At 44.8% G+C, this 461,373-nt stretch carries 418 protein-coding genes, 21 tRNA genes, 3 pseudogenes and 1 riboswitch (1 of these 443 only partly in view); of the genes and pseudogenes, 269 read left to right on the top strand and 173 right to left on the bottom strand.

The annotated features are described in order from the left end of the window. The 9 genes from mraY to lpxC all read left to right on the top strand — a co-directional run. Window positions 1-991: the 3' portion of a phospho-N-acetylmuramoyl-pentapeptide-transferase gene (gene mraY / locus VIA_RS19640; RefSeq protein ID WP_004415445.1), read on the top strand. It extends 92 nt beyond the left edge of the window; only the last 991 of its 1,083 coding nucleotides appear in the window; its start codon lies beyond the left edge, outside the window; its stop codon occupies window positions 989-991. 19 nt (window positions 992-1,010) lie between these two features. Continuing rightward, entirely contained in the window at window positions 1,011-2,327 is a 1,317-nt protein-coding gene (gene murD / locus VIA_RS19635; protein ID WP_174269817.1) for a UDP-N-acetylmuramoyl-L-alanine--D-glutamate ligase, read from the top strand. A 13-nt stretch (window positions 2,328-2,340) separates the two neighbouring features. Further along, on the top strand, window positions 2,341-3,540 hold the full coding sequence (gene ftsW, locus VIA_RS19630) for a cell division protein FtsW (RefSeq protein ID WP_004415443.1): 1,200 nt from the start codon (window positions 2,341-2,343) through the stop codon (window positions 3,538-3,540). Further along, window positions 3,527-4,588, top strand: a complete 1,062-nt coding sequence (gene murG / locus VIA_RS19625; protein WP_038211021.1) for an undecaprenyldiphospho-muramoylpentapeptide beta-N-acetylglucosaminyltransferase — start codon at window positions 3,527-3,529, stop codon at window positions 4,586-4,588. The genes ftsW and murG overlap by 14 nt, the downstream gene beginning before the upstream one ends. A gap of 11 nt (window positions 4,589-4,599) precedes the next feature. Next, entirely contained in the window at window positions 4,600-6,060 is a 1,461-nt protein-coding gene (gene murC / locus VIA_RS19620; protein ID WP_004415439.1) for a UDP-N-acetylmuramate--L-alanine ligase, read from the top strand. Window positions 6,061-6,244: 184 nt separating this feature from the next. Continuing rightward, a complete protein-coding gene (locus VIA_RS19615) occupies window positions 6,245-7,027 on the top strand; it encodes a cell division protein FtsQ/DivIB (protein ID WP_004415438.1) in 783 nt (260 codons plus the stop codon). Then, window positions 7,020-8,282: a cell division protein FtsA gene (ftsA, locus tag VIA_RS19610; protein ID WP_004415436.1), complete on the top strand. Its 1,263-nt coding sequence runs from the start codon at window positions 7,020-7,022 to the stop codon at window positions 8,280-8,282. Before VIA_RS19615 ends, ftsA begins: the two co-directional genes overlap by 8 nt. Before the next feature lie 30 nt (window positions 8,283-8,312). Beyond that, window positions 8,313-9,539 carry a cell division protein FtsZ gene (gene ftsZ, locus VIA_RS19605; RefSeq protein WP_004415434.1) on the top strand — a complete coding sequence of 409 codons (1,227 nt, stop codon included), beginning with the start codon at window positions 8,313-8,315 and terminating at the stop codon, window positions 9,537-9,539. 97 nt (window positions 9,540-9,636) lie between these two features. Continuing rightward, on the top strand, window positions 9,637-10,554 hold the full coding sequence (gene lpxC / locus VIA_RS19600; protein ID WP_004415432.1) for a UDP-3-O-acyl-N-acetylglucosamine deacetylase: 918 nt from the start codon (window positions 9,637-9,639) through the stop codon (window positions 10,552-10,554). Between the two features lie 57 nt (window positions 10,555-10,611). Here the strand turns inward: lpxC and VIA_RS19595 are convergent, their stop codons facing one another. Then, on the bottom strand, window positions 10,612-11,067 hold the full coding sequence (locus tag VIA_RS19595; protein WP_004415431.1) for a DUF721 domain-containing protein: 456 nt from the start codon (window positions 11,065-11,067) through the stop codon (window positions 10,612-10,614). Window positions 11,068-11,409: 342 nt separating this feature from the next. Here VIA_RS19595 and secA point away from each other — a divergent pair, with 342 nt between their 5' ends. The 6 genes from secA (at window position 11,410) to VIA_RS19565 (ending at window position 21,569) form a co-directional block, all read left to right on the top strand. After that, window positions 11,410-14,133 (top strand): preprotein translocase subunit SecA, encoded by a 2,724-nt coding sequence (gene secA / locus VIA_RS19590; RefSeq protein ID WP_004415429.1) that lies wholly within the window; start codon window positions 11,410-11,412, stop codon window positions 14,131-14,133. 251 nt (window positions 14,134-14,384) lie between these two features. Continuing rightward, entirely contained in the window at window positions 14,385-14,783 is a 399-nt protein-coding gene (gene mutT / locus VIA_RS19585; protein ID WP_004415428.1) for an 8-oxo-dGTP diphosphatase MutT, read from the top strand. Window positions 14,784-14,861: 78 nt separating this feature from the next. Then, on the top strand, window positions 14,862-15,686 hold the full coding sequence (gene dapB / locus VIA_RS19580) for a 4-hydroxy-tetrahydrodipicolinate reductase (protein ID WP_174269816.1): 825 nt from the start codon (window positions 14,862-14,864) through the stop codon (window positions 15,684-15,686). A gap of 535 nt (window positions 15,687-16,221) precedes the next feature. Beyond that, window positions 16,222-17,361 carry a glutamine-hydrolyzing carbamoyl-phosphate synthase small subunit gene (gene carA, locus VIA_RS19575; protein ID WP_004415425.1) on the top strand — a complete coding sequence of 380 codons (1,140 nt, stop codon included), beginning with the start codon at window positions 16,222-16,224 and terminating at the stop codon, window positions 17,359-17,361. Window positions 17,362-17,377: 16 nt separating this feature from the next. Continuing rightward, a complete protein-coding gene (gene carB / locus VIA_RS19570; protein ID WP_004415424.1) occupies window positions 17,378-20,608 on the top strand; it encodes a carbamoyl-phosphate synthase large subunit in 3,231 nt (1,076 codons plus the stop codon). A 181-nt stretch (window positions 20,609-20,789) separates the two neighbouring features. Next, the gene (locus tag VIA_RS19565) at window positions 20,790-21,569 is read left to right on the top strand and encodes a TSUP family transporter (protein WP_004415421.1); all 780 of its coding nucleotides are present in this window, start codon (window positions 20,790-20,792) and stop codon (window positions 21,567-21,569) included. Here the strand turns inward: VIA_RS19565 and VIA_RS19560 are convergent. Continuing rightward, window positions 21,505-22,365, bottom strand: a complete 861-nt coding sequence (locus VIA_RS19560; RefSeq protein ID WP_004416856.1) for a LysR family transcriptional regulator — start codon at window positions 22,363-22,365, stop codon at window positions 21,505-21,507. The genes VIA_RS19565 and VIA_RS19560 overlap by 65 nt on opposite strands. A gap of 120 nt (window positions 22,366-22,485) precedes the next feature. Beyond that, on the bottom strand, window positions 22,486-22,863 hold the full coding sequence (gene grcA, locus VIA_RS19555) for an autonomous glycyl radical cofactor GrcA (protein ID WP_004415419.1): 378 nt from the start codon (window positions 22,861-22,863) through the stop codon (window positions 22,486-22,488). Between the two features lie 330 nt (window positions 22,864-23,193). On the opposite strand from grcA, the gene nfo reads away from it, so the two are divergent. The 3 genes from nfo (at window position 23,194) to VIA_RS19540 (ending at window position 25,649) form a co-directional block, all read left to right on the top strand. After that, window positions 23,194-24,069, top strand: coding sequence for a deoxyribonuclease IV (gene nfo, locus VIA_RS19550; RefSeq protein WP_004415418.1), 876 nt, complete (start codon window positions 23,194-23,196; stop codon window positions 24,067-24,069). 241 nt (window positions 24,070-24,310) lie between these two features. Further along, window positions 24,311-24,997, top strand: a complete 687-nt coding sequence (gene ung / locus VIA_RS19545) for a uracil-DNA glycosylase (RefSeq protein WP_004415416.1) — start codon at window positions 24,311-24,313, stop codon at window positions 24,995-24,997. A gap of 100 nt (window positions 24,998-25,097) precedes the next feature. Further along, a complete protein-coding gene (locus tag VIA_RS19540; RefSeq protein WP_004415414.1) occupies window positions 25,098-25,649 on the top strand; it encodes a hemerythrin domain-containing protein in 552 nt (183 codons plus the stop codon). Window positions 25,650-25,685: 36 nt separating this feature from the next. Here the strand turns inward: VIA_RS19540 and VIA_RS19535 are convergent, their stop codons facing one another. After that, the gene (locus VIA_RS19535; RefSeq protein WP_004415412.1) at window positions 25,686-25,868 is read right to left on the bottom strand and encodes a DUF3545 family protein; all 183 of its coding nucleotides are present in this window, start codon (window positions 25,866-25,868) and stop codon (window positions 25,686-25,688) included. Window positions 25,869-26,574: 706 nt separating this feature from the next. On the opposite strand from VIA_RS19535, the gene VIA_RS19530 reads away from it, so the two are divergent. The 9 genes from VIA_RS19530 to deoD all read left to right on the top strand — a co-directional run bounded on the left by VIA_RS19530 (window position 26,575) and on the right by deoD (window position 36,457). After that, window positions 26,575-28,005, top strand: coding sequence for an alanine/glycine:cation symporter family protein (locus VIA_RS19530; protein ID WP_004415409.1), 1,431 nt, complete (start codon window positions 26,575-26,577; stop codon window positions 28,003-28,005). A 112-nt stretch (window positions 28,006-28,117) separates the two neighbouring features. Further along, complete coding sequence (gene yaaA / locus VIA_RS19525) at window positions 28,118-28,894, top strand: peroxide stress protein YaaA (protein WP_004415406.1); 777 nt, start codon at window positions 28,118-28,120, stop codon at window positions 28,892-28,894. Window positions 28,895-28,906: 12 nt separating this feature from the next. After that, entirely contained in the window at window positions 28,907-29,053 is a 147-nt protein-coding gene (locus VIA_RS22285; RefSeq protein ID WP_004416852.1) for a DUF5363 family protein, read from the top strand. Then, a complete protein-coding gene (locus VIA_RS19520) occupies window positions 29,053-29,826 on the top strand; it encodes a TatD family hydrolase (RefSeq protein WP_004415403.1) in 774 nt (257 codons plus the stop codon). Before VIA_RS22285 ends, VIA_RS19520 begins: the two co-directional genes overlap by 1 nt. Before the next feature lie 204 nt (window positions 29,827-30,030). Next, entirely contained in the window at window positions 30,031-31,293 is a 1,263-nt protein-coding gene (locus VIA_RS19515) for a NupC/NupG family nucleoside CNT transporter (protein ID WP_004415400.1), read from the top strand. Window positions 31,294-31,896: 603 nt separating this feature from the next. After that, window positions 31,897-32,673 (top strand): deoxyribose-phosphate aldolase, encoded by a 777-nt coding sequence (gene deoC, locus VIA_RS19510; protein ID WP_004415398.1) that lies wholly within the window; start codon window positions 31,897-31,899, stop codon window positions 32,671-32,673. Between the two features lie 224 nt (window positions 32,674-32,897). Continuing rightward, a complete protein-coding gene (deoA, locus tag VIA_RS19505; protein WP_004415395.1) occupies window positions 32,898-34,226 on the top strand; it encodes a thymidine phosphorylase in 1,329 nt (442 codons plus the stop codon). Between the two features lie 200 nt (window positions 34,227-34,426). Continuing rightward, complete coding sequence (locus VIA_RS19500) at window positions 34,427-35,647, top strand: phosphopentomutase (RefSeq protein WP_004415391.1); 1,221 nt, start codon at window positions 34,427-34,429, stop codon at window positions 35,645-35,647. Window positions 35,648-35,737: 90 nt separating this feature from the next. Beyond that, complete coding sequence (gene deoD, locus VIA_RS19495) at window positions 35,738-36,457, top strand: purine-nucleoside phosphorylase (RefSeq protein WP_004415388.1); 720 nt, start codon at window positions 35,738-35,740, stop codon at window positions 36,455-36,457. A gap of 261 nt (window positions 36,458-36,718) precedes the next feature. Here the strand turns inward: deoD and VIA_RS19490 are convergent, their stop codons facing one another. Then, window positions 36,719-37,324 carry a YtjB family periplasmic protein gene (locus VIA_RS19490; RefSeq protein ID WP_004415385.1) on the bottom strand — a complete coding sequence of 202 codons (606 nt, stop codon included), beginning with the start codon at window positions 37,322-37,324 and terminating at the stop codon, window positions 36,719-36,721. 104 nt (window positions 37,325-37,428) lie between these two features. Between VIA_RS19490 and serB the strand changes: the two genes are divergently transcribed. Continuing rightward, the gene (gene serB, locus VIA_RS19485) at window positions 37,429-38,409 is read left to right on the top strand and encodes a phosphoserine phosphatase (protein WP_004415382.1); all 981 of its coding nucleotides are present in this window, start codon (window positions 37,429-37,431) and stop codon (window positions 38,407-38,409) included. Between the two features lie 61 nt (window positions 38,410-38,470). Here serB and VIA_RS19480 read toward each other — a convergent pair whose 3' ends face one another. Continuing rightward, window positions 38,471-40,816 carry a PilZ domain-containing protein gene (locus VIA_RS19480; protein WP_004417861.1) on the bottom strand — a complete coding sequence of 782 codons (2,346 nt, stop codon included), beginning with the start codon at window positions 40,814-40,816 and terminating at the stop codon, window positions 38,471-38,473. Between the two features lie 150 nt (window positions 40,817-40,966). On the opposite strand from VIA_RS19480, the gene radA reads away from it, so the two are divergent. Next, window positions 40,967-42,346: a DNA repair protein RadA gene (gene radA / locus VIA_RS19475; RefSeq protein ID WP_004415378.1), complete on the top strand. Its 1,380-nt coding sequence runs from the start codon at window positions 40,967-40,969 to the stop codon at window positions 42,344-42,346. A 170-nt stretch (window positions 42,347-42,516) separates the two neighbouring features. Here radA and csdA read toward each other — a convergent pair whose 3' ends face one another. The 4 genes from csdA to VIA_RS19455 all read right to left on the bottom strand — a co-directional run bounded on the left by csdA (window position 42,517) and on the right by VIA_RS19455 (window position 46,135). Beyond that, the gene (csdA, locus tag VIA_RS19470) at window positions 42,517-43,728 is read right to left on the bottom strand and encodes a cysteine desulfurase CsdA (RefSeq protein ID WP_004415375.1); all 1,212 of its coding nucleotides are present in this window, start codon (window positions 43,726-43,728) and stop codon (window positions 42,517-42,519) included. Continuing rightward, complete coding sequence (locus tag VIA_RS19465; protein ID WP_004415372.1) at window positions 43,728-44,327, bottom strand: DJ-1 family glyoxalase III; 600 nt, start codon at window positions 44,325-44,327, stop codon at window positions 43,728-43,730. Before VIA_RS19465 ends, csdA begins: the two co-directional genes overlap by 1 nt. Window positions 44,328-44,329: 2 nt before the next feature. Continuing rightward, window positions 44,330-45,214 (bottom strand): 2-dehydropantoate 2-reductase, encoded by an 885-nt coding sequence (gene panE / locus VIA_RS19460; protein ID WP_004415369.1) that lies wholly within the window; start codon window positions 45,212-45,214, stop codon window positions 44,330-44,332. A 111-nt stretch (window positions 45,215-45,325) separates the two neighbouring features. Further along, a complete protein-coding gene (locus VIA_RS19455) occupies window positions 45,326-46,135 on the bottom strand; it encodes a nucleoside-specific channel-forming Tsx family protein (protein ID WP_004415366.1) in 810 nt (269 codons plus the stop codon). Between the two features lie 343 nt (window positions 46,136-46,478). Between VIA_RS19455 and VIA_RS19450 the strand changes: the two genes are divergently transcribed. From VIA_RS19450 to VIA_RS19440, 3 genes are all read left to right on the top strand, one after another. Further along, on the top strand, window positions 46,479-47,042 hold the full coding sequence (locus VIA_RS19450; protein WP_004417856.1) for an LON peptidase substrate-binding domain-containing protein: 564 nt from the start codon (window positions 46,479-46,481) through the stop codon (window positions 47,040-47,042). A gap of 66 nt (window positions 47,043-47,108) precedes the next feature. After that, complete coding sequence (locus VIA_RS19445) at window positions 47,109-47,693, top strand: sigma-70 family RNA polymerase sigma factor (protein ID WP_004417854.1); 585 nt, start codon at window positions 47,109-47,111, stop codon at window positions 47,691-47,693. After that, on the top strand, window positions 47,690-48,352 hold the full coding sequence (locus tag VIA_RS19440; protein ID WP_004415357.1) for a ChrR family anti-sigma-E factor: 663 nt from the start codon (window positions 47,690-47,692) through the stop codon (window positions 48,350-48,352). The genes VIA_RS19445 and VIA_RS19440 overlap by 4 nt, the downstream gene beginning before the upstream one ends. 49 nt (window positions 48,353-48,401) lie before the next feature. Here VIA_RS19440 and VIA_RS19435 read toward each other — a convergent pair whose 3' ends face one another. The 4 genes from VIA_RS19435 to VIA_RS19420 all read right to left on the bottom strand — a co-directional run bounded on the left by VIA_RS19435 (window position 48,402) and on the right by VIA_RS19420 (window position 52,177). Continuing rightward, window positions 48,402-49,796: an AmpG family muropeptide MFS transporter gene (locus VIA_RS19435; protein ID WP_004415352.1), complete on the bottom strand. Its 1,395-nt coding sequence runs from the start codon at window positions 49,794-49,796 to the stop codon at window positions 48,402-48,404. Window positions 49,797-49,870: 74 nt separating this feature from the next. After that, window positions 49,871-50,416 carry a peptidylprolyl isomerase gene (locus VIA_RS19430; protein WP_004415351.1) on the bottom strand — a complete coding sequence of 182 codons (546 nt, stop codon included), beginning with the start codon at window positions 50,414-50,416 and terminating at the stop codon, window positions 49,871-49,873. Next, window positions 50,416-50,985 carry a YajG family lipoprotein gene (locus tag VIA_RS19425; RefSeq protein WP_004415348.1) on the bottom strand — a complete coding sequence of 190 codons (570 nt, stop codon included), beginning with the start codon at window positions 50,983-50,985 and terminating at the stop codon, window positions 50,416-50,418. The genes VIA_RS19430 and VIA_RS19425 overlap by 1 nt, the downstream gene beginning before the upstream one ends. Before the next feature lie 61 nt (window positions 50,986-51,046). Continuing rightward, window positions 51,047-52,177 carry a methyltransferase gene (locus tag VIA_RS19420; RefSeq protein ID WP_004415343.1) on the bottom strand — a complete coding sequence of 377 codons (1,131 nt, stop codon included), beginning with the start codon at window positions 52,175-52,177 and terminating at the stop codon, window positions 51,047-51,049. Window positions 52,178-52,314: 137 nt separating this feature from the next. Here VIA_RS19420 and bolA point away from each other — a divergent pair, with 137 nt between their 5' ends. From bolA to nqrM, 9 genes are all read left to right on the top strand, one after another. Beyond that, window positions 52,315-52,623 (top strand): transcriptional regulator BolA, encoded by a 309-nt coding sequence (gene bolA / locus VIA_RS19415; protein ID WP_004415342.1) that lies wholly within the window; start codon window positions 52,315-52,317, stop codon window positions 52,621-52,623. A 432-nt stretch (window positions 52,624-53,055) separates the two neighbouring features. Continuing rightward, the gene (locus VIA_RS19410) at window positions 53,056-54,396 is read left to right on the top strand and encodes a Na(+)-translocating NADH-quinone reductase subunit A (protein WP_004417851.1); all 1,341 of its coding nucleotides are present in this window, start codon (window positions 53,056-53,058) and stop codon (window positions 54,394-54,396) included. A gap of 6 nt (window positions 54,397-54,402) precedes the next feature. Beyond that, complete coding sequence (locus VIA_RS19405; protein WP_004415336.1) at window positions 54,403-55,647, top strand: NADH:ubiquinone reductase (Na(+)-transporting) subunit B; 1,245 nt, start codon at window positions 54,403-54,405, stop codon at window positions 55,645-55,647. Then, window positions 55,637-56,407 (top strand): Na(+)-translocating NADH-quinone reductase subunit C, encoded by a 771-nt coding sequence (locus VIA_RS19400; protein WP_004415333.1) that lies wholly within the window; start codon window positions 55,637-55,639, stop codon window positions 56,405-56,407. The genes VIA_RS19405 and VIA_RS19400 overlap by 11 nt, the downstream gene beginning before the upstream one ends. Then, window positions 56,407-57,039 carry an NADH:ubiquinone reductase (Na(+)-transporting) subunit D gene (locus VIA_RS19395; RefSeq protein ID WP_004415330.1) on the top strand — a complete coding sequence of 211 codons (633 nt, stop codon included), beginning with the start codon at window positions 56,407-56,409 and terminating at the stop codon, window positions 57,037-57,039. The genes VIA_RS19400 and VIA_RS19395 overlap by 1 nt, the downstream gene beginning before the upstream one ends. Window positions 57,040-57,046: 7 nt before the next feature. Further along, window positions 57,047-57,643 carry an NADH:ubiquinone reductase (Na(+)-transporting) subunit E gene (gene nqrE / locus VIA_RS19390; protein WP_004415327.1) on the top strand — a complete coding sequence of 199 codons (597 nt, stop codon included), beginning with the start codon at window positions 57,047-57,049 and terminating at the stop codon, window positions 57,641-57,643. 33 nt (window positions 57,644-57,676) lie between these two features. Next, entirely contained in the window at window positions 57,677-58,903 is a 1,227-nt protein-coding gene (gene nqrF / locus VIA_RS19385) for an NADH:ubiquinone reductase (Na(+)-transporting) subunit F (RefSeq protein WP_004415323.1), read from the top strand. 135 nt (window positions 58,904-59,038) lie between these two features. Further along, complete coding sequence (locus VIA_RS19380) at window positions 59,039-60,043, top strand: FAD:protein FMN transferase (RefSeq protein ID WP_004415320.1); 1,005 nt, start codon at window positions 59,039-59,041, stop codon at window positions 60,041-60,043. Between the two features lie 23 nt (window positions 60,044-60,066). Next, window positions 60,067-60,300 carry a (Na+)-NQR maturation NqrM gene (gene nqrM / locus VIA_RS19375; RefSeq protein WP_004415318.1) on the top strand — a complete coding sequence of 78 codons (234 nt, stop codon included), beginning with the start codon at window positions 60,067-60,069 and terminating at the stop codon, window positions 60,298-60,300. Between the two features lie 78 nt (window positions 60,301-60,378). On the opposite strand, the gene VIA_RS19370 is transcribed toward nqrM, so the two are convergent. Further along, window positions 60,379-61,593 (bottom strand): GGDEF domain-containing response regulator, encoded by a 1,215-nt coding sequence (locus tag VIA_RS19370; RefSeq protein ID WP_004415315.1) that lies wholly within the window; start codon window positions 61,591-61,593, stop codon window positions 60,379-60,381. Window positions 61,594-61,755: 162 nt separating this feature from the next. On the opposite strand from VIA_RS19370, the gene dinB reads away from it, so the two are divergent. Beyond that, window positions 61,756-62,835, top strand: coding sequence for a DNA polymerase IV (dinB, locus tag VIA_RS19365; RefSeq protein WP_004415311.1), 1,080 nt, complete (start codon window positions 61,756-61,758; stop codon window positions 62,833-62,835). On the opposite strand, the gene VIA_RS19360 is transcribed toward dinB, so the two are convergent. Beyond that, complete coding sequence (locus tag VIA_RS19360; protein ID WP_004415309.1) at window positions 62,819-64,759, bottom strand: RecQ family ATP-dependent DNA helicase; 1,941 nt, start codon at window positions 64,757-64,759, stop codon at window positions 62,819-62,821. The two genes, dinB and VIA_RS19360, sit on opposite strands and share 17 nt — an antisense overlap. Before the next feature lie 77 nt (window positions 64,760-64,836). On the opposite strand from VIA_RS19360, the gene VIA_RS19355 reads away from it, so the two are divergent. The 4 genes from VIA_RS19355 to VIA_RS19340 all read left to right on the top strand — a co-directional run bounded on the left by VIA_RS19355 (window position 64,837) and on the right by VIA_RS19340 (window position 69,260). Next, a complete protein-coding gene (locus tag VIA_RS19355) occupies window positions 64,837-65,313 on the top strand; it encodes a GreA/GreB family elongation factor (protein ID WP_004415307.1) in 477 nt (158 codons plus the stop codon). Between the two features lie 48 nt (window positions 65,314-65,361). Beyond that, window positions 65,362-66,105, top strand: a complete 744-nt coding sequence (locus VIA_RS19350; protein WP_004417847.1) for a YggN family protein — start codon at window positions 65,362-65,364, stop codon at window positions 66,103-66,105. 126 nt (window positions 66,106-66,231) lie between these two features. Then, complete coding sequence (locus tag VIA_RS19345) at window positions 66,232-67,749, top strand: sensor domain-containing diguanylate cyclase (protein ID WP_004415304.1); 1,518 nt, start codon at window positions 66,232-66,234, stop codon at window positions 67,747-67,749. Window positions 67,750-67,895: 146 nt separating this feature from the next. Then, window positions 67,896-69,260 (top strand): sodium-dependent transporter, encoded by a 1,365-nt coding sequence (locus VIA_RS19340; RefSeq protein WP_004415302.1) that lies wholly within the window; start codon window positions 67,896-67,898, stop codon window positions 69,258-69,260. Between the two features lie 86 nt (window positions 69,261-69,346). Here VIA_RS19340 and VIA_RS19335 read toward each other — a convergent pair whose 3' ends face one another. Genes VIA_RS19335 through VIA_RS19325 form a run of 3 tightly spaced genes read right to left on the bottom strand, consistent with a single transcriptional unit; the run spans window position 69,347 to window position 71,746 of the window. Next, the gene (locus VIA_RS19335; RefSeq protein WP_004417846.1) at window positions 69,347-70,441 is read right to left on the bottom strand and encodes a succinylglutamate desuccinylase/aspartoacylase family protein; all 1,095 of its coding nucleotides are present in this window, start codon (window positions 70,439-70,441) and stop codon (window positions 69,347-69,349) included. Continuing rightward, window positions 70,401-71,306, bottom strand: coding sequence for a 30S ribosomal protein S6--L-glutamate ligase (rimK, locus tag VIA_RS19330; RefSeq protein WP_004415299.1), 906 nt, complete (start codon window positions 71,304-71,306; stop codon window positions 70,401-70,403). Before rimK ends, VIA_RS19335 begins: the two co-directional genes overlap by 41 nt. Further along, window positions 71,306-71,746: an ATP-dependent zinc protease family protein gene (locus tag VIA_RS19325; protein ID WP_004415297.1), complete on the bottom strand. Its 441-nt coding sequence runs from the start codon at window positions 71,744-71,746 to the stop codon at window positions 71,306-71,308. Before VIA_RS19325 ends, rimK begins: the two co-directional genes overlap by 1 nt. A 362-nt stretch (window positions 71,747-72,108) precedes the next feature. On the opposite strand from VIA_RS19325, the gene VIA_RS19320 reads away from it, so the two are divergent. Continuing rightward, window positions 72,109-72,648, top strand: a complete 540-nt coding sequence (locus VIA_RS19320) for a DUF3332 domain-containing protein (RefSeq protein ID WP_004415295.1) — start codon at window positions 72,109-72,111, stop codon at window positions 72,646-72,648. Window positions 72,649-72,707: 59 nt separating this feature from the next. Here the strand turns inward: VIA_RS19320 and VIA_RS19315 are convergent, their stop codons facing one another. Continuing rightward, entirely contained in the window at window positions 72,708-74,180 is a 1,473-nt protein-coding gene (locus tag VIA_RS19315; RefSeq protein ID WP_004415293.1) for an aminoacyl-histidine dipeptidase, read from the bottom strand. A 463-nt stretch (window positions 74,181-74,643) separates the two neighbouring features. Here VIA_RS19315 and vcdP point away from each other — a divergent pair, with 463 nt between their 5' ends. The 15 genes from vcdP (at window position 74,644) to pgpA (ending at window position 87,834) form a co-directional block, all read left to right on the top strand. Further along, a complete protein-coding gene (gene vcdP, locus VIA_RS22670) occupies window positions 74,644-74,730 on the top strand; it encodes a small protein VcdP (protein WP_483050720.1) in 87 nt (28 codons plus the stop codon). Window positions 74,731-75,211: 481 nt separating this feature from the next. Next, complete coding sequence (locus tag VIA_RS19310; protein ID WP_004415291.1) at window positions 75,212-76,501, top strand: NCS2 family permease; 1,290 nt, start codon at window positions 75,212-75,214, stop codon at window positions 76,499-76,501. Between the two features lie 287 nt (window positions 76,502-76,788). After that, the gene (gene gpt, locus VIA_RS19305; protein ID WP_004415289.1) at window positions 76,789-77,253 is read left to right on the top strand and encodes a xanthine phosphoribosyltransferase; all 465 of its coding nucleotides are present in this window, start codon (window positions 76,789-76,791) and stop codon (window positions 77,251-77,253) included. Between the two features lie 100 nt (window positions 77,254-77,353). Next, on the top strand, window positions 77,354-78,601 hold the full coding sequence (frsA, locus tag VIA_RS19300) for an esterase FrsA (RefSeq protein WP_004415287.1): 1,248 nt from the start codon (window positions 77,354-77,356) through the stop codon (window positions 78,599-78,601). 104 nt (window positions 78,602-78,705) lie between these two features. After that, on the top strand, window positions 78,706-79,095 hold the full coding sequence (crl, locus tag VIA_RS19295; protein ID WP_004417345.1) for a sigma factor-binding protein Crl: 390 nt from the start codon (window positions 78,706-78,708) through the stop codon (window positions 79,093-79,095). 167 nt (window positions 79,096-79,262) lie between these two features. Then, a complete protein-coding gene (gene proB, locus VIA_RS19290) occupies window positions 79,263-80,396 on the top strand; it encodes a glutamate 5-kinase (RefSeq protein ID WP_004417343.1) in 1,134 nt (377 codons plus the stop codon). 10 nt (window positions 80,397-80,406) lie between these two features. Then, window positions 80,407-81,657 (top strand): glutamate-5-semialdehyde dehydrogenase, encoded by a 1,251-nt coding sequence (locus tag VIA_RS19285; RefSeq protein WP_004415282.1) that lies wholly within the window; start codon window positions 80,407-80,409, stop codon window positions 81,655-81,657. 103 nt (window positions 81,658-81,760) lie between these two features. Beyond that, complete coding sequence (gene nrdR / locus VIA_RS19280) at window positions 81,761-82,210, top strand: transcriptional regulator NrdR (RefSeq protein WP_004415280.1); 450 nt, start codon at window positions 81,761-81,763, stop codon at window positions 82,208-82,210. A gap of 12 nt (window positions 82,211-82,222) precedes the next feature. After that, entirely contained in the window at window positions 82,223-83,329 is a 1,107-nt protein-coding gene (gene ribD, locus VIA_RS19275) for a bifunctional diaminohydroxyphosphoribosylaminopyrimidine deaminase/5-amino-6-(5-phosphoribosylamino)uracil reductase RibD (protein ID WP_004415279.1), read from the top strand. A gap of 2 nt (window positions 83,330-83,331) precedes the next feature. Further along, the gene (locus VIA_RS19270) at window positions 83,332-83,985 is read left to right on the top strand and encodes a riboflavin synthase (protein ID WP_004415277.1); all 654 of its coding nucleotides are present in this window, start codon (window positions 83,332-83,334) and stop codon (window positions 83,983-83,985) included. Between the two features lie 68 nt (window positions 83,986-84,053). Continuing rightward, window positions 84,054-85,163 carry a bifunctional 3,4-dihydroxy-2-butanone-4-phosphate synthase/GTP cyclohydrolase II gene (gene ribBA, locus VIA_RS19265; RefSeq protein ID WP_004415276.1) on the top strand — a complete coding sequence of 370 codons (1,110 nt, stop codon included), beginning with the start codon at window positions 84,054-84,056 and terminating at the stop codon, window positions 85,161-85,163. 171 nt (window positions 85,164-85,334) lie between these two features. Further along, window positions 85,335-85,805: a 6,7-dimethyl-8-ribityllumazine synthase gene (gene ribH / locus VIA_RS19260; protein WP_004415274.1), complete on the top strand. Its 471-nt coding sequence runs from the start codon at window positions 85,335-85,337 to the stop codon at window positions 85,803-85,805. Further along, complete coding sequence (gene nusB, locus VIA_RS19255; RefSeq protein WP_004415273.1) at window positions 85,805-86,272, top strand: transcription antitermination factor NusB; 468 nt, start codon at window positions 85,805-85,807, stop codon at window positions 86,270-86,272. Before ribH ends, nusB begins: the two co-directional genes overlap by 1 nt. Window positions 86,273-86,349: 77 nt before the next feature. Continuing rightward, the gene (gene thiL / locus VIA_RS19250; protein WP_004415271.1) at window positions 86,350-87,315 is read left to right on the top strand and encodes a thiamine-phosphate kinase; all 966 of its coding nucleotides are present in this window, start codon (window positions 86,350-86,352) and stop codon (window positions 87,313-87,315) included. Window positions 87,316-87,327: 12 nt separating this feature from the next. Continuing rightward, a complete protein-coding gene (gene pgpA / locus VIA_RS19245) occupies window positions 87,328-87,834 on the top strand; it encodes a phosphatidylglycerophosphatase A (RefSeq protein ID WP_004415269.1) in 507 nt (168 codons plus the stop codon). Between the two features lie 204 nt (window positions 87,835-88,038). Here pgpA and VIA_RS19240 read toward each other — a convergent pair whose 3' ends face one another. The 3 genes from VIA_RS19240 to map all read right to left on the bottom strand — a co-directional run bounded on the left by VIA_RS19240 (window position 88,039) and on the right by map (window position 92,161). After that, window positions 88,039-88,422 (bottom strand): DUF3461 family protein, encoded by a 384-nt coding sequence (locus VIA_RS19240; protein ID WP_004415267.1) that lies wholly within the window; start codon window positions 88,420-88,422, stop codon window positions 88,039-88,041. A gap of 136 nt (window positions 88,423-88,558) precedes the next feature. Beyond that, a complete protein-coding gene (gene glnD, locus VIA_RS19235) occupies window positions 88,559-91,180 on the bottom strand; it encodes a bifunctional uridylyltransferase/uridylyl-removing protein GlnD (RefSeq protein WP_004415266.1) in 2,622 nt (873 codons plus the stop codon). A gap of 102 nt (window positions 91,181-91,282) precedes the next feature. Beyond that, on the bottom strand, window positions 91,283-92,161 hold the full coding sequence (map, locus tag VIA_RS19230) for a type I methionyl aminopeptidase (protein WP_004415265.1): 879 nt from the start codon (window positions 92,159-92,161) through the stop codon (window positions 91,283-91,285). 360 nt (window positions 92,162-92,521) lie between these two features. On the opposite strand from map, the gene rpsB reads away from it, so the two are divergent. From rpsB to VIA_RS19125, 21 genes are all read left to right on the top strand, one after another. Next, window positions 92,522-93,250 (top strand): 30S ribosomal protein S2, encoded by a 729-nt coding sequence (gene rpsB / locus VIA_RS19225; RefSeq protein ID WP_004415263.1) that lies wholly within the window; start codon window positions 92,522-92,524, stop codon window positions 93,248-93,250. Window positions 93,251-93,381: 131 nt separating this feature from the next. Then, on the top strand, window positions 93,382-94,224 hold the full coding sequence (gene tsf, locus VIA_RS19220) for a translation elongation factor Ts (RefSeq protein WP_004415261.1): 843 nt from the start codon (window positions 93,382-93,384) through the stop codon (window positions 94,222-94,224). Window positions 94,225-94,374: 150 nt separating this feature from the next. After that, window positions 94,375-95,106 carry a UMP kinase gene (gene pyrH / locus VIA_RS19215; RefSeq protein WP_004415259.1) on the top strand — a complete coding sequence of 244 codons (732 nt, stop codon included), beginning with the start codon at window positions 94,375-94,377 and terminating at the stop codon, window positions 95,104-95,106. 102 nt (window positions 95,107-95,208) lie between these two features. Next, window positions 95,209-95,766 carry a ribosome recycling factor gene (gene frr, locus VIA_RS19210; protein ID WP_004415258.1) on the top strand — a complete coding sequence of 186 codons (558 nt, stop codon included), beginning with the start codon at window positions 95,209-95,211 and terminating at the stop codon, window positions 95,764-95,766. Between the two features lie 96 nt (window positions 95,767-95,862). Further along, window positions 95,863-96,618 carry an isoprenyl transferase gene (locus VIA_RS19205; protein ID WP_004415257.1) on the top strand — a complete coding sequence of 252 codons (756 nt, stop codon included), beginning with the start codon at window positions 95,863-95,865 and terminating at the stop codon, window positions 96,616-96,618. A gap of 11 nt (window positions 96,619-96,629) precedes the next feature. Continuing rightward, window positions 96,630-97,472 (top strand): phosphatidate cytidylyltransferase, encoded by an 843-nt coding sequence (locus VIA_RS19200; RefSeq protein ID WP_004415255.1) that lies wholly within the window; start codon window positions 96,630-96,632, stop codon window positions 97,470-97,472. Between the two features lie 42 nt (window positions 97,473-97,514). Next, complete coding sequence (ispC, locus tag VIA_RS19195) at window positions 97,515-98,723, top strand: 1-deoxy-D-xylulose-5-phosphate reductoisomerase (RefSeq protein ID WP_004415253.1); 1,209 nt, start codon at window positions 97,515-97,517, stop codon at window positions 98,721-98,723. Next, window positions 98,720-100,078 carry a sigma E protease regulator RseP gene (gene rseP, locus VIA_RS19190; RefSeq protein ID WP_004415252.1) on the top strand — a complete coding sequence of 453 codons (1,359 nt, stop codon included), beginning with the start codon at window positions 98,720-98,722 and terminating at the stop codon, window positions 100,076-100,078. Before ispC ends, rseP begins: the two co-directional genes overlap by 4 nt. Window positions 100,079-100,116: 38 nt before the next feature. After that, a complete protein-coding gene (gene bamA / locus VIA_RS19185) occupies window positions 100,117-102,528 on the top strand; it encodes an outer membrane protein assembly factor BamA (RefSeq protein ID WP_004415250.1) in 2,412 nt (803 codons plus the stop codon). 16 nt (window positions 102,529-102,544) lie between these two features. Next, complete coding sequence (locus VIA_RS19180) at window positions 102,545-103,054, top strand: OmpH/Skp family outer membrane protein (RefSeq protein WP_004415248.1); 510 nt, start codon at window positions 102,545-102,547, stop codon at window positions 103,052-103,054. Between the two features lie 8 nt (window positions 103,055-103,062). Continuing rightward, on the top strand, window positions 103,063-104,094 hold the full coding sequence (gene lpxD, locus VIA_RS19175; protein ID WP_004415247.1) for a UDP-3-O-(3-hydroxymyristoyl)glucosamine N-acyltransferase: 1,032 nt from the start codon (window positions 103,063-103,065) through the stop codon (window positions 104,092-104,094). 147 nt (window positions 104,095-104,241) lie between these two features. Continuing rightward, the gene (gene fabZ / locus VIA_RS19170; RefSeq protein ID WP_004415245.1) at window positions 104,242-104,694 is read left to right on the top strand and encodes a 3-hydroxyacyl-ACP dehydratase FabZ; all 453 of its coding nucleotides are present in this window, start codon (window positions 104,242-104,244) and stop codon (window positions 104,692-104,694) included. 1 nt (window position 104,695) lies between these two features. Continuing rightward, on the top strand, window positions 104,696-105,484 hold the full coding sequence (gene lpxA / locus VIA_RS19165; protein WP_004415243.1) for an acyl-ACP--UDP-N-acetylglucosamine O-acyltransferase: 789 nt from the start codon (window positions 104,696-104,698) through the stop codon (window positions 105,482-105,484). Window positions 105,485-105,575: 91 nt separating this feature from the next. Beyond that, window positions 105,576-106,718 (top strand): lipid-A-disaccharide synthase, encoded by a 1,143-nt coding sequence (gene lpxB / locus VIA_RS19160; protein ID WP_004415242.1) that lies wholly within the window; start codon window positions 105,576-105,578, stop codon window positions 106,716-106,718. Next, entirely contained in the window at window positions 106,715-107,335 is a 621-nt protein-coding gene (gene rnhB / locus VIA_RS19155; RefSeq protein ID WP_174269827.1) for a ribonuclease HII, read from the top strand. The genes lpxB and rnhB overlap by 4 nt, the downstream gene beginning before the upstream one ends. Before the next feature lie 90 nt (window positions 107,336-107,425). Continuing rightward, on the top strand, window positions 107,426-110,905 hold the full coding sequence (dnaE, locus tag VIA_RS19150; RefSeq protein ID WP_004415240.1) for a DNA polymerase III subunit alpha: 3,480 nt from the start codon (window positions 107,426-107,428) through the stop codon (window positions 110,903-110,905). A gap of 38 nt (window positions 110,906-110,943) precedes the next feature. After that, window positions 110,944-111,903: an acetyl-CoA carboxylase carboxyl transferase subunit alpha gene (gene accA, locus VIA_RS19145; protein ID WP_004415239.1), complete on the top strand. Its 960-nt coding sequence runs from the start codon at window positions 110,944-110,946 to the stop codon at window positions 111,901-111,903. Between the two features lie 94 nt (window positions 111,904-111,997). Next, window positions 111,998-113,305, top strand: a complete 1,308-nt coding sequence (gene tilS, locus VIA_RS19140; protein WP_004415238.1) for a tRNA lysidine(34) synthetase TilS — start codon at window positions 111,998-112,000, stop codon at window positions 113,303-113,305. Between the two features lie 62 nt (window positions 113,306-113,367). Beyond that, complete coding sequence (locus VIA_RS19135; RefSeq protein ID WP_004415236.1) at window positions 113,368-113,682, top strand: c-type cytochrome; 315 nt, start codon at window positions 113,368-113,370, stop codon at window positions 113,680-113,682. 111 nt (window positions 113,683-113,793) lie between these two features. Continuing rightward, window positions 113,794-114,132: a nitrogen regulatory protein P-II gene (gene glnB, locus VIA_RS19130; RefSeq protein WP_004415234.1), complete on the top strand. Its 339-nt coding sequence runs from the start codon at window positions 113,794-113,796 to the stop codon at window positions 114,130-114,132. A 47-nt stretch (window positions 114,133-114,179) separates the two neighbouring features. Next, window positions 114,180-115,037, top strand: coding sequence for an endonuclease/exonuclease/phosphatase family protein (locus tag VIA_RS19125; protein ID WP_004415232.1), 858 nt, complete (start codon window positions 114,180-114,182; stop codon window positions 115,035-115,037). Here VIA_RS19125 and VIA_RS19120 read toward each other — a convergent pair. From VIA_RS19120 to gloB, 3 genes are all read right to left on the bottom strand, one after another. Beyond that, window positions 115,017-115,703, bottom strand: a complete 687-nt coding sequence (locus VIA_RS19120) for a YIP1 family protein (RefSeq protein ID WP_004415230.1) — start codon at window positions 115,701-115,703, stop codon at window positions 115,017-115,019. The genes VIA_RS19125 and VIA_RS19120 overlap by 21 nt on opposite strands. Beyond that, a complete protein-coding gene (locus tag VIA_RS19115; RefSeq protein ID WP_004415228.1) occupies window positions 115,700-117,265 on the bottom strand; it encodes a LysM peptidoglycan-binding domain-containing protein in 1,566 nt (521 codons plus the stop codon). The genes VIA_RS19120 and VIA_RS19115 overlap by 4 nt, the downstream gene beginning before the upstream one ends. A 70-nt stretch (window positions 117,266-117,335) precedes the next feature. Continuing rightward, window positions 117,336-118,094 (bottom strand): hydroxyacylglutathione hydrolase, encoded by a 759-nt coding sequence (gloB, locus tag VIA_RS19110; protein ID WP_004415227.1) that lies wholly within the window; start codon window positions 118,092-118,094, stop codon window positions 117,336-117,338. A gap of 33 nt (window positions 118,095-118,127) precedes the next feature. Between gloB and VIA_RS19105 the strand changes: the two genes are divergently transcribed. Next, window positions 118,128-118,865, top strand: coding sequence for a class I SAM-dependent methyltransferase (locus tag VIA_RS19105; RefSeq protein ID WP_004415226.1), 738 nt, complete (start codon window positions 118,128-118,130; stop codon window positions 118,863-118,865). On the opposite strand, the gene rnhA is transcribed toward VIA_RS19105, so the two are convergent. Next, window positions 118,862-119,326 (bottom strand): ribonuclease HI, encoded by a 465-nt coding sequence (rnhA, locus tag VIA_RS19100; RefSeq protein WP_004415225.1) that lies wholly within the window; start codon window positions 119,324-119,326, stop codon window positions 118,862-118,864. The two genes, VIA_RS19105 and rnhA, sit on opposite strands and share 4 nt — an antisense overlap. A 56-nt stretch (window positions 119,327-119,382) precedes the next feature. On the opposite strand from rnhA, the gene dnaQ reads away from it, so the two are divergent. Together dnaQ and VIA_RS19090 are read left to right on the top strand one after the other, a co-directional pair. Next, window positions 119,383-120,117, top strand: a complete 735-nt coding sequence (gene dnaQ / locus VIA_RS19095; RefSeq protein ID WP_004417333.1) for a DNA polymerase III subunit epsilon — start codon at window positions 119,383-119,385, stop codon at window positions 120,115-120,117. 11 nt (window positions 120,118-120,128) lie between these two features. Next, a complete protein-coding gene (locus VIA_RS19090) occupies window positions 120,129-121,379 on the top strand; it encodes a TIGR03503 family protein (protein ID WP_004415221.1) in 1,251 nt (416 codons plus the stop codon). Window positions 121,380-121,452: 73 nt separating this feature from the next. On the opposite strand, the gene fadE is transcribed toward VIA_RS19090, so the two are convergent. Beyond that, window positions 121,453-123,906: an acyl-CoA dehydrogenase FadE gene (gene fadE / locus VIA_RS19085; protein ID WP_004415219.1), complete on the bottom strand. Its 2,454-nt coding sequence runs from the start codon at window positions 123,904-123,906 to the stop codon at window positions 121,453-121,455. 307 nt (window positions 123,907-124,213) lie between these two features. Here fadE and lpcA point away from each other — a divergent pair, with 307 nt between their 5' ends. Further along, complete coding sequence (lpcA, locus tag VIA_RS19080) at window positions 124,214-124,795, top strand: D-sedoheptulose 7-phosphate isomerase (RefSeq protein ID WP_004415218.1); 582 nt, start codon at window positions 124,214-124,216, stop codon at window positions 124,793-124,795. A gap of 101 nt (window positions 124,796-124,896) precedes the next feature. Continuing rightward, window positions 124,897-125,742, top strand: a complete 846-nt coding sequence (locus VIA_RS19075) for a class II glutamine amidotransferase (protein ID WP_004415216.1) — start codon at window positions 124,897-124,899, stop codon at window positions 125,740-125,742. Between the two features lie 598 nt (window positions 125,743-126,340). Here the strand turns inward: VIA_RS19075 and VIA_RS19070 are convergent. Beyond that, entirely contained in the window at window positions 126,341-128,056 is a 1,716-nt protein-coding gene (locus VIA_RS19070; protein WP_004415215.1) for a proline--tRNA ligase, read from the bottom strand. Between the two features lie 112 nt (window positions 128,057-128,168). Further along, entirely contained in the window at window positions 128,169-128,864 is a 696-nt protein-coding gene (gene tsaA / locus VIA_RS19065; protein WP_004415213.1) for a tRNA (N6-threonylcarbamoyladenosine(37)-N6)-methyltransferase TrmO, read from the bottom strand. Between the two features lie 115 nt (window positions 128,865-128,979). Here tsaA and VIA_RS19060 point away from each other — a divergent pair, with 115 nt between their 5' ends. The 4 genes from VIA_RS19060 to VIA_RS19045 all read left to right on the top strand — a co-directional run bounded on the left by VIA_RS19060 (window position 128,980) and on the right by VIA_RS19045 (window position 132,335). Further along, window positions 128,980-129,240 carry a type B 50S ribosomal protein L31 gene (locus tag VIA_RS19060; protein ID WP_004415208.1) on the top strand — a complete coding sequence of 87 codons (261 nt, stop codon included), beginning with the start codon at window positions 128,980-128,982 and terminating at the stop codon, window positions 129,238-129,240. After that, window positions 129,241-129,366, top strand: coding sequence for a type B 50S ribosomal protein L36 (gene ykgO / locus VIA_RS19055; RefSeq protein ID WP_004417330.1), 126 nt, complete (start codon window positions 129,241-129,243; stop codon window positions 129,364-129,366). A 388-nt stretch (window positions 129,367-129,754) separates the two neighbouring features. Beyond that, window positions 129,755-131,341: an AbgT family transporter gene (locus tag VIA_RS19050; RefSeq protein ID WP_004415204.1), complete on the top strand. Its 1,587-nt coding sequence runs from the start codon at window positions 129,755-129,757 to the stop codon at window positions 131,339-131,341. A 271-nt stretch (window positions 131,342-131,612) separates the two neighbouring features. Next, on the top strand, window positions 131,613-132,335 hold the full coding sequence (locus VIA_RS19045) for a substrate-binding periplasmic protein (RefSeq protein ID WP_004417328.1): 723 nt from the start codon (window positions 131,613-131,615) through the stop codon (window positions 132,333-132,335). 44 nt (window positions 132,336-132,379) lie between these two features. Here the strand turns inward: VIA_RS19045 and VIA_RS19040 are convergent, their stop codons facing one another. From VIA_RS19040 to metN, 3 genes are read right to left on the bottom strand one after another with little or no spacing between them, the layout of a single operon-like run. Then, the gene (locus VIA_RS19040; protein ID WP_004415198.1) at window positions 132,380-133,189 is read right to left on the bottom strand and encodes a MetQ/NlpA family lipoprotein; all 810 of its coding nucleotides are present in this window, start codon (window positions 133,187-133,189) and stop codon (window positions 132,380-132,382) included. Between the two features lie 41 nt (window positions 133,190-133,230). After that, complete coding sequence (locus tag VIA_RS19035) at window positions 133,231-133,908, bottom strand: methionine ABC transporter permease (RefSeq protein WP_004415195.1); 678 nt, start codon at window positions 133,906-133,908, stop codon at window positions 133,231-133,233. Continuing rightward, entirely contained in the window at window positions 133,898-134,932 is a 1,035-nt protein-coding gene (gene metN / locus VIA_RS19030; RefSeq protein ID WP_004415192.1) for a methionine ABC transporter ATP-binding protein MetN, read from the bottom strand. The genes VIA_RS19035 and metN overlap by 11 nt, the downstream gene beginning before the upstream one ends. A 316-nt stretch (window positions 134,933-135,248) precedes the next feature. Between metN and gmhB the strand changes: the two genes are divergently transcribed. From gmhB to treC, 5 genes are all read left to right on the top strand, one after another. Further along, the gene (gmhB, locus tag VIA_RS19025) at window positions 135,249-135,800 is read left to right on the top strand and encodes a D-glycero-beta-D-manno-heptose 1,7-bisphosphate 7-phosphatase (RefSeq protein ID WP_004415189.1); all 552 of its coding nucleotides are present in this window, start codon (window positions 135,249-135,251) and stop codon (window positions 135,798-135,800) included. Window positions 135,801-135,848: 48 nt separating this feature from the next. Further along, window positions 135,849-136,196 (top strand): MliC family protein, encoded by a 348-nt coding sequence (locus tag VIA_RS19020; protein ID WP_004415187.1) that lies wholly within the window; start codon window positions 135,849-135,851, stop codon window positions 136,194-136,196. Window positions 136,197-136,262: 66 nt separating this feature from the next. Next, window positions 136,263-137,210: a trehalose operon repressor TreR gene (gene treR / locus VIA_RS19015; protein ID WP_004415185.1), complete on the top strand. Its 948-nt coding sequence runs from the start codon at window positions 136,263-136,265 to the stop codon at window positions 137,208-137,210. 193 nt (window positions 137,211-137,403) lie between these two features. Continuing rightward, window positions 137,404-138,828 (top strand): PTS trehalose transporter subunit IIBC, encoded by a 1,425-nt coding sequence (gene treB / locus VIA_RS19010; RefSeq protein ID WP_004417325.1) that lies wholly within the window; start codon window positions 137,404-137,406, stop codon window positions 138,826-138,828. Window positions 138,829-138,904: 76 nt separating this feature from the next. After that, window positions 138,905-140,587: an alpha,alpha-phosphotrehalase gene (treC, locus tag VIA_RS19005; RefSeq protein WP_004415179.1), complete on the top strand. Its 1,683-nt coding sequence runs from the start codon at window positions 138,905-138,907 to the stop codon at window positions 140,585-140,587. Between the two features lie 146 nt (window positions 140,588-140,733). On the opposite strand, the gene VIA_RS19000 is transcribed toward treC, so the two are convergent. The 4 genes from VIA_RS19000 to VIA_RS18985 all read right to left on the bottom strand — a co-directional run bounded on the left by VIA_RS19000 (window position 140,734) and on the right by VIA_RS18985 (window position 141,336). Continuing rightward, a tRNA-Tyr gene (locus tag VIA_RS19000) sits at window positions 140,734-140,818 on the bottom strand. 71 nt (window positions 140,819-140,889) lie between these two features. Next, a tRNA-Tyr gene (locus tag VIA_RS18995) sits at window positions 140,890-140,974 on the bottom strand. Between the two features lie 72 nt (window positions 140,975-141,046). Further along, window positions 141,047-141,131 (bottom strand) — tRNA-Tyr (locus tag VIA_RS18990). 120 nt (window positions 141,132-141,251) lie between these two features. Continuing rightward, window positions 141,252-141,336, bottom strand: a tRNA-Tyr gene (locus VIA_RS18985). Window positions 141,337-141,620: 284 nt separating this feature from the next. On the opposite strand from VIA_RS18985, the gene VIA_RS18980 reads away from it, so the two are divergent. After that, the gene (locus VIA_RS18980; RefSeq protein ID WP_004415177.1) at window positions 141,621-142,691 is read left to right on the top strand and encodes an efflux RND transporter periplasmic adaptor subunit; all 1,071 of its coding nucleotides are present in this window, start codon (window positions 141,621-141,623) and stop codon (window positions 142,689-142,691) included. Further along, window positions 142,691-145,813 carry a vibriobactin export RND transporter permease subunit VexH gene (vexH, locus tag VIA_RS18975; protein ID WP_004415174.1) on the top strand — a complete coding sequence of 1,041 codons (3,123 nt, stop codon included), beginning with the start codon at window positions 142,691-142,693 and terminating at the stop codon, window positions 145,811-145,813. The genes VIA_RS18980 and vexH overlap by 1 nt, the downstream gene beginning before the upstream one ends. 204 nt (window positions 145,814-146,017) lie before the next feature. Here vexH and VIA_RS18970 read toward each other — a convergent pair whose 3' ends face one another. Then, window positions 146,018-146,617: a YitT family protein gene (locus tag VIA_RS18970; RefSeq protein ID WP_004415173.1), complete on the bottom strand. Its 600-nt coding sequence runs from the start codon at window positions 146,615-146,617 to the stop codon at window positions 146,018-146,020. Between the two features lie 365 nt (window positions 146,618-146,982). On the opposite strand from VIA_RS18970, the gene glyA reads away from it, so the two are divergent. Next, window positions 146,983-148,233 carry a serine hydroxymethyltransferase gene (gene glyA, locus VIA_RS18965; protein ID WP_004415170.1) on the top strand — a complete coding sequence of 417 codons (1,251 nt, stop codon included), beginning with the start codon at window positions 146,983-146,985 and terminating at the stop codon, window positions 148,231-148,233. 587 nt (window positions 148,234-148,820) lie between these two features. Here the strand turns inward: glyA and VIA_RS18960 are convergent. The 13 genes from VIA_RS18960 to leuS all read right to left on the bottom strand — a co-directional run bounded on the left by VIA_RS18960 (window position 148,821) and on the right by leuS (window position 161,898). Continuing rightward, on the bottom strand, window positions 148,821-149,147 hold the full coding sequence (locus VIA_RS18960) for a hypothetical protein (RefSeq protein WP_004415169.1): 327 nt from the start codon (window positions 149,145-149,147) through the stop codon (window positions 148,821-148,823). A 133-nt stretch (window positions 149,148-149,280) separates the two neighbouring features. After that, window positions 149,281-150,246: a lipoyl synthase gene (lipA, locus tag VIA_RS18955; protein ID WP_004415165.1), complete on the bottom strand. Its 966-nt coding sequence runs from the start codon at window positions 150,244-150,246 to the stop codon at window positions 149,281-149,283. 29 nt (window positions 150,247-150,275) lie between these two features. Beyond that, window positions 150,276-150,923: a lipoyl(octanoyl) transferase LipB gene (gene lipB, locus VIA_RS18950; RefSeq protein ID WP_004415164.1), complete on the bottom strand. Its 648-nt coding sequence runs from the start codon at window positions 150,921-150,923 to the stop codon at window positions 150,276-150,278. A 195-nt stretch (window positions 150,924-151,118) separates the two neighbouring features. Further along, a complete protein-coding gene (ybeD, locus tag VIA_RS18945) occupies window positions 151,119-151,397 on the bottom strand; it encodes a DUF493 family protein YbeD (RefSeq protein WP_004415161.1) in 279 nt (92 codons plus the stop codon). 151 nt (window positions 151,398-151,548) lie between these two features. After that, complete coding sequence (locus VIA_RS18940) at window positions 151,549-152,727, bottom strand: serine hydrolase (protein WP_004415159.1); 1,179 nt, start codon at window positions 152,725-152,727, stop codon at window positions 151,549-151,551. Window positions 152,728-152,816: 89 nt separating this feature from the next. Continuing rightward, entirely contained in the window at window positions 152,817-153,599 is a 783-nt protein-coding gene (locus tag VIA_RS18935) for a septal ring lytic transglycosylase RlpA family protein (protein ID WP_004415153.1), read from the bottom strand. Then, window positions 153,599-154,720: a rod shape-determining protein RodA gene (gene rodA, locus VIA_RS18930; protein WP_004415150.1), complete on the bottom strand. Its 1,122-nt coding sequence runs from the start codon at window positions 154,718-154,720 to the stop codon at window positions 153,599-153,601. Before rodA ends, VIA_RS18935 begins: the two co-directional genes overlap by 1 nt. A gap of 1 nt (window position 154,721) precedes the next feature. Beyond that, the gene (gene mrdA / locus VIA_RS18925; RefSeq protein ID WP_004417237.1) at window positions 154,722-156,602 is read right to left on the bottom strand and encodes a penicillin-binding protein 2; all 1,881 of its coding nucleotides are present in this window, start codon (window positions 156,600-156,602) and stop codon (window positions 154,722-154,724) included. 6 nt (window positions 156,603-156,608) lie between these two features. Then, window positions 156,609-157,079 carry a 23S rRNA (pseudouridine(1915)-N(3))-methyltransferase RlmH gene (rlmH, locus tag VIA_RS18920; RefSeq protein WP_004417235.1) on the bottom strand — a complete coding sequence of 157 codons (471 nt, stop codon included), beginning with the start codon at window positions 157,077-157,079 and terminating at the stop codon, window positions 156,609-156,611. Between the two features lie 3 nt (window positions 157,080-157,082). After that, window positions 157,083-157,400, bottom strand: coding sequence for a ribosome silencing factor (gene rsfS, locus VIA_RS18915; RefSeq protein ID WP_004415143.1), 318 nt, complete (start codon window positions 157,398-157,400; stop codon window positions 157,083-157,085). Between the two features lie 72 nt (window positions 157,401-157,472). Further along, complete coding sequence (gene holA / locus VIA_RS18910; RefSeq protein ID WP_004415140.1) at window positions 157,473-158,486, bottom strand: DNA polymerase III subunit delta; 1,014 nt, start codon at window positions 158,484-158,486, stop codon at window positions 157,473-157,475. Between the two features lie 5 nt (window positions 158,487-158,491). Continuing rightward, a complete protein-coding gene (locus tag VIA_RS18905) occupies window positions 158,492-159,142 on the bottom strand; it encodes an LPS-assembly lipoprotein LptE (protein WP_004415137.1) in 651 nt (216 codons plus the stop codon). 179 nt (window positions 159,143-159,321) lie between these two features. Beyond that, window positions 159,322-161,898, bottom strand: a complete 2,577-nt coding sequence (leuS, locus tag VIA_RS18900; protein WP_004415135.1) for a leucine--tRNA ligase — start codon at window positions 161,896-161,898, stop codon at window positions 159,322-159,324. 274 nt (window positions 161,899-162,172) lie between these two features. Here leuS and VIA_RS18895 point away from each other — a divergent pair, with 274 nt between their 5' ends. Further along, window positions 162,173-162,643, top strand: coding sequence for a zinc ribbon-containing protein (locus tag VIA_RS18895; protein WP_004415133.1), 471 nt, complete (start codon window positions 162,173-162,175; stop codon window positions 162,641-162,643). Window positions 162,644-162,649: 6 nt separating this feature from the next. Here VIA_RS18895 and VIA_RS18890 read toward each other — a convergent pair whose 3' ends face one another. The 6 genes from VIA_RS18890 to miaB form a co-directional block, all read right to left on the bottom strand. Further along, window positions 162,650-163,186 carry a hypothetical protein gene (locus tag VIA_RS18890; RefSeq protein WP_004417233.1) on the bottom strand — a complete coding sequence of 179 codons (537 nt, stop codon included), beginning with the start codon at window positions 163,184-163,186 and terminating at the stop codon, window positions 162,650-162,652. Between the two features lie 202 nt (window positions 163,187-163,388). Further along, complete coding sequence (lnt, locus tag VIA_RS18885; RefSeq protein WP_004415130.1) at window positions 163,389-164,897, bottom strand: apolipoprotein N-acyltransferase; 1,509 nt, start codon at window positions 164,895-164,897, stop codon at window positions 163,389-163,391. Between the two features lie 38 nt (window positions 164,898-164,935). Continuing rightward, window positions 164,936-165,835: a CNNM family magnesium/cobalt transport protein CorC gene (gene corC / locus VIA_RS18880; protein ID WP_004415129.1), complete on the bottom strand. Its 900-nt coding sequence runs from the start codon at window positions 165,833-165,835 to the stop codon at window positions 164,936-164,938. 70 nt (window positions 165,836-165,905) lie between these two features. Further along, a complete protein-coding gene (ybeY, locus tag VIA_RS18875; RefSeq protein WP_004417232.1) occupies window positions 165,906-166,370 on the bottom strand; it encodes an rRNA maturation RNase YbeY in 465 nt (154 codons plus the stop codon). Window positions 166,371-166,372: 2 nt separating this feature from the next. After that, window positions 166,373-167,485 (bottom strand): PhoH family protein, encoded by a 1,113-nt coding sequence (locus VIA_RS18870; RefSeq protein ID WP_004415123.1) that lies wholly within the window; start codon window positions 167,483-167,485, stop codon window positions 166,373-166,375. 119 nt (window positions 167,486-167,604) lie between these two features. Further along, a complete protein-coding gene (gene miaB, locus VIA_RS18865) occupies window positions 167,605-169,029 on the bottom strand; it encodes a tRNA (N6-isopentenyl adenosine(37)-C2)-methylthiotransferase MiaB (protein ID WP_004415119.1) in 1,425 nt (474 codons plus the stop codon). A 287-nt stretch (window positions 169,030-169,316) separates the two neighbouring features. On the opposite strand from miaB, the gene VIA_RS18860 reads away from it, so the two are divergent. Then, entirely contained in the window at window positions 169,317-170,495 is a 1,179-nt protein-coding gene (locus VIA_RS18860) for a 2-octaprenyl-3-methyl-6-methoxy-1,4-benzoquinol hydroxylase (RefSeq protein ID WP_038211120.1), read from the top strand. 73 nt (window positions 170,496-170,568) lie between these two features. Here VIA_RS18860 and crr read toward each other — a convergent pair whose 3' ends face one another. The 5 genes from crr to cysZ all read right to left on the bottom strand — a co-directional run bounded on the left by crr (window position 170,569) and on the right by cysZ (window position 175,527). Continuing rightward, window positions 170,569-171,078, bottom strand: a complete 510-nt coding sequence (gene crr / locus VIA_RS18855; RefSeq protein WP_004415112.1) for a PTS glucose transporter subunit IIA — start codon at window positions 171,076-171,078, stop codon at window positions 170,569-170,571. A 105-nt stretch (window positions 171,079-171,183) separates the two neighbouring features. After that, window positions 171,184-172,908 (bottom strand): phosphoenolpyruvate-protein phosphotransferase PtsI, encoded by a 1,725-nt coding sequence (gene ptsI / locus VIA_RS18850; RefSeq protein ID WP_004415110.1) that lies wholly within the window; start codon window positions 172,906-172,908, stop codon window positions 171,184-171,186. Between the two features lie 138 nt (window positions 172,909-173,046). After that, the gene (locus VIA_RS18845; protein ID WP_004415108.1) at window positions 173,047-173,304 is read right to left on the bottom strand and encodes an HPr family phosphocarrier protein; all 258 of its coding nucleotides are present in this window, start codon (window positions 173,302-173,304) and stop codon (window positions 173,047-173,049) included. A 299-nt stretch (window positions 173,305-173,603) separates the two neighbouring features. After that, the gene (cysK, locus tag VIA_RS18840) at window positions 173,604-174,572 is read right to left on the bottom strand and encodes a cysteine synthase A (RefSeq protein WP_004415105.1); all 969 of its coding nucleotides are present in this window, start codon (window positions 174,570-174,572) and stop codon (window positions 173,604-173,606) included. Between the two features lie 208 nt (window positions 174,573-174,780). Beyond that, window positions 174,781-175,527, bottom strand: a complete 747-nt coding sequence (cysZ, locus tag VIA_RS18835; protein WP_004415103.1) for a sulfate transporter CysZ — start codon at window positions 175,525-175,527, stop codon at window positions 174,781-174,783. Between the two features lie 203 nt (window positions 175,528-175,730). Here cysZ and zipA point away from each other — a divergent pair, with 203 nt between their 5' ends. From zipA to VIA_RS18815, 4 genes are all read left to right on the top strand, one after another. Further along, window positions 175,731-176,624 carry a cell division protein ZipA gene (zipA, locus tag VIA_RS18830; RefSeq protein WP_004415101.1) on the top strand — a complete coding sequence of 298 codons (894 nt, stop codon included), beginning with the start codon at window positions 175,731-175,733 and terminating at the stop codon, window positions 176,622-176,624. A 152-nt stretch (window positions 176,625-176,776) separates the two neighbouring features. Continuing rightward, window positions 176,777-178,786 (top strand): NAD-dependent DNA ligase LigA, encoded by a 2,010-nt coding sequence (gene ligA, locus VIA_RS18825; RefSeq protein WP_004415098.1) that lies wholly within the window; start codon window positions 176,777-176,779, stop codon window positions 178,784-178,786. Between the two features lie 498 nt (window positions 178,787-179,284). Next, on the top strand, window positions 179,285-180,358 hold the full coding sequence (locus tag VIA_RS18820; RefSeq protein WP_004415096.1) for a porin: 1,074 nt from the start codon (window positions 179,285-179,287) through the stop codon (window positions 180,356-180,358). Window positions 180,359-180,437: 79 nt separating this feature from the next. Then, window positions 180,438-181,208 (top strand): DUF2057 family protein, encoded by a 771-nt coding sequence (locus VIA_RS18815; RefSeq protein ID WP_004415095.1) that lies wholly within the window; start codon window positions 180,438-180,440, stop codon window positions 181,206-181,208. Between the two features lie 47 nt (window positions 181,209-181,255). Here VIA_RS18815 and VIA_RS22450 read toward each other — a convergent pair whose 3' ends face one another. The 6 genes from VIA_RS22450 to VIA_RS18790 all read right to left on the bottom strand — a co-directional run bounded on the left by VIA_RS22450 (window position 181,256) and on the right by VIA_RS18790 (window position 186,259). Then, window positions 181,256-181,426 carry a hypothetical protein gene (locus VIA_RS22450; protein WP_004415093.1) on the bottom strand — a complete coding sequence of 57 codons (171 nt, stop codon included), beginning with the start codon at window positions 181,424-181,426 and terminating at the stop codon, window positions 181,256-181,258. Window positions 181,427-181,767: 341 nt separating this feature from the next. After that, complete coding sequence (locus VIA_RS18810; protein WP_004415091.1) at window positions 181,768-182,220, bottom strand: NfeD family protein; 453 nt, start codon at window positions 182,218-182,220, stop codon at window positions 181,768-181,770. Window positions 182,221-182,228: 8 nt separating this feature from the next. After that, a complete protein-coding gene (locus VIA_RS18805) occupies window positions 182,229-183,152 on the bottom strand; it encodes an SPFH domain-containing protein (protein WP_004415090.1) in 924 nt (307 codons plus the stop codon). A 141-nt stretch (window positions 183,153-183,293) separates the two neighbouring features. Continuing rightward, a complete protein-coding gene (locus VIA_RS18800) occupies window positions 183,294-184,148 on the bottom strand; it encodes a co-chaperone YbbN (protein WP_004415088.1) in 855 nt (284 codons plus the stop codon). Between the two features lie 324 nt (window positions 184,149-184,472). Beyond that, window positions 184,473-185,300: an SDR family oxidoreductase gene (locus VIA_RS18795; RefSeq protein ID WP_004415086.1), complete on the bottom strand. Its 828-nt coding sequence runs from the start codon at window positions 185,298-185,300 to the stop codon at window positions 184,473-184,475. 44 nt (window positions 185,301-185,344) lie between these two features. Further along, a complete protein-coding gene (locus VIA_RS18790) occupies window positions 185,345-186,259 on the bottom strand; it encodes a TIGR01777 family oxidoreductase (protein WP_004415084.1) in 915 nt (304 codons plus the stop codon). Between the two features lie 239 nt (window positions 186,260-186,498). Here VIA_RS18790 and VIA_RS18785 point away from each other — a divergent pair, with 239 nt between their 5' ends. From VIA_RS18785 to yfcE, 5 genes are read left to right on the top strand one after another with little or no spacing between them, the layout of a single operon-like run. After that, window positions 186,499-187,233 carry a DUF1538 domain-containing protein gene (locus VIA_RS18785; RefSeq protein WP_038211115.1) on the top strand — a complete coding sequence of 245 codons (735 nt, stop codon included), beginning with the start codon at window positions 186,499-186,501 and terminating at the stop codon, window positions 187,231-187,233. Continuing rightward, window positions 187,230-188,024 carry a DUF1538 domain-containing protein gene (locus VIA_RS18780; RefSeq protein ID WP_004417220.1) on the top strand — a complete coding sequence of 265 codons (795 nt, stop codon included), beginning with the start codon at window positions 187,230-187,232 and terminating at the stop codon, window positions 188,022-188,024. The genes VIA_RS18785 and VIA_RS18780 overlap by 4 nt, the downstream gene beginning before the upstream one ends. Next, entirely contained in the window at window positions 188,014-188,364 is a 351-nt protein-coding gene (locus tag VIA_RS18775; RefSeq protein WP_004415080.1) for a P-II family nitrogen regulator, read from the top strand. Before VIA_RS18780 ends, VIA_RS18775 begins: the two co-directional genes overlap by 11 nt. Beyond that, on the top strand, window positions 188,361-188,765 hold the full coding sequence (locus VIA_RS18770) for a CBS domain-containing protein (RefSeq protein WP_004415078.1): 405 nt from the start codon (window positions 188,361-188,363) through the stop codon (window positions 188,763-188,765). The genes VIA_RS18775 and VIA_RS18770 overlap by 4 nt, the downstream gene beginning before the upstream one ends. A gap of 50 nt (window positions 188,766-188,815) precedes the next feature. Then, window positions 188,816-189,364, top strand: coding sequence for a phosphodiesterase (yfcE, locus tag VIA_RS18765; protein ID WP_004415077.1), 549 nt, complete (start codon window positions 188,816-188,818; stop codon window positions 189,362-189,364). Window positions 189,365-189,402: 38 nt separating this feature from the next. Here yfcE and VIA_RS18760 read toward each other — a convergent pair whose 3' ends face one another. Genes VIA_RS18760 through VIA_RS18750 form a run of 3 tightly spaced genes read right to left on the bottom strand, consistent with a single transcriptional unit; the run spans window position 189,403 to window position 191,605 of the window. Further along, window positions 189,403-190,158: a sulfite exporter TauE/SafE family protein gene (locus tag VIA_RS18760; protein ID WP_004415076.1), complete on the bottom strand. Its 756-nt coding sequence runs from the start codon at window positions 190,156-190,158 to the stop codon at window positions 189,403-189,405. Window positions 190,159-190,202: 44 nt separating this feature from the next. After that, window positions 190,203-190,721 (bottom strand): regulatory protein ToxS, encoded by a 519-nt coding sequence (locus VIA_RS18755; protein WP_004415074.1) that lies wholly within the window; start codon window positions 190,719-190,721, stop codon window positions 190,203-190,205. 11 nt (window positions 190,722-190,732) lie between these two features. Beyond that, a complete protein-coding gene (locus VIA_RS18750) occupies window positions 190,733-191,605 on the bottom strand; it encodes a winged helix-turn-helix domain-containing protein (protein WP_004415072.1) in 873 nt (290 codons plus the stop codon). 266 nt (window positions 191,606-191,871) lie between these two features. Here VIA_RS18750 and htpG point away from each other — a divergent pair, with 266 nt between their 5' ends. The 4 genes from htpG to VIA_RS18730 all read left to right on the top strand — a co-directional run bounded on the left by htpG (window position 191,872) and on the right by VIA_RS18730 (window position 196,997). Then, a complete protein-coding gene (gene htpG / locus VIA_RS18745) occupies window positions 191,872-193,776 on the top strand; it encodes a molecular chaperone HtpG (RefSeq protein ID WP_004415069.1) in 1,905 nt (634 codons plus the stop codon). Window positions 193,777-194,093: 317 nt separating this feature from the next. Then, the gene (adk, locus tag VIA_RS18740) at window positions 194,094-194,738 is read left to right on the top strand and encodes an adenylate kinase (RefSeq protein WP_004415068.1); all 645 of its coding nucleotides are present in this window, start codon (window positions 194,094-194,096) and stop codon (window positions 194,736-194,738) included. 131 nt (window positions 194,739-194,869) lie between these two features. After that, complete coding sequence (hemH, locus tag VIA_RS18735; protein ID WP_004415066.1) at window positions 194,870-195,826, top strand: ferrochelatase; 957 nt, start codon at window positions 194,870-194,872, stop codon at window positions 195,824-195,826. A 457-nt stretch (window positions 195,827-196,283) separates the two neighbouring features. Then, entirely contained in the window at window positions 196,284-196,997 is a 714-nt protein-coding gene (locus tag VIA_RS18730; RefSeq protein ID WP_004415064.1) for an oligogalacturonate-specific porin KdgM family protein, read from the top strand. Window positions 196,998-197,048: 51 nt separating this feature from the next. On the opposite strand, the gene VIA_RS18725 is transcribed toward VIA_RS18730, so the two are convergent. After that, on the bottom strand, window positions 197,049-197,492 hold the full coding sequence (locus VIA_RS18725; protein WP_004415061.1) for a DUF411 domain-containing protein: 444 nt from the start codon (window positions 197,490-197,492) through the stop codon (window positions 197,049-197,051). 8 nt (window positions 197,493-197,500) lie between these two features. Next, entirely contained in the window at window positions 197,501-200,182 is a 2,682-nt protein-coding gene (locus tag VIA_RS18720) for a heavy metal translocating P-type ATPase (protein ID WP_004415060.1), read from the bottom strand. Between the two features lie 494 nt (window positions 200,183-200,676). On the opposite strand from VIA_RS18720, the gene chiP reads away from it, so the two are divergent. From chiP to VIA_RS18695, 5 genes are all read left to right on the top strand, one after another. Then, window positions 200,677-201,813, top strand: coding sequence for a chitoporin (chiP, locus tag VIA_RS18715; protein ID WP_004415058.1), 1,137 nt, complete (start codon window positions 200,677-200,679; stop codon window positions 201,811-201,813). A 122-nt stretch (window positions 201,814-201,935) separates the two neighbouring features. Further along, a complete protein-coding gene (locus tag VIA_RS18710) occupies window positions 201,936-202,532 on the top strand; it encodes a YccT family protein (RefSeq protein ID WP_004415056.1) in 597 nt (198 codons plus the stop codon). A gap of 109 nt (window positions 202,533-202,641) precedes the next feature. Continuing rightward, on the top strand, window positions 202,642-204,069 hold the full coding sequence (gene gltX / locus VIA_RS18705) for a glutamate--tRNA ligase (protein ID WP_004415054.1): 1,428 nt from the start codon (window positions 202,642-202,644) through the stop codon (window positions 204,067-204,069). Between the two features lie 475 nt (window positions 204,070-204,544). After that, entirely contained in the window at window positions 204,545-205,519 is a 975-nt protein-coding gene (locus VIA_RS18700; protein WP_004415053.1) for an OmpA family protein, read from the top strand. Window positions 205,520-205,716: 197 nt separating this feature from the next. Continuing rightward, complete coding sequence (locus VIA_RS18695; protein WP_004415052.1) at window positions 205,717-206,679, top strand: OmpA family protein; 963 nt, start codon at window positions 205,717-205,719, stop codon at window positions 206,677-206,679. 97 nt (window positions 206,680-206,776) lie between these two features. Here the strand turns inward: VIA_RS18695 and VIA_RS18690 are convergent, their stop codons facing one another. Further along, complete coding sequence (locus VIA_RS18690; RefSeq protein WP_004415050.1) at window positions 206,777-207,283, bottom strand: hypothetical protein; 507 nt, start codon at window positions 207,281-207,283, stop codon at window positions 206,777-206,779. Between the two features lie 196 nt (window positions 207,284-207,479). Further along, window positions 207,480-208,613 (bottom strand): flagellar assembly protein FlgT, encoded by a 1,134-nt coding sequence (locus VIA_RS18685; protein ID WP_004415048.1) that lies wholly within the window; start codon window positions 208,611-208,613, stop codon window positions 207,480-207,482. Window positions 208,614-208,775: 162 nt separating this feature from the next. On the opposite strand from VIA_RS18685, the gene VIA_RS18680 reads away from it, so the two are divergent. Both VIA_RS18680 and flgP read left to right on the top strand, forming a co-directional pair. Continuing rightward, a complete protein-coding gene (locus VIA_RS18680) occupies window positions 208,776-209,411 on the top strand; it encodes a FlgO family outer membrane protein (protein ID WP_004415046.1) in 636 nt (211 codons plus the stop codon). Between the two features lie 8 nt (window positions 209,412-209,419). Continuing rightward, window positions 209,420-209,851 carry a flagellar assembly lipoprotein FlgP gene (gene flgP, locus VIA_RS18675; protein ID WP_004415045.1) on the top strand — a complete coding sequence of 144 codons (432 nt, stop codon included), beginning with the start codon at window positions 209,420-209,422 and terminating at the stop codon, window positions 209,849-209,851. Window positions 209,852-209,922: 71 nt separating this feature from the next. Here flgP and VIA_RS18670 read toward each other — a convergent pair whose 3' ends face one another. From VIA_RS18670 to flgA, 3 genes are all read right to left on the bottom strand, one after another. Next, complete coding sequence (locus VIA_RS18670) at window positions 209,923-210,348, bottom strand: flagella synthesis protein FlgN (RefSeq protein WP_004415043.1); 426 nt, start codon at window positions 210,346-210,348, stop codon at window positions 209,923-209,925. A 22-nt stretch (window positions 210,349-210,370) separates the two neighbouring features. Next, entirely contained in the window at window positions 210,371-210,685 is a 315-nt protein-coding gene (flgM, locus tag VIA_RS18665) for a flagellar biosynthesis anti-sigma factor FlgM (protein WP_004415040.1), read from the bottom strand. Between the two features lie 80 nt (window positions 210,686-210,765). Continuing rightward, window positions 210,766-211,512 carry a flagellar basal body P-ring formation chaperone FlgA gene (gene flgA / locus VIA_RS18660; RefSeq protein ID WP_004415038.1) on the bottom strand — a complete coding sequence of 249 codons (747 nt, stop codon included), beginning with the start codon at window positions 211,510-211,512 and terminating at the stop codon, window positions 210,766-210,768. 77 nt (window positions 211,513-211,589) lie between these two features. On the opposite strand from flgA, the gene VIA_RS18655 reads away from it, so the two are divergent. The 15 genes from VIA_RS18655 (at window position 211,590) to VIA_RS18585 (ending at window position 227,794) form a co-directional block, all read left to right on the top strand. Further along, window positions 211,590-212,516: a chemotaxis protein CheV gene (locus VIA_RS18655; RefSeq protein WP_004415037.1), complete on the top strand. Its 927-nt coding sequence runs from the start codon at window positions 211,590-211,592 to the stop codon at window positions 212,514-212,516. Window positions 212,517-212,527: 11 nt separating this feature from the next. Continuing rightward, window positions 212,528-213,355, top strand: coding sequence for a protein-glutamate O-methyltransferase (locus tag VIA_RS18650; protein WP_004415035.1), 828 nt, complete (start codon window positions 212,528-212,530; stop codon window positions 213,353-213,355). Window positions 213,356-213,624: 269 nt separating this feature from the next. Then, on the top strand, window positions 213,625-214,020 hold the full coding sequence (gene flgB, locus VIA_RS18645; RefSeq protein WP_004415033.1) for a flagellar basal body rod protein FlgB: 396 nt from the start codon (window positions 213,625-213,627) through the stop codon (window positions 214,018-214,020). 4 nt (window positions 214,021-214,024) lie between these two features. Beyond that, entirely contained in the window at window positions 214,025-214,441 is a 417-nt protein-coding gene (gene flgC / locus VIA_RS18640) for a flagellar basal body rod protein FlgC (RefSeq protein ID WP_004415032.1), read from the top strand. A gap of 17 nt (window positions 214,442-214,458) precedes the next feature. Further along, a complete protein-coding gene (gene flgD / locus VIA_RS18635) occupies window positions 214,459-215,172 on the top strand; it encodes a flagellar hook assembly protein FlgD (protein WP_004415031.1) in 714 nt (237 codons plus the stop codon). Window positions 215,173-215,215: 43 nt separating this feature from the next. Beyond that, complete coding sequence (flgE, locus tag VIA_RS18630) at window positions 215,216-216,520, top strand: flagellar hook protein FlgE (RefSeq protein WP_004415030.1); 1,305 nt, start codon at window positions 215,216-215,218, stop codon at window positions 216,518-216,520. 206 nt (window positions 216,521-216,726) lie between these two features. Then, window positions 216,727-217,476: a flagellar basal body rod protein FlgF gene (locus VIA_RS18625; RefSeq protein ID WP_004415028.1), complete on the top strand. Its 750-nt coding sequence runs from the start codon at window positions 216,727-216,729 to the stop codon at window positions 217,474-217,476. A 19-nt stretch (window positions 217,477-217,495) separates the two neighbouring features. Then, window positions 217,496-218,284, top strand: coding sequence for a flagellar basal-body rod protein FlgG (gene flgG / locus VIA_RS18620; protein ID WP_004415026.1), 789 nt, complete (start codon window positions 217,496-217,498; stop codon window positions 218,282-218,284). Between the two features lie 23 nt (window positions 218,285-218,307). Beyond that, entirely contained in the window at window positions 218,308-219,090 is a 783-nt protein-coding gene (gene flgH / locus VIA_RS18615) for a flagellar basal body L-ring protein FlgH (RefSeq protein WP_004415024.1), read from the top strand. Window positions 219,091-219,156: 66 nt separating this feature from the next. Beyond that, window positions 219,157-220,248, top strand: a complete 1,092-nt coding sequence (locus VIA_RS18610) for a flagellar basal body P-ring protein FlgI (protein ID WP_004415021.1) — start codon at window positions 219,157-219,159, stop codon at window positions 220,246-220,248. 12 nt (window positions 220,249-220,260) lie between these two features. Continuing rightward, complete coding sequence (gene flgJ, locus VIA_RS18605; RefSeq protein ID WP_004415020.1) at window positions 220,261-221,169, top strand: flagellar assembly peptidoglycan hydrolase FlgJ; 909 nt, start codon at window positions 220,261-220,263, stop codon at window positions 221,167-221,169. A 308-nt stretch (window positions 221,170-221,477) separates the two neighbouring features. Beyond that, window positions 221,478-223,352: a flagellar hook-associated protein FlgK gene (gene flgK, locus VIA_RS18600; RefSeq protein WP_004415018.1), complete on the top strand. Its 1,875-nt coding sequence runs from the start codon at window positions 221,478-221,480 to the stop codon at window positions 223,350-223,352. 10 nt (window positions 223,353-223,362) lie between these two features. Then, window positions 223,363-224,556, top strand: a complete 1,194-nt coding sequence (flgL, locus tag VIA_RS18595) for a flagellar hook-associated protein FlgL (RefSeq protein ID WP_004415017.1) — start codon at window positions 223,363-223,365, stop codon at window positions 224,554-224,556. A 369-nt stretch (window positions 224,557-224,925) separates the two neighbouring features. Further along, the gene (locus VIA_RS18590; RefSeq protein WP_004415015.1) at window positions 224,926-226,071 is read left to right on the top strand and encodes a flagellin; all 1,146 of its coding nucleotides are present in this window, start codon (window positions 224,926-224,928) and stop codon (window positions 226,069-226,071) included. 589 nt (window positions 226,072-226,660) lie between these two features. Continuing rightward, window positions 226,661-227,794, top strand: a complete 1,134-nt coding sequence (locus VIA_RS18585; protein ID WP_004415014.1) for a flagellin — start codon at window positions 226,661-226,663, stop codon at window positions 227,792-227,794. A gap of 190 nt (window positions 227,795-227,984) precedes the next feature. Here VIA_RS18585 and VIA_RS18580 read toward each other — a convergent pair. From VIA_RS18580 to lolB, 19 genes are all read right to left on the bottom strand, one after another. Continuing rightward, window positions 227,985-228,069 (bottom strand) — tRNA-Leu (locus VIA_RS18580). Between the two features lie 101 nt (window positions 228,070-228,170). Beyond that, window positions 228,171-228,245: transfer RNA gene (locus VIA_RS18575), tRNA-Gln, on the bottom strand. 30 nt (window positions 228,246-228,275) lie between these two features. Beyond that, a tRNA-Leu gene (locus tag VIA_RS18570) sits at window positions 228,276-228,360 on the bottom strand. Between the two features lie 30 nt (window positions 228,361-228,390). After that, window positions 228,391-228,475 (bottom strand) — tRNA-Leu (locus VIA_RS18565). A 73-nt stretch (window positions 228,476-228,548) separates the two neighbouring features. Further along, window positions 228,549-228,625 (bottom strand) — tRNA-Met (locus VIA_RS18560). A 45-nt stretch (window positions 228,626-228,670) separates the two neighbouring features. Next, window positions 228,671-228,745 (bottom strand) — tRNA-Gln (locus tag VIA_RS18555). Window positions 228,746-228,781: 36 nt separating this feature from the next. Then, window positions 228,782-228,866: transfer RNA gene (locus tag VIA_RS18550), tRNA-Leu, on the bottom strand. A 176-nt stretch (window positions 228,867-229,042) separates the two neighbouring features. Next, window positions 229,043-229,117 (bottom strand) — tRNA-Gln (locus VIA_RS18545). A gap of 30 nt (window positions 229,118-229,147) precedes the next feature. After that, a tRNA-Leu gene (locus VIA_RS18540) sits at window positions 229,148-229,232 on the bottom strand. A gap of 30 nt (window positions 229,233-229,262) precedes the next feature. Beyond that, window positions 229,263-229,347: transfer RNA gene (locus tag VIA_RS18535), tRNA-Leu, on the bottom strand. 73 nt (window positions 229,348-229,420) lie between these two features. Beyond that, window positions 229,421-229,497 (bottom strand) — tRNA-Met (locus tag VIA_RS18530). Between the two features lie 78 nt (window positions 229,498-229,575). Then, window positions 229,576-229,650 (bottom strand) — tRNA-Gln (locus VIA_RS18525). A gap of 51 nt (window positions 229,651-229,701) precedes the next feature. Next, window positions 229,702-229,786: transfer RNA gene (locus tag VIA_RS18520), tRNA-Leu, on the bottom strand. Window positions 229,787-229,823: 37 nt separating this feature from the next. Further along, a tRNA-Met gene (locus VIA_RS18515) sits at window positions 229,824-229,900 on the bottom strand. Between the two features lie 271 nt (window positions 229,901-230,171). After that, window positions 230,172-231,263 (bottom strand): redox-regulated ATPase YchF, encoded by a 1,092-nt coding sequence (gene ychF, locus VIA_RS18510; protein WP_004415012.1) that lies wholly within the window; start codon window positions 231,261-231,263, stop codon window positions 230,172-230,174. Window positions 231,264-231,273: 10 nt separating this feature from the next. After that, a complete protein-coding gene (pth, locus tag VIA_RS18505) occupies window positions 231,274-231,864 on the bottom strand; it encodes an aminoacyl-tRNA hydrolase (RefSeq protein WP_004418164.1) in 591 nt (196 codons plus the stop codon). A gap of 149 nt (window positions 231,865-232,013) precedes the next feature. Then, the gene (locus VIA_RS18500; protein ID WP_004415009.1) at window positions 232,014-232,958 is read right to left on the bottom strand and encodes a ribose-phosphate pyrophosphokinase; all 945 of its coding nucleotides are present in this window, start codon (window positions 232,956-232,958) and stop codon (window positions 232,014-232,016) included. A gap of 29 nt (window positions 232,959-232,987) precedes the next feature. Then, the gene (ispE, locus tag VIA_RS18495; protein ID WP_004415007.1) at window positions 232,988-233,860 is read right to left on the bottom strand and encodes a 4-(cytidine 5'-diphospho)-2-C-methyl-D-erythritol kinase; all 873 of its coding nucleotides are present in this window, start codon (window positions 233,858-233,860) and stop codon (window positions 232,988-232,990) included. Beyond that, complete coding sequence (lolB, locus tag VIA_RS18490; RefSeq protein ID WP_004415004.1) at window positions 233,857-234,471, bottom strand: lipoprotein insertase outer membrane protein LolB; 615 nt, start codon at window positions 234,469-234,471, stop codon at window positions 233,857-233,859. Before lolB ends, ispE begins: the two co-directional genes overlap by 4 nt. Window positions 234,472-234,632: 161 nt before the next feature. Here lolB and hemA point away from each other — a divergent pair, with 161 nt between their 5' ends. The 8 genes from hemA (at window position 234,633) to ybaK (ending at window position 242,709) form a co-directional block, all read left to right on the top strand. Continuing rightward, the gene (gene hemA, locus VIA_RS18485) at window positions 234,633-235,889 is read left to right on the top strand and encodes a glutamyl-tRNA reductase (protein WP_004415002.1); all 1,257 of its coding nucleotides are present in this window, start codon (window positions 234,633-234,635) and stop codon (window positions 235,887-235,889) included. Between the two features lie 47 nt (window positions 235,890-235,936). Next, window positions 235,937-237,025: a peptide chain release factor 1 gene (gene prfA, locus VIA_RS18480; protein WP_004414998.1), complete on the top strand. Its 1,089-nt coding sequence runs from the start codon at window positions 235,937-235,939 to the stop codon at window positions 237,023-237,025. Window positions 237,026-237,029: 4 nt separating this feature from the next. Continuing rightward, window positions 237,030-237,890: a peptide chain release factor N(5)-glutamine methyltransferase gene (prmC, locus tag VIA_RS18475; protein WP_004414996.1), complete on the top strand. Its 861-nt coding sequence runs from the start codon at window positions 237,030-237,032 to the stop codon at window positions 237,888-237,890. Between the two features lie 12 nt (window positions 237,891-237,902). Further along, on the top strand, window positions 237,903-238,286 hold the full coding sequence (locus tag VIA_RS18470; RefSeq protein WP_004414994.1) for a SirB2 family protein: 384 nt from the start codon (window positions 237,903-237,905) through the stop codon (window positions 238,284-238,286). Between the two features lie 30 nt (window positions 238,287-238,316). Further along, complete coding sequence (locus VIA_RS18465) at window positions 238,317-239,126, top strand: SirB1 family protein (RefSeq protein ID WP_004414992.1); 810 nt, start codon at window positions 238,317-238,319, stop codon at window positions 239,124-239,126. 45 nt (window positions 239,127-239,171) lie between these two features. Continuing rightward, window positions 239,172-240,023: a 3-deoxy-8-phosphooctulonate synthase gene (gene kdsA / locus VIA_RS18460; RefSeq protein ID WP_004414991.1), complete on the top strand. Its 852-nt coding sequence runs from the start codon at window positions 239,172-239,174 to the stop codon at window positions 240,021-240,023. Window positions 240,024-240,474: 451 nt separating this feature from the next. Continuing rightward, window positions 240,475-242,136, top strand: a complete 1,662-nt coding sequence (ushA, locus tag VIA_RS18455) for a bifunctional UDP-sugar hydrolase/5'-nucleotidase UshA (RefSeq protein WP_004414990.1) — start codon at window positions 240,475-240,477, stop codon at window positions 242,134-242,136. Window positions 242,137-242,235: 99 nt separating this feature from the next. Further along, window positions 242,236-242,709 (top strand): Cys-tRNA(Pro) deacylase, encoded by a 474-nt coding sequence (gene ybaK / locus VIA_RS18450; RefSeq protein ID WP_004414988.1) that lies wholly within the window; start codon window positions 242,236-242,238, stop codon window positions 242,707-242,709. A gap of 852 nt (window positions 242,710-243,561) precedes the next feature. Here the strand turns inward: ybaK and VIA_RS18445 are convergent. Next, complete coding sequence (locus VIA_RS18445; RefSeq protein WP_004418328.1) at window positions 243,562-244,806, bottom strand: uracil-xanthine permease family protein; 1,245 nt, start codon at window positions 244,804-244,806, stop codon at window positions 243,562-243,564. A gap of 264 nt (window positions 244,807-245,070) precedes the next feature. On the opposite strand from VIA_RS18445, the gene VIA_RS18440 reads away from it, so the two are divergent. Then, complete coding sequence (locus VIA_RS18440; protein WP_004414985.1) at window positions 245,071-246,339, top strand: DUF2066 domain-containing protein; 1,269 nt, start codon at window positions 245,071-245,073, stop codon at window positions 246,337-246,339. A 101-nt stretch (window positions 246,340-246,440) separates the two neighbouring features. On the opposite strand, the gene VIA_RS18435 is transcribed toward VIA_RS18440, so the two are convergent. The 10 genes from VIA_RS18435 to bepA all read right to left on the bottom strand — a co-directional run bounded on the left by VIA_RS18435 (window position 246,441) and on the right by bepA (window position 257,293). Then, the gene (locus VIA_RS18435) at window positions 246,441-246,941 is read right to left on the bottom strand and encodes a nitrous oxide reductase accessory protein NosL (protein ID WP_004414984.1); all 501 of its coding nucleotides are present in this window, start codon (window positions 246,939-246,941) and stop codon (window positions 246,441-246,443) included. 11 nt (window positions 246,942-246,952) lie between these two features. Continuing rightward, window positions 246,953-247,771: an ABC transporter permease gene (locus tag VIA_RS18430; RefSeq protein WP_004414983.1), complete on the bottom strand. Its 819-nt coding sequence runs from the start codon at window positions 247,769-247,771 to the stop codon at window positions 246,953-246,955. A 2-nt stretch (window positions 247,772-247,773) separates the two neighbouring features. Next, entirely contained in the window at window positions 247,774-248,685 is a 912-nt protein-coding gene (locus tag VIA_RS18425; protein ID WP_004414981.1) for an ABC transporter ATP-binding protein, read from the bottom strand. Window positions 248,686-248,687: 2 nt separating this feature from the next. Further along, window positions 248,688-250,052 carry a nitrous oxide reductase family maturation protein NosD gene (locus VIA_RS18420; RefSeq protein WP_004418325.1) on the bottom strand — a complete coding sequence of 455 codons (1,365 nt, stop codon included), beginning with the start codon at window positions 250,050-250,052 and terminating at the stop codon, window positions 248,688-248,690. Window positions 250,053-250,121: 69 nt separating this feature from the next. Further along, window positions 250,122-252,014 carry a TAT-dependent nitrous-oxide reductase gene (gene nosZ / locus VIA_RS18415; RefSeq protein ID WP_004414975.1) on the bottom strand — a complete coding sequence of 631 codons (1,893 nt, stop codon included), beginning with the start codon at window positions 252,012-252,014 and terminating at the stop codon, window positions 250,122-250,124. An 83-nt stretch (window positions 252,015-252,097) separates the two neighbouring features. Beyond that, complete coding sequence (gene nosR / locus VIA_RS18410; protein WP_004418323.1) at window positions 252,098-254,245, bottom strand: transcriptional regulator NosR; 2,148 nt, start codon at window positions 254,243-254,245, stop codon at window positions 252,098-252,100. Window positions 254,246-254,482: 237 nt separating this feature from the next. Then, window positions 254,483-254,908: a DUF2069 domain-containing protein gene (locus VIA_RS18405; protein ID WP_004414970.1), complete on the bottom strand. Its 426-nt coding sequence runs from the start codon at window positions 254,906-254,908 to the stop codon at window positions 254,483-254,485. A gap of 2 nt (window positions 254,909-254,910) precedes the next feature. Then, window positions 254,911-255,480, bottom strand: a complete 570-nt coding sequence (gene wrbA / locus VIA_RS18400; RefSeq protein WP_004418322.1) for an NAD(P)H:quinone oxidoreductase — start codon at window positions 255,478-255,480, stop codon at window positions 254,911-254,913. After that, window positions 255,477-255,821 (bottom strand): arsenate reductase (glutaredoxin), encoded by a 345-nt coding sequence (gene arsC / locus VIA_RS18395; protein WP_004414967.1) that lies wholly within the window; start codon window positions 255,819-255,821, stop codon window positions 255,477-255,479. The genes wrbA and arsC overlap by 4 nt, the downstream gene beginning before the upstream one ends. A 17-nt stretch (window positions 255,822-255,838) precedes the next feature. Beyond that, window positions 255,839-257,293, bottom strand: a complete 1,455-nt coding sequence (gene bepA / locus VIA_RS18390) for a beta-barrel assembly-enhancing protease (RefSeq protein WP_004418319.1) — start codon at window positions 257,291-257,293, stop codon at window positions 255,839-255,841. A gap of 220 nt (window positions 257,294-257,513) precedes the next feature. Between bepA and VIA_RS18385 the strand changes: the two genes are divergently transcribed. From VIA_RS18385 to VIA_RS18375, 3 genes are all read left to right on the top strand, one after another. Then, a complete protein-coding gene (locus VIA_RS18385) occupies window positions 257,514-257,741 on the top strand; it encodes a sulfurtransferase TusA family protein (protein ID WP_038211489.1) in 228 nt (75 codons plus the stop codon). Further along, window positions 257,742-258,806: an AI-2E family transporter gene (locus VIA_RS18380; protein WP_004414962.1), complete on the top strand. Its 1,065-nt coding sequence runs from the start codon at window positions 257,742-257,744 to the stop codon at window positions 258,804-258,806. A 207-nt stretch (window positions 258,807-259,013) separates the two neighbouring features. Further along, window positions 259,014-260,885 (top strand): methyl-accepting chemotaxis protein, encoded by a 1,872-nt coding sequence (locus VIA_RS18375; RefSeq protein WP_004414960.1) that lies wholly within the window; start codon window positions 259,014-259,016, stop codon window positions 260,883-260,885. A gap of 61 nt (window positions 260,886-260,946) precedes the next feature. On the opposite strand, the gene bcp is transcribed toward VIA_RS18375, so the two are convergent. Together bcp and VIA_RS18365 are read right to left on the bottom strand one after the other, a co-directional pair. Further along, complete coding sequence (gene bcp / locus VIA_RS18370) at window positions 260,947-261,417, bottom strand: thioredoxin-dependent thiol peroxidase (RefSeq protein ID WP_004414958.1); 471 nt, start codon at window positions 261,415-261,417, stop codon at window positions 260,947-260,949. 12 nt (window positions 261,418-261,429) lie between these two features. Next, window positions 261,430-261,972 (bottom strand): glycine cleavage system transcriptional repressor, encoded by a 543-nt coding sequence (locus VIA_RS18365; RefSeq protein ID WP_004418317.1) that lies wholly within the window; start codon window positions 261,970-261,972, stop codon window positions 261,430-261,432. 298 nt (window positions 261,973-262,270) lie between these two features. On the opposite strand from VIA_RS18365, the gene dapA reads away from it, so the two are divergent. Next, window positions 262,271-263,149: a 4-hydroxy-tetrahydrodipicolinate synthase gene (gene dapA, locus VIA_RS18360; RefSeq protein ID WP_004414955.1), complete on the top strand. Its 879-nt coding sequence runs from the start codon at window positions 262,271-262,273 to the stop codon at window positions 263,147-263,149. 56 nt (window positions 263,150-263,205) lie between these two features. Continuing rightward, the gene (gene bamC / locus VIA_RS18355; protein WP_004414953.1) at window positions 263,206-264,231 is read left to right on the top strand and encodes an outer membrane protein assembly factor BamC; all 1,026 of its coding nucleotides are present in this window, start codon (window positions 263,206-263,208) and stop codon (window positions 264,229-264,231) included. A gap of 77 nt (window positions 264,232-264,308) precedes the next feature. Here bamC and VIA_RS18350 read toward each other — a convergent pair whose 3' ends face one another. Together VIA_RS18350 and rnt are read right to left on the bottom strand one after the other, a co-directional pair. Further along, on the bottom strand, window positions 264,309-265,634 hold the full coding sequence (locus VIA_RS18350; RefSeq protein WP_004414951.1) for a Na+/H+ antiporter family protein: 1,326 nt from the start codon (window positions 265,632-265,634) through the stop codon (window positions 264,309-264,311). Between the two features lie 28 nt (window positions 265,635-265,662). Beyond that, window positions 265,663-266,319, bottom strand: coding sequence for a ribonuclease T (gene rnt / locus VIA_RS18345; protein WP_004414950.1), 657 nt, complete (start codon window positions 266,317-266,319; stop codon window positions 265,663-265,665). A 197-nt stretch (window positions 266,320-266,516) separates the two neighbouring features. Here rnt and motY point away from each other — a divergent pair, with 197 nt between their 5' ends. Then, complete coding sequence (gene motY, locus VIA_RS18340) at window positions 266,517-267,398, top strand: flagellar protein MotY (protein WP_004414948.1); 882 nt, start codon at window positions 266,517-266,519, stop codon at window positions 267,396-267,398. Between the two features lie 44 nt (window positions 267,399-267,442). Here motY and VIA_RS18335 read toward each other — a convergent pair whose 3' ends face one another. The 15 genes from VIA_RS18335 to VIA_RS18265 all read right to left on the bottom strand — a co-directional run bounded on the left by VIA_RS18335 (window position 267,443) and on the right by VIA_RS18265 (window position 280,864). Then, the gene (locus VIA_RS18335; RefSeq protein ID WP_004414947.1) at window positions 267,443-267,880 is read right to left on the bottom strand and encodes a DUF2753 domain-containing protein; all 438 of its coding nucleotides are present in this window, start codon (window positions 267,878-267,880) and stop codon (window positions 267,443-267,445) included. A 118-nt stretch (window positions 267,881-267,998) separates the two neighbouring features. Continuing rightward, a complete protein-coding gene (gloA, locus tag VIA_RS18330; RefSeq protein ID WP_004414945.1) occupies window positions 267,999-268,415 on the bottom strand; it encodes a lactoylglutathione lyase in 417 nt (138 codons plus the stop codon). A gap of 11 nt (window positions 268,416-268,426) precedes the next feature. After that, window positions 268,427-269,068 (bottom strand): endonuclease III, encoded by a 642-nt coding sequence (nth, locus tag VIA_RS18325; protein WP_004414943.1) that lies wholly within the window; start codon window positions 269,066-269,068, stop codon window positions 268,427-268,429. Window positions 269,069-269,124: 56 nt separating this feature from the next. Further along, window positions 269,125-269,817: an electron transport complex subunit E gene (locus VIA_RS18320; protein ID WP_004414942.1), complete on the bottom strand. Its 693-nt coding sequence runs from the start codon at window positions 269,815-269,817 to the stop codon at window positions 269,125-269,127. Then, the gene (rsxG, locus tag VIA_RS18315; protein WP_004414940.1) at window positions 269,810-270,445 is read right to left on the bottom strand and encodes an electron transport complex subunit RsxG; all 636 of its coding nucleotides are present in this window, start codon (window positions 270,443-270,445) and stop codon (window positions 269,810-269,812) included. Before rsxG ends, VIA_RS18320 begins: the two co-directional genes overlap by 8 nt. 9 nt (window positions 270,446-270,454) lie before the next feature. After that, window positions 270,455-271,501: an electron transport complex subunit RsxD gene (gene rsxD, locus VIA_RS18310; RefSeq protein ID WP_004418313.1), complete on the bottom strand. Its 1,047-nt coding sequence runs from the start codon at window positions 271,499-271,501 to the stop codon at window positions 270,455-270,457. Next, on the bottom strand, window positions 271,501-274,146 hold the full coding sequence (gene rsxC / locus VIA_RS18305; protein ID WP_004414937.1) for an electron transport complex subunit RsxC: 2,646 nt from the start codon (window positions 274,144-274,146) through the stop codon (window positions 271,501-271,503). The genes rsxD and rsxC overlap by 1 nt, the downstream gene beginning before the upstream one ends. A gap of 8 nt (window positions 274,147-274,154) precedes the next feature. Then, entirely contained in the window at window positions 274,155-274,739 is a 585-nt protein-coding gene (gene rsxB / locus VIA_RS18300; RefSeq protein ID WP_004414935.1) for an electron transport complex subunit RsxB, read from the bottom strand. Next, window positions 274,739-275,320, bottom strand: a complete 582-nt coding sequence (rsxA, locus tag VIA_RS18295) for an electron transport complex subunit RsxA (protein ID WP_004418311.1) — start codon at window positions 275,318-275,320, stop codon at window positions 274,739-274,741. The genes rsxB and rsxA overlap by 1 nt, the downstream gene beginning before the upstream one ends. A 255-nt stretch (window positions 275,321-275,575) precedes the next feature. Further along, window positions 275,576-276,235 carry an HAD family hydrolase gene (locus VIA_RS18290; protein WP_004414931.1) on the bottom strand — a complete coding sequence of 220 codons (660 nt, stop codon included), beginning with the start codon at window positions 276,233-276,235 and terminating at the stop codon, window positions 275,576-275,578. 2 nt (window positions 276,236-276,237) lie between these two features. Beyond that, window positions 276,238-277,257 (bottom strand): ABC transporter ATP-binding protein, encoded by a 1,020-nt coding sequence (locus tag VIA_RS18285; RefSeq protein ID WP_004414930.1) that lies wholly within the window; start codon window positions 277,255-277,257, stop codon window positions 276,238-276,240. Next, entirely contained in the window at window positions 277,254-278,042 is a 789-nt protein-coding gene (locus tag VIA_RS18280; RefSeq protein WP_004414928.1) for an ABC transporter permease, read from the bottom strand. Before VIA_RS18280 ends, VIA_RS18285 begins: the two co-directional genes overlap by 4 nt. Window positions 278,043-278,045: 3 nt before the next feature. Continuing rightward, window positions 278,046-278,945, bottom strand: coding sequence for an ABC transporter permease (locus VIA_RS18275; RefSeq protein ID WP_004414927.1), 900 nt, complete (start codon window positions 278,943-278,945; stop codon window positions 278,046-278,048). Next, window positions 278,942-279,766 (bottom strand): alkaline phosphatase family protein, encoded by an 825-nt coding sequence (locus VIA_RS18270; RefSeq protein ID WP_004414925.1) that lies wholly within the window; start codon window positions 279,764-279,766, stop codon window positions 278,942-278,944. The genes VIA_RS18275 and VIA_RS18270 overlap by 4 nt, the downstream gene beginning before the upstream one ends. 12 nt (window positions 279,767-279,778) lie before the next feature. Beyond that, window positions 279,779-280,864: an ABC transporter substrate-binding protein gene (locus tag VIA_RS18265; protein WP_004414923.1), complete on the bottom strand. Its 1,086-nt coding sequence runs from the start codon at window positions 280,862-280,864 to the stop codon at window positions 279,779-279,781. 214 nt (window positions 280,865-281,078) lie between these two features. On the opposite strand from VIA_RS18265, the gene VIA_RS18260 reads away from it, so the two are divergent. Next, on the top strand, window positions 281,079-281,810 hold the full coding sequence (locus VIA_RS18260; RefSeq protein ID WP_004418310.1) for a UTRA domain-containing protein: 732 nt from the start codon (window positions 281,079-281,081) through the stop codon (window positions 281,808-281,810). Window positions 281,811-281,872: 62 nt separating this feature from the next. On the opposite strand, the gene VIA_RS18255 is transcribed toward VIA_RS18260, so the two are convergent. From VIA_RS18255 to VIA_RS18235, 5 genes are all read right to left on the bottom strand, one after another. Then, the gene (locus tag VIA_RS18255; protein ID WP_004414917.1) at window positions 281,873-283,195 is read right to left on the bottom strand and encodes a CoA-disulfide reductase; all 1,323 of its coding nucleotides are present in this window, start codon (window positions 283,193-283,195) and stop codon (window positions 281,873-281,875) included. Between the two features lie 76 nt (window positions 283,196-283,271). Then, window positions 283,272-284,678 (bottom strand): cation:dicarboxylate symporter family transporter, encoded by a 1,407-nt coding sequence (locus tag VIA_RS18250; RefSeq protein ID WP_004414916.1) that lies wholly within the window; start codon window positions 284,676-284,678, stop codon window positions 283,272-283,274. Between the two features lie 40 nt (window positions 284,679-284,718). Continuing rightward, window positions 284,719-285,102, bottom strand: coding sequence for a RidA family protein (locus tag VIA_RS18245; RefSeq protein WP_004414915.1), 384 nt, complete (start codon window positions 285,100-285,102; stop codon window positions 284,719-284,721). Between the two features lie 24 nt (window positions 285,103-285,126). Then, complete coding sequence (locus tag VIA_RS18240) at window positions 285,127-285,795, bottom strand: helix-turn-helix transcriptional regulator (protein WP_004418308.1); 669 nt, start codon at window positions 285,793-285,795, stop codon at window positions 285,127-285,129. A gap of 472 nt (window positions 285,796-286,267) precedes the next feature. Beyond that, window positions 286,268-286,343: transfer RNA gene (locus VIA_RS18235), tRNA-Asn, on the bottom strand. Between the two features lie 547 nt (window positions 286,344-286,890). Between VIA_RS18235 and uvrB the strand changes: the two genes are divergently transcribed. The 3 genes from uvrB to luxU all read left to right on the top strand — a co-directional run bounded on the left by uvrB (window position 286,891) and on the right by luxU (window position 290,919). After that, a complete protein-coding gene (gene uvrB, locus VIA_RS18230) occupies window positions 286,891-288,921 on the top strand; it encodes an excinuclease ABC subunit UvrB (protein WP_004414912.1) in 2,031 nt (676 codons plus the stop codon). 265 nt (window positions 288,922-289,186) lie between these two features. Continuing rightward, window positions 289,187-290,581, top strand: a complete 1,395-nt coding sequence (luxO, locus tag VIA_RS18225; RefSeq protein WP_004418306.1) for a quorum-sensing sigma-54 dependent transcriptional regulator LuxO — start codon at window positions 289,187-289,189, stop codon at window positions 290,579-290,581. Next, window positions 290,581-290,919 carry a quorum-sensing phosphorelay protein LuxU gene (gene luxU / locus VIA_RS18220; RefSeq protein WP_004414910.1) on the top strand — a complete coding sequence of 113 codons (339 nt, stop codon included), beginning with the start codon at window positions 290,581-290,583 and terminating at the stop codon, window positions 290,917-290,919. Before luxO ends, luxU begins: the two co-directional genes overlap by 1 nt. Here luxU and VIA_RS18215 read toward each other — a convergent pair. Continuing rightward, window positions 290,908-291,795: a YvcK family protein gene (locus VIA_RS18215; protein WP_004414908.1), complete on the bottom strand. Its 888-nt coding sequence runs from the start codon at window positions 291,793-291,795 to the stop codon at window positions 290,908-290,910. The two genes, luxU and VIA_RS18215, sit on opposite strands and share 12 nt — an antisense overlap. A 168-nt stretch (window positions 291,796-291,963) precedes the next feature. Continuing rightward, window positions 291,964-292,100, top strand: a riboswitch (molybdenum cofactor riboswitch). Here VIA_RS18215 and moaA point away from each other — a divergent pair. The 5 genes from moaA to moaE all read left to right on the top strand — a co-directional run bounded on the left by moaA (window position 292,089) and on the right by moaE (window position 294,863). Continuing rightward, window positions 292,089-293,078, top strand: coding sequence for a GTP 3',8-cyclase MoaA (moaA, locus tag VIA_RS18210; protein WP_004418305.1), 990 nt, complete (start codon window positions 292,089-292,091; stop codon window positions 293,076-293,078). (Overlaps the previous riboswitch by 12 nt.) Before the next feature lie 77 nt (window positions 293,079-293,155). Continuing rightward, entirely contained in the window at window positions 293,156-293,668 is a 513-nt protein-coding gene (gene moaB, locus VIA_RS18205) for a molybdenum cofactor biosynthesis protein B (protein WP_004414904.1), read from the top strand. Between the two features lie 15 nt (window positions 293,669-293,683). Continuing rightward, window positions 293,684-294,163 (top strand): cyclic pyranopterin monophosphate synthase MoaC, encoded by a 480-nt coding sequence (gene moaC / locus VIA_RS18200; RefSeq protein WP_004414902.1) that lies wholly within the window; start codon window positions 293,684-293,686, stop codon window positions 294,161-294,163. Continuing rightward, window positions 294,160-294,405, top strand: coding sequence for a molybdopterin synthase sulfur carrier subunit (gene moaD, locus VIA_RS18195; protein ID WP_004414899.1), 246 nt, complete (start codon window positions 294,160-294,162; stop codon window positions 294,403-294,405). Before moaC ends, moaD begins: the two co-directional genes overlap by 4 nt. A gap of 2 nt (window positions 294,406-294,407) precedes the next feature. Next, window positions 294,408-294,863 (top strand): molybdopterin synthase catalytic subunit MoaE, encoded by a 456-nt coding sequence (gene moaE, locus VIA_RS18190; protein ID WP_004418303.1) that lies wholly within the window; start codon window positions 294,408-294,410, stop codon window positions 294,861-294,863. A gap of 22 nt (window positions 294,864-294,885) precedes the next feature. On the opposite strand, the gene VIA_RS18185 is transcribed toward moaE, so the two are convergent. Next, the gene (locus VIA_RS18185) at window positions 294,886-295,881 is read right to left on the bottom strand and encodes a sensor domain-containing diguanylate cyclase (protein ID WP_174269838.1); all 996 of its coding nucleotides are present in this window, start codon (window positions 295,879-295,881) and stop codon (window positions 294,886-294,888) included. A gap of 305 nt (window positions 295,882-296,186) precedes the next feature. On the opposite strand from VIA_RS18185, the gene VIA_RS18180 reads away from it, so the two are divergent. The 4 genes from VIA_RS18180 (at window position 296,187) to udp (ending at window position 301,533) form a co-directional block, all read left to right on the top strand. Beyond that, entirely contained in the window at window positions 296,187-296,603 is a 417-nt protein-coding gene (locus VIA_RS18180; protein ID WP_004414892.1) for a CBS domain-containing protein, read from the top strand. 73 nt (window positions 296,604-296,676) lie between these two features. Beyond that, a complete protein-coding gene (locus VIA_RS18175) occupies window positions 296,677-298,143 on the top strand; it encodes an MATE family efflux transporter (RefSeq protein WP_004418302.1) in 1,467 nt (488 codons plus the stop codon). Between the two features lie 57 nt (window positions 298,144-298,200). Next, entirely contained in the window at window positions 298,201-300,504 is a 2,304-nt protein-coding gene (locus VIA_RS18170; RefSeq protein ID WP_004418301.1) for a zinc/cadmium/mercury/lead-transporting ATPase, read from the top strand. Between the two features lie 270 nt (window positions 300,505-300,774). Continuing rightward, entirely contained in the window at window positions 300,775-301,533 is a 759-nt protein-coding gene (udp, locus tag VIA_RS18165; protein WP_004414886.1) for a uridine phosphorylase, read from the top strand. Window positions 301,534-301,628: 95 nt separating this feature from the next. On the opposite strand, the gene VIA_RS18160 is transcribed toward udp, so the two are convergent. From VIA_RS18160 to metG, 3 genes are all read right to left on the bottom strand, one after another. Next, window positions 301,629-302,108 (bottom strand): YehS family protein, encoded by a 480-nt coding sequence (locus VIA_RS18160; protein WP_004418300.1) that lies wholly within the window; start codon window positions 302,106-302,108, stop codon window positions 301,629-301,631. 116 nt (window positions 302,109-302,224) lie between these two features. After that, window positions 302,225-303,037, bottom strand: coding sequence for a hypothetical protein (locus VIA_RS18155; RefSeq protein ID WP_004414880.1), 813 nt, complete (start codon window positions 303,035-303,037; stop codon window positions 302,225-302,227). A gap of 204 nt (window positions 303,038-303,241) precedes the next feature. Beyond that, entirely contained in the window at window positions 303,242-305,302 is a 2,061-nt protein-coding gene (gene metG / locus VIA_RS18150) for a methionine--tRNA ligase (RefSeq protein ID WP_004414878.1), read from the bottom strand. A gap of 156 nt (window positions 305,303-305,458) precedes the next feature. On the opposite strand from metG, the gene apbC reads away from it, so the two are divergent. The 4 genes from apbC (at window position 305,459) to VIA_RS18130 (ending at window position 311,563) form a co-directional block, all read left to right on the top strand. Then, window positions 305,459-306,532, top strand: a complete 1,074-nt coding sequence (gene apbC, locus VIA_RS18145) for an iron-sulfur cluster carrier protein ApbC (RefSeq protein ID WP_004414876.1) — start codon at window positions 305,459-305,461, stop codon at window positions 306,530-306,532. Window positions 306,533-306,777: 245 nt separating this feature from the next. Continuing rightward, entirely contained in the window at window positions 306,778-307,419 is a 642-nt protein-coding gene (gene udk / locus VIA_RS18140) for a uridine kinase (protein WP_004414873.1), read from the top strand. A 156-nt stretch (window positions 307,420-307,575) separates the two neighbouring features. Further along, window positions 307,576-309,723, top strand: a complete 2,148-nt coding sequence (locus VIA_RS18135) for an AsmA family protein (protein ID WP_004414871.1) — start codon at window positions 307,576-307,578, stop codon at window positions 309,721-309,723. A 232-nt stretch (window positions 309,724-309,955) separates the two neighbouring features. Next, window positions 309,956-311,563 (top strand): methyl-accepting chemotaxis protein, encoded by a 1,608-nt coding sequence (locus tag VIA_RS18130; RefSeq protein ID WP_004414869.1) that lies wholly within the window; start codon window positions 309,956-309,958, stop codon window positions 311,561-311,563. A gap of 65 nt (window positions 311,564-311,628) precedes the next feature. On the opposite strand, the gene cobO is transcribed toward VIA_RS18130, so the two are convergent. Next, the gene (gene cobO, locus VIA_RS18125) at window positions 311,629-312,234 is read right to left on the bottom strand and encodes a cob(I)yrinic acid a,c-diamide adenosyltransferase (RefSeq protein ID WP_004414867.1); all 606 of its coding nucleotides are present in this window, start codon (window positions 312,232-312,234) and stop codon (window positions 311,629-311,631) included. A 667-nt stretch (window positions 312,235-312,901) separates the two neighbouring features. Between cobO and VIA_RS18120 the strand changes: the two genes are divergently transcribed. The 10 genes from VIA_RS18120 (at window position 312,902) to VIA_RS18075 (ending at window position 320,400) form a co-directional block, all read left to right on the top strand. Continuing rightward, window positions 312,902-313,318, top strand: a complete 417-nt coding sequence (locus VIA_RS18120; RefSeq protein ID WP_004418297.1) for a hypothetical protein — start codon at window positions 312,902-312,904, stop codon at window positions 313,316-313,318. After that, window positions 313,319-314,089, top strand: a complete 771-nt coding sequence (atpB, locus tag VIA_RS18115; protein WP_004414866.1) for a F0F1 ATP synthase subunit A — start codon at window positions 313,319-313,321, stop codon at window positions 314,087-314,089. It abuts the gene before it with no gap. A gap of 50 nt (window positions 314,090-314,139) precedes the next feature. Beyond that, window positions 314,140-314,376, top strand: coding sequence for a F0F1 ATP synthase subunit C (gene atpE / locus VIA_RS18110; RefSeq protein WP_004414863.1), 237 nt, complete (start codon window positions 314,140-314,142; stop codon window positions 314,374-314,376). A 56-nt stretch (window positions 314,377-314,432) separates the two neighbouring features. Beyond that, window positions 314,433-314,903, top strand: a complete 471-nt coding sequence (locus VIA_RS18105; RefSeq protein WP_004418295.1) for a F0F1 ATP synthase subunit B — start codon at window positions 314,433-314,435, stop codon at window positions 314,901-314,903. A gap of 17 nt (window positions 314,904-314,920) precedes the next feature. Further along, window positions 314,921-315,469, top strand: a complete 549-nt coding sequence (locus tag VIA_RS22470) for a F0F1 ATP synthase subunit delta (RefSeq protein WP_004414858.1) — start codon at window positions 314,921-314,923, stop codon at window positions 315,467-315,469. 12 nt (window positions 315,470-315,481) lie between these two features. Further along, window positions 315,482-317,023: a F0F1 ATP synthase subunit alpha gene (atpA, locus tag VIA_RS18095; protein WP_004414855.1), complete on the top strand. Its 1,542-nt coding sequence runs from the start codon at window positions 315,482-315,484 to the stop codon at window positions 317,021-317,023. A gap of 37 nt (window positions 317,024-317,060) precedes the next feature. Further along, on the top strand, window positions 317,061-317,927 hold the full coding sequence (gene atpG / locus VIA_RS18090; RefSeq protein WP_004414853.1) for a F0F1 ATP synthase subunit gamma: 867 nt from the start codon (window positions 317,061-317,063) through the stop codon (window positions 317,925-317,927). Between the two features lie 20 nt (window positions 317,928-317,947). Further along, a complete protein-coding gene (atpD, locus tag VIA_RS18085) occupies window positions 317,948-319,333 on the top strand; it encodes a F0F1 ATP synthase subunit beta (RefSeq protein WP_004414852.1) in 1,386 nt (461 codons plus the stop codon). 16 nt (window positions 319,334-319,349) lie between these two features. Further along, window positions 319,350-319,796 carry a F0F1 ATP synthase subunit epsilon gene (locus VIA_RS18080; RefSeq protein WP_004414850.1) on the top strand — a complete coding sequence of 149 codons (447 nt, stop codon included), beginning with the start codon at window positions 319,350-319,352 and terminating at the stop codon, window positions 319,794-319,796. 154 nt (window positions 319,797-319,950) lie between these two features. Beyond that, on the top strand, window positions 319,951-320,400 hold the full coding sequence (locus tag VIA_RS18075; RefSeq protein WP_004414848.1) for a low molecular weight protein-tyrosine-phosphatase: 450 nt from the start codon (window positions 319,951-319,953) through the stop codon (window positions 320,398-320,400). A 12-nt stretch (window positions 320,401-320,412) separates the two neighbouring features. Here the strand turns inward: VIA_RS18075 and VIA_RS18070 are convergent, their stop codons facing one another. The 3 genes from VIA_RS18070 to sodB all read right to left on the bottom strand — a co-directional run bounded on the left by VIA_RS18070 (window position 320,413) and on the right by sodB (window position 322,499). Continuing rightward, window positions 320,413-321,075, bottom strand: coding sequence for an SDR family oxidoreductase (locus VIA_RS18070; RefSeq protein WP_004418293.1), 663 nt, complete (start codon window positions 321,073-321,075; stop codon window positions 320,413-320,415). Between the two features lie 203 nt (window positions 321,076-321,278). Continuing rightward, on the bottom strand, window positions 321,279-321,782 hold the full coding sequence (locus tag VIA_RS18065) for a VC2046/SO_2500 family protein (RefSeq protein WP_004414846.1): 504 nt from the start codon (window positions 321,780-321,782) through the stop codon (window positions 321,279-321,281). A gap of 132 nt (window positions 321,783-321,914) precedes the next feature. Next, window positions 321,915-322,499, bottom strand: coding sequence for a superoxide dismutase [Fe] (gene sodB, locus VIA_RS18060; RefSeq protein WP_004414845.1), 585 nt, complete (start codon window positions 322,497-322,499; stop codon window positions 321,915-321,917). A gap of 301 nt (window positions 322,500-322,800) precedes the next feature. Between sodB and VIA_RS18055 the strand changes: the two genes are divergently transcribed. Further along, window positions 322,801-323,136 carry a Grx4 family monothiol glutaredoxin gene (locus VIA_RS18055; protein ID WP_004414843.1) on the top strand — a complete coding sequence of 112 codons (336 nt, stop codon included), beginning with the start codon at window positions 322,801-322,803 and terminating at the stop codon, window positions 323,134-323,136. Window positions 323,137-323,240: 104 nt separating this feature from the next. Next, window positions 323,241-325,196: a DNA topoisomerase III gene (locus VIA_RS18050; RefSeq protein WP_004414842.1), complete on the top strand. Its 1,956-nt coding sequence runs from the start codon at window positions 323,241-323,243 to the stop codon at window positions 325,194-325,196. Here the strand turns inward: VIA_RS18050 and VIA_RS18045 are convergent. Both VIA_RS18045 and VIA_RS18040 read right to left on the bottom strand, forming a co-directional pair. Beyond that, window positions 325,193-326,176, bottom strand: a complete 984-nt coding sequence (locus VIA_RS18045) for a DUF3080 domain-containing protein (protein ID WP_004414840.1) — start codon at window positions 326,174-326,176, stop codon at window positions 325,193-325,195. The genes VIA_RS18050 and VIA_RS18045 overlap by 4 nt on opposite strands. A gap of 47 nt (window positions 326,177-326,223) precedes the next feature. After that, window positions 326,224-326,907, bottom strand: a complete 684-nt coding sequence (locus tag VIA_RS18040) for an SDR family oxidoreductase (protein ID WP_004414838.1) — start codon at window positions 326,905-326,907, stop codon at window positions 326,224-326,226. 267 nt (window positions 326,908-327,174) lie between these two features. Here VIA_RS18040 and VIA_RS18035 point away from each other — a divergent pair, with 267 nt between their 5' ends. Then, entirely contained in the window at window positions 327,175-328,098 is a 924-nt protein-coding gene (locus tag VIA_RS18035) for a histone deacetylase family protein (protein WP_004414836.1), read from the top strand. An 11-nt stretch (window positions 328,099-328,109) separates the two neighbouring features. Then, window positions 328,110-328,592 (top strand): NUDIX domain-containing protein, encoded by a 483-nt coding sequence (locus tag VIA_RS18030; RefSeq protein ID WP_004414834.1) that lies wholly within the window; start codon window positions 328,110-328,112, stop codon window positions 328,590-328,592. Window positions 328,593-328,656: 64 nt separating this feature from the next. Here VIA_RS18030 and VIA_RS18025 read toward each other — a convergent pair. The 3 genes from VIA_RS18025 to VIA_RS18015 form a co-directional block, all read right to left on the bottom strand. Then, window positions 328,657-328,747: transfer RNA gene (locus VIA_RS18025), tRNA-Ser, on the bottom strand. Window positions 328,748-328,942: 195 nt separating this feature from the next. Further along, window positions 328,943-330,745 (bottom strand): DUF3413 domain-containing protein, encoded by a 1,803-nt coding sequence (locus tag VIA_RS18020; protein WP_004414832.1) that lies wholly within the window; start codon window positions 330,743-330,745, stop codon window positions 328,943-328,945. 28 nt (window positions 330,746-330,773) lie between these two features. Next, window positions 330,774-330,998: a YejL family protein gene (locus VIA_RS18015; RefSeq protein WP_004414830.1), complete on the bottom strand. Its 225-nt coding sequence runs from the start codon at window positions 330,996-330,998 to the stop codon at window positions 330,774-330,776. 84 nt (window positions 330,999-331,082) lie between these two features. On the opposite strand from VIA_RS18015, the gene yejK reads away from it, so the two are divergent. Next, window positions 331,083-332,087, top strand: a complete 1,005-nt coding sequence (yejK, locus tag VIA_RS18010) for a nucleoid-associated protein YejK (RefSeq protein ID WP_004414829.1) — start codon at window positions 331,083-331,085, stop codon at window positions 332,085-332,087. A gap of 136 nt (window positions 332,088-332,223) precedes the next feature. Next, window positions 332,224-332,758, top strand: a pseudogene (locus tag VIA_RS18005) (transposase family protein). 195 nt (window positions 332,759-332,953) lie between these two features. Here the strand turns inward: VIA_RS18005 and VIA_RS21570 are convergent. After that, window positions 332,954-333,982, bottom strand: a complete 1,029-nt coding sequence (locus VIA_RS21570; protein ID WP_004414825.1) for a helix-turn-helix domain-containing protein — start codon at window positions 333,980-333,982, stop codon at window positions 332,954-332,956. A 209-nt stretch (window positions 333,983-334,191) separates the two neighbouring features. On the opposite strand from VIA_RS21570, the gene VIA_RS17995 reads away from it, so the two are divergent. The 12 genes and pseudogenes from VIA_RS17995 to VIA_RS17945 all read left to right on the top strand — a co-directional run bounded on the left by VIA_RS17995 (window position 334,192) and on the right by VIA_RS17945 (window position 351,632). Then, window positions 334,192-335,499 (top strand): acetyl-CoA hydrolase/transferase family protein, encoded by a 1,308-nt coding sequence (locus tag VIA_RS17995; RefSeq protein ID WP_004414824.1) that lies wholly within the window; start codon window positions 334,192-334,194, stop codon window positions 335,497-335,499. 10 nt (window positions 335,500-335,509) lie between these two features. After that, window positions 335,510-337,663, top strand: a complete 2,154-nt coding sequence (gene fadB / locus VIA_RS17990; RefSeq protein WP_004414822.1) for a fatty acid oxidation complex subunit alpha FadB — start codon at window positions 335,510-335,512, stop codon at window positions 337,661-337,663. Between the two features lie 19 nt (window positions 337,664-337,682). Beyond that, window positions 337,683-338,843: an acetyl-CoA C-acyltransferase FadA gene (gene fadA / locus VIA_RS17985; protein ID WP_004414821.1), complete on the top strand. Its 1,161-nt coding sequence runs from the start codon at window positions 337,683-337,685 to the stop codon at window positions 338,841-338,843. A gap of 335 nt (window positions 338,844-339,178) precedes the next feature. Then, window positions 339,179-341,200: an oxidoreductase gene (locus VIA_RS17980; protein WP_004414819.1), complete on the top strand. Its 2,022-nt coding sequence runs from the start codon at window positions 339,179-339,181 to the stop codon at window positions 341,198-341,200. Between the two features lie 256 nt (window positions 341,201-341,456). Further along, complete coding sequence (locus VIA_RS17975) at window positions 341,457-342,281, top strand: hypothetical protein (protein ID WP_004414818.1); 825 nt, start codon at window positions 341,457-341,459, stop codon at window positions 342,279-342,281. Window positions 342,282-342,328: 47 nt separating this feature from the next. After that, entirely contained in the window at window positions 342,329-343,996 is a 1,668-nt protein-coding gene (locus VIA_RS17970) for an amidohydrolase (protein ID WP_004414816.1), read from the top strand. Between the two features lie 49 nt (window positions 343,997-344,045). Continuing rightward, on the top strand, window positions 344,046-345,674 hold the full coding sequence (locus VIA_RS17965) for an MFS transporter (protein ID WP_004418282.1): 1,629 nt from the start codon (window positions 344,046-344,048) through the stop codon (window positions 345,672-345,674). A 65-nt stretch (window positions 345,675-345,739) separates the two neighbouring features. Continuing rightward, window positions 345,740-347,311: an MFS transporter gene (locus tag VIA_RS17960; protein WP_004414814.1), complete on the top strand. Its 1,572-nt coding sequence runs from the start codon at window positions 345,740-345,742 to the stop codon at window positions 347,309-347,311. Window positions 347,312-347,342: 31 nt separating this feature from the next. Further along, complete coding sequence (locus VIA_RS17955; protein WP_004414812.1) at window positions 347,343-348,269, top strand: LysR family transcriptional regulator; 927 nt, start codon at window positions 347,343-347,345, stop codon at window positions 348,267-348,269. Window positions 348,270-348,444: 175 nt separating this feature from the next. Continuing rightward, a pseudogene (locus VIA_RS22565) lies at window positions 348,445-348,884 on the top strand (ISAs1 family transposase); the annotation flags it as partial. A 295-nt stretch (window positions 348,885-349,179) separates the two neighbouring features. Next, complete coding sequence (locus tag VIA_RS17950; RefSeq protein WP_004414811.1) at window positions 349,180-350,415, top strand: Hpt domain-containing protein; 1,236 nt, start codon at window positions 349,180-349,182, stop codon at window positions 350,413-350,415. Window positions 350,416-350,477: 62 nt separating this feature from the next. Continuing rightward, the gene (locus VIA_RS17945; protein WP_004414809.1) at window positions 350,478-351,632 is read left to right on the top strand and encodes a hypothetical protein; all 1,155 of its coding nucleotides are present in this window, start codon (window positions 350,478-350,480) and stop codon (window positions 351,630-351,632) included. 75 nt (window positions 351,633-351,707) lie between these two features. Here VIA_RS17945 and nhaC read toward each other — a convergent pair whose 3' ends face one another. Then, entirely contained in the window at window positions 351,708-353,150 is a 1,443-nt protein-coding gene (gene nhaC / locus VIA_RS17940; RefSeq protein ID WP_004414807.1) for a Na+/H+ antiporter NhaC, read from the bottom strand. Between the two features lie 449 nt (window positions 353,151-353,599). On the opposite strand from nhaC, the gene asd reads away from it, so the two are divergent. Together asd and VIA_RS17930 are read left to right on the top strand one after the other, a co-directional pair. After that, window positions 353,600-354,712, top strand: a complete 1,113-nt coding sequence (gene asd / locus VIA_RS17935) for an aspartate-semialdehyde dehydrogenase (protein ID WP_004414806.1) — start codon at window positions 353,600-353,602, stop codon at window positions 354,710-354,712. 110 nt (window positions 354,713-354,822) lie between these two features. Further along, the gene (locus VIA_RS17930) at window positions 354,823-355,347 is read left to right on the top strand and encodes a type II secretion system protein (RefSeq protein ID WP_004414804.1); all 525 of its coding nucleotides are present in this window, start codon (window positions 354,823-354,825) and stop codon (window positions 355,345-355,347) included. 26 nt (window positions 355,348-355,373) lie between these two features. Here the strand turns inward: VIA_RS17930 and VIA_RS17925 are convergent, their stop codons facing one another. Next, entirely contained in the window at window positions 355,374-356,216 is an 843-nt protein-coding gene (locus VIA_RS17925) for an ion transporter (RefSeq protein ID WP_004414802.1), read from the bottom strand. A gap of 51 nt (window positions 356,217-356,267) precedes the next feature. After that, a complete protein-coding gene (locus VIA_RS17920) occupies window positions 356,268-356,906 on the bottom strand; it encodes a YchE family NAAT transporter (protein ID WP_004414801.1) in 639 nt (212 codons plus the stop codon). A 611-nt stretch (window positions 356,907-357,517) separates the two neighbouring features. Between VIA_RS17920 and adhE the strand changes: the two genes are divergently transcribed. Then, on the top strand, window positions 357,518-360,220 hold the full coding sequence (gene adhE, locus VIA_RS17915) for a bifunctional acetaldehyde-CoA/alcohol dehydrogenase (RefSeq protein ID WP_004414799.1): 2,703 nt from the start codon (window positions 357,518-357,520) through the stop codon (window positions 360,218-360,220). 89 nt (window positions 360,221-360,309) lie between these two features. On the opposite strand, the gene VIA_RS17910 is transcribed toward adhE, so the two are convergent. The 3 genes from VIA_RS17910 to VIA_RS17900 are packed head-to-tail and all read right to left on the bottom strand — an operon-like array spanning window position 360,310 to window position 361,539. Beyond that, entirely contained in the window at window positions 360,310-360,525 is a 216-nt protein-coding gene (locus VIA_RS17910) for a 2-hydroxymuconate tautomerase family protein (RefSeq protein ID WP_004414797.1), read from the bottom strand. Between the two features lie 12 nt (window positions 360,526-360,537). After that, window positions 360,538-360,906: a nuclear transport factor 2 family protein gene (locus tag VIA_RS17905; RefSeq protein ID WP_004414796.1), complete on the bottom strand. Its 369-nt coding sequence runs from the start codon at window positions 360,904-360,906 to the stop codon at window positions 360,538-360,540. Between the two features lie 9 nt (window positions 360,907-360,915). Further along, entirely contained in the window at window positions 360,916-361,539 is a 624-nt protein-coding gene (locus tag VIA_RS17900) for a glutathione S-transferase family protein (protein WP_004414794.1), read from the bottom strand. Window positions 361,540-361,702: 163 nt separating this feature from the next. Here VIA_RS17900 and VIA_RS17895 point away from each other — a divergent pair, with 163 nt between their 5' ends. Next, a complete protein-coding gene (locus VIA_RS17895) occupies window positions 361,703-362,584 on the top strand; it encodes a LysR family transcriptional regulator (protein ID WP_004414792.1) in 882 nt (293 codons plus the stop codon). Between the two features lie 54 nt (window positions 362,585-362,638). On the opposite strand, the gene minE is transcribed toward VIA_RS17895, so the two are convergent. From minE to minC, 3 genes are read right to left on the bottom strand one after another with little or no spacing between them, the layout of a single operon-like run. Then, window positions 362,639-362,902: a cell division topological specificity factor MinE gene (gene minE, locus VIA_RS17890; protein ID WP_004414790.1), complete on the bottom strand. Its 264-nt coding sequence runs from the start codon at window positions 362,900-362,902 to the stop codon at window positions 362,639-362,641. Between the two features lie 6 nt (window positions 362,903-362,908). Continuing rightward, entirely contained in the window at window positions 362,909-363,721 is an 813-nt protein-coding gene (gene minD, locus VIA_RS17885) for a septum site-determining protein MinD (protein WP_004414788.1), read from the bottom strand. A 19-nt stretch (window positions 363,722-363,740) separates the two neighbouring features. After that, the gene (minC, locus tag VIA_RS17880) at window positions 363,741-364,403 is read right to left on the bottom strand and encodes a septum site-determining protein MinC (RefSeq protein ID WP_004414786.1); all 663 of its coding nucleotides are present in this window, start codon (window positions 364,401-364,403) and stop codon (window positions 363,741-363,743) included. A 159-nt stretch (window positions 364,404-364,562) separates the two neighbouring features. On the opposite strand from minC, the gene VIA_RS17875 reads away from it, so the two are divergent. From VIA_RS17875 to VIA_RS17860, 4 genes are all read left to right on the top strand, one after another. Then, complete coding sequence (locus VIA_RS17875; RefSeq protein WP_004414784.1) at window positions 364,563-364,853, top strand: YcgL domain-containing protein; 291 nt, start codon at window positions 364,563-364,565, stop codon at window positions 364,851-364,853. Between the two features lie 46 nt (window positions 364,854-364,899). After that, the gene (locus VIA_RS17870; RefSeq protein WP_004414783.1) at window positions 364,900-365,865 is read left to right on the top strand and encodes a lytic murein transglycosylase; all 966 of its coding nucleotides are present in this window, start codon (window positions 364,900-364,902) and stop codon (window positions 365,863-365,865) included. 60 nt (window positions 365,866-365,925) lie between these two features. Further along, window positions 365,926-366,867: a LysR family transcriptional regulator gene (locus VIA_RS17865; RefSeq protein ID WP_004418271.1), complete on the top strand. Its 942-nt coding sequence runs from the start codon at window positions 365,926-365,928 to the stop codon at window positions 366,865-366,867. 228 nt (window positions 366,868-367,095) lie between these two features. Further along, window positions 367,096-368,295, top strand: a complete 1,200-nt coding sequence (locus VIA_RS17860) for a NupC/NupG family nucleoside CNT transporter (RefSeq protein WP_004414779.1) — start codon at window positions 367,096-367,098, stop codon at window positions 368,293-368,295. A 201-nt stretch (window positions 368,296-368,496) separates the two neighbouring features. Here VIA_RS17860 and folD read toward each other — a convergent pair whose 3' ends face one another. After that, the gene (gene folD, locus VIA_RS17855) at window positions 368,497-369,357 is read right to left on the bottom strand and encodes a bifunctional methylenetetrahydrofolate dehydrogenase/methenyltetrahydrofolate cyclohydrolase FolD (RefSeq protein ID WP_004414778.1); all 861 of its coding nucleotides are present in this window, start codon (window positions 369,355-369,357) and stop codon (window positions 368,497-368,499) included. A gap of 201 nt (window positions 369,358-369,558) precedes the next feature. Here folD and VIA_RS17850 point away from each other — a divergent pair. The 3 genes from VIA_RS17850 to VIA_RS17840 all read left to right on the top strand — a co-directional run bounded on the left by VIA_RS17850 (window position 369,559) and on the right by VIA_RS17840 (window position 372,358). Next, window positions 369,559-369,635: transfer RNA gene (locus tag VIA_RS17850), tRNA-Arg, on the top strand. 413 nt (window positions 369,636-370,048) lie between these two features. Beyond that, window positions 370,049-371,596, top strand: coding sequence for a response regulator (locus VIA_RS17845; protein WP_235801310.1), 1,548 nt, complete (start codon window positions 370,049-370,051; stop codon window positions 371,594-371,596). Between the two features lie 150 nt (window positions 371,597-371,746). After that, a complete protein-coding gene (locus VIA_RS17840; RefSeq protein WP_004414774.1) occupies window positions 371,747-372,358 on the top strand; it encodes a DUF2913 family protein in 612 nt (203 codons plus the stop codon). Between the two features lie 49 nt (window positions 372,359-372,407). Here the strand turns inward: VIA_RS17840 and VIA_RS17835 are convergent, their stop codons facing one another. Continuing rightward, window positions 372,408-374,405 (bottom strand): methyl-accepting chemotaxis protein, encoded by a 1,998-nt coding sequence (locus tag VIA_RS17835; RefSeq protein WP_004414773.1) that lies wholly within the window; start codon window positions 374,403-374,405, stop codon window positions 372,408-372,410. A 245-nt stretch (window positions 374,406-374,650) separates the two neighbouring features. Here VIA_RS17835 and VIA_RS17830 point away from each other — a divergent pair. Then, a pseudogene (locus VIA_RS17830) lies at window positions 374,651-375,049 on the top strand (protein adenylyltransferase SelO family protein); the annotation flags it as partial. A 16-nt stretch (window positions 375,050-375,065) separates the two neighbouring features. Here the strand turns inward: VIA_RS17830 and VIA_RS17825 are convergent. Next, window positions 375,066-378,179 carry a response regulator gene (locus VIA_RS17825; protein WP_004414771.1) on the bottom strand — a complete coding sequence of 1,038 codons (3,114 nt, stop codon included), beginning with the start codon at window positions 378,177-378,179 and terminating at the stop codon, window positions 375,066-375,068. Window positions 378,180-378,476: 297 nt separating this feature from the next. On the opposite strand from VIA_RS17825, the gene VIA_RS17820 reads away from it, so the two are divergent. The 9 genes from VIA_RS17820 (at window position 378,477) to VIA_RS17780 (ending at window position 388,615) form a co-directional block, all read left to right on the top strand. Next, entirely contained in the window at window positions 378,477-379,199 is a 723-nt protein-coding gene (locus tag VIA_RS17820) for a response regulator (protein WP_004414769.1), read from the top strand. Next, on the top strand, window positions 379,189-380,643 hold the full coding sequence (locus tag VIA_RS17815; protein WP_038211479.1) for an ATP-binding protein: 1,455 nt from the start codon (window positions 379,189-379,191) through the stop codon (window positions 380,641-380,643). Before VIA_RS17820 ends, VIA_RS17815 begins: the two co-directional genes overlap by 11 nt. Before the next feature lie 143 nt (window positions 380,644-380,786). Next, window positions 380,787-382,034, top strand: a complete 1,248-nt coding sequence (locus VIA_RS17810; RefSeq protein WP_004414765.1) for an ABC transporter substrate-binding protein — start codon at window positions 380,787-380,789, stop codon at window positions 382,032-382,034. Between the two features lie 112 nt (window positions 382,035-382,146). Continuing rightward, complete coding sequence (locus VIA_RS17805) at window positions 382,147-383,070, top strand: carbohydrate ABC transporter permease (protein WP_004414764.1); 924 nt, start codon at window positions 382,147-382,149, stop codon at window positions 383,068-383,070. Then, a complete protein-coding gene (locus VIA_RS17800) occupies window positions 383,067-383,924 on the top strand; it encodes a carbohydrate ABC transporter permease (protein ID WP_004414763.1) in 858 nt (285 codons plus the stop codon). The genes VIA_RS17805 and VIA_RS17800 overlap by 4 nt, the downstream gene beginning before the upstream one ends. 5 nt (window positions 383,925-383,929) lie before the next feature. Continuing rightward, a complete protein-coding gene (locus VIA_RS17795; protein ID WP_004414761.1) occupies window positions 383,930-385,045 on the top strand; it encodes an ABC transporter ATP-binding protein in 1,116 nt (371 codons plus the stop codon). 425 nt (window positions 385,046-385,470) lie between these two features. Next, window positions 385,471-386,466, top strand: coding sequence for a TRAP transporter substrate-binding protein (locus VIA_RS17790; protein WP_004414759.1), 996 nt, complete (start codon window positions 385,471-385,473; stop codon window positions 386,464-386,466). Window positions 386,467-386,563: 97 nt separating this feature from the next. After that, window positions 386,564-387,250 carry a TRAP transporter small permease gene (locus VIA_RS17785; protein WP_004418265.1) on the top strand — a complete coding sequence of 229 codons (687 nt, stop codon included), beginning with the start codon at window positions 386,564-386,566 and terminating at the stop codon, window positions 387,248-387,250. Window positions 387,251-387,253: 3 nt separating this feature from the next. Continuing rightward, window positions 387,254-388,615 carry a TRAP transporter large permease gene (locus VIA_RS17780; protein WP_004414756.1) on the top strand — a complete coding sequence of 454 codons (1,362 nt, stop codon included), beginning with the start codon at window positions 387,254-387,256 and terminating at the stop codon, window positions 388,613-388,615. A 163-nt stretch (window positions 388,616-388,778) separates the two neighbouring features. Here the strand turns inward: VIA_RS17780 and VIA_RS17775 are convergent, their stop codons facing one another. Both VIA_RS17775 and VIA_RS17770 read right to left on the bottom strand, forming a co-directional pair. Continuing rightward, window positions 388,779-390,122, bottom strand: coding sequence for a sigma-54-dependent transcriptional regulator (locus tag VIA_RS17775; protein ID WP_004414754.1), 1,344 nt, complete (start codon window positions 390,120-390,122; stop codon window positions 388,779-388,781). 16 nt (window positions 390,123-390,138) lie between these two features. Further along, the gene (locus VIA_RS17770; RefSeq protein ID WP_004414753.1) at window positions 390,139-391,920 is read right to left on the bottom strand and encodes a sensor histidine kinase; all 1,782 of its coding nucleotides are present in this window, start codon (window positions 391,918-391,920) and stop codon (window positions 390,139-390,141) included. A 506-nt stretch (window positions 391,921-392,426) separates the two neighbouring features. On the opposite strand from VIA_RS17770, the gene tig reads away from it, so the two are divergent. The 14 genes from tig (at window position 392,427) to VIA_RS17700 (ending at window position 408,146) form a co-directional block, all read left to right on the top strand. Beyond that, window positions 392,427-393,731, top strand: coding sequence for a trigger factor (gene tig / locus VIA_RS17765; RefSeq protein ID WP_004414751.1), 1,305 nt, complete (start codon window positions 392,427-392,429; stop codon window positions 393,729-393,731). A 105-nt stretch (window positions 393,732-393,836) separates the two neighbouring features. Beyond that, a complete protein-coding gene (gene clpP / locus VIA_RS17760; protein WP_004414749.1) occupies window positions 393,837-394,463 on the top strand; it encodes an ATP-dependent Clp endopeptidase proteolytic subunit ClpP in 627 nt (208 codons plus the stop codon). A 65-nt stretch (window positions 394,464-394,528) separates the two neighbouring features. Then, window positions 394,529-395,812, top strand: coding sequence for an ATP-dependent protease ATP-binding subunit ClpX (gene clpX / locus VIA_RS17755; RefSeq protein WP_004414748.1), 1,284 nt, complete (start codon window positions 394,529-394,531; stop codon window positions 395,810-395,812). A 129-nt stretch (window positions 395,813-395,941) separates the two neighbouring features. Continuing rightward, complete coding sequence (gene lon, locus VIA_RS17750) at window positions 395,942-398,293, top strand: endopeptidase La (RefSeq protein ID WP_004418262.1); 2,352 nt, start codon at window positions 395,942-395,944, stop codon at window positions 398,291-398,293. Window positions 398,294-398,486: 193 nt separating this feature from the next. Further along, window positions 398,487-398,759, top strand: coding sequence for an HU family DNA-binding protein (locus tag VIA_RS17745; RefSeq protein WP_004414742.1), 273 nt, complete (start codon window positions 398,487-398,489; stop codon window positions 398,757-398,759). A gap of 177 nt (window positions 398,760-398,936) precedes the next feature. After that, complete coding sequence (gene ppiD / locus VIA_RS17740; protein ID WP_004414735.1) at window positions 398,937-400,796, top strand: peptidylprolyl isomerase; 1,860 nt, start codon at window positions 398,937-398,939, stop codon at window positions 400,794-400,796. A gap of 135 nt (window positions 400,797-400,931) precedes the next feature. Continuing rightward, window positions 400,932-401,225: a ComEA family DNA-binding protein gene (locus VIA_RS17735; protein WP_004414732.1), complete on the top strand. Its 294-nt coding sequence runs from the start codon at window positions 400,932-400,934 to the stop codon at window positions 401,223-401,225. Window positions 401,226-401,366: 141 nt separating this feature from the next. Further along, complete coding sequence (cmk, locus tag VIA_RS17730; RefSeq protein WP_004414730.1) at window positions 401,367-402,047, top strand: (d)CMP kinase; 681 nt, start codon at window positions 401,367-401,369, stop codon at window positions 402,045-402,047. Window positions 402,048-402,150: 103 nt separating this feature from the next. After that, window positions 402,151-403,821, top strand: a complete 1,671-nt coding sequence (gene rpsA, locus VIA_RS17725) for a 30S ribosomal protein S1 (RefSeq protein WP_004414728.1) — start codon at window positions 402,151-402,153, stop codon at window positions 403,819-403,821. 210 nt (window positions 403,822-404,031) lie between these two features. Beyond that, window positions 404,032-404,313, top strand: coding sequence for an integration host factor subunit beta (gene ihfB / locus VIA_RS17720; protein WP_004414727.1), 282 nt, complete (start codon window positions 404,032-404,034; stop codon window positions 404,311-404,313). Window positions 404,314-404,451: 138 nt separating this feature from the next. After that, on the top strand, window positions 404,452-404,730 hold the full coding sequence (locus tag VIA_RS17715; protein WP_004414725.1) for a LapA family protein: 279 nt from the start codon (window positions 404,452-404,454) through the stop codon (window positions 404,728-404,730). 30 nt (window positions 404,731-404,760) lie between these two features. Beyond that, complete coding sequence (gene lapB / locus VIA_RS17710; RefSeq protein WP_004414723.1) at window positions 404,761-405,930, top strand: lipopolysaccharide assembly protein LapB; 1,170 nt, start codon at window positions 404,761-404,763, stop codon at window positions 405,928-405,930. A gap of 89 nt (window positions 405,931-406,019) precedes the next feature. After that, on the top strand, window positions 406,020-406,715 hold the full coding sequence (gene pyrF, locus VIA_RS17705; protein WP_004414720.1) for an orotidine-5'-phosphate decarboxylase: 696 nt from the start codon (window positions 406,020-406,022) through the stop codon (window positions 406,713-406,715). A 243-nt stretch (window positions 406,716-406,958) separates the two neighbouring features. After that, complete coding sequence (locus tag VIA_RS17700) at window positions 406,959-408,146, top strand: hypothetical protein (protein WP_004414718.1); 1,188 nt, start codon at window positions 406,959-406,961, stop codon at window positions 408,144-408,146. 32 nt (window positions 408,147-408,178) lie between these two features. Here the strand turns inward: VIA_RS17700 and miaE are convergent, their stop codons facing one another. Continuing rightward, window positions 408,179-408,949: a tRNA isopentenyl-2-thiomethyl-A-37 hydroxylase MiaE gene (miaE, locus tag VIA_RS17695; RefSeq protein ID WP_004414716.1), complete on the bottom strand. Its 771-nt coding sequence runs from the start codon at window positions 408,947-408,949 to the stop codon at window positions 408,179-408,181. 76 nt (window positions 408,950-409,025) lie between these two features. After that, window positions 409,026-409,790, bottom strand: a complete 765-nt coding sequence (locus tag VIA_RS17690; RefSeq protein WP_004414713.1) for a hypothetical protein — start codon at window positions 409,788-409,790, stop codon at window positions 409,026-409,028. Between the two features lie 296 nt (window positions 409,791-410,086). On the opposite strand from VIA_RS17690, the gene cysB reads away from it, so the two are divergent. The 6 genes from cysB to VIA_RS17660 all read left to right on the top strand — a co-directional run bounded on the left by cysB (window position 410,087) and on the right by VIA_RS17660 (window position 416,956). Further along, entirely contained in the window at window positions 410,087-411,061 is a 975-nt protein-coding gene (gene cysB, locus VIA_RS17685) for an HTH-type transcriptional regulator CysB (RefSeq protein WP_004414711.1), read from the top strand. Window positions 411,062-411,115: 54 nt separating this feature from the next. Beyond that, window positions 411,116-412,309 (top strand): class I SAM-dependent methyltransferase, encoded by a 1,194-nt coding sequence (locus VIA_RS17680; RefSeq protein ID WP_004414709.1) that lies wholly within the window; start codon window positions 411,116-411,118, stop codon window positions 412,307-412,309. 306 nt (window positions 412,310-412,615) lie between these two features. Further along, window positions 412,616-413,581 carry an ABC transporter substrate-binding protein gene (locus VIA_RS17675; protein ID WP_004414706.1) on the top strand — a complete coding sequence of 322 codons (966 nt, stop codon included), beginning with the start codon at window positions 412,616-412,618 and terminating at the stop codon, window positions 413,579-413,581. 67 nt (window positions 413,582-413,648) lie between these two features. Then, complete coding sequence (locus VIA_RS17670) at window positions 413,649-414,575, top strand: ABC transporter permease (RefSeq protein WP_004414703.1); 927 nt, start codon at window positions 413,649-413,651, stop codon at window positions 414,573-414,575. Further along, window positions 414,572-415,366: an ABC transporter ATP-binding protein gene (locus tag VIA_RS17665; RefSeq protein ID WP_004414702.1), complete on the top strand. Its 795-nt coding sequence runs from the start codon at window positions 414,572-414,574 to the stop codon at window positions 415,364-415,366. The genes VIA_RS17670 and VIA_RS17665 overlap by 4 nt, the downstream gene beginning before the upstream one ends. Window positions 415,367-415,495: 129 nt before the next feature. Beyond that, complete coding sequence (locus tag VIA_RS17660; RefSeq protein WP_038210960.1) at window positions 415,496-416,956, top strand: sensor domain-containing diguanylate cyclase; 1,461 nt, start codon at window positions 415,496-415,498, stop codon at window positions 416,954-416,956. On the opposite strand, the gene dusC is transcribed toward VIA_RS17660, so the two are convergent. Continuing rightward, window positions 416,953-417,906, bottom strand: a complete 954-nt coding sequence (gene dusC, locus VIA_RS17655) for a tRNA dihydrouridine(16) synthase DusC (RefSeq protein WP_004414696.1) — start codon at window positions 417,904-417,906, stop codon at window positions 416,953-416,955. The two genes, VIA_RS17660 and dusC, sit on opposite strands and share 4 nt — an antisense overlap. 53 nt (window positions 417,907-417,959) lie before the next feature. Beyond that, window positions 417,960-418,523, bottom strand: coding sequence for a prepilin-type N-terminal cleavage/methylation domain-containing protein (locus tag VIA_RS17650; protein ID WP_004416696.1), 564 nt, complete (start codon window positions 418,521-418,523; stop codon window positions 417,960-417,962). Between the two features lie 264 nt (window positions 418,524-418,787). On the opposite strand from VIA_RS17650, the gene VIA_RS17645 reads away from it, so the two are divergent. The 4 genes from VIA_RS17645 (at window position 418,788) to serS (ending at window position 422,845) form a co-directional block, all read left to right on the top strand. Beyond that, window positions 418,788-419,402, top strand: coding sequence for an SEC-C metal-binding domain-containing protein (locus VIA_RS17645; RefSeq protein ID WP_004416694.1), 615 nt, complete (start codon window positions 418,788-418,790; stop codon window positions 419,400-419,402). A gap of 93 nt (window positions 419,403-419,495) precedes the next feature. Beyond that, on the top strand, window positions 419,496-420,092 hold the full coding sequence (gene lolA / locus VIA_RS17640) for an outer membrane lipoprotein periplasmic chaperone LolA (RefSeq protein ID WP_004414692.1): 597 nt from the start codon (window positions 419,496-419,498) through the stop codon (window positions 420,090-420,092). A gap of 2 nt (window positions 420,093-420,094) precedes the next feature. Further along, a complete protein-coding gene (locus VIA_RS17635) occupies window positions 420,095-421,441 on the top strand; it encodes a replication-associated recombination protein A (RefSeq protein ID WP_004416692.1) in 1,347 nt (448 codons plus the stop codon). Window positions 421,442-421,537: 96 nt separating this feature from the next. Then, complete coding sequence (serS, locus tag VIA_RS17630; protein ID WP_004414690.1) at window positions 421,538-422,845, top strand: serine--tRNA ligase; 1,308 nt, start codon at window positions 421,538-421,540, stop codon at window positions 422,843-422,845. 126 nt (window positions 422,846-422,971) lie between these two features. Here the strand turns inward: serS and ansA are convergent, their stop codons facing one another. Both ansA and sppA read right to left on the bottom strand, forming a co-directional pair. Then, entirely contained in the window at window positions 422,972-423,988 is a 1,017-nt protein-coding gene (gene ansA / locus VIA_RS17625) for an asparaginase (protein ID WP_004414689.1), read from the bottom strand. A 158-nt stretch (window positions 423,989-424,146) separates the two neighbouring features. Next, on the bottom strand, window positions 424,147-426,000 hold the full coding sequence (gene sppA, locus VIA_RS17620; RefSeq protein WP_004414688.1) for a signal peptide peptidase SppA: 1,854 nt from the start codon (window positions 425,998-426,000) through the stop codon (window positions 424,147-424,149). Between the two features lie 208 nt (window positions 426,001-426,208). On the opposite strand from sppA, the gene VIA_RS17615 reads away from it, so the two are divergent. Beyond that, window positions 426,209-428,212: a 2,4-dienoyl-CoA reductase FMN-binding domain-containing protein gene (locus VIA_RS17615; protein ID WP_038210962.1), complete on the top strand. Its 2,004-nt coding sequence runs from the start codon at window positions 426,209-426,211 to the stop codon at window positions 428,210-428,212. A 48-nt stretch (window positions 428,213-428,260) separates the two neighbouring features. Here the strand turns inward: VIA_RS17615 and purU are convergent, their stop codons facing one another. Continuing rightward, the gene (purU, locus tag VIA_RS17610; RefSeq protein WP_004414684.1) at window positions 428,261-429,094 is read right to left on the bottom strand and encodes a formyltetrahydrofolate deformylase; all 834 of its coding nucleotides are present in this window, start codon (window positions 429,092-429,094) and stop codon (window positions 428,261-428,263) included. A 197-nt stretch (window positions 429,095-429,291) separates the two neighbouring features. Here purU and VIA_RS17605 point away from each other — a divergent pair, with 197 nt between their 5' ends. The 8 genes from VIA_RS17605 (at window position 429,292) to rnd (ending at window position 437,016) form a co-directional block, all read left to right on the top strand. Further along, window positions 429,292-429,495, top strand: coding sequence for a hypothetical protein (locus tag VIA_RS17605; RefSeq protein ID WP_004414682.1), 204 nt, complete (start codon window positions 429,292-429,294; stop codon window positions 429,493-429,495). 90 nt (window positions 429,496-429,585) lie between these two features. Then, on the top strand, window positions 429,586-431,502 hold the full coding sequence (yoaA, locus tag VIA_RS17600) for a DNA repair helicase YoaA (protein WP_004414681.1): 1,917 nt from the start codon (window positions 429,586-429,588) through the stop codon (window positions 431,500-431,502). Between the two features lie 24 nt (window positions 431,503-431,526). Then, complete coding sequence (gene tsaB, locus VIA_RS17595) at window positions 431,527-432,228, top strand: tRNA (adenosine(37)-N6)-threonylcarbamoyltransferase complex dimerization subunit type 1 TsaB (protein WP_004414680.1); 702 nt, start codon at window positions 431,527-431,529, stop codon at window positions 432,226-432,228. 34 nt (window positions 432,229-432,262) lie between these two features. Next, window positions 432,263-432,565 carry a hypothetical protein gene (locus VIA_RS17590; protein WP_004414678.1) on the top strand — a complete coding sequence of 101 codons (303 nt, stop codon included), beginning with the start codon at window positions 432,263-432,265 and terminating at the stop codon, window positions 432,563-432,565. A gap of 21 nt (window positions 432,566-432,586) precedes the next feature. Continuing rightward, window positions 432,587-433,141, top strand: coding sequence for a Slp family lipoprotein (locus VIA_RS17585; protein ID WP_004414676.1), 555 nt, complete (start codon window positions 432,587-432,589; stop codon window positions 433,139-433,141). Further along, the gene (locus VIA_RS17580) at window positions 433,141-433,995 is read left to right on the top strand and encodes an alpha/beta fold hydrolase (RefSeq protein WP_004414675.1); all 855 of its coding nucleotides are present in this window, start codon (window positions 433,141-433,143) and stop codon (window positions 433,993-433,995) included. The genes VIA_RS17585 and VIA_RS17580 overlap by 1 nt, the downstream gene beginning before the upstream one ends. A gap of 109 nt (window positions 433,996-434,104) precedes the next feature. Next, a complete protein-coding gene (gene fadD / locus VIA_RS17575) occupies window positions 434,105-435,802 on the top strand; it encodes a long-chain-fatty-acid--CoA ligase FadD (protein WP_004414674.1) in 1,698 nt (565 codons plus the stop codon). A 98-nt stretch (window positions 435,803-435,900) separates the two neighbouring features. Further along, window positions 435,901-437,016, top strand: coding sequence for a ribonuclease D (gene rnd / locus VIA_RS17570; RefSeq protein WP_004414672.1), 1,116 nt, complete (start codon window positions 435,901-435,903; stop codon window positions 437,014-437,016). Window positions 437,017-437,111: 95 nt separating this feature from the next. On the opposite strand, the gene VIA_RS17565 is transcribed toward rnd, so the two are convergent. Both VIA_RS17565 and rne read right to left on the bottom strand, forming a co-directional pair. Continuing rightward, on the bottom strand, window positions 437,112-438,659 hold the full coding sequence (locus VIA_RS17565) for a SulP family inorganic anion transporter (protein WP_004416686.1): 1,548 nt from the start codon (window positions 438,657-438,659) through the stop codon (window positions 437,112-437,114). 300 nt (window positions 438,660-438,959) lie between these two features. Next, on the bottom strand, window positions 438,960-441,920 hold the full coding sequence (gene rne / locus VIA_RS17560) for a ribonuclease E (RefSeq protein ID WP_004416684.1): 2,961 nt from the start codon (window positions 441,918-441,920) through the stop codon (window positions 438,960-438,962). A 573-nt stretch (window positions 441,921-442,493) separates the two neighbouring features. Between rne and rluC the strand changes: the two genes are divergently transcribed. After that, on the top strand, window positions 442,494-443,444 hold the full coding sequence (gene rluC, locus VIA_RS17555) for a 23S rRNA pseudouridine(955/2504/2580) synthase RluC (protein WP_004416682.1): 951 nt from the start codon (window positions 442,494-442,496) through the stop codon (window positions 443,442-443,444). Between the two features lie 189 nt (window positions 443,445-443,633). On the opposite strand, the gene VIA_RS17550 is transcribed toward rluC, so the two are convergent. Then, window positions 443,634-444,215, bottom strand: a complete 582-nt coding sequence (locus VIA_RS17550; protein WP_004414668.1) for a Maf family protein — start codon at window positions 444,213-444,215, stop codon at window positions 443,634-443,636. Window positions 444,216-444,363: 148 nt separating this feature from the next. Here VIA_RS17550 and yceD point away from each other — a divergent pair, with 148 nt between their 5' ends. The 15 genes from yceD (at window position 444,364) to VIA_RS17475 (ending at window position 457,616) form a co-directional block, all read left to right on the top strand. Further along, window positions 444,364-444,891, top strand: a complete 528-nt coding sequence (yceD, locus tag VIA_RS17545; RefSeq protein ID WP_004414667.1) for a 23S rRNA accumulation protein YceD — start codon at window positions 444,364-444,366, stop codon at window positions 444,889-444,891. 30 nt (window positions 444,892-444,921) lie between these two features. Then, window positions 444,922-445,092 carry a 50S ribosomal protein L32 gene (gene rpmF, locus VIA_RS17540; protein ID WP_004414666.1) on the top strand — a complete coding sequence of 57 codons (171 nt, stop codon included), beginning with the start codon at window positions 444,922-444,924 and terminating at the stop codon, window positions 445,090-445,092. 9 nt (window positions 445,093-445,101) lie between these two features. Next, on the top strand, window positions 445,102-446,127 hold the full coding sequence (gene plsX / locus VIA_RS17535; RefSeq protein WP_004414663.1) for a phosphate acyltransferase PlsX: 1,026 nt from the start codon (window positions 445,102-445,104) through the stop codon (window positions 446,125-446,127). A 5-nt stretch (window positions 446,128-446,132) separates the two neighbouring features. After that, entirely contained in the window at window positions 446,133-447,083 is a 951-nt protein-coding gene (locus tag VIA_RS17530; protein ID WP_004414662.1) for a beta-ketoacyl-ACP synthase III, read from the top strand. 76 nt (window positions 447,084-447,159) lie between these two features. Then, on the top strand, window positions 447,160-448,083 hold the full coding sequence (gene fabD / locus VIA_RS17525) for an ACP S-malonyltransferase (RefSeq protein ID WP_004414660.1): 924 nt from the start codon (window positions 447,160-447,162) through the stop codon (window positions 448,081-448,083). A gap of 27 nt (window positions 448,084-448,110) precedes the next feature. Next, on the top strand, window positions 448,111-448,845 hold the full coding sequence (gene fabG, locus VIA_RS17520; protein WP_004416680.1) for a 3-oxoacyl-ACP reductase FabG: 735 nt from the start codon (window positions 448,111-448,113) through the stop codon (window positions 448,843-448,845). A gap of 305 nt (window positions 448,846-449,150) precedes the next feature. After that, entirely contained in the window at window positions 449,151-449,384 is a 234-nt protein-coding gene (acpP, locus tag VIA_RS17515) for an acyl carrier protein (RefSeq protein ID WP_004406112.1), read from the top strand. A 91-nt stretch (window positions 449,385-449,475) separates the two neighbouring features. After that, on the top strand, window positions 449,476-450,720 hold the full coding sequence (gene fabF / locus VIA_RS17510; RefSeq protein WP_004414657.1) for a beta-ketoacyl-ACP synthase II: 1,245 nt from the start codon (window positions 449,476-449,478) through the stop codon (window positions 450,718-450,720). Between the two features lie 97 nt (window positions 450,721-450,817). After that, on the top strand, window positions 450,818-451,621 hold the full coding sequence (gene pabC / locus VIA_RS17505; RefSeq protein ID WP_004414656.1) for an aminodeoxychorismate lyase: 804 nt from the start codon (window positions 450,818-450,820) through the stop codon (window positions 451,619-451,621). Further along, window positions 451,618-452,634: an endolytic transglycosylase MltG gene (gene mltG / locus VIA_RS17500; protein WP_004414654.1), complete on the top strand. Its 1,017-nt coding sequence runs from the start codon at window positions 451,618-451,620 to the stop codon at window positions 452,632-452,634. Before pabC ends, mltG begins: the two co-directional genes overlap by 4 nt. Further along, entirely contained in the window at window positions 452,631-453,260 is a 630-nt protein-coding gene (gene tmk / locus VIA_RS17495) for a dTMP kinase (protein ID WP_004414652.1), read from the top strand. The genes mltG and tmk overlap by 4 nt, the downstream gene beginning before the upstream one ends. A 3-nt stretch (window positions 453,261-453,263) precedes the next feature. Next, entirely contained in the window at window positions 453,264-454,226 is a 963-nt protein-coding gene (holB, locus tag VIA_RS17490) for a DNA polymerase III subunit delta' (RefSeq protein ID WP_004416677.1), read from the top strand. Beyond that, on the top strand, window positions 454,217-454,984 hold the full coding sequence (locus tag VIA_RS17485; protein ID WP_004414647.1) for a TatD family hydrolase: 768 nt from the start codon (window positions 454,217-454,219) through the stop codon (window positions 454,982-454,984). The genes holB and VIA_RS17485 overlap by 10 nt, the downstream gene beginning before the upstream one ends. A gap of 444 nt (window positions 454,985-455,428) precedes the next feature. Beyond that, window positions 455,429-456,859: a PTS glucose transporter subunit IIBC gene (gene ptsG / locus VIA_RS17480; protein WP_004414646.1), complete on the top strand. Its 1,431-nt coding sequence runs from the start codon at window positions 455,429-455,431 to the stop codon at window positions 456,857-456,859. 334 nt (window positions 456,860-457,193) lie between these two features. Further along, on the top strand, window positions 457,194-457,616 hold the full coding sequence (locus VIA_RS17475) for a hypothetical protein (RefSeq protein WP_004414644.1): 423 nt from the start codon (window positions 457,194-457,196) through the stop codon (window positions 457,614-457,616). A 60-nt stretch (window positions 457,617-457,676) separates the two neighbouring features. On the opposite strand, the gene VIA_RS17470 is transcribed toward VIA_RS17475, so the two are convergent. Continuing rightward, a complete protein-coding gene (locus tag VIA_RS17470; protein WP_004414642.1) occupies window positions 457,677-458,270 on the bottom strand; it encodes an outer membrane protein in 594 nt (197 codons plus the stop codon). Window positions 458,271-458,399: 129 nt separating this feature from the next. Between VIA_RS17470 and cydH the strand changes: the two genes are divergently transcribed. Continuing rightward, window positions 458,400-458,492 carry a cytochrome bd-I oxidase subunit CydH gene (gene cydH / locus VIA_RS22230; RefSeq protein WP_004416675.1) on the top strand — a complete coding sequence of 31 codons (93 nt, stop codon included), beginning with the start codon at window positions 458,400-458,402 and terminating at the stop codon, window positions 458,490-458,492. Between the two features lie 7 nt (window positions 458,493-458,499). Further along, on the top strand, window positions 458,500-459,657 hold the full coding sequence (locus VIA_RS17465; protein WP_004414639.1) for a patatin-like phospholipase family protein: 1,158 nt from the start codon (window positions 458,500-458,502) through the stop codon (window positions 459,655-459,657). 33 nt (window positions 459,658-459,690) lie between these two features. Here the strand turns inward: VIA_RS17465 and pyk are convergent, their stop codons facing one another. Beyond that, window positions 459,691-461,133, bottom strand: a complete 1,443-nt coding sequence (gene pyk, locus VIA_RS17460) for a pyruvate kinase (RefSeq protein WP_004414638.1) — start codon at window positions 461,131-461,133, stop codon at window positions 459,691-459,693. Between the last annotated feature and the right edge of the window lie 240 nt (window positions 461,134-461,373).

Genomic DNA, 461,373 nt, shown 5'->3' with positions numbered 1-461,373 from the left:
AACTGCACTTGGTATCTCGTTGTGGATGGGACCGATTATGATCCGTCGTCTGCAGTTACTGCAAATTGGTCAGGTAGTTCGTAACGAAGGACCAGAGTCCCATTTTAGCAAACGCGGCACCCCAACCATGGGCGGGATCATGATCCTAACCGCGATTGTAACCACGGTTTTACTTTGGACGGATTTATCCAATCCTTATGTTTGGGCGGTACTTGCGGTACTGCTGGGCTACGGTGCGGTCGGTTTTGTCGACGATTACCGTAAAGTTGTGCGTAAGAACACCGATGGCTTAATTGCACGTTGGAAGTACTTTTGGCAATCCTCAATTGCTTTGGTAGTGGCATTCGCACTGTATGCTCACGGTAAAGATACTGCTGCAACTCAGCTTGTCGTGCCATTTTTCAAAGACATCATGCCTCAGCTAGGTTTGCTCTATATTGTCCTCACTTACTTCGTGATTGTTGGCACCAGTAATGCGGTGAACCTGACCGATGGTTTAGATGGTCTGGCTATTATGCCAACGGTACTGGTTTCAGCGGGCTTTGCCGCGATTGCTTGGGCAACGGGTAACGTTCAATTCGCGAACTACCTGCATATCCCATATATTCCTCAAGCATCTGAATTAGTTGTCGTCTGTACTGCCATTGTCGGGGCCGGGTTAGGTTTCCTATGGTTTAACACTTACCCAGCGCAAGTATTTATGGGCGATGTGGGCTCTTTAGCACTGGGTGGTGCACTGGGCACGATTGCTGTTCTAGTGCGCCAAGAGTTTGTACTGGTGATCATGGGTGGCGTTTTTGTTATGGAAACCTTGTCGGTGATCCTACAGGTGGGTTCTTATAAATTGCGTGGTCAACGTATCTTCCGTATGGCACCAATTCACCACCATTACGAATTAAAAGGCTGGCCAGAGCCACGTGTAATTGTACGCTTCTGGATCATCTCTATTGTTCTTGTGCTTGTTGGTCTAGCAACACTGAAAGTTCGATAAGGAAATCACACCCATGACAATGGAACGCTGGAAAAATGTTGAAAAGGTGGTGGTTGTAGGGCTGGGTATTACCGGTCTGTCAGTGGTTAAACACTTACAATCTCTACCAAAAACGCTACAAGTTCGTGTTATCGATACTCGTCAGTGTCCTCCGGGGAGCGAAGAGTTAACTGAAGACGTTGCGCTTCACTCAGGCAGTTGGAATCTCAACTGGTTGCTTGAGGCTGACCTTGTGGTTGCCAACCCCGGCATTGCTTTAGCAACGCCAGAGATTCAACAAGTTCTCCAAGCTGGTATTCCTGTTGTGGGTGATATTGAGTTATTTGCTTGGCAGGTCGATAAACCTGTCATTGCGATTACTGGCTCAAATGGCAAAAGTACCGTTACTGATTGGACTGGCTGTGTGGCTAAAGCATCCGGCCTGAAGGTTGGTGTCGGCGGCAATATTGGCGTGCCTGCACTTGATCTTCTTCAGCTTGACGCTGACTTGTATGTGCTTGAGCTCTCAAGCTTCCAGCTTGAAACTACCTCGTCATTAAAGCCTGCCGCAGCGACGTTTTTAAACCTCTCAGAAGACCATATGGATCGCTATGACGGGATGAGTGATTACCGTCAGGCGAAATTGCGTATTTTCCAACAGGCAAAAACTTGCGTGGTGAATGCCGATGATACACAAACTTACCCAGATGATGACCGTAATGTGGTTGAGTTCAGCTTAGTAGAGCAGACTCGTTACCACTTAGTCACTGAAGGGGACGTTGAGTATTTAGCCATTGCCGATCGCAAGTTATGCCCAACTCAAGCGCTTTCACTGGTTGGTCGACACAATGTTGCCAATGCATTGGTTGTTCTGGCTCTGCTTACAGAGTCAGGCGTCGATATTACTTCCGGTCTTGATGCCCTTAAATCTTACAATGGTTTGACACATCGATGCCAAGTGGTTGCTGATAATCATGGCGTTAAGTGGGTCAATGACTCTAAAGCAACCAATGTCGCAAGTACATTAGCGGCGCTGGCAGGGTTAGAGTTAGCTGGCAAATTATACCTGCTAGTCGGTGGGGTTGGTAAAGGGGCGGATTTCTCGGAGCTCAAGCCGGTGTTGAGTTCGTTAAATGTCCAGTTGTGCTGCTTTGGTGAAGATGGTAACGAGTTTGTGCCACTGCATCCTAGTGCTAAGTCATTTACCTCGATGCAAGAGATTGTTGAGTGGCTTGCACCTCAGGTTGAATCTGGTGACATGGTGTTGTTGTCACCAGCCTGTGCCAGTTTTGATCAGTTCAATAACTTTATGGCCCGTGGTGATGCATTCACTGAGCTAGCAAAAATCTACTCTTAATTGTTAGGGCACTATGCAGATTCGAGATGTTTTTAGCAGTATTAAGCGTTGGGTGACCACAGCCTCACCAGAGGCTTTGTATGACCGTCAGTTGGTATGGATATCCCTTGGTTTGATGCTTACTGGGTTGGTCATGGTGACTTCAGCCTCGTTCCCTATCAGTTCTCGTCTTACTGATCAGCCGTTTCACTTTATGTTCCGTCACGCGATTTTTCTCGTGCTTGCCATCATCGCCTCGTCGGTTATTTTGCAAGTACCGATGAAGCGCTGGCTGCAATACAGTACGTGGCTGCTGCTGATCTCGATTGGTTTACTGGTTGTTGTGCTCGTTGCGGGTAAATCGGTTAACGGTGCATCACGCTGGATACCGCTTGGCCTGTTTAACCTTCAGCCAGCCGAAGTGGCGAAATTGTCGCTATTTATTTTTATGTCAGGTTATCTTGTACGTAAAAGTGAAGAGGTCCGCTCAAGTTTCTTTGGCGGCTTTATCAAACCGATTATCGTATTTGCCACTTTAGCAAGCTTACTTCTTCTCCAGCCCGACTTAGGTACGGTCGTGGTAATGTTAGTGACCTTGTTTGGGATGCTATTTATTGCTGGTGCAAAGCTGACTCAATTCCTTGCCTTAATGGTGGTTGGTTTGATGTCTGTGGCAACCCTTATCTATATTGAACCTTACCGTATGCGCCGCGTGACTTCTTTCCTTGACCCTTGGGAAGACCCGTTTGGTAGTGGTTATCAGTTGACGCAATCTTTGATGGCATTTGGTCGCGGTGAATGGTTTGGTCAAGGTCTAGGCAACTCGATTCAAAAGCTAGAATACCTTCCGGAAGCGCACACTGACTTTGTCTTTGCCGTATTGGCAGAAGAGCTCGGTTTTGTGGGTGTAGTCCTAGTATTGCTACTGATTTTTAGTTTGGTGCTTAAAGCGATATATATTGGCCGGAAGGCGTTCGACAATGAGCAGCTATTTGGTGGCTATCTCGCCTTTGGTATTGGTATTTGGTTTGCTTTCCAAACATTGGTCAATGTCGGGGCGGCAGCCGGAATGGTGCCAACGAAAGGTCTGACTTTACCACTGATCAGCTATGGTGGTTCGAGCTTGATCGTCATGGCAGTAGCGGTCTCTATCCTACTGCGCATCGATCATGAGTGTCGCTTGGTCGCTGCAGCTAAGCATGAACAACAGTTAGAAAATGATGAAAAAGAATAAAAAATTAATGGTGATGGCGGGTGGTACCGGCGGTCACGTTTTCCCCGGGCTTGCAGTTGCTAAACAGTTACAATCACAAGGTTGGGAGATTCGCTGGTTAGGAACCGCGGATCGTATGGAAGCAGATTTAGTACCTAAACATGGTATTGAAATCGACTTTATCAAAGTAAAAGGTCTACGAGGTCAAGGTATTGGCCGGCTAATTAAAGCACCATTTCAAATCATTAACGCTATTCTGCAAGCTAAGGCGCACATGAAACGCTGGCAACCTGATGCTGTGCTTGGCATGGGTGGTTATGTCAGTGGACCGGGCGGAATTGCTGCTTGGTTACTGGGTATCCCAGTGGTACTGCATGAGCAAAATGCGGTGGCAGGGTTAACCAACCAGTGGCTATCAAAGATAGCGAAGAAGGTTTTTCAGGCCTTCCCTGGCGCTTTCCCAACCGCACCAGTGGTGGGCAACCCAGTGCGTGAAGATGTAGTCGCGATTGACGCTCCTCAGCAGAGAATGGCGCAGCGCAATGGAAACATTCGCATCCTAGTGATGGGCGGAAGCCAAGGCGCTCGCATCCTTAATCAGACTCTACCAGAGGCGATGGCCAAATTGGGTGAAGGGTATGAGATTCGCCATCAAGCGGGTAAGAATAGCCAACAAGACGTTGAGCGAGCGTATCAGCAGCATCAAGTGAGTAATGCGCAAGTAACAGAGTTTATTGATGATGTTGCAGAAGCGTACACATGGGCTGATTTACTGGTATGTCGCTCAGGTGCTTTGACGGTGTCAGAGGTATCAGCGGCAGGTGTTGGGGCTATTTTTATCCCATTTATGCACAAAGACAGACAACAAGCACTGAACGCTGACCATTTGGTTGAGTGCGGTGCAGCAAAAATGATAGAGCAGCCGGAGCTGACCGTGGATAAGTTGGTTTCTGAGATTCAGACTATGGATCGTGAAACCCTAATGACCATGGCAACGAAAGCGAAAGCGGCTGCGAAGTTAGATGCAGATAAAGTGGTAGCCGAAGCCATTATCGCATTGACGAAATAACGAGAAGATTCATGACAGTTCAACATACTCAAAATTTAGCTCAAATTCGAGCGATGGTGCCTGAGATGCGCCGAGTTAAATGCATTCACTTCATTGGTATTGGTGGTGCAGGCATGAGTGGCATTGCCGAAGTGCTACTCAACGAAGGGTACCAAATCTCAGGCTCTGATATTGCTGAGAACCCAGTGACTGAGCGACTTGCCGACAAAGGTGCGACCATCTACATCGGCCATGCTGAAGAAAATGTCGCTAAAGCGAGTGTGGTCGTGGTATCGACGGCGATCAATGAAGAGAACCCTGAAATCATTGCCGCCCGTTCTGCGCGCATTCCAGTTGTTCGTCGTGCAGAAATGTTGGCTGAACTGATGAGGTTCCGCCACGGTATTGCCGTTGCAGGTACTCACGGTAAAACCACAACAACCGCTTTGGTTACTCAAATTTATTCAGAAGCAGGCCTAGATCCAACTTTCGTCAACGGTGGTTTGGTTAAAAGTGCCGGTACTAATGCGCGCTTAGGCTCTAGCCGAATCTTGATCGCAGAGGCGGATGAAAGCGACGCTTCATTTCTTCACCTTCAGCCAATGGTAAGTATTGTCACCAATATCGAAGCGGACCATATGGACACGTACGGTGGTGACTTTGAGACGCTTAAGCAGACTTTTATCGATTTTCTGCACAACTTACCTTTTTATGGTCAAGCGATTGTTTGTGTTGATGATCCTGTTGTTCGCGAATTAATTCCAAAGATTAGCCGTCAGGTGATCACCTATGGTTTCTCTGATGATGCAGATGTACGTATTGCAAATTACCGTCAAGATGGCCAACAAGGTAAGTTTACCGTGATTCGACAAGGTAAGGCAGACCTCGACATCACGCTTAATATTCCTGGTCGTCACAACGCATTGAACGCCTCAGCAGCCATTGCGGTAGCGACAGAAGATGACATTGCCGATGAAGCAATCTTGAGTGCGATGGCAGGTACGCAAGGAACGGGGCGCCGTTTTGACCACCTTGGTGAGTTTGATACGGGTAATGGTCAAGCGATGCTGGTGGACGATTATGGTCATCACCCAACTGAGGTTGATGTGACGATTCAGGCAGCACGAAATGGCTGGGAGGATAAGCGTTTAGTAATGATTTTCCAACCTCACCGTTATAGCCGTACACGCGATCTCTACGATGATTTTGCCAACGTACTTGAGCAAGTCGACGTATTGATCATGCTAGATGTATATTCTGCAGGTGAAAAACCGATCGCTGGTGCTGATGGGCGAGCATTATGTAGGACTATTCGCAGTCGTGGTAAGCTGGATCCGATTTTTGTACCGGAAAGCAAGGCGTTACCTGCAGTTCTCGCTAATGTTTTACAAGATGGTGACTTAGTACTAACTCAAGGCGCTGGTGATGTTGGTAAAGTCGCTAAACAACTCGCTGCTTTTGAGTTAAATATCGATAAGATGAGCCAAGCTTAATCAAAAACATCGAATTTTAAGTATTTGCTGCACTTATTACATTTAAAGTAGCAATTTCTCACTTTCAATGTTTGATACTTTCTTTGACCCCAGTATAATCCGAAGGTTAAAGTAGGTGCTTTAGTCTCTATATACGAATTGGGTTAGGGAAAGATAAGCGAGCTAATAGCAAGGACTATGGACTTTGATTAAAAGTGCTTTTAATGAAGGCCGTCGTTTAACCTCTGCGCCACTAGTGAAACAACATGCCCTCGGAGGCAGTTTCTTGCTAGTGGTCTTGTTGTTAATAGGCTCTCTCCTCTACTCGACGGTTTCTTGGATGTGGGATGACCAACGTCTTCCGCTATCAAAAATCGTACTTCAGGGCGAACTGCATTATGTTACCGCGCGAGACGTTCAACGAGCGTTTGCTCAGTTAGAGCATGTCGGAACATTCATGTCTCAGGACATTAACGTACTGCAAAGTATGGCAGAATCAATCCCTTGGGTTTCTCATGCCTCAATTCGTAAACAGTGGCCTGATACCGTGAAAGTTGTTTTGACAGAACATCACGCAGAAGCAATCTGGAATGGAAATGCTCTGTTGAACGATTTCGGTCAAGTTTTCGACGGTGATATCGGTCAACTGGATGAAGATCGTGTAAAACTATACGGACCGCTTGATACAAGTAGTGAAGTACTGCAAGTATGGCGAGATATTAGTCCAAAGTTTGAAGCTCTGCATTTAACGATAACTTCTCTGGTTCTCAATGAGCGTAGGGCTTGGCAAATTATTCTGGATAACGGAATTCGCTTAGAACTAGGTAAAGAATCTTTAGAAGAGCGCATTGAGCGCTTTATCTCGCTTTACAAGAATTTGGGTAGCGACGCTGAAAGGGTTAGCTACATTGACCTCAGGTATGATACGGGAGCCTCTATTGGATGGTTCCCTGAGCAAGAGTTAGAACAAGAGAATACAGATGACTAAGACCGCTGATGACAACATTATTGTTGGTCTTGATATAGGCACTGCTACCGTATCAGCTCTGGTAGGCGAAGTATTGCCTGATGGTCAAATCAATATTATTGGCGCAGGCAGCAGTCCTTCCCGCGGGATGGACAAAGGTGGTGTAAATGACCTTGAATCGGTAGTGAAATCGGTTCAGCGTGCTGTCGACCAGGCAGAACTGATGGCTGAGTGCCAGATCAGTAATGTGTTCATTTCGCTTTCAGGGCGACACATTGCCAGCCGTATTGAAAAAGGCATGGGAACGATATCTGATGAGGAAGTGTCTCAAGAGGATATGGACCGTGCTATTCATACGGCAAAATCGATTAAAATTGGTGACGAGCAACGCATTCTCCACGTAATTCCTCAGGAATTTACGATTGATTACCAAGAAGGGATCAAAAACCCGCTAGGTTTATCAGGAGTGCGAATGGAAGTTAGTGTTCACCTTATTTCTTGTCATAACGATATGGCACGAAATATCATTAAGGCAGTAGAACGCTGCGGCCTTAAAGTTGAGCACCTTGTTTATTCTGGATTAGCGGCAAGTAATGCGGTTATTACAGAAGACGAGCGTGAACTGGGCGTATGTGTAGTTGATATCGGTGCTGGTACAATGGACGTGTCTATTTGGACTGGTGGCGCACTACGTCATACTGAGGTGTTCTCGTACGCGGGTAACGCTGTGACCAGTGATATCGCTTTTGCTTTCGGTACGCCAGTGAGCGATGCGGAAGAAATTAAAGTGAAATATGGCTGTGCTCTTAGTGAGCTAGTCAGTAAAGATGACACGGTTAATGTTCCAAGCGTTGGTGGTCGTCCATCACGCAGTTTACAAAGGCAGACTCTGTCTGAAGTAATTGAGCCACGTTATACTGAGCTCATGGGACTAGTTAACCAGACTATCGACAACGTTCAAGAAAAACTGCGCGAGGAAGGTATCAAACACCACCTAGCGGCAGGTGTGGTGCTCACTGGTGGAGCGGCACAAATTGACGGTGTGGTAGAATGTGCGGAACGAGTATTCCGCAACCAAGTTAGAGTTGGCAAACCTCTAGAGGTAAGCGGCTTAACAGATTACGTAAAAGAGCCGTATCATTCGACGGCTGTTGGTCTACTTCATTATGCAAGAGATGCCCAGATAAGTGATGATACTGAATACAACGAGCCTTCTCGTCCTTCAGTAACAAGTTTATTTGATCGCGTGCGTAATTGGATACAAAAAGAGTTTTAACCTGAGCAGCAGGAAAAACGGAGATAACACATGTTTGAACCGATGATGGAAATGTCTGACGACGCGGTAATCAAAGTCGTTGGAGTTGGTGGCGGTGGTGGTAACGCCGTTGAACACATGGTGCGTGAGTCCATCGAAGGTGTTGAGTTTATTAGTATTAACACTGATGCTCAGGCACTTCGTAAAACCAGTGTGAATAGTGTTATTCAGATTGGCGGTGATATGACTAAAGGTCTAGGTGCTGGTGCGAACCCTCAAGTAGGACGTGACGCAGCTCTCGAAGATCGAGATCGTATTAAAGAAGAGCTCAACGGTGCCGATATGGTATTTATCGCAGCTGGTATGGGCGGTGGTACAGGTACAGGTGCAGCTCCGGTAATTGCAGAAGTAGCGAAAGAACTCGGTATTCTGACTGTTGCTGTAGTAACTAAGCCATTTAGCTTTGAAGGTAAAAAGCGTTTAGCTTTTGCTGAGCAAGGTATTGAAGAGCTTTCTAAGCATGTGGACTCGCTAATTACGATTCCAAATGAAAAGCTGCTTAAAGTACTTGGCCGTGGAATTACTCTACTAGAAGCCTTTGCTAGTGCGAATGACGTATTGAAGAACGCGGTACAAGGTATTGCGGAACTGATTACTCGCCCAGGCATGATTAACGTCGACTTTGCGGACGTACGGACTGTAATGTCGGAAATGGGTCATGCGATGATGGGTAGTGGCGTTGCTAAAGGCGAAGATCGTGCGGAAGAAGCGGCAGAGATGGCAATCTCAAGCCCACTTCTAGAAGATATCGATCTTGCCGGTGCACGTGGTGTGCTTGTGAACATCACAGCTGGCCTAGATATGCGTCTAGATGAGTTTGAAACTGTTGGTAACACAGTTAAAGCATTCGCATCAGACAACGCAACAGTGGTAATTGGTACTTCATTAGATCCAGATATGGCTGATGAAATCCGCGTTACAGTTGTAGCCACAGGTATTGGTAACGAGAAGAAACCTGACATTACTCTAGTTGCGGGCGGCAAGGCAAAAGTAGCACCAGTTGCTCAGCCTCAAACTCAACCACAGACAGCACCTGCAGCGCAGACTGTCAATAAAGTGGAAGAGAAGCCGGCACCAACTTTGCAAGAGAAACCTCAGGTTACTCCTCAGCCAACGACAACACCATCTGGTTCAGGCGCAGGCCAAAGTGCAGCACCAAAACCTGAGAAAGAAGGCTACTTAGATATTCCAGCGTTCTTACGTCGTCAAGCTGACTAAAAACACTACAATTTGACACTGTTCGATTTTGTGGTAGCATGCACGGTCAATATCGCTTATTGACCGTGATTTGTAGCATATTTACTGAGGCAAGCAGATGATCAGACAACGTACTCTGAAAGAAATGGTGAAAACAACTGGTGTGGGTCTCCACTCTGGTCGTAAAGTCACGCTTACTCTTCGCCCAGCAGCTGCAAACACAGGTATCGTGTACCGTCGTACTGACGTAAATCCACCGGTAGATTTCCCTGCAGACCCTGAATCTGTTCGTGACACTATGCTGTGTACAGCACTAGTTAACGACGCTGGTGTGCGTATCTCTACGGTAGAGCACCTTAATGCTGCGCTTGCAGGTATGGGTATTGACAACATTGTTGTTGAAGTTGACGCACCAGAAATTCCAATTATGGATGGTAGTGCCAGCCCATTTGTATTCTTACTACAACAAGCGGGTATTGAAGAGCAAAACTCACCGAAGCGCTTTATTCGTATCAAAAAGCCAGTGCGCTTTGAAGATGGCGATAAGTGGGCTGAGTTTGTACCATTCAACGGTTTCCGTATGGATTTCGAAATTGAGTTTAACCACCCCGCGATCGATGCAGATGAACAGCACTTACTGTTCGACTTCTCATCTCAAGGGTTTGTTAAAGAAATTTCACGTGCGCGTACTTTCGGTTTCATGCGTGATATCGAATATCTACAGTCACAAAACCTAGTGTTAGGTGGTAGCTTTGATAACGCGATTGTTTTAGATGAGTACCGCATCTTAAACGAAGAAGGCCTACGTTTCGAAAACGAATTCGTAACTCACAAAGTGTTAGATGCGATTGGTGATCTTTACATGTGTGGTTATCCAATCATCGGCGAATTCCGTGCATTCAAATCGGGTCACGGCCTAAATAACCAATTGCTTCGCTCAGTACTCGCTGATCAAGAAGCTTGGGAATGGGTTACCTTCGAAGAAGAAGCAACATCTCCGGTTGCTTTCGCTGAACCAAGCATGGTTTTAGCGTAACAAGAATTAGAAAAAAGCCAGACGAAAGTCTGGCTTTTTTATGTCTGTAGAATCGGGCTAGTCAGGTTTTTTCGCCAATTTAGCTAAACTCTCTAAGCGGGCTTTCACCTTTGGCGAAGCGCCTGACGCAATCATCTCTAAATACTGAGCTGCCGTTTGTGAAATAGGATCTCGTGGTTTACTTGGCTCAGCTTTGTCTTTTACTACTCGATATAGTTCGGGATTGATCTGAATAGAGACAGCGATCAAACGGGCGAAGCCTTTTGATCTTAATTGGCTTAAGATATTTAAACGCTCATAATCGATCTTCATTTTGATGCTGGCACTTGCCACTTCAAGGATCAATTGACCATCACGTATGTTTGCCACTCGGCAATGTTGTTCCGTTCCGCGCGGCAAGATCGCTTTTAATTCACTGTTGATCATCATGATCTCTTTAGCGTGTTGCTGAAGTTGAGATAATCTCGAATCAGCAATAATGTCATCACCAAGAGTCGGGCGGTGGTCTCTCATAATCTGCCTCAAATAAAACGGACACTTCTATTCTAGTGAATGACATGCAGGGAAGATAGGGAAATCTCTGACATCAAAAAAACGATAATGTGAGTAAACTTCCTTCATATAACGACAAAAAATAAAGAGTGGTTCAAACAAATAACGATGTTATTGGTCGTTAGAGATAAAATTTCATAAACTAAGCGCCACTTAAAGTCACACAAGCCTTGAAATCTATAGTTCTCATCACAATATCTGAGGAAAGTGATTTATCTCAGTATTCTTAGTTCAAAACTGTTAGAGACTGAAGGCATTAAAAGTAGATCGGGCCCGATCTGAATAAAGAGAGATTCATAGCAAATGATAACTAAGCTACTGACAAAGGTACTTGGCAGTCGCAATGACCGAACACTGCGCCGCCTGAGAAAGATTGTAAAAGAAATTAATAACTACGAGCCGACCTTTGAAGCACTTTCTGATGAAGAATTGAAAGCTAAAACGGTCGAGTTCCGTCAGCGCTTAGAGCAAGGTGAAACGCTAGATAAGCTACTGCCAGAAGCATTTGCGACGGTACGTGAAGCATCGAAGCGTGTTTACGGCATGCGCCACTTTGACGTGCAGCTTATCGGCGGCATGGTACTAAACGCAGGTCAAATTGCTGAAATGCGTACCGGTGAAGGTAAAACACTGACTGCAACGCTACCAGCTTACCTAAATGCGCTTAAAGGAGCGGTTCACGTAGTAACCGTGAACGACTACCTAGCTAAGCGTGATGCGGAAACCAACCGCATTCTATTCGAATTCTTAGGTATGACGGTTGGTATTAACGTGCCAAACATGCCTCCTCAAGAAAAGAAAGAAGCGTACCAAGCGGACATTCTTTACGGTACAAACAACGAGTTTGGTTTTGACTACCTACGTGACAACATGGCTTTCCGTGCGGAAGACCGCGTACAGCGTGAACGTTACTTTGCTATCGTCGATGAGGTTGACTCGATCCTAATCGATGAAGCACGTACCCCACTGATCATTTCAGGCCCTGCTGAGGATAGCTCTGAGCTATACACGCGAATCAATACTTTGATTCCTCATCTACAAAAGCAAGACCAAGAAGATTCTGAAGAGTACCGTGGCGACGGTCACTACACTGTCGATGAAAAATCTAAACAAGTTCACCTGACTGAAACAGGTCAAGAGTTTGTTGAAGAGTTGATGATCAAAAACGGTCTGATGGAAGAAGGTGATACGCTTTATTCACCAACCAACATTAGTCTGTTACACCACGTGAATGCGGCACTTCGTGCTCATGTTCTATTTGAAAAGAACGTCGACTATATCGTTAACGAAGATGGCGAAGTGGTTATCGTTGATGAACATACTGGCCGTACGATGCCAGGTCGTCGTTGGTCTGAAGGTCTTCACCAAGCGGTAGAGGCGAAAGAAGGCGTTAAGATTCAGAACGAGAACCAGACGCTAGCGTCTATCACTTTCCAGAACTTCTTCCGTTTATACGAAAAACTGTCTGGTATGACAGGTACTGCAGATACTGAAGCGTTTGAGTTCCAGTCTATCTACGGCCTAGAAACGGTGGTTATTCCAACGAACAAGCCGATGATTCGTGATGATATGCCAGATATGGTTTATCGTACTGAAACAGACAAGTTCAACGCAATTATCGAAGATATCAAAGAGCGCGTTGCAAAAGGTCAGCCGAGCCTTGTTGGTACCGTGTCTATCGAAAAATCTGAGCTTCTTTCAAATGCCCTGAAGAAAGCGAAAATTAAACACAACGTACTTAACGCTAAGTTCCACGAAAAAGAAGCAGAAATCGTTGCCGGAGCAGGTACTCCAGGCGCGGTGACTATCGCAACTAACATGGCCGGTCGTGGTACCGATATCGTGTTAGGCGGTAGTTGGCAGTCGAAGGTTGAAGCATTAGCTGATCCTACGCCAGAACAAATTGCAGAAATCAAAGCAGAGTGGAAGAAAGTACACGACGCAGTGCTTGAAGCGGGTGGTCTACACATCATTGGTACTGAGCGTCACGAATCTCGTCGTATCGATAACCAGCTACGTGGTCGTTCTGGTCGTCAGGGTGATGCCGGTTCTTCACGTTTCTACCTATCGATGGAAGATTCACTACTACGTATCTTCACTTCTGATCGTATGGCGAGCCTAATCCAGAGTGGTATGGAAGAAGGTGAAGCGATTGAATCTAAGATGCTATCTCGCTCAATCGAAAAAGCGCAACGTAAAGTGGAAGGTCGTAACTTCGATATTCGTAAACAGCTACTTGAATACGATGATGTTGCTAACGATCAACGTAAAGTGGTTTACGAGCTGCGCGATGAGTTAATGAGCGCTGAAGACATCAGTGAGATGATCGAACACAACCGTGCAGATGTTCTGACGGCTGTAATTGATGAATACATCCCACCACAATCTCTAGAAGATATGTGGGACGTAGAAGGTCTACAAGATCGTCTGAAGAATGACTTCGATATTGATGCGCCAGTTAAACAGTGGCTTGAAGAAGACGACAAGCTATACGAAGAAGCGCTACGTGAAAAGATTCTTGAAACAGCAGTAGCTGTTTACAAAGAGAAAGAGACCGTAGTTGGCGAGCAAGTACTGCGTAACTTCGAAAAGTCAGTGATGCTGCAAACGCTAGATACGCTTTGGAAAGAGCACTTGGCGGCAATGGATCACTTACGTCAGGGTATCCACCTACGTGGCTATGCACAGAAGAACCCGAAACAAGAGTACAAGCGTGAGTCGTTTGAACTATTTGAAGGTCTTCTTGATGCACTGAAATCAGATGTGATCACTATCCTGTCTAAGGTGCGCGTTCAACAGCAAGAAGAAGTTGAGCGTATGGAAGCTCAGCGTCAAGCTCAAGCTGAAGAAGCAGCACGTCGTGCTCAAGCTCAGCATGCAGCAGCGGAAAACCCACTTTCTGACCGTGAAGAGTCTGATGACGCACATCAGCCAATGGTACGTGAAGAGCGTAAAGTTGGCCGTAACGAGCCTTGCCCATGTGGTAGTGGTAAAAAATACAAGCAGTGTCACGGTCAGATTAACTGATTAGGCATCGCTATATAAATATTGAAGAGTCGCTTAGGCGGCTCTTTTTATATGCGAATTTAATTAGTTATCTCGATATAAGAAGAAAAGTCGTCATTCCCTATAGCGAAGAATGAGCGTAGTAGGGAATCATCGCATGATGATTTGGCTTTGGATTGTTGTGGTATGAGATCCCCAACTCAGTCGTTCCTCCTTGCTTGAGGATGACACTGACTAGATTATCTAAGCGTTTTATTTAGGAACATTATCTTATGAAAAGAATTCACATCGTAGCAGCAATCATCTTCAATCAAGATAAGTCACAAGTTTTTATCACTAAGCGCCCAGATGATAAGCACAAAGGTGGTTTTTGGGAGTTCCCTGGTGGCAAAGTAGAGCAGGGGGAAACTATCGAGCAAGCGATGGTACGTGAATTAGAAGAAGAGATCGGTATTACCACTACTGAGCAGCAGTTGTTTGAACATCTGGAGTTTGATTATCCAGATAAATCATTGAAGTTTGATTTCATCTTGGTGACTCAATTTGAAGGTCAACCTTATGGCAAAGAAGGTCAGCAAGGCGAGTGGGTCGCGGTTGAGAATCTTGCTGATTATGCCTTCCCTGAAGCGAATGTGCCGATTTTAGAGCGAGTGATAAAAGAGTTTGCTTAGGCTCTAGCCACTGATGACGATTGTTGATAGTTTATTGAGACAGATTGGAATAACTGCGAAGACGCAGATTAGAAAAGAATGGAGAACAGCGCAATGGTAAGAATTGCAGTTGCAGGTGCAGCGGGCCGTATGGGGCGCAACCTAGTCAAAGCAACGTACAACAATGAAAATGCAGCAGTCGCAGCAGGATCTGAACGCCCAGAGTCGTCACTCGTCGGTGTTGATTTGGGTGAGCTGTGTGGTGAAGGTAAATTTGATGTTGTTGTCACGGATGATCTTGCCAAACAAATTGAGCAGTTCGATGTGATCATTGATTTCACCGCACCAGTGAGCACGCTTGCTAACCTAGAGCTGTGCCGTCAGCATGGCAAAAGCATTGTGATTGGTACAACGGGCTTTTCTGATGAAGAGCGAGCTAAGATCGATGAAATCGCCAAACAAGTGCCTGTAGTTATGGCACCGAACTACTCAGTCGGTGTGAACCTGGTATTTAAGCTGCTAGAAAAAGCCGCCAAAGTAATGGGCGATTACTGTGATGTCGAAATCGTTGAAGCGCACCACCGTCATAAAGTAGACGCTCCTTCAGGTACAGCAATTGGTATGGGAGAGGCGATTGCCGGCGCAATGGGTAATCAACTCAGTGATGTTGCTGTGTATGCTCGTGAGGGCATTACTGGTGAACGTACCAAAGATGAAATTGGCTTCGCCACGATTCGAGCTGGGGATATCATCGGTGAGCATACTGCTATGTTTGCTGACATCGGTGAGCGCGTTGAAATCACCCATAAGGCAACAGATCGTATGACTTTTGCCAACGGTGCGGTTAAAGCTGCGGTGTGGCTAAAACAGAAGCCTGCAGGCTTTTACACAATGACAGATGTGTTGGGACTCAATGACCTATAACAACTGCTATTAGCTTAGTTTCTTAAATGCTAGAAATTGGCTGTGATTTATAAATAGATAATTATGCGCTGGGCTTGCCCGGCGCTTTTTGTTTTTTGTCGTTAGTGGTTAGGGTGCTAGCAGTGCAACACCTTAATATTCACCCTGAGTTTATTGTTGTTTTTATGGTCTTGGGTGTGTTTTTTGTCTGTTGTGGTTAAAAGTTGGTGTGAAGTTGAGTGGTGCAACGTTTGCGTAATTTTTGGGGACAAAACTGTGATCTCAAATTATCTTCAAACTATAGAAATCACAAATCATTAATCATCTCCCCATGAAAGAGCAACTAAACGTAGGTTTTTGGAGGTCTAAAATGGTTTTTTGCTTTAACTGCCCTAAATGCTAAATTTATTTTTAGGCCTGTATTGACAGTTGTGACCAGTGTCATTAGAATACCGCCAATTTGTCTAATTTCCATAAACACGCACTTTTGAGTGTTGCAGGAAGGTAGATTTGCAAATTAAATCAATTTTAATGCATTTTTATTCCGGAGGTTGTCTTGAGTAAGTCAGCACTGCTAGTCCTAGAAGATGGGACAGTATTCCACGGTGAATCCATTGGCGCAGATGGTTCTGCTGTCGGTGAAGTCGTTTTTAACACCTCGATGACGGGGTACCAAGAAATCCTCACTGATCCTTCCTATTCTCAACAAATTGTTACTCTTACTTACCCTCACATTGGCAATACCGGAACCAATTCCGAAGACGAAGAATCTTCTTCAATCCACGCTCAAGGCCTTGTGATTCGCGATCTCCCTCTTATCGCTTCTAACTTCCGTAACGAACAATCCCTCTCTGACTACCTTAAATCGCAAAATATCGTCGGCATTGCTGATATCGATACGCGTAAGCTTACGCGAATTCTGCGTGAGAAAGGTGCTCAAAACGGTTGTATCTTAGCAGGCAACAATATCGACGAGGCTCTAGCTCTGGCTAAAGCGAAAGAATTCCCTGGCCTAAAAGGTATGGATCTTGCGAAAGAAGTTACAACAAAAGAAGCGTATCAATGGAAACAGGGTTCGTGGACGCTCGAGGGTGGCCTTCCTGAAGCAAAAGACGACAGCGAATTGCCATATCACGTTGTTGCCTACGACTTCGGTGCAAAACGAAACATCCTGCGCATGCTTGTTGACCGCGGCTGCCGCTTAACGGTTGTTCCTGCTGAAACATCAGCAGAAGAAGTATTGGCGCTTAACCCAGATGGTGTTTTCTTATCAAATGGCCCTGGTGACCCAGAACCATGTACTTACGCGATTGAAGCAACAAAAGTATTCCTAGATAAAGGTCTGCCAATTTTCGGCATCTGTCTTGGACACCAAATCCTAGCTCTTGCTTCTGGCGCACAAACAGTGAAGATGAAGTTTGGTCACCACGGTGCTAACCACCCAGTTAAAGACCTAGACCGCAACGTTGTCATGATCACTTCTCAGAACCACGGTTTTGCTGCAGATGAAGCAACACTGCCTGAGAATCTACGTGCAACTCACGTATCGCTATTTGATGGTTCACTGCAAGGTATTCACCGTACAGACAAACCAGCGTTTAGCTTCCAAGGTCACCCAGAGGCGAGCCCAGGTCCAGAAGACGCGGCACCACTATTTGACCACTTTATCGAACTCATTAAACAACACAGCGCTTAATTCGGAGTAGTAGAGAATGCCAAAACGTACTGACTTAAAAAGTATTCTAATTCTAGGTGCAGGCCCGATTGTTATCGGTCAGGCATGTGAGTTTGACTACTCTGGTGCTCAAGCATGTAAAGCACTGCGTGAAGAGGGTTACCGAGTTATCCTTGTGAACTCTAACCCTGCAACCATCATGACTGACCCAGACATGGCGGATGCAACTTACATTGAACCTATCCAATGGGAAGTGGTTCGTAAGATTATTGAGAAAGAGCGTCCAGATGCAGTACTACCAACAATGGGTGGTCAGACTGCGCTTAACTGTGCTCTAGACCTAGAAAAACACGGCGTACTTGAAGAGTTCGGTGTGGAAATGATTGGTGCAACGGCTGACGCTATCGATAAAGCAGAAGACCGTTCTCGCTTCGATAAAGCGATGAAGTCTATTGGCCTTGAGTGTCCGCGTGCAGATACAGCGAAAACTATGGAAGAAGCTTACGGCGTTCTCGATATGGTTGGCTTCCCATGTATCATTCGTCCATCATTCACTATGGGTGGTACTGGTGGTGGTATCGCTTATAACAAAGAAGAATTCGAAGAGATTTGTCGTCGCGGTTTAGACCTTTCTCCAACCAACGAGCTTCTAATCGATGAATCATTAATCGGTTGGAAAGAGTACGAGATGGAAGTGGTTCGTGACAAAGCGGACAACTGTATCATCGTATGTGCGATTGAAAACTTTGACCCAATGGGTATCCACACGGGTGACTCAATCACAGTTGCTCCAGCTCAGACACTAACAGACAAAGAATACCAACTGATGCGTAACGCATCTCTAGCGGTACTTCGTGAAATCGGTGTTGAGACGGGTGGTTCAAACGTACAGTTTGGTATTAACCCTAAAGATGGCCGTATGGTTATCATCGAGATGAACCCACGTGTATCTCGCTCTTCTGCTCTAGCATCGAAAGCAACGGGTTTCCCAATCGCGAAGATTGCAGCGAAACTGGCTGTTGGTTATACACTTGATGAGCTACAGAACGATATCACTGGTGGTGCAACTCCTGCATCATTTGAACCAACAATCGACTACGTTGTAACTAAGATTCCTCGCTTTAACTTCGAGAAATTTGCTGGCGCGAACGACCGTCTAACGACGCAAATGAAGTCAGTTGGTGAAGTGATGGCTATCGGTCGTAACCAACAAGAATCGCTACAAAAAGCACTTCGTGGTCTAGAAGTCGGCGCGACAGGCTTTGATGAAATGGTTGATCTAGATGCACCTGATGCTCTAACAACAATTCGTCACGAGCTTAAAGAAGCTGGCGCAGAGCGTATCTGGTACATCGCTGATGCATTCCGTGCGGGTATGTCAGTAGACGGTGTGTTTAACTTAACGCAAATCGACCGTTGGTTCCTAGTTCAAATCGAAGACATCGTGAAGCTAGAGCAAGAGCTTAAAGCGAAAGGTTTTGCTGGTCTGAACAAAGATGAACTGAAAAAACTTAAGCGTAAAGGTTTTGCTGATGCGCGCCTATCTAAGATTCTAGGTGTGTCTGAAAGTGAAATTCGTCGTCTACGTGACCAGTACGATATCCACCCAGTTTACAAGCGCGTAGATACGTGTGCGGCGGAGTTCTCGTCTGATACGGCTTACATGTACTCATCTTACGATGACGAGTGTGAAGCGAACCCAACAGACAAAGAGAAGATCATGATTCTAGGCGGCGGTCCAAACCGTATCGGCCAAGGTATTGAATTTGATTACTGTTGTGTACACGCATCACTAGCGCTACGTGAAGATGGCTACGAAACTATCATGGTTAACTGTAACCCTGAGACAGTTTCTACAGACTACGATACATCTGACCGTCTTTACTTCGAACCAGTAACTCTGGAAGATGTACTAGCAATCGTTCGTGTTGAGAAGCCAAAAGGCGTTATCGTTCAGTACGGTGGTCAAACTCCACTTAAACTGGCTCGTGCTCTTGAAGCTGCTGGCGTGCCAATTATCGGTACTAGCCCTGACGCAATCGACCGTGCAGAAGACCGTGAGCGTTTCCAAGTTGCTGTAGACCGTCTAGGCCTACTTCAGCCAGAAAACGCGACAGTAACAACAATGGAGCAAGCGATAGAGAAATCTCGCGAAATTGGCTTCCCACTCGTTGTTCGTCCTTCTTACGTACTGGGTGGTCGTGCGATGGAAATCGTATACGACGAGCAAGACTTACGTCGCTACTTCAACGAAGCGGTTAGCGTATCGAACGAATCGCCAGTACTGCTTGATAGCTTCCTAGATGACGCTGTTGAAGTGGACATCGATGCTATCTGTGATGGTGAGCGCGTGGTTATCGGCGGTATCATGGAGCACATCGAGCAAGCGGGTGTTCACTCAGGTGACTCAGCATGTTCGCTTCCTGCATACACGCTAAGCCAAGAAATCCAAGACGTAATGCGCGAGCAAGTTGAAAAGCTAGCGTTCGAGTTGGGTGTTCGTGGCCTGATGAACACGCAGTTTGCGGTTAAGAACAACCAAGTATACCTAATCGAGGTGAACCCTCGTGCAGCACGTACGGTACCGTTCGTATCTAAAGCCACAGGCGCGCCAATTGCTAAGATTGCAGCACGTGTAATGGCGGGTCAATCGCTAGAGTCGCAAGGCTTTACGAAAGAGATCATCCCACCATACTACTCAGTGAAAGAAGTGGTACTGCCATTCAACAAGTTCCCTGGTGTTGACCCACTATTAGGCCCAGAAATGCGCTCTACTGGTGAAGTTATGGGTGTTGGTGCAACGTTCGCTGAAGCGTACTCTAAAGCTGAGCTTGGTTGTGGCAATGTTTACCCTGAAGGTGGTCGTGCACTGCTTTCTGTTCGTGAAGGTGACAAAGAGCGTGTTGTCGACCTAGCATCTAAGCTTTCTAAGCTTGGCTACCAGCTAGACGCAACGCACGGCACTGCAGTTATTCTTGGCGAAGCGGGTATCAACCCACGCCTAGTGAACAAGGTACATGAAGGCCGTCCTCACATTCTTGACCGTATCAAGAACAACGAGTACACCTACATCGTGAACACTGCGGCTGGCCGTCAAGCGATTGAAGATTCTAAAGTTCTTCGCCGTGGTGCACTGGCTGAGAAAGTGAACTACACCACAACGCTAAACGCAGCATTTGCCGTCTGTATGGCACATACCGCTGACGCTAAAACGTCAGTCACTTCAGTTCAGGAGCTACACGCTAAAGTCGCTGAGAACGAAGCGTAATAACAAGCAGTAGGCTCACAACGGAGCCTATCTGACTACTACATAGCCCGCTCACTAGAGCGGGCTTTTTTATTGTCTAACCGTTGAAAAATAGGAATGGGTTTAAGTCTAATCTTTCGTTAAAAGAATGGTTAACTTGATGGTATTTTGCACTTATAGACTTGTAAATGATTGATAGAAAATGGAACTGACACTCGAAATCTTAACCATCTTGTTCTTTGTCGCCACCGTAGCAGGTTTTATTGATGCTATGGCTGGTGGTGGTGGCTTGTTAACCTTGCCTGCGCTACTGGCTGCTGGTGTGCCGCCAACGCAGGCACTTGCGACCAATAAACTGCAAAGCTCATTCGGTAGCTTCTCTGCCAGTTGGTATTTCGTACGCAACGGTATTGTCAGTATCAAAGAGATGCGTGTGGCGATCGCTTGCACTTTCATCGGCTCTGCAGTTGGTGCTGAGGCGGTGCAGTATATTGATGCTGGCGTGTTAACGAGCCTTATCCCGCTGTTATTGGTCGCTATCTCGCTCTATTTTTTACTGATGCCGAAAACCAGAGAGCAATCAGGCAAAGCAAAAATCTCTGAAGCCATGTTTGCCTTTAGTGTCGGTGGCGGCGTTGGTTTCTATGATGGCTTCTTTGGTCCAGGTACAGGTTCGATTTTTACTGTCTGTTTTGTCGCACTTGGTCACTTCTCACTCGTCGATGCGACCGCTCGTACTAAGGTGCTCAACTTTACTTCCAATATCGCCGCGTTGCTGTTTTTTATCCTTGCTGGTTTGCCTATCTGGGAGTTAGGTCTTGTGATGGCTGTCGGTGGTTTTATGGGGGCGCAATTGGGGGCGAAAGTGGTGGTGAGCAAAGGGCAAAAATGGATTCGCCCTTTGGTGATTACCATGTCTATGCTAATGGCGATGAAGCTACTCTGGGAACAGCATCAGCAATGGTTTCTATCAATGTTTTAACCCGTGGTGATTGGTAAACACTTTGCCTGACGCAAATGTGAATTGGTCTAATCAACGATTCAAGTTGCTTAAACTGAAAGCAGTGACTGTCCGGTATGTTAAGTGCTCTGACGATAGAGAGTGGGATAAGTGCGGGTGCTGCGCCCCCTAAGGCTAATTGAGCTGCGGCAGTATATGCATCCATTTCCATCGCAGGTTTAATACCTAACTTGGCTAGAGCGGGAAGTTGATAACTGTTGGATGGGTTCGTAAGGTCATTGGTGATGACTCTCTCAGGTAGTTTGTTTGGTTGTTTATCACTGACGATAAAAAAGGGTTCATCACATAGATGAAATGCCTTTAAGCCATGTTGCGCCGGTAGTTGACCGGCACAAAGGCCTATAGTGGCTTTACCTGATTGGACTCGTTCGACGATTCTAGGCGTGTGATTGGTCGTTATCGTTAGGTACTTATCTTGTTTAAGGTAATCACCGATCGTTTTTCCCAAGTAACCTGCAATGAGAGATTTCGAACTATCTAGGGTGATTAATGAGGTGTCTTCAAGTTCCTGCTGCTCATAGATGAGGCCACGTAACTCATTGAATGAGGGACCAATGGTCTCGATTAAAGCAATACCGTCGGGTGTCAGCTTTATCGAGCGCCCGGAAGGCTCGATCAGTTTTTTGCCTAACTTCTTTTCCAGATTCGCTACACGCTTACTTACTGCCGATTGGCTTATATAGAGTAAGCTCCCTGTGCGGCTCATGGTTTTTGCTTTACTTAAAACAAGTAAGGTCTCAATGCCTTCCAGTAGCATATAGTTCACCTTAGGTGATAACGAATGCTGTTAATGTACCTTATGCTGAGTGGAGTAGGGTATAGCGGAAAACAAAAAAGGCGCTCAATGAGCGCCTTTTTTAAAATAACTGACTGAGAATTATAGAGACTCAGTGAAAGTACGTGCGATTACGTCACGTTGCTGTTCAGTTGTTAGTGAGTTGAAACGAACTGCGTAGCCAGAAACACGAATAGTTAGCTGAGGGTAGTTCTCTGGGTGTGCAACTGCGTCTTCTAGAGTCTCACGCTTAAGAACGTTAACGTTTAGGTGCTGACCACCTTCGATACGTGGAGCTGTTTCGATAGCAACTTCACGGCTTTCGTAGTCACCAAGATCGTTGATTGCGATTACTTGGTCAGCTTCGTAGCCAGAGTTTGCAGCTACACAACGAGCTTCGTTCTTCTCGCTGTCTAGTAGCCAGATAGAGTTTAGTAGGTCGTCATTTGCTGCTTTAGTGATTTGAATACCTTGAATCATTACTATCTCCTAGTCCACTTAACGTGGTTAATTGGTGTTAATTTTCGATTTTTAGTGAGCTACGTATTATATAGCGAATATCCCTTATGATAATATTGATTTAAGTCAAAAAACAACCAAAAACATTATTTTTATGGTGGTTATTTTCTTGTTCTAAATCAATAAAATCTTTGAAAACAATATAGTTACAATTTATTTGATAATATAAAAAATATTTAATAACTCATTTTGTTGTAAATTTACTACAAAATGAGTCGGAGGTTTGAGCTCTCTCTTTTAAATAACTGTTTTAAAGGGGGCTGGCTGAAAGTGAAAGGTGATTAAGTAACAATGATTAAAAAAGCAACAGGTAACAAGTATATAGGTGCGCATGTCTCTGCGGCTGGTGGGGTTGACCAAGCGCCATTGCGTGCGCGTGAGATCGGTGCGAATGCCTTTGCGCTCTTTACTAAGAATCAACGTCAGTGGGTGGCGAAACCACTTGAAGCTAGCACCATCAGCGCATTTAAAGCTAACTGCAAAATGTTAGGTTTTGCTAGCGAACAGATTCTTCCTCATGATTCCTATTTAATAAACTTAGGCGCACCGGAAGAGGAAAAGTTGGAAAAATCACGCGCAGCCTTTATTGATGAGATGGAACGCTGTGAGCAACTCGGGTTAACCTTGCTGAATTTTCATCCTGGGAGTCATTTAAAGAAGATATCTGAGAAAGAGTGCTTAGCGAGAATCGCAGAATCGATCAATCTTGCACACCAAGCAGTTTCTAATGTGGTCGCAGTGATTGAGAACACGGCAGGGCAGGGGACGAACCTTGGTTGGCGTTTCGAACACCTCGCCGAGATCATTGAACAAGTCGAAGATAAGTCGCGTGTCGGTGTATGTATTGATACTTGTCATACCTTTGCCGCAGGCTATGACTTAAGTTCGCTCGAGGCTTGTGAAGCGACATTTGCTGAGTTTGATCGCGTTGTTGGGATGCAATATTTGCGTGCAATGCACATTAATGACTCAAAGATTGCCTTAGGCGGCAAGGTCGATAGGCACCATGCTTTGGGCAAAGGTGAAATTGGCTGGGACTGTTTTGAGTATATATCTAAAGATGCACGATTTGATGGTATCCCTTTGATTCTAGAGACGATAGAGCCTGAACTTTGGCCTCAAGAAATTGAAACGATGCGTCAGTTCCACCTGCAAGCTTTAGCTTAATCGAGAAGTATGTAGCAATGTGGCATTAATCTTTCATAGCTTTTTATGAAGTCACAATATGAGGATGCCACTATGCCTTTTACTTACTCTCACGTTTCGAGCCGCACTGTACGTCTACCTTTGCCAAATCGACATATTACGGGTCAAGGTCACTACCGTACTCCTCAAAAACACTAACCCCTTTGTTCCTTCTACTATTTTTGCGACAATGACAGCGCATATATAGTAGAAGGAATGGGTCATGAATACCTCACTTACCTGGCATGATGTTATTGGTGTAGAAAAGCAGCAAGAGTACTTTCAGCAAACGCTCTCTTTTGTTGAGGCGGAGCGTGCGGCCGGAAAAGTGGTATTCCCGCCAGCGTCGGACGTTTTTAATGCGTTTAAGGCGACAGAGTTTGCCGATGTCAAAGTCGTGATCATTGGCCAAGATCCTTACCATGGACCTAATCAAGCCCACGGGTTATGTTTCTCCGTTTTACCTGGGGTAAAAACGCCACCTTCACTGGTCAATATGTACAAAGAACTCGCTCAAGACATTGAAGGGTTTGAGATCCCACCGCATGGCTATTTGCAAAGTTGGGCGCAGCAAGGTGTCTTATTGCTTAATACGGTATTGACGGTAGAGCAAGGTAAGGCACACTCACACGCAAAAAGTGGTTGGGAGACCTTTACCGATAAAGTCATAGAGGCAATCAACCAACATCAGTCTGGGGTTGTGTTTCTTCTATGGGGAGCACATGCGCAAAAGAAAGGTCGCTTTATCGATCGCGCAAAGCACCATGTGTTGTCAGGCCCTCACCCGTCACCGCTTTCTGCACACCGTGGCTTTTTTGGCTGCCGCCACTTCTCTCAGACTAATGCAATTCTCGCCTCTCAGGGGCAGAGCACGATTCAATGGCAGCTTCCGATGCAGGTCAATGTGTAACTGATACTCACAAGTGTCTGATTAAAATCTGAACAAGATCAAAGCGTCTCTTCTTATACTCTAATACACTCATTAAAAGTAAGTGTTAAGGAGAGACACTATGATGATTGAAAGAATCAAGCGTGAGCATGGCTATATGGTGCGCCTACTGGCCATATTGCGCCATAAATTAGCGGTATTAAAAGATGAGCGCAGCGTTAACTATGGTGTGTTAAGAGAGATTGTCGACTATCTAGCCAATCATTCTGAGAGGGTACATCACCCTAAAGAGGACATCTTATATCACCACTACTTGACTCATTATGGTCATCACAAGGGAATTGATAACCTAGAGTTAGAGCACAAAACGCTCTCTGAGCAAACGCACGAGTTTCTCAATATTGTCGATATGGTGCTCCAAGATGCCGTAGTGCCGCAAAGCTTGTTCATTGAGCAACTTGAGTCATTCCTAAATGCGCAACGAAGCCACTTAGAAATGGAAGAGAAGCACATCTTTCCCTATCTAATGGAAACGTTCACCACCAAAGATTGGCAAATCGTCGAAGAGCAATGGACCGTGTGTGAAGACGATCCTGTTTTTGGCGAAACCATCGCTGAGCAATATCAGCAGATCGCTGAGCGTGTCCGTCAAAATGCTCATGAAAGCATCTAAAATTAAAAAAGAGGCGTAATGCCTCTTTTTTAATAATCAGTATTCGGCTGCGTTTAAATCATCATAGCCGATATCCATATCCATCAGTTCTTTTTGCAAGCGTTGGCGATCTTTAATTGCTTCAATTTCTCGCCATTTGCGCTTCACAGGTTTTGAGCGACTAGCTCTACCTCTCGGTAAGTCCTGTTCGAAAATTTCGTCAAAGTTTAAGCCTTCCATAAGCTACCTCTTTATGATCATCTTTCCTTTAATCGGGCATGTTTTTAATACCATATCTAAAACTAACCTAACTTTGATTCGTTTCTCATTTGTTACGTTTCAATGAAGTTTTTACGCATATTGTCTGAGGGAGTCACAAAAAAATCGGGTCTATTCGCTGTTTTTTTGAGCATTTGATTCGACGAAAACGATTAAATTGTCTCTAGCGGTATGTTAATTCTGTGTGTGAATTTTGACTTAGAGATGACAAGTTCAATTATGCACATATAAAATTGGAGCATAGTGCGCCACTTTACAGCGTGCTGTTTTTTATAATGAGTTGGACGCCTTATAATGCAAGGCATTGTCGCTGAGTCGGTATAGAGGGAATACTCAGCAGCGTGATTCAAGGAATGTTGGTGAGAAATTAATGGAATGTTCTGTTTTGATTGCTGGTATGTGTAAGTGGCTGTTAATTACTGGTGACCATCTAGTGAAAAATAACATTTTAATGTAGCTAGTTGCATATTGATTTTTGTCGTTCTTCACTGCATTATCCGCCCGTCAAAAAATACGCTGATACGTAAAATGGAAGCATGAAGCGAGTTTTACAGATCTAGACTGCACAATATAACAATACCAATACTAAGCAATCTTGACACTTAGTAAGGCGGTCAGATGGAAGGCTTGGAAGCAAAGATTAGCGAAAACTCAATATGAGGATGTTATGACAGACTTAATTAATTTAATGAATGACCTGCTATGGGGCTCCATTCTTGTTTATCTTCTAGTCGGTGTTGGAATCTACTTTACAGTCCGTTTGGGCTTTATCCAATTCCGTCACTTTGGCCACATGTTCTCAGTCTTAAAGAACAGCCGTAAAGCAGACAAAGCTGGTATCTCTTCTTTCCAAGCTCTTTGTACTAGTTTAGCTGCACGTGTTGGTACCGGTAATATGGCCGGTGTCGCCGTAGCGCTTACTGCTGGTGGTCCAGGTGCTATTTTCTGGATGTGGCTTATCGCCATGCTAGGTATGGCGACATCATTCGCTGAAAGTACCTTAGCGCAGCTATACAAAACCAAAGATGACGACGGCAACTACCGTGGCGGTCCTGCATACTACATGGAGAAAGGCCTAGGTATGCGTTGGATGGGCGTACTGTTCTCTGTATTCCTAATTATCGCATTCGGTCTTGTGTTTAACGCAGTACAAGCGAACTCTATCGCAAACGCGATGCACAACGCATTCGGTTGGGAAGACACCTACGTAGGTGCTGTAGTTGTGCTACTTTCATCGGTAGTGATTTTTGGCGGCATCAAGCGTATTGCACGTGTAGCAGAGTTAGTCGTTCCAATCATGGCATTAGCTTACTTGCTACTGGCAATGTTCGTTATGGTGATGAACATTGAGAAGCTTCCTGCTGTTCTTACCTTAATCATCAAGAGTGCATTCGGTCTACAAGAAGCCGCTGCTGGTGGTTTGGGTTACGCAATTGCACAAGCGATGATTAACGGTATCAAACGCGGTCTATTCTCAAACGAAGCGGGTATGGGTTCTGCGCCTAACGCAGCAGCATCGGCAACGCCTTACCCACCGCACCCAGCATCGCAAGGTTATGTGCAAATGCTAGGTGTATTCATGGACACGATTGTTATCTGTTCTGCGACAGTTGCAATCATCCTGATGTCAGGAGAGTACGTGCCGCATGGTGAAGTAACGGGTATCGAATTGACTCAGAGCGCGCTAAGTTCGCAAGTGGGTGAATGGGGTGGAATCTTTGTTGCAGTAGCGATTTTCTTCTTCGCATTTACTTCAATCATCGCTAACTACTCTTACGCTGAAACTAACCTGATCTTCTTAGAGCACAACCACAAAGCAGGCCTAGGTATCTTCCGTATCATCGTGTTAGGTATGGTGATGTTTGGTGCAGTCGCATCGCTACCGGTTGTTTGGGCTCTTGCAGACGTCTCTATGGGTCTAATGGCGATTGTTAACTTGGTAGCGATTCTTCTACTATCAGGTATAGTGATTAAGCTTGCGAAAGACTACAACCGCCAGCTAGATGAAGGTAAAGTGCCAACGTTTGACTCGAACGACTTCCCTGAGCTGAAATCTCAGCTTGAAGATGGTATTTGGGATCAGAATAAGAAAAACTGATCGAACGCCATAGATAACGTCTATTAAAACGATTCAAAAAGCCATGCAGACAATGCATGGCTTTTTTTGTACCCTAAACTCAATAAAACAAAGATATGGATAGAGTAAAGTCATGTTAATCGTCGTTTCTCCAGCGAAAACCTTAGATTATGAATCCCCATTGGCGACAGAGAAGTTCACTCAGCCAGATTTGGTTGAGTTCTCAAAACAGCTGATTGAAGTGTGCCGCAAGCTCACTCCTGCAGGCGTTGCAAGTTTGATGAAAGTGAGTGACAAGATTGCCGATTTAAACGTTGGCCGCTTTCAAGAGTGGAGTGAAGAGTTTACGACGGATAACTCGCGCCAAGCGATTCTTGCGTTTAAAGGCGATGTTTATACTGGCCTAGATGCCCAATCTCTGTCTGAAGAGGACTTTGCTTATGCACAAGAGCATTTACGCATGCTCTCTGGCCTGTATGGTTTACTTAAGCCTCTCGACTTGATGCAGCCATATCGCTTAGAGATGGGTACCAAGCTGGCGAATGATAAAGGCAGCAACCTTTATCAATTCTGGGGTAACGTTATCACTGAGAAGCTCAATGAAGCTATCGAAGCCCAAGGCGATAACGTGCTTATCAACCTTGCATCGAATGAATACTTCAAAGCGGTAAAACCAAAAGCGTTAGATGCGCAGGTGATTACGCCGGTATTTAAAGATTGTAAGAATGGCCAATATAAAGTGATCAGCTTCTACGCTAAAAAAGCGCGCGGTATGATGGCGCGTTACATCATTGAGAATCGTATCTCTAGCGTCGCGGACTTAACCAAATTTGATACCGCGGGCTATTACTTTGTAGAAGAAGAATCAACACCGACTGAGCTAGTCTTTAAGCGAGAAGAGCAGAAATAGAAGGGGATGGGGATGCGCAGTTGGTTGAAGCGTCAATTAGCAAAGTATGATGCGTGGTGTTCGTCTCTTGGATTGACCCCCGAGTATAAGCGCAGCTGTGTTCCTTATCGCACTGACCCGAGTTCTGAGAACTCTGATAAAACTAAGGCGCAAAAGTAATGCGCCTTTTTGATACCCACTGTCATTTCGACTTTGACATCTTCCAAGGCGACTTTGACGCTCAACTTAAGTCAGCCAATGCGCAAGGTGTCTCGCGCTTTGTTGTCCCATCTATTGGTTCAAGTAATTGGGCCCAAGTGCAACAAATGGCGGCAGAGCATGCCAGCATCTACTTTGCACTCGGAATCCACCCTTACTTTCTTCATCAACAAAGTATTGATGAATTGCCTACCTTAAAAGAGCTGCTTAACCAGCGTGGAAATCAGTGCGTCGCCGTGGGTGAGTGTGGCTTAGATGCGATGGTGGAGGTCGATATGGTTCTTCAAGAAAAGGTGTTTATCGAACAGGTCGCTCTTGCAACATATTATCAACTTCCGCTTATTCTCCATTGCCGGAAAACACACAACCGAATGGTGCAAATTTTGAAGCAAGAAAGGTTTCAATATGGTGGTATTTTGCACGGTTTTTCGGGTAGCTATCAGCAAGCGATGCAATTTATTGAGCTCGGTTTTTACATCGGAGTCGGTGGTGTGATCACCTATCCAAGGGCAAACAAAACCAGACAAGCTATAGTTAGCCTGCCCATTGAAAAGTTAGTGTTAGAAACGGATTCACCGGACATGCCATTAAATGGGTATCAGGGCAAGCCTAATCACCCGAAGATGATAGGTGAAATTTTGGCCTGCCTCGCATCTCTTAAGGGAATGTCAAGGCAAACGATTGCTGAAATCGTTTGGAAAAATAGCAATTCAGCGTTCGGTATTTGTGAATAATTTCTAAATAAATTGTTCGATTGATGATTACCTAAAGCCTTAAAGGTGATCTCGTTCACGTAAATGAGTGAATGGGTCATGAATCTTATTAGAAACTGTGAGGGTGGCATTACTTTATCATTGGCCGGATGAGTATAATTGCCCCGCTTTTTGAGCTCCATTTTGTAACACGCCAACAAATAACATATAAGGAAGTCATAAACTATGAGCCTGTTTATGAGCCTAGTCGGCATGGCAGTATTGCTAGGACTTGCATTACTACTGTCAGATAACCGCAAAGCTATCAATCTAAGAACTGTGGGTGGCGCATTTGCTATCCAATTTATCATCGGTGGTTTCGTTCTTTACGTACCATGGGGTCGTGACCTTCTAGCTGGTTTTTCAGCTGGTGTACAGAACGTTATCGATTACGGTAAAGACGGTACTGGTTTCCTATTCGGCAGCCTAGTTAACTTCTCAGTTGACGGTATCGGTTTCATCTTTGCTTTCCAAGTACTACCAACGCTAATCTTCTTCTCTGCGCTAATTTCTGTACTTTACTACATCGGTGTGATGCAGTGGGTTATCAAGATTCTTGGTGGCGGTCTACAAAAAGCACTAGGTACTTCACGTGCCGAGTCAATGTCTGCAGCAGCTAACATTTTCGTAGGTCAAACAGAAGCACCTCTAGTGGTTCGCCCGTTTGTACCAAAAATGACTCAATCTGAGCTATTTGCAGTAATGTGTGGTGGTCTAGCGTCAGTTGCTGGTGGTGTACTAGCAGGTTACGCATCTATGGGTGTACCTCTAGAGTACCTTGTAGCAGCATCATTCATGGCAGCACCTGGTGGTCTACTATTCGCTAAAATCATCAAGCCTGAAGTTGATACTCCAGACGAAGATTTGGACAACAACATTGATGGTGGTGACGACAAGCCAGCTAACGTTATCGACGCAGCAGCAGGCGGTGCATCAGTTGGTCTACAACTAGCACTTAACGTTGGCGCAATGCTACTAGCATTCGTTGGTCTAATCGCGCTAGTTAACGGCATCCTAGGTGGCGTTGGCGGTTGGTTCGGTATGGAGAACCTAACTCTAGAACTACTACTAGGTTGGTTGTTCGCTCCTCTAGCATTCCTAATTGGTGTGCCATGGGCTGAAGCAACATTTGCTGGTTCTTTCATCGGTCAAAAACTGGTTGTAAACGAATTCGTAGCGTACCTAAACTTCGTACCTTACGTTGGTGATGCGGCACAAGTTGTTCCAGCAACAGGTGCAGTAATGTCTGAGAAGACTCAAGCAATCATCGCATTCGCACTATGTGGTTTCGCAAACCTTTCTTCTATCGCGATTCTACTAGGTGGTCTAGGTAGCCTTGCTCCTGCACGTCGTCATGACATCGCTCGTATGGGTGTTAAAGCGGTTTGTGCTGGTACACTATCTAACCTGATGGCAGCGACAATTGCTGGCTTCTTCCTATCTTTCTAATTAAGTAGATAGATTATATAGACGCCGTTTTAAAAAGCCCCGTAGACACACTTTGGTGTGCGCTACGGGGCTTTTTTGTTTTTCTTTCCTTAGAAAGAGAGCAGTCTAATTATATTTAGACAATAGGTTCGTTGCGTTAGGAGATCGAGAAGATTGAGCAAACGTTAAACAGAATCTTTTTTGAGATACAAACCGTTTGCGCTCTATGAGCCACTACAGATTTTCGACGAATATCTATAATGTATAGTTGTAGGAAGTAGGGAACACTTTTGAATGAAGTGTTTTGGCCTTGGATGAATTCGAGGTGCTTGCTTCTATTGCATTCAAGATGAATTGAAATGTTTTAGCTAGCGTTGATTAATACAAGGAGTATGATTAGCGCCGGCCGCGGCGAAAGCTGCGTATACCGTTAGACACTCAATCGCAGATTGTTGTGCCATAGACCAAACTGGTACTGTGCGGTGACAAGGATAGCAATTAGGGGTTAATTCGCTGTTTACCCCTGAGTCTTCAAGGAACCAAGTCCGTTCATTAATGACTACATCGCCAACTTGAATTGACAGGTTGAGCAGTAAAATTTTTGAATATTGATCGGAGATAGAAATGAGCGATTTAAAAGCAGCAGCACTACGTGCACTTAAACTAATGGACCTAACTACGCTGAATGATGACGACACTGACGCGAAAGTTATTTCACTATGTCATGACGCAAAATCAGCAGTAGGTAACACAGCTGCAATCTGTATTTACCCTCGCTTTATTCCTATTGCTAAGAAGACACTTCGTGAGCAAGGTACACCAGACGTTCGCATCGCGACCGTAACTAACTTCCCACACGGTAACGACGACATCGAAATCGCAGTTGCAGAGACTAAAGCGGCAGTCGCTTACGGCGCGGATGAAGTAGACGTAGTATTCCCTTACCGTGCTCTAATGGCAGGTAACGAAGAAGTTGGCTTCGAGCTAGTTAAGCAATGTAAAGAAGCGTGTGGTGACATCCTTCTTAAAGTGATCATCGAAACTGGTGAGCTAAAAGAAGAAGCACTCATCAAGAAAGCGTCTGAAATCTGTATCAAAGCAGGTGCAGACTTCATTAAAACTTCAACGGGTAAAGTGCCAGTAAACGCAACTCCAGAATACGCTCGCATGATGCTTGAAGTGATTCGTGACATGGGTGTTGCAGAATCTGTTGGCTTCAAACCAGCGGGTGGTGTTCGTACTGCAGAAGATGCGCAAGCGTACTTAGCAATGGCTGATGAAATCCTAGGTGACAACTGGGTTGATGCTCGTCACTACCGTTTCGGTGCGTCAAGCCTATTAACAAACCTACTTAATACATTAGAAGTGACAGACGAGACTGCTGATCCAGCAGCATACTAATTTTCTCGTCCTATTTGACGCCGCAGCGTTGTTGACTGCGTAAGTTCATCCTAATTACATAGAGCCTCTATGCTCATAGGAATGAACTTACTTGTCGCCTAACTGCAACGCCAAATATTAAGAGAATTGATAAAAATAAAGTCTGTTTGGTGGAGTAGTAATTCACTGCTCCACATTACCTCTTTACCTTACAACCATCGCTACCTTTAGCGTGGGAGGATCTAATGTACTTACCTCAAGAAATTATCCGTAAAAAGCGTGACGGCGAAGTGCTAAGCGCAGAAGAAATTAACTTCTTTATCCAAGGCGTTGCCAACAACTCTGTCTCTGAAGGTCAGATTGCGGCATTTGCAATGGCTATCTTTTTCAATGAAATGACAATGCCTGAGCGTATCGCACTAACGTGTGCAATGCGTGATTCTGGTATGGTGATCGACTGGAGCCACAAAGAATTTGGTGGTCCTATCGTTGATAAACACTCAACGGGTGGTGTGGGTGACGTAACTTCTCTAATGCTTGGCCCTATGGTGGCAGCGTGCGGTGGTTTCGTTCCTATGATCTCTGGTCGTGGCCTTGGTCACACTGGCGGTACACTAGACAAGCTTGAGTCAATTCCTGGCTACAACATCACACCGACTAACGAAGTGTTTGGTGATGTAACCAAAGAGGCTGGTGTGGCAATTATCGGCCAAACGGGCGACTTAGCGCCAGCAGACAAGCGTGTTTACGCAACTCGTGATATTACCGCGACAGTAGACAACATCTCGCTTATCACTGCTTCAATTCTGTCTAAGAAATTGGCTGCGGGTCTTGAGTCTCTAGTTATGGATGTAAAAGTAGGTTCTGGTGCATTTATGCCAACTTATGAAGCATCTGAAGAGCTAGCAAAATCCATCGTAGCGGTAGCAAACGGTGCAGGCACTAAGACAACAGCAATTCTAACTGACATGAACCAGGTGCTGGCTTCTTCAGCGGGTAACGCAGTAGAAGTTCGTGAAGCGGTTCAGTTCCTGACTGGAGAATACCGTAACCCTCGTCTACTTGAAGTGACGATGGCGTCATGTGCTGAAATGTTGGTGCTTGCGAAACTTGCAGAAAGCACTGAAGACGCACGTGCGAAACTGATGGAAGTGCTAGATAACGGCAAAGCATCTGAGTGTTTCGGTAAGATGGTTGCCGGTCTAGGTGGCCCAGTAGATTTCGTAGAGAACTACGATAACTACCTAGAAAAAGCGCAAATCATTAAACCAGTATTTGCTGATGAGTCTGGTGTTGTTTCAGCAATGGACACGCGTGCTATCGGTATGGCGGTTGTTTCTATGGGTGGTGGTCGCCGCGTAGCAACGGACGTAATCGACTACGCAGTCGGCTTTGATGGTTTTATTCGCTTGGGTGAACAGGCGTCAAGTGACAAGCCTCTTGCCGTTATCCATGCTCGCAGTGAAGAGCAGTGGCAAGAAGCAGCGAACGCATTGAAAGCAGCGATCACGGTTGGTGGTGAATATACCCCGACTCCGGAAGTGTATCGTCAGATTCGTGCGGAAGATCTTTAAACTCTTCATATTTGAACTTGCAGCGGAGTCAACTGCGCTCACTCACCGGAACGCCGGCCGCCCCAGTTACATAGACGAGCGATGCTCAGGGGGCTCGCTTGCTTGTTGCCTAGCTGTAAGTCCAACTATCTTGAGTTGAATTATTATTATTAGATTGGTCGATTGAGTTTTTGCTCTCGACCAATGAAAGGAAGAGAGCAATGAAAAGAGCATTTATTTTAGTCTTAGACTCATTTGGTATCGGTGCAACGGCTGATGCGAAAGATTTTGGTGATGTAGGTTCAGATACCATGGGCCATATTGCAGAGCAGTGTGATAAAGGCTTGGCAGACAACGCGGATCGTAGTGGCCCGTTAACATTACCAAACCTGACCAAACTTGGCCTAGCGATGGCGCACAAAGAGTCGACAGGCAGTTTTGCTCCGGGTCTTGATGCCGATGCTGAAATCATTGGTGCTTACGGCCATGCCGCTGAGCTCTCTTCTGGTAAAGATACTCCTTCTGGTCACTGGGAAATCGCAGGTGTTCCTGTATTGTTTGATTGGGGCTACTTCACTGATAAAGCAAACAGCTTCCCGAAAGAGCTAACAGACCGCATTCTTGAGCGCGCAGGTCTTGACGGTTTCCTAGGTAACTGCCACGCGTCAGGTACTCAAGTTCTTGATGATTTGGGTGAAGAGCACATGAAGACTGGCCAACCTATCTTCTATACGTCTGCTGACTCTGTTTTCCAAATTGCATGTCATGAAGAAACATTCGGCCTAGACCGTCTTCTAGAGCTGTGCCAAATCGCGCGTGAAGAGCTGGAAGACTACAACATTGGCCGTGTTATCGCTCGTCCATTCATTGGCCCTGGTAAGGGACAGTTTGAGCGTACCGGTAACCGTCGTGACTTATCAGTTGAACCACCTTCAGCAACGATTCTTCAGAAGCTAGTGGAAGAGAAAGGCGGCGAAGTTCACTCGATCGGTAAGATCTCTGATATTTATGCCGGCTGTGGTATCACGAAGAAGACCAAAGCAACGGGCATCCCAGCACTGTTTGAAGCAACAAAAGAAGCCATTAAAGAAGCGGGTGATAACACTATCGTGTTCACTAACTTCGTTGATTTCGATTCTGCTTACGGTCACCGTCGTGATGTTGCAGGCTACGCAGCGGCACTCGAGTACTTTGATGGTCGTATCCATGAAGTGATGGAGCTGATGGAAGAAGACGATATTCTGATTCTAACCGCTGACCATGGTTGTGACCCAACTTGGCCAGGTAGCGACCACACGCGTGAACATATCCCAGTGATCGTTTACGGTGCAAAAGTACCAGCAGGCTCTTTAGGCCTTCGTGATACGTTTGCTGATATTGGTCAGACGTTAGCGAGTCACTTTGGTACGTCACCAATGGATTACGGTAAAAACTTTCTGTAATTCTAAATAGATATTTCAAATAGAGGGCTTGTCCCTCTATTATTTTGTTTATTGCTTACTTATATCCGATTAAGAAAAGGAAACTAAATCATGGCAACTCCACATATCAACGCAGAAATGGGTGCATTCGCAGACGTCGTATTAATGCCGGGTGACCCTCTACGTGCTAAATACATTGCGGAAAACTTCCTGGAAGACGTTGTACAGGTATGTGATGTACGCAATATGTACGGTTTCACGGGTACTTACAAAGGCCGTAAAGTATCGGTAATGGGTCACGGTATGGGTATCCCATCGTGCTCTATCTACGCGACAGAGCTTATCAAAGACTTCGGTGTGAAGAAGATTATCCGTGTAGGTAGTTGTGGTGCGGTAAGTGAAGATATTAAAGTTCGCGATGTTGTGATTGGCATGGGCGCGTGTACAGATTCGAAAGTAAACCGTATTCGTTTTAAAGGTCATGATTTTGCTGCTATCGCGGATTACAAGATGGTTCGTGCCGCTGAAGATGCAGCTAAAGCGCGTGGCATTGAAGTAAAAGTGGGTAACCTGTTCTCTGCAGAACTGTTCTACACGCCAGATCCAGAAATGTTCGACGTAATGGACAAATACGGCATTGTCGGTGTTGAGATGGAAGCCGCGGGCATCTACGGTGTGTGTGCTGAATACGGTGCAAAAGCTCTGACTATCTGTACGGTTTCTGATCATATCAAGACAGGTGAGCAAACGACTTCAGATGAGCGTCAAACTACCTTTAACGATATGATGATCATTGCCCTCGATTCTGTTCTTCTTGGTGATGAAGAGTAATCATCACTTTTCTCTCTCGTCATTCCATAGAACGACGGAGGGGTGAGTAGGGGATCTCTAGAGGCTTTCTACTCACTTCAAGAGATCCCCAACTCGCTCGTTCCTCACTCTCGGGGAGCACAGGTTTAACCTGACGAAGGAGTGAGTAGGGAATCTCTTCGAGTGTTCTATGGACTTAAATCACTCACTCTTCTTTCTCGGTGATGACGAATTAAAAAGGGTTAATGCTTAGCATCAACCCTTTTTGTTTTCTGGTACTGACTACATATCTTTAAGCAGTAAATTTTCACCCTTACGCTTATTTGGCTTACGACGAATAATCAGCGTCAGCAATAAACCTGCAATGAAACTCATCCCCACCATGGTGTACATGTAGCGATCACTCTTGCGGTAGTAGTGATCGGAAAACGCCGTTAGCTTACCTGTTTCAAAGGTAATACGAACAAAGCCAATTACGCTGCCATCTTTTAGTACTGGCTCGACCAATTGCTGCTTACCGATTCGAGCGGTCTGAAGGGGGGTATCAAGCCCGAGAATCTCTCGGACTGAGGTAGCTTGGTCACTTGCTGCTAGTTTAACCCCTTCTGCGTCATAGATGGTTGCATCAACAACGAGATTATCTTTCGCCAGTTGGTTAGTCAGTTTCAATAAACGCTCTTGATCTTGTGTGACGATCATATCGCTGGCTGACAATGAAGCTTGAGAGATGAGGATATCGGTTAAGGTCTCTAATTGGTTGGCTTGAATCTGCTCGTTACCTTTCGTGATTTTGACACTATTGATACCAATAGTAGCAACCATGGCAATTAACGAGGCCGTTGCCAATACCTTCAGTGCAATACGAAAAGAAAACAGAGATGAGTCCATTTTTCACCTAAATAGAGGATAATTATACTTTAGAGCATATTGAGACTTGCGCAGATAAATTGCAATAGGTTAACGTGTTGAGAGATTTTACAGGAATAATTGACATGGACACGTTAAAGCCCCTTTCTATACGTAAACATACCCCTTTAATTAATCGTCTACCAGAAACCCGACTTGCGACCCAGTTTGATAAAGCCAAAGCAGGTTGGGTTGTATTTGGACATTACCTCTGCCCGAGCAAATTTGAAGACATCGATTTTTTTGTAGGTTACTACAACGCTATTGTCGATGTGTGGAAGGTTGGCGAGTATGAGGTTGCTTTGATGGCCGGAGAGCTTACTGAGCAGCACGAAGAGATCCTGCAGGCGCTAGAACTCGATTATTCGACCTTGAATGATATGCCAGAGTTGAGCAAACCGGGATTGATCGTGCTCGATATGGACTCAACCGCCATTCAGATCGAGTGTATTGATGAAATTGCCAAGCTGGCAGGAGTCGGCGAAGAAGTCTCCGAAGTGACAGAGCGAGCAATGCAAGGTGAGCTCGACTTTGAACAAAGTTTACGTCAGCGAGTTGGTAAGCTAGCCGGTGCCGATGAAAGCATTTTAAGTGCCGTGCGTGAGCAACTCCCTTTGATGCCGGATCTTCCTGAGTTGATTGGCACATTGAAGCAGTACGGTTGGAAGACAGCGATTGCTTCTGGCGGTTTCACCTACTTTTCCGATTACTTGCAAGAGTTACTAGGGTTGGATCATGCGCAGTCAAACCAACTTGAGATAGTCGATGGTAAGTTGACAGGGAAAGTGCTTGGCGAGGTCGTCTCTGCGCAAACTAAAGCGGATATCTTAGAACAGCTTGCTGATGAGTATGATATTGAACCACACAATACTATTGCAGTCGGTGACGGTGCCAATGACCTAGTGATGATGGACGCGGCTGGCTTGGGGATTGCGTATCATGCAAAGCCGAAAGTAGAGCAACAGGCTAAGAGTGCGGTTCGTTATGTGGGGCTTGGCGGGATTATTTGTATCTTGTCGGCGATTCTAGTTAAGCAAAAACGAGTGAGCTTTAAGCCTCAGCCGTAAGCTGATGAATATCGACTATAAAAAAGCGAGGCAAATGCCTCGCTTTTTTATAGCTCAAATACTAGTTTGTTAGCTCTAGTCGAATCAGAACTTCTTCTGTGATATCAGTGAGTTCACCGTAGCCGACAATATTGTTGATCTCTTTTTCTAGGCTCCGAGCTTGATGCATACTGATCTGTGTTAATTCATCGAGATCTTTTCGAACCAACGCAGTTATTGGGTTGAAAACGGGTGCACCACAGATTCTAATGGCATAAAACTCCCCCATCATTTGTGCTCGCTTGATGTAATTGATGCGCTCTTTGACGCTCTCAAATTCGCTAGTGAGCTTTGCATCTACCGACTGAATCCGGGTTCCGAACTTACTCGCACTGAGATATAGCTCATGATACTGAGGCTCAGCTCCTTCAATTCTCTTCATTGGCTGAGCCAGCAGCGTATTGGTATGGCCTTTGTAGATAGGGGCTAATGAGAAGTTCGCACCATCACCAAGCTTAGCCAAAATAGCGAGATATGAGCTGAGTGGATAATTCACGCCAATCGCTTTTGGCCGTAGACTTTTGCCGCGTTTCTCTATGTAAAGTGGCGAGCTGACCATTTTATCCAGCAGAATATCATGCAGGCTTTCAAGCAGTTCATTACTTGGTAACAGCTCTTTTTTCGCGACCAGCTTGCCTTGGTTGTGTTCGATCAGACGCCCAAAGAAAGTGATAGTGCGGGTGATTTGGCTCGACTCTTGAATAGCAAGCTGAAGCTGTTTAGCACTGGGGCTAATACGAATGACGTGATAAGGCACTTCACTTAATGGAAGGTCTTTGTCATAAAGCTGAAACTCTTTGAAATTGAGGAAGCAGGGCTCTCCCGCTTTCAGTGTACTCGGGGCTGTAAGAGCAATATTGACGCCATGCTTAGAGATATCAATGGTGGTGCCTTCAACGGCGACGCCATTCACGTCGGTTAGTACTAAAGGCGATTTAAACTGGTATCTCGGCTCTCGACGCCGAGATTGCGCATCAAAGTAAATGCATGCGGGGTTGGTCGTTGGATTACGCAGGTGGCGGAATGGATTCAGTTCACTTGCCGCGAGACGTGGCTTATCGGTGAGTAAGTAATCATGGCGACTATTGTCGTCAGAGATTTCTTGTAAGATACCGCAATGGCTTAGCGTCTCTGCTTCAAGATCCAATTCACTGTAATGTTGTGATAACTCTTTTCGCTCATCTGGGGATAATTCAAATACAGACAGTCTGAATGCTTTCCAGCTCTCTTTTTTTGCCCCTATATGCCAAAAAAGCTGACGTAGTTCGCGTGATGCTTCGGGCATCATCATCGAAAAGAATAGATTTTTATCTTTGTGCTGGTGAGTGAAGGCATAAATTACGTTGCTGCTACCCTTGACGCCTTCAGTCGTTAGCTGAGACATGCGTTGTTGATGAAACAAGCTGCTGAGGGTTTGTTGGTTACGTTCATCGTGCCAGTATTGCCAGATAGGACGGTTATTTTCCGTCATAAGAACCAACTTTAGCTCATTGCCGCTAAAAAATACCGGTAAATTACAGGTATGTTTTAAGTAGGTATGTTCAAAGCCACGCGCACGCGCACGTATGATCTTATCTTGATTGTCGTGACGCGCCTTCTGAGCATCATTTTGTAATAGGTGCTCGATGATTTTTTCAATAAGGTTAGAAGTGTCGAGTTTAAGTAGGCGTAAAAACTTTACAGCATCATTCTCATACGACTCGTCAATACCAACAATACGATAGGGGATCGGTTGATCGATTCCTTCAATTTCAACCGACTTCATTAGCTCAACGAGTCTAATGTCAACGACTTCACCTAACTTATAGTCAAAGGCTGAGGGGGCTTTAAACTTGGCACCTGAAGGAGAGAGATCAACAGTCAGCGCATTCACAATTTGGTTGCTAGCCAGTTTGATTTCAACTTGTGACGAGATTTTGAGTCGATTTTCTTTACGCTTAAGATCGTAGCCTAATGTAATCGGCTCTACATCTAAGCCATTGGGGTTTTCGGCAACTTCAGTGCCAATCGGTTTCCCTTGCTTTTGCATGACTCGAAAGTTGTTATGGGTGTTGATCAGGGCTTCCCATACTCCTTCGGTATAGCCGCCAAACTTACGAGTATTTTTGTGATAGGCGTTAAATGCAACGTCGTCCAGCCAGTGTTTTAAGCCATCAAGGTCATAAGAACGACACTCTCCTTTTACTCGCCCACGTAGATCGATTGGTTTGGTGCAAGGTGCCATTACACGATTGAGTTCCATCTTAACTAAAATTTTAGTCGAAGGGGGCTCACCCTCTGTCATTTGGTTAAGAAGGTGCTCGAAATCCTGTGCATGGTATGCTGGTATTAATCGCTCTGCTAATGAGAGTATTTCTGGCTGCTGCATATTTTTTTGTTAGAGTATTCCTTACTCTCGATATCGGCCTTGATATTAAGATCTTTAGTGATATGTTACAGCGAATCAAGTTTCTATGTGAGATAAACGTACCATGGTGCAGTTTGTGTCACAAATACCATTTTTAATACCTGAGGTTACATGGCAAAAGCGAAAAGAGCATACGTATGTAATGACTGCGGTGCTGACTTTCCACGTTGGCAGGGGCAGTGCAATGCTTGTGGTGCGTGGAATACAATTAGCGAGGTTAGACTAGCGGCGTCCCCAGCAGCAGCGAGAAATGAGCGTTTAACGGGGTATGCGGGTAACTCGGGGGAAACTTTGGTTCAGGCTCTGTCTGAGATTGACCTGCAAGAAGTACCACGCTTTACCACCGGCTATAAAGAATTTGACCGTGTATTAGGTGGCGGTGTTGTACCCGGTGCAGCGATTTTAATTGGTGGTAATCCAGGTGCTGGTAAGTCGACATTGCTACTGCAGACGATGTGTTACCTTGCATCTCAAATGCCAACGCTCTACGTAACGGGTGAGGAATCTCTTCAGCAGGTTGCGATGCGCGCATCTCGATTAGGCTTGCCGAAAGAGAACTTGAAAATGCTTTCCGAAACCAACGTTGATCGCATCTGCCAAATTGCAGAAAAAGAGCAGCCGAAGATCATGGTCATTGACTCAATACAGGTTATGCATGTCGCTGACGTACAATCTTCACCGGGCAGTGTGGCGCAAGTTCGTGAATCGGCAACGGCGTTAACCCGTTACGCTAAGCAAAACAATGTCTCAGTGTTTATCGTTGGCCACGTTACCAAAGATGGCACCTTAGCGGGACCAAAGGTACTAGAGCACATTATTGACTGCTCTGTGTTGCTTGACGGTGGTACTGACAACCGATTTAGAACCATGCGTAGCCATAAGAACCGTTTCGGTGCGGTGAATGAGCTAGGTGTGTTTGCGATGACAGGTCAAGGGCTTAAAGAAGTCAGTAATCCATCGGCGATTTTCTTATCTCGCGGTGAAGAGGAAACATCCGGCAGCTCAGTTATGGTGGTATGGGAAGGTACTCGCCCGCTGCTGGTTGAGATTCAGGCGCTTGTCGACTATTCACAACTGGCAAACCCACGTCGTGTTGCTGTTGGCCTTGAGCAAAACCGTCTTTCATTATTACTTGCGGTATTACATAAACATGGTGGTCTACAAATGGCCGACCAAGATGTATTCGTTAACGTGGTTGGTGGCGTGAAAGTTACCGAAACCAGTGCTGACCTTGCTTTGGTTATGGCGCTGCTTTCAAGCTTCCGCGATCGCGCATTACCAAAAGATGTAGTGGTGTTTGGTGAGGTTGGCCTAGCGGGGGAGATTCGTCCAGTCCCTAGCGGCCAAGAGCGCCTTAATGAAGCGTTCAAGCATGGCTTTAAGAAAGCGATTGTACCTGCTGCAAACATGCCTAAAGGCGGCATTCCGGGAATGCAAATTCATGGTGTTAAGAAGCTTTCAGAGGCTATTGAAGCATTTGATGAGCTGTAGGAGTAACGCTTCGCCAGCTCTAGGTTCTGTCATTCCATAGACCGAAGAATGAGGGAGTAGGGAATCTCATAGAGTATTCGACTTACTTCAAGAGCTCCCCAACTCACTCGTACGTCGTTCTCGGGGAAGACAAATAGAATAAGGTCGGCATTTGCCGACCTTTATGCTTTCTAAAGCATATCCACGGCTTTTTCTACCGCAGCAATAAAGCGCTCGACATCTTCCATCGTGTTGTAGATGGCAAATGACGCTCTAACGGTGCCTTTTACGCCGAGTGCATCCATTAGAGGGTGCGCACAGTGATGGCCTGCGCGAACAGCAATTCCTTGCTGATCAAGTAGTGTCGCCATGTCTTGATGGTGAACGCCATCCATCACAAATGAAAGCACACTTGCGCCCGGTTGGTAGCCAAAAACTTCAATATCTTCAAGTGCGCTCAGGCGAGTATAAGCGGTGCTCACTAGCTGGTGGATATGCGCTTCAACTGCCTGTTGGTCAAAGCTCTGATACCAGTTGATAGCAGTCTCTAAGGCAATGGCACCGGCAACATTTGGTGTGCCTGCTTCGAACTTACCAGGCAGTTCACTGTAGGTCGTCCCTTCGAATGAGACCTTTTCGACCATCTTGCCGCCGCCGTGCCATGGAGGCATAGCTTCAAGCAGTTTTAGTTTGCCGTAAAGGACTCCAATACCGGCAGGGGCATACAGCTTATGGCCAGAAAAAACGTAAAAATCAGCATTGAGTGAAGCAAGGTTCACTCGTTCGTGGACGATCCCTTGAGCGCCGTCTACGACAACAATCGCACCCATCTGATGGGACAGTTCTATGACCTGTTCGATAGGTTGGCGAGTACCAGTGACATTAGTGATATGAGCTAATGCGACGATCTTAGTTTGAGCAGAAAGGAGTGATTTAAAGGCCGCAATATCAAACGAACATTCGTCCGTCATCGGCACTTTGACCACTTTCGCCCCTGTTTGCTCAGCAACAATTTGCCACGGAACAATATTGGCGTGGTGTTCCATTTCACTGATTAAGATTTCATCACCAGGCTTAAGCGTATTTCGTGCGTAAGTCTGAGCGATTAAGTTTAAAGCTTCCGTTGCACCACGAGTCCAGACGATTTCTTTGCTCGTTGAAGCGCCTAAAAAGTCAGCTACGGTTTGACGAGCTGATTCAAATTGGCTTGTGGCTTTAGCGGTTAGGCTATGGCTACCACGGTGTACATTGGCATTTTGGTGACTGTAATAGTCGGTAATCGCATCGATCACGCAGCGAGGTTTCTGAGTGGTCGCTGCACTGTCTAAATAGACCAGTCGTTGGTCATTAATTTGCTGAAGTAAGGCCGGAAACTGCGCAGCGACGGCTTGCACGTCAAACATTATTCGTCACCCAGTTTATGGTATTGCAGTGTCGGTATCGTCACCATGGGTTCGGCAATAGTCCAAGCATGTGCTTTACCGGATAGATTGATGATGATCTCCATAGCAAACTCTAGTGCGGTCCCAGGCCCCTGACTGGTCAATAGATTGTGGTTTACATCATAAGTGACACGTTTAACACGCCATTTTTTCGGATTGATGTGACTTTCGAAACTTGGGTGACAGGTCATTAACGCGTCACTATATAGACCGTGATGAGCAAGAACGAGCGCAGGTGCGGCACAAATCGCAGCAACCAACTTACCTTCGTACATTTGCTGGCGGACAATTTCGACCAAAACCGTACTGTCGCGGAACGTTTCTGCCCCTTCAACGCCACCTGGCAAGATAACCGCATCGAACTCATCGTCAGCGATATCGACCAATTTGCAGTCCGCCGTTAGTGTCACGCCGCGAGAGGCTTTCATCGTTAGTTGACCATCGAAGTCGGCACTGGCAACCACGGTTTCGTATCCAGCCCTAACCATCATATCAATGATAGTAATTGCTTCCATTTCTTCGCTGCCAGGAGCGATAGGGACGAGGACTTTTTTTGTCATGGTTAATTCCAACCTTGTTCGATGTTTTTAACGGCGTCATACAGCGAACGGTTTACCGGAGTCGCTATATTGTGGTGCTGGGCTTTTTCAATCAGATAGCCAGTAATAAAGTCTATCTCGCTTTGTCGCTGGTGGACAATATCTTGCTGCATAGAAGATAAGTTTTTCGCTGTTGCTTGAATGACTTGAGCAACGGATTGACTCAACACTTCTGAATCGGTCTTGATCCCTTCAGCCTGCATTACTAAGGCGACTTCATTGATGATCGAGTGTAGGGGCTCTGCATATCGCTCTTGTGCCAATTCACCATTGGTTATTTTATGGATAGCAGTAAGCGGGTTAATGGCACAATTAATCGCAAGCTTATTCCAAAGCGCATCAAGAATTGTCGGGTTCCAGACGACTTGAGGAAGAGCGTGTTGGAACACTTCAGCTAAGAATTCACAACGCTTACCAGCTTTGTTATAGCCGCCAAGTTCAGTTTTCCCCAATCCAGTGTGTCGAACCTGATTAGTGGTTTCTCTTAGAGCGCCATGAGTGGTTGTCGCGAGTATAAGAGGGTTGTTTGGTAGTAAGAGATTTACTTTTTCTGCTGTTCCCATGCCATTGTGCATCAGCACTATCATTGTATCGTTGTGAATCTGTGACTTTAGCTTTGCTAAGCTCATTTCGACATTCGGAGCTTTCAATGTAACAAGAATAAGATCTGCCTGAGCAAGCGCTTCAATAGAATTATTAATAAAGTGCGTAGGCTGGCGTTGATCCAATTGAATTGACAGGGTAGGGGGTGTTTGCCGAGACCATAACGAAACGGTATGCCCAGCACTATGTAAGCGAGATGCCCACAGCGAGCCGATTGCGCCCGGGCCGAGTACAGCAATATTCATACGAAAGAGAGTCAATGTGTTTGCCACAGAGCATAAGACTATCTTAAGAGAAAGCAAATAAAAATGGCACCCAAGGGTGCCATTTAAAAAATCTATTACTTAGAAGTTCAATTAGAACTTGTAAGTTACTGCTAGGTAGTGACCTACGCCTGAAGAGTCAGCAACTGGAGCCCATGGTAGAGCTTCGCCATCTTCAAAACCGTATACGTTGTTGTATAGTTTAAGACCGTAACCTACAGCAAAACGATCTGAGTGCCAGTAGATACCGTTAAACATGGCACCACCGTGGCTAGATTGGTACTGAGCTTTGTCTTCCATACCGAATTGGTAATCAATGTAACCTTGGTAAGAAATGAATGAACCGTTCTCGAAGAAGTAGAATGGCTTAAACCAGTTAGTCGAGATTTGGTAACCGTTCCAATCTTTAGAGTTTGAATCGTATGTACCGTAGAAGTTAAGGCCAACTTTACCAAACCAAGGTAGCATTACGTCAGAACCAAGACCGATTTTCTGAGTGTTTACACCAGAGTTACCACCCCACTCCATAAGAGTCGCTACGTAAAGCTCTTGAACTGGACCGAAAGAAAGATCTTTACCAGTTAAAGCGTCAAGAGACATACGAGGTGCAAACTTCATAAAGATCTTTTCAGCACCATCTTTATCGCTGTCTTGATCACTAGTTAGGTTGAATACATCAACATAACCGTACAGATCAAAGATGCCCGAACGACCGCCGAATTCCATTTCTAGGTAGTCGTGAGAAGATTCTGGACCAGCACCTTTCTCATCGAATGCACCCATTAGGTTAAATTGCATCCATTTGTAGTCGTTCTTGTGGATATCGCCGTCTGAATAATCAGCAGCCATCGCAGGTGCAGACATTGCAGCTACAACACCAAGAGCTAAAAGTGATTTACGCATAATGGAACTCTCTATGTATGTTAATTCAATATTCATTGGATATTTGTTTAGTTGCACAATCTGTGTCGTGCTTTGTTGGGGCGAATAATAGCGATAAATTTCTCAAAAGCCATGTGCAACATATGTAAAAAAACATAAAACAGGTGATCGGGATCTCATTAACAAACTAAAAATTGAAATGTAACGGAACTAGTCATGCGTTGCACAAAAACTGAAACAGGTATCGATTACGCAAGCGTTTGCTCATATTTTTATGTGTGTCATGTATTCAACAGATATGGTGAATGATCTTGTTGGGGGCTGGTAACGTAAATGTTAACAAGAAAATAGAATGAGAGCGTTTATGTCTGAAGTTATGCTTTTCCCTCTGAGTTCAGTTGTGCTGCCGGAAGGAAAAATGCGATTAAGAATTTTTGAACCGAGATACAAGCGGCTAGTTTCCCAAGCAATGCAAGGTGAAGGAACTTTCGGTATTTGCCTTTTTGACAGTGAGAAGAAAGGTGAGGAATTATCGGTTGTTGGTACTTTAGCTAAGATTATTGATTTTGAGCTTCTTGAAGATGGTCTACTTGGTATTTCAATTACAGGATTAAGCAAATTTAAGATTTGCAGCGTTCGGGTAGAGCATGACGGCTTAAGGTTTGCTCGGATAGAAACGCTCCCCAGTTGGAATGCCGAAGAGCTTGATGTAAATGATGTGCCGATAACTAGAGAGCTGGTGAGGGTTTACCAACAGTTTCCAGATCTAGGTGACCTTTACGAACAAAGGTTTTTTGATGATGCGAGTTGGGTCAGTCAGCGTTGGTTGGAGTTATTGCCAGTCAGTAATCGGCAGTTTGATGAGCTTACGTTACAAACTAATTGTCGTGCTGCGTTAAGCTATATTAAAAAGAGCTTAGAAAGATAGTGGCTGAGTGATCGGTTTTCGATTTAATACGTATTTATAGAAAAAAGTGAATCTAAGGCTATCAAAATGGAAAATTTAGATACCCAGGCTTTTTCAAAAGAAGAATGGCATTCATACATGGAGAAAGTGAAGCAAAGAGACAAAGCGTCGTTTGCTGTCATTTTTAGCCACTTTTCTCCTCGACTTAAGCAGTTTGCTTTTCGTCATATGGGTAATGAGCAAGTCGCGATGGAAATTGTCCAAGAGGCACTCTCGATTGTTTGGCAAAAGAGTGTCTTGTTTGATCCAACAAAAAGCTCTCTGTCGACTTGGATTTATACGATCGCGCGTAATTTATGCTTCGACACTTTACGTAAGCAGAAAGGGCGCGACTGCCATCTTCACTCTGAAGACCTTTGGCCTAATGATTACTGCCCACCAGATTTGGTAGAGCACTACTCTCCCGAAACGGATAGGCTTAAACAGCAGGTGATTAAGTACTTAGATATCTTGCCTGCGGCGCAAAGGGAAGTTGTCAAAGCAGTCTATCTCGAAGAACTCCCACATCAACAAGTTGCGGATATGTTCGATATACCCTTGGGGACAGTTAAGTCTCGTTTACGCCTAGCTGTTGAAAAATTACGCGATACGATAGGGGAGGATAAATTATGAGTTACCATCCAGATACATCTATTTTAGAAGCGTATGCTCAAGGTACATTAGACGATGTGACTGCGTTTACCATTGCAACACACATTGAGAGCTGTCCTAAGTGCCGCTCTGAGGTTAGCAAGCTTGAAGATTACTGTGGAGAAGAACTGATGAGTGCTTCGACAGAGGCCGTCGACAGCTTTGATGACATGTTAGCAAATATCCTAGATTTAGAACCTAGTGATGAGCCTTTCAGAGCAATCCGTAAGCCAACCTTTATTGAAGTAAACGGTAAGTCGTTTAGGTTGCCATTGTCACTCACTCGCTTTAGAGAGCAGATCGGCGAGTGGAAAAGTTATGGTGGTAAGGTATACAGTGCGCCTATTGAGATATCTACCCAAGCCAGAGTCAATCTGATGTATATTTCTGATGGCGTGGCAATCCCACAGCACACCCATAAGGGGCTCGAATCGACACTTGTTTTACACGGTAGTTTCAGTGATGAAGATGGTGAGTATCAAGTTGGTGATTACTTACTTAAAGATGCCTCTGTGAAGCACTCTCCCTTTACTAAGCAAGGTGAAGACTGCTTATGTTTGACCGTGCTGACCGAACCGATGCTCTTTACTCAAGGTGTGGCGAGGATATTTAACCTATTTGGTAAGGGCATGTATCCATAATCAGCCCTAAGATATTCAAAAGGCTTGGTGATTAACCAAGCCTTTTTGCTTATTTTGAGGTTGCTTCTTCGTGTTCAGCTTCGGCAGACTCATCTCGTCTTCTTGCCTTATCGAGTAGGTCGGTAAAGTAATGACGTAGTGAATAAAGCATGATTAAACTTGGAATAACCATCAAGGCAGTGATCACAAAGAACAGCGACCAATCATTGAGGTAATCCGCGAGCTCACCACTAAACGAGGCTAGTGTAGTACGGCCAAAGTTACCTAGTGAGGCGAGCAAGGCATACTGAGTTGCCGAGAAGGCTTGGCCTGTGAGTATGGTCAAGAACGACACAAATGCCACCGTTGAGAACGCGGTGGTGAAGTTATCGACAAGGATAGTGGCTAAGAATAGGTGTTCACTCGGACCAACCTTAGCAATCCACGCAAACATCAGGTTACTTGCCGCCATTGCAATGCCGCCAATCATCAGGCCGCGAACAATACCGAACTTAACATTGAACATGCTGCCGACTAAGGTAAAGAAGATCGTTGCTCCCCAACCGATGAGCTTGGAGTAGTAGCCGATCTGCTCATTACTAAAGCCAACTTCTTTATAGAAGGTAATCGACATACGGCCGAGGAAGGCCTCACCAATCTTAAATAGGAACACAAACAGTAATAGTGTAATGGCAACTTGCACACCATTACGCTTGAAGAAGTCTAAGAAAGGCTCGATTACGGTTACACTGAACCAGGCAACCACTTTTGAATGGACAACTTTGTTGTGGCGGGCTTCCGCTTGGTGTTGCAGAGCTTCGCGGTTGGTTTTTGGCTCGCCGACTAATAAAGTAAAGATCATCAAAATGCCGACAATAAACGCCATGCCATAGTAGACCCCATTCCAGCCGATGGTATCTGCGTTGATGAAAGCTACATAGCCAGGAAGTGAATAGCCTGTCCACCAACCAATCACGGCCATAGCAGAAGCTTGAGGCAGCTTAGATGATTGTGATTTTGGGAAAGTATCGATACGGTATGCATCAATGGCGATGTCTTGAGTTGCAGACGCGATTGCAATCCCAAGCGCTAACATTGAGGTGAACATTAGATTCTTGGATGGATCAACACCGGCAATAAACAGCGTGCTGACCAACACTAAAGATTGGCATAGGAAAATCCAACTACGGCGTTGGCCTAATAAGCTATGCAGCACTGGCAGTTTGACACGGTCAACCAGTGGCGCCCACAAAAAGTTAATCGCGTAAACCGCGAAGACACTACCAAAGTAACCAATTGCAGCACGTGTTAGTCCTGCGTCTTTAAGCCACCCGGACATGTTTGAACCGATCAGTACCCACGGGAAACCGCTCGAACAACCCAGCATAAAGACCCACATAAGGCGTTTATCCATATAACTACGGATAGTCTCTAGCCAAGACATGGAAGGAGAGTCAGAAGACATACACAAATCCTTGTTTGATTTTTTGGTCAGCAAGAAAAATGAGGCTCTAACCAGTGAGTTAGAGCCTAAGAGAATTATTTAAGAAGAGTTGCTTTAGTAATAATGATTGGCTCTACTGGAACGTCACGATAGCGACCAACTGAGTGCGTTGGTTTTTTGCCCATTCCTTGGATGACATCGAATCCTTGAGTCACCTTACCAAATACTGCATAGCCCGGTGGGCGTTGGTCGTAATCTAAAAAACCATTATCAACGAAGTTAATAAAGAACTGTCTTGTTGCTGAGTGAGGATTATTCGTTCTCGCCATCGCAATGGTTGCAGTGTTATTTTTTAGCCCATTAGACGCTTCGTTTCTTACTGGTGAGTAAGTCGGCAACGATTTCATGTTCTTATCGAAACCACCACCTTGTGCCATGAAGTTAGGGATCACACGGTGAAATTGACTGCCGACATAACTGCCATCTTTTACATACTTGAGAAAGTTTGCCACTGTGAGTGGCGCTTTATCTTGGTTTAATTCGACAGTAAATGAACCAAGGGTGGTTTCAAATTCAACTTTGGGTCCTGCCATCGCTAGACTGCTGAGTAGCGCTAGCGAAGCGATTGCTACCTTTAACATTAGAATCGCTCCTGCATGTACTGTTGAAGCTCTCGGTCATTTGAGATTTCTTGAAGGACTAAGTTAATCACATCATTCAGTACAACTTCGATGTCTTCATTTGAAGCACTTAGAGCACCTGTACGCTTAGCGGTACCTGTGTAGGTTTTTACCAGTTTACCTTGTGGTGTCTCAGCAGTGATTTCCAACACTACTTTACCATCCATCTGGTTTTCCATCACGGTATGCTTAACAGAAACCAGCGCTTCTTGAACTTCAATCTTGATAGTGTTTTCACTACTGACCGTGCTGCGGAAACCTTGCGACTTAAACTGTTCAAGTAGGGCATTCTCAATTGAAATGCGGACGTTTTGCTTGGAGTGAATTGGTTCAATGTTAGAACGACCGCTATCAACAAGCGCAACATATTGTGCAGAGCGAACGTCCTTACTGGTTAATGTGAACGCGGCGTCTTTTACAAGGTCACTATTGCTCATAACCGCTTTAGGCATAAAGTTGATTTGTTCTTGCTGCGGTGCTGCACACGCAGTAAGTAGTGCCATTGACGCGGCTAAAACCAGTTTTCTCATTGTAATTTCCTTTATTGTTAACTCTTTGAGCTTACTAAACGTTTAGAGAGATAATAGTGGACTATTTAGTTGCTTGTAAAATAACAAATTTCTTATTGGCTGCCACGACTTTAACGTTTGACTTGCCAAACAGTCTAGCGAGTTTACCATCGTAGCCGAGGTGACGGTTGCCGATAACTAATAATTGCCCACCAACTCTAAGAATTTGCTTTGCATCACAGAACATCTGCCAAGCAATATGATCGGTAATCGCTTGTTGCTGGTGGAATGGAGGGTTACACATAATCATATCGACGTCATTTTGCTCTAGATTTTCGAGACAGTTATTGGCAATACACTCTATTTCTCTGTCATCGCCGAGGTTTTGAATCAGGTTTTGCCTCGCCGATTCAACCGCCATAAAACTCTCATCAACACAGGTCAGTTTTATTGCAGGATTAAGTTGGCCCATTTTGACTGATAACACGCCATTACCACAGCCTAAATCCAGAACATGCTTTAGATTAGGGTTGGTCGGCAGGTGTTGAATCATGAAGCGCGCCCCCAAGTCTAAGCTCTCTCCCGAATAAACATTTGGCAGATTATTGAGCTCTATATTCTCGCCGTCGACGTTCCAACGAGTATTCGCTGACACGAGAGGAGGGTTGATGACATTAGCCTGACTGAAAACTAATCGATGCTTTTTCCAAGCCAAAGACGTTTTAGTCTCGCCAAGGAACTTTTCAAATAGTTTGAGTGTTGATGAGTGAATCTCTTTGGCTTTGTTCACAGCGATAACGGGCACTGATTCAGCTAAAGCTGAGCGCAATTGGCTAAGTTGCCAAGTGAGGTGGCGGTTGCTTTTAGGCAGTTGCATTAATACCAAATCAACGTCATTAGCTATTGGCTCGATAGTTGTGGCAAATGACACTTGATTGCATTGATTTAGCGTTAAGTTTTGACGTGTTCCCGCCTGTGAAATAAACGAGTCACTCATCATAGTGATTCGATGGTTTGCACTGAACCAGCAACTTAAAGCGCCAAAGTTATCGTTAAGGATAAGAATGTGTTGATTGGGCTCTAACCCCATCTCTTCGATATGATTGATGAGATATTCATCGCCAGCATCCCAAGCTTGAAGGGTTTCATTGCTTCTTTTTGGGTAGCGGAATAAGGAAAGGGTACGCTCGTGCAGTGCAAGCTCAGTTTTCATAGTTGAAACGTTAGGTAATGTGCAATGAGCAAATTGTCGCAAAACCTAGCGGCTGTGAAAACTAAAACCTTTAGCTTTATCCATGGAGATATTATGATTTAATGTAAATAGTCATTCATATTTGATGGTAAAGCACGATGTTGCAAGAAGTAATAGAAACCAAATTGCGTGAAGCATTCTCACCTATAGAGCTTAAAGTGATCAATGAGAGCTTTATGCACAATGTGCCTGCTGGCTCAGAAAGCCACTTTAAAGTTGTGATAGTGAGTGAACAATTTGAAGGGCAAAGACTCATAGGTCGCCATCGCCAAGTTAATCAAGTATTGGCTGATGAACTCGCCAATCATATTCATGCGCTCTCTATGCACACCTATACCGCGAGTGAATGGAAAGAACAGAATCAGCTCGCTCCTGATAGCCCTATGTGCTTGGGTGGCTCAAAATAGTCAAATGAAAGGGTAGCGGCGGCTACCCTTTTTAGTTAGTGCTAAAGGGGTATTGTTAACAACGTAGAAACAAATAAATGCAATAGTTAGTTTTAATTAAGATTGTTTCACGATGTGAATGCATTGAGTTATACAAAACGATATACAGAAAAGGGTTTGTGCGGTGGCTCAAACTTATGACTATTCCTTAGCCTTTTAAACTCAATTCCTTCGAAATATCTCAGTTAATCATCGGATTCATCATGGCATCAACTTCTAAAAAGATGATAGACTACCGCACCTGATAAATCTCGATGATTTCTTGTTGCGAGATTTTTAAGAGGATGTTGCGATTTTGGTGTTTTAAACAGCGCCAAAACCGGACACTAGTGTCGTGTCTAAAAGTTACGCAATCTAAGAATCTTTTTCCCGATAAAAGTAGTGCAAGTGCGTATGATTACAATAAAGAAGGGTTTGGACCTGCCTGTAGCAGGAACTCCATCCCAGGTGATTAATGATGGTAAGACCATCAAAAAAGTCGCCTTGCTTGGCGAAGAGTACGTCGGCATGCGTCCTACTATGCATGTCCGCGTAGGCGATGAAGTAAAGAAAGCTCAAGTTCTTTTTGAAGATAAGAAGAACCCGGGTGTGAAATTTACTTCACCAGCAGCTGGTAAAGTGATCGAGGTTAACCGTGGCGCTAAGCGTGTGCTTCAATCTGTAGTGATTGAAGTGGCAGGCGAAGAGCAGGTTACTTTCGATAAGTTTGAAGCTGGCCAACTAGCAAGTCTTGACCGTGAAGCGGTTAAAACTCAGCTTGTTGATTCAGGTCTTTGGACAGCTTTACGTACTCGTCCGTTCAGCAAGGTTCCAGCAATTGAGTCTTCTACACAGGCTATCTTCGTAACTGCAATGGATACTAATCCGTTAGCAGCTCAGCCTGAGTTGATCATCAATGAACAACAAGAAGCGTTCGTTGCCGGTTTAGACCTGCTTTCAACCCTGACAGATGGCAAGGTTTACGTATGTAAATCTGGTACAAGTCTGCCTCGTTCTTCTCAGTCTAATGTTGAAGAGCATGTATTTGATGGCCCTCACCCAGCAGGTCTTGCTGGCACCCACATGCATTTCCTATACCCAGTGAATGCAGAAAATGTGGCGTGGAGCATCAACTACCAAGACGTTATTGCGTTTGGTAAGTTGTTCCTTACTGGTGAGCTTTACACTGACCGTGTTATTTCACTGGCTGGCCCAGTGGTAAATAACCCTCGCTTAGTACGTACAACTCTAGGTGCATGCCTTGAGAATGTTACGGACAGTGAGCTGATGCCAGGTGAAGTTCGTGTGATTTCTGGTTCGGTACTTTCTGGTACTCATGCAATTGGACCTCACGCATACCTAGGTCGTTACCACGTTCAGGTTTCTGTATTACGTGAAGGCCGTGAAAAAGAACTGTTTGGCTGGGCGACGCCTGGTAAGAACAAGTTCTCAGTAACTCGCTCATTCCTTGGTCATATCTTCAAAGGTCAGTTGTTCAACATGACAACAACGACTAACGGTAGTGATCGCTCAATGGTTCCAATTGGTAACTACGAACGCGTAATGCCACTAGATATGGAACCGACTCTGCTACTTCGTGATCTATGTGCAGGTGATACTGATAGTGCAATAGCACTAGGTGCACTTGAACTAGATGAAGATGATTTAGCATTGTGTACCTTTGTGTGTCCTGGTAAATACGAATACGGTGAACTCCTTCGTGAATGCCTAGATACCATTGAGAAGGAAGGGTAATTATTCATGGGCCTTAAAAAGTTTATTGAAGACATCGAGCATCATTTTGAGCCAGGTGGTAAACATGAGAAGTGGTTTGCGCTGTATGAAGCAGCAGCAACACTTTTTTATACACCAGGTTTAGTAACGAAAAAAAGCTCGCACGTTCGTGATAGCGTTGACTTAAAACGTATCATGATCATGGTTTGGTTTGCGGTATTCCCAGCAATGTTCTGGGGTATGTACAACGCAGGTGGCCAAGCTATCGCTGCACTTAACCACATGTATGTTGGTGACCAACTTGCAGCAGTAGTATCAGGTAACTGGCACTACTGGCTAACTGAAATGCTGGGTGGCACCTTAGCCGCCGACGCAGGCGTTGGCAGTAAGATGATCTTGGGTGCAACTTACTTCCTACCTATCTACGCGACGGTATTCCTCGTTGGTGGTTTCTGGGAAGTATTGTTCTGTATGGTGCGTAAGCACGAAGTTAACGAAGGTTTCTTTGTTACTTCTATCCTGTTTGCACTTATCGTTCCACCAACGCTACCTCTATGGCAAGCAGCACTAGGTATTACCTTCGGTGTCGTTGTTGCTAAGGAGATCTTCGGTGGTACTGGTCGTAACTTCCTTAACCCAGCACTTGCTGGTCGTGCATTCCTATTCTTCGCTTACCCAGCTCAAATCTCGGGTGACGTAGTATGGACTGCAGCTGACGGCTTCTCTGGTGCAACGGCTCTTAGCCAATGGGCTCACGGCGGTAGCGGCGCGTTGATCAACAACATCACTGGCGCTCCTATTACTTGGATGGATGCATTCATCGGTAACATCCCAGGTTCAATTGGTGAAGTATCGACTCTTGCTCTCATGATCGGTGCAGCAATGATCGTCTACATGCGTATTGCATCTTGGCGCATCATCGCAGGTGTGATGATTGGTATGATTGCAACAGCAACGCTGTTCAACGTTATCGGTTCTGACACTAACCCAATGTTCAACATGCCATGGCACTGGCACCTAGTTCTTGGTGGCTTTGCATTCGGTATGTTCTTTATGGCAACAGACCCTGTATCAGCGTCATTTACTAACAAAGGTAAATGGTGGTACGGCGCGCTAATCGGCGTGATGTGTGTACTAATCCGTGTTGTGAACCCAGCATACCCAGAAGGTATGATGCTGGCGATTCTATTCGCGAACCTGTTTGCACCTCTGTTCGACCATGTGGTTATCGAAAAGAACATCAAGCGGAGACTAGCACGCTATGGCAAGTAATAACGACAGCATTAAAAAGACGCTGGGTGTTGTTGTCGGGTTGAGCCTTGTTTGTTCAATCATCGTATCAACAGCAGCGGTAGGTCTACGTGACAAGCAAAAAGCTAACGCTGTACTAGATAAGCAAACTAAGATCGTTGAAGTTGCGGGTATTGATGCAGACGGTAAGAAAGTACCGGAGCTATTTGCTGAGTACATCGAACCTCGTCTAGTTGACTTTGGCACTGGTGCATTTGTTGACGGCGATGCTGCAACTTACGATCAGCGTAAAGCAGCAAAAGATCCAGCAGAGTCTATCAAGCTAACAGCTGACCAAGACAAAGCGAAGATTATCCGCCGTGCGAACACTGGTGTTGTATACCTAGTGAAAGATGGCGATGCGGTATCTAAGATCATCCTACCGGTACACGGCAATGGTCTTTGGTCAATGATGTACGCATTCGTTGCAGTTGAAACTGACGGTAACACTGTATCTGCGATCACTTACTACGAGCAGGGTGAAACTCCTGGACTTGGTGGTGAAGTTGAAAACCCTTCATGGCGTGATCAATTTATTGGCAAGAAGCTTTATGATGAAAACTTCAAGCCAGCTATCAAAGTTGTTAAAGGTGGTGCTCCAGCCGGTTCTGAACACGGTGTTGATGGCCTATCAGGTGCGACACTAACAGGTAACGGTGTTCAAGGTACATTTGATTTCTGGTTAGGCGATATGGGCTTTGGTCCATTCCTAGCAAAAGTTCGTGACGGAGGTCTGAACTAATGTCTAGCGCACAAAACGTTAAAAAGAGTCTGTTAGCACCGGTATTGGATAACAACCCAATCGCGCTACAGGTTCTTGGTGTTTGTTCTGCTCTTGCAGTAACAACCAAACTAGAAACGGCTTTTGTAATGACACTAGCGGTTATCTTTGTAACTGCACTGTCTAACTTCTTCGTTTCGGTAATCCGTAACCACATTCCAAACAGCGTGCGTATCATCGTACAGATGGCAATCATCGCATCGCTAGTAATCGTGGTAGACCAAGTGTTGAAAGCATACCTATACGATATCTCTAAGCAGCTATCTGTATTCGTAGGCCTAATCATTACAAACTGTATTGTAATGGGTCGTGCTGAAGCATTCGCTATGAAATCTGAGCCACTTCCATCTCTAATCGATGGTATCGGTAACGGTCTTGGTTACGGTTTCGTTCTTATTACTGTTGGCTTCTTCCGTGAACTATTTGGTTCAGGCAAGCTGTTCGGTATGGAAGTGCTTCCTCTAGTGAGCAACGGTGGTTGGTACCAGCCAAACGGTCTGATGCTTCTAGCGCCATCTGCATTCTTCCTAATCGGCTTCCTAATCTGGGCAATCCGTATTCTGAAACCAGAACAAGTAGAAGCGAAGGAGTAAGGACGTCATGGAACATTACATTAGCTTGCTAGTTAAATCGATTTTCATCGAAAACTTAGCACTATCGTTCTTCTTAGGTATGTGTACATTCCTTGCTGTATCTAAGAAAGTTAAGACCTCTTTCGGTCTTGGTGTGGCGGTTGTATTTGTACTGACAGTTGCAGTACCAGTGAACAACCTGCTTTACACTTTCATTCTTAAAGAGAATGCGTTAGTTGAAGGCGTGGATCTTAGCTTCCTGAACTTCATCACCTTTATCGGTGTAATCGCAGCACTTGTACAGATTCTAGAAATGATCTTAGACCGTTTCTTCCCGCCTCTGTACAACGCGCTAGGCATCTTCCTACCGCTGATCACAGTAAACTGTGCGATCTTCGGTGGTGTGTCTTTCATGGTTACACGTGACTACAACTTTGCTGAATCTGTGGTTTACGGTTTTGGCTCAGGTGTGGGCTGGATGCTAGCTATCGTTGCGTTAGCAGGTATCCGTGAGAAGATGAAGTACTCTGATGTACCTCCAGGTCTACGCGGTCTTGGTATTACGTTCATCACAGTTGGCCTTATGGCGTTAGGCTTTATGTCTTTCTCTGGTGTTCAACTGTAAGTCGGGTAAACGGCAGCAATTAAAGGAATAGTCATGAATACTATTATTTTTGGTGTAGTGATGTTTACCCTGATTATTTTGGCGCTAGTTTTAGTGATTCTTTTCGCTAAATCTAAACTAGTACCATCAGGTGACATTACAATTTCTGTGAACGATGACCCTTCATTGGCGATCGTTACACAACCAGGTAGCAAGCTACTGGGTGCTCTAGCAGGTGCTGGCGTATTCGTATCTTCTGCTTGTGGTGGCGGTGGCTCTTGTGGTCAGTGTCGCGTAAAAGTTAAATCAGGTGGTGGCGACATCCTACCTACCGAGCTTGACCATATTACTAAAGGTGAAGCACGTGAAGGTGAGCGTCTAGCGTGTCAGGTTGCAATGAAAACTGACATGGATATCGAGCTTCCTGAAGAGATCTTCGGTGTTAAGAAGTGGGAATGTTCAGTTATCTCTAACGATAACAAAGCAACATTCATTAAAGAGCTTAAGCTGCAAATTCCAGATGGCGAATCAGTACCTTTCCGTGCTGGTGGTTACATCCAGATTGAAGCGCCAGCTCACCACGTGAAATACGCTGACTTCGATGTACCAGATGAGTACCGTGAAGATTGGGATAAATTCAATCTGTTCCGCTACGAGTCTAAGGTAAACGAAGAGACGATCCGTGCTTACTCAATGGCTAACTACCCTGAAGAAGAAGGTATTATTATGCTGAACGTGCGTATCGCTACGCCGCCACCTAATAATCCTGATGTACCACCTGGTATCATGTCTTCATTTATCTGGTCTCTTAAAGATGGCGATAAGTGTACGATTTCTGGTCCATTTGGTGAATTCTTCGCGAAAGACACTGACAACGAGATGGTTTTCGTTGGTGGTGGTGCAGGTATGGCGCCAATGCGTTCACATATCTTCGACCAACTTAAGCGTCTTAACTCTACGCGTAAGATGTCTTTCTGGTACGGTGCTCGCTCTAAGCGCGAAATGTTCTACGTGGAAGATTTCGATGGCCTACAAGCTGAAAACGAAAACTTCGTATGGCACTGTGCTCTGTCTGATCCTATGCCAGAAGATAACTGGGATGGTTACACAGGCTTCATCCACAACGTATTGTACGAAAACTACCTGAAGGATCACGAAGCTCCTGAAGATTGTGAGTACTACATGTGTGGTCCACCGATGATGAACGCAGCTGTTATCGGCATGCTGAAAGATCTCGGTGTAGAAGATGAAAACATTCTTCTAGATGATTTTGGTGGTTAATCTACCTTAAATCTCTGAACGTTATGGCTGACTCGCTAGAGTCAGCCATTATTTTTTTTAGAATGGTAATAGTCGATACGTTCGTTAAGACGTATGAGCTATTCCCGTTCCCCCCAAAATACAGGAGTCTAACAAGTGAAAAAATGGCTTGTTGCATTTGCTTCTCTGTTAGTACTGGCTGGTTGTGAGAAACCAGTAGAGCAGATTCACTTAAGTGGCCCAACTATGGGTACAACTTACAATATTAAATATATCGCGGCAGAAGGTCAGCCTTCTCCTCAAGAGCTTCAAGTTGAAGTCGATCGATTACTTGAAGAAGTAAACGACCAGATGTCGACTTACCGTAAAGATTCGGAGCTTAGCCGTTTTAATCAAAGTGAGTCGCTAGAGGCATTTGAAGTGTCACCTCAAACGGCGACCGTTGTGAAAGAAGCGATTCGTCTTAACGGTCTTACTTTAGGTGCTCTAGATGTGACTGTCGGCCCACTGGTTAACCTGTGGGGTTTCGGCCCTGAAGCGCGCCCAGAGGTTGTACCGACGGATGTTGAACTGAGTGAACGCAAAGCAATGACGGGTATTGCACACCTGACTGCTGACGGTAATACGCTGAAAAAAGATATCCCGAACCTGTACGTGGATCTTTCAACGATTGCAAAAGGTTGGGGTGTTGATGTTGTTGCTGATTACATTCAGTCTCAAGGTATCCTAAACTACATGGTTGAGGTAGGTGGTGAAATGCGCCTAAAAGGTCTTAACCGTGAAGGTGTGGCGTGGCGTATTGCGATTGAAAAACCGTCCGTAGAAGAGCGCTCTATCCAAGAAATCATTGAACCCGGTGATATGGCTGTTGCGACATCGGGCGATTACCGTAACTATTTTGAGCGCGATGGTGTACGCTACTCACATATTATTAATCCAGCAACAGGTAAACCAATTAACCATAAAGTGGTGTCGGTGACCGTTTTAGATGCTTCTTCAATGACGGCTGATGGCCTAGCAACCGGTTTAATGGTTCTCGGTGAAGAGCAAGGCATGGAGATTGCTGAGCAAAATAATATTCCCGTGTTTATGATTGTAAAAACGCAGGATGGATTCAAAGAGATGGCTTCAACAGCGTATAAGCCATATCTTAACCAATAACCCAATTATAAGAGCATGTCATTATGAGTGAGTTTATTATTACATTTGGTGTGTTTATGGCCGTGATTGCAGCAATGTCTATCGGCTATATTATCCAGAAAAAGGTTGTAAAAGGCAGCTGTGGCGGCCTTGGAGCAGTTGGTATTGATAAAGTATGTAACTGTCCTGAACCGTGTGATGCGCGTAAGAAGCGTGAAGCACGTGAAGCGGCTCGACAAGAAAAGCTTGCGGCATGGGAAAAAGATCGTATCGCTTAATACCCTAGCTTACAGAGAAGTAAAAAAACACCAGCATTTTTGCTGGTGTTTTTGTCTCAAAGATAAGGGAACAGGTTGCTACGAGGTGATGGTTTGATTGCGACCCGCCGCTTTGGCAGCATATAAGTGGTCATCCGCTATCTTGATTTGATCGTTGAGGTCTGTATTAAGATTACACACGCCGATACTAATCGTCACCTGAATCTGCTGACCATCGTGTTTTATTGGTGTCTTTTCAACACGCTGGCGCATGTTTTCAATTCGGCTAATGAACTCATCGAATGGAGCACAAGACTGGATGCAGAACTCCTCCCCACCAAAACGCACTACCACATCGTCAGGGAAATAGACTTTAAGGATATTAGCGACCATCTTTAATGTGGCGTCTCCACCATCGTGCCCATAGGTATCATTGACCTTTTTAAAGTAGTCAATGTCGAGCATGGCAATATTACTATGCTCGCAACCAGAGCAGGCTTGGTTGAATAGAAAACGCCTATTCCATAAGCCTGTCAACGCATCTTGGTTGGCTAACTTATACAGTGCGTCAGTGGCATCTTTCATGTCTAGTAGTTGATGAACGCGGCAATAAAACTCTTCTTGATTGAATGGCTTAGTTAGGAAGTCATTTGCCCCCGCCTTTAGAAACTGAGCGGTGAGAGTTTTTGAACCATTGCCAGATAAGCCCAATATTGCCAAGCTGTTCTTATCGTATACCTGCCTGATTTCACGAGTCATGATGATGCCATCTTTCTCTGGCATATCATGATCGGTGATCACAAAAGTAATGTCCGAATTCTGCTCAAGCTTTTGTAATGCTTCTTGGCCATTCTCTGCTTGAGTGGTACGAATATATTGGTGCTCGAGAAGTTGGGCAACATGGCGGCGCACTGTAGGGGAGTCATCCACGACTAGAGCATGGTGCTGATCGTTATTGAGTAACCTTTTGGCTAAAGGAAGTAAATAAGATACAGATGCCATACTGTCTTTTAGTATGTAATCAACTACCCCTTTGGCGATAAATCGTTCTCGCGCTTCATCATTAAATGTTGCCGTTAATACGATAACCTTTTGGCGAAAAGAAAGTACGAGGTCGATAACTTCGCCATCCGCAGCATCTGGCAGGCAGTAATCGAGTACAGCAAAACGAAAGTCCTTGTGTTGCTTTAATAGCCGCTCAGCTTGAGCAAATGATTCCGCATCGTAAACCTGGCAACCAAGGGCTGTCAGTTGCTGGATCAAGTAATTTCGATACGCACGGCTATCTTCGACAACTAACACTTTATTGTTCAAAGTCGTGCCTCTTATTGTTATTTATAAACCTAATAATAACTATATCTATCTAAGATGCGAGCCTTCGAGTGTCAAATTTAATCAGGTCCTGACTTTGATATGGTGTGGATATCCATTATACTGTTTTTATATACAGTTTAATTTAATGCTTAGTAATCGTGAATGTCTAATGACAAAGTGAGAAAAATCATACATGTAGATATGGATTGCTTTTATGCCGCAGTGGAAATGCGCGACAATCCTTCGTATAGGAATCGTCCGCTCGCTGTCGGTGGTCACGAGAAGCAACGTGGCGTGATCAGTACCTGCAATTATGAGGCGAGAAAGTTTGGCGTGCGCAGCGCCATGGCAACATCGAGAGCGTTGCAATTATGCCCTAGGTTACTCGTCGTGCCCGGTCGTATGGATGTGTATAGGCAAGTCTCTCAGCAAATTAGAGCCATCTTCTCTCGTTACACAGATTTAATAGAACCCCTCTCTCTTGACGAGGCCTATTTAGATGTCACCAATTGTATCCAGCATAAGGGATCTGCCACTTTGATTGCTGAAGCGATTCGGCGTGAAATATGGCAAGAGCTTAATCTTACTGCGTCTGCGGGCATTGCACCGGTCAAGTTCCTTGCTAAGGTAGCTTCTGATATGAATAAGCCTAACGGGCAGTATGTCATTCCTCCTGAGAACGTTCAGCAGGAAATCGACCAATTGCCTTTAGAAAAGATACCCGGCGTCGGTAAAGTCAGTTTGGAGAAGCTCCACCAAGCTGGTTATTTCGTTTGTGCAGACGTTAAGAACAGTGATTATCGTGAATTGTTGCGCCAATTTGGGCGCTTAGGTGCTTCGTTGTGGAACAAGAGCCACGGTGAGGATAATCGTGAAGTAGTGGTTGAGCGGGAGCGTAAGTCTGTTGGGGTGGAGCGAACCTTTAGCCAAAATATCTCAACCTATGATGAATGTTGGCAGGTGATAGAAGAAAAGTTATTTCCTGAATTAGAAAAGCGCTTAGAAAAATCATCACCAGAAAAGGCCATTATCAAACAAGGCATTAAGCTGAAATTTGCCGATTTCCAACTCACGACCATTGAGCATATTCACCCTCAACTCGATCTCGATTATTTTAAGCAGTTGCTAAGAAATATCCTAAAGCGACAAAATGGACGTGAAATTCGCTTATTAGGCTTAAACGTAATGCTTAAGCCTGAAGAGCAAGTCAAGCAACTGAGTTTTTTTAAACCTGATGATTGAGCTCTATCCACTGGCGGACTTGAGCAAATGGTGTTGCTTCAAGTTTGCCAAAACCGGATAGAGAGCGCGCTTTAAGTTTGGTGAATTTTGGCGTGGTGATACCACAGAGAAACTTAGCCTGTAGTGCGACAGAGAGCTGAGCTCCTGCCTTATCACTCAGCTCATTTAGCCACGCTTCAATGGGGTAGTCAGACAATGGAGTACTATCGCCGCGTGGTAAGGTTGCTACTTGCTCGCGACATACACTGCAATGACCACACTGCTTAGGCGCCTGATGATCGCCAAAGTAACGCGCTAATTCCGAGCTTAAGCACTGAGCGGACTCGAAAAAACTCAGCAGGTTATGAATTCGAGCGATGTCGCTAGTTTCTTTATCTGAGAATAGCTGCCATAGCTGTTGATTTAACTCATCGATTGGCTGGCTTGGTGTGTTTACTTGATAGACTTCGGTCATTAATTTACTTTCTAACTCGATCCAGCCTTTTTCGTTAAAGTAGTCGAGTGCAGCCACAGCACGCTGTCTTTCGCCTTGGAAATGAGTCCATAGAGCATCAAAATCGACCTGACACCAAACTTTGGCCTGACTTGAACAGTCAAACAGGGCTTGGACAAAGGTGCGCCTTGCAGGATCGAATTGGTTGATGATGAAGTGTTTATCTTGAATGAACTTGAAACGATAGTCGGCAAAATAGCTGTACTTAGCTTGAATTAACCCGGCCATCTCCACATACACGAGTAACGTTTTGAGTGGTAACTGACGCACATTACTTTCGCTAGCAAGACGAGAGAGCACCACTTCCCATTGCGGAGAGTGGTTTAGCGCTTGTTCAAGTACGGCCTGGATGTCATTCGGTTCAGGTGTATCGCCATAGATGAAGTTCTCTAAAGTACTAATGCCACTTTGATTGGCTAGCAGTATGCACTGAGAGGGTTGACCATCTCTGCCTGCACGACCAATTTCTTGTGCATAGTTCTCAATTGATTTCGGTAGGTCAAAGTGAATGACGCGGCGAATATCTGATTTATCGACTCCCATACCAAAGGCTATGGTCGCGACAATGCAATCGACTTCTCCTGACATAAATTGATTTTGAATTTTTTCTCGGTCGTCACTGGCGAGCCCGGCGTGATAAGCCAACGCATTATTGCCACTTTTGCGCAGGATTGACGCGACAGTTTCTGCGGTATTTTGCAGTGTCACATAGACTACGGTGGGCGCTTTAGGATCTGGACGTAACAGCTCTAATAGCGCTTCACTTTTGTCTTCTTCTTCACATGGGGCAATGGTGATGTCTAAATTCGAGCGATAAAAACCGGTAATGATGATGTCATTTGGCTCAATCGAAAATTTGCGCTGCATATCTTCGATGACCGATTGAGTCGCCGTGGCAGTAAGTAACAATGCTTGTGGGATATTAAGTTCTTGCAGGTATTGCGGCAGCTTTAGATAGTCAGGGCGAAAGTTGTGCCCCCATTCAGATATACAGTGAGCCTCATCCACCACTAGCAAAGAGAGCGGGATCTGACTAATAAACTGGCGAAAACGTTCGTTCTTGAGTCGCTCCACCGAGATCATCAAGATCTTCAGTTCCCCTTGGCGGATCTGATTCATGACGTGTTGGATCTCTTCTCGGCTAAGGCTGGAATCAATTGAGGCGGCGGCAATTCCTTTACTGTGGAGGAAAGCGAGTTGATCCTTCATGAGTGCTAATAGAGGCGAGACCACAATGGTCAAGTGGGGTAAGCATAGGGCCGGTAGTTGGTAACACAAAGATTTACCAGAACCTGTCGGAAAAATGGCGGCGCAAGAACGATTCTCTAACACGGTCTCGATAACATGTTGCTGACCTTCTCTTAGCTGGTCAAAGCCGAAGGTTGACTTCAAGATTGTTTGTACGTTGCTTAAGGATTGCTGAGTGTTCATATCTGCCTTTTTGCTATTCTTGCCATCTCTAGCAAGGTATTCTAAAGATAATCCGAACATTGGAACACGATTTTAGTATGAATAAGTTGGAGCTGCGCCAAACTATTTTGTCGCTTTTACAGCATAAACACGCCGTAGCGATCAGTTCTGCGCAACGAGCTATTGAATCTGCGACCGATGAAGAGACGGTCCCTGAGCATAAATATGACACCTTAGCACTAGAAGCGTCTTATCTAGCGCACGGCCAAGCGATGCGGGTTCAAGAGTGTGAGCAAGAGATAAAGATGATGTCAGATCTAGTCTTGCCTGAGTCTCCAGAGAAGGTAGGGTTGGGTTGCGTAGTTGAGCTCATAGACGTCGATGATCAGAGAAAATGGTTTTTTATCGCTCCTTGTTCTGGGGGGCTAAAAGTGGACATCGAGCAGCAGAGTATAATGTTGGTCACGTTTGATTCGCCACTCGGTAAGGCATTAAAAGCCAAACAAACGGGTGATGAAGTAGAGTATCAAGTGGGTCAATATAGCCATTGCTATGAAATTGAAGCGATCCATTAACGGAATCGTTTCTGATAAGGTGTCATGATTGAATTAAGTGGAATGACAATGAAGAAGATATTACTAACATTACCCATCTTACTATCGAGTCAAGTGTATGCGGCTCAGTGTAAGGTTGATCTGAAGAATGAAATTCACCTTGATGGTCAGCGCATCGAGATTCTTCAAACCAATGGGGATAGTGCGATTGTTGATAGCGATAACAGCCTAATGATCCATGGTGAGCGTATCGAACTAGATCGTGAACAGCAGCAAGCGATCGAAGCTTATAGAGAAAGCCTTAATGATTACCTGCCTCGAGCTAAGAAAATGGCTCAAGACGGTTTAGCATTGGCAAATGACATCATTGATGATGTGGCTGAGAGCTTTGATACTCCGGGTGCGTTTGATGATGTCAAACAGGCGATGGAGCAGTTTTACGCAGATATTGAAGCGCGTTATTACAAAGATGGCGATTTAATTCTGCCTGCGGACAGTTTTGATTCGTTCGGTGAAACTTGGGCTGAAGATTTCGAGAAGGCTAAGGCACTGTTCAATGAAGAGTTTATCTCCAGCGCATTTAACGCCATGTCAGAGAAAATGAAAGCAGAAGGTGGCCTCAATCTTACTGAAATGGCTTCGTCGATGACTGAGCTTAAGGAGCGAATTGCTGAAAGACTACAAGCCCACTCGGTTGAAGTACAAGAGCAAGGTGAAGCTTTTTGTGACTCTCTCGATCAGATGGCGGAGCAAGAGCAAGAGCTACATAAGAAGATTCCTGAATTGAAGGATTATCAAATCTTTACCATTTAAACATCGGCACTACTCTTAATTTGCAGTCTAGACTTAAAGAGCACCAGTAGGGTGCTCTTTTTATAGACAATTACAGTGCAATTGTGTTTAATCCCGGCTCATTTTTAATCGTACCCCAAGGATTGTGTGAAGATATCTAACTTTTCTGTCAAGCAGTTAACAGTTTTAGCTTCTATTTTTATGGCGGCTACCTTTGTCATTTGTTATCTCACATTCCGCTATTTTTTTACTTACGATTTAGCCGTTGAGCGCGCACTTACCCAGCAGCAAGAGGAAGTTCACCGAGTTAAAACACTGCTCAGAATCCAAAAAAACGACCTCGCCAAAAACTTGATGGATTATGCTTCGTGGGACGATGTCGCTGATTATATTGTGGGCCACAATGATGAGCTCCTGCATGACAGCTTAAATGACCACTCATTTTCCTCCTTGGAAGTCAGCGGTGTTTTTATTTTTGATCCTAATGTGTCTCTGGTTTGGGGGAGGCTTTACGACTACGTTGAGGATAAAGAGCTTTCATATCAAGCTATTCGCTATAAGTTTGGCGCACTATTGGCTGACAGCTTGCGCTCGCCGACAGACAAAGTCACCTCATATATAAAGTTTTTGGTCTTGAATGACCAGCCGCATTTAATGGCAACATCAAGAGTGTGTAATAGTGAGGGGATTGCTTGCGATAAGGGGTTTATGATGATGATTAAACCTATCGGACAAGAGTTTAGCCGCACTTTGAGACAAGCGACAGGCTTAACGGTCGAGATCAAAACTAAACATGAACTCGACAGTTTCGAGCACCTTGCTGAGAACGTATCAGTGATTGAAAAACTGGACTATCAGAATGAGTCGACGGTATTTGTCGAGATTCATCACTCGGCTAAGATCCCCGACTTTATTACTTGGCGAGAACTGTCTGCGGTATTGGCTTTCGCTGTATTTATGTTCGCATTTAATTTAGGCCTAGCACACATCATCGTTAAACCAGTTAAGCGTGCCAGAAGTGCCCTAGATAGTTTGATGAGTGGCAACGCCTCTATCTTGACCGAGCAAGATTCATTTATTTCGTATGAAATGCGCGACTTTGTTTACCGTATCAATGAGGTGTTCAATCAGCTAGAAGCTAAGCAGAAAGAGTTGGAGTGGCTTGCTTTACATGACTCCTTGACCAAAGTAGGCAATCGACGCAGCTTACAACAATATTGGGACTCACTCTTAGAGCAGCGTGATCAACGCCATATTAGCTTGCTGCTTATTGATATCGACTACTTTAAGCCCTTTAACGATCATTATGGTCATATTGAAGGGGATAGGGTTCTTCAACAGGTCGCGTCGTGCTTAGTTCAAACGCCAACGCAGTCAGAGAAGTTTGTTGCACGCTTTGGTGGTGAAGAGTTTTGTGTGGTGTTGAGCTCTGAGTCGAAAATTGATAACCAGCAGGAGGCTGAATGGTTAAGAGCTTCTATTGCCGAGCTACAGATTCTGCATGAGTATTCGCCCATCGCTGGCGGTATCACGGTTTCTATTGGTGTGGCAGACTGCGCACTGCAACCGTTTGATGAGCTTCAAGATATCTTCTTAGTGGCAGATGCCGCTCTCTATCAAGCTAAGGATTTGGGGAGAAACAAGTTCGTTATTCACTCCTTATGATGATAAATGCTGATTTTTTAATCTTTATTTAATTATACCTCTGTATTTTTTGTATTAGTTATAGTGTTGCTGCTAAATAAATTGCTGAACATGGTGTTTTGTATTATTGTACTAGTCAACTAGTTCATTGGTGCAAGTTAAGAAGTATGGCACAGGCAGATTCCTCTCAATCTCGTGAGCACTTTGGCTCTCGTCTTGGTTTTATTCTCGCGGCAGCAGGTGCTGCGGTTGGTCTTGGTAACATTTGGGGCTTTCCTACCCAAGCAGCAAGTAATGGCGGTGGTGCTTTCTTGCTAGTCTATCTAGTGATGATCCTTGTGGTTGCGTTCCCGATGCTGGTGGTTGAAATGGCCATTGGTCGCCATGGTCAAGCTAACCCAGTTGATAGTATGCGCTCACTTACTAGTAACCCTATCGGAAAACGCATTGGTGCTGCCGTTGGTTGGATCGGCCTAAGTGTGCCGAGTGCAGTATTGGCTTTCTACAGCATCGTGGGTGGCTGGTTGATCTGTTTCTTGCTCGGCGCAGTTACTGATGTTTTAGGTATGGAGGCGGCAACCGCTTGGTTTAAAGGCTTCAGTGTTGAACGTAACCTTTTTGGTACGATTACTTTTTATGTTCTGACTATTTTAATTGTTCAAGGTGGCGTGAAAGAAGGAATTGAGAAGTGGTCGACACGCTTGATGCCAGCTCTGTTCATTTTATTTGGTCTGCTGTTTATCTACATCATGACGCAAAATGGGGCGATGGAAGGTTTAAAGCATTACCTGATCCCAGATTTTGCGAAGGTGATGGACCGTAAGTTGATTCTCGCGGCAATGGGGCAAGGATTCTTCTCGCTCACTATTGGTGGCTGTTCAATGCTCATCTATGGTTCTTATCTAAGCAAAAAAGAAAACCTGCCAAAGATGGCGATGAATGTGACGCTAGTGGATACCGCAGTCGCGTTTATTGCCGGACTAGTCGTGATGCCTGCGATGTTTGTCGCGATGCAAAAAGGCGTGCAGATCTATGCTGAAGATGGTTCGTTGCTGAGCTCTGATACCTTGGTATTTACGGTCCTGCCACTGATGTTTGATAGCTTAGGTCTATTGGGCCAGCTATTTGCCATTGTGTTCTTCTTGCTACTTACTATTGCAGCATTGACCTCATCCATTTCCATGTTGGAGTGTCCGGTTGCTCTGGTAAGCGAACGTTTCAACACCAAACGTACACCAACGAGTTGGGTACTTGGTAGTTTGATTGCTCTGTTTAGTGTGGTGATCGTATATAACTTTGGCGAGCTGTTTGGCCTGGTGGCGATGGTGGCAACTCAGTACCTACAGCCAGCAGCAGCACTGTTGTTCTGCTTATTTGGTGGTTGGGTATGGAGTCGTCATTCAAAGATTAAAGAGCTAGAGCAGGGCTGCCCTGAGTTCACTCAAGGCTGGTTTGGTAAACTATGGCCTGCTTATGTGAAATTTGTCTGCCCTGTTTTAGTGGCGACGGTTATCTGGGCCTCATTTGGTTAGTAGTCAATTTGGCTAACAGGAAAGCGACAGACAAATAAAAAGCCCGCATAGTGATATGCGGGCTTTTTGTTTTTAACAGCTTCAGTTTACTGAGCAGGCGTGTTGATTTGACCAGTCGTTAATGGATCAACGTCAAGGTCAGTGACCTCTTCAATGAACTCCTCAACCACTTGTTCAACTTCTTCATCATCTTGCTCAAAGTAAGCTAAGTGGAAGATTGCGTCGCCTTCGTTTACCAAAGGTAGTGTCTGTTGACCGATAACAATACCGCCTTTGCGAGCAGTAAGTTCAATCTCACTGTGACCGAGTGGGGCGCTGATATACGCCAGAACTTGGCCTTTTTCAACTTTCTCACCCAGTGTTACAACAGTACGTAAGATGCCATCACTTTCAGCACGTAGCCAGCTAGTGGATTTTGCAATCACAGGTGTTGGCAACTTTTTACGGCTTGAACGCAGCATGCCAATCGCCTGCATTACACGTTGTACACCAATGAAACCAGCACTGATACAAATAGGCTCAAAGCGCAATGCTTCGCCTGCTTCGTATGTCAGAACCGGAATGCCCAGGCGTTCAGCTTCGCTACGCAGAGAACCATCACGTAGTGGAGCATCGACTATCACTGGCGTAGCAAACGCCTGAGCAATACGAAGTGTTTCTGGGTTACTTAAATCTGCTCGAATTTGCGGCAGGTTAGTGCGGTGAATCGCACCCGTGTGTAAGTCCAGAATGTAATCACAGCGCTTAGCAACCTGAGAGAAGAAAGTATTCGCCATGCGTGAAGCCAGCGAGCCTTTCTCACTTCCTGGGAAGCAGCGGTTTAGATCGCGTCGATCCGGTAGGTAACGCGATTTATGAATAAAGCCAAATACGTTGACGATTGGCACAGCGATCACAGTACCTTTGAGCTTGTTAGCGTCAATGGTGTTGATCAACTGTCGTACAATTTCAACGCCGTTGAGTTCATCACCATGGATAGCAGCGTTGACCATTAAGACAGGTCCTGCTTGTTTACCATTGATGATCTCAACCGGGATCGATAAAGGTGAATGGGTATAGAGCTTGGCAGCTTCTAACTCAACAACCTTACGTTCTCCCGGCGAGATAGACTCGCCGAGAAATTCAAATGCGCTATTGTTCTTAGCCTTTGCCACGAGTTTTAGTCCTTTTGCTTGCCGCATTCTTCTCAATAAATTCGACAATCATTCCAGCAATGTCTTTACCAGTTGCGGCCTCAATACCTTCAAGACCTGGAGATGAGTTTACTTCCATGACTAATGGACCGCGGTCTGATCTTAGGAGATCCACCCCAGCCACATTTAGACCCATTATCTTCGCAGCCGCTACCGCAGTACGGCGCTCTTCTGGAGTGATCTTAATTAAAGATGCACTACCACCACGGTGTAGGTTTGAGCGGAACTCACCTTCAGCACCTTGACGCTTCATGGCTGCAATCACTTTGTCACCAAGTACGAAGCAGCGAATATCAGCACCGCCAGCTTCCTTGATGTACTCTTGCACCATGATGTTTGCTTTTAGGCCCATGAAAGCTTCTACAACGCTTTCTGCTGCTTTACGAGTTTCAGCCAGAACCACACCGATGCCTTGAGTACCTTCAAGTAGTTTGATCACTACTGGCGCGCCACCTACCATTTCAAGTAGATCTTTTACGTCATCAGGCTTGCTAGCAAAGCCAGTGATTGGCATACCGATACCTTTACGCGATAGCAACTGCATTGAGCGCAGTTTGTCACGAGAACGAGTGATCGCTACTGATTCGTTAACTGGGTACACACCCATCATTTCGAACTGACGTAATACCGCAGTGCCGTAGAATGTTACTGACGCACCGATTCGAGGAACAATCGCATCAAAGCCAGACAGCTCTTCACCTTTGAAGTGGATCTCTGGTTTTTCTGAGTTGATATTCATGTAACAACGTAGCGCATCAATCACCTTTACTTCGTGACCACGGCTTTCTGCCGCTTCAATTAGACGCTTGGTTGAGTACAGGTTCGCGTTGCGAGACAGAATACCAATTTTCATTATTTGCTTTCCTCGAAAGGGACTAAAAACGATTCAACAGGGTCGACAATGATGCGATCGTGCATTGCAGTGCGACCTAATAACATGCGAAAAGCCATGTTTTCGCGATTAGTTAAAGTAATTTCAATTGGCCAACTTTTTCCGCCAATGCTCAGTTCAGATTCGATCACATAACGTGACTCTTCATGACCACCTGAGTCGCGCACAGTGCGCTCATCAATTACTTTAGCTTCACAAACTTTTTCGAAATCCGTGTCGTGTTGTTTTGGGTGAATCCAGAAGCGGACCCATAGAGCTTCGTCCTTCTTAAAGCTCTCTACTTTGAACGCGTGTAAACAAGACGTCCTGGCTCCGGTATCAATTTTTGCATTAATTTCACTAATACCTAAACCTGGCAGGCTAAGAGTTTCTCGCCAACCGACTAATAGTTTTTCTTTCATCGCAGTACAAATTTTATTAGAGAGAATTACAGACTCAGTTAGGGATAAACTCAGTCCACCGATACAACTTAAAATGTTTATTTAAATTTGAGTTATCGCTTGAAGAGGGCGTTTGTGATGAGCCCAAGAAGCTTCAAGGAGGCGGACTGTATCAGTCACGTTGGCTACTGACTAACGAAATAAAATGTCCATGACGACAAATTTAATTTATCGATAATGGTGAGAAAGTAAGCGTCTAAAATTTGGGACTGTAAGCCCAATTCTTAGGATTAATCATAGGTTATTGACGTCTATAACATATGCAACTTAACAAGTGCGCTAAAGTTGTTGATGAACATTATCGTCAATAGTTAGAGGGATTTATGAAAACAACAATAGCAAAAGTAGTGGCGTTGTCGGCGGTTGCAATTAGCTTATCTGGTTGTGTAGGTAGTAATGCTGTCACGGGAATGCTGATGAAGTTTAACGTTGAAGCTGTCGATAACCGTTATGCTAGGGGCGGCCTAAACATGTTACTTGCACCTGTGTACGGTATTACTGTCGCGGCGGATTATTTAATTTTTAACTCGCTCGAGTTTTGGACAGGTAAAAACCCACTAAATGGTAAGCCACACATTTTCGATACCAAGACGGAAACCATGATTGATATTAATGATGATCTGGATGATTCGTTGAAAGAAGCACCAATCGCCCCAATCAGCCAATATCGCACTATTGAGCGTGGTCACATGCTCTCTTTGGATGCAAACACGATCCAAATGGATATCACCTATGACAATGGTGAGCGCGCTACCCTTATTGGGGTCAAAGAGGGCGAGGAGGTTTCTTACTTTATTGACGGGGAATTAGTCGCTGAAACTAGCCTGCAAGAGCTTGAAGATTATTTAGCGACTCAAGCATAAAGCGCATGTAAGTGATAAAAAAGCCGAGCTAGTGATAGCTCGGCTTTTTTTATATTGACTTAGGCTTTGTCAGGAATCGCTTCTAATAGCGCAACCATTTGATCCCAGAATAGGGCGACAGTATCAATCTTCACTTTCTCATCAGGAGAGTGAGGGAACTTGATGGTCGGGCCGAAAGAAACCATATCCATGTTCGGGTAAGGTTCTTTAAATAAACCACACTCAAGACCGGCGTGAATCACCATGATGTTTGGTTTGTGGCCGTAGATGCCTTCATACATGTCACGGAAGATAGCCATGATTTCAGAATCCGCGTCTGGCTTCCAACCTGGGTAAGCACCAGAGAATTCAATCTGTGCACCCGCTAGCTCAGCAACAGAAGCTAACATGCCTTCTACTTGCTGGCGACCAGAGTCAATCAGTGAGCGTACTAGGCATAGCACTTGAATCTGATTCTCTTCAGTTGTGATAACACCAACGTTAAGAGAAGTCTCAACCACACCTTCGATTTCATCGCTCATGCGAATCACGCCATTTGGACATGCGTTTAGCGCAGCAATAAAGCGTTGTTGGTCAGCAACGACTAAAACTTGTGTGTCGGTTTTGATAGCTTCATTGAAAGAAACAATGTCAGTTTCCACTTTACCTAGCTCTGTTTTAAGCAGGTTAGTGTAGAACTCAAACAGCTCTGCAAGTTTAGCTTCGTTTTCAGCAGGGACAGCGACCGTGATAAACGCTTCGCGAGGAATCGCATTACGTAGGCTACCACCGCGGAATTCAACTAGGCGAAGATCGAGCTCTTGTGCGTGACCCGCTAGGAAACGTGCAACTAGCTTGTTGGCGTTACCACGACCAGTGTGAATATCACAGCCAGAGTGACCGCCTTTTAGGCCTTTAAGGATCAGCTGGCGAGTCACATAACCTGCAGGGATTGCTTCACGTTTGATGTCAAAAGTCATTTCGCCATCAATGCCGCCAGCACAGCCCATGTAGACTTCGCCTTCTTGCTCTGAGTCAGTATTAAGAAGGATATCGCCTTCTAACCAACCTGCTTCAAGACCAAATGCACCGGTCATGCCTGCTTCTTCATCGATAGTGAGTAGTACTTCGATTGGACCATGCTTGATCTCAGTTGATGCCAGAACAGCTAGACAAGAAGCCATACCCATGCCGTTGTCTGCACCTAGGGTTGTGCCTTTAGCGGTAACCCATTCACCATCAATGTATGGTTGGATAGGATCTTTAGTGAAGTCATGATCCGTGTCTTCATTCTTTTGTGGCACCATATCGATGTGCGCTTGTAGAACGACACCCTTTTTGTTTTCCATACCCGGCGTTGCCGGCTTTTTAATGAAAACGTTGCCTGTTGGATCACGGCGAACTGGTAGGCCTTGCTCTGTTGCCCATTTCACAATGTACTGTGCTAGCGCTTCTTCATGTTTAGAAGGGTGAGGGATAGAACAAATCTTATCGAAAAACTGCCATAGTGGAGCAGGTGATAAGTTGCTGATTTCAGAATGGAATTCAGACACGGATGACTCCTTAAAAAGAATAATGCCAGATTTTGTTGTGCAGCGCGGTTGTACGGGCAGAACAAAAAGCTAAATCTGACCTATTAAATAGAGGCCACAGCATAGCACTACAGACCTTTAGGTAGTAGTAAAAGAGAAATCGAAAGCAAAAGGGCAATCACATATTGGGTATTTTTCGCGAAAACGTTTACGCACCTAAGTTCGTAACTTTTGTAGAAAACACCGTCACCAGGCTGATGATTCTGTAATTTAATTACACTTTAAATTTGATTGAAGTCAATTTATGAAGTTTATGTGATATTTGTCACGCAAAAGGTTGTAATTAATTTTCTTTGGGGTATATTAGTAACCAACTTCGAAAGCGAAGAGAAAATGCTCAAAGGATGAGTCCGATTTGTCGCCTCCAAGGAACCGAGAAATCAATATTTGTAATCTGTTTTAATTGATTTAGAAGGTGATAGTTATGAAAGGTTTACCAAGTGCAGCGTTCTGGCTAAACAGCTCTGTTTACACAGGTACGTTTACTTATCCAACAAGCTTTGGTTACTAATCCGAGGTTTGTGACTCTCGAACAGAGTATGTTCACCCCTATTATTGGAATTTTTTTTCAGCAGCTTAATTCTTGCTGACATGATTCAACCGCCACTCAAATTGAGTGGCGTTTTTTTATCTGAAAAATAGCATATCTGTATATCTTAACTTTGTGCTTTCCTTAGCTAGCTCTTCTTACTGTAATTTTATTCGCATAAACTCATATTGCACGCCGAACATTTGCCATTTGGTCACTTGTAAGTTTGCAACACTGCACAAAAAAACACCTTTTTCTCTCAAAAGTTAATTTTAATCTTAGTTGCTGATAAGTAGGCCTTTTTACTGGTTTTTTGGGCAATGTAATCGATTGAATTTCCCTTTTACAATTAGAAATATTAGTTAGAGTCTTAATTCTATCTGGAATTTACTATTTGATGACATTATAATTCCCGCCAATCGATTACGCAACCGTTTACTTTTTACCTTTTTAGGATTCGATTATGTTCGAAAAACTATTCAAGCTCAGTGAAAATGGCACGACAGTCAAAACTGAGATCATCGCAGGTATCACTACCTTCTTAACGATGGCTTACATCATCTTTGTTAACCCAGCGATGCTTGCTGATGCAGGTATGGACAAAGGTGCAGTGTTTGTTGCTACCTGTCTTGCTGCAGCAATTGGCTGTTTCATCATGGGTTTTGTCGCTAACTACCCAATCGCTTTAGCACCGGGTATGGGTCTGAACGCATTCTTCACTTACGGTGTTGTTCTTGGCATGGGGCACTCATGGCAAGTAGCGCTCGGAGCGGTTTTCGTATCGGGTGTCATCTTTATGGCACTGAGTGTATTTAAGGTACGTGAATGGATCATTAACTCGATCCCAATGTCTTTAAGAACGGGTATTTCGGCGGGTATTGGTCTTTTCCTGGCGTTTATCGGTCTGCAAAACTCTGGCATTGTTGTTGATAACCCAGCGACCTTGGTAAGCCTTGGTGACATTACTGGTCTACAACAAGCACTTGCTGCGCTCGGTTTCTTCTTAACGATTGCATTGGTATACCGTGGTGTACGTGGCGCTGTAATGATTGCAATCCTAGTGATCACTGCGATTGGCCTACTGATGGGTGACGTTCAGTGGGGCGGCGTAATGTCTACACCACCAAGCATTGCTCCAACGCTAATGCAGATGAACATCGCTGACGTATTTGAAGTTGGCATGATCTCGGTTGTATTTGCTTTCCTATTTGTTGACCTATTTGATACAGCAGGCACGCTGGTTGGTGTTGCAACGAAAGCTGACCTAATCAAAGAAGATGGTAAGCTTCCTCGCTTAAGTAAAGCGCTGCTTGCTGATTCAACTGCGACATCAGTGGGTGCGATGCTAGGTACTTCAAGCACAACCTCTTACGTTGAATCCACAGCAGGTGTTGCGGCTGGTGGTCGTACAGGTCTAACAGCAGTCGTCGTTGGTGTGTTATTCCTTCTGGCGTTATTTTTCTCGCCGCTAGCGGGGATGATTCCAGCGTACGCGACAGCAGGTGCACTTTTCTACGTAGCAATTCTAATGATGTCTGGTCTTGTTAGCGTAGACTGGCGTGATTTGACAGAAGCGGCACCGGTTGTCGTGACATGTCTGCTTATGCCTCTGACATACTCTATCGCGGAAGGTATTGCACTTGGCTTTATCTCTTATGCAGCGATTAAACTGCTAAGTGGCCGTGGTCGTGAAGTTTCAGTGAGTGTTTGGGTCTTAGCTGCGGTATTTATTATCAAATACTTAGTGGCTTAACTTAACAACTCCGCTGCTTTTCTTTGTTGGAAAAGAGTTTATTTATTGTCGCTATAGCAGTCATGGCTGCTATAGCGATTATTTTTGTCTAGAGAATCAAATCTAGCCCATAGCCAGCGTTGAACTGTTCATTCGTGCTGAACATTTTATTTATGGCATTGGTATTATGCTGCACTTTCGGTAAAATAAACGTTTGCGTAGCTTTTCCCCCAAACTGGCCGATTGCGATCATTTCATTACAGATGCTTTGCGGGGATGCAGATTTTTCAAATTATTAGGTTATTACAATGGCTAAGAAATTCATTATCACTTGGGACCAAATGCACACACTTTGTCGTGAATTGGCAGAAAAACAGATGCCAGCAGAGCAGTGGAAAGGTATTTGGGCTGTGAGCCGTGGCGGTCTTGTTCCTGGCGCAATCCTAGCGCGTGAACTAGGTATTCGTCACGTTGATACAATTTGTATCTCTAGCTACGACCATGATCACCAGCGTGATATGACGGTAGTGAAAGCACCAGAAGGTGACGGTGAAGGTTTCCTAATCGTTGAAGACCTAGTGGACAGTGGTGACACTGCGCGTAAACTTCGCGACATGTACCCGAAAGCGAAATTGATCGCTGTATGTGCAAAACCTGCAGGTGTTGAACTACTAGATGACTACGTAGTTGATATCGCACAAGACACTTGGATTGAGCAACCATGGGATATGTCAATTCAGTACGTTGAGCCAATCAATCGTAAACAAAAGTAATCTCTTTGCTTAATTCCCACCTATTTCTTGATAAATGACCCTTTCTTGGGTCATTTTTTTTATTACTATTTAGTAATCATAATTTATTTAGGTCGAACTCATGTCAGAGGAAGTCAGCAAGAACCTCTCCGAAACCTTATTTGCGAATCATAAGCAAGCAAAAGAAACGTCTGGGCTTACCCGCTATATGCCGAGTAGCCAAACATTTCTTGATGGTAAGCTAGAGGAGGATGGCTATAAGTGGTATCGCAATCTTCGTCGTATGCAGTGGTCATGGCAGGGACTTGACCCCATAGAGATCGAAGCGGTGTTGGCCAAAATTGCGGCCTCTAAGCATTCGCGTACCAACGATCAGTGGCTAGATACCGTGATGGGCTACCACAGTGGTAACTGGACTTATGAGTGGACGAAACTGGGGATGCTGCATCAAAAGCGCGCAGCAGAACTTAAGGGAGAGGATGCGGCAGATGAGATGTTTAACGCATCGCTATGTTTTAGTATTGCCGGGTATCCACACCTAAAAAATGACAACTTAGCCGCACAAGCGCAAGTGCTTGCCAGTAATGCTTACACTGAAGCGAGCAATAAAACCAAATACATTGTCAAACGTATTGAGATCCCATACCAAAAGAAAACTATCGTCGCTCATTTGCACTTAACCAGTACCGAAAAACCGCAACCTGTCGTTATGGTCAGTGCTGGGTTAGACAGCTTACAAACGGATCTATGGGCGCTGTTTCGTGACCATTTGGCGAAAAAGAACATCGCCATGTTAACGGTCGATATGCCTTCTATTGGTTACAATACCCACTGGAACTTGACTGAAGACACGTCGCGCTTGCATCAGGCAGTGCTGAATGAGCTATATCACATCCCTTATGTCGATCACCATAAAGTTGGCTTGATTGGTTTCCGCTTTGGCGGTAATGCGATGGTACGACTCTCGTTCCTTGAGCAAGATAAAATTAAAGCCTGTGTCTCACTTGGGGCGCCGATTCATGATGTGCTCTCTTCGCCGGAAAAACTCAAGCAGATGCCTAAGATGTATTTGGATGTATTGGCATCTCGATTAGGTAAGACAGCGGTCGACATTCATAGTCTCGCAGGGCAACTGATGGCTTGGTCATTAAAGGTTCAAGGCATCTTAGCGGGACGCAAGACCCGAGTGCCGATTTTGGCGATGAGTTTAGAAAATGACCCAGTCTCGCCCTACAGCGATAACCAGTTAGTTGCGGTTTACAGCGACTACGGAAAAGCGAAGAAAATTAGTGCTAAGACAATTACACAAGGTTATGAGCAATCCCTCGATTTAGCGATAAAGTGGTTAGAAGATGAGCTAATTAGATGACAATTAAACTAATTTAGACAACACTTATGTATACGAGCTACCCAGACTGTTTAGTCCTGAAGTATGCGCGAATAACAATAAGTAAATGAATATGGAGATTCATTATGTCTGAACAGACAAAAAGTCCGACACATTATCGCTTGTTAACCACACTGAGGGCTATTGGGCCTTACCTGCGCGAATCACAAAGTTCTGAAGGCTCTTACTTGTTTGATTGCCTATCGGTTTGCGTCAATGATAAAAAATCACCAGAGCAGCGCGAGTTTTGGGGCTGGTGGCTTGAACTTGAGAAAAATGGTGAGGCATTTGAAGCCCGTTACCGCTCAGGTTTATACGACGTGACAGGGGAGTGGCAAGACAAAGCGCTACCTAAAAAGGCCATTCAAGATGTCACTCGAACCCAAGAAGTGTTTCACCAAAAGCTGCTTGAAACTCTCGAAAAAGAGTTTGAAATCCCACTGGCGATTCACAAGGAATCTGTCGAATTCGTCTAAAATACTCAGGCTTTTGCCTCTATAGACCAAAAAGGCGCTTTTTAGCGCCTTTTCTGCTTGTGAAATTTCGATTTGATTGCTAAAACATCAGGTCTAATCAATCTTTGTGACTTATCAATTAAGAACAAGGTTGAGAGGGTTTTTATATTTTTCATAGTAGAAAGGCAATGAATCAAGAAAGCGGAAATACCGTACAGTCTCAGACTGTCGTGGTTAAACTAGGTACAAGTGTTTTAACGGGTGGTACGTTGGCATTGGATCGAGCTCATATGGTTGAGCTGGTACGTCAGTGTGCTGAACTTAAAAAGCAAGGCCACTCTGTGGTTATGGTTTCGTCGGGCGCGATTGCGGCTGGCCGTGAACACCTAGGATACCCCGCACTGCCCAATTCTATGGCAAGTAAGCAGCTTTTAGCGGCGGTGGGTCAAAGTCAGTTAATTCAAACCTGGGAATCTCTGTTTGCAATTTATGGCCTTAAGATAGGTCAAATGTTGCTGACACGTGCTGATTTAGAAGATCGTGAACGCTTCCTTAATGCGCGCGACACCATCAACGCTCTCGTCGAAAACGACATTATTCCTGTCGTAAATGAAAACGATGCGGTAGCGACGAGCGAAATCAAAGTGGGTGACAACGATAACTTGTCTGCTTTAGTCGGTATTTTGTGTGGCGCAGATAAGCTGCTGCTACTGACTGACCAAAAAGGTTTATTTACTGCTGACCCTCGCAAAGACCCAAATGCCGAGCTGATTAAGGAAGTTAAGACCATTGACGATACGCTGCGCAAAATTGCCGGTGGTAGTGGTACCACGCTAGGTACTGGCGGCATGGCAACTAAGTTGCAAGCGGCAGATATTGCACGTCGCGCAGGTATCGAGGTCATCATTGCTGCGGGTAGCGCGCCAAATGTGGTGTTTGATTCACTTGGTGATAACCCACAAGGCACACGTTTCTTACCGTGTGAAGAAGCATTAGAAAACCGTAAGCGTTGGATTCTTGCAGGACCAGCCGCGTCAGGTGATATTGTGATTGATGATGGTGCCGTTAACGCTGTGGTCGGTAAGGGCAGTAGCCTGCTTGCTAAAGGTTTAACTAAAGTGAGCGGCGAGTTCGCTCGCGGCGACGTTGTACGCGTGACTGACACACAAGGTAAATTGATTGCACGCGGTATCGCCAGTTACTCAAGCCAAGACATGGCCAAAATTGTCGGCAAGCACAGTAAAGATATTATTGGAATTTTAGGTTATGACTACGGCAATGAAGTATTGCACCGTGACGATATGGTCGTAATCCAAGAATAAGGAAAGAAAAGTGGAACTGATTTCTATGGGTAAAGCTGCAAAAGAAGCGGCTTTCCAACTGGCAACAGCATCAACAGCACAAAAAAACCAAGCATTGGCGATTATTGCCGATGAGCTTGAAGCAAACGCTGAAGATATCTTAGCGGCGAATGCGAAAGATATCGAACAAGGCCGCGAAGCAGGTCTAACCGAGGCACTGCTTGATCGACTATTGCTAAACCCAGAGCGTCTTACTGGGATTGCTAACGATGTACGTAACGTGATTAGCCTAAACGATCCTGTAGGTAGCGAACTAGACAGTAAAGTACTAGAAAATGGTATGTCGCTATCACGTCGTCGTGTACCGCTTGGTGTGGTTGGTGTGATTTATGAAGCTCGCCCTAACGTAACGATCGACATCGCTGCTCTGTGTCTAAAGACAGGTAACGCAAGCATCCTACGTGGTGGTAAAGAGACCTTCTTCTCTAACATGGAACTGGTTAAAGTGATTCAGTCTGCGCTGGCAAAAGCGGGTCTGCCTGCGGCATCAGTCCAGTACATCGAAAAGCCTGATCGTGAGCTTGTTTCGCAACTGCTTAAGCTTGATGACTATGTTGATATGATCATTCCACGCGGTGGTGCTGGTTTGCACAAAATGTGTAAAGAAAACAGCACTATCCCTGTGATTATTGGTGGGTTTGGTATTAGCCATATCTTCGTTGATGAAAGTGCTAATCTAGCAAAATCATTGGATGTGGTTGAAAACTCAAAAGTACAACGCCCATCGGCATGTAACTCATTAGATACTTTATTGGTTCACGAAAAAGTAGCCGCAGAGTTCTTACCTATGCTAGCAGAGCGTGTAGCGGATAAGGTTGCGCTGGTTGCTGAGCCAAAAGCGAAAGCACTGCTTAGCACAGCTAAAGAGCTACGTGATGCTGGCGAAGGTGACTTTGATACCGAATGGCTAAGCTACACGCTAGGCGTTAAAGTGGTTGCTGACGTTCATGAAGCGGTTGATCATATGCGCGTTCATAATGCGAGCCACTCAGATGCTATCATGACCAACAGCCTAGAAAACTCAGAAGTGTTTATTAACTCTGTTGGCTCGGCGGCAGTTTATGTGAATGCTTCAACGCGTTTCACTGATGGTGCACAGTTTGGTCTTGGCGCTGAAGTGGCGGTCTCTACGCAGAAGCTGCATGCTCGCGGTCCTATGGGCTTGGAAGAGTTGACCAGCTACAAATGGGTCGGTAAGGCAAACTACTTGCCGCGCAGTTAACAAATCTTGTTAAACATTGATTGAAAAAGGGGCTATCTAGCCCCTTTTGTTTTCTTGTCTGAAGCAAATCCGCTACACTAGCTTTCACTTATATGGAGGTGATATGCATTGTCCTTTTTGTTCTGAGAACGATACTAAAGTAATTGATTCTCGTCTGGTTGCTGATGGCCATCAAGTGCGACGTCGTCGTCAATGTCTTGCGTGTAGCGAGCGTTTTACTACTTTTGAAACGGCTGAGCTCGTTATGCCAAGAGTGATTAAATCTAACGGCAACCGCGAACCATTCAATGAAGACAAAATGGTCGGTGGTCTTCAGCGCGCATTAGAAAAGCGTCCGGTGAGTGCCGATGCAGTGGATGTGTCGATCAGCATGATTAAGTCTCAGCTCCGAGCAACTGGTGAGCGAGAAGTACCAAGTGAAATGATTGGTAACTTGGTGATGGATCAACTTAAAGAACTTGATAAGGTTGCCTATATTCGATTTGCCTCTGTCTATCGTAGCTTTGAAGATATTCGCGAGTTTGGCGAAGAGATCGCTCGTTTAGAAGACTAACGGTTGTTATCAATGCCACTATTTACCCCCCAAGATTTTACTATGATGTCGCGTGCTATTGAGTTGGCAAAAGGCGGCATCTATACCACGGCCCCTAATCCTAATGTCGGTTGTGTGATCGTTCAAGGTGATGAAATTGTCGGTGAAGGCTTTCATTATCGCGCTGGCGAACCGCACGCTGAAGTTCACGCATTGCGTATGGCTGGTGACAGAGCGGTCGGCGCCACTGCTTACGTCACATTAGAGCCTTGCTCCCACTATGGACGCACACCTCCTTGTGCAGAGGGCTTAATTAAAGCCAAAGTGGCGAAAGTCATTTGTGCAATGGAAGACCCTAATCCCAAAGTCGCTGGGCGTGGCATTCAAATGTTACGTGATGCGGGCATCACGGTTGAAGTAGGCTTACTTGAGCAACAAGCAGAGTCGCTCAATCCCGCTTTCATTAAACAGATGAAAACTGGGATGCCTTTTGTTCAGCTCAAAATGGCAGCGAGCATCGATGGCCAAACAGCGTTAGCTAATGGTCAAAGCCAGTGGATTACCTCACCACAAGCAAGGCAAGACGTGCAAAAGTATCGCGCTAAGAGTGGGGCGATCTTATCAACCAGCAAAACAGTGATTGAAGATAATGCTTCGTTGAACGTGCGCTGGGATGATCTTCCTCTATCGTTACAAGAAGCATACTCACAGCAAGAACTTCGCCAACCAGTTAGAGTGATTTTAGATAGAAACCATCAGTTGACCTCAGATCTCAAGTTAATGAGTACTGAGGGCGAGCGAATTATTGTCGCAGAAGGTCAAGATCTCGAACCTATACTCAATGATGAGCAATTGATCGATCTCGCAGCGACATTTTCTGCCTTAGCAAAACAGCACCATATTAATCACCTATGGGTGGAGGCTGGCGCGACGCTCGCGAGTAGCCTTATCAAAGCTAACCTCGTTGATGAGCTTATTCTCTATTTGGCCCCTAAGATCATGGGTAGCGATGGTAGAGGGTTACTCGGTGCGTTAGGTTTAGAGTCAATGGCAGAGACAATCGATCTCAATGTCAAAGATGTAAGACAGGTTGGTCAGGATATTCGTATTACTGCCACCTTAAAGAATAAAGAGTCGTAATCATGTTTACAGGTATTGTTGAAGCAGTGGGTACCCTAACTGCAATCACGCAAAAAGGCGAAGATATTAGTGTCACAGTGGAAGTCGGCAAACTGGATATGTCCGACGTTAAACTGGGTGACAGCATTGCGACCAACGGAGTTTGCTTAACGGTAGTGGACTTCAGTTCAACCAGCTATACAGCGGATTTATCTATCGAAACGCTGCAAAAAACCGGCTTTACTGATTACCAAGCGGGTGACAAGGTTAACCTAGAGAAAGCAATGTTACCGACTACACGTTTTGGTGGGCATATTGTTTCTGGTCACGTCGACGGTGTTGGTGAAATCGTAGAGCGCAACATGGTTGGCCGTGCTATCGAGTTTTGGGTTTCAATGCCTGAAGAGATTGCCAAATATGTTGCCGAAAAAGGCTCGATTACAGTTGATGGTATTAGCCTAACAGTCAACGATCTGCGTAAGAACGCGTTTAAGCTGACCATCGTTCCTCATACCGGTGAAGAGACCACTATTGCTGACTTTCACGTTGGCCGTAAAGTCAATTTAGAAGTCGATGTACTGGCGCGTTATATGGAGCGCTTATTGACTTCTCAACGCGAGCAGCAGTCTGAATCGCGCATTACGATGGACTTTTTGCAGCAGAACGGTTTTGCATAAACCAAGAATTATACAAACATTAGCGGCGACGCCATACTCGCTCGATGCCTTAAGATAGGAATACCAAAATGCCAATTAGTACGCCTCAAGAAATTATTGAAGATATTCGCCTAGGTAAAATGGTCATCCTGATGGATGATGAAGATCGTGAAAATGAAGGCGATCTAATTATGTCGGCTGAGATGATCACGCCAGAAGCGATCAACTTTATGGCGACTCATGGTCGTGGCTTAATCTGTCTGACAATGACCAAAGAGCGTTGTGAACGTCTAGGTTTACCGCCAATGGTTCAAGACAACAATGCCCAGTACACGACTAACTTTACCGTTTCTATCGAAGCTGCTGAAGGTGTGACTACGGGTATTTCAGCGGCTGACCGTGCGCGTACAGTGCAAGCGGCAGTAGCGAAAGAGGCAAAAGCAGCAGATCTAGTTCAGCCTGGTCATATCTTCCCTCTTGCAGCGCAAGAAGGTGGCGTTCTAACTCGTGCAGGCCATACGGAAGCGGGCTGTGATTTAGCACGTTTAGCTGGTCATGAACCTTCAGGTGTAATTGTTGAGATTCTAAATGACGATGGCACCATGGCACGTCGTCCAGATCTAGAGATCTTTGCTGAAAAACATGGCTTGAAGTTAGGTACGATCGCTGACCTTATCGAATACCGCAATAACACGGAAACAACCATTGAACGTGTTGCGGAGTGTAAGCTGCCAACTGAATTTGGTGATTTCGATTTGGTCACGTACCGCGATGTTATCGACAATCAAATCCACTATGCATTATGTAAAGGCGATCTAACGGCTGAAGCGCCACTAGTACGTGTTCACTTACAAGATACCTTTACCGATCTTCTGCACAGTGACCGTAATGCTGAGCGTAGCTGGACACTGGATGCGGCGATGAAGCGCATTGGTAGTGAGGGTGGTGTTCTAGTTATCTTAGGTAATGAAGAATCAACCGATTTGCTGATCCACCGCGTGAAAATGTTTGAAGCGCAAGATAAGGGCCAAGCCCCAACACTTGCTAAAAAACAAGGCACGTCACGTCGAGTCGGTGTAGGTTCACAAATTTTAGCCGATCTGGGTGTGCACGATATGCGTCTGCTCTCGTCGGCAAGCAAGAAATACCATGCTTTAGGTGGCTTTGGATTGAACGTCGTTGAGTATGTGTGTGAATAAGCACTAACTCTTGGTTACCACGCCTTGGTTAACATCAAGGCGCGGTCAAAAGCTGGATAGAGGGTTTACCTCTGTAGTGTCACTTCTGTTAAATTTCTATTAGATATTGCTCACAGATTTGTGCTAGAATCCGGCGATTCTCACTTGATGAACATAGTTAAAGGAAGGCTTATGAAAGTGATCGAGGGTGGCTTCCCAGCGCCAAACGCAAAAATTGCTATCGTTATTTCTCGTTTCAACAGTTTTATTAACGAAAGTCTATTGTCTGGTGCAATCGATACTTTAAAGCGTCACGGCCAAGTTAGCGAAGACAACATTACTGTAGTTCGTTGCCCTGGTGCAGTTGAACTTCCGCTTGTTGCTCAACGCGTTGCTAAAACAGGCAAGTTTGATGCAATCGTATCACTAGGTACGGTAATCCGTGGTGGTACACCACACTTTGACTATGTTTGTAGTGAATGTAACAAAGGTCTTGCGCAAGTATCTCTGGAATACTCTCTTCCAGTTGCATTTGGCGTACTTACCGTTGATACAATTGACCAAGCAATTGAGCGCGCAGGAACCAAGGCTGGTAATAAAGGTGCAGAGGCTGCACTAAGCGCACTTGAGATGATTAACGTTCTTTCAGAAATCGATTCCTAATGGGGGCCAGTGTGAAACCAGCCGCACGTCGTAATGCACGTCGATTCGCTCTACAAGCGATCTACTCTTGGCAAATTACTAAAGAAAATGTTGCTACCATCGAGGAGCAATTTCTGTCAGGTGGTAAGTATGATGAAGAAGAACATCATGCTTCTGAACCGGCACTTTCTGCTCCAGACACAGACGTTGCATACTTCCGTGACCTACTAACAGGTGTTGTGCTAAGTCACACAGAGCTAGATAGTAAGATTCGTCCATACACAGCACGTCCAATGCAAGATTTGGATATGATGGAGCTAGCATTGCTTCGTCTTGCTATGTATGAAATGACGCGTCGTGAAGATGTCCCTTACAAAGTGGTAATCAATGAAGCGATTGAACTTGCAAAAGTTTTCGCAGCAGAAGAAAGCCATAAGTTCGTCAATGGTGTGCTTGATAAAGCCGCGCCACACGTACGTAAGAAATAATCGACTAAGATTACCAAAAGGTCAGCAAACGCTGACCTTTTTTATGCTTGTTACTTTGAATCATTCGTAGATTTCGTATGTCCGGTGAATTTAACTTAATCGAAAAATATTTTATGGGCCGCCAAAAGCAGCGTAAAGATGTACTTCTTGCTGCGGGTGATGATTGCGCGTTGGTAAAAGCTCCAGAGGGCTTGTCGATCGCGATTAGCACCGACACCTTAGTGGCTGGAACACACTTCCTTGCTAACGCTAACCCTACTTGGGTGGCACATAAGGCTCTTGCGTCTAACATCAGTGATCTTGCAGCGATGGGAGCGACTCCTGCATGGGTCTCTTTTGCCTTGACGATGCCAAGCCCTGATGAAGAATGGTTAGCGCCATTTTGTGATGCCTTCTTCGAGTTAGCTGATTACTTCGATATCCAGTTAATTGGTGGGGATACGACCAAGGGACCATTAAGTCTCACTTTAACGGTACAAGGCTTGGTTGACCCAGATAAAGCGCTACGTCGAGATGGCGCAAAGGTCGGAGACTGGGTCTATGTGACGGGCAATTTAGGTGACAGTAAAGCCGGATTAGACGTTATTCTTAACCCAGAGCTACGCAATAAACCGTATGCTGAAGAGCTGGAGAGAAGACATTACCTCTCAACCCCAAGAGTATTAGCAGGGCAAGCTCTGCTGAACTTAGCCAGTTCAGCGATTGATATCTCAGATGGCGTCATTTCAGATCTCAAACACATCTTGAAACGCTCAAATGTGGGTGTGAGCATTGACGTCGCCAGCCTTCCTGTTTCTAATGAACTACTTCAATTTGTAGAGACTCCGGCTATGGCCCAGCAATATGCGCTCTCTAGCGGTGAAGAGTATGAGCTCTGTTTTACTGTTCCGGAGCAAAACAAAGGCTCAATTGAAAGTGCCTTGGCGCATTGCGGTGCCAAAGTTACCTGTATTGGTCAAATTCGACCGCAAGGTACCTTTGAGCTGCATAGTGATGGTCAAGCCATTGATTGGTCTCTTAGCGGCTATGATCACTTTAAATAGAATACGACAGTTATGACAAACCCTCTTGCACTTATCTCTTTGAAAAATCCTTGGCATTTATTAGCGACTGGCTTTGGCAGTGGTTTATCACCTATCGTACCCGGTACGATGGGCACACTCGCAGCGGTCCCTTTTTATTTGTTGCTGGTTCAATTGCCACTCCCGCTCTATATCGTGGCGGTGTTAGTTTCTTGTGTCATTGGGATTAAGATTTGTCAGGTGACATCTGACGATATGGGCGTGCACGATCATGGCTCTATTGTGTGGGATGAATTTGCAGGTTTTTGGATTACCATGCTGGTGGTGCCGCTGTTTAACTTGTCAGCAACGGACTGGAAATGGCTAGTCACGGGCTTTGTTCTGTTTCGCTTCTTCGACATGGTTAAGCCGTGGCCAATTGGCTGGCTAGATAAGCGTGTCCATGGCGGTTTAGGTATCATGGTTGATGATATTGTGGCTGGTGCCATGGCGGGTGTTGCGTTGTATTTTGTTGGTAAATATGCAGGTTGGTTGGTTTAAAGTCTATCTGGAAGCGGCGTAAAGGCCACGTCATTCCATAGACAGACGAAGGAAGGAGTCGGGAATCTCTCATCGTTTTCGACTAGGTTTAAGAGATCCCCAACTCACTCGTCCCTCATTCTTGAGACTGAAAGGTTCGCCAATAAAAATAAAAAGGGCTGGCAGTAATGCCAACCCTTAACTCTTCTTGCTTTGAAAGCGTTACTACTTCAGCTTGTCTAGATCCGCTTCGATCTCCGCGATCTTGCTTGAAACCACTTTTTCCAAGTGTCTTAGATCAGAAAGAATCTTCTCTTTCACATCCAACTCGGCCGGTTTTTCTGGCTTAGTTAGCTTATTAAGTTCGTCAATCACCAAGGTTAAATTACGGTTGATTTCAGTCACTTCACGGTACTTGTGACTGCCACTATCAACCAAAACATTTTTAACCTGACGTGGGTATTTGAACTTAACGCTTTTCGCAAACAACTCACCTTTTTGCTTACGAAAATAGATTTTTAACACATCCTTGTGCGCTTCTTGGCGAAGTGAATAGCGCTCAATTTGTTTAGGATCGTGGATTCCTAAACCAGTGAGGTGTGGATACATAGGCTACCTCTATTGTGTTGGGGTAATGTTTCCCACTTTATGCAGGAAATGAATAATTCAATTATTAATGTAGCAGCCTATGATCGTGGTAGACAGTGCTTTTTTAATCAAGTTAACAACTTGTGGTTGAGATCGCTTAAGGCGCTAATTCTGCGATGTTTTGTCTAAGTTTTTCGCGTAATTCAGCTTGTTCCTCTTCAGTCAGTTTACCGCCACTTGGACTGGTGATAATGAAAAGGTCTTCCGCTCGTTCGCCAATGGTAGTGATCTTTGCGGCATGAAGGTGAACACCTTGATCGGCGAACGTGGCACCGACGGTTGCCAATAGCCCAGGAGTATCCAGCGCGACAAATTCCAATAACGTGCGCTTTTTACTTTTAGTCGGTAAGAAGTCCACCGTCGTTTTAACTTTAAAGTGCTGCAAGTTTCGTGGGGTTCGGCGTCGTTTGATCTTGGTTGGACGACCATCTGCCAAGACATGAGCCAGATGTTTGGTGACTGCTTTATGACGTGATTCATCAATCGCGTCACCATTTTGATCGAGCACCATAAAGGTATCGAGTACATAACCATCTTTGCTGGTCATAACTTGGGCGTCATGGACGTTAAAGTTGCGTCTATCAAGCTCTGCAACCACAGAAGCAAATAGGGCGTGTTGGTCTTTGCAGTAGACAAACACTTCAGTACCGCCTCGGGTCGCTTTCTTCGATATGAGGATCAGCGGTTGAGAGTGATCTTCATGACGAAGTAAGTTCATGCAGTGCCAAGCAATCTGCTTATGGCTATGGCGTAGGAAGTAATCTGCTTTAAAGCGTTGCCACAGTACCTCTATTTCACGCGCACTGAAGCCTTCTTTGCGCAGCAGAGCTGATGCGAGTTGTTGATTGTGGCGAATACGCTCTCGGACATCGACAGGGTTCTCTAAGCCGCGACGCAGTGCTCGCTGAGTCGAATAAAATAGCTCAGCGAGTAGGGTGCGTTTCCAACTGTTCCAAAGCTCTGGGTTAGTCGCACAGATATCTGCGACCGTTAGGCATACTAAGTATTCGAGGTACTCTTCATCTCGTACCTGCTTGGCGAACTCTGTAATGACTTCAGGATCGTATATATCACGTCGCTGAGCGGTCACCGACATCAATAGGTGGTTGCGTACTAGCCATGACACTAACTTAGCTTCTGGTTTGGATAAGCCATGCTCAATACAGAAAGCATACGCTTCTCCTTCACCGATTACCGAGTGGTCTCCGCCGCGACCTTTACCGATATCATGGAAAATTGCTGCGATGAGCAGCAGCTCTTTTTTCTGAATCCTTGGGTAAACTTCGCAACAAATAGGGTGCTTATCATGGTTTTTAGCGTAGCTGAATGTGTTGATATGTTTGAGCAGTCGTACGCTGTGTTCATCGACCGTATAGACGTGAAACAGGTCAAACTGCATTTGGCCTACAATCTGACTCCACTGGGGCAGGTAGGCAGCGAGCACACCGAGTTTATGCATCAGGCTAAAGGCTTTATGCAGTGCGTTAGGGTGGCGACATAAATCCATGAACTTTTCACGAGCTTCAGGAATGGTGTGCAGGAATTTATTCAACCTTCTGCGCGCTGTTCTAAGCTGGCGTAGTGTTGGCGGAGCCACGCCTTCGATGGTTGAGTCGTTGGCGATGTGCAAGAACATATCGAGAATTGTCTCAGGCCTTGCTTGGAACAATGCTGGCTTACGAGCCTCAATTAAGTGACCTCGACGTTGGAAATCATCACTCAATATCTGTGGTTGTTCCTCAATGCCATTATTGAGGATTGCTTGATCAAACAGTTTCAGCAGCATTTTATTGAGTTCCGCTACTCGACGCAGTGTGCGATAGAACTCTTTCATCATCATTTCAACGCCGCGATTGCCTTCACCTGAATAACCTAAGCTTTCGGCAACTTGTGCTTGGTGGGCAAAGGTAAGTCGGTTGTCATAACGCTTGAGCTCGATATGCAGGGCAAAACGAACACGCCAGAGGAAATCTTGACACTCGACCAACTCACGGTACTCAGCGTCAGTTAGGAACCCGTAGCGGCTCATTTCTAACAGTGAAGTGGCGCCAAAGTGACGACGCGCGACCCAACTTAGAGTGTGGATATCGCGCAGTCCACCGGGTGTTGATTTGATATCCGGTTCTAAGTTATAGGTCGTGTCGTGATATCGGGCGTGGCGATCACGTTGCTCTTGGACTTTGGCCTTGTAGAAGACCTCGCTTGGCCAGAATGATTCGGAGTGAATGACCATTCTTAACTGATGGAAAGTATCCTCACAGCCACATAGTAATCTCGCCTCTTGCAGATTGGTGGCTACCGTCAAATCATCTCGACCAATTTCAGCACACTCTTCCACAGAGCGAACCGCGTGACCGACTTCTAGGCGTAAATCCCATAGTAGGGTTATAAACTCACTGACTTTACCTGCCAGCGACTCTGGTAACGCTTTTCTTGAAACGATAAGGATATCAATGTCTGATAAGGGGTGAAGTTCGCCACGGCCATATCCCCCTACTGCAACGAGGCTGATGTTGGGTAAAGCCGCAAATCCAAAGTGAATCCACAAACGATTGAGCATCAGGTCGATATATTCGGCTCGCCCGAGAACTAAGGCGCTAACCGGGTGGTGATTGAGAAACTCTTGCTTCTGATAGTGAGCGAATTTTTCTAACTGACTTTTAAGTTCAGAGACAGAAAGTTGGTCATTGTCAAACGTTAGTGGAGATTGAAAGGGCATACAGCAAATCCGTGCAGAAGGTCCATTAGGTAACAATCTATCAAAATGGCGCAAATAAAAAAATATCCCCGACTGAGCGGGGATATTTTTAAAACGTTGTGATTAAGCGTTATTCATTAAGCGTGGGATAGTGTCATCACTGCGCAGCGTTAGCACTTCACAGCCAGTTTTGGTCACCAGAATCGTGTGCTCATACTGTGCTGATTTCTTCGCATCGCCTGTGTAAACTGTCCAGTCATCTTCTGCATCAACAGTAACACCGAACTTACCTTCATTAATCATAGGCTCGATAGTGAAACACATGCCTTCTTTGAGAACACGGCGGTCATTGTTTTTGTAATGAACGATTTGCGGCTCTTCATGGAATTCGTTACCAATGCCGTGACCACAGAAGTCTTTAACAATAGAGAACTTGTTACGTGGGTTGTTCTTGTTGTTCGTCTTAATGTATTTCTCAATTGCGGTACCGATATCACCAACCGTTGCGCCTGGCTTCACTTGGCGCATTCCGACGTAAAGTGCTTCTTGCGTCACCATACATAGGCGCTTGTCAGCAGGGGATACATCGCCAACAAAGAACATCTTAGAGGTATCACCGTGGTAACCATCTGGGCGAACACTTAAATCCACACCGTCTTCATTTGGAATGATCACGGTGATATCGACGTTGATGATGTCGCCATTCTTAAGTACCGCTGGTTTTAGTTGACCATTGCTGCCCACTTCATCTTGAGAAGCAGGAATACCGTGACAAACGATATGGTTGATAGAGGTACAGATTGATTTTGGGAAACCATGGTAATCAAGAGGTGCAGAGTAGGCGCCTTTTTCAATCCCGTAATCATGACAGATTTGGTTAAGCTCATCTGTTGTCACACCTTCTTTGATGTGTGGTTCGATCATCTCTAGGATTTCAGCGGCCAACGCGCCCGCTAGTCGCATACGTTCGATTTCTTCAACTGTTTTAATCTTGATTGACATCGGCTTTCTCTACTTTATTCGGTTGCACACACAGGTGCGAATGGGCGCATTCTAGCAGGAACACTACATAATGAGAATTATTCTTCATGAGCGAAGGGAAGATCTCATCGATTAACTGTACGTCAAAAAGGCGACTGAATGTTTTTTTACTAGCCAAAGAGGGCGAAAATATGGTATAAAGCGCGCCGGAAATGTGGTCTGTTCTCTCTAGTTAAGTCTCTTAGCTGGCGAAGCCGATTACTTCCAACTAACTTATATCTTTAAATCACACACATTCCGTCACATATTCCGGGGTGCTGGGCAGAAGCCTAGTCGGAGTTATGGGGGATGTGGAGGCCTAACCCCATAGAGGATTTTAAAATGGCAACTGTATCAATGCGCGATATGCTAAAAGCTGGTGTTCACTTCGGTCACCAGACTCGTTACTGGAACCCAAAAATGAAGCCATTCATCTTTGGTGCTCGTAACAAGGTTCATATCATCAACCTAGAAAAAACTGTACCAATGTTCAACGACGCTCTAGCTGAACTAGCTAAAGTTGGCGAGAAGAAAGGTAAAGTTCTATTTGTTGGTACTAAGCGCGCTGCATCTGAAGCTGTTAAAGAAGCTGCAATCGCAAGCAACCAGTTTTACGTAAACAACCGCTGGTTAGGCGGTATGCTTACAAACTACAAAACTGTTCGTCAGTCAATCAAGCGTCTAAAAGAACTTGAAGCTCAAGCTCAAGACGGTACTTTTGATAAACTAACTAAGAAAGAAGCTCTAATGCGTACTCGCGAAATGGAGAAGCTAGAGAAATCTCTTGGTGGTATCAAAGACATGGGCGGCCTACCAGACGCTCTATTCGTAATCGACGCTGATCACGAACACATTGCGATTAAAGAAGCTAACAACCTAGGTATTCCAGTATACGCTGTAGTAGATACTAACTCTAACCCAGACGGCGTTGACTACATCATCCCAGGTAACGACGATGCGATCCGTGCGGTACAGCTATACCTAAACGCTGTTGCAACTTCAGTAACTGAAGGCCGTAACAAAGACGTAGCTGTAGCTGCTGAAAAAGACGGTTTCGTAGAAGCTGAATAATAGCGGCTCCTAGTCACACTTAGTCTATGTGCAACCAAGTTGTAGCATGAACTGAGTTATAGTTATCAGCAGGGGCCGAAAATGTAGGCCCCTGTTTTTTACCAAATCCAGAATCAACTGAGGAATTTAGAATGGCTGTTACTGCTGCTCTAGTTAAAGAACTGCGCGAACGCACTGGCGCAGGTATGATGGAATGTAAGAAAGCGCTTGTTGAAGCAAACGCTGACATCGAACTAGCAATCGAAAACATGCGTAAATCAGGCGCTGCGAAAGCTGCTAAAAAAGCAGGTAACGTTGCTGCTGAAGGCGCAATCATCATTAAAGAAGAAAACGGCGTTGCTGTTCTTCTTGAAGTTAACTGCCAAACTGACTTTGTTGCTAAAGATGGTAACTTCACAGCATTCGCTGAAGAAGTTGCAGCTGACGCTCTAGCTTCTAAAGCTTCTGTTGAAGAACTACAAGCTAAGTTCGAAGAAACTCGCGTTGCTCTAGTAGCTAAAATCGGCGAAAACATCAACATCCGTCGCGTTCAGTACGTTGAAGGTGTTGCACTAGCTTCTTACCGTCACGGCGAGAAGATCGGTGTAGTTGTTGCTGGTGAAGGCGACGCTGAAACTCTTAAGCACGTTGCAATGCACGTTGCTGCTTCTAAGCCAGAGTACGTTAACCCAGAAGACGTACCAGCTGACGTAGTTGCTAAAGAGAAAGAAGTTCAAGTTGAAATCGCTATGAACGAAGGCAAGCCTGCTGAGATCGCAGAGAAAATGGTTGTTGGCCGTATGAAGAAATTCACGGGCGAAATCTCTCTAACTGGTCAAGCGTTCATCATGGAGCCTAAGAAATCTGTAGGCGAAATGCTGAAAGAAAAAGGCGCTTCAGTTGTTTCATTCGTTCGCCTAGAAGTAGGTGAAGGTATTGAGAAAGCTGAAGAAATGAGCTTCGCTGAAGAAGTAGCTGCAGCTCAAAAAGGTTAATCCTTAGAGACTCGCATATTATTTAGACCGTAGCCAAGGCTGCGGTCTTTTTACGACTAACGATTAATCGTTTAACTGTGATGAATGCAGACTATATAAGTCTTCATCCATGACTGTTAATCAACAACTCTCTTTTGGAAGGTAAACTCCATGACTACGAACCCTAAACCAGCGTATCAACGTATTCTGTTAAAACTGAGTGGTGAAGCTCTTCAAGGCGAAGATGGTTTCGGCATTGATCCAGCGGTTCTTGATCGCATGGCACAAGAAGTAAAAGAGTTGGTTGAACTTGGTGTTCAAGTTGGTGTGGTTATCGGTGGTGGTAACCTATTCCGCGGTGCAGGCCTAGCCGAAGCGGGTATGAACCGTGTTGTTGGTGACCACATGGGTATGCTAGCAACAGTAATGAATGGCCTAGCCATGCGTGATGCTCTTCACCGTGCATACGTGAACGCTCGCGTAATGTCAGCAATTCCTCTTAAAGGTGTGTGTGACGATTACAACTGGGCTGACGCTATCCGCGAACTTCGCCAAGGCCGTGTAGTGATTTTCTCTGCAGGTACTGGTAACCCGTTCTTTACTACAGATTCTGCTGCATGTTTGCGCGGTATTGAAATTGAAGCTGACGTAGTTCTAAAAGCGACAAAAGTAGATGGCGTATTTAGCGCTGACCCTGTAGCAAACCCTGACGCAGAGCTGTATGATAAGCTTTCATTCAATGCAGTTCTTGAAAAAGAGCTAAAAGTGATGGATTTGGCTGCATTTACACTGGCTCGTGACCACAAAATGCCAATCCGCGTATTCAATATGAATAAGCCAGGTGCACTTCGTCGCGTGGTAATGGGTGAAGCAGAAGGCACGCTAATCAGCGGCGCAGAGTAACTCCAATCACCGTAGCGTAAATTGATTTATGCTACGGTATTGCCTTTTGAAGACTCCCGCATAGGCTTTCTTCGAGAAAGAATTACACATTAAGGTGATATTGTGATTAACGAAATCAAACAAGACGCTCAAGAGCGCATGGAAAAAAGCGTAGAAGCGCTAAAGAACAACCTTTCTAAAGTTCGTACAGGTCGTGCGCACCCAAGTCTACTATCTGGTATCTCTGTAGAGTACTACGGCGCTCCAACGCCTCTTAACCAAGTAGCAAACGTTGTAGCTGAAGATGCACGTACACTAGCAATCACAGTATTCGACAAAGAGCTTACGCAAAAAGTTGAAAAAGCAATCATGATGTCTGACCTTGGTCTAAACCCAATGTCTGCTGGTACTATCATTCGCGTTCCACTTCCTCCACTAACTGAAGAACGTCGTAAAGACCTAGTTAAGATCGTACGTGGTGAAGCTGAAGGTGGCCGTGTTGCTATCCGTAACATCCGTCGTGATGCTAACGGTGAACTGAAAGCACTACTAAAAGACAAAGAAATCTCTGAAGATGAAGATCGTAAAGGTCAAGATGAGATTCAAAAGCTAACAGATGCTGCAGTTAAGCAGGTAGATGAAGTGTTAGCTGCGAAAGAAAAAGAGTTGATGGAAGTCTAATTCTCTATAATCTTTCTATATAAATGGCGCTGTGCTCGCAGCACAGCGTTTTTTTATGCTAATCTCTCTCTCCTGCTGATTATCTATCAATGTTTTATGCATAACTCACAACTCTCTCCTGATTTACTCCCAAAACATATCGCAATCATTATGGATGGCAATGGCCGCTGGGCGAAGGCACAAGGTAAACCTCGTGTATTTGGTCATAAAAATGGTGTTGCTGCGGTACGTAAAGCGATTTCAACTTCAGCGAAACTAGGCATAAAGGCAATTACTCTATTTGCGTTTAGTAGTGAAAACTGGCGTCGCCCTGAAGAAGAAGTTGGTGTGCTGATGGAGCTGTTTATTTCAGTTCTTTCAACAGAAGTGAAAAAACTTCATAAGAATAACTTACGCCTACGCGTTATCGGCGATAAGTCCCGTTTTAACGATCGCTTGCAAAAGAAGATCGCTCAAGCTGAGGCTTTAACTGAATCAAATACAGGCATGGTTATCAATATTGCGGCTAACTACGGTGGCAAGTGGGATATTATGCAGGCGACGAAAGCAATTTCAGCTAAGGTTGCCAATGGCGAATTGAAGGCGGAAGATGTCAGCGAAGAGCTGATAACTGAACACCTTACCATGGCAGATTTACCTGAAGTTGATTTGATGATTCGAACCAGTGGTGAATGCCGCATCAGCAACTTCATGTTGTGGCAGATGGCTTACGCGGAGCTGTACTTTACTCCAGTGTACTGGCCTGAGTTCGATGAAAACAGCTTGATTGAAGCTGTGACTTGGTTTGTGAACCGTGAACGCCGATTTGGTTGTACTGGTGAGCAAATCAAAGCGCTAATGGACAGCGAATAAAGGATCCAAGTTTGAAACAAAGAATTATTACCGCGCTTATCCTTGCTCCTCTGGTGATTTTAGGGATATTTGAGCTTTCATTACCACTGTTTATGGCAGCCATTGCTGTTGTTACATTGATTGGTTACTGGGAGTGGACGCAATTCGTTGATGCTAAGTCGCGTACTATGGCATTAATTCCGACGGTGGCCGTCAGCGCTGCAAGTCTGATTTTTATTCCATTCGACAGCCTAAGTCTGAATCTAATTTCTGACGGTCATTACGCTATTTTGGCAGTAGGCTTTATTTGGTGGTTAGTGGCTAGCGCTTTAGCCATCACTTACCCGAAATCTTCGTCATTCTGGCAGAACTCTAACTTTTTACGCCATAGCTTTGGCATACTCACGTTGTTGCCATTCTTTTGGAGTGTTTTGCTGCTTCGCGCCGAAGGAGTCGATGTTGACCCTTATCATGGTGCTAAGTTAGTCCTTTACGTCTGCTTTATTGTTTGGGCAGCGGACAGCGGCGCTTACTTTGCTGGTAAGAGCTTCGGCAAACATAAAATGGCCCCTCATGTTAGCCCGAATAAGACGATTGAAGGCCTTGTTGGCGGTATTATTACTGCAATTTTAGTCGGCTGGGGAACGGCGCAATGGTTTAATCTCCAGTTCGATAGCACCTTTACTATGGTGGCGATTACGCTAGTGACTGTGGTGATTTCAGTGCTAGGCGATTTAGTTGAAAGCATGTTTAAACGAGTCTCTGGTATTAAGGACAGCAGCAACATCATTCCTGGACATGGCGGTGTATTAGACCGCATTGATAGCCTAACAGCGGCATTTCCTGTTTTTGCTTTCCTATACTTCATATTTTAAGGCAAGCTTCGGCTTGCCCTTACCATACTTTGGTTTCTCGCTATGCGTAAGTTAACGATTCTAGGTGCGACAGGCTCGATTGGAGCAAGCACGTTTAAGGTTCTCGAACAAAATCCTGAGAAGTTTTCAGTGGTTGCGTTAGCCGCAGGGCAAAACGTAGCGAAAATGCGAGAACTGTGTCAGAAATGGCAGCCTAAGTTTGCTGTTATGGCTGATGACAACGCCGCTAAACAACTCAAGCTTCAACTCTCTGAACTTAAAATAGCCACTCAGGTGCTGTCAGGTGTTGATGCGATGTGTGAAGTCTCATCAATGGATGAGGTCGATACCGTTATGGCTGCAATTGTGGGGGCAGCAGGTTTGCTACCGACAATGGCGGCAGTCAAAGCGGGTAAGCGCGTGCTCTTAGCAAATAAAGAGGCGTTGGTGATGTCTGGCCAGTTGTTTATCGATGCGGTGAACAAGCATAGTGCAGAATTGCTGCCTGTTGATAGCGAGCATAATGCTATTTTCCAATGTTTACCTAGCGATATTCAAACGAACTTAGGCCACTGCCAGCTTGATAACCACGGTATTTCACATATCTTGCTAACCGGCTCAGGTGGTCCGTTCCGTTATAGCGATATCAGTTCACTTGATGATGTGACGCCAGAGCAAGCTATTGCGCACCCTAATTGGTCTATGGGGCCAAAAATCTCGGTAGACTCTGCGACTATGATGAATAAAGGTCTTGAGTATATTGAGGCGAAATGGCTGTTCAATACTCAACGTGAGCAGCTCAAGGTTGTGATTCATCCGCAGTCTGTTATTCATTCTATGGTTCAATACAAAGATGGCTCAGTATTAGCACAGATGGGCGAGCCTGACATGGCCACGCCTATTGCTCTGACGCTTTCGTATCCAGAACGAATTGAAGCTGGTGTACCTGCACTTGACTTTACCAAGGTAGGAGAGCTGACGTTCCTTGAGCCAGACTTTAACCGTTACCCATGCTTAAAGCTGGCAATTGAGGCGTGTTATGCCGGTCAACATGCGACCACAGCACTTAACGCTGCCAATGAAATTGCCGTTGATGCGTTTTTAAACAAACAGCTTCGCTTTACTGATATCGCCAAGGTAAATGAGCAAGTAGCGAGCAATATCATAGGTTCTTACAGCTCGTCGCAATGCAGTGACTTGGAAAGCATTTTAGAGCTCGATAGAATAGCAAGAGAATTAGCGGTAACGATCGTAAGTGGGCTTAAGCGATGACAGGTATTTTGTGGAACTTTGCTTCCTTCATAATCGCACTAGGAATTCTGGTAGCGGTTCACGAGTTTGGCCACTTTTGGGTAGCGCGACGCTGCGGTGTCAAAGTTGAAAAGTTTTCAATTGGTTTCGGTAAATCCATTTGGAGCAAAGTGGGTAAGGATGGCACTGAGTATAGTGTTTCAGTTATTCCATTAGGCGGTTACGTCAAAATGCTCGATGGGCGTGTTGATGACCTTGCTGAAGGTGAGTATGAGTTTGCTTTTGATCGCAAGCCTCTATGGAAACGAACGGCCATTGTTGCAGCGGGACCGGCTTTTAACTTCTTATTTGCTATCTTTGCTTATTGGTTGGTTTTCTTAATCGGCGTTCCTGCTGTTAAGCCGGTGGTAGGTGAAGTGACCCCTTACTCGATTGCTGCTGATGCAGGTTTAGAATCTGGAATGGAACTAAAATCGGTTTCCGGCGTCAAAACTGCGGATTGGGAATCGGTTAATATGGGCCTTATTGCTCATATCGGTGACCGCCAGTTAACCATGACCGTTGCTCCTGCTGACGGTATTGGTGTAGAGCAAGTTAAGCATTTTGATTTAACTGAGTGGAACTTTGATCCAGAGAAAGAGTCTGCAATGTCAGCGCTCGGTTTTGTTCCATTCACCCCTGCGATTACACCGCGCCTGACTGCAGTGTCAGAAGATGGCGCGGGTGCAAAAGCAGGACTTGAGGTTGGTGATTTACTTGTTTCCCTTGATGGTCAAGAAATTAGTGAATGGGCTCAAGTTGTTGAAGCGATTCAACAACACCCAAATACACCGGTTGAGCTTCAAATTGAGCGAAATGGAGAGAGCGTTAGTTTAACGATGATTCCTGATAGCCGTGAACTTGCTGACAAGCGAGTGATTGGTTTTGCTGGAATCGCTCCTGAAGTCGCAGAATGGCCAGAAAATTATCGCTTCGACTTACAATTTGGTGTAATTGATTCAGTCGGTAAGGCGGTTGAGAAAACAGGTCAGGTAATCAGTCTGACAATCAGTATGCTCAAAAAGCTGATTGTTGGTGATGTTGGATTGAATAACTTAAGTGGACCTATTTCGATCGCAAAAGGGGCCGGTATGACTGCCGATTATGGCTTAGTCTACTTTTTAGGTTTCCTTGCATTAATCAGTGTTAACTTAGGGATTATTAACCTTGTACCGTTACCTATGTTAGATGGCGGACATTTATTGTTTTTTGCTATTGAGGCTGTAATAAGACGCCCTGTCCCTGAGAAAATTCAGGAAATGGGTTACCGCGTAGGCGGTGCAATTATCTTCTCTCTTATGGCAGTGGCAATTTTCAATGATTTTGCTCGTTTGTAATTGAGCAAAGGTTGAATTAAGGAATAACAAAAACAAATATGGCGATGAAAAATATTCTGTTTGCAACTTTGTTGGCGACTAGTGTCAGTGCAAACGGTGCCGAGAACTTCGTAGTTCAAGATATTAGAATTGAAGGCCTTCAGCGAGTTGCACTGGGTGCAGCATTGCTGAAGATGCCAGTACGAGTTGGCGATACAGTCGATAATCAAGATGTGTCTGAGACAATACGCGCGCTATATGCCACCGGTAACTTTGAAGATATCAAAGTGCTGCGTGATAACGATGTATTGGTTGTTCAAGTTAAAGAACGTCCAACGATAGCGAGCATCTCATTCTCAGGTAACAAAGCGATCAAAGAAGAACAACTTCAGCAGAACTTGGATGCGTCAGGCATCCGTGTTGGTGAAGCGCTTGACCGCACAACGCTTTCAACCATTGAAAAAGGCTTAGAAGACTTCTACTACAGCGTGGGTAAGTACAATGCTGGCGTAAAAGCGGTCGTGACACCTTTACCTCGTAACCGTTCTGACCTGAAGTTTGTCTTTACTGAAGGCGTGTCTGCCAAGATTAAGCAGATCAACTTTATTGGTAATACCCAATACACAGATGAAGAGCTACTGAGTCGCTTTGATCTTAATGTCGATGTTGCTTGGTGGAACTTCCTTGCGGATGATAAGTATCAGAAGCAGGTTCTGGCGGGTGATATCGAGGCACTTAAGTCATACTACCTTGATCGTGGTTACCTTAAATTCCAAATTGATTCTACTCAAGTAGCGATTTCACCAGACAAAAAAGGGGTTTATATCACCCTTGGCCTAAATGAAGGCCAGCCATACAGTGTGAGTGATGTGAAGTTCCGTGGTGAGCTACTGGGCAAAGAAGCTGAATTCGAGAAGCTAGTACCATTTGAAAGTGGTGAAACCTATAACGGTTCTGCGGTTACGGGTCTAGAAGAGAATGTTAAGCGTCTACTTGGTGAAGCAGGCTATGCCTACCCTCAAGTGCGCACCATTCCAGAGTTTGATGATGAGAACCAGACCGTATCTCTGGTTGTTAACGTCGAAGCGGGACAACGCATTTACGTGCGTGATATTCGCTTCGTGGGTAACAACTCGACGAAAGATGAAGTTCTGCGTCGTGAAATGCGTCAAATGGAAGGCAGCTGGCTGAACTCAAAATCGATTGAGACAGGAAAAAGCCGCCTAAACCGCTTGGGCTACTTTGAAACAGTTGATGTACAGACTGTGCGCGTACCGGGCAGTACTGACCAAGTTGACTTGGTCTACAACGTGAAAGAGGCTAACTCAGGCAGCGTTAACTTCGGTATTGGCTACGGTACTGAATCAGGTGTTAGCTTCCAAGTTGGTTTGCAGCAAGATAACTTCGTAGGTAGTGGTAACCGCGTTGGTATTAACGCGATGATGAACGACTACCAAAAGAACATCAGCTTAGATTATCGCGACCCATACTGGAACCTTGATGGTGTCAGTCTTGGCGGTAAGATTTTCTACAACGAGTTTGAAGCATCGGAAGCGGGTATTGTTGACTATACCAACGAAAGTTACGGTGCGAGCTTAACTTGGGGTTTCCCATTCGATGAACTTAACCGTTTTGAGTTTGGTGTAGGCTATACCCACAACAAGATCGGTAACGTACCAACTTATGACCAAGCTCAGTTATTTGCCCAGAGTATTGGCCAAGAGAATGGCGATATTCTGACAAACGACTTTGATGTTAACGTATCATGGACACGTAACAACCTGAACCGTGGTTATTTCCCTACCGCAGGTAACTATCAACGTGCTTTCGCTAAGGCGACTGTGCCAAGTTCTGATGCTCAGTACTTTAAAGTTCAGTATGACGTTCGACAGTACGTACCAATTACCAAAAAGCATGAATTTACGCTCTTGATGCGTGGTCGCTTAGGTTACGGTAACGGTTATGGTCAAACAGATGGTAACGATAACTTGTTCCCATTCTACGAAAACTACTATGCGGGTGGCTTTACAACCTTACGTGGTTTTGGTTCGAACAGTGCGGGTCCAAAAGCGGTTTATACCACTAACGGAAATCCGGCGACGTGTAACAGCGCAAGCTGTGTATCAGCGACCGACGATTCGGTAGGTGGTAACGCAGTCGCATTAGCGAGTTTGGAACTGATTGTCCCAACGCCGTTTGCTTCTGAAGAAGTAAGAAATCAAATTCGTACTAGTGTGTTTGTGGACGCGGCAAGTGTTTGGGATACCGAGTTTTCCTATGACCCGAGCTACGCTGGCGAACGTTACTACGATGATTACTCAGACCCAATGAACATCCGTGCATCTTATGGTGCAGCATTGCAATGGATGTCACCAATGGGACCTCTAGTCTTCTCTATTGCTAAACCTATTGAAAGTTATGAAGGTGATGACGAAGAATTCTTCACTTTCACCATCGGCAGAACCTTCTAAAACAGAGGAAAATAAAGTGAATAAAACAATTAAAGCGGCTGGTCTAAGCCTTCTTGTAATGACGTCTTCTTTCTTTGCTAATGCAGCTGAAGCGGCGCAAAAGATCGGCTATGTCAACACGGCTCAAGTATTCCAAGCGCTTCCTCAACGTGAAGTTGTACTGCAAAAGATGCAGAAAGAGTTCAAAGATAAAGCGGATGAGCTAAAAGCAATCCAAGCGCAAGCTAAGACAAAAATCGAAAAGCTAAAGCGTGATGGTGAGCTGCTAGGTCAAGACGAAGTTGAGAAACTGCGTATTGAAATTGGTCAGCTAGATAGCAAGTACAAGATCAAGGCTCAAGCACTAGAGCAAGCATCGGCTCGCCGTGAAGCTCAAGAGAAGCAAAAGCTGTTTAAAGTGATTCAAGATGCAGTAGCGAAAGTTGCTAAGAAAGAAGGCTACGACATCGTTATTGATATTCAAACGATGCAGTACGGTAAGCCTGAATACAACATTTCAGAAAAAGTTATCAAAGCACTTAAATAATTAAAACTATGACAGCAATTTCTTTAGCCGAATTGGCAACCATTACCGGGGGCGAACTACATGGTGACGCAGCAGCAACTGTCACCATGGTTGCGCCAATGGATAAAGCGCAAGAAGGGCATGTAACCTTCTTGTCTAATCCTAAATATGCTAAGCACTTAGCTCAATGTCAGGCCACTGTCGTGATGGTCAAAGAGGCTCAGCGTGAACAGTGCAGTGGAAATGTACTGGTTGTTGCTGACCCTTACGTGGCATTTGCGAAAGTAACTCAAGCGTTAGATAGTACTCCAGCACCTGCGATCAGCATTGCTCCTTCAGCGGTTGTAGCCGAAGATGCGAAGCTTGGCAAAGATGTTTCGATTGGTGCAAATGCTGTGATTGAGTCTGGTGTTGAACTGGGTGATAACACGGTTATTGGCGCTGGCTGTTTCGTTGGTAAAAATGCCAAGATCGGTGCGAACTCAAAGCTTTGGTCAAATGTCAGTGTTTATCATGAAGTACAGATTGGCTCTGACTGTCTAGTTCAGGCGAATTCAGTGATCGGTTCAGATGGTTTTGGTTATGCGAACGAGAAAGGTGAGTGGGTGAAAATCCCTCAGCTAGGCAGTGTTCGTATCGGCAACCGTGTTGAAATTGGTGCATGTACGACGATTGACCGTGGTGCATTGGATGATACGGTGATTGAAGATAACGTCATCTTAGATAACCAGTTGCAGATCGCGCATAACGTACACATCGGATATGGTACAGCTATGGCTGGTGGTACGATTGTCGCAGGCAGCACTACTATCGGTAAATACTGTATTATCGGTGGTGGCACCGTAATTAATGGTCATATCGAAATCGCTGATGGCGTGACCATCACGGGTATGGGTATGGTCATGCGTGGTATTTCAGAGAAAGGTATGTACTCCTCTGGTATTCCACTTCAGCCAAACAAAGAGTGGCGTAAAACAGCTACCCGCGTTCATCGCATTGATGAGATGAATAAGCGTCTGAAGGCTGTTGAAAAGCAATTAGAGCAGAAAGAAGAATCTTAATTCCATTTCTGATTAAAAGGCTCGCACTTCGCGAGTCTTTTTGTCTATATAGCCAACCAATTTTCGGGTGGGATTACACCTTAGGCTCACTTGAGTATATAATGCCTGCCAGCAACCAAATTTAGCATTCAAAATAGGAATATGACTTTGACTACTGAACAGAAAACGATGAACATCACTGAAATCCAGGAATTGTTACCACATCGCTACCCATTCTTGCTCATCGATCGCGTAATTGATTTCCAAGAAGAGAAATACCTAACGGCGATCAAAAACGTTTCAGTGAATGAACCTCAGTTTACAGGTCATTTCCCTCAGCTACCTGTATTTCCAGGTGTACTTATCCTAGAAGCGATGGCTCAGGCGACTGGTCTATTGGCATTCAAATCGTTTGGTGCTCCTTCAGAAAATGAACTGTACTACTTTGCGAGTGTTGATGGCGCGAAATTCCGTAAACCAGTTGTTCCTGGTGACCAACTGATTATCGAAGTTGAATTCCTGAAAGAGCGTCGCGGTATTGCTGCGTTCAAAGGCGTTGCGAAAGTCGATGGTGAAGTTGTGTGTTCTGCGGAACTAAAATGTGCTCGTCGAGAGTTTTAATATGATTCATGAAACAGCCCAAATTCACCCTTCAGCTGTTATTGAAGGTGAAGTTAAGATTGCAGCAAATGTGACCGTTGGTCCATTCACTTATATCTCAGGTAAGATTGAGATTGGTGAAGGCACTGAAGTGATGTCTCATGTTGTCATCAAAGGTCATACAACGATTGGTAAAGAGAACCGTATCTTTCCACATGCCGTAATTGGTGAAGAGAACCAAGATAAGAAATATGGCGGTGAAGAAACTACGGTTGTTATCGGCGATCGTAATGTTATCCGTGAAGCGGTTCAAATCCATCGTGGTACAACACAAGACAAAGCGACAACGGTAATCGGCAACGATAACCTACTTTGTGTTAATGCACACATTGCTCATGATGTGATTGTTGGTAACCATACTCATGTAGGTAACAATGCCATCCTTGGTGGTCACGTTACGGTTGGTGATTACGCTGGTGTTATGGCACTTTCAGCGATTCACCCATTCTGTAATATCGGTGCTTACTCATACATTGGCGGTTGCTCTGCTGTTGTTCAAGACGTACTTCCTTACGTACTTGCACAAGGTAACCATGCGACACCGTTTGGCTTAAACCTTGTTGGCCTTAAGCGTAATGGTTTCGAGAAGCCTGAAATCCGTGCTTTGCAGAAAGCGTACAAAGAAATTTACCGTTCAGGTAAAACACTTGAAGACGCAAAAGCTAGTCTAGTAGAAATGGCAAAAGAGTTTGACTCGATCCAACCGATGCTAGACATGTTAGAGATTTCTGAGCGCGGTATTATTCGCTAATAACACTTGTGAAGCTGCATAAAAGATCGCAATCTTACGGTTGCGGTCTTTTTTACTTTTTAAAGCAACAAATTAGGTAGGTCATTCAGCCATGGAAAAGCCACTACGAATTGGTATCGTCGTCGGTGAACTGTCCGGAGACACTCTCGGTGAAGGTTTCATCAAAGCGATAAAGCAGAAGTATCCTAACGCTGAGTTCGTCGGTATCGGTGGACCAAAAATGATAGCGCAAGGCTGCGAATCTCTGTTTGATATGGAAGAGCTTGCCGTAATGGGGCTGGTCGAAGTCTTGGGAAGATTGCCAAGATTGTTGAAAGTGAAAGCTGAACTGGTTAAGTACTTCACGCAAAACCCGCCGGATGTATTTGTTGGTATTGATGCGCCAGACTTTAACTTGAGGCTAGAACTCGACCTGAAAAAAGCCGGTATTAAAACCGTCCATTATGTCAGTCCATCTGTGTGGGCTTGGCGACCAAAGCGTATCTTTAAAATAGATGCAGCAACAGACCTTGTCCTTGCGTTTCTGCCTTTTGAAAAAGCGTTTTATGACAAGTATCAGGTGGCATGTGAGTTTGTTGGTCACACCTTGGCGGATGCGATCCCACTGGTGCCAGATCAGCAACAAGCAAGAGAGCTACTCAACCTAGAGCAAGATAAGCAATGGCTCGCGGTCCTGCCGGGCAGCCGTGGTGGCGAAGTGGGTTTAATTGCTCAACCCTTTATTGAAACTTGTCGTCAAATCAAACAGAAGTTTCCTGATATCGGCTTTGTCGTTGCCGCCGTCAATGATAAGCGTAAACAGCAGTTTGAAGAAATCTGGCAACAAACAGCACCAGAGTTAGATTTTGTTATTGTTCAGGATACTGCGCGTAACGTAATTACCGCTTCTGACGCTGTATTGCTCGCTTCCGGTACCGTGGCACTTGAATGTATGTTGTTAAAAAGACCCATGGTGGTTGGTTATAAGGTCAACCGATTTACGGGTTGGTTAGTACAGAAGTTAGCGATTACCGAATTTGTCTCCTTGCCGAATATTCTGGCTGGAGAGGAATTAGTCAAAGAATATATTTTGGATGAGTGTCATCCACAATTTCTTGTGCCTGCAGTTGAGGATATGCTGAGCCGTGATAATGATGAGCTTATTGCTCGATTTACCGACATGCACCACTTGATCCGCAAAGACGCGGATGTTCAGGCTGCCAAAGCCGTTCTCAATCTAATTGGTAAAGAATAATGGCAAAAGAGAAACAAGAACTCCCACCGTTTGAGTATCCACAAGGCTATCAATTAATTGCTGGCGTGGATGAAGTGGGTCGTGGTCCCTTGGTTGGCGACGTTGTTACCGCAGCGGTTATTCTTGATCCTAATAACCCGATTGAGGGCTTGAATGACTCGAAGAAGCTATCAGAGAAAAAACGTTTAGCGCTGTTGCCAGAAATTAAGCAGAAAGCGCTGGCATGGTCGGTAGGACGTTGTTCTCCTGAAGAAATTGATCAGCTAAATATTCTGCAAGCGACGATGGTGGCAATGCAGCGTGCTATCGATGGCTTGAACGTTAAGCCAGATCTTACACTTATCGACGGCAACCGATGCCCGGAGTTGTCTATGGACTCTCAAGCTGTGGTCAAAGGTGACTTGCGTGTTGCTGAGATCAGTGCTGCATCAATCATTGCTAAAGTCGTGCGTGATCAAGAGATGGAAGAGCTAGATAAGCAGCACCCTGAGTTTGGTTTTGCTAAACACAAAGGCTACCCAACTAAAGCTCATTTCGAGGCAATAGAACAGCATGGTGTGATTGAACAGCACCGTAAGAGCTTTAAGCCAGTTAAACGCGCACTAGGTATTGAATAGAAAGCGTGTAGTTGGGGTATATAAGTCGATACTTTTCACTTAAAATACCCCAAATATCTTCTCAAATTGTAACCTTCCCGGACCTTATTCATGTCAGATCCAAAGTTTATCCACCTTCGAGTTCATAGTGACTTCTCCATGGTTGACGGCCTATCCAAAGTGCCGCCCTTGGTTAAGAAAGTGGCTGAAATGGGTATGCCAGCGGTGGCGCTGACCGACTTCACCAACTTGTGCGGTCTAGTTAAATTTTATGGCACTGCACATAGCTGCGGTATCAAGCCAATTATTGGTGCTGATTTTCTGATGCAGTCAGCGGAGTTTGGTGATGAACTGACGAGACTGACGGTACTCGCAGCGGATAACACAGGTTATAAAAACCTCACTTTACTGATCTCCAAAGCGTATTTACGTGGTCACGTTCAGCATCAGCCTGTTATTGATAAAGAGTGGTTAACTGAACTATCCGAAGGGGTGATTATACTCTCGGGTGGTAAGAGTGGTGAAATCGGTAAGGCACTCTTAAAAGGTAATCAGAAGGCTGCCGAAGAGTGTTTAGCGTTTTATCAGACTCATTTTCCAGATAGGTTTTATCTCGAGTTGACCCGTACAGGGCGTGCTGATGAAGAAACCTATTTACACTTCGCCCTAGAGTTGGCCGAACAAAGTGACATCCCAGTCGTTGCTACCAATGAAGTGGTGATCTTAGAGGAGTCTCTGTTTGATGCTCATGAAATTCGTGTTGCCATTCATGATGGTTATACGCTTGAAGACCCGCGCAGGCCAAAAAATTACAGCCCTCAGCAATATCTGCGTAGCGAAGAAGAGATGTGCGAGCTCTTTTCCGATATCCCAGAAGCGCTCGAAAACAGCGTCGAAATTGCTAAGCGTTGTAATGTAACGGTTCGCCTTGGTGAATACTTCCTACCCGCGTTCCCTACTGAGGGGATGGAAGAAACCGAGTTCTTGGTTAAGAAATCGGAAGAGGGGCTCGAAGATCGTCTTGAGTTCCTGTTTCCAGACCCTGCTGTCCGCGCTGAGCGACGCCCTGAATACGATGACCGCCTTAAGATAGAACTTGAAGTAATCAACAACATGGGATTCCCAGGTTACTTCTTGATCGTAATGGAGTTCATTCAGTGGTCAAAAGATAACGCGATTCCGGTTGGCCCTGGCCGTGGTTCAGGTGCGGGTTCGTTAGTGGCGTACGCACTTAAGATCACCGACTTGGATCCATTGGAATATGACCTGCTTTTCGAGCGTTTCTTAAACCCAGAACGTGTCTCGATGCCCGATTTCGACGTCGATTTCTGTATGGATAAGCGTGACCAAGTCATTGATCACGTAGCAGAAATGTATGGTCGAGATGCGGTATCTCAGATCATTACCTTTGGTACCATGGCGGCGAAAGCGGTAATTCGCGACGTTGGCCGAGTGCTTGGCCACGGCTTCGGTTTTGTTGACCGTATTTCTAAGCTTGTACCGCCAGACCCAGGTATGACGCTAGAAAAAGCGTTTAAAGCTGAGCCGGCACTCCCTGAGCTTTATGCTAACGACGAAGAGATCAAAGAGTTGATCGATATGTGTCGCATCCTTGAAGGGTGTACACGTAACGCCGGTAAGCACGCAGGTGGTGTGGTAATTTCTCCGACCACCATCACTGACTTTGCGCCTATCTACGCAGATGCGGAAGGCCATTTCCCAGTTACGCAGTTTGATAAGAACGACGTAGAAACCGCTGGTTTGGTTAAGTTCGACTTCTTAGGTCTGAGAACATTAACCATCATCGACTGGGCGCTAGGCTTGATTAACCCTCGTCTAGAGAAAGAAGGCAAACCACCGGTCGCGATCGAGTCAATCCCACTGGTAGACCAAGCGTCATTCAATCTGTTGCAAAACTCAGAGACCACGGCGGTATTCCAGCTCGAATCGCGTGGTATGAAAGAGCTCATCAAGCGTCTTCAACCTGACTGTTTTGAAGATATTATCGCACTGGTAGCTCTGTTCCGCCCAGGTCCACTCCAGTCGGGCATGGTAGATAACTTTATCGACCGTAAGCATGGTCGAGAAGCCGTTTCTTATCCAGATGAACAGTGGCAGCACGAGTCGTTAAAAGAGATTCTTGAACCGACCTACGGCATTATCCTCTATCAGGAGCAGGTAATGCAGATCGCTCAGGTTCTTTCTGGCTATACGCTAGGTGGCGCAGACATGCTCCGCCGTGCGATGGGTAAGAAAAAGCCAGAAGAGATGGCTAAGCAGCGTGCAACCTTCGAAGAAGGTGCAATTGCCAACGGCGTTGACGGCGAACTGGCGATGAAAATCTTCGACTTGGTAGAGAAGTTCGCAGGTTACGGCTTTAACAAATCGCACTCAGCGGCATACGCACTGGTTTCGTACCAAACCTTGTGGCTAAAAACGCACTTCCCTGCAGAGTTTATGGCCGCGGTAATGACAGCCGACATGGACAACACGGAAAAAGTGGTTGGCCTGGTCGATGAATGTTTCCGCATGAAGCTTAAAGTGCTTCCACCTGACATTAATGCTGGCTTATACCGCTTCAATGTTGATGAAGAGGGGGCGATTGTTTACGGCATCGGCGCGATTAAAGGGGTTGGTGAAGGCCCAATTGATGCGATTCTAGAAGCGCGTAATAAAGATGGCCACTTTAAAGACTTATTTGATTTCTGTGCTCGCATTGACCTTAAAAAAGTCAACAAGCGTGTGATTGAAAAACTGATTTATGCCGGTGCTCTTGATCGACTTGGTCCACACCGCGCAGCCCTGATGGCGTCATTGAATGATGCCGTAAAAGCCGCGAGCCAACATCACCAAGCGGAAGCGTTTGGTCAAAGTGATTTATTCGGGGTATTAACGGAAGCTCCAGAAGAGGTCGAGCATAAGTACACCAAGGTAGAACCATGGCCCGAGAAGGTATGGCTTGAAGGTGAGCGTGATACACTCGGCTTATATTTGACCGGCCACCCAATTAATGCCTATATAAGGGAACTTGGTAAGTACACCAGTTGTCGACTAAAAGACGCGACCCCAACTCGTCGTGATCAAAGTGTCACGGTTGCCGGCTTGGTGATTGCGTCGCGAGTCATGACAACCAAGCGCGGTACACGTATCGGTATTATGACCTTAGACGACAGAAGCGGCCGAATGGAAGTGATGTTGTTCTCTGATGCGCTGGATCGATACGCAGAATTGTTAGAAAACGATAAAATTTTGGTGGTTTCTGGACAGGTCAGCTTTGATGATTTCAATGGTGGTCTTAAAATGTCCGCGCGCGAAGTTATGGATTTGGGAACAGCTCGTGAAAAATATGCACGAGGATTATCTGTTTCGATTGACGAATCGCAAATCAATGACCGATTTTTTGAGCGCTTTAGTCAAATACTAGAGCCTCATCGGGCGGGAAGTGTGCCCGTCCATGTATACTACCAACGCTCCGATGCTCAGGCGCGTTTAACGCTAGGTACAGAATGGCGAGTAACGCCGAGTGACGCATTATTAGATGATTTAAAACAACTACTTGGGAAAGGCCAGGTAGAACTCGAATTTAACTAAGTTCGGTCAACGGCGACCGAATAATAAAGGATCTATAGATGAGCCTGAACTTTTTAGAATTTGAAAAGCCAATCGCAGAGCTAGAAGCAAAAATTGAAGCACTTCGTGACGTATCTCGTCATGGTGGTGAAGCTGGAGTTGATCTTGAGAAAGAGATTGAACAGCTAGAAAAGAAAAGCCTAGAACTTAAAAAGAAAACGTTCAGTGACCTTGGAGCATGGGAAACAGCTCAGCTAGCTCGTCACCCACAACGCCCATACACGCTAGATTACATCGAGCACGTATTTACTGAGTTTGATGAAATGGCGGGTGATCGTCACTACGCTGACGACAAAGCCATTGTTGGTGGTATGGCTCGTCTAAATGGCCGTCCAGTGATGATCATTGGTCATCAGAAAGGTCGTGAGACAAAAGAAAAAGTAAAACGTAACTTTGGTATGCCAAAGCCTGAAGGTTACCGTAAAGCGCTACGTCTAATGCAAACGGCAGAGCGTTTTAACATGCCAGTGATCACTTTCATCGATACGGCAGGTGCTTACCCAGGTGTTGGTGCTGAAGAGCGTGGTCAGTCAGAAGCAATCGCAACTAACCTTAAAGTGATGGCTGGCCTAAAAGTGCCAGTAATCTGTAACGTTGTAGGTGAGGGCGGTTCTGGTGGTGCTCTAGCGATCGGTGTGGGTGACTACGTCAATATGCTTCAGTACTCAACTTATTCGGTAATCTCTCCAGAAGGTTGTGCTTCAATCTTATGGCGTGATTCAGATAAAGCGCCACAAGCAGCAGAAGCGATGGGCCTAATTGCTCCACGCCTAAAAGAGCTTGAGCTTGTCGATGAAATTATCGAAGAACCACTAGGTGGCGCTCACCGTGATCACCTGACAATGGCTCAAAACATGAAGGCAACGCTATCTCGTCAACTTGAAGAGTTAGAGCAGTTTGATAACGATACGCTACTAGAGCGTCGTTACCAGCGCCTAATGAGCTACGGTTACTGTTAATCGCTACTCTTGTCATAGAAAGGCTGAACTTAGGTTCAGCCTTTTTTATTGCTAGTGATAAAATAGCCCTATAACTCTCAAGATAAAGATAGTGATGAAGCTTAAATCTACGTTTTATGCAGCGATTGACCAATATTACCAACCAAACACACGTATTGTGCTTGGCTTGAGTGGTGGGTTGGACTCACGAGTGATGCTCGAACTGCTGGCTCAATACGCTCAGCAATATCGCGTGGATTGTTTAGCGGTACATGTTCACCATGGGCTGAGTGACAATGCTGACCAATGGGCCGAGCAGTGTCAGCATTGGTGCCAATCATTAAATGTGCAGCTAGTAGTTGAAAAAGTGAGCTTAGATATTGAGGGGCGGAGTATCGAAGAGAGTGCTCGAGAAGCTCGTTATAACGCATTGCGCAAGTACCTCAGCTCGGGTGATTTACTATTGACTGGTCAACATGCAGATGATCAGTTAGAGACGTTTTTACTGGCTCTTAAACGAGGCAGTGGTCCAAAAGGTTTATCTTCAATGGCTGCGGTAATGCCTTTTGCAAGTGCGCAAATCGTAAGGCCATTGTTATCGGTTACTCGCCAAGAAATAGAAGAGTTTGCTCAAAGTTTAGATCTTGAGTGGGTTGAAGATGAGAGCAATCAAGATCAGCGCTTTGAGCGTAACTTCATTCGCCATAATCTCACGCCTAACATGAGAGAGCGTTGGCCTCACATCCATCAATCGGTGCGACGTAGTGCTGAGCTTTGTGCAGAGCAAGAACAACTGCTTGATGAGCTGATGGCTGAGAAACTGTCTGCGGCGCTGCATTCAGACAGCAGCTTAGAGATTGCAACGTTAGCGGAGATGAGTGAACTGGCAAGAACGCGTCTGCTGAGAATGTGGCTTGGGTCCCTTGGTCTACGTATGCCTAGTCGAATCCAGCTTGATAAATTATGGCAGGAAGTCGCTCAGGCTCAGCAAGATGCCAACCCTCAATTGACGCTAGCAGATGGGCAAATTCGACGCTTTGCCCATAAGTTATACGTCGTACAAGCGTGGCAAAGTCTTGAGCAATGGCAGTGCTCATTACAGCTCGAACAAGTTTGTGAGCTGCCAGATGAGTTAGGCCAATTGGCATTGGTTTCATCACCTAATGGGAAGTTATCACTAAAAGCCTTAGCCCAAGCGCCACTGCAGGTGATATTTAACCCTGAAGGACTTTCGGCACATCCTGCAGAACGTGGCCACAGCCGAAAACTGAAAAAATTATTTCAGGAGTATGGTGTCCCGAGCTGGCTTAGACGTAGAACCCCTATAGTAATGTGTGGTGAGCGGGTTGTTGCGGTTGGCGATTTATTTATTGATCGTCACTTTATAGGCCAGGACTGTGAACTCATCTGGGACAAGCTTTAGTTGTTTCTGTAAAATTGTATACATAAAAACGTACAACTATCATGGAATTATAAGGACGAGCAATGAAAAAAATCACTATTGGATTGGCTATCGGATTAGGTCTACTAAGTGGTCAAGCGTTTGCTGCGGGTGATGCGGCGGCAGGGCAAGCGAAAGCGGCAGTATGTGCTGCGTGTCATGGCGCTGATGGTATTGCAATGATCCCAGGTTACCCAAACCTTAAAGGTCAAAACGAACAATACATCGTATCTTCTATCAACGCTTATAAAAACAAAGAGCGTACAGGTGGTCTGGCTGCAGTGATGCAGGCGCAAGCATCTATGCTAAGTGACGCAGATATTGCTAACCTAGCGGCTTACTACGCAAGCTTGAAGTAATAGCGAATTACTTGAGATGAATGATCAGGCCCGAGCAGTGAATGCTCGGGCTTTTTATTACCCTGTTATCATGGGATAATGGCGAAAGTTACAATAGTTTAAGGGATGAACATGAAAAAGATCGAAGCCATTATTAAGCCGTTCAAGCTTGATGATGTACGTGAAGCGCTAGCTGAAGTTGGTATTACGGGCATGACAGTGTCTGAAGTAAAAGGTTTTGGCCGTCAAAAAGGTCATACCGAGCTGTATCGTGGTGCCGAATACATGGTGGACTTCCTACCTAAAGTGAAGCTAGAAATTGTCGTGACTGATGAAGTGGCCGATCAATGTGTTGATACCATCATTGAGACTGCGCAGACAGGCAAGATTGGTGACGGAAAAATCTTTATTACCGATGTTGAGCGTATCGTGCGAATTCGTACAGGCGAAGAAGACGAAGACGCAATCTAATTTATTAAAAAGAGCCGTAAGGCTCTTTTTTGTTTTTGGCGAACAATATGAAAAAAGCTTCCTTAATTCTGCTCCCTTTAGTCCTCGCGAGCGCGACATTTATTGGTTACAAGTCGATATTCCAGTTATCGGACAGCGCGCAACTGACATCGTTAGACGGCGAGCAAGTGGAGCTATCACTACAATGCTATCAAAATCCGAATGCGGCAGTCGTTGACCAATCAGGTGAAATAAATCTGTTAGTTTGGAATATCTATAAGCAAAATCGTGACAATTGGCAGCAAAGTTTGCAGCAGTTTGCCACTAACAAACAATTAGTGCTGCTACAGGAAGCGAGCATGACTGAAGAGCTACGCGAATGGATATTGGCGGCTAAGTGGTTTGGTAGCCAGGTCGATGCGTTTAAAGCGTTTGATACCACGGCGGGGGTACTGAACCTTTCATTGAGTGCACCAGCTAAGGCGTGTGCTTATACAGAGCTTGAACCATGGCTTCGATTACCTAAATCAGCCTTGTACGCACTTTATCCGCTGTCTAATGGTGAGCAGCTAGCGGTAGTGAATATTCATGCGGTCAACTTTACTTATGGCACGGTTGAGTATCAGCGTCAGCTAGACGTACTGGTGAATGAGCTGAAGAAACACCAAGGGCCAGTCATTGTTGCGGGCGACTTTAATAGTTGGAGTGAAGAGCGTTTGAAGGTGATGCACCAAGCTCTGAAATCAGTCGGGCTGCAAGAGGCAACGTATTTACCTGATCATCGCACCCAATTTATTACAGGGTTACCACTGGATCATGTGTTTTTCCGTGGGCTTGGACTAGAAGCAGCAGAGGCGCCCGAATCGGACGCCTCTGATCATAATCCTATTTTGGTTCGCTTCCGATTAGAAAATCAGGATGTATAGCGCCCAAATCAAGTAGTAACCCACCCAAGGTAGCGCGGCAATAGCAAGGGCTTGTCCGCGCTCAAACTCAGTCCAAGTACCAACTGCCGCATAGCCAAGCGCAATGTACCAAGGCAGTAATAGAGGGAATGAGCTAGCAAACTGAGACCACTCATTCGTCAGTGGTAGTTTGAGTAGGCCATTCAAGCTATTGAGGTCAGCGGCATAAACCATTACCTGACCATGCTTAAGTAATACGCTGACATAACTCGCTAAATCACCAATGATTGCCGGGAAGGTAATGACTGCACCAGCCGCGAACCATTTCCAAAAACCATGCTGATGTTGGCTTGGTTTAGTCGCTAGGTTAAACCAAAATGCCAGCATAAGGATGGTCAGTGTACGACCGGCAATATCACTGATGATTTCACTCGCCATCAGGGTATTAGCATCCAATAGCTCTAGCTGTTTTGGGTTTGTCTCAGCCAGTTGTGCTGCCAAACCTTCTCTTAGCCATTCAAAGTTGACCAAGTCAAAGTAAGAACCCCAGAATAAAAATGGTGATAAAATTAAGAAAACATAAGGCTGCCAACCCCAAGCACCACGTTGGTATAGGGCTAAGAAGCAGGCGCTTGGAGATCGAAAAATATCGATCAGCATAACAAGTGGGTTGCTTGACGGGTTCATACGCTCACCTTAGTTACATCCACGTAGAGCTTAAGCTTCTGTCCCGGTTTGAGGTACTTCTGCTTATTTAAGCCATTCCATTTAACGATATCGTTCGACTTCACTTTGAACTTGCTAGCAATGCCACTGATGGTGTCACCACTGCGTACGTTGTAGAACACGGTACGAATGATGGCGCCATCTGAGCTGTTTTTCCAAATCACCAGTTTTTGACCGACGCGAAGTGTATCGCGTGGACCCATGCCGTTCCACTTAGCCAGAGATTGGTGTGAAACCTTATTCTCTTTGGCAATCGACCATAGGCTATCACCTGAGCTTACCGTGTGAGTCAGTTTGTACTGGCCGCGGTTCTTTGATTGCGTTTTTGCAAGGCGGTTAGAGGCACTCAGTGCGTAAGCTTTATCATCTTTAGTCGACGTTGGAATCAGTAAGTGCTGACCAACTCGAATATTGTTATTGGCCATGTTGTTCGCGGTACGAATCACGCTTGAAGTTGTGTTGTACTTCTGCGCCAATACACTAACGCTATCGCCAGATTTGACTTTGTAGCGCACTACTTTCATGCCCTTGCCACGATTATCACTTACCGCTTTATTGAATTTAGCAACGTTACCCGTTGGCAAAAGCAGTTGGTGTGGTCCTTCTGGCGCGGTTGCCCACTGATTATATGCAGGGTTGAGGCTTTGTAGCTCTTTCACTGAGATACCTGCATATTGAGCTGCAATCGCGAGATCGAGTTGCTCTTTAGGATCGACCAGTTTAACCACCGGTTTGTTAGCAATCGGCGGAATGGTTAGTCCGTATTTCTCTTGGTTAGCCACAATATCGGCCAGCGCAAGTAGTTTTGGTACGTATCCGCTAGTCTCTTTTGGCAGATCTAACGAGAAGAAATCGGTAGGCTTACCTAAATTGTTGTTCTTACGAATGGCACGCGAAACACGACCGCCACCACTGTTGTAGGCTGCAATAGCGTGTGACCACTCACCATCAAAACGTTTATTGAGGTAAGTTAGGTAGTCAAGTGCAGCATCGGTTGAGGCAGGCACGTCGCGGCGGCCGTCATACCAAAAGTTTTGCTCTAGACCTTGCTGCTTACCTGTCCCTGGGACAAATTGCCATAACCCTGCAGCGCTACCGTGTGAGTAGGCAAAGGCGTCAAATGAGCTTTCCACAACCGGAAGTAGAGCTAACTCAAGCGGGAGGCCCCGCTGTTCGATCTTCTCAGTAATCAGGTACAAGAACGGTTCTGCACGCTTAGATACTGTTTTCAAATGATTGGGATGCTTTAGGTACCAAGTACGGTAGTAGTCGACCAATTTCTGATCTGGAATAGGCATCTCTAGTTGCATCGCAATACGTTGCCATACATCTTCTTGAGATTGAGGAGTCACCACTGGTTGTGGTTTTGCTACCGGCTTTGCGGGTTGAGTGGTTAACTCAGTTTGCTTGCTTGGTGTTGGATTATTGGTTCCCGGAGAGACGGCTTCACCGGAATCTGTTGGCTGGGTAAGTTGACAGCCAGATAATACTAGCGCGAATACCCAGCTGTGTTTAACTCGCATTTCACAGCCCTTTTTATCTTTGGCTGCTGATAATACTTGTCACAATTAGTCAGTGACAAGCTGCAAATCGTTAAAATTCGTTCTTCCACTCACGTAATGCAGTAAAAATTGACAAAGAGTCTGTCTCAGAGGTGCGATTTGCGACCGAACGCATGACGGTTGGCTGATCGGTGCGAAGGAACGGGTTGATCCATTTTTCACGACGAATGCTACTCGGTAAGGTCGGTTTGTTTTGCGCACGTAGGCGATTGACTTCATCACGATACTGTTGCAGTTGTTCGTTGTCAGGCTCGACAGCAAGTGCAAACGCTAAATTACTTGCGGTGTATTCATGGGCGCAGAACACTTGAGTCTCTTCTGGTAGGGCGGCTAATTTGCTTAGCGAGGTGTGCATTTGTTCCATTGTTCCTTCAAACACACGGCCACAGCCGGCAGAAAACAGTACATCACCACAAAACAGCTTACTGTCTCCGACGTAGCCAATATGTCCAAGAGTGTGGCCTTCTAAGCCTAGAACAAAGAAGACTTCATCAAACAGTTCAATTTGATCGCCCGTTTCGACCGCGTGAGTCAACGTGGGAACAGGTTCATTCGCCGGGCCGACGACATCGATGTTAGGGAATTGTCTTACCAGTTCAGCAATACCACCAATGTGGTCATTATGGTGGTGGGTGATAAGAATTGCTTCTAAACTCAGATCGTGTTCAGCAAGGTAATCAAGCACAGGCTTTGCATCACCTGGATCGACAACTGCACAACGGCGATCGCTATTTTCAATCAGCCAGATGTAATTATCATTAAATGCAGGTATGCTTTTGATATTCAACATAATTGTGTCTCCCAAGAGTGAAGCAGGTTAGATATGAAACCAGCACGTAGCGCCAAAAAGCTTGAAAAACCTCATTCATGGTCTCAGCTAAAAAATGGTCAATGGGTCAATGACTCCATCCAAACCCGAATTGATGAATGGTGCCCTAGATTATTTGGGTATCACTTACTCAAGTTGGGTGGTTTGAGCTGCGAGTTAACCAGCTTCAACTGTAACATTCAACATCAAGTTCAGTTAGATATCCAGAACCCTTTGCATAATGTGATTGCAGATGGTTACGATTTGCCCTTTTTGGAGAAAAGTTTTGATGCTGTGTTAATGGCGCATCAGCTCGATTACTGCAATGACCCTCACCGGATGCTGCGTGAAGTTGACCGGGTAATGATAGATGATGGCTATTTGATCATTACCGGATTTAACCCAATAAGTTTAACTGGCTTGGGAAGCTTAATGCCATGGCGACGTAATAATTTGCCTTGGAGCGGTCGAATGTTTACCCCAAACCGCATTAAAGATTGGCTAGGACTGCTGAATTATCAAGTGGTCGAGTGTGATAGCTATGCTCTTTTTCCAATGCAAAAGTACCGGACGATGTGGACTTGGCTTGAGAACAGCTTAGGTGACTGGGCGTCTCCGATGGGCAGTTTGTACTTTGTTGTCGCACGCAAGCGGACTTATCCTTTAAAACCAATTAAGCCGCACTGGAAGCTAAAACGAAAATTGACGCCAGTTAGCGTCAATTATAAGGTTTCGAACAAGCAGCAGCATTAATTTGGAATGTAACCCGTATCTTCTTCGGTTGGATTTTCTGCTGCGCCGCGGGCAAGTTCGTCACACATTTCGTTTTCTCTATGTCCGGCATGGCCTTTGACCCAACGCCAATCAACGGTGTGGCGCTCGGTTTCTTGGTCAAGTGCTTTCCAAAGGTCGGCATTTTTAACTGGTTTTTTGTCGGCGGTTTTCCAACCACGTTTTTTCCAGTTATGGATCCATTGCGTAATGCCTTGACGAACATATTGGCTATCCGTGGTGAGAATGACGTCACACGATTCTTTCAATGCTTGCAGTGCAACGATGGTTGCGAGCATCTCCATGCGGTTGTTGGTGGTCATAGTGTAGCCTTTAGCAAGGGTCTTTTCTGTCTGTTTGTAACGCAGGACGACGCCATATCCGCCAGGACCTGGATTACCTAAACAAGAACCATCAGTGAAAATTTCCACTTGTTTCGTCATGATTTGATACTATTGGGTTAAGCATATTATTGGCATAGTCTGACACATATTTTGTTATGAATACCAGCAACAATTCTGAACAACATCGTATCGTCGTTCTCGATACGGAAACCACCGGTATGAACCAAGAAGGTGGACCTCATTACCAAGGCCATAGAATCATCGAAATTGGCGCGGTAGAGATCATCAATCGTAAACTGACCGGTCGTCACTTTCACGTTTACATTAAACCTGATCGAGATATTCAATCTGAAGCGGTTGAAGTCCACGGTATTACGGATGAGTTCTTGGTCGATAAACCTGAGTACCAAGATGTCCATGCGGAGTTTTTAGACTTCATTAAAGGTGCGGAGCTGGTGGCTCATAACGCCCCCTTCGATACCGGCTTTATGGATTATGAGTTTGGTATGCTCGATCCAACCATTGGTAAAACCGACGATTATTGTAAGGTGACCGATACGCTGGCGATGGCGAAGAAGATCTTCCCGGGCAAGCGAAATAACCTCGATGTACTTTGTGATCGTTACGGTATTGATAACTCCCACCGTACTCTTCACGGCGCTTTGCTCGATGCGGAGATTCTAGCTGACGTCTACCTGTTAATGACCGGTGGTCAAACATCGCTGCAATTTAATGCCGGTAGTTCAAATGATGACGGTGGGGAAGCGATAAAACGTGCAGCCAGTGGACGAAAAGCGCTAAAGGTTCTACGTGCAACGGCCGATGAAATAGATGCCCATAATAAAAGATTAGATATCGTCGAGAAAAACGGAAGTTGTCTCTGGCGTTAGTAGGAGAAAGGATGTTGAGGATTTGGATTGCCATTGTAGGTATTGTATTTAGCGCGTTAAGCTACTCTGCTGAAGAATCCTCAATGAGCTTGTTAGATAACCGTTTTCGAGTTGATCCGTCGATTAAGCAGATCACTTTTGTTATCTATCGAGCAAAAAGCTCACAACCTGTGGTTTTAGTTCGCCCTGATGGTAAAAAATACTACGCGTGGCGCTCTCCGGATAATGTCCGTTGGTATCAAGAGTCATCGATGGACATTATTTCTATTGATAACCCGATGCCGGGCCCTTGGCAAGCCATCGGTAAAGTAACACCCAAGAACAAAATCAAGCTGATTTCTCACCTAGAGCTCTCTACTGATAAGATGCCCAACCGCCTCTACTTAGGTGAATCGATTAAGTTTAACGCGCGCCTGACCTCTAACGGGCAGCCACTTGTACTGCGTGATTTCTTAGATCGTGTCAAACTTAAGGTGACCTTCACCAAGTTTATTGAAAATGAAGAGACCTTAGTCAAAGAAGCTCGTCCAATTCCTGAAGTGATTGGTGAATTTGCTGATGATGGACGTGGCTTAGATGAAGTAGCAGGCGATGGCATTTTTACCGTGTTATTGCCAGTCTCTAGTGAGCCGGGCAAGTATCGTGTCCGAATCACCTCTGGAAACGGTGTCTTTTTGCGTGCTCAAGAGCAAGAAGTGCTGGTTTATCCTCAGCCATTGCTATCGACCTTCATCCAATCTCGGGTTGTGGGTACTCCACACAAAGTCGTGATTAGCGGCGAGCAGGGTATGATTCTTCCGGGGTCGATTTCTGCGCATATTGAGCATAACGGCCCTGATGGTGACAAAGTGACGGTACAAGGCAGTGCGCAAGCAGAAAGTAACAAACTGGAATTAGAAATCCCCAACAGCGAGAATAACGGAAATTACTCTTGGTCTGGCAAAGCGTTTGCCACCGAAATGGGCTCAGAAAGACCACTTATATTTGAAATTACCGAGCATACTTATAGTGTGGTTGAAGAGGTCGACTTAGCGGAAACGCGACGTTTACAAGAGCTTGAACGAATCCAACAGCAGAAAATGCTCGAAGAGATGCAGCTACTGCAAATGCGTGAAGAGAAGAAGACCCGCACCATGATCTTTATCGGTGTAGGTAATATTGTGGTACTGATTCTTGGTCTTGTCGTTTGGTTTGTGATGGGCAAGTTGAGAGCGAAGAAACAAGCGATACCAGAGATGCAGTTGGAGATGCCGAAGAAATAAAGTATTTCACTGACTTTGTAACAATTAAAAAGAGCTGCCATTGGCAGCTCTTTGTTTATGGACAGATTTGGGGTTAAGCGACTTCATCCATTGCAGGTGTCAGTGCTGGTTGAGGCTTTGCCGCTAAGTCCTTTGGGTCAAAATCGTCAACATTGATAACGTACAGACGATGCTGCTCAGCTTCGCGTAACAAGTTGGCTTCGTTGCTATCAATAATACCTTGCTCTAGGCCGATATCGGCAACGAGATCTAAGCGTAGGAATGGGCGACGTTGATTGGTCGCTTTACATATCTTATCAAACACAGGCTCAGCCTCTAGAATGATATGCAGTGCCTTCTCAATCTTACCGACTGGGTTAAACTCGCTCGCTTCAAAGTATTGATTACGGCCAATTCGAGAGCGTGTCGCACTTGGCGTTTGAAGAATTTGAGCCACTTTGCTATCAAGCTTGTCACTTGGCGCTTTGCGTATACGGCCAAATGGTAAGATGATCACTCGAAGTGCTTTTCCTAGCCACTTGTTCGGGAAATTAGCTAAGAACTCATCAATCGCATGTTCCGTTTGCTTCAAGCTGTCTTGCAGGCCCCAATGAACTAGCGGTAGATCATCGGCAATACGGCCTTCGCTTTCATAACGTTTCAGTGTTGCTGAACTTAAGTACAGTTGACTCAAAATATCGCCAAGACGCGCAGATAGACGCTCTTTGCGCTTCAAAGACCCCCCTAATACGGCCATTGAGATATCTGATAAGAAGGCAATATTGGCACTGTAGCGGTTAAGTTGTTGGTAATAGCGGGTTGTTTGATCTTTCACTGGTGCATTAGACAAGCGGCCATCGGTAAGGCCTAACCACAAGCTACGGACAAAATTACTCATAGTAAAGCTGACGTGTCCCGCTAGAGCGCTGTCAAATTTATCCAGAGCATCTGATGAATCTGAATACGCGGCATTCATCTCTTCTAGAACATAAGGATGGCAGCGGATTGCGCCTTGACCATAGATGATCATCGAGCGAGTCAGTATGTTTGCGCCTTCCACGGTGACTGCGATCGGTGCACCTTGGTAGCCACGAGCCAAGAAGTTCGATGGCCCCATACAGATGCCTTTACCACCGACAATATCCATCGCATCAATCACGCTATGTTGCATACGGTGAGTACAGTGGTACTTAACGATAGCTGAAATGACCGATGGTTTTTCACCTAAATCGATACCCGCGACGGTCAATGAGCTTGCAGCATCCATCACATAGGCATTACCGCCTAGGCGTGCCAACGGCTCTTCGACTCCTTCCATATGACCGATAGGTTGTTTGAATTGACGGCGAATACGAGCGTAAGCACCTGTTGCAAGTGCTGCGGTTTTGATACCACCGGTTGAGTTTGAAGGTAGAGTAATACCACGACCAACCGATAGACACTCAACCAGCATACGCCAGCCTTGGCCTGCCATTTTTGGTCCACCAATGATGAAATCGAGCGGCACAAACAGATCGTCACCGCGAGTAGGACCGTTTTGGAATGGTACGTTTAGTGGGAAATGGCGGTTACCAATTTCAACACCTTTTAGATGAGTAGGGATCAGGGCACAAGTGATGCCGAGTTCTTGTTGCTCACCAAGCAGGCCATCTGGGTCACGCAGTTTAAATGCTAAACCTAGTACCGTCGCAACAGGGGCGAGGGTGATGTAACGCTTGTTCCAAGTTAGGCGCATACCCAACACTTCTTTACCTTCCCATTTGCCTTTACATACCACACCAAAATCTGGAATAGAGCCAGCATCTGAGCCAGCTTCTGGGCTAGTCAGGGCAAAACAAGGGATCTCTTTACCTTCGGCTAGGCGAGGTAAATAGTAATCTTTTTGCTCAGTGGTCCCGTAATGTTGCAGCAATTCACCAGGGCCTAACGAGTTTGGAACGCCTACAGTAGAAGAGAGAACGCTGGATACGCCCGTCAGTTTTTGTAGCACCAAAGATTGCGCATAAGCTGAGAATTCAAGGCCACCGTATTTCTTTTTAATGATCATAGCGAAGAACTTGTGATCTTTAAGGTATTGCCATACTTCTGGTGGTAAATCGGCAAGTTCATGAGTGACTTGGTAGTCGTTAACCATGGCGCAGACTTCGCTCACTGGCCCATCTAGGAACGCTTGTTCTTCAGCGCTTAGCTTAGGATCTTTTATCTCATGTAGCTTGTTCCAGTTAGGCTTACCTTTGAAAAGCTCGGCTTCCCACCAAACAGTACCCGCATCAAGTGCTTCTTTTTCTGTTTGAGACATTGCCGGAAGCACTTTCTTAAATAGAGTCAGTGCTTTTTTGCTGATTAAAGATTGGCGCACCGACGGGATAGCCAAAGTCACCACTGCTGCGATGAAAAGAACCCAACTCAGGGAGCCGGCGCTACCAAAGATAGAGAGCGCTACCATGGTTGCGGTTAGAGCTGTGATAGAGAGTAGCAGCGAACTGCGGTGATATAAGCAGACCGCAAGTACTGCGGTAAAGCCTAAGATAGAGAGCAAGATGTCCATATTATTGTTCCTTTTACGGCGGCCTTATATGTGTTGTACGCCTTTAAAGTAGTAAGAGGTCTAACCAGTTAAGTGTAATCAAAATATTAATAAAATGTAAAATGCCAATTTGCTCAAAAAGTGATCTAAGTAGAGTGAAAGGTCTAAAAATGACGAGTCATGCAGATTTTGTGAGGAGAGATTTGCAATAAAGGTGCAATTGTTAACGGTGGGCTATCGACAGTGAGAATTGTTTGAGTAAACTCTGTAGGTAATGCTTTCTGTAATTGATGCAGAACTATTTATTACAAAAATTAGAGATAAACCTATGTACCAGGACCTAATTAAAAACGAATTGACCGAAGCTGCTGATGTACTCAATAAGTTTTTGAGTGATGACAAGAACATTGCTCAGATTGAAGCGGCAGCGAAGATGATCGCTGACTCATTTAAGCAAGGTGGTAAAGTTCTCTCTTGTGGTAATGGCGGTTCACACTGTGATGCGATGCATTTTGCTGAAGAGCTAACAGGTCGCTACCGTGAAAACCGTCCTGGGCTACCAGGTATCGCGATTTCAGATCCAAGTCACCTATCATGTGTGAGCAACGATTTTGGCTATGATTTTGTTTTCTCTCGTTATGTCGAAGCGGTAGGTAGTAAAGGCGATGTTCTGTTTGGACTATCGACCTCAGGTAATTCAGGTAACATCCTAAAGGCGATTGAAGCCGCTCAAGCGAAAGGGATGAAAACCATCGCGCTGACGGGTAAAGATGGCGGTAAAATGGCTGGCCTAGCGGATATTGAAATTCGTGTGCCGCATTTTGGTTACGCTGACCGTATCCAAGAAATCCACATCAAAATCATCCACATCGTGATTCAATTGATTGAAAAGGAAATGGAAAACGCCTAATTACCGTTTTCTATCTTATAACGATAAGCGCTAGCAATCTTGCTGGCGCTTATGTTATTAAATAAGTATGACACGCAAGGAAGAATGGAGTTTGCTAGACCATGTGTGAATTGCTCGGAATGAGCGCTAACGTTCCAACCGATATCTGTTTTAGTTTTACTGGTTTGATGCAACGAGGCGGCAACACTGGCCCGCATCGTGATGGCTGGGGGATTACTTTCTATGAAGGTAAGGGTTTTCGTACCTTTAAAGATCCCAAACCGAGTTGCGATTCAAAAATAGCGGAGCTAGTGCAAAACTACCCGATAAAGAGTCGTGCTGTGATTAGCCATATCAGGCAAGCCAACCGCGGTGGCGTGAATTTAGAGAACACGCATCCATTTACTCGTGAGTTGTGGGGACGTTATTGGACATTTGCACACAATGGCCAGCTTTCTGAGTATCAAGACCTCCATACTGGTAGACATCGCCCTGTCGGTCAGACAGACAGTGAGTTAGCGTTTTGCTGGCTACTTAAGCAGATGGAAGACCGATACCCTGAACCACCACAAGATATGGTTGGCGTGTTCCGTTTTGTCGCTGAATGCTGTGATCAGCTCCGTGACAGAGGGGTCTTTAATATGCTGCTGTCAGATGGTGAGTACGTCGTCACCTACTGTACCAACCACTTATATTGGATCACGCGACGAGCACCATTCGGCAAAGCTTCTTTGATTGATGAAGACGTTGAGATTAACTTCCAAGAAGAAACGACACCCAATGATATTGTCTCGGTGATTGCCACTCAGCCATTAACCGACAATGAAACCTGGCACCGAATGAAGCCGGGTGAGTTCGGTATTTTCCATTTTGGTGAATTGATTGATGGTAACGCTGATGAGCTTGTTGATGTCGCTTATGCACCGAAGAAAGTCGCAAGCCAAGCGCCAACAGAGCCGTTGGAGTAGGGAACCTGATTTAGTCCTCGAATGACTTTAAGAGATCCCCAACTCGTTCGTGCCTCACTCTCGAGGATGACGTAGCTATTAAGTGTCATTCCATAGAGTGACGAAGGAGCGAGTAAGGAATCTCATAGAGTATTCGACTTGCTTCAAGAGATCCTCAACTCGTTCGTACCTCACTCTCGAGGATGACGTTGTACCGGTGTGTCATTCCATAGAGTGACGAAGGAGCGAGTAGGGAATCTCATAGAGTATTCGACTTGACTTTAAGAGATCCTCAACTCATTCGTAACTCATTCTCGAGGAGGACGTTGTACGGGGGTGTCATTCCATAGAGTGACGAAGGAGCGAGTAGGGAATCTCATCGAGTATTCGACTTGCTTCAAGAGATCTTCAACTCGTTCGTGCCTCACTCTCTAGGATGACGTAGCTATTAAGTGTCATTCCATAGAGTGACGAAGGAAGGAGTAGGGAATCTCATCGGGTATTCGACTTGCTTCAAGAGCTCCCCAACTCTCTCGTCCCTCGTTCTTGAGAATGACAGCAAAAACAAAAAAGGCTGATGTTTTCACATCAGCCTTTTTGGTATCTAAGCGTTAAACACTTAAGCAAGTTGCGCTTTAATGTGCTCAACAATGTCGGCCATCGCTACTGCCGTCTTCTCACCGTTGCGGCGGTTCTTGTACTCGAAGTTGCCTTCTTTCATAGAACGGTCACCGATCACGATAGTGTGAGGAATACCGATAAGCTCCATATCAGAGAACATAACGCCAGGGCGCTCTTTACGGTCATCGAATAGGACTTCGATACCCATAGCAGTCAGTTCAGCGTACAGCTTCTCAGCCGCTTCTTTCACTTCTTCAGACTTGTGCATGTTCATTGGCACGATAGCTACTTGGAAAGGTGCTAGTGCGTCAGGCCAGATGATGCCGTATTTATCGTGGTTCTGCTCGATTGCAGAAGCAACAACACGTGATACACCGATACCGTAACAACCCATCTCTAGGATTACGTTCTTACCGTCAGGACCAAGCACGCCACAGTTCATCGCTTGTGAGTATGTGTTACCTAACTGGAAGATGTGACCAACTTCGATACCGCGCTTCAGCTGAAGTGTACCTTGACCACATGGGCTTGGATCGCCTTCTACTACGTTACGTAGGTCTTCAACTTGGCCTAGCTCAACGTCACGACCCCAGTTGATACCGAAGTAGTGTTTGTCATCAACGTTAGCGCCAGCACCAAAGTCGCTCATTACAGCAACAGTGCGGTCAACGATGAATGGCAGCTCAAGACCAACAGGGCCTAGAGAACCAGGGCCTGCGCCGATTAGTGCGCGAATCTCTTCTTCTGTTGCCATCTCTAACGGAGAAGCAACTTGAGGAAGGTTTTCTGCTTTCACTTCGTTTAGCTCGTGGTCACCACGAACGATAAGCGCGATGATATCAGCATCAACTTCATCAGATGCTTTAACGAATAGAGTCTTAACTGTTTTCTCGATTGGTAGATCGAACTGCTCTACAAGTTCAGCGATAGTTTTCGCGTTTGGCGTATCAACCAGCGTCATCTCTTGAGTTGGCTGCGCACGCTCACCAGCAGGTGCTGCCGCTTCTGCTTTCTCGATGTTCGCTGCGTAGTCAGACTCAGTAGAGAATGCGATCAGGTCTTCGCCGCTTTCAGCCAGTACGTGGAACTCTTGAGAACCGCTACCACCGATAGCACCAGAGTCAGCTAGAACCGGACGGTACTCAAGGCCCATACGATCGAATGCTTTACAGTAAGCATCGTGCATCGCTTGGTAAGATTTCTCTAGGCCAGATTTATCGATGTCAAAGCTGTATGCATCCATCATGCAGAATTCACGTGCACGCATTACGCCAAAACGTGGACGACGCTCGTCACGGAATTTAGTCTGAATTTGGTACAGGTTAAGTGGAAGCTGTTTGTACGAGCTTACTTCGTTACGCACAAGGCTAGTGATCACTTCTTCTGCTGTAGGGCTAAGAACAAACGGACGAGTATGACGGTCAGTAAAGCGAAGTAGCTCAGGACCCATCTTTTCGCTGCGTCCTGTCTCTTCCCATAGTTCAAACGGCTGAACAACGGGCATCAAAGTTTCGACAGCACCTGCATTGTCGATCTCTTGACGAACGATGTTTTCGACTTTACGCAATACACGTAGACCAGTAGGTAGCCAGGTGTAAAGACCTGAAGCTAGCTTACGGATCATACCTGCACGTAGCATAAGCTGGTGGCTTACTACTTCTGCGTCGTTTGGAGTCTCCTTCAGAGTAGAAAGAAGATAATTACTGGTACGCATTAAATTTATCCGTTTATTAAAGTTGATTACTCAAGCCAGAATGGACAGGAGTATGAAATCCCAATACAGGGAAATTTTCTAAGCCGTCTATAATATCAGCCAATTGGCTTTGTCAAAAGCATTCGATCGACGTAACCGTGACGAAATTGCCCTCAACAGTGAATTTTACGTTTAAGTCGAACAAGTTGACCGCATACTCTTTGTTATCGGCTTTGGTTTTCTTATAGGCTGGGCGAGGGTCTTGGGCTAAGACTTGCTCAATCACCTTACTCTCCATCCTCCCTTCCTTACGCGTTGCGAGTAGCGCTTCAGCCTGCTTAGAGAAGGTCACTTGAGCTGTTTCTGGCTCAAGATCGGCATATCCGCCAAGTGCACCTGCTACTGAGTCTGAATAAGGAATATAAGGCTTAATATCCACAATAGGGGTTTGATCGACAAGATCAACGTTACCCAGTTCAAGGTAGATTTGATCGCCTTGTTGTGTGACGCCTTTTAACTCAACCGCCGACATGCCAATACCATTAGGTCTGAATGTTGATCGAGACGCGAACACACCGATGCGTTCATTTCCACCCAAGCGTGGAGGTCTAACGGTTGGTTTCCATCCTGCTTCAAGATTTTGATCAAATAGAAATAGTAACCACACATGACTGAACTGTTCGATTCCACGCACAGCTTCTAGGCAATTGGCTTGACCTGTTAAGCGCACTCGAGAGGTTGCTGAAGGCACGAGCCTCGGCTGCCTCGGTACCGCAAACTTCTCTTTATAAGGTGATTCGATAAAGCCAATAGGTTCGATTGAGTACATGTTTCCGCTCTCAGTGATCTTTGATCTAGAAAATATCACAAAAAACCTTGATTTTCTTTTTGAGAATGATTATTAATTGATATGTTATATCATAACAATTAATGTGGAGAGGATAATGAAACAAGGCATTCACCCAGAGTATCGCCAAGTGGTGTTTCATGATACCAGTATCGATGAGTATTTTGTTATTGGTTCAACGCTACAAACAGACCGAACTATAGAATGGAAAGATGGCAAAACGTACCCGTACTTCACGGTGGAAGTCTCGGCTAAGTCACACCCTTTCTATACTGGCAAGCAGCGTGTGATTCAAAAAGAAGGACGCGTGGCTAACTTTAACCGTCGCTTTGCCCAGTTTTCAAAAGGAGAAGAGTAAATGAAGGTCGTTAAATCATTAAGAAGTGCAAAAAAACGTCATCCCGATTGCCAAATCGTAAAGAGAAGAGGGCGACTGTATGTCATTTGTAAAACTAATCCGAGATTCAAAGCGGTGCAAAAGTAGGCGCCTTTTAGGTGTGAACATTATGTAAAGCTGCTCAAAAAAACTCCCTCCTTAGTAGTTAAAGAATCAATTGAATGTGAAGAGTGATTAAATTCTGCGCTATACGCGATTTCGAGCAAGATTGGTTATTTTGCCGGTAGTTGAATCAGTAAGTTACAGTGCGATTTATAAACAGAATGAATGTATTTATACAAACTATAAATCTAACTTTGGTTGGTAAATTGGTGTTATTTGCTAAGTTTTTGTTCAAATGGCGTTAAATAATATGATTTATTACACACTTTGTAACATTTCGCATTTCTAATTGAGTCTTTTGTCGAGTACTCTGCGCTGGCATTTGGAACATTTTTGTCACAATTGCGCAGGAATAACTACAAGGAGGGAACAGATGAGTTCATCTGCTTCAATTAAACAAAATTCACCTAAGAAGCCACTATTTACCCGTTTCTTAGACGCTGTTGAATATTTAGGGAATCTATTACCCCACCCAATCACTCTATTTGCCATCTTCTGTTTAGCAATTTTAGTTGCATCAGGTATTGCAGGTTACTTTGATGTCTCAGTCATGGACCCTCGTCCAGAGGGAGCAAAAGGCCGTGCTGCAGATGGTATGATCCACGTTGTCAGCTTAATGAATGCTGAAGGCTTACAGTTAATCGTCACTAACCTAGTTAAAAACTTTGTTGGCTTTGCCCCTTTAGGTACAGTATTGGTTGCGATGTTGGGTGTTGCTATTGCTGAACACTCAGGTCTTCTTTCTGCGGCAATGCGCGGTATGGTAATGGGCGCTTCTAAGCGTATGGTTACTGTGACTGTGGTATTTGCTGGTATTATTTCTAATACAGCATCAGAGCTAGGCTACGTTGTACTTATCCCATTAGCGGCAATGCTATTCCACTCACTAGGTCGTCACCCGCTAGCAGGTCTTGCAGCGGCATTCGCAGGTGTATCTGGTGGTTACTCGGCAAACCTTCTTATCGGTACGGTTGACCCACTGCTTTCTGGTATTACAGAAACAGCAGCGCAAATGATTGACCCTACTTACACAGTAGGTCCAGAATCAAACTGGTACTTCATGTTTGTTTCTACGTTCTTCATTGCAATTACAGGTGCGTTTGTAACCGAGAAAATTGTTGAGCCAAAACTTGGTAAATACAACGATGAAGAAGCGTCGGAAGATCTATCAAACGACTCAATGGGTAAACTTACAGACCTAGAGAAGAAAGGTCTTAAGCTAGCTGGTCTGGCGGTTGTTGCAGTTTCTGCACTTCTCGCTTGGACAATCGTTCCAGAAGACGGCGTACTACGTTCAGCGACAGGTACGGTTGCAGGGTCACCATTCCTGAAAAGTATCGTAGCGTTCATCTTTGTATTCTTCGCAATCCCAGGCTTTGTTTACGGTAAAGTAACTGGCTCTATGAAGACTGACCGCGACGTGATTGATGCAATGGCGAAGTCTATGTCTTCTATGGGCATGTACATCGTACTTGTATTCTTCGCTGCTCAGTTTGTTGCGTTCTTCAAGTGGACTAACTTTGGTCAGGTATTCGCTGTAGCGGGCGCAAGCTTCCTACAGGAAATCGGTCTAACTGGCCCAATGCTGTTCTTCGCATTCATCCTAATGTGTGGCTTCATCAACCTGATGATCGGCTCAGCGTCTGCTCAGTGGGCAGTAACTGCACCTATCTTTGTTCCAATGCTAATGTTAGTTGGCTACGCTCCTGAAACGATTCAGGCGGCTTACCGTATCGGTGATTCAACAACTAACATCATCACACCAATGATGAGCTACTTCGGTCTAATCCTAGCAGTAGCGACACGTTACATGAAGAACCTAGGTATCGGTACATTGATTGCGACCATGTTGCCTTACTCAATCTGCTTCCTTGTGGGTTGGAGTCTACTGTTCTACATCTGGGTATTCGTATTTGGTCTACCAGTAGGTCCTGGTGCGGCAACGTATTACACGCCTTAATCTGTGTAGATAACCCAAATTTAAAAGCCAGAGCATTTGCTCTGGCTTTTTTGTTTTTAAGCGTGATTACTCACAGAGTTGACAAGTGATAGCGCTGAACTTTACTTATCTCTATGGATGAATTTCTTGGGGGATGAATCATTGGTAAGAGTATCGTTATGTCTAAACCTATGTTTTTTAACCAGTGCCTTAGCCTAAACACTGAAAAATTATGATTAGGCGTTTTGCTATATCGGTCTTAGGTTGCCTGTTTTCCTTCAATGTATCGAGCATGCCCTCAATACAGTTGGTTACGCTCGACTATCCTCCCTATATTGTCACTCAGGAAGGTGAGTTATCTGGTGTCGCCATCGAGCTAGTGGAGTCGGTATTTGAAGAGCTAGAGGTGCCAATTTCGATAGAAGTTCTGCCTTGGGCGAGAGCATTAAGTAATGTCCAGTTTGGTCGGGCTGACGCCATATTTACGGCGTTTAAAAATCCAACGCGAGAGGAGTTTGCTGATTTCAGCAACCAGGTACTATTCACGCAAAACATCAGCTTAGTTGTCAAAGCTAAGAGTGAAATTCTCAGTGATAATTTCTTAACCAGTGATTTGTCTAGTATTGCCGTATGTGTTGTTAATCGAGTGAGTTACGGTAAACGGATCGATGCCTTGCTAGCTGAGCGAAAATTTAGATTGGTCTTTAAGCGTAACCAAACTAAAGAGTGTGCCCACTTAGTGAGAACAGGGCGAGCTGATGTTTGGGTTAATAACGACTTTGGTGCGCGCAGCATCATGGCCAGTGAGCGAATGGAAGAGATCTTGGAGATATTATCTCCGCCTATTGAGGCAACGCCAAGCTATATCGCTTTTTCGAAACTCAAAGAGCATGCATGGCTAAGGGATAGATTTGATGAAGTGCTACGAGGCATGAAAGAAGATGGCCGTTATGAAGCGATTATTGATAACTATTTCGAACGCTTAAAAGAGCGAGAAGTAAAAGAAAAGGGCTGACGCATTAACGACAGCCCCTGTTGTTTATATAAGCGAGTAAGTGATTACCAACCTTTAACGACGCCACCTTGGAAGATGTCTGATGCCGCTGAGTAAACTTCTTCAGTTTGGTACGCTTTAACGAAGTTAACCACGTTTTCAGCTTGTGCATTGTCTTCACGTGCAACGATTAGGTTTACGTATGGAGACTCTTTATCTTCAACAAAAACGCCATCTTTTTGTGGAGTTAGGTTGATAGAGCTAGCGTAAGTGGTGTTGATTACAGAAAGAGCAACGTCATCTAGAGAACGAGGAAGCTGAGCTGCGTCTAGTTCAACAATAGTGATGTTCTTCGGGTTTTCTACGATGTCACGAACAGTTGCTAGAAGACCAGCGCCTTCACGTAGCTTAAGTAGACCTTGCTGCTCAAGAAGCAGTAGAGAACGACCTAGGTTAGTTGGATCGTTTGGTACTGCGATACGTGCGCCATCTTGAATCTCTTCAACTGATTTTACTTGCTTAGAGTAACCTGCGATTGGGTATACAAACGTATTGCCCGCAATCGTTAGTTTGTAGCCACGGTCAGTCACTTGCTGATCTAGGTATGGTTTGTGCTGGAATGCATTGATGTCGATAGAGCCATCATCCAGTGCCGCGTTAGGCGTTACGTAGTCAGTAAAGGTAACTAGCTCTACCTCTAGACCGAACTTCTCTTTAGCTACTTTAGCGGCTACTTCTGCAACTTGTGCTTCAGCACCTGCCATTACACCTACTTTAACTTTGCTTGTGTCGGCTTCTTTTTCGCCACAACCCGCTAGAACTAGTGCAGACGCTGCTGCTGCGATAGTCAAAAGACCTTTAAGACTGAATTTCATCACTATCTCCTTATGAATAAATCTGTGAATTGGTTATTTTTTTAGCGGTGATCAACGCGACGAACAATCGCATCACCAATAGATTGAATAATTTGTACTAGTACGATCAGCATCACGACCGTCACAGCCATAATCACCACATCATAACGGTGGAAGCCGTAGCGAATTGCGACGTCACCTAGACCGCCACCGCCGACAGTACCAGCCATTGCTGAGTAGCTCACTAGTGTTACTAGGGTAATCGTTACTGAGTTAACAATCGTAGGCATCGCTTCAGGAAGCAGTACCTTAGAAATAATTTGCATTGGTGTTGCGCCCATAGATTGAGCGGCTTCAACTAGGCCAGTTGGAACTTCTAGCAGTGCACCTTCAATCAGGCGAGCAACGAATGGAATTGCGCCAATCGTAAGCGGTACGATTGCCGCTGTTGTGCCGATAAAGGTGCCAACTAATAGCTTAGTCACTGGAATGATTGCCACCATCAGCACTAGGAATGGTACAGAGCGACCTACGTTGACCACTGCACCTAGAATGCCGTTGAGTTTCGTGTTCTCAAGCAGCCCACCTTTCTTAGTCGTATGAAGAATCACGCCGAGTGGAATACCAACGGCAAAACCGACAATACCCGCGACTGCAACCATGTAGAGTGTTTCCCACGTTGCACCCAGCAATAGGTTACTGTTGAGGCTCAGCCACTGTGAAATTTCATTAAAGGACATAACCTAGCACCTCTACTTTTACATTGTGCTCACGCAGGAACTCGATCGCTGCATTGTCATCTTGCTCATTACCAAATAGCTCAGCGACCATCATGCCGAATTTAACGCCGCCAGCGTAATCAAGATCTGAACTTAGGATGCTCACATCGATGTTAAATTTACGTGCAATCTGCGTCATTAGCGGCGCATCCACTGTTGCACCAGTAAATTCAAGGCGAACAAGTGGGTAGCTTCCTTCAACGCGAGTCTCTTGCAGGCGAGCTTGATAATCTTCTGGAATCGATAGATCGAGTGTCGAGCGAATAAATTGGTGTGCCAGCTCCGTTTTAGGATGAGCGAAAATCTCGCCAACCGTGCCTTTCTCAACCAATTCACCGTCACCAATGATTGCCACTTCATGACAGATACTTTTCACCACATCCATCTCATGGGTGATGAGTAGAATCGTGATATTAAGCTTACGGTTGATCTCTTTAAGCAGCTCAAGAATCGATTGAGTTGTTGCTGGATCAAGCGCGCTAGTCGCTTCATCACACAATAGAACCTTAGGGTCTGATGCCAGTGCGCGAGCAATCGCTACACGTTGCTTTTGACCACCACTTAAGTTTGATGGGTAGCTTTCATGTTTATCAGCTAAGCCAACCAGTTTTAGTAACTCAGTCACTTTTTCTGCAATATGGCCTTTATCTTTACCTGCAAGCTCTAAAGGTAGCGCCACGTTGTCAAACACGGTACGCGAAGAGAGCAAGTTAAAGTGCTGGAAAATCATACCGATGTTACGGCGAGCTTCACACAGCTCCGACTTTGATAGCTTAGTGAGATCGACTCCATCAACAATAATAGAACCCGTTGTTGGGGCTTCTAGCATGTTTACACAGCGGATAAGTGTACTTTTTCCTGCTCCGGACGAGCCAATAACACCAAAGATATTTCCCTGTGGGATCTGTAGGTTAATCTCTCTCAAGGCATGAATTTCCTTCGTACCTTGATAGAACACCTTATTTACTTGATTAATTTCAATCATCGAGAAACTCGTTTCAGATTAGGAGCAGTAGATTATTTTGAACTATATCTCATTTACTAGAGGATGCTATGGCTTTGCGGGAAAAGTGTCAATAGATATTTTTACGTCTAGACGTCTAAACGTATTTTTGGCCAAATCAATTCGTCATTAGATAGAGGCTAAGGCAATAAGCGCTAAGTTTGACCGCCAGAATATCATTAGACTTACCAAGCTTTGTCTCGCTATCACTGAGGGGAAAGCACTTTCGATAAGATGGCATATTGCAACGACTTGGGTATAATCTTCTTTATATAAAGCAAATAACGAGAAGCATATTTTGGCAAAACCAGCAGTCTTTTTAGATCGTGACGGCGTGATTAACGTAGATCATGGCTATGTACACGATGAGCACGAATTTGAATTTATCGAAGGCGTGTTTGAAGCGACGAAGAAACTGAAAGAGATGGGCTACTTACTGGTCTTGGTAACCAACCAGTCTGGTATTGCACGTGGTAAGTTCAGTGAAGACCGCTTCCTAGATTTAACTCAATGGATGGATTGGAACTTTGTCGATAATGGCGTTGAGTTCGATGGTTTTTACTACTGTCCGCACCATGCTGAACATGGTCAAGGTAAGTATAAAGAAGATTGTGATTGTCGTAAGCCAAAGCCTGGTATGTTTATCTCTGCCCGTGACTTCTTGAAAATTGATATGGCTAACTCTGTCATGGTTGGTGATAAAGCTGAAGATATGATGGCAGCAGAGGCCGCTGGCGTAGGGACCAAGATCTTAGTCCGTACGGGTAAACCGGTGACAGAAAAGGGTGAGGCGATTGCTTCCGTGGTGCTTGATAGCATAAAAGATGTCCCAGCATATCTGACTAAATAAACTCTAATAGGTCGCCACGTGCGGCCTTTATTATCTCTGGAGGTTTTGATGAAGTATCGTTCATTATTAGTCGCTCTTGCGGGAGTGGGTCTTATCGGTTGTTCATACAACGTAGTAGAACCTAAGAGCGCATACCAAGGTGAGTTTAAGAGTTACGCCTGCCAAGATGATAAAAGCTTTAAGGTGGCCTACATGCCAAATGAGCCTAAAGCTTTATTACGCCTTGCTGAAAATGACTACCGTCTAGCTCGGGTACGTTCAGGGTCGGGTGTAAAGTATATTCTTGATGACGGTACTTCTGAGACGATGAATCCAGTGACGCTTTTCACAAAAGGCAATCAAGCTCGTTTAGAGTTGGGGCGAGTCGTTTACAAAAACTGTGTAACCGAAGAATAATAGCCTATCCTAACCAGGAGGTAGAATATGTGCCTCCTTCACTTCACTTAAGCACCCTAAGCATCTATGAGCAAAAAACTAACCATTCTTGATATTGCAAAACTGTCTGGCGTTGGTAAATCGACTGTATCTCGAGTACTGACTAATGATCCGAAAGTAAAACCAGCGACACGTGAAAAAGTCGAACGCGTGATTCAAGAGTCAGGTTATGTCCCTTCTAAGTCTGCACAGTCTATGCGTGGTGGTAGTCAAAAAGTGGTTGGGGTGATTATCTCTCGCTTGGACTCGCCATCAGAGAACAAAGCTGTCGGCAGCATGCTCAATACACTTTATGCTGCAGGTTATGATGTGGTGATCATGGAAAGCCAATTCGATCGTGATAAAACTAATGATCACCTTGATGTGCTAAAGAAGCGTAATGTCGATGGTGTGATTGTGTTTGGCTTCAGCGACTTTGATCTTGATAAGCTCTCGAGCTGGCAAAATCGTAGCGTTGTCATCGCAATGGATACCGATAAAGTCTCTTCGATTAACTACGATAATGCTCTAGTCATCACCAAAGCTCTAGAGTACCTACAAGAAAAGGATATCGACAATATTGGCTTTATCGGTGTCGACCCTAGTGACAAGACCACCGGTAAGTTACGCCTCGACGCCTACCTAAACTGGTGCCAGCGTCATTCGGTAGAGGCCTGCTATCAAACGGGTCAGCTAAATCACGAAAGTGCTTATTTGTTGGTAGATAACGTATTGACCGAGCAGACTGAAGCTATTGTGTGTGCCAGTGATACTTTAGCTTTAGGTGTCATTAAGCGTTTACAAGAGCTCAATCGAGAAGACGTAGTTGTGACTGGCGTCGGCGGTAATGAGCTACTTTCTTTTCTTTTTCCCAAAGTATTCAGCATTGACCCAGGCTATTCTTTAGCCGGTGATAAAGCAGCTAACTTGTTGATATCTCATATAAATGGTGAAAAAGAACAGGTTCATCTTACTCAAGAGCCTCTTACTCTCTAAGCCATTATTTCTAAAGTGATTTAAAATTATACTGTGATCTCTTTCAATTAATGGGACTGTTCCCATTTTTGTTCAATGTTAGATCTGGCAATATAATAAACACAATTGGGAATGTTCCCATAAATATAAAACTAAGAATATCAAGTCAGTTTGAATTGAACAGAATGAGAATCCAATTAGGGTGGACATGGATATGAGTAAGATAGCGAAACAAGAAGTTGAGCGTCTAATTGAACTAGTCGGTGGGCGTGACAATATCGCGAGTGTCAGTCACTGCCTAACTCGCCTTCGCTTTGTATTGAATGACACAAGCAAAGCCGACGAGAAAGCACTAGAAACACTGCCTCTAGTTAAAGGCTGCTTTACTAACGCAGGTCAGTTCCAAGTTGTGATTGGTACTGAAGTTGATGAAGTGTACAAGGTACTTATCGAGCTAGCAGGGAAGAGCGAAGCGTCAAAAGACGAAGCTAAACAAGCCGCTCGCCAGAACATGAACATCTTGGAACGCGGTATTTCCCATCTTGCTGAAATCTTTGTACCGCTGCTTCCTGCCATTATTACCGGTGGTCTAATTCTTGGTTTCCGCAACGTGATTGGCGACATCAAAATGTTTGATGGTCAGTCGCTGACTGAAATTAGCCAATTTTGGGCAACAGTACATAGCTTTTTATGGTTGATTGGTGAAGCGATCTTCTTCTTCCTCCCTGTCGGTGTATGTTGGTCTACGGTTAAGAAGCTCGGTGGTACGCCAATTCTTGGCATTACCTTAGGTGTCACACTGGTATCGCCACAGTTGATGAACGCATACCTGATTGGTAAGCAAGTTCCAGAAGTGTGGGACTTTGGTTTATTTGTGATTGAAAAAGTCGGTTATCAAGCTCAGGTAATCCCTGCCATGCTTGCTGGTGTCGCGCTGGCGTTTATTGAAACCAACTTAAAGCGCATCGTCCCATCGTACCTCTACTTAGTCGTTGTACCGTTTGTCTCAATCATTGTTTCTGTTGTGTTAGCGCACTCGCTAATTGGTCCTTTTGGCCGCGTATTAGGAGATGGCGTAGCGTTTGCGGCCAAAGCAGCAATGACAGGTGACTTCGCAATGATTGGCTCAATGGTGTTTGGTTTCCTGTATGCGCCATTGGTGATTACCGGTATTCACCACACTACCAACGCGGTTGATCTGCAGCTAATGCAAGAACTTGGTGGTACTCCAATCTGGCCATTGATTGCATTGTCAAACATTGCTCAAGCATCAGCAGTTGTCGGTATCATTCTAATTAGTAAAAAGCATGGCGAGCGCGATATTTCGGTACCAGCGGCTATCTCTGCTTACCTAGGTGTTACAGAGCCAGCAATGTACGGCATCAACTTGAAATACAAGTTCCCAATGCTGAGCGCGATGATTGGTAGTGCGATTGCAGCGGCAATTTGTGGTAGTGCAGGTGTGATGGCGAATGGTATCGGGGTTGGCGGTCTACCTGGCATTCTATCGATTCAACCACAGTTCTGGGGCATCTTCGCTATCGCTATGCTAGTCGCTATTGCAGTCCCAGCAGCACTAACTCTGTTCTTCTACAAGCGTGCGCAAATGAAAGGCGAACTAGAGCCTGCAAGCGCTTAATTACTCTTCCTAATTTGGAGCGGCGGTTTGTCGCTCCGTTTTCAATGATTTCTATTTTTGGTAAGTGAGTTTAGTCATGACAACGAAGGTTAATGATGCAAATTGGTGGAAAACAGCGTCTATCTACCAAATCTACCCAAAGAGTTTTTGTGATAGCGGCAGTAAAGGGAGGGGGGATATTCAAGGCATTATCTCTAAGCTCGACTACCTCAAGCTGTTAGGTGTCGATGCGATTTGGTTAACCCCAGTTTATCAATCTCCGATGATTGACAATGGCTATGACATTGCGGATTACTACGCGATAAACCCTGACTTTGGATGCATGGAAGACTTCGACCAACTGCTGTCGGAAGCACATCAGCGTGGTATTCGTATCATTATGGATATCGTGGTCAACCACACCTCAACCGCGCATCACTGGTTCCAATCGGCGTTGGCTGATAAGAATAGCCCTTATCGTGATTACTACATCTGGAAAGACCCGCTTGAAGGTCAAGCACCGAACAACTGGCAATCAAAATTTGGTGGCAGTGCTTGGGAACTTGATGAGACAAGTGGTCAATACTTCCTGCACTTATTTGCTAAAGAGCAAGCGGATTTAAATTGGGAAAACCCAGCAGTTCGCGCTGAAGTAAAAGAAGTGATCAGCTTCTGGGCTGAGAAGGGTGTTGATGGTTTCCGCTTGGATGTGATTAACCTAATTTCAAAACAGCAAGACTTCCCAAGTGATGATATTGGTGATGGCCGCCGCTTCTATACTGATGGCCCACGAGTACATGAGTATTTACAAGAGATCAGCGAAGCGGTATTCCAGAAATATGGCAGCGTGACGGTAGGAGAGATGTCTTCGACGACGCTAGAGCATTGCCAGCAATATTCCTCCTTAGACAATAAAGAATTGTCGATGGTGTTTAACTTCCATCATCTTAAAGCCGATTATCCAAATGGTGAAAAGTGGACCAAAGCACCCTTTGATTTCCTACAGCTAAAACAGATCTTCAATCATTGGCAAACAGGCTTAAATGGTAAAGGTTGGGGCGCGCTATTTTGGTGTAACCATGATCAGCCGCGTGTCGTGAGTCGTTTAGGTAACGATCAACAGTATCGAGTTGAATCAGCAAAAATGCTCGGTGCGTCAGTCCATATGATGCAAGGTACGCCGTATATCTATCAAGGTGAAGAGATCGGCATGACCAACCCAGGTTACACCTCGATTGAGCAATATCGTGATGTTGAAAGCACCAATATGTACGACATTATGGTCAAGCAGCAAGGTGTTAGTCATGACGAGATGATCGCGATCCTAGCTCAGAAATCACGTGATAATTCTCGTACCCCAATGCAGTGGAACAGCGAAGCACATGCTGGATTTTCCCAAGGGCAACCATGGCTTGAGGTTGCGAGTAACTACCCAGACATCAATGCCGAAAAAGCCGTTGCTGATGATGACTCAGTGTTCTACTTCTATCAGCAGTTGATTAAGTTGCGTAAAGAGATTGAAGTGATCACCACAGGTAGCTATTTGGATCTCTATCCACAACACAGCGCTATTTTTGGTTACCAACGTAAGTCTGAAAGCCAGACATTAATCTGTTTGAATAACTATTACGCTGAAGAGACGGAGTGTGTCTTACCTGATGAGTTAGATTGTGATAAGGCGCGCTACGTTTTAGCTAACTATGAATTGTCGAGTGACAGAGTGTCACAGCATCAAGTATTACGACCATACGAGACTCGTATTATCCTATTAAACAACTAACTCCCCCTATGATGTTAGTTATCGCCTCGACTTTGGTCGGGGCTTTTTTATATCTGGAGCTTGCTGGATGACTACTGTGGATAGGGGAGCATTTGTGGATGTCAGAAACGAAAAAAGCCAACTCAATGAGTTGGCTTTCTTGAATATGGTGGAGGGGGACGGATTCGAACCATCGAAGGCAGTGCCAGCAGATTTACAGTCTGATCCCTTTGGCCACTCGGGAACCCCTCCAGGGTATTTTTATCCTTAATTGATGTTTTCCCAACACAACAATCAAGCTGATCTCTATAAAAGAGAAAATATGGTGGAGGGGGACGGATTCGAACCATCGAAGGCAGTGCCAGCAGATTTACAGTCTGATCCCTTTGGCCACTCGGGAACCCCTCCAGGGTATTTTTATCCTTAATTGATGTTTTCCCAACACTACAATCAAGCTGCTCTCTATAATAAGAGAAAATATGGTGGAGGGGGACGGATTCGAACCATCGAAGGCAGTGCCAGCAGATTTACAGTCTGATCCCTTTGGCCACTCGGGAACCCCTCCAGGGTATTTTCTATTCTTTTTACGGAATAGCTTAATTAAGGTTTTCCCAACACGTTAATCAAGTGTTTCTCACAACTTATCAAAAGGTTGTTCACCTAAAGAAAGTCACAAGAAGAAATATGGTGGAGGGGGACGGATTCGAACCATCGAAGGCAGTGCCAGCAGATTTACAGTCTGATCCCTTTGGCCACTCGGGAACCCCTCCAGGGTGTTTTCCTATCTCTCTAGGGATAGGCTTAAGCTATGTTTTCCCAACACATTGCTCAAGTGCGGAGCGAATCATAGCAAACTCGCTCAAGCTGTAAAGCGTTTTCTTAGAATTTTGAATTGAATGGTGCCTTTTTGGGCAAAGATGGCAGTTATTGACCATAAAGCTTAAACAATCAACGGTTTTACTTACACAATATTTCGCGCTCTTTACATTACTTGACGTTTAAATTGCGTATAAACGGATACAATACGGGTAATTACTCTATACAGAACTTCACTATGAAAAATAAAATTGTTTTGAGTTTGCTGTCATTGTCTATTATTGCAGCAGCACCAACAGCTTACGCTAAAAGGCAAGGGCCATCTTCAGTGACGGTTGTGACCGAACAAGTGCAGACACACGAAGTGTCTCAGTCGCTTGAATTGGTCGGTAAACTCGATGCAGAGCAATCGGTGACTATTTCTCCTGAGGTCACAGGTAAAGTTGACGTTATTGCGGTTAAAGCTAATCAAGTTGTGCGTAAAGGCCAGCTTTTAGTGCAGTTAAATGATGATAAAGCGCGCGCTGCGGTCACTGAAGCGAATGCTTACTTAAAAGATGAACAGCGCAAACTAAAAGAGTTTCAACGTCTAGTGAAGCGCAACGCAATAACCCAAACCGAAATTGATGCTCAGCAAGCGAGTGTCGATATTGCTAAAGCGCGTCTTGATGCGGCAAATGCTAATTTGAAAGACCTCCATATCAGTGCGCCTTTTGATGGCACGGTTGGTTTTATTGACTTTAGCCGCGGGAAAATGGTCAGTGCAGGTGCAGAACTTCTCAATCTAGATAACCTTTCCGTTATGCAGCTCGACCTACAAGTTCCAGAGCGCTACCTCTCTCAACTATCACAAGGCATGAAGGTTAAAGCCACGACGGCTGCTTGGCCTAGTCAACAGTTTGAAGGTGAAGTGGTGGGCATAGACTCGCGCATTAATGCTGAAACCTTGAACTTACGTGTTCGTATCCACTTTGCTAATGCTGAACAATATTTAAAGCCCGGTATGCTGGTTTCAGCCGACATGGACTTTCCAGCGATTGAAGCGCCAATTATTCCCGTTCAAGCGCTCGAATACTCAGGTACCAAGCGTTTCGTCTATGTTGTGGGTGAAGAGAGTAAAGCTAAGCGTACTGAGGTGATCTTAGGTGCACGCGTTGATAACCTCGTGGTGATTGAACAAGGCTTGGATATTGGCGAGAAGATTGTCGTACAGGGCATCGTTAACATGCGTGATGGCATAGCGGTGACTGAGCTAGGCAGCGACGCTCGTCCGAAGGTGGCGAATAACAGCCAAGAAGGGGCGAACTAATGCTGTTATCCGATGTTTCTGTAAAGAGACCGGTTGCCGCGGTCGTACTGAGTTTGTTGTTGTGCGTATTCGGTATTGTCTCGTTTAATAAGCTAGCGGTTCGTGAAATGCCTGACATTGAGAGTCCGGTTGTTTCGATCAGTACTCGCTATGAAGGTGCTTCAGCCACCATTATTGAAAGTCAAATAACCTCCAACCTTGAAGACCAGCTATCCGGCATTAGTGGTATTGATGAAATATCTTCAACCACGCGTAATGGTATGTCACGCATCACCATTACCTTTGAGTTAGGTTATGACCTCAATACTGGGGTGAGCGATGTTCGTGATGCGGTTGCTCGTGCGCAGCGTTCACTGCCTGATGAAGCCGATGATCCGATCGTATTTAAAAACAACGGATCCGGTGAAGCGTCGCTGTACATTAATCTTAGTTCGTCTGAAATGGACCGAACCCAGCTGACTGACTACGTTGATCGCGTGTTGATGGACCGTTTCAGTTTGATTTCTGGGGTGAGTTCGGTTGATGTTTCCGGTGGCCTGTACAAAGTTATGTACGTCAAACTCAAACCGGAGCAAATGGCCGGCCGAGGTGTTACCACATCCGATATTACTTCGGCGCTACGCAGTGAAAACCTCGAAAGCCCAGGCGGCGAGGTTCGTAACGATCAGATCGTCATGTCGGTGCGTACTGCTCGCAGCTATAACCAAGCTGAAGATTTTGAATATCTAGTCGTGAAACGAGCCAGTGATAATACGCCAATTTACCTACGTGATGTGGCGGATGTTTACATTGGCGCCGAGAACGAGAACTCGACCTTTAAGAGTGATGGCGTCGTTAACGTTAGTATGGGGATTGTCCCTCAGTCTGATGCCAACCCATTGGAAGTTGCCACATTAGTCCATAAACAGGTCGAAGATATTCAGCAGTTCTTGCCGGACGGAACGCGCCTTGCGATTGATTATGATTCGACGGTTTTTATTGAACGTTCAATCGCTGAGGTGTACAGCACGCTATTTATTACTGGCGGTCTTGTTGTTCTGGTTTTATACATCTTTATTGGGCAAGTGCGTGCAACCTTAATTCCAGCGGTAACGGTACCCGTTTCGCTCGTTTCGTCTTTCATTGCGGCTTACTATTTTGGTTTTTCGATCAACCTAATCACTCTAATGGCGTTGATTTTGTCGATAGGTCTGGTGGTCGATGATGCCATCGTTGTGGTTGAAAATATTTTCCACCATATCGAGCGAGGTGAAAAACCACTGCTTGCCGCCTATAAAGGTACTCGCGAAGTCGGCTTTGCCGTTATTGCTACTACGCTAGTACTGGTGATGGTGTTCCTGCCAATTTCCTTTATGGATGGTATGGTTGGTCTGCTATTTACTGAATTCTCGGTCTTACTCGCGATGTCAGTGATCTTCTCATCGTTAATTGCTCTGACCTTAACGCCTGTTCTTGGTAGCAAACTGCTAAAAGCGAATGTAAAACCAAGCCGATTCAATTTGTTTATTGATCGTATGTTTGGTCGTTTAGAGTCAGCATATCGAAAATTGCTGAAGGGCGCGTTGAAATGGAAGTGGGCGGCACCGTTAATCATCATGTCGTGTATTGGCGGCAGTTGGGGCTTGATGCAGCAAGTACCTGCTCAGCTAACACCGTCTGAAGACCGCGGCGTGATCTTTGCCTTTGTTCGTGGTGCGGATGCGACCAGCTACAACCGTATGTCAGCCAATATGGATATCGTCGAAGAGCGTCTGATGCCACTGCTTGGTCAAGGGTTCTTGAAGTCATTCAGCATTCAGTCACCTGCGTTTGGTGGTAATGCTGGTGACCAAACCGGCTTTGTTATCATGATCCTTGATGATTGGAATGACCGCGATGTCACGGCGCAGCAAGCCTTAGGCCAAGTGCGTAAGTCACTAGCAGGTATTCCTGATGTACGCGTATTCCCGTTTATGCCCGGTTTTAGAGGTGGCTCAAGTGAACCTGTACAGTTTGTATTAGGTGGTTCGGACTACGCGGAACTGAAAACGTGGGCAGAAAAACTAGAGCAGTTGGCCGAGGCATCACCATTTATGGAAGGTGCGGATATTGACTACTCTGAAAAGACCCCTGAACTGGTTGTTTCCGTTGATAAGCAGCGAGCGGCCGAGTTAGGAATCAGTGTTCAAGATATATCAGAAACGCTGGAGATCATGCTAGGTGGTAAGAGCGAAACGACCTTTGTTGAACGCGGAGAAGAATACGATGTTTACCTACGCGGAGATGAAAACAGCTTCAATAACGCATCTGACTTAAGTCAAATCTATATGCGTACCGCTTCTGGCGAGTTGGTGACATTAGATGCTGTCACCAAGATTGAGGAAGTTGCTTCGTCGATTCGTCTTTCACACTACAACAAGCAAAAATCAATCACAGTCACGGCAAACCTGTCGGATGGTTATACGCTTGGTGAAGCGTTGGATTATCTTGATCAGCAAGCAATTGAGCTACTGCCGAGTGATATCTCAGTGAGTTACTCTGGTGAGTCTAAAGACTATAAAGAGAACCAATCGAGCATTCTGATTGTGTTCGCTTTAGCATTGCTGGTGGCCTATTTGGTACTGGCGGCTCAGTTTGAAAGCTTCATTAACCCATTAGTCGTGATGTTTACCGTTCCTATGGGGGTATTTGGTGGCTTCCTTGGCCTGTTCTTGATGAATCAAGGACTCAATATCTACAGCCAAATTGGTATGATCATGCTGATCGGTATGGTAACCAAGAATGGTATTTTGATTGTCGAGTTTGCTAACCAACTGCGTGATCGCGGTATTGAGTTTGAAAAGGCGATTGTCGATGCTTCTGCTCGTCGTCTTCGCCCAATTATGATGACGGCGTTTACGACATTGGCAGGTGCGATTCCGTTGATTATGTCTACTGGTGCCGGTTATGAGAGCCGAGTTGCCGTTGGTACGGTGATTTTCTTCGGTATGGGCTTTGCGACATTAGTAACTTTGTTCGTCATCCCCGCGATGTATCGTTTGATTTCAGCAACTACCCAATCACCAGGCCATGTGGAAGCTGAGCTTAATCGCGAACTCAGTCATGATGTGAAGGCTCGTGTCTCACACGGAGACCTTAATTAAGCGGGCGGGAACAGGCGTTGCTCTAGGGAACTGTCATTCCATAGAGCGAGAAGGAGCGAGTAGGGAATTTCATCGAGTATTTGATTTGCTTTAAGAGATCCCCAACTCATTCGTCCCTCACTCTTGAGGATGACGAATTTATTTACTCAAACTAAAGAGGGTTGACGTTTTCACGTCAACCCTCTTTTTTTGTTATCCAGTTATTTACCCGTAGTTGACACTATAACGGGTTGGCTTGTGGTTCATTGCCAGTACTAGGTTTAGAGCGACAGCGCCAAGGATTGAAAGGCCAATCACTTCTGGTGAAACGAAGAAGAATGAAGCGACTAAAATACACATGTCGATCGCTAGCTGTGACTTACCGACTGAAATACCAAACTTGTCTTGAATAAATAGGCACAGCACATTGAAGCCACCCAAGCTAGAGCGATGGCGGAATAGAATTAGCATACCAAGCCCCATTAATAGGCCTCCGGCAACTGCACAATACACTTTATTGATCGTGTCTAAGCTAATCACTAAATAAAGGTGATCGGCAAAAATAGAGACCAAAGCGCCTGAAATTGCACTGTTAAACGCAAAACGAGAGCCAAATCGTTTCCATGCCAACAAATAGAAAGGGCAGTTAGCGACAAAGTAGAGTGTGCCAAACGAAATCGAAACAAACTGGCTGGCAAGCAATGCTAACCCGGTTGTACCGCCTGTCAATAATGACGCTGATTGTAGAAAGAAGACGCCTTGAGCAACTAAGAAGGTACCAGTCAAAATTGCGATCCAATCTTCTTTTCTTGAGTGTTTTTCCATCAATTTGAAATTTAACTAGTCAATAATGGCGAGCATACTATTTAAAAATGAAGGATTTCGGTAGCTTGAGAGCGAAATTTAAGGTAAACCTATGTAATTATCGTTTTACGGAGTGTAAAGGAAGAAATTGACACTTTGCTAAGTAAAAACTTGGTAAAAAGGTCATCATGATATTCTTCGTAAAGCATTATGAAAAAACTGCATGAGAAAAAATGAATTTTCTCTTTATGACCTAGATCAAATTATGTAGAATGCGCGTCATTAGCTTAATGCAAACGTTTGCGTCAGGTGGAAAACGTCGGTATTGAGGTCAAAAACCAGTTTTTTTGCAATTTTTAAGTCTTAATCTGAGTCAGGAGATACAGATGCTAAAGCGTGATATGAACATCGCAGATTACGATGCGGAACTGTTCGCAGCAATCCAAGAAGAAACTCTTCGCCAGGAAGAACACATTGAACTAATCGCTTCTGAAAACTACACAAGCCCACGTGTAATGGAAGCTCAAGGTTCTCAGCTAACGAACAAGTACGCTGAAGGTTACCCAGGCAAGCGCTATTACGGTGGTTGTGAGTACGTTGATAAAGCAGAAGCTCTGGCTATCGACCGTGCATGTCAGCTATTTGGTTGTGAGTACGCAAACGTACAGCCGCACTCTGGTTCTCAAGCAAACAGCGCTGTTTACATGGCTCTTCTTAACCCAGGCGATACGGTTCTAGGTATGAGTCTAGCGCACGGTGGTCACCTGACTCACGGTTCTCCAGTAAACTTCTCTGGTAAGCACTACAACGTTATTCCTTACGGTATCGACGAAGCAGGCCAAATCAATTACGACGAGATGGAGCAACTAGCGCTTGAGCATAAGCCTAAAATGATCATCGGTGGTTTCTCTGCTTACTCGCAAATCGTTGATTGGGCACGCATGCGTGAAATCGCAGATAAAGCAGGCGCTTGGTTATTCGTAGACATGGCTCACGTAGCAGGTCTAATCGCTGCAGGTGAATACCCAACACCAGTACCACATGCTCACGTTGTAACGACAACGACTCACAAAACGCTAGCAGGTCCACGTGGTGGTCTTATCCTGTCTAACGCGGGTGAGGAGATGTACAAAAAGCTGAACTCAGCGGTATTCCCTGGTGGTCAAGGTGGCCCTCTAATGCACGTTATTGCGGGTAAAGCAGTAGCGTTCAAAGAAGCAATGGAACCTGAATTCAAAGCTTACCAAGCGCGCGTAGTGAAGAACGCAAAAGCGATGGTTGCTCAGTTCCAAGAGCGCGGCTACAAAATCGTTTCTAACGGTACTGAAAACCACCTGTTCCTCGTTGACCTAATCGACAAAGACATCACAGGTAAAGATGCAGACGCAGCACTAGGTGCAGCGAACATCACTGTAAACAAAAACTCAGTACCAAATGACCCACGCAGCCCATTCGTAACGTCTGGTATCCGTGTAGGTTCTCCTGCAATCACTCGTCGCGGCTTCACTGAAGAAGATGCGAAAGAGCTAGCGAACTGGATGTGTGACGTGCTAGATAACATCGGCAACGAGGAAGTTATCGAAGCAACGAAAGCAAAGGTGCTCGACATTTGTAAGCGTCTACCAGTTTACGCTTAATTTTCGTCCTGAATGGTTCTATTTCTGCGTCAAAGGTGCTCATTTACTATCGTAAACTCCGCGTCTTTTCCTTGAACTAGTAACCATTCAGTTTGAAAACGAATTTAAGCCTCATCATTTGATGGGGCTTTTTTGATTTTGAAAAACGGCTATTTTATAGAGTGAAGCAGGGAGTGCCTTGTCATTCCATAGAGCGACGAAGGAGAGAGTAGGGAATCTCTAAACGCCTTCTACTCGCTGGAATAGATTCCCAACTCGGTCGTCCCTTCCTCTCGGGAATGACGGAGCGGGTATCGTGTCATTCCATAGAGCGACGGAGGAGAGAGTAGGGAATCTCTAAACGCCTTCTACTTGCTGGAATAGATTCCCAACTCGGTCGTACCTCCCTCTCGGGAATGACGGAGCGGGTATCGTGTCATTCCATAGAACGACGGAGGAGAGAGTAGGGAATCTCTAAACGCCTTCTACTCGCAAGAAGATATCCCCAACTCACTCGGGCATCTTTCTTGAGGGTGACAGACTTGTTTATTCAAACTAAAAAGGGTTGACGTTTTTAAGCGTCAACCCTTTATGCTTTCGTAACTCGCCTACTTAGGTAAGCTAATCAGCGTGCCTGACTTACATTTGAATGAGTAGTATTTGCTGCTTTCGCTAAACTTACCTAGACCTTCACCATCACAGTAGTCGAAGTTAATATCACGCATTGTTGCCAAAGTGTCTTCACTGTTTAGAGAAAACTTAGAACCGTCAGCACAAACAATACGTACGCGCTCATCGTCACTAACTGAATAAAGAGAAACGTCGGTATTACAAAGCTCAAAAGAGGCTTCACGAAAGTTGTCTTGCTTTGTATTTGAAGCGCAGCCAGCAGTAAGTGTCGCCAGCGCCACTGCGACTAGTCCTAATCTCTTCATAATAAATCCTTAGGTGATTTTATCTTGTACTCATAACTCGTTAGGTAAGCCTATATAAGAGTAGTTGTGCATTCAATAGAAATTAAAAAAGGCTGATATATTTAGCCAGCCTTTTAATCGTTTTCATAAACTTTTAGCTTACTTCTACGCCTTGCGCTTGAAGGTCAGCATGGTACGAAGAACGTACGAATGGGCCACACGCTGCGTGAGTAAAGCCTAGCTCAAGCGCGATTTCTTTAAGCTCATCAAACTCAGAAGGCGGAACATAACGCTCGACGGGTAAGTGGTGACGGCTTGGTGCAAGATATTGGCCGAGTGTCAGCATGGTAACACCATGTTCGCGAAGGTCTTTCAATACTTGAATGATCTCTTCTTTAGTTTCACCAAGGCCCATCATAACGCCAGATTTTGTTGGGATGTCTGGGTGCTGCTCTTTGAACTTCTGTAGCAGTTGTAGTGACCACTTGTAGTTCGCACCTGGACGAGCCTTGCGGTATAGGCGCGGTGCTGTCTCTAGGTTGTGGTTGAATACATCTGGTGGATTGTCTTTCATTAGATCCAGTGCGACATCCATGCGGCCACGGAAGTCAGGGACAAGGGTTTCAATTCTAATGTTCGGGTTAAGAGCACGGATCTCTCGGTTACAATCAGCGAAGTGTTGTGCACCACCATCACGCAGGTCGTCACGGTCAACAGACGTAATAACGACATACTTCAGTTTCATATCTTGGATGGTTTTCGCCAGTTTTTTCGGCTCATCCGCTTCAGGAGTAAGAGGGCGCCCATGGGCAACGTCACAGAATGGGCAGCGACGAGTACAGATTGCACCAAGGATCATAAATGTAGCGGTACCGTGGTTAAAGCATTCCGCTAGGTTTGGACATGAAGCCTCTTCACAAACAGAGTGGAGGTTATTTTTACGCATAGCCGACTTAATGTCTTGGATACGTTGGCTGTCCGCTGGGAGCTTGATCTTCATCCATTCAGGTTTACGAAGAACTTCTTTTTGCTCTGTTGGCATGTTCTTTACTGGAATCAGTGCCATTTTGTCAGCGTCGCGGTATTTAACGCCTTTTTCCATTTGGATTGGTTTACTCATGCTTCTCTTACTTCTCGTTACTGTTTGTCTTATTGGCTGGCTAATGTTGTGGATTCAACGTGGTCATAACCGAGTAGAGCCACCAGTTCTTCGACTAGCTTATGTTCGACCTCGATAATGTCACTTGGACCACCAAGTTGACTCACTTGAACCATTTCCATTCCGGCATAACCACAAGGATTGATCCGGTGGAACGGCGATAGATCCATATTTACATTTAATGCTAAACCATGGAACGAACATCCTTTACGGATTCGCAAACCTAAGGAACAGATTTTTTTGCCATCTACATACACACCCGGTGCATCTGGGCGCGCTGCAGAGTCGATATTGTATGTCTTTAGCGTGTTAATTACGAGATTCTCGATATGCGTGACGAGATCTCGTACACCAATTTTCTTACGACGAAGGTTTATCAGGAAATACGCGACTAGCTGACCAGGTCCATGGTAGGTCACTTGACCACCGCGGTCACTTTGTACCACGGGAATGTCGCCAGTGTTCAGTAAGTGCTCTGCTTTACCCGCTTGCCCTTGAGTGAACACAGGGTTGTGTTCAACGAGCCAAACTTCATCGGCGGTTTCATCCGTTCTGTTATCGGTGAAGTCATGCATTGCGCGCCAAATTGGCTCGTAATCTTGTCTGCCGAGATGTTTCACTACAAGCTGGTTTTGCATTCCGCTGTTCCATCGTCGATTAATAAAGTAGACGGATTATAAACTGCTTCTGGCAATCGAACTATATGCCAGTAACACATTTTTAACCCTAGAGTTTTTGCAGGATATTTATCTGTTTGATATCTAAAAAGAAAGCAGCTTTCGCTGCTTTCAAAATAATTTGAATCTATCAAATTTATTTAGGCTTAATAAGCCCTATAGAACCATACGTACGATGTCGATCTCACCGAGTTCTTTGTAAAGCGTTTCAACCTGCTCGATTGAAGTGGCAGTGATGTTCACTGACACCGAGTGGTAATTGCCCTTAGCACTTGGCTTAACCGTCGGGCTGTAATCACCTGGAGCATGGCGTTGGATTACTTCTAGAACCTTCTCTGGTAGTTCAGGCTTTGCATAGCCCATAACCTTGTAAGTAAAAGAACAAGGGAACTCAAGCAGGTCTTTCAGTTTAGCGTCTGAGTTAATGTTCAGCATGTTGGAACTCCAAGTTGAAAGTCGTTGTTTGCAGCGCGGAATAGTACTGCCTATCGATGAGGATCTCAAGGCACCGAGATTCGCGGCTCAATATTATAAATACAATTAAAAAAGCCGCACTAGGCGGCTTCTTATCAGCTACATGCAGAAATTACAGGAAGCTTTTAAACAGCATTACAATGTAATCCCATAGGCGGCTAAATAGGCTGCCTTGTTCTACGTCTTCTAGCGCAAGAAGTGGGTACTCTGCAATATCTTCACCTTCTAGTTGATAGTATAGCTTACCAACTACGTCACCCTTCATAATTGGGGCTTCTAGCTCCTTTTCAAGTACAAAGCTAGCGGTTAGGTTTTTCGCTTGGCCACGAGGTAACGTTACGTAGGTATCTTGGTCAAGACCTAGCGCAACAGTATCTTTGTTACCCATCCAGATTTTCTCTTCAACAAATGTTTCGCCAGCTTTATGCGGAGCCACTGTTTCAAAGAAGCGGAAGCCATAGCTAAGCAGCTTTTTGCTTTCAGACTTACGTGCGTTCGCATTTTTAGTGCCCATCACAACCGCAACTAGGCGCATTTGACCTTCAGTCGCTGAGCTCACTAGGCTATAGCCAGCGTTGCTTGTGTGACCAGTTTTAATGCCGTCAACGTTCATGCTCTTATCCCAAAGTAGACCGTTACGGTTGTATTGGGTGATGCCGTTGTAAGTAAATTTCTTATCTGAATAGATACGGTACTCATCTGGCACATCGCGGATTAGCGCGCTACCAAGTAGAGCCATATCATAAGGCGTTGAGTAAAGGTTCGGGTTATCTAGACCGTGTACGTTAGCAAAGTGCGTGTCTTTCATACCAATGGTATCAGCCCAAGCGTTCATTAGGTCGACAAACGCGTCTTCAGAACCAGCGATGTGTTCAGCCATTGCAACACACGCATCGTTACCAGATTGAACAATGATACCGCGGTTTAGGTCTTCAACTTTAACGGTGGTGCCAACTTCAATGAACATCTTCGATGAATCAGGGAAGTTCTTTGCCCAAGCGTTTTTACTGATAGTCACATCGTCTTGTAGAGAGATGTTGCCACGCTCAAGTTCTTGACCGATTACGTAGCTGGTCATCATTTTGGTAAGACTCGCAGGAGAAAGCTTGGTGTTCATTTCTTTCTCTGCCAGAACTTTACCAGAATGGAAGTCCATCAAAACGTAACCTTTAGCTGCGATTTGAGGAGCGTCAGGAACAACAATTGGAGATGCGAAAGCAGACGTTGCGATGGTTGCAGAAAGCGCAATTGATGACGCAAACACTGATTTAATTAGTGAGTTTTTTTTCATAGTGACTACAGGTTTATCTAAAACTGTCCATATCTTAACAGAATCAATCACTCAAGCCAGTGTAGTGATTAAGTACACTGGATTGAGGACTAGTGGGATTTTATGAAAGCGCTGGTATAACCCAGTTCTTTTACTTGCTCTAGTGCTTTTTGGGTCTGCATATAATCGTTAAACGGACCTAAAAAAACACGGTGAATATCGCTAGCAGAATTGACGTAGCTCTTCACTGATAGCTTTTGACTCAAGTCTTGCGCTAAAGTTTCAACGCGATCTTGATGTTTTGAAGAAGCAACCTGCACAATGAACTTTGGCAGTGCATCTTGCTTGTGGGTTTGAGTCGGTCGATCCACGGAAATGACTTCAATTGCGACGTTGGCCGTTCCAGTACGAATGACATCAAGCTTTAATGCCGCAGCATAGCTGAGATCAATAATACGTCCCGGATGGAAAGGGCCACGATCGTTAACTCGTACTACTGTGGTTTTCCCGTTGTCCTTATTAGTGACTTTGACATAACTTGGAATTGGCAGCTCTTTATGCGCTGCTGTCATTGAGTACATGTCATAGATTTCACCATTGGACGTCAGGTGACCATGAAACTTCTTACCGTACCAAGAGGCTTGGCCCTCTTGCTTAAATCCGTTTGGATCTTTAATGATTGTATAGCTCTCGCCGCGTAGCGTGTAATTACTGTTACCCCCTAAGCTATAAGGTTCGTATTGCGGTGTTGCATCTTCAATATGATCAACACTGATTGGTGTATCTGGGGCAATATCATCATCAATCGAATAGCGTTTCGATGGGGATGAAGAACACCCAGCCAGCACTAGGCTAGCCAGAAGTGTAGGGAGCAGTAGCTGCTTGTTAATCATTATATTGCCTTAGAGAATGCTTTTCTGTGGGTATGAATCGACATTAAGATGCCAAAGCCAGCCATTAGGGTCACCATGGATGTACCACCGTAACTGATAAGAGGTAGTGGAACCCCCACTACTGGCAAGATGCCACTGACCATACCAATATTAACGAACACATAGACGAAGAAGCTTAATACGATACTTCCTGCCATCATTCGGCCGAAGGCGGTCTGAGCTTTACTCGCTAATACCAAACCTCGTCCAATGATAAATAAATACAGACTGAGGAGGAGCAAGATGCCAATCAGGCCCCATTCTTCAGCAATAACAGCGAAGATAAAGTCTGTGTGTCGCTCGGGTAAAAACTCAAGCTGAGACTGAGTACCTTGCAACCACCCCTTGCCAGAGATACCACCTGAACCAATCGCGATTTTACTTTGAATAATGTGGTAGCCAGCCCCAAGCGGATCGGACTCTGGGTTGAACAGTGTTCTTACCCTGACTTTTTGATACTCACGCATCAAGAAGAACCACAGTATTGGTAGAAATGCGCCTAGACCACAAGCGGCGGCAAAGATGATCTTCCAGCTAATACCAGCAAGGAAAATAACAAAGATACCAGATGCTGCGATAAGGATTGACGTACCTAAGTCAGGCTGTTTAGCGATCAAAATGGTTGGCACAAATACCATCACCAAAGAGATCACTAACGTTTGGAATGTTGGAGGTAGTGGGCGCTTACCAATATAGCGAGCGATCATCAATGGAACCGCAAGTTTTAGGAGTTCCGAGGGCTGAAAACGGATAAAACCTAAATTCAGCCAGCGTTGAGCACCTTTGGAAGCTTCGCCAAAGAACAGTACCCCAAGCAGTAAAACCACGCCACCGACAAACATCAACGGAGCCAAGGCTTCATAAGTACGAGGTGGGATTTGTGCGAGGATCAGCATCACACCAAGCGATAGACCCATACGCATCGCTTGGCGGTCCATCATCGCCAGACTTTGTCCGCTCGCACTGTACATCACCACGAGGCCAAACCCCATTAGTGCAAGAATGCCAAGTAGCAATGGTAAGTCTAGGTGGAAGCGTTCAAATAGAACGCGGTTTTCACCAGTTGCTGGATTTAAATCCATATTAATTTGCCTTTTGATCTTCAACTAACGCGTGGTCAAAAATCCGTCTCACCACAGGACCGCCTTGAGAGGAACCACCACCTGCATTTTCCAATACGATCGTGACGATGAGTTTCGGATCGTCAATTGGTGCAAAGCCAGTAAATAGTGCGTGATCTCGTAAGTGCTCTGCGATTTCATCCGCGTTATATTCTTCATCTTCAGCTAGGCCAAAGACTTGTGCAGTACCTGATTTTCCGGCACTGACATATTCCGTTTTGTAAAATGCTCGGCGCGCCGTACCTTTCTTACCGTGGTTAACCAGACGCATGCCTTCTACGGCTATATCCCAGTAGCGCTCCTTTACCCCAGTAATCGGCGGGTAGGTTTCGATGTCTGACAGTTGTTGCTGTTCGAATCGTTCGCTATTTTCAATCGTTGCACGTAATAGGTGTGGTGCGACAACTTCCCCGCGTTTGACTAAAACAGAAGTTGCTTTAGCGATTTGCATCGGCGTTGCGGTCCAGTAACCTTGCCCGATACCTACAGGAATGGTATCACCTTGATACCAAGGCACACGGTGACGGGCCATTTTCCAATCACGGGTTGGCATATTAGCCTTGCTCTCTTCGTAGATATCAATACCGGTGTAGTCACCAAAGCCAAACATCATCATCCAGCGAGAGATTCGATCAATCCCCATGTCATAGGCAATCTGGTAGAAGAAAGTATCCACTGATTCTTCAATCGACTTCACGATATCGACTTTGCCATGTCCCCATGCTAACCAGTCACGGAATGGACGAGTTTTTGAGTTTGGAATCTTCCAGTAACCAGGGTCGTTTCGAGTGGTATAAGGTGTGATGACCCCTTCTTGTAGGGCTGCCACTGCCATAAATGGCTTGATGGTTGACGCTGGTGGATAGATACCTAGTGTTGCACGATTCACCAGAGGACGATTTATATCATTGAGTAGCGCGCTATAATTTTTACTTGAAATGCCGTGTACAAACGCGTTGGGGTCGTAACTCGGGCTCGACACCATCGCTAACACGCCATTGTCTTCAGGATCGAGTACAACAGCGCTGCCGCGACGACCAGCAAGAAGTTCATGGATATAGATCTGTAAATCGATATCTAAGTTAAGAACAATGTCTTTTCCTGGTTCAGGTGGTACGTATTTAAGTGTGCGAATCACTCGGCCGCGGCTGTTGACTTCGACCTCTTGATAACCCGCTGTGCCGTGGAGAAGATCTTCATAGTAGCGTTCAATGCCAAGCTTACCGATGTCTCGTGTCGCTTGGTAGTTTGCATCTTTCTCTTCTCGAATAAGTCTCTGCATGTCACGGTCATTGATACGTGACACATAGCCAATAACGTGCGTGAGTACTTCGCCATACGGGTAGTGACGTTTTAATGCGGCATTAATTGAAACGCCGGGGAACTTGTACTGATTAACGGAAAACTTCGCGGCTTGATCCTGAGTTAACTGAGTCAGGATTGGGACCGACTTAAAGCGACGTGTTTGACGGCGCTCTTTCTCAAAACGTTCAACTTGCTCTGGGGTAATCGTTAGGATCTTTTGTAGACGTTGGATGGTGTCATCCATGTCTTCTATTTTTTCAGGCGTGATTTCAAGGCTGAATACCGGGCGGTTTTCAGCTAATAGGTTACCATTGCGGTCGTAAATTAACCCGCGGTTGGGTGCAATAGGAACCACTTTGATTCGGTTATCGTTAGAACGAGTTTTATAATCTTGATATTGGTTGATCTGGATATTGTATAGGTTGGTAACCAGAAGTCCCATCATCGTAACGATACCAATGAAAGCGACAACAGCGCGACTCTTAAATAGCCGCGCTTCCTCATGGTAATCCCTTATCTGGGTACGCTTTCGTAACATCTATGGTTATTCTCGGTGGTACGGGTGGTTAGCGGTAATGCTCCACGCTCGGTATAAACTTTCTGCCATGACAATACGCACTAACGGGTGTGGCAACGTTAGTGCTGATAGCGACCAGCTTTGGTCGGCGGCCGCTTTACAAGCGGGAGCCAGACCTTCTGGACCACCGATAAGGATCGATACATCACGCCCGTCGAGCTTCCAGCTCTCTAGTTGTTCCGCTAGTTGCGGTGTATCCCACTTTTTACCAGGGATGTCGAGAGTAACAATTCGATTGCCTTTTGGCACGGCTGCCAGCATTGCCTCGCCTTCTTTTTGCAGAATCCTTGCAATGTCGGCATTTTTTCCGCGTTTTCCGGCTGAAATTTCAACAAGCTCTAGTGGCATGTCATGTGGGAAGCGGCGTTTGTACTCTTGAAAGCCTTCTTCGACCCACTTTGGCATTTTAGTGCCAACGGCAATCAATTGTATCTTCATTGATTAGCCCCAAAGCTTTTCAAGTTGGTAAAGCTCTCGTTGTTCTTCTTGCATCACGTGAATTATGGTTGTGCCCATGTCTACAACAACCCACTCACCTTCTGCTTCACCATCAATACCAAGAGGTTCCATACCAGCCATTTTTGATTCTTTTGCAACGTGCTCAGCGATAGAAGCCACGTGACGTTTCGACGTGCCCGTACACACGATCATAAAATCGGTAATGCTTGATTTACCCTGTACATCAATCGTTTTGATGTCTTGGGCTTTCATGTCATCTACTTTGTCGACTAGGAAGTTATTTAACTCTTCAAGTTGCAAGGTGTTGTCCTCGTTGATGTTACGCTGTTGTAGCGGTTTTCTAATTTTTGGCGGCGAAGTATATCACGCTTTTTATAGCTTCACTTGCGGCAGGCAAATCTCGGTACTCAACTGGTGAAGTAGTGGCCAGCTTGATTGATCGTACTGAGTTTTTACCAGTAATTCTATTTTGGCTAATAGTTGTAGTAATTGAATTATTTTTCGTGGTGTTAATCGGTTTAGCGCCGATGAATAGAGTGGGCGCTTTGATTGCCAAATACGATAACTCTCAAATACCTGTCCAATTGGCTTGAGCTGGATTTGATTGGCCATATTCAAAAGTTGGGTGAGCTCTTTTTGCACCGTACGGATCAAAATGACACTTTCAACGCCTTCTGCTTCCAGTTGGCGGAGTATTCTTTGTGAGCGCTTTGCTTTACCCGCAAGTAGAGCATCAATCCAGTGAAAAGCGGTAAAGTGGTTATGGCGACTTAGTGACTCTTCCAGTCTGACTAGGTTTAATATGCCATCAGGGTATTGTAAGGCTAGTTTCTCAAGACTCTGGGTTAATGCGAACAAGTTGCCCTCATGCCACTGAGCAAGCATTTGAACGGCTTCTTGATCCGGCTTTAGGTTTAATGCACGGCAACGAGCTTGAACAAACTGGGGCAACCTTTGAATATCAGGGGTTAAGCAGTTCACCCAACAGCCATTATTTGCCAAAGCTTTAAACCATTTAGCATTCTCTTGAGCTTTGGTCAGTTTGCTACCAATCAGTACAAAGATAATATCGCTATGCAGCATCTCTGAGACTGAAATCAGTTCTTTGGCAATGCCGGCATTAACGCCAGACTCGGGCAGTTCAAGCTCAATGATCTGCTGGGCTGAGAATAGACTCATTGCTTGGCAGCAGTCATAAACGGCGTTCCAATCAAACGAGTTATCGATAGCAAAGCGGTGACGTTCTTCAAACCCCTGCGCGAAAGCGGCTTTTTGAATCGCTTGACGAGATTCTTGAATAAGCAGTGGTTCACTGCCAAAGATTAGATAAGTAGGGTGGAGCTGCTTATTGAGCTGCTCCACTAAACGATCGGCGAAAATTCGCATAATAATTACTGATTCACTGGCGCTTCAGAAGTGGTTTGACCTTGAGAATCCTCTGAGTAGAAAGTTTTCACTCGGTATTGCTCTTCTTCCGCTTTCAGTTGCGCTTCTTGTTCTTGCTCAAGCAGTTCATTCGCTTCAATATCTGCTCTTAGGCGACCCATTTGACGAATGATTTGTGTCGCGGCAAGTTTACGCATCTCGTCTTCAATCATGTCTCGTTCTACCGACTTTGCCAGTGCCGTTAGCGGGTTATCAAGGTAACTACGGGTTACGCTAGTGGAGAACGTTTTTGCCCCTAGCTCCGGAAGTGTCACACGGTAAGAGGCACGGAAAGTCAGCTCTTTTTCTGCTGCGCGAGTGTTTTGGTAAAGAGAAAGCGTACGTTCGCCAACCCCTTCGCTTAAGAGATGCAGGTTAGGTACGTTCTCTGCCGGTGCGACGACTTCAATCTCACTCATGCGCAATTGACCTTTCATCATTCGAGTGAAAGTACTGTATTGGTCGTAGCTGGTTAGAGACATTGTTTCTAGCTCTTCTGGGACAGAGTAATCACCGCGAAGATGGAAACCGCAAGCCGATAGAAGACTTGCCATTAGAACAACACTGGTAAGCTTGATTGATGACTTTGAGATCAGGCGTGATGCGCTATGAAACATGGATATAGGGCTCTCGATTATTGGAATATTTATCTTACGATTCTATGGCTCACACTGGAGACTAAAACCTTAAGATAAATAGTGCAGGGTAAGGCTTTAGTTCAATAGACTAAAGCTACCCTGCATATGACTTACTTATCTGCGATTAGTTCGCTGTACTTTCTAGTTTGCAACTGTGCTTAGTTAGCAACGATGTTTAGAAGCTTACCCGGTACGAAGATAACTTTGCGGATCGTTAAGCCATCTAGGAACTTTTTAGCGTTCTCATCGTTTAGACCAAGTTCACGAACTTGCTCTTCTGTCGCGTCTGCAGCAACCGTTAGCTTCGCACGTAGCTTACCGTTGATCATTACAACGATAGTCTTCTCGTCTTCAACTAGTGCTTTCTCGTCAAACGTCGGCCATGTTGTTGAGTCTACGTTTGATTCGCCAAGAGCAATCCACATTTCGTAAGAGATGTGCGGAGTCATTGGGTAAAGCATGCGAACTACCGCTTTTAGCGCTTCATCAAGGATCGCACGGTCTTGTGCTGATTCTTGAGGCGCTTTCGCTAGTTTGTTCATCAGCTCCATGATTGCAGCGATCGCAGTGTTGAACGTTTGGCGACGGCCGATATCGTCCGTTACTTTCGAGATGGTCTTGTGAACATCACGACGTAGTGCTTTTTGGTCACCAGAAAGCGCAGCAACGTCAACAGATTCAGCAGCGCCCTTAGAAGAGTGAGCGTGAACCAGTTTCCAAACACGCTTAAGGAAACGGTTTGCACCTTCAACACCAGACTCTTGCCACTCAAGCGTCATGTCTGCAGGTGATGCAAACATCATGAATAGACGTACAGTGTCAGCACCGTACTTATCTACCATCTCTTGTGGGTCGATACCGTTGTTTTTCGACTTAGACATTTTGATCATGCCTGAGTGAGCAACGTCACGGCCTTGGTTGTCTTTTGCAGAAGTGATGCGGCCTTTACCGTCACGCTCTACAGCAACGTCAGTAGGTGCAACCCACTCTTTCGTGCCTTTCTCGTTCTCATGGTAGAACGCATCCGCTAGAACCATGCCTTGACATAGTAGTTGCTTGAACGGTTCATCAGACGTTACGTAGCCAGCATCACGTAGTAGTTTGTGGAAGAAACGAGAGTACAATAGGTGCATACAAGCGTGCTCGATACCACCGATGTACTGGTCTACTGGTAGCCAGTAGTTTGCTTTTTCCGGATCTAGGATATCGTCAGCTTGTGGTGAACAGTAGCGCGCGTAGTACCAAGAAGACTCCATGAAGGTATCGAACGTATCTGTCTCACGTAGAGCAGGTTCGCCGTTGAAAGTTGTCTTCGCCCATTCTTTGTCTGCTTTGATTGGACTAGTTACGCCGTCCATTACCACGTCTTCTGGAAGAATCACTGGTAGTTGGTCAGCGGGTACTGGATGAACTTCACCGTCTTCAGTCGTGACCATTGGGATTGGTGCGCCCCAGTAACGTTGACGAGATACACCCCAGTCACGTAGACGGAAGTTTACTGTCTTAGTGCCTTTGCCTTCTGCTTCTAGCTTCGCTGCGATTGCATCGAATGCTGCTTGGAATTCTAGGCCGTCGAATTCGCCTGAATCGAACAATACACCTTTCTCTGTGTAAGCCGCTTCAGAGACATCTAGCTCAGAGCCATCTTGTGGCTTGATTACTGGGATGATGTCGATGCCGTACTTAGTTGCGAATTCGTAGTCACGTTGATCGTGAGCAGGAACTGCCATTACCGCACCTGTGCCGTAATCCATAAGAACGAAGTTTGCTACGTAAACAGGAACAACGCGACCGTTAAGTGGGTGAACAGCGGTTAGGCCAGTATCCATGCCTTTCTTTTCCATTGTTGCTAATTCAGCTTCAGCAACTTTGGTATTGCGACACTCTTCAACAAATGCGGCAAGCTCAGAATTGTTCTGCGATGCTTTCTCTGCAAGTGGGTGACCTGCAGCGATAGCAACGTAAGACACACCCATTAGCGTATCAGGACGAGTTGTGTACACTTCTAGTGGCGCTTCTTCACCGTTAACAGCGAAAGACAGCTCAACACCTTCAGAGCGACCGATCCAGTTGCGCTGCATGGTTTTAACCATTTCAGGCCAACCTTCAAGGTTGTCTAGGTCGTCTAGTAGCTCTTGAGCGTATTCAGTGATTTTAATGAACCACTGTGGGATTTTCTTTTGCTCTACTGGAGTATCACAACGCCAGCAGCAACCGTCTTCTACTTGCTCGTTTGCTAGTACTGTTTGGTCGTTTGGACACCAGTTAACAGAAGAGGTCTTCTTGTAAACTAGGCCTTTTTCGTAAAGCTTAGTGAAGAATTCTTGTTCCCAGCGGTAATACTCAGGCGTACATGTCGCGAACTCACGGTTCCAGTCGTAACCAAAGCCTAGAAGCTTAAGTTGGTTCTTCATGTACTCAATGTTTTCGTAAGTCCATGGTGCTGGTGCAGTGTTGTTTTTTACCGCTGCATTCTCTGCAGGTAGACCAAACGCATCCCAACCGATTGGCTGCATTACGTTCTTGCCTTGTAGGCGTTGGAAACGAGAGACAACATCACCGATAGTGTAGTTACGCACGTGACCCATGTGCAGTCGGCCACTTGGGTAAGGGAACATAGATAGACAGTAGAATTTTTCTTTGTTTGGGTCTTCATTTACAACAAAGGTCTTGTTGTTGTCCCAGTGCTGTTGAACTTTCTGTTCAATATCTTGCGGGTTGTATTGTTCTTGCATCGATGATGTCCGGTTATCTTGGAATTTGTGAGTTCGGTTAGAACAGACTTAAATAGATCGTCATAGAATACCTAAAGGAACGAGGTACAACAATAGCTATCCCCGTCATACTTGCAGTAGCTGCGTGGTTGATGACGTAAATTCCCCCCTGAATACATAGAAGAACTATGCTTATAGGAAGGGATCTGGTTATTTTACTAAGAGTTAAGGTTGCCTAACTGCAACGTTCATTCTTTAGGGGATAAAGTAAAAGGTAATCTTGAGGAGGTTCGCTATGCCAAAACGTAAAGCTGGTTATGAAGAGGTGCTAGATGACGTGGTTGAGACGCTCAAGCATAGCCCTGATGAAGTAAACCATGTGATTGAAACATCGGGGAAAGTGGCTCAAGCAGCCAACGACTTGACCAAAGATGAGATGGCGCTGGTGTCTGCGTATGTAAAATCCGACTTAAAAGAGTTTGCAGATAGTTACGAAGATTCTAAAAGCGGCCCATTTTATCTAATGGTTGCTGATTCTATTTGGCAAGGCTTGCTCGACATCACCGACCGAACCAAGGTCGAATGGATGGAGCTGTTCCAAGATTTAGAGCATCAAGGTCTTTATCAAGCAGGTGAAGTGATTGGTTTAGGGCACTTAGTGTGTGATGAGTGTGGGCATAAAACTCAATATAATCACCCCACGGAAATTATTCCGTGTATTCACTGTGGTCATAAAGGGTTTAGTCGTAAGCCTCTAAACCCTTAAAAGAACCTAGTTTGTTATAGCCCAACCGTTTGACTTTGCTTGGTCTACAGGAAAGGACTCTAGTACTTCTTTTTGACCCTCGGTACCAAAGTCAATCATTTGGATATTGAAGCTGGAATTGCTACCCGAGCGCGTAGCTTCTCCATAAAAGCCGACTTTGGAAATGGTCAGTTGGTTTGCTTCAACGTCGAATGAAAAATTGGTCGGAAACTCTAAGTAAGAAAGGCCATTGTTGAATATTCTTTTAGATTTCGCATGGCATTTGAAGCTTTCGATTTCGTAATTATCTGGAGGAAGATTATCAATTAGCCCGTATCCAACATACATATCTTCAACAGGATCGTAGCTCATTGCTACTTGTCTCTCGCTTCCTGCAATATCGAATGACAGTCTTCCGCATGGGTGAGAACTGAAGCCAGAGACTTTCAGTGCCACGGGCAAAGCCACAGCGCCTGTTTTATTGTCGACCTTGCTCAGACTAGTAGTTTGGCAACCCACAAGGATTAATGGAGAAAGTATAAGTAGTAATTGTTTATTTTTCATAATTTTAGCCAATGCGCTTTCTTGGAGTGATGTAATTTATCAATATATTCATAGAGGTCAACACTCATTCTGCTTTTTGTGGGAGATTGAGCACAGTTGCAATAAAAGGATGCGTATAAAAATAGCTGGAACGTTTCGTTTCCACATCAGGCAGCACTCTAAAACAAAAAGGGTGACGTTTTCACATCCCCCTCAAGATACTTTAATTCCTTAATCTCCAGCCAATCACTAGACTCAACATCACCCAAATATACAGCGGCCAAGTGCCCACTTGTCGATAAGGTGTTTCTCCGGTAGTGGACGCAATTTCCGCTCTTAATACTGCGGTTTCGAATTGTGGCACTTGGGCGGTGATATGACCCAAGTGGTCAGTCACAGCGGTCAGGCCGTTATTTGTCGCACGGATAACGGGTTTCCCTAATTCTAGGGCGCGCATGCGAGCAATTTCCATATGTTGTAAAGGTCCTATCGATTTACCAAACCAAGCATCGTTAGACAGCGTAAGAATGTAATCTGTTTGGTCATTGACATTTTGTCTGACTTGCTCGTTAAAGATGATTTCATAACACAGCGCTGGTGCCATCTGCTTATTATTGGCGCTGATGTTCGGTTGGATAAAGTTGCCTTTGCTAAATGATGACATTGGCAAATTAAAGAAAGGTGCAATCGGTCTTAAGATGCTTTCAAACGGAACAAACTCACCAAATGGAAGTAGGTGATGTTTGTGATAGCGCTTGTCCATGTCGTAGCTGTAATCACCGTAAGGCGTTTGACCAAGAGTTAAAATGCTGTTGTAGAACTTTTTGTCTTCTCCTTGATTCACAATACCAGTGATAACGGCACTGTTATTCATTCGAGCAGCAGCATCAAGATTGCGAAGGAATGACGAAATCTCAAATTCAAAAGCGGGGATAGCCGCTTCTGGCCAAATGATAATATCTGCGTCCCAGTTTTCTCGGGTGAGATCGGTGTACTTCATTATGGTTGGCCAGCGTTGACTCGGTTGCCACTTTAGCTCTTGGGGGATATTGCCTTGAATCAGAGCGACCTTAGTGACCTTTTCAGGGTTAGAAGTTACCCACTGAGCGGATTGTAGCCCAAAGCCAGTCATGACAATAACCGCCGGAATTACTAGGTGTAGCCATTGGCGGTTTAGTGCTGAGTAAGCAATAGCACCTGCACTGATTAGGACGAGTAAAGTGAGCAGTTCAACGCCACCAATTGGGGCGAAGTTAGCCAGTGGACTTTCTATTTGACTGTAACCCAACCATAGCCATGGAAAACCAGTCATAACCCAGCCACGTAGCCAATCAAAAGTGAGCCACAGAGCTGGCGCTGCTAATAAATAACGGGTTCGATTCCCGTTAGGGAAGAAACGATTCAGGCTCCAAGAAAAGAGTGCTGAGTATATGGCAAGGTAGCCGATAAGCAGTGACATTAAAAACACACTGGCTATCTTTGGCATGCCACCGAAATTATCAATACTGACGTGCACCCAACTTACGCCAGTTGCAAATTGACCTAGACCCCAAGCATAACCAATCCAGAGCGCGCGCTTCGCGGATTGCTGGTGGATAAGTAAAAGCAGCAGAGCAGGGCTGATAAAAGCGATTGGCCAAAGCTCGTAAGGAGCAAAGGCAAGTGTCGTGGATGCGCCAACAAAAACGGCCGCGAGCGGCCGTTTGAGGCGATGAAAAAAGGAATTGATCATCGGTATTATTCTTTTTGTTCCCGTTAGGGAGCGTAGCGTTACTCTTCGGTAGAGTCTGTAATGAGCTCTTCGTCAGGGATGGTCACTTGTAGCTGTAACACACGGCGGTTGTCAGCAGAGGTAACTTTGAAGTTATATCCTTCAATTTCTACTACTTCACCGCGCTGTGGTAAGTGACCGAATGCTGTCATTACCATGCCACCTACAGTATCGACTTCTTCATCACTAAATGATGTGTTGAAGGTGTCATTGAACTCTTCGATTGTTGTCAGAGCTTTCACTGCAAATGTGTGTTTGCTCAGTTTGCGAATATCCAGTTCTTCTTCATCGTCGAATTCGTCTTCGATTTCACCAACGATTTCTTCAAGAATATCCTCGATAGTCACAAGGCCAGAGACCCCACCAAACTCATCGACAACGATAGACATGTGATAACGTTCTTCACGGAACTCTTTCAGTAGGCGGTCTACACGCTTACTTTCAGGAACAACGACCGCAGGGCGGATAACTTGTTCAATATCAAATGGTTCGCTGCCAGAGCCTAAGTATTTAAGTAAGTCCTTCGCAAGCAGAATGCCTTCTACATGGTCTTTATCCTCACTGATTACCGGGTAGCGAGAGTGCTGAGCATCAGTGATAAGGTTGATGAGAGTGTCTAAATCGTCACTACGATCAACCGTAACCATTTGCGAACGCGGTAACATGATGTCACGCACACGCATTTCAGAGATCTCCATAACACCTTCTAACATGTCGCGGGTGTCGTGGTCGATCAGGTCATTTTCTTCTGAGTCGCGGAATACTTCCACAAGCTCTTGGCGATCTTTTGGTTCACCTTGAAAAATTTGCCCTAGGCGTCCGAAGAAGGACTTTCTACTCGGACCTTCAGATTTTTCTTTCTTACCTTCTAGAGAAGAGGGCGAATTGTCTTCGTTCATTGTTTCTCATTTAAGTAACGCTATCAGATGTGTGATAGCTCACGTTAGTAGAGCTAAGTGATTACTTACACTACTCTTTCTCATCAATGTAGGGGTCATTAAACCCCATACGTTGCATGATTTCTGTTTCGAGTGACTCCATCTTTTCAGCTTCGTCATCTTCGATATGATCATAACCTAGCAGATGCAAGCTACCATGTACAACCATATGCGCCCAGTGAGCCATTAGAGGTTTGTTTTGCTCGATGGCCTCACGTTCAACAACTTGGCGGCAGATGATTAAATCACCCAATAAATCGATCTCAATGCCCGGAGGCGCTTCAAATGGGAAAGACAGCACATTGGTTGGCTTGTCTTTACCACGATAGTCATGGTTAAGCTGGTGGCTTTCTTTTTCATCCACTAAACGAACCGTTACTTCAGCCTGTGGTTGAAAGCTTGTCACAGCTGAGCTTAACCAGAGATGAATATCGTCAAAAGTCGGTAAGCCGTTTTCATCTTCGACCGCTAATTGGAGATCCAGTTCAATACTCATGCTTAGTTACTCTCTTTTGCTGTCGTATTGCTTACCGTTGCCGCTGCGTCAACTAGGGCTTGGTTAGCCGCCTGCTGAGCTTCGCGCTCTTCGCGGCGGATACGGTCGCGTTCTTTGCGCTCTTTCTGATCTTTCGCTTCCCATTTCTCATAAGCGTTAACGATGCGAGCGACCACTGGGTGGCGAACAACATCATCGGCTAAGAAGAAGTTGAAGCTGATGTCATCGACATCACTTAGCACTTCGATCGCATGACGTAGGCCTGATTTAGCTCCGCGAGGTAAGTCAATCTGAGTGATATCACCAGTAATAACCGCACGAGAGTTAAAGCCGATACGGGTTAAGAACATCTTCATCTGTTCTACGGTCGTATTTTGGCTTTCATCTAAGATGATGAATGCATCGTTTAGTGTTCGACCACGCATATAAGCTAGCGGTGCAACCTCGATAACGTTACGCTCAATCAGTTTTTCCACTTTCTCGAAGCCTAACATTTCAAAAAGGGCATCGTATAGTGGACGAAGGTATGGGTCGACTTTTTGGCTTAGATCTCCTGGAAGGAAACCTAATTTCTCACCGGCTTCTACGGCTGGGCGAGTTAACAAAATACGGCGAATTTCTTGACGTTCGAGCGCATCAACGGCCGCCGCTACGGCTAGGTAAGTTTTACCTGTACCTGCTGGGCCGATACCGAAAGAGATGTCATGAGTCACCATGTTCATCAAGTATTGACCTTGGTTTGGTGTACGTGGCTTGATGACGCCTTTCTTGGTCTTAATGAACACTTCTTTGCCGTGTTCGAAGCTCGCTTCTAGATCTTGCTCTAACACGCCTGTTTCTTTGATCGCAAGATGGATTTCGTCTGGTTCAACATCCGGAATGTTGCCGCGAACAGGCGCCGTGTTTACGTAAAGCGTTTTAATGATTTCAAGCGCAGCTGCACTAGTATGTGGCTTGCCTACGATAGTAAAGAAGTTACCACGGTAGCTAATTTCAACGCCTAAACGACGCTCTAAATGCTTGATATTATCGTCGAAAGGACCACAAAGACTGGCTAGACGGCGATTGTCAGAAGGTTCTAGATCAATTTCTAGAGTTACAATTTTATTGCTCAAAGTTGCCTCTCATTGTTTGTCACTCTAAAAAAGCCCGATTTAGACCGGGCTTTTAGTGACCTTATATACCTTTCTCTAAGATGGTATCAGAGTCGGGTAAATTCAAGCTAATTTGTAGCTTAAGGCGTAAAGGTTGCTACACCTAGCTCATCTTCGCGCTTAGTTTTTGCCATCATCTGAGTTGGAGAGATAACTGTGCGAAGGTCCATATCTTTTTCAGTGCGAACCAGATCACCACGTAAAGAGTTAGCAAATACGTCAGTGATCTTCACATCAACGAACTGACCGATTAGGTCTGCGCTACCTTCAAAGTTCACCACGCGGTTGTTTTCAGTACGCGCGCGAAGCTCCATTAGGTTCTTCTTCGATGGGCCTTCAACAAGAACGCGCTGCTCTGTATCAAGCATTAGGCGTGAGTAACGCATTGCTTGAGCATTCACTGTTTGTTGCAGTTCGTATAGACGTTCTTTTTTCTCTTGTTCTGGCACGTCACATGGGTAGTCTGCTGCAGGAGTACCTGGACGAGGAGAGAAGATAAAGCTGAAGCTCATATCGAAATCAACGTCTTTGATTAGCTTCATTGTGTCTTGGTGATCTTTCGCTGTTTCACCTGGGAAGCCAACAATGAAGTCAGAACTGATTTGAATATCAGGACGCGCTTTACGTAGCTTACGAATGATTGACTTGTATTCGATAGCCGTATGAGGGCGCTTCATCATAGTAAGGATACGGTCACTACCACTTTGTACTGGTAGGTGCAGGAAGCTTACTAGCTCTGGGGTATCTTCATAAACTGCGATGATGTCGTCAGTAAACTCTAGCGGGTGGCTAGTGGTGAAACGAATACGGTCGATACCATCGATAGAAGCAACAAGACGAAGCAGTTCAGCGAATGAACAGATATCACCTTCGTGTGTTGGACCACGGTATGCGTTTACGTTTTGACCTAGTAGGTTTACTTCACGTACGCCTTGATCAGCTAGCTGTGCGATTTCGAATAGCACGTCATCCATTGGACGGCTAACTTCTTCACCACGTGTGTATGGTACAACGCAGTAAGTACAGTACTTAGAACAACCTTCCATGATAGAAACGAATGCAGTCGCACCTTCAGCGCGAGGCTCAGGAAGACGGTCAAACTTTTCGATCTCAGGGAAAGAGATGTCCATTACTGGCGCTTCATTCGATTGAGATTGTTTGATCATCTCTGGAAGGCGGTGCAAAGTTTGTGGACCGAAGATTACGTCTACAAAAGGTGCACGTTCACGGATGTGATCACCTTCTTGTGTTGCAACACAGCCGCCAACACCGATAACGACACCTTCTTTCTTATCTTTTAGCGTTTTCCAACGACCAAGCTGGTGGAACACTTTCTCTTGCGCTTTTTCGCGAATTGAACAGGTATTAAGAAGTAGTACGTCTGCCTCTTCTGGTTCTTCCGTCAGCTCATAGCCGTTAGCCGCGTTCAGTAGATCCGCCATTTTTGATGAATCGTATTCGTTCATCTGGCAGCCCCAGGTTTTAATTAGCAGTTTCTTACTCATTTTGTTCGCTCGATCGTTAGTTTAAATTAAGGGAGCAAATCGCCCAGTGTTACTTAAGGTCACCGATAAAATGTAATGCTTGATGACCAAATTTTCTGCTCACAGTGCAGAGAGCGGCGTATTGTACTGCTTTAAAAACCAACTGACTAGTGTTGCGGATAAATCAATTCAAAGCGTTATCAAACAAGGGATTTGCCCGTATAGCAATTGAGGTTTTTGGTTACATTTTGGTAATGAAAACGTACAATAAAAAACAGCCAAATAATCAATATGATGAAGTACAAATTATGAGCGATTTTGATGTTGCAGTGATTGGTGGAGGCATGGTTGGAGCCGCAACCGCGATTGGTTTTGCCAAGCAAGGCCGTAAAGTAGCGGTGGTTGAGGGGGCCAAGCTCAAGCCATTTAGCTCAGAGCAACCATTAGATATTCGTGTTTCTGCTATTTCTGAGCATTCAGTTTCTATTCTGACAGAGTTAGGAGCATGGGATGCAATTGAAGCTATGCGAGTTTGCCCCTATCGACGTTTAGAAACTTGGGAGCACCCTGAGTGTCGAACTCGCTTTCATGCTGAATCACTGAATATGGAACAGCTAGGCTACATTGTTGAAAATCGGTTGATCCAACTCGGCTTATGGCAGCAGTTAGAATCGCTCGATAATGTAACGTTTTATTGTCCTGATACGCTGGATGACATTGTATTTGGTGCAACGAATCAGATTAAGCTGTCATCGGGTCAATCAATCTCTGCAGAGTTAATTGTCGGTTCTGATGGCGCTAACTCAAAAGTTCGCCAGTTAGCCGGTATCGGTATTACTGCTTGGGATTATCGTCAGCACTGCATGTTGATCAATGTTGAAACTGAATTGCCTCAGCAAGATATTACTTGGCAGCAGTTTACGCCGTCTGGTCCAAGATCGTTTCTGCCTCTTGCATCGCTTCAGACCGATGGAAAAGAGAGCGCACAAGGATCGCTGGTTTGGTATGACTCACCAAGTCGTATTAAGCGTTTATCAGCAATGTCGCCGGCTCAGTTACGTGAAGAAGTATTGACTCACTTTCCGCAAGAGCTTGGTGATGTCAAAGTGCTTCAAGCTGGCTCATTCCCATTGACGCGACGTCATGCGCAATCTTATTCAGCCAATCAGTGTGTTCTTGTTGGCGATTCTGCTCATACGATTAACCCACTAGCAGGGCAGGGCGTCAACCTTGGCTTTAAAGATGTTGAAGTGTTACTTGAGGTGACTGAAGGGAAAGAGACCTTATCTCAAGCTGTATTAGCGCAATATGAACGAAAACGTCGCCCAGATAATCTGCTAATGCAGTCGGGAATGGATTTTTTCTATAAAGGTTTTAGCAACGATATTGGGCCGCTTAAGTTGGCTCGCAATGCTGCGCTGAAGATTGCTGAAAATACTGGGCCACTTAAAGCGCAGGTGTTGAAGTATGCTCTTGGCTTAAACTAAGCCTCAGTGATTTTTACGCGCAATAAAAAAACGCAGCCAACTGGCTGCGTTTTTAATGTTTGGCTAAGTAAGATTACTTAGTTACACGTAGTACTGGAGTCTCACCAACAGTTACAGAACCAGAAAGCTTGTTCAGCTCTTTGATTTCGTCCATGTTTGAGATAACTACAGGAGTAAGTGTTGACTTAGCTTTCTCTTCTAGAAGAGCTAGATCGAATTCGATGATAGTGTCGCCAGCTTTAACTGATTGACCTTCTTCAGCGATGCGCTTGAAGCCTTCGCCTTTTAGTTCAACAGTGTCGATACCGAAGTGAACGAATAGCTCAACGCCGTCGTCAGATTCGATAGAGAACGCGTGGTTAGTTTCGAAGATCTTACCGATAGTACCGTTTACAGGAGCTACCATTTTGTTGCCAGCAGGCTTGATCGCGATACCGTCACCAACGATTTTCTCAGCAAAAACAACATCTGGCACATCTTCGATGTTTACGATCTCACCAGAAAGAGGTGCGATGATTTCGATTGCACCAGCGTCAGCGCTGTCGTCAGATACTAGCTTCTTAAGTTTGTCAAACAGACCCATTGTGTCATGCTCCTAACGTTTTCGTTTAATTCTGTCGAATTATAGTATACCAATCTTACGAGATAGACGACTTTTTTTACCGTCTATCTCATTGGAATTAGTTGATTATTGAGTTTTCTCTGCGATGAATTTTTCTACAACTGCTTCAATTTCTGCTGCTGTTGGTAGAGAAAGTGCCTCTTCAGCCATCGCTTTAACTTCTGCGAAATTAGAGTTACGGATAACCTTCTTCACTTTAGGGATAGAAATACCGCTCATTGAGAACTCATCTAGACCCATACCTAGTAGAAGTAGAGTTGCACGCTCATCACCTGCAAGCTCACCACACATACCAGTCCATTTGCCTTCAGCGTGAGAAGCATCGATAACCTGCTTGATCACTGTTAGTACAGCTGGAGATAGTGGGTTGTATAGGTGAGAGATCATCTCGTTACCACGGTCTACTGCTAGTGTGTACTGAGTCAGGTCGTTAGTACCGATAGAGAAGAATGCTACTTCTTTCGCTAGGTGGTGCGCGATAGCTGCTGCTGCTGGAGTTTCAACCATTACACCGATTTCGATGCTTTCGTCGAATGCTAGACCTTCAGCGCGAAGTTCAGCTTTGTACTCTTCGATTGCATTCTTAAGTTCACGGATCTCTTCAACAGAGATAATCATTGGGAACATGATGCGTAGCTTGCCGTGCGCAGATGCACGTAGGATGCCGCGTAGCTGGTCACGAAGGATTTCACGACGGTCTAAGCTGATGCGTACTGCACGCCAGCCTAGGAACGGGTTCATCTCTTGTGGAAGATCCATGTAAGGAAGATCTTTATCACCACCGATGTCCATAGTACGGATGATTACCGACTCACCGTTCATTGCTTCAGCAACTTCTTTGTACGCTTGGTACTGCTCTTCCTCAGTCGGAAGTGCATCACGGTCCATAAATAGGAATTCAGTACGGTACAGACCAACGCCTTCACCACCGTTACGGATGATGCCGTCACAGTCTTTTACAGTACCGATGTTACCGCAAACTTCAACGCGGTGACCGTCTAAAGTCTCAGCGTGTAGATCTTTTAGCTTAGCTAGTTCTTCTTTCTCAGCAACGAATGCCGCTTTTACTGCTTTCGCTTCTTCTAGCTCTGCTTCAGATGGGCTGATAACGATTTTGTTGTTCATCGCATCAAGAATCAGCATGTCGCCATTCTTAACTTGTTTAGTGATGTCGTTAGTACCAACGATAGCTGGAAGTTCAAGTGAACGAGCCATGATTGAAGTGTGAGATGTACGACCGCCGATGTCACAAGCAAAACCAAGAACGTAGTCTAGGTTGATCTGAGCTGTTTCAGATGGCGTTAGGTCGTAAGCAACTAGGATAACTTCTTCATTGATATCGCTTAGAGAAACGATATTGATGCCTAGTGCGTTTTTAACGAAACGTGTACCGATATCACGGATGTCAGTTGCTCGTTCCTTTAGGTATTCGTCGTCTAGAGATTCTAGAGCGCATGCTTGCTCTTCAATAACTGTATGAATCGCGTTATCAGCGTGCATTTTCTCTTTTTTGATGAGTGCTAGGATTTCTTCCTCTAGCTCTTCATCTTCAAGAAGCATGATGTGACCTTCAAAGATCGCTTCTTTTTCTTCACCGAAAGTCTCAAGTGCTTTTTGCTTAACAACTTCTAGTTGAGCTGAAGATTTGTTACGAGCGTCAAAGAAACGTTGAACTTCTGCTTCAACTTGGTCTTCAGTGATAGTGTTAGTGTTTAGAACGATTTCATCTTCTTGAAGTAGTAGTGCTTTACCGATAGCAATACCAGGAGATGCTAGGATGCCTGAAATCATAGCCTTACCTTAAATTGGTCAACTTTAAAAACGGGAGAATAATGAGTGCGCTAACGAATATTTGTAGCTTATATTTTGGCCTATTTCCAACAAAGCCATTTTGCTTTCACAAAATGGCTTTGAAAATAGGAGACCGAATTAGTGTAGTTGGTCCATTAGAGCAACTAGGTGGTCTACAGCTTGTTGAGCTTGAGGGCCCTCAGCTGAGATAGAAACTACTGTACCTTTAACTAGGCCAAGAGTTTGTAGTTTGAAAAGGCTCTTAGCGCTAGCGCTTTTACCGTTAGAAGTCACAGTGATGTCCGCGTCGAATGCTTTAGCTTCTTTAACGAACTGTGCAGCTGGACGAGTGTGAAGACCGTTTTCTGCAGTGATTTCTACTTGCTTCTCGTACATGTTATATACCCCAATTGATTTATTTTTGATAGTTTCTTAACCAGAACTAGCTTAACTGCAAATAGTATATTCTGCTAGATGCAGAACGTTCATTTCGTGTCAGAACTGATACTGGTTGTAAATTATTCAATCGCGATTCCAGTCTATGCTTTCTTTCGCCATTGATAGAAATTCTTATTTAGCTCTTTATTTTGAAGCTAAAAATAAAACAGACCCGATATTACCAAAGGTGAGGCAGGGATCAACAAAAAAGCCCCTGAATGGGGCTTTTTTAGGCGAAAAATTGATTTGACACCGTATTACTGTTGGTTCTCTTTTTCAGTAAAGATGCCAGCAAATAGGGCTGTACTTAGGTAGCGTTCACCAGAGCTAGGTAGGACGGTTACAATAGTTTTTCCTGCAAATTCAGGTAGTTCCGCTAAGCGGTTCGCAGCCACAACTGCAGCGCCTGATGAGATGCCTGCTAGAATACCTTCTTCTTCCATTAGACGACGAGCCATCTCAATTGCTTCATCAGAAGTGACAGCTTCTACGCGGTCTACAACTTCTAAATCTAGGTTGCCAGGGATAAAACCAGCGCCAATACCTTGAATTTTGTGTGGTGCAGGTTGAATTTCTTCACCAGCTAGAGCTTGAGCAATCACTGGAGATTCAGCAGGTTCTACTGCAACTGAAACAATGTTCTTGCCTTTTTCGCCTTTAATGTAACGGCTTGTACCTGTGATAGTACCACCGGTACCAACACCTGCTACGAATACATCGATTTCACCGTCAGTCGCTTCCCAAATCTCAGGACCAGTGGTCTTTTCGTGAATTTGTGGGTTTGCTGGGTTGTTGAATTGTTGTAGAAGTAGATATTTGTCAGGGTTGCTCGCAACGATTTCTTCTGCTTTAGCAATCGCCCCTTTCATACCTTTTGCCGCTTCTGTTAGCTCTAAGTTAGCGCCAAGTGCCTTAAGTAGCTTACGGCGCTCTAGGCTCATTGATTCTGGCATCGTGAGCGTTAGCTTGTAACCACGAGCCGCTGCAACGAATGCAAGTGCAACACCAGTGTTACCACTTGTTGGCTCGACTAACTCAACGCCTGGCTTTAGAGTGCCAGCTTTCTCTGCTTCCCAAATCATGTTTGCGCCGATACGACACTTAACACTGAAACTAGGGTTACGAGCTTCAATTTTAGCCAGTACTTTGCCGTTGCTGACTTTATTAAGGCGTACTAGAGGTGTGTTGCCAATTGTTTGCGAATTGTCTTCGTAGATTTTGCTCATGGTGTGATCCTTCATCTGATTAAGTACCTACTTAAATCAACACTATAGGGGATAAGTAAGCTTATGTTCTATATATGACGATAATGTTTGTCTGCTTAGAAGGTTATGGTAGGAATCAGGCCGAGAAAAGGATTAAAAAGTTATATGATATGAATTCAGACGAAGCGCACATAATAATGTGCGCTTCGATTAAGGTTGTTGCGAGAAACTAGCTTTGCTGGCTTTTAAACTCATTGACCCACATTGAAGTTGCCCCACAAACGGCAACAGGCATTACAATCAAGTTTAGGATAGGAATCGTCGTGAACACTGAAACCAGCATGCCGAATCCATACGCCTTGCCTTGTTTTTGTTTCAAACTGTAACGCATGTCATTAAACGTTACCTTGTGATTATCAAATGGGTAGTCACAGTACTGAATCGCTAAAATCCAAGCAGTAAAAATAAACCACAAGATTGGTCCTACCGTCTGGCCTAAAGCCGGTATTAGTAGTAGCAAGAATAAGCCGATTGCTTTCGGTAGCACATAGACAAGTTTGCGCCACTCGCGAGCCAAAATACGTGGCGTATCTTTAATGACCGCGAGCATTCCGTCATCATTAACCTTCTTTTGGGTTAAGTGTTCTTCCACTTTCTCAGCCAGTAACCCGTTGAATGGCGCAGCGATAAAGTTCGCCAGCGTACTAAAGAAGTAAGAAAAGGTTGCCAAAATAGTTAGAACTAGCAAAGGCCATAGCAAATAACTCAGCCAAGAGAGAAAGTCAGGTAATTGCCCCATTAACTTCTCAATCCAAAGGTTGAGGTTTGAGAAAAGATAAAACAGCGCCCCACCAACAAGAATGATATTGGCAAGTAGCGGCATCAGAACAAACTGACGAATGCCGGGAGTAAGTGCGAGTTCAATGCCGTGAAAGAAATATCCAAAGCCTGAACGTTGTTGTAAATGTGTTTTCATAATCATTACTAGTGGTGTAAAAACGAACGCTTTCTATCTTAACAAGAAAAAAGCGTGTTCAAAATCACAACATTATAGGAACTTCTAACATTAAGTTGTTCTAAAACAGGGGAGAGTTTTGGTAGAGTAACTCATAGTAAGGTTAAAACAGATTTGATATGGGTTATGTTGATTGGCTTATATCGAGCAAATGAGAGCTAAAAATGCAGGAACTGCGATTTGTACTCATAATTGTCGGAGCATTAGCGATTGCCGCTCTATTGTTCCACGGATTATGGACAAGTAAAAAAGAAGGGAAGGCCAAGTTTGGCAGTAAACCGCTTGGCAAGTTGGATGTCGACAATAATGACTCGGACGTAGTACCTGAACGAGCGTTTGCTCCAGAAGATGATTTTGAAATCATCAAGAAAGAGCGTAAAGAGCCAGGCTTTGTTGAGCAAGAGGAAATGGCTGCCGATCCGTTGATCGATAGCTATCCTGCAACTGATGCTCCTGAGCCCCAAGCGTACCCAGAAAAATCGACTGTTGCTGAAAAAGAGCAAGAGATTGAGCTAGAGGTGCCTTCATTCTCAACTAAGTCGTTTGATGAGGTGGAAGAAATAACACCAGTGGTGGCTGAGTCAGTGAATGAAGAGCCAGCAGTTGAACCAGAACTTGAAGTTGAGCAAGAGGCTCCATTAGAAGTGATCGTTCTGAATGTTCACTGCGCTGGAGAAGAAGCGTTTGTCGGCACTAAGCTATTTGATAGCATGCAACAAAATGGCTTGATCTATGGTGAGATGGATATTTTCCATCGTCATGCTGATCTCTCCGGAACCGGAAAAGTGCTATTTAGTGTCGCAAACATGATGCAACCAGGTACATTGAAGCATAATGACCCAGCTGAATTTACCACCAAAGGCATCTCATTCTTTATGACAATGCCATGTTTTGGTGATGCAGAGCAGAACTTTAAGTTAATGCTCAAGACGGCTCAGCAGATAGCAGATGATTTGGGTGCTAATGTTCTTGATGACGCACGAAACCTAATGACTCCAAACCGTTTGGATAGTTATCGAGCTCAAATTCAGCAGTTTAAAGCGGCTCAACAAGCTTAAGCCAACCGACCTAATTTAGAAGGCTCCTTTTGGGAGCCTTTTTTCGATCACGATAAAGTTGCGAAGAGTGATGGGGATGTTCATACTCCCACTTTCAAACTCAAAATGATTTAACCAATCACCTCCGCACTATAGAAATAATAGAGTTAGCCATGTCTACAGAGATTCAAGAAAAGCTTAATCAGCTACGTGAAACGCTTCACTATCACGGAGTGAAATACTATGTTGAAGACAATCCGGAAATCCCAGATGCCGAATATGATCGTTTAATGCGCGATCTCATGGAGCTTGAATCTCAGCACCCAGAGCTAATGAGTATTGATTCACCAAGTCAACGTGTTGGTGGCGCGCCGTTAGATGGTTTTGGTTCTGTAAAGCATGAGATCCCAATGCTATCGCTTGATAATGCGTTTGATGATGGCGAGCTCGAAAGCTTCCATAAACGCATGAAAGATCGAATCCCAAGTGCGACATTTGACGTATTTTGTTGTGAGCCAAAACTTGATGGTTTAGCGGTGAGCCTTTTATACGAAAACGGTGTGTTGGTTCAGGCTGCAACGCGAGGGGATGGGGCAACGGGTGAAAACATTACCGAGAATGTCCGTACGATTAAAGCGATCCCACTTAAGCTGCAAGGGGAAGGTTGGCCAGCGCGCATTGAAGTACGCGGCGAAGTGTTTATGCCTAAAGCGGGTTTTGACAAACTTAACGAGCTAGCGCTGAAAAAAGGTGACAAGGTTTTTGTAAACCCACGCAATGCAGCCGCTGGTAGTTTACGTCAGTTAGACTCTCGTATTACCGCAACACGACCATTGAGCTTCTATGCATATAGTGTAGGAGTTGTAGAGGGGGCTGAACTTTCCTCTAGCCATTATCAGCGCTTCTTGCAGCTTAAAGGCTGGGGACTGCCAATGTGTCCGGAAACCAAGCAAGTGTCTAGCCTTGATGATGTCAAAGCGTATTACCAAGATATTCTTGAACGCCGTGAATCACTTACGTACGAAATCGATGGTGTGGTGATTAAAGTTGACAATATTGCCCTTCAAGAACAACTTGGCTTTGTTGCTCGAGCGCCTCGTTGGGCAATTGCGTATAAATTCCCAGCGCAAGAAGAAATTACCTTACTTAACGACGTAGAGTTTCAAGTGGGACGTACGGGCGCGATTACGCCTGTAGCAAAATTAGAGCCTGTGTTCGTTGGTGGTGTGACCGTGAGTAACGCAACGCTGCACAATGCCGATGAAATCGAGCGCCTTGGCGTCATGGTTGGTGATACTGTTGTTATTCGTCGTGCCGGAGATGTGATTCCTCAGATTGTGTCGGTTGTTAGTGAGCGCAGGCCAGAGAATGCCCGTGAGATCGTTTTTCCTGAGAATTGCCCTGTATGTAAATCTCAAGTTGAACGCGTTGAAGGCGAAGCGGTAGCGCGTTGTTCTGGTGGTCTTGTCTGTCAAGCACAGCGCAAAGAGGCTCTTAAACACTTTGTCTCTCGTAAGGCTCTCGATGTTGATGGTTTAGGGGAGAAGGTGATTGAGCAGCTTGTTGATCGTGAAATGGTGGAAACGCCTGCAGATCTGTTTAAGCTATCTGCAGGTGTGATTACAGTACTTGACCGAATGGGGCCAAAATCCGCACAAAACGTGGTTGATGCGCTAAACAAGTCAAAAGAGACCACGTTGCCACGTTTCCTATACTCATTGGGTATCCGTGAGGTAGGGGAAGCGACGGCTGCAAACTTAGCTCAACACTTTAAAACGTTAGATGCAGTTAAAATTGCCAATCATGAAGCCTTGGTTGAAGTTCAAGACATAGGTGAGATTGTTGCTAGTCATATCATCGCGTTTTTTGCTCAAGATAAGAACCTCACTGTGATTGACGACCTTATTCTGCAAGGCGTTCACTGGTCAGATGTCGAAGAGAAAGATGAGAGTACTCCACAACCATTAGCGGGTAAGACGGTTGTTCTTACCGGTTCTTTATCTCAATTGACACGTAGTGATGCGAAAGCTGCGTTGCAAAACTTGGGAGCTAAGGTGACAGGGAGTGTATCTAAGAAAACCGATATTCTTTTTGCTGGTGAAAATGCAGGGTCGAAATTGGCCAAAGCACAAGAATTAGGCATTGAAATACGAACTGAAGAGGACTTAATTTCTCTGATGTAGTCCCCTCTTATAAAGTAAAAGCCACCACTAAGGTGGCTTTTTTTATGTCTGGAATAATGTCTGTTTTTTAGCTCTCATATCATGAAGCTAGCTTCTGTGATTCATGTCTTATTCATGAGTAAAACGTAATATATCAAATAAAAAATGCGAGCCACTTCAAGTTGTTTTATGTTTTTTGATCTTATAAGTCACTGTTTTTGTGGGTTTTTTATATTGACCTTACCTTGAGTGGATTGAAATGGAGATCTGGATCACTGGAATTATAAAAGTTTGTAGCGGGTCATATTTTTTTATATGGAAATTAAGTTCTGGTTGATGTTTTTCGATGCGAAGTTAGTCTGAGGAGCATGGATACACCGCGTGTATGCAGGAAACAGAAAATTGAAGTTCACGATGAGTTTTGGTTTTCAACATAGGAAATGCTTTCTCCCTTCGGCGGCCAACTTAAGGTGAGAAAAAATAATAAGACAGCTATATCCATTTTTAGGAGTTTATTCCATGGACAAAATGTTTAAACGTACGCTTTTAGGTGCAGCAGTGGCAACAGCTGCAATGACAGGTTCAGCAAACGCAGCGATCCAACTTGCGGGTGACGCAGTTCAATTTTACGGCCAAGCGGCTGGTAACATCACTCTTATCGACGCTAACGACACTCAAAGTGTTGGTGCTGACATCGAGTCTCGTATTGGTTTCCGTGGCGTAGTTGAGTTTGACGATATTTCGCCAAACTTTATCTGGCAGATGGAAGGTGGTAACGCGAATAATGGCGATAAAACTGGTGGCCTAGGTGCACGTGATACTTACCTTGGTCTCGATTTTGAAGGCGTAGGTCAATTCAAATATGGTCGTCAGCTAGTTGCTGCATACAACTATGTCGACTGGCCACACTCAAACCCAGGTCTAGGTAACGTATTTGACTGGAACAACGACATTGGTGGTGGTTACCAAGATCGTGCAGACAGTGTTTTACGTTTTGACTCAGCTAACTTCGGCGGTTTCAACTTCCAAGCAACACTAAGTGGTATGACTACAGATACAGACCAAATGGTATCAAGTGTTGGTGCGTCTTTCACTAAAGGTATGTTTAGCGTACACGGCGGCTACTACCACCAAGGTTCTTATCAAGGCAGTGTCGATGAGCCAGAGAAATTCACAACTAACGCTAATGGTGATGTGATTCTAAACCCGGATTGGAGTGCTTGGGATGCGGATGGTGGTTCAGATAGCAAGCAGACTATCGAAAGCCGTAACTACGCAATCGTAGGTGGTTCATTATTCTTAGGTGACTTTACTCTTACTGCTGCATACAAAGCGATGGAAGTGGGCGATGTCGGTCAGAACGCTTACTCGACTACTGCTCAGTACGTAATCGACAGCAAGTACGTTCTTAAAGCAGGCTACGCAGCGACTGACGATGCAGATGGTACGGAAAATACAGGTGACCAAGCTGTGACTGCACGATTTGGCTACCTATTGCCAAGCTCGTACTGGTACATTGATTCTCGTAACTACGAGTTTGATGGCGGAGATTGGGCACACCGTGTCTTAGTCGGTATGGAATACTACTTCTAATTTAGATACTTTTTACCATACAATAAGCAAGAGCATTCTTTGTAAAAAGAATGCTCTTTTCACTCAAGGAGAGATATAAATGAAAGTAATTAAAAGGTTGTCTGTTATTGGTTTTATGGTTGCTTCATTTGCTCCAAGAGCGGAAGTGAATATTGAATTTGATAGGGATGTCTCGCCGTTACTCGTTGGCGGAGAAGAGGTTGGATATTCGTTTTTTTCTAAATCAGGCTACTCGGTTCCTGACGGCACTAACCAAGTGGTAATCAAAGTTTCCAAACTAGTTGAAAAACTAGGAGAAAAAGAGAAGTTTAACTCTAAAGCTTTTGTGTTAACGTTTACTGAAGAAAATCAGCAACTTTTGATTGCACCCGATGCTAAAATCATGCGCTTAGAACAAGCAGAAGATTTCGATGCTAACCCTCGCTTTTCGGTCACAAACAAACAAGGTCAAAGCGTCGAATATGATTTAGATGAGCTGCCAAATCTTGGTGGAATCACTCGCGATTTTGAAAAAGAACTTGCTAAGTTCAACTCTAAACACTATCCAGAACTTATTGCTGCTTCATCGACAGTGGCTGTAACAGCAACAGCAGCCAACGCAACTAAAGAGAGTTCTACTGCAACAGAGCCGATGCAACCATCTCAGAACAATATGATGGAATATTGGATGCAGCAAGCTAGTGATGCAGATATCGAACAGTTTACAGAAATTGCGTTTGAAGGAAGAAATAAGTCTGAAGTTGAAATTCCACAAGATGCTAGCCAACCTGTGCAAATGTTAGGCTATTGGTTTAATAAGGCAAATAGCTCTGAAAGAAAAAAAGTGTTAGCACATTTAATTAGTCTTTAAAATTATTAAACGCACCCAAAGAGTATTGGGTGCGTTTCCCAATATCTTCACTTAACTACTCCACCCGCATTCTTGCACATCATGCTTGGAATATAATCCATTTTCCCATCAGGTAAATGGCAATCTACAAATGGTCCCATTTCAGTACTACCAGTCGAACCAGCATAGACTGACAATGAAAATAGCGCCGTTACAATTAGTGCAGCTAAGCGTTTCATAATATCTCTCCTAATAAATGTGATTATTATCACCTTGGTGATATACCTAGTATGTGCAAAGTTAGATAAAGATCAAAAAAATAGACTTGAAAGTATTTTTATCCAAAAAATAAAGACTTACTTCGTGTGAGTAATGAATTAATAAGCTATTGAAGATGTTTGGGTAGCAGGGGATACGTTTAAATTGATTTTTGAAATATTGACTAGAAAGTAGGCTTCGAATGAAACTTATTTTCTAACTATTAACTTCTAAGGTTATGAATTTATATGGGAATGTAATTCTTCAAGGAAATTAATGGGGACTTTGGCTCTTTATGTGGAATAAAGAGCCATAATTAAGATTAACTTTTTTTACTGATTGTGAGAATAATCCCTTCTACAGAGGTGATTTCAACCAAGGTATTGGCTTCCAAATCCACATCAGATTGAGCAGTCCACGTACTGTCACCAAGTTTAATTCGTCCCTTTCCTGCTGGAAAATCGTGATCTAGTCGAACGCTTTGCCCAATCAGCTGTTTGTGCTTTTGGTTGAGCTCTCGGTGGGCATCGCTTTGCTTATCTTGTTTAAACTGCTTTCGCCACCAGAGCCAAGTTGTGGCAAGCGAAAATACAGCAAATGACACCCATTGAAGTTGCCAACTCATTGGCATTGCCAAGAGAAGAGCTCCAACGATGAGCGCAGATAAGCCCAGCCATAAAAAGTAGCCAGCGGTACCGAGCAGCTCTAGCGCTAGCAAAGCGAGGCCGAAAGCTAGCCAGTGCCAGTGATTAAGACTGTCTAATAATTCAATCAAATTAACCTCTACTCACTCTTTTCATTTGAGTGCTTAAACATTTCGGCAATGCCTGCGACTGACCCCATTAAGCCAGTAGCCTCAAGCGGTAGCATGATGATTTTACCATTTTCGGCTTGGCCTATGGATTTAATAGCGTCGGTATAGCCTTGGGCAATAAAGTAATTCACTGCTTGCATGTCACCTTTTGCAATAGCCTCGGAAACCATCGAGGTTGCACGTGCTTCTGCTTCCGCCGCACGTTCGCGAGCTTCTGCTTGAAGTATAGCGGCTTGCTTATCACCCTCTGCCTTTAAAATTTCTGATTGCTTATGACCTTCCGCGCGGAGGATTTCAGCTTGGCGAACACCTTCAGCCTCAAGTACTTCAGCTCGTTTATTACGCTCCGCTTTCATTTGCGCGTTCATCGCTGCGGTTAAATCAGCCGGTGGTTGAACATCTTTAATCTCAATTCGGGTAACTTTCACACCCCAAGGGTTTGTTGCTTCGTCGACAATAGAAAGTAACTTGGTATTGATCATGTCGCGCTGGCTAAGCATCTCATCCAGCTCCATGGAGCCTAACACGGTACGAATATTGGTTAGTGTCAGGTTACGAATCGCATGCTCAAGGTCATTAACCTCATAGGCTGCTTTTGGTGCATCGATGACTTGGACAAAACAAACAGCGTCGATAGTGACATTTGCGTTGTCTTTAGAAATTACTTCTTGCGCAGGAATGTCTAAGACTCGTTCCATCATGTTGATTTTATGACCAATACCGTCAATAAATGGAATGATGATGTTGAGGCCTGGTTTTAAGGTATGTGTGTAGCGACCAAACCGTTCGACGGTCCAATTGTTGCCTTGAGGGACGGTTTTGACGGCGGAGATGATTAGCGCAATCGCTACAACGAGGAAAACACCAATTGTAATCAATGAATCAATAGCCATATCTGAAGTTCCTTATGAGAGTAGTTGAGCAATTGTTGCTTAATTACTCAACTGAAACAATGGCATAAATGAGAACTCTGACATATTTTGGGCAGAATAAAAGCCGGATAAACCGGCTTTAAGTAATTGATTTAGAAGAGTCTAATAAAGAACTGAGTAAAGCTGTCGGCGGTATTTTCCCGCAATTGGGTTGCCTTGACCTAATGCCGCAAGGATATCCATAAATGATTTCTTTAGCTCGCCATCGAGAGCGTTAAGGTCAGATTTGAGAAGGTTCCAAAGTAACTCTAACGCTTCTTCGTCACGGTTGACTTGGTGGTAGCTTAAAGCCAGCTTGTTGATCAACTCTTTGTTTGCAGGATCTTGGCTTAGTGAGGCTTCAAGAGATTGAATTTCAGGACTATTAGCAGCTTGGGCGTGAAGCTCTAGCTTAGCCACTAAACCTTTATAGTAATTATCTTGATACTCAAGTGGGATGTGTTCTAACAATGCTTTCGCTTGCTCAAAGTTTTGCGTTTCAAGGTAGCAATCTGCTAGGGCAAGCTTAATGTCGCCTTTTTGCTTTAAAGCATCATCTAACCCTTCGAAAAGGGGCAAAGCTTGGTCGTGCTGACCAGCCTGAATTAACTCACTGATTTGTTTTAAGGTCAGTTCATCTTGGCTAGGCAGATGTTTGGTTAGCATCTCTTTAATTGCTTCAAGCGTTTGTGGTCCACCCATGCCGTCGACGGCTTGACCGTTTAGAAATAGGGCAATCGTTGGCAAGGCTTGAACACCAAACTGACTCGCTATCATCTGCTCTTGTTCACAGTTGAGTAACGCGAGAGTAAACGCGCCATTGTATTGTTGAGCGAGCATTTGCAGATCTGGAATAATTTGTGCACTTTCTTGGCTCATTGGAGCCCAGAAATAGATGAGCACAGGTGTTTGCATTGAGCCTTCCAACACTTGACGGAAGTTCTGTTCATTTAGCTCGACAATAAAAGGTGATTGCATTTGAGTTGTCCTTGCAACGTGGTCTATACAGCAAAGATATGGGCAGAGTGATAAGAGTTCAAGATAAGTTATTGAACAATGTAGTGATGATAAACAAAAATACCGCCAAATAAGGCGGTATTTTTGTTTTCCCCGAAAGGGCAAGCGAAGGTGTCTATAAAACGATAAACAACGTTAGCGCAACACAGACACTCAGCCAGTTTAACTGGTTTAATGACATATTCTTATTCCGAATGTAGCGCTTAAATCTATTGGTTAGGGTTTGCCCTATTGGTTAATTTAGCGTCTTATTGTTACGAAATAATTACACACATACATTTAATTTTAGGCGGCTTGTCTCAATATTTTGTCGAGCAGTCGTGTCGGTAGAATGCGCTTTAACACGGCAAACACTTTGGTGGGGGTTGTGATTCGATAACGTATTTTTGGCTTAGCGGATTCTAATGCATCAATGAGCGGAGCGATGCATGACTCAGCGGGTAGCACAAATGCATTGTTGGATTTATCGTTGTCTAGGCGCGCCATTTGTTGATGGTATTGATCTTCATGCGCGCTCCCCTCAATGGTAATCCAGCGCTTAAAAGCACTTAATGCATTGGCTCTAAATTGAGTTTCTATTGGTCCCGGTTCGATCAGGCTGATTTTAATATTGCTATCCATCAATTCTAGACGCAGCGTATCACTCCATCCCTCAATGGCAAACTTTGAAGCATTGTAAGCACCACGATATTTCATCGCTGCAAACCCCAGTACTGAGCTATTCTGTACAATACGCCCATGCCCTTGCTTTCGCATAGTCGGCAGCAGTGAACGTACCAATTGATGCCAACCAAAAAAATTGGCTTCAAACTGCTCTCTTAGTCCGTCTGTAGGGAGGTCCTCAAGTGCCCCCGGTTGACCATATGCACCGTTGTTAAATAGTGCATCAAGCTTTCCATTGGTGAGGCGCAGCGTTTCAGCGACGCCTTGGTCAATACTCTCAGAGTTTGCTAAATCTAGCTGTATACAGGTTAATCCCTCAGCTTGTAGCCTCTGCACGTCTTGCTGTTTTCGACAAGAGGCAATGACATGATAGCCTCGTTTATGTAATGCGTGGGCACAGACATAACCAATACCTGTTGAACATCCGGTAATGAGTATAGATTTGTTCATCTTGAGCTAGAAAAGTTATCCATAAGGACGTCTAGGTTACTGGATTATTCATGGTGTTGTAATAGGTTTTTTAAAGCGGGCTCAATGCGTGAGTAACTAAAGTGAAAACCGAGTTCAGTCAGTTTCTTTGGTTTGGCTCGAATGCTGTCAAACAGTAATACCGAACTTTCTCCCATCGCAAGAGACATCACCCATTTAGGCGTTTTGAGTATATGAGGTCGCTTTAGTGTCTTGGCTAATGTCTGGCTAAATTGCTTGTTGGTGACGGGGTGGGGAGCACATAGATTGAACTCACCATAGGCATGAGGAGTGTCGAGTAAGTAAATGATACCTCTCACCATATCTAGCATATGGATCCATGGCATATATTGGCTCCCTTGCCCAAGCGGCCCACCTAACCCAAGTCGGTATGGAGGCAGCATTTTATTTAGCGCTCCTCCCTGTGGAGCTAATACTACGCCAGTTCTTAGCAAGCAGACTCGTGTCATCTCAGAGCGTGCACGGTTGGCAATTTGCTCCCACTTCGCGCACACCTCATGAGGAAAGCCCAGATCGCTGACATGTAAAGTTTCATCAAAAGGGTGCTCCTGTTGGTCTCCATAGTAGCCTACCGCTGAACCACTAATAAACACCTCAGGAGGTGTGGTGCTAGCGTGAATCAGTGACACTAAGTCCTCTGTTAGCCTCCAACGGCTATTGCAAATAGTGTGCTTTTGTTTCTTTGTCCAGCGTTTATCGGCAATAGGCTCACCCGCTAAGTTAATCACGGCATCAAAGTCATTCAGGTGATGGAATTGGTCAAGATCAGAAATGTAGGTAACATTCCCCATATCCGTGTGACTTAGGACGTGTTTAGCCTTTTGAGGGTGGCGGGTGAGCAACACCACTTCATGAGTGGTTAAATGCTTTAATAGCTCTCGCCCGATAAACCCTGTTCCACCTGTCAGCAATACCTTCATTTGAATCTCTTTCACTCCGCTAGAATCGGTTCTAATCACGCTATTAGTCTTTAACCATAGCCAACTATTGTTACTAATTATAGCGACTTAGCGCCAAACGTGATCACGTGTGGCAATATCACATAATTCATATTTGGTTACATTTGTCATTGTGTATGCCGTTGCTATCACATCAGAAAGGCGAATTGTTTGCCATGCTTGCATTCATACGAAGTGTTAAGAGTGAGCAAGGGGACCCAATGGAAGCAATGACCGCGTTGTTCAAGGCGCTTTTTGGTAGCTTACGTGATTTGATGCCAATTATTTTTGTGATTGCTTTCTTTCAGCTCATTGTTTTGCAGGAGCCTTTACCTAATTTAGTCTCAATTCTATTTGGCCTTCTACTGGTTGTATTTGGTTTAACATTTTTTATTTTTGGCTTAGAGATGGGGTTATTCCCTATCGGAGAAAGCATGGCTCAAGCGTTCGCGCGGAAAGGCAGTGTTTTCTGGCTATTGATCTTCGCCTTTTGCCTTGGTTTTGGCACTACGGTTGCTGAGCCTGCCTTGACTGCCGTGGCGGGAGAGGCTGCTGAAGTGGCGGCTGAAGGTGGGATGATCGCTAATGAAGCGCTTGCGATGGAAGAGTACGCTAATGGCCTTCGGTATACGGTGGCGCTGTCTGTCGGTATTGCTATTTTATTAGGAGTATTGAGAATTCTTAAAGGCTGGCCGATTCAGTATATGATCATTGGCGGCTATATCGGGGTGGTTATACTCACCATGTTTGCTCCCCCTAGCATTATTGGTGTTGCTTATGATTCTGGTGGCGTGACAACATCGACGATCACGGTCCCCTTAGTGACGGCACTTGGCGTTGGACTCGCTTCAGCGATTAAAGGGCGAAACCCAATGATAGATGGATTTGGCTTAATCGCCTTTGCTTCACTATTACCGATGATGTTTGTCATGGTGTATGGGATGGTGGTGGCATGATTGAGTGGAGCCATTTTGTCGATATATTCATTGATACAGTCAGCGATGTTGTGCCCATAGCATGCATTATTTTTGGTTTCCAGTTTGCGGTACTAAGAAAGCCAATTGCCCACCCTGCCAAGGTGATGCTTGGCTTTTTCTACGTGATACTTGGTTTATCGCTGTTTCTTATTGGCCTTGACCTTGCCTTGTTCCCATTGGGTGAAACCATGGCGTCTCAATTAACCGCACCAAATTTTATTCAGCAATTTCAGCTTTCGGTGGGTGTTCATTTTCAATGGTTTGATTACTACTGGGTTTACCTTTTTGCCTTTTTTATTGGTTTTAGTACCACCATTGCCGAGCCATCTTTAATTGCTGTTGCTCTGAAAGCCAATCAGGTATCGGGTGGCAGTATTAGTGTCAATGGGCTAAGAATAGCGGTCGCGTTAGGGGTTGCTTTTGGTATCTCACTGGGCAGTTACCGAATTGTGGTTGGAGACCCTATTCACTATTACATCATTTTCGGCTATGTGATTGTGGTCATTCAGACCTTTTACGCACCAAAGCTAATTATTCCATTAGCCTATGACTCGGGGGGAGTCACAACCTCAACCGTTACCGTGCCATTAGTTGCGGCCTTAGGTTTGGGGCTTGCCTCTACGGTCCCGGGGCGTAATCCGATGATAGATGGCTTTGGTTTGATTGCCTTTGCGAGCTTATTTCCAATAATTTCCGTCATGGGGTACGCACAAATAACGCAGTGGCTCAATAAAGAAACAAAACGAGAGGATGAAGAGAATGCGCTTTAAATTGCTATTGGCCTTCGTTGAAGACAGTAAGACGGATGCAGTCTTAACTGCGGCAAGAGACGCAGGTGCTACCGGTGCTACGGTGATTAACAATGCTCGGGGAGAAGGGCTTAATCAGAAAAAAACTTTTTTTGGCCTGACGTTAGATGTACAGAAAGATGTGCTTTTGTTTGTTGTGGAAGAGCATTTATCTCGCCATATTTTGGAAACCATCAGTGACGTTGGAGAATTTGATCAAGAATCTGGGCAAGGTATCGCGATACAAATTGATATTGAAGATGCCGTTGGGGTGGCGCATCAAGTTGAGAAGCTAACTAAAGTGGTAGAGGATGAATTATGAGGCAGCAAACGACAGTCCGTGTTCGTGACGTCATGGTCAGTAGTTACGTGATTATTGATGGCTTAACAACGGTTAAAGAGGGTATTCAATTGGCGCGAGAGCACGGAGTTAAAGCACTCGTGGTGAATAAACGCAGTGATGATGATGAGTATGGCTTAGTCTTAATGAACGACATCGCCAAAAAAGTTCTAGCGCAAAATCGCTCGCCAGAAAGAACCAACATCTACGAAATTATGACCAAGCCAGCACTAGGTGTCGAACCTGATATGAACGTAAAGTATTGCGCGCGTCTGTTTGAACGATTTGGCATTAGCCGAGCCCCTGTGATTGAACAGGGAAAAATTATCGGTATGGTCAGTTACAATAATATCGTGATTAACGGTATGGTTCGGGATGACTAATGTGCAAAGAGTGCGTAGAATTTCCTGATTAATTGTGAGGAGATGATGTCGTGAAACTCTTTTTTGCCTCTGATCTGCATGGCTGTTTGCCTGCAACCGAAAAAGTATTGGCTGAATATAAAAAATCCGGCGCTCAGACGTTGGTTATTTTAGGTGATGTGCTGAACCACGGTCCGCGTAACCCTGTGCCGGAAGGGTATAACCCACCCGCGGTAAGTGAATTGCTCAATCAATATGCTGATCAGATTATTGCTGTACGTGGCAATTGTGATAGTGAAGTTGATCAGATGCTACTCTCGTTTCCTATGATGATGGATTACGCTTGGGTGATGTTGCCATCTGGGCAGCGTTTGTTCTTAACTCATGGTCACCTTTATAACTCGGACAAACGTCCGCCACTAAGGCAAGGTGACGTCATTGCTCATGGGCACACGCACATCCCTGTTGCTGAGTTGAATAATGGCCAGTTTATATTTAATCCGGGCTCGATAACCTTTCCACGCAATGGGTATGCGGCGAGTTATGGTTTACTAGAGCACAACCAACTAAGTGTGGTCACTTTTGATGGTGAAGTGTTAGCGCAAACGTCACTTAGCTAGTTGATGGGCAGCCTTGTTTGGCTGCCATAAAATCGTCTTCAGACTAATAATTTAATGCCAACCGCAAATGTGAGAACTTCAAAACAAGTCTTTATTACCTTGTTACTATAGCGTGTCGTGAGGTAAGCACCGAGGCTACCACCTAAAAATGAACCCAGTAGCAGTACAGGTAGCCAAGGCCAGTAAATAGGAGCGCCAGCTTGAGCAACGGCTATCCCGCCAATTCCATTCCAGAATAGGCCGACACATAGCATGGTAAGGGCAACGGCTTGTTTGTAGCTGTATCCAAACCAGCGGACAAGAAATAGAGTGACAAGCAAGCCAGAGCCGGCTGTTAACGAGCCATTGACCACCCCGATGAGCATTAGACTTATGCCGCCTAAGATCCAGCCAAGTGGATCGCGGTGAGACGGAACTTCTTCCTGTCCGAGCTGCTTTTTAAGTCGAGAGTAAATTCCTAGCGCTAAAATCATTGCGCCAAGCATTTTCTTTGCAATCTCTTCTGGAATGAGAAGCACAATATTGGCACCGAGCACCACACCAATACTTCCAACAAAAAACAAATAAACGGCAACCCTAAAAGGAAAGCTTTTGTTTTTGATATGTGTGTATGCAGCGCCAAGCCCAAGAGCAACGCTGGCAATTTTATGAGTCGCTAGAGCTGTAGAAAAAGGTAAGCCGAAGAAAATGAGCAATGGAAATTGCAACAAACCAGCGCCACCACCAGAGAGTGAAGCGAGGGTATTGGCCAACAGTGAGCCAAGGAATAGGGCGAAAGTATTAATCCAGTCCATGATACAAAGAAAAAGAAAGGGGCTTCATGCCCCTTTACTTGAATTTAATTGCTGAAAAGAACAGTAGAGCCGTGGCTGAGGCTCGTCAGCAATAACGTTTTTTCATTGACGATGTCGATGCGACGGCTTTGTTGTGCATCCATTTTAAAAATCTGCGTGATTAGCTGAAGCTGCGCTTCAGTAAAATCTTTGCTTTGCGCAGAGGAGACATCTTTAAACTCGGTAGGGGAGACTAACAAGTAGTTATCACTAATATCCCACTCGCCAGTTTCCGAAATGTTAATAACACTTTCAGCAGACTGATCGCCATTTGCGTATAAACGAACGGTAGCGACACGAATGTAAGTGTTATTAGGTAAATATTTGACGTTAGAGGAGATATCCGCTTTACGTAGTGGGCCGACAGACTCTTCTTGAAGTGGCGCTGTGATGACAGTAACCATCTTAGATTGCCATTCGTGAGAAGTAAGGACTTGCTCAACTTTTAAGTCACTACCCCAGTAGAGCCATCCACTAAATAGTGCTGAAAAAACAAGTAGGCCAGCTGCAATTTTTTGATTCATTGTGACGCTTCCTATTGGCAGACTTTACTTAGATCTTCTTGCTCAGCGAAGATTCGTAATGTGATGTTCTGGCCAGAGTGATCTAACGAGTGAATGTAGTTCAGCACGAGTTGATTATTCTGCCCTCCGGTTGCTATCACTTCAATAGGAGCGAGATCATCCAAGTGTGTCTCATTGTATTTCTTTACACACTGCTTAATCGACGGGTACCACTGAGTTAAATCAGGATGGTTGATTGGCGTTTTCACGGGAGTATTGTCAAATACACCAAGTTCGCGGAACTCAGACTCAGCAGGGTTAGTGAATAACACGACACATAGCGGTAGGAATAAAGCCAAAGCCAAGAAAAGTTTAGATGTCAGGCTCCAAGCCGTGCGAGGAGTTGGCTGTTCAATTTGCTGTGGCTGTGCCTGGGATACTTGCTCTGCTTGAGGGCTCGCAGGTATTTCTGCCGTGGTTTCAATATCAATAATATCGATAGCTTCAACGTCGTCCGTCGCCCCGCTTTCCTCAAGATCAGATTCTCCACTCATTAGCGGTGTTGTACGTTCAACAGTACATATAAGCTGGTAGCCACGCTTTGGCACTGTTTTTACAAACATTGGAGATTTAGTGGAATCTTTAAGGAGCTTTCGTAATGTCGAAATTGCTTGTGTTAGGCTAGAGTCATCGACCTCAAAGCCTTGTTTGCGCCAAACGAAGTCATGCAGATCGTTTCGGGAAACAATTTCACTCGGTTTTTCACACAGAAGCAGAAGAATGCGGCTCTCGTTGCTTCCTAAGCGAATAAGCTCATTATCGGTTTCCTTATCGATAAGAGAGTTTGTATTCGGGTCAAAAGTGAATCTGTTTGCAAGATTAAACTTAGTACCTATATTACTCATCAATCATTAGCCATTGTTGTAAAGGTTTCAGAACGTAGTATTTGATCAGTTCTAACTCTCACTAGTGCAAAATGTGACTAGTTTAGAATTTTTGATTTTTTAGAGGTGCAAGGATAGTCAAAATAAAACCAAAAAAACACTGTTTTTATGCTTCTTGACCTTGAATTTACATTTGTCACCCTCATGTTAACTGACAGATTTAGGCCAATTGACAATTCTTACTATGGATGTATTGGTTTGATAAGTATAGAACTTATGGAGTTATCATGAGCGAAACAGCAACACATAACAAAGAAACTCGTGGCTTTCAGTCCGAAGTAAAACAACTACTTCATCTAATGATTCATTCTCTCTATTCAAATAAAGAGATCTTTCTTCGCGAGCTAATTTCGAATGCGTCTGATGCTTCTGACAAACTGCGTTTTCAAGCACTGTCTAATTCGGAACTTTATCAAGGCGACGCTGAGTTAGGTGTAAAGCTTTCTTTTGATGAGGCATCTAACACTCTAACGATTTCTGATAACGGCATCGGCATGAGTCGTGAAGACGTTATTGAGCACCTAGGTACTATCGCTAAATCGGGGACTGCCGATTTCTTCTCTAAATTATCTGAAGACCAATCTAAAGATTCGCAACTGATTGGTCAATTCGGGGTTGGTTTCTACTCGGCATTTATTGTTGCTGGTGCAGTGACGGTTCGCACTCGTGCAGCGGGTCTTGGCTCAGAACAGGGCGTGCAGTGGCACTCTGCTGGTGAAGGCGAGTACACGATTGAAGATGTGACGAAAGAATCCCGTGGTACGGATATCATTCTTCATATGCGTGAAGAAGGTAAAGAGTTCCTAAATGAATGGCGTCTGCGTGAAGTGATCAGCAAGTATTCTGATCACATCGGCATCCCAGTTTCTATTCAAACCGCTGAACGCGATGAAGAAGGAAAAGAAACAGGCACTAAAAAGTGGGAGCAAATCAATAAAGCTCAAGCACTATGGACTCGCAATAAATCAGATATCGCTGAAGAAGAGTACCAAGAGTTCTACAAACATGTTTCACACGACTTTGCTGATCCACTTGTATGGAGCCATAACCGTGTAGAAGGTAAGAACGACTACACAAGTTTGCTATACATTCCATCTCAAGCGCCTTGGGATATGATGAACCGAGACCATAAATCAGGTCTAAAACTTTATGTTCAGCGTGTATTCATCATGGATGATGCTGAGCAGTTTATGCCGTCATACCTACGTTTCGTTCGTGGCCTGATAGATTCAAATGATCTTCCATTGAATGTTTCTCGTGAAATTCTACAAGACAACAAGGTGACTCAGTCTCTGCGTGGTGCTTGTACTAAACGTGTTTTGACTATGCTTGAGCGCATGGCGAAGAACGATGAAGAGAAATATCAAACCTTCTGGAAGCAGTTTGGCCTAGTCATGAAAGAAGGCCCTGCTGAAGACATGAGCAATAAAGAGAAGATTGCAGGTCTTCTACGCTTTGCTTCTACGGAAGTCGACTCAGCGGATCAGACTGTGGGTCTAGCATCTTATGTTGAGCGCATGAAAGAAGGTCAAGATAAGATCTACTACCTAACTGCTGACAGCTATGCAGCGGCAAAAAACAGCCCTCACTTAGAGCAGTTTAAAGCAAAAGGTATCGAGGTTGTTCTAATGTACGATCGTATCGATGAGTACGTGATGAACTATCTCACTGAGTTTGACGGAAAGCAGTTCCAGTCAATCACTAAAGCGGGCTTAGATCTAAGCAAGTTCGAAGACGAAGCGGAAAAAGAGAAGCAGAAAGAGACTGAAGAAGAATTCAAGTCTGTCGTTGAACGTACCAAAGAATACTTGGGCGACCGTGTGAAAGAGGTTCGTACTACGTTCAAACTGGCAAGCACTCCTGCGGTTGTTGTGACTGATGACTTCGAAATGGGGACTCAAATGGCGAAACTTCTAGAAGCGGCTGGCCAAGCGGCTCCTGAAGTGAAGTACATTTTTGAAATTAACCCAGAACACGCTTTGGTTAAGCAAATGGCAGATGAAGCCGATGAACAAGCGTTTGGTCGCTGGGTCGAGGTTTTACTTGGTCAAGCGATGCTGGCTGAGCGAGGTTCGATAGAAGATCCCTCTCAGTTCTTAGGTGCCATCAATACGCTTTTGACTAAGGGCTAATAGCTCATTTGATCCAAAAAGCTCGCATTTTGCGGGCTTTTTGATTTATTTGCGCTTATCGTGAATAAAATTGCGTGAAAGAGTAGGGAGTGTGAGTGTTTAAGCATTCTTTAGTCGTAAACCACGCTTTGGTTTTAAATTGTATGGTAGAATGCAATCTTGAAACCAAGTGAACAGGCGTGTAATGTGCACGCCTGTTTTATTGCTAAATACAAGAACGGTTATACCGAAACTTACCGTGAGAAGCGGCGGAGTCATGACTTGGCTAAGTATAGTGAGCTTCGGTATAAATCATTATTATCTTAAGAGGATTCAACATGCGCATCATTCTTCTAGGTGCTCCAGGTGCAGGTAAAGGCACACAAGCTAATTTCATCATGGAAAAATACGGTGTTCCGCAGATCTCTACTGGTGACATGCTACGTGCTGCTATCAAAGCAGGTACAGAGCTTGGTAAACAAGCTAAAGCTGTAATTGACGCTGGTCAGCTAGTTTCTGATGAAATCATCCTTGGTCTAATCAAAGAGCGTATTGCTCAAGATGACTGCGAAAAAGGTTTCCTACTAGACGGTTTCCCACGCACTATCCCACAGGCTGATGGCCTGAAAGAGATGGGTGTTGACGTAGATTACGTTATTGAATTTGACGTTGCTGACGATGTTATCGTTGAGCGTATGGCTGGTCGTCGTGCTCACCTTGCATCAGGTCGTACTTACCACGTCGTTTACAACCCGCCTAAAGTGGAAGGTAAAGATGACGTAACAGGTGAAGATCTTGTTGTACGTGATGATGATAAAGAAGAGACAGTACGTGCTCGTCTAGGTGTATACCATGATCAAACTGCACCGCTTATCTCTTACTACGGTAAAGAAGCTGAAGCTGGTAACACTAAGTACCTTAAGTTTGATGGTACTAAGCAAGTTACTGAAGTTAGTGCAGATATCGAGAAAGCACTAGCATAAATTGCTACCAGCGATTTTTGAAAATTTGTTATAGTGAAAGCGACCTTATATAGGTCGTTTTTTTATGCTTTGGTTTTGATCTGAAACGAGAGCACCTACGTAAAGAGTCTTTTCAGTATCGACAGGAATCTATGCAAAATAATAAAAAACAGGGTGTGTTACTGGTTAACTTGGGTACGCCTGATGAAGCGACTGCGCCTGCAGTAAAACGATTTTTAAGCCAATTTCTTCATGATCAACGTGTGGTTGATATGACTCGCTGGCTTTGGTGTCCTATTTTGCATGGTGTGATCTTGCCTATTCGTGCGCCAAAGGTCGCTAAACTTTATCAATCGGTTTGGACTGAAGAGGGCTCACCTCTGATGGTGTACTCTAAACGCCAGGTCGAGAAATTAAAGCAGCTGGTGGATATGCCTGTTGAGTTAGGTATGACTTATGGTACTCCTAGTTTACAAACAGGAGTTGAGTCATTGTTAGCTCAAGGGGTAGAGGAAGTCATCGTGCTGCCTTTATATCCGCAGTATTCCGGTACCACAACGGCAGCAGTCTCTGACGGTTTGACTAAAGCATTTAAGAATATCCCAGTTACACCAAGTTTCCAGTTTATCCGCGACTATCATGATCACCCCACTTATATCAAAGCACTAGCTGAGAGTGTCAAACGTTCATGGCAAGAGAAGGGGAAAGGTGATTACTTACTTTGTTCTTACCATGGTATTCCAAAGCGCTACGCTGATAACGGTGATATTTACCCTCAGCACTGCCAGCGCACGACAGAGCTATTGGCAAAAGAGCTTGGGTTAACGTCTGAGCAAATAGGCATGACCTACCAATCTCGCTTTGGACGAGAGGAGTGGTTGCAGCCATACACGGATAAGACGCTAGAAGCATTGCCAGCTAGGGGAATAAAGAAGCTTGATATCATGGCTCCAGCATTTTCTGTTGATTGTCTGGAAACGCTAGAAGAGCTTTCAGAAGAGTGCCGAGACATTTTTATTGAGCATGGTGGGGAAGCATTCACTTACATACCGTGTTTAAACGATGATGAGCGTCATATACAGATGATGCTAGAGATTGTTTGCCGCTAATAAGTACAGATTTTGTACTTGAAAAGGCTGTCTTCAGGGCAGCTTTTTTTATACCCATAGCTTACTGAGTCAAAAGTGTTAAAGGCTTAATATTGATCGCGTTTATATTGAAGTGATCAAGATCTCATTATTATTATTGAAAATTAAGTGAAATCTAAATCTGGTGTGACCTAGACCCTTATCGTCCTGCCCGAACACTAAGGTGGTGTGATTGCGATCACTCTACGTCATTTTTGATATTTTTATCTTTATTTAAGTTGCTGAAATTAAAGAGTTAAATTTCTTTGTCGTTTTTGACGGTGAGCCATGTCTCACTAAGTAGGTATTTATTTCATCTTGGAAAATAAATCTTGCAGTATGAAAAGCAAGCCAGGGAGGCAAACCTTCTTTGCGGTCAATGGTAAAGAATTACCGAATAAGAACCGCGGCGACTTTTGATATATTAAGGCAGATTCTAATGAAAAAACTATTTACGCTAAGCGCACTTTCTCTTGCTTTCGCTTCAACGGCATTCGCGGGTTCTTCATACGTAACAGGTAACGTGCAATTCCATGATGATGGTCGTATCCATGGTTCTAGTGCGACTTCAACGCTAGAAGCTGGCCACACTTTTGATAACCAGTTTGGTGGTCTTACGGTTTACACTGAATTTGATGGTATTCAACTAGGCGATCTAGAAGGTCTTACAGCTGCAGAAACTGGTAGCTTGCCTTCTACAGGTCAAGCTAACGCATTTATTACTGTTGGTGGTGAGCAGTCATTTAACATTACTGACAAGCTTTGGGTTGCTGCTGGTTACCAACACCTATTCTCTGCGGGTGAGAACATTCAATACCGTCCGTTAGTTAAAATTGGTTACAACTTTGACAATGGTATCTCTATCAGCAACCGTACTCGTGCGCATATTGATGCAACAGATGCAGATGCTAAAACAGACTACCGAATGGATAACCGTATTGGCTACGTGTTAAATGAAGATGTTAGCCTTAGCTACAACAACGTATACATGATTGAAGCTGAAGCTATGGATCACGAGCTGCGCGCTACATGGACACGTCAAGGCGTTCAACCATACTTTGAGTTCCGCTCTCAGGCTCACGGTGTTGAATTTGCAAATGGCGATGACAAAGTGAACAACGCATTTGTATTTGGTGCATCTTACGGCTTCTAAGCCAAACTTATTACTGTCCTAAAAAAAGCCCAGCATATGCTGGGCTTTCTTTTATTGGTTGCCTTTATAGTGGCGGTACTCGAATACTTGGCCTTTGTCATTAAAGGCGTATACCGAGTATTCATCCTGTTTTTCGCCATATTCCATACCAGGCGACCCCATAGGCATTCCTGGAACTGCAAGGCCTTTCGCATTCTTAGGTGGGTTTTCTAAAAAAGCTTTAATGTCATCAGCTGGAATATGCCCTTCAAATATATAGCCATTGATCTCTGCGGTATGGCATGAGGCAAGCTCTGGAGTTACACCGAGCTTTTGTTTAATAGGATTCATGTTTTCATGCAGCTTTTCTTCGACGGTAAAGCCTGCATCTTGCATGTGTTTCGTCCACTCGGTACAACAGCCACAGTATGGCGACTTGTGATTGAGGACGTCAGCCGCTAAGGCATTGCCTGACAATAGGAACATTGCGGTAAGGGCGATAGTTTTGGTATTCATAGGAACCTCTACGAAGTTTTAAATAATCTTAATCGATTAGCATTGCTAACCACGGTAATCGACGAAAGGGCCATAGCTGCGCCTGCTACAACAGGGCTCAGTAAGAAGCCGAAAGTTGGGTATAAAACACCAGCAGCGATAGGAATCCCTAAAGTGTTATAGATAAACGCGCCAAATAGGTTTTGTTTCATATTTCGAACGGTTGCTTTTGAAAGTTCAATCGCTCTGAGTATTGAAAGAGGAGATGAGTTGAGCAGTGTCATTTGTGCACTTTCTATCGCGACATCACTGCCACTTCCCATTGCCACCCCAACATTTGCTATCGCTAGTGCGGGTGCATCATTGACACCATCGCCAATCATTGCAACGCACTTACCTTGTCGTTGTAAACCTTCAATATGACTGGCTTTCTCGTCGGGTAAGACTTGCGCGATTACTTGTTGGATTCCTAGCTGCATGGCGATGGCTTCGGCGACCACCTGATTGTCACCAGTGAGCATGACAGGGACAATATTCATTGTTTTTAAAGCGCTGACCGCTTTCTTAGCATCCGGTTTGATTGGGTCAGCTATCGCGATGACACCTTGGGTCATTCCATTCATTTGGACGATGATAGGCGTCCATGCATTGTTGAGGTATTGAGTTAACGTTGATTGTAGGTCTTGTAAATCCCACTGATTTTGTTCGGCAACATTGAGTGATACCAGCGAAATAGTGCAATTGCCGTACAATGCTTCGACACCTTGCCCACGATGGTTTTTGAAATTAGACACATCAACGAGTTCGATATTTTTCTCTAAGGCCTTGTCGACGATAGCTTTTGCTAACGGGTGCTCTGAGTGTTGCTCAACGGAGGCACTGAGAGAGAGAAGCTGATGATCATTTCCGGTTAAGGAAAAAATAGCTTGGACTTGGGGTTTTCCTTCGGTCAAGGTGCCTGTCTTATCAAATACTACCGTATCGATTTTACTGGCTGATTGTAAAACGTTAGCGTCACGGATAAGGATGCCCATTTCAGCTGCTTTTCCTACCCCAACAGTCACCGATAAAGGTGTCGCCAAGCCTAATGCGCATGGACAAGCAATGATCAACACCGTTGTGGCGACGACTAACATATAGCTTGCACTTGGCTGTGGCCCAACTAAGTACCAAATAAGAGCTGAAATGAGCGCGATAGCGACTACGATAGGGACAAAGACCGCGGAAATTTGGTCGGCAAGCTTGGCGATTTTCGGTTTACTGCTTTGAGCTTGGCGAACCATAGTCACGATGCGCGCCAGCATTGTATTATTGCCAACGCCCTGAGCTTCAATAATCAGAGAGCCATCTTGGTTAATGGTACCTGCTGAGATAGCATCTCCAACCTGCTTGTTAACGGGAACAGCTTCGCCAGTAAGCATTGACTCATCTAAGTAAGACTCTCCTGATTGAACTCGTCCGTCGACAGGAATTTTCTCACCAGGTTTTACCCTCAATAGCATACCAACTTGAATCGTTTTGATATCAATGACTTGCTCACCTTGTTCGGTCACTAAATTAGCCGTTTGAGGTTGAAGGCCAATTAATGCTTGTAGAGACGAGGTGGTTCTAGCTTTGGCTTTGGCTTCGATATAATGGCCAAGAGAGATAAGGCCAACGATCATGGCGCTGGCTTCAAAGTAAACATGGCGCGAGGGAGCAGGAAAAAAGCTAGGAAATAATACAACTAGCATTGAAAATATCCATGCGGACCCGACACCTAATGCAACCAGCGTATCCATAGTGGCTCGTTTGTGAGTGAGTGCTTGCCACGCATTGACAAAGAATGAATGACCGGCCGTTGCCAAAAGCCAAAGGCAGATAAGGCCAACAACTCCCCATGCAACTTGGTCTTGGGAGTTACGAATCATCATATTTCCGCCAAGAACACCCCAAAGCATAAGTGGGCCTCCGACGGCTAAGCCAAACCAAGCACTGCGTTTGTATTGAGCTTGTACAGCGACTTGCTGTTGCTGCTGTTTTAGTTGCTGCGTTTCAGGATCAGTAACAAGTTGTGCGTGGTAGCCTGCCGCATCTATGGCAGGAAGCAGTTGGGTCTCAATTTGGCAGTTCTCTAATGCGCTATAAACAATCGCGCTTTGTTCTGCGAGGTTAACTTGCACTTTATCTATGCCAGTGACGCTCATTATTGTTTTTTCAACCGATGCTACACAGCTCGCGCAAGTCATGCCAGAGATCAGAAGTTGGTGAGTATGATGATTTGCATCGATACTGTTGTTTTCTTCCGGTGGCGCTTGGAGTGTCTCTTTAACTTCTTCTCGTTGAGGTTCATTCAATGTGGCTTGATAACCAAGCGATGCCACTAAAGCTTGTAAGGTTTCTAATGAATGTAGAGTTGAGATTGAAAGTTCACTTTTTGAGGCGCTGAATTGACCTACATACGCATCCTCACTTAACGCTTTTTCAAGCTTGGCGACACATTTACCACAACTTAGCCCACGCAGGTGCAGTCGATAATGATTACCGGCTTGGTAGCCAAGTTCCATGACCGACTTTTCAATCTCAAGAAATGTTTGCGAACTTTCTAATGAGATAAAGGCTGGCGAAAGTTCATAGACTGTCGTTTCAAGCTCAGAAGAGAGTTTAGTCTCTACTTTTCTTGCGCACCCCATACAATTTAGCCCTGATAGGGGAATATCAAACTTAGCCATAACCTTACCTTACATTAGTAGCGATGATGACGAAGCATAAACCTTGCCTTAAGGGGAAGGTCAAACACTGTTTGATAGAAAGTCAAAACCGTCAAATTTTGCTTTTTGCTTAGGACTTTTAACGTTTTCTAATGCGAGTTACTTCTAACTTTTTTATCGATGAATATAAAGTTCCGTAAAATATTCAAAAACTAGTGAGATGTAGCTAACAATTTTTTCGCAAGATAAGCCATATATTGATTGTTTTTCTAAAATTAACGTTTTTTAAGTTTTAGAATTTCTTGCTAAGTTACTGATTTGTAATGAACTATAAGTGTGTTAATAAAGCCCGTTTTGAAGTGAGTCAGATTTTTCTTCGGATAGTTTTTTGAAGCAAAAAAAGTTTGCCAAGATGAACTCGTCCATAAATGGTTCTCCCCATTAAATCATGATGTTAGGTGGTTTCCTGGGGAGTGCTAACAAAAAATAGATTCTTAATAATAGGGGTTAATCTTATGTCTCATTTCAAAAAGACACTACTTGGAGCTGCAGTATCGAGCTTAGTATTAAGTGGTGCTGCATTCGCCGACGGCGCAAACAGTGACGCAGCGAAGAACTACTTGACGAAGGACTCATTTGCATATGAAGTCTACGGTATTATCGCGATGCAGGCCGCGTATCGTGATTATGACTCAGGTAGTAATGCAACGGATGATGATCTTGGAGGCATGCAGTTAAACAACGAGTCTCGTATTGGTTTCCGTGGTAAAAAAGACTTTGCTAACTTCGGGCCAACGTTTATCTGGCAAATCGAGGGTGGCTACGTTGACCCAAGCTTTGGTGGTGAAGGTGCTGGCTTAGGTGAGCGTGATACGTTTGTTGGCTTTGAAAGTGAGTCGATGGGCCAAGTTCGTCTAGGTCGCGTGCTAACACCTATGTACGAACTGGTTGACTGGCCAGCTTCTAACCCAGGTCTAGGCGATGTATATGACTGGGGCGGGGCTATTGGTGGTGCTAAATACCAAGATCGTCAGTCAAACACTATCCGCTGGGACTCGCCAATGTATGCAGACAAGTTCTCATTAGACATTGCCGCTGGTGCGGGTGATAGCGCTGGTATGGGGGCTGGTGATGATTACTGGGGTGGTATTGCAGCGCACTACAAACTGGGTCCACTACAATTGGATGCTGCGTATGAAGGCAACCGCAATATCGAAGCTGAAGGTCAGACATGGGAAAACAACAGTTACCTAGTTGGTGTTCAAGGTTGGTTCGAAAATGGTATTTCGTTCTTCGCTCAATATAAATATATGGAAGCGGATGCAAGCAACGGTGTTAGCGAGAAGCAAGATGCAGTTTCTGCTGGTCTGATGTACACGACGGGTGATTGGCAGTACAAGCTAGGTTACGCAGCAAACTTCGACTTAGAGCGCGATGGTCAGACAATCGACAATACGGCTGATGACGTACTATCAGCGCAAGTTATGTACTTCGTAGATCCATCAGCAGTTATCTATGTACGTGCTCGTACCTTAGACTTTGGTGACGGCGCGACATACGTAGGTGGTTGGACAGACTCAGATGACGGTGCGAACCGTTGGAAGTCGGCTGACTACGATGAGTTCTCTGTAGGCGTAGAGTACTACTTCTAATAGAGAGTAGATAAAAAGGGCGGAAACGCCCTTTTTGTGTTCATATTAATCTAAATAAGTCATTGCAATCAAAGGCCTGTTGATCTCTTTGGCTTATCTAAATTGGTATAAGACGAGAAACCATGATGAAAAAAAACACTATCCTAATAGGTATTTGCGCGATCCTTTCAGCGCCAGCATTTGCCGCTCAACTAACACTCCAATCGGAATTGGCTCCTCGTGTTCTTAACGGTGAGTTTGTCTACCCTGAGCTAGTCTCTGATTCAAATGGTATTAAATTAGCGGATGGAGACAATCAACTGGCCGTTACAGTAGGTCAAATCGTTTTTGAAGATGGCAAACGTCGTAAATTTGATTCTCAACCGCTACTACTTGAATTTAATGCCGCGACAGATGCTGAACTGACTCTTAGCTACGATACATTTAGAACGATTGAAGAGGCTAAAAGCTTTGAGAATAACCCTAATGTCAGTTTGAAAGACCTGTCTGGGAAAGACGTTGAATTTTCAATGGTTCAACTGCGTAAAGGTGGATTGCAAGGCTTTCGCGATTATGAGCGAGAAGTAGCTGATTACAACAACGCTGTGCAAAAACAGACAACCCAATCGAGCATTGCGGCTTCACCTGCGGTAACTAAAACGCTAAAAGAATCGTTCAATGATCTCAGTCGTCAAGAGCAGCAAGAATTCATGCAGTGGGCAATGCAGAACTTAAAGTAATTCCAAGGATTGTAGAATTACGTATCGGTGCTAAAATAACGCGCAATTTTGGCACCAATCTGTTTTAAACCGTATTGGTGTGGTCATTTAGACAATCAAGGTATTTTACATGACGGTTAAAACTCGTTTTGCTCCTAGCCCTACAGGCTACCTCCACGTTGGTGGTGCACGTACTGCACTTTACTCTTGGCTATATGCAAAAAGCCAAGGTGGTGAATTCGTTCTACGTATCGAAGATACGGATTTAGAGCGTAACTCTCAGGAAGCGGTTGATGCGATCCTAGAAGGTATGCAGTGGATGGGTCTTGAGTGGAATGAAGGCCCTTACTTCCAGTCTAAGCGTTTTGACCGTTACAACGAAATGGTTGATAAGCTGCTAGCAGAAGACAAAGCATACAAATGTTATGCATCGAAAGAGCTGCTAGAAGAGATCCGTGCTGAGCAAGAAGCAGCAAAAGAGATGCCTCGTTACGATGCTAACCACCCTAAAGTGGTTGCAGCGAATACGGCAGCAAAAGAAGGTGACGCGTTTGTTGTTCGTTTCCGCAACCCTAAAGAAGGTAGCGTTGTATTTGAAGACCAAATCCGTGGTCGCATCGAAATCTCGAACAGCCAGCTAGATGACCTAATCATCCGTCGTACTGACGGTGCGCCAACATACAACTTTGTTGTGGTTGTCGATGACTGGGATATGGGCATTACACACGTTGTCCGTGGCGAAGATCATATCAACAATACTCCTCGTCAGATCAACATCTATGAAGCATTAGGTGCGCCAGTACCTGTATTTGCACATTGTGCCATGATCTTAGGTGATGACGGTGCGAAGCTGTCTAAGCGTCACGGTGCGGTTTCTGTTATGCAATACCGCGACGAAGGTTACCTACCAAATGCACTTAACAACTACCTAGTGCGTCTTGGTTGGTCTCACGGTGACCAAGAGATCTTCTCTCAAGAAGAGATGATTAATCTGTTCTCGCTTGATGCAATTTCTAAGTCGGCATCAGCATTCAATACTGAAAAGCTGCTTTGGTTGAACAACCACTACATCAAGACATCTGCTCCTGAGTATGTGGCTGAGTACCTACAGTGGCATCTAGACAACCAAAAGCTAAACACTGAAAACGGCCCGGCAATCACAGAAGTGATCAAGCTTGTAGGTGAGCGTTGTAACACATTAGTAGAACTAGCCGAGCAAATCCGTTACTTCTACGAAGATTTCGCTGAGTTTGAAGCAGGCGCAGCTAAAAAGCACCTACGTGGCGTAGCTAAAGGTCCACTAGAGCTTGCTCTGGCGAAAGTTGAAGCGCTAGAAGAGTGGACAACAGCAAACATCAAAGACGGCGTTATTGCAGCTGTTTGCGAAGAGCTAGAAATCGGCATGGGTAAAATCGGTATGCCATTACGCGTTGCAGTTACAGGTGGTGGTCAATCTCCTTCTGTTGATGCAGTCATGGAGTTTGTCGGTAAAGAGCGCGTCATTGCACGTATTAAGATGGCGATTGCATTTATCGAAGAGCGTGAAGCAAACGCATAACTGTTCTTATTGTGAATGAATTCGAACCGCAGTCTTTGTACTGCGGTTTTTTATGTCCGAATCAATGGGTGCCAATCGTGATTGCTAGGATCATACTTCTGAGCAACTAAGAAATAGACTACAAAATAATGTCTCATTTTTGTGACATTTATCCACAGGACACTAATTAGTTGATATGGTTCAATAAAAACACACCTAGTACTGAGGCCTTGTAGCAAAAGGCTTCGAAGGAGGCGCTGAAGTTACTCTGATTTTTTGCTTACAGGATGCTGACATTTTCCTCCTTTCAACTTGAGTCAAAATGTTTATAGTTCCCACCGTCAGTTACAAAGATTTACAAATGTAACGGTTAGGAAGGAAGACTCACAGTGGGAAGTGCAGCAGGGTGATCTGTCTCCATGCAAGTTTGTTTGAGCTTGAATGGAGATGATCACCGAATCAACTATTTAAAAAGTTAGATTTCGAGGAATCATTAATGAAAAAACTAGCAGCGGTAATTTCAGCGTCACTTCTTCTTGCTTCAGCGCCATCAATGGCTGAACTGTATGTTGGTGGTAAAGTAGGTAAATCATGGTTAGATGACGCTTGTACTACAGCGACGGCAAACTGTGATGATGAAGCATCTACAGCTGGTGCGTTTATCGGTTATGAAATGTGGGATTTCCTATCAATTGAAGGTGGTTACGACTACCTAGGTAAATTCACAGCAGACGGCCTAAATGATGACAAAGTTGAAGCATTTACATTGGCGCCAAAACTAAACCTGCCTATCACTAATGATATCTCTCTTTACGGTAAATTCGGTGGCGCGTATGTGAAGTACGGTAGCGAAGAAGATTACTCTTACCTAGGCGCAGCAGGTATCGAATTTGATTCACATGAAAACGTAACTGTTCGCGTTGAATACCAAACAATTACCGATGCTAACAATGACAAAGTACGTGCAATGGGCAATAGCGCAACTCTAGGTTTCGTCTACAAGTTTGGCGGCAGCGAAGAAGCAGCTCCAGTGGTTGTTGTTGAAGAAGAAATGACAGAAGAAGTGGTAGAAGAAACGCCAGTAGAACCTGTTGTTGAAACAAAAACATTTGAAACTCAACAGCTAGGCTCTGGTAGCTTCAAACTAAACAGCACTGAGCTAAACCAAGACAGCGCTGATCAACTAGACGAATTAGTTGAGTTCTTAAATACGTACCCTCAAGCAAACGTAGAGATCATTGGTTACACAGATACATCTGGTGCAGCGGAATACAACCAAGTTGTTTCAGAGAAGCGTGCTGAGTCAGTAGCAACAACTCTAGAAGAAAAAGGTATTGATTCTTCACGTATCACAGCTCGTGGTGAAGGTGAGAACAATCCAATCGCGTCAAATGAAACACGTGAAGGTCGTGAACAAAACCGTCGCGTTGAAGTTATCGTTCCTGAGTTTGAGTACCAAGTAGCTCAATAATAACTCACTCAATAACAGCGTCAGAAAAAAGCCTCGACTTAGGTCGGGGCTTTCTTATTTTTGAGAGCACATAAGGGAATATAATATAAAGCTCTACATTACTCGCATTTTATGGCGTCTATATATGCGCCAGTGCGCACTGTCTGGTTCACGTTAAACGGTGAGCGAAGGCGTGAATGGAAAATAAGGAAATACGCATGAAAAAATTAGCAGTGGTTATTTCTGCAACCTTGATGTTGTCTGCTGCAGCAAATGCAGAGTTCTATCTTGGTGGTAAAGCCGGTAAGTCTTGGCTAGATGATGCTTGTACATCAGCGACCACAAATTGTGATGATGAGTCCATTACTGCTGGTCTGTTTGCTGGTTATGAGTTTCTTGACTACCTATCAATTGAAGGTGGATATGACTATTTAGGTGAGTTTACCGCAGACGGTATTTCGGGCGACAAAGCTCACGCGTGGACATTAGCGCCAAAGTTAACTATCCCGTTTAATGATACTGTCTCTCTTTACGGTAAGTTTGGTGGCGCATACGTCGAATATGGCGATAAAGATGACAACTCTTACTTAGGTGCAGTGGGCTTGGAGCTTAACTCTGATAGCAATGTGAGAGTTCGCCTTGAGTACCAACGTTTGACCGACGTAAACAATGATTTGGTTAAGGCTGCTGTTAACTCGGCGACCTTAGGCTTTGTTTACCACTTTGGCAACAATGATCAGACAGAACAAGAGCCAGTTGTTGTTGAAGAAAAGACAGTTGAAGTAGTAGAAGAAGTGGTTGTTGCGACTCCTGTTATCAAGAGTTATGCAACCAAAGTTGATTCTGGAAACTTTGCCCTAAACAGCACTGAATTGAAGCCAGAAAGTAAATCTCTACTTTCTGAGTTGGTTCAGTTTATGGAGCAATACCCTCAAGCAAATGTTGAAATTACTGGGTACACCGACTCAAGTGGTGCTGCGGAATACAACCAGATGCTTTCAGAAAAACGAGCACAAGCTGTAGCCAATGAGTTAGAGAGTCAAGGTGTCGAATCTTCACGTATCACAGTGAGTGGAGAAGGGGAGAACAACCCTATCGCTTCCAATGACACTCGTGGAGGTCGAGCTCAAAACCGCCGTGTCGAAATCACGGTTCCGGGCTTTGAATACGAAGAGAAGTAACGGCAACAAGTAAATGAAAAGCCTTGGTCGATGCCAAGGCTTTTTTGTTTTAATCACGGCTAGCTTTGCAATGATAGAGTATTTGCGAATTTGGCAATTATTTTAAATCGATACTATTTAATCGGCCCATAAACTCCAAGATCTCTAAGTTTTCCTTATTGGCCGCGAGGAGCGCTTTTTTGGTTTTTGAGTAGGCTGCTAATCGCCCATGTTTTTTTATGGAGCAAACGACGCTTCGATAGATCAACTTGCCATTTTCATCATAGTTGCGCCATGCGGCGATATAGCATTCATCTTTAGCGCCTGGGTCATCTTTTGTCGGTCGAGGTTTAAAGATGATCTTAGGTTCAAGTGAATGAGGCAATCGTGTCATCAGGTAAGGGTCTTTAAGTAAACGGCGCCAAAATTTGCCCCACATCTCGCTACCCATTTCATTTCGTAACTTAATCGCTTTCTGCAGACCTTTCTTCTCTCCAATACGAATGTAGCCGACAGAACGGTGGATGACTTTGTCATCTGGAGTATGGATATGAATTTTAAAGGCTGTTTTGGCCTTAGAAATGAAGCGATGACCAGTGTTGGTCTCTAAGTTACTTTTTTTCATTGCTTTACTATAGATAACTTTATTAATAATTATTCTAGATGAAAGTTAAAGGATGGTGAAGCCAAGAAAGCAAAAGGGCCAAGCATTTTTACTTGGCCCTGATATAAGGATGGTGTTCTCGGGCGAATTCTAGCTCTTAGAATGAGAACTTGCTGCCTACTGTGCTAGGGAGTGCCGTACCATTTAAATCATATCGTTACAGCAATTTGTGCATAACATCACCGATCTGAATGCTGCCAGCTAATTCCGCTTGATCGACAGACAGTTCTGCTTCGTTTTCATACACGCGAGATACCGTTAGTGTTATGTCAGTTTCCGTGACTTTGTTTCTAGGTAAGCCGCGTTGATCGATAAAAGATCCAGTGTGCCAAAGTTGTAGCTTGTCACCTTCTTGTACGCCATGAACACGCCCTAGGTCGATCGTAATGGTATTGCCCCATTTAGCGACGACTTCGGGTAGAGTGATTTTACAAGAGACTTCTGATTCGAGGTCAAGCATGATGTTTCGACTGACACGAAGCATCATATCACCGTAGGTTGAAGCCCAAAAGCGAGCACTTTTAGTATCGACTTGGCTTGTTTTGGCAAATGGCCAACGTGCCACTTCACGATAGTTACGGTTATAGACTTCATTACCGGTTTTGCCGTCGAAAATCGTCATCTCTAGCGCAAACTGGCGGTTGATGACATCATCTTTAATTAGGTTCTTCTCAATAGTTGCCGTTAAGTCGGTAATCACACCGCCGATAATGTACTGCGCACCAGTATCTTCAGCGATCATTTTAAGACGCTCGGGGTATTTCTTACTGATCTCAAAGTCGGTCGTCCCAACGGAAATAAAGCTAGCAGACTCTTGATCTAATTGGCGGTTGATGACGTTGGCGAAGTCGTCTCCAACACTGTATATCTGCCCCATCACCGCTTGCTGTGGAGAGGCTAGGTCAATGTTTCCAACTAAGAACGTCTTTTTATATTGGCTGACATGGCAACCTGTTGCCGATGGGTAAATATCGATACGCGCTTTGACGAACATAACGCCACTACGAGTTCTTTCTTCTTCGACTAAGATATAGCGCACTTCAGTGCCGGTGAATTGATACTCTTTACGTCCACTTTCAAGTAATGGGCGGAGGTTAGCGATGCTACCGATATCAGCGCCTGAAAAGCTCACTGCTTTGTAGATTGCGTCTTCTAGCGCATGAACACGGGCCACTTCTTCTGATGAAACGATAGTTGAAGTCCCCGTTACCTCATACCAACCCGCCAGTGCACCGTGTGCAAACAGACTTAAGTAGATGGTTGATAAAAAGTACAGAAGCGATTTTTTCATGATTGATTACCAAGTTGGTTCATTTTTTGCTTAATAAATCTTAGCTGATTTAGGCATTGCCTTTCTGAATAGTTGCATTGATAGAAAAGCAAAGAATGTTCCACTTTTCGTTTTTTTGTAAAAGAGTCGACATTTAGGCCTTAATGTATCGGAGATTAGAGAATGAAAAAATGGTTATCGCTTGTGCCGGTGGTGTTTTTGACCGCCTGTGCGTATGCGCCAATATACAATGGTAAAGAACCTTACAATGGTTCCCAGTTTATGCTGATGGACAGCCCGCGTCATACTCTTGACTTTTTTGTCGAGAGCATGACCGAGGACTTGATGATTTCCAATACGAGTGTATCGGCTCGCACACCGATTGCAGTCACATCATTTGTTGATTTGCAGAATATGGATGCGACCAACTGGTTAGGTAACTCTGTATCGGAAGGATTTATTCACCAGTTTCAACGTCGAGGGTTCAAGGTTGTTGATTACAAAACAACAGGATCGATTCAAGTGACGAATCAAGGTGATTTCGCCTTTAGCCGAGACTGGAAAGATCTTGCGCAAGAGCAAGATATTCAATATGTACTGACCGGTACCATGCTTCGTCAAGAGGGGGGAGTGCTGGTGAATGCACGCGTTGTTGGCATGCAGTCAAGAATTGTGGTTGCTACGGCTCAAGGGTTCTTGCCAGCAGATCGTATTGGTCGAGATCTTGATACACTTAATAGCATTCGTACCCAAGATGGGGTATTAATTCGCTCTGACCCAACGATGACTCAACCGTATACCGTGATTCTGCGTCCATAGGAGACACAATGAAAAAGTTATTACTTCTTGTTGTTGCTTTGATGATGGTTGGTTGTCAACCTCTGCAGAACATGCGTCCTGATGACTGGTTGACGGCAGTTGGTTACGCTAGCATCAGTGAACAAAAAGGGCGTAACGAAGATGAAAAGCAGGTACGTGCGATGCGCGCCTCTAAAATCGACGCTTATCGTGAACTCGCTGAACAAGTGTATGGCATGCGCGTGAGTGGCAGAGCAGATCTTAAAGATCAACGTCTCGGGACTGAGCTTACGTCTGGCGCAGTAGACGGTGTTATCCGTGGTGCAGAGGTTGTAAGAAGCTATAAAGTTGGTGACAGTTACGTGACTGAACTTCGTTTAGATATCGAGAAGATGAACAAACTGCGTGATTACGGTGAAGTTCAACAGGTGCCAGAAAAAAGGCAGCAAACACTTTTCTAGTTGAAATATTCTCTCCAGATACAGAAAAAGCGGCAATCATTGCCGCTTTTTATTTACTTGGGAAAATCACACTAGGCTTTAATATTTGTTCCAAGCGTTGTTACATTCTTCGTTTGGCCTTCGGCAGTATATGTCATGCCAAGCTTGCCTTGAGACTGCTTCATCAAGTTATTTAGCTTATTGTAGCTTAACTGCGCGCGTTGCAATGCTTGACCATTCACTTCATTCGCTTGCTGACATTGAGAAATAAGCTCACGGATTTGCTCTACCAGAGGGCTCAACTCTGGATCTGAGGTTAAGCTTTCAACGTCAGGATGGCGACGAATACGATCATCAGTGACTTGCAGTTGTTCAATGAGGGTGACTTTTTTGGTGGCTATCTGTTCAATATTTTTAGATTGACGGCTGGTGATGGCGTGTTTTTCTTGCTCAAGAACATCACTAAGCTCTAGGGCATTTTTCAACTGAAATTCGACCAAACCATGTAGCGCTGCCATCTATTGAACTCTCACTTGTTATTTAAAGTCCGCCAAGTTCTTTTTCGAACTTCATCATATTATCTGCCAGCTTTTCCGGATCGACTGTATAAGAGCCGTTGGCAATCGCTTCTTTTATCGCAGCAACTTTTGCCTGATCAAAGCTAGGTTGGCTAACCATTTGATTATGCATTTCTCCGACCGCTTTGCCCTGAGAACTTAGTGAAACCGCGTCCTGAGCAACGGTAGACTTTTTTGCTGAGTCAGAACCGCTAGTGGTCGAGTTATCATTGCGAACTGAGCTTCTCGTCGTTGTCGAGAGTGTTTGCCCTGAACGTATATTATCAATGCCTGCCATAGATGAGCCTTTTTAAAATAGAACTTGTATTGTCAATATCGACGAGTACGGTGAGAACTTTAGCATTTTTATCAGATTTGCTAAAAGATAACCGTGACTTCCGAAATTCCAGATACTCGTCCTTCAATTATACGGTTGGATTTACTATTTTTCACTCTTATCTGTTCACCGTGTGAACCATCTGTCAGAGCGACCCCTTTTGTTGTAATGGTCATGCCTGATTTCACTGCTTTGATAGTGACGGTCTCATTCCGGCATACAACGCAAATGTCTCTGTCCTCAATGACTTCTCCAGCACGAAGGTTTTTCTTCGCTTTTGCGCCGATGACAGCATCGATTGAGGTAAATCCTTGCCGTCTAAAACGTTGTAGGTCTACCATACTAATAGTGACATCGTATTCAGAAATTAGCTGACCACGGGAAATTGGAGAGGTGAGAGTGACCTGAGGGCCTGTGCGAATCAGACGTACTGGTACATAGACTCGCCAATTGTCATCGAGGCACTCAACCAGAACAGTAATATTACTGGAGTTGGGGTTGGTCGACGAAGAAGAACTCGATAGTGGGCTTGGACAGTCAGTGGCAAATATACGACTATCAATATTCGCCGCCTTCGCCTCAAGGTTACCTCCAATTGGCCACTCAATTTCGGCGATAATGTACTCTTCTGCAGCTTGTTGAATAAGCTTAATTTGGCTTTCTGTTGCGGAAAATACTGAAAAACTAAAGAAAAAGAATAAAAAGCCGATAGACTTACGAAACTTTTTATAGAAAGCTCTACAATTAGTTATGGAAATTGAGCGTAATGATGTTTTAGGATATATCATTCTGTTTCTCTGGTTTTTCATGGCCACTATGTAGACTACCATTTTTTTAGCATGAAGTTTGAGATGGAGATGAGCTTATGACCGGTATTCTTGATTCAGTGAATCAGCGTACGCAACTCGTCGGTCAAAACCGATTAGAACTCCTAACCTTTCGCCTAATGGGGCGCCAGCGTTACGGAATTAACGTATTTAAAGTAAAAGAGGTACTTCAGTGCCCTAAGCTTACTTCAATGCCAAACTTGCACCCTCTTGTTAAAGGGGTTGCTCATATTCGCGGACATACGGTGTCAGTGATTGATCTTAGTTTAGCGATTGGTGGGCGTCCGACCACTGACGTTGAAAAGGCTTTTGTCGTCATTGCGGAGTTTAACCGCACGATACAAGCGTTTCTGGTGACGTCTGTCGAACGTATCATCAATATGCACTGGGAAGCAATTTTGCCGCCACCAGACGGTGCAGGTAAAGCGAACTACCTAACTGCGGTAACCAATATCGACAATGAATTGGTCGAAATTTTAGACGTAGAGAAAATTCTTGCTGAAATCGCTCCGGTTGACGAAACCATGGATTCTTCAATCAGCGAAGAGATTGCCCAAGCAGAAACAGAAAAAGAAATTGTGCGCCGAATTCTTATTGCCGACGATTCTACGGTAGCTCGTAAGCAGGTAGAACGCGCGATTACTTCATTAGGTTTTGAAGTCGTTTCAGCAAAAGATGGCAAAGAAGCGTATGATAAACTAGTCGAAATGGCGGCAACTGGTAGTATTTACGATCAGATCTCGTTAGTGATATCTGATATCGAAATGCCAGAGATGGATGGCTATACTTTGACTGCAGAAGTACGTCGCCACCCAGATTTGAAAGATCTTTATGTGATCCTTCACTCGTCATTGAGTGGGGTGTTTAACCAAGCGATGGTCGAGCGTGTTGGTGCGAACTCCTTTATTGCGAAATTTAACCCTGACGAGTTGGGTAATGCAGTGAAATCGGCACTTACTAATTAAAAGAGAAGTGAATGACAGCAATAACTATAAGCGATCAAGAGTATCGTGATTTCAGCCGTTTCTTAGAGTCACAATGCGGTATTGTTCTTGGCGATAGCAAGCAATACCTCGTTAGAAGTCGTCTTAGCCCACTTGTTACTAAGTTCAAGTTGGCTTCTCTATCTGATCTATTGAGAGATGTAGTGAGCGGGCGTAACCGTGAACTACGAGTTGCTGCTGTCGATGCAATGACGACCAATGAAACACTTTGGTTTCGCGATACCTACCCATTCGAAGTACTCGCTAATAAGCTACTTCCTGAAGCGGCGGCAAATAAGCGCCCTATTAAAATTTGGTCAGCGGCCAGTTCTTCGGGTCAAGAACCTTATTCGATGGCGATGACGGTGCTAGAGCAGCAGCAACGCAAGCCAGGCATGCTTCCGAGCGTCTCTATTACAGCGACGGATATTTCTGCAAGCATGCTGGATATGTGTCGTGCGGGTATTTATGACAACTTAGCGCTTGGCCGCGGTCTTTCACCTGAACGTAGACGCAACTTCTTTGAAGATGCAGGTGATGGTCGAATGAAAGTGAAAGACAATGTAAAACGCTTAGTGAATTTCCGTCCCCAAAACCTGATGGATAGCTATGCGTTACTCGGTAAGTTTGACATTATTTTCTGTCGAAATGTGTTGATCTACTTCTCTCCAGATATGAAGTCTCAGGTCCTAAATCAGATGGCAAATAGCTTAAACCCAGGCGGATATTTATTGCTAGGGGCATCAGAGTCGTTGACTGGTTTAACCGATAGATTTGATATGGTTCGTTGTAACCCTGGAATTATCTACAAGCTTAAGTAGCGCGATCAACATTTTCTAATTAAAGCCCAGCATTTCGTTGGGCTTTGTCGTATCTACTGCCTGGAAAATAATTCGAGTGCTAAGAGTCTAGCGAGTATACTTTTGGTGAGGCATTCCAAATCTCAACCCTATAACTATTGCTAAACCTTAAGTTGGCGTGGTTATTGCTCTACCTAACGTGAAAGCAAAATTGGACTAATTCTAAAAGTTGGTACACATATTGCTTTTGTAATTATTACTAACGGTCAGTTCTTTAAGTAGAGGTCAACATGGCTATTTCTTTTGACAATGCACTAGGTATCCACCAACACACGGTGGGAGTACGTGAGCGCAATGCTGAGGTGATGTCCACCAACATTGCACAAGCGAACACACCTGGATACAAAGCGAAGGGAATGGACTTTCAAAAGGCACTGCAGGCGGCAACATCAGAGGCAAGCATTGGTCTTAGCCGAACTGATGGTCGGCATATCGCTGCCTCTACTCAAGTGACAGGGGAAGTAATGTATCGTCTTCCAACACAACCTGACACGGGTGATGGCAATACGGTCGATGTAGATTTAGAGCGTAACTTGTTTATGCAAAATCAGATTCGTCATCAAGCATCACTCGACTTCTTAGGAAGTAAATTCAAGAACTTAACGAAAGCAATTAAAGGGGAATAATTAGATGAGCTTATTTAACGTCTTCAATGTAACTGGTTCTGCCATGAGCGCTGAATCTGTTCGTCTAAATACGACCTCAAGCAACCTGGCAAACGCAGATAGTATTTCTAGCTCAGCGAAAGATACCTATAAAGCGCGTCATGCAGTGTTCGGTGCTGAGTTAAGTAAGGCAAAGTATGGCCGCGACCACACTGTGCCAGTGAAATTGATGGGCATTGTTGAAAGTGACAAACCGCTCAGTGCGGAATACAACCCGGATCACCCACTTGCAAACGACGAAGGCTATATCTACAAGCCTAACGTTAATGTAATGGAAGAGATGGCTAACATGATATCTGCTTCACGTTCATACCAAACGAACGTTCAAGTAGCAGATGCAAGTAAACAAATGCTGCTGCGTACGCTGCAGATGGGTCAATAAGGATAAGGAGGTAACAGATGGCCGGAGGCATTAATAATAATGTTGGTCAGAGTGGCTTGTCCTATATCGACCAGCTTAAACAGCTACAGGACAAGAATAAGCCGAATGAGACAACAGGTAAGCAAGATCTAAAGCAAGAAGACTTCTTATCACTGCTCACTAAGCAACTTGCCCAACAGGATCCGTTTAAGCCGGTTAGTAATGACCAGATGATTGCACAAATGGCGTCATTCGCAACCGTCGATGGTATTGGCAAGATGAACAATCAGTTTGAAACACTGAATGCTTCAATGACCTCTAACCAAGCACTACAGGCTTCATCCTTAGTTGGACGTGATGTCCTAGTACCAGGTGCTGCGGGCGTGAAAAAAGATGACGGTAATATGGCTGCTATGGTCAAACTACCTCAAGCTGTCGATAACGTGATGGTAAGAGTAGAAGACCAGATGGGACAGCTTGTCCGTACCTTTGAAGTCGGTTCTAAACCTGCGGGTGATAATCGCGTCGAATGGGATGGCAAAGATCAAAACGGTAATCCATTGCCGGCTGGCAAATACAATGTGAAAGCATCGGGTTTGTTAGACGGGAAGGCGAAAGAGTTTGAAGTTTCGACTTATGCAAACGTCAACAGCGTCCTTCTTGGTAAAGGTGATGGTAACGTACTACTCAATCTGGCTGGCTTTGAGTCGCCAGTTCGACTTGCTGAAGTACTAGAAGTTGGTAAGGCGTAGCTCTTAATTAAGTAGTTATGCTAGCTAGATAGGAGATTTTGGAATGTCATATGTTGCACTAAGCGGTTTATCCGCTGCTCAATTAGACTTGAATACAACCAGTAACAACATTGCGAACGCGAACACGTATGGCTTTAAGGAGTCTCGTGCTGAGTTCGGTGATGTTTACTCGAATTCACTGTTCACTCACGCTAAAACGACACCTGGACAAGGTGTACAAGCGGCGAAGGTGGCACAACAGTTCCATGAAGGTTCAAGTATTTATACCAATAACCCAATGGATTTACGTATCGGTGGTACTGGTTTCTTCGCGGTTGCTAAAGACCGTTTGACTCCGACATCTAACGAACTGACGCGTAATGGTGCGTTTCACCTGAATAAAGATAACTACATGGTAACGGCGAATGACGAGTTCCTGTTAGGTTATCAAGTGAATAAAGATACGGGTGATGTTCTTTCTTATGAGCCGTCACCAATCAACATTCCAAAAGAATTTGGTAAGCCTAAGCAAACGGCAAACATCGAAGTCGGTGTAAACCTGCCTGCTGGTGGTGAGCTGAAAGATCCTGCGTTATTTGATTACTCAGATCCTGAAACATACAACCGTTCAACGTCTTCGACGATCTATGACTCTATGGGTCAATCGTACAAGTTAACGACTTACTACTTGAAAGATCAGACTCAGCCTAACACTTGGCAGACATACTACACAGTGACTGACAGTGCGGGTGAGAAACCTCTGAACATTACGGGTGGTGATGCAACTTCTCCGACTGGCCATATTGGACATACGATGAAGTTTAACAACGACGGTACTCTAGCAAGTCTTAACAATGGTCAAAATATTGTTTCTGAGCCATTAGGTACGGGTGCAAACCCTGTTGAACTTAACGGTGCGGATGTTAACCAAACACTTTCATTCGGTCTGCAAGATGCGACACAGTTTGCCGCACCGTTTGAACTGACTAAGTTCGATGAAGATGGCGCGACAACAGGCTTCCTGACTAAAGTTGACTTCGACGAAAACGGTAGTGTTCTAGGTACTTATTCGAATGGTGAGAACATCATTTTAGGTCGTGTTGCCATGGTTCGTGTAGCCAATGAGCAAGGCCTAGATAAGAAAGGTGGTACTCAGTGGGACTCTACCCAGTTCTCTGGGGACAAGATTTGGGGCGAGTCGAATAAAGGTTCGTTTGGTTCGATCAGTAGCGGTACGCTTGAGCAATCGAACATCGATATGACTCAAGAGCTGGTTGACCTAATTTCGGCTCAACGTAACTTCCAAGCGAACTCTCGTTCTTTAGAAGTTCACAACCAAACGCAACAGAACATCCTACAAATCCGTTAATCGATTTACGTTGTTTGGCAATAATCTGTATAGCAAGCTGGTGGCAAAGATCAGCTTGCTATGTTGCCGCCTCTCACTCTTTGCCTCCTCTATCTTCTCCATCAAACTTGCTGTTTTGATTTTAATCTGTTGATATAAAAAGACTTTTATAAGTTGGCATACCTATTGCTTTCTATTGATCAGAATTGTGATTATTGGAGCAAATTATGGATCGTGCACTGTTTCTTGCGATGAGCGGCGCCAAGCAGAATATGCAGGCATTACAGCTTAGAGCAAATAACCTAGCGAACGTCAGTACCACGGGTTTCCGTGCTGATTTGGCGCAAGCGCGTTCAATGCAAGCATACGGCGAGGGTGTTCCTAGCCGAGTGTTTAGCATGACAGAGCGTCCGGGACATAATTTCCAACAAGGTAGTGTCATTACCACGGGGCGTGACTTAGATGTGACGATTCAAGGTGATGGCTGGATCTCAGTGCTTGATCAGACTGGTAAAGAAGGTCTGACACGTAACGGTAATCTAAACGTTGATGTGAACGGTTTACTGACCAACGGCAATGGCCACTTAGTACTCGGTGAAACTGGCGCACCTATTACACTTCCAATTCCCGTGAGTAAAGTCGAGATCGGCAACGACGGTACAATTTCTGTGGTTCCTCAAGGCGCTCCAGCAGATGCCATTGAAGTTGTCGATAGAATTAAACTCACTCGCACCAATAATCAATCACTATTCAAAGACATCAACGGTCTATTCCGTGCAAAAGATCCTAATACGGCATACGAAGCAGATGCCGATGTAAAACTGCTCACCGGTGCAATCGAAGGTAGTAACGTCAATGCTATCGGCGAAATGACAAGTCTGATTGACTTACAACGCCAATTCGAAATGCAAGTGAAAATGATGAGCACCGCAGAAGATATGGACAAAGCGTCTGACTCTCTGCTTCGTATGAGCTAATAGATTTTAGGAGAAGGTTATGCATCCTGCATTATGGGTAAGTAAAACGGGCTTAGATGCTCAACAGACCAATATTTCAACGATTTCAAACAACCTAGCGAACGCATCGACCGTCGGCTACAAGAAAAGCCGCGCGGTATTTGAAGATTTGTTCTATCAAAATATCAATCAACCTGGTGGTCAATCTTCGCAAAACACGGAACTTCCAAGCGGTTTGATGCTAGGTGCGGGTTCGAAGGTTGTGGCAACCCAAAAGGTTCATACCCAAGGTAACACCCAGACGACCAACAACAGTCTCGATATGATGATTGAAGGTGATGGCTTCTTCCAGATCTTAATGCCAGATGGCAACATTGGTTACAGCCGTAATGGTCAATTCACCGTCAATGACGAAGGCGTTATCGTAACGTCGGGTGCAGGCTATGCGCTTGAGCCCGAAATTGCCATTCCAGAAGATGCGCAGAGCATTACGATTGGTACTGATGGTGAAGTATCAGTACGTATTCGTGGTCAGCAGGACAACCAAGTGGTTGGTCAAATTGCCACGGTAGATTTTGTTAACCCAGGTGGTCTTGAGCCCATTGGTCAGAACCTCTATATGGCAACAGGTGCAAGTGGCGACCCTCAAGAAGGCGTTCCTGGATTTGATGGATTTGGTGATGTTCGCCAGTCGATGCTGGAAACATCCAACGTTAACGTTACCGAAGAGCTGGTTAATATGATTGAAGCTCAGCGTGTGTACGAAATGAATTCTAAAGTCATCTCTGCAGTCGACAAGATGATGAGCTTTGTTAACCAACAGCTTTAATCTAGTTGGAAGAGGGTAGAGAGATGAATCGATTACTAGCCATGCTGTTGGGTATTGCCACTTTATCTGGTTGTACGCTTATGCAGCCGCCAATTGAAACGCCAGATGTCGTTCAAGGTACAACAACGGTTGATGCTGTTGAAGGTGATAAGTCGAGTGATGGCGAGTCTGGCGTCATTGATACGCTGCGCGGCAGAAATGACCCTGTATCTGGTGACCCTGCTTGGTCTCCGATCCACCCTAAGCACCAACCAGAGCATTATGCGGCAGAAACTGGTTCTTTGTTTAACAGTGGCCGTGCATCCAGTCTATATGATGATTCTAAGCCACGTGGTATTGGTGACATTATTACTGTCACACTAGATGAAAGCACCAATGCGTCTAAGAGTTCAGACGCTGACTTATCGAAGAACAATGATGCGACGATGGATCCACTGGAGGTTGGTGGTCAGCAGCTTAACATCGGTGACTACAACTTTTCATACAACCTTAGCAACGACAATTCATTCAGCGGCAGTGCTGCGGCTAACCAAAGCAACAGCTTATCTGGCTCAATTACCGTCGAAGTTATCGAGGTATTAGCTAACGGTAACCTGGTGATTCGTGGCGAGAAGTGGCTGACATTAAACACAGGTGATGAATATATTCGATTAAGTGGCACCATCCGCCCTGACGATATCGATTATCAAAATACCATTGCCTCAACCCGTATTTCTAACGCTAGAATTCAGTACTCTGGCACGGGTACACAACAAGATATGCAAGAACCTGGATTCTTGGCACGATTCTTTAATGTCTCTCTCTAATCCCAGCTAATGCCGCTTTTTTGGCACAAATACAAAGCTGGTTGAGTGTAGAGTAAAGGTACGGTTATGAAAAAGTGGTTTCTCCTTGTTACAAGTCTGCTGTTTATCGCGACACACACGCACGCAGCACGCATTAAAGACGTTTCGCAAGTAGCGGGCGTACGTAGTAACCAATTGGTTGGCTACGGCTTGGTAACAGGCTTACCGGGAACAGGTGAATCCACGCCATTTACCGATCAAAGTTTTAATGCCATGTTGCAAAACTTTGGTATCCAGATGCCGCCAGGTACTAAGCCAAAGTCGAAAAACGTTGCCGCTGTTATTGTGACGGCTGAGCTACCGGCCTTTTCTAAACAAGGTCAAACTATTGATGTAACTGTCTCTTCAATTGGCTCTGCTAAAAGCCTACGTGGCGGCACGCTTATGCAAACCATGCTCAAAGGTCTTGATGGGCAAATCTATGCCGTCGCACAAGGTAACCTTGTAGTCAGTGGTTTTAGTGCAACGGGTGCGGACGGTTCTAAAATTGTCGGTAACAACCCAACAGCGGGCATGATTTCTAATGGTGCGATGGTCGAGCGAGAAATTCCTACCCCATTTAGCCGCGGCGACTACATTACTTTTAATCTACTTGAGTCTGACTTCACAACCGCGCAGCGTATGGCAGATGCAGTAAACAACTTCCTTGGTCCGCAGATGGCTTCAGCGATTGATGCGACCTCGGTTAAGGTTCGCGCGCCGCGTGATATTACCCAACGTGTCGCTTTCTTATCTGCGATTGAGAACCTTGAGTTTAATCCTGCGGAAGGTTCAGCAAAAATCATCGTTAACTCTCGCACAGGAACGATCGTGGTGGGTAAACATGTTCGCTTGAAGCCCGCAGCCGTGACTCATGGCGGAATGACGGTTGCGATCAAAGAGAATCTTAATGTCAGTCAGCCGAATGCCTTTGGTGGCGGAGAAACGGTTGTTGTACCTGATACTGACATCGAAGTGACTGAAGAGCAGGGCAAGATGTTCAAATTCGAACCTGGCCTAACGCTAGATGATTTGGTCCGCGCCGTGAATGAAGTGGGCGCAGCTCCTTCTGACTTGATGGCTATCTTGCAAGCATTGAAGCAAGCAGGCGCTATTGAAGGTCAATTGATCGTTATCTAAGGGAGTAGAGTAATGATTAATAATGGCAATGATATTGGTTTTATCCACGATATCGCTGGGCTAGATAAGCTTCGTCAAAAAGCGGTAGACGGCGATGAAACGAGTGAAAAAGCGGCATTGACTGCGGCGGCTAAACAGTTTGAAGCGATTTTCACCTCAATGTTATTTAAGTCGATGCGTGATGCTAACTCGACGTTTGAATCGGGCTTGATGGACAGCCAGAATCAGCAATTTTATCGTCAGATGATGGATGAACAAATGTCGAGTGAATTGAGCGCGTCAGGCTCTCTTGGTTTGGCAGATATGATCGTTGCGCAGCTAACCTCTGGCAGTGTCGAGAACCAAAATGCCAACGCACGAAATACTGATTTCGAAGCGATGATGCAGAAAGTTGATCGCATTCGCCAAGAGCGCGTTGATAGCACGACGGTCATTCAATCAGAGCAAACTGAGCCATCACGATTTAATTCTCCAGAGTCATTTGTTAGTTCGATGAAGCCTTATGCAGAAAAAGCGGCCAGAGCTCTTGGGGTTGACTCTTCACTACTTCTTGCTCAAGCAGCGCTTGAAACAGGCTGGGGGCAGAAGGTGATTAATAACTCTCGTGGTAGCAGTAACAACTTATTTAATATTAAAGCCGACAGAAGTTGGAGTGGCGATAAGGTGGCAACTCAAACTCTGGAATACCACCAAGGTGTACCAGTTAAAGAGCAAGCAGCCTTCCGTTCATATCAAAACTATGAAGATAGCTTTAATGACTATGTTCGTTTCCTAAATGAAAATCCGCGTTATACAACGGCACTGCGCCATGGTGGCAATAACGAAGAGTTTATTCGTGGAATTCACCAAGCAGGCTATGCAACAGACCCAAGTTACGCTGATAAAGTACTAAGGGTTAAAGCGAAAATTGACCAGATGTAGCAACAGACTCACCTAAGGGTGAGTTTTTTGTTGGAAGAGAAAAGTCGTTGCTCCGATATACGAGCTTACTCCTCAGGGAAAATGTCATTCCATAGAGCGACGAAGGAGTGAGTAGGGAATCTGCCCACTCTTCATTTCAATCTTACAGAGATCCCCAACTCGCTCGTTCCTCACTCTTGAGGATGACATATAGATACACAACTTGGGTGATTCTAAATACTCCAACTGCCCCCTAATGGCACATATATTGCTTTTAGTTAAACAGATGTTCAGTTAATACTGATTTATATAGGTTTATTGGGGGCAATATGGCGTCTGATCTTCTGAATCTTGGTGCGCAAAGCGTACTGACGGCTCAGAGACAACTCAACACCACTGGTCATAACATCTCTAATGTAAATACAGAGGGTTATAGCCGTCAGTCGGTGATACAAGGCACAAACATGCCGCGTCAATACGGTGGGGAAACCTACGGTATGGGCGTACATGTGGACAAAGTTCGCCGCTCTTGGGATCAGTTTGCCGTTAACGAGCTTAATGTCTCGACCACTAGCCATGCCAATAAAATCGACGATGAAGCGAACTTGGAAATGTTATCCAACATGCTGTCATCTGTGTCCTCGAAGAAAATCCCAGAAAATTTAAACGAATGGTTTGATGGCGTTAAGTCGTTAGCCGATAGTCCCAACGACGTTGGTGCTCGTAAAGTGGTGCTTGAAAAAGCTAACCTCATTACCCAAAACCTTAATGACTTCCATGAAACTATTCGACACCAGTCAGATGTGACGAATAAGAAGCTTGATTTAGGTATCGAACGCGTTAACCAACTTGCGGTTGAAATTCGTGACTTGCACCGTTTGATGATGCGTACACCAGGCCCTCATAACGACTTAATGGATACGCATGAGAAATTAATCGCGGAGCTATCTGAATACACCAAAGTGACGGTAACGCCCCGTAAAAATGCTGAAGGTTTTAATGTCCATATTGGTAATGGCCACACGTTAGTTTCGGGCACCGAATCCAGTGAATTGAAAATGATCGATGGCTACCCGGATGTTCATCAGCGTCGTTTAGCGATGATTGAAGGCAAGGGCATCAAAGCGATTACCACTAAAGATATCGACGGCAAACTGGGTTCGATGCTCTCGATGCGTGATGAAAAAATCCCGCAGCTAATGGATGAGTTAGGTAAGCTGGCAACCTCATTTTCCTATGAAGTAAATAAGTTACAATCGCAAGGTTTAGACTTGCGCGGTAACATCGGTGGGCTGATGTTTACCGATGTGAACTCAGACATTGTTGCTGAATCTCGCGTTGTGACTTCATCAAATTCAAAAGCAGATCTAGCGGTATACATCGAAGATACCAATCAGCTTATCGGTGGTGAATATTCACTCCAATACAGTGGCGGTGACTACTACATTACTCGCCCAAGTGGTGAGCAGTTTATCGTGCCGGTGGTCGACAATGCCATTAGCTTAGATGGGATTCGAATCGATATTCGTAACGATCTGGAGTCTGGCGAGCGCGTGCTATTAAGACCGACGCGAAGTGGCGCTGCACAAATGAGGGTGGAAACCAATGACCCTAGTGCGATCGCGGCTCAAAGCTACGAAGCCTCAACCACTTTTGCGCAAGGCACGGCCAAATTTAATATTGCTCAGGCAGGCGCTCTTAGAGAGTTCGAAGTGGTGATTTCACCAGACGGTAAGCAGTTCGCTGTGACTGATACGAAAGGTAAAGTGTTACTGCAACCTCAAGACTATCCACCTACAGGTGCCGTGACTGTGCAAGGCACGTCATTTGAGCTAACGGGCGGCGCATTGCCCAACGATAAGTTCACGGCAAACCTTGTCCCTTCTGAAGGTGACAACGGCAACTTGCTAAAAATGCAAAATATTCAGACCGATAAAAAACTGAATGGCGGTGAATCGACCATTTTAGATATCTACCACAACTTGAATACGGATGTGGGCCTGCAAATGTCGACAGCATCGCGTCTAACGGATGTGTCGCGCCTAGAAAAAGAAGCGGCTCAAGAGAGGGTTGCATCGATAGCGGGTGTCAACTTGGATGAAGAAGCAGCAAATATGATGAAGTTTCAGCAAGCTTATATGGCTTCTTCGCGCATCATGCAGGCGGCAAATGACACCTTTAATACCATTCTGGCGTTGAGATAGGGAGGCGTAAATGTTGAATCGAATTTCTAGCTTCCATAACTACCAATCAGTACAGAATGATTTGCGTCGTTCTGAAGCGAAAGTGCATCACAACCAAGCGCAGCTCGCGTCTGGTAAAAAACTGATGAAAGCCAGTGATGACCCGTTGGCGACGCATTACATTCAAAATATTGGCCAACAGAAAGAACAGTTACGTCAGTATACTGATGCCATCGTACTGACGCGAAATCGACTCGAGCACCATGAAGTGATCATCTCCAACGCAGAAGAGTTTACCGATGATGCGAAGCGTACAGTGATGGAAATGATTAACGGCTCGCTTTCACCAGAAGATCGATTAGCTAAGCGTCGAGAAATCGAAGAGTTGGCCAATAACTTCCTTAACTTGGTCAATGTCCAAGACGAGTCGGGTAACTATATCTTTGCCGGAACTAAGCCTAAGAATCAGCCATTTTTCCGTGATAAAGATGGTGACGTGACTTACGCAGGGGATGATTACCAACGCAAGATGAAAATCTCTAATAGCTTAGAAATGCCAATTAACAATCCTGGCAGTAAGTTGTTTATGGAGATTGATAACCCTTTTGGTAGCTACGAACCTCAGTACAACTTAAAAGAGGCTTCAGAGCTATTACTAGAGCGTGCAATCAATACAAACCCTGATGATCAGTCTGAATATAAAGTGACGTTTGTTGATATGCCCGACGGTAAATATGGTTATCAGCTTGAGCGTGATGGCTCAGTAGTAAAAGCGGACGTTTTCAATCCTGCTGAAGGCATCAAATTTGAAGAGCTGACGATTCAGGTTAAAGGTCAACTTACCAAAGGTGATGAAATTACCTTAGACCGCCGAGATACATACAGCATATTCGATACCTTTAAAGAGGCGATGAACTTGTCTTCAGGCTCGGTATCGGATTCGTCAAATACCGCTAAGCTCCACCAGATCACTCAAGAGTTTCATGCGGCTTTTATCCACCTAAACAAAGCCAGAACGGATGTGGGTGCTCGCCTTAGTACATTAGATATTCAGGAAGAGCAGCACGAAGACTTCAAAATGACCTTAGCCAAGTCTAAGAGTAACTTTGAAGACTTGGATTATGCGGATGCCATTATTGAGTTCAATGAAAATTCAAGAGCTTTGCAAGCTTCACAGCAAGCTTTCGGTAAAACAAAAGATTTAACGCTATTCAATTATATCTAAGCTCTACGCCTTATGTGCAACGCCTTAAGTGCGAGCTAGAAAATTGAGTAGCATCACCAGCGGCTTTGAAAGGGGCAAGTGGTGGCAAAGTAAGCGGCAAACCGATTGCCGCTGCCTAAGAACGGTAAACAAGTAAGCGTAATTAATTGTCGGTGTTTAGTTTAAGTTGCTGATATTAAATAACTTAAAAAGTGTTTCGTTACGGTTTTTAAAGTTGGCACGCTACTTGAATTAATCAAATCAGAGTTTAAACAACAAGCTTCGAGTTGGTGATATTCCGACTTAGCTACGAATTTACGGTCAGTGCTTCCAAATGAGACAAAGCTGGCCGCTTCGCAAGCAGTTGCGAACTCAATAGGAGAGCAAACTATGACCATAACAGTAAATACTAACGTTTCGGCGATGACCGCTCAGCGTTACTTAAATAAAGCGACCGGCGACCTTAATACTTCGATGGAACGCTTATCATCAGGCCAGCAAATCAACAGTGCGAAAGATGACGCTGCGGGTCTACAGATTTCGAACCGATTAACGGCTCAGTCTCGTGGTCTAGATGTGGCAATGCGTAACGCAAATGACGGTATTTCCATTGCTCAAACGGCAGAAGGTGCGATGAACGAATCGACATCTATCCTGCAACGTATTCGAGACCTATCGCTACAGTCTGCAAACGGCACGAACTCGGCGTCAGAGCGCCAAGCGTTACATGAAGAAGTTGCAGCGCTGCAAGACGAATTAAACCGTATCGCAGAGACAACCTCTTTTGGTGGTCGTAAGCTACTTAACGGTTCATTTGGTGAAGCATCATTCCAGATCGGTGCAAGTTCTGGTGAGGCAATCATCATGGGCCTAACTAGCGTGCGTGCAGATGATTTCCGTATGGGTGGTCAGTCATTTATTTCTGCGCCAGAAAACGCGAAAGATAAAGATTGGGGTGTGCCACCAACGGCCAAAGATCTTAAGTTTGAATTCACGACTAAAGATGGTGAAGCAGTAACACTAGATATCATTGCTAAAGAAGGTGATGATATCGAAGAAGTTGCAACATACATTAACGGTCAAACAGATAAGTTAAAAGCGTCTGTCGATGAAGATGGTCGCCTGCAAATCTTTGCCGCTGAACCAAACCTTGAAGGTAACTTGAATATCTCCGGTGGTCTCGCTGGTGAACTGGGCCTTACTGGTGGTGCAGGTGTTAACACAACGGTTCAGAACATCGATGTAAACACAGTCGGTGGCGCTCAAAATGCCGTTGGTATTGTTGATGCTGCGCTTAAGTATGTTGATTCCCAGCGAGCGGATCTTGGTGCGAAACAAAACCGCCTAAGCCACAGTATCAACAACTTGGCTAACATCCAAGAGAACGTTGAAGCATCAAACAGCCGTATTCGTGATACAGATTTCGCGAAAGAAACAACGGCAATGACGAAAGCACAAATTCTGCAACAAGCGGGTACTTCGATACTTGCTCAAGCAAAACAGTTGCCAAACTCTGCAATGACACTATTGCAATAGTAGTCAATACCTTCACTAGCAGTAACCTAGACGTAGGGTTAGGTGAAGGGATGACGGCAAACATAGGTGATGAAAATATAGAACTCTCTCTCATACCTGTTCTATAACCGAATCACTTATGTAAACGACAACCAGGCTGTGATCATTTCTCTCGATCTCCAACGGCATTGGTTGTCAAATAGCCCCGGTTCTCTCAAAGGAAGGTATGACTAATTAGTTATACTTGGGGCTACCTCTTTCTCACGCCTTGCTCTTTAAAACGGAGCAGGGCGTTTTCTCGTTTAGGGCGCTCGAAACTCGCCACGAGTCTCTTACTATTGCTTCTATAACTTGCGTTGTTTAGGTGCTCATCGCCTGAGCAGGTACCCGACCGATAGTGGCAAAACTTTAGCATCTAATTTCATATTTATTTGTTTCGTCATGTTTTCAATGAAATAGCTATGACGTGACTGAATTTTCCCCATTTTGCTCTAAAGTTCATCAATTCACTGTCGTTATAAAGGGTACTTTGAGAGAACTCATTGGTTTTCCGAGACGTCGGAAACCTTTCGGATACTCCGGTAAATGGAAAATCAATAGGAGAACCACTATGGCGGTTAATGTAAATACAAACGTTTCTGCAATGACAGCTCAGCGTTATTTAAACAGTGCAAACTCAGCGCAGCAAACATCAATGGAAAGACTATCTTCTGGCTTTAAGATCAATAGTGCAAAAGACGATGCAGCGGGTATGCAAATCTCGAATCGATTGAATGTTCAAAGCCGTGGTCTAGATGTCGCAGTACGAAATGCAAATGACGGTATTTCGATGGCGCAAACCGCTGAAGGTGCGATGAACGAAACAACCAACATTCTGCAACGTATGCGTGACTTGTCACTGCAATCGGCGAATGGTTCTAACTCGAAGTCAGAGCGTGTTGCTATCCAAGAGGAAGTCACTGCACTAAATGATGAGCTAAATCGAATCGCTGAAACAACCTCTTTTGGTGGTAATAAGCTACTAAACGGTACGTTTGCAACCAAGTCGTTCCAGATTGGTGCTGACAACGGTGAGGCGGTAATGCTAACCATGAACAACATGCGTAGTGATAACGTGATGATGGGTGGTAACAGCTACGTGGCAGCGAATGGCCAAGGTAAAGATTGGTCGGTGCAAGCAGGGGCTAACGATCTAACGATTTCTCTAACTGACAAGTTTGGCGGAGCGCAAAATATCACTATCAATGCCAAAGAAGGTGATGATATTGAAGAACTCGCGACTTACATCAACGGTCAAACCGACCTTGTTAAAGCATCGGTTGGCGAAGAGGGTAACCTACAGCTATTTACCGACAATAATAAAGTTGATGGCGCAGCAACATTTGGCGGCTCTCTAGCTGGCGAGTTAAGCTTTGGTGCAGCTCAAGCTGTTACGGTTGATACTATTGATGTTACGTCAGTAGCTGGGGCTCAGGAGTCAGTTGCAATCGTAGATGCCGCACTGAAGTTTGTGGATAGCCACCGTGCAGAGCTTGGTGCATTCCAAAATCGTTTCAATCATGCGATCAACAACTTAGAGAACATTAACGAGAATGTAAATGCCTCTAATAGCCGCATCAAAGACACTGACTTTGCAAAAGAAACAACAGCATTGACTAAGTCTCAGATCCTTACTCAAGCTTCTAGTTCTGTTCTTGCACAAGCAAAGCAAGCGCCCAACTCAGCGTTGGGGCTTTTAGGCTAAAGAGCTGAATTCTTTAGAAACTAATAAAGTCATGACTTAAGTGAAAACCCAGCTTCGGCTGGGTTTTGTTTTTTATGCGATTTAGAAGTCGTCTGGATTCTGGTTACGGAATGGCTTGTAGTCTTTAAATCGGAGAGTCATTTTCGATAGATAAAAGAAAACCCAGCTAAAAAGCTGGGTTTCTTAATGATGGTGCGGTCGGAGAGACTTGAACTCTCACACCTTGCGGCGCCAGAACCTAAATCTGGTGCGTCTACCAATTCCGCCACGACCGCGTATCTAACATCATTGAGAGAATTGGTAAAACCTCAACGATACTTCCTAATTAAAGGAAGACTAAAACCAGTTAAGTTATAAAACTGATTTTTTTGAATAGTGGCAGGTCTACCTGGATTCGAACCAGGGAATGGCGGCATCAAAAGCCGCTGCCTTACCGCTTGGCGATAGACCTGCAGGCATAGTCAAAAGACTATTCAACTTATGGTGCGGTCGGAGAGACTTGAACTCTCACACCTTGCGGCGCCAGAACCTAAATCTGGTGCGTCTACCAATTCCGCCACGACCGCATAAGTTGTTTATTTTAGATGATTTCAAGATGGTGCGGTCGGAGAGACTTGAACTCTCACACCTTGCGGCGCCAGAACCTAAATCTGGTGCGTCTACCAATTCCGCCACGACCGCATCTTGAATCTATCTAAATCATTACTGATTAATTGGTAAAAACCAGTAACGTTCCCTTTTAAAGGGGAATAAATGGTGGCTACGACGGGATTCGAACCTGTGACCCCATCATTATGAGTGATGTGCTCTAACCAGCTGAGCTACGTAGCCATCTTAAGGAACAATAGAAAGGTTTTCTACAGTGCCTAAAAATAATGGCAGGTCTACCTGGATTCGAACCAGGGGATGGCGGCATCAAAAGCCGCTGCCTTACCGCTTGGCGATAGACCTGCAGTGCGATAGTTAAAAACTATCTTGAAGTTTAGATGGTGCGGTCGGAGAGACTTGAACTCTCACACCTTGCGGCGCCAGAACCTAAATCTGGTGCGTCTACCAATTCCGCCACGACCGCGTATCTAACATCATTGAGAGAATTGGTAAAACCTCAACGATACTTCCTAATTAAAGGAAGACTAAAACCAGTTAAGTTATAAAACTGATTTTTTGAATAGTGGTTGGCTACTTAGAACCGAACCAGGGACAATAGATGGGGCATCAAATGCTGTTATCCACTGTACCTATAAATAGTGGCAGGTCTACCTGGATTCGAACCAGGGAATGGCGGCATCAAAAGCCGCTGCCTTACCGCTTGGCGATAGACCTGCAGGCATAGTCAAAAGACTATTCAACTTATGGTGCGGTCGGAGAGACTTGAACTCTCACACCTTGCGGCGCCAGAACCTAAATCTGGTGCGTCTACCAATTCCGCCACGACCGCATAAGTTGTTTATTTTAGATGATTTCAAGATGGTGCGGTCGGAGAGACTTGAACTCTCACACCTTGCGGCGCCAGAACCTAAATCTGGTGCGTCTACCAATTCCGCCACGACCGCATCTTGAATCTATCTAAATCATTACTGATTAATTGGTAAAAACCAGTAATGTTCCCTTTTAAAGGGGAATAAATGGTGGCTACGACGGGATTCGAACCTGTGACCCCATCATTATGAGTGATGTGCTCTAACCAGCTGAGCTACGTAGCCATCTTTTTGAGCGAGACAATATAAACCTTCGCGCTCTATGTGACAACCCTTTTTGTAAAAGGACTTCCACTTTGAATATGGCAGGTCTACCTGGATTCGAACCAGGGAATGGCGGCATCAAAAGCCGCTGCCTTACCGCTTGGCGATAGACCTGCAGACGATAATCAATAAAGATCATCTTTCTTCTAATCAGAAGAGAAAACATGGTGCGGTCGGAGAGACTTGAACTCTCACACCTTGCGGCGCCAGAACCTAAATCTGGTGCGTCTACCAATTCCGCCACGACCGCATCTATTCCTAATTACTTTCGAAAAAGCATTTAGGAATGGTGGCTACGACGGGATTCGAACCTGTGACCCCATCATTATGAGTGATGTGCTCTAACCAGCTGAGCTACGTAGCCATTACCATGTTTTTTGCTCTCAACAACGTGTTGCCTTATTGTTGGGAACGGCGCGCATTATGCGAAGTTGAGTGAGATCCGTCAATAGTTTTTTTGAATAAATTAGTCAAAATGGCTCGTTCGGTTTCTTTTTAGACAAAGAGGCGTGTTAATGGTCGAAAACCGATAACAAAATGACATTCATCAAGGATCTTTACTAATTGGGGATTTAGCGAATAACAAAAAAAGCCAGCATGTCTGCTGGCTTTAAACTCAATGACTTGAGTGAGATTTATACGTTGAAGCGGAAGTGAACAACATCGCCATCTTTAACGATGTATTCTTTGCCTTCTAGACGCCATTTACCTGCGTCTTTTGCACCACTTTCACCGTTGTATTGAATGAAGTCGTCGTAACCAACAACTTCAGCACGGATGAAGCCTTTTTCGAAGTCTGTGTGGATCTTACCTGCTGCTTGTGGCGCTGTTGCACCCACAGGGATTGTCCAAGCACGTACTTCTTTAACACCTGCAGTGAAGTAAGTGTGTAGAGTAAGTAGCTCATAACCTGAACGGATCACACGGTTAAGACCAGGTTCTTCAATGCCCATGTCAGCAAGGAACTCTTCGCGGTCTTCGTCATCTAGCTCTGAAAGCTCTGATTCAATTGCAGCACATACTGCTACAACCACGTTGTTCTCTTTCTCTGCGTAGTCACGAACTGCGTCAAGATATGGGTTATCTTCAAAACCATCTTCATTAACGTTAGCAATGTACATGGTTGGCTTAAGCGTTAGGAAGTTTAGGTAACCTACTGCCGCAAGTTCTTCTTTAGAAAGCTCAACGGTACGTGCCATGCCACCTTCAGTTAGAACTGGAAGTAGTTTTTCGAGTACAGTCAGTTCAAACTTAGCGTCTTTGTCGCCGCCTTTAGCTTTTTTTGCGTTACGTTGGATAGCACGCTCACAAGAGTCTAGGTCAGCCATTGCAAGCTCAAGGTTGATAACCTCGATGTCTTCGATTGGCGATACCTTACCTGCAACGTGAACGATGTTTTCGTTTTCAAAACAACGAACAACGTGACCAATCGCGTCAGTTTCACGGATGTTTGCTAGGAATTTGTTACCTAGGCCTTCACCGCGTGATGCACCTGCAACTAGACCTGCGATATCTACGAATTCCATCGTAGTTGGCAGTACTTTCTGTGGGTTTACGATTTTCGCTAGTGCGTCTAGACGAAGATCTGGCACAGGTACAACCCCTGTGTTTGGTTCGATAGTACAGAAAGGGAAGTTTGCTGCTTCGATGCCTGCTTTAGTAAGTGCGTTAAACAGAGTTGATTTACCAACGTTTGGTAGACCAACGATGCCACATTTAAAACCCATGATAGTAACCTTATTCAGCTTTGAACGTGTGTAGACGGTTTTGTGCTTTTGATAGACCATCCTTAATTAGGATATCTAAACAGCGAACAGACTCATCTGCAGCTGCATCAAGAAGCTCTTGCTCTTTTGCCGGCGCTTTGCCTAGAACAAAACCGGCTACTTTATCTTTGTGCCCCGGATGGCCAATGCCGATGCGGAGACGATAGAAATCTTTGTTGTTTCCAAGTTTACTGATGGTGTCGCGAAGGCCGTTGTGACCGCCGTGGCCGCCGCCTTTCTTAAATTTAGCAACACCAGGTGGTAAATCTAGCTCATCATGCGCGACCATGATCTCTTCTGGTTTAATTTGATAGAACTTAGCTAATGCCGCTATCGCTTTACCCGAAAGGTTCATAAATGTCGTTGGGATGAGTAGTCTAAGATCCTGTCCGTTGACCATGATGCGCCCCGTTAATCCGAAAAACTTTGCTTCGTTTTTCAAAGTAACGTTGTGTACGCGTGCCAGTTCTTCTACTACCCAAGCCCCCGCATTATGGCGAGTTCTAGCGTATTCAGGCCCAGGATTCGCTAGGCCGACAAGCAGTTTAATTGGTTGACTCAAGGTTAGGATCTCTCTTGGAATCTCAAAAAGCGCAGTATGATAGCACATAATTCTCATATCGGGCGAGATGAGGATTGACTTGAACTTTGCACCAATAAAAAAACACCCCAAGGAGGGGTGTTTTTAAAATGGATTAATCGAAAAATCGATTAGCTGAACATCGCAGAGATAGACTCTTCGTTGCTGATACGACGAATCGCTTCGGCAAGCATGCGAGATAGGCTTAGCGTGGTTACTTTGCCAGTGTCTGCCATTTCCTGAGACATAGTAATAGAGTCTGTGACGATTACTTGGTCTAGTACTGAGTTACCAATGTTCTGCGCAGCGTTACCTGAGAATACAGCGTGAGTTGCGTAAGCGAATACACGCTTAGCACCACGTTCTTTTAGCGCTTCTGCTGCTTTACATAGTGTGCCACCGGTATCGATCATGTCATCAACGATCACACAGTCACGGCCTTCAACATCACCGATTAGGTTCATTACTTCAGAAACGTTAGCACGTGGACGACGCTTATCAACGATAGCGATATCGATGTCACCTAGTGCTTTTGCTGTTGCACGAGCGCGAACAACACCACCTAGGTCAGGAGAAACAACAACAGGGTTCTCTAGACCACGAGCTTCCATATCTTCAAGAAGTACAGGTGTACCGAAGATGTTGTCTACCGGTACATCGAAGAAGCCTTGGATTTGCTCTGCGTGAAGGTCGATAGTTAGAACGCGGTCAACGCCAACGTTAGAAAGGAAATCAGCAACAACTTTTGCAGTGATTGGCACACGAGCAGAACGTACACGACGGTCTTGGCGAGCGTAACCAAAGTAAGGGATAACTGCTGTAATACGGCCCGCTGAAGCGCGGCGCATTGCGTCAATCATCACTACAAGTTCCATTAGGTTGTCGTTAGTTGGTGCACAAGTAGATTGAATGATGAAAACATCACTACCACGTACGTTTTCGTTGATTTGAACAGCGACTTCGCCGTCAGAAAAACGAGAAACAGTAGCATCACCAAGAGAGATGTATAGACGATCAGCAATACGTTGGGCTAGTTCAGGTGTAGCGTTACCAGCAAATAGCTTCATATCAGGCACGGTGGAAACCTCAGGGTTGCGTCCAGTTTTTAAATAGATTGTGTGTGGGCTAAGCGATACTTAGCCAGTCTCTCGTGCAGAGGCGAAATATTCTTGCCTTTTGCAACAAAAGCGGAGACTGTGTCGGGCAGTTCGGCTAGCGTTGTTTCGGCGTCACTTTTGCTCGAAAATTCGGCAAAAACGCACGATCCAGTGCCAGTCAATCGCGACGGCGCGTATTGTAGCAGCCAAGAAAGTTGCTTATCAACCTCTTGGTACAGCATTCGAACAATTTTTTCGCAATCGTTTCCGTAATTGCTGTCAAGAAGCGTTGCCAGTGAACGTTTTGGCGTATTTCTCGTCAGCTCCGGGTGAGTGAATATGTCTACGGTTGCAATTGATACGTTCGGTCTAACGACGAGATACCATTTTTCTTCTGGTTCTGCGCGAGTTAGCTGCTCACCAACACCTTCAGCGAAGGCGGCAAATCCGCGAGTGAACACTGGTACATCAGCCCCTAATTTTAAGCCGATTTCTGCTAGTTCATCTTCGCTAACATCGGTTTGCCACAAATGGTTTAAGGCAACTAATGTTGTTGCTGCATTCGAGGAACCACCACCAATACCGCCACCCATAGGCAAAATCTTATTGAGTTGAATATGCGCGCCATATTTACAACCACTTTTCTCTTGAAGCGCTTTTGCTGCTTTCCAAATCAGATTGTCAGTAAGTGGAACACCGGGGATTTCAGGGGATAGCGAGATTTCTCCTGATTGGTTGGCTGTGATTGTTAGATCATCGCCATGGTCAAGAAATTGAAATAGGGTTTGTAGTTCATGGTAACCATTGTCGCGGCGACCTGTAATGTAAAGGAATAGATTCAGTTTGGCAGGAGAAGGCCAGAGTGTGGTTTCTGAGATCATTCGTTGAACGTCCACTTCGAGATAACAATGTTGATAGAGGTATTACCTTGGGTGAGCTTCATCTTTTTAGGTAAAGGAAGCGCAGCTCCTAAGTGTTGAACATCTTGGTAGCTTAAGTAATCAAGTTTCCAATCTTGTGTATTCACTCGTTTAGTGAGTGAGGCCAGCGTGTTGGTTTGATTTAATTGATAGTCGTCGGCTTGGGTAGGGCGTCCTAGCATCCAGTCATTTAGCTGCTTTACAGGAATATTGAGCCCGGTGAGCTGTTTGATTAGTGCTTCAGGGGTCGGCGCCGAGAAAGTTTGACCTTCATAAGTTTCAACGGTTGCTAAAGTTGGGGTCGCATTGAGGTTTAGTACGGTTTGACCGAGGAAAGTGGTCATGCGTAATTGCGTCTCTTGACGAGAGTCTTGCCATTGAAAGTTGAGCGATTGTCTTTGCTGCGGAGCAATATAGCCGAGTTTACCAGAGGCTTGATAGTTATCGATCATCGTGAGGCGCTGTTGGTGGCTTTCCCATTCGACATTGGTTGTACTGTCTATACTTGCACAGCCCGGCAGAATCATGCTGGTCACAAGGAGTAAAAAGAACGCGCGAAAATGTGTCATCATTGGCGAATATTTATCCAGTTTTTCTCAAAGTTCGTCTTCACTATATCATTGAAATCACGAACTCAAGAAAACATATCGGGATTCCCCTTTCAATAAACGGGGGCATCAAGTAAAATTCCGTCCCTATTTATCCATTATCTGATTCAGAGAACCATCGATACATGTCTTTGCTTGCTATAGGTATCAATCATAATACGGCCTCAGTCGAACTGCGTGAAAAAGTCGCATTTGGCCCGGAAAAGTTACCTGAAGCGTTAAAACAGCTTGGCGAAAATCCACTGGTTAACGGCAGTGTGGTTGTCTCAACCTGTAATCGCACCGAGATTTACTGTGATGTAAGAAACGGTAGCAAAGCAAAAGTCATTGACTGGTTGTCTCAATTTCATCAAGTCAGCCCTGAAGATCTTAAACCGAGTCTTTATGTCCATGAAGAGCAGGCAGCGATTCGCCATCTGATGCGTGTATCTTGTGGTTTGGACTCATTGGTACTGGGTGAACCGCAGATTTTAGGACAGGTCAAACAAGCGTATTCAGACTCTCGTGACCAAAAAGCGGTCGATTCAGCGATGGAAAAGCTATTCCAAAAAGCTTTCTCAGTTGCTAAACGAGTTCGTACTGAGACTGATATCGGTGGTAACGCCGTTTCTGTCGCTTATGCGGCGTGTACATTAGCGAAACATATCTTTGAATCATTAGAGAAGTCGACCGTATTAATGGTCGGTGCAGGTGAAACCATTGAATTGGTTGCTAAACACCTAGCGGGCAATGGTTGTACTAAGATGATTGTCGCTAACCGAACTAAAGAGCGCGCTATGCCGCTTGCCGAACAGTTTGGTGCTGAGGTGATTGGTTTGCCAGAGATCCCTGAGCACTTGTCACGTGCAGATATTGTGATCAGTTCGACGGCCAGTCCGCTGCCTATTATCGGTAAAGGTATGGTGGAGTCGGCGCTTAAAGCGAGACGATTCCAACCAATGCTATTGGTGGATATAGCGGTTCCTCGTGATATCGAGTCGCAAGTCGGTGAGCTCAACGACGCTTATCTATATTCGGTGGATGATCTTCAATCGATCGTCGATAGCAACATCGAACAGCGTAAAGTCGAAGCCATTCAAGCGGAAGCGATCGTCAGTGAAGAAAGTGCGGCATTCATGTCTTGGATGCGTTCACTACAAGCGGTGGATAGTATTCGAGAATATCGCCAATCAGCGAATGAAATTCGTGAAGATTTACTGAATAAAAGTTTACAGTCCCTTGCAGCAGGCGCTGATGCGGAAAAGGTATTGTTAGAGCTGAGTAATAAGCTGACTAACAAATTAATCCATGCGCCGACCAGAGCATTACAAAGTGCTGCAGAGCATGGTGAGCCAGCCAAGCTTGCCACTATTAGACAAAGTTTAGGTCTGGATAACTCTTAGTAACTAAGAGTGACAGACTTCATCAAACCCCTGAGTTAAAGAAAACTATGAAAGCCTCTATTTTAACTAAGCTAGAAACCCTAGTTGAGCGTTACGAAGAAGTTCAACACCTACTTGGTGATCCTGATGTTATTGGAAACCAAGACAAATTCCGTGCGCTATCAAAAGAGTACTCTCAGCTTGAAGAAGTGACTAAGTGTTTCCAAGCTTATCAGCAAGCTCAGGAAGATCTTGTTGCCGCTGAAGAGATGGCAAAAGAAGACGATGAAGAAATGCGTGAAATGGCGCAAGAAGAGATTAAAGACGCAAAAGAGACTATTGAGCGCCTAAATGATGAACTTCAAATCTTACTTCTTCCAAAAGATCCAAACGATGACCGCAACTGTTTCCTAGAGATCCGTGCGGGTGCGGGTGGTGATGAAGCGGGTATCTTTGCGGGTGACCTATTCCGTATGTACAGCAAATTCGCTGAGAAGAAAGGCTGGCGTGTAGAAGTGATGTCTTCTAACGAATCTGAGCACGGCGGTTACAAAGAAATGATCGCTAAAGTGTCTGGTGATGGCGCATACGGTGTACTTAAGTTTGAGTCTGGTGGTCACCGTGTTCAGCGTGTACCTGCAACAGAATCTCAAGGTCGCGTACACACATCTGCGTGTACGGTCGCAGTAATGGCAGAAATCCCTGAAGCGGAAATCCCAGAAATCAAAGCGGCGGACCTAAAAATTGATACATTCCGTGCATCGGGCGCGGGTGGTCAGCACGTTAACACCACAGATTCTGCAATCCGTATTACCCACTTACCAACCGGTACGGTTGTAGAGTGTCAGGACGAGCGTTCACAGCATAAGAACAAAGCGAAAGCGATGGCGGTACTGGCTGCACGTATCATTCAGGCAGAAGAAGCTAAACGCGCGGCTGAAGTATCTGATACACGTCGTAACCTATTGGGGTCGGGCGATCGTAGTGACCGTATCCGTACGTACAATTATCCGCAAGGCCGTGTTTCAGATCACCGTATTAACTTGACTGTTTACCGCCTAAACGAAGTGATGGAAGGTGATGTGTCTTGTTTGGTTGATCCTGTAATTCAAGAGCACCAAGCTGATCAGCTCGCCGCTCTAGCCGAGAACAACTAATCCAATGCCGGCTGAAAACAGTGTTGAATACACACTAAAGCAGGCCGTACAGCAACTTCAAGAGAGTGGCAGTGATTCGCCCTCTCTTGATGCCGCGGTGCTTCTTTGCCATGCACTCGACAAGCCTCGCTCATTTCTTCTTACTTGGCCTGACAAAATTTTAGATGCTCAGCAACTTGCTGCGTTCGATGATTTGTTGCAGCGTCGCCTAACGGGTGAACCTGTCGCGTATATCGTTGGCGAACGCGAATTTTGGTCATTGCCGCTGAAAGTTTCTCCGACCACTTTGATCCCTAGACCTGACACTGAACGTTTGGTTGAAATCGCATTAGATAAAGCGATGCAAATGGATGGCGATATTTTAGATCTTGGTACTGGAACAGGTGCAATTGCGCTGGCCTTGGCGTCAGAGCTACCACAGCGACAAGTAACCGGAATCGACCTTAAGCAAGATGCTCAGCAATTGGCACAAAGTAACGCGAGTGCATTGAACCTTAGCAACACTCAGTTTCTTGCGGGCAGTTGGTTCGAGCCGCTTGCCGCTGGTACAGAGTTTGCTTTGATTGTGTCAAATCCTCCTTATATCGAGAAAGAAGATCCGCACTTAACTCAAGGTGATGTACGCTTTGAGCCGTTAAGCGCGTTGGTAGCTGATGAAAAAGGCTTGGCTGATATTAAACATATTGCCACGCAAGCTCGAGATTACTTAATGGATAGTGGTTGGCTGATGTTTGAGCATGGCTTCGAACAAGGTGAGCCCGTCAGAGAATTATTACGATCGCTTGGTTACGACCAAGTGGCGACCTACAAGGACTATGGTGACAACGACCGAGTAACGATTGGTCAGTTTTCATCAATGAAGTAAGAGAGAATAACAATGTACGAAGGTTTAAAACATTTCCACCTGCTGACTATCGCAATTAGCGCCACCTTATTGTCAGTGCGCTTTGCAATGATGATGGCAAACTCAAACCTACTAGAGAAAAAATTCTTTAAGGTGTTTCCGCATATCAATGACACCGCACTATTGCTGTCAGGTATCGGCTTGATCTTTATCACTGGCTTCATTCCTTTCACGCCAGCCGCTCCGTGGCTAACTGAGAAGATAACCTGCGTATTGGCATACATTGCGCTAGGCTTTTTTGCCTTGAAGTTGGGTAAGAATAAATTGCTCAAAACATTCTCATTTTTTGGCGCGCTTGGTTGGTTAGCAATGGCTGGCAAAGTTGCTGTCAGCAAAACGCCGATGTTTTTCGGTTAATGATTTGGTTAAGAAGGTCTAATAGCCAATATGCTTGAGTTATTTGATGAAGATTTCGATGCTATGGAGCTCGCACAGGGCGCTTTAGCATTGAACAAAGCGATTTCCCCTCAAACAGAAGTTGAGTGGGCTGAAGCTGAACTAAATCGATTAGTTCGCGAGGCTGAATTAGCTTTATCGCACGAGATGAATGAAAAGCTGCGCTTTGAGTCACTTCTTCGCCTGTTCTACTATGAGTGGGAATTTCAGGGAGATAGAGACAACTATTTTCGTTCAGAAAATGGCTTTATCGACAAGGTTCTTGAGCAGCGTAAAGGCATTCCTGTCAGCCTCGGAGCGATACTACTATTTATTGCTCGTAAGCTTGATTTCCCTTTAGTGGGTGTGACTTTCCCGACTCAGTTTTTGCTTAAGTTGGAGTGGTACGGTGAGAAGCCACTTTATATCAACCCATTTAATGGTGAGTATGTTTCTGAGCATACCTTAAATGCCTGGATGATTGGCCATAAAGGTCCCTTAGCAAAGTTAGAATCAAAGCATCTTGAGGAAACGGACAACCCAACCGTGATTGGTCGTTGGTTGGCGCTGTTGAAAAGTGCTCTGCTCCGTGAAGAGCGCTATACTTTGGCGTTGAAATGCACCGATTTAGCATTAACGTTTGTGCCTGATGATCCGTACGAGATCCGAGACCGAGGGTTTATCTATCAGCAACTAGATTGCCATCAGATTGCGTTAACGGATTACCAGTTTTTCATTGACCAGTGTCCTGATGATCCTGCTGCTGAGCTGCTAAAGAATCAAGTGTCAGCAATGAGCAGTACTCAAGTTACCTTACATTAAGCCCAGCAGTTAATCGCTGGCACTACACAAAATAGAGAGAAGAAAATGGAACAGAAAATTGTTCACGTTGGTGATATTCCAGTAGCGAACGACAAACCATTCACGTTGTTTGCAGGTATGAATGTTCTTGAATCTCGTGATCTTGCGATGCAGATTTGTGAGCACTACGTAAAAGTGACAGAAAAGCTCGGCATCCCTTACGTATTTAAAGCGTCTTTCGATAAAGCTAACCGCAGTTCTGTTCATTCATACCGTGGCCCAGGTCTTGAAGAAGGTATGAAAATCTTCCAAGAGCTAAAAGATACCTTTGGCGTAAAAATCATCACAGATGTTCACACCGAAGCGCAAGCACAGCCTGTTGCTGACGTGGTTGATGTGATTCAGTTACCAGCTTTCCTAGCTCGCCAAACTGACCTTGTTGAAGCGATGGCGAAAACAGGTGCGGTAATCAACGTGAAAAAGCCTCAGTTTATGAGCCCTGGCCAAGTTGGCAATATCGTTGATAAGTTCGCTGAATGTGGTAACGACAACATCATCTTATGTGAGCGTGGCTCTTGTCATGGTTACGATAACCTAGTGGTAGACATGCTTGGTTTTGGTGTGATGAAGAAAGCCTCAAATGGCAGCCCAATCATCTTTGATGTAACGCACTCTCTGCAAATGCGTGACCCTTCAGGTGCGGCATCAGGCGGTCGCCGTGAGCAAACTGTTGAACTGGCGAAAGCGGGTCTAGCGACGGGTATTGCTGGTCTATTTATTGAAGCTCACCCAACGCCAGATCAAGCGCGTTGTGATGGTCCATCGGCACTGCCGCTTGATAAACTGGAACCGTTCCTTGCTCAGATGAAAGCATTGGATGATCTGATCAAAGGTTTTGATCACATCGATATAAAGTAAGCCTTATTTATTGAGTGAAAAGCCGGCATTTAGCTGGCTTTTTTTATGTCTAAACAGATTAGCCAATCGTTGATTTACGCTCTAATTAGTGGGTTGGTTGTGATGTTATAACGTATCAATAACATCATGAAAGTAAAGCGTATTTTGTTTGCGTTATCATAATCTGTTGAATGGTTAACCAACCTCACAAACCACTCGAAAGCACATGAAAACGTTTGCTTGTGATCATTTATGAGTACAAGTGCAATTTTGATGGTTTGTTACACATTCGATATGAGATTAAGGTGATCAATCCGACATAAATATGAAATCACGCTGTCACGTCATTAAGGTTAATTTAAACTAGTTCAAGTTTTACTACTTTCTTAATGCGTAATCTTTCACGTATGTCTATTCCAAGAAAGTAGTGTTAAAAGCAGTGGAAACCCCAAAAAGTTCAAAAGGTATGACAATGAAGCAAGGCCTGATCGTAAAAAGCGCAATTAGCGCAGCAATCCTGGCAACTCTAGCTGGTTGTGCAACAGCACCTCAGCATGAGTGGGAAGCAGATAAAACTTACAAGCTGACAGTTCTTCACACCAATGACCACCACGGTCGCTTCTGGCAGAACAAATATGGCGAGTACGGCATGGCTGCTCGTAAGACGCTAATTGACGAGCTACGCGCTGAAATCGCTGCAGAAGGTGGTAGTTCACTACTACTATCTGGCGGTGACATCAACACAGGTGTTCCAGAGTCAGATCTTCAAGATGCTGAACCAGATTTCAAAGGTATGAGCAAAATTGGTTACGATGCAATGGCATTGGGTAACCACGAGTTCGATAACCCTCTAGAAGTACTATTCAAGCAGAAAGAGTGGGCTAACTTCCCAATGCTTTCGGCGAACATCTACGACAAAAAGACTGGCGAGCGTATGTTCCAGGCTTACGAGATGTTCAATAAGCAAGGTATCAAAATTGCGGTAATCGGTCTAACAACTGAAGATACAGCTAAAATTGGCAACCCAGAGTTTATCGGTGGTGTTGATTTCCGCGATCCTAAAGAAGAAGCGAAGAAGCTAATCGCTGAACTTGAAAAAACTGAAAAACCAGACCTAATCTTTGCTGTGACGCACATGGGTCACTACGAAGATGGTAAGCGTGGCATAAACGCACCGGGTGACGTTGCTTTAGCACGCTACGTAGATGAAGGTTCTCTAGATATGATCGTTGGTGGTCACTCTCAAGAGCCAGTATGTATGGAAGCACCAAACGTTGTTAAGAAGAACTTCAAGCCTTCTGACGAGTGTAAGCCAGACCTACAAAACGGTACTTACATTGTTCAAGCGCACGAATGGGGTAAATACGTAGGTCGTGCAGATTACGAATTCCGTAACGGCGAACTTGAAATGGTAAGCTACGATCTGATCCCAGTGAACTTGAAGAAAAAAGTTAAGATCGACGGTAAGAAACAACGTGTTCTAATCGAAGATGAAATCAAGCAAGACGAAGCACTGCTTGAATTCCTACGCCCTTACCAAGAGCAAGGCCAAGCGCAGCTTAATGTTAAGATCGCAGAAACTAACGGTAAGCTAGAAGGCGACCGTAACGTTGTGCGTTTCCAACAGACTAATCTAGGTCGCCTAATTGCAACTTCTCACATGGAGCGTGCAAAAGCTGACTTTGCTGTAATGAACTCTGGCGGTGTACGTGACTCTATTGAAGCGGGTGACGTAACATACAAAGATGTGCTAACAGTACAACCATTTGCCAACATCCTGACTTACACAGACATGTCTGGTAAAGAAGTTCTGGATTACCTAAACGTTGTTGCAACTAAGCCTGTTGACTCTGGTGCTTATGCTCAGTTCGCTGGTATTTCAATGACAGTGGCAGAAGGTAAAGTATCTAACGTATTCATCGGTGGCAAGCAGCTTCGTCTAGATGAAACGTACCGCTTTACAGTACCTAGCTACAACGCAGCTGGTGGTGATGGTTACCCTAAACTGACAGGTCATCCAGGTTACGTTAACACTGGCTTCGTAGATGCTGAAGTACTAAAAGATTACCTAGAGGCGAACAGCCCAGTAGACGTAAACAAATATGCACCATCTGGTGAAATGGTTTACAAGTAAGTTGACTCAAACTTATAAATCTCATTAAGCTAAAGCGCTACTCTTCGGAGTGGCGCTTTTTGTTTTGATGACCTTTGTTTGTAACAATCAGGAGGGAGTATGACTCCTGCTATTAATCTCGCTAAGAAGAAAAAAATAACCCACACTATCCACCAATATGAGCATGACCCTCGTGCCGACAGTTATGGGCTAGAGGCAGCCGAAGTACTTGGCCAAGACCCTGCGAAGGTGTTTAAGACGTTACTGTTTAGTCTAAATGGTGAGCCGAAAAACCTCGCCGTTGCGATTATTCCTGTTGAGCACAAGCTTAACCTAAAGCAAGCAGCAAAAGCGGCCAAAGCAAAAAAGGCTGAAATGGCCAACCCTGAGATCGCGCAGAAGACGACCGGATATGTTGTCGGTGGTATTAGTCCATTGGGGCAAAAGAAAGCGCTGCCGACATTTATTCACCAAAGTGCGCAAACGTTAGAGACGATCTGCGTGAGTGCGGGTAAGCGAGGTTTAGAGATTGAGCTTGCACCACAGGACTTAGCGATGCTGACACGCGGCCAGTTTGCGGAGTTATGTATTTAATACTCTCAATCTTTCCACAGAGTGACGAAAGAGCGAGTAGGGAATCGCTTATGAATTTCGACTCACTTGAAGAGATCCCCAACTCACTCGTCCCTCGTTCTTGAGGATGACGATAGTATATTTTGGCTATTGCTGAGTACGAATTTGTCATTCCATAGAGTGACGAAGGAGCGAGTAGGGAATCGCTTATGGATTTCGACTTACTTACAGAGATCCCCAACTCACTCGTCCCTCGTTCTTGAGGATGACGGTAGTTATATTTTGGCTATTTCTGAGTACGAATTTGTCATTCAATAGAGTGACGTAGGAGCGAGTAGGGAATCGCTTATGGATTTAGACTTACTTACAGAGATCCCCAACTCACTTGTTCCTCGTTCTTGAGAATGACGGTAGTTATATTTTGGCTATTGCTGAGTACGAATTTGTCATTCCATAGAGTGATGTAGGAGCGAGTAGGGAATCTCTTATGGATTTAGACTTATTTACAGAGATCCCCAACTCACTCGTCCCTCGTTCTTGAGGATGACGATAGTATATTTTGGCTATTGCTGAGTACGAATTTGTCATTCCATAGAGTGACGTAGGAGCGAGTAGGGAATCTCTTATGGATTTAGACTTATTTACAGAGATCCCCAACTCACTCGTCCCTCGTTCTTGAGGATGACGGTAGTTATATTTTGGCTATCGCTGAGTACGAATTTGTCATTCCATAGAGTGACGAAGGAGCGAGTAGGGAATCTCATCCAGTTTTTTGCTGACTTAAAATTACGCTTTGTCTCAAACTAACAGCAATAAAAAAGGGTTGGCACCAAGTACCAACCCTCTAGAATCTTGTTCTATCTGGAGCCGAATCTACTTCGTTTCTTCTTCCATCTGCGCATTATCTACCACATGGTTCTCGCCTAAATCTCTTGGCAGAACTAGGTTAAGCAGAATTGCCACGATACCGCATAGACTCACACCTTGAAGGCTGAACTCGCCAACACCGAAAGCCATACCACCAATACCAAACACCAGTGTAATAGCAACGATCACAAGGTTACGTGATTTATGCAGGTCGACGTTGTTCTTGATTAAGGTGTTCAGACCAACGGTGGCGATAGAACCAAACAATAGAATCATGATACCGCCCATGACAGGCATTGGGATGGTTTGCAGTACTGCGCCAAGTTTACCAACCAGTGCTAAGACGATGGCAGTAACGGCAGCCCAAGTCATGATCACAGGGTTAAAGGCTTTAGTCAGCATAACCGCACCAGTGACTTCTGAGTACGTCGTATTTGGCGGCGCACCGACCATAGATGCAGCGATGGTGGCTACCCCGTCACCAGTGATGGTACGGTGCAGGCCTGGTTTCTTAATGTAGTTTTTACCGGTTACGTTTGAAATCGCCAGCATATCACCAACGTGCTCAACTGCTGGTGCAATCGCAACTGGAATCATAAATAGGATTGCGTTGATGTTGAACTCAGGGAAAGTAAAGTTAGGCAATGCAAACCAAGCAGCTTGCTGTACCGGGGTGAAGTCAACAATACCGTAGCCAAGGCTTAGACAGTAACCGACAATGATACCGCCTAGAATTGGCGTTAGCTTCAAGAAGCCTTTCGCAAACACACTTAGAATAATCGTAGTCAGAAGTGATGCGATAGAAATAACTAAAGAGGCATCCGCATCAATAACTTGTGCGCCATCAACCTTACCTAGCGCCATGTTAACAGCAACAGGAGCAAGCCCTAAACCAATCACCATGATCACTGGGCCAACCACAACAGGTGGCAGTAGCCTATGAATGATTTCCACACCGCGTACTTTAATTAGCGCGCCCATTGCAACGTAGACAAAGCCCGCTGCCATTAAGCCACCCATAGTGGCAGGAACGCCCCATGTTTGTACGCCATAAAGAATAGGGGCAATAAATGCAAAAGAAGAAGCAAGGAAAATGGGTACGCTACGACGGGTCACAAGTTGGAAAAGAAGGGTTCCGACGCCAGCGCCAAACAGAGCAACGCTTGGGTCTAATCCGGTAAGTAGAGGTACCAACACCAATGCACCGAATGCAACAAATAGCATTTGTGCACCTTGAATGGCATTTTTCATATTGTTATTCCTTTCTATGGCTGGAGTGAAAACAGACATTGGTCATCTGCTTGGCAAAAATAAAATTCGCGGGATTTTATCATTGTGCCAAACGATTGCAATTCGAACTGGATCAAATATTTGGTGATTAATCGATAGAACTGCCCAATGAGTTAACGAGGTTGGCTTAGATTTTCGGTAGTGGAGTAGACCTTTAGTTGCCCCGTTGGCGATAGTTGCTTATCATCAGCGTTTAACGAGTAGTAAATTGATGTTAGGAAAAGTATGCGCCATTTAGCTTTGTTGGTTTTAGGGCTGGTTACATTACCTGCTATGGCTTTGACCAATGTAGATTTGTACCGTTCAGAAGTAGTGCTAGATCAAGCGGCAAAAAATGCCGATGCACAAGCACGAATCGAGGGTATGAAAGAAGTAATTGTTCGAGCTTCAGGTGACCGTAATGCAGTAACCAATGAAGTGGTAAAAAAAGCCTTAAACCAGAGTAGTCAATACCTTGCCCAGCTCAGTTATGGTCAGATGGGTGAAGCTCAAACCTTGAGAATGGGCTTCAGTGCGCCGCATATTCGTTCTCTTCTGAGCCAAGCTCAGCTTCCAGTATGGCCTGCTGCTCGTGCAAATATTCTTGTTTGGTTGGTTGAAGAACAAACAGACAGAAATATCATCTGGGAGCACTCACCTTCGGCAGTGCTTGAGCAGCTTAAAGGTCAGGCTGACAAGCGAGGACTACCGTTGACTGTGCCAGTCGGTGATTTCGATGATATTACCGGCGTAGCGGTTTCCGATTTATGGGGCGGTTTCGTCCAACCTGTCGGAGAAGCTAGCCAGCGCTATCTTGTCGATGCGGTACTGGTGGTAAAAGCGCAAGGTAATACATTGCGTTGGACGCTTTACGATCAAAAACCAGCGACGATTGGCGTGACTCGCCAAGCACCGTTATCAGGCTCAAACAATGGCGAAGATGCAGCGGTTAAGATGGTCAACCAACTTAGTGACTACTACGCGAAGAAAAACGCAGTTGTTGTTGCCAATGAATCATCTGAGGCTATCAAGGTTCGCTTTACCGAATTGAGTGACGCGGTTGGCTTCTTTACTTTGGAGAATAAGCTCAAGAAACTGAGCTCAGTTGCTTCTATCGATATTCTGAAGATTCAAGGTAACCAAGTGACCTTTAACGTGCACTTGCTCTCTTCGCCTGAAGAATTTAAGCAAGAAGTGTTACGCGCGGGCCCAATTAAACAGCTTGAAAGTGTTGTTGAAACGCCAGTGGTCGCGATTCCTGAGCCAACGGAACCAACACTTGAAGTGACGCCAGAGTCTGCTCAAGGCGCAGTAGAATCAAATGCACAGCCAACAGATGAGTCTACGCCATTAGAGTCAGCAAACACTCCGACGGCACCATTAGTTCCAGCTGAGCAAATCTTAGTTTATGAATGGCAAGGCAAACCGTATGTGTATGTTGCGCCAGCCATCGAAGGGGAAATTGTTATTACTCCAGATGTGACAGAAAATGAAGCGGAACCTGCCGTTCAATAATATTGTGCTTTTGATTAAGTCACACCAGCTTTGATAATTAAAAAACCGATGGAGCAGCCTATCGGTTTTTTAATGGCTTAGATTTATCGCTTAGCGTGTAACTATTGCATAATTAGCTCGATTGTAATTTGGTCGTACGAATAAACATCACCACCAAACTTCGCACTAAATGCACTTGCATCCTTTTGTTGGCTGAAACTTGCAAGCGTACTTCCCATCGCCCCTTTTTGATTAGAGCCCACCACATACCAAGCTGATTTAGCGTCTATAAAATATTGGTCATCTGCATGTTCCCACGGGCTTTTGCTCATATCATGAACATACACCTCACGTGCTAAACGTGTATTCTCTGGTTGTAACAGAAAAGCAAATAGGTCTTTTGTCGAACAAAATTTATTAACGCTTTCTTTGCCTTGCTGAAATGACTCACCTTTAGGTCCAGGGAAGTTACTGATGATCATGCCACATAGATGACACTCATCTGCTTTTTCAATCGCAACTGCCTCACGTAGCATGGTTTCTTGAGGATCTTCACTGCAACCTATCAACATCGCTGGGAGCAGTAGTACTAAGCTGACTTTGGCTAGTCGTTTTAACATCATGGAATGCCTCATTATAGTTTTTTGTGTCTAAAGATGATCATCGCGGCGACTAAAGGAGCAATGATCCAAGCTAACATGGTTAGCAGCAAAGTCGTCGTTGAATAGCTGCTGTTAATCGCCACTGCGAGGACGCCACTGACATCGCTTGTGTTTAAAGCTGAAAGGTTAATCAGTCGGAATAGATCGGCGGGATTGAACATCATCACTTGTACCAAGCTGTGTTGTGATAGACCATCATCCATACCGACCAACAGTGCCAGTAAGGTCAGATCAAACACCAAAACAAAAAATAACCAGATGAGCAGAGCTGCCCCCGCTGCTTTTGACTTCTCGCTCGCGAGTAAGCTAATTAAATACGCCAAGCTGATAAATGCGAGGCCAAGTAGGATTGAAGTGGTGATGAAAAGTGCAAAAGAGCTAAAGATGGCGCTTGCAGAGCTGGTGGCGCTAAGGAGCAAACCTGCGCTACCAAAGCCAATGATGGTGGCCAGCGAAATAATACTGCCTTGGCCGATAAACTTTCCGAGTAGCAACTGAGAATGGCTGATCGGATAGGTCATCAGCAGGAGTAAGGTGCCAGACTCTTGCTCGCCAACAAAGCTGTCATAGCAGAGCAGCAGGGCAATCAGCGGAATAATAAACACTGACAAGCTCGATAAACTGGCTATCGTGGTGGATAGTGAGGGTGCACTTAATTGTCCTGAGGCAGCACTACCGTAATAGCTTAAGCCTATCGCCATCACTGAGAAAATCAGGGTTATTGAGATCAACCAGCGATTGCGCAAACCGTCTTGGAACTCTTTAATGCCTACCGCAATAATAGGGTTCATTGCTATTCCTCCTCGTAAGTGACGGGTGATTGAGTGAGAAAGTGTTGATAGATTTGCTCTAGTGTCGCGGGGGTGACCTGCAGGTCTTGTAGTGTGTCGTAACCGACTAGCTCTTTGACCACATCCAGTTTTTGTGATTCTGGGATATGTAAACTGTCAGGTGACGTCATAAAGCCTTGTAGCTTGCTGTTCGCGGCAAGGGCTCCGTTTAAACCATGGGTCTTTATCACGACAGGGAGTTTTGCCTGCTGTCTTAATGCCTCAAGAGTTCCGGCAGCAATGGTGGTTCCTTTTGATAGAATCATTGCTCTATCGATGTGTTTTTCTACTCCTGGTAAAACGTGTGAGCACAGTAGGACACTTGCGCCTTTATTTTTGAGTTGATCAACGCTTGCGTAAAAATCTTGAGTAGCAATGGGATCCAGTCCAACGGTGGGTTCATCGAGCAACAATAGTTTGGGTTCACCGAGGAACGCTTGCGCTAAGCCTAGTCGTTGACGCATGCCCTTTGAGTAGTGCTTAACTTGACGATTTTTCGCATCATTTAATCCCACATCACTGAGCAGAGATTGTATCTGACCTTTAGGGGCGGATTTAAGACGAGAAAAATAAGTGAGTACCTCTAAGCCAGTCAGTTGATCGTAGAATGATACATTCTCTGGTAAGTAACCAATCGACTTACGGCTATGCCATGCTTGTTTTGAAAAGGGGTCGGTATTGAAAACGCGAGCGCTGCCACTTGTGATATCGATGATGCCAAGAATGACTTTCATCATAGTGGTTTTACCAGCACCGTTGTGACCAAATAGGCCTAGTGCTTCACCCGAATTTAAGGTTAGATTAACCTGATTTAATGCTAGTAACTGCTTATATTGCTTGGATACGTTGTCGAGTTTAACAATGGCTTGGCTCATGATTAGCTTTCCTCGCGATATGAGCAGGACGACTGTGTCGAGTTAAGTGATGAGTGACGATAACAAGTCGTTTGATTGTTACTATTTAACTGTTCTTGCGTCTCTTTATGTGGCGACATTAATGGATAGGAGTCCTTAACACCTGCTGGTTTTAACACAGGGAATTGTTTTTGAATCCAACGTAGCATTAGAACGGCTGGGCTATCGAGTAAGACTTTTGACTCAGGGTATTGCCACACTAGCTTGTCGATGCCGTCATTGGGCTCAAATGGAGTATCACCGACACTGTCATTGTCGAGATCCCAACCAAGATAATTACTCCAGTAATTTCCGATACCATGTTGGCTCCACTCTTGCTCTCTGGTTGATACGTATTTGACCTGGGTTGGGTTATTAATAAAGTTGTTGCCAAAAATCTTACCGTTTTCAGACCCGGCAGTGAGATGAATGCCGATTTCAGCGGTATTGATGGTGTTGTAGCTCAGGGTGTTATAGCTTGAGTTGTAGACGAAAATACCTTTTCCTTCACGACCTATGACCTTGTTCTCTGGTTTGGTCCAAATATTTTTTAGTATGTTGTGGCTGATCTCTGAGTAGGTAATAAAGTTCATCAAGATGCCGTAGTCTTCACTATCTAAGCTTTGATTTCCCTTTATTATCAGTTGTTTGGAGCTCATCAAGGCATACCCTGCGCGCGTGTCATAGGCAAGGTTATCAATGACCTGATTATTATGAGAGTACATGTAGTGAACCCCATAACGCAGATCGTGCATGGTATTGCCTCTTAGTTCGCTTTCAGTGCTGGAGATAATGTATAAGCCATCTCGAGTTTGACTGACTTGGTTACCAATGACCTGAGCATGTTTGACACCTGACAGTTGAATACCGTTGCCGCGATCCGCCGAGCGCAGTTCAGTATTGCCTTGAATGGTATTGTTCTCGATTAAGATATGTTGTGCGCGCTGGGTCCAAATACCGAACCCATTACCACGTAAATCGTTGTTGCGGATGATTAGATGTGTAATCGCAGTATCGCTATAGATGCCAGCATTTTGCTCCGTTAAATCGTCACCCCAATTAAGGATGGTGAGACCATCTATAGTGATGTTGGAAGCGAGGAGAGTTAAGGCATTACCACTTCCTTGTGCATCGATCACTGTCTTTGGTGAACCATTTAGGGTGATGCCATGTTCTATGACGAAGCTGCCCACATAGTGCCCATCTAACAGTGTGACAACATCCCCTTCTTGACGTGTATCGAGCACACTTTGCAGATCGTCCTCAATCGTTACTCTAATGTCTGCACTAAGGGCAGGTAGAGCAAGCAGGTAAGTAATGAGCAGCCAAAACCAATGGATTACTTTCAAATAGAGTCCCCTTATTAACGTTCCCCTTGTGAACCTTGCCTCCACGGAGGTGGAGACAAGGCGTTGAGGTTACGCTTCTACCAGCATTCGTCCGCGCATTTCCATATGGAGCGCATGGCAGAACCAGTTACAGTAGTACCACTGAACCCCTGGTTTATCGGCGATGAAAGTTACCGACGCGGTTTGTTGAGGGCTGATTTCCATCTGTACGCCGTGGTTGGTCATACAGAAACCGTGGGTAACATCCTCAATGAGATCTAAGTTAGTCACGACAATGGTGACTTCATCACCAAGTTTCACTTTGAACTCGTTCATTCCAAAAGTCGGAGCAATGGAAGTCATGTAAACACGAACCTTGTTGCCATCACGAATGACTTTATTCTGCGTCATAACGTCGACACCATCTTTTTTGGCCATTTCAACTGTTTCGGCGAAGATCGGATCATTACGGTCCCAAATCTTGTTAGGTTTGACTTTGCTGCGGTGAATGATGGTGCCATCATGAGGTTCGGCAAAAGTAGGGCCATCATGAACCAGTTTCATTTCGTCACCTGAGATATCGATTAGCTGATCATTTTCAGCTTTCAATGGACCGACAGGTAAGAAACGGTCTTTGGAGAACTTACACAGAGATACCAACCATTTGCCATCGGCGTCACGGGTTTCGCCACTTGATGTACTGTTGTGGCCTGGTTGATAGTGCACATCGATTTTCTGGCGAATGTAATTCACTTTTTCGCCGTTATAAGCGCGAATCGCTTCTTCAATGTTCCACTTCGCTACTTGGCTATCGAGGAACAAGGTGGTGTAAGCAAAGCCATTCTGGTCGAAGGCGGTATGCAGTGGACCTAAGCCTAATTCTGGCTCACCCACGATGGTGTCACGAGGTTTAATTTTGTCTGCAAAGAGTTCGTCAAGCTTAGCGATAGAGATGATAGAAACGGTTGGAGAAAGCTTGCCGTTAGCCATGAAGTATTTGCCGTCAGGCGACGTGTTCATACCGTGTGGCGATTTTGGTACAGGGATATAGCGAGTAAGGTCTGAGCCTTTACGACCATCAAGTACTGGAACATCGTTACCATTGTAAGTTTTGAATTTTCCAGCTTTCAAGGCGGCTTCACAGCGAGCTAAATTGAACACGACGACATGATCACGTTCTGCGGTGATCATCTCTCCCAAGTTCATACCCATTTCAGAGTTATAACAGGTTGATGCGAAGTATTTTCCGTCGTAGTCCGCGTCGGTATTATCTAGATTACCATCGACCATGACTTGGAAAGCGACTTCCATTTTTTCGGCATCAATCACGTTAAACAGTGAGCGGTAGGTACTGACGTCTTCAAGGTTCGCTTTGCCATCGTTTGTCATTGGCACTTCAAATTCACTATTACAAATGACGTATTTGGTTTCTGGCACTTTTTGGACGCGTAAACCGTGAATTGCTTGAACATTAGGGATGGTAATCATCTTGTCGACTTTCATTACGTCACAGCGAATACGTGCAACACGAGAGTTGGCTTTGTCGTTGATGAATACATACTTACCATTGTAGCGACCGTCAGTCATACTCATGTGCGGGTGGTGAGAGTCGCCAGACAGGATATGGGCACTGTCTCCTTTAATGCGTTTACTTTCGTTGGTGATGCCCCAACCAGTAGCACTACACGTGTTGAATACAGGGATACGCATTAATTCACGCATGGATGGGATGCCTAAAATTCTGACTTCACCTGAGTGACCACCACTCCAAAAACCATAGTATTCGTCTTGTTCACCAGGGTGAACAAACGGGCTGTTCTTGATTTCTTCGGCCTGAGCTTTAGCCATTGATGCAAACATTGCAGCAGTCATTGGAGCTGCTGCTACTCCTAAGCCTAAGGCTGCACTCTTACCGAAAAACTTTCGTCGGTCTGAGTTGATTGGCAAGTTGTCGTCATCATATTTACTCTTATCATCGCTCATGGGTAAATCTCCGTTTTACGTTATTGGTAAACTGATAGTGAATAACGATGCTCAGCTACTCACCAATCACTGTTATTGCTTTTCTACAATTGGGTTACTGGGATCTCAGAATCCATTTGTTTACGTTTTTTTCGTGCCATTTTTTTCAATGGTGGGCACTTACCATCGTTGGAGTAGGTAATTTGGCAATCAAGGCAGTAATGGCATTCACGCATATTGATTACACCATCAGGTTGAATTGCTTGAATCTCACACTCTTTCGCGCAAATTTTGCACGGAGAGCCACATTCAGGGCGGCGTTTAAGCCAATCAAATAATCGAACGCTATTGGATACTGATAGTGCCGCGCCTAGTGGGCAGAGATAACGGCAGAAAGTTTTACGGTTAAATAGGTTTAGGCTGAGCAGAAACACAGCCCAGAGGACAAATGGCCACTCGCGGTCAAACTTGAGTAGGAAGGTGGTTTTAAACGGTTCTATTTCAGCGAACTGCTCAGCTAATGCGAGAGAGTCGAGAGAAATCGCGAACAAGCCAAGTAGGATTAAATATTTGATAGCCCAAAGTCTTTCGTGTACGGCCCAAGGCAGTTCAAACTGAGGAATTTTCGCGTAGCGTGCGACTTGGTTAATTAGCTCTTGAAGCGCACCGAATGGACATAGCCAGCCACAATAGACTGCTCGCCCCCAAAGTAGCATAGTGACGGCTGCTGCACACCAAAGAATAAATATAACAGGATCGAGTAAGAACAGATCCCACGAGAAGCCTTTGAACAGCGATTGTAAAAAGGTAAACACGTTAACGACAGAGAGTTGCCCTCCCCATGACCACCCAATAAAGACTACAGTAATGACCAAAAAACCATGACGTAATCGGTGCATGAAAGTAGGGTGCTTAACCAAAATATCTTGGAAGAAAAGAATTAGGATCAGCACACTAATGAGAGTGAGCAATAAGATGACTTGGACTTTACTCTCTTGCCAAACTTGCTCGGTAAGGCTGAGCTCTTTTGGTGGAATAATAGCTGGTGGAGTATCCACATAGTGTTCAAGCACATCGTAGCTACCTTTAAAGCTGGTGAATACACTATCGATAGGGCCAGTCTGACGACGTACTAACAGCTCTATTTGCCAACTGGCGCCGGGATCAAATTCATGGTGCGCTTGGACTTTAAACATTGACATTTCGTGGAATTTTGGAGAGCCCTCAGCGTATAAGTCGCCAATACGGGTATGATCTAAATCCCTGAATGAAACCTCGTTGTCATTTTGGTGAACTTGTAAGCGGTCGAAGATTCCGCCGCGAACATAACCTGAACCCTTGTAGGAGTAACCATTGCCAAATACCGCAATGAGATGCTCGCCCGGCTTTAGTTGTTTCAGTAACCATTGATATTCTGATTCACCAAACAAGTTGATGCCAATCGTTGGGATATCCGCTAAGGCATAGTAGATCTCGGAGAACATTTCTTGGCTTTGTGATGCGGCAACGGTATCGACGTTCTCAGCTGCCGTATCAGTAAACGCATCTTGTACAGCTTGATTGGTAAGATAGAGTTTGCGAATTGAACCGTCCCCAGTCAGTTCTAGCCAGTTTTTCTGCTCAAAAATGTCGGTTTTAATGGTCGAGATAGGTTGAATTATATCGTTTGAAGGCGTGATGATACCGAGGGATTCTGCCGCCTTGGTCGCTGCTTTGGTTATCGCGACATTCATCACCATAACGGTTACTGTGGCACCCGATAGACCATCAATTGGCACATAACCTTGATCGGGTTTTCCGCCGACTTTGATTCGGTCTTTAACCGAAAGGCCAACATATTGGTCGCTAAAGTCCCAAAGTTTGCTTTCAGGAATTCCGGCCAAAATGATAGGCTCATGATGTTCAAGTACTTTTGAAGCGAGATATTCTCCTTCAGGGTTGATGACGACCAGCATATTTACTGGTTCACCGGAATAAGCAGGTATTCGAGCGATGTCATCGGTTTCAAATGCATAGCCGAGGATGCCGTCGTCACCGCTTACAGTGCGTAGTAATGGTTCGCCTTGCTTCTCTGAAATAGAAGTATGGTTTGGGAACACCTCTTCAATGATAGGCAGAGGATCTTTAGGTGGGCTAACAAACAAAGCATGAGCAGAGAAAGATATAAATAGCAAGCAGTAGCAGCAGAGCTGGAAAGCTCTAAAGAGAGAGACTGTGTAACTCACACTAACTAATTTGGCAAAGTGTTCCATTTCAGGCTCCATGCGAAGCAGAACAAATAATGCGTATTAGGTTAATTGATGAGCTTTATGAGAAATTGATTTAAATCATTAATGATTAATTGATGATTAATTGATTGTATAAACTTTAGGTTCAATCACGTAAATGAATTGTATTTTTTTGTTTAATTAAATGTCATTATTTTCTTTGTGGGTATTAAAAAGCGAAGAGACACTCTTCGCTTTTTGCAGGTTTGAGTATGCGAACTGCTAGTTCTCTTCAAATCGCGCTTTTTCTTCTTTCTCAACTTTAGAAAGGCGCTTGAGCTTCATGCCTAACTCTTTGCCTCTTGCTCGGGCATAAAGAATATTGCCAAAGAAGGCGATTGTGGTAAGCACTATCTCGACCACCGCAAGCCAGCGCTCCCCATCATCAATCCACAGAATGGTGAAACCATGCAAGAAGTACAGCATGAGCACAAAGTTCGCCCATGCATGAGTGTATGGCTTGCCAACTAAAATACCGGGTAGTGGTAGAAGTAGAGGTACTGCCCATGCGATGGCTAGAGTTGTACTACTGATATGTGGATGTGGAGAAAGCGACAGTTGCCAAAGAGCTATCCAAGCAAGTAGTGCAAGGTTGCCAAACAAGGCTAACAGGCGGTATAGCTTTGTGGTGGGTTGCATCTCATGCATATCTATCGTTCCTTCATTTTTAATGCAGCGTTCGCTAAGCGTTTACCAAGTTGCTGAGCAAGTACCATTTCGTCGTCACTCAGCTTGCTACCTAACGAGCTTACTGTACTTGCACCGTAAGGTGTTCCGCCGCTTTGTGTCGAGTGAAGCTTTGGTTCCGAATAGGGAATACCAAGGATCATCATGCCGTGATGCAGGAGAGGTTGCATCATGGTGTGTAAGGTTGTTTCTTGCCCACCGTGTAAACTGGATGAGGAGGTAAACACACACGCCGGCTTATCGATTAAATCACCAGATAGCCACAGCGGCGTTGTTTTGTCCCAAAAGTGTTTTAGTGGCGCAGCCATATTGCCGAACCAAGTCGGGCTACCTAGCGCTAACCCATCACAATGTTTGAGCTCTTCAAGACTAATGATCGGATCTTGAGCGGTGAACTCTCCCTCTAGCTCGTCTACGGTCCGCAGTAGCGCCTCACATTGAGGGATGGATTCCACCCCTCGTGCGATCTGTCTTGCTACAGATCGTGTAGAGCCATGACGGCTGTAATAGAGAATGACAACTTGGCACATCATAGAATGTCGAGAACTTGCTCCGGCGGGCGGCCGTGTTTTGCTTTACCGTTAGCAATCACGATAGGTCGTTCAATCAGTTTTGGATTTTCGCTCATCGCTTTAAACAGTGTTTCATCATCAGCCGTTTTTAGCTCAAGTTCTTTGTAGATATCTTCTTTAGTACGCATCATATCGCGCACTTCCGTGATCTCTAGCTGAGTCATTAGTGTTTTTAGCTCATCAATACTTGGCGTCGCTTCTAGGTATTTAATGATCTCTGGCTGAATGCCTTTCTCTTCAAGCAGTGCAAGTGTTTGACGGCTTTTTGAACAGCGAGGGTTGTGATAAATCACGACTGACATGACAGTTTCTCCATTTATTATTGTAAGGCTAAGAAGCGATCGCGTTGAACCATAAGTTGGTCAATGCGGGCATCGTATCTTGCTTGTTTTAAGCTTCCCAGCTCAACCAATTGGCTTGCTTGGGTATAGTATTGAATCGCTTTGTTCCAGTTCGCTTTTAATGCGAGGATTTCGGCGCGAGCAGCCAGATCTTCATCGCTTTTTCCTAAGTGGATGCTTGCCTCTGAAAGCAAGTGCCAGCCGTTCACATCTTTCGGGTTGTCGTGTGTGTATCGCTGGAGCACTTTGACAGCTTCTTCATTTTTCTCTTGTTTGAGCAATGCATTGGCGTAGTTAATCGTGATGACTGCATTGTTGGGTGCTGACTTCAATGCTTGTTTGAGCAGGCTTTCTGCTTTATCCGCTTGTTTTTGTGCGATATACAAATCGGACATTGCGTCTAAATAAAACAGGTTGTGAGGGTCTTGCTTGATAAGGTCATTTAAGATTAAGGCAGCCTGATCAAGTTGGTTGTCATCTAGATGAACCAGTGCTTTACCATATTCGAAGGCAACTTTTAGATTTGGCGCGACTTTCTTTTGCGTTCGTTTGAACCAATCTTGCGCGGCTTTACTTTCAATGCCGGCATAGCGAGCGACAATACGTGCACGTGCTAAGTGATAGTTCAGTGAAGGATCGACTCTTCTCGCGGGGTAATTTTGCGCACGAGCGCGACTATCGGTAATACGGTCTTCGGGTAATGGGTGAGTCAGCAGCATCGGCGGCGGTTTACTTGCGTAACGATATTCATCAGCAAGTCGACCAAAGAATCGAGGCATGGCATTGACATCAAATCCCGCTTTCGCAAGGGTATTAATACCAAAACGGTCGGCTTCTTTTTCATTGCTACGGGTATAGTTTATTTGCCCTTGCATATTGCCCGCTGTCGCTGCGGTGACCGCTGCCATGCCTGCTTCTGGTGAGGCAATCGCGAGCAATAGAGCTCCAGCAAGAGCTGCCATAGTTGCAGGGGAGCGCCTTGCTTGCTCCTCCATGCTTCGCGCTAGGTGTCTTTGGGTTACGTGAGCGATTTCGTGCGCGACGACTGACGCCAGTTCACTTTCACTTTGCGCGTGAAGAAACAAGCCAGAATGCAAGGCAACATAGCCGCCAAAGAAGGCAAATGCGTTGATGTTTCTATCGCGGATCATAAAGAAGGTAAACGGAGTTTTAACATCCGATGCATTGGCAACTAATCGATGCCCTAAGCTGTCAATATACTCATTCAGTACCGGATCGTTCACGATAGGCTGACTCGCACGAATCATGCGCATATACGCATCACCATATTGAATTTCTTGGTCAATGGTCAGTGTGCTACTTGCTGTCGTACCGATATCTGGCAAATCTAAACTGTTTGCGAGTGATGGGGCAGGTGTGCTTAAAGCCGCTGCGACACATAGGCAGACTAATGAACGCGTACGTTTAAACATATATGAAAGATGATACTCCATTAATTCTTCACCTAGGGTTAGATCTATACTAACAAGGTAGGTATACGCTTGGACAGCGTAGAGTCAAGATGGTTTCCAATCCCAGCTTCGAATTCAGTTGTAAGGTCAGAGTAGTGACTTTACACAGACTATTTACACTGACGCATGCAAAAAAACACTATACAATATCTAGCCGTAATAATATGCATCGGGCGAAAGAATGGAACCTAATATTTTGGATTTACGCCAAGAGCGGTGTCCTATGGCGCTTTTACTTGCTAAGCGTCACACAAAAGGATTAGCCGTCGGTGTGCAAACGCAAATCTTAGTGTCCGATTCTAACTCAATGAAAGATATTACCCGATTTCTTCATAACCACTTGTTTAGCCTGACTTGTGAAGAGATGAATGGCTATTACCGTATGCAAGTGATTAAGGAACCTAGTTGAATGTTTGAAATGGTGAGTCGTTGGTATAAACGACGTTTTTCTGATCCGCACGCAGTGAGCCTAGTGGCAATTCTGCTGTTTGGTTTCATTACGATTTATTTCTTTGGCAATTTGATTGCACCGTTATTGGTTGCCATTGTACTGGCCTATTTGCTTGAGTGGCCGGTTGTTCAGCTTTCTCGTGTGGGAATCCCACGAACGCTCGCCGTGATTTTGGTCATCCTCGGTTTTATTAGTTTGATGATAGTGGCCATTTTTGGATTAGTACCGACCATTTGGCAGCAAGTTGGTAACCTTATCAACGATATCCCGACTATGTATGTTGGTCTGCAAGGCTTTATCTCAGAGCTACCTCATCGTTACCCTGAGCTTGAAAACTTCCAAATCGTCGAGTCGTTGGTAACCAATGCGAAAAACCAAGTGATTGGTATGGGTGAGACGGTTGTGAAAGGCTCGCTGGCATCCTTAGTTAGCCTCGCAACACTGGGTGTTTATTTGATCTTGGTTCCATTACTGGTTTTCTTCTTATTGAAAGACAAAGAAGAGATGATTGAAATGGCGAGTGGCATGCTACCTCGTAACCGCCGACTGGCAAATAAAGTGTGGCACGAGATGAACGAGCAAATCTCTAACTATATTCGCGGTAAGGTCATGGAGATCTTAATCGTCGGCAGTGTGAGCTACATTACCTTTGCGATTCTTGACTTGCGCTATGCGGTATTGCTTGCGGTTGCGGTCGGCTTCTCTGTGCTCATCCCCTACATTGGTGCAGCAGCAGTCACGGTGCCTGTAGCTATTGTTGGCCTGTTCCAATGGGGGCTAACACCTCAATTTTATTGGTTACTGATTGCTTACGGTATTATCCAAGCGCTTGATGGTAATGTATTAGTGCCAGTGCTGTTTTCTGAAGCGGTTAACCTTCATCCAGTAGCAATCATTGTTGCGGTATTGGTGTTTGGTGGGCTATGGGGATTCTGGGGCGTATTCTTCGCTATCCCATTGGCAACCTTAGTGAAAGCTGTTTGGAATGCATTGCCTAGTCATGAAGAAGAATTAAGCACTTAACCCCCTTAAATAAGTGCAAACGATTACATAAAAAGCCCCAAGGCGCATGCTTTGGGGCTTTTTATTTGTGCACCAGTTGGCATTTTTCACCCCTTTAGAATTTACTTATCGCTAAATTTGTAAGAAATTTCTTAAGTAAACGTTACGTCAGACGATAACTATACTAATAACAATAATAACAAGCTTGCCGAACAATAAAGGAATACTATGAAATTCAGTCAAAAAATCGTTGCAGCTTCTTCAGCATTACTTTTGGTTACCGTGACGTTGTTGTCGATTCAGCAGCTAAGTACCGTTAAACAGGAAGTCGAAGCGCTGGTGGACACCAGTCTTACCGAGATGGTGAAAGGGGTTAAAAACACCGTCGTTTCCGAGATGGAGAGTAAGAAATCTCTGGCTCAATCAACCACTGAGGTGATTGAAATTGATCCGCAAAATCGACAGTTAGTAAAAGAGATATTAGAGAAACCTGAGCTTAAAGGCAGTTTCTTAGCTGTCGGTTTTGGTTACGAGGCAGATGGTTTCGTTGTCGAAAATGACGATGGTTGGGAAGCCGGCCCCGACTATGATCCGCGTGTTCGCCCATGGTTTAAAGATGCCAAAGCGCAAGGTCGTTTGGTTGTCACAGACCCATACGTCGATGTCTCGTCAAAGAAAGTGATCATTTCAATTGGTACACCAGTTAAAGAAAACGGTCGCTTTATGGCGGGTATGTTTTACGACATGGAGTTAGGCGGTTTAGCTGATTTGGTCAACAGTGTGAACCTATTAGATGCGGGCTACCTATTTATTGTTACGGCTGACGGTACCACTATCGCTCACCCTGATGCGGCAAACAATGGCGAAAACCTGACAAGTTACTTACCGAGTGCCAAGGTACAAGAAAGCAGCCAACACTTTGAGCAAGACGGTAAGAACCTAATGGTGCGCTTTACTAAAGTGCCATCAGAGAACTGGTATGTCGGTGCTGTTGTTGATGAAGATATCGCATTTGCGACCATTGCAGATATGCGCAATAGCTCGATTATTTATGTTCTGATTGGTGTTGTACTCAGTGTTGTCGTTCTAAGTTTCCTAATCAAAGCTCTGATGCGCCCACTTGCGACGTTGAATGAAGCGATTAAAGATGTGGCTTCGGGTCAAGGTGATTTGACGAAACGCTTAGATACCAATACTGATAAAGAGTTTGCTGAGCTTGCAGAAGGCTTTAATACCTTTACTCAAACATTGCAGACACAAATCCAACAATCGAAAGCGATTGGCGTTGAGATCTTGCGTGGCACTGAAATGACAGTTCAAGGTGCGCAGCATTCAGCGAGCGCGATGCGCAGTCAGCTTGAAGAGCTCGAGCAACTTGCAACGGCGATGAACGAGATGGCAGTGACGGCAACGGAAGTTGCTAACAATGCTCAAGGTGCTGCGGGCGCTGCAAAAGAAGCGGATGATGCGACGCAAGATGGTTCATCGGTTGTTAGTGACACTACGGCTTCGATTGATATGCTTTCTGCGCGAATTGATCAGGCGGTAGAAGAAGTTCAAGGTCTAGAGTCGGCTACGGCGAATATCGAAACTATTTTAAAGGTTATCAATGATATTGCTGACCAAACTAACTTGCTTGCGCTTAATGCGGCGATTGAGGCAGCACGTGCTGGTGAGTCAGGCAGAGGCTTTGCGGTAGTCGCCGATGAAGTAAGAACACTGGCTCAGCGTACACAAGAGTCGACTACCGAGATTCGTAACATGATTGAGCAGTTGCAAGCAGGAGCAAGCTCAGTGTCTGCAGCAATGAATGAGAGTAAGAACACAGCGGTGGATGCTGTTGATAAAGCACAAGCGGCAGATGGTGCACTCCAGCGTATTCGTGAAGCGATTCAGCGAATCAGTGATATGAACATGCAGATCGCTTCTGCGGCAGAAGAGCAAAGCTTGGTAGCTGAAGAGATCAATAGCAATACAGTGAAGATTAAAGATCTGTCGACACAAGTTGCGGACTCGGCGGAAGAAGCCAATATGGCGATGCAAGTTCAGACCGAGAACGTACGTGAGCAAGATGCAATCTTGAATAAGTTCATCGTGTAGTTTATTGGATACGGCAAATAAAAACGCCAGCGATATCGCTGGCGTTTTTTTATTCTGAGGACTACTTATTCTCGTTTAAGTAATCTAATACGACTTCATGGTGAGTCTTAGTTTTGAACTTATTGAAGACATGTTCAATTACACCTTCTTCATTGATCAAGAAGCTGATGCGGTGCAGGCCGTCATAAATTTTGCCCATAAATTTCTTCTCGCCCCATACGCCAAATTGATCGGCAGCAGCGTGGTCTTCATCTGACAGTAGCGTAAAGTTAAGCTCGTCGCGCTCGATGAATTTGCCGAGGCGTTTGACTGGATCGATACTCACGCCCAGTACTACCACATTGTGAGCATCTAGCTCTGCTTTTACATCACGTAGACCTTGAGCTTGTACCGTACAGCCAGGTGTCATCGCTTTAGGGTAAAAGTAAAACAGAACTTTTTTACCTTTAAAGTCATTAAGAGTAACCGTTTCGCCATTTTGATCGAGAAGTGAGAACGCTGGAGCTGGAGCGCCTGCGGTAAGCGTGTTCATGGAGATTCCTTTTTATTGGCTGTTTTTTATAAAGTTCAGAGAACCTTGAACCGACAGTTGCTGGCACAGGTTGTCAAACTCTTCTTGCAGTTGCATTAAATTGCACTCAGAGTCGACTGTCGCCGTGATCGCGATGTGGAACTGGTTGGTCTCTGTATTAATTTTGTCTTTGTCTATCGTTTGGGCGCTGAGCGATGACAGGCCAATATTCTTTTGAGCAAAGAAGTGGGTAAACTTTTCCGTTAACCCCGGCTTATCTTCAGATTCGACAAAAACTTCTAATGTGTAGGCATTGTCCAAATGCGCATGGGTAGATGTGCGCTTCATGATCGTAATGAGATCATGTTCTTGGCCAAGTAGTGGCAATGTTGTTTCTACGCGAGTGACAGCCGCGTTATTGCCAGAAAGAAGCATGATGAGAGTGAATTCGTTACCAAATAGGGCAATGCGACTATCAACAATATTGCATCCGGACTGAGTGACTAAATGTACAACTTGGTTGCACACCCCGGGGCGATCCGTTCCTACGGCAGTAATCACTATATGTTGAGTCATAACTTCACTTATTAATGTTTCAATTATTAATCAGATAGCTTAGCACATTAGGCCGCTATAGAAATGTACCTGAAACGCTTTTTATTGGTGCGTTCGGGTGTAAATTAAACAGCTGTGAGTGACCATACGTATTCCTTGCTAGGAACTGACATTAGCCGAAATTAAAGGAGTAAGTTGCCAAAGTTCTAACATCTGATAAATATTCATTCAAATAGGTGATTTAAGCGGGTCTCAGTGCTTGTCTTTATCAATCGCCTTACAGTACCATGCGATTAGTATCTAAATTAGGGAGAAAGACATGTTTTCAGGAAGTATTGTAGCGTTAATTACACCGTTTAATAATGATGGCGAAGTTGATTACGTAAGCCTGAAGAAACTTGTGGACTACCATGTTGCAGCGAAAAGCGATGGCATCGTTGCAGTTGGTACCACTGGTGAATCGGCGACGCTGACTATTGAAGAGCATGTCAAGGTTGTCACTAAGGTTGTTGAGTTCGCTGAGGGACGTATTCCAGTAATTGCGGGCACAGGTGCCAATGCAACCCATGAATCCGTCACTTTCAGCCGTCTACTGAACAACTCAGGCATTGCAGGATGCCTAAGTGTGACGCCTTACTACAACAAGCCAACTCAAGAAGGTTTGTTCCAACACTATAAAGCGATTGCTGAAGAAAGCGATGTACCACAGATCCTGTACAATGTTCCGGGTCGTACAGCGGTAGACTTGTTACCAGAGACTGTGGCGCGCCTAGCAGAGATCGAAAACATCGTTGCATTGAAAGATGCGACGGGTGATTTAAGCAGAATTGCAATTCATCGTGAACTTTGTGGCGAAGATTTTATCTTACTAAGTGGTGATGATTCATCTGGCCTTGAATTTGTTAAGCAAGGTGGCCACGGTGTCATTTCGGTAACAAACAACATTGCTGCTGAAGATATGGCAACAATGTTCAGATTAGCGAAAGAAGGTAAGTTTGAAGAAGCGGAAATCATCAATCAACGTTTGATGCCGCTACACAAAAACTTATTCGTTGAATCTAGCCCAATTCCAGTAAAATGGGCAGCACATAAAATGGGTCTCATTGAGCACGGCGATTTACGTTTGCCGCTGACAGAACTGTCAGAGAAAGCTCGCCCAATCGTTGCTCAAGCAATGACAGAAGCTTGCATTTACTAAATTAAAGATGGATTGCCGGAGTTTAACGCTCCGGTATATAGGTATCAGGAGTTTCAATGAAATTGTCTCACCAGCTAGTCGTCAGTTCACTAGCTGTTTTTGTTTTAAGTGCATGTTCAGGCAGTGCGACTCAACGTCGTCAGGCTAAAGATGACTTTGAGTACTTAAATACTCCACCGCTAGAAGAGTGGACATTAGCTGACGGTGCGAAACGTCAGTTCTACATTGACTACAAAATCCCTCAGGGAGAGTTTACTGGTGGTGTTGGTCGTGAAGTCGATATTCGACCACCTCAACAGGTACTAGAGCTTATTCCTGGCGCACGTGCTGAAAGACAGCAAGGCGAAACTACACTTTGGCTGCTGCGTGAAGATGAAGTAGAAAAGGTGTGGCAGACAGCGTTAACCATGCTGGAAGAACGTCAAATTGGCGTTCGAGAGCAAACGGCTACACGCATTGAAACCGACTGGGTTACCTGGACATCAGAAGATGAAGATGGTGAGCTAGGCGCTCGTTACGCTATCGAACGGGTTGCCGCTGGTGGACGCCATGGCTTTAAGATCTCTCTCATTGATTGGCGTGAAGCGGGTAAAGAGATGCCTGTGACTGCAACCAATAAAGAGCGTTACAATGCTTTGATGACAAACTTAGTGACAGCTCGCTACGACTTAGATCTTCGTGAAGAAGCCGCGCGTAAAGCACAAGAGTTGGTTAAGAAGATTCCGGTTACGATGGGCACGGACCGCAGTGGTTTCCCGGTTATCATTGCTCGTACACCATATAACGTGTTGTGGCAGCGTCTACCGAAACTGCTTCCAGAGATGGGCTTTACTTTAGAAGAGCGTAACCAATCACAAGGTCATGTTAAAGCGAAGTATGCTTCTCCGGATGATGAGTTCTGGAATGACATTGGTGTTAAGCCGATTGCACTTAAGTCTGGCACTTATACTTTCCTATTTGGTGACCTTGGCAACCGAACTTCTATTAACGTGACTGACTCAACGGGTAAACCTGTTGAAGAGCAGTTATTGCAAGATATGGCTCCTGTGCTAGCTGCGGTTGTTGAAAAACAATCGAAGTAGTCGCCAATTACAGGTAATAAAAAAGCTGACATCATGTCAGCTTTTTTTATGCCTTAAATATCAGTAACCGATTGAGGTTACAGAACCATTGCGGCAATCCAACCAAACACAATCAGTGGGATATTGTAGTGGATAAAGGTAGGCACTACGGTTTCCCAAATATGCTCGTGCTGACCGTCGGCATTTAGACCTGATGTAGGGCCTAAAGTCGAGTCTGACGCTGGTGAACCTGCATCACCAAGCGCTGCCGCAGTACCGACTAGAGCAATCGTTGCCATTGGAGAGAAGCCAAATGCTGCAGCCAGTGGAACGTAAATTGTCGCTAGGATTGGAATCGTAGAGAACGATGAGCCAATACCCATAGTAACCAGTAGACCAACAACCAACATCAATAGTGCCGCTAGTGGTTTATTGTCACCAATGCTTGTTGCCAACGCTTCAACCAAAGATTCAACGCCACCAGTTTGCTTCATGACTGCAGCAAAACCTGCTGCCGCGATCATGATAAAGCCGATCATCGCCATCATGTGTACGCCTTTAGTAAAGACGTCGTGCGTCTCTTTCCAAGCAATCACGCCACCAAAGGTGAACACCATGAAGCCAGCAAGGCCACCAATGATCATTGAACCAGTCATTAGCTGAACGCTTAGCGCAGCAACGATACCTGCGGCGGCGACCGCGATATTCTTCGGCTGGATCTCTTTAGTGCTGTTGTCCACTCGGGTTAGCTCAGTCTCTTTATACTGACGCGGTTTACGGTAGCTAAAGAAAATCGCCGTTAGAAGACCAAAAATCATACCAGCTGCTGGCAGTAACATCGCGACTGGGACTTGGCTTGCAACAACGTTTTCTAAACCGTTGTCATGCAAATTTTTCAATAGAATATTGTTTAAGAAAATACCACCAAAACCGATTGGAAGAACCATATAAGGCGTGACTAGACCAAAGGTCAGTACACAGGCGATCATACGACGGTCGAGGTTTAACTTAGCGAATACGCCCAACAAAGGTGGAATCAAGATAGGGATAAAGGCGATATGGACAGGAATAACGTTCTGAGATGACATTGTCACAAGAACTAATGCGATTAACACTGCATATTTTAGACCAGTCGATGCCGCAGCATTCTCTTTACCATGAATACGTTTGATGACGCTATTTGCTAGTAGGTCAGTGATACCAGAGCGAGAGATCGCAACGGCGAATGTGCCTAACATTGCGTAGCTTAATGCGATGGTTGCGCCACCACCTAAACCACTCTCAAAAGCGGCAACCGCTTGATTGAGCTCCATGCCGGAAACCAAACCACCGACGATGGCGCTGAATGTCAAAGCAACGACGACATTCACACGCATCAGTGCTAAGGCAAGCATGATACATACAGAAATGACAACAGGGTTCATAATTTACTCGTGTGTTGTGTTTACGTTTTTATTTTTTGTCGGTGTCGGGTTCAACGACCGGCCAGCCACCAAGGGCTTTCCATTTGTTGACGATACCGCAGAAGAGTTCTGCCGTTTTTTGAGTATCGTATAGGGCAGAGTGGGCTTCTTTATTGTCAAAATCCATCCCGGCTGTTTTACACGCTTTAGCTAATACAGTTTGGCCGTAAGCCAAGCCACTTAGTGCAGCGGTATCAAACGTCGCGAAGGGATGAAAAGGGACTCGTTTAAGCTTGCAGCGCTCGCTCGCTTCCATCACAAAACTGTGATCGAAGGTGGCATTGTGGGCAACCATGATGGCACGGCTACAGTCTGCAGCTTTTTGTTCTTTGCGGACGAGTTTGTAGATTTCTTTGAGAGCTTCCGCTTCGGTCACAGCACCACGTAGAGGGCTAAATGGGTCACGGATACCATTAAACTCTAACGCTTCTTTTTCAAGGTTGGCACCTTCAAAAGGTTCGACATGAAAATGAATGGTTGAAGCAGGTGCTAAATCGCCGTTTTCATCCATTTTTAAAGTAACGGCGCAGATTTCCAGAAGCGCATCCGTTTTGGCGTTGAAACCTGCAGTTTCTACGTCAATAACTACCGGAAAGTAGCCACGAAATCGTTTTTTTAGCGTCAATGCTTCGTTTTCTATAGTCATGTGTACTTCATATAATGTGACAGGGCTGGCATTATTGCAGATTCTAAGCGGAAGAAAAACCGTAAATGCTGATTGAAAAAGAAACAATGGTGATTTGTACTATACAAATATTCTGGCTAGGTTTTTGCATTAATCTGATAGAAGATTTTTTAGCGGCAAGTTAAGTTCTGCCAGCCCTAATGAGAGAAGAAGTTTGTATGAAGAAGTTGTTTGCAACCGGTATCGCTATGTCTTTGATAACGTTAGCACCTTCGGTGTTCGCGCTTGAAAAGCAGTACGTTGCAACGCCTCAACAGTCGACATGGCAAATGGTTGCCAATACGCCATTAGAGTGTCGCTTGGTTCATCCAATTCCTAATTATGGCGAAGCGGTATTTTCCTCTTATGCGAGTAAAAAAATTAATCTCGACCTTGAGTTGAAGATGAAACGACCAATGGGTCAGACACGCGATGTGAGCCTGATTTCTATGCCACCTGCATGGCGACCTGGCGATAGTGCTGACCGTATTACTAACATTCGTTTTTTCCAACAATTTGATGGTTATGTTGGTGGTCAAACAGCTTGGAATGTTTTAGGTGAGCTAGAGAAGGGGCGTTACCCAACTTTTAGCTATCAAGAGTGGCGTAGCCGAGATCAACGTGTTGAAGTCGCGCTGTCCTCTGTATTATTTCAACGTTCATACAATGTCTTTAGCGATTGTATTGCTAACTTACTGCCATACAGTTTTGAAGATATTGCTTTCACCATTCTTCACTATGATCGAACTAGCGTTGAGCTGAATAAGCAATCGCAAAAGCGTCTCGCTCAGATTGCCGAGTACATTAAGCATAACCAAGATATTGATCTGGTTTTAGTCTCAACCTACACCGACGCCGAAGATAGCAAGAGCGCCAGTCAGAATTTGTCAGAGCGCCGTGCAGAAGTGCTACAGAATTACTTTAAATCTCTTGGCTTACCAGAAGACCGTATCCGTGTTCAGGGGTATGGTAAACGCCGACCGATCGATGACAATGCGTCACCAATTGGTAAAGACAGAAACCGACGCGTTGTGATTTCTTTAGGCAGAACGCAGGTATAGAAGACAAAGGCCAGTGAGACTGGCCTTTTTTGATCGTGCTAGCGCTAGTTTAAGCGGAACTTAGCGATGAGATTGCAGTTTGTCGCGGTATCGATATCCTGCACTAACTGAGCAATCTTCGGGTTCGGGTGGCGTTTCATAAACTCTACAAGGGCTTTTTTGCAACACCCCATCGAATCGATAAAAGCGTCACAATCAGTGTTAGGGCATTGTGGTACCAAGGTCAGCACTTTTTCTGAAGCGAGCTGCAGGTACTTTAGTTCGTACTTAATATCACCAATATTGCGCCAAAACATCGCCATATTGTGGCATGAGATCACTGAAATCATCAGTCGGTCTTCGACATCAACTTCAGTTTCATCTCCGATACGCTCACTTAATGTAAGGGCTTGTTGATAATGAAGAATGCTGCGCAAATGGTCATTATCCTTTAATGCCACATCAGCGAGTAGAGTATGCTTCTCCCATTCTGCAATTGCCATTGTTATGCTCTCCTAACTCCGAATGGTTAAAAGAGTAAATGATAATTATTATCGAGTAAAGTTAAAAAAAAGGAACAGCGAAGTGCTGTCCCATTTTTAATAACTCGGCTTGGTCGACTTAGCCTTCTAAACCTGCTGAAGCTTGTTTGTTTTGAATTAATTCAATCATGTAGCCGTCAGGGTCTTTTACAAAAGCGATGTGTGTTGAACCGCCTTTTACCGGGCCAGGTTCACGAGTTACGTTACCACCCGCAGCTTTAATCGCATCACAAGTGGTGTAAATGTCATCAACACCAATCGCGATATGACCAAATGCAGAACCGAGGTCGTATTCAGTGGTACCCCAGTTATACGTCAGTTCAATGACAGCGCCTTGAGATTCATCTTCGAAGCCAACAAAAGCTAAAGTATATTCATACTCTTTGTTTTCGTTGGTACGCAGTAGCTGCATACCCATCACGTCAGTGTAAAACTGGATTGATTTATCTAAGTCACCAACACGTAGCATGGTGTGAAGAATACGTCCGTTTGACATTGTTTGTTCTCCTAATCTTCAGGGTAAACTTTTTCTTTGAATTCACACAGGTCTTCGATGATACAGCTGCCACAACGTGGCTTACGCGCGATACAGGTGTAACGCCCATGAAGAATCAACCAGTGATGAACATCCAACTTGAACTCTTTCGGCACGACTTTGAGAAGTTTTTCTTCAACTTGGTCGACATTCTTGCCCATTGCCAGCTTGGTTCGATTGGAAACGCGATAAATATGGGTATCTACCGCGATAGTTGGCCAGCCAAAAGCGGTATTAAGCACCACGTTGGCTGTTTTACGACCAACACCGGGTAGTGCTTCTAACGCTTCGCGATCTTCTGGAACTTCACCGTTGTGTTTATCAAGGATGATCTTACACGTTTTGATGACGTTCTCAGCTTTTGAATTAAATAGACCGATGGTCTTGATGTACTCTTTTACCCCATCCACACCCAAGTCAAAGAGCCCTTGCGGTGTATTTGCAATCGGGTAGAGCTTGTCCGTCGCTTTGTTAACACTTACGTCGGTTGCCTGAGCTGAGAGCAGTACCGCGATCAAAAGTTCAAATGGGGTACTCCAGTTGAGCTCTGTTTGCGGGTTTGGATTATTCTCTCTAAGACGCTCTAGGATTAATCTTCGTTTGTCTTTGTTCATTTTGAGGCTGCTTTCCAGTGCTTGTGTTCATCAATACAAAGCTTGTTTGATGATTATTATTGATTTGTCACTCTTGCTCGCTCGATGGCTTGTTTTTCTTGTTTTGGCTGACGGGCTGCAATCTGTTTATCGATAACATTCTTAAGTGCGATAAGCAGTCCCACACCAATAAAGGCACCTGGTGGGAGCAGTGCTAATAAGAAGCTATTATCGAATTGGAATACTTCAATACGTAGTGAGGTCGCCCAATCACCGAGCAGTAAATCCGCACCATCAAACAGGGTGCCATTACCGATGATTTCTCGCATTGCACCGAGTATGACTAACACGCTCGTCATCCCCAGTCCCATCCAAAAGCCATCTTGAGCAGAAGGTAGGACATCATTTTTCGAAGCAAACGCTTCAGCGCGGCCAATAATGATACAGTTAGTTACGATCAATGGAATAAAGATGCCTAATGATAGGTATAGCCCGTAAGCATAGGCGTTCATCAATAGCTGTACGCAAGTTACCAGTGCGGCAATGATCATGACAAATACTGGAATGCGCACTTCTTTCGGCACGTAATCACGTACTAGTGAAACCGTAACGTTTGAGCCGACCAAGACGAGTAACGTTGCAATGCCGAGGCCCAACGCGTTAGTGACGGTTGAAGACACCGCAAGTAGTGGACATAGGCCGAGGAGCTGAACGAGCGCGGGGTTGTTATCCCACATGCCATTTTTAATCAGTGTTTTATGATCACTCATTATTGCCTCCACAATTTAGTGGCTGAGACTGAATCTGGTCACGATTGCTGTTGACGAAATCTACCGTGTTCTTGACCGCCTTAACGACCGCGCGTGGCGTGATGGTTGCACCAGTAAACTGATCAAATTGACCACCATCTTTGCGTACTTTCCAGTCTGCTTGATTGTTGTCAGTCACTTGTTTACCGGTAAAGCCAAGAATCCAGTCCGATATACGTAAGTCTATTTTATCACCAAGCCCCGGTGTTTCTTGATGACTCAAGATACGTGTACCGGAAATAGTGCCATCTTGCTCAATGCCCACAATAATTTTAATCGCGCCGTTATAACCATCTGGTGCGATCGCTTCAATCGCCATGGCTGACGGTTCACCGTTGAGTGTCGCCATATAGACAGGCATTGCTTGGTCAGTACCGAGTTTAGGATCGCTCACTAAGGTACACGCTTGATAGAGATCGTTATCGTGCAAGTCGTGGGGAATGACTTGGTTTAATACTGAAAGAAGCTGCTTTTGCTCCTGTAGATGAATACGATCTTTTGTTAAATAATTGGTCAGTGCAACAACACCCGTTGATGCACAGGCAAAAATCGCTAAAACAGCACCATTTTTTTTAATTGCATTTAACATGATAACGCCTTAGTGACCGTAGGTTCTTGGTTTGGTGTAGTAATCAATCAATGGTACACACATATTGCCGAGTAGTACTGCAAATGCAACACCATCAGGGAAGCCACCCCAAGAACGAATGATAAAGACCATTGCGCCAATGAACGCACCAAAGATCAGTCGACCTTTGACGGTCGTTGAAGCTGAAACCGGGTCAGTTGCGATAAAGAATGCACCCAGCATAGTCGCACCTGAAAGCAGGTGAATGGTTGGTGATGCCGTTGTGCCTGGGCTTAGCAACATAAATAGGCCACTAATCAAGGTTAAGCTAACTAAAAAGCTTACCGGGATATGCCAATTAATGACTCGTAGCTTGATAAGAAGCAAGCCGCCGACTAAATAAGCGAGGTTAACCCACTCCCAACCAATACCGGCTAAACCACCGAACTGGGGTTGAGTTAGTGCTTCACTAGCGGTATTTCCTGCAGTCAGGGCTGTCTTGAATGCATCCAGTGGCGTTGCCATGGTAATGCCATCAATGCCAGTACGAATTTGTTGCAGCGAAAGTCCTTCAAGGTTAAAACCGGTGAAAATGAGCGACAATGCATCGCCACTAGATACAGGTGTAGCTTGAAGTTCCTGCGGAGAGATCCAACTGGTCATTTGTACTGGGAATGAAATAAGCAGCACAACGTAGGCGACCATGGCTGGGTTGAAGAGGTTCTGGCCAATACCACCGTATAGATGCTTGGCTATTACAATGGCGAAAATCAGACCGATAGTGATTACCCACCACGGAGAAAGTGGCGGTATAGCAATCGCGAGTAACCACGCTGTCACCAAGGCACTGTTGTCTCTTAGTGCCGACATTGGTGGGCGCTTTCTTGCGAGCATAACAAGTGCTTCAAGACTTAAGCCAATGACAATAGCCAATAGTAGTTGGATGATCGTACCCCAACCAAAAAAGTATGTCTGAGCGGCTAAGCCGGGTAGGGCACAAAGCGCTACCCATTTCATTAGGTCAGGAGTGCTTCTACGACTATGCGCATGGGGTGAGCTGGCAATAAAAAAGGCCACTACTCTTTCTCCTCAGTTTGTTTTTGTTGTTCTTTTTCTGCTTTACGAGCTTTAGCTCGGGCGATGGCAGCAGCAACGGCTGCTTTCTTAGGATCGTCCTCAGAAGCTTGCTCTTCATTCGCGTCATTGCTTTCGTCTGCTTTCTCCGCTTGTTGCTCAGCTTTGCGCGCTTTAGCACGGGCGATGGCAGCAGCGACGGCCGCTTTCTTTGGATCTTCCTCGACAGCTTGCTCTTCATTCGCATCATTGCTTTCATCTGCTTTCGCCGCTTGCTGTTCCGCTTTACGCGCTTTAGCACGGGCGATGGCAGCAGCAACGGCTGCTTTCTTAGGATCGTCCTCGGTAGCTTGTTCCTCAGTAGCGTCATTGCTTACGTCTGCTTTTGCCGCTTGCTGTTCCGCTTTTGGTGCTTGTTGCTCAGCTTTACGAGTTTTAGCGCGGGCGATGGCAGCAGCAACGGCCGCTTTCTTCGGATCTTCCTCAGAAGCTTGTTCCTCGGTAGCGCCACTGCTTTCGTCTGTTTTCACCGCTTGTTGCTCAGCTTTACGAGCTTTAGCGCGGGCGATGGCAGCAGCAACGGCCGCTTTCTTCGGATCTTCCTCAGAAGCTTGTTCCTTGGTAGCGCCACTGCTTTCGTCTGTTTTCACCGCTTGTTGCTCAGCTTTACGCGCTTTAGCACGGGCAATCGCAGCAGCTACAGCGGCTTTCTTATCCTCTGCTGCTGGTGGCGCATCAGACTCATTCGCTTCACTTGCTTGTGCTTTTTTCGCTTTAGCGCGAGCAATCGCAGCGGCAACTGCAGCTTTCTTGTCTTCTGCAGGAGCGTCAGAGCTAGCATTTTGTGCTTGTTCGGCTTTTTTCGCCTTGGCACGAGCAATAGCAGCAGCAACGGCATCTTTCTTGTTGTCCGTTGAGCTTGCAGTATCTTGTTGCTCTTTAGCTGCTTTGCGTTCGCGGGCTTGTTGCTTGCGTTCTTCACGCAATTTGGCCATTGCAGAATTATCAGGTTCAGCCTGACCACTCGTGGCAGCGGCTGCTTGTTTGGCTTTCGCTTTGGCAATCGCAGCTGCAACTGCAGGTTTAACCGCTTTCTCTTCTGATGAGTTTGCTTCTGATTTCTGAGCTTTGACGCGAGCAATTGCTGCCGCGATCGCATCGTCGCCGCCAGTTTGTTTTATCTCTTTACGACGATCGTCAGCGGCTTTCTTAAAGCGGTTTTCGCGTGCTGCTTTATCGCGCTCTAGACGTGCTTTCTTCTCTTCGAAGCGAACTTTAGCTCGCTCTGCTGCTTCTGACTCTTCTTTGCGTGTACGGATTTCCGCTTTAGCTTGGCGGTAATATTGCACCAGTGGAATTTCACTCGGGCAGACGAAGGCACAAGCACCACACTCAATACAATCTTTAATATTGAGCTCTTCACACTTATCCAACTCTTCGGCTTTTGAATGCCATAAAAGCTGCTGTGGCAGTAGAGATGCAGGGCACGCTTCGGCACATTGGCCGCAGCGGATACACGCCATTTCATATTGGTTAGGTGAAATCTCTTTGCGTGTAGGCGCTAGAATACAGTTAGAGGTTTTGGTGATTGGCACCTGAGAATGGGGCAGGGTAAAGCCCATCATAGGACCGCCCATAATTAGCCGAGGTAACTTCTTATCGGCTTTGTAACCAAACTCATCAAGTAATGACTGAACAGGGGTACCAAGCAGTGACCAAACATTACGTGGTTGCTTGAAGGTGTCACCAGTCAATGTCACGATGCGATCTACTAGTGCTTCACCGTCAACCACAGCACGTTTGATAGCGTATAGAGAGCCGACGTTCTGAACCAAAATACCGATGTCTGCAGGAATACCGCCGTTTGGCACTTCCTTATCGGTTAGAATTTTGATCAGCTGCTTTTCACCACCAGATGGGTATTTGGTCGGAATAACGCGGATAACAATATCTTTATGTTCAGCGGCGTGTTGTAAGGCTTTAACGGCTTCAGGTTTGTTGTCTTCAATACCAATAACGGTCAGTTTCGGTTTCAGAATATGTTCGACAACCTCAATGCCTTGGATGATTTCATCCGCATGCTCACGCATCAGCATGTCATCGGCTGTGATGTAAGGTTCACACTCTGCCGCATTGATGATCAGAATTTCTGTGCGAGCTAAACCCGATTGAATTTTTTTCGCGGTAGGGAAGCCTGCACCACCCATACCGGAGACACCCGCTAAACGGATTTTCTCAATCAGTTCGTCAGGTGTGCGTTGGGTAAAGTCACCCCATGTTTCACGCTCTACCCAAGTGTTTTCAAAATCAGGTTCGATAACGATACAAGTTTCGCTCAGACCCGATGGGTGCGCGGTAGTTCTTGGCTCGATAGCGACCACACGACCAGATGTTGGTGCGTGGACTGGCAGCATGAAACTCATGTCGTACTTAGTTAGCGCTTGGCCTTTCAGCACTTGATCGCCAACGTCGACTGTCAGGGTTCCGGGTTTACCAATATGCTGTTTTACAGGTAAAACAATTTCAGCGGGTATTTGCGCGCGCGCAATGGCTGTCTTGACCGACTGAGTCTTGTTTTCTGCTGGGTGTACACCGCCGGGAAATGTCCACAGCGCACCAGATTTGATTTGTTCGATTAGTGACAACATACCAGTCCTTAATTCACACTTTTCTGCTCAGCAGCAGAATCGGTAATATCAACAACAGGAATGGCGTCCATTTGCCACTTCCAGCTCGCTGTAGTGGTTTCTACAGGTATCATTTCAATACAGTCAGTAGGGCACGGGGCAACACAAAGGTCGCAACCTGTACACTCATCCTTAATGACGGTGTGAAGTGCTTTTGTACCGCCGACAATCGCGTCGACAGGACAAGCTTGAATACATTTAGTACAACCAATACACATATCCTCATGAATAAATGCGACAGTCTTTACCGCATTTTCAAGGTCATGTGCAGAGTCAGTTGCTTCGACGCCCATTAGGTCTGCAAGTTTTTCGATGGTTGCTTGACCACCCGGAGGACACTTATTGATCTCATCGCCATTCGCGATAGCTTCCGCATAAGGGCGACAACCCGGATAGCCACACTGACCACATTGGGTCTGCGGAAGAATATTGTCGATCTGATCGACAATAGGATCCGCTTCGACTTTGAAACGGATAGAGGCAAAGCCTAAAACGGCACCAAATATCGCGGCAAGAACAGCGATAGCGATAACTGCGATTAATATTGAGCTCATTACAACTTCACCAAACCTGTAAAGCCCATAAAGGCGAGTGACATCAAGCCCGCGGTGATCATCGCAATTGATGCACCTTTAAAAGGAGCTGGAACGTCAGCGGCACCAATACGTTCACGCATTGAGGCAAATAGAATTAGTACCAGAGAGAAGCCAACGGCAGCACCAAATCCATAAATGATCGACTCAATGAAATTATGGTTCTCATTAATGTTCAGTAAGGCGACACCCAATACCGCACAGTTAGTGGTGATCAGTGGTAGGAAGATACCTAACAATCGATACAAGGTCGGGCTGGTTTTGTGGACCACCATTTCGGTAAATTGCACCACAACGGCGATCACCAAAATAAAGCTCATCGTACGCAGATATTGCAGATGTAATGGTTCTAGAATGTAACTTTCAACTAGGTACGCGCACACGGATGCGAGAGTTAGCACGAAAGTCGTTGCTAACCCCATACCAATCGCGGTTTCGAGTTTTTTAGATACGCCCATGAATGGACATAAGCCCAAAAACTTCACCAGTACAAAGTTGTTAACCAGCACAGTGCCGACCAACAACAAAAGATATTCGGTCATAGTTATTTATTTAAGAAATTCCGATCCCAACATTATCCTGCTTTGCCAGTTCAATAACAACCAAGGAAAGATAAGGTTTTATATTGTTGAGTAAAAATTATACGAGATTGTCTTAAAAAAGTTGAATAAATACGTCTAGGTGAAGGAAATCGAACGCTTATCTTTCACGAGATGAATAATTTCTAGATGAAAAGAGCAGCAAATACTGCTCTTTTGAGAGAGGAATCACGAGGAGTTAATTGAATAGCGGCGAAACTATTCCCAATTTAGAACCTGCCAGTCGCGATGAGCCGCTTGTTTGGCCAATTGAGGACATGGATTGACCAGATAAGCGTGATCCGCGTATTCGCATAGAGGCAAATCGTTGATTGAGTCCGTATAAAAGTGGATTTCACAGTAAGTTGTTGATTGTGCGTCTAGCCATTGCTTTAAGCGTGTCACCTTGCCTTCTCGATAGCTTGGTATCCCTGCTATCTCGGCCGTGTAATGGTTGTTTTGCTCAACTAAGTTGATGCCAAGCGCAGTGTTAATGCCAAGTCGCCGACCAACCGCTTCGACCAAAAACGTCACGCTGGCGGAAATGATCACCATATCAATCCCATCGCGTGAAAGCTGCTCGATTAAGGTTTTTGACTGGGAAAATTGCTTATTTAGGATGTGGTTCTCCACACACTCTTCCACCAGCGCATTGACGTGCTCAATGGGCATATCAACCAGTGGCGCCATGGAGAATTGAAGGTAGTCCTCCATGTCCATTTTGCCTGCGGCATAGAGACCCATTAATTGCTGATCTTGTTCAATAAAGTCAGGCTGATTGACGATGCCTTTCTCAACCATAAACTCATTCCAAATCATGGCACAATCAGCGTCGATGAGGGTTTCGTCCATATCGAATACGTATAAAGGTTTAGCCATGGTCATGCACTCACAGGTTGGATTTCGTTAAGGTTAAACAGTAGCTCTAATTGACTGCCATTGGCCAGTAGGCGCTCTGAGGAACGATTGAGTAAATCAACCGTGAGTTGGCACTCTTCAACGTCTACTTGGTAGCGGATAACGTTACCCAACAACTGGTGGTTTCTGATGGTAGCAATTTGTGGCGCTGAGATATGCTCACCATAGTGGCGGCCTTGCTCTTTCACGTAAATGGACTCTGGGCGAATTGCTACTTTCCACTCAGTATCGATATTGAAAAGTTGTTTCGCATGATTTGCTTCAACTAGGTTGTAATGGCCCATAAACCCAGCAACAAACTCGTTGGCTGGTTGAGTGTAAATCTCCTCTGGTGTACCAGCTTGGACGATTTCGCCTTTGTTCATTAGAAAGATGCGGTCAGACATGATCATCGCTTCTTCTTGGTCGTGAGTAACAAAGATTGTGGTCAGGTTCATCTCTTTTTGAATATCGCGGATTTGCTGACGCAGACGCTTACGGATTTTGGCATCCAGGGCTGACAAGGGTTCATCAAGCAATAGGATTCTCGGCTTAACGACTAATGCGCGGGCGAGGGCAACACGCTGACGTTGGCCGCCAGAAAGTTGATGCGGGTAATGCTTTTCTTTGCCTTTGAGATCGACCAGTTGAATCACTTTGGCAACTTCAGCTTGAATAGTGTCTGCATCCAATTTTTTCATCTTCAAACCAAAGGAGATATTGCCTTCAACTGTCATGTTGGGGAACAGGGCATAAGACTGAAAGACCATACCAATGCCACGCTCTTGAGGCACTTGGTGCGTGATCTCTTCACCGTTGACCCAAATCTCGCCGCCATCAACAGGATTTAACCCCGCAAGGCTACGCAGCAATGTCGATTTACCACAACCACTAGGGCCGAGAAGGGTAATGAACTCGCCTTGCTCAATGGTGAACTGAATATCTTCAAATACGGTATTGTCGCCAAAACGCTTAGTCAGGTTGTGTGCAGTTACGTAACTCATGATTGTGCTCCTCGGCTAAAACGACTTGCTAGCCAAGTTAGTAAGAAAATAAATAGGAAGTAGGTCATTACTAGGGCAGAAGTAAAGTGGCCGCTGGTTTGACGCATGTTGTATAGGTAGATTTGTAGGGTTTCGTAGCGAGTGCCGACTAAGATATTGGCAAAAACGAATTCCCCTAATAAGAATGAAAACGACAAGAACAGCGAGGCCATCAATCCCTTTTTTACGTTCGGCAAAATGATCAGCAAGAACGCTTTGGTGGTGCTGGCTCCGAGCAGATGGGCGGCATCCATTAAGTCGTGCAGATTGATCGCTTCAAAGCTATTTGAAATTGCACGATACATAAATGGCAGTGCGATGGTGAAGTAGGTACCAATCAAGATCCAGGGCGTGCCAATTAGGGATATTTCACTGTCGGCATAGAGCTGAAGTAAGCCTACCGATGACACCACTGGCGGCACAGCGAAAGGCAGTAATATCATGATATTCATTAGCTTATCGAGTTTCGGAAAGTAATAAATCACCACAAAGATGGCAGGTAGAATTAAGGCCACGCTTAGAGTCAGTGAAGCGATACAGATAAACAGTGAACGTCCAAATGCTTGCAAAAATCGCGGGTCTGTAAGCAGTTTGATGTACCAATCTAGTGTAAAACCGTCAGGTAGAATGGTCGCGCCCCAACGTGATGAGATTGAATAGACAAAGGTAGCCAGTATCGGTATCAACATAATGGTGACGATGGTGTACACCACGGTTTGGTGGAATCGAGGATTAATATTTTGCATCACTTATTTCCTAGCACTCTTGCCCGCGTAGCTTTTTGAAATCAGCCACTGGTTAATGACTGTTATGAAGGCGAGAAGGAGCATCAGAATGACTGAAATTGCCGCGGCAAGGTTTGGCTCAAGGAACAAATCACCAGAAACCAAGCTCGCAATGCGAATGGTAATGAGGTTGTAGTTGCCAGAAGTGAGTGCATAAACGCTGGCGTAGGCACCAATCGCATTGGCAACCAAGATAATGAAAGTGCCCAACAGTGCGGGAGATAACACAGGCAACGCCACCTTTGCCCAGTATTGCGAGGTACGCGCACCCAGTAATGCTGCCGCTGCTTGCCAATCATCACTCAAGGCATCAAAGGCTGGGTAAAGCAGCAATACCGCGAGAGGAATTTGGAAATAGATATAGATTGCCAACAAGCCCCATTTTCCATACAGGTCAAAATCACCGAGCAAGCCATATTGCTTGAGCAGTAGGGTAATCGCCCCATTGGTGCCCAAAATAATGATGAAGGCGAAGGATAACGGCACGCCAGCAAAGTTGCTGCTCATGTTGGTGAAAGCAATCACGCCATCACGGATTCGAGAATTGACTCGACGTAGCGAAGAAACCAATACAGTGGCAATCAATAGTCCGATGATGCTTGACCACACCGCCAGCCATAAACTGTTGCCAAAAGCCTGCATCATAAACGCAGAGTCGAGAACGTCAGTGTAGTTATCGAGAGCAAATTCATCATCGTAGATAAAGCTGTTGATCAGCACCCAAATCATCGGCGCCAATTGAAATAGATAGAAAAATAGCGCGAAAGGGGCCAGCCAGAGGGCAGGTCTTGCTCGCTTTAACCATGTGCCCATGGTCGCTTGGCGTGGCTCACTAGAGCTTGGAGTGAGAACGGAGCTGCTCATAGTGCTAACAATTCCTGAGTATAAGATTTAGAGTGGTCGAGATTTAATAGCTGGCAAATGGTGCCGCAGAGATCAGTTTGTTCAGCGTGACACTCCTGATGAGTGAACTTGTCACCAATAACGAACAGTGGCACTTCACGTTCTTCTGGCAGAATGCCGCCATGAGAAAGATCGTTGTTCATGCCGTGATCACTGGTCACTATTACTTGATAGCCATCGCTGATCCATTGCTCGATATAGTTAGAAAGAATAATGTCGGCGTGGCGGGCGCTGTTTCGATATTGGTAAGAGTCTAAACCGTGCTTATGACCCATATCATCGATGTTCATTGGGTGGATCAGCAAGAAGTCCGGCTGGTGGGTTTGACGTAAGTGCTCAGCATCAAGGAACAGGGCTTCATCAGGGTAGTCATCCCAATGATAGAAACAGCCATGTTGGATATTGAGTGATTCATCATTGGTAAAGCGGTCACGTACTGGATTAAATGGCGCGCAATTGTAAAGCTCACTGACCCAGTGATAGGCCGCCGCCGCAGTGACTTTGCCTTGTGATTTCGCAAGGCTGAAAATTGAGTCGTGATTCGATAGGCGTACAATGTCATTGTTGGTAATGCCACTTTCAACTGGGCGAACGCCAGTCAAAATACATTCATAAAGCGGGCGTGACAGTGACGGCAATTCACATTGTATCGGATACAGCGTTGCACGCATGCTTGGCTGTGGGTGACGTTGTTCTAAAAGACCGTTTAGGTAGCCCATACACGTTTGGGCTACCTGATAGTTCAGTCCATCTAGAACAACAAGGATAACCTTATTGCTCATAGTTACGGGCTCTTATTGTTGGTGAATCAAGACACTTTCTTGCCATTGGCGTGGCAACTTACGCGCTGATTTTTCCCACGCTTTGAAGTTGGTCACTGGGTGAACATTGCTGTATTGGTCATTAGCAATTAGCTTGTCTTGCACAGACTTAGGTAGCGTCACGTTGGATCGGATTGGGCGCGCGTAACCTTCGGCTAAGTTGATTTGACCTTGGTCGCTGAAGATATATTCGCGAGCCAGTTTGGCGGCATTTGGGTTCTTAGCGTATTTGTTGATAATGGTGGTGTAACCTGAAATGACTGAACCATCTTGAGGAATGTTGACCGAGAAACGCTCGCGATCAATCTGGTCGCGGTAGCTAAGTGCGTTGAAATCCCACAGAATTGCGACTTCTACTTCGCCCTTTTCTAAGTTAGCAATGCTTGGGTTTGTGAACGATAGGCGGCCTTGCTTAGATAGCTCAGCGAAGAATTTAATCGCAGGCTTCAGGTTAGATTCGTCACCACCATTTGCAAACGCAGCCGCAAGGACTGCGTTGTTAGCCTGAGACGCAACACCGACATCTCCGACTGTGACTTTGTAGTCACCTTTCAGTAGGTCATCCCAAGTTTTAGGTGCATCTTTAACTAAGTTATTGTTTGAGATAAACGAGATAGTCCCCGTGTAGGCAAGTGCCCAGTGGCCATCTTTGTCTTTGGCCCAATCTGGAACATCACTCCAAGTGGTTGGTTTATAAGGTTGAGTCACGCCCTTCTTCACTGCGACACGGGCAAACGCAAAACCGACATCACCAATATCTGCGGTGGCATTTTTTTTCTCAGCTTCGAACTTTGCGATTTCTTGTGCTGAGCTCATATCTGTATCTTGATGTTTCAAACCGTAGTTTGATTTCAAGTCTAGCCAAGTATCTTTCCAGTTCGCCCAACTGTCTGGCATGCCTACACTATAAACCGCCCCTTCTTTTTGCGCGGCTTTAACCAATGATTCTAGGTCTGCATCTTTTGCCATAGCTGGCACTGATAATGTTACAGCGATCAGTGCTGCGGGCACGATTTTCTTTGCAGAAAAAGTAGTGGAACGATTTAGCAAAGTTTTCATTGTCTCTATCCTTCTGGACTAGGTCAGTAAGTTCGAAAATTATCCTAGGCAGAAAGTGTGACGATTTGGCGCAACAATTTTGACAGTTTTGATGCGTTTCGATGGCAGTAATATTTCATTGGTACAAAATGTGCCCACGGTTAAGGTATGTCATATTTCTGTTACCTGTGACTCTTATTGTTTTGGTAAAACTACGTATGGACTAGATCACCCTATGAGCGCCGTTGTTAGCCGCCAATCACAGACACAACTTGGAAAAATTAAAAAGAGTCTGAGAGAAAAAATTCACTCTGGAACCTTGTCTGAAGGACAAAAGCTACCTTCAGAAAGAGAGCTCAGTCAGCTGTTTTCGACCACACGAATAACACTTAAAGATGCACTGGTTTCTTTGGAGACGGAAGGGCTGATATATCGAGAGGAGCGTCGTGGTTGGTTCGTATCACCGGATCGAATTTGTTACAACCCGTTGTCGCGTACTCACTTTCATCAAATGATTCGCGAGCAGCACCGTATTGCGGAAACTAAGCTGGTGAATGTGCGCAGTGAAATGGCGAGCGGTGATTATGCAAGGGCATTAGAGGTCGAGCACGCAACGCCAATTCATATTATTGAGCGGCTGCGTTATATTGACGGGCGCGCGGTGTTGTTTGTCGAAAATGTCCTGAAAGCGCCTTTGTTTGACGGCATATTATCTGAAAACCTGACTATGTCACTGACGGGGATCTATCGTGATAAGTATGGTTATGAGACGCTGCGCTCGCGATTCGATGTTATCCCGACCTCTGCGCCTTCTCATGTTGCCAAAGCGTTGAATCTTGTCGAAGGGCAGCCAGTACTTAAAATCTGTCGTGTTAACGATAAGCAAGATGGCGAACTGATGGATTGCGAGTATGAGTATTGGCGACCCGACGCGGTGAGGATTCGAATCGATAGTTCTAGTGAGTGATTGGGAATGAAAAAGCTCCAGTGAAAACACAGGAGCTTTTTATATCTACCTAAACAGGAGTATTATTTTGCCACATTGCCAGCTACATTCAGGGCATCCCACGTGCGCGCGAATGGTGGCGCATAACAGAAGTCCATGTAACCTAGTTGCTGGGTGGTCATCTTCGCCGTGATGGCAACAGCCAACGCGTTGATTCTGCCTACTGCCCCTTTCTTGCCGACGATTTCGCCACCAAGTAGAACCTGGGTCTCAGGGTGGTACACAAGCTTCACTTTGATATCTTCTTGGCCTGGGTAGTAATCGGTTTGGTTCTTATCTGAAATGGTTGAAACCTTCACGTCCAAGCCGTGCTCTTTGGCAAGAAGTTCAGATACACCGGTACAAGCCAGTTCGTAATCTAGCACTTTCAAACAAGACGAACCTAGGAATCCACTCATGTAAGTGTCTTTACCAGCAAGTTTGTCGGCCATCATACGGGCTTGTTTATTGGCAGTGGTTGCAAGTGGGACGTATACCGATTTGCCTAGCGCCATATGATGAACCACGGCACAGTCACCGACCGCGTAGATGTGGGCGTCTTCTGTTGTACCAAACTCATCCACCAATAACGCACCGTTTGCTGCTTTTGGCAACTCAAACGTTTCTGTGTTTGGTTTGAAGCCAAGTGACATGATCACCACGTCGGCTTCTACGTTACCGTTATCGGTTTCTACGATGTAACCGCCTTGTTCAGCATCGCGAATTGCTGATACGCTGCAACCGGTTTTAAGCTCTGCGCCGGATTCTTGAATCGCGCCTTCTAACATTTCAATCATCTCAGGGCTGAACTGACGGCTCATCACATGCTGTTCGCGTTCGATGATAGTGACGTGCTTACCAAGCAGGTGCGCAGCGTCGAACACTTCAAGACCGATAAAGCCACCGCCGATAACGCAAACACGTTGTTTGTTGCTGTCCTTCAATGCTTCTTTTACTGCCAAGCCATCTTCCATGCTGGTTAGCGTGTATACGTGTTCAGGGTTGAATTCGCCAAATGAAGGAACGATTGGGCGTGCACCTGTCGCGATCACTAGCATATCGTAATCGATGGTGCTTTCTTCCCCTTGGTGACGAACTTTGATCTGCTTTTCAGTGCGGTCTAGTGCCACCATTTCTGTTTCAATGCGTACATCTAAGCCTGATTTGATCGCTTGCTCTGGCGTACGAGAAATCATGCGTTCAGTGTCATCAAACATGCCACCCGCAAAGTAAGGTAAGCCACACGCACCGAACGAGATGTAATCGCGCTTATCCAGTACAACCACTTCATCCGATGGCTGATTACGTTTGTATTTTGCTGCGAAACTCATACCTGCAGCGCTACCGCCTACGACAACAACTTTCATATTTATTACCTAAATAACCTGAACTCAGGAAAACGGAAGAGCACCCGCGATGGGTGCTCTTCATTCAGTTTGAAAACTATACAGCCGCTTCTTTTGTTACTGTTGCAGCAACATCAGCGTTGTATTGCTCAGCGTTTAGTGAGCCATTCTTCTTCGCGGTTAGCACGCCTGACAGCATGGAGCCAGAAATGTTAAGCGCGGTACGAGCCATGTCGATCAATGCTTCGATAGAAACCAGAATTGCCACAACCGTAATGTCTAGACCCATGATAGTCAGTACTGCTACTGCTGCGAACGTTGCACCGCCACCAACACCTGCGATACCGAATGAAGCAATCGCGATAACCGCAATCAGTTGTACGATGAAGCCTAGGTCAACTGGCATACCCATTACTTGAGCCGCCATGATAGCTAGCATTGCTGGGTAGATACCAGCACAACCGTTCTGACCGATACTGGTACCGAATGTTGCTGACATATTTGCTGTTTCTTCGTCCACACCTAGACGTTGAGTTTGAGTTTCAACGTTTAGTGGGATTGCCGCCATGCTTGAGCGAGAACCGAAGCCGAATACTAGCACTGGCCAGATTTTCTTCATGAACTTCGCAGGAGACAGACCGAACATAGACACCATCACGAAGTGGATAGCGAACATTACACCGATTGCCACATAGCTTGCTAGTAGGAAGCGACCCATTTCTGCTAGTGCGAACAAATCGTTTGTCATCATGAACGTGGTCATCAGAGCGAATACACCGTAAGGCGTCAGCTTAAGAATCTCACGTACCATTGAAAGTACCACTTCTTTTGCAGAGTTGATGAAATCAACGAAGTTTTGCACTTTCTCAGGCTTACGGTTTTTCACTTGCAGGATACAGTAGCCAAGGAACATACCGAACAATACTGTCGATAGTGTAGAAGTACGCTCTGAACCCGTTAGCATGTCAAAGATGTTAGTTGGGATGATAGATAGAGCCATACCCGATAGACCACTGCTCGTCATCGCATCTTGTGTTGCTACTAATGAATCACCGCGAGCTTCAATCGCGCTACTAGTGCCAATTGTGCTCACTAGTGCGTTTGCATCGATACCGAATAGGTAAATACTCGCGATACCAACTGCTGCAGAGATAGCACAAGTGAAAAGTAGAATACCGATGATTTTTGGTGCGATACGAGACAGAGCACCACCGCCCTCTACGTTCATGATCGAAGAGATCATCGCCACAAAGACAAGTGGGATAACGATCATTTGTAGAAGTTTGATGTAGCCTTTACCAAACACAGAAATCAGTTCAGCAAAGCCAGCTGTTGCCACGTTACCAACACCGAATACTAGCTGAATTGCGCCGCCGAATAATAAACCGGCAGCAAGTGCACTTAGTACGCGAAAGTTAAAGCTTTTCTTTTGTTTTTTGAAGTTCGCAAGCAATGCATAGAACCCAAAGAACAAGATGCTCAATCCAATAAATGAAACGCTCATGAGAATCTCCTATTGATACCCATTTATGTCCGAAAGTCGGTTATTTTTTGTATGCAATGGCTTCAACTTCAACCAATGCGTCTTTTGGTAATCTTGCTGCTTCAACACAAGAGCGAGCAGGTGCGTTTTCGGTACCAAATACCTCTGTGTACACTTCGTTAAATGCGACGAAGTTTTCCATATCTGATAGGAAGCAGGTTGTCTTCAGTACGGTGTCTAAGCCTGCGCCGCTTGCTTCTAGAACTGCTTTTAAGTTTTCTAGAGATTGGCGTGCCTGCTCTTTGATACCGCCTTCAACAAACTGCATGGTCTCTGGAACCAGTGGTAATTGACCAGATGTGTAAACCATTTCGCCATAAGCTGTGCCTTGAGAGTAAGGACCGATAGCGGCTGGTGCTTGCTGCGTGGCAATGATCTGTTTCACAATATAACTCCTAAGTTATTAATTTTATTCTGATTTAAATTCACGGATAAACTTGTAAACCGCCTGACGGCTGATCCCAAGTTGTTCTGATACTTGTGTGGTCGTCTCTTTTAGCTCGAATACGCCGTTATCAAACAGGCAGCGAATGATGGCTTTGTTACGACCTTTTGCAGAAATTGTTTCGTCTTGATCCACTTCTTGTGTGGCTGCACTCAACGCTTGTTTGATCACGTCGTTCGCGTTGTTGCTGAACGTCTCGCTGACTATGGTTTGCGAGACACTACATTGCGGCATCAGTGTTTTAACAATTTCAGGGAATGGGAAAGATAAGTTCATATTGATGCACAGCATGCCAATCGGCTTTTGCTCTGGACCTGCCAAAATGCACGTCGTCGATTTCAACAAAGAACCATCGGCGGCATTGGTGAAATAGCTCTTTGGTGAAACTTCGCCTGTTTTCTCGAATGTGCGCCACATACGCAAGCCCAAATCAGTGATAGGGGATCCAATTTCACGCCCGGTATGATGGCCATTCACAATCTTCACGACTGAATTCTCTAGGCTTTCAAATGAATGAATAACCACTTCGCAGTAAGGACCAATCAAATCAGCGATTGTGTCTGCCAAGCGAAAGTAGTTGCTCAAACATTCCCTGTCTTCGTCGGTGAATCGAACTTGCTTTACATTCATCATTTCGGTTTACATTTTTGAACTCAATGATTGCAAACTACTCCTTTTGGGTTAGTTGAGCAATACAGAGTAAACTTCTGTAAACCTTAAAAATGTGCATAAAACGCCGTCATAAACGGAATAATTGATCGAAATCACGCACAATAGTTGAACAAGATCACCAAAAACAAACGGATTGGGTTTAATTTCTTAAACCGCATCAAAGTTTAAATATTTAAAATCAAAGATTGCATTTTTGAGCACTTTAATGATCTAGAACAATAAATCATGGCCGAGCAAAGCTTCAGCAAGACGTACAGTTAAGGATCAATAAATAGAGTCGTAGCATCGGAAAGGAAAAATATCGAAAAGTTGCCGAGAGTTAACGCGGCCGGCTAGGACGGTCCGACGCTTCGGCTGAGACATTAGTTTGGGACAAACCAGGAGCAGTAGAGACGAAAAAGCCGCGTCTTACGACACGGCTTTTTGTAGAATTTGGCTCCTCCTGCTGGGCTCGAACCAGCGACCTGCGGATTAACAGTCCGTCGCTCTACCAACTGAGCTAAGGAGGAATTGCTTTAAAGCGAAGCGAATCTTAGCGATGGAAATATTGGGTGTCAACTATCGATAGTTAAAATAATTGCAAATATTCGCACTTTTTTCACTTTACTTTTCTGTATCCCTTATCCAATAAGGGCTATATTTACTTATCCACCAAAATTGTGGATAAGTGTGTGGGTTAAATTTGAGTAAGTCAGAATAATGTAAAATATCACTGCAGCAGCGTTATTGCCGAAAGGCGAAAGAAATTCATAACGTACTGTAAAATAGGTGTTTGTGGCTATTGTAGGACAAACTAACAAAACTAGAGCGATAGACATCGTCTGTGGGTAATTTGGTATTTCAAGAGAAAAATGTGAATAACTTGTGGGTGAAAAACTTGATTTTTCAAAGGTGTGGAGCTGGTGGGCGAAGAATAATATCAGGTTCATCAGTAATGATCTAGTGACTAATGAAGACTTTCCAAAAAACAGCGATTAATTTCTTTTGTAGCTATTGTGTCTGTATATATATACAGACACAATAGAGACACTTATCACCTAAGAATAGAGTTCAACTATGAGTAAAGTTTTTGATTTGGTGTCTGATTATCAACCGTCTGGAGACCAGCCGACCGCAATACGTCAATTACTTGAAGGCTTAGACTCAGGCCTAGCCCATCAAACTTTGCTCGGTGTTACTGGTTCGGGGAAAACCTTTACTCTGGCTAATGTGATCGCGAGTGCGCAACGACCGGCGATTTTATTAGCGCCGAATAAAACACTGGCAGCGCAGCTCTATGGTGAAATGAAGGCCTTCTTCCCGAATAATGCGGTCGAGTATTTTGTCTCATACTATGACTATTACCAGCCTGAAGCGTACGTGCCGACCACTGATACATTTATTGAGAAAGACGCGTCAGTGAATGCGCATATCGAACAGATGCGTTTGTCGGCGACCAAAGCGTTGCTTGAACGTAAAGATGCCATCATTGTTGCTTCAGTTTCTGCGATTTACGGTTTAGGTGATCCTGAGTCCTATTTACAAATGATGCTCCACATTCGTCGTGGTGATGTGATGGATCAGCGCGATATTCTACGCCGTTTAGCTGAGCTTCAATACAGTCGCAACGACGTAGCCTTTGAGCGTGGTCAGTTTCGTGTGCGTGGTGAAGTGATCGATATCTTCCCTGCTGAATCTGATCAAGATGCGGTTAGAATTGAGATGTTTGATGATGAGATTGATTGCATCAGTGTTTTTGACCCACTTACTGGAGCGGTGAAACAACGCGATCTTGCTCGTTACACGATTTATCCCAAAACCCACTATGTGACGCCACGTGAGCGAATTTTAGCGGCGGTTGAAGAGATTAAACTTGAGTTAGAGAGCCGCAAAAAATACCTGCTTGATAACAACAAACTGTTGGAAGAGCAGCGTATCTCACAACGTACTCAGTTTGACATTGAAATGATGAACGAGTTGGGCTTTTGTTCTGGTATCGAGAACTACTCGCGTTACTTGAGTGGACGTAGTGAAGGCGAGCCGCCACCGACGCTATTTGACTACCTTCCTCATGATGGTTTGCTGATTATTGACGAATCCCATGTAACAGTGCCGCAAATAGGCGCTATGTACAAAGGCGATCGCTCTCGTAAAGAGACGCTGGTGGAGTTTGGCTTCCGTCTGCCTTCAGCGCTCGATAACCGACCAATGAAATTCGAAGAGTTTGAGTCGATTTCACCGCAGACGATCTTTGTCTCTGCGACACCGGGCAATTATGAGTTGGAAAAATCTGATGGTGAAATTGCCGATCAAGTTGTTCGCCCGACAGGCCTACTCGACCCAGAACTTGAAGTACGACCGGTTGCTACTCAAGTTGATGATCTATTGTCTGAAATTAGAATACGCGCAGCAAAAGATGAACGTGTCCTTGTGACGACGCTGACTAAGCGAATGGCAGAGGATTTAACCGAATATCTTACAGAGCATGATGTTAAAGTTCGTTACTTACACTCTGATATTGACACCGTCGAGCGAGTGGAAATCATTCGTGATTTACGTTTAGGTGAGTTTGACGTGTTAGTTGGGATCAACTTACTTCGAGAGGGTCTCGACATGCCAGAGGTCTCTTTAGTGGCGATTCTAGATGCTGATAAAGAGGGCTTCTTACGTTCGGAGCGGTCTCTGATTCAGACCATTGGTCGCGCTGCGCGTAACATTGCAGGTAAGGCTATCCTATATGCCGACTCGATTACTAAATCGATGGAAAAGGCGATGGGGGAGACGAGCCGCCGCCGAGAGAAGCAGCAAGAATACAATGCTAAGTTGGGGATTGAGCCACAAGCGCTGAAACGTAATATCAAAGATATTATGGAGCTTGGTGATATTGCTAAGGGTAAGAAGCAACGCACTAGTAAGGCAGTCCCACTATCTAAAGTGGCCGAGCCATCACAAAGTTATGATGTGATGACACCTCAGCAACTGGATAAAGAGATCAGTAAGCTGGAGGCTCAAATGTATCAACATGCACAGGACTTGGAGTTTGAGCTAGCAGCGCAGAAACGCGACCAGATCGATAAATTACGTAGCCAGTTTATTACTAACAGCTAAGTTGTATAAATTAGAGACAAAAAAATAGCCAGTAGAAACTGGGTTCTATTGGCTGTAATTTGTGAATACTAAGTTCACTAACAACGTCAGTTGGCTAGGTGACCCTTGCGGGTCATAGAATATACAGCAGATAGCGTGCCAGAATATTTGTGGTTGAAATGAGTTATTCATCACCATATCAACGCAATTTTTCGCTTTTAAATTGCATAATGCAAAGCCTAATGCAATGATTTATACAAAATGCGAAGAGTACCCTGGCTAGGCTATGCAACAGAATACGCAAAAGAAAAACACAAAATATTTATTGATGGTAGAAGATACTGCGTCAGTTGCGGCCTTGTATCGTTCTTACCTCACCCCACTTCAAATTGATATCAATATCGTTGGCACTGGACGTGATGCGATTGATAGCCTCAATTTCAGAACACCCGATCTGATCTTACTTGATTTACGTCTTCCCGATATGACGGGGATGGACGTTCTACATGCAGTGAAAGAAAAAAATCCGGATGTTCCCGTTATCTTTATGACGGCTCACGGCTCTATTGATACCGCTGTCGAAGCGATGCGACATGGTGCTCAAGATTTCTTGATTAAGCCCTGTGAAGCCGATCGCTTGCGTGTCACTGTCAATAACGCGCTACGTAAAGCGAACAAGCTTAAAAATGACGCGGACAGCCCTGGTAGCCAAGGTTATCAAGGCTTTATTGGTAGTAGCCAAACAATGCAGGCGGTTTATCGAACCATTGACTCGGCCGCTAGCAGTAAAGCAAGTATCTTCATTACTGGCGAGAGTGGTACTGGTAAAGAGGTATGCGCTGAAGCGATTCATGCCACGAGTAAGCGTGGTTATAAGCCGTTTATTGCGATCAACTGTGCCGCGATTCCAAAAGATCTGATTGAAAGTGAACTGTTTGGTCACGTAAAAGGAGCCTTTACAGGGGCGGCGACCGATAGACAGGGGGCCGCAGAACTTGCTGACGGCGGTACGCTGTTTCTCGATGAACTGTGTGAAATGGACCTAGAATTGCAAACCAAGCTTTTGAGGTTTATTCAAACAGGTACTTTCCAAAAAGTGGGCTCTTCTAAAATGAAGAGTGTGGATGTACGTTTTGTTTGTGCCACCAACAGAGACCCGTGGAAAGAAGTTGAAGAAGGCCGCTTTAGAGAAGATTTATACTATCGCTTATATGTGATACCTCTTCACCTACCACCACTTCGTGAACGGGGTGACGACATTATTGAAATTGCTTATTCACTGCTTGGTTTTATGTCGAAAGAAGAGGGGAAAGACTTTGTTCGACTGGCGCCTGAAGTGGTTGAACGTTTTGCTCGTTATGAGTGGCCGGGCAACGTGCGCCAACTGCAAAACGTACTGCGCAATGTCGTCGTATTGAACAATGGTCGAGAAATTCATCTAGAGATGCTACCTCCGCCATTGAATCAGCCTTCAGCCAATGAAATTCGAGTGATGTTACCGCAACCAGACATGGTATCGGTACAAGATATCTTCCCGCTCTGGTTGACTGAAAAGAATGCTATCGAGCAGGCAATTAAAGCGTGCGATGGCAATATTCCAAAAGCGGCAGGATATTTGGATGTCAGTCCATCGACCATTTATAGAAAACTACAGGCATGGAACGCCAAGGAAATGCAATAGTGGATATTTTAAATCAGAATAAAATTGAACGATTAGCCAGTGAAATTGGAGCTGAAAATGTTCCGGTTTTGCTTGATATATTCTTGGGTGAACTAACCATGTATATTGACAACCTCTCTCAGCAAGAGCAGAGCGAACATGATGCCTATATGAAAGAGATTTGCCATGCTCTGAAAAGTAGTGCAGCCAGTTTTGGAGCTGAAGCTTTGTGCGCGTATTCGGTTGAAATTGATAGCATGGCAAAGTCAGGCGCCTTGCTCAATATTGATCAGGATGTGGCGAAAATGATATCTCTGCTCAGAGAAACTCAGCAGAGATATCAAGAGTTAGTCAGCTAATAAAAACTCCACCGCTTGCTGAAGCTTTGTTCGGTCGTGACGCCAGTCTCGGTTTGGTGAAGCAAGCGGTACGGTGACACAGTTCCAATCTGAAAGTTCTGGGTGCGGCTCTTCCCCTAATACCACATCAATTTTTCGTCCGCGGCATGAACGTTCACACCACTCTAGCTTCTCTTGCAGTGTCATTTTTCCTGCTGGCCCATACTCTGGAGACAAGTTCTCGACAAAGATCAATTGTGCCTTGGTGTTACATGAAATCGCTCTGCCAATTTCTGGTAGGAGAAGTGGCGGCATTATACTGGTCAAGAAACTACCTGGGCCTAAAATGATCGCGTCTGCTTGTTCAATCGCCATCACGCCTTCTTTGGTCGCAGGGACCTCTGGCTCTAAGTCGAGTCTTAACAACTTATCAGGCATTTCATCGACACTGGTCTCGCCGGTTACCCAACGTCCGTCTGGTGAGAGTGCTTTCAAATCGGAAGGGTGCTCCGACATAGGAATGATATTAACATCCACTTTGAGCATATTGCGGATAAGATTAGTCGCATCAAGCGGTCTAACCGAAAGGTTGTCGAGCGCGGTCAGCATTAGGTTGCCAAGGTTATGGCCATCGAGTTCGCCGGCACCTTTAAACCGGTACTCAAACATCATCGAACTAATGGAAGGATCTGTAATCAACTGATTGATACAGTTACGTGTATCTCCCCAAGCAATGCCCCCTTGGCAATTGCGGATTCGACCCGTTGAGCCACCATTATCCGTGGTTGCAACAATCCCCGTGGCATTAGAGCCAAATTCTTTAAGTGCGGCCAACATCCGGCCAAGGCCGTGGCCACCGCCAACAGCTACGATTTTTTTGCTAGCGTAAATTGTCATGCTGAGCTTCTATTCTATTTATAACCAACTACAATTTAGATTAATGCATTAATATCCCCTACTCAAGAATAGGTAAAATGAGCAGTAGGCAAGATTTTTTCGCTTTAGAGGTAGAAACACACACAATTATTAAGTATTTTATAGGCTAGCTGCTACCCGTATTTGAGGTAGTTGCCATAACTCCGAGCTCAATAAGCTAAGTTCATAATGAATAAGCGTGTTGAGCCAGTGACATGTTGTCACAAGGGCAAAGTTGGAAATGACTCTGCCTCCCGTGTTTGGAAAGGTGTTCCGTGGCGCAACAATTCGAAGATAGATTCCATCGTAAGTTTTATTACTTACGACTTTCCGTTACAGATGTCTGTAACTTTAAATGCACATATTGTTTACCTGATGGTTACAAACCTTCGGGGCAGAAAAACTCGTCTTTTTTAGCATTACCAGAGATTAAACGTGTCGTTAGAGCGTTCGCAGATTGCGGGACGTCTAAGGTGCGTATTACTGGTGGTGAGCCGAGCTTACGCAAAGATTTCACTGACATTATCCATACTGTCGCTTCAACGAAGGGTATTCGTAAAGTGGCAACTACAACCAATGGTTATCGTATGGAGAAACAAGTCGCGGATTGGAAAGAAGCAGGCCTGACTCATATCAATGTCAGTGTCGATAGCCTCGATCCTCGAATGTTTCATCAAATCACAGGCGAAAATAAGTTCACTCAAGTGATGGGCGGTATCGACCGTGCATTCGAAGTGGGCTATGAGCAAGTTAAAGTCAATGTTGTACTGATGAAAGACTTAAATGCTCATGAATTACCTGCCTTTCTAAACTGGATTAAAGACCGTCCAATCCAATTGCGCTTTATCGAGCTGATGCAAACAGGCGAAATGGATGAATTATTCCAGCGTCACCATGTATCTGGCGTAGCGATTCGAAATCAACTTATCGCCAACGGCTGGCTATTGAAGGTTCGTGACCACAATGACGGACCTGCGCAGGTCTTTGTCCATCCTGATTACCAAGGTGAAATCGGTCTGATTATGCCTTACGAAAAAGACTTCTGTGAAAGCTGTAATCGCTTGCGTGTCTCTGCGACAGGTAAGTTACATCTTTGTCTATTTGGTGATCATGGTGTTGAACTTAGAGACTTACTCCAACAAGACTCTCAAGAATCAGCGCTAATAGAACGTATTCAAGAGCAGCTACAAACCAAATCAGTCAGCCACTTCCTTCATGACGGGAACTCAGGCATGACGCCGCATTTAGCGTCTATTGGCGGCTGATCTTTCCAATCAATATCAATTTATCGACTAAGCATGAGCTTAGAGCGAACATTACTTTAAGAAAAATAGGTGAACAAATGGGTCACGCAGAAAGCAAATTCCAACCAGCTAATATTGCCGTACTAACTGTTTCAGATACTCGTACAGAAGAGAATGACACGTCTGGCGGTTACCTAGTCGAGAACGCTAAAGAAGCGGGTCACAATGTTGTTGATAAGCAAATTGTGATTGATGATATGTACAAGATCCGCGCGATCGTTTCTCAGTGGATTGCTGACGAAAATGTTCAAGCGATCATGATTACCGGCGGCACTGGTTTTACTTCACGTGACAGCACTCCAGAAGCACTAAAACCACTATTTGATAAAGAAGTTGAAGGTTTTGGTGAGTTGTTCCGCCAAGTGTCTTACGAAGAGATTGGTACATCAACGATTCAATCTCGTGCGATTGCAGGTTTTGCTAACCATACGGTTATCTTTGCTATGCCGGGTTCTACAGGTGCTTGTCGTACTGGTTGGACTAAGATCATCAAGCAACAGCTAGATGCAAGCCACCGTCCATGTAACTTCATGCCTCACCTATCTGTTTAACGTCCGGAGCAAACCATGAGCGAATTTACTCATATCAATGCTTCTGGCGAGGCGAACATGGTTGACGTGTCAGCGAAAGCAGAAACGGTACGTGAAGCGCGCGCAGAAGCGTTTGTTCACATGGCCCCAGAGACATTGCAACTGATCGTATCTGGCTCTCATCATAAAGGTGATGTGTTTGCAACGGCGCGTATTGCGGGCATTCAAGCAGCGAAAAAAACCTGGGATTTGATTCCTCTTTGCCATCCACTTTTGCTGTCAAAAGTTGAAGTTCAACTTGAAGCAATTGAAGCTGAAAACATGGTTCGCATCGAATCTGTTTGTAAGCTAGCAGGTAAGACCGGGGTAGAGATGGAAGCGCTGACGGCGGCTTCTGTTGCGGCACTGACTATCTACGATATGTGCAAAGCGGTACAGAAAGATATGGTGATTGGCCAAGTTCGACTGTTAGAGAAAACGGGCGGGAAATCGGGTCACTTTAAGGTGGAAGCATGATTAAAGTATTATTCTTTGCCCAAACTCGTGAGCTAGTGGGTGTCGATGAACTTGAGCTGGAAGGGGATTTTCAAACGGTAGAAGCTATCCGTAGTCACCTTGCTGAGCAAGAAGGTAAATGGGATATCGCCTTAGAGCAAGGCAAATTACTTGCTGCGGTAAACCAATCCATTGTTCCTCTTGAGCACCCAATTCAATCGGGTGATGAAGTGGCTTTTTTCCCACCGGTAACAGGTGGTTAATGATGGACAATCGAGTTTCTGTACAGTTTGATGATTTTTCTGTTGGCGCGGAATATGACGCGCTAGCGCAAGGCACGGCTGCGGGCGCAGTGGTTACTTTTGTGGGTAAAGTTCGCGACATGAACTTAGGCGACAATGTAACTGGCTTGTCACTTGAACATTATCCAGGAATGACTGAAAAAGCTCTGGGTGAGATTTGTGACGAGGCAGAAAAGCGTTGGCCGTTATTAAATATCCGAGTGATTCACCGCGTTGGCGATTTAGACATTGGTGATCAAATTGTGTTTGTCGGCGTGTCTAGCGCACACCGAGGCGCTGCCTTCGAAGCTTGCGAGTTTGTTATGGACTACTTGAAGACCAAGGCGCCATTTTGGAAGAAAGAGCGCACCACTGAAGAAACTCGTTGGGTTGACTCAAGAGACTCTGATGCCAAAGCTGCTGAGCGTTGGCACAAGTAACGCCATAGTACGTAACTCTGTTTTATTTAAAGCTCCCTAGCGATAGGGAGCTTTTTTCATTTTCGGTCAATTGATGAATAGAACCACGTTGTTGGCTTTTAGCAAAGAACAGTGCTTTATCTGCTATTGAGATAAAGTCTTCGGCCTTCATCGTCTCAGGCATCAGCCGGTACTGTTGAATACCGATAGTGACAGAGAAAATATTACCGACCGTTGAGGATTTGTGGGGAATCGCCAGAGCTTTTACGTCCGCTTGCAGTTGTTGCGCTCTGGATAAGATCTCTTCCTCATTCATATTTGGCACAAAGACCAAAAACTCATCACCGCCATAGCGAAAACATAGGTCGTTAGATTTAGCCCAAGTTCTAATCGTTTGTCCTAACGCGGCAAGGACTTGATCACCCTTAATGTGTCCGTAGCTGTCGTTATATTGCTTAAAGCAGTCGATATCGATCATCAAGATTGCTGCGCCAGAAAGCTTGAGTTTCGTCAGTTCTATGGCTTCAGGCAGCAGAGAGTCCAAGGCATAGCGGTTGTAGACTTGAGTAAGGTGATCGATATAAGTGAGTTTTTCCAGCTCAAGTTGATGCTGAGCAAGCTTATCTAATGTTTTTTTGTATTCGGTAATATTACGCACCGTCCATAAAACCAGCGAGGTATTGGGTAAAGGTATTACTAGAGCGCTAAAGTGCTGTGTGTCAGTCGGTCCTTCGATACCTTCAAAACAGGGCAGATCTTTAGGGTCTAAGTTATACTCAATTTCTGTTGCCGTTTGGCTATCAATCACATCGACAATGACTTGGCTAAACCAGATAGCTTTATCGGCGGGGAGTACTTGGTATTGATTGAGGCCAATCAAAGCGGAAGGGTTATGGTGGCGTTTGGTATCTCGGCCACCCCATGCTTCGACATAGGTTCCTGACTTATCGATAAGGAAAGTCGGCTCAGGCATCGCTTCAAACACCACATGCATTAAGTCTGGATTATTTGTAACTTCCGCTGAAAAAATGGATTTCACCATCTGCACTCCTTTGGGTTACACCGCACTCCTTATATAGTTTAGCCTCTAGATGGAGACTTAGAGAGCGCTTTGAGCTTAAAACCATGTTTAAAGTAATGAAAAGTGATCGTAGAGGATGATTTGTCGCTGTAGCGTCTAGTTTTACGGGCTTTTCAAGCGTTCAATTGGATAGAGTTGATAGCGCTTCGAAACGTGATAGGGAGAGCCTATTGTAAAAATTGTTGATTTCCATTTAGTAAAATCAAGAAATTAGACAACAATTACAATATAGGCAGCGTGGCTGGCACGTTAAGGAGACGTCAATGGAATCATTAAAAGTAAAAGACTACATGACATTACAAGCGGTGACATTTACCCCTGAAATGTCATTAAGTGCCGCTTTAGATAAGGTAATGAACTCAAGATATTTGGGTGGACCCGTTATCAATGAACAGCGAGAAGTGATTGGTTTTTTATCAGGTCAGGATTTGCTCGATAAATTGGTTAAGGTCAGTTATTACTGTCAGGACACCCACATTGTTTCAGACTGTATGCACAAAGATGTGTTATCGGTGACATCAGATACCTCGATTATTGAACTCGCAGATATGATGACAGTAGGGCGACCGAAAGTGTATCCAGTTATTGATGCAGGTAAGTTAGTCGGTATTATCACACGACGTGATGTGCTCAGAGCGGTTGCCAAAAACCTTGATGATTGTTTTAAGCATCCAGTCTAGAATGTTGTTACAAATTGTTAGAAAAAGGCGCTGTGTGCGCCTTTTCTTGTTCTAAAGAATGAAGAGAAAATCAATGACCGATCAAACAGCCAAATTCGTCGAAGGGTCTACCATGCGCCACATTTTGGTGATGTCGGGAGCAGGTTCGGTGGGTCTGATGGCCTTGTTTGTCGTTGATTTAATCGACATGCTGTTTATTAGTATGTTGGGACAAGTTGAACTGGCCGCCGCTGTCGGGTTTGCTGGCACACTGGTTTTCTTTTCTACCTCTATTTCTATTGGTACTTCGATCGCGATGGGCGCACTGGTGTCAAAAGCGATTGGGGCCAAGCAGCATCAGCATGCCAAACAGCTTACAACGAGTATCATGTTTACCGCCGTCGCCATCAGTATTTTGGTCTCGGGTGTTATGTTCACCTATATCCCTGAACTGTTAGCGGCGATCGGTGCGCAAGGCGTAGCGGCGGAACGTGCAGAAGCGTATTTGAGAATTATCCTGCCGAGTGCGCCTGTGATTGCGGTTGCGATGGCGGCCGGGGCTGGGCTTCGCGCAGCAGGAGATGCAAAGCGTTCGATGTGGGCAACGCTTGCGGGAGGTATTGTTAACGCTATTCTTGATCCAATTTTTATCTTTGGCTTTGGTTGGAACGTTGAAGGTGCTGCGTTAGCGTCGGTGTTTGCGCGCTTTACCGTACTATTTTTCTCTCTTTACCCGTTGATTAAAGTGCATCAGTTGGTGGCTGGTTTTAACTACTCAGTGTGGCGAAGCAATTTAAAACTGATTCTCGCAATCGCCATCCCAGCGATTATTACCAATATCGCCACACCGATTGGTAATGCGATCGTCACCTCATCAATTGCTCAGTTTGGTGAAAACTATGTCGCTGGCTTTGCTGTGATTGGTCGATTAACTCCGGTTTGCTTCGCGGTCATCTTTGCCTTGTCAGGTGCCGTTGGTCCTATTATCGGTCAAAACTATGGCGCTGAACGTATGGATCGCGTTAAAGAAACACTCAATAACTCACTGATTGTGACGACTGTGTATACCTTGGCGGTCTGTGTCATTCTCTATTTTGCCCAAGACTTAATTGTCAGCATGTTCAGTTTGCAAGGGGATGCTCAAGTTATTGTTGCGGCATTTTGTACGTATGTAGCAATCAGTTTCATCTTTAACGGCGCCCAGTTTGTTGCTAACACCTCGTTCAATAATTTAGGTAAGCCGTTGTATTCCACCGCTCTTAACTTGGGTAAAGCGACGCTAGGGACATTGCCGTTTGTCCATTTTGGCGCGCTGTGGTTTGGCGCATTAGGCGTACTGTATGGACAAGCAATAGGTACGGTAGTGTTTGGTATTATTGCTACTATTGTGTTGCGCAAGCACATCTCTGATCTCATGGCTGGTTCGTGTGCTGAGCACATGGAAGCTGATCCGTCGATCACTAGCGTTAACAGCCAACCTTTTTGTAGCCATGATGCGGTTTTGATTGATGATGTGGCGGCCACTGCCGACGTAGAGGAAGAAATTGCAAAAAAAGTTTGACCTTGGAGTAGACTCTAAGGTTTAAACTTGATGTGTACAATGAATGGAGATAAACATATGTGCACAAAACACCAAGCATGCCGCTCTGAAAAAACCGCGGTTAATCCTTCCCAAACTGGCTCATGTTCAAGCCCTAAAATTACTACGATCCAAATGGCGGATGTCGGCTCGACAGAATCGGGCTGTTGTAGCTCGAATAGCTGCAGTAGTGGGGCGGATCCGACTGACGAAGAAGGTGAGTCCGGAAGTTCGTCCGCACGCTTCACTCAAAGTTGGAAAGTTAACGGGATGGATTGCCCATCTTGTGCCCGAAAAATTGAAACCGCCGTTAATCGTGTCGAAGGTGTCTTAGAGGCCAAGGTGCTGTTTGCGACAGAAAAGTTAGTAATTAAGTCAGACAGTTCGGGCGTTGCTCAGTTGGTTGAACAAACTATCCTAGATACCGGTTTTACGTTTGCCAATCCTGCCGAATCGAATCAAAAAGAAACACCTAAAGGCTGGAAGGCTGTTATCAAACAAAACAGTCAAGTGATTGCGATTGCTTCAGCTATGGCTATCGCAGCGGCTCTGAAACCTGCATTTCCCCAAGTCAGTGAATGGCTATTCTTAATTACCTGTTTAGCGGGTCTTTATCCCATTGGTAAAAAAGCGATCAGCTTAGCACGCTCAGGCACTCCGTTTGCCATTGAAACCTTGATGAGTGTTGCGGCCATTGGTGCCCTATATCTTGGCGAAACCGTTGAAGCAGCGATGGTGTTGTTACTGTTTCTGATTGGTGAACAGCTAGAAGCTTTTGCTGCATCAAGAGCACGTAGCGGTGTCCAAGCCTTAATGGCATTGGTGCCTGAAACGGCAACTAAGATAGTCGACGGTAAGCGTGTTGAAGTGTCGGCAAGTGAACTACAACCGGGTGATGTGATTGAAGTTTCTCCTGGCGCTCGTTTACCAGCAGATGGCAAATTAACCGATGCATTAGCAAGCTTTGATGAAAGTGCCTTAACCGGAGAGTCAATCCCCGTTGAACGCTACGAAGGTGAGTCAGTAATGGCCGGTGCGGTAGCGGTCGATAAGGTGGTTCGCTTTACGATTACTTCTAAGCAAGGTGAAAATGCCATTGACCGTATTCTGCATTTGATTGAAGAAGCAGAATCCCGTAAAGCGCCATTAGAACGATTCTTAGATAAATTCAGTCGCTGGTATACACCGTTGATGATGTTAGTTTCATTACTTGTCATCATTACGCCACCACTGTTGTTTGCTCAGCCGTGGGAAACATGGGTATATCGTGGTTTAGCACTGTTATTGATTGCGTGTCCTTGTGCTCTGGTGATCTCCACACCAGCAGCCATTACTTCTGGCTTAGCTGCTGCGGCTCGTCGTGGCGCCTTAATTAAAGGTGGCGCGGCACTCGAGCAGCTCGGCAACGTTGAAACTATCGCATTTGATAAGACCGGGACCCTGACCAAAGGTAAACCGGAAGTAACGGATGTGGTGGCTTTGTCGGGCTGGCAACAAGAGTCACTACTAGCCAAAGTCGCTGCGATTGAAGTCGGTTCGAGTCACCCGCTAGCGGTGTCAGTGGTCAATAAAGCCAAACAGCTCGGCATTGAGATTACTGAAGCTCAAGACAAGCAGGCGTTGGTTGGTAGTGGTGTACGTGGTTTAGTTGAAGGTGTTGAATATCAAGTATCAGCTCCAAGCAAGTTAACCATAGACCTTGATGAAGCGCTGAAAGATCAAATTGAACAGCTAGAAAACCAAGGCAAAACCGTTGTCGTTGCAATAGAAAGTCAAACGACGCCGATCGGGGTGATCGCATGGCAAGATACCTTGCGTGAAGATTCTGCCCAAGCAGTACAGGCACTGAAATCTCTGGGTATTCATTCGATCATGTTAACAGGTGATAACCCGCGTAGTGCCCAAGCGATCAGCTCAATGATTGATATCGATTTCAAAGCAAGCCTACTGCCGCAAGATAAAGTGACCTATGTGGAGAAGCTATCCGCACAAGGTAATGTCGCCATGGTCGGAGATGGTATTAACGATGCTCCGGCAATGAAAGCGTCGAGTATTGGTATCGCGATGGGAGGCGGAACCGATGTTGCGCTTGAGACGGCTGACGCTGCAATTACTCACAACCGCTTACTAGAGTTGGCTGGGATGATTGAGCTCTCACGGGCGACGCTCAACAATATTCGTCAAAATATCGCGTTGGCGCTTGGCTTAAAAGGTGTCTTTTTGGTCACAAGCTTATTGGGTATTACCGGTCTTTGGGTTGCAGTATTAGCTGACAGTGGCGCGACGGCTATTGTGACACTGAATGCGTTAAGGTTACTTAAGTTCAAATCGAAGCTCGATTAAGCCTAAATTCTTAGCGAGATCTTTCTCATCGAAACAGCCCTTCATCTTTGATGTAAGGGCTGTTTTTTTATGCAATTAGGGATGACTGTTGCGATAAAGTGTGATGTAAACCGTTTTTGTGTGCAATGTAATTATTTGTTGCGATCTTATTTGTGATCATGGTCACTTCAAAGAATTCAGTGGTTGGTTAGAGTATCTCCTGTACCCGATAAATTTATAGAGCAAGCAGACCTAACTCATCGGCTGACTTGCCATCATAAGGAGCGACCTATGTCTCAAGCTGTATTCCACCTTGGTGTTACTCAAGACGATCTTGCTGGTGCAACTCTGGCTATCATTCCAGGTGACCCAGCGCGTGTACAAAAAATTGCAGAGGAAATGGAAAACCCAGTATTCCTAGCAAGTCACCGTGAATACACACTTTACCGTGCAGAGCTTGACGGCAAGCCTGTTGTTGTTTGTTCAACAGGTATCGGTGGCCCATCAACATCTATCGCAGTTGAAGAGCTAGCACAGCTTGGTGTGCGTACTTTCCTACGCGTTGGTACTACTGGTGCGATTCAACCACATGTAAACGTGGGTGACATGATTGTATCAACGGGCTCTGTTCGTCTAGATGGCGCAAGTCTACACTTTGCTCCAATGGAGTTCCCAGCAGTTGCGGATTTTGAAGTAGCAACAGCAATGAAAGCAGCGGTTGAAGAATCTGGCGCAGCAGTACACATGGGTGTAACGGCTTCAAGCGATACCTTCTACCCAGGTCAAGAGCGTTACGATACCTTCTCTGGTCGCGTTGTTAAGCGTTTCCAAGGCTCTATGCAAGAATGGCAAGATATGGGCGTACTTAACTTTGAAATGGAATCTGCAACGCTACTGACCATGTGTGCAAGTTCTGGCCTAAAAGCGGGTTGTGTTGCGGGTGTAATCATCAACCGTACCCAGAAAGAGATCCCAGACCACTCGACACTGAAAGAGACAGAAGCTCGTTCAATCAAAGTCGTGGTAGAAGCTGCGCGCAAGATGCTTTAAAGACTCGGCTGAGTTATAAGTACTTTTAAGATAAAGAAAAACCTCAATTGGGATGACCAATTGAGGTTTTTTGTATCTAGGGAGAAAGCTGGCGCTTAAGCGATAAACTCTTCTGAATCCGGACGATTAGTGAACTGTACGCCGCTTAAGAAATCGCATAGCAACTGGTCTTCACACGCTTTGTAGTTCTTGTTATTTGGCTTACGGAAATAAGCGCCAATTTCATATTTGCTTAGACTAACACCAACCACTTCTAGCACATCTAACACATCTTCTGCTTTCATATTCATCGCAATACGTAGCTTCATGAAAATCATGTTGTTGGTCAGTGTTTGCTCTGGTGCTGGCTGCTCGCCTTCTTTCTTACCACGCTTTAGGTTGATGAAACCATTCAGAAATAGAGCAAGTTCTTTATCTTTCATCTTAGTCATAGACTTATCTGAGTCTGCCTTTAACCAGTCGTTGACTTGGTTAGGAGCTACCGTGGTATCTACCTGCTCAAAAGCCTTCATTATTTGAGTATTTTTCAAATTAAGTGAATGCTGGATACGGCGTAAGATTTCATTATTAGTCACAAGGTTCTCTTTGTGGTGAGTCATCGCTGACGAGATATAGTTGGGCGAGACTTTAGCAGAGTTACTTGTGTTGCGATATAAATAAAAGGGGGCACCCGTCCCCCGTGATGGTTTATTTACGAATAAGCGATTGAAGGTAGAGGAAGATAGAGACTTTCAGACATCTCAGAGAGCATCTGATCATAAACCTGCGAGATGGTCGCTGAAATATCACTGGTGACGCTGTACATCTCTTCGGTACTGATCGGCAGACTCATCGCTGAAGATATCTCTGTTAGTTGATGAATGGCATCGATACTTACTGGAGAAGCGACGGAAAGTGGACTGATTAAAGAGAGCTGGTTGAGCTTACGTCTGGTTTTATCGCAATAGTATTTCAAGCGCAGAAAGCCCTCTTCGGAATGACTGTCTGGAATGCTTACCCGCAATTGAGTCAATACTTCCATGCTGTCGAGCACCTGCTGCCAATTCAAGTGATACTCGTCGTTGAGATCCTCACGCTCAGATTCAATTAACCATGCGATGGCCACTTCATCCATTAAAAACATACAGTGACGAATCGTTTTACCATGAATGATCTGATTGCGACTGATGCTTCTTTCATGCCAGTCGCTGTGCATAGCTTTGAGCTTGAGCTGAAAGATTCGATACATAGGTCGGTTATCAAATGGAGCAATCGCAACCAATTGATCGCAGCAGTGCATTATTTCGTCATAAAGAGCATTCATTTCACTGAGCTTCTGTTGAGTAAGAGAGTAACTCAAAGAGTGATGTGTCAGTTTACGATGTTCCCGACAAAGGCGAAGTAGCTCCCTTAGCATAACTAGGGTGTTGAATTTACGTTGTAAGATAGTTTGGCGCTTTTTAGAGTAATGGAATAGCGCAGCCAAGATAGCGCATGAAAAAATTAATGAAATTAGAACAAACATAGCCAACTCCTTTGTGCTTGTTACCTATAAAGGAGTAGGCGAATAATGTGCCAAAAATAAAATTCAATAAAATCAGTTAATTAGATTATTGAGTGATGATGGGGTGCTTAATTTTGGTGCAAGCTATGCCCAAACTTGTGACAAAAGAAAGCCCCTAGCGCATTACTGCGCTAGGGGCTTAAATGTGTATCGACTAAAGCGTCATTACATTACACGCATACCAGGCTGAGCACCTTCGTGTGGCTCAAGGATCCATAGATCGCTGCCACCAGGGCCTGCGGCTAGGATCATGCCTTCCGACATACCAAACTTCATCTTACGAGGTTTTAGGTTCGCTACCATTACGGTTAGCTTGCCTTCTAGCTCTTCAGGTTTGTACGCAGACTTGATGCCTGAGAATACCTGACGAGTTTCACCGCCGATGTCTAGTTGGAACTTAAGCAGTTTGTTTGCTTTTGGCACTTCTTCACAAGAGATGATACGTGCGATACGCATATCTACTGCAGCGAAAGCGTCAAACTCAATCTCATCTGCGATTGGATCTTTATCTAGTTCAGTTTGGCTTGCTTTATTCTTTTCAGCTTCTGCTTTTTCTTTTGCTGCAACTTCTGCTGCTGCATCTTCTTTAGAAGCTTCAATCATCGCTTCAACCTTCTTAGGATCGATACGGTTGAATAGTGCTTTGAACTTAGTGATTTCGTGACCAGTTAATGGGGCAGCAACGCCTTCCCAAGTTAACTCTTCGTTTAGGAACGCTTCAGTACGTGCAGCAAGCTCTGGCATGACTGGTTTCAGGTAAGTCATCAGAACGCGGAATAGGTTAATACCAACAGAACAGATGTCTTGTAGCTCTTGGTCTTTACCTTCCTCTTTCGCAACAACCCACGGTGCTTTCTCATCAACGTATTGGTTTGCTTTGTCTGCTAGTGCTGTGATTTCACGGATAGCACGGCCAAACTCGCGAGTCTCAAAAAGCTCTGCGATACGATCAGCGGCCGCAGCGAACTCGTTGTATAGCTCAGGTTCAGCGAAGTTAGCAGATAGCTTGCCTTCAAAACGCTTAGAGATGAATCCAGCATTACGTGATGCTAGGTTAACAATCTTGTTTACTACGTCAGCGTTAACGCGCTGAGTGAAGTCTTCAAGGTTAAGGTCTAGGTCATCGATACGGCTGTTTAGCTTCGCTGCGTAGTAGTAACGCAGACATTCTGGATCTAGGTGATCTAGGTACGTCGCTGCTTTGATGAATGTGCCTTTAGACTTAGACATCTTCGCGCCGTTTACTGTTACGTAACCGTGTACGAATACGTTGTTTGGCTTGCGGAAACCAGAACCTTCAAGCATCGCAGGCCAGAATAGAGAGTGGAAGTAGACAATGTCTTTACCGATGAAGTGGTAAAGTTCTGTTGTGCTGTCTTTTTTCCAGTACTCGTCGAAGTCTAGGCCTTCAGTTTTGTTACATAGGTTCTTGAATGAAGCCATGTAGCCAACCGGTGCGTCTAGCCATACGTAGAAGAACTTGTTCTTTTCGCCTGGGATTTCAAAGCCGAAGTAAGGCGCGTCACGAGAGATATCCCACTGTTGAAGACCAGACTCAAACCACTCTTGCATTTTGTTTGCTGTTTCAGACTGAAGAGAGCCAGAGCGAGTCCACTCTTGTAGCATGCTTTCAAACTGAGGCAGGTCGAAGAAGAAGTGTTCTGAATCCTTCATTACTGGTGTCGCACCAGAAACGGCTGATTTAGGGTCAATCAGCTCTGTTGGGCTGTATGTCTCACCACAGTTGTCACAGTTATCGCCGTATTGGTCTTCTGACTTACACTTAGGACAGGTACCTTTTACGAAACGATCCGGTAGGAACATCTCTTTCTCAGGGTCAAATAGCTGAGAAATAGTGCGGCTAGAAATGAAACCGTTTTTCTTAAGCTCAAGATAGATGTGTGAAGCCAGCTCACGGTTCTCTTCAGAGTGTGTGCTGTGGTAGTTATCAAAGCTAATATCGAAGCCAGCGAAGTCTTTTTGGTGCTCTTCACTTACTGCAGCGATCATCTCTTCTGGCGTAATACCCATCTGTTGTGCTTTTAGCATGATTGGCGTGCCGTGAGCATCGTCAGCACAGATGAAGTTTACAGTGTTGCCACGTAGGCGTTGGTAGCGAACCCAGATATCTGCTTGAATGTGTTCAAGCATATGACCTAGGTGAATCGAACCGTTAGCGTACGGAAGGGCACAAGTGACCAGTAGTTTTCTTGGATCAGTCGCCATACTTAATATTCGCTTCTAATGATGTATAAAAAAATAGAGAGTAATACTACCTTATCCCACCAGTGACTCCAAGGCTTCCAATATGGGAAACCCTAGTTTTTTCAGGGTTCAGTCTAGGCTGGTGGAGTGTTACGATTAGATGCATAAGGAGGACCTATGCGTCAGTTCACTTCAAAGCAAGATTTTTGTGATTGGTTAAACCAATTTGAGCACCCATCTCTTATTTCGGAATGGGCATCCACAGCCAGTATCGTTTCAGTGAAGCCGGAAGGTTTTATTGTCGACATTCCTTTTGCCGCTAATGATTTAGTCGTTCAACTTAGAGAGTGGATATCGAGTCGACAAGCTTCAGGAGAAGTGGCTCAGTTTAACTATTCAATCAATGTTGCGCCTAAGCCCTTAGAAACTCATCTTGCCCATGAGATCAAGGGGGTTAAAAACGTTATTGCGGTGACGTCAGCGAAAGGCGGGGTTGGCAAATCGACAACATCGGTGAACTTAGCTCTCGCACTTGCTCAGTCTGGCGCTAAGGTGGGTCTACTGGATGCCGACATCTATGGACCTTCAGTACCTTTGATGATTGGTCAGACAGAAGCTAGACCAGAAGTGCGTGATAATAAGTGGATGCAGCCTATTAAGGCTCATGGCATTTACACTCATTCGATGGGTTACTTAGTCTCTAAAGATGAAGCAGCGATTTGGCGTGGGCCGATGGCCGCAAAAGCGTTATCTCAGCTATTGAATGAAACTGAGTGGCCAGAGCTAGATTATTTGGTAATCGATATGCCGCCAGGTACCGGTGATATTCAGCTTACTCTCTCTCAGCAAGTGCCAGTGACAGGCGCAGTGATTGTGACAACGCCTCAAGACTTAGCGTTGGCTGATGCGCGTAAAGGTGCTGCGATGTTTGGCAAAGTTGATGTGCCGGTTGTCGGTGTGGTTGAAAATATGAGCTACCACATTTGTAGTCATTGCGGCGAGAAAGAGCACATCTTTGGCGCTGGTGGTGCAGAGCAAATGGCTAGCGAGTATGGACTAGACTTGTTGGCGCAAATTCCACTGCACATTCAAATGCGTGAAGATATCGACAACGGCAAACCGACAGTGGCGGCTCGTCCTGAATCTGAACATGCTCAGCAATATATGGCATTGGCTGAAGCGGTAAGCTCTCGTTTGTATTGGCGAGGTAAGACAAAACCAGAATCGATTATGTTTACTATGGTTGAGTAGGTCGAAAATCGAGAAAAAGAGCGCACAATTTAAGCGCTCTTTTTATTCTTATTCCGTGTAATCGATTGCGTCTGGCGCTTTTATTCTATTTGTTTATTTCTTCTCAATCCTTGCTGGCAACAAAGGGGTTAACTCCCTATAATCAGGCGGTTTATCCAAAATTATGCTCATACATAGGGCTTGTCCATACTGGCACTGCTAGTATTAGCATAAGACACCAATCTAAATCATCGGGTGCAAGAATAATGTCTGATAATAATCAATGCGTCATCGTCGGTATTGCTGGCGCGTCTGCTTCTGGAAAAAGTTTAATCGCGAGCACTATCTATAACGAATTACGTGAGAAAGTGGGCGATCATCAAATTGGTGTGATTACGGAAGATTGCTACTACAACGATCAAAGCCATCTAAGCATGGAAGAGCGTGTTAAAACCAACTATGACCACCCGAGCGCGCTTGATCACGACTTACTGTGTGAGCATCTAGAAAAACTAGTGAAAGGTGAAGCAGTAGAAGTTCCGGAGTACAGCTATACAGAGCATACTCGTACAGACAATACTACGCCGATGACGCCGAAGAAGGTGATCATCCTAGAAGGTATCCTCCTTCTGACTGACCCACGTCTGCGTGACCTAATGCATGCGACGGTATTTATGGATACACCACTTGATATCTGTCTACTACGCCGCGTTAAGCGTGATGTAGAAGAGCGTGGTCGTACTATGGACTCAGTTCTTAAGCAGTACCAAGAGACGGTTCGTCCGATGTTTATGCAGTTCATCGAACCATCCAAGCAATATGCAGACATCATCGTACCTCGCGGCGGCAAAAACCGTATCGCTATCGATGTACTAAAAGCTCACATTGCAAAACTTCTGAAAGCTTAGCGCTAATTGCACGTATAAGACTTTATTTTTTATGAGATAAGTGGCACTTTTAGTGCCACTTTCTTTTTATGGTCTGAAAAGTCAAAAACGACCATTTATACTTGGGATTGGTCAAGTAAGAACGACTTACCGATTCGCAAAGCAAGGATAATGCTAATGAAGAAACTGTTCCTGTTTATCGCAATCCCTATCGTTGCGATTCTTGGCGCCGTAATTGCGCTCGTTGTACTGGTGAACCCTAATCAGTTCAAGCCGCTTATTGTCGAGCAAGCGAAAACCCATACAGGGTTAGATCTTGTGATTGAAGGCGATATTAGCTGGCAATTTTTTCCATCAATTGGTTTTGAATTAGGCCAAACAGAGCTGCGTAACCCGCAAGGCTTTGAGCAACTCAATATGTTCAAAGTGGACACGGTTGGCATTGATGTATCGGTGATGCCGCTATTTAGTCAGCAGCTAGAAATTGGCAATATCACGTTAGATGGTGCGGCATTCTCGTTAGAAACACTAAAAGATGGTTCAAAGAACATTGATGCACTGACTCAAGCACAGACAGCGGCAGCTGAATCAGCGCCGGTGGATGCTGAATCAACATCTGCAGCTCAAACTCAAACAGAGTCTACACAGCAAAGTGCTGCACCGGCATGGACAATCAACCTAGCGGGTGTGACAGTATCTAATGCATCGGTTGAAATCCAAGATAAGCAAGCGGGCTCTTTCACTAAGCTATACGATGTGTCATTAAACCTTTCAGAGTTTGCAGTCGACACGTGGACTAAGGTCGATTTCGCCGCAAAAGGTGAAGCGAATCAGCAGAAATTTTCGGCACAAGGCGACGCTGAATTTAAGCTAGCGAAAGGTTTTAAAGAGTACGCATTGCGTAACATCAACCTAGATGCGAGCTTTAGTGATGCAGCGACTCAAATTGAAAGCGCTAAGATTGGTCTAGAAACGTTTGAGTTTGATAAAGCCAATGCACTGACTTACGCTGTTGTGGGTAAAGCAGCTGGCTTAGACATCGATATGAAAGGTGCAGCATCACTGAATGTCGATAAAGCGATCACAAAAGTGATGATGAACCAACTTACACTTGATGCAACATTTGAAGGCGATTCACTTCCTCAATCTCCAATGAAAGTGGATATGGCATCTGACCTGTCGTTTGACTTGACTAAGAACCACCTAAGTTTTGTGCTAGAAAAACTGACGGCAAATGCACTTGCGTTTGATGGTAAAGCCGACATTACTTTAGCTGACATCCCGAAAGTTCGTTTCTCACTGCACAGCCCAAACATTGATTTGGATGAGTTCCTTGGCTTAGGTCAAACTCAGGAAAGCAAGGCCAGTGAAACAAACTCGGAAACAGCGCCTGCTAATAGCGAGTCTAAAACAGCCAAAACGTCACCGAAAAAGCCAGCTCAAGAAGTTGAACCAGACCTATCCGCACTGAAAGCGCTAGATGTGATGGGCGATATCACGATTGACAAGTTCAAAGCGAATAACGCTAAGATGCAAAATGTTAAGGCAAGTTTCTCGGTGAATCGTGGTATTGCAGAGCTGAAATCATTCACCTCTAACCTATACCAAGGTTCAATCAGTGTCACTGCACGTCTTGATGCACGTAAGTCTCCTGCTTCTTACACGGCGAAAAAACGCATTAAGGGCGTTAAGGTATTGCCGCTGCTTAAAGATGTGGCGAATAACGATATGCTTGAAGGTACCGGTAATATTAATGTTGATGTCAAAGGCAGCAGCCTAACGCCAACAGGTATTCAGAAGAACTTGGTCGGTACGATTGCTATTAATTTCGAAGATGGTGCGGTTCATGGTATCAACGTAGCACAATTGATTCGTGAAAATTACGCCAAAATTAAAGGCCAAAAAGTCGAGTCGAAAGATGAAGTGCAGAAAACTGACTTCAGCGCGATGAAAGCAACTCTGAAGCTGAACAAAGGTAATGTATCGACTAACGACCTGACTATGCAGTCTCCATTACTTAGAATTCGTGGTAACGGCAAAGCTAACTACATTAATCAAACCGTCGACTTCACGGTCAGTACTTCTATTGTTGGTACGCTAGAAGGCCAAGGTGGTAAAGACATCGATGAGCTGAAAGATGTCACAATCCCAATCAATGTGTCGGGTAAATGGGCAGAGCCTAAGTTCAAGCTAGTGTTTGATGATGTGCTTAAGCAAAAAGCGCAGAAAGAAATCGACCGCGGCGTAGAGAAACTAACCGACAAGATTAAAGATGAAGAGACTAAGAAAGCTGTTGATGGACTGCTGAAAGGACTTTTTAACTAAAATCTGTACAAAACCCGAGCGAACGCAATGTTTGCTCGGATTTCCTAATTGGATAAAACTATTAACTTAGTGCTTTGATTCTAAATGATTTTCTCGCATAACCCCAAGCCGCTATATTGCCTCTGCTCTTACTTCTTCTTCTTACGTTGGAAGGAATAAACCTACATACACTGTTGTTAAGTTTGTGTAATTTTGTCTTAAATTCATTAACGTATATTGAGACAAAAAGCGTATGGTTCAATTCTTATCTAGGCTTCGAATTAAAACAAAACTACTGCTCTCTTTTTTGTCAATGGTTGTGCTATTTACCATTGTTAATATCTATAACTTGAACGTCCTGAATGGCGATATTACAAACCTGAATAGCTACAGTAATTCATCCCTTAGCAAGATTAATTCAGTTTATGACAATGAAATACAGTCGACGTATGAAATAAGATTATTGTTCTTGAAAGCGGCTGGTCGAGAAGGCTTAGATGGGACGTTTATCAGTGCTTTAGACTCTTGGTATGAAAGCATTGAGAGAAACTTTATCGATGATGGTAAAAGTGCTACCCAGTTGCGACTAGAGAATTATAAAAATTATTATTATCATGTTCGAAATCTTGCTGAGGTCAAAAACAAATATTCTGCATACAGTGGAGAGTATGCTGGTTTTTTAAAGGAATCTGACGAACTGGCGTCAAAGCTAATCCAATCTTTGGCTGAGTTTTCTGATGAAATCAATTCAAGTATTCGTGAGGACTTCCGCCAAACCCAAGCTCATGCTGATCAAGTTGCCATTCACAGCCTCATCGAATTAGCCATTATTTCATTGGTATCACTGTTGTTCATTACTTATGTAGCAAGCACTATTGCTAGACCAATCAATGACGTAGCTATGAAGCTGAATGAGATGGCTAACGGTGACTTTAGCGTAAGGTATCAATATATCGGGAAAAATGAACTAGGCAGTTTATCGAGCTCGATTAATGGCCTAGGGGAGTCTATCGGACACATTATTGAGCAAGTTAACGTCAACAGTGATGGAGTTGCAGCAGCGGCAACAGAGCTAAATTCTATCATGCATCAATCAAGGGAAAGTTCACATTTGGAAAAGGAGCAGTTTGCTCAAATAAGTGTGGCTGTGACTGAGCTCTCGAGTACAGCAAAGGAGGTAAACGCCAATGCTGCTGCGGCAGAAGAAGCCTCCGATTCAGCACTTGAATTCGTTTCAATTGGTCAGAAGCATATTGATGATGCACAAAGAAGTAGTGAAGAAGTCGCAAAATCAATTAATCGTTCAGCTGAAATGATTGGAGAGTTAAAAGGTCACTCTTCAGATATTGGACGTGTCATTGAGGTGATTAATAACATTTCCGATCAAACTAATTTGCTTGCTCTAAATGCGGCTATAGAAGCGGCAAGAGCAGGGGAGCAAGGTAGAGGCTTTGCCGTTGTCGCCGACGAAGTTAGGGGGCTTGCTGTTCAAACTCAAAATTCGACCGCTGAAATACAGAATGTTATTGAGGCTCTACAAGAACAAGCTTCCATTGTGAGTGATTTGACGCTTCATAATGTTAACTTGATTAAGGGCAGTCAGGAATCATCACAGCACGTTCTAGGTGCATTTAATGAGATTACTTTGGCGGTGCAAAAGATCTCGGAGCAAAATTCCTTAGTTTTTGCTGCTTCTTCAGAGCAGGCGGATGTAACCGATTCTGTTTCTAGAAGCATTGTTCAAGTGTCGGAAATTGTTACAGACAACACGGAGAGTATTGGTCACTGCTTTGAGGCTTCAGATGAGCTTGCCGTCATGTCTGAAAGGCAAAAAGAGCTTTTGAGTCGTTATATCTCATGATTTAAGAAAGCTGGCCGCATTGTGACCTTTGCTGCCAGCTACTCAATTTTTGTGCGATGTTATTGCTACCAATCCACACCTTGCAGTGCTTTCACTCCCGATTCAAAAGCGTGCTTTACGTTCTTCACTTCAGAGACAGTGTCGGCCATTTCGATTAATGTGCGATGAGCGCCGCGACCAGTAATAATCACAGATTGCATCTTAGGGCGGTTGTTTAACGCTTCTACGACCTCATCTAGGTCGATATAGCCATAGCTCACCATGTAGGTCAGTTCATCAAATAAGATAACGTCAATGGAATCATCAGTAAGTAGGCGCTTACATTCTTGCCAAACTTGCTGTGCGGCTTCAGTATCGGATGTTTTATTTTGTGTTTCCCAGGTAAATCCCGTTGCCATAACGTGAAACTCGACCCCAAGTTTTTCGAGTAGGTTTCGTTCACCGTTAGCCCATGTCCCTTTAATAAACTGCGCAACCGCGGCTTTTTTATCGTGACCGACAGCGCGAGCCACCGTGCCAAATCCTGATGTTGACTTACCTTTACCGTTACCTGTTATGATCAGCAGTAACCCTTTCTCTTCTTGAGCAGCTGCCACTCTAGCATCGACTTGCTCTTTCACTTTTTGCTGTCTAGCTTTGTGACGCGCTTGTTTGTTGTCTTCTTCAGACATGGGAATTCCTTCTTACGCATTAGAATCTCTTTATGATAGAGCAATGGTCAGTTAAGAAAAACCATTGATACTTCAAGGGTTCAAACCACTGCCTCGCGTTTAGCAGAAGTTAAATACAATCACACTAGTTACCAATATGACACTGTGCTTATAGCTTAGCTCAATATGAATCGATGGACTCGAGCTATCAAATTCACTTTTTCTCATCACACTGTTTGTGGATTTCTAATCATCCGGTTGTTGGTTGCATATAGATTTCACACGGCAAATACAACTTTTGAATAAATGGAATTAATAATTTAAATAATGGAATGAATAAAGTGACGATGGAAAAATAACCGAAACAATATAGGAAATATCTCTGGATATAATCTTATCGAATGTTTCTCTTCTATAGGTATATGGGCTATATCTTTCTAACCTATTGAAAACCTGCATTAAGTTACTACCTATGTCTGATTTTAAATTAACACCATTCGGTAATTGATGAAAATATTTACTCATCATTAATGGAATGAAAGTGTTCGATTTTTGCAATTCCCATGAATCGAATGTAGGAGTAATTTGTTTTTGAAGAATTTTTAGTGACACGAACAAATAGCAAATGAGTTATTTAAATTTGATTCTTTAATGTTGCAAAAATAGGACTCTACTAAAAGGTGTAGTCATGAAAGAAAGTACTGCTAGTGACGATATACTACTGGCGATGAAGAAAATAATGTGGTGTCAGTTACTATTTGGACTATTCGCAATTATTTTTGAAATTTTCTCTTCATATAACAGGGGGGTAAATATTGAGTCCGCATTAATTGGTGTCATCTTGGCTATTTTACCAGGAATGTTTGGAATGTTTTTAGCTAGCAGAAAAGCTAAGTTTAGACCTGACGTTGATATCAAAGATTTAATGCAATTAAGTGGAAGTATGAAGCTAGTCTATACGGTTATTTCATTTGCGCTGGTTTTCCACTTTTTCAAAATGAGAAATGTGGTGATGATTACAAGTTATTCGATTACGTTTTTAGGATATTTTGTGGCACCACTGCTCTATAAATACCTTCCCAATTCAGATAGTAAGGAGGGGTAAGTGGAAAGCGTACAGTCCGCTCATGAGTATATCGAGCACCACCTAACATTCCTGACGAAAGGGACGGGCTTCTGGGCGATTAACATGGACTCAATGTTCATGGTTTGGATTCTTGGACTGCTCTTTATTGGTTTGTTTAGATTTGCAGTATCTAAAGGAACCAGCGGTGTACCAGGTCGTTTACAGTGCTTTGTTGAAGTGGTGTTTGAGTTTGTAAACAACCTAGTAAGTGAGATCTTCCAATCTAAAGATAGGCTCATTGGTCCAATGGCTCTGACTATTTTTGTCTGGGTTCTGTTAATGAATGCGATAGATTTGATACCGGTTGATTTTATTCCTGCTTTTGCTCGTATGCTTGGTTTTGAGCACTTCCGAGATTTACCTTCTGCAGATGTCAATGTGGCGATGTCGATGGCACTCGGTGTCTTTTTCTTAGTGATTATTTATACACTAAAAGCAAAAGGACTAATTGGGTTTATTAAAGAGTTAACCACTCAACCGTTCCAACATCCGTTACTTTACCCAGTTAATTTTGTACTGGAATTAGTAACGTTAATATCTAAACCTATTTCTTTAGGTTTGCGATTATTCGGCAATATGTATGCAGGAGAAATGATATTTATCCTGATCGCATTAATGCCATGGTGGATGCAATGGGCGTTAAGTGTTCCATGGGCATTGTTCCACATACTTATTGTTTGTTTGCAAGCATTTATATTTATGGTTCTCACTGTTGTTTATTTAGCAATGGCAGTAGAAGAAAATCACTAGAATTATATTTAAAGTTAAATTTTAAGTTATTAAAAATATCGGAGTTATTTATGGATATGGTAAGTGCAGTTCTTTATGTTGCTGGTGCACTATTAATTGGTTTAGGTGCCGCTGGTGCAGCTTCCGGTATCGGTAATCTAGCGGGTAAATATTTGGAAGGCGTAGCGCGTCAACCGGATATGACTCCAATGCTGCGTACTCAATTCTTTATTATGATGGGCCTTGTTGATGCGGTGCCGATGATCGGTGTTGGTATTGGCTTATATATCATCTTCGCTGTTGCGTAATTAATTCTTACGATATTTAACAACTAAGTACTATCCGTTAATTAAGTGAGGACGAGATGAACTTAAATGCGACGATGCTAGGCCAAGCAATATCCTTTGCGATTTTTGTCTGGCTTTGTATGAAGTATGTTTGGCCGCCACTTGTCGTTTTGCTCGATGAGCGTCAAAAAGAAATCGCGCAAGGTCTACGCCATACAGAAGATGCGGCTAAGGAACTTGCCTTGGCTCGCGCTAACTGTGATCAACTTATTGAACAAGCAAAAAAAGACGTCAATAAGATGATCGAACAGGGCCAAAAACGTCGAGCACAGTTAATTGAAGAGTCTGTTAAAGAAGCTGAAATCGAAAAAGCTCGTGTGATTGCTCAAGGTGAACTTGAGATCGAAAGTGAGCGTAATCGTGTGCGACAAGAGCTTAAAGCGGAAATGTCGGATCTGGTAATTCAAAGTGCTCAAAAGCTGATTAATAAGAATTTGGATACGGATACCAACCGTCAACTTATTGATCAGATGATCAAAGATATCTAACGCCTTAGGGGAGCAAAATGTCGGATATTCAAACCATTGCTTACCCATATGCCAAAGCGGCCTTTGATTTTGCAAAAGAGAATGGGTCGCTTGAAGAATGGAAAACTGCGTTGGTATTGGTTGCTGGTGTTATTGAGCAACCAGCCTTAATCAACCAAGCAAAAGCGCTCGACCAAGGCGGTAAAGCCGAAGCGGATAACTTTATTCACTTATTGTTCTCTGTTTGTGAGGGGTTTATCGATGAGCATATGCAGAACTTGATCAAGGTGATGGCTGAAAACCAACGTCTTATTGTAATGCGCAGCGTTGCCGAGGCCTTTTCTGAGCTCAAAGATGAAAGTGATTTGAGACTCGATGCAACTGTGTATTCGTCTGAGCCATTAGAGTCAGACCAACTTGAAGCTCTGACCAAGTACCTTGAGAAGAAGCTGGCACGACGTATCACATTATCGAACGAGATCGACCCCGATCTTATCGGTGGCATTGTAGTAAAAGCTGGTGAGTTGGTTATTGATGGCTCGCTCCAGAGCTCAATCCAACGCCTCGCGACCAGCTTGAACGTGTAGTAGGAATTTAAGATGCAACTAAATTCAACAGAAATTAGCGACCTAATAAAACAACGCATTGAAACATTCAATGTAAGTACGCAAGCGCGTAATGAAGGCACCATAGTGTCTATCTGTGATGGCATTATCACCATCAACGGTTTAGTCGACGTCATGCAAGGCGAGATGATAGAGCTGCCTGATAATCGTTATGCTCTAGCGCTCAACCTTGAGCGTCATTCCGTCGGGGCGGTAGTCATGGGCCCATATGCTGACCTAAGTGAAGGCATGACCGTCATGGGCACTGGCCGTATTCTGGAAGTGCCGGTTGGTCCTGAATTACTTGGCCGCGTGGTGAATACCCTAGGCCAACCCATTGATGGTTTGGGGCAAATCGATGCAAAACAATATAACGCCGTTGAAATCATTGCCCCGGGGGTCATCGACCGTAAATCCGTGGATACGCCAATCCAAACGGGCTACAAAGCTGTCGATTCAATGGTGCCAATTGGTCGCGGTCAACGTGAACTGGTGATTGGTGACCGCCAAACGGGTAAAACTGCGCTAGCGATTGATGCGATCATTAATCAAAAAGACTCAGGCGTAAAATCGATTTACGTCGCGATAGGCCAAAAAGCTTCAACCATTGCTAACGTTGTTCGTAAACTTGCCGAACATGACGCATTGAAAAACACCATCGTGGTTGTGGCATCGGCATCAGAGTCTGCGGCACTGCAATACCTTGCGCCGTATGCGGGTTGCACTATGGGCGAATACTTTCGTGACCGCGGTGAAGACGCACTGATTGTTTATGATGATCTCTCCAAACAAGCCGTCGCTTACCGTCAAATCTCATTGCTGCTCAAACGCCCACCGGGCCGCGAAGCTTTTCCTGGTGATGTATTTTACCTCCACTCACGTCTCCTAGAGCGTGCTGCACGTGTAAACGAAGCGTATGTGGAGCGCTTGACTAATGGTGAAGTGAAAGGAAAAACGGGGTCACTGACTGCGTTACCTATCATCGAAACTCAAGCCGGTGATGTATCAGCATTTGTGCCGACCAACGTTATTTCAATTACCGATGGTCAGATCTTCCTCCAGACTCAGCTATTCAACTCAGGCTTACGTCCTGCGGTTGACCCGGGTATTTCTGTGTCTCGTGTTGGTGGCGCGGCGCAAACCAAGATCATTAAAAAACTCTCCGGTGGTATTCGAACTGCTCTCGCTCAATACCGCGAGTTGGCGGCTTTTGCTCAGTTTTCATCGGATTTGGATGATGCGACTCGTCGCCAAATTGATCACGGTGAGCGTGTGACTGAATTAATGAAGCAAAAACAGTACGCACCAATGTCTGTTGCCGAGCAATCTGCCGTGATTTTTGCAGCAGAGCGAGGTTATTTAGATGCCGTTGAACTGGCGAAGGTTGGCGCATTTGAAGAAGGCCTAATCGCTTATGCGAAAATGAACTTTTCTGACTTGTTAGATGAGATCAACGCAAGCGGTGATTTTAACGACCAGATTGAAGCTCAGCTTACCAAGCTTCTTGACGAGTTCATTGCTCTCAAATCTTGGTAGTGGCGTCATTCTCTAATAGTTAAAAACGGAGCTTACCATGGCCAGTACAAAAGAAATTCGCACTAAGATTGCCAGTATCAACAGTACTCAGAAGATTACTAGTGCGATGCAAATGGTAGCCGCCAGTAAGATGCGTAAGGTTCAGGAACACATGCAGAAGAACCGCCCTTATGCAGAAAGTATGCGGCGCGTAATCGGCCATATTTCGTCGGGTACGCTTGAATACAGTCACCCGTATTTAGAAGAGCGCGAGGTTAAGCGAGTCGCTTACATCATTATCTCGTCAGATCGGGGTCTATGCGGTGGTTTGAACAATAACCTATTTAAGCGTGTTCTTTCTGAGATGACAGATTGGCGTGATAAAGGTGTGGAGGTTGATGCGACATTGGTTGGCTTAAAGGCGATTAACTTCTTCCATCGAGTGACCAATGTAGTTGCTCAGGCATCAGGGTTGGGCGATCAACCTAAAGTGGAAGATTTACTCGGCACCGTGCAAGCAATGCTTGAGCATTATAACCAAGGCCAAATTGACCGTTTGTACATCGCGTTTAATGAGTTTGAGAACACCATTGTACAGTCACCATCGATTAAGCAGCTATTGCCTTTTCCTATCGATGAGAGTGCGAAAGAGGCGAAGAGAAAGTCTCGTTGGGATTACATATACGAACAAGAACCGCGAGTCATTTTAGATGAGCTGATTCAACGTTACATCGAGTCTCAAGTTTATCAAGGCACGGTTGAAAACATTGCTTGTGAACAGGCGTCGCGGATGGTGGCGATGAAAGCGGCGACAGACAATGCTTGGCAGCTTATTGATGATCTGCAGTTGGTTTACAACAAAGCACGACAAGCAGCCATCACTCAAGAGTTGAGTGAAATTGTGTCGGGCGCGCAAGCGGTATAGTAAGAATTCTGAGGTATAGAATGAGTATTGGTAAAATTGTAAAAATCATCGGCGCTGTCGTTGACGTTGAATTCGAACATAATACGGGCCCACGCGTCTATGATGCGTTACGTGTCGTTGATCAAGAGTTCTCGGCATTAGTTCTTGAAGTGCAACAGCAACTGGGTGGCGGCATTGTTCGTTGTATCGTAATGGGCTCCTCTGACGGTCTTCGCCGTGGCTTAAGTGTGCAGTCAACAGGCGAACCAATTACGGTGCCTGTCGGTGAAGAAACCTTAGGTCGTATCATGAACGTGTTAGGTGAACCTATTGATGAATGTGGTCCCATTGGCGAGAAAATGAATTATGGTATTCACCGTTCAGCGCCAAGCTATGAAGAACAATCGAACTCGTCTGAATTGCTCGAAACCGGCGTAAAAGTGATTGATTTGGTATGTCCTTTTGCAAAAGGCGGCAAAATTGGCCTGTTCGGTGGTGCCGGTGTGGGTAAGACGGTAAACATGATGGAGCTAATTAATAACATTGCAAAAGCTCACTCAGGTTTGTCGGTTTTCACTGGTGTTGGTGAGCGTACTCGTGAAGGTAACGACTTCTACTACGAGATGAAAGAAGCGGGCGTTCTCGATAAGGTTGCGATGGTTTATGGTCAAATGAACGAGCCTCCGGGCAACCGCCTACGTGTTGCGTTGACTGGGCTTACCATGGCCGAGCGTTTCCGTGATGAAGGTCGCGACGTATTGTTATTCATCGATAATATCTACCGCTACACCTTAGCGGGGACAGAAGTGTCGGCACTGCTTGGCCGCATGCCTTCTGCAGTTGGTTATCAGCCAACACTTGCCGAAGAAATGGGGGTGCTTCAAGAGCGTATTACCTCAACCAAGACAGGCTCGATTACCTCCATCCAAGCGGTATACGTACCAGCCGATGACTTGACCGACCCATCACCGGCAACCACGTTTGCTCACTTGGATGCGACAGTTGTGTTGTCACGTAACATCGCAGCACTCGGTCTTTACCCTGCAATTGATCCTTTGGATTCAACTTCGCGTCAACTTGATCCAATGATTGTGGGTCAAGAGCACTACGATGTGGCGCAGAATGTTCAAATGACACTGCAGCGTTACAAGGAACTGAAAGATATCATTGCTATTCTTGGGATGGATGAGCTGTCTGAAGAAGATAAGCAGTTAGTTTCTCGCGCACGTAAAGTGGAACGTTTCCTTACTCAGCCTTATCACGTAGCGGAAGTGTTTACTGGGCAAAAAGGTGTGTTTGTGCCATTAAAAGAGACGATTAAGGGCTTTAAAGGATTACTCGCGGGTCAATATGATGACATCCCAGAACAAGCGTTCTTGTACTGTGGTTCAATTGATGAAGTGCTAGAAAAAGCGAAGTCGCTCTAAGGCTTTAGGAGGTCATATGGCTATCGCCGTAAATGAGAATACCTTTGAACTGCAAATCGTGAGCGCTGAGGGAACCTTGTTCTCTGGTCCTGCCCATGCTTTAGCGATATCTGGGGCTAGTGGGGAGCTGGGCATTCGACCGCAACATTCGCCTCTTATTAGCAAAATTAAACCCGGTATTGCGAGCTTTGTCTCTGACATTAAAAAAGAACCGAGCATTTTATATATCTCGGGTGGGATGCTCGAAGTACAGCCTGATGTGGTCACTGTGTTAGCTGATACGGTATTACATGGCGAAGATATCGATCAAGCGCGGGCAGAATCAGCCCGACAAATGGCGCTTGAAAATATCAGCAGGCATCAAGAGGGAGGGCTTAGCTTCGAGCAAGCTCAACTTGAACTCAATAAAGCACTGGCTCAATTACGAGCGGTTGAATTGGTTGGCCGTTTAAATCGTCATTGATTGGGGTCGTCAGGGAACATAGCTATCATGCTCCCTGATTTTTATTTGTGTCTAATAATCTCACTTGTCTTTCAAAAGAGGTAATCTTCTCGCTTCTAGTTGTAAAGTTTTTCGTTATGATGGGGTCAGTGGTTAGCATTATTTAGGGATGAAAATGAACAAGATACTGGTCGTTTGTATGGGCAACATTTGCCGTTCGCCAACAGGCGAAGCGATTTTACGTGCCAAGTCGGAGCAACTGCATATTCCAGTGGTTGTAGACTCAGCAGGGACAATTGGCTATCACCAAGGTAATCCACCGGATGCGCGCTCAAAGGCTGCAGGTGAGAAGCGTGGTTATTCGTTTAAAGGGATTCGTTCGAGAAAGGTAGTCGCCAGCGACTTTGAAGAGTTTGATCTAATTTTAGCGGCAGACAGAGACAACTTGTCTGACTTAGACGCTCAGTGTCCGCAACACCTCAAGCACAAGCTAAAACTATTTTTAGAGTTTGGTGATTCAGGCTACGACGAAATTCCCGATCCGTACTACGGCGGCGATAAAGGCTTTGAGTTAGTGTTGGATCTGATTGAAGAGGCATCAGAGCGAGTGTTGTACTCCCTCTGATGCAAAAGCTCTTTAGGCTGCCATCACTCGGCCGCTGAAATAGTCATTGGAGACAATATATTCGGTGTTACGAATCAGCTCATCCTGAATTTCTGCCCAATGGCTATTGTTGTGCTCTAACGTTGGCACCACTCCGCCAACTCGGATGTTAAATGGCGTAAGTTCTTTTGCCCAGCTTTGAGTAAACCCTGCCACCATAGACGTCGCGTTATCAAATCCAGATAAATCCTGATATTCAGGGTGAGAAATGACATTAACGATAACGCCATTCTTTTTCTCTTTACGCATTCTCTCTGCGGTTGCTTGACCAAAGCTAAACATGGTTGCAGCCATTAATGACAGCCTCTGGGTGAAAACATCACTCGCTTGTTGATCAAAAATATTCGGCATCGCTTGCGCGGTAAGGGTGTTGATCAACACGTCGGGGGAACGTTTTAATTGTTGATCCATAAACTCAAACAAATCTTGAATCGATTGCAGTGAATGATCCGAAACTTTGAATTGATAGACTTGCTCAGAGATCTCGCGACATAGTTGATAGGTGTGCTGCAACTGTGGACTACTTTTATCACACAACACAACGGTCGCTCCAAGTGAAGCGAAGTGGTAAGCAAGCGTGCTTCCTACCTGTGAACCGGCGGATGTCACTAATATTACAGCACTTTTTATATCCATTGGCTTACCCCCATAAGCTATGTTTGCGTGAAAACTTGTCCACATAGCATGGTAGATTAACTGTTATTGAGTTGTGAATAAGGTCAAATAACTGGCCGGATTGTATGGCAACTTATGAATCTTTGGCCTTATTCACATTATCGAGCTGTGTTGCTGACAAAGTCCGATAAATGAGACAGTCAAAGTGTGATCTTAAACGATCGTTAGGCTTGGGTTTGGATCTGGAAGGTGCGTTGAGCTTTGATCAGCTGATTATATAGGTCTATCGGCATTAGCTCTTTCGGTTCTTTTTCTCCCATCGTACGGCGCTGGTGGCCTGATAGGTTGTGATAAACCTCTTCAGGAAGGCCATGAGTCTCTTCAGGCAAGTAGGTAAGCGCGTCAGGAGTTAGATAATGGCTAAGCTTCGCACTTGGCATGCCTGAGCTATGAAATAATGATGCTTGTAGCGCCGATATCTCATACGAACTTTGATCTGAGCGTAGTGCCTGAGGGGGCTGGAGTTCGAATCGTTTACGGAGGGCTTGTTCTGTTGTGTCAATCTCATCGACTTTCTCGACAGGGGTGTTGTCGCGAACATCGTTTGAGAACATCGATAAAATTAGCGCAAAATCAGCGCGACGACCTTCGTGAACGGCGTGGTTGATCCCCGTGCCGAACCCAAGCTCGTTAATAATGGCTGCTTTGTCTAAAGTATGGATTTGCATAGTGCCCCTCGTATGATGCTTTTATAGCGACATACGGGTAGAAAACTTTAGAAAAATCAGCATGAGAAATGAAAAAAGCCAGCTAAGTGCTGGCTTTTTATGCGACTAAATTTTAAATCCTATAGGGAAGGATTATTTAGCTAGGTTCTCTGCAACGAAGTCCCAGTTAACTAGAGCCCAGAAACCATTCATGTAGTCTGGACGAACGTTACGGTAATCGATGTAGTAAGCGTGTTCCCACAGGTCAACTGTTAGAAGTGGAGTTGTACCTTCTTCAGTTAGAGGAGTTGCTGCGTTAGAAGTGTTAACGATCTCTAGAGAGCCGTCAGCTTTCTTAACTAGCCAAGTCCAAGAAGAACCGAAGTTGTTGATTGCAGAATCAGTGAACTTCGCTTTGAACTCTTCGAAAGAACCGAAAGCAGCGTTGATTGCGTCTGCAACTGCACCTGTTGGCTCACCGCCAGCTTTTGGCGCTAGACAGTGCCAGTAGAAAGTGTGGTTCCAGATTTGAGCTGCGTTGTTGAATACGCCGCCAGTAGAAGTCTTAACGATCTCTTCTAGAGTCTTACCTTCAAACTCAGTACCTGGGATAAGACCGTTTAGCTTAACAACGTAAGTGTTGTGGTGCTTACCGTGGTGGAAATCTAGAGTTTCTGCCGAGATGTGTGGTTCTAGTGCGTCTTTCGCGTAAGGAAGAGCTGGTAGTTCAAATGCCATTGCTCGATTCTCCATTTATATGAAAGGGGGAGGCCCTTTCGATTGCTTCCAGTGATATTTATTATTCATGGCTCGCGTGTTGCCAACCATGGTCAATTTGCTGACTTGTCATCTAGTTTATCAAGTTTTTACTTTATTAAAAGCATTGACGGTAAATTTCTATCTGAAAAGACAACAATTTGTTGGCGACTTAACTACGATCGCACACAATTTATAACCATACATATTATAGGCTTTTTATTCTGTGCTAATGGTTTAGAATATGCAGAATATTTGCAGTAACTCCATTAAAGAGGAAGCAATGGAAACTATCGATAAAATCAAACAGCAAATCGCGGAAAACACGATCCTTCTATACATGAAAGGTTCACCAAAACTACCTAGCTGCGGTTTCTCTTCTCAAGCTGCTCAAGCACTTATGGCATGTGGCGAGAAATTCGCTTATGTAGATATCCTACAGAACCCTGACATCCGTGCAGAGCTACCCGCTTATGCACAGTGGCCAACTTTCCCTCAACTTTGGGTTGAAGGTGAACTCATCGGTGGTTGTGACATCATCATCGAAATGTTCCAAAAGGGTGAGCTACAGCCACTAGTTAAAGAAGCTGCAGAGCGCGCAGGTTCTGACGAAGAGTAATCCTCCTCAAATTTTAAGATACTGTTTAAATTTACAGTTTTTCTTGATTTCTAAGGGCCACATTCGATAATGTGGCCCTTATTGTATCTAGCAGACCCTATTTTATGTCTCGTCTATTTATTGCTGAGAAACCTAGCTTAGGCCGCGCGATTGCTGCGGCGTTACCTGGACCAAAGAAAAACGACCAAGGTTTTATTCGTTGCGGTAATGGCGATGTGGTGACTTGGTGTATTGGTCACTTGTTAGAACAAGTGGAGCCCGATGTATATGACGAGCGCTATAAAAAGTGGAATCTAGCCGACCTGCCTATTGTTCCTCAGCAGTGGCAGTTGAGACCGCGCAAATCGGCCAGTAAGCAGTTAACTGTTGTACGTAAACTACTGAAAGAATCCCAACAAATTATCCATGCCGGAGACCCAGACCGAGAAGGGCAACTGTTGGTGGATGAAGTACTCGATTACTGCAAGGTCAGCAAAACCAAGAAAGAAGCCGCCCAGCGTTTGTTGATTAGTGACCTTAACTTACCAGCAGTGAAACGTGCTCTTAATCAGATGCGCAGCAATCGTGATTTTGTCCCTTTGTCTGTGTCGGCGTTGGCTCGCTCTCGTGCTGACTGGTTATATGGAATGAACATGTCGCGGGCTTATACCTTACTCGGGCAAAAAGCGGGCTATCAAGGGGTATTGTCGGTTGGCCGAGTGCAAACGCCTGTATTGGGCTTGGTGGTTAGGCGTGACGAAGAGATCGAGAACTTTATCCCGCGAGACTACTTTACCTTGCATGCGTTGATCCCTTATCAAGATGGCAACAGTGCTTTTGATATTCGTGCTCGTTGGAAGCCGAGTGAAGCTTGTAAACCTTATCAAGATGAAGAGGGCAGAGTACTCAATCGTAAACTGGTAGAGAATGTAGCCAATCGAATCGCCAATCAGCCAGCTACGGTGGTTGAATCAGAGCAAAAGCAAACTAAACAATCTGCTCCGCTGCCGTATTCACTCTCGGCATTACAGATTGATGCGGCAAAACGTTTCGGTCTGAGCGCGCAACAAGTGCTAGATACCTGTCAATCTCTGTATGAGAAACATAAGCTGATCACTTATCCACGTTCGGATAGTCGTTACTTGCCGAAAGAGCACTTTGCGCAAGCCGGTAGTGTCTGTGACGCGATCGCGAACAATGCCAATGAGCTAAGTAAAGCGGTTAACGGTGCTGACTTAAGCTTGAAGTCAAAAGCATGGAATGACAAAAAAGTCGATGCTCACCATGCGATCATCCCAACGCCTAAAAAAGCATCGGTAAATGGGTTGTCGGGTAATGAGATGAAAATCTATCAACAGATTGCTCGCCAATACCTAATGCAGTTCTACCCAGCGGCGGTTTATGCAGAAGCTAAGCTGGTGTTTGATATCGCCGGCGGCACTTTTATCGCTAAAGGGCGCCAACTTGTTTCTGCGGGGTGGAAGGAGTTGATGGGGAAAGTGGATGAAGAAGACTCAGGGGTTGATTCGGTACCGCCATTGCCTGAAGGAAGCGTTCTGACCTGTCGTGAAGGTGAAATTAAGGATCGTAAAACCGAACCTCCGAAACATTTCACCGAAGCAACACTTTTGCAAGCCATGACGGGTATTGCACGATTCGTTGAAGATAAAGAACTGAAAAAGATCTTAAAAGAGACCGATGGTCTCGGCACAGAAGCAACCAGAGCAGGCATTCTTGATACCTTATTTAAACGCCAATTACTTCAGCGCCAAGGCAAATCTATCTTAAGTAAACCCGCCGGGAGAGGTCTTATTCACGCGTTACCATCTGACTCAACTTACCCAGATATGACCGCTCACTGGGAGCATCAGTTGCAAGGGATGGCAGAGCGTAATCAAGCTTATGGCCCGTTTATGCATGCGTTGCAAACTCGGATAGATAATTTGATGGGTCAAGTGAAAGTCGGCGATGTACCAGAGTCCTTGCGCCATTTACCAAAAGTAGAACGACCGGCGTTCAAGAAAAAGAAAGGCGGATATCGTAAGAAAACGCCATCTTCGAGCCGAAAGAAAGCTTCTTAGCCGACCTTACGGCCACAACGCTTAAACAATCCTTGCCAATATTGGATGTGTTCGAGCGTGGCTTTGCGAAATGCATTATGGCTCTGCTCTAGTGGGTAGATAAAAGGGTGCAGTTTTGGCTGAGGTGCGAAGAGAGTAAGATTGAATGATAGCTGCTGATAGTAGCTGTCTAGCGTTGCTAAATAGGGTTGCACTTTGCCGATGTACTGCTGCTCGAAGACATTGTTTAAATATTTAAATCGGGTGGTGTCTCTTTGCGGGGCACAGATAACTTTATGATCGTTATGGTTCAATTGTTTTGTTATCAACGAAAGCTGAGCAGCTGAATAGGCCAAAGAGTAGTAGAGGTTACCCACTACAGCGATCTTTTCGAGCGTTTCTTGAGTCTCTATTACGTTTGATTGTTCTGACGCAGAGTGGAACGCTTGATTCAGTTGAGTCAAAGCGTTTGACACTTGCTGTACCTGCTCGCTCATTCCATCCGTTAGCAGGCTAGTCCCTTTCAACTGAGCTTGCATCGCATCACTGGTATAAAGCAAGTTCCATTGATGCATATCCAACTGTTCCCGCTTTTCTTTTCTAATGCCAGTCAAGGTAGGTTTGAGCTGGCTATCGATATTCGGATCACCTATGCACCTCGTTAGGCCTTTGAGTAATGCTGATTGGTAGTCATAATTGCTGAATTCATCGGCCACTTTACCTAATACGGAATTCTTCTCGGCAATTAGCTGAAAAAGCCCACACTGACGCAGCTGATAACTATCGAGTAATCCGAGTGTGATAGGCGGAATCGTTAGATACAATTCCCGTTTACGTGGTAGTTGGGAGATAGAGATCTCTTGAGTGATGTCAGCAGCATCGAGAACGTTAGTGACCCGATCAGAGTAGGTTGCAAAAAAGCGGCTAGGTGAGTCGCTTTTGCAACCTGTTAAGGCTTGTATGACGCATATCAAACCAAGTATTGTACGTACAATGGGCATCGTAATAGAGTAAGTTCCTAGACTGGTATAGTTCTATTTACGTAGCATCACCAAGGGAGTTCACTACCATCATAGTTGATGAACTTGCCACTTTGAGCTTGTTCCGCATTTTCAATGACTTGGCTTAGACCATTTGCAGAGGTTTGGGTATCAATCAAAGCATTCGGTCCACCCATTTCAGTTTGGACCCAACCAGGATGCAGAGCTAAAACAGTAAACCCTTGTTCTGTTAGATCGTTACTGAGGCTTTTCACCACAGAGTTTAATGCGGCCTTCGAAGAGCGATAAATATAGCCGCCACCCGAAGTGTTTTCAGTCATGCTACCTACTTTTGACGATAAGCAGGCCACCTTCTTAAGTGAGCCCTGACGGAGGTTTGGTGCAAATGCTTCGACCAGCTTTAAAGGAGCAATAGCATTAATCTCGAAGACTTTTCGCCACTCTTCCACGTCAGTATTCCCAAAATCGTATCCTTTAGGGCCATAGTAACCGGCGTTATTGATCAATAGGTCGATGGCCGGGAGTTGAGACGCGAGCTCCGTAATAGCTGGATAATCGGTGATATCAACTTGATGGCATTCTAGTTGTTCTGCCGATGCTAATTGTAGTAACTCAGACGAGCCACCAGCATTGCGATAGGTCGCATGAACGTGCCAGCCTTGTGCGAGATAGAGCTTCGTCAAACTCAAACCAATACCACGGTTTGCGCCAGTGATAAGAACGGTCTTCATGGTAAATTCCTTTCGAAAAATAAAATAGTTAACTTAGTTTGCTAAGTGAGTACGACAAAATCAACTAGCCACCATGAACAAAATAGCATGATGGAAAATAAGCTAATGGCGACCAATGAGCCTGAGATAGCTCCAAAGAATAACAACAGCGTAGTTTTAGACATAGTAACAGTTAAATGGTAGTGATAATTAATTTCATTTAACTGTTTTTGAAATCAATATACAAGCTGATACCATAACTCCATCTTAGTTTGGTTTTAGTGCATTATGATCCCGTTGATTTATCATTCAATCTATTCGGAGTTACCCCTTCCAGAAGGGCATCGTTACCCAATCAATAAATATCGTTTACTCCATGATGCGATAAACAGTGAAATTAATGCCAATGCTGCTTGGCAGGAGCAATTTACGCATGTTGTGCCTTCTATGTTGGATCGGCAAGCTGTGACCCAAGTGCATTGCCAAGAATATATTGACTTACTTTTCTCCGGCACGCTGCCTGCACCTAAAATGAGACGAATAGGTTTTCCATGGAGCGAAACACTGATTACCAGAACGCTCACATCGGCTGGTGGTACGTGTGAAACGGTCAATCAATCAGTTGAACATGGTATTGCGATTCATCTAAGCGGTGGTTACCACCATGCTCACCATGACTTTGGCAGCGGTTTCTGTTTAGTCAATGATTTAGTGCTGGCAGCGAAGAGAGCTCTGACAATTGATGATATAGATAAAGTCCTGATCGTGGATAGTGACGTTCACCATGGTGATGGCACGGCGACACTATGTGCCGATGACGCGAGTATCGTAACCTTATCTTTCCATTGTGATAAGAATTTCCCAGCAAGAAAGCCTCAGTCCGATCTCGATGTGCCTTTAGCAAGAGAGAGCGGTGATGATGAATTTCTAGAGACATTTACTTCTGTTGTTGAGATGGCGGTCAATCTTCATCAACCTGATCTCATTCTTTATGACGCAGGAGTCGATATTCATAAGGATGATGAGCTAGGCTATTTAAGTGTATCAAGTGAAGCGATCTATAAACGTGATGAGTTTATGTTTGAGTTAGCGAAGCGGAAGCAACTGCCTATCGCATGTGTCGTTGGTGGTGGTTATCGCAGTCAGCATGAAGAACTGATCCCAATCCACATGCAACTGATTCGTGCAGCGCTTAAAGTCTATGGACGTTAGAAGGAAGATTCATGGAACATCGTATTCGTGCAGCGGGTATCTTAATAAAAGATGGCGCAATGTTGTTACTCCGAGTGAAGGACTTCAGTGGTGAGTATTGGGTACCGCCCGGAGGTGGAATGGAGCCGAGCGATCACAGCTCAAGAGCTTGTGTAGTTCGAGAGTTTAAAGAAGAGGCAGGTATTGATGTTCAAGCGGGAGAGCTGATTTGTGTGAGAGAGTTTCTTGAGACACATACCGAGCGTTATCATGCTGAGTTTTTCTATATGATTGATAGCTTTCTCGGCACGCCTCACCTAGAGAACTTAAAAGGACTGAATGACGAAGGTTACATCCAATCAGTTGAATGGGTCCCGATCCCTCAGTTGGCCGACAAGAGAATCTATCCTACCGAGTTAAAAAACAAACTGATTGATTTGATTGAGACACAACATTTTTCCACTCATTTAGGCAGCTATGTCCAAGGGCAGTTTGAACACATTAACCATCTTTGAACTATTTTTACTGGGTGTGAAAACGAAAAAGGCCGCTAATTTCTTAGCGGCCTTTTTCTAAATGTGGCGGAGAGATAGGGATTTGAACCCTAGATACGCTATTAACGTATGCCGGTTTTCAAGACCGGTGCTTTCAACCACTCAGCCATCTCTCCGTTGTTGACGCGAATAATATAAGGCTTACGAAAGCTTGTAAACCCCTAATTTTATTGTTTGCTTTAATAATGAGCACTTAACGTAAAAAAGTTAATTAGGTGGTTGTTTCTTGTGCTTTTAAGGCGGGTAAATACTAAAAAAGAGAGCCTTAGCTCTCTTTTTTATATATCGATTGTCAGGCGTAACAATATGAATTAGTTACTCTTAACGTAGAATCGCTGCAGTTCGGTTAACCCTTGCATCAATACTGGAAGCGTTGGGTTCTGATCTTTCAAGCGATGATAGTCTTGGTCATACAACTTGTAGTTACCAAACTTATCAATCACGGTTGTATTCTTATTGGTAATAAGCGCAAGCTCACGAGCATCACCCGCTAGGATCCAACGGCGTTTGCTTTCATCAAATAGGTTTCGGCCGCTGCTAAAATCTGAAGGGTTTGATGAAACACCGAGTAGATCTTGTAATAGAGTCACTGATAGATCTAAGTGACTGGTGCGGTGCTGGTATTCGCCAGCCACTGTACCTGGCCAATGGATAATCATAGGTACTTGAAGTTGGTAGCGACTGTAGTTGGTGTTTGAACCCCAGCTGTTGGTCTTACTCTCATTGAACTCAGTGGCATGGTTTGAAGTAATAACAATCACTGTTGATTCGGAAAGCTCAAGCTCTGCGATTTTTTGGAGTAGCTGCGCGATCTCGTTATCCGCCTCACTGACAGATTCAAAGTAGCCTTCTTTAAGCTTCTCTGCGGCTGTTTGGGCTTGCGTTGTAGGGTAAGCACTAAAGTTGTCTACCGTCGTGAGCTCGAGATAACTAAACCAAGGGTTTTTGCCTTGCTCTGTTGCCCAGTTAGCCCAAGCGTCAATCGCTTGTGAGTCTGCAGACGTGCGATCATTAAAGGCAATGCCCGTAAAGTTCATGCCGCGGAACACCGTTTCGCCATAAAGTGGCTCATCGAAATTGTCACCACTAAATAGGCCGAATTGGTACTCTTTCTCTTTCAAGGTATCGATAAGAATAGGGCGAGAGCCTTGAGTTTGAATGCTAGAAGAGTAGCTACTTGGTAAACCATAGAACAAGCCAAACACCCCATAGGAATCGTTGCTCGAACTAAAGTGGTTATTGAAGCTGAGGTTATTTTGCGCGAATTGATATGTTGCAGGCATTGACTCGGCATTCAGGGCATCTGAGCGCAAGTTATTGATGCTGACAACAAGGATGTTTAATGGATTTGAACGGCGATTAAACTCAATACGTTCTAGTGGGTATTGAACCAGTTCCGCATCGCCTTTACTTTGCTCTAAGCGCTCTAGGTACTCATCACGATCCAATAGGCCGTGTCTTTCCATAAACGACTTAGCGGTCATAGGATAAGAGAGTGGGAAGTTGGCTTTTTGCGCCGTAATTGGGCTGTAAAAGTGCGCGTCGGCCCAAACATAAATTAAATGGCTGGTGATAAAGCTGATAAAGAACAAGGCAGCAATTGGGCGACCGACATGTTTGTGCGACAGTTTACGTTGCTTTCTCCATACCCACTCTGACAGCGCAAGCTGAAGTAGGAAGATAAGAGGAAGCACAATGAATAGGTGCTGTAAGTCAGCGCTAATGTTTGAGCTTTCATCACTAAACAGCACTTCCCAGACTACTGGGGTTAGGTGCAAGTTGATGGTTTGATACGCTTGAGTATCAATCAGAAGTACAGTTAGCCCAACGGTAGCAAAACAAACCGCCACCAAACGAAAGAGCTTGCGTGACGGTATGATAAAGGTGAGCGGGAATAGAACCAGTAAATAAAGTGCAAATACAAGGAAGCCAAAATGACCAACCCAAGATGCCGCCAAATAGAATTGCCCCAATAGGGTTTCTGGCCACGGAGACTGGGTGATATAACGGGTTCCGATTAACATCGCCGCTATAATGTTGAAGAATGAAAACCAATGTCCCCAACCTACTAAGCGTGATACGCGTTCGCCGTATGTATTTACGTTATCGACCATGTAATTGTTCTATTATCCGTTATTATTTTTAGTGTTTTTTGTCTTCAACTGAAGATACAAGCGCTTCTGCAAATTTTTCAGCAATTGCCTTACGTTGTGAAGCGGCAACGTCATGATTTAAGACATTGGTTGCGATATTGCCAGCAATCATTAATGCAAGTTCAGGACCAGCTGAATGTTTTTCAAGTACTGCGGCTACTTCAGTAAGGATCAGTTCTACTTGTTCGTCGCTGTATTTAGATGTAATCGGCATAAAGACTCTAATGATGATAGTAAAGCGGCTTATGATAACCTACAATGCCACGCAACTGAAACCTACGCAGCGATAAATTTCATCATGAGCCTTCACCTTTCTAATGTTATCTTGCATCAACTGCAAAAAAACGATTCAGAAGAACTGGTTGTAAATTTCCGTTCCGAGTCGCTAACTAATGATGCTTCTACTGAAAATCTTGTGGCAGAGCTTCACCGTGTCTTCAATTCGAAAGCGGGTAAGGGCTTTGGTTCTTTCAAGTCTGACAGTGAATTTCAACACTGGTTGCAAGATTTACGTCAAGGAAATAAAAATTTCTATGATTTCTCACAGTCCAGTGCAAACCGACTGAGAGATGAGCTAGCAAAATATCCATTTGCCGATGAAGGCATACTCGTTATCGCCGAGTATCAGTCACTGGCAACAGATTACCTTTTCGTTGCAATCATTCCATCGAACCAAAGTTTGAAAGTGACTGAAGGTCTCGATATTAGTGCGACTGATTATCTTGATTTAAGCAAGATGGACATCGCTGCTCGAATTGATTTAACAAGCTATGAAACAGACAAAGAGTCTAATCGTTACCTTGCTTACATCAAAGGGCGCGTCGGACGTAAAGTTGCCGATTTCTTCTTGGACTTCTTACAGGCCGAAGTCGGTCTAGATACGAAGCAGCAAAACCAAGTATTGATGCAAGCAGTCGACGATTTTTGTGCTGATTCCAAACTAGAAAAAGACGAAGTAATTAGCTACAAAAAACAAGTGGCAGATTACTGTAATGAACAGATCAAATCAGGCGATGAAGTTCAAGTGCGTGAACTGTCTGGTGAGCTTCCTCCATCGCAAGATGGCACCAGCTTCTTGGATTACACTCAAGAGCAAGGCTATGAGCTAGAAGAGAGTTTTCCGGGTGACCGAACCGCTGTACGGAAGTTGACTAAATATGTTGGCGCTGGTGGTGGTCTTAATGTGAGCTTTGATAGCATGCTTCTGGGTGAGCGTATTTTTTACGATCCAGAAACAGACACACTGACAATCAAGGGCACACCGCCGAATCTAAAAGACCAGTTGAGCCAAAATCGAGGTTAATAACAAAAATTGTGGTCAGTAGATTATTGCTGACCATTATTAGCTATTAGCGCGTGTTGCTCTTTTATGAGTGTTTTTGAACAGCATGATAAAGAGTTATAATTTGCTTCGCCAAAAGTAAATCATAACCAATATCATGCCAAGAACAAGGCTACTTATATTCGATGGGAACTGCTACTTCAAATTATGAAAAGTACTGGTCGTATTTACGATAAAGCTGTACATCGAATGACATTTGAAGAAATACTTTATCGAATGAGAACAAGTATTCCTTGGCGAGATCTACCATCTGAGTTCGAGTGGGTCTTTCTTGATGGTTCTATAGTTCGAGCGGATCAGCATAGCACAGGTGCTGCTACTGAAAGCTCAGAGCAAATAGGAAAAGTCGCAGGGGCAACTCAACCAAAATTCACTTAGCTGTAGATAGTGGAGGACTACCGATTGTTTTTGACTTATCCAAGGGGCAACGACATGATGTTGTTCGCGAACGTGGTGGAGTGCCTGTGATTGCCAAACGTAACTATGGTCAGGATATTGACAAAGCAAGTATGGACTGGTGTTTATATAAATACCGACAGTCGGTTGAAAATGTGTTTGCAAGACTTAAATATTATCGAGCTATTCCAACTGGATATGACAAGCTAGATAGAATTTATGTTAGCATGATATAGTTGGCATTTGTGTTAATGTGGCTGCCGATGTATTGCTGGCCCAAATGCGTTCAACACTCCCTAGAAACCTGCCAACTCGAGTATTTGGAGTTCATTGATGTGATGGATGCACCTCCCTTCTAGCGTCGTTGTACCAAACTAATAGTACAACCTTTGAGAGTGGGAGTAGCAAGTATGGCTATTACTGCAGAATTGTTATTTTTTAGTCAGTGAAGATGGTTTTATTTGCATTGGGCTAGTACCTGTCCAACGTTTAAATGCACGAGAGAAGGAGCTTAGATCTGCATAACCTAGTTGAAAAGCGACTTCGGTTATATTGCTGCTGGAACTTTGCAGGAGATGTAGCGCTTTTTCTTTTCTATACCCCTCAATAATTCCGCGATAGCTTGTGTTCATTTGTGAGAGTTTTCGGTTGAGTGTCCTCACGTTGATATAAAGAGCCTTGGAAATGGAGTTAGCACTCACTTGTGATAAGTTGTCTAATTCATTTAAGATATTATAAATTTTGAGTATTAGATCATTTTTTTTAAGGGTTTCTGCTTGTTTACGTACAAGGTTTAGTGCAGCGTAATGGAGCTCCGTATCATAATGAATATTATTAGACCAAAGGTTTTGTTTCTTGATACAAATTTTGTTCAATGGATGATTAGCCTCCACTAAAGTATTGTTCATAAGTTGAAGCATTGATAATGACGACTCAGTACCTAATTGATTGGTCAGTTTGATTTGGACTTCACATGTTTTGTTCATTGCAATAGATTGGACTATTTGGACTAGAGTTGCGATATACAATGTTCTCCCTAAGTATGTAACGCGCTTTTCCGCCAGAGTTTCGTAGTCCATAATCCAAACTTCAACATTTCCTAAATTGTCATAATGCAGCTCTAGCTTAATTGCTGAGCTTATGATGATTGAATGTTCAGCGATTATTTGTAGTGCGGTATTTAGGTTTGAAGCGGTCCATAATGCGGTGCTGAAAGCGCCAAACGTTAGTGGGCCGACATGTTGTGCACATGCGATAGGAAAAAGTTCCCCCCCATTTTGTTGAGTCAGATAATACAGCTCTCTTCTTAGCTCGTTTAAGTCCAATCTATCATTGAGGATTAAATTATCTTTCCTATGAGTGGAGGGAATTCCCAGTTGTTTTTGAGCAGCAGAGTATAACGATGCCCAACCTTTATGTAGAGTAACTGTCTTGTTAAGTTCCGGTTTGGGTTTGTTCATAGAGTCCAACAATATTATAAATGTGATGCAAAACGCAATTTTGTTCTTTGATTAAATATGGAAATCACTTGTCCTAAAATGCAAAGTTTGAGCGCCGCTTGTCATTATGATGGCAAGTGAGGTAACGGTATACCTCGTATCTTACAATTGAGCAAATCAGATTATTCTTGCCACTAAGGAATTATCTGATTTTGTAAAGAGAGCGCAGTATGAAAAAATGGCAAGAACTATACCAAGATAAGCTTATCACTGTAGCATCAGCGGTTGATGAGTTGGAGTCTGGTGATAAAATTTGGGCTGGTGGTTTTTTATCAAATCCAGTTCTATTTCTTCGTGAACTTGATAAGCATCTTACACGCTTTGAAGGGGGTGAAATATACACGGGACTGATGACCGCGCCGTATGAATTCCTTAAACCACAATATAAAAAAAATCTTCGTCATTTCAGCTTATTTATGGGGCCATTAGAGCGTAAATGCCAAAATGGAGGTAATGTCGAAATAATTAACTTCCATTTTTCAAACATTGATCAAATTCTTACTCGACTACAACCAAACGTTGTAGTGATTGAAGCAACTCCGCCAAATGAACAAGGCTATATGAGCCTAGGCGCGTGTGGTGGCGTAGGTAATAAAGAAGCTCTTAAATACGCAGATAAGGTTATTTTCGTTGTTAATAAGTATCAGCCATTTATTGGCAATATTGAAAATATGCATCATGTGGATGATGTTGACTTCTTAATCGAAGGAGACCATCCAATTGCTTCACCATCTGCAGGTCAGCCTACTGAGCTTGAAAATCAGATTGCTACTCATGTTACGCCATACATAAAAGATGGAATGACGATACAAATAGGTATCGGTACTATTTCTAATGCAATGGGAATGGCACTAAAAGAGCATAAAAACTTAGGTATTCATACCGAAATGTTTACAGAATCATTGATGGCCCTATGTAAATCAGGTTCCGTGACTGGAAGTGAGAAAAACCATAAACCAAATAAGATTGTAACGGCTTTTGCCGGTGGCTCACAAGAAGTTATGGACTTTTTAGATGGTAACACTGATGTAGAAATGGGGGAAATTCATAAGGTTGTCAACCCTAATGAAGTGGCTAAAAATGATAACTTCGCCTCAATCAATACCTGTATTATGGTCGATCTTGTTGGCCAGGTAGCCTCAGAAGGTGTTGGTTTTACGCAAATTTCTGGTTCAGGTGGGCAGCTCGATTTTATTCGTGGTGCAAATATGGCAACAGGAGGAATCAGCATATTAGCTCTAGCATCAACAAGAGAAGGGAATGATGGTTTAGAGTCAAATATTCGCGTTGATCTTCCTACGGGTACTCCTATTACCACGCCGCGTAACGATACACATGTAGTTGCGACAGAATTCGGTTCTGAGGATTTAAGAGCTTTATCAACGTCAGAAAGAGCGAAAGCATTAATCAGAATCGCACATCCTGATTTCCGTGAATCATTAACGGATGAAGCAATCAAGCTTGGCTTAATTAAGTGAGAGAGAAATTATGTTTGAAGGTCAATTTTTTCAACTCAATCGAGTTTCAGGTGAAACCGATATCATCGAATTAGTATTCGATGCCCGTAACGACTCAGTAAATACTTTACGTAAAGAAGCCCTTGTAGAGCTTGAAGCATGTGTTACTAAAATTGAATTAACGGAGGCATCTGGTTTAATCATCCGCTCTGCCAAGAAACTATTTAGTGCTGGCGCGGATGTTAAAGCATTTCGCGATTTGTTTACAGGCGGTGCTTCTGCGGTAGAAGGTTATCTGGGCTGGGTACATTCAATATATAATCGTATAGAAGATCTAAATTTACCTAAAGTAGCGGTTATCAATGGGGTAGCCGCTGGTGGGGGGGTTGAACTCACTCTACTTTGTGAATATAGACTAGCGACACCAAACGCAAAAATTAGTTTACCTGAAGTGAAGTTAGGCATCCTACCAGGATGGGGGGGCGCTACTCGCTTACCACGTATTGCTGGCGTAGATACAGCTATGACTTGGTTAACTAGCGGTAAAAACTTTAGGACAGATAAAGCCATAGCAGACCATGTAGTAGATGGAGTCGCTTCAGAAGATCCAGTTGAAGCAGTAAAGCAAGCTGTTCAGGTAGTTCGTGATGCCGTGGCTGGTAACTTGGATTGGCGTCAGAAGCAAGACGAGAAAAGACAGCCGCTACTACTTAACGACTATGAGCTAGCGATGTCGGTGAATGTTGCACGTGGTATGGTAGCAAAAGTTGCAGGGCCACATTATCCAGCCCCTAACTTAATTTTGGATACGATTGAGAAAAGTGCTCGTTGTAAGCGAAATGAAGCATTGGCAATTGAGACATCCAGTGTGGTTAAGTGTGTGGAAAGTGGTGTCGCTGATGCTTTAGTCAATATTTTTATCAGTGATATGGCAGTCAAAAACTTAGCAAAACAGACCGCGAAAACAAGCAATAAAACCGAAGAAGTTGGTGTGATCGGTGCAGGTATAATGGGGGGGGGTATTGCTTATGTAACTGCTGATAGTCGCATTGATGTAGTGATGAAAGACATCAACAAGCAGGGACTTGCTCTTGGTCTAAATGAAGCGAATAGTTTGCTTTCTAAGCAAGTCGAACGTGGCCGTAAAACACTTAAGAATATGGGCGAAACTCTTAATCGTATCGTACCGACTTTGCATGATGCTGTACTTGACAGTTGTGATTTACTTATCGAAGCAGTTGTTGAAAACCCAGTTGTAAAAGAGAAAGTGTTGGCTCAAGTTGAAAGCGCTGCACCGAATGCAGTGATCGCCTCAAATACTTCAACATTAATGATCAGTGGTCTAGCTAACGCTCTTAAAAAACCAGAGAATTTCTGTGGTATTCACTTCTTTAACCCAGTGCACAAGATGCCTTTAGTTGAGGTTATTCGCGGTGAGAAAACATCGCAAGATACAATCGCTAAGGCCGTTAATTATGTTCTTCAGTTAGGTAAAACACCGATTGTAGTGAATGATTGTGCTGGTTTCTTAATTAACCGATGCCTAACACCTTATTTCTTAGCATTTAACCAACTAGTTGTTGATGGCGGAGATGTATTTGCTATTGACAACGTTTTGAGTAAAGGGTTCGGATGGCCAATGGGGCCAGCCACTTTGCTTGATGTTATCGGCTTAGACACAGCGTCGCATTGTATTGATGTTATGGACGAAGCTTTCCCAGAACGCCTAAGTAAACCTGAAATAAATATTATCGGTTTGCTTAACGCTTCTGGTCAACTAGGACAAAAAACTCAGCATGGTTTCTTCCAGTATTCAAAAAATAGAAAAGGGCATTTGAAGCCTGCAGCAAGTGCAGATACTCAAAAGTTATTCGCTAAGCATTGTTCGCAGCCAACAGAAATGTCGAGTGAAGATGTTCAATGGCGAATGATGCTTCCAATGATGTATGAAGCCATCATCTGTTTAGATGAGGGGATTATTTCTTCACCACAGGAAGCTGATATTGCCTTTGTATATGGTACAGGTTTTCCTCCATTCCGCGGCGGTCTTTTCTACTATATGGATACGATTGGTGCAGCTAACTTACTTGAAATTGCGAAGAAATATGTTCATTTAGGCCCGTTATACCAAATTCCTCAGAGCTTGATTGATCGTGCAGGACAACAACGTACGTTTTATTCTTAATATTGGAGAAAATTAATCTATGAAAAATGTAGTAATTATTGATGCAATTCGTACTCCAATGGGACGCTCAAAAAACGGAGTTTTCCGCCACGTACGTGCTGACGACTTATCTGCTCATTTAATGAGTAACATGCTAAAGCGTCAACCAAACTTATCTCCAGATTCTATTGATGATGTAATCTGGGGGTGTGTTCAGCAAACTGAGGAGCAAGGAGCTAACTTAGCGCGCACATCAGCGCTTCAAGCCGGGTTCCCGGAAACTGTACCCGCAACAACTGTAAACAGATTGTGTGGTTCCTCAATGGATGCTTTACATATCGCGACTCGAGCCATTAGAGCAGGTGATGCTGAAATTGTTATGGTTGGAGGAGTTGAGCATATGGGGCACGTGCCAATGACTAAGGGCATTAGCATGAATAGTTATAATCGTCATATGGCTCAAGCGTCAGCGATGATGGGGTTTACTGCGGAAGCTCTAGCTAAACAACACAATATTTCTCGACAAGAACAAGATTCATTAGGAGCTCGTTCACATCGCCTTGCGCACAAAGCAACGCTTGAAGGGAGATTCGACAATGAAATCGTACCGACAATGGGACATGATGAAAACGGTAGTCCATTTTTGGTAGCACAGGATGAAGTTATTCGTCCTGAAACGACAGTAGAGGCTCTTGCACAATTACGCCCAGTATTTGATCCACGTGGTACAGTGACGGCAGGTACATCTTCAGCGTTGTCTGACGGTGCGTCTTGTTTACTTGTGATGAGTGAAGAAAAGGCTCTAGAATTGGGTATCAAAGCCCGAGCTAGAGTAATAGCTTGTGCGACAGCGGGTGTGCCGGCTGCAATTATGGGCTATGGTCCTGTACCAGCAACTAAAAAAGTTTTAGAAAAATCTAACTTAAAGATCAATGATATTGATTTTGTAGAGTTAAATGAAGCGTTCGCAGCTCAAGCTATTCCCTGCATGAAAGATTTAGGGCTATGGGATGAACGTGAATCTAAAGTTAACTTGCATGGAGGCGCTATTTCTTTGGGCCACCCTCTTGGGTGTTCTGGCGCCCGTATTGTAGGTACTTTGATAAATGTCATGGAACAGAGAAATGGGCGATATGGCTTAGCGTCAATGTGTATTGGGATGGGGCAAGGAATTGCAACTGTAATAGAACGAATAGACTAGTTTTGAGTTGATTAACCAAACTCCCACATCTCTAAAATGGATGTTGATAAAGGTCTAGCCATTGCGCTAGACCTTTTATTTTCAGCCCTAAACCACCTACTTCTGTAGGTGGTAATTTACGTTATGCCGTTAACTAAAATCGTGATTTCTTGTAGTGGAGATAGTGCTTCCTGTTTAAAGAAGAGGCGGTGAAGGTCAAGTTGATCCAAATCAATGACTGAAAAGAAAAAAAAAACAGTTAAGTGGATGTCTGAAAATGCTAAATATCAGTGTCGGAATTTTGTTGTAATAATCCGAGAGTTACATTTACGTATGTACAAAATATCGGAGAAGTTATGCTAAAGAAACTGCACAGAAAGCTTTTCGAACCGATGTATATCGGTTCTTTAAAGTTAAAAAATCGCTACTCGATGGCCCCAATGGGGACACTGGGTTGTGTTGATGGTGATGGAGCCTATAATCAACGCGGGATCGAATATTACACTACGAGAGCTAAGGGGGGAGTAGGTTTAATTATTACTGGTGTTCAGATGGTCGAGAATGAACTTGAGCAGTTCCCGATGCCTTCTTTACCATGCCCAACAAACCATCCAACTGCATACATCCGCAGTGCGAAAGAAATGACCGAACGGGTACATGCTCACGGTGCTAAAATTTTCGCCCAACTAACTGCTGGATGGGGACGCTCATGTATTCCTGGATTTACTCCAGAAGATAAATCAATTGCCCCTTCTCCTGCTCCCAATCGATTCGACCCAAATATCCAGCACCGTGAATTAACTACTGAGGAAGTTAAATACTTTATTAGTAAGTTTGTTGAGTCTGCGGCAATTGCACAGAAAGCAGGATACGATGGTGTAGAAATACACGCAGTGCATGAAGGTTATTTACTTGACCAATTCTCCATGGCTTTTTTCAATCAACGAACGGATCAATACGGTGGAAATTTTGAGAATCGTTACCGATTTGCGGTGGAGATTGTGCGAGGAATTAAAGCCATATGTGGTGAGAATTATCCAGTATCACTTCGCTATTCAGTGAAAAGTAATATGAAAGGCTTTGGTCAAGGTATCTTACCTAATGAACATGGCGTAGAAGTTGGCCGTGATATGGAAGAGGGCCTAAGAGCCGCTAAATATCTCCAAGAGGCCGGATTTGATGCGTTGAACGTTGATGCAGGTACATACGACTCTTGGTATTGGAATCACCCGCCTAACTATTTTAAGCCAGGTATGTATGCACCATACTGTAAAGCAGTGTCGGAAGTCGTTGATATTCCTGTTCTCATGGCGGGGAGAATGGAGGATCCTGACCTTGCTGCTCAAGCGATTGAAGACGGTATCTCGGATGGTATATCTATGGGGCGCCCATTACTAGCCGATCCGGATATTGTTAATAAAATTCGTCGAGGTCGATTTGAAGAAGTACGTCCATGCTTGTCTTGTCATTTAGGCTGCCTAGGAAGAATGGCAGAGGTCGGTAACATTTCATGTGCCGTTAACCCAACTTGTGGCCGAGAAGCGGAATATGGATTGCTGCCCATACATCGAACTAAAAAAGTGGTTGTTGTTGGTGGTGGTGTAGCTGGAATGGAGGCCGCTAGAATTTCAGCTATACGAGGACATAAAGTCGTTCTAATTGAAAAGTCCGGACAGCTTGGTGGCAACGTGGTTCCTGGTAGCCAAGCTCCTTTTAAGCATGACGACAAGCTGCTTATTCAGTGGTTCAGTGGTGAAATGGAGCGAAATAAGGTTAACGTTCGTATGAATACTGAAGCTACGAAGGCCATTATTGAGGCAGAAAAACCAGATAGCATAATATTTGCCACAGGCTCTCGCCCTATAGAACCACAATGGTTAATTGGAAAAAATAAAGCTCATGTTGTTATTGCTGAGCAAATGTTAATGAATCCTGAAGTTATATCCGGAGACCGCATAACCGTTGTTGGCGGTGGTTTGGTAGGTGCTGAGGCTGCATTGTGGATGGCTCAAAAAGGAAAGTCTGTTACTTTGATTGAAGCTGATGATGACATCATTGGTGGCCCTCATGGTACATGTTTTGCTAACTATCAAATGCTCAAAGAGCTATTAGTACATGAGCAAGTTTCTATCCTTACGTCGACACGTCTTGTGGAAATTACTGACAATGGCGTATCAATTAAACGTCAAGGTAATTTAATGGAAATACACTCTGATCATGTTGTATTAGCTTTAGGTTATGAATCAAAAGATGGATTGTACGAGGACTTAATTAATCAATTAGATGTTGATGAAATTTACAACATTGGCGATAGCCAGAAATCTAGAACAATTATGGCCGCTATTTGGGATGCCTATGAGGTCGCTCGAGGGCTATAATTAAAGCTATAGTTAACAAGGATGTTGATAGCTTTAAATAATCTTATATTTTAAAAGGGGTGATATAATATTTTCATGAGTTTGATTAGAGTAATAATAGTGTGGGATTTTTGTTTTTAGTCTGATTAATATGGTGTGCTTCTATTTTTAATAGTAATATTAGTAGTGCTAATATCCTGTATTTGTAGTTGTAATTTCACTTATTTTTTAAAAAAAATATAATTAAGTTGTTCAATGACAACATAAGAAATAAAAGATGAAAAACACAAAACTAACTGCTTTAGGTATTATCTCTCTCGGTTTATTTAGTTTAAATGTGAATGCGAAAGATGACACCAACGATGCTCCCGATCCAGCTGATGTAACTCGCGTGATTAGCTCAATTAAAGTTGCAGCAGGAACAAATAGTAATGACAACGACTTTGCTATTGAGACGGAGTTTAAACTCGGGGGATCTTTCAATTCTGATAACAACTTTTTAACTATGATTAGCATCAATGGTGCGAATAAAGATTCAGATCCGTATGAGGACGGCTTCGAGCTGCGAGAAGCACGCGCGCGTTGGTTCCAGGTCTTTGGTACCGGTATTGGAGTCATGCCAAAAGCTGGTTACTCACTTGATTATATCGATCGTTCAAACGATGATTCTGAGGTGATCGATAACATTATTGCTGCTGGTGCTATTTTCAAAGTTCCAGTATTAAAAAACTGGACAGTTTATCCTAACGTCGCTGCAGTACAAGCAAACGTAAAAGATGAATATAAAGTACCTGGTAGTGACGACGGTGTAGGTATACAGGTTAATATATTCAACTCGATTTACTTAAGTAAAAAGGGTACATACTTGATGGTTAACCCTCAGTACTCTTACATCGACTTCGATAATTATACGACTCAAGACTTGTTAATTGAGACTATATTAGGTACGCCAATTTCTGATAATAAACGTTGGTGGTTAAATGCTACTTATAAAGAGACGTTTAGCGATATTGACTCAGATAACAAATTCATTAGCAGCAAGTCTTTTAAAGCAAACGATGATAAACGTCAATTTAGAATTGGTGTTACGTATTATTTCTAGATAACGGTAATTTAATTATTGTAAGTTAAAACATTGAAGGAAATCGGATGAAAATTTATCTTGCGAAGAAAATCTACACTGTAGATAGTGATTTCAGTTGCAAAGAAGCCATGGCGGTGTCTGAAGGGAAAATTATTGACAGCGGTACTCTTTCAGAATTAATTGAACAGTTCCCGAACGCAGAAATTGTGGAAGATTATAAAGACGCTTTTATCTACCCAGGTTTTATTGAACCACACCTGCACATTGTAGGAACCGCCGCTATGTTTGCCGCTTTAGTTCCTGTCAGTTTTACGGATTGGACGATAGACGGTCGTACTTATAAGGCAGTGCGTACACCAAGTACGTTTATTACAGCAATGAAGCAGCGTATTCAAGAGTTCAAAGACCGTGAGACGTTGGTTTTATGGGGGCACTATGAGCCACTGCACGGTTCACTAACAACTCAAATGCTAGATGAGCTTGATGATACTCGCCCTGTTGCTATGTGGGGAGCCTCTATTCATAAGTTGATCTGTAATACTAAAGCTATTGAAGCGTTCAAAATTAACGACCTACCGAAAGATATTTTTGGTTTTATTCAAGATGAGAATGGTCGTTCGACAGGTGTATTAACTGAACAAGCAATGTTTAGGGTTGCAGCTGAGCATATCCTATCAAAATTATCTCCAGCAAGTATTATCAAAGGGCTGTACAGCGTGCTGGATCAAGGACGTCGTAAAGGTGTGACCGCTTGCGTTGATATGGGCGTCGGAATTTCTATGCCTTTAGAAGCTGAACTACAGTTATTAGCAGCAGCAGATCAAACACCAAATATGCCAAAATGCCGCAAAGGTTACATGTTTGGTTGGCAAAAAGTCTATGAAAAACATGAATACTCAGCACAGTCAGCTTTCGATTTTGTTGACGCGCATTATCAGGAGAACAAAGAGAATGAGATAACTTTCCCAGTTAAGAGTATCAAATTTTTCGCTGATGGCGCTGTATCTGATTATGAAATCATTACAAAAGAAGCTTTCCCTGATGGCCGAACTACGGGATGGCTACACCGCTTTGCGGATCGTAGCGAAGCTACATTAGCTGAAGACATGTCATTGTTTTGGCAAGGCGGTTATAACATCGCTATTCATACACAAGGCGATCTTGCACACACAAAAGTTCTCGATGTAATGGAAGAGCTTAATGCGAACCATGTTGGTAGAAACGGTCAAATGTTTATTCAACATATGGGTTTTACTGATGATGAGTTCTTTGAACGAGTTCAATCGATGGACGTCAAGCCAAGCGCGAGTGTCACGCCATATTATAGCTATCACTTTTATTCTTCGTGGAAAAAAGAGCAAGTTCTACCCCCATCTTGTTTTAGTCAATTACAGCGTGCTAGGTCAGCAATTGACGCTGGAATGAATATTAGTGTAAACGCAGATATTCCACTAATGCCGACTGATCCAATGATGGGTGCATACATCTTGATGAGTCGTGACGATATTGATGGAACTCCAGTCTTACCGCAGGAAGCACTCTCTAGAGAGGAAGCTTTGCGTGCGATTACAAGTTCTGCAGCTAAGCAACATATGCTCAGCAATATCGGATCGCTAGAGAAAGGGAAGTTAGCTGATTTCACGATCCTTGACTTCGATTGGATGGAAGGTCCAGTGGAAGAATTGAAAGGCAAAGAGGCTATGGCTTGCTTTATCGGTGGCGAAAAATCTTAATAATATTAGCTAGGTCGGCATAAGGTCGGCCTTACTACGTGGTTTAATTATGACAAAAACTAATCAAAATAAATGGCTCTGTTTGCTGATCTTGTGTGCAGCACAGGTTGGCACAAGTGGTGACAATGCTACAGTTGGCGTTTCTGCATCGGCGCTTGTTCAACAATTTGGCGCTTCAATGGACCAAATCCAAATGGCGAATGCTACTTACTCTTTAATTGCAGGAGCCATGATGATAGCCGGGGGACTTATTGGTCTAATACTCGGTTGGCGTCGTTCATTTCGCATCGGTCTTGTCTTACTGGCAGTAAGTGAAGTAGTTGCGGCTTTCTCACCTTCTATTGAAGTCTTTATATATGGCGCTCGTGTCATGACTGGCGCAGGTGCTAGTTTGACTATTCCTGCTGTACTCGGACTAATTGCTGGGAATTATCAAGGAAAAGATCAAGCCCTTGCATTTAGCGGACTTGCAGCAGCCAGCGGACTTTCTGCAGCATTGATGCCTGTTGTTTTTGGCATGTTGTTGGATGTTATGGGACTCCGTTTTACCTACTTATGCTTAAGTGCGATTTTTGTCTCGGTCCTATTTGCTTCTTCGAAAGTGACAGATGTCGCTGTGGCCAAGGATAAGCCAAAGCTTGATATTGTCGGTATCCTATTAGCTGCTGTTGGTCTAATGATGGTAATTGTTGGGACGTTAAAAATGCCAGTGTGGGGCATCTTGAAGCCACTTACTGGTTTTGTTGTTTTTGGTTTTTCACCAGCAATCGTGATGACAGTATTTGGCTTGATTGTACTTACAAGTTTGCTAATGTGGGAAAAGCGCTATGAGAAGCTCGGAGGTCTCGCTCTTATTCCGGCTAAAATCATTTATAACAAACAGGTTCAAGTTGGGCTCTATATTGGAGCATTATTTTGGGTAGGTTCAGCTGCTCCTGCAGCAATTACTATTCCGTATATACAACTTGTTGGTGGGGTGTCTTCTGCGCAAGCTGGCATGAGTCTAATTGGTATGTCTGTCGGTACAGTCGGCGTTGCAATGTTACTTCCTGCAAAGCTAAGTGGCCTTCAAGTACGTATGGTTTGTGCTTTTAGTTTAATCGGCGCTGCTGTGGCTGCGTTTATTATGGCTCAAGGGCTGCAACTTGATGGTTACAACTATTTACTTATTATTGGTCAAACATTGATGGGTTGTTCAGTAGGTGCAATGGCATCTCAATGCTCAATCATCGTAACAGACGCGTTAGAACCTCGTGAAGCGCAGCAGTCCGGTGGAATTCAAGCAACTGTTCGCAATATTGGTTATGCTATAGGTATCGCGATAATGGGCGTAACGATGCTGTCGGTCATGAGCCATGATTACAAGCAGCAAGTCTTAAACTCTCCATCAATTTCAGAAGTTTCACAGAATGGCATTGAAGCAATGTCTTCGATTCCTTTTCTTGGTGATAGCGATTTTTCTGAACTGATTAAGGATAAGGTTGCAGACTCTAGTGAAGTTCAAATGCTCGTTGAAATTAATCAAAAAACTCGCTTAAAAGCAGCGCAAATGGGCTTATATGCCATTGCTATATTTATGCTCCTGTTCTTGGTGACCCTTCGCCATCTACCGCAACGTAGCTTAATGAGAACAAAGGCCGAAGTGCTTGATACTGATGAAAAGCATGTCGAAATCTAAGTCAAACTATAAAAGCCCAGGATGTGGGCTTTTTTTCGTTGTAGGCAATCAAGGTTACCACGACTATGAACAACGTTAGATTTACAGCCAAAGAGATTAAGATCCTAATTTGTGTCTGTCTGGCACAATTTGTCTCTAGTGCTGACAATGTCACTACTGCTTTGTTAATTAAAGACATCATGTCTTTTTTTAACGTAAACCTATCTTTGGGTCAGGTGGTAACTTCATCCTACTCCGTTGTTTCTGCGTCGCTCATGTTGGTGAGTGGTTTAATGGGGTACTTTTTTAGCTGGAGAAGTCTATTTAGGACGGGGTTGTTTCTTTGTTTCATGGGAGAAGTATCAGCGCTTATCTTTGAAGACTTCTGGTCGTTTATTCTTTTTTCAAGAGGCTTGATGGGTACTGGTGCAGCTCTAATCCTACCTTCGTCTATTGCATTGCTTACCAAAGAGATTCAATCACATAATAGATCGATGGCCTTTAGCATATGGGGTACTTCAGTCGCATTAGTCGTATCGATATACCCTATCATTCTAACGACAATCTACCATTTAGCGGGTTGGAAGGCTGGCTTTGCTCTACTGAGCATAATTGCGATTATTGTTGCTTTGTTGTCTAGTTGGTTGCCTTATTGCAGTCCAATAGTCTCAGAAAAACGTTTTGATTATATTGAGGCGGTAATGAGCATTGTTGTCATTGCTAGTATCTTAACTGCGATTGCAGCGGCCCCTTCATTCGGTTTTTTCACGAACAAAGTTGTGCAAAGTAAAGAAAGTAGTGTCGTATATACATTTAGCCTTCCATTACCAGCATTGCTAATGATAACTTCATTATCTCTGTGTCTGATTTATCTGTTATTTAAAAATAAAACAAAGAAAAAAAATAATATTCATTCAATTTTTCCTAGAGCGTTTCTTAAGCGAGATGTTCTAGCTTCTTTTTATGTTCTCGCTTTTCAATATGTTATTTATGGAGGTGTTCTTTTTACATTGGTAGGTTATATATCATTAAGTGACTATAGTAAGTTGGAGTTGGCTTATAGTACAGTATGTTTTGCTGTCGCTATGTTTATATCGTCAATCATTGTGGCAAATAGAGCTCAAAAGATAAGTACGAAAAAAATAAATACCATAAGTATGGGGTTGCTATCAACTTGTATTTTTTTATTGAGTCAACTTATATACAATGGAATATCTATCCATAATATTTCTTTCTGGATGATGCTCATTGGTAGTGGTTGCGGTATGCTTGCTAGTCGAGCGAATATATCCGTCAACCTTGCTGTCGGAGAATATTATGCACAACAGTCATCAGGAGCTCAAGTGTCATCTAAGAATATTGGTTATGTGGCTGGAGTTACAATTTTTGGAGGGGCTCTATCATATTTCTCTAGTCAATATTTGCAAGCATCACTAATACACCACATTAGTGGCATTGAAATTAATTCGATAACAAATTTATTTGATTTTATGTCTAATGAAGATTTGAAGTTTCTGTTATCAAACAACAATATTTCCATTCCTCCTAATCTAGATGGTATTAATAATAATGCTAGAAATTATGGGATAAAAATAACATTGGCTATAGGAGGGTTAATCAGCTTGTTAAGCATTCCTATTGGCCGATCAGTTCAATAGTAAATTAACAATTTTGAAGATGAATGTTGCTATGAATATGAATATTAAGCTCATCGTAAAACATGACCAAAATTTGATTATAACATTATATTTATTACTTAAATATAAGCATGTCAGTAGAGTGGCAGACGAAATATTTGTGTCACAATCAGCAGTTAGTCAACAACTGAATAAATTAAGGCGAATATTTAATGATAAATTGCTGGTACGAACAAATAATAAAATGATGTTGACTCCATTATCGGATAAGATATTCCCTCAGCTGGAAAATATTTTCAATTCTACCTTCCAAATATATAATCAATTGGAAGGTATTACTCAACCTACTAAAGAACAGTATAGAATATGTATGATTGATGGTGCGATGACCAATAATAGTGCTTCAGTACTTGCATCAATTAGCGAAAAATATGAAAAGAAAGTGAAGTTTGAAATTTTAGGGCGATACGATGGTTGTGTAGAAGACTTAAATCAAGGAAAGTTGGACTTTTTAGTCGGAAACTTTAGTGGTCTTTCTAATAACATTCATCAGTTAAAAATCGGAAATTACTCTTATTCTATATACGTAAGGAAAAATCACCCTCTAAACAAAAATGAAGCTCCTATCAACATTAAAGAGACATACTCTTATGGATATATTCAATTTGTCTATCATGGAGAGTTAATCCGAGAATTCAACCGTAATGTCGATCGAAACGAGATCAATCAAAATACAGTACTTAATTTTTCGCAGTATAGTTCAATCATCGACTATTTGCAGGAAACGGATTATGTGAGTTTACTTCCAGATGTTGTTGCTGCTAGGTCTGATCTCATCAAACTAAACATTATTGAGGAACTGACGTCAGGTAATAGTTATTTATATTGGCATTCTCTTATGGAGCATGATCCGTTTCATCGCTACCTGAGAGCTAGGTTGTTTGAACATTCGAATAATATTTCGCATCAGAAAATGTAATCATTTTCGATTATCCGAACGATTGGAGTATTCGATTGAGTTAAATAAGTAACTTACGATTTTAACTGTGACGCTAATAAATGGTATTACTTCATGAGATTTTGACTTTAGTGCAAAGCAGGATCGCACTTTGTAAACAGATTTAAGACCTCTAAATCCTTAGTTACACAGCCATTTTGAACACGGGATCCCCCGACGACACACCATAGCGCGTGTTGTCGCGGAGCCTTTGCTTGAGGCACTAGCTCTCTGGATTAACGAACAACAAGAGTCAAAATAGGCCCATCATTGCATTTGATGGAAAAGTACTGCGTGGCTCGTACTGAAATGACGAGAAAACAGCACTACAATTGGTGACTTCTTATGATACTAAACGGGGGCTTGTTCTAAGCCATAAATCGACTGAAAACAAGAACAGTGAGATTAGCGTTGTTCGCTAAAAGCTTGATGTAATTAATGTACAAGGCAGCGTTATCACAGTTGACGCTCTACATTGTCAACGCGATACACTAGAGAAAATCGCAGAAAGAAGGCCCATGTTGTCGTTCAAGTAAAAACAGCCAAACAAAGATGAGAGTGGCTGTTGCTGAGCAGTTTCAAGCAGCCTTTAATGCTGTAGTATTGTTTGTAAGCAAATATACCGAACATCGTCGAGATATCCGGAGGTTATGTTAACGATATAGGTAACAAGCATAATTCCATTAGATCAAGTGCATTCGTATCACTTCATAAAAAGAGAGATGGGTTCATAGAGGCTGGGTATCTACGTAATGTTAGAGCAGGAGTGTTAAAAATTGTATAACTCCACAAAAAATGGAAAGAGCGGTTTGGTTGTTTGTATGAGTAGTGCAAAGAAGGAATATTGTGTATATGCTTGTATTACAGGGGTTTATTGAATACAGGCAGGACAATGGAAGGCAGAGCTCTCAAATTTGGCTGGTTGCTACTTAGCCTATGGTTAATTTGTATCGGTTTACTTGCGACTAGTTACCGATCAACGAGTGAAACCAAAGAGCAAATCTACGAGCTAGGGAGTGGCATTCAAGAGCTCCGTGAAACCCTTACCTTTGATTCTCCGTATCGAACCCACATGGCCGATACTCAAGCGCTCAATATCCAACTGATTTACGCTTTACGCTTACAAATCGATACTCACTACAAAAAAAGCTGGTTCCTGCCTGATATTCATCAGTTACTGTTCACCACCGATCGCTTTATCGAACAAACTCAAATTTATCTTGATAATAACTTAGACCTCTTGAATCTGGTTGAGCAGATCCGTGGCATGCGAGAAGGCTATAAAGAGCAACAGAGTGTATCTGAGCTCTACCTGCGCCTGAGTGCTAACGTTTTAGACGCGATGTATAGTGATAACGGTTCTAGTCCCGCCATCTATCGCGAGCTCGATCAAGTCTATTATCTATCAACTAAATTACCGTTGCAGCAACGGCAAGACTTACAGCAGGTACTCGCGCAGATTTCTACTGTGTTAGGGGGCTACGCTCAAGGGCAATACATTGTCGATAAACTTATTACTCATGATGTCCATGCTCAAATCGCTTTGCAACGGAATGAGTTTAATCAGCTTCTGACTCGACATATTTGGCTTGGCATTTTGGTCAGTTTTCTCACTATGGTGGGCTACCTTTGGTTAATTAATATTGCGACAGGTTCTGTACGCGTGACCTCGGCAGATCTATCGAATAGTCAGTCACAAGATGCTGAAGCACATGAAAGTAACAAAGAGCAGTCTCATCCTCCCGTGGTTGATTCACCAGTAGAGGCTGAGTTGGGGGATCCTGAGATAGATTTCGCTAAGATGTTGGATTCATTGAATCAAGATGTGGAATCGGTTTGCATGCTGTTGGAAGTCTTTATCGAAGATCACAATGGGGATGTCGAAAAAATCACTAGTTTACTTACGGATTCTCCAGAAGAAGCGCAACGAAAAGCGCATAGCTTGAAAGGAGTTGGAGGCAACCTAGGTGCTTCAAAATTGAGAGAGTCGGCAAGTAAAGTTGAAATTGCGATAAAAGAAGATATCACTGCGGTTCCTGATTTACTCGATGAACTCAAGGTCCGATTGGACAATGCCCTTGAAGAAGCAAGAATTTTCCTAAAAGAGAACGCGAAAGTAGAGAGTTGACTTCATCCTGACTTAAGGATTGTATAGTGCTTGGCTTTTTTTAATTCTGCATGTGAGGTTATATGCTGCTTCGCCGCCTACCTGTTCTATGGCTGTTAGCTTTCGTCCTTCCTATCTCAGGGTGTTCACTACTTGAAGTGAAAATTGATAGCCAGACAACGCCTTTGACACAACAAGAGCTCAATATGCGTTTAATGACGCGTGAGTATACCCATCAGTTTTTTGCGCAAGTAGAGCAAGCTGCGGACGCCACAGCTGAACAATACGACCCTCAAGATAAACTGTATCAATCTTACGTATTGCTATGGAAAATAAATGCAGAAGAAGGCTTGCAACGTTCTTCCTACCAAGTGTCTCCAATGGCTGCGCTTATCGATAGCTGGGTGTTTACTGAGCAAATGAACCAGTTTTTTAATCGTGGTGCCGGCCAGGAGCTATTTGTTAACGATGATGCAAAGCGCGTTTCAACAGAGCTAGCGGCTGACATTAATAAGCTCGCGAAATCGTTGCTTAAAGGTGCGAGTTACTCTCAAACTCAACAGTTTGTTATTGAATTTGCCAAGACTCACCCATTTGAAGACTTAAGCTTTATTAGAACACCCGCTTACCGAGCATGGCTTGAAGCAAACCAGATCAGTGAAGATGAAGCTGTTTCGACCTTAGGTACCATGCCAGAAGCTCTCGGCGACGTGTCTGATCGACTCAGCCTCGTGTCAGAGCAAACGCCAAAATTAATGACATGGAAAGCTCAGCTTATCGCACTAAATAGCTCTATTAGCGGTGAGCAGTTAACTCAGACGCTTCAGAGCTTGCAAGCGACGTCCGAGTCATTCCAAGACTTTGTTGAGAACAACCCTCAGTATATGGAAGATCTTGCCCGTCAGATGTCGATTCAACTGGAGCCTTTGGTTCAAGAGATTGACCAGCGTACCACTCAGCGTATTGAGCAATTGAGCTTAGAGCGTGAAGCTCTAGAGAAAATGGTCGCAAGAGAGCGTGCAGAAATTGCGTTGATCATTAGCGCTGAACGTGAGCAGTTTACTCAAGATATTGATAAGGTTTCTCAAGATGTCGTTACCTTAGCCGTCGATAAACTGGTTGAGTTAATTAAGAGTACCATCATTTACTTTATCCTCTTTATTGTTGCGATTTTCTTTGCTCCACTTGGCTTAGGTTATTTGCTAGGGCGACGCAGTGCGGCCAAAAAAGCGTCTTAAGTCAATTTAGAGCAGAGTAAATACGGATAAAAAAAACGCCTCAAGTGAGGCGTTTTTTTGTATTCAGAGCATCGTTTATGCGGTCTGCTTTGCTAACTCTGCTTCTGCTTCTGCTTCAGTATCAGCGGCAGGTGCTGTCGGTTCGCATTTATCAACAAACCAGCCCATGTATGAGGTAATGATTGTGACGATAATACACACGAAGCTTAACCACATGAATGGCGCGTAAGAGAGTGTTGCTACACCAAGGATACTTGCCATGTAGATACCGTTATCACTCCAAGGCACCATACCTGATGTTAGCGTACCGCCGAACTCTGCGTTACGAGATAGGTTCTTACGTTTGTAGCCTAAGCGGTCGTAATTTTTAGCACAGATTTTAGGGGTCAGGATTAAAGATACGTACATTGCAGAGCCAAACACGTTACCCATGAATGCAGTACCAATGGTGCTAGTTGCTAGCGAGCCTGCACTTTGAACTCGGCGTTCAAATAGTTTCGCGATAGTTTCTAAAACGCCCACTTTATCTAGTAGACCACCAAAACCTAGACCAAATACGATAACCGCAACTGAGCCAAGCATTGATGACATACCACCACGGTTAAGGATTGAATCAATAAAGCTTACGCCAGACTCGATTTCAAATGGTGCCCAAGCGGTGTTGAACGCCTGTAAGAAGTCAACATCTTGAATCATTACTGCCCAGATGATGCCCAGAAGAGAGCCGAAACTGATCACCGGGAAAGAAGGCATACGCATCGCCAGTAGGCCCAATACGATAATCACAGGGACAAACGAATAAGGCGTGATGTAGAACTGCTCTTCCATCGCTTGAATGACTGACTGTACCTGAGACATATCAACGTTACCGGCGTAATGGAAGCCAAACGCGGTAAACATAATGCCAGTAATGATGTAGCTGATCAGGGCGATAGGTAGCATGCCCTTGATGTGTTCAACAACTTCAACGTTCGACATTGATGAAGCTAGGATTACTGAGTCAGACAGTGGTGACATTTTATCGCCGAAGTAACAGCCTGATAGCACCGCACCCGCAGTGATTGGCGCTGGAACACCTAAGCCTTGGCCGATACCCATCATCGCAATACCTGCCGTACCTGCTGCACCCCAAGAAGTACCCGTAGCAAGAGCGGTCAATGAACAGATGATCATCGTAGCAAGAAGGAAAATAGAAGGGTGGATTGCCTTTAGACCATAGTAAATGATAGTTGGTACGATACCGCCAGAGATCCAAGTACCGACTAAGGCACCGACCGCTAGAAGAATAAGAACGGCACCAAGTCCGTTAGAAATTCCGTTGAGGGCTGCTTTTTCTAAATCTTTATATTGATGGCCTAAACGGATACCAAGGAACATGATAATAAACCAGCCGATGTACAGCGCCAGCTGGATTGGTAGATCGAGTTGTGCTGTAAACGAAAATGCCAGTAGTAGAAATAACCCTAAGGAAATTACAACCTGCATCAAGCTTGGCAGACGGGGGGTAAGTTGCGTCATACAGAGCCTCTTATTAGAGTAATTAGCGAGTGAAAGTAGTGTGCTTAGCACCACTTCTCGAAGGAGCGCTAACTCCTATTAGGTATGAAGTGCACTTTATCTTAGTTGGAATAATATTTCGAGATAATGTCGTTATGCTGTGATTTATATCTGTATTAGTGTTTTGTTGCAGTTAAATGTAGTGTTAAAGTTTAATTTTAATGATCTGAAATGTTTTGAAATGTAAACTTTCTGTGGCACGTAAGGTGTGTATTTGTTCTTGTTCTGAGTGGTTTTTGTCGTCTTTATAACAAGTGGGCAAAAACCAACCAAAACGCACGTCTAAGTGTGTTTTTTGAAAATAAGAAATAAAAGTTACAGATTTGATGCAAATTTCCCTTGAGATTTTGCTGCGAAAATTGAATATTGAACCATTCCCTTTTAAAAATTGATTACACGGAGAGTTGAGAATGAGAGTAGGTTTAGTTGGTTGGCGTGGCATGGTTGGTTCGGTGCTAATGCAACGTATGGTAGAAGAGAAAGATTTCGACCTTATTGAACCGGTATTTTACAGTACATCTCAAGTAGGTATCCCAGCACCAAACTTAGGTAAAGATGCAGGTATGCTGCAAGATGCGTTTGATATCGAAAGCCTTAAGCAGCTAGACGCTGTTGTTACCTGTCAGGGTGGTAGCTACACAGAAAAAGTGTATCCAGCACTGCGCCAAGCGGGTTGGAAGGGCTACTGGATTGATGCTGCTTCGACTTTGCGTATGGCGCAAGACTCTATCATTACCCTTGATCCTGTTAACTTAGCGCAGATTCAACAAGGCATTCATAGTGGCACCAACACGTTTGTTGGAGGTAACTGTACCGTAAGCTTGATGCTAATGGGCCTAGGTGGCCTATTTGAGAAAGGCTTGGTTGAGTGGACAAGTGCGATGACTTACCAAGCCGCTTCTGGTGCTGGCGCTCAGAATATGCGTGAGCTTATCTCTCAAATGGGTGTAATCAATGATTCAGTGAGTTCAGAGTTGGCTAACCCATCAAGCTCAATTCTCGATATCGACAAAAAAGTAGCAGACATCATGCGCTCACCATCTTTCCCGACGGATAAATTTGGTGTACCACTATCAGGTTCTCTCATTCCATGGATCGATGTGAAGCGTGACAATGGCCAGAGCAAAGAAGAGTGGAAAGCGGGTGTTGAAGCGAACAAGATTCTTGGCTTCCAAGATGCACCAGTGCCAATCGATGGTACCTGTGTACGTATCGGTGCAATGCGTTGTCACTCTCAAGCGTTGACTATCAAGCTAAAGCAAAATGTTCCGATGGACGAGATCGAAGAGATGATCGCCACTCATAATGATTGGGTTAAAGTGATTCCTAATGATCGCGATATTACTGCGCAAGAACTGACACCAGCTAAAGTGACCGGTACGCTTTCTATCCCTGTAGGTCGTCTGCGTAAGATGGCAATGGGTGATGATTTCCTCAATGCGTTCACTGTTGGTGACCAACTTCTATGGGGTGCCGCAGAACCACTACGCCGCACACTGCGTATTATCCTTGCTGAAAAGTAAGCTGTAAGAAAGTACTGAAAAGCGTCCTCATGGGCGCTTTTTTTGTGCCGATTAACAGCTTACTGACATTGTTTCTCTACCCTTTTGGCATCAAATGTAGTGGGGGTGGCATGAGAGCAAAAGGTTTTACGTTAATCGAATTGGTTGTGGTGATTGTGATTTTGGGCATTCTTGCTGTTGTCGCAGCGCCGAGGTTTTTAAACTATAGCCATGATGCGCGAGCGGCGAGCATTCGAGGGATGAAAGCAGCCGTTGATGGCGCAGCTCAATTGGTTTACTCCAAGACCGTCATTGACGGTGAAGAAAATAACCCTAGCTATCATATCGATCTTGGTTCTCAGACCGGACATGTTGCGTTTGGTTATCCGACCGTTGAACGCGGCGGGATAGAAAACTTCCTCAATGCTGATGCTGAATATCATGATCTAGAAGCGGAGTGGGTATGGGCAGCTCACAATAATGGCACGGTTGCTGACCCTGATTATTGGCTTATCACGCAATCTTCTATCCTTGGTGATTTCACCGGGAGCGATTTTAACACCGCGATTGAACAAACCCAGTGTTACGTTAAGTACACTGCCGTAATGGAAGAGGGCGGAATGTACCAGGCGGAAGCAGTGACCACTGGTTGTTAAAAAAAGGCTCCTTTTAGGAGCCTTTTTTAATTCTGTCGAGTGATTACTCGATTATCTGGATCGGCTAACTCACTGCCACAGTGCTTACAGTGCATAGCATCTGAGTCGTGCCCGGAACGGTTGCAGTTAGGGCATTTTACGAGCTCTTTGTGCGCGTTCATCTCGTTACTTAACTCTGCGGTAATGATACCAGTGGGAACGGCAAGTATTGAATAACCGAGCAGCATGGTTAAAGAGGCGATCGCCTTACCGAGATGGGTTTGTGGCACCATATCACCATAGCCAACGGTGGTAATTGTCACGATGGCCCAGTAGATACTTTTGGGAATACTGGTAAAGCCATTATCAGGGCCCTCAATCACAAAGATTAAAGCGCCGAAAATGGTGACTAGAATACCGACAGTGCTGAAGAATATTAGGATCTTTCGGCGCGCCATAAGGAGAGAGCGCAAAAGAATATTCGAATCTTGCAGATAGCGCACAAGTTTAAGGACACGGAAAATTCGCATAACGCGGAGTAAGCGAATCACCCCCATAAACGAAGCGCCAGGGAAAATTAGAGCCAAGTAGGTCGGCAGAATCGCTAGCAAATCGACAACGCCGTAAAAGCTGGTAGCGTAAGATTTGGGCTTAGGTGAGCAATAGAGCCTTAATAAATATTCGACGGTGAATAGGGCGGTAAAACTGTACTCAATATAGCGTAATTCTTGTGACCATCGAGACATCACATTTGGCAGTGATTCTAAGATGAGAACCAATAGCGAGACGATGATGGCAGCAATCAGGGCAATATCAAATGCCCGTCCAGCTTTGGTATGAGTACCAAAAATAATGACGTAAAGATGATGTCGTAAAGAGTTGCGTGGCATGGTTAGAGCGACCTATTAAACAGTCGCTCTATCATACCTATATTCTGGTGATCAGGCTAATCCTGGGAACAGGTTACGTAGTCCGTTTGCGATAAACTCGATACCAAGTGCGCCAAGGATAAGGCCCATGATACGAGTGATGACGTTAATTCCTGTTTGACCTAAGAAGCGCACAATCAATGGTGCTGAGCGAAATAGTAGCCAAGTACATAGACAGAAAGCGACGATCGTCACAATGATACCGAATGTATCAAGCATTGCTGGATAGCGAGAGCCGTAGACAATCGTCGAACTGATCGCACCCGGGCCTGCCATCAGTGGCATGGCCAATGGCACGACACCGATCTGCTCACGGCTGACATACTCAGACCTTTCTTGTTTGTTCTGCTTATCTTCCCCGAGTTTACCGCTCATCATTGAAAACGCGATGCTTAGAAGGAGTAAACCGCCTGCGACGCGGAACGAATCCAACGAGATGCTAAACATATCGAGCAGCATCTGACCCGCCAGGAGAGAGACGATCAAAATGATAGCGACAGCAATGTTGGCTGTAACGGCGGTTTTGTTCTTTTCTTCTTGAGTCATGTGCCCAGTTAAAGAAACAAAAACCGGCATAATGCCGACAGGGTTAACAGCTGCGACTAAACCCAAGAAAAACTGCAAAAAAATAGCGATTTCGAACGTTTGCATTCGGCGTGCCTACACAAGTAAAAGAGGGAACAGGGATACATGCGCGAATATAGTCCAATTTTTGCCAATGAACGAATGAAAAAAACTAAAGTTAAAGCCATTTCATAACTGAGAAAATCTAATTATTGAATGATTGGTAAACAGTAATGACATACTTTGTTACGTAGAATGGTGGTCAAGAAGTACTCAAATGACACAAACGTTAACATTCGCACATTTTTCACATAAAACGAGGCGAAAAATAGAGAGAAAATACGTTTTGCATATACTCTCAGTAGCACAATGTTTATGGACCACATGTAAGTTTGTGGTCAAAAAATGAAACTTTTTTACAAAATGTGGCCATTTATCCAAGGTGGTGGTTTGTTTGGTGTTTTTTTGTTCAAACTGAAAGTGTGAATTAAATTCATATAAATCATGTTGTTAGGTCATGTTTTGTGATTCGGATACCACTAATTGGTTAATTCTTTTTGGGTAACTGATCTGGGTCAATTTTTTTCACAACCTGAAATAATATACTCAGCCCTGAAAGCAATTTACTAAGACGTCTGTCTGAGAACAGTGACCTTAATAAAAAGTTTTTAATATTTATCTATTTTAGGAGATTCACTATGCCTGTAACTAATATGGCTGAACTAGACGCTCTAGTAGCTCGCGTAAAAGCGGCTCAAGAAGAGTTTGCAACGTTCTCACAAGAGAAAGTAGACGCAATCTTCCGCGCAGCCTCTCTAGCAGCTAACCACGCTCGTATCCCGCTAGCACAACAAGCGGTTGCAGAGTCTGGCATGGGTATTGTTGAAGATAAAGTGATCAAAAACCACTTTGCTTCAGAGTTCATCTACAACAAATACAAAGACGAGAAAACTTGTGGCATCCTAGAAGAAGATGACAACCTAGGCACAATGACTATCGCAGAACCTGTAGGTATCATTTGTGGTATCGTCCCAACGACTAACCCAACGTCTACAGCAATCTTCAAATCTCTAATCTCTCTTAAAACTCGTAACGGCATCATCTTCTCGCCACACCCACGTGCGAAGAACTCGACTAACGATGCAGCGAAACTTGTTCTTGACGCAGCAGTAGCGGCGGGTGCACCAAAAGACATCATCGGTTGGATTGACCAACCTTCAGTAGAACTGTCTAACGGCCTAATGAAGCACGACGGCATTGCACTTATCCTTGCAACTGGTGGTCCAGGCATGGTTAAAGCAGCATACTCTTCTGGTAAGCCAGCAATCGGTGTAGGCGCAGGTAACGTTCCTGTCGTTATCGATGAAACAGCTGACATCAAACGTGCTGTTGCTTCTATCCTTATGTCTAAAACATTCGATAACGGCGTAGTATGTGCTTCTGAGCAAGCTGCAATCGTAGTTAGCGAAGTATACGACGAAGTGAAAGAGCGTTTCGCTTCTCACAAAGCTCACGTTCTATCTAAAGCTGACGCAGACAAAGTACGTAAAGTACTACTAATCGATGGCGCACTAAACGCGAAAATCGTAGGTCAACCTGCTCCAGCAATCGCTGAAATGGCGGGCGTTAAAGTTCCTGCAGATACAAAAGTTCTTGTGGGTGAAGGTCTAGGTAAAGTATCGATCGATGACGAATTCGCACACGAGAAACTATCTCCAACTCTAGGTCTATTCCGTGCTGACGACTTCGAAGACGCAGTTGCTCAAGCGGTAACTATGGTTGAAATCGGTGGTATCGGTCACACGTCTGGTCTTTACACTAACCAAGACGTTAACGCAGACCGTATCCGTTACTTCGGCGACAAGATGAAGACTGCACGTATCCTTGTAAACATCCCAACTACTCACGGTGGTATCGGTGACCTTTACAACTTTAACGTAGCACCTTCTCTAACTCTAGGTTGTGGTTCTTGGGGTGGTAACTCTATCTCTGAGAACGTAGGTCCTAAGCACCTTATCAACAAGAAAACTGTAGCTAAGCGAGCTGAAAACATGTTGTGGCACAAACTACCTAAGTCTATCTACTTCCGTCGTGGTAGCCTTCCAATCGCAATGAGCGACCTAGAAGGTAAGAAACGCGCATTCCTAGTAACTGACCGTTTCCTATTCAACAACGGTTACGCTGATGAAGTAGTGAAACTGCTTAAAGAGCAAGGCATCGAAGTTCAAACATTCTTCGACGTAGAAGCGGATCCAACACTATCTGTTGTTGAGAAAGGTGCAGAAGCAATGAAGAGCTTCCAACCTGACGTAATCCTAGCTCTAGGTGGTGGTTCTCCAATGGACGCTGCTAAGATCATGTGGGTAATGTACGAGCACCCAGAAACTCACTTCGAAGAACTAGCAATGCGCTTTATGGATATCCGTAAACGTATCTACAAGTTCCCTAAAATGGGTAAGAAAGCTGAGCTTGTATGTATCACTACAACTTCAGGTACTGGTTCAGAGGTTACTCCATTCGCCGTTGTTACAGACGACAAGACTGGTGCTAAGTACCCACTAGCTGACTACGAAATCACGCCAAACATGGCTATCGTTGATGCTAACCTAGTAATGAACATGCCTAAGTCTCTAACAGCATTCGGTGGTTACGATGCAGTAACTCACGCTCTAGAAGCTTACGTATCTGTTCTTGCTAACGAATACTCTGACGGTCAGGCTCTACAAGCACTTAAGATGCTAAAAGAGTACCTACCTTCAAGCTACGCGAACGGCGCAAACGACCCAATCGCTCGTGAGAAAGTACACAACGCTGCGACTATCGCTGGTATCGCGTTTGCGAACGCATTCCTAGGTGTTTGTCACTCTATGGCGCACAAGATTGGTGCTGAGTTCCACCTACCACACGGTCTGGCGAACGCACTACTAATCTCTAACGTTGTACGTTACAACGCGAACGATAACCCAACTAAGCAGACTGCATTCTCTCAGTACGACCGTCCACAAGCACGTCGTCGTTACGCTGAAGTTGCTGACCACCTAGGCCTAAGCCAAGAAGGTGACCGTACTGCTCAGAAGATTGAACGTCTACTAGCATGGTTGGAAGAGCTGAAAGGCGACCTAGACATCCCACTGTCTATCCAAGCAGCAGGTGTTTCTGAAGTTGACTTCATCGCTAAACTTGATGAGCTAGCAGTTGAAGCGTTTGATGACCAGTGTACAGGTGCTAACCCACGTTACCCTCTAATCACTGAGCTAAAAGAAGTTCTAATGTCTTCTTACTACGGTAAAGCATTCGTTGAAGGCGAAACTTTCGAAGGTACGACTGTAATCAAGAAGAAAGCGGACCAAGTAGCGAAAGAAGCGGCACCAAAAGCTAAGAAAGAAAAAGCTAACGCATAAGTAAGTGTTAGTTATGAGATAAGTTTTCGCTAGCACGACACTTATCTATCGGGAAAAGTTAAAGCCCCAGTCGACGGACTGGGGCTTTTTTATTGCTTATGCAGTGATGCATGTTGACGTAATTGGGACACCTGATCAAAACCGATCCCCCAGTTGTCAGTATTGACTTCATCGATCACGACGAAGGTTGTGGCTGGGTCCTTATCCAACACGTCAATCATAACTTGAGTCATTGCTTGGATGATCTCTTGCTTCTGCTCGACAGTGACCTGTTCATCAGTCACTTTGACATTGATATATGGCATTTGTGCTCCTTGCTATTCGATATCTGCGTACATTTTATTAACGATGCGCCACTGTTGGTCTTCATACAGTAAGCCAAGGAAATCGATGTAGGTTCGCCCTAGTAATGGGCATAACACTTTGACCATGGCTTGCTGGCCAATGACATCAATCGATAGAATTTGATAGTCAAAGCTATCTCCGTTGTCGATGGGTTTTGCACGTTGCTCGACCAGTGATAGCCATTCAGCCAGCCCGCGTCTCAACTGCGGGGCTTTAAGATAGGCATCGGGATGAAAGATGCTGCTGAGTAACTGACTGTCGCCGTGATGCAAACCAGTAAAGTAGCGTTGAACAACGTCAGTAACACGTTGAAAATCTGCCTGATCTTGCTGTTTACACATCTGCTGTTCCTACGCTTGGGTTGTGGAACGGATATGGTGAGATTCGGCGCTGAGGGAGGCGCTGAAGCTGGGCATTGAGAGCACGTGGTCAATCATATGCTGCGACTTAGTTGGGATGATGATGTCGACCGGAAAAGCCGCGCCCCAACGCGAATAGACCGCAAGCATAATGTCCGCAGGGGAGACATGTTCTCCACCTAAAAATGTTTGGTGAGCCAATTTGTGCTCAACGACTTGCCATAGTGCGTTGATACTGGATGTCGAGACATTGAACACGCTCTGACGAGCTTCAGTGTCGGTAACTAAACTCGCCGCAAGAAATAATTTGCTGTAAGCCGGATGCATTGTGGCATTGGCAAACATGATATTTTCAAGGGCGCTCTGCTTGGCAGTGGTATCGTCCTTTGGCCATAGGTATGAGGGATGCTTGTTGAGTAGATGGAGTAAAATTGCCGCTCCTTCGGTCAATGTCTGATTGTTATCTATTAGGACAGGGACATTAGCTACCGGATTAATTTGCGCAAATGAGTCAAGGTTTTGCACATTAACCAAAGTTACTTGCTGGTTTAATTCTCTAAGCACAACTTGAGTGGCTAGTGAGCACGCTTCGGGTAAAAAGTATAAGGTATACATAGTGTTAGCTCCACATTTATTCACTGGGTTGTTGTCGGCTAAGCGGGTAAGTCTTACTTGAATTGCCGACAAGGAAAACAATAGAGCAATTGATTAATTGAATATATAGTGACAATGTGAACCGAGTGTTTTCAAAACGATGACAATTGGAGTCGGCTGAGATATGAATAAACTGAGAGCGATCGAGCTGTTTGTTCGTCTGACTGAAGTGGGGAGCTTTACGCGTTTAGCTGAGCAGCAGAGAACATCAAAATCGATGGTGAGTAAAGAGATCAGTCGATTAGAGCAAGAACTAGGGGCGAGGTTACTGCATAGAACGACGCGAAACATTCAGTTAACATATGTCGGCGAAGAGTATCTCAAGTATGCGAATGAAATCTTGGCCAAGATTGAAAACGCAGACGCGTTCGTTAAAACTCTCGCCCAAGCTCCCAGGGGCAAGATAAAAGTCAATGCACCTATGGCGTTGGGAATCACTGATTTATCAATGCTGTTTGCTGATTTTATGCAGGCTTTTCCTGATGTTGACCTCGATATTCACCTTGGCGATGAAAATATCGATTTGGTTGCAGAAGGTTTTGACTTAGGCTTTCGTGCGTCAAGCCAAACGTTCGATTCCAACTATATTGGTAAAGCGTTATGCGAATTTAACTACCATTTGTGTGCGAGTCGAGACTATTTTTCCCACCATGCCCCGATCCAAACCAAACAAGATCTTCTGCAACATAACTGCTTTGAATATTCTTACTTTAAAGGAAAAAATGTTTGGCCTGTCGATGGTGTTATCGCCACCTCTGGCTCCTTACGCGTCAACAGTGTGCTATTTATGTTGCAAGTGATAAAAGCAGGGCGAGGGATCGGCTATTTGCCAGAGTTCGTATGTCGAGAGTTGCTCGAAAACGGCCAATTAGTTGAAGTGCTGCCGGACAGTGAGAAAAGCAAGTTAACCTTGTATGCGCTGTACCCTGCGCGACAGTTTGTGCCACCCGCAGTTCTACAATGCATAAACTTTGTCGAGCGTTGGTTTGAAAGGAATAAGCCATAAACTGGCGGAAAGGCAAATAATAGAGCCCTCGCTTAGGGAGGGCTCAATTACGGGCTATTTCTCGTCTTCTGGCAGTTTAATATTAAGCTCTAGCACAGAAATATCATCGTCTTTATGTTCGAATGATAAATCAACCATTGATGGGTCTACAGCAACATACTTACCAATCACCTTAAGAATATCTTCTTTAAGCTGTGGTAAGTACGAAGGCGCTGGGTCACCATGGCTACGGCGCTCTGCAACGATGATCTGCAGTCGCTCTTTGGCTAGATTCGCAGAGTTCTTTTTCTGCGGGCGGAAAAATTCAAGTAATGACATGCCGATTTAGCCTCCGAATAGACGTTTAAAGATTCCTTTCTTCTGTTCGGTCAGAAAACGGAAATCCACTTGCTGCCCCAACAGACGCTCAACCGTGTCATCGTAAGCCATGCCTGCATCCGACTGATCATCAAAAATGACAGGTACGCCTTTGTTTGACGCATTCAATACCGCTTGGCTTTCAGGGATAACACCCAATAGAGAAATATGCAGAATCTCTTCAACGTCTTCAACGCTCAGCATATCGCCTTGAGTAACGCGTGTTGGGTTGTAACGCGTTAGTAGCAGGTGCTGTCTTACAGGCTCAAGTCCTTCTTCTGCGCGGCGAGACTTAGAGTCAAGAATGCCAAGGATACGGTCAGAATCACGTACAGAAGAAACTTCAGGGTTCGTGGTTACGATGGCTTCATCTGCAAAGTATAGTGCCATTAGTGCGCCTTGCTCGATGCCTGCCGGTGAATCACAGATAACAAAGTCGAAGCCCATTTCGTCAAGCTCATCAAGCACACGACGAACGCCTTCTTTGGTTAACGCATCTTTATCACGAGTCTGAGAAGCTGGCAGGATGAATAAGTTTTCTGTACGCTTGTCTTTGATCATCGCTTGGTTAAGCGTTGCTTCGCCATTGATCACATTGACGAAATCGTAAACCACACGGCGCTCACAACCCATGATTAAATCAAGGTTACGTAAGCCAATATCAAAGTCGATCACTGCCGTCTTTTTACCCTTCATCGCAAGGCCAGACGCGATAGCTGCGCTTGATGTTGTTTTACCAACACCGCCTTTGCCTGACGTTACAACAATAATGCGTGCCATTATGTGTTCCTTATAATTCTTAAATTGTTAACAACTCGAACTGGAGCGAGTCATTGTCCAAACTAAACATGACTTTTTGTTGCCAATACTCTTCGGCAAATTGTTCTGTTAGCCAATAATGACCAGCGATAGACATTAATTCAGCATTGAGTTTATTACAGATAATAACGGCGTCTTTGTTGCCATTGGCACCTGCAATCGCGCGACCACGGAGTGTGCCGTGTATATGGATTGAGCCATCGGCGATGACTTCAGCGCCTTCGCTAACATGGTTCAGCACCACTAAGTCAGCGTCTTTTGCGTAAATCTGTTGACCTGAACGAACGGGTGAGCGAACGATTTTAGTCGGTTGCATCTTTGCTGGAGCTTGAGTGGGTGACTTACTCGCAGACATCACGGCAAATTTGGCTTCTGACGCTAAATTTTCAGCGCGTTTGTCTTTGCAACCAGTCACGCCTACCGGAATCATCCCAGCAAGAGAAATGCCTTCTTTTAGCCTCGAAAAGTCGATGTCGCCATCCACTTTAGATATATTGATAACAACTGGGGCTTGGGCGAAAAACGCTGGTGCCTGAGTAACCTTTTCTTGTAGGAAATGAATCGATTTCTCTACATCGTTGTCAGAAAGGTGTAAAACTGACAAAGTAAAGCTACTGCCTTTTAGGTCTGGGGTATGTGACATCTTTACTTACAACCTCTTAAGGGCGTTGCCTGAGACTAGGGGTATCATGTTATATTCCTAGAATAAGCACAGCAAGCTATCTTGCAATCAATTGACTGTTTTGCTCTCAAAAATGGCAAAACGCTAACGTTCCATGAATTAAACGGACAAAGGTTCCCCATGCTTTGTGCAATCTACAAAAGTTCTAAAAAAGAAGGCGCTTACTTATATATCCCTAAAAAGGATGATTTTTCACAAGTTCCTGACACATTAATGCAGATGTTTGGCAAACCTACTATGGTCATGGTGGTGAAACTTGAAGGGCGCAGCCTGGCACAAGTTGATGTAGAAAAAGTCAAACAATCGCTTGAAGAGGACGGCTTTTTCCTACAATTACCGCCGCCACCAAAGAATTTACTAGAAGAATATAAAGAGCAAAAACAAGCTCGTCAGCAATCCGAAGACGAATAACGACTTACACTCGGATTGTTGCTTACTTTGCTCAAGGAGGGCAAAAGTGAAGAAATTATTGTCAGTTGCACTAGGTCTGGCCATTGCATCCACGGCTTATGCTAACGAAGTTAGTTTTGAGCAGTATATCGAAGGGCTAAAAAAAGAAGCCCGTGAAAAAGGCATCTCCGAGCAAGTCGTCAAACAAGCTTTTGCCAACGTTGAGCACAAACCTCGCGCAGTTAAGGCCGATAATAACCAGCCAGAGAAGCGTTTAACGTTGGATGAATACATTCCGCGCGCAGTGCCTGATTGGAAAGTGAAGCAAGCGAAGTCGCTCTATAAAGAGCACTACGCTGAGCTGAGCAAGATTGGTGAAGAATACGGGGTACAGCCAAGATTCATTGTTGCCCTGTGGGGAATTGAAAGTAACTTTGGTCGATTTACTGGCAACTACCCAGTAATTGATGCACTTTCTACGATGGCTTATGACGGTCGCCGAGAAGCGTTCTTCCGTAAAGAGACTATGGCCGCATTACAGATTTTAGATGAAGGCCATATTCCTTACGAAGACTTTAAAGGCTCTTGGGCTGGTGCGATGGGTCAATGTCAATTTATGCCGAGTTCATTCCTCTCTTTCGCCGCTGATGGCAATGGAGACGGTAAGAAGGATATCTGGAACTCCGAAGCGGACGTGTTTGCTTCAGCCGCTAACTATTTGAGTCAGTATGGCTGGAATGACAAGTTCACTTGGGGCCGTCAGGTAAAACTGCCACATGGTTTCGACATGAACCTAGAGGGACGCGTCGAAGGCAAAGAGAAAACCTTAGCCCAATGGAACCAACTGGGTATCACGCGTTACGATGGCAGCTCATTGCCCCAAGTCGATGTTGATGCATGGTTAACGGCGCCAGACAATGCTAACGGGCGAGTTTATCTGGTTTACAACAACTACAATGTTCTTATGAAGTGGAATCGCTCTTACTACTTCGCTTTAGCGGTTAGTCATTTAGCTGATAGAATCACGTTATAAGAACGAAATAACGTATTGTGAAGGAGCTCATTGAGCTCCTTTCTTTTTTGGGAAACTATTTTGCTGTCAGAACGCGCATCACAAATGGTGGTTTTTGCTGCCTTGCTAAAACATAAGAACTTCACTCTTGCGGCTAAAAGTTTAGGAGTGTCGGTTTCTCATGTCAGTAAGCAGCTTGCTTCGCTAGAGTCTTCGCTCGGCATTCAATTGGTTCAACGAACGACACGCAGCTTTACCCCGACTGAAGCTGGGCAAGATTATTACGAGCACTGCGCAAAGATAGTTGAGATTATTGATGAAGCTCAGCGTGAAGTCGAGTGCCAAAGAGATGAAGTGGCAGGCTTGGTTAAATTAGGTCTGTCGCAGTCGTTCGGTACTTTGCATATTATCCCGGCTATCAATGAGTTAAGGGAGCGTTATCCAAAGCTGCAAGTAGAGCTTCACTTATTTGATTACAAGGTTGATATGTTGGAGGAGGGGCTCGATCTGTGGATTACCAACAACGAGCACCTTCCGGAAGGGTATGTAGCGCAAAGAATCGCGGATTCTCATTTTGTGGTTGCGGCTTCTCCTGATTATTTGGTTAAGAATACCACCCCAACACATCCTAACGATCTTGCTGGTCATAATTGCCTTATCTACCGCAGTTGGGAAAGAGACTACACCCGATGGGCGTTTTCAAATCATGACGAACAGCTGAACATCAAAGTGTCTGGAAACTATTCGGTTGATCTAGCTGAAGCGGTGCGAGACGCCGCAGTATCAGGGTGGGGGATTGCCTATCTAGCGACTTATCTGATTAGGGATGAGTTTAAAAATGGTCAGTTGATTCAGCTTTTTCCTGATTGGTGTGCCTCTCAGGTTATGCCATTTTATGCGGTGTACCCAAGTCGTCGTTATTTGCCAAAAAAGACCGCTGCTGTGATTGAATTTATCAAGCAAACCATTGGTACACCCTGCTACTGGGATAAGCGATTAAGTCCTTATATCCAGCGTCCATAATCGTGGTGGCGAGCGAAACGATTATTTCTAAATTCAGAAACATCTTTTCCAGTTGGAAATAAAACCAATAAGCAAACGTTTATATGCAATAAAATCAGCCACTTGGTTGTGTGGTTGATTTTTGTTCAATCGAAGATCGCATGAAATTAACAAATGTGATTTGCATCTCATTTTTGATTCTATACACTCCGTCGCCACTCTTGTTCCCCCTTTTGTCGGATTCATTTTATGAACTCAATTCTTGGTATTGTGGCCATCCTCTTTGTCGCATGGCTGCTGTCGACTAACCGTAAAAGCATCAACCTAAAAACGGTATCTTTAGCGTTTGCTTTGCAGATTTCTTTCGCACTACTGGTTCTGTACGTACCTGCAGGTAAAGAAGTACTGAATACCGTGACTGGCGCCGTATCTAACTTGATCAACTACGGCCAAGAAGGCATTGCTTTTCTGTTTGGTGGCCTCGCAACAGGTGGTTTTACCTTCGCGATTAATGTTCTAGGTATCATCATTTTCTTCTCTGCGCTGATTTCAGGTTTGTACCATATTGGCCTAATGCCAAAGGTAATCAATGTGATCGGTGGTGGCTTGCAAAAGCTACTAGGTATTGGTCGCGCAGAATCGCTGTCTGCAACAGCGAATATTTTTGTTGGCATGATTGAAGCGCCATTAGTGGTGAAGCCATACCTAAAACAGATGACTGATTCGCAGTTTTTCGCTGTGATGGTGGGCGGCCTTGCTTCTGTTGCTGGTGGCACATTAGTTGGCTATGCATCTCTTGGTGTCGATTTGAACTTCCTCATCGCTGCAGCGTTTATGTCAGCGCCAGCGGGTCTGTTGATGGCGAAAATTATGGTGCCAGAAACCGAAACAATTGATCGTGAAACAGAGCTTGATAATGTTGAAATGCCACGAGCAACCAACGTGGTTGAAGCGATGGCTGATGGTGCAATGTCGGGTTTACGTATTGCGGTCGCGGTCGGTGCAACACTTCTCGCGTTTATTAGTGTGATTGCGATGCTAAACGGTATGCTCGGTTGGCTAGGTAGTCTAATCGGCATGGAGCTAAGCTTTGAGCTTATCCTTGGCTATCTATTTGCTCCTGTTGCATGGCTGCTAGGTATTCCTTGGTCTGAAGCGATTACAGCGGGTTCTTTAATCGGTAATAAGATCGTTGTTAACGAGTTCGTGGCATTTATTCAATTGATGGACGTAAAAGCACAGCTAAGTGTTCATTCGCAAGCTATCGTGACGTTTGCTCTGTGTGGCTTCGCTAACATTTCAACGATGGCAATGTTGATTGGTGGTTTAGGTAGTGTGGTTCCTGAAAAGCGCCCATTCATTTCTAAGTTTGGCTTCCGCGCGATTACAGCTGGCGTAATGGCTAACTTAATGAGTGCATCAATTGCAGGTGTGATTCTAAGTCTGTAATTGCAAGCGTAAATAATCAGGGTGCCATTCCTTAGAAAGACGAAGGAGTGGGTAAGGAATCTCTTTGAGTTATCGGCTTACTGTAAGGGGTTCCCAACTCGCTTGTGCCTCATTCTTGAGGATGACAGCGCATTTACTGAAAGCTAAAAAGGGTTGATGTTTAACATCAACCCTTTTTTATTTCTTGAGGCGTTGTGAGCTCTACTTGTTAGTATGGAACTGCTCACACGCTAGCATGGTGTTTTCAATCAAGCTGGCAACTGTCATTGGGCCTACACCACCAGGTACTGGGGTAATGAAGCTTGCGCTTTCTTTCGCGACTGCGTAATCAACATCACCGACAAGCTTGCCTGATTCTAAGCGGTTAATACCCACATCGACCACAACGGCACCTTTCTTAATCCAGTTACCCGGAATAAAGTTTGGCTTACCGACCGCGACAACCACAAGGTCTGCTTGGCGTACATGGCCTTCTAAATCTTTGGTGAAACGGTGACAAGTGGTTGTTGTGCAGCCTGCCAGTAGTAACTCTAGCGTCATAGGGCGGCCAACAATGTTTGAAGCGCCAACCACCACTGCGTGTTTACCGCGAAGGTCAATATTGTAACGGTCAAGCAGAGTGATAATCCCCTTTGGCGTACATGAACGTAACTTTGGAATACGTTGTGCTAGGCGTCCAACGTTGTATGGGTGGAAGCCATCAACGTCTTTTTCAGGATGGATACGCTCTAATACGTGTGTTGTATCGATGCCCGCAGGAAGCGGCAACTGAACTAGAATACCGTCAATTTCATCATCGTTATTGAGTTCATCAATAAGAGCAAGCAGCGTCTCTTCTGTTGTGTCTGCTGGAAGATCAAATGACTTTGAAATAAAGCCCACTTCCTCACAAGCGCGTCGCTTACTTCCTACGTACACCTGAGATGCAGGGTCTTCACCAACTAAAACAACCGCAAGTCCCGGAGCGCGAAGTCCCGCTTCCTTGCGAGCTTTAACGCGTGCTGCTACTTCTGAACGAACGGTTTGGGAAATAAGAGTACCGTCGATATTTTGAGCTGTCATGACATACCTTAAGAATTTATAGCGACTTATTTGCAGCGCATTGTCGCAAATTATTTGACGAACATCTATAAGCAAACGTTTGCTTTGGGGTGTTTTTAATCAAAATGGAGTTCCGTGACCTTTTTTTAGTCAATCAGATCATAATGTTAAACAAAGCCCTTGTTTTAACGGCTCATCCTCGTATAATCCTGTCCCTGTAGCGCGCCCTTAGCTCAGCTGGATAGAGCACGTCCCTTCTAAGGATGTGGTCATAGGTTCGAATCCTATAGGGCGTGCCATTTCTTTAGAAAGCCCCGGTAACTCATAGAGTTGCCGGGGTTTTTGCGTTTTGGCCTCTTTATCTACCATTAGGGCTAAGCGTGGCCGTACATTAAATCACCAAATAAATGCACTTTTCCCATTTTTGAACTTTTAGTATTCGTTGTATCAATTCAAATGTCTTCTCATGCTTGTAATTAACTGATTGAATATAAAAGAATAGTTATCTTTTTATAACGATTGATTTGTAAACTTCTTCTCTCTTGTGTATTTAGAACATCGAACGGATAAGGTTGCCGGCGACACGCTTTCACCTTGTCTTATTCTCAGAGAACGCGATAGATACAAATAGATGGCTGGCAATTTAGATTTAAGAAACAAGCGAATATTGATCGTTGAAGAAAACAGCATGCTTTGCTCTTCGATAAAAAATATGTTGAAAAAAATGGGCGGTGCAGAGGACAAAGTGTATAAGGCACAAAACGTTGTCACCTATCGACAGTTAATCAACCAGTATGCGTTTGATGTCATCATTTGCTCCTATATGAGCAAGAAACGTATCGTAGGTGCTAAGTACTTTTTCCTTTACCAGCAAAGCCGATCATTTTCTCGTGATTGCTCTTTTGTCATGATCGCCAATAGCAGTGATGAAGCTCAGCTCAAAGAAGTGCAAGAGCTTGAACCTGACAACATTCTTGGTCATCCATTCAACTATCTTCAGCTTAAACAGACAGTGTCAGTCAGTTTGTTGAAACGAGATATTCTGACCGCCGTACATAAACACCTTGTTCTCGGTTACTTTGAGAGCGTGATGAAGATTTGTGATGCGCAATTAAAGCGTAAAGGGGCGACATGGTTTGGCTGTCACAAAGTCGTAGTTGATTACTATGTTGAGCAAGACAATTACGGTGCTGCGTTTGAAGTCTTAGAACGCCTGCATCAGCAAGTTAAACACCCATGGCCCCTGATAAAGCAGATCACTCTTCACCTTGAATTAGGCAATGATGATAAAGCGTTGGCTTTGGCTCATGAGTATGAGCTATTAGGCTATCCTGATGACCCTATCGTCTCACAGATTACCGCCTATCAATCGTTACTTAATAGTAATGTGGAACGTGCGGTCGCCGTGATGAATAGCTTATGTCAGCGTTTTCCTCATCGGGTAGAGCTTACTATTAACTGCTCAATGCTCCATGTTGGAGTGGGGGAGTATCATCAGGCGATATGCTGTCTTGCTAAAGCTGACGATGATGCAATCGTGAGTGATGCTCAGCGGATCGAAATTGAAGAGTTGCGATTGTTTCTCGATTTTATCATTGCCTTTCAAACTCAAGGCAAGTTAAACCCCGCGAGTTTGAAAGCGACACTTGATCAGATCTTAGCGCTTGCGCAGCTGTCAGTCATAGATTCGCGTAACGTGACGAAGGGGCTCTATCAGCTACTGTCGCAGATGAATAGTAGTAATCCCGTGTGCTCACCAAAACGCCTCGATGTATTGTTCGCACAGACACATTGGCAACATCGTAAATTGATTCTTATTGCGGTTGCGTTGCACATTGGCTGTTTGGGCCTAGTACAACAGTGGTTAGCGGAACTGCAGCAACAAAATGTCTCAAAGAGGAATCTAGCGGCGGCGGTTAATGGGCTGCTCTTAAAGCGCGTTGATACACGTTTAGCGAGTAAGCTGTACGCGATAAAGGTTGCGCGCGTGAAAGAATCGTCTGGCAGTTTGGTTGATTCATTGGCGATTAAAGCAAAAGAAGCGCCTTATTATATTAATCACCATTCGCATTTTATTAATGCGATGCTTAAGTATAACGTTGCCGGCCATCCAGATATCGACGCTCTTGGGCAGCAGTTCTCGACGAGCATTAATATTGTGATCGCGAACTTGATGAAACAGGATCCAGTGCATCCTAAGGTGAACAAAATCCTTCAAGCGAAACAGATTGTTGAGCAACGATTGGCAAGTTTTGCATAAATTAATTATGGATTTGAGCTCTAGATAGCAGAGTTAGTGAAGATGCAGCCGCTTGATGACTGTACTTAAAGGTTGCTTTTCGGTAGCATGTCGTTCCCCAATCGAATGTGATTTGACCAAGTTCTTACCGAGTACCCATCTTTAGTAAATATGCGCAGTATCCATACTAAAATTAAACCTGAGTTTGAACCTCTACTGGCTGAACTCGCTCTTCATGCTTTGCTCCATTTGCGCACCAATCATTCAGGTAAAGTACTGTCGAGAAAGTCTCGTTCAGATGTTAACGATATCCTGTCTGCTTGGTTAAACAAGGCGGCCAATAGTAAAAAATACAAACCATTTAAGAAGAAGGTTCGTTCGTTGGTGAGCCACGCGCGAGCACAGAACTTAGATATTGAATCAATGTTGGATAATCTTCTCACGCCTGTTGAAGGCGATGAGCTGCCACACTTAGACAGCTTTTTACTCTTGGTCAATATGCTTGAAAAAGAGCTAAACACGACCGTCTTGGTGTCGAGCCCTGAAAAAGTTGATTTAACGCACAACAGTAAAGGGTGCTTATTGTGTGTCCTGTCTCAAGACTTAAATGCACACTTTAACAACCGTAACCGTCTTGTTGCCGACATTTCGATGTTATTTCGCGGTACACATGGTGAAAGGCATAGTTTCTTACGTACGATTTATTCTTCTTCGCTTTTTGACCATAAGGTTGAGTTTGAAGATGGCGACTTCGTGCGAATTTCGTTAGGGCTGCGAAAATAGCCAGCTCAACAGAGATTAAAAAAAGTGGCACTAGGCCACTTTTTTCGTTTTAAGAGAGCTTGAACTCTTGCAGTTGTTGATTGACTTCCGACACTTCTAATCGATAGCTCGAGACTATTTCATTCATTGTGTTCGCGAGCTGCCCTGTTGTTTGCGCAATTTCCGCCAGCACATCCACGTCTTTATCTACCGCTTCGCTTGCTTTAGATTGCTCCACAGTTGCGTTAGCAATACTGGTAATGTGTAAGTTAACCGTCTCAATCAAACTTTCTAATTGAGTGATACTGCTATTGACGTCAGAGACTGAGCTAAAGGTTGCATCAGTCGCTTCACGGCTCTTATTCATGTTGCTTACAGCCGTTTGAGTATTGTTGGTGATGTTAGCCAGCAGCTGAGAGATATCCTCTGTCGCTTCCTTACTTCTTTGGGCCAAATCCCGTACTTCAGAAGAGACAACCGCAAAGCCTCGGCCATGCTCCCCTGCACGGGCTGCTTCAATAGCTGCGTTTAGCGCGAGTAGATTGGTCTGCTCTGAAATGCCATTAATCGTCTCTACAATTTTGCTGACACTTTGCGCGTCGGTTTCCAGTTGCAACATACACGACTGTGTTTGTTCGATTTGCGAAACCAAGGCTTCAACCATGTGATAAGAGTCTTGGCTTTGCTGCTGACAAGTTATCACTTTATTGGTCATTTGCTCAGTCTCTTCAAGCGAGCGTTCTGACGATGAAGCTATTTCTAAACTGGATTGTGACAGCTCGGTCATTGCAGCAGCAATATTGCCACACTTCGCCGCGGTTGCTTGGCTACTTGCGCCTAAATCAGTTGCACCTTGCACCATTTGTTCAAGTTTCTGGTTGCTGTGTTGATTGGTCTCCGTCACGTTGAGCAACAGGTTTTTGATACTGGTGATGAGCCCGTTCACGCTACGTGATATTTGAGAAAGCTCATTTTTACCATCTGACTGGAGTATCACGCTGAGGTTGTTGGTCTCGGACATATGCGAAAGGTTAGTGGTTAAATCCCCCACACGGTGCTTGAGAGTACGTAATGATGTCATCAGGACCGTCATCAGGATTAATCCCGCGCAAAGCATTGTTGCAAGTAAAGTGCTCATTTGCCACGTTGCGGCGTTAGCTTGACTAGTTACAATTTCCGTCATGTCGGTTTGTAGACGGTTACGAATTTGATTGACCAGTTTGATGCGTTCGGTTGCGGCACTAAACCAAGCCAAAGGAGAAGGCCCTTGCAGGTTGGCAAGACTGTCTTTCTGCTTAAGGTAATCTTGTTGAATTTCCTCAACTTTTTGCCACGTTGGATTGCTTTTGGCTTCACTTAGCTGGTTGATGTACGTTTGTGGCATCGTTAGCAGGGTCATTCTTTCGCTGTACTCACCTGAAGCGAGATATTGCTGAATGGCGGCATATTGTGCTGGCGAAGAGTGTTTTCTTGCGAAAGCGCCATTTAACGCGCCGCGGACTTGGCCTGCTCGCTCTTTGATTACCATGATGGCGGTGAGTGAGTTACCAAGGCGAGTAATTTCTTGGTTGTTTACCGCTGAGATTAAAATAGAAGAATTATCGATAGCCAATTGATTGAGGTTGGAGTAATAACCAAACGGTGAGATTGTCGGGGATAATGTATCTACTTGGGTGCGAACATCGGACAGCTTAGCTAACTGAGTCAACACATCTTGTTTGAGCTGGCTGGTTAAGTTTTCTGAGATATACTCAGGATTGAACGCTTTAAATGCGCGGATATGCTGGTCGGCTTTTTGTCTCTGCTCGGAAAGCTTATTGACTTGCTCTGATGCACCTTTACTGCCCAATACGCCTGCTGTTAAACCACGCTCTACCGCTAGGTTGTGTGCGAGGTTATCGTATAGCAATGTCAGTTGGATAATCTCTTGGTCTTTCTGTGCTTGATCGACCGTTGTTTTTTGACTGAGAAAAAGCTCAACAGATAAGAACACGGCAATGAGCAGCGGGACCGCCGCGAGGGCAGTAACAATGTGGTGTATAGAAAAGCGTTTCATCAATGAATGCATACCTAGTCTCCTGACATATTTGTTCTATTTTTATATATGCAACTATAGATGAAATCGATGCTTTTTAGAGTGACGAAGCACCAATAGTTATTGATAACCCTAATTTGAGTGTTGAATTATTCAAAAATGAATGATGACTTATCTGATAATTGTCCGTAAAAATAGGCTAAGGTATTGATAGATAAAGGCTAGTGTTGATTTGTAAAATTGGCGGTGCTAGCTTCACTACATCGGTTTTTCATGGTTTGTATATGTTCGAAACGGTTTCACTTTCACAGCGTTATGCCTCTCTACCTCAGTGCTTTTACACATTAGTTAAGCCTCAGCCGTTAGATAATACCAGTTGGTTGGCTTGGAACGATGTACTGGCGGTTCAGTTTGGGCTGCCGGAGTTAGCCCCTGACGGAGAGCTTAAGGCTTTGCTAAGTGGCGAGCAGAGTGATGAAAGTAAACCTCCACTCGCAATGAAATACGCAGGACACCAGTTTGGAACCTATAACCCAGATTTAGGCGATGGACGTGGCTTGTTGTTGGGAGAAATGACGGACCAAAATGGTCAGGTCTTCGACCTTCATATCAAAGGTGCAGGATTAACACCCTATTCGCGTATGCGAACTTGCCTCCAGACTGGGGTAAGAAAATGGAAATCAGCTGTTCGTCTTAGTCTGACTTGCTCCACTCCATCAGCTTCTCTTTGAGCAAGCTGCGATTTAATGGTTTGGTTAAGAAGTCATTCATCCCAGCATCTTTGCAGGCTTTTCGGTCACTCTCCATTGCATTTGCAGTCATAGCGATAATCGGTATATTTTTCACATTGTCCCCCCCCTCACCGTTACGGATTCGATGAGTGGCCTCGTAACCATCCATTTCTGGCATTTGGCAGTCCATCAAGATGATATCGAATGACTTTGAGCTTGAGAGTACGCTGAGGGCTTCTTTGCCGTTATTGGCAATCGTGCTATCGAGCCCCATCTTGTGTAAAACCCCAGTAATGACAATTTGGTTGACGCGATTGTCTTCTACAATCAGTAGTTGAAGTCCGCTCTTCAATTCTGGCCCCGGCATTGGCTCGGGTTCTAACGCAGACAAATAGTTGTGGGTGACCAGTTGTTCACCTGGTGAGAAGTCCGGACTGGCAATGACTTTGAGAGCATTGAGTAAATCTTGAGTGGTTGCAGGCTTAACAAAATAGCCACTAAAGCCATAGGTTTGAAATGCGTTTTGCTGAGAAATCGCTTCGATGGAGGTCATCATGATGAGCTTGATTGATTGGGTTTTGGGGTTCGCTTTTAGCTCTTGGCTCAATTCAAGTCCACTTACATTGGGCATCTGCATGTCGAGTAGAGCGATTTCGAACATAGCGGTTTGATCGTGATGTCTGCGTTGACAAAGCTCAAGTGCTTCGCTGGCGCTAGATGCAGCAATAACTTTTGCTCCCCAGTGCTGCAGTTGGCGTACAATCGCTTCTCGGTTGATGGCATTGTCGTCAACCACCAAAATATCGAGCAATGATACGTCGACAGATGGAATTACTTTTGTCGATTGGTCCGATTTTTCAACCAAAATGTGGAATGAGAACTCGCTCCCTTTACCTGCTTCACTGCTAACGGTAACGCTGCCTTTCATAGCCTGACATAAGCGTTTCACAATGGCTAAACCTAACCCAGTACCGCCATAGCGACGCGTCGTCGACGCGTCGACTTGACTGAATTTATCAAACAGTGAATTCAATCTGTCTTGCGGGATTCCGATGCCTGAGTCTTTAATCGAAGCATTGAGTTGCCAGGTATTCTCATCGTTCTCTTCCAAGCGTACAGTGATCACCACTTCGCCTTGCTCGGTAAACTTCAACGCATTGCTGACTAAGTTAGAGAAAATTTGCCTTATCCGGGTGCTGTCGGCCAGAATCATCGAATGCTCAACTTGGACCATATCCAAAATAATTTCTACGTTTGGGTTGGTTAAGCTTGCCGCCATTTGCTCAGCAAAATCGCCTAGCATGTGTCTTAGATTAAAATGTTGGCGCTCAAGCTCTAGTTTATCCGCATCGATTTTTGAGAAGTCCAAAATATCATTAAGTAACCCCAATAAAGAAAGCGCACTGGTATGAGCAAGATAAGCTTGATGAGATTGAGAGGTGTTGAGGTTGTTTTCGAGCAATAGGTCAAGCATGCCAATGATGCCATTCATTGGCGTGCGGATTTCATGACTCATTACAGCCAAGAATTCGCTTTTCGACCTTGCTGCCTGTTCAGCTTCTTCTTTTGCGGCAATGAGAGCGTTTTCAGCTTGCTTTTGCTGAGAGATATCTTTGACAAGGCCAGAGTATATAACCCCGTCATTGGTTTCCACTTGTGCGATAGACAGGAGAATAGGAAAAAGTTCGCCTGCTTTGTTGATTGCTTGAAACTCTCTTCCAAGTCTTCCATCTTTTGTTTTAACGCCAATGATTTTACTGCGACCCGTTGCTCGATATCGGTCAATAAACACTTGATGCATAGAGGCGTATTTCTTCGGCATGAGTTTTTCAATTGGCATGCCAATCGCCTCAGTTTCCAAATAACCAAACATCCTCTGTGCGGCTTGGTTAAAACTGAGGATCTTACCTTTGTCATTAATGGTGATGATGCCATCCGCGGCGGTATCTAAAATGGCCTCAAGCTTTTGGCTCACAAGTTTTTGGCTTACCTCAGATTGTTGTTTGAGCTTTACCTCTTCATTCAGTCGCTGGATAGAGATGGTATTCGTGTGGACACGTTGCAGCAGTTGGTTGATGGTTGCCGCTATTGTATTCGCTTCAGGGCTAGAGAAATCTGGCAGGCGTTGATCTAGTCGGTTTGAGCTGATATGACGAATTTGAGAGTCCAACTGATTAAGTGGTTGGACGATAAGGGTCCTTAAAGTTACCCATAGCGTAAAAGCTAATACTAGGGCGGAAAGGGTAAAAATGAGAAGCATCATTTGCTTTATGGCGCTAAGACTACTTAGCGCTTTTTCCCCGTCGAAGGTGACCGATAGCAAATAGTTCGCTTGACCAAAAAACATATCTTTTTCGGCACTTATTGGTACAGGCGGCAGGGTGGTATTACCAACACTGATGGGGGTGATATCACTGAGTTCATCGGATAGCTTTATTTGAGTGACGGGATAAAACGCGTGCTCTAGGCGAAGGAGTGTCGCATTGAGTAAATCTTTCATACTGGTTTCCCAGTCAAAAGAAATTAAAGTCCAACCGATCACTTGTTCACGGAATAAAATTGGACTGACGACCCATTGAGAAATAGCCTGTTTGTCCTCAAGGAAAGGGTCAACACCGGGTGTGCTGATGACGGTATTACGGATAAACAGTGGAGCAAACATAGTGCGGGTAAGTAATTTTTCGGATAGCCACTGTTCACCGTAGAACTTGTCTTGTTGGTAATTGATGGTGGAGGTTGAAAAAACATGACCATCATAGTCGACGATAAAGATATAATTGACGAACTGACTGTTTTTTATCGAGTCATTTAATTCCAGAGCGACACCTTTGTTGACGCCGAGACCCAGTGCCTTAATGACTCGTCGGTTCTGGCTGTTGAGGTTGGCGATTGATGTTACTTTTTGGTTGTAACCATCAATGATTCCCTCTGTGAGTTCAAGAGAACCATTGAGGTTTTGGTGCGCGTTATAGCGGATAGTCCTTTCAGAAAAACCAGCAATGTAATAACCCGCGCCAAGGAAAATAATTACGATAAGTAGTGTAATGATGGCTAGGATTTTTTGGGTTAATCTCATAGCTGACTAGCACCATTGAAAACGCAATGAAGAGAGTTTTTTGGTATCAATGTAGCCAAAAAAGAGCGGGATAACCTCGTACCGATATTCATTGCATCACCTAGCGTAATTGTCCTATTTATTTGTTTAGCTTAGACGGAAAGTCGCTGTTTTGAAGCGGTTACATTGCTAATTTTGTTAATGAGATGTGACCTGTGTCCGCGAGAGTTTCAAATTATGGCTATTCGATGATCAATGAGTAACGGATTAATGATTACACTCGCTTTATAAATTAAAGTAGTAGTAGTAGGTAAGGGTATGTCAGCCAAGATTCTCGTAGTCGATGACGATCAAGAAATTTGTGAGTTGTTAGAAGAGTATCTAACCAAGCAAAGTTACCAAGTGAGTACGGTCAATGACGGTGAGCAAATGAAGGCTGAGATTGAGCTGAATGGTTATCCCGACCTAATCTTGCTCGATGTGATGCTGCCCGGCGACGACGGTTTTACCCTTTGCCAGCAAACTCGCCGTCAATCTTCGGTGCCAATCATCATGCTGACTGCGGTTTCAGACGACACCGACCAAATCATTGGTTTGGAAATTGGTGCCGATGACTACATTGCTAAGCCATTTAACCCGCGACATTTAAATGCGCGCATTAAAGCGGTGTTGCGCCGAGCCTCTCCGGCAGAAGAACTACCAGCGAGCTCAACCGCCAAATCGATCGTGTTTGGCGACTGGCAGCTTGATCCACTTGCGCACCGCATCACCCATTTAGAAACAGAGCAAAGTCACGACCTTTCTGGAAGCGACTTTGCGCTGCTAATGTTGTTTTTAAAGCGGCCTAATGAAGTGCTTGACCGAGACACGATATCTTTTGCCACGCGAGGGAGAGAAGCATTGCCTTTTGAACGTGGTATCGATGTACAACTGAGTCGCCTTCGTCAGCGTTTGGGCGACAGTGCTCGCTTCCCTCACTATATAAAAACCATGCGGGGCAATGGTTACATTTTGGCTGTTCCGGTGAGCTATGAGCAATAGGTCATGGTTGCGGTTATTTAAGCCAAATTCTCTGGTTGGTCGAACGCTAGGATTGACCTTACTGGCCGTCATTTTGGCGCAAGGTGTTGCCACCAGTATTTGGTATACTGAATCCAAACATAAAGAGCTGGCAGGGATACGAGATGCGTCGGAGAGCATGGCGAATATGTTCGCTTCGACGGTGACGTTCTTTCAATCACTACCGGTAAAATATCGTCATATCGTGTTAGACCAGATTCGCAATATGGGCGGCACACGATTTTTTGTTTCGTTTAATAAAGAGCAGTTGATTGTCGAGCCGATCGAAGATACGCCGTTAAAGTTAGCGTCCATTAACTCGATTGAAAAGGTTCTGGAGAATAAGTTACGTAAAGCAGAAAGCATCTCGGTTGATTTTTCTCACCCCGATAATCTCCGTCTGCTTAAAAACGATATCTACTTACATGATCTGCCCAAGTCATGGGCTCACCACACGTTGACCTTGAAGCCAATCGACCCACCAATTCTTGTGGTACAGATTGAGTTAGCCACCCATGAATGGCTTTATATTGCGGCGTTATTGCCCGCCCCTTACGTCACCCTTGACGATACTTTGATTGGACGAGAGCAAATACTGTTTCTCATTTTATCAACGACGATTTTATTGGCGTTGACTTATCTGCTGGTACGTCGCCAAGTCAAACCTCTTAAGCGTTTAGCAAAAGCGGCCAATGAAATGAGCATGGACATTGATCAAGCGCCACTTAAAGAAGAGGGGGCGAGTGAGTTGATCACTGCAACGCGAGCGTTTAATCGTATGCAGCAACGAATTCGTCGCTATGTCGCCGATCGAGAACACCTATTTTCAGCCATCTCCCATGATTTGAAAACACCGATCACTCGTTTACGACTTCGTGCTGAGTTGCTTGAAAGCGATGAGAAACGTTCGAAGTTTAACCGCGATCTTGATGAGCTAGAGATGATGGTGAAAGGGGCTTTGCAATGTGTTCGCGACACCGACTTACATGAAAACAATGCTTATATCGACCTGAACGAACTGATTATTTCGATTGTCGAGCCGTTAAACCAGTATCAGCAGCAAGTTGTATTTGCGCCCGCTGAGATGGAACCGATTGTGGCCAAGCCGCTCGCCATGAAACGAGTGTTAAGTAACTTAGTTGATAACGCAGTCAAATACGGCATGAAAGCGAACATCGAAATCAGCACTGATGACGAGTGGATTAAAGTGGTCATCTGTGATCAAGGGCCGGGTATCCCGGAAGAGAAACTGGAAGCGGTTTTTGAACCTTATTACCGTTTAGCGACAGATGACGATGGACACGGCTTAGGGCTCGGGATTTGCCGTAATATTCTGCACGGACATGGCGGAGATCTCATTATTGATAACTTGCCTACTAATGGACTTCGCGCGCAAGTCTTTATTCCATCTAGCTTAGAAGTCTAATGTAACATTGTTGTTACATTGTCTTTACGGTTTGTTTCAATCAAAAAATTCTATTTGGTTAGACTCGTTTTAGTACAAGCAAGAACGCTTGGGGTCATTGAGCTGTTGGCCTGAATGTCTAATCCAATACATGGAAGATAATAATGAAACTTAATAAAACCCTACTTACTCTATCCCTTCTTTCTGCGGCGAATGTTGCAAGTGCTGGCGAAGTCGAAGTGCTTCACTGGTGGACTGCAGGCGGCGAAGCGAAGTCAGCAGCCGTGCTAAAAGATATGCTTGAGAAGCAAAATCATACTTGGAAAGATTTCGCTGTTGCTGGTGGTGGCGGCGAGTCAGCGATGACGGTACTGAAAACCCGCGCGGTATCAGGTAACCCACCTTCTGCTGCACAGATCAAAGGGCATGATATTCAGGAGTGGGGTGGTTTAGGCTTCTTAACGTCTCTTGATAGCACAGGTAAACAAGAAAACTGGGACGAAATCTTACCTTCAGTCGTGACAAAAGTGATGAAGTTTGATGGTGAATACGTCGCGGTGCCAGTCAACGTACACCGTGTAAACTGGATTTGGGCTAACCCTGAAGTGCTTAAAAAAGCGGGTGTAGAGCTTCCAACCACACTGGATGAGTTCTTCGTTGCCGCTGAAAAAATTAAGGCTGCGGGTTATGTTCCATTGGCACATGGTGGTCAGCCATGGCAAGACGCGACGGTCTTTGAAGCTGTCGCGCTAGACGTTTTAGGCAGTGAAGATTACAACAAAGCATTTGTCGACCTAGATATGAGCGTATTGTCTGGCGACAAGATGGTGGAAGTGTTCACCAAGTTCCAAAAAATTCGTGACTACATTGATGCCAACTCGCCAGGCCGTGACTGGAACGTTGCGACCTCTATGGTGATTAATGGTGAAGCAGCAATGCAAATCATGGGCGACTGGGCCAAAGGTGAGTTTACTGCGGCGGGTAAGGTTCCAGGTAAAGATTACATCTGTGCGCCAGCACCGGGTACGAGCGGCCAATTCACGTTCAATATCGATAGCTTTGCCTTCTTTGAGCTAAGCGATGAAGGCAATCAAAAAGCGCAACAAGATCTTGCGCGCACCATCCTAACTAAAGACTTCCAAGAAGTATTCAACCTAAACAAGGGCTCAATCCCGGTACGTTTGGATATGGACATGGCGAAGTTTGACCAATGTGCTCTAGATTCAATGGCAACCTTTAAAGCGAGTGCGAAGTCGGGTGATCTTGTACCAAGTATGGCGCATGGTCTATCGACAACAAGCTACGCTCAAGGCGCTATCTACGATGTTGTGACCAACTTCTTTAACGATGCTGATGCCGATCCTCAGCAAGCTGCACAGAAACTCGCGAAAGCGGTTAAAGCAGCGATCTAATCTTCGTTGATATCAAACACCCCCAAAGGGCGTTCAGGCTTGTGGGGAGCCTGTTCGCCCTTCCTTTACCCAAATGGAAATTTGATTTGGGTTGATGACGTAAGGATTCGTTATGGAGCACGTTGTAAATCGGTACGAGAAGAAGTCGACCCGTAAGCCAAATTTGGCCGATAGACTTCAACACTGGCTACCGAAAATCGTTCTTGCCCCGACCGCGCTAGTAACTGTGGTGTGTATCTACGGCTACATTTTTTGGACGGCGGCACTTTCAATGACCAACTCCCGTTTTCTACCAAGTTTCAACTTTGCTGGTTTTGTACAGTACGAAAAGTTGATGGAAAACGACCGTTGGATTACCTCAATTACCAATTTAGGCATCTTTGGATTGCTGTTTATGCTGGTGGCGATCGGCCTTGGCGTCGGCTTAGCCATCTTACTTGACCAAAATATCCGCCAAGAAGGGGCGATCCGCACTATTTACCTCTATCCAATGGCACTGTCATTTATTGTGACAGGTACCGCTTGGAAGTGGATTTTAAACCCAGGCCTTGGCATCGAAAAATTGATGCAAGATTGGGGATTCTCCGACTTTAAATTCAATTGGCTGGTCGATTCAGATATGGCGGTGTACACACTGGTGATTGCTGCTGTTTGGCAATCTTCAGGGTTCGTGATGGCAATGTTCCTTGCTGGCTTGCGCGGTATTGACGCCTCAATTATCAAAGCGGCGCAAATAGATGGCGCTAATCTGCCAACCATTTACTGGCGCATCATTATGCCGTGTTTAAGGCCAGTGTTTTTCAGCGCAGTGATCATTACGTCGCATATCGCAATTAAGAGTTTCGACCTTGTTACCGCTATGACAGCTGGTGGGCCGGGGTATTCGTCAGACTTACCCGCGCTATTTATGTATGCCCACTCCTTTACTCGCGGCCAAATTGGTCTTGGCGCAGCCAGTGCGATGATGATGCTAGCAGGTATCTTAGCGATTCTTGTGCCGTATCTATATTCTGAACTTAGGGAGAAAAAATCATGATGCAGAGTGTCAATTTCTCTCGATTGTTTATTTACTCGACATTGCTGTTCTTCTGTCTTGTGTACCTAATGCCACTGTTTGTGATGGTGATTACCTCGTTCAAAACCTTGCCAGATATTAAGGCGGGTAACTTGATGAGCTTGCCGACCGAGTGGGTATTTGATGCTTGGCTTAAGGCTTGGGACAGTGCTTGTACCGGCGTGAAGTGTGAAGGCGTTAAGGGCTATTTTTGGAATTCGTTCCAGATGGTGATTCCAGCAGTGGCTATTTCCACTCTATTGGGCGCATTTAATGGTTACGTTGTGACCAAATGGCAATTCCGTGGCTCTAACTTATTTTTCAGCTTATTACTGTTTGGCTGCTTTATTCCATTCCAAGTTGTTCTTCTACCAATGGCCACTGTGTTGGGCAAATTAGGTCTCGCGAATACCACAACGGGTCTGGTGATTGTGCACGTAATCTATGGGATGGCATTTACGACGCTGTTTTTCCGTAACTTCTACATCAGCATTCCTGATGAGCTAGTTAAGGCAGCAAAGCTTGATGGAGCGGGGTTCTTTACCATTTTCTTTAAGATTCTTCTGCCGATATCAACGCCAATCATTATGGTGACGGTGATCTGGCAGTTCACTGCGATTTGGAATGACTTCTTATTTGGCGTGGTGTACTCCGGTTCAGAAACTCAGCCGATAACGGTGGCACTGAACAACTTAGTCAATACCAGTACCGGGATTAAAGAGTACAACGTCGACATGGCGGCGGCGATCATTGCGGCACTGCCTACCTTATTGGTTTACGTCTTAGCAGGAAAATACTTTGTTCGCGGCTTAACAGCTGGATCGGTAAAAGGATAATTATCATGGCAACACTAGAACTTAAACAAATCCGTAAAACCTATCCAAAAGCGGAGCAGGAAACATTAAAAGGGATCGATATTGATATCGACTCAGGAGAATTCCTAATCTTAGTCGGGCCGTCGGGTTGTGGTAAATCGACATTGATGAATACCATTGCAGGGCTTGAAAACATCAGCTCTGGTGAAATCGTGATTGATGGTAACGATGTGTCGAATGTCGAACCAAAAGATCGTGATATCGCGATGGTGTTTCAGTCTTACGCGCTCTACCCAAATATGACTGTGCGCGGCAATATCGAATTCGGCCTGAAGATTCGTAAGATGCCAAAAGAAGATATTGATGCAGAGGTTAACCGTGTGGCTCAGATGCTGCAAATTGACCATCTGCTTGATCGCAAGCCTTCACAGTTGTCAGGTGGGCAACGTCAACGTGTGGCAATGGGGCGTGCGCTGGCTCGTCGACCTAAGTTGTATCTATTTGATGAACCTCTTTCAAACCTCGATGCGAAACTGCGTGTCGAGATGCGTCATCAAATCAAACGCTTACATCAGCAACTCAACACCACCATAGTCTACGTAACGCACGATCAGATTGAGGCAATGACGCTAGCGGATCGAATTGCGGTAATGAAAGATGGTGAGTTGCAGCAACTTGGCACGCCGCAAGAGATCTACAATAAGCCAAACAATATGTTTGTTGCTGGTTTTATGGGCTCACCATCGATGAACTTTATCAAGACCATGGTCGACCTAGATGCAGAAGAAAAGCCGGTGATTAAAGTCAAGGGGAGCAATGGACAAGAACATCACATTAATTTACCTGCATCCATGCGTGAGCAAGATGGCAAAGAAGTGGTGATTGGTCTGCGTCCTGAGCACATCACAGACAGCGAAAACCAAGAATCTGGAGCAACCACTCAGTTAGATTTAACCTTGGAGGTCCTTGAACCAACTGGGCCGGACACCATTGCGATGATCAAAGTTAACGAGCAGGAAGTTGCGTGTCGTTTATCGCCTGAATTTGATGTTATTGCGGGTCAAGTTGCGCCACTTCATTTTGATCTTTCAAAAGCGGTGTTCTTTGATGCGACGACTGAGCAACGTATCGAATTTAACTAATGGATGAATTAGTTGATATGTTTATTAGTAATTATGAATGAAGTCTACTAATCTTAGAGTCATAGCATGAAGTAACCATCATGCATTGTGAGTGGAGGTGGGCAGTCATGTCTCCTTATTGCTCACCTCATCTCTAGTAACGAAAATGGCAGCTTGTATAGCTGCCATTTGTTTTTACAAACCCGTTATAGACAAAGCTACTTTCTCATTTGGTATAAATTCACCCGTACTGGTCATTTTAATGGGTGGGAATCCCCCCATTTATTTTGAATAAATTTGAACCAAAGACACTCATCATGATGTGATTTTTATAAGTCATTGAAATTTATTGCTTTAATCTTCTTCTATAAGTTGGCTTAGTTATTGCCCTTAGTTATCTATCAACACCCATTGATGGGGTTGTTCATTTAACAAGGAGAATAATAATGTTTAAGCCATTGACCCTACTATCTGCTTCGATTCTTGCTGTCACGAGCTTCAACGCTGCCGCTAACTGTGATCCAGGTGAAACGGTAATTAAGTTCAGCCACGTAACGAACACAGATAAGCACCCAAAAGGTATTGCGGCTTCATTACTTGAACAGCGTGTAAACGACGAAATGGACGGAAAAATGTGTATGCAGGTTTTCCCTAACTCGACGCTGTATGATGACAACAAAGTGCTGGAAGCACTGCTTAACGGTGACGTGCAACTTGCTGCCCCTTCTCTATCAAAGTTTGAAAAGTTCACGAAGAAATACCGTATCTTTGACCTTCCATTCTTATTTGAAGATGTTGAAGCGGTTGACCGTTTCCAAAACTCGGAGTCGGGTGAGAAGCTGAAAAATGCGATGCGTCGTCGTGGCTTACAAGGTCTAGCGTTTTGGCATAACGGCATGAAGCAGATGTCAGCGAACAAGCCGCTGATCTCTCCTGAAGATGCGAAAGGACTTAAGTTTCGCGTTCAAGCGTCAGACGTACTGGTTGCTCAGTTTGAACAGTTAGGCGCAAACCCTCAGAAAATGTCGTTTAAAGAAGTGTACGGCGGTCTACAGACTAAAGTTATCGACGGTCAGGAAAACACTTGGTCGAACATCTACGGCAAGAAGTTCTTTGAAGTTCAAGACGGCATCACGGAAACCAATCACGGTATCCTTGATTACCTAGTCGTGACGTCTAAAGACTTCTGGAAAGGTCTGCCTGATGATCAACGTAACCAGCTAAACACCATCATTCAAGAAGTGACAGCAACACGTAATGCCGAATCTTCTCGCGTGAATCTAGCGAACAAGAACAACATCATCGAAGCGGGTGGTGAAGTACGTTCGCTGACACCAGAGCAGCGTCAGGAATGGGTAACAGCCCTTCAGCCAGTGTGGAAGCAGTTTGAAAAAGATATCGGCACGGACCTAATCGAAGCCGCATTAGCATCAAATAAATAATAACAATAATCCCCAACTATTGGCCCTCTTAATACCCTGCTTCAGGGTATATCGGGAAGAGGGCCTTTCTTTACCCGCGATTAAAGTGAAGTAGCTTATGGAACAGTCAATTTTTGCCAGAATTGGGAAGGTGACAGACGCAGTGGAGGAAACTCTCATCGCGTTCTTTTTGGGAGCAATGACCTTGCTCACTTTTGCCAACGTAATATTTCGTTATGTCTTTAACGACAACATCTTATGGGCGTTAGAGCTCACCGTATTTATGTTTGCTTGGATGGTGCTTGTCGGTGCCTCTTATGGTGTGAAAAAACATTTTCACATCGGTGTTGATGTTGTTATCAACCTTGCCCCGGAACAACTACGTAAGGTGTATGCAGTCATTGCTGCAGCTTGCTGTTTAGCATTCTCAATTTTGCTGTTGATTGGTTCTTGGAACTACTGGTATCCGTTTGCCACCGAGCGCGCTTGGTATGAAACCGACGATATTCCAATGCCTGAAATGCTGCAGTTTTTAGCAGATTGGTTAAATGAAGGTGAGCGCTACGAGAAGATGCCGCGTTTTATTCCCTACATGGCTCTACCGATTGGTATGGCACTGCTTACTTTCCGCTTTGCCCAAGCAACATGGCAAATTCTTACTGGTAAGTTGGACCGCTTAATTGCCGGCCATGAAGCAGAAGAAGAACTAGAGGCGCTAAAAGAAGAGTTAAAAGATGCAGGTGAGGCTATGGAGCCGAAAAACATCGGCAATGTAGACAGCAAAGATAAGAGCAAGGAGCGCTAAACCATGGAAATCCTATTTTTATTTGTCATGGTGATTGGCTTTATGTTGATCGGTGTCCCGATCGCCATATCACTTGGTCTATCGAGTATTATTTTCTTAATGCTTCATTCGGATGCCTCATTAGCATCAGTGGCACAAACGCTATTTAACGCCTTTGCTGGGCACTACACCTTGCTAGCGATTCCGTTCTTTATCTTAGCGTCGAGCTTTATGTCGACCGGTGGGGTAGCGAAGCGAATCATCCGCTTTGCGATTGCCATGGTTGGCTGGTTCCGAGGTGGCCTGGCGATGGCTTCGGTTGTGGCGTGTATGATGTTCGCAGCGCTGTCGGGTTCATCTCCTGCAACGGTAGTCGCAATCGGTAGTATCGTTATCGCTGGCATGATCAAAAATGGCTACTCAAAAGATTTTGCTGCGGGCGTGATATGTAACGCGGGTACGCTTGGCATTTTGATCCCGCCGTCGATTGTTATGGTGGTATACGCTGCGGCGACCGATGTGTCGGTCGGCCGTATGTTCTTAGGTGGCGTCATTCCTGGGCTTCTTGCTGGTGTGATGCTGATGATTGCAATTTACATTGCGGCACGCATTAAAAACCTGCCGAAGCAGCCGTTTGTGGGCTGGAAAGAGATGTTCGATTCAGCGAAAGATGCCAGTTGGGGTCTGTTGTTGGTGGTCATTATCTTAGGCGGTATCTACGGTGGTATCTTTACGCCGACTGAAGCGGCGGCCGTCGCAGCGGTTTACTCATTCCTGATTGCCAACTTTATCTATAAAGATATGGGCCCGTTTGCGGATAAAGAAAACCGTAAACCCGTGTTAGCGAAAGTACTTCAAGCCTTTGTCCATAAAGATACTAAGCATACCCTGTATGAAGCGGGTAAGCTGACGATTATGCTGCTGTTCATCATCGCCAACGCACTGATCTTAAAACACGTGCTAACTGAAGAACGTATTCCTCAGATGATTACTGAGTCGATGCTGTCAGCAGGTTTAGGTCCAATTACCTTCCTGATCGTGGTGAACGTACTGCTTCTAATTGGTGGTCAGTTTATGGAGCCATCAGGCTTACTGATCATCGTAGCGCCGTTAGTGTTCCCAATTGCGATTGCGCTCGGTATCGATCCAATTCACCTTGGCATCATGATGGTGGTGAACATGGAGATAGGGATGATCACGCCGCCTGTCGGGCTCAACTTGTTTGTTACCGCCGGGGTCGCGAAGATGTCGATGATGCAGGTGGTCAAAGCAGCCCTACCTTGGGTTGGGGTCATGTTCCTCTTCCTCATCATCGTCACGTACGTACCTTGGGTATCAACGTGGCTACCAACGACGCTGATGGGACCTGAGATAATTACCAAGTAACGTAAACCTTAGACAAAAAAAGCCCCGGATAGACAGCTATCCGGGGCTTTTGTTTTAGGGACATACTATTTGAACAGTAAGAGTTATTAACTTAACTCTGAATCATCAGTTCCTTTTGATGACACCAATATAGAGCGCCCAACATGAATAAAAAGTGAATAGGTTATTCACCTTTGTAGTTGTTTTTATCTAGGCCATATTTCTGCATCTTGTCATATAAGGTTTTACGTGCCAGTTGCAGATGTTCCATCGTAGCTTTGATGCTGCCGTCGCATTGGTTAAGGGCTTGCTCAATAATGCTTTTCTCAAACTCAGCGACTTGTTGGGCAAGGCTAGTTTCTTTGCTACTGACGTTATCACTCTCACCGAACTGAGAAAGATGGCCAAGCAAGACGAAGCGCTCTGCGGCATTACGTAACTCTCGAACATTACCCGGCCAGTCATGGGCCATGAGCTGATGAATTTGCTGAGCCTCAATAGCTGGGGCAGATTTACCATAGCGAGAGGCGGCGACCAGTAAGAAGTGATGGAACAGCGTCGCAATATCTTCTTTACGCTGCCTAAGGGGAGGTAACTCTAAGGTAACGATGTTGAGTCGATAATAGAGGTCTTCGCGAAAACTGCCTTCTGCTGCTGCCTGTTTTAAATCGACTTTAGTGGCGGCAATGACGCGGATGTCAATTGGGATCAGGGAGTTAGAGCCGACACGTTCTATCATGCGTTCTTGCAGTACGCGCAATAAGCGAATCTGTGCTTGCATCGGCATGGATTCGATTTCATCTAAAAACAGGGTGCCGCCTTGGGCATGTTCAAGCTTGCCGATTCGGATGCTATCAGCGCCAGTGAAAGCCCCTTTTTCATGGCCATAAAGCTCACTTTCAATCAAGTTCTCTGGGACTGCGCCACAGTTAATCGCAACAAAGTTATTATCTCGACGAGAGCTTTGTTCATGAATCGAGCGCGCAAACAGCTCTTTACCTGTGCCAGTTTCGCCAAACAGTAAAATATCAGCATTGGTATCGGCAATATGGATAATGGTGTCTCGAAGCGCCTGAATTGATGGCGTCTCACCAATAATGCGTGGCCCAAGCGCCTGACTCGCTTTCAGGCTACGTTTGAGCTCTTGGTTTTCGAGTGTTAATACGCGCTTGTCCAGAGCACGGCGCGTGGTATCAATCAGTCGATCGATAGGGAAGGGCTTTTCGATAAAGTCGTAGGCGCCATTTCTCAGTGCGTTGACAGCCATCGAAATATCGCCGTGACCGGTAATCAAAATAACCGGAATTTCCGCGTCCTGATGCTGGATACTGGAAAGGATGTTTTCACCAGATAAACCGGGCAAACAAATATCGGTAATCACGACTTTTGGTAGGCCATCAGTTTTTATCGCCAGTAGCGCTTCTTCGGCACTGGCAAAAAATCGCGCTGGTATTTCCTCTAGCTCGAAGCTTTGTTCAATGGCGAGGCGAATATCGCTCTCATCATCAATGAATATGACATCGTACATCGACTTTCCTTGATCGTTATTGTGTTGTCGTTGGTATCGCGAGTATGAACCTCGCTCCACCAAGTGGCGATGTGGTTACACTTAACTCGCCTCCCATTGCTTGGGTAATCTGGTGGGAGATAGAGAGACCTAAACCTAAACCGTTTTTCTTGGTGGTGTAAAAAGGTTCGAACAGTTGAGCTTGGCTATCGAATGGGATACCTGGCCCATTGTCATCGACCAATACTTCGACTTTGCCGTTACCATACTGAACAGACAGATCGATCTGTTTCGACTGTTGGTCCTCAATCGCTTGTATGGCATTGGTTAGTAGGTTGATGAGCACCTGCTCAAGTTGGATCGGGTTGATCTCGATACTTGGCAAGTTTGGCTCAATATCAAGATTCAACGTGACCTGATTAGCTTTAAATTGCGGTGCGAGCAGCTCTTTCGCTGCGAAGATAATTGGGGCAGCATCGGCTCTGGTAATTTCATCACTGTCGCTCTTTTTGGCAAACGAACGCAGCTGGCTACTTATTTTTGCCATGCGATCGGTCAGTGCTGAAATCCGTGTCAGGTTATCGTCTACGCGATCATATTTGGATTTTTCCAAAAAACGCCGTCCATTGTCAGCGAAACTGCGAATGGCGGCCAACGGGTTGTTGAGTTCATGACTGATACTGGCCGACATTTGACCTAATACGGCCAGTTTAGCTGCTTGAATCAATTCATCTTGGGTTTGTCGTAACGCGTGCTCTGTTTTGGTTCGCTCAGCAACTTCCGCTTGAAGCTCTGACGTTCGCTCCATGACCAAAAACTCGAGCTTTTGCTTGGCTTCAGATTGAAGTTGTTCAAATTGCCTTTTCTTGAGGTTACGTTGATATGTGAGCTGCAGCGACAAATAAGCAATCACAAACAGCAGTGTTGTGACCAAAGAGAAGCTAAGCGTTGACCAGAGTAATGTCGCTTTAGGCGTTAGCACCCTTAGGGTTAAATCGTGCTTCTCTAGTGGCCGCGAAGAGACCAGATAGGAATTTTCGAATCCAGTTGAAAGTGGATTAGTGAGCTCCGAACGAGGTATCGACAAGTCACCGGCAAAGCCAAACGAACGTATCGGTGAATCGAGATACTGACGGCTATTTAAGATGGTTTGGCGCTGAGCTTCCGATAGGGTCGTTAAGCTTTTAAACAGCCACTCTTCGTTGCTCGACATGAAAATAACGTTGTAGTTATCAGTCGCTACTAAGATGTTGGTTTTGTTTTGCCAATTTGACTCGATAGCGGTCAGGTCCATCTTAATCACGATCACGCCAATAATTTCGGCCGCGTAAGTGACAGGATAAGAAAAATAGTACCCGCGCTGCTTAGAGCTTGAACCTAGGGCAAAATACTGGCTAGGCTGCCCTTGAATGGCATTGGAAAAGTAAGGTCGCCAAGCATAGTTTCGGCCGACAAATGAGCGCTGCAAATTCCAGTTACTCGATGCGATGGTGTTCCCAAACTCATCAAGTAAATAAGCGTCGGTTGACTGGATGGTGTTATTGACCTGTTCCAGATAGCGGTTAGTGAGCTCAATTTGGGCGGAATTGGTAGGGTTTTGTAGCGCTGAAATGATCTCGGTGTCTTTGGCAATCAACTGCGGCAGGTGAGCGTATTTGTCGAGTTTGCTCGAGATAAATTCAGCGAAGCGTTCTAGCTGCTCTTTATGAGTGTCAAATTGATCTTCTTCGCTGGTATTCCAAACCCAGCTAGCACCAAGTGTGATAACGATAATATAGAGGATGCAGAGGTAGAACTTACTTCTTTGGAACGTCAACATTTACAACCCTGTATCACTTACTCATCCATATATAGCGTAAAGGTTTTTGTTATGAATGTGTTTATTGCTCTTAACAAAGTGAGGTATAAAACCGGACGTAGATCGAGTTTTGATCTTTAATCGAAAAAAAATATTAGTTTCTCTTGAAAAAGCCATTAATGTCCCCATTTCTGGAAACAAAGCATGCTTTATTGGCGCTTTTTTTTGCAGTTAAGTGAGTTTTTAGGTGAATCCCGTAGCGATCGTGGGGCTGGACTCGACAGCGATTGATCTGGTCGGTAGAATGCTGCGTCTGAATTTTTATCCTGAGGCTAATCGGAGATACCTTTTTATCGAATCAAATTCGTAAGGATATCGCTAATTAGTCCGATGATTGATTCGTCAGTTGTCGATACTCGATTTATAGAAGAGTACTCTTAGAGTACAAACAAGGATGGGTTCTATTTCTGTTACAGAGTAGAGCACATACGCTCAGTTATCTGAGCCAGTTTTGAGGTTAATGAATAATGCAAGTTACTGTTGAAACGCTAGAGGGCCTAGAGCGCCGTCTAAACATTACTGTTCCTGCTGCAAACATCGAAGATGCTGTAACAGCTGAACTACGCAACATCGCAAAAAACCGTCGTTTCGATGGTTTCCGTAAAGGCAAAGTGCCTCTAAAAATGGTTGCGAAGATGTACGGCAAAGCAGTACGTCAAGACGTGATGGGTGAAGTAATGCAACGTCACTTCATCGAAGCGATCGTTAAAGAGAAAATCAACCCAGCAGGCGCACCTACTTTCGCTCCAGTTGAGTCTACAGAAGGTCAAGACCTAGTATTCAACGCAACTTTCGAAGTTTACCCAGAAGTTGAGCTAAAAGGCCTAGAGAGTATCACTGTTGAAAAACCAACAACTGAAGTTCAAGACTCAGACGTTGAAGAGATGATCGACACTCTACGTAAACAGCAAGCAACTTGGGCTGAAGTTGAAGAAGCTGCTGAAGAAGGTAAGCGTGCAACTATCGACTTCGTTGGTTCTATCGACGGCGAAGAGTTTGAAGGCGGTAAAGCTGAGAACTTCCCTCTAGAAATGGGCGCTGGTCGCATGATCCCTGGTTTTGAAGACGGTATCGCAGGTAAGACTGCTGGTATGGAATTCGAAATCGACGTGACTTTCCCAGAAGATTACCACGCAGAAAACCTAAAAGGTAAAGCTGCTAAGTTCGCAATCAAAGTAAACAAAGTTGAAGCTCGTGAGCTTCCAGAACTAAACGACGAGTTCGTTTCTAAGTTCGGTGTTGCTGAAGGTGGCGTTGACGCTCTTAAAGCAGAAGTTCGTAAGAACATGCAGCGTGAACTTAAGCAAGCTATTAAGAACCGCATCAAAGAGCAAGCTATCGACGGTCTAGTTAAAGAAAACGACATCGACGTACCTGCTGCACTAATCGATCAAGAGATCGGTACTCTACGTCAGCAAGCTGCACAGCGTTTCGGTGGTAACCCAGAAGCGGCTGCACAACTTCCACGTGAACTGTTCGAAGAGCAAGCTAAACGTCGCGTAGTTGTAGGTCTTCTACTAGGTGAAGTAATCAAGTCTGAAGAGCTAAAAGCTGACGACGAGAAAGTGAAAGCACTTATCGAAGAGATGGCTACTGCATACGAAGATCCAACAGAAGTTGTTTCTTACTACGAGCAGAACGAGCAAATGATGAACAACATGCGCAATGTTGCTCTAGAAGAGCAAGCTATTGATGCAATCATCTCTAAAGCTCAGGTTTCTGAAAAAGAAGTTAGCTTCAACGAGCTAATGAACCAGCAACCAGCTGCTTAATAAGCAATTTATTGCTGAGAAGGTTGACTAATCGTTAACTATTCTGCTAACAATGGTCCGTATGATATGTATCATACGGGCCATTTATTTTAGGGACATAAGAATATGAGCTACCAAGAAAAAAATACAATGCCATCAATTATGGACGCACTAGTACCAATGGTGGTTGAACAAACTTCCCGTGGTGAACGTTCTTACGATATCTACTCTCGTTTGCTGAAAGAGCGTGTAATTTTCTTGACTGGTCAAGTGGAAGACCACATGGCAAACCTTGTCGTGGCACAGCTGCTTTTCCTAGAATCAGAGAATCCAGATAAAGATATTTTCCTATACATTAACTCGCCGGGTGGCAGCGTAACTGCAGGTATGTCTATCTACGACACAATGCAGTTTATCAAGCCAAACGTAAGCACGGTATGTATGGGTCAAGCATGCTCGATGGGTGCATTCTTACTTGCTGGTGGTGCACCAGGCAAGCGCTATGTTCTCCCTAACTCACGAGTAATGATTCACCAACCACTAGGTGGGTTCCAAGGTCAGGCATCGGATATTCAAATCCATGCTCAAGAGATTCTTACGATCAAACAAAAACTCAACAAACTCCTTGCTGAGCATACAGGCCAACCACTAGAAGTGATTGAGCGTGATACTGATCGTGACAACTTCATGGCAGCCGATCAAGCGGTTGAATATGGTCTAGTGGATGCAGTTCTCACTCATCGCGGTGAATAACTAGCAACATTGCCATATATTGATATACACTCAAGTCATATAAGTAAAGGCTAAGAGGTTAGCGAATGACAGATAAAAGCAAAGAGAGCAGTAGTAGTAAGCTTCTTTACTGCTCTTTCTGCGGCAAAAGCCAGCATGAAGTTCGTAAGCTAATCGCTGGTCCGTCAGTCTATATTTGTGATGAATGTGTCGACCTATGTAACGACATCATTCGTGAAGAAATTAAAGATGTTCTACCGAAGAAACAATCGGAAGCACTCCCTGTGCCAAGAGATATTCGTGAACACCTTGATGACTACGTGATTGGCCAAGATTACGCGAAGAAAGTGCTAGCAGTAGCCGTTTATAACCACTATAAGCGTTTACGTAATGGAGATACGACGAGCGAAGGTGTAGAACTTGGTAAAAGTAACATCTTGCTAATCGGTCCTACCGGTAGTGGTAAAACGCTACTGGCAGAGACATTAGCTCGTTTCCTAGATGTACCATTCACTATGGCTGACGCAACAACGCTAACTGAAGCGGGTTACGTTGGTGAAGATGTAGAAAACATCATCCAGAAACTTCTGCAGAAGTGTGATTACGACGTAGCGAAAGCTGAGCGTGGTATCGTGTACATCGATGAGATCGACAAGATCTCTCGTAAGGCTGAAAACCCATCGATTACGCGTGACGTATCAGGTGAAGGTGTTCAGCAAGCGCTATTGAAACTGATTGAAGGTACGGTTGCTTCTGTTCCACCACAAGGTGGCCGTAAGCATCCTCAGCAAGAATTCCTACAAGTAGATACATCTAAGATTCTATTTATTTGTGGCGGTGCATTTGCTGGCCTAGATAAAGTGATCGAGCAACGTGTTGCGACGGGCACTGGCATTGGTTTTGCTGCGGAAGTTCGTTCTAAAGATGAAACTAAGACTGTGGGTGAACTGTTCACTCAAGTTGAGCCAGAAGATTTGGTTAAATATGGCCTAATCCCTGAGTTCATTGGTCGTCTTCCTGTAACGACAACGCTGACAGAGCTAGATGAGGATGCATTAATCCAAATCCTTTGTGAGCCGAAAAACGCACTGACTAAGCAATACGCGGCTTTATTTGAATTAGAAGATGCGGAGCTAGAGTTCCGTGAAGACGCACTACGTGCAATTGCTAAGAAAGCAATGGAGCGTAAAACAGGTGCTCGTGGTCTTCGTTCAATTCTTGAAGGCGTGCTGCTTGAAACCATGTATGAACTGCCATCAATGGACGACGTAAGTAAAGTCGTTATCGATGAGTCAGTGATTAAAGGTGAGTCTGATCCATTGCTGATTTACAGCAACTCAGATAACCAAGCCGCAGGTGCAGAATCTTAATACGATTCACATAATTTGATATCAGTAGAAAGGGAGTAATCAATTACTCCCTTTTTTTTATTCTTTCATTGAATCCAAGCAATTAAGCCCCATATACTGCAGATAGGACTAAGCGGAAGAGAGAATAATATGAACTTGGAACGTTCCGAACGTATCGAGATCCCCGTACTACCTCTAAGAGATGTAGTCGTTTACCCGCACATGGTAATTCCATTGTTTGTTGGCCGAGAAAAGTCGATTGCATGTCTTGAAGCTGCAATGGATAACAACAAGCAAGTATTGTTAGTGGCGCAGAAAGAAGCGGATACTGACGAGCCAGCTCAATCGGACATGTTTGAAGTTGGTACCGTTGCGACGATCCTTCAATTACTGAAGCTACCAGATGGTACTGTCAAAGTGCTTGTTGAAGGTCAGCAACGTGCAAAAATCAATCATTTTATTGAAAACGAATTCTTCTTTGCTGAAGCCGAGTATTTAACGACGTCTGAACTAGACGAGCGTGAACAAGAAGTGATTGTACGCAGTGCAATCAACCAGTTTGAAGGCTTTATCAAGCTCAATAAAAAGATCCCACCTGAAGTGCTCACTTCGCTAAATGGTATCGATGAGGCCGCTCGTCTGGCTGATACTATCGCAGCGCACATGCCTCTAAAACTTGCTGATAAGCAGGCGGTGTTAGAACTGTTAGATGTGACAGAGCGTCTTGAGTTCTTGATGGGCCAAATGGAATCTGAAATCGATCTGCTGCAAGTTGAGAAGCGTATTCGCACTCGCGTTAAGAAGCAGATGGAAAAATCGCAACGCGAGTATTATCTGAATGAGCAAATGAAAGCGATTCAGAAAGAACTTGGCGAAAGCGAAGATGGCGTTGACGAGTTCGAGACTCTAAAGCAGAAGATCGAAGAATCGAAGATGCCTCAAGAAGCGCGCGAGAAGACAGAACAAGAGCTACAGAAACTGAAGATGATGTCACCGATGTCAGCTGAAGCAACAGTAGTTCGTGGCTACATCGACTGGATGTTAGGTGTGCCTTGGAATAAACGTTCTAAGGTGAAGAAGAACCTAGCCAAAGCCGAAGAGATTCTTAACGAAGACCATTACGGTCTAGAGCGTGTTAAAGAACGTATCCTTGAGTACTTAGCGGTTCAAAACCGAATTAATAAGCTCAAAGGTCCAATTCTATGTCTTGTTGGTCCTCCTGGTGTAGGTAAAACGTCTTTAGGTCGCTCTATTGCAGCAGCGACAGGTCGTAAATATACGCGCATGGCACTGGGTGGCGTAAGAGATGAAGCGGAAATCCGTGGTCACCGTCGTACTTATATCGGTTCAATGCCAGGCAAGCTTATCCAGAAGATGTCAAAAGTTGGCGTGAAGAACCCACTTTTCCTTCTTGATGAGATCGACAAGATGTCATCGGATATGCGTGGTGACCCGTCTTCAGCACTGCTAGAAGTTCTCGATCCAGAACAGAACAACGCATTTAACGATCACTACCTAGAAGTCGATTACGACCTGTCAGATGTCATGTTCGTTGCGACATCGAACTCTATGGATATTCCTGGGCCACTATTAGACCGTATGGAAGTGATTCGTCTATCGGGTTATACCGAAGATGAAAAGCTGAATATTGCTAAGCGCCACCTTGTTGATAAGCAAGTGAAACGCAACGGCCTTAAGCCTCATGAGATTGAGATCGAAGATTCGGCTATCATCGGCATTATCCGTTACTACACGCGAGAAGCGGGTGTACGTAGCCTAGAGCGCGAAATCTCGAAGATTTGTCGTAAAGCGGTGAAGAATATTCTGCTTGATGCCAAACTAAAGTCTGTCACTGTCAGCATGGATAATCTTAAAGAGTATCTAGGTGTCCAACGCCATGACTTTGGTAAAGCAGATGATAGCAACCGTGTAGGTCAGGTAACGGGTCTAGCATGGACTCAAGTCGGTGGTGACTTACTGACTATCGAAACAGAATCTATGCCAGGTAAAGGTAAGTTGACGCAAACCGGTTCGCTTGGCGATGTGATGAAAGAATCGATTCAAGCAGCGATGACGGTCGTACGTTCACGCGCCGAGAAACTGGGCATTAACTCAGATTTCTATGAGAAGCGTGATATTCACGTTCACGTACCTGAAGGTGCGACACCAAAAGACGGCCCAAGTGCGGGTATCGCGATGTGTACAGCACTTGTTTCTAGCCTAACAGGTAACCCTGTGAAAGCGGAAGTGGGTATGACGGGTGAAATTACCCTACGTGGTGAAGTTCTACCGATTGGTGGACTGAAAGAAAAACTACTGGCTGCACACCGTGGTGGTATCAAAACGGTTCTGATTCCAAAAGATAACGAACGTGATCTAGAAGACATTCCTGACAATGTGATTGCCGATCTTAAGGTGATTCCAGTGCAATGGATCGACGAAGTTTTGAAAGTGGCATTAGAAAATGAGCCGTCTGGTGTCGAGTTTGCTGCGGTAAAATAGTGATATGTAGCAAAAATAAGTAAAAGATTACGCTGATAAGCATAAAAAGGCTTGTCAGCGTTTTTTTTGGACGCTAACGTTAGCGACGATAGCTTCAAGCCTTGTTATACAAGGGTTTGTCGCGAATTTGAAATGAAATGGAACGTTAAGCTACCTATAAAAAAATAACCAGGTGGCGCAAAGGGGAATCACAGTGAACAAAACACAATTAGTAGAAAAAATCGCAGAAAACGCAGATCTATCAAAAGCTTCAGCTGGCCGTGCACTTGATGCATTCATCGAAGCTGTAGGCGACACTCTGCAGTCTGGTGATCAAGTTGCTCTAGTTGGCTTCGGTACATTCAGCGTACGTACTCGTGCTGCACGCACAGGCCGTAACCCTAAGACTGGTGAAGAAATCCAAATCGCAGAAGCTAAAGTTCCTGCGTTTAAAGCTGGTAAGGCTCTTAAAGATTCTTGCAACTAATCAAAAAATCGCCATTTAGGCTGATTTTTTCGAACCTTTTTAAATTATGCGCATCATACTGATGCGCATTTCTTTTTCTGGTATTATCGCGCTAATCAATTTTTATTTTAATGAAGTATATCGTGACCAACTTTTCAATCATGTTGGTGCGATGTATAAGCGGAGAGTAGTTTAAGTATGATGGACCGATTACGCGAAGGCGTTAACAGCATCGCGGTTAAAATTATCCTGGGACTTATCATCCTATCTTTCGTGTTTGCAGGTGTTGGTAGCTACATTGTTGGCGGTTCAAATAACACAGCTGCGAAAGTAGGTAATGTTGAAATTGGCCGTGGTGAGTTTGAACAAGCTTACCAAAATGAACGTAACCGCATGCAAGCTCAGCTTGGTGATTACTTCTCTAACTTGTTGGCTGACCCTAGCTACGTAGAGTCTTTCCGCAAATCTGTACTTGACCGTATGGTTAACGATGTACTACTGGAGCAGCACGCGGAATCACTAGGTTTGCGTGTGAGTGATACGCAGGTGCGTACACTGATTCTAGAAATGCCTCAGTTCCAAATTGATGGTAAGTTCGATCAAGAGATCTATCAAACGGCACTTCGTCGTGCTGGCTTCAATGCAGAGAGCTTTGCAGAATACCTGCGTCGTGATCTAGTACGTAATCAGTTGCTAACTGCTATTCAAGGCAGTGACTTTACGTTGCCGAGTGAAGTCGAAGCTCAAAGCAAGCTACTGACTCAAACTCGTGAAGTGAAGAAAGTAACGTTATCTCTAGAAGACTTTGCAGCAAAAGCACAATTGTCTGAAGACGAAATTAACGACTACTACAAACAAAACCCAGAGCGTTACACACGCCCTGAGCAAGTGAAAGTTGCCTACATCGAGCTATCGGCTCAGCAGCTAAAAGACGATATTCAAGTATCGGAAGAGCAAGCGAAGCAGTACTACCAAGAACATTTAGACAAGTATTCATCTGAAGAGCAGCGCCGCGTGAGCCACATCCTTGTTGAAGGTGATGATCAAGCTAAAGCGCAGGCGATTCTTGATGAACTCAACGCAGGTGCTGACTTTGCAACGCTAGCTGAAGAAAAATCTGATGACTTCGGTAGCGCGTCAGAAGGCGGCTCACTAGGTTGGATTGAGCGTGATGTCATGGACCCAGCATTTGAAGACGCAGCCTTTGCGTTGACGAAAGTCGGTGATACAACAGGTCTGGTTAAATCAGATTTCGGTTACCACATCATCAAGCTTGACGAACTGAAAGATTCAGTTGCTAAGCCATACGCTGAGGTTGCTGCGGAAATCAAACAAGAGCTTAAAGATCAGCAAGCGGTCGACCAGTACTACGAACTGCAAAGTGAACTTGAAAAAGTTGCGTTTGAATACCCTGATTCTTTGGATGATGCCGCGCAAGCCATTAACGCTAAGATTCATACCACTGACTTCATTTCTCAAGTCGATGCTCCAGAGCTATTGAAAACGCCAGCTGTATTACAAGCTATCGTTAGCCCAGAAGTGAAAGAAGACGGCCTGAACTCAGAAGTTATCGAAGTTGCACCTGAACACGTGATTGTTGTTCGTGTTGAAGACGCTCGTGATGAAATGGTTCTACCACTAGCAGACGTTCGTGAACAAGTGACGACGACACTGGCGAAAGTCAAAGGTGAACAGAGTGCGATCGAACTTGCTGACAAGCTGGTTGCTGAACTTAAAGAAGGTAAGCAAGGCTTATTGAAAGAAAGTGGTCTCGTATTCGGCGAAACAGAAACGGTTGATCGTAGCTCTCCACTTGCAGACGTTGTTTTCTCTATGGTGAAACCTGAAGAAGGTAAAGTAGAGTTTGCTCAAGCGAAAGACCTAAACGGTGATATCGTAGTGGTTGAACTAACCGATGTTTCTTCAATGTTTAATACTATGTATAACGAACAGATTGCTCAGCAAATGACACAAGCAAATGCTCAGCAAGACCTGTCTGGCTTAATTAGTATTTTACGTAAAACGATTGATATCGAATATTACGTTGTGACGCAATAATCAGTCATGATGTAACTGATATATCGATTAAAACGGGCTGCAATTGCAGCCCGTTTTGTTTTTCTGGCTTAGGGTTATAGCTTGACTGCGTGCTTGATTATTCTGTTCAGACATATTGATAGAAAGGAAATCGAAATGTTTAAACAGATAGTACTAATTATGGCTTTAATCGTGGCTGCTCCGTTAAGCTTGGCTGCCGACAGCAAATCCAATCCTAAATACGAAGGGATTGAAATTACCGTCAATATCAATAGTGCGGGAGCGGAGGAGTTAGCGGCGTTACTGAATGGGGTTGGGCTTAAGAAAGCACAAGCGATTGTTTCTTATCGCGATGAGCATGGCAGCTTCAAAACCGCGCAGGAGTTAACCGCTGTTAAAGGAATAGGTGAGGGTTTAGTCACTCGGAACTTAGAACGAATCCAGTTATAAGTACGTTCGAGAGCGCAATCGCGCTCTTTTTTGAATTTCCCGATTATCTTCCTAGAACCTCTACACGTTTACCTCTATAATTTCACGCCAAACAAAGGTCAATGCGTGGAGCAATGATCAGTAACTAACGCGGAGTAAAACATGTCGTCTCATACACCGGTAGTCACCGTTGATGGACCAAGTGGTGCAGGTAAGGGCACTCTTTGTATGCTGCTAGCAAACAAGCTAGGTTTTCACTTATTAGATTCTGGTGCTATCTACCGAGTATTGGCACTGGCTGCTATCCATCATGGTGTTAACTTAGAGTCGGAAGATGCACTGGTTCCACTTGCTACCCACCTTGACGTACAGTTTGTTGCGGAAGGCGACTTAGTGAAAGTTATTCTAGAAGGCGAAGATGTCTCTGGTGAGCTGCGTAAAGAAGAAACGGGTATGGCAGCGTCGAAAGTTGCAGCGCTACCACGCGTTCGTGAAGCATTACTGCGTCGTCAGCGTGCATTTGCTGAAGGCGAAGGTCTCGTTGCTGATGGCCGTGATATGGGCACGGTAGTTTTCCCTCAGGCAGAGGTGAAAATTTTCCTTGATGCTAGCGCTGAAGAGCGAGCAACTCGCCGCCTGAAACAGTTGCAAGGCAAGGGTTTAGATGTTAAATTTGACGACCTTTTGAGCGAGATCCAAGAGCGTGACGACCGAGATCGTAACCGCCCAGTGGCACCATTACGCCCTGCAGAGGATGCGCTTTTGCTAGATTCTACTACGATGAGTATCGACGAAGTGGTAGAAAAGGCACTACAATATATCGAATCTAAGCTAGTAGCCTAGGCTGCTAGGTCAGAGCGTTGGTCGCAAGGATGATGACTGGCGAATTTAATAACCCCACGAGGTAGGATACCCGTGGACGTTTAATTTATTGAAGATTAAATAAATGACTGAATCTTTTGCTCAACTCTTTGAAGAGTTTCTAAACGAAACAGAATTCCAACAAGGTACTATCGTTAAAGGTACTGTAGTAGCTATCGAGAACGGTTTCGTTCTTGTAGATGCTGGTCTTAAGTCTGAGTCTGCTATCCCTGCTGAACAGTTCAAGAACGCTGCTGGCGAACTTGAAGTTGAAGTTGGTTCTGAAGTAGACGTAGCTCTAGACGCTGTAGAAGACGGTTTCGGTGAGACTCAACTTTCTCGTGAGAAAGCGAAGCGTCACGAAGCTTGGATCGTTCTTGAGAAGGCTTGTGAAGAAGCTGAAACTGTTGTTGGTATCATCAACGGTAAAGTTAAAGGCGGTTTCACTGTTGAACTAAACGGTATCCGTGCTTTCCTTCCAGGTTCACTAGTAGACGTGCGTCCTATCCGCGACACTGCTCACCTAGAAAACAAAGAGCTAGAGTTCAAAGTTATCAAACTTGACCAGAAGCGTAACAACGTAGTTGTTTCTCGCCGTGCAGTTATCGAGTCTGAGAACAGCGTTGAGCGTGATGAGCTTCTAGAAACTCTACAAGAAGGCGCAGAAGTTAAAGGTATCGTTAAGAACCTTACTGACTACGGTGCATTCGTAGACCTAGGCGGCGTTGACGGCCTACTACACATCACTGACATGGCTTGGAAGCGCGTTAAGCACCCTTCTGAGATCGTTAACGTTGGTGACGAGATCCAAGTTAAAGTTCTTAAGTTCGACCGTGAGCGTACTCGCGTATCACTAGGTCTTAAGCAGCTAGGCGAAGATCCATGGGTAGCTATCGCTAAGCGTTACCCAGAAGGTCACAAACTATCTGGTCGCGTTACTAACCTAACTGACTACGGCTGTTTCGTTGAAATCGAAGAAGGCGTTGAAGGTCTAGTACACGTTTCTGAAATGGATTGGACTAACAAGAACATCCACCCATCTAAAGTTGTTAATGTTGGCGACGAAGTTGAGGTTATGGTTCTTGAAATCGACGAAGAACGTCGTCGTATCTCTCTAGGTCTGAAACAGTGTAAAGCTAACCCATGGCAATCTTTCGCTGAAGCGCAAGCTAAAGGCGACAAGGTTACTGGTAAGATCAAGTCAATCACTGACTTTGGTATCTTCATCGGTCTAGAAGGCGGCATCGACGGTCTAGTTCACCTATCTGACATTTCTTGGAATGTTGCTGGTGAAGAAGCTGTACGTGAGTACAAGAAAGGCGACGAGATCTCTGCAGTAGTTCTAGCAGTAGATGCTGAGCGTGAGCGTATCTCTCTAGGCGTTAAGCAAATGGAAAATGACCCATTCAATGCTTACGTTGCTGAGAAGAAGAAAGGCACTCTAGTTAACGGTACTGTTGTTGCTGTTGACGCTAAAGGTGCTACTATCGAACTTGAAGAAGGCGTAGAAGGTTACATCCGCGCTTCTGAAGTTTCTCGCGACCGCGTAGAAGACGCTTCTCTAATCCTAAGCGCTGGTGACAGTGTTGAAGCTAAGTTCACAGGTGTAGACCGTAAGAACCGCGTAATCAACCTATCTATCAAAGCTAAAGATGAAGCTGAAGAGCAAGAAGCAATGGCTTCACTGAACAAAGCTGACGAAGCTTCATTCGGTAACGCTATGGCTGACGCTTTCAAAGCAGCTAAAGGCGAATAATTAAATCGCTTTTAAGAAAAAGGAGCCGAAAGGCTCCTTTTTTATGTTTACGTAATAGCTAGTAGTAATACCAATCTCTACAAGATGTTCTGAAAAAGCACTTTTTCACTACACACATTGGTCAATTTTTGTCTAAAATTGAAGGCAAGTGTTTGTTGGAACTGGTATTACTTACTATAATAAGTGATAAATTACTCTATGAGGGCAACTATGACTAAGTCTGAATTGATTGAAAGACTCTGTGCAGAACAGACGCACCTTTCAGCAAAAGAGATAGAAGATGCTGTAAAAGATATTTTAGAGCATATGGCGTCAACTCTAGAAGGTGGCGATCGAATTGAGATCCGTGGTTTCGGTAGTTTCTCTTTGCACTTCCGTGAGCCTAGAGTTGGTCGTAACCCCAAAACTGGTGACAAAGTGGAGTTGGAAGGTAAGTTCGTTCCCCACTTCAAACCGGGGAAAGAATTACGTGAGCGTGTAAACCTAGACTAAATTACGTAATCTATTGATAAAAAAGCGGCATACCTAAGTATGCCGCTTTTTTATGGCCCGAATTTCAGAGATAACCATGGTTTGTTTCGTGCTTTTACTGCATAATCGTACGGCAGAACTAATCTTAGGTGATGGACTATGAAAATTATAAAAATCGTTCTTGTACTGGCCCTATTCTTAATTGCACTAGCATTAGGCTCTCAGAATCAAGCTGTTGTGACATTCAACTACCTTATTGCTCAAGGTGACTTTCACCTATCGACACTGTTAGGTGTGGTATTTGTGGTAGGTTTTAGCCTAGCTTGGTTAGTGTTCGGTGGATTACACCTCAAATCGCAGCTCCAGGTCCGCAAACTGAAGAAGAAGCTTAATAAGCTTTCTCCTCCAACTGCTGAGCCGACTCAAGAGAAAGCTTAACAAGATTTTTATTAGGTAGGCTGTTACTTGATGTTAGAAATTCTCTTCTTATTATTACCGATTGCTGCCGCGTATGGTTGGTATATGGGTAATCGCAGTGCCCAGCAAGATAAGCAGAAACAATCTAATCAAATATCCCGTCAATACGTGACGGGCCTAAACCTGCTGTTGTCAGATCAATCTGATAAAGCGGTGGATCACTTTATTGAACTTCTTCAAGTGGATAACGAAACTATCGACACGCACTTAGCGTTAGGTAATTTGTTTCGCTCACGAGGAGAAGTAGACCGCGCTATTCGCATTCACCAGAATCTTATCTCTCGCTCTGGTCTTACTATTGACCAAAAAAACATTGCTCTCCAACAGCTCGCCAAAGATTACATGGCATCCGGCTTTTTGGATCGAGCGGAAAAAATCTTCGAGCAATTGGTTGATGAACCTGACCATCGTGAAGCTGCTCTTCAACAACTCGTCGCTATCTATCAACAGACTCGTGAATGGAGCAAAGCCATTCACTATGCCTCGCTGCTAGTTAAAATGGGTCGTAAACGTATGCGCACCAGCATTGGGCATTTCTGGTGTGAGTTGGCGATGCAAGAGCAAGCAGAAGGCAATCATACCCAGGCAAGACAGAACTTTAAAAAGGCGCTGACTGAAGACCCTAGATGCGTAAGGGCTAGCATTGCCCTTGGTAAACTCTACCTAGAAGATGAAGATTACAAGCGTACGATTGCTTACTTAGAGGCCGTCCTTGAACAAGATAGTGACTTCGTCAGTGAAGTGTTGCCGACGCTGGCTGAATGTTACCACCACCTAGGGCAAGAAGACGAATTACTGAACTTCTTACGCCAATGTATTGTTGGTAAAGCGGGTGTGTCGGCCGAACTGATGTTAGCGCAAATGGTAGCAAAGCACGACGGCCCCGGAGCGGCTCAAGAGCTACTGACTCGCCAACTAGTCAAGAATCCAACCATGAAAGGCTTCTATCGTTTAATGGACTACCATTTAGCAGAAGCAGAAGAAGGGCGGGCCAAAGCCAGTCTTGATACGTTGCAGAAACTGGTTGGTGAACAGTTAAAAGTGAAACCTCATTATCGCTGTCGAAAATGCGGTTTCTCGACCCATTCAATGTATTGGCATTGTCCTTCCTGTAAAGGGTGGGGGACGATCAAGCCAATCCGTGGATTGGATGGCGAATGATTTTACAAGATTGGGTATATCCCATAGCAAATGGCAGCGGCGATCCCGCTGCTTTTTTTCGATTTGTTTAAAGTAAGTTAGGAGATGAAATGATCGACCAAAAAGTTATTGTTGCACTGGATTATGATAACCAAGCAGATGCTCTCGCTTTTGTTGATAGAATTGACCCAAGCTCTTGCCGCCTAAAAGTAGGTAAAGAGATGTTCACGCTATTTGGTCCTGATTTCGTTAAAGAGTTACACAAACGTGGTTTCTCTGTATTCCTTGACCTGAAGTTCCACGATATCCCGAATACCTGTTCTAAAGCAGTACGTGCAGCCGCAGAGATGGGCGTTTGGATGGTAAACGTACATGCTAGCGGTGGTGAGCGCATGATGGCTGCGTCACGTGAGATTCTAGAGCCTTATGGTAAAGATCGTCCGCTACTTATCGGTGTAACGGTACTCACCAGCATGGAGCAGAGCGACTTGGCGGGTATTGGACTTGATACTGCCCCACAAGAGCAAGTGATTCGTCTGGCAACCCTGACTAAGAATGCGGGTCTAGATGGCGTTGTATGTTCAGCTCAAGAAGCTTCTATGCTCAAGACTGAGCTTGGTAAAGAGTTCAAGCTCGTCACTCCTGGCATTCGCCCTGCAGGCGCAGCGGTAGGTGACCAGAAGCGTATTATGACGCCTGTTGATGCGGTTCAAGCGGGTTCAGATTATTTGGTGATTGGTCGTCCAATCACTCAAGCTAGCGATCCTGCTGCCGTACTTGCAGAGATCAACGCCACACTAAAATAGTGTAGATACTTTAATTTTGTATGAAAGCCAGCGTTCGCTGGCTTTTTTGTCCTTATTAAGTTAGTGGTTACTAGCTTATGCCTAGATCAATCTCTCAAACGTATCTTTTAATTGGTATCAATTTATAAATTGAATCTAACTTTAGTTGTAAGCTTATCTTAATCAACAGCTATACAGCTTGATGTACTCCCTCAGTCTTAATGTTCTGTACGTACACCAAGTTACTAATTTAGGTACTTTTATATGACAGACACACTAGCCGCAGCCGTCGGTCCGGACCCGCTCTCCGGTCCAGCTAGCGCCAGAGTAACACCAGCAGACGTCGCTAAAGTTAAAGCCGAAGTGTTAAAGCGAATTAATCAATCAGCTCATATGTCGCAAGGCTTTCGTTTAGTCAACCAAGCTGATTACCAATCGAGTTTAGCTGAGCTGAGAGGCAAGCTAAAATCTAAGAGTTTCCAACAGACTGACGAAGGGAAAATGTGCAAATTAATGCACGATATCCTAACTGATGACGCGCATCTAGCGGAGTATTTAGATGCTGACATCGCCCAATATCTCGAAACAAATGAAGCCGGGAAGAAAGTACTCAATACTAAGGCAATGGATTTTCATGGCAAAAACCAAGTAGCCAACGCCAAGTTGAAGAGAAAACAGCTATTCCTGATGTTTAAAGAAATCATTCAGGCTCAGGTAGAACTAAATACGTTTGCTCAAAGGCTAAAAGTGGCGTTTGGCGCCGAAATCAGCTTTCCTCCCGGAGCGTACGGCGGCATTAAAAGCTACAGTGGCGCATTGGCTAAAATCACTACTCGTATACGAAACAATGATGTCGGAGATTTAAAAGATTGCGCTCGTATCACCGTGAAAGTGAAAAAGTTTAAAGACTTACAGGGAGCGAAGTTGTTCATCTGCGGGACAGAAGAGTTTAAAGCGGTCGCTTCGCATCAAAAATCTCTTAAAGATAGGTATCAGCTTGCAGGCACTAGTAGCGTGTTAGCTAGACATAATGTTGAGCCAGATAGTAGTGGCTACAAAGATATTAAATTCTTCCTCAAGATGAGTGGTGGGCAGATTGCTGAGTTGCAATTGAATATCCCTGGGATGCTGATTGCGAAAAAGAAAGCTCATATTGTTTACGATATTGCGCGCACAAATCAGGATGCATTTGATAGCAGGCAGCAGTTTCAGGTAACCACCCCAGAAGTGTTGGAGAAGGTCAAAAAGAAAATGGATGGCGATTGGTTTGGATTCATCCGTTCAAAGCTAAACGGAATTGGGCCTGATGCTGACTGTGTAGAAGGTATGATTGACGTACTTAAGAGCAAAGGCACACTCATTATCGAACCCAAGCAAGCTGAGGCATTGAACCGAATCAGCAAACAGCTTTATGCCGCAGGGTTAGGGGAAGCGTTACTCGATCCTAAGTAAATAAAAAAGGATGCACTAAGCATCCTTTTTTATTAAGCGGGTGCACCGCTGTGGAACTTAAAGTCACTGTCGGGTGACGAGATTAGCTCGGCTTCTAAACGACCGAAGTAATCAATTCGCTCAGTGATGTTTTTTCCAGCGATCTCTTCGGCTAACGTCAGATAGTCTTGATAATGACGAGCTTCTGAGCGAAGTAACGATACGTAAAACTTAGCAATATCTTCATCCATATGGGGAGCAAGTTTGGCGAAACGCTCACAAGAGCGTGCCTCGATATACGCGCCAATAATCAGCTTATCTATCAGTGTTTGTGGCTCATGGGTCGCCATCTTTCCAATTAGCCCCTTTGCGTAGCGACTGGCCAGCACAGGCTCATAGGCAATCCCACGGTCTTCCATAATCTCTAACACTTGATAGAAGTGATGTAACTCTTCTTTGATTAGCAATACCATTTTATCAATCAAATCTTGGCTATATGGTGAATTGGATTTGGCCATGATGGCTTTGGAAATATTGCTCTTACCTTTCAGTGTTTTAAGGCTACCGGTTTTGCGGTAAGCGAAGTCTTCATATGGCTGGAACCAATCGAGTAAGCTGTGCGCACTCTCTTTATCTACCGCGTATTTTCGAATTAGGTACATAGCGGATTGGCCCGCTTTAAGCTCACACAATAAGTGATCGATAAGGACCACTTTAAGGTTTTCCGGTTTACGAGCTTCTGCAACCCATGCATCTGGAGTGGAACATTGTAGGAAGCCGTTTATTGGTTCAAGTAGCGATTGGTATTGGTCTAATTCGATCATCTTGGACTTACTTTACAAAATAAATAGAAAAAGGCCGCTAGTGCGACCTTTTTGAAAATAACTGCAGGGAGTTATATTACCACTTTTTCTTTTCACCAAAGAGTGCATCCATATCATTTTGGCGCTGGCTCTCTTCAATTTGGTGTAACTCTTCTGCGTTCTTACTTTGACGTTTAGATTCTAGTTCGTCATACATCGTCTGCAGTTTTTCACGCGCTTGATTTGAATAAGCGTCGTTTTTTGTACTCAGTGCATCCAAGCCCTTTTTCAATAGCTGTATTGCGGTACCTGGTTGACCACGGACAATCGCATCGTTTGAACGTTTAATTACATTTTCAATGTTGATACGAACTTGAATGGTTTCCAAGCGCGCATTCTCAGTGACATACGCTTGAGTCTCAAAGCGGCCTTTATTGTGCTCGCTGCGAATGGTATCTCGTAGGCGCTTTACAAGTTTCAGCATAACAATTGCTTGTTTATCACTGCTTGGAACTTTAAAGCTGGTGCTTTCGCCACCCTTGTAATTTTCTTCAAGTTGCTTGATCTGATCCTTAACGTGGGCGACACGTTGTTCAAGCTGTTTATTCTTAGGATCGAGTTCATGCATACTCAAAACTGCATCTAGGATACGAGTATTCAGACATACCAGTAGCTCTTTGCTGTATGGCATGTGATGGGCGTGGCCGATAAGCTCTTCTGTTGCATCAATAATTTGCAGGTAACGCGAACTTTCCTGTTTCCGCGCTGTTTCCGCTTTAACTTTATACTGGAGCATAATGTTATAGCCGAGAACTAGCACCAGTAAGATGGCAACTAAAGCTATGATTAAACCAATATTCATAAATTCCGTATCTTATGTTTTTTAGTGGCTAGCCGTTAAGCATACACGATCCTGCCATGCGACTGTAACTGTTTCGCATTATTGCTCAACTTAGTAATTTTATTAATGAAAACTCTCTTTGCAAAGCTCAATCTGAGTATTTGGTTGCAAAATGAGCATTATCAACAAAAAACTACCTGCTTTTCTGAACAGTCGCCTCAATTTGACTATCAATTTCACTTTTAAGGCGTTATAACTAAATATTATAAACTATGTTTGATCGCTGTGCGGCATCGATAAGGGATTACGAGGTCAGAATGAAATTACAACAATTGAAGTATATTGTTGAGGTCGTTAACCATAACTTAAATGTATCGGCTACGGCAGAGAGCCTTTACACCTCTCAACCAGGCATCAGTAAACAGGTTCGTTTGTTAGAAGATGAGCTTGGAATTCAGATCTTCGAGCGTAGTGGTAAGCATTTGACGCAGGTTACGGGTGCTGGTGAAGACATTATTCGTATCTCTCAAGAGATTCTTGCCCGAGTTGAAAGTATTAAAGCAGTAGCTGGTGAGCATACCCACCCAGAAATGGGCACGCTGAATATTTCTACAACGCATACTCAGGCGCGTTATGCGCTTCCTGACGTGATCAAAGGTTTTACTGCGCGTTATCCGAAAGTGTCGCTGCACATGCACCAAGGTACGCCTTCGCAGATGTCTGAAGCGATTGCTAAAGGTACAGCTAACTTCGCTATCGCAACTGAAGCGCTTCACCTCTATCAAGATGCGATTATGCTGCCGTGTTATCACTGGAATCGTTCGATTGTCGTGCCAAAGAGCCACCCTTTAGCGCAGAAAGAGAAGGTGACGATTCAAGATCTTGCTTCATTCCCGTTGGTCACCTATGTGTTTGGCTTTACCGGACGTTCGGAGCTAGATACCGCGTTTAATAAATATGGTTTAACACCAAGAGTGGTATTTACTGCAACCGATGCTGACGTCATCAAGACTTATGTTCGTATGGGTATCGGTGTGGGTGTGATCGCGAGTATGGCCATCGACGAAGAACTAGATACCGATCTTGTCTCGATTGATGCGAGCCATATCTTTGGTGCGAGTACCACAAGCATCGGCTTTAGACGCGGTACCTTCCTTCGCTCTTACATGTTCGATTTTATGGAGCGCTTCGCCCCTCATTTAACGCGTCCAGTGGTTGAGCAAGCGCTATCTTTGAAATCCAATGCTGAGATTGAAGAGATGTTTAAGGATATTGACCTACCAGTTCGCTAATCCGCTACCATCTCGCGTGACTTCCCTCTAAACTAGCGTTTTCAGGGGGAAGTCATGTTATATCTATTCCAATCACTCGATCGTTTCTTGGTCGATAACCAATTGCTATGGCGCTTTGAGCCCTTTTTTGCCAGTCGTACTAATACGCTACCTTGGCTGACGGATAATGCTCCGTTATGTGCTTGGTTAGAGTCTTTATCCCCTGAACAAATCGAGTACTTTAAATTGGACAATGAGGCGTTAGTCGAGGCTATCTGTGACTACCTACCTCATATCAAGCAAATTACTACTTGGACTAATTTACCAACTCTAAAAACTCATAGTCTGCGCTTGCCTCGTGGCGTCGACAGTGGTGTGCCCGGAAGAAAATTACAACAGATTGTCTCAATGGGAGAGGCGGCTTTGAACTCTCATCATGGCAGTGAGTGGCTAGAGTGGTGCTCAGGGAAAGGGTTCTTGGGGAGGATTTTAGCCAGTCAGTCAGGACAACGTGTAACAAGCTTTGAATATCAGCAAGCACTGTGTGAGTCAGGACAGCGCGAGGCGGATAAGCAGGGGTTGATGATGAACTTTGTCCAAGGAGATGCTTTTAGCCCAGACTCTATCAATGCGTTTAATACCAATCAGCATGCGGTCGCGTTACATGCCTGTGGGGACTTACACGTGTCACTCATTAATCATGGCGTTGAAAAACAGCTGCCAGCGCTGACTTTTTCGCCATGTTGTTACCATCTCATTCGCACGGAGACTTACCAACCGCTTTCCGGCGCGGCTAAACAGTCTACGCTGAATTTAAGCAAGTCAGAGCTACGTATACCGCTGCAAGAAACGGTCACCGGTGGCGAACGAGTCAAGCGACATCGCGCTGAAGAGATGACTTTTCGCCTTGGCTTCGACTTACTGTTAAGAGAAGCAACAGGAATCGAGCAATATCAGCCGATTCCGAGCATTAAAAAGTCTCAGCTATCTGACGGTTTTGAGGCTTTCTGTCTTTGGGCTAGTACGCAAAAGGCGATTGAGTTGCCAGAGGTAGATTATGCCCAATATGAGGAAAAAGGCCGTCAACGTTATTGGCAGATGGAGCGTATGAGCCTTGTTCAGCAGCCGTTTAGACGTGCGTTAGAACTTTGGCTCGTGTTGGATAAAGCCCTTTATCTTGAGCAATGCGGTTACAAGGTGAAGCTCTCTCAGTTCTGTTCCAGAGAAACGACCCCACGCAATATATTGGTTCATGCCATAAAGGACTAAAAGTAACCTGCATCTCCTTTTGTTGCTTAAATGTTAAAGTCTGCTTTTCTTTTGTTTGGCTTACTGGTAATAATTAGAGTGCACATTATTTGTGCAACTCAATAAATATAAATAGGTAAACACAACAAAATTATTGCTTACACCAAGCCATTCGCAAGTTGCCCGTCGCCATTGTCATTAATTGAACTGGTAGGAAGTAGAGCGTGGCTCACTGAGCTCAAAAAGGTCACTGAAAAATTTAGGCAAGGCCTTTTGTGCAAAGTATGTTTGATGGTCAATGGATTGGTATCACATCAAGGAGTTAAGATGAAAGCAGGAAAAGTTTTTGCGACCGCGGTTCTCGCAGGTGTCACATTACTCTCATCCACTAGTATTATGGCGAAAACGGCAAAGGTAGCGGTTTCGCAAATTGTTGAGCACCCAGCCTTGGATGCTGCTCGCCAAGGTTTGATTGATGGCCTAAAAGCCAAAGGTTATGAGCAAGGCAAGAACCTCGAATTTGATTACAAAACGGCGCAAGGCAACCCGGCTATCGCTGTGCAAATCGCCCGTCAATACGTGGGTGAAAAACCAGATGTACTCGTTGGTATCGCAACCCCAACAGCTCAGGCACTGGTTTCAGCAACACGTTCTATTCCTGTTGTTTTCACTGCTGTCACTGACCCAGTGGGAGCTAAGCTAGTCAAAAGCTTAGAGCAACCAGGTAAAAACGTAACAGGTCTTTCTGATCTATCTCCCGTTAGTCAGCACGTTGAATTGATCAAAGAGATCATCCCAGATGTGAAGTCTATTGGCGTGGTATTTAACCCAGGCGAAGCCAATGCGGTGACACTGGTTGATCTTCTCAAGCAAAGTGCTAAAGCGCAGGGTATCCAAGTCGTGGAAGCAACCGCGCTGAAGAGTGCTGACGTTCAATCTGCGACGCAAGCGATTGCAGCGAAATCTGATGTTATTTACGCCCCGACTGATAACACGGTTGCAAGTGCCATTGAAGGTATGATTGTTGCCGCGAATCAAGCAAAAACGCCAGTGTTAGGCGGAGCGACTTCCTATGTAGAGAAAGGCGCTATCGCGAGCTTAGGTTTTGACTACTACCAAGTCGGCGTGCAAACCGCGGATTACGTTGCTGCCATTATTGAAGGGGCTAATCCAGGTACATTGGATGTCAAAGTAGCAAAAGGTTCTGACCTTGTGGTAAATAAGACCGCTGCTGCGAAATTAGGAGTCTCTATTCCTCAATCTGTACTTGAACGAGCAACAAGCGTTAAGTAAATGCTTACCTCAACCCAGTATGTTGCTGGGTTGAGGTTAACTGATGTTTGCAGAAAGGGAGTAGTTGATGTCTGCTTTTGCATTTTTTGGTGCGCTTGAAATTGGTCTGTTATACGGACTCGTAGCTTTGGGCGTTTACCTGACTTTTCGTGTTCTCGACTTTCCAGATTTAAGTGTCGATGGCAGCTTTCCAATGGGGGCCGCTGTTGCAGCAACGGCGATTGTCTCAGGCATTAATCCATGGGTCGCTACTTTTATGGCGATTATCGCTGGTGCGGCGACGGGTTGGGTTACCGCTTTTCTTGCGGTCAGATGTGGCATCTTGCACTTGCTAGCCTCGATACTGACGATGATTGCCGCATTCTCAATTAACATCCGTATTATGGGGCGTCCAAATGTCGCCTTACTGGGTGAAGAAACTATCCTGACACCGTTTGAAGCCATCGGTGACCCAATGTTGATTCGACCTTTGGTAGTTGGTGTCTTGGTGCTTATCTCAGCATGGTTCGTGGTGCGTTTGTTGAACAGTGATTTCGGTCTTGGTTTGAGAGCAACGGGTGTTAATGCTCGAATGGTCTCAGCGCAAGGGGCGAGTACGGCTTTTTACACCTACTTTGGTCTTGCAATCTCCAATGGGTTCGTTGGCTTTTCCGGTGCGTTATTCGCTCAAACCAATAGTTTCGCAGACGTTACTTCTGGCGTAGGTACCATTGTGGTAGGTCTCGCAGCGGTTATCTTAGGTCAGACGTTAATTCCGGGTCGGAAGATTTGGGTAGCGGTTGTTGCCGTTATTGTTGGTTCTGTACTGTACCGCTTGGCAGTCGCCTTTGCGTTAAGTTCCGGTATGTTTGGCTTACAAGCTTCGGACCTAAATTTAGTGACAGCAATACTCGTCGCCGCAGCCTTGATCGCGCCAAAAATTAAAGGAAATCTAAAGGCAAAAAAGCGTAGTCGCCCACAAGCTCAAGAGAAAGAGTCTGGAGAAGTAGCATGATTCGATTGGAAGATATTCAAGTAACGTTTAATCCAGGCACGATTTTGGAAAACAAAGCGCTAAGAGGGGTGACACTAGAAGTCCCCGAGCATCAATTTCTAACCGTTATTGGATCGAATGGTGCGGGTAAATCAACCTTGCTTGGGGCGGTGACCGGTGAAACTCCGATGATCGGGGGGAAGGTTATAATTGATGAACTCGATGTGACTAAACAAACCGTTGATCAGCGAGCGCAGCAATGTGCAAGAGTGTTTCAAGACCCTCTCGCAGGTACATGTGGCGAGCTAACCATAGAAGAGAATATGGCACTAGCTTACATGCGCGGTAAGAAGCGTGGCTGGAGTCTGTCGTTATCGTCCAAGCGCCGACAGTTGTTCCAAGAGAGGATCAGTATCCTTGGCTTAGGTCTTGAAGATCGATTGGGCGATAGTATAGGGCTACTTTCCGGCGGCCAACGTCAGGCCGTGAGTCTTGTAATGGCGACGCTGTCGGATAGTAAATTACTGCTATTGGATGAGCATACCGCAGCACTCGATCCTAGGATGGCTGCATTTATCATCGACTTAACCAAGAAAATCGTTGCTGAATTTAACTTAACCGTGATGATGGTGACCCATTCGATGAAAGATGCTTTAGCTTGTGGTGATCGCACCGTGATGCTCCACCAAGGGGAAATTGTGTTAGATGTTGCAGGTACACAGCGTCAAAATATGCAAGTTCCCGATCTGTTGGAGATGTTCTCTAAGGTGAGAGGGGAAGAGTTAACGGATGACAGTTTATTGCTCAACTAAGTTCATTTGACAAAATTTTAATAATCTACTCACTTTGAAAGTGATGAACATGTGTCATACTTGAAAACAATACGTTTCTAAGCCTGTCTATCTTGTATGGGTGGGCTTTTATTTTAGTTTGAGGGTGGGATGCAGGTAGAAAGGCATTTTAGTTTAAAATTTGTATTGTTAATGCCTTTGGTAATTACCTTGTTAGTTTTAGCTCTGACCGGTAAAAACTACTACGACTCAGTCAATCGCGATATCAATGATGAATATGAACGTGTTACTGAAGCGTTATCACGTGCCAGTAAAGTGATCAGTGCGATTGATTACAGCTTTTCGAACTATTCCAAATCTAACTACATTTTGATGTTAGAGCACAATGTCCAAGTGAAAGATGGGTTGTGTCAAATGTGGCCGATAGATGCGTTGCTCTTGTCTGAGGGACGACATCACGAAATTCCTGCTGTGGACATAAACTATATGCTAGTGGGTGACGCGAGCTTATGTGACCCAGAAAGTGACAAGTATAAACGTGTCTCAGGGCAGGTTTCTCTCGCTCCTGTCCTATCTTTTCTTCACGATATTGATTCCTATTTACTTGGCATTCACTACATTGACCGTGAAGGGTATCTGATGTCTTCTCCGGATACTTATGCCAGAAGTCTTACCGCTGAACTGCTTGCCACTTTAAAGGCTCGTCCTTTCTGGCGGAAAACGGCTAATAATCGAGACTTGATTACAGTGGCTGGGCCAGCACCAATGCCACCGAGCAGTACACTCGTTTTGAGCATGACTATGCCTGTTTATGAGGGCGAAGTGCTTCAAGGGATGCTTTCTCTTGATATCTCTTATGACGAGCTTCTAAACACGCATGGAAAACTCGCGGGTGAGTTAGGTATAGTCGATACCAGTCATCTTTCTCTGCCAGACAATGCGATGCGACAACTTGATTTAGAGCTTGAGGGAGTAAAGGGGTCACACACGCTCTTTTATCAGTTCGATTTAGCCAAAGAAACGCGTAACTTTTTTATTTTTGAGCGTTATAGCTTAGCCGTCGTCATCTTTATTTATGTTTTTTCTGTCATTGTTCTGTTTTTTATTAATACTCGTGTAGAGCATGATTACTTCAAAGAGTTAGCGGCAAAAGATCCGATGACAGGGCTGCTCAATCGCCGTGGGTTGAAGGCGTTCTTGAAAACAGTCCAGCATAATGACTATGTCGCATTAGCAGTATTCGATATCGACAACTTCAAAGCAATTAATGATAACTATGGACACGATGTTGGAGATGTCGTTATCAGCCATGTCGCCGACCAAATCACTATCAATATCCGGCATAGCGATGTAGCGGCTCGTATTGGTGGAGAAGAGTTTGTCATCTACATGAGCGGTAACGATAAAGCATTACTACAAAAAGGCATGTCTCGTGTTCAACAGGCGATTGTTGCCACGTCTGCAGATGCAGTTGAGAACGGCTTTACGATTTCTGGTGGTGTAGAAATTGTGACTAAGAGTGAAGAGCGCGGCTTTGATACATTATTCAAAGCCGCAGACGAAAAGCTCTACCAAGCCAAAACGACAGGTAAAGATAAGCTAGTATTCTAAGCTGATACCAGCTCATCGCGATATCGAGTAATGTACTCAACAATCGGCGCCGCTTTATTAAAAGTGCGGATCTCTCTAAACAGTTCAGCAGCTTCTGGGTATTGCTGGCGCAAATATGAGAACCATTGTTTCACTCTATTCGGGTAGTACAGGCCTTTATCGCCTTTCATTTCATACTGCGAGTAAATCAGCAACAGCTCGACGACCTCAGTCCACGGCATGACGCTATGGTTGTGTTTCACGACATTGCCAAGGTTTGGCACGTTAAAGGCGCCGCGGCATACCATCAGTGAATCAACGCCGGTTGTCTCAATGCAGGCTTGTCCGTCTTGGTAGTTCCAAATCTCACCATTGGCGATTAATGGAATAGAGAAGCGCTGTCTAATCTGATTAATATAATCCCACTTTATTTCACTGGCTTTATAGCCGCCGGTTTTGGTGCGAGCATGAACGGTTAATTCATTTGCGCCAGCGCTTTGAATGGCATCAACAATTTCAAAGCAGTCGTCAGGGTTTTCCCAGCCTAGGCGAATTTTTGCGGTTACAGGCGTTCCTTGAGGCACCGCTTCACGGCAGGCTTTTACTACATTATGGATGAGTTCTGGATGCTGCAGAAGGGCTGCGCCCCCTTTACTTTTATTGACCAACTTGGCCGGACAGCCGAAGTTGAGGTCAATACCTCTTGCCCCTAGTTCTGCGGCACGAATAGCGTTTTCTGCCATCCACTTAGGATCTTGACCAAGCAGTTGAATGTGAACGGGAACACCGGACTTAGTGTGTGAACCCTGGAGTAGTTCTGGACACAAGCGATGAAACACGTGATCAGGTAGTAGCTGATCGACAACTCGAACAAACTCAGTGACACATAAATCATAGTCATTGATGTCAGTTAGAATTTCTCTCATCAAATGGTCTAACACGCCCTCCATTGGGCCTAAAACTACTCGCATAAAAAACGCCTCTTTTTAAGGAGGCGTGATTTTAGAGGTTAGGGGCAGAAATGTCACGAGCTCGATGCCATTTCGGTTGTCTGTCTGGTTTCACCTGTCTGAGGAGAGTAGTAAAGGATAGGAAGCCTTTCTTCAATCGTAAAACTTGGCGTGTAATAGTAATAGCACTCATTGCCTGATGTGTACCAACTGACAATTTCTTCTTGTGACGGAAGTACGGTTCCCGGGTCGTCGTGCTGCGAACGTATCTCAAGGTCAGTATCGACCAAAGCATTCCACAGCAATACGCAATCTCCACCGCGAATTAGAATCGTGTCATTGTCATTCGTAGCAAGCGGTGTTTGGTTCACAGATATCGGGAACCCGGTTGCAGAAGGATAGACATCACCTTGACCGTAATCCACGATACCAGTTGGTTCACCTTCCGTTAGCCATTTAGAATGGTAAAGAGCTACAGATGTTTCAAAGCTGGCAAATGCTGCATCGGCACGCGCAAGGTGCGCATCGCGTTGATAGTTGAGGAATCGAGGAGCAGCGGTGACGGCTAAAACGCCAAGAATGACAATGACCACAACCAGCTCGATGAGAGTGAAACCTCTGTTGCTATAACTTTTCATTTCAAATACTACAAAAAATAAAACATATGTCAGGAATTGCGATTTTTCGCATCATGCGCTCAGAATTCAAATTCTCAAAGTGAAATAAGTGCAGGCTAAGAAAAAAGGCTAGGCAATAAAACCATCTCGCTAGCCATGACGGGAATAGTGTCGAAAAACTCACAAGGAGAGGTTATCGAATCAGGGAGGAAAGTCTCGAAGTGACCCAAGGCCTTGCATAGGGTTATAATGTGCCCAATATATGGTTATGACTAGAAAATGATAATGAAGTATCAATTACTGACACTAGAAGACTCAATTACTGACGAATCTCCTTTCTTTATTGAAGGTTTGACGCTTGCTGCTAATTTAGCAACTAAGCCTTTAGCCCCTGAAACTTGGTTGCCTTCAGTATTTGCACAGCAAGCGGACGCAGCGAAAGGTGCGATTGAAGCGCAGATCAATCAACAATATAGCTTTCTAAAGCGCAATGAATACTCATTGTTAGCGATGCTAGATGAAGGTGCTAAACGCGAACAGTTAGCTGATTTTTCTGAAGGCTTTATGACTTTGTGGCCAACCATTGAAGAGCAATGGGTGGACGTGAATGTTGGTGACGGTACGCTGCGTATGTTACAAGCAATGCTGACTACCTTCATGTTGGCGATCGACGAAGCGCAAACTCAACAACAGATGAAAGCATCAGGTATCGAGTTTCCACCAAGCTTAGAAGATTTTCTTGATCAAATTGATCTGATGATTGCAGAGGTCGCGCAGTCAGCTGACGAAGCAATGATTGGTGCCAAAGCGCAAAGTGTTAATCCATATAAAGATATTGGTCGCAATGATGCTTGCCCATGTAACAGTGGCAAAAAGTTTAAACAGTGCTGCGGAAAGTAGTTATCGCAAGCGAACAAACTTAACCTTCTCCGGTCAAAGAGAAGGTTAAAGCACGTTATAACTAGAGCAAACCAACAATCAGGGTAGAACTTAATGAAAAAATTGGCCGTATTATTTTTGATGAGCTTTTCGGTTTTAGCTGCGCCTAAAGATGAATTAAGCCAGCGTTTACAAAAGAACGATGGCTTTAGTGCGGACTTTGCTCAGCAATTGATTAGCCCTGAAGGTGACCTTGTGATGGAAGGGCAGGGTAAGGTCGAAATTGCTAGACCGAGCTTATTTCGTTGGACGACAACGGCGCCAGACGAAAATGTATTGGTTTCGGATGGTCAATCGCTTTGGTATTACAGTCCATTTATCGAACAAGTGAGTATTTATTGGCAAGAGCAAGCAACAGAGCAAACCCCTTTTGTTTTGTTGACACGTAATCGCGCCAGTGACTGGGATAACTACAAGGTTGATCAGCAAGGTGATACTTTCATCCTGACGCCTACCGCAGTAGATAGTAACCAAGGTCAGTTTAAGCTGAGCATTGATGAGCAAGGCGCTGTGCAAGGTTTTAGTGTGGTTGAGCAAGATGGCCAGCAAAGTAACTTTACGTTTAACAACATTAACCTCAATAAGCCAAAGGCGAACCGGTTTACTTTTGTAATTCCTGAAGGTGTAGAGGTTGATGACCAAAGGAACTAAATGTGAGTAATTTCTCATTCGATTTTTCAGGGGACGAAGATTTTCGTCCCCTTGCCGCTAGAATGCGCCCAGAAACGCTCGACCAATATATCGGTCAGCAGCATATTCTGGGGGTAGGAAAGCCTCTGCGTCGTGCGTTGGAAGCGGGTCATATCCACTCAATGATCTTGTGGGGACCTCCGGGTACCGGAAAGACAACTCTAGCTGAAGTTGCCGCCAATTACGCGAATGCAGAGGTAGAGCGTGTCTCTGCGGTTACCTCGGGTGTGAAAGAAATTCGCGCGGCGATTGAAAGAGCGCGTGAGAACAAACTTGCCGGTAGACGCACAATCTTGTTTGTTGACGAGGTGCATCGTTTCAATAAATCACAACAAGATGCATTTTTGCCGCATATTGAAGATGGCACGGTGACCTTCATCGGCGCGACAACGGAAAACCCATCTTTCGAGCTTAACAACGCATTGCTCTCACGGGCACGTGTTTACAAGTTAACCTCGTTGGCTCAACAGGATATTCGTCTAGCGCTTAAACAGGCGATTGAAGATAAAGAACGAGGTTTGGGCAATGTTGAAGCATCGTTTGCTGAAGGTGTCCTTGACCGACTGTCTGAGCTAGTTAATGGTGATGCTCGTATGTCACTGAACTACCTTGAACTTCTCTACGATATGGCCGAAGAGGATGAGCAAGGTGTGAAGGTGATTACCTTACCGCTATTAGCTGAAGTCGCGGGTGAAAAAGTCTCTCGTTTTGATAACAAGGGCGATATTTGGTACGACCTAATTTCGGCAGTACATAAGTCGATTCGCGGCTCTAACCCAGATGCGGCGCTCTATTGGTCTGCACGTATGATAGCTGCTGGTTGTGACCCGCTGTATATCGCCCGCCGTTTACTTGCTATCGCGTCAGAAGATGTGGGGAATGCAGACCCTAGGGCGATGCAAGTTGCGCTCTCTGCATGGGATTGCTTTACCCGTGTTGGCCCAGCAGAAGGTGAGCGAGCTATTGCACAAGCGATTGTTTACCTAGCGTGTGCGCCAAAAAGCAATGCAGTGTATACCGCGTGGAAGCAAGCGTTAACGGATGCGCACAATCTGCCAGAGTATGAAGTACCTGTTCACTTACGTAACGCGCCGACCTCTTTGATGAAAGATCTTGGCTATGGGCAAGAGTATCGTTATGCCCATGATGAGCCAGGTGCATATGCGGCAGGTGAACAGTATTTGCCACCTGAAATGGCAGAGACTCGCTACTATCAACCGACAAATCGGGGCTTAGAAACCAAAATTGGCGAAAAGTTAGATTACTTGGCTAGTTTAGACGCAAAAAGCCCACAAAAGCGCTATGAATAAGCGTCTATTTTAGATACATTTATTCGGCTAATATTTTTAGCGTTTGAGCAAGATGTTCGAGCGCAATTTCACAACTAAAAAAGCATAGGATTAACAATGCTGGATTCTAAATTACTTCGTACAGAGCTGGATGAAACAGCTGCAAAACTAGCACGTCGTGGCTTTAAGCTAGACGTAGAGACAATCCGTACACTTGAAGAACAACGTAAGTCGATTCAAGTCGAAGTTGAAAATTTACAATCCACTCGTAACTCCATCTCTAAGCAGATCGGCCAAAAAATGGCGGCTGGTGACAAAGACGGCGCTGAAGAGATCAAGAAACAAATCGGTACTCTAGGTAGCGACCTTGATGCTAAAAAAGTTGAACTTGATGCAGTAATGGCACAACTGGAAGAGATCACTCTATCTGTTCCAAACCTGCCTGCTGACGATGTTCCAAATGGTAAAGACGAAGATGACAACGTAGAGATCTCTCGTTGGGGTGAGCCAAAAACTTACGACTTCGAACTAAAAGATCACGTTGATCTTGGTGAAATGGGTGGCGGTCTTGATTTCGCAAGCGCAACTAAAATCACTGGTGCACGTTTCATCGTAATGAAAGGTCAATTCGCTCGTCTACACCGAGCGATTGCTCAGTTCATGCTAGATCTTCACACAGAAGAGCACGGCTACTCAGAAATGTACGTACCGTACCTAGTAAACTCTGACAGCTTGTTCGGTACAGGTCAGCTACCAAAATTTGGTAAAGACCTGTTCCACACTGAGCCGCTAGAAGAGAAAGTAAACGATGAAGAGCCGCGTAAACTGTCTCTGATTCCTACTGCAGAAGTACCAGTAACGAACATGGTTCGTGACACGATTTCTGACGAAGCGGATCTACCACTTAAGATGACAGCGCATACGCCGTGTTTCCGTTCTGAAGCGGGTTCTTACGGTCGCGATACTCGTGGTCTAATCCGTATGCACCAGTTCGACAAAGTTGAGCTAGTTCAGATCACTCGTCCAGAAGATTCAATGGATGCACTTGAAGAGCTAACTGGTCACGCTGAGAAAGTTCTACAACTACTAGAGCTACCTTACCGTAAAGTGGTTCTATGTACTGGTGACATGGGCTTCGGTGCTCGTAAGACTTACGACTTAGAAGTTTGGGTTCCAGCACAAGAGACTTACCGTGAAATCTCATCTTGTTCAAACATGTGGGACTTCCAAGCACGTCGTATGCAAGCTCGTTTCCGTCGTAAAGGCGAGAAGAAGCCAGAGCTAGTACACACGCTAAACGGTTCTGGTCTAGCGGTTGGCCGTACTATGGTTGCAATCCTAGAGAACAACCAAGAAGCTGATGGCCGTATCGCAATCCCAGCAGTACTTCAGAAGTACATGGCTGGCGCAACGCACATCGGTTAATCGAAAGATTGGCTTAGTCGAAAGACACATAGAGAAAAGGCGACTTACAGAGTCGCCTTTTTTATTATTTTCCTAATACTAAAAAAGCCGACATGACGTCGGCTTTGTTTATTATATCGATGTCGCTTAGATGCTCATCTCACCGCGCAGAACTTGCTGCATTTTCACTTTTACTTGTTCGTAGCTTAATCCTTGGCTGAGTAAGAAGTGAAGTTTTGCTAGTGCTGCTTCAGGGGTCATATCGTAGCCGCTAATGACGCCAGCTTCTGCAAGGGCACAACCTGTCGCATAACCGCCCATGTTCACTTTACCAGCTAGACATTGGGTAAGGTTTACCACAAGCACGCCACGCTGTGAGGCATCTTTGAGATGGCTCAGAAGCTCAGGGTTCTGTGGTGCGTTACCTACGCCAAACGTTAAAAGAATCATCGCATTCACAGGCTGTAGCAATGTATTACGAATAACTTCATGCGAAATGCCTGGGTACATAGTAATCACGCCAATTGGCTGCGGCGTAATATCGTGAACCTTAAACTCACCTTCAGGCACTTTACCCACTTCAATATCGCTGCTGATTTGAATATTGATACCGGCTTCAAGCAGAGGTGGCAAGTTTGGAGACGTAAAGGCATTAAAGCCGTCAGCATGAGATTTCGTACTACGGTTACCGCGCATCAGCTTGTTGTTGAAGAATAGCGTCACTTCGTTGATTGGGTAGTTAGCCGCAATGTGCAGAGCATTAAGTAAGTTTGCTTGGCCGTCAGAACGAAGCTCAGCTAGAGGGATCTGTGAGCCGGTTACAATTACTGGTTTGCCAAGGTTCTCGAGCATAAATGACAATGCTGACGCCGTATATGCCATGGTGTCCGTACCATGTAGGATAACGAAACCGTCATACTTGTCATAGTTATCACGAATGTCGTCGGCGATCTGTTGCCAATCTGCTGGCGTCATATCAGAAGAGTCGATCAGAGGGTCGTATTCGTGAATGGTAAACTCTGGCATTTCTGGGCGTTGAAACTCTGGCATGCTTGCGAGTTGTTTTTCCATAAAACCAGCGACTGGAACATAACCGTGGTCATGGGACTTTTGCATTCCAATGGTGCCGCCAGTGTAGGCAATATAAATATGTTTTCTAGCCATTGCTTTGAAACCAGTTAATTGTAGGGGGAACAGAGCGTGGGATTATATATTAATCTTAGCCAATAAAAAGGGGCATCCCGCACAGGAATCCCCCTAATTTAGCAGCGCTTGAAACGTTGTGTTGTAACTTTGCGCTTTGCTAGTGATTAATCGTGTAACTATTGAACTTGGCAGTTCAAACAAAATGCATATTGACCTTTGGGGTCGTTAAAGCTTTGCAGCATATTTGCATCTTGGATTACTTGTGCCGCCATAGGTTGCAGAGCTTGTGGCAATAGTGCAGTAGCATCGATACCTAAGTTCACTTTGACTTGGTTCATAAAGTCTTGAATAAACTGCTGCGCTGGCGAAAGCGGCTCTTCGACCCAGTAAATATTGTATTGCTCAACTTTAGCAAGTTCTGCCGCCAGTTTTACCGCGTCATCAAAATCACCAATCTTATCAATCAGACCAAATTCTAGTGCGTCTTGACCTGTCCAAACACGACCTTGAGCTACATCGTCGACATTCTCTAGCGGAATATCACGTGATTGGCTCACCAGACCAATAAAGCGGTTATAGCCGTGTTCAATACCCATCTGGAACGCTTGAGATGCGCCATCAGATAATCCTGTCGTCACTCCCACATCAGAAAATGGAGAAGTACCGACACCATCGGTATAGATACCTAGGTTGTTTAAGCCTTTTTCAAATGTCGTAATCACACTGAAAATACCAATTGAACCGGTAAGGGTTGTTGGCTGAGCAACAATGCGGTCTGCACTCATCGAAATCCAGTAACCGCCAGAAGCGGCCAGACTAGACATAGAAGCAACAACTGGCTTACCCGCTTCTTTGAGTGCTTCAATCTCGTTGCGAATCACTTCTGATGCAAACGCACTACCACCCGGGCTGTCGACGCGAAGCACCACGGCTTTGACTTTATCGTCATTGCGAGCTTGACGCAGTAAGGCAGCGGTTGTATCGCCACCTACAGTTCCAGGAGGCTGAGAACCGTCCATAATTGCGCCGCTAGCAACAACGACAGCAATATCGTCTTGAGCTAGATCGAATGTAGGTGCAACGGACGCTTGGTATTCGTAAAAGCCAATGTGGTTATAGCTATCGTCGCCATTGCTACCAAATACTTCGATAAGCTCTTTACGAACTTGCTGGCGTGTTGCTAATTGGTCAACGAGACCCTCGTTTAACGATAGAGCGGCTAAATCGCCATTATTTTTCTTAAGCAGCTCAAGGAAGGTATCCATATCAGGTGTAAGCAGTTTAGGCTCAAGCTGACGGTTTGATGCAACATCATCAATGTATGCACCCCAAAGTTGCCCTAACCAGCGAGAAGCGGATTCTTTGGCAGGATCCGACATACCGTCGCGAATAAATGGCTCAATAGCCGATTTGTAGGTACCGACACGGAAAACATGCGTATTGACATCAAGTTTCTCAAGTAGGGTTTTGTAGTAAAGAGAATAAGCGCTGTAGCCTTTCAGCATTACCGCGCCGTCTGGTGCTAAGTAAATCTTATCGGCATAACTTGCGAGGTAGTATTGGCTCTGATTGTACATATCTCCAACAGCATAGATAGGCTTACCGGAGGCTTTAAACTCATTGAGCGCCTTGGCGATATATCTCAGCTTGGTCAGGTTCGTTTCTGGCAGGTCACGTAGCGCCAATACTAAGCCGCTGACATTTTGGTCATCTTTGGCGTGGCGAATGGTGTCGACGATATCGAACAGCACATTTTCTTTTGGTAGTTCTTTACCAAAAAGAAGCGAACCCGTTAACGAATCCATTGGATTGGCGTAAGTGGATTGCTCAACAATTGGCCCCGAGATATTAACGATTAATGCTGATTCTTTGGGTGCTACTGGGGTAGGGGTATCTGCAGTGGTATAGAGAAAATAAATAGCGCCTATACTTGCTAGAAAGATAAGGTTGATAAGAGCAAGACGAATAAAGGTGATGAGTTTCCAGATCCCCTTAAAGAACATGCCGACAAATTTAAATACTGTTTTCATTTTATCTCCGCTGCGACGTGCGCAGTTCAAGGCTTATTCGCTGTAAGACCTTATAAACTTGAATAAGTTACATCCTACTTAAACTAGTATACCCAAACAACCGCAAGATTGATCGGTGTTACAAAAATGTAAACAGTTGTTTGATTTTTAAGTTAAGAGTCCTTACTCTGGTCAGACCACAATAATAAAGAGTAAAGTGATGTCTACCATGTACCCAAACCTACTTAAGCCATTGGATCTCGGGTTTACCCAGCTAAGAAACCGAGTACTTATGGGCTCAATGCATACAGGTCTTGAAGAACACAAAGAAGGTCTTGGCAAACTTGCAGCGTTCTATGAAGAGCGAGCAAAAGGCGGTGTAGGCCTGATTGTAACAGGTGGCTTCTCTCCGAATTTGCGTGGCCGACTGCATCCTTTTAGTGCCGAGTTTAGTAAAACCAAACATGCCAAAGCACATCAAGTCGTGACACAAGCCGTCCATAGACAAGGCGGTAAGATTGCGTTGCAGCTTTTACACGCAGGTCGCTATGCGATGCACCCTTTTTCTCAAAGTGCATCATCGATCAAAGCGCCAATCGCCAAGTTTGCGCCAAGTGAGATGAGTACCCGCCAAATCAATAATACCATTAATGCCTTCGCCAATAGTGCTGCTTTGGCAAAAGAAGCGGGCTACGATGGTGTAGAAGTCATGGGCTCTGAAGGTTACCTGCTGAACCAGTTTATCTGTAAACGTACCAACATGCGTTACGATGAGTGGGGTGGCAGTTATGAAAATCGTATTCGATTCCCGCTGGAAGTAGTAAAAGCAATCCGTAAGGCAGCGGGTGAAGAATTTATCATTATATTTCGTCTATCCATGCTTGACCTCGTTGAAGAAGGCAGCACGTTTGATGAAGTGATTATGCTAGCCAAAGAGCTAGAAAAAGCGGGCGTAACCATTATTAATACCGGTATTGGTTGGCATGAAGCGCGTATCCCAACGATTGCCACTCAGGTGCCTCGTAGCGCATTTACATGGGTGACGGAAAAAGTGCGCCCTCATGTGTCGGTGCCAATTATTACCTGTAACCGAATTAACACTCCGGAAGAAGCCGAAAAGATTTTAGCAAGCGGTCAAGCGGATATGGTCTCGATGGCGCGTCCTTTCCTTGCCGATCCACATTTTGTGATTAAAGCTGAGCAAAACCAGTCGCAAATGATCAATACCTGTATTGGTTGTAACCAAGCATGTTTAGACAACGTGTTTAAAGGTAAACGTGCTGGGTGTCTGGTGAACCCATTAGCTTGTCGTGAAACAGAATTGGTCATTAAGCCAGCAGAGAGTAAAAAGAACATCGCTGTTGTGGGGGCAGGGCCTGCTGGCCTTTCCTGCGCAACAACGCTAGCTGAGCGTGGGCACAACGTGGACCTGTTTGAGCGCAACGACCGCATCGGTGGTCAGTTCCGTCTAGCAATGCAGATCCCGGGCAAAGAAGAGTTCCGCGAGACGATTCGTTACTTCGCTAATCGTATCGATGAAACGGGCGTTAAACTTCACCTAGACACAGAAGCAAACTACGACCTACTAGCTGAGTATGATGAAGTGGTGATGGCTTCTGGTGTAGAGCCTCGCAAGGTCGATATTGAAGGCATAGACACTCCAGAGAAAGTGGTCGACTATCAAAGCCTGATTCGCGATAAGACCTATACAGGCAATAAGGTTGCGATAGTGGGTGCTGGTGGTATTGGTGTTGATGTGGCGACGATGCTGACAGAGCCAAATGGCCATAGTTTAGATGATTGGCTGCATGAGTGGGGCATCGACAAAGAGATTGCCCATCCTGGTGGTCTATTCCCTTATCCAGATTCAATGAGCGAAAAAACCGTTTGGGTCCTACAGCGCCGTAAAGGCCGAGTTGGTAAAGGTCCGGGTAAGACAACGGGGTGGATTCATAAACGTACATTAGAAAAGCGCGGCGTAAATCTGTTAGGCGGTGTTAGCTACGATAAGATTGATCAGCAAGGGCTTCACATTAGTGTCGATGAAAAAGCGCAGCTACTTGATGCAGATACGGTGGTGATCTGTGCGGGTCAAGAGTCGGTCCGTCCATTTGAAAACCAATGGCACCTGCTTGGAGACAAGCTCCATATTATTGGTGGCGCCGATTATGCCGGTGAGTTGGATGCCGTGAGGGCAATCAAACAGGGTGTAGAGCTCGCAGCGAAATTGTAAAACAAAAAAGGCTTCCAAATCGGAAGCCTTTTTTAATGCAAGAATAGATTAAAGAATCACGGTCTTATTGCCGTAAACAAATACGTGGTCATTTAGGACCTTGTTTAGGGCTTTACTTAACACATTCTTTTCAACATCACGGCCTGCTTGTGCCATATCCTGAGCGTTGAAGTTATGATCAACAGGGATGACGTCTTGCTTGATGATTGGGCCTTCATCAAGGTCGTTGGTGACAAAGTGGGCGGTTGCGCCGATGATCTTCACACCACGCTCATACGCTTGTTGGTAAGGTTTCGCGCCAATAAAGGCTGGTAGGAAACTGTGGTGAATGTTGATGATCTTGTGGTTGTACTTTTCGACGAACGATGGCGTGAGTACGCGCATGTATTTAGCCAGCACCAAGTAATCCGCTTGATATTGGTCAATCACTTTGAGCATCTCTTTCTCATGCTCTTCACGATTCAATCCTTCATGAGAAACATGGTGATAAGGGATGTCGAATCTTTCTGTCAGGCTTTGCAGTGTATCGTAGTTACCGACAACCGCAGCAATTTCAACATCTAGACTACCGTCGTAATTCTTCATCAGAATATCACCCAGGCAGTGTGCTTCTTTGGTGACTAGTACCACAATACGCTTGCGGTTAGACCCGATCAGCTTGCGTTTAGCGCCTTGAGGCAGTGCTTGATCAAGATCAGCAAGCAAGGTTTCATCGTTAAAGTAGCCTTCAAGCTCGGTGCGCATGAAAAAATGGCCACTAGTATTATCGACGAACTCGTTGTTGTGGATGATATTCAGTTGGTGTTTGTAACAGATGTTCGTGATCTTTGAAATAAGACCAGGGGCGTCAGTACAATGTGTTAGCAGTGTTTTCTTTTCCATTAGGTTCAAACTTCCGTGCTTTATTTTTTTTGTTTTGTGAAATTTTTACGGGCGTTCGAACGGTGAACTAACCCGCAATAATGAAGCTACAATTAAACTAATATCGAGTTGGTTTCAACAATTAATCTGAGTTAACCGTTTGGCTCGATTTATTTGTTCGAGATTTCTTTTCTTTTGCGTGTCTTTAGGTGGTATTTATGGATAAAGAACTATTAGCTCGTAAATTGTACTCAGAACGTGTGAGTGCTTTGTCTGGTGGTAAAGAGCTTGATGAAGAAATGTTAGATACAATGTGGGAAAACCGTGCCTCTCCTAGTGAAGCAGCTAAAGCCCTAAATTCGGAAGAATCAGAAGGCTTTAATGGACCTGCTTGGTTGAACCGCTACCTCACTAAACGCTAGTTAAATTTCAATTTGGCGCGAAATCTCATTCGCGCCTTTATATGAAAACTGCCATAATCACTCTTCTTTTCGTCAACCCTTTGCTAGTTAATGATTTCAAAAACCTTCTCTTCTGAAGGAGCCTTAGGGAAAGCTATTCCTGGGTTCCAACCTCGTCAGGCGCAGCTCGATATGGCAGAAGCCGTCAGCCAAGCCATTAAAGCGCAAAGTCAGGTCGTGGTAGAAGCGGGAACGGGAACGGGTAAAACCTTCGCTTATCTTGTACCTGCGTTACTCAGTGGTAAGAAAACCATTATCAGCACCGGGTCGAAAAACCTTCAAGAACAGCTTTTCCACCGTGACTTGCCATTAATGACGAATGCACTCGGTTTTTATGGGCAAGTGGCACTATTAAAAGGGCGAGCGAACTATTTATGTCTTGACCGGCTTAGTCGCCAAATGGTTGAAAGTCACACTCAAACGGCTGACCCGACGCTACTCACCCAATTGGTTAAAGTCAGAAGCTGGTCATCTGAAACGAAAAGTGGTGATTTGGGCGATTGTGATGCGATTGCCGAAGATAGCCCAGTGATACCAACCATCACTTCGACTAACGATAACTGTTTAGGCAAAGAGTGCCCAAGTTATCAAGATTGCTTTGTGTTGAAAGCGCGTAAGAAAGCGTTAGATGCCGATGTGGTTGTGGTCAATCATCACCTGTTTTTAGCCGACTTAGCGATTAAAGAAACCGGATTTGGTGAGCTGATTCCTGAAGCAGACGTGTTTATCTTCGATGAGGCCCATCAATTACCTGATATCGCTAGTCACTATTTTGGTCAGTCGCTCTCTAGTCGACAGATTCAAGAGCTGAGTAAAGACATTGAAATCGCGTATCGCACCGAAGCAAAAGATATGCGCCAACTGCAAAAAGCGGGCGAAAAACTCTACCAGACCGCGATGGATTTGCGCATTGTGCTTGGTGAGCCGGGTTTTCGTGGCAACTGGCGTGAAGCGATAACTTCTCCTTCGATTGGCCGCGAGCTTCGTCGACTTGAAGATACGTTAGATTTTGTTATTGAGGTTTTAAAACTGGCGCTAGGGCGCAGCCAACTTCTAGACAGTGCATTTGAAAGAGCAAACACCATTAAAGCGCGCTTAGACCGAGTATGTGATGTCTCTATCACAGGGTATTCCTATTGGTACGACACCACACCTCGTCATTTTAGCTTGCACATTACCCCCTTATCCGTTGCCGATAAGTTTCATGAGCAGATCGAGCTCAAGCAGGGGGCGTGGATTTTTACCTCAGCCACTCTCGCGGTAAATGATGATTTTGGCCATTTTACCTCGCGCTTAGGCTTGAAGCCGCAGGCACAAATGTCCTTGCCGAGTCCGTTCGACTATCAAACTCAGGCAAGGCTCTGCGTACCTCGATACTTACCTGAGCCAAATAGTCCCGGTATGGCAGACAAGTTAGTCAACATGCTGACTCCGGTGATTGAATTAAACCAAGGGCGGTGTTTCTTCCTTTGTACCTCGCACAGCATGATGAAGGAGCTCGGGGAGCGCTTTCGGGAAAGGTTATCTGTCCCCGTTTTGCTTCAAGGTGAAACCAGTAAACAGAAAACCCTTGCTGAGTTTATGGAGCTAGGTAATGCCTTGTTAGTCGCGACAGGCGCGTTCTGGGAAGGGATTGACGTTAGAGGTGATGCACTGAGCTGTGTTATCATCGACAAATTGCCTTTTACTGCGCCAGATGACCCGCTACTCAAGGCCCGCATTGAAGATTGCCAACTAAAAGGCGGCGATCCTTTTGCTCAGGTACAAATCCCTGATGCGGTGATTACCTTAAAGCAGGGTGTTGGACGATTGATTCGAGATAAGAACGATAAGGGCGCATTGATTATCTGTGATAATCGATTAGTGACCCGCGAGTATGGTGGCGTGTTTTTGTCGAGCTTGCCGCCCATACCACGTACCCGAGACCTTGGGGTGGTAAGAGACTTTCTTGAACAAGTAAATATTTAAACAAAACGATAATTTGAGATATCAATGAGTACTAAGATTCTTGCTCTCGATACAGCAACAGAAAACTGTTCAGTTGCTCTATTAGTGGATGAAAAAGTTTATGTTCGCAGTGAAGTAGCACCGCGTGACCACACGAAAAAAGTACTGCCAATGGTGGATGAAGTGCTAAAAGAAGCGGGTTTAACGCTCGCTGATCTAGATGCTTTGGCTTTTGGCCGTGGACCGGGCAGTTTTACGGGGGTTCGCATTGGCATTGGTATTGCACAAGGTTTAGCATTTGGTGCAGATCTACCTATGATTGGTATTTCCACCCTAGAAGCGATGGCACAAGGTGTATACCGCCAGCATGGTGAAAGCCAAGTGGCGTGCGCGATTGATGCGCGAATGAGCGAAGTCTACTGGGGGCGTTTTACCCGTCAAGAAGATGGCACTTGGGTACAAACCGATGCAGAGTGTGTGACACCACCGCAAATTGCGGCAGACAACAGCCAAGCTGATAAGTCGACATGGTTTACTGCAGGTACTGGCTGGGATGCTTACAGCGAGCAGCTTGAAGGTATTAAGTTTGCTACTGAAAAGAGCAAGGTCTTGTTCCCTGATGCGGAAGATATCGTCCAATTAGCAAAATTTGAGTTGGCGAAAGGCAACACTGTTGATGCTGAAGATGCGAGCCCAGTTTATCTACGCGATACCGTTGCTTGGAAAAAGCTACCGGGTAGAGAATAACTCAGATCATTAGATCGTAATATGAACGGATAGTATGGTTTCAATTAATGGATTACCTCCTTCGGTACCCGGCCCAAATCGAACCAATAAGGCCGGTAAGAAGAACGAGGTTAAAAAGTCTGAAGCTAAAACATCAGTTGGGCAACCAACCAAGGTGGCCAATGCTGTTGCCCATTCTATCCGTCATGTCAATGAATCAGATATTCATAAAGCGCAAGTCCAGTACGACTTACCTGAAGGGCGTGGGCGCCAAGCAATGCAAGAGTATATGAACGTGATGACTCAAGCGAAGCGAGATGAACTATCACAAATGATCGGTGTCGATATCTATATCTAGCCCTAAGGTATTCAAAGTCTTATGATCCCACGTATCTCTCGATGGTTACTTCTAATCATTAGCGTTGCTTTTCTTTCAGCGTGTAGTTCCCTTCCTGATAATCTGCAGTCCGACAATCCTAATATCATTACTGATTATCAACTTTGGCAATCCAATAGTGATGGGCAAAATGAATTGAGGCTTGGTGGCTTAATTGCCGATGTTAAGAATCTAAAAGATAAAACTCGTATTGAAGTGGTGAATCTACCCATTAGTGCTTCGGGTAAACCTGATATCAGTGAAGAGCCTCAAGGACGATTTGTCGCTTATATCAATGGTTTTGCCGACCCTGTGACTTTATCGCAAGGCCGCCTTATCTCATTAATCGGTGATAGTAATGGCCGTGAAGAGGGCAAAGTCGGAGAGTTCCAGTACGACTTTCCAGTGATGAACGCCAGAGCCTACCACCTGTGGCGGGTCGAAGAGCGCGTGATTATTCATGACTTCGATAGCTATTTATATCCTTGTCGTGGGCTTTATTGTCGTGACGCACGCTATGGCACTCGCCAAGGAAAAGTAATCCAAGAAGTGAAGTGATGCGAAATGAAACTCGCCGTGATATTGCCAATGGACATATCGCGGCCATCGAATATGGACAGGCTGAAACGGCCGAACTCACGGTCGTTTTTATACATGGTTGGCTAGATAACGCGGCTAGTTTCGAAACAGTAATGGGCACATTACATCGTCAAGCAAAAGACCTCCACCTTTGCGCAATCGATTTACCAGGTCATGGCCTTTCCAGTGCCAAAAATGGCAACAATTTTTACTCTTTTCACGACTATATAGACGATCTTTTCCAGTTTTTGGCTAACTTATCGCCAAACAGACTGGTGTTAGTGGGTCATTCTCTTGGTGCTTTGATTGCAAGTTGCTATAGTGCCGCCTTTCCTGAACAAGTCAGTGGATTGGTTCAGATAGAAGGGTATGGTCCTTTGGCAGAAGAACCTCAAAATACCGTCTCTCGACTAAGAGAGGGGGTGATGAGCCGCCAGAGAATCCGAAGAAAGCCGACTCGTGCCATGCAAACTGTGCAAGAAGCGATAGATAGACGCGCAAAAGTGAATCAGATAGAAGCTTCACTGATTGCACCTATCGTTGAACGAGGTCTCGTTCAGACTGATTCAGGTTGTGAATGGAGACACGATGTTAACTTGCAAAGTCAGTCGCTCTATCGCATGTCGCAACAGCATGCTGATGTGTTTCGTCAACATATTCGTTGTCCGCAACTCATTATCTTAGGAGAGCAAGGCTTTTCTTATTTGCAGTCTTTTCAACATGATGCTTCAGACTCCACTCACATTGAGATGATCGAAGGCGGTCATCATTGTCATCTGCAAGCCCCTTCTAGAGTCGTTAACCTAATTTTTGGCTTAGTTAACAAAATTTAAACAAGTGTTTGAGTGTTTCGTGCTCAAGCGCTGCGCCTGTGCTGTAATAGTCGACATTGAAAATGAGCGTCTTTCAGATGACAGCCAGTTAATTTCGAGGAGTTTTACCGTGGATAAACCTTGGTTATCACGTTATCCAACAGATGTGCCTGAGCATATCAACCCAGATCAATACCCATCTTTGGTGGAAATGTTTGAACAGTCCGTGCAAAAGTTCGCTGACCAGCCTGCATTTATGAACATGGGCTCGGTAATGACTTTCCGTAAACTGGAAGAGCGTAGCCGTGCTTTTGCTGCTTACCTGCAAAATGACCTTAAGCTGCAAAAAGGCGACCGTGTTGCTTTGATGATGCCAAACCTACTGCAATATCCAGTTGCGCTATTTGGTGTACTACGTGCAGGTCTTATCGCGGTAAACGTAAACCCACTTTATACGCCACGTGAACTAGAGCACCAGTTAAACGATTCTGGCGCAAAAGCGATTGTGATCGTTTCAAACTTTGCCAATACACTAGAGCAAGTCGTAGAGAACACGCCAGTTAAGCACGTAATTTTGACTAGTCTTGGTCAAATGCTACCGCGTGCGAAGGGCACTATTGTCGACTTCGTGGTGAAATACGTAAAAGGTATGGTGCCTAAGTATGATCTTCCTGGCGCTATCTCAATGCGTAAAGCGCTGCATAAAGGTCGTCGCCTACAGTATGTGAAGCCATTTATGTCTGGCGATGATATTGCGTTCCTACAATACACGGGTGGTACTACCGGTGTGGCGAAAGGGGCGATCTTAACTCATCGCAATATGATTGCTAACGTGATGCAGGCAAAAGGGGCTTACGGGCCAGTTCTGTCTGAAGGTCGTGAGCTAGTCGTTACCGCATTGCCGCTGTATCACGTATTCGCTTTGACAGTGAACTGTCTACTGTTTGTGGAAATGGGTGGTCAAAACCTACTGATTACCAACCCGCGTGATATTCCCGGCTTTATCAAAGAGCTACAGAAATACTCATTCACAGCTATTACTGGTGTAAACACACTCTTTAATGCGTTGGTGAATAATGAAGATTTCCATGAGCTTAACTTTAAGAATCTGAAGCTAGCTGTCGGTGGCGGCATGGCGGTTCAACGCGCTGTCGCAGATCAATGGAAGAAAACCACAGGTATTCATCTACTTGAAGGCTACGGCCTAACCGAGTGTTCACCACTGGTAACAGGTAACCCATACGATCTAACAGATTACACAGGAGCAATAGGCCTACCTGTACCATCGACAGAAGTGCGTATTGTTGATGATGAGGGTAACCCTGTAGCAAATACAGAGGTGGGTGAGTTGCAAGTGCGTGGTCCTCAGGTGATGCAAGGTTACTGGCAGCGCCCTGAAGCGACTAAAGAAGTGATTAACGCGGAAGGTTGGTTATCTACGGGTGATATCGTTAAGTTTGATGATGAAGGTTTGATTCATATTGTCGATCGTAAGAAAGATATGATCCTTGTGTCTGGCTTTAACGTTTATCCGAATGAAATCGAAGACGTTGTTGCGCTACATGGCAAAGTGCTAGAAGTTGCAGCGATTGGTCAGCCACATGAAGTTTCTGGTGAGCTAGTAAAGATTTATGTAGTTAAGCGCGATCCAAGCGTAACAAAAGACGAAATCATCGCGCACTGTCGTCAGCATCTTACGGGCTACAAGGTGCCGAAATTGGTTGAGTTCAAAGATGAACTGCCGAAGACCAACGTCGGTAAGATCCTTCGCCGTGTACTTCGTGAAGAAAATGACGCTAACCTCGCGAAATCGAAGCCAGAACAATAGAGTTAGCTAAGCAACAATAAGTGAATAATGCTAGAATGCCGACAATGACTTGTCGGCATTTTTTATGGCCGCCTGAAACCGCTCATAGTGAGAAGTTAGTGAACTATCAAATTATTACCCAATCATCGCAATTGGAAGAGGTGTGCCAAAGCGCACGCAATGTGGATGTCGTGATGCTCGATACGGAGTTTGTCCGTACGCGTACATACTACCCACAACTCGGCTTAATTCAGCTCTTCGACGGTGAGAAATTATCACTGATTGACCCTACGGTTATTGAAGATATGACCGCGTTTGTAGAGCTGCTAAAAGACACCTCGGTTCTTAAAGTGCTGCATGCTTGTGGTGAAGATTTAGAAGTGTTCCACAATAGCTTTGGTTGTCTACCATACCCAATGGTTGATACCCAACTGATGGCGGCATTCCTTGGGCATGGCTTATCGACAGGCTTTGCAGCATTGGTGGAAAATTACCTAGGTGTCGAGTTGGATAAAAGCGAGTCACGTACAGATTGGCTTGCAAGACCTCTTTCGGACAAGCAACTCGAATACGCCGCAGCTGATGTTTACTACTTACAGCCTTTGTATGAGCAGTTATTTGAAAAAATTACTCAAGCCGGCTGGTGGGAAGCAGCGCAACAAGAGAGCGACCTTGCTGCATCTAAACGCATCAAAACGGTTAATCAAGAGATGGCCTACCTTGACGTGAAAGGTGCTTGGCAGCTTAAACCGAGTGAACTTGCTATCCTAAAACCGTTAGCCACTTGGCGCCTCAAAGAGGCACTACGCCGAGACTTGGCGCTGAATTTCGTGTTTAAGGAGAACGATCTTCTCACCATCGCTAAGCTAGGTATTCAAAATCGTAATCGTATGGAACAAGAGGGCATGGATCCTCGCTCTGTACAGCGCCACAGTGCGCGTATTATCTCTATCGTGAAGCAAGCAAGGATGACTCCTGTAGAAGAGTATCCAGAGAAGATAGAGCGTCTGATGGATATGCCTGGCTATAAGCAGAAGTTCAAAGTACTTAAAGATGAAGTGAAACGCGCGTCAGCAGCGAGCGGATTAGCGACGGAATTTTTAGCCTCTAAGAAGCAACTAAACCAGCTAATGAGTTGGGTGTGGAAGAAAGACCGCGACCCTGCGAAGCTGCCGGATGTGATGCAAAGCTGGCGACGAGAGCTGTTTGGCGAAAAGATAAATAAATTATTGTAATTCGCTATCTGTATTTGGCGGATAATCTGAAGAGATAAATAAAAAGGGCTTCCAATTGGAAGCCCTTAATTTTTATGACAGCTATAAGCGAAGCCTTAGCTCGACATGACCTTATAGATTGGGTCTTCTGCGTCGTTAGCCTCAACTAGGCTACCTGCTTTATGCAGAGTCTTAACACAGTCCTGGCTTAGGTGACGCAGGTGCAATGTTTTACCAAGCGCAGAGTAGCGTTCAGCGATAGTATCGATCGCTTCGATTGCTGAATGGTCAGTAACACGAGAGTTAGCAAAATCAACAATTACGTCTTGCGGGTCATTTGCAGCATCAAACAGCTCTAGGAAGTTTGCCGTCGAGCCAAAGAATACTGGACCGTTGATCTTGTATACTTTTGAACCTTCGTCATTAGTGTGAGTATCAGCATAGATGTGCTTAGCGTGCTGCCATGCGAACATAAGCGCAGAAGCGATAACACCAACGAATACAGCAACCGCAAGGTCAGTGAGTACAGTAACAACGGTTACTAAGACGATAACAAAGAAGTCTTGTTTTGGTACACGGCGCGCTAGTTTGAACGTTGCCCACTCAAACGTACCAATAACAACCATGAACATAACACCAACAAGGGCTGCTAGCGGAATCATCTCAATGAGAGCTGAACCGAACAGAATGAACATCAGCAGTGCGACCGCAGCAACGATACCTGATAGACGACCTCGACCACCTGAGTTTACGTTAATCATTGACTGACCAATCATGGCACAACCACCCATCGCGCCGAACACAGAACAGGTCATGTTTGCCATACCTTGACCAACACATTCGCGGTTTGAGTGACCACGAGTATTTGTCATTTCGTCTAGTACAGTTAGCGTTAGTAGCGACTCAATCAGACCGATAGCCGCAAGAATGATCGCGTAAGGCAGAATGATGTAAAGTGTTTCAAGCGTAAAAGGAACGGCAGGAATAGAGAAAGTTGGCAGAGAACCAGCAAGCGTAGCAGCTTCGTCACCTGACATAGTACGCAGGAAATCAACAACCGTGCGAGTTTCAAGATCAAGACCAACCACAAGCAATGTAACCGTTACGATAGCAACCAATGAAGATGGCACTGCCGTTGTCAGCTTAGGTAGGAAGTGGATGATGCCCATAGTCAAAGCTACAAGACCAAGCATCAACATCATTTGATCTTGAGGTAACCAAGTTAGAGCGCCACTAAGGTCTGGGGCTTTAAACTGGCCTAGCTGAGCAAGGAAAATAACTATCGCAAGACCGTTTACGAAACCGATCATTACCGGGTGCGGCACGATGCGGATAAACTTACCAAGTTTAAAGACGCCAGCGGCTACCTGAATAATACCAGCCAACATAATTGCCGCAAATAAGTATTGGACACCGTGTGATGCGACCAGAGAGACCATTACAACAGCCATTGCGCCAGTTGCACCAGAAATCATACCTGGACGGCCACCAAAGATAGAAGTAATTAGACCGACGATAAATGCTGCGTATAGACCAACCATTGGGTCAACACCAGCAACAAAAGCGAAGGCAACAGCTTCAGGAACAAGAGCGAGAGCTACTGTTAGGCCTGACAACACATCGTTCTTCACAGAGTGTTTAGAAAATTGGGGAAATTCAAACATATTTGCTCAGTTTGGCTAAGTGTTTAAAAGTATTCTGAATTGTATTTAGTCGCCAGCGGGCAAAAATGCAATGTAAAAGAGCAGAAAGACCAAATTTAACAATTCAGATCGAGTCGGCGCATGCTACCGAAAAGTGTGATTAAGTTCAAGATTGATACAGGTATCGAACAATATTTGTGATCAATTAATCGCAACAAAATTGATTGAGTTCGTTAGCGGGCTCGTTACAGGTTAAAGCTCTAGTGAGATAAAAAAACAGCCTCTGAATAAGAGGCTGTTTAATCACAAGTTATAGCAGGACTAGAACTGAGGTTTAGTCATCGCTGCGCCAGCTTGGTTGCGAGCAACTTGGCTACCTGCACCGCGTGATTCATAGCGTTCTGCTTTGAATGGCGCTGCATTTACAGTGATCTCTTTCATCTCTGTGCTGCCAGGAGCTTTTGCCATTGAAGCAGAGGCATGACCTTTGAAGCTTTGAGGTAAAACAATCTCAGAAGGAGCCGCTTTTGTTGCTTCAACTTGTGTTGACTCTTCAGCGACGGTTTCTACCACGACTGGAGCTTCAACAACAGCTGGTGTTTCAACGACTGGCTCAGGTTTTACTTCAGGAGTAACAGGAGCTGTAACTTCAACTTTGTCTTCAACCACAGGCTGTTCACGACGAACGATTACTTTACCCATTGCCATCTCAGGACAAGCAAAGCCACCTAGTGATGCCACGTTTGTTTCCGCGCTCGCTTCCACAGCTACAGCGTTAACATTGTCTGTTTTCGCTTGCTGCTTAGGTGCTGGTTTAGTGATGCCGTAGCTTGGCATTACTTTACCCATCGCCATTTCTGGAGATGCAACACCACCTTTACGTAGGCGGAATGGGTTAGGGCGACGATCGCGACCACGACGACGACGTTGACCACTTGCACGTAGGTGACGAGGTGAACGACGGTTACGACGCTGTTTTGGTTGTTCTGCAGACTCTTCAGAAACTGCGTCTACTGCTTTCTCTTCAACAGCCTCCGCTTTTGCTTCGGATTGAACTTGCTTCGCTTCTTCGTCAGCTTTCGCTTTGTTCACTTGGTCTTTAACGCGAACTTGCTTAGATAACTTACGACGTTGGCGACGCTCTTTAACTTTTGCTGCTTTCTCTTCTGCACGTTCTTTACGTACATCAGGTTTGTCAGTTTGCTGAGCGTCAGCTGCCAGTTTTAGACCTTCTTCAGCAACCTTACTTGGCTTAACATCATCGCGTTTGTTACGGCGATCTTGTTTAGGCTTACGGTTCTGCTGCTTACGTTCATTTGGCTTCGCTTCGTTCGCTGCTTCATCGCGAGTGTTCTTACGCTTGTTATCGCGTTTGTCTTCACGATTCTCGCTGCGATTGTCGTTACGATTATCGCGGTTGTTACGGCGACGGTTATCGTTACGATTGCGGCGGTTACGGTTATTGCGGTTACCTTCTTTACGCTCTTTTGGCTTCTGCTCTTCTTTGTTCTGTTCTTCTTTTTCAGTTGAACCAAACAAGAAGCTACCTAAAGCTTTAAAGAAGCGGCTTACCAAACCAGGCTGTTCGTCTTGAGCTGGCTCGCTCTTAGCCTTTTTCTCTGGTGTAGGTTTTGCCGTTGGAGCTGGCGTTGCTAGCGCTGGAGCCGTTTGGCTAGGAGATGCGAAACCTTTCAGTGCAGGCTCTTCGATCTTCTTAGGCTTAGCTTCAACTTCTACAGGCTCTTTGCCTTCAGCTTCCTTCATTGCTTCAAGCTTTTGAGGAAGTAGGTAAGAAAGTAGATCAAACTCTTCACCTTCACGAACACGGATAACATCGAAGTGCGGTGTTTCCATGTCTGAGTTAGGTACAACAGTGATCTTCACTTCTTGAATGCGTTCAATGTGGTTAACTGAACGACGCTTTTCATTAAGCAGGTAAGAGGCGATAGGTACAGGCACAACGGCCAGTACTTGCGCAGTATTATCTTTCAGTGCTTCTTCTTCGATAAGACGAAGAACAGATAGCGCTAATGATTCGTTGTCACGAACGACACCAGTACCTGTACAGCGAGGACAGATGTGGTGACTAGCTTCTGCAAGAGATGGGCTCAGACGCTGACGTGACATTTCCAATAGACCAAAACGAGAAATTCGGCCGATTTGTACACGAGCGCGATCCATACGAACAGAATCACGTAGACGGTTTTCAACTTCACGCTGGTGACGCACAGGCGTCATGTCGATAAAGTCGATAACAACTAGACCACCTAAATCACGTAGACGTAGTTGGCGAGCAATCTCTTCAGCAGCTTCTAAGTTAGTGTTTAGAGCTGTTTCTTCAATATCACCACCTTTCGTTGCACGAGCAGAGTTGATATCGATTGAAGTTAACGCTTCTGTTGGGTCGATTACGATTGAACCACCTGAAGGCAGACGAACTTCACGCTGGAACGCAGATTCGATCTGACTTTCGATTTGGTAGTGGCTAAATAGGGGTACTTCGCCATCGTATTTCTTAACACGGCTTACGAAGTCCGGGCGAATTAAGCTGATGTGCTCAAGTGCGCGCTCGTAAATTGTGTTGCTGTCGATAAGGATTTCGCCAATATCGCGACGCAAATAGTCACGGATAGCGCGAACGATCACGTTACTCTCTTGGTGAATCAAGAAAGGTGCAGCGTTAGAGTCAGAAGCTTGCTTGATTGCGCCCCAGTGATTCAGAAGTACGTTTAAATCCCACTCAAGCTCTTCAGCGCTTTTACCAACACCAGCTGTACGTACGATTAGGCCCATGCCCTGAGGCAGTTCCAAAGTACTTAGTGCAGCTTTAAGTTGAGTACGCTCATCACCTTCGATACGACGAGAAATACCGCCTGCACGAGGGTTGTTTGGCATAAGAACCAGATAACTACCAGCGAGAGAGATGAACGTTGTAAGAGCAGCGCCCTTGCTACCACGTTCTTCTTTTTCAACTTGTACGATTACTTCTTGGCCTTCGGTTAGCACTTCTTTAATGCTTGGACGGCCTTGGTAGGTATAACCTTCAGGGAAGTATTCGCGGGCAATTTCTTTAAGAGGGAGGAAACCGTGTCTTTCTGCACCATAGTCAACAAAAGCCGCTTCTAGGCTTGGTTCGATGCGTGTGATACGTCCTTTGTAGATATTTGCTTTTTTAGATTCATGACCAGGGCTTTCGATATCCAAATCGTATAAGCGCTGCCCATCAACTAAAGCAACACGCAACTCTTCTTTTTGAGTTGCGTTAATTAACATTCTTTTCATTGATAAATCTCGTTGTCATTCTTTTGTTTTGTTCTTGTCATTTCGGTCGCATTCACGGTGCCTGATCCCATGGCTTAATCGTTGCAGCCTCCCGGCTGGAGGGATGCTCTTGGGGCACTTCAGTCTCACAAGCTTTTCTCGTTCAGCTTGTAAGCCGCATAATCGGCGGAAAATACTCAACATGATGTACGACGAGTAGGTGACAAGATTGCCAATTTCAAAAATGTCTTACGCCGTATGCAGCATTTTGGTAAATTAGCGAGCTACTCAATCTATTGCTCAAAATATGGGAAGGTTTGTTTAAAATGCAACCAACTCATATATTGCAGGTGTGAACTATAGCAGTACCCATTAAACTCAGCAATCTGCTTTATAATAAATCGCTGAAAAAGCTGATTTTATTTTCTATAAGTATTTGTTTTATCGGTGTTATTGAGCTCTTTTTTGATATTTACAATAAATTTGATGGATTTTTATCCGTAGAGGATTTGGAATTCACTCTTATTGAGCTGTTTTCCATTTTGTTGCGAAGAAAATGTGATTCTGCGCAAGTTAGGGTGTTAGAATAAACGCATGAGCGAAATTAGAACAAAAGTCCAATTCGTCGACATTGACGAAGACATGGCAGGTCAGCGTATTGATAACTTCTTACGCAACCAATTGAAAAGTATTCCTAAAAGCATGGTTTATCGAATCCTGCGTAAGGGAGAGGTGCGTGTAAATAAAAAACGCATTAAGGCCGAATACAAACTAAAAGCAGGTGATTTGGTTCGTATCCCGCCAGTGACCATCGAAGAGAAACCGGAAGAAGCGGCACCGAGCACTAAGCTCAATAAGGTCGCAGAACTAGAATATATGATTATTCATGAAGACGATCATATGCTGATTCTTAATAAACCTTCAGGTACAGCGGTTCACGGTGGCAGCGGACTTAAGTTTGGCGCGATTGAAGCACTACGAGCTCTGCGTCCAGAGGCTAGATTTTTAGAACTGGTACATCGTATCGACCGTGATACATCAGGGATACTCCTGGTTGCGAAGAAGCGCTCTGCATTACGTCACTTACAAGCCCAGTTCCGTGAAAAGACAGTCAAGAAGTTTTACTTCGCTTTGGTGATGGGTCAATGGAAAGCAAACTGTAAAGTGGTCAATGCGCCATTGCTGAAAAATGAAGTCAACAGCATTGTACGTGTTAACCCGAATGGTAAACCGTCAGAAACTCGTTTTAAGATTCTGGAAAAGTTTGCCGAGGCAACCTTGATTCAAGCAAGCCCAATTACCGGGCGTACGCACCAGATTCGTGTACATACACAATATACAGGCCATCCTATCGCGTGGGATGATCGCTATGGCGATCGTCGATTTGATGCTTACACAGGGCAGGTTGGGTTAGACCGCTTGTTCTTGCATGCGGCTAATATCAAGTTTCAACACCCGTCGAATGACGAGTGGATGGAGATTAATGCGCCAATGGAGCCTAAGCTAGAGAAAGCATTGGTTGGGTTGCGTAAGCTAAACAAATAGTTCGTTAGCTGATAGGTTGTCATTCCCGAGAGGGAGGAACGACCGAGTTGGGAATCTTTTAAAGCAAGTGGATCACTGCAGGAGATTCCCTACTCACTCCTTCGTCGCTCTATGGAATGACGGATTGAGTGGCTGGTCATATAAAAGGGGAGACGTAACAGCGTCTCCCTTTGTTTTTTCTGCTGGGTATTAAAGCACCTCAAACCCTTGAGATTCGAGCATATCCACTAAATCTATCAGCGGAAGCCCGACCAAGGTGTTCGGATCTTTGCCTTCTAGTCGTTCAAACAGTGCGATGCCTAACCCTTCGCTTTTAAAGCTGCCTGCGCAAAAGAACGGTTGTTCTTTATCCACATAATTGGCGATTTGTTTTTCAGTCAGTTGACGGAAATGAACCGTAAATGTATCGACCTTTACCTCTATTTTCTTCGTGTGCGAATTATATAGTGCTAAGCCAGTATAAAACTGAATCGATTGACCACTTTGTTCGCTGAGCTGCTCGATCGCTTTTTCGCGCGTGTGAGGTTTACCGATGATTTTGCCGTTAATGATGCAAACTTGATCGCTACCTATCACTAAACTTGGTTTTGTGAGTGCGCATGACTGCGCTTTGCCTTTGGCGAGGCGTGTTACCAGCTCGATTGGACTTTCATTTTCGAATGGAGTCTCATCAAACTCGGGCGATGCGGTCGTAAATTCTACTGCTAGTTTATTGAGCAGTTGTTGTCGGTATGGTGAGGTTGAAGCTAAAACTAGTTGGTAATTCTGCATTTTAATTTACAATCTAACGGCGGGTTAGTGTGAGCTTAATCGATATTATGGTTGTGATACTAGCTCTCTCGCTGATAAGGAAAAAAAGTATAACTTTTTGCCCTTTTTCTTTGACTATAAACGATTTGGAAGATAGAATTCGCGCCCTATGCAAAAGGTAAAAATACCGCGTACGATTGATCCGACACGCTCAGCTCAAAAGCGACTAGATGTTGAAGGTATTATTCAAGTTAGTCTCTTTAAGCGCTTATTGGAATCAGTCGAAGGCGTTAAACGCGACGCCCAAGTGTCACTGTCATTTGACTTAGATGAGCAGCGACTCGTTGTTATCTCTGGTAAAGCTAACATCGAAGTCGACTTAGAGTGTCAGCGCTGTAATGAGGTTTTCGCACATGAGTGCGATGTCCAATTCACCTATACACCGTATCGCGGTGAAAAGACTGAAGAGGAAGCACCGGAAGAGTACGATTTGGTAGATCTGAACGAGTACGGTGAGTTAGACCTAATACAGTTAGTTGAAGACGAGTTCATTCTAAACTTGCCTCAAATAGCAATGCACGAAGAAGCGGATTGTAGCGTTGATTCAGATAATATGGTGTTTGGCGAGATTCCAGAAGAAATTGTGGAAGAAGAGAAGCCGAATCCATTTGACGTTTTAAAAAGCTTAAAGAAGTAATTCTTTAATACTTACATAGGAGTAGGGTCAATGGCCGTACAAAAGAGCAAGAAATCACGTTCAATGCGTGGTATGCGTCGTTCACACGATGCCCTAACTACAGCAGCACTTTCTGTAGACGCAACTTCAGGTGAAACTCACCTACGCCACAACGTAACTGCTGAAGGTTACTACCGTGGCAAAAAGGTTATCAACAAGTAAGGTTGACCTTTGCAAAATATAACCGTTGCACTTGATGCAATGGGCGGGGACTTCGGTCCTCGCGTCACAGTGCCTGCCGCCGTGCAGGCACTGTCGCATTTCCCAGAGCTAAAAGTGGTCCTTATTGGTGATCAATCTCAGATCACGTCTCAATTATCTTCGCTTGGTTTTCAGACGAATCCTCGTTTGAGTATTCAACACACGGACCGAGTGATCTCTAATTCCGAAAAACCTTCTCTTGCACTAAGAAACAGTCAAGGCAGTTCAATGGGAACAGCGATTGAGCTGGTTGCCGATAGCCAAGCTGATGCTTGTGTTAGCTGCGGTAATACCGGCGCTTTAATGGCTTTGTCTCGATTTAAACTCAAGTTGCTGCCTGGTATTGAACGCCCTGCACTTATTTCTGCCTTACCCACCGCCTCAGGTGCTCGTACTTGGATGCTAGATTTAGGTGCGAATGTTTCCAGTGATGCAGACTCTCTATTCCAGTTTGCTGTCATGGGCAGTGCATTGGCGGAGCAATATCTACAACGACCACCGAGAGTCGCAATCCTCAACATAGGTGCTGAAGAAATAAAAGGTAATGATCTTGTCAAGCGCTGTGCTGAAATGCTGTCTCAAACCAAATCGGTAAACTTCGTTGGCTATATTGAAGGAAATCAACTTCTTCATGATGCTGCAGATGTTGTTGTTTGTGATGGTTTTGTCGGAAACGTCTGTCTTAAAGCGTGTGAAGGGACAGCCCAACTGTTTATAGATAAGTTGAAATCGCATATGATGGCCTCATCTATAAAGGGTTGGATTGCAAGAAAATTATTTTCTAGCTTATTTAATGAGCTAAAAACATTGAACCCCGACCAGTATAATGGCGCAAGTTTGCTAGGATTGCGCGGCATTGTCATAAAAAGCCACGGAAGTGCTGATGTAGGCGCAGTCATCAATGCAATTGGTGAGGCGCTGCATGAGGTCCAACGACAAGTACCAAACCGTATTAGCGATCGTTTGGAAGCGGTTTTACTCGAGAGGCATTATTAGTCTTCATGTATAGCAAAATTTTAGGTACTGGCAGCTACCTGCCATCTCAGGTGCGTTCAAACGCAGACCTAGAGAAAATGGTAGATACAAGTGATGAGTGGATTGTCACTCGTACTGGTATTAAAGAACGTCGCATTGCTGCTGAAAATGAAACAGTAGCCGACATGGGTTACTTCGCTGCGAAAAACGCGATTGAAATGGCGGGCATTGATAAGGACGATATCGACCTTATTATCGTTGCTACCACGAGCGGCAGCCATACATTCCCATCATCTGCGTGTCAGGTTCAGGCTAAGCTTGAGATCAAAGGCTGTCCAGCGTTTGATTTAGCAGCGGCGTGTTCAGGATTTGTTTACGCATTGTCAGTGGCTGATCAGCATATTAAATCGGGCATGTGCAAAAATGTGCTTGTTATTGGTGCCGATGCGCTCTCTAAAACTTGTGATCCTACAGACCGTTCAACGATCATTCTATTTGGTGATGCAGCGGGCGCGGTTGTGGTTGGTCAAAGTGAAGAGCCGGGCATTCTATCGACACACATTTATTCAGATGGTCGATTCGGCGAGCTACTCAGCCTTGAAGTACCTGAGCGCGGCAAAGATGCTGACAAATGGTTACATATGGCTGGCAACGAAGTATTCAAAGTAGCGGTAACGCAACTGTCTAAGCTCGTTAAAGATACGCTTGCTGCAAACGATATGCACAAGTCTGAGCTAGATTGGTTAGTGCCACACCAAGCCAACTACCGCATTATTTCAGCGACGGCGAAAAAGCTGTCGATGTCACTAGACCAAGTAGTAATTACGCTTGATAAGCACGGTAATACATCTGCGGCGACTGTTCCTACAGCGCTAGATGAGGCTGTACGTGATGGTCGTATTAAGCGTGGTCAAACGTTACTGCTCGAAGCGTTTGGTGGCGGCTTCACTTGGGGTTCTGCTCTAGTCAAGTTCTAAGTATTAATATCAAGATTAAAATTTAAGATGCGCCAACGGCATCTTATCTTTCTTACTTTGTTTTAAGGAAAAGAAAATGAGCAAGTTTGCTATTGTATTTCCAGGTCAAGGTTCACAAGTTGTCGGTATGCTTGCTGAGCTTGGCGAGCAGTATGACGTAGTTAAACAAACATTTGCTGAAGCGTCTGACGCTCTAGGCTACGACCTATGGGCATTGGTTCAAAATGGTCCTGCTGAAGATCTCAATCAAACGCATCGTACTCAACCAGCATTGTTAGCATCTTCTGTTGCTATTTGGCGTGTATGGCAAGAGCTTGGCCTTGAGCAACCAGCAAATCTAGCGGGTCACAGCCTAGGCGAATACTCAGCACTAGTATGTGCTGGCGTTATCGATTTTAAAGAAGCGATCAAACTTGTTCAGCTTCGTGGTGAACTAATGCAAGAAGCGGTACCAGCAGGTACTGGTGCAATGTTCGCAATTATCGGTCTTGATGATGAGTCTATTGCCAAAGCGTGTGAAGAAGCAGCGCAAGGCGAAGTTGTTTCACCAGTAAACTTCAACTCTCCAGGTCAGGTGGTTATCGCAGGCAGCAAAGATGCAGTAGAGCGTGCAGGAGCACTGTGTAAAGAAGCGGGCGCTAAGCGTGCTCTGCCTCTTCCAGTATCAGTACCTTCACACTGTGCGCTAATGAAGCCGGCAGCGGACAAGCTAGCTGTTGCTCTTGAAGCACTAGAGTTCAATGCACCTCAACTGCCTGTTATCAACAACGTAGACGTTGTGGCAGAAACGGATCCAGCGAAAATTAAAGACGCACTTGTACGCCAGCTATACAGCCCAGTTCGTTGGACTGAGAGCGTACAGCTAATGAGCGAACAAGGTGTAGAGAAATTACTAGAGCTTGGCCCTGGTAAAGTTCTAACTGGCCTAACAAAACGAATTGTTAAGACACTAAGTGGCGCTGCGGTAAATGATACTGCATCTCTAGACGCTGCTAAGTAATTTAAGAACAAAGGAATAACGAACATGATGAACCTAGAAGGCAAAGTTGCTCTAGTTACTGGTGCAAGCCGTGGTATCGGTCGTGCTATCGCTGAACTGCTTGTAGAGCGTGGTGCAAAGGTTATTGGCACTGCAACTTCTGAAGGCGGCGCGGCTGCAATCAGCGAGTACCTTGGTGAGAACGGTAAAGGTCTTGCACTAAACGTAACAGATGTAGAGTCTATCGAAGCAACGCTGAAAACGATCAACGATGAGTTTGGTGCAATTGATATCCTAGTGAACAATGCTGGTATCACACGCGACAACCTACTTATGCGCATGAAAGATTCAGAGTGGGATGACATCATCGACACTAACTTAACGCCAATCTTCCGCATGTCTAAAGCGGTTCTACGTGGCATGATGAAAAAACGCGCTGGTCGCATCATCAACGTAGGTTCAGTTGTCGGTACTATGGGTAACGCAGGTCAAGCCAACTATGCCGCAGCAAAAGCGGGCGTAATTGGTTTCACTAAATCGATGGCTCGTGAAGTTGCATCTCGTGGCGTGACAGTCAACACAGTAGCTCCTGGTTTTATCGAAACAGATATGACTAAAGCACTGAATGACGACCAACGTGCAGCAACTCTATCTAACGTACCAGCAGGTCGTTTGGGTGACCCACGTGAGATTGCTTCAGCAGTTGTATTCCTAGCTTCTCCAGAGGCGGCGTACATTACTGGTGAAACTTTGCATGTAAATGGCGGTATGTACATGGTGTAAAACGCTTTCGTAGAGAGAATTGTGAACTTTTTCATTAATTTTCACTCAAACCTCTGCAATCGTGTTAATTTGCACTTAATGTCATCAACTAGGCTATTTTTTGTAAGGAAAGTAGCCTATAGTTTGAGATTATTGACACTATCCTGCACAAGATTTGTGCATGATTTAAGTCAAAAATGTATTGAATTTCGGTTAAAATCGCTAAAATTGTGGTTTGACCAGCAAGGTCCCTCTTGCAACTTTCAGTAGTTCGAATAAACTACTGAATCATCGCATTGAGCGAAATCTGTAAAGGAAAAGAAAAAATGAGCAACATCGAAGAACGCGTAAAGAAAATCATTGTTGAACAGCTAGGTGTAGACGAAGCTGAAGTTAAAAACGAAGCTTCATTCGTTGATGATCTAGGTGCTGATTCTCTAGACACTGTTGAACTAGTAATGGCTCTAGAAGAAGAATTCGACACTGAGATTCCAGACGAAGAAGCTGAGAAAATCACTACTGTTCAAGCTGCAATCGACTACGTAAACAGCGCTCAGTAATATCTCTCCCAGGCGGCCTTCTGGCCGCCTGTGTTCTTTTAAACCCTTCTATCCTTCCATAGAATCATTTCATTTTCCGGAGAATAATATCGTGTCCAAGCGTCGTGTTGTTGTCACTGGCATGGGTATGTTGTCACCGGTAGGCAACACCGTAGAATCATCTTGGAAAGCCCTGCTAGCAGGTCAAAGTGGTATCGTTAATATCGAACATTTTGATGCTGAAAACTTCTCAACTCGCTTTGCGGGTCTTGTTAAAGATTTTGACTGTACTGAATACATGTCAAAGAAAGATGCACGTAAAATGGATCTATTTATCCAGTACGGTATCGCAGCAGGTATCCAAGCTCTAGATGACTCTGGTTTACAAATCAACGAAGAAAACGCACCAAGAGTTGGTGTAGCGATCGGTTCAGGCATTGGTGGTCTAGACCTGATTGAAACTGGCCATGCAGCGCTAGTTGGTAAGGGCCCTCGTAAGGTTAGCCCGTTCTTCGTTCCATCAACCATCGTTAACATGGTTGCAGGTAACTTATCTATTATGCGTGGTCTTCGCGGTCCTAATATCGCGATCTCGACGGCGTGTACAACAGGTCTTCATAACATTGGTCACGCGGCACGTATGATCGCATACGGTGACGCAGAAGCAATGGTTGCTGGTGGTGCAGAAAAAGCATCAACTCCGCTAGGTATGGCTGGTTTTGGCGCAGCTAAAGCATTGTCTACTCGTAATGATGAGCCTCAAAAAGCTTCACGCCCATGGGACGTAGACCGTGACGGTTTCGTTCTTGGTGATGGCGCAGGTATGATGGTTCTTGAAGAGTACGAACATGCTAAAGCTCGTGGCGCTAAGATCTACGCTGAACTTGTTGGTTTCGGTATGTCTGGTGATGCTTACCATATGACTTCTCCATCTGAAGATGGTTCTGGTGGTGCACTGGCTATGGAAGCGGCAATGCGTGACGCAGGTATCGTTGGTACTCAAGTTGGTTACGTGAACGCTCACGGTACATCAACACCAGCAGGCGATGTTGCAGAAATTAAAGGTGTTCGTCGTGCTCTAGGTGAAGAAGGCGTTAAACAGGTTAAAGTGTCTTCAACCAAATCTATGACAGGTCACCTATTAGGTGCAGCTGGCTCGGTTGAAGCAATCATTACTGTTATGTCTTTGGTTGATCAGATTGTTCCACCAACAATCAACCTAGATAACCGCGCTGAAGGTCTGGAAGATATCGACCTAGTTCCACACACTGCAAAAGAAGTACAAATGGATTACGCTATTTGTAACTCATTCGGTTTCGGTGGTACTAACGGCTCTTTAGTATTTAAAAAAATCTAAAGAACTGTTTAACTGAGTCTAATTAAACGGCTTAATGCTTTGGCATTAAGCCGTTTTGTTATTTAATACCCCTATAAATTCGATGCAAGGACTCACTATGTTTTGGCTTAATGGAAAACCTGCTGACTCGGTTTCATTGTCTGATCGGTCATTTCAATATGGCGATGGCTGCTTTACCACGATGTTGACGCGAGGTGGTTGCATCCAACACTGGTCAAGACACATAGAGAGAATGAATGCCTGTTTGGATCTACTTACTATCCCTCGACCCGACTGGCATCAAGTCGAGAACTGGTTACAACAGGCTGTGAAATCAGATGTTAAAGCTGGTGTGAAATTGCATATTAGTCGCGGAGAAGGGGGGAGGGGATATAGCCCTACTCAAGTAGCCTCACCAAATGTTACTATTAGCGACTTTATTTATCCTCCTCACTATGAACAATGGGTGAGCAGAGGATTAGAGCTTGGAATCTGTCGCACTCGGCTCGGCCACAACCCATTACTCGCTGGACATAAACATAACAACCGTCTTGAACAAGTTCTCGCTAAAGCAGAGCTGGATAAAGGCGGCTTTGCAGATGGTATTGTTCTCGATATCTGTGACAATGTAGTCGAAACAACGATGGCGAATCTATTTTGGGTCAAAGATTCGAGCCTGTTTACCCCAGACCTTAGAAATGCTGGGGTAAATGGCGTGATGAGGCGGGTTGTATTAGAGCAGTTAGGTGACCTATCGCTCAAAGCTTCGATTGGCGACTTCAAACTCGAAGATGTGCTATCAGCTGATGAAGTGTTTGTCTCTAACTCGGTGCTCGGCGTTGCGCCAATTACCCGTATAGGTTCCACAAGCTTTGATATTGGAAAAATTACAAAACGAATTCAGGAGATGATCGACTCGTGATCAAGAAAATCACTCTATTTTTGCTTTTGGTTGCTAGTGTAGCCGTAGGAGGTTACTTCTATGTTGCTCAGCAGATAGAGCAATATGTCAGCCAACCACTTCAACTTGAAGAACCACAAATATTTACTATTGAATCAGGAACGAGCTTTAACCGCGTACTCGCAAGTTTAACTAGCGCAGGGCTGATTGAAAGCAGTGATGTTGTAAAGTTAGTTCGTCGTTTTCATCCCGAACTGACCCAACTCAGAGCGGGTACTTATCTTATCGAACCTGAGTTGAGTTTGAGAGAAGTGCTAGAAGAGTTTAAGCAGGGCAAAGAACATCAATTCTCAATTACTTTTGTGGAAGGCTCTACGTTTAAAGAGTGGCGAGAAACTTTAGAGAGTTCTCCTTACTTGGAGCATGAACTTCAAGGTTTAACTGAAGCAGATATTGCCAAGCTTTTGGGCTCAGAGCATGAAAAGCTTGAAGGGTTGCTGCTTGCTGAAACGTATCACTATACCTTTGGTGCGTCTGATCTTGATATCTTGAAACGTGCAGCGAGCAAGCTACAGACAGTATTAGATGAGCAATGGGCAAAGCGTCAACATAAGCTACCGTTAAAATCAGCCTATGAAGCGCTTATCCTCGCATCGATCATCGAAAAAGAGACCGCAGTTGAGTCTGAACGTGAGCGCGTTGCATCGGTGTTCGTTAACCGTCTCAATAAGCGTATGCGTCTGCAAACGGACCCGACGGTGATTTATGGTATGGGTGACAAGTACGACGGTAACATCCGTAAGAAAGACCTACGTACACCAACGCCATACAATACCTATACAATTTTTGGTCTACCACCAACGCCAATTGCTATGCCGGGGGAAGCTTCTATCGCTGCAGCTCTTAACCCAGAAGACAGCAACTATCTTTACTTCGTCGCTAGCGGTAAAGGCGGACACGTATTTTCTAAATCTTTGGCTGAGCATAATCGCGCAGTTCGAGCGTACTTAAGACAACTAAGAAGCAACAAATGACAAACGCTAAATTTATTGTAATTGAAGGCCTAGAAGGCGCCGGGAAAAGTTCAGCAATTAATGCGGTATTAGAGACACTGAAACAGTCAGGCGTTGACGCGATTACCAATACTCGTGAGCCAGGCGGAACCGCACTTGCAGAAAAATTAAGAACGTTAGTCAAGCAAGAGCATGAAGGCGAACAGCTTCAGGATATGACTGAGCTTCTTTTAATGTACGCGGCTCGCGTTCAGTTAGTTGAGAACGTAATTAAGCCAGCGCTGACCAGTGGAACTTGGGTGGTCGGTGACCGTCATGATATGTCATCTCAGGCTTATCAAGGTGGTGGACGTAAGATTCCAGCAGCAACGATGCTTGCGTTGAAACAAACGACACTTGGTGACTTTAAGCCTGACCTGACTATTTACCTTGATATCGACCCACGTGTAGGTTTAGAACGTGCCCGTGGCCGCGGTGAGCTCGATCGCATTGAGAAGATGGATATGAGCTTCTTTGATCGTACACGAGAGCGCTATCTGCAACTCGCTGAGCAAGATGAATCGGTTGTGGTCGTCAATGCAGAGCAAGATATTGATAAAGTGGCGGCTGATATCTCTAACGTGTTAACGAGCTGGATGAAAGCATAAGTGATGAATGAGCTATACCCTTGGCTAACGCCCTTGTGGACTGAGTGGCAGGCAAACTTACAAGCAGATCGTTTTTCCAATGCGTCTTTGTTGGTTGCTGAAGAGGGGATGGGAGCGTCAACGTTGGTTGACGCTTTTAGCCAAGCTGTCATATGTCAAAACTATCCAGCAGAAGCTTGTGGTTTTTGTCACGGTTGTCAGCTAATGAGTTCTGCGAGTCACCCTGATTTTCATGTGATTAAACCTGAGAAAGAAGGCAAATCGATCACGGTAGAACAGATTCGTCAGTGTAACCGCATTGCTCAGGAATCTTCTCAACTGTCAGGGGTTCGACTGTTTGTGATTGAACCCGCTGAAGCAATGAATGAATCAGCAGCGAATGCACTTCTTAAGACATTGGAAGAGCCGTCATCGACTTGTATGTTCTTGTTGGTTGCACATCGTGCTAACGCTTTATTACCCACCATTACCAGTCGTTGTCAGCAATGGCATTTAACGCCGCCTAATTCAGAAACAGTCGCGCAGTGGCTCTCTTCTCAATATAACGGCGAGGTTCCTTTGTATGCAGCTCATATTAATGGCAACGCGCCATTAGCTGCGCTCGAGTTTATTGAGCAAGATAAAGTGAGCCGTTATACCTCGATTGAGAAAGACTTTATTGCGCATTGCCAGCAACAGTCAGATGCGGTTAAGTTGGCCAAAGAGTTGGCAGCGGATCCTCAGGAGTCGCTCAGTTGGTTGTGGTACTTATTGTCGGATGCTCAAAAGGTCCACTATGGACTCGCAATGCCATCCTTTGTGCCTGGAGCTGTCAAGCTGGCTGAAGTCAGTGATTATCAACAGCTCTATTCTCAATCCCAAGCACTGCTAAAGTTGTTAGAGCAGCTAAGATTACATACGGGGCTTAATGCAGAGCTCCTTATCCTAGATTGGTTATTTAAATTTTACGAGGGAACATGTTCGTAGATTCTCACTGTCACTTAGACAAACTGGACTATCAAGAGTTACATGAAGGTATTGCTGATGTTGTTGCGAAAGCGAAAGCAGCTAATGTCACAGAGCTATTGTCCGTTGGTGTAACACTCGATTCGTTCCCAAACATGCTAGAGATGATAGAGCCGTTCGATAATGTTTATGCCTCTTGTGGTGTTCATCCTCTAGATGTTGAGAGTGATTTTGCACTTGACCGACTGCATGAGTACGCGGCGCATCCCCGTGTTGTTGCAATCGGTGAGACGGGATTGGACTATCACTATCAGCCGGAAACCGCGGATTTACAGAAATTACGCTTCGAACAGCAAGTAGATTTAGCAGTAAAGTTGAATAAGCCATTGATCATTCATACGCGCAATGCTCGCCAAGATACATTAGATATCCTCAAAAATGGCGGCGCTGATAAATGTGGCGGTGTGATTCACTGTTTTACCGAAGACTTACCGTTTGCCGAAGCAGCAATGGAATTGGGTTTCTATATCTCGATTTCTGGTATCGTGACCTTCAGACAAGCAACAGAACTGAAACAAGTGGTCCAGTCACTACCGCTGGAAAGGCTACTGATAGAGACTGACTCGCCGTATTTAGCGCCAGTGCCTCATCGAGGAAAACAGAACCAGCCCGCTTATGTTGTTGAGGTTGCTTCCTACATTGCACAGCTAAAAGGCTGTTCGTTAGGAGAAGTTGGGCAGAAAACCAGCGAAAACTTCAGAAATCTTTTTTTAAGATGAAAAATTAAATCACAGTGAAAAAGGGGCTTTGGCTCCTTTTTTTGTTATCAAAATCACGCGCAAGCGATTAAATTGCCTTGTTCACTAAAATTGTTGAACTTGAGAGGCCAAAAAACGCCCTTTGTAATTTTGTTACATGAAATAACAACTGTATCTATTTTATTTACCCATCGAAATTAATGCCTTGATTGATTATTTTGTTATTAATCATGATTTTACGCCGCTGTAATCCATTTCAAAGCCTAGTTTGGATTGTGATCTATCTATTAGTTTGAAACTAAATTTCGTAACTAGCTAGAAAGTCTATCGGGCCCCAATATATATTTAGAGGCAGAAATTATAGTGACATAATTGGTTACATTTTTTCTGGGTGCTAACATTTAAGGCTACGGGGGTGTGCCGTTAGAGCCCAATAAATCTTATAAACTTTTCAGGAGCATAAACATGTTTAAGAACCTTTTTGCTAACCTGCAGAAAGTTGGTAAAGCTCTGATGCTACCAGTATCGGTTTTACCAGTTGCAGGTATTTTACTAGGTGTCGGTGCTGCCGACCTAAGCTTCATTCCAGATATCGTTTCTAACCTAATGGAACAAGCGGGTGGTTCAGTATTCGGCCAAATGGCTCTACTATTCGCTGTAGGTGTAGCGCTTGGCTTCACTAACAACGATGGTGTAGCAGGTCTTGCTGCTATCGTTGGTTACGGCATCATGACGGCAACTCTAGGCGTTATGGCTGGCGTTATGGGCGTTGAAAAAATCGATACAGGTGTACTAGGTGGTATCCTTGTCGGTGGTGTTGCTGCTTGGGCATTCAACCGTTTCTTCAAAATTCAACTTCCAGAATACCTTGGCTTCTTCGCTGGTAAGCGTGCTGTGCCAATCATCACTGGTTTCTCAGCGATCGGTCTTGGTCTAGTTCTTTCTGTTGTATGGCCTCCAATTGGCGGCGCGATTGCAGCGTTTTCTGACTGGGCTGCTCACCAGAACCCACAGGTTGCATTCGGTATCTACGGTATCGTTGAACGTTCTCTAATCCCATTCGGTCTACACCACGTTTGGAACGTACCATTCTTCTTCGAAGCAGGTACTTGTGTGAACGCTGCTGGCGAAACTCAAAACGGCGTACTAACTTGTTACCTAGTTGCTGATGAAGCATCTCGTGCTGCGGGCAATGGCTTCGGTCAGCTAGCAGGTGGTTACATGTTCAAGATGTTCGGTCTACCAGCTGCTGCTATTGCTATCGCTCATTCTGCTAAGCCAGAAAACCGTGCGAAAGTAATGGGTATCATGGCTTCTGCGGCACTGACTTCATTCCTAACAGGTATCACTGAGCCAATCGAATTCTCATTCCTATTCGTAGCTCCTGTACTTTACGGTATCCACGCTCTTCTAGCGGGTTCTGCATACGTTGTTGCTAACACTCTAGGCTTCGTACACGGTACTTCATTCTCACACGGTCTAATCGACTTCCTAGTTCTTTCTGGTAACTCTCAGAAGATGGGTTTGATGGTAGTGACTGGTCTTGTTTACGCTGCAATCTACTACGTAGTATTCCGCACAGTAATCAAAGCGATGGACCTTAAGACTCCTGGTCGTGAAGATGAAACTGAAGAAGCAGTAGTGACTTCTGGTTCGGACATGGCTGGTGAACTTGTTGCAGCGTTCGGCGGTAAAGCAAACATTACTGGTCTAGACGCATGTATCACTCGTCTACGTGTAGCAGTTGCAGATACTGAAGCTGTTAACCAAGACAAACTAAAACAACTAGGCGCAGCAGGCGTAGTAGTTGTAGCAGGTGGTGTTCAGGCTATCTTCGGTACTAAGTCTGACAACCTGAAAACAGAAATGGATGAGTGGATCCGTAACAACGGTTAATCACTTTCTTATCTGATAGCGAAAAGGAGGCTTCGGCCTCCTTTTTTGTTTATATATAATTATGCTCTGAGCGCTAACTTTGTCATTCCATAGAATGACGAAGGAGTGAGTAGGGAATCTCTGGCATAGAGTATTTGCGTTGAGATATCCCCAACTCGGTCGTCCCTCCCTTTTGAGGAGGACAGTTTAATCAACCGAAGACTAAAGGTTGATATTGCACGCACCTGCTACATTCACCCGCCTCTGAACTCGTTTTCACTTGTTTCTGACATCCTTTTCCTACGCATTTGGATAATTGTACGCTGTTTTATTTTGTGTATAGGAAAAGCCAAATATGAAAAACGCAGGTTTTCTACTCGGCGCCGCGGCGATAGCCACAGCCGCAAGTTCGGCTGCATTTGCAGAAGAACCAACCGCGACCAATATTGCCGTGGGCATGGCGTTGGATCAGGAGTTAAGTGCTGTGCTTGAGCTTGATAGCACTTATCGTTTTACCTTAGGGAATGATGGTGCAGCGTTTGACTACATTCTAAAAAGAGGCAAGTTCGACGCCAATACGCCGGTTTCTTGGTATGTAGGCGTCGGTGGTTGGAGTGAGTGGGACCACAAAGAATTTGGCGCTCGTGTGCCGCTAGGGTTGAAGTGGGATATTAGCAAGGGTTGGGAGATGTATGGGCAGGTACACCCAGAACTAAACCTATACACTGGTCCTGAGTTGCAAATAGGTGGTGCGTTAGGCATCAAATATTCGTTCTAGCTTAGCCGAGAAGAAGAGGGCCACTGATCTGGCCCTTTGTTAATTCTGCATGGTGATGGATTAAAATGACCAAGTGAATCCAAGATTGGCTGAGAACTGATTCATCCAATCTGTCTTGAATTTAACCACGCAAGAACCATCGCCACCCGCAGGCAGGTTACACGCGCCACTGGTTTCATTGTCAACTACAGTTCCTAACCAGCGAAGCTGAGTATTGAGAGCGAACGAGTCACTAATCTGATACTCAAATCCACCAAAAATACTGGCTGAAAACCCCCATTCATCTTTGACCCAGTCAGCATCGACATAAGAAGCGCCCAGCCCAACGCCTAAGTAGGATTGCCACTTATCTTGTACTGGGTAGTAAATACTACTTTGAATGTGTAAATAGTGAATCGTAGAGTCGAGATTTACGTCTTCGACCTCTGAACGTTGGTTTGCGTAAAACAGCCCCATACGCCCTTTGTCGACATCGGTTTCCAAAGAGAGTGCGTAACTTTCTGAAGCCTTCAAATCGAGCTCATTTTGGTTTTGATCTTCGACGCTTCCTCCAAAGGTATAACCTAGCCAAGGTGAGAGATAGATATCGGCTTGAGCAACAGGGCTGGCACCCATAATCAAGAATGGAAAAAATAGCCGGGAGATGATCTTCATTTTTTGCCCTTTTTTACATTTGGAACGTTAAGTGTGACGCTAACGCCATAATTCCGCACGAAAAATGCGTATTAATTGAAGATACCTCACACTGATGTTATTACTTTGTTAAACAACGAGGAGGTGTCTATGGAACACAATCTAAAATATGCCCTACTGATCACGGCTGCCGCGTTCGCAGTTATTCTTGGATATGCCCTGATTGCAGTAACCACTGCCTAGGAATGCCATGAAAAATTGCGGTGTCGTGACGAATACCGCTGTACAGTTTGATGCTGAACGACTAAAAAAATACACTGGCGGTAAAAATGCTCTGGTTGCACAAGGTGGCGGCCAAAGGGGGATTTTTACTTCTGGTGTACTTGATGCCTTTCTTCTCGCCAACTTTGATCCTTTTCATTCCTTCTATGGCACTTCTGCAGGTGCGATGAATCTATGTGCATTTCTTTGCCGACAGAATGGTATTGGCCGCTCATTTATTCTCGACCTCACCACTGACTCCGAATTCTTTAACCTTTTTCGATATATTCGTCGTAAGCAATATATGGGGATGGATTGGGCATTAGAAAAAATTTGTGATTATCCATATAGATTAGATATTGATATGGGACGCAAGATCTTGTCTGGCAGAGAGGCATACGCTGCAGTGACGGATACGAATCGCTTGTCCGATCACTATCTACCCATGTTACAAGACGACTGGAGGCGAGTTCTTCTTGCCACGTGTGCGATTCCTCGGCTCTACCCTGAACCTATCTTGTTTCCCCATGGTGAATATGTGGACGGTGGTGTGTCCGCCTCGATTCCAGTGCAAGAGGCTTGGCGGCAAGAAGCGCGCTGCATTGTGGTGATCAGGACGGAAGGAGAGGACCTCATTACGGACACACAAGAGGTTACTCAAGACCCTTCGGTAGAGTGGTTGCGCGATTCGTTCAATGTGATTCAAGGGCATTGGCAAGACAAACTGAGTCAGTGGAAACAAGACTGGAGTAGTTTTTTTAATGAACAAGTAGAGCGCTCTCGTTTAGAGAAGAGCGAACAGGCACATCTGGAACTGCTCAACGGGGGGCGATGGTTGTTCGGCGCTGATGATATTTATCGACTTAGCCACCTTCTTGGTGACAAATTTGATTCAGGCTTAGCAGATATGCTGATGGTGCACTACCAAACCTACTCATTGACGCAGGACTTTTTACACTCCCCGCCGGACGATTGCTTCATCATTCAAATCAAGCCAGACCAACCACTGAAATCAAGTTCATTGATGAGTGAGAGAGAAGACTTATTACATGATTATCAAGTGGGATTAGATGCGGGTTTTCGTTTTGTTGAGTCGTTTTCTCAATGTATCGCCAAACCTACCTTTGAGCTGAAGTGTGGGGAGTAATAACGCCTCCCCACATGATTGATTTACTTTGTGCTAGGCGGCAACAATACGCATGCAGTTAGTTGAGCCAACCACATCCATCACGTCACCTTGGGTGATAATGACTAAGTCTCCTTCATCTAGCAGGCCTCGCTCTCTGAGTGCCCCGACTGCGGCGTGGGCAGTTTCTAAGCCGGTATCTCCTTTGTCATCAAAGTAGACCGGGAACACGCCGCGGTATAAAGCAGATAGATTCAGGGTGCGCTCGTTTCTTGATAGAGCAAAAATTGGCAGGCCCGAGCTTAAGCGTGACATCATAAGTGCAGTCCGGCCAGATTCCGTTAGGGTAACGATGCCTTTGATGCCGCGCATGTGGTTGGCTGCGAACATGGTTGACATAGCTATGGTCTCTTCACCGGTTTCAAACACCGAGTCCATCCGATAGCCGGAGCGGTTAACCGAAGACATTTTTTCGGCACCGACACACACCTCTGCCATAGAACGCACTGTTTCTAATGGGTATTTACCTGCCGCAGTTTCGCCAGACAGCATCACCGCATCGGTACCATCGAGAACCGCGTTGGCGACGTCCATAACCTCAGCACGCGTTGGCATTGGGTTTTCCATCATCGATTCCATCATTTGAGTGGCTGTGATGACAGTTCGATTTAACGCTCTCGCTCGGCGGATAAGTTGTTTTTGTACACCAATCAACTCGGGGTCACCAATTTCGACCCCAAGGTCTCCACGAGCCACCATAACGGCATCTGAGGCGAGAATGATGTCATCTATGTTTTCTTCAGTTTCGACGGTCTCAGCCCGCTCTACCTTGGCTACAAGACGGGTTTGCAGTCCAGCATCAGTAGCAAGTCTGCGTGCGTACTTCATATCTTCGCCATTTCTTGGGAATGAAACGGCTAAGTAATCGACTTTGATCTCTGCGGCTAACTTGATGTCATTTTTATCTTTTTCCGTCAGAGCTTCTGCTGAAAGACCGCCCCCTTTTTTGTTGATGCCTTTATTGTTTGATAGAGGACCACCAATGATGACTTTGGTTCGAACTTGAGTGCCGCTAACAGCCATTACCTGCAGTTGAACACGACCGTCATCAAGGAGTAGCACATCGCCAGTCGATACATCGTTTGGTAGTTCTTTATAGTCTAATCCGACGGCATCTTTATCACCTTGGCCCGCTGGTAAACTGCTATCAAGAGTAAAAATATCCCCTACGTTGAGTAGCACTTTGCCATCTTTAAAGGTCGATACGCGGATTTTGGGACCCTGAAGGTCGCCTAAGATTGCAACATGAGTACCGAGCTTGGCAGAAATGTTACGGACTCGGGTGGCACGTTCACGATGATCTTCCGCACTACCATGTGAAAAATTCATTCTTACCACGTTCACGCCGGCTTCCAAAATTGCTTCAAGCATGCCGGGTGCATCTGTAGAAGGTCCAAGAGTAGAAACAATTTTTGTTCTTCTTTGGATTGAGGTCATTCGAATCTCCTTGATCTAATTCTACCGCGACGAAAACGGTGCGGTTGATAAGTTCTTGTTCTCATCCCTAAAATTATAAGTATATACCTGCCGAGAGAGGGTGGTGGTTATTTACTCTTGTTCTGGTTTGAAAGGTGATAAGAGACATATTTATTAATGCAAAAAAATGGAAGATTAAATGTGATAAATCCTTCGCTATTTGATTAGGTACACAAAGAATTATGTTTATACGTGACACTT

The sequence above is a fragment of the Vibrio orientalis CIP 102891 = ATCC 33934 genome, assembly GCF_000176235.1.
Classification (GTDB): Bacteria; Pseudomonadota; Gammaproteobacteria; order Enterobacterales; family Vibrionaceae; genus Vibrio; species Vibrio orientalis.
This window is presented reverse-complemented; position numbering and strand designations above follow the sequence as displayed.

Excerpts from the sequence above, each read along its gene's own strand:
- murD (WP_174269817.1), top strand. The coding sequence starts at position 1,011 with ATGGAACGCTGGAAAAATGTTGAAAAGGTGGTGGTTGTAGGGCTGGGT.
- ftsW (WP_004415443.1), top strand. The coding sequence starts at position 2,341 with ATGCAGATTCGAGATGTTTTTAGCAGTATTAAGCGTTGGGTGACCACA.
- murG (WP_038211021.1), top strand. The coding sequence starts at position 3,527 with ATGAAAAAGAATAAAAAATTAATGGTGATGGCGGGTGGTACCGGCGGT.
- murC (WP_004415439.1), top strand. The coding sequence starts at position 4,600 with ATGACAGTTCAACATACTCAAAATTTAGCTCAAATTCGAGCGATGGTG.
- ftsA (WP_004415436.1), top strand. The coding sequence starts at position 7,020 with ATGACTAAGACCGCTGATGACAACATTATTGTTGGTCTTGATATAGGC.
- ftsZ (WP_004415434.1), top strand. The coding sequence starts at position 8,313 with ATGTTTGAACCGATGATGGAAATGTCTGACGACGCGGTAATCAAAGTC.
- lpxC (WP_004415432.1), top strand. The coding sequence starts at position 9,637 with ATGATCAGACAACGTACTCTGAAAGAAATGGTGAAAACAACTGGTGTG.
- VIA_RS19595 (WP_004415431.1), bottom strand. The coding sequence starts at position 11,067 with ATGAGAGACCACCGCCCGACTCTTGGTGATGACATTATTGCTGATTCG.
- secA (WP_004415429.1), top strand. The coding sequence starts at position 11,410 with ATGATAACTAAGCTACTGACAAAGGTACTTGGCAGTCGCAATGACCGA.
- mutT (WP_004415428.1), top strand. The coding sequence starts at position 14,385 with ATGAAAAGAATTCACATCGTAGCAGCAATCATCTTCAATCAAGATAAG.
- dapB (WP_174269816.1), top strand. The coding sequence starts at position 14,862 with ATGGAGAACAGCGCAATGGTAAGAATTGCAGTTGCAGGTGCAGCGGGC.
- carB (WP_004415424.1), top strand. The coding sequence starts at position 17,378 with ATGCCAAAACGTACTGACTTAAAAAGTATTCTAATTCTAGGTGCAGGC.
- VIA_RS19565 (WP_004415421.1), top strand. The coding sequence starts at position 20,790 with ATGGAACTGACACTCGAAATCTTAACCATCTTGTTCTTTGTCGCCACC.
- VIA_RS19560 (WP_004416856.1), bottom strand. The coding sequence starts at position 22,365 with ATGCTACTGGAAGGCATTGAGACCTTACTTGTTTTAAGTAAAGCAAAA.
- grcA (WP_004415419.1), bottom strand. The coding sequence starts at position 22,863 with ATGATTCAAGGTATTCAAATCACTAAAGCAGCAAATGACGACCTACTA.
- nfo (WP_004415418.1), top strand. The coding sequence starts at position 23,194 with ATGATTAAAAAAGCAACAGGTAACAAGTATATAGGTGCGCATGTCTCT.
- ung (WP_004415416.1), top strand. The coding sequence starts at position 24,311 with ATGAATACCTCACTTACCTGGCATGATGTTATTGGTGTAGAAAAGCAG.
- VIA_RS19540 (WP_004415414.1), top strand. The coding sequence starts at position 25,098 with ATGATGATTGAAAGAATCAAGCGTGAGCATGGCTATATGGTGCGCCTA.
- VIA_RS19535 (WP_004415412.1), bottom strand. The coding sequence starts at position 25,868 with ATGGAAGGCTTAAACTTTGACGAAATTTTCGAACAGGACTTACCGAGA.
- VIA_RS19530 (WP_004415409.1), top strand. The coding sequence starts at position 26,575 with ATGACAGACTTAATTAATTTAATGAATGACCTGCTATGGGGCTCCATT.
- yaaA (WP_004415406.1), top strand. The coding sequence starts at position 28,118 with ATGTTAATCGTCGTTTCTCCAGCGAAAACCTTAGATTATGAATCCCCA.
- VIA_RS22285 (WP_004416852.1), top strand. The coding sequence starts at position 28,907 with ATGCGCAGTTGGTTGAAGCGTCAATTAGCAAAGTATGATGCGTGGTGT.
- VIA_RS19520 (WP_004415403.1), top strand. The coding sequence starts at position 29,053 with ATGCGCCTTTTTGATACCCACTGTCATTTCGACTTTGACATCTTCCAA.
- VIA_RS19515 (WP_004415400.1), top strand. The coding sequence starts at position 30,031 with ATGAGCCTGTTTATGAGCCTAGTCGGCATGGCAGTATTGCTAGGACTT.
- deoC (WP_004415398.1), top strand. The coding sequence starts at position 31,897 with ATGAGCGATTTAAAAGCAGCAGCACTACGTGCACTTAAACTAATGGAC.
- deoA (WP_004415395.1), top strand. The coding sequence starts at position 32,898 with ATGTACTTACCTCAAGAAATTATCCGTAAAAAGCGTGACGGCGAAGTG.
- VIA_RS19500 (WP_004415391.1), top strand. The coding sequence starts at position 34,427 with ATGAAAAGAGCATTTATTTTAGTCTTAGACTCATTTGGTATCGGTGCA.
- deoD (WP_004415388.1), top strand. The coding sequence starts at position 35,738 with ATGGCAACTCCACATATCAACGCAGAAATGGGTGCATTCGCAGACGTC.
- VIA_RS19490 (WP_004415385.1), bottom strand. The coding sequence starts at position 37,324 with ATGGACTCATCTCTGTTTTCTTTTCGTATTGCACTGAAGGTATTGGCA.
- serB (WP_004415382.1), top strand. The coding sequence starts at position 37,429 with ATGGACACGTTAAAGCCCCTTTCTATACGTAAACATACCCCTTTAATT.
- VIA_RS19480 (WP_004417861.1), bottom strand. The coding sequence starts at position 40,816 with ATGCAGCAGCCAGAAATACTCTCATTAGCAGAGCGATTAATACCAGCA.
- radA (WP_004415378.1), top strand. The coding sequence starts at position 40,967 with ATGGCAAAAGCGAAAAGAGCATACGTATGTAATGACTGCGGTGCTGAC.
- csdA (WP_004415375.1), bottom strand. The coding sequence starts at position 43,728 with ATGTTTGACGTGCAAGCCGTCGCTGCGCAGTTTCCGGCCTTACTTCAG.
- VIA_RS19465 (WP_004415372.1), bottom strand. The coding sequence starts at position 44,327 with ATGACAAAAAAAGTCCTCGTCCCTATCGCTCCTGGCAGCGAAGAAATG.
- panE (WP_004415369.1), bottom strand. The coding sequence starts at position 45,214 with ATGAATATTGCTGTACTCGGCCCGGGCGCAATCGGCTCGCTGTGGGCA.
- VIA_RS19455 (WP_004415366.1), bottom strand. The coding sequence starts at position 46,135 with ATGCGTAAATCACTTTTAGCTCTTGGTGTTGTAGCTGCAATGTCTGCA.
- VIA_RS19450 (WP_004417856.1), top strand. The coding sequence starts at position 46,479 with ATGTCTGAAGTTATGCTTTTCCCTCTGAGTTCAGTTGTGCTGCCGGAA.
- VIA_RS19445 (WP_004417854.1), top strand. The coding sequence starts at position 47,109 with ATGGAAAATTTAGATACCCAGGCTTTTTCAAAAGAAGAATGGCATTCA.
- VIA_RS19440 (WP_004415357.1), top strand. The coding sequence starts at position 47,690 with ATGAGTTACCATCCAGATACATCTATTTTAGAAGCGTATGCTCAAGGT.
- VIA_RS19435 (WP_004415352.1), bottom strand. The coding sequence starts at position 49,796 with ATGTCTTCTGACTCTCCTTCCATGTCTTGGCTAGAGACTATCCGTAGT.
- VIA_RS19430 (WP_004415351.1), bottom strand. The coding sequence starts at position 50,416 with ATGTTAAAGGTAGCAATCGCTTCGCTAGCGCTACTCAGCAGTCTAGCG.
- VIA_RS19425 (WP_004415348.1), bottom strand. The coding sequence starts at position 50,985 with ATGAGAAAACTGGTTTTAGCCGCGTCAATGGCACTACTTACTGCGTGT.
- VIA_RS19420 (WP_004415343.1), bottom strand. The coding sequence starts at position 52,177 with ATGAAAACTGAGCTTGCACTGCACGAGCGTACCCTTTCCTTATTCCGC.
- bolA (WP_004415342.1), top strand. The coding sequence starts at position 52,315 with ATGTTGCAAGAAGTAATAGAAACCAAATTGCGTGAAGCATTCTCACCT.
- VIA_RS19410 (WP_004417851.1), top strand. The coding sequence starts at position 53,056 with ATGATTACAATAAAGAAGGGTTTGGACCTGCCTGTAGCAGGAACTCCA.
- VIA_RS19405 (WP_004415336.1), top strand. The coding sequence starts at position 54,403 with ATGGGCCTTAAAAAGTTTATTGAAGACATCGAGCATCATTTTGAGCCA.
- VIA_RS19400 (WP_004415333.1), top strand. The coding sequence starts at position 55,637 with ATGGCAAGTAATAACGACAGCATTAAAAAGACGCTGGGTGTTGTTGTC.
- VIA_RS19395 (WP_004415330.1), top strand. The coding sequence starts at position 56,407 with ATGTCTAGCGCACAAAACGTTAAAAAGAGTCTGTTAGCACCGGTATTG.
- nqrE (WP_004415327.1), top strand. The coding sequence starts at position 57,047 with ATGGAACATTACATTAGCTTGCTAGTTAAATCGATTTTCATCGAAAAC.
- nqrF (WP_004415323.1), top strand. The coding sequence starts at position 57,677 with ATGAATACTATTATTTTTGGTGTAGTGATGTTTACCCTGATTATTTTG.
- nqrM (WP_004415318.1), top strand. The coding sequence starts at position 60,067 with ATGAGTGAGTTTATTATTACATTTGGTGTGTTTATGGCCGTGATTGCA.
- dinB (WP_004415311.1), top strand. The coding sequence starts at position 61,756 with ATGTCTAATGACAAAGTGAGAAAAATCATACATGTAGATATGGATTGC.
- VIA_RS19360 (WP_004415309.1), bottom strand. The coding sequence starts at position 64,759 with ATGAACACTCAGCAATCCTTAAGCAACGTACAAACAATCTTGAAGTCA.
- VIA_RS19355 (WP_004415307.1), top strand. The coding sequence starts at position 64,837 with ATGAATAAGTTGGAGCTGCGCCAAACTATTTTGTCGCTTTTACAGCAT.
- VIA_RS19350 (WP_004417847.1), top strand. The coding sequence starts at position 65,362 with ATGAAGAAGATATTACTAACATTACCCATCTTACTATCGAGTCAAGTG.
- VIA_RS19340 (WP_004415302.1), top strand. The coding sequence starts at position 67,896 with ATGGCACAGGCAGATTCCTCTCAATCTCGTGAGCACTTTGGCTCTCGT.
- VIA_RS19335 (WP_004417846.1), bottom strand. The coding sequence starts at position 70,441 with ATGCGGCAAGCAAAAGGACTAAAACTCGTGGCAAAGGCTAAGAACAAT.
- rimK (WP_004415299.1), bottom strand. The coding sequence starts at position 71,306 with ATGAAAATTGGTATTCTGTCTCGCAACGCGAACCTGTACTCAACCAAG.
- VIA_RS19325 (WP_004415297.1), bottom strand. The coding sequence starts at position 71,746 with ATGAAAGAAAAACTATTAGTCGGTTGGCGAGAAACTCTTAGCCTGCCA.
- VIA_RS19320 (WP_004415295.1), top strand. The coding sequence starts at position 72,109 with ATGAAAACAACAATAGCAAAAGTAGTGGCGTTGTCGGCGGTTGCAATT.
- vcdP (WP_483050720.1), top strand. The coding sequence starts at position 74,644 with ATGAAAGGTTTACCAAGTGCAGCGTTCTGGCTAAACAGCTCTGTTTAC.
- VIA_RS19310 (WP_004415291.1), top strand. The coding sequence starts at position 75,212 with ATGTTCGAAAAACTATTCAAGCTCAGTGAAAATGGCACGACAGTCAAA.
- gpt (WP_004415289.1), top strand. The coding sequence starts at position 76,789 with ATGGCTAAGAAATTCATTATCACTTGGGACCAAATGCACACACTTTGT.
- frsA (WP_004415287.1), top strand. The coding sequence starts at position 77,354 with ATGTCAGAGGAAGTCAGCAAGAACCTCTCCGAAACCTTATTTGCGAAT.
- crl (WP_004417345.1), top strand. The coding sequence starts at position 78,706 with ATGTCTGAACAGACAAAAAGTCCGACACATTATCGCTTGTTAACCACA.
- proB (WP_004417343.1), top strand. The coding sequence starts at position 79,263 with ATGAATCAAGAAAGCGGAAATACCGTACAGTCTCAGACTGTCGTGGTT.
- nrdR (WP_004415280.1), top strand. The coding sequence starts at position 81,761 with ATGCATTGTCCTTTTTGTTCTGAGAACGATACTAAAGTAATTGATTCT.
- ribD (WP_004415279.1), top strand. The coding sequence starts at position 82,223 with ATGCCACTATTTACCCCCCAAGATTTTACTATGATGTCGCGTGCTATT.
- VIA_RS19270 (WP_004415277.1), top strand. The coding sequence starts at position 83,332 with ATGTTTACAGGTATTGTTGAAGCAGTGGGTACCCTAACTGCAATCACG.
- ribBA (WP_004415276.1), top strand. The coding sequence starts at position 84,054 with ATGCCAATTAGTACGCCTCAAGAAATTATTGAAGATATTCGCCTAGGT.
- ribH (WP_004415274.1), top strand. The coding sequence starts at position 85,335 with ATGAAAGTGATCGAGGGTGGCTTCCCAGCGCCAAACGCAAAAATTGCT.
- nusB (WP_004415273.1), top strand. The coding sequence starts at position 85,805 with ATGGGGGCCAGTGTGAAACCAGCCGCACGTCGTAATGCACGTCGATTC.
- thiL (WP_004415271.1), top strand. The coding sequence starts at position 86,350 with ATGTCCGGTGAATTTAACTTAATCGAAAAATATTTTATGGGCCGCCAA.
- pgpA (WP_004415269.1), top strand. The coding sequence starts at position 87,328 with ATGACAAACCCTCTTGCACTTATCTCTTTGAAAAATCCTTGGCATTTA.
- VIA_RS19240 (WP_004415267.1), bottom strand. The coding sequence starts at position 88,422 with ATGTATCCACACCTCACTGGTTTAGGAATCCACGATCCTAAACAAATT.
- glnD (WP_004415266.1), bottom strand. The coding sequence starts at position 91,180 with ATGCCCTTTCAATCTCCACTAACGTTTGACAATGACCAACTTTCTGTC.
- map (WP_004415265.1), bottom strand. The coding sequence starts at position 92,161 with ATGTCAATCAAGATTAAAACAGTTGAAGAAATCGAACGTATGCGACTA.
- rpsB (WP_004415263.1), top strand. The coding sequence starts at position 92,522 with ATGGCAACTGTATCAATGCGCGATATGCTAAAAGCTGGTGTTCACTTC.
- tsf (WP_004415261.1), top strand. The coding sequence starts at position 93,382 with ATGGCTGTTACTGCTGCTCTAGTTAAAGAACTGCGCGAACGCACTGGC.
- pyrH (WP_004415259.1), top strand. The coding sequence starts at position 94,375 with ATGACTACGAACCCTAAACCAGCGTATCAACGTATTCTGTTAAAACTG.
- VIA_RS19205 (WP_004415257.1), top strand. The coding sequence starts at position 95,863 with ATGCATAACTCACAACTCTCTCCTGATTTACTCCCAAAACATATCGCA.
- ispC (WP_004415253.1), top strand. The coding sequence starts at position 97,515 with ATGCGTAAGTTAACGATTCTAGGTGCGACAGGCTCGATTGGAGCAAGC.
- rseP (WP_004415252.1), top strand. The coding sequence starts at position 98,720 with ATGACAGGTATTTTGTGGAACTTTGCTTCCTTCATAATCGCACTAGGA.
- bamA (WP_004415250.1), top strand. The coding sequence starts at position 100,117 with ATGGCGATGAAAAATATTCTGTTTGCAACTTTGTTGGCGACTAGTGTC.
- lpxD (WP_004415247.1), top strand. The coding sequence starts at position 103,063 with ATGACAGCAATTTCTTTAGCCGAATTGGCAACCATTACCGGGGGCGAA.
- lpxA (WP_004415243.1), top strand. The coding sequence starts at position 104,696 with ATGATTCATGAAACAGCCCAAATTCACCCTTCAGCTGTTATTGAAGGT.
- lpxB (WP_004415242.1), top strand. The coding sequence starts at position 105,576 with ATGGAAAAGCCACTACGAATTGGTATCGTCGTCGGTGAACTGTCCGGA.
- dnaE (WP_004415240.1), top strand. The coding sequence starts at position 107,426 with ATGTCAGATCCAAAGTTTATCCACCTTCGAGTTCATAGTGACTTCTCC.
- accA (WP_004415239.1), top strand. The coding sequence starts at position 110,944 with ATGAGCCTGAACTTTTTAGAATTTGAAAAGCCAATCGCAGAGCTAGAA.
- tilS (WP_004415238.1), top strand. The coding sequence starts at position 111,998 with ATGAAGCTTAAATCTACGTTTTATGCAGCGATTGACCAATATTACCAA.
- VIA_RS19135 (WP_004415236.1), top strand. The coding sequence starts at position 113,368 with ATGAAAAAAATCACTATTGGATTGGCTATCGGATTAGGTCTACTAAGT.
- glnB (WP_004415234.1), top strand. The coding sequence starts at position 113,794 with ATGAAAAAGATCGAAGCCATTATTAAGCCGTTCAAGCTTGATGATGTA.
- VIA_RS19125 (WP_004415232.1), top strand. The coding sequence starts at position 114,180 with ATGAAAAAAGCTTCCTTAATTCTGCTCCCTTTAGTCCTCGCGAGCGCG.
- VIA_RS19120 (WP_004415230.1), bottom strand. The coding sequence starts at position 115,703 with ATGAACCCGTCAAGCAACCCACTTGTTATGCTGATCGATATTTTTCGA.
- VIA_RS19115 (WP_004415228.1), bottom strand. The coding sequence starts at position 117,265 with ATGCGAGTTAAACACAGCTGGGTATTCGCGCTAGTATTATCTGGCTGT.
- gloB (WP_004415227.1), bottom strand. The coding sequence starts at position 118,094 with ATGTTGAATATCAAAAGCATACCTGCATTTAATGATAATTACATCTGG.
- VIA_RS19105 (WP_004415226.1), top strand. The coding sequence starts at position 118,128 with ATGAAACCAGCACGTAGCGCCAAAAAGCTTGAAAAACCTCATTCATGG.
- rnhA (WP_004415225.1), bottom strand. The coding sequence starts at position 119,326 with ATGACGAAACAAGTGGAAATTTTCACTGATGGTTCTTGTTTAGGTAAT.
- dnaQ (WP_004417333.1), top strand. The coding sequence starts at position 119,383 with ATGAATACCAGCAACAATTCTGAACAACATCGTATCGTCGTTCTCGAT.
- VIA_RS19090 (WP_004415221.1), top strand. The coding sequence starts at position 120,129 with ATGTTGAGGATTTGGATTGCCATTGTAGGTATTGTATTTAGCGCGTTA.
- fadE (WP_004415219.1), bottom strand. The coding sequence starts at position 123,906 with ATGGACATCTTGCTCTCTATCTTAGGCTTTACCGCAGTACTTGCGGTC.
- lpcA (WP_004415218.1), top strand. The coding sequence starts at position 124,214 with ATGTACCAGGACCTAATTAAAAACGAATTGACCGAAGCTGCTGATGTA.
- VIA_RS19075 (WP_004415216.1), top strand. The coding sequence starts at position 124,897 with ATGTGTGAATTGCTCGGAATGAGCGCTAACGTTCCAACCGATATCTGT.
- VIA_RS19070 (WP_004415215.1), bottom strand. The coding sequence starts at position 128,056 with ATGCGTACCAGTAATTATCTTCTTTCTACTCTGAAGGAGACTCCAAAC.
- tsaA (WP_004415213.1), bottom strand. The coding sequence starts at position 128,864 with ATGTACTCAATCGAACCTATTGGCTTTATCGAATCACCTTATAAAGAG.
- VIA_RS19060 (WP_004415208.1), top strand. The coding sequence starts at position 128,980 with ATGAAACAAGGCATTCACCCAGAGTATCGCCAAGTGGTGTTTCATGAT.
- ykgO (WP_004417330.1), top strand. The coding sequence starts at position 129,241 with ATGAAGGTCGTTAAATCATTAAGAAGTGCAAAAAAACGTCATCCCGAT.
- VIA_RS19050 (WP_004415204.1), top strand. The coding sequence starts at position 129,755 with ATGAGTTCATCTGCTTCAATTAAACAAAATTCACCTAAGAAGCCACTA.
- VIA_RS19045 (WP_004417328.1), top strand. The coding sequence starts at position 131,613 with ATGCCCTCAATACAGTTGGTTACGCTCGACTATCCTCCCTATATTGTC.
- VIA_RS19040 (WP_004415198.1), bottom strand. The coding sequence starts at position 133,189 with ATGAAATTCAGTCTTAAAGGTCTTTTGACTATCGCAGCAGCAGCGTCT.
- VIA_RS19035 (WP_004415195.1), bottom strand. The coding sequence starts at position 133,908 with ATGTCCTTTAATGAAATTTCACAGTGGCTGAGCCTCAACAGTAACCTA.
- metN (WP_004415192.1), bottom strand. The coding sequence starts at position 134,932 with ATGATTGAAATTAATCAAGTAAATAAGGTGTTCTATCAAGGTACGAAG.
- VIA_RS19020 (WP_004415187.1), top strand. The coding sequence starts at position 135,849 with ATGAAGTATCGTTCATTATTAGTCGCTCTTGCGGGAGTGGGTCTTATC.
- treR (WP_004415185.1), top strand. The coding sequence starts at position 136,263 with ATGAGCAAAAAACTAACCATTCTTGATATTGCAAAACTGTCTGGCGTT.
- treB (WP_004417325.1), top strand. The coding sequence starts at position 137,404 with ATGAGTAAGATAGCGAAACAAGAAGTTGAGCGTCTAATTGAACTAGTC.
- treC (WP_004415179.1), top strand. The coding sequence starts at position 138,905 with ATGACAACGAAGGTTAATGATGCAAATTGGTGGAAAACAGCGTCTATC.
- VIA_RS18980 (WP_004415177.1), top strand. The coding sequence starts at position 141,621 with ATGAAAAATAAAATTGTTTTGAGTTTGCTGTCATTGTCTATTATTGCA.
- vexH (WP_004415174.1), top strand. The coding sequence starts at position 142,691 with ATGCTGTTATCCGATGTTTCTGTAAAGAGACCGGTTGCCGCGGTCGTA.
- VIA_RS18970 (WP_004415173.1), bottom strand. The coding sequence starts at position 146,617 with ATGGAAAAACACTCAAGAAAAGAAGATTGGATCGCAATTTTGACTGGT.
- glyA (WP_004415170.1), top strand. The coding sequence starts at position 146,983 with ATGCTAAAGCGTGATATGAACATCGCAGATTACGATGCGGAACTGTTC.
- VIA_RS18960 (WP_004415169.1), bottom strand. The coding sequence starts at position 149,147 with ATGAAGAGATTAGGACTAGTCGCAGTGGCGCTGGCGACACTTACTGCT.
- lipA (WP_004415165.1), bottom strand. The coding sequence starts at position 150,246 with ATGAGTAAACCAATCCAAATGGAAAAAGGCGTTAAATACCGCGACGCT.
- lipB (WP_004415164.1), bottom strand. The coding sequence starts at position 150,923 with ATGCAAAACCAGCTTGTAGTGAAACATCTCGGCAGACAAGATTACGAG.
- ybeD (WP_004415161.1), bottom strand. The coding sequence starts at position 151,397 with ATGCTGAACATTAACTCAGACGCTAAACTGAAAGACCTGCTTGAGTTC.
- VIA_RS18940 (WP_004415159.1), bottom strand. The coding sequence starts at position 152,727 with ATGAAAAAAAACTCACTAATTAAATCAGTGTTTGCGTCATCAATTGCG.
- VIA_RS18935 (WP_004415153.1), bottom strand. The coding sequence starts at position 153,599 with ATGATTAACAAGCAGCTACTGCTCCCTACACTTCTGGCTAGCCTAGTG.
- rodA (WP_004415150.1), bottom strand. The coding sequence starts at position 154,720 with ATGGATTTAAATCCAGCAACTGGTGAAAACCGCGTTCTATTTGAACGC.
- mrdA (WP_004417237.1), bottom strand. The coding sequence starts at position 156,602 with ATGTTACGAAAGCGTACCCAGATAAGGGATTACCATGAGGAAGCGCGG.
- rlmH (WP_004417235.1), bottom strand. The coding sequence starts at position 157,079 with ATGAAGATACAATTGATTGCCGTTGGCACTAAAATGCCAAAGTGGGTC.
- holA (WP_004415140.1), bottom strand. The coding sequence starts at position 158,486 with ATGCGAATTTTCGCCGATCGTTTAGTGGAGCAGCTCAATAAGCAGCTC.
- VIA_RS18905 (WP_004415137.1), bottom strand. The coding sequence starts at position 159,142 with ATGTTTCATAGCGCATCACGCCTGATCTCAAAGTCATCAATCAAGCTT.
- leuS (WP_004415135.1), bottom strand. The coding sequence starts at position 161,898 with ATGCAAGAACAATACAACCCGCAAGATATTGAACAGAAAGTTCAACAG.
- VIA_RS18895 (WP_004415133.1), top strand. The coding sequence starts at position 162,173 with ATGCCAAAACGTAAAGCTGGTTATGAAGAGGTGCTAGATGACGTGGTT.
- VIA_RS18890 (WP_004417233.1), bottom strand. The coding sequence starts at position 163,186 with ATGAAAAATAAACAATTACTACTTATACTTTCTCCATTAATCCTTGTG.
- lnt (WP_004415130.1), bottom strand. The coding sequence starts at position 164,897 with ATGATCAATTCCTTTTTTCATCGCCTCAAACGGCCGCTCGCGGCCGTT.
- corC (WP_004415129.1), bottom strand. The coding sequence starts at position 165,835 with ATGAACGAAGACAATTCGCCCTCTTCTCTAGAAGGTAAGAAAGAAAAA.
- ybeY (WP_004417232.1), bottom strand. The coding sequence starts at position 166,370 with ATGAGTATTGAACTGGATCTCCAATTAGCGGTCGAAGATGAAAACGGC.
- miaB (WP_004415119.1), bottom strand. The coding sequence starts at position 169,029 with ATGAGTAAGAAACTGCTAATTAAAACCTGGGGCTGCCAGATGAACGAA.
- VIA_RS18860 (WP_038211120.1), top strand. The coding sequence starts at position 169,317 with ATGAGCGATTTTGATGTTGCAGTGATTGGTGGAGGCATGGTTGGAGCC.
- crr (WP_004415112.1), bottom strand. The coding sequence starts at position 171,078 with ATGGGTCTGTTTGACAAACTTAAGAAGCTAGTATCTGACGACAGCGCT.
- ptsI (WP_004415110.1), bottom strand. The coding sequence starts at position 172,908 with ATGATTTCAGGCATCCTAGCATCTCCTGGTATTGCTATCGGTAAAGCA.
- VIA_RS18845 (WP_004415108.1), bottom strand. The coding sequence starts at position 173,304 with ATGTACGAGAAGCAAGTAGAAATCACTGCAGAAAACGGTCTTCACACT.
- cysK (WP_004415105.1), bottom strand. The coding sequence starts at position 174,572 with ATGAGCAAAATCTACGAAGACAATTCGCAAACAATTGGCAACACACCT.
- cysZ (WP_004415103.1), bottom strand. The coding sequence starts at position 175,527 with ATGAAAACACATTTACAACAACGTTCAGGCTTTGGATATTTCTTTCAC.
- zipA (WP_004415101.1), top strand. The coding sequence starts at position 175,731 with ATGCAGGAACTGCGATTTGTACTCATAATTGTCGGAGCATTAGCGATT.
- ligA (WP_004415098.1), top strand. The coding sequence starts at position 176,777 with ATGTCTACAGAGATTCAAGAAAAGCTTAATCAGCTACGTGAAACGCTT.
- VIA_RS18820 (WP_004415096.1), top strand. The coding sequence starts at position 179,285 with ATGGACAAAATGTTTAAACGTACGCTTTTAGGTGCAGCAGTGGCAACA.
- VIA_RS18815 (WP_004415095.1), top strand. The coding sequence starts at position 180,438 with ATGAAAGTAATTAAAAGGTTGTCTGTTATTGGTTTTATGGTTGCTTCA.
- VIA_RS22450 (WP_004415093.1), bottom strand. The coding sequence starts at position 181,426 with ATGAAACGCTTAGCTGCACTAATTGTAACGGCGCTATTTTCATTGTCA.
- VIA_RS18805 (WP_004415090.1), bottom strand. The coding sequence starts at position 183,152 with ATGGCTATTGATTCATTGATTACAATTGGTGTTTTCCTCGTTGTAGCG.
- VIA_RS18800 (WP_004415088.1), bottom strand. The coding sequence starts at position 184,148 with ATGCAATCACCTTTTATTGTCGAGCTAAATGAACAGAACTTCCGTCAA.
- VIA_RS18795 (WP_004415086.1), bottom strand. The coding sequence starts at position 185,300 with ATGAACAAATCTATACTCATTACCGGATGTTCAACAGGTATTGGTTAT.
- VIA_RS18790 (WP_004415084.1), bottom strand. The coding sequence starts at position 186,259 with ATGAAGGTATTGCTGACAGGTGGAACAGGGTTTATCGGGCGAGAGCTA.
- VIA_RS18785 (WP_038211115.1), top strand. The coding sequence starts at position 186,499 with ATGGAAGCAATGACCGCGTTGTTCAAGGCGCTTTTTGGTAGCTTACGT.
- VIA_RS18780 (WP_004417220.1), top strand. The coding sequence starts at position 187,230 with ATGATTGAGTGGAGCCATTTTGTCGATATATTCATTGATACAGTCAGC.
- VIA_RS18775 (WP_004415080.1), top strand. The coding sequence starts at position 188,014 with ATGCGCTTTAAATTGCTATTGGCCTTCGTTGAAGACAGTAAGACGGAT.
- VIA_RS18770 (WP_004415078.1), top strand. The coding sequence starts at position 188,361 with ATGAGGCAGCAAACGACAGTCCGTGTTCGTGACGTCATGGTCAGTAGT.
- VIA_RS18760 (WP_004415076.1), bottom strand. The coding sequence starts at position 190,158 with ATGGACTGGATTAATACTTTCGCCCTATTCCTTGGCTCACTGTTGGCC.
- VIA_RS18755 (WP_004415074.1), bottom strand. The coding sequence starts at position 190,721 with ATGAATCAAAAAATTGCAGCTGGCCTACTTGTTTTTTCAGCACTATTT.
- VIA_RS18750 (WP_004415072.1), bottom strand. The coding sequence starts at position 191,605 with ATGAGTAATATAGGTACTAAGTTTAATCTTGCAAACAGATTCACTTTT.
- htpG (WP_004415069.1), top strand. The coding sequence starts at position 191,872 with ATGAGCGAAACAGCAACACATAACAAAGAAACTCGTGGCTTTCAGTCC.
- adk (WP_004415068.1), top strand. The coding sequence starts at position 194,094 with ATGCGCATCATTCTTCTAGGTGCTCCAGGTGCAGGTAAAGGCACACAA.
- hemH (WP_004415066.1), top strand. The coding sequence starts at position 194,870 with ATGCAAAATAATAAAAAACAGGGTGTGTTACTGGTTAACTTGGGTACG.
- VIA_RS18730 (WP_004415064.1), top strand. The coding sequence starts at position 196,284 with ATGAAAAAACTATTTACGCTAAGCGCACTTTCTCTTGCTTTCGCTTCA.
- VIA_RS18725 (WP_004415061.1), bottom strand. The coding sequence starts at position 197,492 with ATGAATACCAAAACTATCGCCCTTACCGCAATGTTCCTATTGTCAGGC.
- VIA_RS18720 (WP_004415060.1), bottom strand. The coding sequence starts at position 200,182 with ATGGCTAAGTTTGATATTCCCCTATCAGGGCTAAATTGTATGGGGTGC.
- chiP (WP_004415058.1), top strand. The coding sequence starts at position 200,677 with ATGTCTCATTTCAAAAAGACACTACTTGGAGCTGCAGTATCGAGCTTA.
- VIA_RS18710 (WP_004415056.1), top strand. The coding sequence starts at position 201,936 with ATGATGAAAAAAAACACTATCCTAATAGGTATTTGCGCGATCCTTTCA.
- gltX (WP_004415054.1), top strand. The coding sequence starts at position 202,642 with ATGACGGTTAAAACTCGTTTTGCTCCTAGCCCTACAGGCTACCTCCAC.
- VIA_RS18700 (WP_004415053.1), top strand. The coding sequence starts at position 204,545 with ATGAAAAAACTAGCAGCGGTAATTTCAGCGTCACTTCTTCTTGCTTCA.
- VIA_RS18695 (WP_004415052.1), top strand. The coding sequence starts at position 205,717 with ATGAAAAAATTAGCAGTGGTTATTTCTGCAACCTTGATGTTGTCTGCT.
- VIA_RS18690 (WP_004415050.1), bottom strand. The coding sequence starts at position 207,283 with ATGAAAAAAAGTAACTTAGAGACCAACACTGGTCATCGCTTCATTTCT.
- VIA_RS18685 (WP_004415048.1), bottom strand. The coding sequence starts at position 208,613 with ATGAAAAAATCGCTTCTGTACTTTTTATCAACCATCTACTTAAGTCTG.
- VIA_RS18680 (WP_004415046.1), top strand. The coding sequence starts at position 208,776 with ATGAAAAAATGGTTATCGCTTGTGCCGGTGGTGTTTTTGACCGCCTGT.
- flgP (WP_004415045.1), top strand. The coding sequence starts at position 209,420 with ATGAAAAAGTTATTACTTCTTGTTGTTGCTTTGATGATGGTTGGTTGT.
- VIA_RS18670 (WP_004415043.1), bottom strand. The coding sequence starts at position 210,348 with ATGGCAGCGCTACATGGTTTGGTCGAATTTCAGTTGAAAAATGCCCTA.
- flgM (WP_004415040.1), bottom strand. The coding sequence starts at position 210,685 with ATGGCAGGCATTGATAATATACGTTCAGGGCAAACACTCTCGACAACG.
- flgA (WP_004415038.1), bottom strand. The coding sequence starts at position 211,512 with ATGATATATCCTAAAACATCATTACGCTCAATTTCCATAACTAATTGT.
- VIA_RS18655 (WP_004415037.1), top strand. The coding sequence starts at position 211,590 with ATGACCGGTATTCTTGATTCAGTGAATCAGCGTACGCAACTCGTCGGT.
- VIA_RS18650 (WP_004415035.1), top strand. The coding sequence starts at position 212,528 with ATGACAGCAATAACTATAAGCGATCAAGAGTATCGTGATTTCAGCCGT.
- flgB (WP_004415033.1), top strand. The coding sequence starts at position 213,625 with ATGGCTATTTCTTTTGACAATGCACTAGGTATCCACCAACACACGGTG.
- flgC (WP_004415032.1), top strand. The coding sequence starts at position 214,025 with ATGAGCTTATTTAACGTCTTCAATGTAACTGGTTCTGCCATGAGCGCT.
- flgD (WP_004415031.1), top strand. The coding sequence starts at position 214,459 with ATGGCCGGAGGCATTAATAATAATGTTGGTCAGAGTGGCTTGTCCTAT.
- flgE (WP_004415030.1), top strand. The coding sequence starts at position 215,216 with ATGTCATATGTTGCACTAAGCGGTTTATCCGCTGCTCAATTAGACTTG.
- VIA_RS18625 (WP_004415028.1), top strand. The coding sequence starts at position 216,727 with ATGGATCGTGCACTGTTTCTTGCGATGAGCGGCGCCAAGCAGAATATG.
- flgG (WP_004415026.1), top strand. The coding sequence starts at position 217,496 with ATGCATCCTGCATTATGGGTAAGTAAAACGGGCTTAGATGCTCAACAG.
- flgH (WP_004415024.1), top strand. The coding sequence starts at position 218,308 with ATGAATCGATTACTAGCCATGCTGTTGGGTATTGCCACTTTATCTGGT.
- VIA_RS18610 (WP_004415021.1), top strand. The coding sequence starts at position 219,157 with ATGAAAAAGTGGTTTCTCCTTGTTACAAGTCTGCTGTTTATCGCGACA.
- flgJ (WP_004415020.1), top strand. The coding sequence starts at position 220,261 with ATGATTAATAATGGCAATGATATTGGTTTTATCCACGATATCGCTGGG.
- flgK (WP_004415018.1), top strand. The coding sequence starts at position 221,478 with ATGGCGTCTGATCTTCTGAATCTTGGTGCGCAAAGCGTACTGACGGCT.
- flgL (WP_004415017.1), top strand. The coding sequence starts at position 223,363 with ATGTTGAATCGAATTTCTAGCTTCCATAACTACCAATCAGTACAGAAT.
- VIA_RS18590 (WP_004415015.1), top strand. The coding sequence starts at position 224,926 with ATGACCATAACAGTAAATACTAACGTTTCGGCGATGACCGCTCAGCGT.
- VIA_RS18585 (WP_004415014.1), top strand. The coding sequence starts at position 226,661 with ATGGCGGTTAATGTAAATACAAACGTTTCTGCAATGACAGCTCAGCGT.
- ychF (WP_004415012.1), bottom strand. The coding sequence starts at position 231,263 with ATGGGTTTTAAATGTGGCATCGTTGGTCTACCAAACGTTGGTAAATCA.
- ispE (WP_004415007.1), bottom strand. The coding sequence starts at position 233,860 with ATGATCTCAGAAACCACACTCTGGCCTTCTCCTGCCAAACTGAATCTA.
- lolB (WP_004415004.1), bottom strand. The coding sequence starts at position 234,471 with ATGATGACACATTTTCGCGCGTTCTTTTTACTCCTTGTGACCAGCATG.
- hemA (WP_004415002.1), top strand. The coding sequence starts at position 234,633 with ATGTCTTTGCTTGCTATAGGTATCAATCATAATACGGCCTCAGTCGAA.
- prfA (WP_004414998.1), top strand. The coding sequence starts at position 235,937 with ATGAAAGCCTCTATTTTAACTAAGCTAGAAACCCTAGTTGAGCGTTAC.
- prmC (WP_004414996.1), top strand. The coding sequence starts at position 237,030 with ATGCCGGCTGAAAACAGTGTTGAATACACACTAAAGCAGGCCGTACAG.
- VIA_RS18470 (WP_004414994.1), top strand. The coding sequence starts at position 237,903 with ATGTACGAAGGTTTAAAACATTTCCACCTGCTGACTATCGCAATTAGC.
- VIA_RS18465 (WP_004414992.1), top strand. The coding sequence starts at position 238,317 with ATGCTTGAGTTATTTGATGAAGATTTCGATGCTATGGAGCTCGCACAG.
- kdsA (WP_004414991.1), top strand. The coding sequence starts at position 239,172 with ATGGAACAGAAAATTGTTCACGTTGGTGATATTCCAGTAGCGAACGAC.
- ushA (WP_004414990.1), top strand. The coding sequence starts at position 240,475 with ATGAAGCAAGGCCTGATCGTAAAAAGCGCAATTAGCGCAGCAATCCTG.
- ybaK (WP_004414988.1), top strand. The coding sequence starts at position 242,236 with ATGACTCCTGCTATTAATCTCGCTAAGAAGAAAAAAATAACCCACACT.
- VIA_RS18445 (WP_004418328.1), bottom strand. The coding sequence starts at position 244,806 with ATGAAAAATGCCATTCAAGGTGCACAAATGCTATTTGTTGCATTCGGT.
- VIA_RS18440 (WP_004414985.1), top strand. The coding sequence starts at position 245,071 with ATGCGCCATTTAGCTTTGTTGGTTTTAGGGCTGGTTACATTACCTGCT.
- VIA_RS18435 (WP_004414984.1), bottom strand. The coding sequence starts at position 246,941 with ATGATGTTAAAACGACTAGCCAAAGTCAGCTTAGTACTACTGCTCCCA.
- VIA_RS18430 (WP_004414983.1), bottom strand. The coding sequence starts at position 247,771 with ATGAACCCTATTATTGCGGTAGGCATTAAAGAGTTCCAAGACGGTTTG.
- VIA_RS18425 (WP_004414981.1), bottom strand. The coding sequence starts at position 248,685 with ATGAGCCAAGCCATTGTTAAACTCGACAACGTATCCAAGCAATATAAG.
- nosZ (WP_004414975.1), bottom strand. The coding sequence starts at position 252,014 with ATGAGCGATGATAAGAGTAAATATGATGACGACAACTTGCCAATCAAC.
- nosR (WP_004418323.1), bottom strand. The coding sequence starts at position 254,245 with ATGGAACACTTTGCCAAATTAGTTAGTGTGAGTTACACAGTCTCTCTC.
- VIA_RS18405 (WP_004414970.1), bottom strand. The coding sequence starts at position 254,908 with ATGCATGAGATGCAACCCACCACAAAGCTATACCGCCTGTTAGCCTTG.
- wrbA (WP_004418322.1), bottom strand. The coding sequence starts at position 255,480 with ATGATGTGCCAAGTTGTCATTCTCTATTACAGCCGTCATGGCTCTACA.
- arsC (WP_004414967.1), bottom strand. The coding sequence starts at position 255,821 with ATGTCAGTCGTGATTTATCACAACCCTCGCTGTTCAAAAAGCCGTCAA.
- bepA (WP_004418319.1), bottom strand. The coding sequence starts at position 257,293 with ATGTTTAAACGTACGCGTTCATTAGTCTGCCTATGTGTCGCAGCGGCT.
- VIA_RS18385 (WP_038211489.1), top strand. The coding sequence starts at position 257,514 with ATGGAACCTAATATTTTGGATTTACGCCAAGAGCGGTGTCCTATGGCG.
- VIA_RS18380 (WP_004414962.1), top strand. The coding sequence starts at position 257,742 with ATGTTTGAAATGGTGAGTCGTTGGTATAAACGACGTTTTTCTGATCCG.
- VIA_RS18375 (WP_004414960.1), top strand. The coding sequence starts at position 259,014 with ATGAAATTCAGTCAAAAAATCGTTGCAGCTTCTTCAGCATTACTTTTG.
- bcp (WP_004414958.1), bottom strand. The coding sequence starts at position 261,417 with ATGAACACGCTTACCGCAGGCGCTCCAGCTCCAGCGTTCTCACTTCTC.
- VIA_RS18365 (WP_004418317.1), bottom strand. The coding sequence starts at position 261,972 with ATGACTCAACATATAGTGATTACTGCCGTAGGAACGGATCGCCCCGGG.
- dapA (WP_004414955.1), top strand. The coding sequence starts at position 262,271 with ATGTTTTCAGGAAGTATTGTAGCGTTAATTACACCGTTTAATAATGAT.
- bamC (WP_004414953.1), top strand. The coding sequence starts at position 263,206 with ATGAAATTGTCTCACCAGCTAGTCGTCAGTTCACTAGCTGTTTTTGTT.
- VIA_RS18350 (WP_004414951.1), bottom strand. The coding sequence starts at position 265,634 with ATGAACCCTGTTGTCATTTCTGTATGTATCATGCTTGCCTTAGCACTG.
- rnt (WP_004414950.1), bottom strand. The coding sequence starts at position 266,319 with ATGACTATAGAAAACGAAGCATTGACGCTAAAAAAACGATTTCGTGGC.
- motY (WP_004414948.1), top strand. The coding sequence starts at position 266,517 with ATGAAGAAGTTGTTTGCAACCGGTATCGCTATGTCTTTGATAACGTTA.
- VIA_RS18335 (WP_004414947.1), bottom strand. The coding sequence starts at position 267,880 with ATGGCAATTGCAGAATGGGAGAAGCATACTCTACTCGCTGATGTGGCA.
- gloA (WP_004414945.1), bottom strand. The coding sequence starts at position 268,415 with ATGTCAAACGGACGTATTCTTCACACCATGCTACGTGTTGGTGACTTA.
- nth (WP_004414943.1), bottom strand. The coding sequence starts at position 269,068 with ATGAACAAAGACAAACGAAGATTAATCCTAGAGCGTCTTAGAGAGAAT.
- VIA_RS18320 (WP_004414942.1), bottom strand. The coding sequence starts at position 269,817 with ATGAGTGATCATAAAACACTGATTAAAAATGGCATGTGGGATAACAAC.
- rsxG (WP_004414940.1), bottom strand. The coding sequence starts at position 270,445 with ATGTTAAATGCAATTAAAAAAAATGGTGCTGTTTTAGCGATTTTTGCC.
- rsxC (WP_004414937.1), bottom strand. The coding sequence starts at position 274,146 with ATGTTGTCACTAATCGAACAAATCAAATCTGGTGCGCTGTGGACATTT.
- rsxB (WP_004414935.1), bottom strand. The coding sequence starts at position 274,739 with ATGAGCTCAATATTAATCGCAGTTATCGCTATCGCTGTTCTTGCCGCG.
- rsxA (WP_004418311.1), bottom strand. The coding sequence starts at position 275,320 with ATGACCGAATATCTTTTGTTGTTGGTCGGCACTGTGCTGGTTAACAAC.
- VIA_RS18290 (WP_004414931.1), bottom strand. The coding sequence starts at position 276,235 with ATGGCTAAACCTTTATACGTATTCGATATGGACGAAACCCTCATCGAC.
- VIA_RS18285 (WP_004414930.1), bottom strand. The coding sequence starts at position 277,257 with ATGAGTTACGTAACTGCACACAACCTGACTAAGCGTTTTGGCGACAAT.
- VIA_RS18280 (WP_004414928.1), bottom strand. The coding sequence starts at position 278,042 with ATGCAAAATATTAATCCTCGATTCCACCAAACCGTGGTGTACACCATC.
- VIA_RS18275 (WP_004414927.1), bottom strand. The coding sequence starts at position 278,945 with ATGAGCAGCTCCGTTCTCACTCCAAGCTCTAGTGAGCCACGCCAAGCG.
- VIA_RS18270 (WP_004414925.1), bottom strand. The coding sequence starts at position 279,766 with ATGAGCAATAAGGTTATCCTTGTTGTTCTAGATGGACTGAACTATCAG.
- VIA_RS18265 (WP_004414923.1), bottom strand. The coding sequence starts at position 280,864 with ATGAAAACTTTGCTAAATCGTTCCACTACTTTTTCTGCAAAGAAAATC.
- VIA_RS18260 (WP_004418310.1), top strand. The coding sequence starts at position 281,079 with ATGAGCGCCGTTGTTAGCCGCCAATCACAGACACAACTTGGAAAAATT.
- VIA_RS18255 (WP_004414917.1), bottom strand. The coding sequence starts at position 283,195 with ATGAAAGTTGTTGTCGTAGGCGGTAGCGCTGCAGGTATGAGTTTCGCA.
- VIA_RS18250 (WP_004414916.1), bottom strand. The coding sequence starts at position 284,678 with ATGAGCGTTTCATTTATTGGATTGAGCATCTTGTTCTTTGGGTTCTAT.
- VIA_RS18240 (WP_004418308.1), bottom strand. The coding sequence starts at position 285,795 with ATGATGAATGTAAAGCAAGTTCGATTCACCGACGAAGACAGGGAATGT.
- uvrB (WP_004414912.1), top strand. The coding sequence starts at position 286,891 with ATGAGTAAAGTTTTTGATTTGGTGTCTGATTATCAACCGTCTGGAGAC.
- luxO (WP_004418306.1), top strand. The coding sequence starts at position 289,187 with ATGCAACAGAATACGCAAAAGAAAAACACAAAATATTTATTGATGGTA.
- VIA_RS18215 (WP_004414908.1), bottom strand. The coding sequence starts at position 291,795 with ATGACAATTTACGCTAGCAAAAAAATCGTAGCTGTTGGCGGTGGCCAC.
- moaB (WP_004414904.1), top strand. The coding sequence starts at position 293,156 with ATGGGTCACGCAGAAAGCAAATTCCAACCAGCTAATATTGCCGTACTA.
- moaC (WP_004414902.1), top strand. The coding sequence starts at position 293,684 with ATGAGCGAATTTACTCATATCAATGCTTCTGGCGAGGCGAACATGGTT.
- moaD (WP_004414899.1), top strand. The coding sequence starts at position 294,160 with ATGATTAAAGTATTATTCTTTGCCCAAACTCGTGAGCTAGTGGGTGTC.
- moaE (WP_004418303.1), top strand. The coding sequence starts at position 294,408 with ATGGACAATCGAGTTTCTGTACAGTTTGATGATTTTTCTGTTGGCGCG.
- VIA_RS18180 (WP_004414892.1), top strand. The coding sequence starts at position 296,187 with ATGGAATCATTAAAAGTAAAAGACTACATGACATTACAAGCGGTGACA.
- VIA_RS18175 (WP_004418302.1), top strand. The coding sequence starts at position 296,677 with ATGACCGATCAAACAGCCAAATTCGTCGAAGGGTCTACCATGCGCCAC.
- VIA_RS18170 (WP_004418301.1), top strand. The coding sequence starts at position 298,201 with ATGTGCACAAAACACCAAGCATGCCGCTCTGAAAAAACCGCGGTTAAT.
- udp (WP_004414886.1), top strand. The coding sequence starts at position 300,775 with ATGTCTCAAGCTGTATTCCACCTTGGTGTTACTCAAGACGATCTTGCT.
- VIA_RS18155 (WP_004414880.1), bottom strand. The coding sequence starts at position 303,037 with ATGTTTGTTCTAATTTCATTAATTTTTTCATGCGCTATCTTGGCTGCG.
- metG (WP_004414878.1), bottom strand. The coding sequence starts at position 305,302 with ATGGCGACTGATCCAAGAAAACTACTGGTCACTTGTGCCCTTCCGTAC.
- apbC (WP_004414876.1), top strand. The coding sequence starts at position 305,459 with ATGCGTCAGTTCACTTCAAAGCAAGATTTTTGTGATTGGTTAAACCAA.
- udk (WP_004414873.1), top strand. The coding sequence starts at position 306,778 with ATGTCTGATAATAATCAATGCGTCATCGTCGGTATTGCTGGCGCGTCT.
- VIA_RS18135 (WP_004414871.1), top strand. The coding sequence starts at position 307,576 with ATGAAGAAACTGTTCCTGTTTATCGCAATCCCTATCGTTGCGATTCTT.
- VIA_RS18130 (WP_004414869.1), top strand. The coding sequence starts at position 309,956 with ATGGTTCAATTCTTATCTAGGCTTCGAATTAAAACAAAACTACTGCTC.
- cobO (WP_004414867.1), bottom strand. The coding sequence starts at position 312,234 with ATGTCTGAAGAAGACAACAAACAAGCGCGTCACAAAGCTAGACAGCAA.
- VIA_RS18120 (WP_004418297.1), top strand. The coding sequence starts at position 312,902 with ATGAAAGAAAGTACTGCTAGTGACGATATACTACTGGCGATGAAGAAA.
- atpE (WP_004414863.1), top strand. The coding sequence starts at position 314,140 with ATGGATATGGTAAGTGCAGTTCTTTATGTTGCTGGTGCACTATTAATT.
- VIA_RS18105 (WP_004418295.1), top strand. The coding sequence starts at position 314,433 with ATGAACTTAAATGCGACGATGCTAGGCCAAGCAATATCCTTTGCGATT.
- VIA_RS22470 (WP_004414858.1), top strand. The coding sequence starts at position 314,921 with ATGTCGGATATTCAAACCATTGCTTACCCATATGCCAAAGCGGCCTTT.
- atpA (WP_004414855.1), top strand. The coding sequence starts at position 315,482 with ATGCAACTAAATTCAACAGAAATTAGCGACCTAATAAAACAACGCATT.
- atpG (WP_004414853.1), top strand. The coding sequence starts at position 317,061 with ATGGCCAGTACAAAAGAAATTCGCACTAAGATTGCCAGTATCAACAGT.
- atpD (WP_004414852.1), top strand. The coding sequence starts at position 317,948 with ATGAGTATTGGTAAAATTGTAAAAATCATCGGCGCTGTCGTTGACGTT.
- VIA_RS18080 (WP_004414850.1), top strand. The coding sequence starts at position 319,350 with ATGGCTATCGCCGTAAATGAGAATACCTTTGAACTGCAAATCGTGAGC.
- VIA_RS18075 (WP_004414848.1), top strand. The coding sequence starts at position 319,951 with ATGAACAAGATACTGGTCGTTTGTATGGGCAACATTTGCCGTTCGCCA.
- VIA_RS18070 (WP_004418293.1), bottom strand. The coding sequence starts at position 321,075 with ATGGATATAAAAAGTGCTGTAATATTAGTGACATCCGCCGGTTCACAG.
- VIA_RS18065 (WP_004414846.1), bottom strand. The coding sequence starts at position 321,782 with ATGCAAATCCATACTTTAGACAAAGCAGCCATTATTAACGAGCTTGGG.
- sodB (WP_004414845.1), bottom strand. The coding sequence starts at position 322,499 with ATGGCATTTGAACTACCAGCTCTTCCTTACGCGAAAGACGCACTAGAA.
- VIA_RS18055 (WP_004414843.1), top strand. The coding sequence starts at position 322,801 with ATGGAAACTATCGATAAAATCAAACAGCAAATCGCGGAAAACACGATC.
- VIA_RS18050 (WP_004414842.1), top strand. The coding sequence starts at position 323,241 with ATGTCTCGTCTATTTATTGCTGAGAAACCTAGCTTAGGCCGCGCGATT.
- VIA_RS18045 (WP_004414840.1), bottom strand. The coding sequence starts at position 326,176 with ATGCCCATTGTACGTACAATACTTGGTTTGATATGCGTCATACAAGCC.
- VIA_RS18040 (WP_004414838.1), bottom strand. The coding sequence starts at position 326,907 with ATGAAGACCGTTCTTATCACTGGCGCAAACCGTGGTATTGGTTTGAGT.
- VIA_RS18035 (WP_004414836.1), top strand. The coding sequence starts at position 327,175 with ATGATCCCGTTGATTTATCATTCAATCTATTCGGAGTTACCCCTTCCA.
- VIA_RS18030 (WP_004414834.1), top strand. The coding sequence starts at position 328,110 with ATGGAACATCGTATTCGTGCAGCGGGTATCTTAATAAAAGATGGCGCA.
- VIA_RS18020 (WP_004414832.1), bottom strand. The coding sequence starts at position 330,745 with ATGGTCGATAACGTAAATACATACGGCGAACGCGTATCACGCTTAGTA.
- VIA_RS18015 (WP_004414830.1), bottom strand. The coding sequence starts at position 330,998 with ATGCCGATTACATCTAAATACAGCGACGAACAAGTAGAACTGATCCTT.
- yejK (WP_004414829.1), top strand. The coding sequence starts at position 331,083 with ATGAGCCTTCACCTTTCTAATGTTATCTTGCATCAACTGCAAAAAAAC.
- VIA_RS21570 (WP_004414825.1), bottom strand. The coding sequence starts at position 333,982 with ATGAACAAACCCAAACCGGAACTTAACAAGACAGTTACTCTACATAAA.
- VIA_RS17995 (WP_004414824.1), top strand. The coding sequence starts at position 334,192 with ATGAAAAAATGGCAAGAACTATACCAAGATAAGCTTATCACTGTAGCA.
- fadB (WP_004414822.1), top strand. The coding sequence starts at position 335,510 with ATGTTTGAAGGTCAATTTTTTCAACTCAATCGAGTTTCAGGTGAAACC.
- fadA (WP_004414821.1), top strand. The coding sequence starts at position 337,683 with ATGAAAAATGTAGTAATTATTGATGCAATTCGTACTCCAATGGGACGC.
- VIA_RS17980 (WP_004414819.1), top strand. The coding sequence starts at position 339,179 with ATGCTAAAGAAACTGCACAGAAAGCTTTTCGAACCGATGTATATCGGT.
- VIA_RS17975 (WP_004414818.1), top strand. The coding sequence starts at position 341,457 with ATGAAAAACACAAAACTAACTGCTTTAGGTATTATCTCTCTCGGTTTA.
- VIA_RS17970 (WP_004414816.1), top strand. The coding sequence starts at position 342,329 with ATGAAAATTTATCTTGCGAAGAAAATCTACACTGTAGATAGTGATTTC.
- VIA_RS17965 (WP_004418282.1), top strand. The coding sequence starts at position 344,046 with ATGACAAAAACTAATCAAAATAAATGGCTCTGTTTGCTGATCTTGTGT.
- VIA_RS17960 (WP_004414814.1), top strand. The coding sequence starts at position 345,740 with ATGAACAACGTTAGATTTACAGCCAAAGAGATTAAGATCCTAATTTGT.
- VIA_RS17955 (WP_004414812.1), top strand. The coding sequence starts at position 347,343 with ATGAATATGAATATTAAGCTCATCGTAAAACATGACCAAAATTTGATT.
- VIA_RS17950 (WP_004414811.1), top strand. The coding sequence starts at position 349,180 with ATGGAAGGCAGAGCTCTCAAATTTGGCTGGTTGCTACTTAGCCTATGG.
- VIA_RS17945 (WP_004414809.1), top strand. The coding sequence starts at position 350,478 with ATGCTGCTTCGCCGCCTACCTGTTCTATGGCTGTTAGCTTTCGTCCTT.
- nhaC (WP_004414807.1), bottom strand. The coding sequence starts at position 353,150 with ATGACGCAACTTACCCCCCGTCTGCCAAGCTTGATGCAGGTTGTAATT.
- asd (WP_004414806.1), top strand. The coding sequence starts at position 353,600 with ATGAGAGTAGGTTTAGTTGGTTGGCGTGGCATGGTTGGTTCGGTGCTA.
- VIA_RS17930 (WP_004414804.1), top strand. The coding sequence starts at position 354,823 with ATGAGAGCAAAAGGTTTTACGTTAATCGAATTGGTTGTGGTGATTGTG.
- VIA_RS17925 (WP_004414802.1), bottom strand. The coding sequence starts at position 356,216 with ATGCCACGCAACTCTTTACGACATCATCTTTACGTCATTATTTTTGGT.
- VIA_RS17920 (WP_004414801.1), bottom strand. The coding sequence starts at position 356,906 with ATGCAAACGTTCGAAATCGCTATTTTTTTGCAGTTTTTCTTGGGTTTA.
- adhE (WP_004414799.1), top strand. The coding sequence starts at position 357,518 with ATGCCTGTAACTAATATGGCTGAACTAGACGCTCTAGTAGCTCGCGTA.
- VIA_RS17910 (WP_004414797.1), bottom strand. The coding sequence starts at position 360,525 with ATGCCATATATCAATGTCAAAGTGACTGATGAACAGGTCACTGTCGAG.
- VIA_RS17905 (WP_004414796.1), bottom strand. The coding sequence starts at position 360,906 with ATGTGTAAACAGCAAGATCAGGCAGATTTTCAACGTGTTACTGACGTT.
- VIA_RS17900 (WP_004414794.1), bottom strand. The coding sequence starts at position 361,539 with ATGTATACCTTATACTTTTTACCCGAAGCGTGCTCACTAGCCACTCAA.
- VIA_RS17895 (WP_004414792.1), top strand. The coding sequence starts at position 361,703 with ATGAATAAACTGAGAGCGATCGAGCTGTTTGTTCGTCTGACTGAAGTG.
- minE (WP_004414790.1), bottom strand. The coding sequence starts at position 362,902 with ATGTCATTACTTGAATTTTTCCGCCCGCAGAAAAAGAACTCTGCGAAT.
- minD (WP_004414788.1), bottom strand. The coding sequence starts at position 363,721 with ATGGCACGCATTATTGTTGTAACGTCAGGCAAAGGCGGTGTTGGTAAA.
- minC (WP_004414786.1), bottom strand. The coding sequence starts at position 364,403 with ATGTCACATACCCCAGACCTAAAAGGCAGTAGCTTTACTTTGTCAGTT.
- VIA_RS17875 (WP_004414784.1), top strand. The coding sequence starts at position 364,563 with ATGCTTTGTGCAATCTACAAAAGTTCTAAAAAAGAAGGCGCTTACTTA.
- VIA_RS17860 (WP_004414779.1), top strand. The coding sequence starts at position 367,096 with ATGAACTCAATTCTTGGTATTGTGGCCATCCTCTTTGTCGCATGGCTG.
- folD (WP_004414778.1), bottom strand. The coding sequence starts at position 369,357 with ATGACAGCTCAAAATATCGACGGTACTCTTATTTCCCAAACCGTTCGT.
- VIA_RS17845 (WP_235801310.1), top strand. The coding sequence starts at position 370,049 with ATGTTGAAAAAAATGGGCGGTGCAGAGGACAAAGTGTATAAGGCACAA.
- VIA_RS17840 (WP_004414774.1), top strand. The coding sequence starts at position 371,747 with ATGCGCAGTATCCATACTAAAATTAAACCTGAGTTTGAACCTCTACTG.
- VIA_RS17835 (WP_004414773.1), bottom strand. The coding sequence starts at position 374,405 with ATGCATTCATTGATGAAACGCTTTTCTATACACCACATTGTTACTGCC.
- VIA_RS17825 (WP_004414771.1), bottom strand. The coding sequence starts at position 378,179 with ATGAGATTAACCCAAAAAATCCTAGCCATCATTACACTACTTATCGTA.
- VIA_RS17820 (WP_004414769.1), top strand. The coding sequence starts at position 378,477 with ATGTCAGCCAAGATTCTCGTAGTCGATGACGATCAAGAAATTTGTGAG.
- VIA_RS17815 (WP_038211479.1), top strand. The coding sequence starts at position 379,189 with ATGAGCAATAGGTCATGGTTGCGGTTATTTAAGCCAAATTCTCTGGTT.
- VIA_RS17810 (WP_004414765.1), top strand. The coding sequence starts at position 380,787 with ATGAAACTTAATAAAACCCTACTTACTCTATCCCTTCTTTCTGCGGCG.
- VIA_RS17805 (WP_004414764.1), top strand. The coding sequence starts at position 382,147 with ATGGAGCACGTTGTAAATCGGTACGAGAAGAAGTCGACCCGTAAGCCA.
- VIA_RS17800 (WP_004414763.1), top strand. The coding sequence starts at position 383,067 with ATGATGCAGAGTGTCAATTTCTCTCGATTGTTTATTTACTCGACATTG.
- VIA_RS17795 (WP_004414761.1), top strand. The coding sequence starts at position 383,930 with ATGGCAACACTAGAACTTAAACAAATCCGTAAAACCTATCCAAAAGCG.
- VIA_RS17790 (WP_004414759.1), top strand. The coding sequence starts at position 385,471 with ATGTTTAAGCCATTGACCCTACTATCTGCTTCGATTCTTGCTGTCACG.
- VIA_RS17785 (WP_004418265.1), top strand. The coding sequence starts at position 386,564 with ATGGAACAGTCAATTTTTGCCAGAATTGGGAAGGTGACAGACGCAGTG.
- VIA_RS17780 (WP_004414756.1), top strand. The coding sequence starts at position 387,254 with ATGGAAATCCTATTTTTATTTGTCATGGTGATTGGCTTTATGTTGATC.
- VIA_RS17775 (WP_004414754.1), bottom strand. The coding sequence starts at position 390,122 with ATGTACGATGTCATATTCATTGATGATGAGAGCGATATTCGCCTCGCC.
- VIA_RS17770 (WP_004414753.1), bottom strand. The coding sequence starts at position 391,920 with ATGTTGACGTTCCAAAGAAGTAAGTTCTACCTCTGCATCCTCTATATT.
- tig (WP_004414751.1), top strand. The coding sequence starts at position 392,427 with ATGCAAGTTACTGTTGAAACGCTAGAGGGCCTAGAGCGCCGTCTAAAC.
- clpP (WP_004414749.1), top strand. The coding sequence starts at position 393,837 with ATGAGCTACCAAGAAAAAAATACAATGCCATCAATTATGGACGCACTA.
- clpX (WP_004414748.1), top strand. The coding sequence starts at position 394,529 with ATGACAGATAAAAGCAAAGAGAGCAGTAGTAGTAAGCTTCTTTACTGC.
- lon (WP_004418262.1), top strand. The coding sequence starts at position 395,942 with ATGAACTTGGAACGTTCCGAACGTATCGAGATCCCCGTACTACCTCTA.
- ppiD (WP_004414735.1), top strand. The coding sequence starts at position 398,937 with ATGATGGACCGATTACGCGAAGGCGTTAACAGCATCGCGGTTAAAATT.
- VIA_RS17735 (WP_004414732.1), top strand. The coding sequence starts at position 400,932 with ATGTTTAAACAGATAGTACTAATTATGGCTTTAATCGTGGCTGCTCCG.
- cmk (WP_004414730.1), top strand. The coding sequence starts at position 401,367 with ATGTCGTCTCATACACCGGTAGTCACCGTTGATGGACCAAGTGGTGCA.
- rpsA (WP_004414728.1), top strand. The coding sequence starts at position 402,151 with ATGACTGAATCTTTTGCTCAACTCTTTGAAGAGTTTCTAAACGAAACA.
- ihfB (WP_004414727.1), top strand. The coding sequence starts at position 404,032 with ATGACTAAGTCTGAATTGATTGAAAGACTCTGTGCAGAACAGACGCAC.
- VIA_RS17715 (WP_004414725.1), top strand. The coding sequence starts at position 404,452 with ATGAAAATTATAAAAATCGTTCTTGTACTGGCCCTATTCTTAATTGCA.
- lapB (WP_004414723.1), top strand. The coding sequence starts at position 404,761 with ATGTTAGAAATTCTCTTCTTATTATTACCGATTGCTGCCGCGTATGGT.
- pyrF (WP_004414720.1), top strand. The coding sequence starts at position 406,020 with ATGATCGACCAAAAAGTTATTGTTGCACTGGATTATGATAACCAAGCA.
- VIA_RS17700 (WP_004414718.1), top strand. The coding sequence starts at position 406,959 with ATGACAGACACACTAGCCGCAGCCGTCGGTCCGGACCCGCTCTCCGGT.
- miaE (WP_004414716.1), bottom strand. The coding sequence starts at position 408,949 with ATGATCGAATTAGACCAATACCAATCGCTACTTGAACCAATAAACGGC.
- VIA_RS17690 (WP_004414713.1), bottom strand. The coding sequence starts at position 409,790 with ATGAATATTGGTTTAATCATAGCTTTAGTTGCCATCTTACTGGTGCTA.
- cysB (WP_004414711.1), top strand. The coding sequence starts at position 410,087 with ATGAAATTACAACAATTGAAGTATATTGTTGAGGTCGTTAACCATAAC.
- VIA_RS17680 (WP_004414709.1), top strand. The coding sequence starts at position 411,116 with ATGTTATATCTATTCCAATCACTCGATCGTTTCTTGGTCGATAACCAA.
- VIA_RS17675 (WP_004414706.1), top strand. The coding sequence starts at position 412,616 with ATGAAAGCAGGAAAAGTTTTTGCGACCGCGGTTCTCGCAGGTGTCACA.
- VIA_RS17670 (WP_004414703.1), top strand. The coding sequence starts at position 413,649 with ATGTCTGCTTTTGCATTTTTTGGTGCGCTTGAAATTGGTCTGTTATAC.
- VIA_RS17665 (WP_004414702.1), top strand. The coding sequence starts at position 414,572 with ATGATTCGATTGGAAGATATTCAAGTAACGTTTAATCCAGGCACGATT.
- VIA_RS17660 (WP_038210960.1), top strand. The coding sequence starts at position 415,496 with ATGCAGGTAGAAAGGCATTTTAGTTTAAAATTTGTATTGTTAATGCCT.
- dusC (WP_004414696.1), bottom strand. The coding sequence starts at position 417,906 with ATGCGAGTAGTTTTAGGCCCAATGGAGGGCGTGTTAGACCATTTGATG.
- VIA_RS17650 (WP_004416696.1), bottom strand. The coding sequence starts at position 418,523 with ATGAAAAGTTATAGCAACAGAGGTTTCACTCTCATCGAGCTGGTTGTG.
- VIA_RS17645 (WP_004416694.1), top strand. The coding sequence starts at position 418,788 with ATGAAGTATCAATTACTGACACTAGAAGACTCAATTACTGACGAATCT.
- lolA (WP_004414692.1), top strand. The coding sequence starts at position 419,496 with ATGAAAAAATTGGCCGTATTATTTTTGATGAGCTTTTCGGTTTTAGCT.
- serS (WP_004414690.1), top strand. The coding sequence starts at position 421,538 with ATGCTGGATTCTAAATTACTTCGTACAGAGCTGGATGAAACAGCTGCA.
- ansA (WP_004414689.1), bottom strand. The coding sequence starts at position 423,988 with ATGGCTAGAAAACATATTTATATTGCCTACACTGGCGGCACCATTGGA.
- sppA (WP_004414688.1), bottom strand. The coding sequence starts at position 426,000 with ATGAAAACAGTATTTAAATTTGTCGGCATGTTCTTTAAGGGGATCTGG.
- VIA_RS17615 (WP_038210962.1), top strand. The coding sequence starts at position 426,209 with ATGTACCCAAACCTACTTAAGCCATTGGATCTCGGGTTTACCCAGCTA.
- purU (WP_004414684.1), bottom strand. The coding sequence starts at position 429,094 with ATGGAAAAGAAAACACTGCTAACACATTGTACTGACGCCCCTGGTCTT.
- VIA_RS17605 (WP_004414682.1), top strand. The coding sequence starts at position 429,292 with ATGGATAAAGAACTATTAGCTCGTAAATTGTACTCAGAACGTGTGAGT.
- yoaA (WP_004414681.1), top strand. The coding sequence starts at position 429,586 with ATGATTTCAAAAACCTTCTCTTCTGAAGGAGCCTTAGGGAAAGCTATT.
- tsaB (WP_004414680.1), top strand. The coding sequence starts at position 431,527 with ATGAGTACTAAGATTCTTGCTCTCGATACAGCAACAGAAAACTGTTCA.
- VIA_RS17590 (WP_004414678.1), top strand. The coding sequence starts at position 432,263 with ATGGTTTCAATTAATGGATTACCTCCTTCGGTACCCGGCCCAAATCGA.
- VIA_RS17585 (WP_004414676.1), top strand. The coding sequence starts at position 432,587 with ATGATCCCACGTATCTCTCGATGGTTACTTCTAATCATTAGCGTTGCT.
- VIA_RS17580 (WP_004414675.1), top strand. The coding sequence starts at position 433,141 with ATGCGAAATGAAACTCGCCGTGATATTGCCAATGGACATATCGCGGCC.
- VIA_RS17565 (WP_004416686.1), bottom strand. The coding sequence starts at position 438,659 with ATGTTTGAATTTCCCCAATTTTCTAAACACTCTGTGAAGAACGATGTG.
- rne (WP_004416684.1), bottom strand. The coding sequence starts at position 441,920 with ATGAAAAGAATGTTAATTAACGCAACTCAAAAAGAAGAGTTGCGTGTT.
- rluC (WP_004416682.1), top strand. The coding sequence starts at position 442,494 with ATGAGCGAAATTAGAACAAAAGTCCAATTCGTCGACATTGACGAAGAC.
- VIA_RS17550 (WP_004414668.1), bottom strand. The coding sequence starts at position 444,215 with ATGCAGAATTACCAACTAGTTTTAGCTTCAACCTCACCATACCGACAA.
- yceD (WP_004414667.1), top strand. The coding sequence starts at position 444,364 with ATGCAAAAGGTAAAAATACCGCGTACGATTGATCCGACACGCTCAGCT.
- rpmF (WP_004414666.1), top strand. The coding sequence starts at position 444,922 with ATGGCCGTACAAAAGAGCAAGAAATCACGTTCAATGCGTGGTATGCGT.
- VIA_RS17530 (WP_004414662.1), top strand. The coding sequence starts at position 446,133 with ATGTATAGCAAAATTTTAGGTACTGGCAGCTACCTGCCATCTCAGGTG.
- fabD (WP_004414660.1), top strand. The coding sequence starts at position 447,160 with ATGAGCAAGTTTGCTATTGTATTTCCAGGTCAAGGTTCACAAGTTGTC.
- fabG (WP_004416680.1), top strand. The coding sequence starts at position 448,111 with ATGAACCTAGAAGGCAAAGTTGCTCTAGTTACTGGTGCAAGCCGTGGT.
- acpP (WP_004406112.1), top strand. The coding sequence starts at position 449,151 with ATGAGCAACATCGAAGAACGCGTAAAGAAAATCATTGTTGAACAGCTA.
- pabC (WP_004414656.1), top strand. The coding sequence starts at position 450,818 with ATGTTTTGGCTTAATGGAAAACCTGCTGACTCGGTTTCATTGTCTGAT.
- tmk (WP_004414652.1), top strand. The coding sequence starts at position 452,631 with ATGACAAACGCTAAATTTATTGTAATTGAAGGCCTAGAAGGCGCCGGG.
- holB (WP_004416677.1), top strand. The coding sequence starts at position 453,264 with ATGAATGAGCTATACCCTTGGCTAACGCCCTTGTGGACTGAGTGGCAG.
- VIA_RS17485 (WP_004414647.1), top strand. The coding sequence starts at position 454,217 with ATGTTCGTAGATTCTCACTGTCACTTAGACAAACTGGACTATCAAGAG.
- ptsG (WP_004414646.1), top strand. The coding sequence starts at position 455,429 with ATGTTTAAGAACCTTTTTGCTAACCTGCAGAAAGTTGGTAAAGCTCTG.
- VIA_RS17475 (WP_004414644.1), top strand. The coding sequence starts at position 457,194 with ATGAAAAACGCAGGTTTTCTACTCGGCGCCGCGGCGATAGCCACAGCC.
- VIA_RS17470 (WP_004414642.1), bottom strand. The coding sequence starts at position 458,270 with ATGAAGATCATCTCCCGGCTATTTTTTCCATTCTTGATTATGGGTGCC.
- cydH (WP_004416675.1), top strand. The coding sequence starts at position 458,400 with ATGGAACACAATCTAAAATATGCCCTACTGATCACGGCTGCCGCGTTC.
- VIA_RS17465 (WP_004414639.1), top strand. The coding sequence starts at position 458,500 with ATGAAAAATTGCGGTGTCGTGACGAATACCGCTGTACAGTTTGATGCT.
- pyk (WP_004414638.1), bottom strand. The coding sequence starts at position 461,133 with ATGACCTCAATCCAAAGAAGAACAAAAATTGTTTCTACTCTTGGACCT.